The following is a 443,115-nucleotide window of genomic DNA, read 5'->3' on the forward strand; positions in this document are numbered from 1 at the left end:
AAAAAGGCCGACTGAAGCAGTTCTCTCCCCGTCATTGCTGCTGGAATGCGATGCTCCAGCTCTGTGTTCACAACACCCAGTCTTTGGCGCAAGTGCCAGAGATGCACGGTTTCGCTGCCAAACAGGCGTAGGTGCGAACCCGGCTGCACCACAGGATAAAGACTGCGATTGATCAACTTCACTAAAGAGCTTTTGCCAGCTCCGTTGCGGCCAAGAATGGCTGTTGATTCCCCTAGCCAGAGCCTCAGGCTGAGGTTGTGGACGACCCGGTGACCATCCATCCATGCTTCAACAGACTGAAGGTCCAGCCAGGGGGAACTTCTGTTGCTTGCATCATCAGGGTTCATTCGATGATTCTGGCTTTGGTTGGAAATCGAGTTGATGTCGACCCGACGCTGCGTTCAATGCGGCTCAAGCTCTTTTCGTGCAGATCGTTCACTTGGTGGACGCCTGGTATGCAACCGGTGTGGAACACCCGCCGATCAGCGTCGCGCTTCAGGTCGAGCTGGGTCTCCGATTCGAGCGAGCCCCCGTGGACAGTCCAGCCCCCTGTTCTGGATCGTGCTGGGTCTGGTTGTGCTGGTGTTGGTTTTGATCTTTCAGGCTGCCTGAACCAGTTCTTGCAGTGTCGTCGTGCGTCGACGAAGCAGCGGTGCCAAGGGGCATCGGTGTGTTGTCGGTTGCTCCAGATCCAATCGCCTCGGATCCCATCAATGTCTGGCACTTGAAAATGGAGATTGCATGACGATGTCAATCTGCATCTGGCATGGATGGGTTCCTGTGTTGATCATGCTGCGATGGATCAGAGGATAAGGATCATCGACTTGCGTTGAAAGGAATCACAATCAAATGATGATGGATGATCAAAACTCACGCGTTCACGTTTTAATTGCAACGCATTCAATTGCTTCTTGAATGTTTTAAATTTGGTGGTGATTGCAAATGGGTCAAGCTGATTGAGTCTTGATCGATCGACTTGATATCCCGTTATTCATCTTGGAAGTGTATTTGATTCACTTGTTTGTCACGTTAAAGGAGTTTTGTTGTGCTCGAATAAGATCGTTTCGACCAACTTCAGGTTAGGTTTGTTTGCAGCGATTTTGTCTCGCATGGCCTTTGGTAATCGAGCTTCCAAGTGTCTCTGCTTGATCAACTCTTTTTTAAACCGATCTCGAAAGCCAGGAAAGGCATCGAGATAGCTGAGCGCTTCACCACGCTTCCAAGCCACCATTTCCAGCGCTTGTTTGAAGTGCATATACGACCCAGTCCAGTCCACCAAGTCATTCATGCTTGCGATGCCAAGATCATTCTTGGAGAGTGATATGGCCCTATTCGAATCCGGGTAATTGGGTGATTCAGAGAGACTAGGCTTCTTATCGTCGTCAATCAAGATCTCACTCTGAAGTTTCCTTTGTGAGCGCCTTGCCCGGTCATCCTCCTGCAGCTTTTGAGCCGCTGTTCGTTGCATGGTGATCTCATTGAGCAAGAAGCGTCACAGTGCCAGTTATCTGTGACCAGATCTTTAAAGAGCCTACAAAAAGCCCCTTCTTGTCTTAGACCGATGGTGGTTGGTGAAACACCAACTCCTCACACCACTCAAAGCCTTCGTCTTCGACGGGGCTTTTTTTTGCTGTGTCTCGTGGAATGGCCTGTTGCAAGGCCAACCTTGTTGAGCCCAACGGATAGCAATCTGCCTATCCGTTGCCACTTCCTCTCCAGGCGAGTGAATGGTGTTGTTCGTCACCATCAGTTCTGGATCATCTCAACAAGGTTTTCGAGTCTCCTTTCTGGGCGAGGGGAGATGCGTCGACTCAGGTCGGGATGGTGACACCGGCTTTTTTCTGATTTCACAGCACTTCCAGGTTCATGTGCCACAGGCCATGAAGCAATCCCGAGCACTTTCTATTGTTCATTGGCATTCATCATCCATGTCTTCCAACGTGAGTGACAACAAAGGCTGATGCTGTGTTCACGATTCAAGAGCTCACGCAACATGGTTGGGATTCGAAAACCCAACACACCAATCAAGACCATGCGTACTGGCATGCCCGGGTGAAGTCAGAAGCTGATGGACGCACCTATCGCGTGATCAGCACTGAAGCTCACGTGGTGTGCTTGCTGACTCCCCATGGATCTGAATGCTGGGAATTGGATTGATCTCTCTTCTGTTCGCAAAAAAAAACCTCAGCGTTTCGCTGAGGACAGGTTTGTTTGGATGACCTCGGACCTCAGTGAGAGGTCCTGTGGTGCTCGTTTTTGTCTTGGTTGCCGGGATAGATCGGTCGTGCAAGCAACGTTGCTGGTTTGGCGCTCTGTGGCTTCTTGGTTTGGCCTTGGGTCCTGACGATGGATGGCATGGCTCAAAAAGCGTATGTTCCTTTTTAGATCTGGTTGGCTGCTCGTTGTCGCTACAAATCACACAGAACTAGAAAGACCGTCTCCCGTGATCGAAAGACGGCCTAGCTGTCTTGCTGGATGCTCAGACCCTGCAGTCACAAGGCTGATTGGGGAGTTCGAAGCGTCTGGCTAAGGGGCTCGTCAAGCCAGTCAGGCAGCTCCTAACCCCTGCTCAGTTGGACCATCGTCTCGCATTGGACGCCCCTAAATCAGAAGATGCGCTTAGTGTGCGCAACTTCGAAAGGGTCTGACATCAGTCAAATCACGCTTTGCCAACGTTGCGCTCACCGACGAGATTAAGGGTGATTTGTCAACAGGCGTCTGCTCAACCAGCAAGCTGTCTTCCAAGTCCAACGGCTGAGAGGACGCCTTTTTGTCCCGGTCGGCGTTTAGACGGTGATCCGGTTGGTGACCGGTCAGCCAAACAGTTGGCTCAGATCAAATTCCTCCTGGCTGACAGGAGCAATCTCCAGTTCGTAAGCCAACAGATCCTTCGACAGCAATGTCAGGGCGATGCCCATTAGAGCGAGTGCAACTCCAGAATCTTTGTCTGCAGTGGTGGATACAGTCCTGGATAATTCAAGATGTTTTTGCCAGGAAAAATGCATCGACTTCAGTTGCTGCAAGCCTTTTCTAGGTCATTCAGCAAAGCAAATCCAAGTCATTAGCGAAGTCAGGCAATGTTTTGTAATCAGCAAATTGTATTGGCCTGAGCATCTTTTCCTTGAATCGGTTGTAACGACTACGTTTTTGGTTTGCCCAAACAAAATATCTGGGGTACTTTGCATTTGCCAAGCTGAGAATGCTGATGGAACCGATTGCTCTGACTCTTGGTCAAAAGTTCGAAGTGGAAAAGTTTTCGAGGGAAATCGATAGTTTCGAAGATCTCCAGCAGCTGCGTGACCTCGCGAAGGATCTCTTGGTGGCTTGGAAGCAGCAGCAAGCTTCAACGGCTTGGGTCATTCGTCAGAAAGAGGGTTTGTCTTGACAGCTAGGGAGCCCGATTTCTGATGGGCTCTTGACGATTGCCGTTGATATGTTTGATGCCCTATCTCAATTTGGGATCACGTCGTATAAGCAACGTCCTCATTGCTGACGATGACATTGCTTCAATTCTTATTTTCTGATCTCTAAGTTTTTTATTGCCGGCAGCTAGCTTGTCCAATATTTCCTGGCAGTCATGATGAGTCTTGGAGAGTCTGTGATGTCACTTTTGAGTCTTGCAGCAGCCGTGATCTGAATTGTAGATTACTTATTAAGACATTGAACGATTGTGTTTTCTTTCATTGCTAGTTGAACAATATTTTAGAGAATGAATGCAGGGAGTCAATTTGATTCGTAGGATCTGTCTCTGCGTCAATCCCATGAAATCGGTTCACATCGTCTCGTCGAACAACTCACGAGGACATGGGTTTAGGTAGCACACCGATGATTCAACAATTGACATTTGTTCTTCATAGGCCAAGGTGTTGAACGAACAGAAGAAGGGCTCTGGGGTGGGATCTTCGCCAAGAGGAGCTTTTGCTCATGGTGAATTGTCCAAGTGCGAAATTAATCTCAATCTTCATTGATCCATGGGTTACTCTTTGCTTTGTTCACTCGTTGAATTATTTTTCTAACATATCTGGTCAATTTTAGTTTTATCAAATCATAGGTTTCAACGTTTTTAGTTGTGTCGGTTTGTTGGTCTCCCATTTCTTAAAGACAACTTCATCGTCGTTGTGTTGTCTTGATTGCAGGTTTTGCTCTCCCTGATCGGGTTTAGAGCTCAGTCCCCTCTCTCTGATTCAAAACATCAAATCCAAGCACTAGAAAAAAAGCCCCAGCTTGAGCTGGGGCTTCAACAAGATTGTTTAGGAGTGAGTAGGTGTTCAGGCACTCATCATTTCGAACAACTCCTTGTGGCATGCACACACTTCCTCATCGGTGAAAGCAGGCTGCATCTCAAATTCCACGCCAAACATCGCGCGCCAAGGAGCAAAGTGCTTGAACAGCACCATGCTGCTTTCTGCTTTGCAGATCACAACGCCACTGCCGGTTTGAGGGCAGTGTGTGCGGCTGATCAACTCGAAGCCATCAATGCGGTCACCCTCGGCGCCGCTCGCCATGTACTCAATCAACTTGGTGTACGCAGCCTTTTGGCCTTCGATCTCTGGGAACTGCCAAGTGACGTTGTAGAGCTGCATCTTGTTTCAAAAAGGATGTTGTCTTCTAGCACCAAAAAGGTTCTTGCTGTGCATTGCTGGACACTTCGGGCCGCTTCAGGAGCCCAGACCATCTGCTTCTGACAGGTGTGTGCCTTGAGCTTGGCAGGGATCAATCCAATCGTGATTGATGATAGTTATTGTTCGTTGTTCCCTTTCGGTCGCCTTACTGCCTTGAATTGTGGAACAGATTGTTGTGATGTTTGATCCAATCATCATCCACAAGTTTCTTTATTTCTGCTTTTTGGAAGGAGGAAGGAAGTCAGAGATTGCCAAGTCGTCCCTTTTAAGCAGCGCGAATATTGTTCCTACATTGCCGCGACAAACGCGTAGGTTTGTCGTGAGAACCGTGATATCCAGCCACGCAGGAAAGGATTGATTCAGTTGTTTCATCAGTTCGAGCCGCTGTAATCCAGCAATCTTTGGACCTCGCCATCCACCGCGACAGAAACACACGCCCACACGATTCGGCAGCTCAAGGCTGAGTTGAGCTTCGACTGAGATGGCAGCCATTCCAGCCAGAGGTCCAGACAATCTGAGCAGATTCATACCCCGCTGCGTCGCTGGATCCAGCACTTGCAGATTTTCAAGCCACGGAGCTTGCTGCAACCAGGGTTGTGTGGCACTGCTCCAACGCAGTTCCCAAACGCCTTCTAACGAATCGGCGCTAGTCGCAAGATCAACAGTCGATTCTGCTTCCAATGCTGAGATCAGACCACTGATTCTTGAATTTTTGGGTTGGTGCTTCAACAATCCAATGAGCTCATTCATTGTTCACCGATTAGATCAATTCAGGGTGATTGGGATCACCTTTAAAGGGGCCTTCCACGGCAGAACTGATCCAACCTCCATAAAATCCCCCTGCCTGGGCGGTGACTGGCTCTCCATTAAGCCAACAGCCATCCATCAAGCCTGGATATAGGGCGTACCAACCTGCAATGGCCATGAAAGTTGGAGTTGGTGTTGGATAACGCCAAACTGCGCGTTGGATGGTTTTGCCACCAGCTTGAACGTCAAAATATTCAGCCACCCCTTTCCATTCACAGAAGCTGCGCCCAACAGCCGCTGTCAGCAGGGATGTGTTGACGCCATCGGGCGGCAGGTAATAAGTGGGAGGGTGGAAAGTCTCCAGAACGCGTTGCGTTCCTTGACCTTCAAACAACACCTCGCCTCCCACTTGAACGAGCACATGGTCAACACTGGTTTCCAAGCGTGGGGGCCGTGGATAGTCGGCAACGCGTTCCGGCGTCATCTGTTCGCCTGCTTCTGCATGGATGATGGCGCTGTTTCGTCAACATCGGAGAGATGACGACCGTTGACCCCCGGCAGCCTGTCTTGATCCTTGGAGGCTTTTTGATTACGGCAGAGGCCTATGCACCGATGGCTGCCTGGCTTAAGCAACTAGGTGTTTTTGATGCGCATGTGGTTCCTGTCACACGACTGGAATGGCTGCTGACCACTTGGGGGTTTGGCTGGCGTCGGGTGCTTGATCGTGTCGATGCCCTCGTGCAACAGCTCCAAGCTTCATCGCTGACTGGTCGCGTGACCTTGATTGGACATAGCTCAGGTGGGGTGATGTTGCGCCTCTATCTCAGCGATGAACCCGTTCTTGGTCGTGGCTATCACGGTGCGACTCGCTGTGACCGACTGATCACGTTGGGCAGTCCGCATAAGGCAGTTCGTGCCACACCCTTGCGCATGTTGGTGGATCGACGCTTTCCGGGCTGCTACGAGCCGGGGGTGGACTACGTCGCCATTGCGGGCGAGCTCGATCTGAATGGAGACAACGCGTCGTCATTCAGCCGACGCACGGCGTCTGGCAGTTACAAAAGCATTGCCGGTGACGCAGAACTCAGTGGTGATGGACTGGTACCAGTGGAGTCAGCCCTGTTGAAGGGTGCTCGACATCTGGTTCAGCCGGACACCGCCCATGGTGGTTTCTTCGGCAAGCTTTGGTACGGGTCTTTGCAGCGGCTCGAGTCCTGGTGGACCTTTGTGACCAACGATTAGGCCTGAGTCGCATCTGTGGATGTGATTCATGACCACAGGCTTGCTTGATCTTGGTCCATAAAAATGCCAGTTAATCCTGATCTATGGAATCACGAGCGCTTCAGCACAATAGTTGGCTTGGATGAATCATGGCGACGCCTGAACTGGAAATCTTGCTGTGTCAATTGGATTGTTCCTTGTTTCATTGCTCAGTGCACTCGGCACCGGCCCTTGAATCTGTTTAAGATAATCATTCGGCAAACATGGTCTGATGCCTCTTTCACTTCGACAGGGCGTTGTTGCTTTTCTTTGTTTGATAGTTGTGTTTCATATTGCCGATAATTCACTGCAATATCAACGCTGCTTGTTACAGGCTTCCAATCAGCAATTTCCTGATTTCAAACTGGTCATGGCATCTCCGCAATGCAATGGATTGGCCAATGGAGGGTTGTTTCGTTTGTTTCCGAAGCCCCTGGGGATGCAACTGCGTTGAAGCTTCGGATGTGTGATTGATAACGCTTAAATCAAGCGGTAGCCAAACCAGTCGGGTTTGAGATCTTTGATGTTGCTGGATGGATCCGGTATCAGATGAATACGCCAACCCTCGACATCTCCAATCGGTAGGCAGTCATCGACGACGTTCAATGTGTCGATGCCATAGAGATCGTCTTTGTGCACCTGAGCAGCGTCATTCAGCCAACGTCGACGTGCCCTTGCTTTGGCAGCTGGTTTGCTTGGTGCAACGATCAGGCCAAATTGATGCAACTCCTGGAGTGAGCCACTGTCGTACCCACCGAGATTGACAAACCAGAGCTGGTCTGAGCCTTTGCTGAGCTTCGCATCCATCTCTGCCGGCCATTCGTGTTGGCTCTGGATGAGCTCAACCTTGTATCCATCCACATGTTCAACAGCGACATAACTGTCGATGTGCAGGCCTCGTTTGAGGCCAAACCATTGATGCTTCAGCGCTGGAATCGTGGCCTCAATGTCAACCCCCACAACCCAGCGCACATCATGCAGCTCAATGTGGCTGGTTGCTGTACGTCCTCCGAGGACGACCAGAAACAGTTTCGGTGTGGGCGTCATCGCGCGCTCTCAGAATTTCGATTCATGGCTTTGAGAAGATTTCCGCGTTGGTGACGGCATGACCTCAGCGATGCTTGCTGTGATTGTGCACACCCCATGACCGCATCAGTGGACATCACCGCGTCATGGCTGGTGATCGCTGGCATCACGGCCGGGGGTTGGTGGTTGGCTCGTGTGAACCGTTGGGCTTGTTGATTGCCAACCTGAGTGGGTGGAAGCCTGATGCTGGTGTGTCGGGTTGGGTGAATGGTCCCCTCACCTCCCTTGCCATCGTTGAGCTTCTGCTGGCTGTCGAGTTGCGTCGCGTGCTGCCTGACGCCCGGCGGCTCCTGCCCCCTTTTCTGGTGTCTGTCTTGGCCACCGTGTTTGCGGTGCTCGTCTTTGGATGGGTGCTTCGCCCTTGGCTTAGCGAGGATGCCTCAGCATTGGCGGCTGTGTACACCGCCACGTTCACAGGTGGAACGCTGAACTTTGTGTCTGTGGGTCGAAGCCTTGCGATTCCCGATGACTTGTTTGCAATTGCGACAGCCGCTGACTATGTGGTGTTCACAGGCTGGTTTCTGCTGAGCCTGCTGATCGGTCGAGAGCGCCAGGCATCAGGGGTGGACTCCATTGCCAGTGATGCGCACACGTCCGATGCACAGATGGCGGATGGGCCCAGGGCTCTCGGGATTGCGCATCAGCCCAAGTCACTGGCATCGGGTTTGCTCTGGGGTGGTGCTGCCATGCTGATTGCGGAACTGGTGTTGATCCTGTTGCGCGGGTTGGCGTGGGATGTGCCGGCGATCATCGTGCTCACCACGGTGGCCTTGCTGATGGCACAACTGCCAACCGGTGGATCCCGCGTCACGTGTTACGGCATGGGACAGGTATTGATTCAACCGTTTTTCGCAGTGATTGGATTGAGCACAACGGTTGGTGGCCTGTTCGGCTTGGGTTTACCCGTGCTGGTTTATGCCATTCCTAATGGTTGGGATCCAGGCTCTCGCTGTTTTGTTGGTGCGGTGTCAACAGCGTTGGGCGTTGGTCGACAGCTTGGTCGCATCCCAAGCCGCTGTTGGAGGTCCCAGCATTGCGCTGGCGTTGGCCAGCAGCTTGGGCCGATCGTCGTTGGTGTTGCCCGCTGTGGCGGTCGGCCTTCTGGGAATGTTGATCGGGACTTACCTAGGGCTGGCTGTCGAGACGCTGTTTCAGTGGCCCGTCAGCTGAGATTCACTTGTCGACACACGTCTGGATTTAATATTCAGCGTCTCTAAAAGCGTTGATGGCCTGGGAATACACGCAGCTCCGTTTTGTTCCGCGAGGGAAGAGCTGGACAGGCGAGATTGATGAGCTGTGGCTAGACGACAAGCAACTGATCTCCAGGAACCGTCCTCAGCAGGTGAGTCTTGTGGAGCTAATGAATGAGCTTGGATCCCAGGGTTGGGAGTTGGTGACCTATGCCCAGCCGTTCACCGGCTATCACGGTGGCTGCTACACCTTTAAGCGTCAGTGTTGACGTCTGTTTTGCGGATCGAAACGCTGGAGCAGCTGGCAGCGGTGGTGGTCACAGCCGGCCTAGTCATCGGTAATTTCCTACTGTTAACTCCCTGGCGGGATGGGCAGGATCCTCGTCATCGGGCCCCAGTGCCAACCCCCAACTCGTTGTTGCATGAGCACTTAGCCATCCGAGCACTGCTGCGAGCAACCCTTTGATCATGGGTCTGGTTTTTCAATAGCAACATTGGCTGTCAGCCACAAAGGTGATCAACGCCGATAACGCTCAAACCGGAGTTTGTCAGGGAGCGATCCAGAAACCGCTGTAAAACCAATCATTGATGAATTGGTTGAGCTCGTCGTCGGTGTTGCAGCCGGACTCGCTGATCAGGCTTGCATCCGACTGTGTCTGCTGAATTGCATAGAAGTCCTCTGGAGTGAAGTCGCCTTCATCCATTGCTTCGGCCATGGAGGCCCACTGGTTGGTCAAGGCCACCAGCAGTTGTTCGCGCAGCTCGGGGTTGAGCGTGGTGTTCATCGCATCAGGAGCCAAACCGTGACGCCGCCAACAGCGACACCTTTGAAGAATTGGGCCCAGGTGAGGGCATAGGTGTCGAGCTGAAAGGTTCGCATCATCCAATTCAGCACTTCTTTATGCTTGCGAATCAGGATGGAGCTTTCCGCAGTGTTTAGCTGCTGAATCTGTTTGAGTTTGATTTCGCCAAGCTTTGGCATGTGATCAATAATTTGGTTGGTGATGTTTCTTCAAGGCTGATTCTAATTCATGGCTTTAATGATTGAGTCTTGAGTCTCATGTTGACGCTGAGAAGGGGTTTGATTGGTATGGAAGAGAACAAGCCGGAGGCTGCGAATTTTTTTCTGGAGCGGTTCAATCGTCCTGTCTTTATCTTGGAATGACAACCTTGCGTTGCGTCGTCATGGTGTGGGAATGAGTGGTGTCTTGATGTCCTAGTTCTGTTGAGTTGCACTTGCAGCATGCTCGGCTGTCACCCTGCGTCCTGATCGTGTTCTGCCCACCCGTGCTGATCAACATCACCATGATCATCACAACCATGTTGTGTGCTCTGGTCCACCACGACGCCGCTCACTGCCGCTGCATCTGAGCTGGTCCTTGGTGCGATGGAATCCGGCAATGTCACCGTTGAGGGTCCCAACGGCGATGAAATTCAGTTGGAATGGTGAAACCCTTCGAATTGCTTTTCCGCATGGAACCCATCACTTGGCTGGTGATCACCTGGGCCACCTATGGCGCGCAGCGCACCACGGCAGCCCTGGAGAAAATTCCCCAGGCCTCGATGGACCAGTGCATGGCCAATTCCAGGCTGATCACCGACTGGCAACCGAAAGCCAGCGTGAAATGCATTGAAGGAGTTCAAGGTTTCTAGGCTCAATCGTTTGACGTTCTTGGTTGAGCGCTGATAGCGAGGCTTCATTGGACGCTGAGTTTCTGAAGCGGAACGCTGACGTTGGTTGCAGAGGATTCTTTGATTTGATGGCTGATTCACTCTTCATGTCGTAGAGCATCCTTTTGCATTCGCTCGATGCGTTCCAGCACGGATTCATTGCTCATGCGGTTATTGAGCCGCTCGACGAGCAATGGAAATGCCAGAGGGCCCGGCCGTGGAGTGGGGCAGTGCAAGACCTCGCCACTGCGCATGCGCATCAAAGCTTTGCGCAAGCGCGGCAGTTCCAGCTGGTCCTGCAGCACTTCATGCTGGGCCTGACGCACCAGCAGATTGTTGGGTTCGTGCTTGTTGAACACCTCCCACAGAAGCGAGCCGCTGATCTGGAGCTGGCCGGCGCTTTTGCTCTGCCCGGGGAATCCCTGCACCAGCAGTCCAGACACCTGGGCAATGCTGCGGAAGCGGCGGCGACACAGCTCGGACAGATTCAGTGCTTGCTCAAGATCCTGTTCAAGGTTGCTGTCATCGAGCAACACGTCCAAATGGTCCTCCAGCAGATCATCGAACGGGTAGCCGCGTGGTGCCAGCAATTCAAAGCCGTAATCATTCACCGACACCGTGATCGTGCCGCGATGAATTCGGGTGAGACGCGTGGCCCAGAGGAATCCCAGCCCTTCATGCACAAACCTTCCTTCAAAGGGATAGGCGTAGAGGTGCATGCCTTCACGGGTTCGGCAGGTTTCCAACAGCAGCTGATCGCTGTCGGGCAGCGTTGATAGATCCATCTGACGCTCGAACAACGGTTCCAGTGCCTTTAGCTCTGGTGTGTCGAGGTCTCCCCGTCCGGCCCGCGCGACTTCATCGCGCAGATGGTGGGTCAGTAGATCAGACAGTGACATCTGGCCACCGGCCCAGGCGGGCACCGCGGTGCTCTTGCGTGTGGAGGCCTTCACGTAGGCCGTCATCTCCCGCAGCCTCACAAATTCCAGCTGCCTGCCGGCGAAGAAGAACACATCCTTCGGCTTCAGCTGGCTGATGAACGTTTCTTCCACGTGACCCAGCACCGCGCCACGAATGAAGCGCACGCGAATGGCCGGAGCGGAGGTGATGGTGCCGATGTTGAGGCGATGCAACCGTGCGATGGCCTTTTCGCGCACCACATACCGGCCGTGCTCGTCGTGCTCCAGTTTTCGGTAGCGCGGGTAAGCACCGAGGCAATCGCCGCCGTGCTCGAGAAAGCGCAGACACCACTGCCAGTCCTCGTCTCTCAGCTCGGAGTAGCTCGATGTACGTCGTATCGCCTCGAGGGTGCGTTGGGGCTCGAAGCCTGGGCCGCAGGCGAGGGTGGTGAGGTGTTGGAGCAACACATCGAGTGGCGCATGTGGTGGTCGTCGCTCCTCTACCAAGCCGTTGTCCAGACCGCGGCGAACGGCGCTGAGTTCCAATAGCTCCAAGGCATTGGTCGGCATGAACAGCACCTGGGAGGTGCCTCCTGGTAAGTGAGCGGACCGGCCAGCCCGTTGCAGCAGTCTTGCCAGATTTTTCGGGGAGCCGATCTGCACGACCCGTTCTACGGGTTGAAAGTCAACGCCCAGGTCCAGCGAGCTGGTGCAAACCACCCAAAGCATCGAGCCGGCCTTCACGGAGGCTTCAATGGCTTCGCGCTCGGCACGATCGAGGGCGCTGTGATGCAGAGCCAGTAAGCCCTCCATTTCGGGGCAGGCGTAGCGCAAGCACTGAAACCAACGTTCAGCTTGGTTGCGCGTGTTGGTGAACAGCAGTGTGCTGGTGCAGGGCTCCAGTTGGCCCACCAGATCCTCATAGCGACGTAGGCCAAGGTGGCCGCCCCAAGGGAAACCGTCGATGCTGTCCGGAAGAATGCTGGTCACGCTGAGACCGCGCTTCGGTGCGCCTGTGATGAAGCAGGGATCTCCACCTGCGCCGAGTGCATGTTGCGCAGCCTCCTCCAGGTTGCCGATCGTGGCGCTGATGGCCCAGGTTTGTAGGGATGGGCGTTGCTGTCGTAGCCAGCTGAGCCCCAGTTCCGTCTGAATGCCTCGTTTTGAGCCAATCAACTCGTGCCATTCATCGAGAATGACCGTTTCCAGCGTTTGAAATAGACGTTCGCAATGGCGACCGGCCAGAAGGACGCACAGTGACTCTGGTGTGGTGATCAGGATCTCTGGTGGGGATTTGAGTTGCCGGCTGCGTTCGCTGGTGTTGGTGTCTCCGTTGCGGATGCCCACCCGTAACGGCCAGGCCATCGCATCAATGGGTTGCTGCAGCGCCAGCGCTAGATCCCGACTGAGTGCCCGTAGCGGTGTGATGTAGAGAAGCCTGACGCCTCGGATCTCGCTTGGCGACGCCAGCATGCGCGCGATAGAACCCATCACGGCGGCGTAGGTTTTGCCGGACCCTGTGGGCACCTGAATCAAACCGCTTCGGCCCGCCAGATGGGCTTCCCAGGTCTGTGTCTGGAAGGGAAGTGGAGTCCATCCCTGCTGGTTAAACCAGCGATGGATTGGTTGAAGAACGTCGTTCAGATCAGAATCACCGTGACGACGACGGCGGAAACGGCCAACACAACTGAGCCCACGACCACCCCTGCCGCCACATTGCCCTTGCGAACCTCAGCGCGGTAATCGAGGGGTGTAAGGCGATCAAAGAACCAGACACCGCCCACGATGAGCAGGATTCCTGCCACCGTCCACATCAGGCTCAGCATCAACTGGATGAGGGTTGCCTGCATGGGTGAGGCTGCATGACTGGCGTAATTTAAGCGGCAGTGTTCTGCCGATGGTCGTGTCAGGGTCGCCACCGGTGGGTCGTCGCGTGATGTTGGGTTGGCGAACCCGTGGTGTCTTCCCCTGGGCCCTGCTGGTGCTGATTTGTCCGCTCAGCCCTTTGCTGGTCCTGTTCATGGCCCCTGGTGGGACGGTCCAGGACCGGGAAGTGACCTTGCCGGCAGTGGATCAGGCGGTGACGACGCAACCGTTTGATTTCAAGAGCGTGAATGAGGCGGTGACGATCAAAACCGTCTTTACCCCTCCCGCAGGCACCCTTCTTTATCTCTCCACCGAGCTGCTGGATGTCAGCGGCAAGGTTGTGTTTCAACACGACATCGAGGGGCGGGATAGTGGTGGCGGTTCGCTGCCGGATGAATCTGCCCTGTCGAGGCTTTCTCCAAGCGAGCGTCAGCGCCAGTGGATGCGAACACCGGACTACGCTCGGCCCGCCAACGATCACAGCGTGAGCTTCCGTCCTGCAGAAGCTGGCTCGTATCAACTTCGTTTCCAGGTTTATCTGCCCCGCAATCAGGAAGGTGAGGCGATCCCGCTTTCAGACCCGGTGCTGGTCCGCACCAGAGTGAGCACAACGCCTGTGGATCGCGGCCTGTTGTTGCTCACCGTTCTGTTGAGCGGGGCTTCCTCTTGGATGTTCCTGTCCAAGGTCTACAGGCGTGGACGGATTCAATGTTCAGGCTGCTACGAATCCATTGGTCATGCCGGTCGGGCTTCGCGCGGGGATTACAGGGCTGGCCTTCTGGTATTGCGCGCGCGGGCTGCCTTCAGTCAGGGCTACCAGACCAACATCCAACAGGAGGCGAGGCAGTATTTATTTGGCGTGCGCGTGACTGACGGTCGGGGCACGTTGCTGTATCGCGGCAGTGCTCCCGTGGAGAGGTCGACGGTGTCACTGACCGATTCCACACTCAACTTGCACCTTTTTCCGCAACTTTTCCAGCTCACGAAAGACTGCAACCTTCGGTTTGATCTGCTTCCACCGGAATCCACATCGACCCTGCAGTTCGAATCCGTGCACATTGAGCTGTGCGACCAGGTCATGCTTGCCTGGCCGCAGGAAGTCGTGAGGCTCGATCCATGACCAGACTTCTTCTGCTGATGCTCACGGTGAGCATGAGTGCTGTGGGGATTTCGGCGGCTTACACCAACGAAGACGTTCCTCAGATCGGTGCGCTTTTGCCTGCAACAACCGATGCACAGGAATCATCGATCGTCTTCCGTGGTTTCTATGGCGTGTCCGGTTGGAGAGCGGGCAGCACTAGGCTTGAATCCAGCTCATTGGCGATTGGTCGGAATCCTTACGGCAGTTACAGCAGCTCTGGTCGCTACGGGGGATCAAGCGGCTACGGCAGCTATGGCGGTTTCTCCAGCGGTGGTGGATGGAGCGGCAAATAACGGCTGCTGATCTCAGTCCCCTCCAAGTGAGGGTTCTTCTGGTCACTGCCATGGTTTCTTCGGCAGCTGGACTCGTGCTGGAGCTGTTGCTTGTGGCGCAGGCCAGTTATTTGATGGGGGACGCCACCTTGGCGACAGGGGTGGTGGTGGGCACGTTCCTTGCGGCGATGGGATTGGGAGCCTGGTTCACGGAGTTCATTGCTGTGAAAGGCCAGCCCCTGAATCGTTTGCTCAGAGCATTGGTGCTGGTGGAAATCACCCTCTGCCCGCTGTGCCTCTTTGGACCAGTCACCTTGTTCTTGCTGTTTGCAATCGGCGCTCCGTTATGGATCGCCATCGTTCTGCTCACCTTGATGGTGGGCTTGTTGGGGGGCATGGAACTGCCCTTGATCACCCGCATGCTGGAAACCCAGGATCAGTTGCGGCGGGCGCTGGCCAGGGTTTTGGCGTTGGATTATTTCGGCTCGCTGCTGGGTGCTTTGGCGTTTCCGCTGGTGTTGCTGCCTTGGCTGGGTCTGTTGCCCACCGCGGCTGTGCTGGCGTTCGTGCCCGTCGGCGCCACCTTGGCCCTGGCGCTGGTGTTTCCGAGTTTGCGGCGCTGGCGCATTCCGGTGGTTGCGCTCCTACCGATCACGGGTGTGGCGGCGTATCTGATCGCCCCCCTCGGACATCGCATCGAGGATGGCTTCTACGGCGCCAGGGTGATTGAGCGCCATCAAACGCGTCATCAGCGGATCGTGATGACCCGACGTGGGGCGGATCTGCGCTTGTTTCTGGATGGGGACCTTCAGTTTTCCAGCTTGGACGAATACCGCTATCACGAAGCACTGGTGCATCCGGCGATGGCTGCTCATGCAGCGCCGCGCCACGTGTTGCTGTTGGGGGCAGGTGACGGCTTGGCGTTGAGAGAAATCCTGCGCTGGCCCAGCGTTGAACGGGTCGACGTGGTGGAGCTAGACCCTTTGGTCATTCGTCTGGCTAGACAACAACCCCAACTTCGACAGCTGAATCACGACAGTCTGGGAGACCCAAGAGTGACCGTGCACCTCGGTGATGCCTACGCCGCCGTGCGCAACTTCCAGCGACGCTTCGATGTGGTGATCGCTGACTTCCCTGATCCAGATACGTTGCCGGTGGCGCGGCTGTACAGCGTTGGTTTCTATGGCGCGGTGCGTGAGCGACTTAATCCAGGCGCCGTCATGGTCACCCAGGCCAGCGCACCATTTCTCACCCCCCGCGTTTTGGCCTCGATTCAGGCGGGACTGCAGCAGGCAGGTCTGCAGACCCGTCCGTACAGCGTCACCATTCCCACGTTTGGCCCCTGGGGGTTTGTCATGGCCAGGTCTGGTGCCTGGTCTCCGCAATTCCAGTCCATTCCATTTCCCACACGCTGGATCGATTCGGATCAGCTCGCGGCCTTGTTCGCATTCCCCAGAGACTTTCTGCCAAGCGGCTCCGATACTGTGCAGCCCAACCGGATGACACAGCCGGTTCTTCTTGACTATCAACGCGGCGATCGTCGCCGGCGGCTGCTCCAGCCACTAGCGCCAATCCCTTCCAACCCGAATTCCTCATGAGCGGACTGCTTTTTCTGCTGCTTGCCGCAGTGCTGGTTTGGTGGCTGACCCGAAACAGCATGGACAGGCGCAAAAAGCCCCGTCAGGGCGTTAGTCCTGAACAACGCACCCTGTTCAATCTCCAGGTGGGGGATGTTGTTCAGCGTGATCTGCGCGACTGGATCGTGGAATCGATTCTTGAATTCAATCAATCCGGTTTCCAATGGCGTGAGTATTACCTCCGCGATGGAGAAGAAGGCATTTGGCTCGTGGTGGTTGACGACGATCGTCTCGAACTGTCCTGGATGCGTCAGGTTCCATCCCATGAGATCTCGATTAATTTCCCCCTACGCGATCGACTCGTTTACGAAGGCATCAGTTATCGCCTTGAGGAAAAGGGACTGGCGCAGTACAGACGCATTTCGCGCAACAGCAATCAAGGAGGACCGTGCCGTTTTCACGATTATGTCGCTGAGGGTGGCCGTTTGCTCAGCGTGGAGATCTATGTGCAGGATGCTTCGGTCGATACCGGTGAAATTGAACTGTGTCTTGGTGAGCGCATCATTCCAGAGTCACTCAGCATTCTTCCTGGAGATGGACGCAGTGTTTACGCCTGAGTTCATCGCGTGATCATGGTGATTGGCTCCTGCTCATTGCAGCCATGTGAGGGGAGCTCCACTGCGTTCTAGCCGTCAGCGGCTGTGTGGATGCTTCATGGCCAGGAGTGGTCAGACAGACGGGTCAAAGGATGGTTCCTATGGACCGAGACGGCGCTGCTGAATGAGGGTCTTCAGTGTAAGAACCCTGACTCCTCAGAGAAATCTCATCGATTTACTTGGTCTTTCGCAGACTGTTTCGATGTGGTTGAGAGCATCGTGGATACATCAACACAGGGCTTCAAAGCCTGGTTTAACGATGTCACAAATTCCAGATGTATTGACAGGATTAGAGCGATATCTTGAGAGGGGGATTGGTGGCGGAGAGCTTGTTGAGTACAGCATCTACGGCAATGAGTTGGCTGCTGATAGTGTTTCAACTGAATTGGCGATTGGTTCCTATGGTCGCGTCGTTCATGCATGGAACCATAGTGATGAACAGAAAAGATTCATTCGCAGCGTCTTTGAAAGGCTTGATCCTTTGCTAGACCTAGACTTTGTTGAGTCGGCTCCATCCGGTGAATCGGATATCAACATTTACCGATCATCGCGAAACAGTTATTGGGAGTCCAACGCTCTTTTTGATGTGCCGAGTGATTGGGTTGGTGGTGGGTCTGCACACTCGAATTATGATCGTTTCGATCTTTCCTGGAGGGATGTGGATGCGTTCGATGCATTTGCCGATGCTGAGAAAAGCTCGCTAGTCCACGAAATCGGTCATGCCCTTGGCTTGAGAGATCTTGCTTATGACCCAAAGTGGACTCGCTACGACTCAATCATGTCGTACAACCACCCAAGTGATCGTCCCGTCAACACTTGGTTTTCTGAGGCTGATATCCACGCTCTGCAGAGTGTTTGGGGGCTCGAGGATGATTCTTTCTAGATTTTGAAAGACCCTTTGATCTGCATCGGAATGATGACGTGACAATTGGGTTTGCAGTGAAATACTCGTTGTTTTCAATCTGATCTGTTTTCAGCAGGTTGGTGCTGAGGATCATCTGTGTGGTTCAAGTCAGTCACGCCGACCTGTTCGTGACGCGCGCGCAGAGTTCTTTGGCTTCGCCAAGGGTGTTGGCACTGCTGGCGCTACGGTCCCGTCGCCAGCGCAGGATTCTGGGGAAGCGAACGGCGAGTCCGCATTTGTGTCGTTTGGACTCCTGGATGCCTTCAAAGCCAATTTCGAACACCAGCTCGGGATCGACCGATCGTGTTGGGCCAAACCGTTCACGGGTGTGGCGCCTGATCCAGCGGTCGAGTTCAAGGATTTCTGCGTCGTTGAGGCCGGAATAGGCTTTAGCAAATGTCACTAGCTGTGGCGCGTCGTCGTCATTGGATTGGTCATCCCAGAGCGCAAAGGTGTAGTCGGTGAACAAATTGGCCCGGCGCCCTCGGCCGGCTTGGGCGTAGATCAACACCGCATCCAACGTCATCGGATCGCGTTTGTGTTTCCACCAGTGTCCTCGTTTGCGTCCACTGAGGTAAGGCGAATGAAGGCGTTTGAGCATCACACCCTCCGCCCCCTGTTGTACGGCGGCTTGGCGCCGTTGGTCGAGTTCTGTCCAGTGGCCGAGCAAAGCGCCATGGCTGAGCCGGCAGCGCCACCCCTCGTTGCTGCTTCCGAAGCTTGCGTGCAGGTCGCCCAATGTGGCCAGCCGTAGTTTGAGCGGTTGCTCACGCAAATCCTGCGCGTTGTGTTCCAGGACGTCGTAGGCCACAAAGCTCACTGGGCAGTCATGGCGCAGTTTTCGACCCACCGTCTTGCGGCCGAGTCGGCGCTGCAGATCACTGAATGGTCGGGGGTCCGCTTCCGCTTCGGCCCAACAAATCACTTCTCCATCGAGCACGGTGTCGTGGGGAAGTGCCGCGGCCATTTCGATGAGTTCGGGGAACTGGCTGTTGATCAGCTCCTCGCCTCGACTCCAGAGATACGTGCCGCTCTCCCGTTGGATCAGCTGGCCGCGGATGCCGTCCCATTTGGGCTCCACCCACCATTCCTTGGCTGCTGTCTCACCGAGGCTTGCGTGCTGAAGAGGGCTGGCTAGGAAGAAGGGATAGGGCACCGGCCCCCGGTTGCCCCGATCCGCCTTCGGGGGAGCCGTGAGTTGTTGGAACCAGGCCGAGGACGCCTCGACTGGCGCCATCAATCGTTCCAGCACCAGGGCTTCTTCGAGGGCGAACCCACTGGCGATCGCCTTCACCACCAGGCCACGGCCGACCCCGATGCGAAAGCCACCGGTGAGCAGTTTGTTGAACAGGAAAAGGCGTTCCGGTGGCAAGGCCTGCCAGATCGCTAGCACCGCCTGGCTTTGGACGGCAGGCTCCATTGCTGCCAGTGCCGGCAGCAGCATCTCCATCCACCACTGCATTGGCGGTGATGCATCGAGCTCGCGAATCCATGCCGACAGTGATGCATCGCAGCGGATGTCTGGAATGTCGTGGTGGATTTGAGGCCACAGCAACGACAACGTCTCGGCTGAATCGCCGACATGGCTTTGGCAATCATCAAAGAGCCAGTCGGGCATCGCACTGGCCTGTTGCAAGATGTCGCGCAAACGTCGACCCGTGATGAGCCGTTTGCGCCGTTCTTCGATCAGCAACATCACGCACCAGGCCGCGTCCTGGGCTGAAACCCTCTTCAGGTGATTGGCAATAAGTGCCACTTTGCGCCCCGTGGCGGTGCATTGATCGAGGCTGTCGATCAGTTCTGCCAGTGCATCCAGACCCTGAGGGTTGAAGGCCGGCGGATCAATAGCGGCGGAGATTGCCGTCACCTGGTGCGGTTACTTCGATGTTGCAGCCAGGGGTTCCATTGGCCACGTCGTTGAAGGCTTTCACGTAGTTAGCGGCCAATTCAGCATCACCCGATTCACGCACTGCTCCCTGAAGCCTTGCCAGGTCGCTACCCACCAGGTCACGGTTCAGCACTCCGCTGGCCAAACCAGCACAGATGGCCCGCGCTGCAGCGCCACCGTCCGCTGGAAACACCACTGTGTCGATCTGCTCGATGGTGATCTCAACCTGCTGAGCGAAGCCTGCTCCTGGTGTTGAGATCAGCAAAGACGAGAGGCCAACGATGGCGGCACTGCGCATTGACATTGGTTCGTCAACAGGGAAGTTGAGGCTAGGTCAGGCGAGCTGCTCGAGGGGTTTGGCCTCAATGCCATGACGTTCCCGCAGAAAGCGAGCCAGCACATCGCTTTGTCCATGCGTCACGTACACGGTGCGCGCGCCCGACTCGAGAACAGTGCGAATCAAGCCCTGCCAGTCGGCATGGTCACTAAGTACAAACCCCCGTTCGTATCCGCGGCGTCGGCGAGCCCCTCGCACCGCCATCCAGCCTGAGGCAAAGGCGGTTTGTGGAGCGCGGAAACGGCGCATCCAAGCCGAGCGATGGGCGGATGGAGGCGCCAGGATCAGGCGGCCCGCCAGCGGATCCTTTCGGGGTAACGCACTCACAGGGCGACTCGGTGTCATCGGCACGCCGGCTTCGCGGTAATGCCGGGTGACGGTTTCAACGGCGCCGTGCAGCAGCACTTCTTCGTCCACGCCGATCGCCTTGAGCTCTGCTAAGAGGCGCTGGGCTTTGCCGAAGGCATAGCAAAACAACAAGGAGGGGCGTTCGCGGTCCCCGTGCCACCAGTCACGGATCTGTTCGGCGATCTGAGCTCCGCTGTCCCAGGCGTAGATCGGCAGCGCAAAGGTGGCTTCCGTGATCATCACGTCACACGGCACGGATTCAAAGGGCGCACAACTGGGATCTGCACAGCGTTTGTAATCCCCAGTGACCACCCATACGGAGTCATTCACCTTGAGGCGCACCTGCGCTGAGCCCAGCACATGTCCTGCGCTGTGAAAGGACAGGCAGGCTTGGTTGAGCCAGAACTCCTGCCCGTAGGCCATCGGATGCAGAGTGATGTCGCGACCGAGGCGTTGGCGCAACACCCCTTCACTCACATCCACAGCCCAATATTCATCGCATCCGGGCCGCGCATGGTCGGCATGGGCATGGGTGATCAGCGCCCTTGGCACCGGTCGGCTTGGATCAATCCAGGCATCCGCGGCCCGGCAATACAGACCGCTGTCAGTGGGCTCGAGCAGTTGCATTCAACAACTCTGGCAAGTGTGTCGCTGGGCTGGGTTAGCGACTCATCTCGAGCATGCGTCGAATCGGGGCTTCCGCTTGGCTGCGCAAGTTTTCGTCCAGTGTGATTTCTGGCGAGAGGCTGTCCAGGCAGTCACGCAGCTTCTCCAAGGTATTGAGGCGCATGTAGGGGCAGGCATTGCAGCTGCAGCCATCGAGGCCTGGCACGTCGATCAACGTTTTCTCGGGAACGCGTTGCTGCATCTGGTGCAGGATTCCAGGCTCTGTCAGCACGATGAACGTCTTGGCGTCACTGGTTTCTGCGTGGTTGAGCAGTTTGCTCGTGGAGCCGATGAAATCCGCCAGATCGAGGAGGGTTTCTTCGCATTCCGGGTGGGCGATCACTTCGGCATCGGGATGCTCAAGTTTGAGTTGGAGCAGCGCCTCTTCACTAAAGGCTTCGTGCACGAGGCAGCGACCGGGCCACAGGGTGAGGTCCCGACCGCTCTGGCGTTGAACCCATCGACCCAGGTTGCGGTCTGGCGCAAACAAAACGGGGCGATCATCCGGAAGCTGTTGCACCAGATCAACGGCATTGCTGCTGGTGCAAATCAAATCGCTTTGCGCTTTCACTGCCGCGGTGCAGTTGATGTAGCTCACGACGAAATGATCGGGATGCTGTTCTCGAAACCGTGCAAATTCATCCGCCGGGCAGTCATCCGCCAGGGAGCACCCCGCCTCCAAATCCGGCAGCACCACAGTTTTTTCTGGGCTGAGGATCTTGGCTGTTTCGGCCATGAAATGGACACCGCAGAACACGATCACTTCGGCGTCGGTGTTCGCAGCCTTGCGTGAGAGCTCTAGGGAATCACCGATGAAATCAGCGATGTCTTGAATGTCTGGTTCCTGGTAGTAGTGCGCCAGGATCACGGCCTTCCGGTCCTTGCGGAGCTGGTTGATCGCCGCCACAACTGCGGTGTCAGAGCTCATTGGGACTTTCTGGGGCAGGATGGGCCTAGCCTAGAAGTCGTCCTGACACCTGTCCGACTTGCAATCGCCGGTGATCTCCACGGGGACTGGGGTGATCGAGATGCAGAGCTGGTGCATCATCTGCAACCCGACGCGCTGTTGTTCGTTGGTGATCTGAGCGATGGTGATCTTCGCTTGGTGAAACGGATTACGCAGCTGGCGTTGCCTGTTGCCGTGCTTCTGGGAAACCACGACCGCGGTCGAGACCGAAGCGGTGCGTTGCTGCAACAGCAAATCACGATGCTGGGTGAGCGGCACTGTCCCTGGAGTTTGCGCCAGTGGGAGAACCCCCAGTTGGCTGTCGTCGGTGCCCGCCCCTGCAGTGCCGGTGGCGGTTTTCATCTTTCTCAAGCTGTTCAGGCCGTGTTTGGACCGGTCACCGAACAGGAATCAGCCGATCGCATCGTGTCTGCCGCTGCGCTGGCACCTTCCGATTGGCCGCTCGTTGTGTTGGCCCATAGCGGACCTACAGGTCTTGGATCCGATGCGGAGAGTCCATGCGGTCGGGATTGGAAGCATCCGCATATCGATTGGGGTGATCGCGATCTCGCCTTGGCACTCGATCGCATGCAATCGCGCCGACGGGCTGACTTGGTGGTGTTCGGACACATGCACCATCAGCTCAAAGGGCGCCGCGGCGAACGAATCACATTTCATCGTGATCGCAGGGGCACGTGTTACGTGAATGCCGCCTGTGTTCCCCGCTCTGGATGCGATGACGACGGGAAGCCACTGCATCACCTCACCTGGGTGGAATTCAATGCCATCGAACCCATCCTGATTAGTCACCGTTGGTATCGGCCCAGTGGGGATCTGGTGTATGAGCAAACCTTGTATCGATGCTGATATACGTCTGCTTGAGCAGCCATGGCTTCGGTCATGCGGCCCGCCAGGCCGCCATGCTTTGGCATTTGCATCGATTGCAACCCACCTGGAGGCTGGTGGTCAGTTCGATGGTGGACTCAGCATTTCTCGCGTTGGTCCTGCGCGAGGTGCCAGTGCTTCGGCGAACTGTCCGCTGGGACGTGGGCATGCTCCAAGCCGATGCACTGGGAGCGGATCAGCCGGCAACCCTCCAGGCTCTTGAGCAGCTGCAAGCGGATCTGCCCAGACAGCTGGATGAGGAGGTGGCCTGGATCCGACGTCAGCACGATCAGGTGGCGGTGGTCGGCGACATCCCACCTGCCGCCGCCGATTTGGCCTCGCGACTGAATGCACCATTGATTTGGATGGGCAATTTCGGCTGGGATGACATTTATGAACCCTTGGGCGGATCTTTTCGTTTTTGGGCGCAACAGGCCAACGAGGCTTACCGCAAGGGATCAATGCTGCTGCGCTGTCCGTTTTCGATGGCCATGAACTGGCAGCTCTCCGATGTGGCCTTGTCGCTGGTGACAGCAGAACCACGACCTCTTCCACCTGATTTCGGGGTGTCGCTCGCGCGTGATCCCCGCACCAAGGTGATGGTGGGGTTTGGCGGACTCGGACTTTCCTTGCCACCCGATCTCTTTCGACACTGGCCGGAGCAGCTGTTTTTGATCGCTCCCTCGCGCAAGTCCAACCAAGACGCTGAAGCGGAGCTGCCAGCGAATGTGATGGTGCTGCCTGAGCAGGTCAGGCCCTTGGACGTGCTGCCCGTGTGTGAACGGCATCTGGGCAAACCGGGATTCAGCAGCTTCTGTGAGGCGATGTCCCAGAAGGTGGGGATGCATGTTGTGGAGCGGCATGGTTTCGCCGAAGCGGAGGTGCTGATGAATGGTTTGCGTCGCCACGCGGACCACCACTGCCTCAGCCGTGAGGAACTTGAGTCTGGAGAATGGAAATTGGATCAGCCGCTCATACCAGCTTGTGATGATGCGCTGGCGAGCGATGGCGCTCAGGTGGCTGCTGAAACGCTCCAGACCTGGTTGCGCACAACGATTAAGCAGAACTGATTAGCTCTATTAGCCAGGCTGATGAGCGTTGAAAGGTCTTGACGCGTCTTGGGTCTGAAAGAGAACAAAGCGTGATTAAGGCGAATGACGATTTTGCGTGTGTCACATCTCTTCTGGGATGCGCAGCCTCGGTTCGACACAGTTTGCCCGTGCTTTTTGCATATGGGATTCTCTGAGTCCATCAAATCACTACCTAAAACCAACTGCTTGTTGCCAAAAGTGGTGATTTTGTTCTTCGTAAGCCTTTGATGACTTCTCTTGCTTTGAATGCCTGTCGTTGCTTTGCAGGCGCCGTTGCAAGCGTTGTCCCATTCACCGCCTCCATCACCGCACCGGTGCATGCGGTTCTTCCCTCCATCGAATCTCGATCCAAGCTGGTTCAACTGGAAGAAGAGGCCCCAGTTTCTGCCCTTCCTTACATCATCACGCCCGAGCGTCGCGCGATGCTCAACACCATTCGGTTTGCCGAAGGCACTTGGAAAAACGGCCTTGACGTGGGTTATCGGGTGATGTTCGGCGGTGGCCTCATGGCCAGCATGGACCGTCATCCCGATCGGGTGATTTATTCCTCGCGTTACGCGAGTGCTGCAGCGGGTGCCTATCAGTTCATGCCTTTTACCTGGGACTTGGTCAAGCGCAGCATTGGTGTCCGTGGCTTTGGCCCTGAAGTGCAAGATCAGGGCGCACTGTTCCTGATTCAACGCCGCAAAGCCCTTGGCTTGACCGACACGGGTGTGATGACGCCGCAGTTGGCCGCGATGCTGGCTCCCGAATGGGCATCGTTCCCCACCCTGAGAGGGCGCAGTTATTACGGTCAACCCGTCAAGCGGTTCGACAGTCTGCGTGGTTTCTACGATCTCAACCTGGTGCAGCTGCGTCAGATCCGAGATCAGCGTCGTGCCGATCTTGCTGCAGCTAGAAACGGTGAGATGCCCGCCGATGGAGCGCCGAAGGCTCCCGTCTGCACCGTGCCAACCATTCTCTGCGGCATGCCCTGAGCCACTCGGGATGCCCTATGGCATCCCGACGTACGGGTGATCGTTGAATCAGCTTTCGTTGGTTGATTCATTGAGCTTCCGCCCGACCGTGGCCTGCGCAATCAAATAGGCGGCAACACCACCGGCTAGGAATCCCATGCCATTGCGGATCAGCGGCAGCAGCTCACTGGTGCGCGTCACGACCGGTGCGACGCCGAACACACCAAACAACATCACCCAGAGAGGAGACAGCAGCAGCACCCAGGCCCAGGCGATCTTTTCGCCTTCCTTGCGCGGATAGGCGGCGAAACCGGCGATCAGACCTCCCAAGACCGATGTGGTGAGCGTCCAAAGCCATTGTTCGGTGGGCAGGCCAGGAACCACCTGGCATCCACCGCGGTCGAGACAGAGTTCCACGGCATCCAGGGCCGCAAGGATGGCACCGTCTTCACCGTGGTCCTTCACGTAGTACTGATTGCCGTAGCGCGTTTGCAGTTCGACCCACCACGTGCGTGGCATCAATGCGAAGAAGGCGTCTCCCACGTTGAAATTGAGCAGATTTCCACCCCGGGGATCAGCAACTAGCAGCAAACTGCGTTCATCCAATCCCCAAAATTCCTTCACCGCTCTGCCAGGTGTGCGCTCGTACTGAGTCAAGACTCGCAGTTTCCAGCCACTGCGGTCCTCAAAGGCATCCAGCGATGTTTCTAGGGATTGACGCTGGTTGTCGCTGAGAGCTTTGGCTAGGTCAATGACTGGTGTGGCGTGATCCGGCAGCAATTCCGGATTGTCGATGGCCATGGCCGGTGCAGCGAGTAGCAGCAGCAGAACCGAAAGACTCAGCACAGCCTTCATGCCGCGAGAGATGGCTTGGAGACCCATGATCGTGTGCGAGTGCTCGCCATTCTCACCACATGAAGGCCTCCGATGTGCCCTGCCCCGATTGGATGCAGCAGAGGTTGAAGTTGCATGGCCATCAAGTTCCCTTTTCCACCTTCATGGAATGGGCACTTCACGACCCTCAGCATGGGGCCTATGGAGCTGGCCATCTGCAGGTAGGAACGGATGGCGATTTCGTCACATCCCCTGCCCTTGGTGATGACTTCAGTGCCCTTCTGGCCCGTCAACTCATCGAGTGGCTAGAGGTGTTGGCGCGTCGTCATCCTGATCAGCCACTGGCTGTGGTGGATGTCGGCCCAGGTGAAGGGCATCTCATGGACCAGCTGAGGCCTCATCTGTCTGTCCAAGCTCCCGATCTGATCGGCAGGCTGGAATGCGTGCTGGTGGAATTGAATCCCGGCATGGAAGCTCGCCAACGCAACCGGCTGAGCAGTGACCACCCCATTCCCTGTCGCTGGAGTGCGTTGGAGGATCTTCATGCAGAGCCGTTGATTGGCATCCTCATTGCGCATGAGTTGCTGGATGCGTTTCCTGTCGAGCGGCTGATCGTTCGCGACGGGACCTTGCAGCGTCAACTGGTGCAACTGCAGTCGTCCGAGTTAGGCCAGGGATCGCTTGTGTGGGGCGAGGAACCCTTGCCGGAGGCGTTGGCCGCGCAGATTGCGCAGCAAGCGCAGCGGATTGGATTGCCACTCCCTCCGCTCGATGTTGAAGACGGCTGGGCCACGGAGTGGCACCACGCTGTGGAGCCTTGGTTACGTCAGGCCAGCTATGCCATCCAAGACGGCATGCTGTTGGTGGTGGACTATGCGATGGAAGCAAGTCGTTATTACTCCGCCAGACGTCCAGACGGGACCCTGACGGCGTATCGCCAACAGCAAGCCTCAGGTGATGTGCTGCGCCATGCTGGCGAGCAGGACATCACGGCACATCTGTGCCTGGAGACCCTTCTGGACTCCGCGAAGGCAACGGGCTGGATCCCAGCAGGTCAATGCCGACAGGGAGAGGCTCTGCTGGCGCTCGGCCTGCCGGAGCGGTTCTCAGCGCTGCAGCAGTTACCTGGTCATCAGCTGGATGAGGCCTTGCACAGACGTGAGGCGCTCCTGCGTCTTGTGGATCCCAGTTGTCTGGGGGAATTGCGTTGGCTGGCTTTTGAACGGTGCGCAGATCATGACGACCTGCCGATGCCGAATCCCAGCCGCTTTTTGCGGGAGCCTTCTTAACTAAGCCAGAGCAGCGAGGCATTCCCTCACATCGCTGTCGCTGATGTCGTCTCGGATCACGACCTCACCGATGCAGGTAGGCAGCACAAAACGCAGGCGTCCGTGACGGACTTTTTTGTCACCACGAAGGGTTGTCAGCACCGCATCCACATCAAGGTTGGGCCAGCTCGCGGGGAGCCCCGCCTTTTCGAGCAAATGCACCTGGCGCATCTGATCAGCTTCACCCCACAGTCCCTTCAAGACCGCCAAACGTCCTGCTGCCACCATGCCAATTGCCACGGCTTCCCCATGCAGCCAGGTGCCATACCCAGTCAGCGTTTCCACCACATGACCGAAGGTGTGGCCGTAATTGAGGATGGCTCGACGCCCTCCTTCCAGTTCATCCGCGGCCACAACAGTGGCTTTGGCTTGGGCCGAGCGCACCAGGATGTCGTGAAGCATGGCCGCTGATATCGCAGCAGGATCCGACAAATTCACGGCTTTTTCCATGCGGGCGAACAGATCCGGGTCACCGATGACGCCGTACTTGATCACTTCAGCCATACCCGCCCTGAACTCACGCACCGGCAAGGTTTTCAGCGTGTTCGGATCAATGGCCACCAGCCTTGGCTGATGGAAAGCTCCGATGAGATTTTTCCCTTTGGGGTGGTTGACGCCGGTTTTTCCACCGATTGAGGCATCCACCATGGCCAGCAGTGTGGTGGGCACCTGGATCACCCCCACACCGCGTAACCAGCAGGCAGCGGCAAAGCCTGTCATGTCGCCCACCACTCCTCCACCAAGGGCGAGCATCAGTGAGGTGCGTTCGAGACCCTGTTGCTGGGCTTGATCGAGGATCTGGCTCAGGGTCTGCAGCGTTTTGCCCTCTTCTCCAGCCTCGATCTGCAGCAGCACAGGATCAAACCCTGACGTGCGCAGACTGTTCAGGCAGCTGTCTCCATAGGGGGCTGCAACATCGGGATTGCTAACCACGAGCACTTTGGTTCCCTTGCGGACGTCCATGGCAGCGAGCGACTTGCCAATGGCACTGACCATGCCCTCTCCGATCACGACCTCATAGGGGTTGCGCTCGAGTGGCACGTTAATGCGCGTGCACTCCTGCAATGCCATTCCCTCCGCTGTGGTGCTCATGGACCGTGGCTGCGGCTCAGTTCCGCAGTTGTTCTGATCGACTGACCCTATCCTCAGCCGCAAGTGTCCTGAGTCTGATGAAGCCCATCTCCAGGCCTAATTCTCGCGCCAGTCTGACGGCCTGGGCTTTTCTCATACCGGCGTTGACTCTGCTCAGTCTGTCAGTGCTTATCCCCGCTGGCATGGCTCTGCTGATGAGCTTTACGCAGACGGGTCTCGATGTCTCAGAGCCGTTGCAGTTCATCGGTCTAGCCAACGTGCGGCGTCTGATCGGAGATCCGATGTTTTACCGCGTGCTGAGCACCACGCTGATCTACCTGGTTGGTGTGGTACCGCCAATTGTGCTCGGCGCGTTGGTGCTGGCTGTGCTGGTGAACCGAGTGCTGCCAGGAATTCACTGGCTCAGAGCCGCGTTTTACACCCCTGTGCTGGTGTCGATCGTGGTGGCGGCTATCGCCTTTCGTTGGCTTTATGCCGAAAACGGTCTAATCAACGGTTGGTTGGGCGCCCTGATTGGATCGGGATTTATGCCCATCGACTTTCTCACCAGTCCGTTGTTAGCCCTTCCTTCGGTGATGTTGGTGACTCTTTGGAAAGGACTTGGGTATTACATGGTGATTTTCCTGGGGGGCCTGCAAGGCATCCCCACAGAGCTTTACGAAGCGGCTGAACTTGATGGCAGCGAGGGATGGAGAAAACATGTCGACATCACGTTGCCGTTGTTGCGCCCCTACCTCATGCTTGTGGCGGTGATCTCCGCCATTGCAGCCACCAAAGTGTTTGAGGAGGTGTTTCTGATGACGCAGGGAGGTCCTGCGGATTCCACGCGCACACTGGTGTACTACGTGTATGACCAGGCCTTCGCTGAGCTGGAAATTAGTTATGCCTGCACGGTGGGGTTAGCGCTGTTTCTGATCGTCTTGTTGCTGACGGCCATTCGCTACGGCCTCAGTGACGATCGATCGCTGATTTGATTCCCGTTGACGCTGGCTGGATGGCAAGCTTCACGTTGAAGCAAATCCAAGGCGATGCCGAATGATGCCGGCACAATCGGGGTCGTCGGGGGTGGTCAACTGGCCTTGATGCTCTGTGAGGCGGGTCAGGCCAGAGGAATTCCGGTTGTTGTTCAGAGTGCGTCGGATCAAGATCCCGCCGCGGCATCTGCGCAGCATCAGGTGATCGGTACTCCCACCGATGCGGCAGCGACCGCATCACTGGCTGCTTGCTGCAATGGCATCACGTTCGAAAATGAATGGATTGCTGTTGAGGCCTTGCTGAGGCTTGAGCGCGACGGCGTGTCGTTTAGGCCATCCATTCAGAGCCTGAAGCCACTGGTGAACAAGCTGTCGCAGCGTCGCTTGCTGAATGAGCTTGCCCTGCCCAGTCCTGATTGGGTCGGCCTGGATGAGATTGACCGCAAAACGCTTGAACTGCCGGACGATTGGCGATTCCCTGTGATGGCCAAGGCAGCGCATGGCGGTTACGACGGCAAGGGCACCCGTGTGATCAAGGATCGTGTTGCCTTAAGCGAGCTGCTCAGCAGCGTTATGACCAAGGACTGGTTGCTGGAAGCCTGGGTGCCGTATGACCGTGAACTTGCTCTGGTGGTGAGCAGGGATCAGCAGGGTCGGATCCGTTCGTTTCCTTTGGTAGAAACACACCAGAGCAGTCAGGTCTGTGACTGGGTTCTGGCACCTGCACCGGCGGAGCAACTGCTGGAGGCAACGGCCTACAACATTGCAGCCTCTTTGCTCACGCATCTGAATTACGTGGGTGTGATGGCCCTGGAATTTTTCTATGGGCCGCAAGGCTTGATGGTGAATGAAGTCGCCCCTCGCACCCACAATTCCGGGCACTTCTCCATCGAAGCTTGCAGCAGCAGTCAGTTCGATCAGCAGTTGTGCATTACTGCCGGTTTACCCGTGCCTTCCACGGAGTTGGTGGCTGCTGGTGCCCTGATGGTCAACCTGCTTGGTCTTGGACCTGATGCGGAGTTTTCACTTGATGAGCGTCTGTCGGCTTTGCAGGCCATCCCCGATGCGCATCTCCACTGGTATGGAAAGGAGGAAATGCCCGCGCGCAAGGTGGGGCATGTCACCGTTCTGCTTCAGCAACCCGACGCCGACGGCAGAGATGGCGAAGCAAGAGAAGTCTTGGAACGTATTCGGTCGGTGTGGCCAAATCCATTAAATTGATGAAGGACTCCCTGATTGGTGACAGCCTTTCTCTAGTGCTCTGATCTGACTCTCTTTCGACTTGGGGGGACTGTCGTGATGGTGCCGTAGACCGGCCTTGCAGCCGGAAACGAATCCCCACTTTGTCGCCCCTTCTGGTAACTCCAGGTCGAACACTGGGGCTCGCACGGTCAGGTGGTCCACCTATTCAAAATCCTTGTCAGAGACTGGGATTAGAACAAATGGCAGATATCGGAGGAAGGGGGGATTGCCACTTAGTTGCCACACGCTCAACCCGCTCCAAGCATCACGAGACCACGCTTCAGAAAGTCCACAGCGCTGGCGTCTGGGTTGGTGGATTGATAGGTCTGCAGGTTTCCACCAACGGCTCATCACATCACCGTGATCGACAACGCAAACGCTCTGGGTGAGTTGGCAAAGAGCCACTGGCGCATGGGTTGAATTTCAGAGCAGTGCACCCCAAGCACGTCAGTCGCTTCCTCTTAAGAAGGTACTGATTCATCATCACCATCTTCGGCAGCGTTGCTAAGACAGCAGTAACGCAACCGCCGCATGAACAAATTAATACTTTTAATCACTCTATTCATCACGTTGCCCGTTAAGGCGGAAATGTCGTTGCCTTATGGGCTTAATGGATATTCGGTTTGGTATGGCTACAGCTATGGATCGGCGATGACGTTATGTTCATTAGTGTTTGGCAATCAACTTTCAGCCAAAGCAGCTCGGGACAATATGAATGAATTTATTGCTGGACTCGATCCAAAACATAAGATTCCTGCCGAGGCTGGATTCGCTGCAGCCAGAAATGCACAAGAGTTTTGCAATCAATTATTTGATTGACTATCGAAGAGCCGCTTGTGCATGGGTTGCATGACAATGGTGAGCATAGGGTTAATCCTCCTTTGCCATCCGAAATAGCAACAAGAAGGGCAACATCCAATTTCAAGTCATTGAACTCGTGATCGTCATCCATTGGCCTGAGGATGCAACGCACCACATCTGAGGTCACTGACATCCATGGTTTTAAAAAAGAGAGGACAACCGGAGTCATCTCGTCCTCTGCTGCATCAACAGACAAGAGCCTATGAGTAGAGAAGGGTGTGTGATGTGACATTTTGAACCCAAGCTTCTGGAAGTGAATGTGGAGCCTCATTTTCTAGACATAGAAAGAATCTCTTTATCCGTGTTTTTACTGCACTAGCGATAGAAGTGGTTCTGTATTGACTGACAATCATTTAAAATAGACGAGCTGTCGTCTTTTTGGGTGCTTTTCATATAGAAGAATTCTTTGTATCGCTGAGCGACAAGACCATCATGAAAAATCAGTTTGAAATTTTTATTGATCTTGGCAATTGGCGATGACTCAAATAATATTGTTGTTGATTAGTCCAATTAATTTCCAGTACCTCATCAGAATATTGAATGCAGAAGTGATTTGAGGCTTAAAGATTCAGATGCAGGTCAGCCAAAGCGACCTTCGGCTTCTAGGCGATATCAGTGACTGATTTGATCCTCTCCTGTTGGCTGATACCGTCTTTGATCTTTGTCAGGAAAGCCTGGGCTTTCTTCTCTAACGTTGTGATGCTCAGAGTATTGTGAAACACTTTGAAGCAAGGTCGCTTTAGTCATGATCTGGATGCGATCCCTTTCATGGAAGAAATGAACCTGACATTTCCCTGTTTCTTTGTTGTTTGTCTCGCATGAATCGTCTGCTTTCTTCGTTTCGAGCACTGCTCGCACTTTTCAGATTCTCTCCCGGAATGCTTTCATTGATACTTACTAGCTCTTCAGACATTAGGATCTCTAGAACACTCTCGTTCTAGCGACGATCGTGACTCAGAGGGAGAGTGGATTCACAAAGCTTCCTTAGGTATCTAACGATTGGCCCAGTCGCCCTATCTGATTTCGGAAGCCATCTAGATCATAGTTGTTTAAATGTTGCTGAAAGACGCAAGCTGCTGATTAGGGACTTCGATGGTGACTTACCGAGTTAAATAATTGAATTCGATCGTGCGTATCATGACGAGAATGGAATCATTCAATCGGGTGCTGCAAAATCAAGCCGATCGTCGCTAGAGCAAGAGGCAATCTTCTCTTGATTCCCCGCCAATGAGTTGTAAATGAAGGATACAAAGTTTTCAGGGCAAATCAAGTTGTTATCCCATACACCATCATATTCTTGAGTGGGTCTAATGTGAATGATGTCTTCCAAGCTTAGCCCAAGCTGCTTTAGCCGTTCCACTTCTGTTGTCACTGCGATCAGCATGTCGCGATACTGAATTAAGTCTTTGCGTCTCGGTCCATCAATTGACCCATTTTCTTTTGTTCGAAGATTACCGTGGCCTGGGATAATCAAAGTGTTGTCTCCTGTAAGATTAATCATTGATGTCACTGCATTGATCAATCCCCAAATTGAACCAGTTCTTAGGTCGATTAATGGATATCCTTCGGTCATGTAAGTATCGCCGGTGAACAGGATGTTGAGCTTTGGAATCCAGATGGCGATATCCCCATTTGTATGTCCTGAAGGAAGGTGCACTAGGCGTATAACGAGATCATCAACAGCTTAATTCATTTCATCGTTAAAGGTAATATTAGGTAGACCCGACGAGTCAAAGTCTGCGAGTGAAGCCATTTCGTTTCTGGCATTGATGTGGGCAATAATCTCGGCCCCGGCATCGCGAAACTGTGAATTTCCCAGAATGTGGTCGAAGTGAGCGTGAGTATTGATTAGATAAAATAATTTTCTGGGTATCTTAACGTCTTGATGGATATTCTGATTGGCATTTGGCGGACAACCACTATCGATTGCAATGGTATGCACTGCTGCATCAAGTTTTTTCGAGTCTGCTTCAGGAGTCTTAGGTTTTAGTTTCTCGAGCAACGTCGTATTGCCCGCATAAAAATTATTCGAATTTCTTAAAGTCAGCCTCCACGATCCAATCGTCGCAGTGAAGGTCTTGTCCCCATCATGATTATCTTTGAGGAATGAACACAACCCAATGTCTGATCTTTTGGAGGCATCTCTCGAATCGCTGGACTCAGCAATGCGGTTATGCGATCTCAGGGGCACTAGCGTAACGGCGAGAGCAGAAGCAAACAGTGCAATCGAAAGACGACCAAGCAGAGAATTGTTCATTACTCACGAATTATGACCTTGATGGTGTCGGTCTGCATCATCAGCTTCAACCAACTCATGGGAAGCCGACCCCTGCAGTGCACATTTTCAGTAGCTCATCCCTAAAGACTGATGTCACGGTTGGCCTGCTCAAGCAAGGGTGAGATGCCCTTTGATCATGGTGTGAGAAGACATCTCACCTCTTCATAGCAATGGCAGCGAGAGCGAGAGTATCGAGCTCAAAATCATGCATCCCATCACTGCCATCCCCCTGCCTAAGAACCCTGCTTCTTTTGGACGCAATTGTGGCTGCACATCTCGACCGCAATCATCATTCTCTTCTTGTCAAACCCTATCAACTGTGACTCAATAAATGTTTTGACGTGGTTGAAAGTTTAATGATTGATCGTTGAACCGTATTAGCTAACGTTTTTGATGGTGCATTCACCCTTCTACTTTGGCATGATCTGAGTTGACGATACTTAGAAAATCGTGACTTCTCCGGTCATTAAACCGTCGTCTGATATTTGTGCTGAATCTCCTTCAGCGATAGCACTATTAATCTCATCGCTAGCTGGACAGAGCAAAGCAATCGGAGTTTTTTTCTTTTTCTTCTTGATCTGTTTTTTAATTTTTTCGATAGCTAGGAGCCAACTCTTTTTTGACTTATAGCCACATAATGAAGCTGTTTCCTTGGGAGAAAAGTTCAGCAAAAGTGTAACGGATTCGGCCAGTAATTCGTATCCAGTGAGTTTGGTTTTCATCAGCTCAAAATTGCATAGAAATCGTTTAGGAGGACCTTTGAAAAGTCTCGTTTACTCCTGTCAGGTCACGACTGTCGAGGGAGTTTCGCCAAGATACCTCGAGCCGATTCGCTAAGCAAGCCAATCTTACTGGTTTTGGGTCAATCTGTTTTTTGAGCTTGATGAGCCACGACGGACTTGCTCCTGTTCGGGTGGGTTCTAGTGTCGTATTGCTGTCCGAATACCTGCAGCATCTTCCATGATTGCTCGTTTTTTGTAGCTTCTTTTCAAGCGCCTGTCTCTTTTCTGTTGTCACAAGACATTTTTACTCCTATAACGATTGGAGAATAACGTCAAAGATGAATAGTCGTTATGTGCTTGGAATTGATGAAGAGGAGCTTTGGTGCGCTTATGTGAATGGATCACCAGGTCAATTTAGTATCTGGTGGTCGCTGATAACTTTCGGCTTGCAGCGTAAGGAGCTGCATTCAGGTTGGCTGATTTTTACAAATCAGCGAATTGTTTTTTGCAAGCGTCATTGGTTAAAGCAGGCTTTGTTGGATGTTTTTCAGCCTTTGATTCGTAGCAAAAGGATTCTCTGGGAAGTTGCCCTCGAAGATGTTGATTACATTCAAGCACGTAAATGTCTTGCAATTTATCCTTTTCATCGTGTTCAGGCGAAGCGTCTCGACGCCGGATTCTATGATTTTGGTTGTAGGGAGAAAAAAATTAAACCTCTCTGTGAGCGGCTGTCGCTTGACTACCGATTACCGCTTTAAGTTGTTCAGACCATTGCCGTTTCTGCTTCCGAGTCTGTGCCAGCAATTTTTATGCCTTGATTGACGCTTAGTCCACCAGAAATCATGGGATTGGAGCCTCCGTGGTTGTGATTTGGCTGTTCGCTTCCTTGATTTCTAAGGTCATCTCATGGGTGTGGTGGCTGATGAGCAGTCCACTGACAGCAATCACCACCAGTGATGCAGTCTTGACTAGGTCCAGCACTATCGGCAGATGAGCTCGTACCATCTCGCGTGGCGAAAGCTTCTGTTCTTGATGATCATCCATTGTTGGTCCGGCGATTGTTTTTTTGGTAGCAGACGTTCAGTTTTAAAGACGTGACTGTGACGTGAAATTAAAGTGTTCCTGTCAGCTGCTGTTGATCAGGATTCGATACGCACTCCACTGCTCGAATGGTTGGTGTCAATTGCCTTGAAAGTCGTTGTTTCCATGAACATGGCGATTTGGCAAGCATGTTCGGGTTCCTACGCGGCTTTTGAATCGCTGTTCGCTGCTGCCGGACCTGTTTCATGGAATGCTAGATCCTTGAAATCTTCACCCTGTTCGATGGCTTGTAGCTTGTAAAGAGCCATCGCGGCTTCATTCCACCGCGCGAGCTCAGTGGCCTCGAGCCATTGCTGAAAAAACATCACGCTCAGCACGTCCAGATCGACAGATTCCAACCAAACTCCGCGGCTTCTTGAAACTTATCCAGCCCTGCATTCGCAGCTAGAGGTCAAAACTGAAGAATCGAGAAAACTTTGCCGCCAAGTGCAGGCCGAATGGGTTGGTCGAGAGGCTTGATTCGACTAAGGGCTGCAATGGTCAATTCTTTTGAGCAGTTCCTCTCGCTCCAATTGCGTGACCACGAACACTTCTTGTGCGGTCGTTCCACGCCGAGCCATGACCTTGTATCCACCACATACGGGAGTGGAGACACGCAGTTGAAGACCCGAACATCGTCCGCGGACCCGTGAAATCACCCCGGGTGTGATGGTCTGAATCTCAGGGTCTTTGGCGAGAACCTTCAGCCAAGGGATTAAGCCCTCCACATAGGTGCTGTGCGTGATGACCAGACGACCCACGAGGTTCTAAAGACCTTCTAAACAACCATTGGACGAAGCTAGTGGATTTGGCTACAGAGAAGAGAGCGATCACATCGCCCATGCTTCGATCTGTTGACAAGCTTTGCCGCGAGGTGATCGGTCCGTTGCAGGAACGGTGCGGACCTCAGGCCAGGGTGTTGACGGCTGAAGTGCATGGCCATGAGGTGCGCGGGTTGGCTTTCTGTCCTGGAAAGGTGTTGCGCTATGTGCTCGAAGCCGAAGGCCGCCGTCTGAAAACCCGATCTCTGCTGCGATTGGCCCGTAGCAGGCGTCAGCCAGCGGCTTGAACAACAGCGAGCGCGTCAGTGTTCAATCCAGTTCACTCGCCAGGATGGAGCCGAGTGCTCGTTCAACCTTGCGCTGGAACAGCTTGGTGTCCACGCGCAGCAACAACACGCCCGCCACCAGCAAACCGATGGCTTGAATAATGAACACGCCGGCGTAGGCAGCGAAGCTGTTTTGAGATCCCGTCAGGGTTCCAAACCCACTCAGAAGGGCGCCACCACTGATTGTGGCCAACCCCCGTGCATAGGCCTGAGCCAATCCCCAGACGCCAATGAAGGTTCCTGCCATCAGCGGTGATGTGAGCCCCAGCATCAGGGTGAGGCTCGCATTGGTACTGATCCCCGCTGCCGCACCAAACAGAAACAGCGCTGCTCGGAAGAGTGATTCGGAGCCCAGCGAACCGGCCACCACCATCAACACCACGAAGCAGGCTGATGACAGTCCACCTGCCAAGGCTGTGCGTTGCGCGCCCAGGCGCGGTGTCAGGAGAAACCCGGTGCTGGCAATCCCCAGCAAGGTGCCTACTCCCCAAATGGCGTTCAGTCGTGTCGTTGTGCACACGTCCATGCCAAACACGGCACCGCCATAGGGTTCCAGCACCGCTTCCTGCAAAAACAGTGAGAAGGTGAACAACGAGAGCACGCCGAAGAAATACCCCACCTGTGGTGATGAGCGCAGCACCTGCCAGGCCGCGCTCAGTGAGATCTCCTGTTCGGTGCTGGCCGCTGTTCCGGCGCTCTTCAATTGGGTGCTTACTCGGGGTTCCACTCCTGCGATGGACACCAACACCAGGGCGAAGATCACCCAAGGGGCAATGCTCACGAGTCGATCAACGCCGTTGATCACGGCTTCAATGCCGGCGCTTGCGCATGACGAACCCAGAAAGGCACTCAACACAATGGCCCCCGCCACGATGCCTACCATCAACATCGACCAGACCACGGACACCAGGGCTGGTCGTTGCTTTTCAGTGCTCACATCCACCAGGAGTGCTGCGAAGGGCGTGGAACTGGCTGAAATCGCGAGGCCATAAAAGAGGAACACCACTGCGAGCACTACCCCCCGCAGAAACACACTGCTGCTGTCGCCCTCTTGTGAGGCTTCGGCGATCCACAACACAGTGCGCCCTGCCACCCAAGTGAGCGTGCAGAAGGCCGCTGCTCCACCAATGATGAATGGTGTCCGGCGAAGTCCTTTCCACCGGCAGCGGTCTGATCGTTGTCCAAACCAAACGCGTGTAAACGCCACGAGCTGCTGACTGCCGAGGGCCAGTGCCGTCAACGCGGCAGGGACCTCAAACTCGTCGATCAGCAATCGATTGAAAATGCCCAGGGTGAGAACGGACAGGGCACCTAGACAGGCCTGAAACAGACCCAGGCGTAGGGAGAGAGCGACGAAGCGAGCAGATCCCACGGAACGGTCGGAAGCGTCGCCCGACCCTAGGGGCTAGATCAACACCGTTCGACTGGAGCCATCGTCAACCCTTGGGCGCCCAGTTGTTGGTGGTAAAGCTCTGCCTGTTCGAGTGGGCCACACCACACTTCAGCTGATCCCTCTCCGTCAATGCGCCGCGCCAAAGCCCAGGCACGGTCAGTGTTCATCCCGGGCACGATCTTGCAGAGGCACTCCACCACATGCTCGAAGGTGTTGACGTCATCGTCGAGGACGATGACCCGCGCTTGTGGGTAGCGCAGGGTTGAACGTTCACGTTCGAGAACCGTGGCGGTCCCGCTTGATGACGAAGTCATGAGATCTCGTGAACGAACAGCAAGTGTTGGCCTTGAACCTTAGGTAAAGTTCCCATATCGCAATGACACTTCAATGCTTTTCACCCTCGGATGGGCTGCTTTGGCTGCATGTTTCAGCTTCTCGATCGCCATGGTGGTTTGGGGACGCAACGGTGACGGCACGCTGAATTTCTGACGTGGCTGAGACCCTTCAGTCTCCTCTCTTCAATCAGGTCTTAGCCATTGCTGCTGCATCGTTGCTTGTGTTTGTCAGTGGTGCAGTGATCTATCTCTCGACCGTGGAGTGGAGAGACAGACGACGTCGCCGTTCCACCAGTGGACGCAGCTGAGCTACGGCGTCATTGCTTTGTTTGGTTTCGGTTCGCTGCCCAGAGATCCGGCTTGACAGCCCTGGGCATCGGTTTTCTGCTTGCTGTTGGCGGTTTGGGTTTGCAGCTCACCTCCGCTCAGCGTTTCCTCGGCGACACACCGGTCGCTGCTTTGGCGCGGTTGTCCCGGGTTCTGATCATGATTCAGAGTTTCAAGGGTGAGCCCACGCGGACTCCTCCGCGTCTCTGGAGCGATCGTCTCGGGGTTCAACCAGCGTGGGAGCTGTGGCGTCGTTATGGTCGCGCCGTTTGGTGGCAAGCCTGGTCTCAAGATGGTGAGGCCTACCTGGTGCTGCCAGCATCAGCATTGCCAACCGACCTCAAAGGTCTGCATCAGCACCGGGTCGGGGCACTCATGGTGTTGGGATCAGATGCTCTGCATCGACAGCAACTGGAACGGGTCTTATCCGCAGATCCGCCCGTACAACCTGTTGTTGAACCTCACACGTTGTTGGCGTCGTGTCTGACCAGCCTTGATCGTGGTCCGGCCGTGTATTGGCAGTCTGACGCGGTGGCTTCTCTCAGTGGAACGTTGGCGCCACTGCTTCAGCAGGGTCGTGAGGGATGTGTTCAGCTCCAGCTGACATCCGATCGTCTTCGTTGGGATGGTGTCATCGGTGAACGTTCACTGACCGCATCCAGCCAGCGAGTGTCCATCACAGAGCGCAGCGCCGTGCCGGTCACCAGCCCAGCTTCAGAGGCACCCTCCTCTTTGCTGAGCGTTCAAGGTCGCCGCCTGGATCTCATTCTTGGAACATTGTTCTCCCGCCAGATCATTCAGACCCCTTTGGAGACGCATTACGGCTTGAACGTGAAGATGCGCACGCTCCTTGCGGATCGACCCTTCGCCTTGCGGCTGCTGCAACGCGATACTGGCGGCTATCGAGCCGGTCTTCAGGTTCAGCTGCAACTGAACGGAGATCGCCAGGCTTGGCAATCTGTTCTTCAGGCCGTCGCTGATCGCCTGCAAGACACGGGTTTTGAGCGTTTGTCCTCAACAGGCCCAACGACATCTGCAGCGGATCCAAAGCTTTGGCGCCGTCGTAACGACAAGGACCAAGCCCTCGTGGGTGGTTGGCAGTGGTTGCCCGAAAGCAAGTTCAACGTGCTCAGCATTGGTTTTGGTATTGAACCAGCCAACGACGCGTTTCTTCCCTTTGCCGGCCTTGATGGCGAGTCAGACCTGACGGTGCAGGTTCTGCCGGAGCAGCTCAATCAGCTCGGACTTCTCAGTGGAAGCTGGCCGAAGCCCGTCGAACGCGCTTCGGTTTTGCGTTTCCGTCTTCGCTCCCTTCAAAACCAGCCAACCCAGAGGCCTTGGTGGCGTATGAACGGAGAGCTGCAATTGACACCTCAGCCTTGAGCAACCTTTTCCGCTTGCTGACGCTCCCGCTTGCGACGTTCAGCTGCCAGGGTTTCTTCCATCAACTCGACGGCTTGGGCCATCTTTTCCAAGTTGCTGCGATAGAGCGTGAGGTCCTTTTCAAGACGGGGGCGTGACAGACCGATTTGTTCACCGAGGGCATGAGCTGTTGCACTCAACGCCTCAGGGTCTTCGCTTTTGCTTCCCTGCGCTGCTGAGAGAAGACTGAAAAGGCCCACAGCCATCAGTCGTGAATAGTGAAAACTCTCTCCACCGAGCGCTGCCAAGCCTGTCGCCAGGGGCTCAGGTGCCTTGTCACCCTTGGCAGTGAGCCATGCCTGGACGTCCTCAACACTGTGACCTTGCACCGCTTTGGTGCTTCCCTCAGCCAGCGCTTTTAGCTTCTCAGCGTTGAAGCCGTTGCAGCTGCAAAGAGCAGCAAACATGGGTTCGATCTGTTCTTCTGGCCGGTATCCCTTGGTGAAAGCGTGAAACACCTGGCGTAGGCCAACGGCAAAGAGTGCATTCACCTGGAAATTGGTCTGATGGCTGAGCAAGTGCAGCTCTACCAGCAGTTCATCAGCAGTCCGTCTGTACAGCGATGGAATCACATACGGGAAGGCAGTGTGAAACGCTTTCTTGCTGTCAGAGATTGTCGGAAACCCAGTCAACGTCTTGGTCTGCTGTGTCGAAGTGAAAACCATAGCGCCGCTCTTGCCGCCGTTAGGATTCCGCCAGTGAGGAGGTTCAGCATGATCCCCATCGTGATCGAGGAATCCGGGCGCGGGGAAAGGGCGTTTGATATCTACTCACGCCTGCTGCGCGAGCGGATCATTTTTCTCGGCGAAGCCGTCACCAGTGAGTCGGCCAACAGGATCGTTGCGCAGCTTCTTTTCCTAGAGGCCGAGGATCCTGAGAAGGACATTTACCTCTACATCAATTCACCCGGTGGTTCGGTGTATGACGGCCTGGGGATCTTCGACACCATGCAGCACATCAAACCCGATGTGCACACGGTGTGTGTCGGTCTTGCCGCCAGCATGGGAGCTTTCCTGTTGTGCGCGGGGACCAAAGGAAAGCGGAGCAGCCTGCAGCATTCCAGAATCATGATTCACCAGCCACTGGGTGGTGCACGAGGCCAAGCCAGCGACATTCGCATTCAGGCCGATGAGATTCTTTTTCTAAAAGACCGCCTCAACTGCGAATTAGCTGACCGTACCGGTCAGCCTCTCGACAAGATTCAGCTCGATACGGACCGCGACTTTTTTATGTCTCCGACAGAAGCCAAAGAGTATGGTTTGATTGACAGCGTGATTGACAAGCGTCCGGTGCATTCCGTCTGACGCGCCGATCACAAACGACGCTTTTGCCAAACCTCCCACAACGAAGTGGGAGGTTTTTTCATGAAAAAAGGCCAGCAATGTTGCTGGCCTGATGATCACTTGATTTTGAAACGTTTAGTTCAAGACAGGGACAAAACGTTCCTTTTCGGGAACAGAGGTGAAGGTTGAGAGTACTTCGCGGAATTCATCACCATCCATGGTCTCCTTTTCGATGAGAAGCTCAACCAATTGATCCATGGCTTCGCGTTGTCCCTGCACTAAGGCGAGCGTCTCTTCGTAGCACTGCATCACGATGGCTCTCACCTGCTCATCGATTTGCTTGGAGATGGACTCCGACACTTCGCTGCGGTTCATCAAATCGCGACCCAGGAAAACTTCCTGGCCACCACCCTCCAGTGACATTTGTCCCAGATTGCTCATGCCGAAACGTGTGACCATCTGGCGAGCGATGGACGCGACCTGCTGAATGTCACCCCCAGCACCAGTGGTGACCTCGGCGCGACCGAAGACCACATCTTCAGCAGCTCGACCACCGAGGGCACCCATGATGCGCGCTTTAAGTTGGGCGCGTGACACGAGCATCTGCTCTTCATCGGGTGAGAACCAAGTGAGACCCTGAGCTTGTCCACGGGGGATCAGGGTGACCTTCTGCACAGGGTCATGATCTTTGACCAGTGATCCCACCAGAGCGTGGCCGACTTCGTGATAAGCAATCAGTCGCTTGCTGCGACCATCGGTCAGTGGCTGTCCTTCGAGACCGGCAATGATGCGATCAACAGCATCATCGATTTCAGCAAGGCTGATGGTGTCCTTGCGGCGACGCGCTGTGAGGATGGCTGCTTCGTTGAGCAGATTGGCCAGATCAGCGCCTGTAAAACCAGGGGTCCGACGAGCAATGCTGTCGAGGGACAGCTCAGGCGCGAGTTTCTTGTTTCGCGCATGCACCTCAAGAATGGACAAACGTCCCTTGATATCGGGGGCATCGACCGTGACCTGACGATCAAATCGTCCTGGGCGCATCAGGGCTGAGTCGAGAACGTCCGGGCGGTTGGTCGCAGCGATGATGATGATGCCACTGTTGCCCTCAAAGCCATCCATCTCGGTGAGCAGCTGATTCAGGGTCTGTTCACGCTCATCGTTGCCGCCACCGATGCCCGCACCGCGCTGACGACCAACAGCATCAATCTCGTCGATAAAGATCAAGCAGGGGCTATTTTCCTTGGCTTTCTTGAACAGATCGCGCACGCGGCTGGCACCAACGCCCACAAACATCTCCACAAATTCCGATCCGGAGAGAGAGAAAAAGGGCACTCCGGCTTCGCCAGCAATGGCTTTGGCAAGGAGTGTTTTTCCTGTGCCGGGTGGGCCAACGAGAAGAACGCCTTTGGGAATCTGCGCACCCACGGACGTGAACTTCTCAGGTTGCTTCAGGAAGGTGACCACTTCCTGTAGATCCTGTTTGGCCTCATTCACACCGGCAACATCGTCAAACATCACACCGGTTTCGGCTTCCATCGCGAAACGGGCTTTGGTTTTGCCAAATTGCATTGCCTGGCCAGGACCCCCTGGCATGTTGTTGGAGCGACGTGCCAGAAAGATCAAAGAGCCGATCAGCAGCAGAGGAAACAACAAGTTTCCAAGAATGCCCAGTGCCGGCGGCGCTGTTTTTGGTGGGTGGATGTCAAAGCTGATTCCTTCAGACTTCAGGGTGTTGATCAGCTCGGGAGCCAGTCCCGGGAGATCGACACGCAGGCGCTGAACCCGGTTATCGAGATCGGGATCCACCGCTTCCACCACAGCATCCCGTCCACCGTCGTAGATATCCACAGCGGTCACCCGACCGGCTTCCACATAATCAAGGAAGCGGCCATAGCTCATGCGCGCGACGGCAGTGTTGCGGGGAGCGACGGTGGGGCCACCGGGCTTGAGCTTGTTGACACCACCTGAACCCACGACTTGCCACGCCAGCAGCAGTGCAACCGTGATCGGGAGTCCCCAGAGAAGAATCTGCCGCCAGCGTTGATTCATGGCATCAAAGAAGATCCGATGAATCTAAGAGCTCGAGTGAAGAACTGTGCTTATGCCCGCCCTAGAGACTGCGAAGTGCCGTGATCGGATCTAGCTGCGCGGCGCGGCGCGCCGGCACGACTCCAAAAAACAAACCAATCGAGCCTGAAAGACCAACCGTCACCAGCACGGTGGTGACACCAATCGCAGCAGGAAGTGGAGTGAATATGGCAACAGCCGCGATGGCGCCGTAGCCAGCAGCCGTGCCGATGACCCCGCCGAGACTGGCCAACACAAGCGATTCAACAAGGAACTGTCGCAACACGTCGGAGCTGCGAGCTCCCAGGGCTTTTCTCAGCCCGATTTCTTCCGTTCGTTCACTGACAGACACCAGCATGATGTTCATGATTCCGATGCCGCCGACTAACAACGACACACCGCCAATGGCGCCCAGCATGAGCGTGAGTCCGCCGGTGATTGTGCCGACGATCGTCAGGGCATCTTGCTGTGAACGCACAGCAAAATCATCTTCGCGAAGAATGCGGTGCCGTTGTCGAAGCAGATTGGAAATCTGAAACTTGGCTGCGCTTGTGCTGTTTTCATCCTTAGCTTCAGCGCTGATGAAACTCAGACTGATGCCGTAGGTGGGATCTCTGCCGGTGAGACGACTCACCATCGTGCTGATCGGGATGTAAGCGTTTTCGTCTTGATTGGAGCCAAAGACTGCACCTTTGGGTGCGAGAACGCCGACCACACTGAAACTTTGGTCGCGGATGCGCAGCGAACTGCCGATCGCACCTCCATTGGGGAAGAGTTTGTCGCGCAAATCAGGACCGATCACCACCACCGTGCGCGCCGCCTGCACGTCCTGTTCAGTGATGAATCGTCCGCGAGCGACCTCAAAACTTCTCACCGGAAGAAATTCCGGCGTCACGCCGAAAATGGGTGAAGTGCTGCTGCGAGCCCCCGCCTGCACCACCTCGTTGGCGTTGATCTGCGGTGCCACGCGCTTCACGCTCGGCACCTGTTCGGCGATCGCCTCCGCGTCCTCCAAAACAAGGGTGCGAGGAAACGCGACCCCCTGACGCCGTGTGTCGTTGCTGCCAGGTACAACGAACAGAACGTTGGCGCCCAGATTGCTGAGTTGATTTTCAGCCAGGTTTTGAGCACCGCGTCCGACGCCAACCAGAGTGATCACCGACGCATTGCCGATCACGATCCCCAGCATCGTGAGCAGGCTTCGCAAGCGATTGGCTTTCAGCGTGTTGAGAGCCATGCCGACGGTTTCGGCAAGTGGCAGATTGCTGGCCATGGTCTGAAGCTCTGAATCAGAGCATCGTGTCGAGTTTCATCGCCGTGTTGCTGCCGGTGCCGCGGTGGACGGCTCCGTCTTTCACGTTGAGGGTGACCACTTCCCCTTCCAGGAGGTCTCGGGTGGCGTTCGCGACGCCGGCAATCACAGGAATTCCAAGCCTCTGGGCGATGACAGCGGCATGGGAGGTCTCTGCAGGCGTTTCCGTGATGACGGCCGCAGCATCACGAATGGCGTCGAGGTAATCGGCATTGGTGTCATTGGCCACCAACACTTCACCAGGTTCCAGCCGTGCGCAGTCGCTTGCCGATGTGGCGATCCGGACCTTGCCGCTAACGGACCCGGTGCCGAATCCTGTTCCCCGGCCCAGCACTGCACTCACGATGCCCACCTTGATGAGATCGGTGGAACCGCTTACACCTGCCAGCGTTCCAGCGGTTTGAACACAAAGGTCACCATCCTTGAGAACACCCATCTCCTGAGCCACGCCCATGGCCAGGGTGAAGGTGGCAGTGGTGCTCTTCTGTGTTTCGATCAACAACGGCGTGACGCCCCAGACCAACTGGAGTTTCCGGGCAACACCCACTTCCGATGTGATCGCGAGGATCGGCGTGGAGGGACGGAACTTGCTCACGTTGTGGGCCGTTGCTCCGCTTTTGGTGAGCGGAAGTATCGCTGCAGCATTCAGCTGTCGCGCAATGCTGCTCACGGCACCACTAATGGCGTTAGGAATTGTGCTGGGCAGATGAGTGTCGGTGGGACGCTGGGGGTAATCGCGCTCGATCCGACGGGCAATGGTGGCCATGGTTTCGACTGCTTCCACCGGGTAGTCACCCACAGCGGTTTCATTGGACAGCATCACCGCATCGGTTCCATCCAGAATCGCGTTGGCCACATCGCTGACTTCTGCGCGCGTGGGGCGAGGACTGGAGGCCATTGAATCGAGCATTTGGGTGGCCGTGATGATCGGAATTCCCAAGCTGTTGGCCTTGTGGATCAGATCCTTCTGCAGCAGAGGAACCTCTTCGGCGGGCATCTCCACGCCGAGATCGCCGCGGGCCACCATCACGCCATCACAGAGGGGCAAGATCGCGTCAATCTGGTCGATGGCTTCAAATTTCTCGATCTTGGCCACCACCGGTGTGGAAAAGCCATGCTTGCGGATCAGTTCGCGGATCTCCTGCATGTCGGAGGGATTGCGCACGAAGCTCAGGGCAACCCAATCGACTCCTTGCTGGAGTCCGAAAGCCAGATCCTGACGATCCTTGGTGGTGAGTGCACGCACTGACAGCTGGACGTCCGGGAAGTTCACTCCTTTGTTGTTGGAGAGAACGCCACCCACGGTCACGATGCAATGAAGGGTCTGATCGACCTCATCGACGCGGTCGACCTTCATTTCGACACGGCCGTCATCCAGGAGAATCCGGCTTCCCGCAGTGACCTCTTCTGCAAGTCTTTCGTAAGTGACTGTCGCCACGGTCTGGTTGCACCTCACTTGCTTGGAGGTCAGCGCAAAGAGGTCGCCTTTGCGGAGCGTGATCGGACCTTCTTCAAAGCGGCCCAGGCGGATCTTCGGTCCCTGAAGATCTTGGAGAATTCCGATGTGCACACCCAGCTCGTGAGCCACCTGCCGGATCGTGGCGATACGCGTGGCGTGTTCGCTGTGATCTCCGTGAGAAAAATTCAGTCGGAACGTTGTCGCTCCTGCCTGAATCAGTTCCCGAATGCGCTCGGGACTTTCGGTGGCTGGGCCGATCGTGGCGACGATCTTGGTTCTGCGGGTCAGATCGAACTCGGCCATCCTTGGCGCCGGAAACTTGCGGAATCTACCGTCATGACCTCAACCCACTCCTAACGCCGTGCAGCTGAACGACTACCAGCAGAGATCCCGCAGCACCGCTCGTTATCCCGATGCTGGACGAAATTTGATCTATCCAACTTTAGGTCTCACGGGGGAGGCTGGTGAGGTGGCGGACAAGGTCAAAAAACTGATTCGGGATCGAGGTGGTGTGGTGGATGACCAATTCACCGCTGACATCGCACTAGAACTAGGCGATGTGCTCTGGTATCTCGCTCAGTTGTCCACCGAGCTTGGTCTCGATCTTGACGCGGTGGCCGAAGGCAATCTGCGCAAACTGGCAAGTCGGGCTCAGCGAGGGACGCTCCAGGGCGAGGGTGATCACCGCTGATCGAGGCTTGTATCAGCCGTAGACGCCGAAGCCACCGGCAAAAGAAATGGAGGCAGATACCAGCAGCTGCTGCATCAGGTTCAAGGCGACGAAAGCGAGGATTGCGGAGAGATCAAGCCCACCCAACGGCGGAATCAGACCTCGGAAGGCATTGAGATACGGATCGGTGATTGAACTGACTGTGCTCAAAACCGGATTGCTCCAGTCGAGGTTGGGGAACCAGCTCAGCAGCACACGAACGATCAGAACTAGCGAGTAGATCTGCAGTGTCTGAGCCAGCACTTGAAGAACGGTGGACACAAGCTCGATGGCCATGGAAACCGTGGAATTATCCGAACTCTATGCAGCCTGAGACGGTTCGGAGCTTCCACCAAGTTCTGGAAGCACAGAAAAGGTGCGATGAAACTTTTCGGAGAGGGTGATCCAGTACGAACGTCCTTCGCTTTGACGCTTGCGTTCAATAAAGTTCTGATTCACGAGCTCCTTGATGTGGTCGTAAGCACCGGAGCCGCGCAGGTCCACCAGATCGGACTGCAGGATGCGCTTTTTCAGGGCAATGGTGGCCAACGTCCGCAATGTTGCCGTGGAGAGATTGACGGGCAGCAGATCGCGCACTAATTCCCCCAGTCCTGCTCGCAGCTGCAGGCTGTAGCGCCCGTTGCTCTCATGAATTTCAAGTGCTGTGTCCCGCTGGGCATAGCCGGCGATCAGGATGAGCATTCCTTGTTCCGTGTCGGGCTCCGATTCATTCACCAGCCCTGAGAGTTCCTTGAGCGACATCGGACGCCCCTTGAGGTAGAGAATCGCCTCCAAGCGTGCTGGAAGCGACACGGACGGCTCCAGCAGGCTCAGGCGCTGATCCTGCTGGTCTTCAGGTTGTTCACTCACCGCCAGCACCCCTCGATCCGACATGCCAACGTAACGCTCATCGGCGTTGGCACCATCAGGAACCCAGAAAGATCCGATAGGCGGGATTGGAGGTTTCTTCCCAGCTGGGGTACCCCAGATCCCGAAGGACGGCTTGCCATGACTCCAGATCATCCGGACTGACCAGAACGCCCACCACGATTCGACCGACGTCGGCTCCGTGATTCCGGTAGTGAAAAATGCTGATGCTCCAGTTGGAGTGCAAGGCATTCACGAAGCGCATCAGCGCACCTGGCCTCTCGGGGAACTCAAAGCGGTACAGCAGTTCCTGCCTCGATGGTTCTGAAGCCTTGTTTTGCTGCGGAAGCCTGCCTCCCACCATGTGCCTGAGATGCACCTTGGAGAGCTCGTCGTCACTGAGATCAAGGCACTCGTATCCATTGCTGCGCAGCGAGGCCAGAAGGTCAGCGCGATCCTGCTGATCTCTGATCTGCACCCCCATAAAGATGTGGGCCCGATCGCTTGCTCTCATGCGGTAACTGAATTCAGTGAGGCTGCGTTTCTCAAGCAGCTCACAGAGCTGTCGCAGGCTGCCTGGCTGTTCAGGAATCTCAACGGCCAGCATCGCTTCACGCTCTTCACCCAACTCGGCACGTTCGGCGACAAAACGCAGGCGATTGAAATTCATGTTGGCGCCACAAGCCACGGCCACCAGCTGACGACCCTGTAACTGGCGTTTGGAAACGTCGGCCTTGAGTCCTGCAATGGCAAGAGCACCGGCCGGCTCAAGGATGGACCGCGTGTCTTCAAAGACATCTTTGATCGCGGCACAGATCTCGTCAGTGCTCACGGTGACGATCGAATCGACATAACGCTGGGCTAAGCGGAAGGTGTTCTCTCCGACTTCCCGCACCGCGACACCATCAGCAAACAATCCCACCTGCGGCAGTCGGATCCGCTCGCCAGCCTCGAGCGACAGCGTCATGGCAGCGGCGTCATGGGGTTCAACGCCGATCACCTCCACGCCGGGCCAAAGGCTCTTCACATAGGCAGCGATCCCTCCGATCAGTCCACCACCACCAATCGCCACATAGATCGCGTCAGGGGGTTCCTGGCATTGGCGCAGGATCTCCATCCCCACCGTCCCTTGTCCAGCAATCACCTCAGGGTCGTCGAAGGGATGGATGAAACAAAGGCCCTCGTCTGCACTGCGACGGATGGCTTCTGCGCAGGCCTCGTCGTAGGTCTCTCCATGCAGCACCACCTCTCCGCCGAGCTGGCGCACGGCATCGACCTTCACGCTGGGAGTGGTCATCGGCATCACAATCACAGCGCGACACTGCAGATGGGATGCGCTGAGGGCTACCCCCTGGGCATGATTCCCGGCACTAGCTGCAATCACACCGCGCTCGCGCTCCTGCTCGGAGAGCTGGACCATGCGGTTGTATGCACCACGCAGCTTGAAGGAGAAGACCGGTTGGAGGTCTTCCCGCTTGAGCCAGACGTCATTGTTCAGCCGACGGCTGAGATTGATGGCTGGTTCAAGCGGGCTTTCACGGGCAACGTCGTAAACCCTCGCGCGAAGGATCCTGGGCAGGTAATCGTCCATCAGTTCAGTTTGACAACCGAACGCTGCCGCGGACGGCAGGTAAGGCCCGTAGATTGCCTAAATCCGTCGAGGGACCATGCACCTGCGCGATCTGTCGCATCCCAACCAGCTGCATGGTCTCAGCACGAGCGAGCTTGAGGAGGTCGCGGCGCAGATTCGACAGCGTCATCTCGAGGTGGTGTCCAACAGCGGAGGTCATCTCGGACCGGGTCTTGGTGTGGTTGAGCTCACGCTGGCTCTCTACCAGACGCTCGATCTTGACCGTGATCGTGTCGTCTGGGATGTGGGACATCAGGCCTATCCCCACAAATTGATCACCGGTCGTTACAGCAATTTTGATTCCCTAAGACAGAAAGGTGGAGTTGCCGGTTATTTAAAGCGTTGCGAAAGCAGCTTTGACCATTTCGGTGCAGGTCATGCCAGCACCTCCATCTCAGCGGCACTGGGCATGGCCATGGCCCGTGACCAGCAAGGAGAGAACTACAAGTGTGTTGCGGTGATCGGTGATGGCGCGCTCACCGGGGGCATGGCCTTAGAGGCAATCAACCATGCCGGCCACATGCCGGAAACGCCATTGCTGGTGGTGCTCAACGACAACGACATGTCGATCTCACCTCCGGTGGGCGCCCTTTCGAGTCACTTAAACCGCATGCGGCTGAGTCCGCCGATGCAATTTCTCTCAGGCAGCGTGGAAGAGAGCATGCGTCATCTCCCCTTCATGGGCGGTGACCTTCCCGCCGAGTTAAATCGACTCAAGGGCAGCATGCGCCGTTTGGCTGTCCCCAAGGTTGGTGCGGTGTTCGAAGAACTGGGCTTTACCTACATGGGCCCAATCGACGGCCATGACATCGCCGAGATGACCCGCACTTTTCAGGCGGCCCATCGCGTGGGGGGACCTGTTCTGGTGCACGTGATCACCACCAAGGGCAAGGGCTACCCCTATGCCGAAGCTGATCAAGTCGGCTACCACGCACAATCAGCCTTTGATCTAGGCACCGGCAAGGCCCGCCCTAGCAAGACACCTAAGCCACCCAGCTACAGCAAGGTTTTCGGGCAGACGCTTGTCAAAATCTGTGAGCAGGATCCGAAAGTGATCGGCATCACTGCGGCGATGGCCACGGGCACCGGTCTTGACCTGCTGCAGAAGTCCCTCCCGAATCAATACGTGGATGTGGGAATCGCTGAGCAGCATGCCGTCACCCTGGCTGCAGGCATGGCCTGTGATGGTCTGCGTCCTGTGGTGGCGATCTACAGCACCTTCCTGCAACGGGCTTTCGATCAGCTCATCCACGATGTCGGCATCCAGAAGTTGCCGGTCACCTTTGTGCTCGATCGAGCAGGCATTGTCGGTGCCGATGGCCCTACTCATCAGGGTCAATACGACATCAGCTACATGCGAGCCATTCCGAATTTCACGGTGATGGCTCCCAAGGATGAAGCGGAACTGCAACGCATGTTGGTGAGTTCACTTCAGCACGATGGTCCCTGCGCCATCCGCATTCCTCGCGGTCCTGGTGAAGGGATGCCGTTAATGGAGGAGGGCTGGGAACCCCTCCCCATTGGTTGCGGTGAAGTGCTCCGCACCGGGGATGATCTTTTGATCGTGGCCTACGGCGCCATGAATTCCAAAGCGTTGGCAACGGCCGAACTTCTGCAGCAGCAGGGCATCCACTGCACGGTGGTGAATGCTCGCTTCCTGCGTCCGCTCGATACCGCTCTGATTCATCCACTGGCGCAGCGCATCGGCCGTGTTGTGACCATGGAAGAGGGAACGATTCAAGGGGGCTTCGGTTCGGCTGTTCTTGAATCTCTGCAGGATGCTGATCTGCAGCTGCCTGTGATGCGGATTGGCATTCCCGACGTCATGGTCGACCACGCTACGCCCCAACAGAGTTTTGAGACTCTCGGTCTCTTGCCGGATCAGATGGCTGAACGCATCAAACTCCGCTTCAAACTTGCCGTATCCGCGCTCCAGGACACAGCCGACTCCACGTCGCAAGTGTCGTCCGTCGTCCCCTGAAAGACATGAAAAAAGGAGTGGTAGTGCCACTCCTTGCTGATCATCGATTCAAATGATCAGAGCACACCGCGGGTTGCGAGTCCAAGGATGGCTCCGATGCCAATCATGTGACCAAGGCTCGTTGTGGCCAGCAGTGATGCGTGGCTCATGCCCCCGAAAAAGGCGTCGTTTGGAAGCTTGGCGCCAACACTCGGATGTTTGATCGTGGCCTTGCCAATACCGATGGCAATCACGTTGCAGGCAATCATCACAAGGCCCACTTTCGGAGACCAAGAAACCGTGGCAGGCGCGATGGCCAAGAGAGGAGTGAGCATGAAAATCAGAGGCAACGATCCATTTTCCGTCGCTCAAGAACCCAGGCCCACCTGTCGTAAAGGATGTTCATCACTGCACCTTTTGAGGTTTGATCAGGCCGGCGACTATCACGGCATTGCTGAGGGTGAGGAAGGCCTCGGCACCTCCATGCAGTGGATCAATCGCCACCAGTTCGGCGTCAAAGCGAAGATCAGCAATCACGGCAGCCACGATGGTGACTCCAACAAACAGCAGTGTCAGTTGGAAACCGCGACGGGCAAGTGCTGGAAGCAAACGTTTTTTTCCTAGGTGATAGAGAAAGAACAAATAAGGAAAGAGAGACAGGGCGAATAACGGAGAGGGATCAAAGTCCGGCATCAGCGCTGCTCCTCACTGACTAAAGGAGCCGGAAGAGACCAGGCAGCCCAAGCCAGCAACACGTTCCCCAGCAGAGTGCATGAGGCTTGCAGTGTCACGAGCCAGCGAAGGCTTTCACTGTTGTCGTAAAGATGCCAGGTGCAGGCCGCCATCGCGCTGATCAACGCCGGCAGCATGGCCCAGGCGATGCGACGTGTTGAGGTTCCAGTTGTTTCAGATCGAAAGCGTTGGATCAACACGATGGCCACAAGCCATTCAGCCACTGAGGCCCAGTGAATCCACCAGGTGCCCAGCGAGAGCGCGTGCATGTCAATCCAGTGGGGACTTCACCGTAACCGGTGAACACTTGGATAATGGGTCGAATCGCTGTTGATGACTGGTGGTAGCGCTTCGCGATGCAGAAAAGGCGAAGGTGCTGTTGTGTGGTTATTACGGTGAGCACAACCTCGGTGATGATGCGCTGTTGCAGGTGCTCATTTCCCAGCTTCCAAACGCATGGGATCCGCTGATCACAGCCAGAGATCATCAGGCTGCCGCTGAGTTGGCTCCAGGTGCGTCCTTCGTCGATCGTCGCTCCCTGTCTGAAACACTTCGTGCTCTCCAGCAGGTGAATGCGCTCGTGCTGGGAGGCGGAAGTTTGCTGCAGGACGGCACCAGTTTCAAAAGCCTCCTCTACTACTTGATCGTGCTGTGGTGCGCGCGCTGGAACCGCATTCCGATCATTCTTTGGGGGCAAGGACTGGGCCCTCTTCAACGCAAGTGGAGCCGTTGGTGTGTTCAAGCAACATTGAGCGGAATTCGAGCGGTTTCCTGGAGAGATCCTGTCTCGTTCCATCAGGCCCAGCGATGGCGATTAAGCATGCCGATGGTGATGGGTCCGGATCCGGTCTGGTGCCATCCCGCACCGCGTTGGTCCGGTGGTCAAGACCTGATTCTTTGCCTCAGACCCACACCGCTGCTGAACACTCAGGGTTGGCAGACGTTGTTGCGAGCCTTGGAGCACTTCAGTGCCCAATCAGGGTCCAAAGTCATTTGGCTTGCCTTTCATGGTGATCAAGATGCTGCGTTGTGGAATGACCTCAATCAACAACGACTCATTCCAGCCGGTCTGCGAGAACGCTCGCTGCAAAGGCGCGCTGAATCTCTCGAGCAGGTTCACGGTCTCTTTGGCAAAGCATCCCTCGTGATTGCCATGCGATTGCATGCGTTGATTCTTGCAGCCACAACGGGATGCCCAACGGCTGCACTCAGTTATGACCCAAAAGTGAAGGCCGCCGCTCAATTGGCCAATTTGCCCTGGTTAGACCTAGAGCATCCTCTTGCGATTCAAGAGATGACGTCTCAATGGCATGAAGCCAGAAGACATCCAGCGTCATCGTCCAGCATTCAACAGCTCCGCGATTCAGCGGATGTGCACCGCACACTGCTCCAGGAACACCTCCAAGCCATCCATCAACGCTTGGCTTGAGACCATGCCTGCAAGAACATCAAGAGACGGTTGGTTCGCTCTTGGAAACCAATCTTGCGCCAGAGGTTGCATCGAAGTGCAATTCATCACTTGAATCCCAGCTGATCCAACCACTGTCGGGAATGGAGGCATCAGGATGCGTCAACATGCGCACGATGCCTTCTTCACTATCGAGAAACAACAACTGCGAATTGCCCAACCATTCTCTTGATTGCAGCTTGCAGCGAAGACCTGACGAGCTGAAGCGAACATGCTCAGGTCTGATGGTACGCACACGCCCTTGATGTGGACGCAAACAATTGATCTGAGGCCTTCCGATAAACCGTGCCACAAACAAGGTGGAGGGGTTGTTGTAAAGGTTGTATGGCGTATCAATTTGTTCAATATGGCCTTGATTCAGCACCGCAATTTTCTGTGCCATGGCCATGGCTTCATGTTGATCATGGGTGACGTAGATCGTCGGTTTCTGTTGCTCAAGAACCAGCCGTCTTAATTCAGGCCGAATGTCTTCTCGGAGTTGAGCATCGAGATTGCTCATCGGTTCATCGAGAAGATAAATTTCTGGATCCCGTAGCAAGGCCCGCGCGAGTGCGACACGCTGTCGCTGTCCTCCTGACAACTGGGCAGGTCGATGGGATGCGCGGTCAGAAAGTTGCACGAGATCGAGAATTCTTTGAATTTTGATTGAGCGATCTCTGGGCTGAACTTTGCGAATTTTCAGCCCAAGTTCAAGGTTTTCAAAAACGGTTAGGTGAGGCAGAAGTGCATAACTTTGGAACACCATGCCAATGCTTCGCTCGGCGGGCGAGAGCTGTGTGACATCTTGACCGCTGATTGCAATGAGACCCTCGCTGACGGGGTCTAGACCGGCAATCAAGCGCAATGTTGTGCTTTTTCCGCATCCGCTTGGGCCGACAAGTGCCAGGCACTCATCGTTACCGATCTGAAAGGAAAGATGTCTGACAATCCATTGATTGCTGATGCATCGTCCAACGTTTTGGAGATCAAGTGTCATCCCTTCACAGCTCCACTGGTTAAACCCGAAACGATTGGTTTCTGAAATGCCATCACCAGCAGAATCAGAGGGATTGAACCCAGCACTGTAGCGGCAGCGTAGGGACCGTAGGGAACCGAATGAATTGAGGAGCCTGCAATCCTTGCCATGGCCACCGGCAATGTCAATTTGCTGGCATCACTAATCCAGGTGAGTGCAATTGGGTATTCATTCCACGAAAATAGAAATACAAGAATGGAGGTGCTGGCGATGGCTGGCGCAATCAGTGGCAGAAGAATCCAGCGAAATCTTTGTAGCAACGATAAACCCTCTACTCTGGCGGCATCCTCAAGCTCAGTGGGTAGATCAGCGAAGGCATTGGTGAGAAGCAAAACAGCCAAAGGTTGCGATAATGCGGCATAGGGAATGGCCAGGGCAATGAGGCTGTTGCCCAATTGAAGGAACCGGGCAACCTCTAACAAAGCCAGAAAAAGCAACACGTATGGGAACAACGCACAGCCAACTAACAAGCCCCTTATCAAGTTGGCAGTCTGCTTTTTGAGCTTGCTGAGACTGTAACTCGCTGGCAATGCCAGAATTAACGTCAACAGTGTGGAAAGCACGCCTGTAAACAAACTGTTGAACAGGTATTTCAGGAACGGTGGATCACTGTGAAGCACACTTTGGTAGTGAGCCAGCGTCCATCGTTGCGCATGCTCAGCGAACGGTGTGACCAAGGCTTGATCGGTGCAGAATGATGTGTAGACCTGCCAAATCAGTGGCGCCAGGGACCAGATGCCGAGCAACAAGATCAAAGTCCGATTAACTCTCATGACGGTGCTCCCATGGCTGTTCGGCGTCGTGCTGTCGTGATGACCATCCAGGCAATCGCCACCATCGTGGTCAGAATGATGAAGCTGCCAATCATGATTGTTGCGCTGTAGCCGAAATCGAGGAATCTCAGAGCATTCCAATAGGCATAGAGAGCAATGCTTTCGGTGCTGCTGGCCGGTCCACCGCCAGTCATGACCTGAATGAGATCAAACACTCCGAAAGCTTGCGCCAAGCGAAACATCAACGCGAGACCGAGATAAGGGAGCAGCAACGGAAGCGTGATTCGTTTCAGACAGGTCCAGACCCCGGCCCCTTCCAAACGAGCAGCTTCGTAGAGATCGGCAGGAATGGTCTGGAGCCCTGCCAACAGAATGAGCGCAACAAAAGGGGTTGTTTTCCATACATCGGCATACACCGTGGTGATCCAGGCCAGCGTTGGTTCACCCAAAGCATTCAGTGACTGCCCAAACGTGCTTTCAAACAAACGATTCACTGGGCCATACGGCGTGTTGAAGATCCAACGCCAGCCCAACGCCATCACTGTGGTGGGAAGCGCCCAGGGAATCAGAGCTGTGGTTCGAATCAAGGCTCGACCACGCAGAGGCTGGTTGAGCATCAGCGCGATCGCGAATCCAACCAGCAACTCCAGAGTGACCGAGGCCAAAGCAAAGCGCAGGGTCTGGCCAAGGTCTTGCCAGAAACGAAGGTCTTGGAAAAACCGTTGCCAGTTGGCTGCATCGTTGGGGATCGCGACCAAACCGGTCATCACCGAATCGGCGTGAAAACTCAACCACAGATATCGAACGAGGGGTAACGCGAACACTGCAGCTAGGAACAGCAACGACGGCAGAAGCAGGAGCAGAAGACTGGTCATCAGGGGGTTGCCCCCGCTGCGATGAGCACTTGCTCCGTGGATTGCTGCGCTTGGTCCATGGCTGCAGATGGCGGTGTCACCCCGGTGAGGGCGCTACTGAGATTCCGTTGCAGGACATCACTCATTTGGGCGTACAACGGGGTTTGAGGACGTGCTCGTGCAAAGGGCAGCGCCTCACCAATGGCAACCAAGGATGGGTGCGTGCGGGTGAGTTGTTCGTCGTTAAATAAGGCCGCCTGTGTGGGTGTGTAGCCAAAATTGGTGTATAGATATCGCTGTGATTGTTCATTGGTGAGATATTTAATTGCTTCAATCGTGGATTGAGGATGTTCTGAACCCTTCAGTAGGCTCAAACCCCAGCTTCCGATGGTCGCCGCAGGGCGTTGGTTGGATTCGGCCACCATGGTGGTGATGCCAACCTTCCCTTTGACTGGGCTGTCATCTTTCTGCAATTCAGCCCAGGCATAAGGCCAGTTGCGCATAAAGGCTGACTCACCTGACTTGAAGCTTTGCAGAGATTCCGATTCGGCATAGTTCGTCACCGCCCTGGGACTGATGCCTGACTCGATCAGATGTTGCAGCCACGTTGCAGCGGCAGTCCCTGCAGGCTCATCGAGCCCGATTGCACTGGTTTGTGGTGCATACCACTCCCCACCGAAGCCATCCATGATTTCTAAGAACACGCAGCTCAACCCTTCGTATTGACGCCCTTGCCAGACGTAGCCAAACGGGACTTGTCCACTGGCTTGCAGGGTTCTGCTGATGGTTTCAAGGTCCTGCGGGGTGCGTGGTGGTTCATCCATTAAGTCCGTCCGCCAATACAGCAAGCCGATGTCTGACGTAAGCGGCCAGCGCTGCAAAGCACCTTCTGCATGATTACCTTCGCTGGCCCCAGGGGCGAGAGCGGCGATGTCTTGATCTGTGAAGTAATCGTCCAATGGAGACAGCCACCCCGCCTTGGCGTATTTCGAAACCCAGGTGACGTCCATCAAAAGGCCATCAAACGGTGTGTCTCCCAGCAACAAACTGCTGATCGCGAGATCGGAGATGGATTCAGTTTCGAGCGGGCCTCGGATCACATTCAAGTGGATGCGCCCCTCATGCTCTTTGTTGAACATACGAACGAGTTCAGCGGTGGCATCGGCAAAGGGAGCTGGCATCAGGATCGAAACACTGTCGGCTTGACGCGCCAGGGTTGAAACCCCGAGAAGCGTTGAAACAGTGAAGGTGATCACCACCAGGATCAATTGGCCGCTTGTGCGTTTCATCCAACCCATTGGATTATTCCGGTGTCTCCAGCGCATCCATCTGTTCAGCGGCCCAATCAGACACTGTGAACGTTTCCACTGCAGAACTCATGCGTGCCATCCGCTCCAATTGCTCTGAACTGGGCATGTCGATAGCAGCATCAATGGCATTGTCCATCTGCTTATGGGAATAGGGATTGGTCAGCACGGCCCCATCCAGAACTACGGACGCGCCAGTGAATTCAGACAGGACGAGCACGCCATCACGACCTTTTCTTGCCGCTGCATACTCTTTGGCTACCAGATTGAGACCATCCCTTAGGGGTGTAATCCAGCAGATGTCTGCCTGGGAGAACCAAGCCACCATTTCTTCATAGGGAATTCTGCGCGTTGAGAAACGAATTGGCACCCAGTCAATCTGACTGAATCGTCCATTAATGCGTCCGATCGTTTCTTCGATCAGTCGTTGAGTATCTTCATAGATTTTCATCCCTGATGCTGCAGCAACGCAGGCAAGCATCAAAACAATGTTCCCGTGTAGGTCTGGCCTTCGTTCCAGCAAGCGCTCGAAGGCCAGCAGAAGCTCTTCGTTGCCCTTCGTGTAGTCGACGCGGCTAGCAGACAGAATCAGTTTGCGGCCCTTTTTGGTGTCCTCGTCAATCCGTTCGGCGAGATGGCAGACGTGTGTGTCCTCGGCAAGAGACTGAATCACATCCGGTGATGTGCCGACGGGGGATGACAGCAATTGCACCCTGCGCCCTCGGTAGTTCAACCAGGGCGTCTCCGAGGGTTCCGTCAGGGCAGAGCCGCAAGCAAGAAAACGCAAGTTGGTGGGCGTTTTGGGGCCTTTCTCCACACCCAGCAGGCAGTTCGCTGCGCGCGCAAAATTTTCTGTGTAGCGGGGAATGTGAAATCCAACGACATCACAACTTAGAAGACTTTCAACAATTTGTTTTCGCCAGGGTAAGATTGAAAAAACATCACTTCCTGGGAACGGTGTGTGGTGGAAAAAAGCAATTTTCAGGTCTTTGCGTTTATCTCGGATGTACCCAGGTGCGAGCCATAGGTTGTAATCGTGAATCCAAACGGTCGCCCCTGGTGCTGCTTCAGCACAGGCTGCATCAGCAAAGCGCTGATTAACTTCTTCGAAAATGCTCCAATTGGCGTTGTTGATATCAAAATAATTTGGAAAAGTGTGAAGAATAGGCCAGAACGATTCCTTTGAAGTGACGTGATAGAAGCTTGATATTTGCTCTTGCTCGAGTGGAATTCTTCTCAAAGTGAAATCTGCAGGCTCGCGCATGGCAATGCGCTCATCTTCTGCACCAACTAAATCGTCGACCTGTCTCCAGGCAATCCAGGTGCCATTTTTTCGATCCCTGAAGAGATTTCTCAGAGTCGGAATAATGCCATTCGGACTTTTCTGATCTTGCCAGACTCTGGCCCCTGAAGCATCACGTGCTTCGTCGAATGGAGTGCGATGGTAGAGAATAATGAAATGACTTCCGCCTTCTCTACCATCCATTCCAGTTTTGTCCCGGTGTGTCTCCACACCACCATTCAACAGATCATTCCATCTGTCAAACCGCTCCGCTGGTTTGCTCTGTGATCAGCGTGCTGAGCACTTCCTGTGCGTGACCAACGGGTCTGACACCGGTCCAACGTGCCCGCAGAAGACCATCAGGATCGATCAGGAAGGTATGGCGCAGCGAATAAGGTGCCATCCAAGATCCGTAGTCTCGACTAACAGCACCGTCTGGATCGGAAAGAAGCGTGAAGCCAAGTCCCTCACTTGTGCAGAAGGATTCATGGTCATCAACACTGTCTGCACTGATTGCCGCAATCTCGCAGTTGTGACTTTTGAAGTCAGACAGGGCATCCTGGAAGCCGTGGGCCTCAATCGTGCATCCTGACGTGAAATCCCTCGGATAAAAATAAAGAACTAACCATTGTCCCCTCCACGACTTCAATGAAAGGTTCGGCTTGGTGGTACCGGCGATGGTGCCTGGGAGATTGAAATCCGGTGCGGCAATTCCGAGCTCGGGGAGCTTTCCGCCCAGTGCTTTGGCCATTGTTGGCTTCCAGAGCCAAGCCAAAGCCCCGGCCAGTGAGATCCCAAGAAAGTCTCGACGATTCACTGTAATGCGGGGCATTGAACGATTTCAGACCTTGGCCAGATCGATGCCAAGTGACTTGGCGTAGGCACCCAGACCTTTCTTTTGAATGGTCTTGAGCGCGCGCGTAGTGATGCGCAGATTGACCCAACGGTTTCCTTCTGCCCACCACAGACGACGCTGCTGCAGATTGGCCTGCTGAAGCTTCTTGGTGCGGATATGGGAGTGGCTCACTGCCATTCCGTTATTGGCACGTGTTCCGGTGAGCTGACACACCCGAGACATGATGTCGATCCTCTAAATCACTGGCCATCGGCCAAGAAGCCAACTTAGCAAATCAAGTGACTCACTGACCTCTGGCCACGAGTTCAGACATCAGTTTGGAACTACGCGTTTGAAAGCCAGCCAGTTCATTGGGTTCCAGTCCGCCGACACCCAGTCGGGCCAAGTCATAGAGATGACGGGCGAGGTCACTGGCTAGGGCTTTGCTAGGTGACGCTTGTGCAGTGCCGATGAGCACACTGCCAGCTGAAAGCTTCTGCAGGCCCTCCACCAGTGGATGACTGCGGTTGATGAGCAGAACGTGGTGGTCGGGCAGGCCAGGCAAGCGCTGATCCATCAGTGCGCCGATGTCGTTCATTCGACGCATCTGTTCGGGCAGAAGAATCATGGCGGCCGGGGCCTCTTCGCCACCCTTTAGGGCCTGAACCTGAACCGTGACCTTGTCGTTGTCGAGGGCTTCTTTGATGAGGGATCGGATTGCTTCGCTTTGGGTTTCACCATCCTGATCGCTGATTTCGGGTTGTTCGTCCCGCAGGCTTTCGTCGAGCTCAGCATCCACGCGCTGGAACTGATAGTGGTCATTGTTGGACTCCAGCCAAGGAATGAATTGGCTGTCAATCACGGTTTCTGCGAACAGGATCTCAGCTCCCTGGCTTTTCCAGAGTGATAAGGCACCTGCCTGGGCAACCTCATCGGTGCAGTAAAGAATTCGCTTCGATTGTGGGTCGGCCTGTCGCGACTGATAGGAGGCAATGGTTGTGTATGAACGCTCGCCCGCGCTGATGGGGCCATCGTCACCATCCACTGGATCAGCGGTTGTTGCGAACAAGATCAGATCGGAGACCTGTTCGGCAAATTTCTCGTCTTCCATGGCGCCGATCTTCACGAACGGTGCTAGCGCTTCCCATGCTTTCGCATAGTTCTCCGGCTCATCACGTTGAAGGCTTTTCAAGCGATCAGCAACCTTCTTGGCAACAAAGTTGCCGATGGAACGCACCTTGCGATCGGTCTGAAGTGCACTTCGGCTCACATTCAAGGGAATGTCAGGTGAATCGATCACCCCCCTCAAGGGCAGCAAGTAGCGGGGGACGATTTCCTTGATTGAATCACTGACATACACCTGGTTGCAGTACAAGCGGATATCACCCTTTTCCCAGTCGGCTCGACCGAGGGCTTGCGGGAAATAAAGAATCCCTTGAAGGGTGTAGGGATAGTCCGTGTTGAGGTGCACCCAAAGCAGCGGATCGCCCTGAAATGGATAAAGGTATCGGTACAGATCGATATAGTCCTGATCCGTCATGTCGCGAGGACTTTTGCGCCATGCAGGGTCTCGTTTATTGACGCTTTCCCCTTCGAGTTGGACATCAACGGGCATGAAATCGCAGTACTGCGTGATCAGCGTGCGAATTCGTGCCGGTTCCAGATACTCCAGCTCTTCCTCCATCAGATGCAAAATCACATCCGTGCCGGGTTCCTGGCGTTCATAACTTTCAAGTTTGAATGCGGGAGATCCATCGCATACCCAGCGCACAGCAGATTCATCTGGTCGGGCTGATCGCGTGATCAGCTCAACTTCTTTCGCCACCATGAAGCTGGAGTAAAAACCCAGACCAAAATGACCAATGATTGCGTCTGACTCTTGTTTGTATTTCTCTAGAAAATCCTCTGCACTGGAAAATGCAACCTGATTGATATACCGCTTCACCTCGTCGGCCGTCATGCCGATCCCGTTGTCACTGATGGTGAGTGTTTTGGCTTCCCTGTTCACGGTGATGTTGATGCGTCCATCATCACCTTCCAGGCAGTCGCCAGCCATCGCTGCCATTCGGCGCTTGCTGATGGCATCGGTGCCATTGCTAACGAGTTCGCGAAGGAATACTTCGTGACCGGAGTAAACGGCCTTCTTGATGATCGGGAAAATATTTTCCGTGTGGATCTGAATCTGACCCTGTTCGAGCACCGACATCAGCAAGCTTGAGCTTGTTGAAAATTAGTCAGCGCTTGTTCCCTGCATCAAGAGCTTGCCTGGAGAGTTTCCCGAACGTTCGTCGCTCAGCTGCGCTGAAGATCTGCGCGCTCTTCAGGCAGGATGGCTCCATCCACAGGGCACACCTGAAGACAAATGCCGCAGTCGATGCAGGTGTCAAAGTCGATCCAGAAAAATTCGGTGCCCTTCTTGTTCTTGCCTTTGCCGGGGTTGATGCATGCCACAGGGCAGGCATCGACGCAGTCGGAGACTCCTTCGCAGACGTCCGTGACGATGGTGTGAGCCATAACTCCGATCTAAGTCGGGCGATCTTAGTCACCGATCCATTCCAGGGTCTCGCATCCTGAATGGGCCAGTCGACGTTCGGCTTCAATCCGGTTTTGGCATGGTCTGTGATCGAGGCAGGACACCCTGCCTGCTGCATGCAAGCTCGCCTGATGGATTAACGCCTTTTCCAGGCACTGCTCGTTGTTGAAACAGATCAGCGCCGACGATTCTTCAACAACCGTTCTTGTTGTGTCGCCAGGCAGATTGCGGATGTGGTCCACGCAGTAACTGAATCCCATGCCTGTTGCATCGGTTCCTTGGCCACCCAGACGCCGGACCAGAGTGTCGTAGCGACCACCCCGCGCAATCACCACCGGTGCGGAGGTTCCTTGACAGACCAGTTGAAGCACGATGCCGTCATACAACTCATAGAGCGGTTGGAAGGTGGGATCCAATTGGATCTGTACGCCTGAGGCATTCGCCAGTGGAATCAAATGATCGATCAGGCGTTGCAGTCGATTCAACACGGCTTGATCGGGGTAGTCACGCTGAAGCTTGGCCAGGATGTCTTGCGCTGTTCCACGGCGGTCAAGCCACGAACACAGGGCGTTGAGTTCCTTGGTGTCGGTTACCAGATCGCGCAACCCCAAGCGGTCGTATTGGCTGAGGCACCCTCTGATCCGATCGCGAAGCGAGCCGTCAAACGGTTTCAACAGCAGGTTCAACAGATCGGTGTGACCGATCAGCAGCTTGGGCTGATGACGAGGTTGGAGTTGCAAGGCGCGCATCGACGCCATCAACAGACTGAACAATTCCAGTTCTGCTTCAACGCCAAATCCGCCAAAGAGTTCAACGCCGCAATGGAGGATTTCCTCGATGCACTGGCCACCTTCATCGGCCACTCTTGACTCAAAGACGGTGCCGCAACTCCAGAGTCTTAAGGGTCGTTGGCGTTGCTGTAAGCGCGTGCAGGCGGCCCTGGCGATCGATGCCGTCAATTCCGGACGCAACCCCAGCGGTTCATCCGACACCAGTCGAACAATGTCCCTGCTGTCAATCGCACCTCCGGCCTTGAGTGTGTCCATCCGCTCGATCCGCGGTGGGGTGACTTCTTCAAAGCCCCAAAGTCTGAAGACGCCAGCCAATGTTTCTCTCAGTTCCTGGTTGCGCTGCACCTGCTGAGGATTGAGATCTCTCACGCCAGAGGCAGGTTGCAGGGCCATCACGCACGTCGCTGATTCGATCAGGATCCCACGGCCTGGGGTTCATCCGGCATAGAGATGCTCCGGCAGCGGCTGGATGGTGTCGAGCTCCGCTTGAAGTTGTCCATGCAGTGCTGGTCCTGTCGCCAGGATTCGACCAGTGCCGACGGAGTACGTCGGCGCCTTGTAGTCACTGACGCGGCCCCCCGCCATGACAACAAGCGCAGCACCTGCGGTTAAGTCCCATGGCGATAACCCTCGTTCCCAATACCCATCAAGACGACCGGCAGCGACGTAGGCCAGGTCCACCGCAGCCGCTCCACCCCTTCGCACGCCATGGGTGTGGTGGGTCAGCCGGCAGAACTCGGCGTAGTTGTTGTCTTCAAGCTCCCGTCGGTCGTAGGCGAACCCTGTCACCAGGAGGCTGTCTTCCAATGTTTTGCAATCGGAGACGGTGATGCGTTGGTTATGCAGATAGGCGCCGACGCCAGGGCAGCACCAGAACAACTCCTTCAGGAAGGGGACTGCGATGGCACCGAGAATGGGCTGATCCCGCCAGAGCAGTCCCACTGAGGTGGCGAATAAGGGATAACCGTGAGCAAAGTTCGTGGTGCCATCCAAGGGATCCACACACCAGCACAGACCGGTCGTTTCTCCGCTGGAGCCTGATTCCTCGGCCAAAACTGGGATGTTTGATGTGGCTGCCTGCAGCGATTCGAGCACTGCCGCTTCGGCGGCCAGATCCGCGTTGGTGACCAGGTCGCCTGCACGTGACTTCTGCTGGATGCTGTCCAGGCGTCCGTAGTGCTGCATCAACACCGTCCCTCCCAGCTCGGCTGCCGTACGCGCCACCTGACTCAGTTCTTCGAGTCTTGAAGAGTTGAGTCCCGCCTCGCTGGCCGCAGCGAAACAATCGAGTGGAGCGTGCATCATTCTTCGTCCAGTGGAAGGCCTGCCGTCACCTGTCCACGACCAAAGTGACGTCCGAACTGCAATTCATAGACCTCGTCTTCATCTTGGGTTTCCGCCACCAAAGGACCGATGGCTCGGGCGACGCACAACAGTCCGTAACCCTTCTCTCGCAGGTCCTTCGAGAGCCCCATCGCCTCCCGTTGATCCAGTTCCCCCTCTTGGACGCGCACAGCACAGCTGGTGCAACAGCCGTTCCGGCAGGAAAAGGGCAGGGGATCGCCCTGCTGTTCAAAGCTCTGCAGGATGTAATCCCCTTCGGGCACCTCATGGGAGATCACCCGACCCTCCTGGCGCCAGTGAATGGTGACCCGATGACTCGGCCTCATGCAGTGCTTGTGAAACGCCCTGCTACATTCTCACCCGTGCCCCACGATGCCCCTGGAGAGGTGGCCGAGTGGTCGAAGGCGCAGCACTGGAAATGCTGTATAGGGGCAACTCTATCGAGGGTTCGAATCCCTCCCTCTCCGTTCCATACCGGCCTTCAGGCCGGTTTTTTATTGCTGAATCGAAGCAGATTCTTCGACTGATTTATTTGACAATCTGACAATTAACCGAAACGGCCGGAGACATAGTCCTGTGTCATTTGTTGCGTCGGCGAATTGAAAATGGTCTCTGTTTCGTTGAACTCAACCAGATAACCAACTTTCCCTGAGCCGCCTTCGACTGCCTCGGCATTGAAAAATGCCGTCATGTCACTGACACGAACAGCCTGTTGCATGTTGTGTGTGACGATCACAATGGTGAAACTCTTTTTGAGCTCATGCATCGTTTCTTCAATTTTAAGCGTTGATATCGGATCCAATGCTGAACAGGGTTCATCCATCAGGATGACCTCGGGTTGAATGGCGATGGTTCGTGCAATACAAAGACGCTGTTGTTGACCACCAGACAATGTATAACCACTTTCATTCAGTTTATCTTTGCATTCATCCCAGACAGCCGCCTGCCGAAGAGAGCGCTCCACGAGTTCATCCATATCTCCTTTGTATCCGTTAATGCGAGCGCCAAAGGCAATATTTTCGTAAATGCTTTTTGGGAAAGGGTTGGGTTGTTGAAACACCATGCCAATGCGGCGCCTCACCTCGACAGGATCAACATTCGGCGCATAAAGATCAATTCCGTCGAACAATACACGTCCTTTGAGCGAGCAGCTTTCAATTAAATCATTCATGCGATTTAAGGCTCTCAACACTGTTGATTTGCCGCATCCGGACGGGCCAATGAATGCTGTAACTTTTCCTCGAGGAATGTCACAGTAGACGTTCTTCACCGCTTCATAGTTGCCATAGCTAATGGTGGCGTTCTGAATCGAGATGCAGGTTTCTGTTGAAATGTCAGAAAGCGTTTGGCTAGAGAACGTCATGGCTGAGGATAAAACAAGTGAAGTTGAAGGAAATGATCAGGACTCTTGGATTGAATTTGTTGCAAACCGTCCCAGCCAGCGTGCGAGCAGGTTGATCACCAAAATGAACATCAAAAGCACGAAAGATGCAGCCCAGGCCAGCTCAATCTGCGGTTCATAGGGAAGCTGTGCGAAGTTATAGATGAGCACCGATAGGGTTGAAATGGGGTTGAGGATCGGATTGTTCGTCGTCCAGAAGTTAGAGAACAGGTCCTGAGGCCAGAAGTTATTGTTCAATGCGGTGAAAATGAGAGGAGCTGTCTCTCCAGCGGCCCTTGCGATGGACAGCACCACTCCCGTTGCAATCGGCATGAACGCTGATGGCAGCGTGATTCGAACAATCGTGACAAATTGAGAGGCTCCAACCCCCAGTGCTGCCCGCCGCAGGTCATTGGGAACCAGCTTCAATCCTTCGTCGGTGGTTTTGATCACGGTGGGAAGCATCAACACAGAAAGCGCAACCCCACCGGCGAGCGCGCTGTAGGAATTGCCGAAGAACAACCGCGTGGCGACAATCGTGGCATACACAAACACACCCGCGATGATTGAAGGAACACCCGACAGCACATTGGTGCCGAAGCGGATGAACTGAGCGAATGTTCCACCCCTGGAGTATTCAGCGACGTAGATCCCTCCTCCAACTCCCACTGGAATGGCGATCAAAGCGGCAATCACGGTCACGAGGATGCTGCCGAGAATGGCATTGCCAATCCCCCCACCCGATAGACCTGGAGCGGGAGGTAACTCTGTGAACAACCTTGGGCTGATCATGCTGCCGCCTTTGATCAAAACGTAGGCCAACACGGCAACCAAAGGCAGCACGGCAATCACCGAAAACAAGGCTGCAAGGATGCTCAGGAACCGACTGATCAGGTTCCTCCTGGATCCATACCGGTAGGACAAATCCGGCATGCCATTAATCGATGTAGACGATGTGGGATAAGTCATGATCAGTATTTCAGGCTCAGTCGTTTCACCAGCCATTGAGCCAGAACATTCACTGCCAACGTGAGCAGCATTAACACAAAAGCTGCATACATCAGCGATGACACCTGACTGCCATCGGCTTCGCCGAACTGATTGGCGAGCATGGCTGAAATTGTGTTTCCAGGTGCAAGCAGCGACCAACTAAAGGTGTTGGAGTTGCCAATAATCAAGGTGACGGCAAGCGTTTCACCCATCGCACGCCCTAAAGCCAGCATCACACCTCCCACGATGCCTGAAATCGCCGCTGGCAAGATCACATTCAAGATCGCTCCCCATCGTGTCGTTCCCACTCCATAGGCCGCCTGCCTCAGTTTGATCGGCACCTGATTGAGGGCATCTCGGGAAATGGCCGTGATGATCGGCAGGATCATGACGACAAGAATCAGCACCGCAGGAGCGATGCCAGGACCCTGCGGCGGTGTGGAGAAGAAAGGAAGCCATCCCAGAACCGCATGCAGAAACTCCAAGCCTGGGCGAATGAATGGCTCCATGACGAAAATCGCCCACAGCCCCAGTACCACCGAAGGAATCGCAGCCAGAAGTTCCACCATCAATCCAATCAGCGATCGGATCGGGCGAGGAATGATGTTTTCCGTGATGAAGATGGCTGTTCCCACCCCCAGAGGAACCGCAATCAACAGTGAGAGAAGTGAGGTGATCAGTGTTCCGTAGATGGCGGTGAAGGCTCCGTATTCATCCTTCACCGGGTTCCAGTTGGAGGTCACCAGAAACCTCCAGCCGTAGCGGCCCATCGAATCGAGTGCTCCTGTGAACACCACGTAGAGGATGAACAACAGCACCAAGGCCACAACGGTGGCCAGCAGTGCTGATGTCAACTTGAAACCAGCGTCGATCGTCTTCTCTACCGCTGGACGGCGCCGCAATCGATATAGGTCTTCGAGGCTGGCCATTCCAAACGGGTAGTCCTTTGAAACGTACCGGCCGACCGGTAACTGAATCACTAAGAAGGCTTTAAAGACTCTTTCATCGGCCCGTGAGAGCGGGTGGGACTGGGAGAGACGGGTTTTGGCCGTTACCGTGGGAGTCCCCACAGGCGTTTATGGGCCGGATCGTCGGAATCGACCTGGGTACCACCAATTCCGTCGTGGCTGTACTTGAGGCCGGGCGGCCGGTGGTCATTGCCAATGCCGAAGGCACGCGCACCACGCCGTCGGTGCTGGGGTACACCAAAGACAATGAGCTTCTGGTGGGTCAGCCGGCGCGACGCCAATTGGTTCTCAACCCCAGAAACACCTTTTCCAATCTCAAGCGCTTCGTTGGGCGCGCCTGGGATGAGCTTGATGACGGTTCGCTCACAGTGCCCTACACGGTGCGCGCCAACAATCAGGGCAACGTTCGGGTCGCTTGCCCGCAGACCGAACGGGAGTACGCCCCAGAGGAACTGATCGCCAGCATCCTGCGCAAGTTGATCGATGACGCCTCCACCTACCTAGGCGAAGAGGTGGAAGCCGCGGTGATCACCGTTCCGGCCTACTTCAACGACGCTCAGCGTCAGGCCACCCGGGATGCCGGTCGCCTCGCTGGCATCAGCGTTGAACGAATTCTCAATGAGCCCACCGCTGCGGCACTGGCCTATGGCTTTGATCGCAGTGCAGTGCGCCGTGCCCTGGTCTTCGATCTCGGTGGCGGCACCTTCGATGTGTCGTTGCTGCGGATCGCAAATGGTGTGTTTGATGTCAAAGCCACCAATGGAGATACGCAACTCGGGGGCAACGATTTCGACCAACGCATTGTTGATTGGCTGGCGGAAGCCTTCCTGAAGGAACACGCCATCGATCTGCGTCGAGACCGACAAGCGCTCCAGCGCCTGACCGAAGCAGCGGAAAAGGCCAAGCAAGAACTCTCTGGCGTCACCACCACTCCGGTGTCTCTCCCCTTCATCGCGACCGGTACCGATGGCCCTCTGCACATCGAAACAACCCTCGACCGGGAGACCTTCGAAGGACTTTGTCCGGATCTCCTTGATCGCTTGCTCGTTCCAGTTCAGTCAGCCCTGCGTGATTCCGGCTGGACTGCCGAAGATATTGATGATGTGGTGCTGGTGGGTGGCAGCACTCGAATGCCGATGGTGCAGCAATTGGTGCGCACCCTGATCCCGAATGACCCCTGCCAGTCGGTCAATCCCGACGAAGTGGTGGCTGTCGGTGCTGCCGTTCAGGCCGGAATCATCACCGGTGAACTGAGGGATCTGCTGCTGAACGATGTCACTCCGCTGTCCCTTGGACTTGAAACCATCGGTGGGTTGATGAAGGTGCTGATCCCACGCAACACCCAGATTCCGGTGCGTCAGTCGGACGTGTTCAGCACCTCGGAACCCAATCAGTCCTCGGTTGAAATCCACGTCTGGCAAGGGGAGCGCCAGATGGCCGCCGACAACAAATCCCTGGGTCGTTTCCGCCTTTCAGGCATCCCTCCCGCCCCCCGTGGTGTACCCCAAATCCAGGTGGCCTTCGACATCGATGCCAACGGGATCCTTCAGGTCAGTGCCACCGATCGCACGACCGGTCGCAAGCAGTCGGTGACCATCCAGGGTGGTTCAACTCTCAGTGAAGACGAAATCCAAAGTCTGTTGGCAGAAGCCGAGGCCCGTGCCGATGAAGATCGGCGTAAACGGGCCTCTATCGAGCGGCGCAACTCGGCCATGACGCTGGTGGCACAGGCTGAGCGGCGTTTGCGTGATGCGGCCCTCGAGCTCGGTCCTTACGGCGCTGAACGCCAGCAACGTGCTGTTGAGATGTGCGTGCGTGATGTTCAGGATCTTCTTGCCCAGGATGATCTCCAAGAGCTTGAGCTGGCCGTCAGTGGCCTCCAGGAAGCGCTGTTCGGCCTCAATCGGCGTCTCACCGCTGAACGCCAAGTTGAAGCTGGACCCTTGCAAGGCCTCAAGAGCACTCTCGGCACCTTGAAAGATGAGCTTTTCGCTGAGGACGATTGGGATGATGACCCCTGGGCATCACCGCAATCGCGTTACGACCAGCCCGTGAGAAGCAGCCGACGCGGGATGGATCCCTGGGACGATGACAACTTCCGCTGAACCGGATTATTGGTCGTTGCTGGGGTTGGATCCTGACGCTGATCCAGAGGCCCTCAAACGTGCTTTTCGGCGCGAGGCACGCCGTTGGCATCCTGATCTGAATGGCAACGACAGCCATGCGGAAGAGCGGTTCAAGCTCGTTAACGAGGCTTACGCCGTTCTCAGCAATCCCGATCGCCGCAAGGAGTGGCAGTCGGGACGGCAGGGTTCCACGGTCTCTGCTGATCCCTTCAGTTCTGGCTTTCCCGCCTTTGAGGATTATCTGGCGGTGGTCTTGGGTCTGGAACGGGAACCAATTCGAGGCTCCTCTTTTCACGACGACGATCCTGCACCCGATGCTGCTGCGGCCGAATCCCACTGGCCTGAGGCAGCGCCACCACCACCACCACCGGTGCGCACGGAAGATGATTTGGAGACGGTGGTTGCGCTGACTCCTGATCAAGCGCTTCACGGAACCACGGTTGAGCTTGAACTGGGCGATGGCACCCTGGTTGAAGTGGGCACACCTCCTCGTGCCGGTGATGGCTGGCGGTTGCGGCTTGAAGGCGTGGCTCCTGGTGGCAAGGACCACTTCCTTCACTTGCGGGTCATCACCGACGACGGTCTTCGCATCGATGGTCTTCGCGTGCACTACCGGCTGGAATTGCTTCCTCCCGATGCAGCCCTCGGTTGTGCTGTGGATGTGCCAACCCTGAGCGGCCCAGTCACGCTTCAGGTTCCGCCTGGATCATCGAGTGGACGGTTATTGCGCCTAAGGGGGCGTGGTCTCCAACTCGACGATGACCGCGGCGATCAGCTGGTGGAAATTGTGATCGTCATTCCAGCGGAGTTGGCCGACGATGAGCGCGCTCTCTACCAACGCCTTCAGGAGCTCAGTCTCGAACGGGCTGGTGGTTACTGAATGCTTCAGACGATGAGAGACTGATATCGGCGATTGATCAGCATGTTGGTTCACGTGCTCCTGTATGACGCAGGACAGGACAGCGAAGGCATCCACTCCCTGGAACTTGCCGGGCAAACCGTGGTGCTGATGTTCGAAAACCGCGATGACGCGGACCGTTATGCAGGTCTCCTGGAAGCCCAGGATTTTCCGACCCCGTCTGTTGAGGAGCTAGACCGCGAAGAAATTGAACTCTTCTGCCGTGAGGCGGGATATGAAGCGCGATTTGTGTCCAGGGACTTCGTCCCCAAAAGCGACGATGAGCGTCTGATGCTGGCGCCCCCTCGCGCCAATCAGGATGTGTCCAACTGGCAAGACCAGGAGATGCCTCAAACGCCCAGCGAGAGGGCCAAAGACAACGACGCTGGTGATTCCATCCCGGATCTCGATGACGTGCGTCGCCGTCTCGAAGGACTGCTCTGACCATGGTGGATCTGGTGACACCCTCCGATGACCGCGGTCATCTCTTGACGGAACAGGTCAATCCCGCAAGCCGAACGCTTGATCAGCTCCCCACCTCGGACCTTGTGGATCTGTTCATTGAGGAAGATCGACGCCCCCAGCTGGCAGTGCATGGAGCGCGTGAGGATCTTGCTCAGGCTGTGGATGCCATCGCCAAGCGCCTGCGAGATGGAGGACGTCTGTTTTATCTCGGTGCCGGGACGTCAGGACGTCTGGGAGTTCTGGATGCCGCTGAATGTCCGCCGACCTTCTGCAGCCCCCCCGAGCTGGTGCAAGGCGTTCTCGCCGGTGGTGCGCCGGCCCTGTTGCGTAGTTCTGAGGGATTAGAGGACTTGGAGGAGGCAGCCGTCACCGATCTCAAGGCTCGCCAGTTCAGTGCCAACGATTGCCTCGTCGGTATTGCAGCCGGCGGTACGACGCCTTATGTGCGAGGAGGGCTGGCTTGGGCTGAGCAATTGGGGGCTTTGGCCATCGCCATGGCCTGCGTTCCTGCTGATCAGGCACCACTCCCGTGCAGCATTGATATCCGTTTGCTCACAGGTCCTGAATTGCTGACCGGTTCAACCCGTCTCAAGGCCGGTACTGCCACGAAAATGGCGCTCAACATCCTCTCCACCGGAGTGATGGTGCGTTTGGGCAAGGTCTACGGAAACCGCATGGTGGATGTGGCTGCCAGCAACAGCAAGCTCGTGGATCGCTCGATGCGCATCCTGCAGGATTTGCTGAGCCTGGATCGTGAGCCAGCTCTTGTTCTGCTGGAACAGGCCGGAGGGTCGGTCAAGCGTGCTTTGTTAATGGGCAGCTGTGGGCTGCAGACTGCTGAGGCCGATGCCGTCCTGGAGGCCCACGGAGCCGATCTGCGAGCGGCGCTCAACACCTATGGGCTTTCCTTGCCGAATCAGGCTTCGGAAAGTCCCCAATAGGGACTGGTGAACAAATCCAGTTTTTGACGAGTCTTCGCTGGCACAGCCTCCTTCGGTGTCATCAGAGCATCGGCAAGAGCACTGTGGGCGCTTGACATGGGCCGTTCGGTTATGAACGTCTCCATCAGGCCCTCCAGGATGGGGCCCGTCGCTGCAGCGTTGGCCTTCAAATTGCCGATCACCATGTCCACCGTGACCGCATCGTGATCGTTATGCCAGCAATCGAAGTCGGTGACCATGCTCAGGGAGGCGTAAGCAATTTCCGCTTCCCTGGCCAGGCGAGCTTCGCTGTGATTGGTCATGCCAATGACGTCACAACCCCACTGCCGGTAGAGCTCGCTTTCGGCGCGCGTTGAGAAGGCAGGACCTTCCATGCAGAGATACGTGCCGCCTCGGTGCAGATGGTGGCCGATAGGCATTGCCGCTGCTGCCGACGCTGCAAGCCGTTCACTCAAGATGTTGCAAAACGGATCCGCCAGGCTGACGTGCGCCACACAGCCTTCACCAAAGAATGTGATGGGTCGCTGCGTGGTGCGATCAACGAATTGATCGGGAACCACCATGTCGCGGGGGCGAAGATGTTCCTGCAGGGAGCCCACGGCTGATACGGAGATCAACCAGCGCACCCCCAGGGAACGCATGGCCCAGATGTTGGCGCGATAGGGCACTTCAGAGGGCAGCAGGTGATGCTGGCGCCCGTGCCGTGCCAGAAAAACCACCTCCACTCCATTGAGTCGGCCGATGCGGAATGCGTCCGACGGCGTTCCGTAGGGAGTCTCCAGACTGACTTCTTCGATCGTTTCCAGGTTGTCAATGGCGTAGAGCCCGCTCCCTCCAATCACTCCGACACGGGCCGTGTCCAGATCAGGAATGGGTGGTGTCTGGCTCATCGATGCAGTGAAGTCGGCCGCTGATGGCACTTGCCTAGCATGGTGTTTTGGAATTGACGCCTTGACGACCGTTCTCATGTCCACGGACGCTGGCGACATCACATTGGAGATGTTCGATCAGGACGCTCCCAACACCGTGGCCAACTTCGTCAAGCTGGCAAAAGATGGTTTTTATGACGGACTTGCCTTTCACCGTGTGATCGACGGTTTCATGGCCCAAGGGGGATGCCCCAACAGCCGCGAAGGATCCCGTGGCATGCCCGGAACCGGCGGCCCCGGCTACATGATCGACTGTGAAATCAACAGCAAAAAGCACGTCCCTGGTGCCCTGTCGATGGCGCACGCTGGAAAGAACACGGGTGGCAGTCAGTTCTTCATCGTGCATGAAGCTCAGCCCCATCTCGATGGCGTCCACACCGTGTTCGGTTTGACCGGGAACATGGACGTCGTCTTGGCCCTCAAAAACGGATCCCGCATTAACAAGGTCACCGTTCAAGACCAGTGAATCAAGGCGGGCTGGTCTCCTTTGGGAAACCAGTCCCAGCCTTGCTGGTTGTTCCCTAGCGTTGAAAGCCTCAGCTCCTCGCGCTCCAATGTTTGCGGTGGATGGGCAATCTGATCCGGATTAACGGAATGGAGCAGTCCCAACCGTGACGTGTCGGCCCAACTGGCCATGGTCGCCAGCAACCTTTTGATTGCGACAGGCTCAGGTTCAGCCCCCTGGAGCGACCAGACGAATCTGGGGCGTTCCCACAGCGCCAGCAATCGCGGCGCCTGCTCCGCCTGAAGCTGAAGTCCGTTCTCTTGACTCAGGGTTTCGACACGATGCAACAGCCTTGACAGCTCCCCATCGTCCGTGGAGGCACTGTCGAGGCAAATCACCCAATGGGACTGCCGGTCCTGCTCCTCCATCAGATGTCCCAGCTTGTCGCGTTTGGTAGCGAGGTAGTCGGCATTGAAGTCACCGAGCGCTGGTTTCATCGGCACCCGGCTCACCACTTCAAGGCCGTAACCGCCCAACCCTGCAATTTTTCTTGGGTTGTTGGTCAGCAGATTCAAGCGGTGAATGCCGAGATCGCTGAGAATCTGCGCACCGACGCCGTAATTGCGCAGATCAGGAGCAAATCCCAGCTTTTCGTTGGCTTCAACGGTGTCCAGACCTCCCTCCTGGAGGCTGTAGGCCTTGAACTTGTTGATCAGCCCGATCCCGCGGCCTTCCTGGCGTAAATACACCACAACCCCTTCTCCTTCCGCTTCGATGTGCTTGAGAGCACTGTGCAACTGCGCACGGCAATCGCAGCGCAGTGAGCCAAAGGCATCACCGGTGAGGCATTCGGAATGCATCCGCACCAACACCGGTTCGTGCAGATTGCTGGGGTCCCCTTTGACCAGAGCCACGTGCTCGCTGCCATCGATCTGGTTGGAGTACCCGATCGCTTGAAAGGAACCGAATTCAGTGGGAAGGGAGCATTGGGCGGCACGCACCACAAAGCGTTCGTTCTCCAGTCGGTAGCGGATCAGATCCGCGATGCTGATCAGCTTGAGCCCCTTTGCTTTGGCGTAGACCTGCAGTTCCGGAAGCCTGGCCATGGAGCCGTCAGGATTCTGGATCTCACAGATCACGCCCGAGGGGTACAGTCCCGACATCTGGGCAAGATCAACGGCGGCTTCGGTATGCCCTGCGCGTTTGAGGACGCCACCAGGACGAGCCCGCAACGGAAAAATATGGCCCGGACGGCGCAGATCAGCCGGTTTGGCGCCGGGTTGGATCGCCACCTGGATTGTGCGCGATCGGTCATCGGCCGAGATTCCCGTGGAAACGCCATGCTCCGGGCCAGCATCGATGCTCACCGTGAACGCGGTCTGATTGGCATCGGTATTGCGATCCACCATCAACGGAAGATCCAGCGCATCCAGCCTTGATCCCTCCATGGCCAGACAGATCAGCCCCCTTGCTTCGGTGGCCATGAAATTGATCTGTTCCGGTGTGGCGAACTGCGCAGCACAGATCAGATCTCCTTCATTTTCCCGGCGTTCATCGTCAACCACCACCACACACTCGCCGTTGCGGATGGCTGCCAGGGCGTCTGGAATGGAATCGAAGAGCGTCGATATCCTCTCGGATTGGGCAACGGATTCAGACAGCGGTCTCGACGTCGTGCAAGCTTTCACCATTATCGACGTCGGTACGATCAGGTGATGTGCCATCGCGAGAATGGGGAATCAACGGGTCGCAGTGGTGGGTGCCTCCGGGTATGGAGGACTGCAGACGCTTCGCCTGTTGAACGCCCACTCGACGCTCGAAGTCAGCTTTCTTGGCGGTGAGCGTTCGGCGGGTCGGGCCTGGAGCGAACTCTGTCCGTTCCTGCCCCTAAAACAAGACCTTGTTGTTGAAAGTCCTGATCCAGATCGCATTGCTGATCAGGCTGATCTCGCGGTGTTAAGCCTTCCCAATGGCCTAGCGAGTGAACTCGTTCCTCCATTGCTGGAGCGAGGAGTCAGGGTGGTGGATCTTTCGGCGGACTATCGCTACCGCAGCCTTGAGCAATGGGCGTCGGTGTACGTCCACGAAGCCAGAACCCGAAAGCGTGCCGATGCTGATCTGTGTGAGGAGGCGGTCTACGGACTCGCGGAGTGGCACGCTGATGCCATCGCCAAGGCCAGGCTTGTGGCGGCGCCAGGCTGTTTCCCCACCACCAGCCTCTTGCCGCTGCTTCCGTTTCTCAAGCAAGGCTTGATTGAAACCGAGGGGTTAATCATTGATGCCAAAACGGGAACCTCCGGTGGAGGGCGAGCCGCAAAAGAGAATTTGTTGCTGGCTGAAGCATCGGAATCCATCGCTCCCTATGGCGTTGTGGGGCATCGCCACACCTCGGAAATTGAACAGCTGGCCAGCGCAGTCGCGGGTTGTCCAATCCAGCTGCAGTTCACGCCACACCTCGTTCCGATGGTGCGTGGTTTGTTATCCACGGTGTATGCGCGTCTGCGCGATCCAGGGTTGACTGCGGAGGACTGCACCACGGTGTTGGAGACGGTGTATCGCCATCACCCCTGTGTGCGTGTGCTGCCAGTGGGAACCTACCCAGCGACCAAATGGGCCAAGCACACCAACCAGGCATTGATGTCGGTTCAGGTTGACGGACGCACGGGTCAGCTCGTGTTGATGAGTGCGGTGGACAACCTGATGAAAGGCCAGGCCGGTCAAGGCGTGCAGTGCCTGAACCTCATGGCAGGTCTGCCGATTGCTGAAGGATTGCCACTCGAACCCTTTTATCCCTAATCACAAGCGACCGATCGCCAGCGTTGACCTGCCAAAGCCGTCGCCCAGGGAAGCAGCCGGTGCTCCTCGCTTTGAATGCGTGCGGCCAGAGAATCACGATCATCTCCCGACAAGATCGGGACCGCTGCCTGGGCCAGGATCGGTCCGGCATCAACATCCTTCAGCACTTGATGCACGGTGCATCCGGCAAGGCACACCCCTGCCTCCAGTGATTGACCCACCGCATCCATGCCTTTGAAAGACGGCAGTAACGAGGGGTGGATATTGATCAGTTTTCCAGGAAAGGCATCAATGAGAACCGGGGTCACAATTCGCATCCAGCCCGCCATCACCACCGCTTCCACACCCGCCGATTGGAAGGTGCGAACCAGTTCATGATCCAGGGCTTCTCGGCTTGCGAATCGACGATGATCACGGAGCTCACAAGCAATGCCGAGGCGTTTTGCTCTTGCCATGGCTCCGCATCCAGGATTGTTAACCACCAAAAGTCGCAGTTCGGCATCCAAATCGCCTGCGCTGATCGATGCCTGCAGAGCCTCAAAGTTTGTACCCGATCCTGACGCCATCACACCGAGGCGAAGGGGGCTCTGAAATTTTGGCCATGGCCCGATGGTGGGAACCGTGAGCGTGGGATAGCGCTCGCCATTGATCTGGCTAGTGTCTGTGGGCGCGGGCATTCCGGATTTCATGTCCCATCTCTCCATCCTGCCCACACTGGTGACGGATCTCGCTTTGCTCGAGATCGCCCTTCGTGCTGAGGGCTTTCGTGTGCAGTGCGGAGGCATCGTTTCGTCGTTCGATCGTCATCAGGCTGTCGACTTGGCTGCTTATCACCCATCCGGCTTGCAGCTGGGTTGGAGACGACGTGACGACCACGTCGCGCTAGATCTTGTTGCTGATCTCTCAGCACCGCAAGGGTCCGGTCGCACCGAATCTGCTCTGCGCCGTGTACTCAGGCGCTACGCCCTCAACACAGCCCTGCATGAGGCTGACCAGCTGGACGCCGAAACGGTCACCGGCGCTGTCTGATGCCCGAGGTGCATGTTGTTCTCGACCTCGGATGCCCTGCTTCGCAGACGCTTTGGGTTGAGATTCGCTGGCTGCCTCAACAGCCAGTGCAACGTTGGACTTTGCCGGTCTGGACTCCTGGCTCCTACACGGTTCGAGATCCATCGCAGCACCTGCACAGCCTCAGCCTTGAACAGTCCGGCCAAGCCCTTACACCGACCCGTCGCTCTCCCTCGAGCTGGCAGGTGGACTGCGAGTGCAATCAGCCACTGATCCTGCGTTACGCCCTGGAAGCAAGACAACTCACCGTCCGCACCAATCTGCTCGATCCATCCTTTGCCTCCCTGTGCCTTTCGGCTGTGGTGATGCTGGTGGAGGGCCAACGTTGGACGCCACATCTGCTGAAGGTGGTGACCCCGTCCCACTGGTCCGTGGCCTGTCCACTTGCGCAACAAGATGGCGACTTCGTCGCTGAGGACTTCGACCATCTCGTCGATGCTCCAGTGCACGCCGGTGTCATGGACACCCTTTCCCTGACAGTGCGAGAACAACCCCACGAGTTGGTGTTAATCGGTGCGCCACCCTCTGGCTGGTCGAAGGATCTCCCAGGGCAGATTGAATTGATCTGTGAAGCTGTCTGCGATCTGCTGCAGTCGGACCCTCGATCACGGGTGCCGTATCAGCTAGTTCTGCAACTTTTGGATCAGGGGTACGGCGGGCTGGAGCACGACAATGCATCAGTGATGCAATTTCCCTGGACCCGGCTGCAGGAGCAGGGTGGGATGCGAAGCCTTCTGCAGCTCATTGGCCACGAGTATTTGCATCAATGGAATGTGCGTCGGCTCAGGCCGGTGGACTACGTGCCCTATCGCTACGACAAGCCGATCGTCAGTGATGGTCTCTGGTTCGCCGAAGGGGTCACTAGTTATTTCGACCTCTTCCTGCCGTTGCTCTCGGGGTACTCCAGTCGTCTCGATTTGCTGGAGGATCTGGCTGCCGATCTCTCCCATGTGTTGTTGAACCCGGGAACGCAACTTCAGTCACTTGCGGACAGCTCGCGCGAAGCGTGGGTGCGCCTTTACAAACAGACTCCCGCCAACGCGCGAAGCCAGGTCAGTTACTACCGCCTTGGCACAGCGCTGGCGTTCTGTCTTGATGTGGGTCTTCGTCAGGTCGGTGGTTCCCTAGCCGCCACCCTGCGTCTGCTCTGGGGACGGTTGGGCCGCCACGGTCGCGGGTATGGCCGTCAGGACCTTATGGCAGCGATTGCAGACGTCTCCCCTCCACTGGCGGACCAATTGCCTGGATGGCTTGATGGCCGTGGTGTGTTGCCCATCGACAGGTCACTGGAAACCATCGGGTTGTTGCTGGATCCAGTGATGGAAACGCAGGCCAACGCCGGTTGGACGCTGCGTGAAGGAGACGGCACCGTCTGGATTGACCGCACCTTGGCAGGTGGAGCTGCTGAACGTGCCGGCTTGGTTCCTGGTGATGAACTCGTTGCTTTGCGCGATTGGCGTTGCCGCACACTCAAGCGAACGCAACAGTTGCTCGATGGTCCTGAGCAATGTCAGGTGACCTACAGCCGCCGTGGCCTGATCAGCCACACGCAGCTAGTCCTGGAGAAACCCGGGGTTGATCGTTACCGACTGATCTGGGACCCTGGTGCATCCAGGGAGGCTCGCTTGCTCCGAGATCAATGGTTTCAGGTCGTCTGAACCGTCTGCTATCGAAGGTCTCAAGCTCGACCCGTCTCTCCCGCACGGGGCATCTGTTGGTGGGTACGTCCACCCTTGCTGTCGTGCTCGCTCTCGTTGGCTTCACCCAGGACAAAACTAACGAGCCGCCCGCACCTCAACCCTCTTTCTTGGATCGCTTTGAGGAAATAGGTCGTGATCGACCACAATCCACACTCCTTCAGGGTGATGCACCCCAACCACCCCAAGCGTCGGCTTGGGTCTCCCCCTTAAAACGCCAATGTTCCAACATTGATGCGTCGGTGCAGCAGAGACTGCAATCGCAACGGAACCAGCTCGCTGAATTACGGACATCGGTTCCCGCAGATGACAGCAATTACGGTGATCGTTGGCGCAGCAATCCCTGGGGAGAGACGTTGAATCCGGTGCCAAGGGTTGTCGTTTTGCATGAAACCGTTTACTCCCTGGATTCAGCATTAAATACCTTCCTTACTCCTCATCCCTACGATGAAGATCAGGTGAGTTATCACACCCTGATTGGCCTTGATGGCTCAATCGTGGACGTGGTTGATCCGCTGAAGCGTGCCTACGGTGCCGGTTATTCAGCCTTTCATGGTGAATGGGCTGTGACCAATCCTGATTTTCAGGGATCGGTGAATAATTTTGCGCTGCATCTCAGCCTCGAGACACCTTGGGATGGTCAGGACAGTGCGGATCGCCACAGTGGCTATACGCCCCGTCAATATGACGCGTTGGCATTGGTGCTTGATAACTGGCTCGAGCGCTTTCAGTTCCCAGCTTCTGCCATTACCACCCATCGCCATGTGGATCTCGGTGGTGAACGGGGCGACCCACGCAGCTTTTCTTGGGATGAACTTCAGATCCGCCTTGCTGCACTGGGAAGGCTTTGTGATGGCTAATACGCGCTCCCTTGAAGGGGTCTAATGTTGTTCACTCTTTTGGATGGATCGCTCGCAAAAAATGAATTTTGATTCTTCATCAGCGTGTTGTAAAAGCCGTGCAGAAAATGGCTTCAAGTTATGATTAACCCCTTGGAAGATGAAAGCCAAGCCAATGATTTTAATTTAAGGCTAAATCGATTACGCCATTCAAATTAATAAAGGCTGTGCCGATTGCTCTGTTGAATACATAAGTCCATGCAGTGCCGGGTCCTGCATGTAGCGCAGGACTCGGGCTGGATAGTCGAGCTTGCCGTTGTGAAGATAAGCCAGGGTGGCAACGGCCTTGGCATCAACATAGGAGCGGCTGGCGATCAGGATTGAGCTGCGATCCAGACCCAGTTCACCTTTCAAACGGGACAGTTTTGCCGCCAACAGTTCCACATTGGCTGCGGGATCCATCAGCAGGTCACGGGCTTCAGCAATCTCTTGCGATGAAGGGTTCTCAGGCAAGCGGCCCTGATGCACCAATTCGCTGATGCCCAGCTGGGCTGGCCCGTGGGTGTCAACAAGACCCGAATGAACGACAAAAGGAAGATCCTCTCCGGGCTTGGAGTGTTGAATTTCGTCAAAGAGAATCGCCGTGATCAACATCGGGTTGATCTGATGACGATCTGCCTCGCGCCAAATCATCGGTTTGAGTGTGCGCAGCCGCGAGAGTGTGTTGGCGCGAAGCGGCTCTAGCTGGTCAACGCCACGGGTGAACAGCTGCGCCAATTGGGTCTGTGGGCCATGCACACCGAAGCGACGTTGCAGATGCTCCAGTTCCTCAGCGCTGAAATCCGCAGGATTTGGGGTGACCGCCCGAGAGCGTTGCCCATCAGTCCCAGTCGGATCAGCCGTCATTGGACTCTGCTGGAGCCCTAGACGGAGACCGACTGTCAAGACCACTGAGGTAATAGCCACCGCCGAGACGTTCTTCAGCACGTCTGGAGCAAACGATGAGCAGAAACCAAGCCGATGCGGTGCCATGGGCGGAGACTAGCCGTGGTGTCCTCGTTCATGGGCATTCCGTCAGATCCTGGATAACTTCACCGAAGTGAGTGCGCTCATCGAGATGCGTTTCCCGGATTTCAGCGCGACGGATACCCAGATTCAGTGGCAGCGCTTCTGTGATCTCCTCTGGTACCACGATGACCTTGGGCTGTGGCTGGACATCAGCCGCATGCATCTCAACAGCAGCGATCTCGAAGTCTTGGCACCGCCCTTGGAGAAGGCGTTTCAAGCCATGCAGGCCCTCGAAGCTGGGTCGATTGCCAATGCCGACGAGTCCAGGCAGGTCGGCCATTACTGGTTGAGACATCCTCAGTTGGCGCCGGATCCTGAGGTGGGGAAGCACATCGCTGCCGCCATCGATGACATTGAGGCGTTCGGCCAGGCGATCGTGTCCGGCGCGATCAAATCGCCCACGGGAGAGCCTTTCACAGATGTGCTTTGGATCGGGATCGGTGGCAGCGGTCTGGGTCCGTTGCTGATGATCCGAGCGCTTCAGGAGAACGGCTCAGGGCTGCCCTTCCACTTCTTCGACAACGTTGACCCCAATGGCATGAGCCGTGTGCTCGCTCAACTGGGTGATGCATTGCGCACCACTTTGGTGGTGACCGTGAGTAAGTCCGGGGGAACACCGGAACCGCATTTGGGGATGGAACAGGCCCGGCATCGGCTCGAAGCCGTCGGGGGCACTTGGGCCGCACAAGCCGTCGCCATCACGATGGCTGATAGCAAGCTCGATCAAAAGGCTAGTGAGGAACAGTGGCTCAAGCGCTTCGACATGTTCGACTGGGTGGGGGGACGCACCAGTGTCACCAGTGCTGTTGGTCTTCTCCCTGGTGCCTTGATTGGATCCGACATCCGCAGCTTCCTTGCCGGGGCTGCACAGATGGACGAGGCCACCCGGGAGGTGGATGTCCGGCGTAATCCTGCGGCCCTGATGGCAGCGGCCTGGTACACCGCAGGGAATGGTCGTGGCACGCGCGACATGGTGGTGTTGCCCTACCGCGATCGTCTCGAGGTGTTCAGCCGGTATCTGCAGCAGCTGGTGATGGAATCGCTCGGCAAGCGTTTGGATCGAGATGGCACGGTCGTCCATCAAGGCATCGCTGTCTATGGGAACAAAGGATCTACTGATCAACATGCCTACGTTCAGCAACTGCGCGATGGCGTTGACAACTTTTTTGTCACCTTCATTGAGGTGCTTCGCGACAGCGAAGACATTCCGGTCATCAACGATGAGCTACCTGGTGATTTCCTTGACGGCTTTCTGCAGGGGACGCGTTCAGCTCTGACTGAAGGCGGGCGCCAGAGCCTCAGCATCAGCATGCGTGAGTTTGATGCCCGTCGTCTTGGTGCCTTGATCGCCCTCTTTGAACGCGCTGTTGGCCTCTATGGCGAGTTGGTGAACATCAACGCTTACCACCAGCCCGGCGTTGAGGCCGGAAAGAAGGCGGCCGCTGCGATTCTCACCCTGCAGGGCAAGGTCGAGGCGGTATTGAGTGATGGCGTTCCCAGATCCGTGGTGGAGATTCAACAGGCCATTGGCGAGGGCTCTGATGAATCGGTGTTCTGGATCCTGCGCCATCTCACGGGCAACAAGCGCGGTTACCAGGCACAAGGCCAATGGGACAGCCCCGCCTCCATCCGGTTCAGCAAGGGCTAATCACCGTCAGTGAATCAGGAGGGCACCAGATTCACCAACTTTCCAGGCACAACGATCACGCGTCTGGGAGGTTTTCCTTCCAACCAACGTTCGGCGACGTCACTGGCGAGGGCTAGACGCTCCAGTTCCGCTTTGTCGCATTCGGCCGGAACGCGAATGCTCCCGCGCACCTTCCCTTTCACCTGAATGACCAGTTCAACGCTGTCCTGCACCAAGGCTGCTGGGTCATGGGACGGCCAGGGTTGGCAATGAACACTTCCCTCACCGCCAAGGCGCGACCAGAACTCTTCAGCCAGATGCGGAGCAAAGGGTGCCAGCAAGCGCACGAGCGCTGAAAACGCTTCAACTTGAATGGGTCGTGATGCGTTCAGCACAGCCCCCGAAAGACTATTCGAGAGCTTCATTAGTTCGGAAATTGCGGTGTTGAACTGAAAATCACCGATTAAATCTTCACTGACCGCTTCGATCGCCAGGTGCACCGCACGTCTGATTTCCGCATCGGAATCGGACAGCGTCTCCGGCAGTGCTGGTGGATCTCCAGCCAGAAGAGGGGCCTGGGAGGCATCCGTCATGTTGGCAACCAGTCGCCACAAGCGCTGGAGAAAACGGAACTGCCCTTCGACATCGGCATCATCCCATTCCAGATCCTTTTCCGGAGGTGCTTTAAAGAGGATGAACATGCGTGCTGTGTCAGCGCCGTAGCGATCAATCACGGCTGCAGGATCCACGCCGTTGTGCTTCGACTTCGACATTTTTTCGAAGAGCACTTCGAGCTCCCCGCCATCGTCAGGGTCCGTCGGTTGAGCAGCGTCAGCCACCAAGGCTGGAGCCACGTAGCGGCCAGTTCTTGGGTTGCGGTAGGTCACCCCTTGCACCATGCCTTGGGTGAGCAGCCGTTCAAACGGTTCACGGGCCTCCAACAGACCGCGGTCCTTCAAGGCCTTCGTGAAGAAGCGGGAGTAGAGCAGGTGCAGGATGGCGTGTTCGATGCCGCCCACGTACTGCTGAACGGGCAACCAACGCTTCACGGCCTCTGAAGCGAAGGGCAGATCCCGATTGTGGGGATCCGTGAAGCGCAGGAAATACCAAGACGAACACATAAAAGTGTCCATGGTGTCGGTCTCACGCCGTGCTGGTTTGCCGCAGCTGGGACACGGCACCTGCACCCAGTCTTCCAGTGTGGCCAGTGGTGATCCACCCTTGCCTTGAAGGTCAATGTTCTTCGGCAAGGCGACCGGCAGCTGGTCGGATGGCACTGGGACGGCACCGCATTGATCGCAGTGAATGATCGGGATGGGGCATCCCCAGTAGCGCTGACGGGAGATCAACCAATCGCGCAGACGGTACTGGCGCTTTGCGCGTGCCCAGCCTTCGCTGTTGCCGTGGTCAGTAATCGACTGCCGGGCCTGATCGCTGGTCTGACCGTCGAAGCTGCCGCTGTTCACCAAAGTGCCTGGACCGGTCCAGGCCTCACCATCGTTGAGGTGCTCATCGGCACCATCCACCAGGATCACCCGTTGAACCGGCAGTTCATAAGTGCGGGCGAAGCGGAAGTCACGCTCGTCATGGGCCGGCACCCCCATCACGGCTCCTGTGCCATACCCGCCGAGAACATAATCAGCGATCCAAATCGGCACCTCTTGCCCATTGGCCGGATTGATCGCAACGGCTCCGGTCGTCACCCCGCGCTTGGGACGATCATCAGCCGTCCGTTCATCAGCGGTGAGGTCATTCACGAGGCCCCGGAACGCCTCCACAGCATCACGATGCTCGGAGGTGGTGACCACATCCACCAGGGGATGCTCTGGTGCTAGCACCACATAACTGACGCCAAAGAGCGTGTCAGCCCGGGTTGTGAACACGGTGATGCTGGTGTTTTCATGACCCACCACCTGAAAATCGACTTCCGCACCTTCCGAACGGCCGATCCAGTTCGCCTGCATCGTGCGAACCCGTTCCGGCCAGCCATCGAGAAGCCTCAGATCATCGAGCAGAGCATCGGCATACTCGGTGATCTTGAGGAACCACTGGCGCAGATTTTTTTGTTCCACCAGGGCCCCTGACCTCCAGGAGCGGCCTTCGGAATCCACCTGCTCGTTGGCCAGCACGGTCTGGTCAATAGGGTCCCAGTTGACCGTGGCTTCTTTCTGATAAGCAAGATCAGCCTCGTGCAGCTGCAGAAATAGCCACTGCGTCCAGCGGTAGTAGTCCTCATGGCAGGTGGCCTGCTCACGCGTCCAGTCGATCGACAGCCCCAATCGACCCAGTTGATCGCGCATCTGCTCGATGTTGCGATCCGTCCAAATTCCTGGATCAATCTTGCGTTCGATCGCCGCGTTTTCAGCCGGAAGTCCGAACGCATCCCATCCCATCGGATGAAGCACGGCGTCACCGCGCATGCGTTGAGTGCGTGCGATCACATCGGTGATCACATAGTTGCGCACATGCCCCATGTGCAAGCTTCCCGATGGATAGGGAAACATCGAGAGGGCATAAAACGCCTTCTGACCTGGCTTGGGGTCCTCTGTTGCGTAGAGGTTCTGATCACCCCAATTCCGTTGCCAGCGATCCTCTAGCGCCGCAGGCTCGTAGCGCTCGGACTGCCCCGAAGTGGTCTCGGGAGTGGTGGAAGTCTGAGGGGCCGTCACGTCTGGAAAACACCTGCGGCGATCGTGACACAGCTGGTGGCCACCCATGGGAGGCCGAGATCTGAAACGTTCAGATCAAAGGACGAATGGTGATCACGGCGTGGCGTGCAATCAGGATGGGATCGGTGCTCCCATCGCGCCGCAAAGCCAGGTATTGGGGGTCTTGCCAATCGAGTCGGCCGTCGAGGCGGCGACCATCCACAAGTTCAATGCTGAGCACGCGCTGTTCACGCATCCAGCTCTGAATCAGGCGGATGCCGGGAAGGCTTGGATCAAAGCCAGCTGCATCCATGACCGCTGGACGACTTAGATGTCTGCTGCAGTTCAGCAAGTGAAGAGGTCAGCGTCAATCAAACGCCGGCGGGCGGTTCGCTGCCAGAGCAACGCTTAAAATGACCCAAACACAGGCTCCAGAAGGGATGTTGGCGTTTAGTAAATATCAAGGACTGGGCAACGACTTCATCCTGATCGAAGGTCGTGGTGACCAGCTGCCTGCGGCTATCCACAGCCCCGATCCGGCCTGGGTGAGGCGGATTTGTGATCGCCGCTTTGGAATCGGAGCGGATGGACTGATCCTCGCGTTGCCGCCACAGGCATCAGGTGAATTGCGCATGCGCATCTTCAATGCCGATGGATCGGAAGCCGAAATGTGCGGCAACGGCATCCGTTGCTTGGCACGGTTTCTTGCGGACAGCGATGGAGATGCGGCAGGGCGGTGTTGGCCCATCGAAACACCTGCCGGAATGATTATTCCGGAACTCCAGCCAGATGGTCAGATCCGCGTTGACATGGGAGCCCCTTTCCTCGAACCCGCCTCAGTCCCTACCACCCTCAGAGCGAACGAGGCAGGGTTGCCTACGGGAGAACTGCAGGTGGGCGAGGTCAGCTTGCCGGTGGCCGCCGTGGGCATGGGCAATCCGCACGTGGTAGTTCCGGTCTCAGATCTGACGACCATTCCATTCGAAGAGTGGGGCACACACCTGGAAATCAATTCAGCATTTCCAGCCAAAACCAATGTGCATTTTCTGCAGGTGCACAGTCGTTCGCAGCTTGAGATCCGCGTCTGGGAACGCGGGGCTGGTCCCACACTCGCCTGTGGCACGGGAGCCTGCGCCACCCTTGTTGCAGCCGTGCTTCTCGGCCTCAGCGACCGTCAGGCCACAGTGGCTCTTCCCGGCGGACCCCTGGAGATCAGCTGGGCTGAGACGACGGCGTCGGTGTTCATGACCGGTCCCGCCGACGCTGTCTTCGACGGCGTGATCAATCCCGAGTTGATGCCGGCAGCACAGACTGGCTCCAACGGTTCACTGGAGAGCCAGCAAGGTTCAAGGCTCGTTGAAACGAAATCTGCCGAGTCGACCACCAAACCTGTTGATGATGACTGCACTGAAGCGGAGGCCCAGGCCAGAGTTCAGGCTTTCCTTGAATCAACGTCGCTTGATTCGATGATCAACATCGCTACCGAATCTCTGGAGCAACGCACCCTTTCGCGGTTCCAGCGCGATGGCCAAGCCTGAGACCAAGCGCTTTTATCTCGATGCCTGTGCCACGGCACCGCTTCGACCAGGGGTGTTTGACCGCATGGCCGAGATTCAGGCTCACGCATGGGCCAATCCATCCAGCCTGCATCAGGACGGCATCGCAGCGGCCGACGCCCTTGAGCGTGCCCGCTTTCAGATCGCCCGTGGATTCGCTGCATCGCCCGATGAGCTTGTGTTTACCTCCAGCGCAACGGAATCGGTGCATCTTGCTCTCCATGGACTGGCAGGAACCCAGGCCACGGGTCGACTCCTGATTTCCTCCGTCGAACACCCAGCTGTCGTCGGTGCAGCACAGCAACTGATTGCTCAGGGCTGGGACGTTCAGGAATGGCCGGTGGATCGTTACGGGCGAATCCGTTTGGACCTGTTGGATGAACTTCTCGCTCCTCCAACTCGTTTGGTGTCGTTGATCTGGGGACAAAGCGAGGTCGGAACGTTGCAACCCTTGCTGAAGGTCGCTGAAGCTTGCCGCGCGCGAGCGATTCCTTTGCACACCGATGCCACTCAGGTTGTCAGTCAGGGGATCCCCCGCTGGTGCGACCTGCCCGTTGATCTGCTCACCGCTTCATCGCATAAATGCGGCGGACCTCGTGGCATCGGTCTGCTGTTGGTCCGACCGGAATGGCGCGCTGCGATGACGCCACAGTTATTGGGTGGAGATCAGGAGGGAGGCCTACGCAGCGGCACACAGTCAGCCGTGCTGGCCGCTGGCATGGCCACCGCCATGGAGCAGATCGAGCGGGTTGATCCATCGGCCATTGCCTGTTCTGGTGATGGCATTGCCCAGTTGCGTGATGCCATCCGTGAACGACTTGCTGCTGATCACCGTCTGGAGATCTGCGGAGACCCTGAAGAACGTCTTCCGAACCATCTATCGCTTTTGGTTCGTGACGATCAGAGCCTTCCGATCTCCGCACGGCATCTGGTGCGTTGCCTGGATCATGTGGGCCTGGCAGTGAGCAGTGGCAGCGCTTGTTCGTCGGGCAAGGACAGCGACAGTGCTGTCTTGACCGCCATGGGGGTTCCCGAGGCCTTGAGGCGCTCAGGGCTTCGCATCAGCCTTGGACACTGGATTCGTGCGGAAGATCTGGAGCCGATTCTTGATCGTTTCCAGGCCGGTCTGGACATCGCATTAAACAGCTGACAAGAAGAGGGTTCTACGCTCCGCCCCATTCACACCGCTAAGCCCCCGTGAGCGCAGTTCTTCCCGCTGATCTCTTCGAAGCTGAACAGCGCACGCTGGTCGCGCTCCAGGAAGCTCTGGCATCGAAACGACGGGGACGATGGCAAATCACCTGGAAGTTTGAGGGACTGCGTCTGCTCGGCCCTGCCTTGCGTTTGGCGACCGCTTTAAAGGAAAGCGGTCGCAGTCTTCTATTGGCATGGCCCGATGCCGGTGCTGCTGCACTGGCAAAACGGGATGGACCTGAGCTGGCCGAATGCTGTGTGGATCTCATGCAGCTCCAACGCGATCCAGCCTGGGCCCAGCGGGGGGATCTCCTCCTGATCGCCAGTGCACAGCCAAGTGATTACGACACGGTTGAAGCGATCTGCAACCAGTGGATGGAGCCGGTCGTGTTGCTCAACGGACGGCTTGAAGATGCCGCGGTCGGCATTGGCAGCGTGGCCCGCACCAGGCGACGTGGATTTCTATCCACCTGGCAATCGGCCTTTCATCTCGAGCCTTTTCTGCAGGGGGCGCTGATGCAGGAGCGCTTGAAGGAATGGGAGCTTTTTCGGCTGGATCCCGCGGGTTATCGCTGGGTGCAGCAGTTTGAAGCGCGACCTGATCAGGAGCAGATCGATGACGCACTCTCTTCATCAGCCGATGGCTTGCGCCAGACATTGGGTGCGATGGATCGCTTTATTGACGATCTTCGTGGTTGATCCACAGCCACATCACTTTTAGTGTTGCCGGAAAGTTACTGGTTATGACTCTTCAAGATCGCCTGCGATCGCTGTCAGTTGTCGATACGGCAGCGGTTCTTGTGGTGATCGCCGCCGTAGGTGGCGTGTTGTGGAGTCCCAAACTCAGCAATACGGTGGCCAAGGCCACTGGGGCGCTCAAGCTCGTTGAGGTCATGGTGGATGTGCGCAATACCAGCGCTGCTGATCCGGACGGTTTGGTGCGTGAGGCGCTGGATGCAGGGAGAACCACCCTGGTGATCAGAAACCAACCGGCAGGCTCCGCCGAATTGGTGCGTGTTGATGACATCCGAACGCGCCTGACAGCGGTTCAACCCGATGGCCGTGTGGTCATCGCTGACGACCCCAACAAAGACATCAACGGGATGCTCAATGCGCGCTTCGTCCTCAAGGGCGATGCCATGGTGTCGCCGTCGGGGGTGGTGATGGCTGGGACCAAGCTCAAAGTGGGCATTCCGGTGGAGTTGGAAGGTCGCACCTACCGAGTGAATGGAACGGTCAGTGGGGTGACGATTCCATGAAGACGCTCGGCTTTTCTCTAGCAATGCTGCTGCCGTTGGCGGCCCCAAGGGTTCGCGCTGATGTCTTGCCGCTGATCGCGCCGCCGCCGCCCGAGACCGAGCAACCGCTTCCAACCCTCCAACCGGGGAGATCTTGTCCTGAGCTTGCCGAGGCCATTCGAGCCGATGTGGGCGCTGAGGCCCGCGTATGGTCCGTCACGGTGCTCAATAGTGACGGCGACATTCTGGGTGATGTGAATGGTGCCGTGCCCAGGATTCCAGCTTCTAATCAGAAGTTGGTTAGCACCGCTTTTGCACTCGATCGTCTGGGCCCCGATTTCCGTCTCAAGACACGATTGATTCAGCGTCCTGACGGATCCCTCGAACTGAATGGGGAAGGTGATCCAGATCTCGGAATTGCTGGGTTGCAGCGCTTTGCGATGGCAGCTCTGCGTCAGGGCGGAGCCATGGGTGAATCCCTGCAGGACGTCAAGTTGATGGTCCGAGAGGAACCACGCAGCAACTGGTGGCCTGCGGATTGGCATCCGGCGGATCGTGGGTATGCCTATGGGGCTCCGATTACGCGTCTCGCCCTGACCAGCAATGCCGTCGGTGGAGCCGTCAGCGACCCCTACAACCGGCTCCAGGTTCTCTTCAGCAAGGAGGTTTCACGCCGTGGAGGCACGGTGAGCATTGAACGAGGTCAACCCATGGTGGAACCACTCCCCACGGATGACGACCACAGCGTGGTTCTTCATGAGGAAGCCTCCGCACCCATGCACGCGCTGCTCAGCCTGGCCAACACGGAAAGCCACAACTTCACCGCTGAGGTGCTGATGCGTCAGGCGTCTGGCCTCTGGGATGTGAATGCCGCGTCCAGAGCCACCGAACGTTGGATGCTTGAGCAGGGATTGCCTATCCAAGGGTTGCGGGTTGCTGATGGCAGTGGACTCTCACGCAACAACAGGGTGACCAGCCGCACTATTGCCGCTTTGTTGATGCGCATGGATCAACATCCCTTCGCGCCTTATTACCAGGCGTCGATGGCCATTGCAGGACAGCGAGGGACCCTAAGGAATCTGTATCGCGGGACGGTCCTCGAGGGCAAGTTCCGCGGGAAAACCGGCACCATCAGTGGTGTCCGCAGCATCTCTGGATATCTTCAGACGCACGATGGACCGCGCTATGTGGCGATGATCTCCAATGGATCGGGCTACCCCAACACGGTGATGGGGCAGATTCTCCGTTCCGTGCAACGGTTCAGCCCGTGCCCTTCATCTGACGCAACCGTGATGCAGCCCGACGTGCCCGGCTGATCGGCACAGTTTTGCTGTCTTGAGACTCGGCTCTGATGGACTCGGTTTGACCGGTCTGGATCTTGATGAGTTCCTGACGTCCCGCCAACACCACCTGAGCCATCTCCTTCAGTCGCTGTTCGAGTTCCCCGAGGGTCTGTTCGGCGTAGCGGTTGGCACCCTCCTGAACGGTGGACGCTTCTTTTCGGCTGCGCTGAATCAGCAATTCACATTGCTGCTGCGTCTGATGACGGAACTGCAGAGCATCTTGTTGAAGACGCTCAGCCTCAGTCTGCGCTTCCCTCTGAATCCTCAAGCCTTCCTGACGGATTTGGTCGAGATCCTGAAGCGACTGCTGTCGGTTGCGCTCATGCTGTTCGCTCAGTTGACGCTTGAGTTCGATCGCCTCCTGATCGAGCTGTTGTCTGCGCTGAAGGGCTTCTTGCTCCAGTTGCTGTCGGCGTGTGGCGAATTGCTGTTCAAGTTGAGCCTGCTTGGTCTGCATCTCCTGCTCCATCTGCGCTGCTTGCTGACGGCTGCTCTGGAGCAGTTGCTCGCACTGCTGCCGAATCTGTTCACGCATCTCGGCGGCCTGGCGTTCCGCCTCCTGACGAATGGACGCCTGAGCGAGCAGTTGTTCACGCTGCTGCTGAGCCGAGTTGACAATCTCATCAGCCTGACTGCGGGCTGTAGCGATGAAGTCATCGCGTTTCTGCAGCAGTTGATCGGCGTCAGCCACCTGACCCGGCATCGCTTCACGGACGGCATCGAGAATCTCAATGGCGTCCTGCTCGTTCACGAGCCTCCCGCCACTGAAGGGAATGCGACTGCCCTCCAGCACGATCTCCTCGAGCTGATCGAGCTGGTCGATGACGGAGAAGCGGATCTCGCTCATCGCGACGGGGGATCGAAAGCCGAATTAAAGAACCTTCCGAGGTCCTCCGCCACCACCGGCGGCACCATGTGATCCACAGAGCCACCAAATCGAGCCACTTCTTTGACCACCGAACTGCTCAAAAAGCTGTAGTGGGCTGCAGTGCTGAGGAAAATTGTTTCGAATTCCGGGTCGAGAGATCGGTTGGTATGAGCAATTTGAAGTTCGTATTCGAAATCGCTCATGGCACGAAGTCCGCGCAAAATGAGGCGTGCACGATGGCGTCGAGCGCATTCGACGGTCAGTCCGTCGAAACTGGTGACTGTCACATTGCCCAGATGGGCTGTTGAAACACGGATCTGGTGAAGGCGCTGATCCAACGGGAAGGTGGGTGATTTCCCGGGGTTCTGTAAGACGGCTACAACCAGTTCATCGACCAGGGAGGCACCCCGTTCAATCAAATCCAGATGCCCTAGCGTCAGCGGATCGAAGCTGCCTGGATAGAGCGCTTTCATCCCGAGTTCAGCAGGGCGTCCTGGCCGGATCCTATGCACCCCGGCATCTCTAGATTCTGGGCATGCAGTCCTCTTTGCTCGAGCAACCGGATCGCCTCGAACGACGCCTGAAGGAAATCCCGACAGAACCAGGTTGTTACCTGATGCGGGATGCCGAGGATCGTCTGCTGTACGTGGGCAAATCCAAAAGCTTGCGCAGCCGTGTCCGCAGCTATTTCCGAAGCCGACATGACCTGAGCCCGCGCATCCGGTTGATGGTGCGCCAGATCTGTGAAATCGAATTCATCGTTACCGACAGCGAGGCCGAAGCCCTCGCTTTGGAAGCCAATCTGATCAAGAACCAGCAGCCCCACTTCAATGTGCTGCTCAAGGACGACAAGAAATATCCCTATCTCTGCATCACCTGGAGTGAGGCCTACCCAAGGATCTTCATCACCCGTCGTCGCCGGTTTCGCAGTCCACTCGACCGCTTCTATGGACCCTATGTCGATGTGGGGCTGCTGCGACGCACCCTGTTTCTCGTGAAGCGGGTGTTTCCGCTCAGGCAGCGGCCCCGTCCACTCCACCAGGATCGCACGTGCCTGAACTACAACATCGGGCGTTGTCCAGGGGTCTGCCAGGAGAAAATCAGCTCCGAGGATTATCACCGCACCTTGCGCAAGGTGGCGATGGTGTTCCAGGGCCGCAGCGACGAACTGCAGACCCTGTTGCGTGAACAAATGGATCGCTACGCAGAGCGACTTGATTTCGAAGCCGCCGCAAAGGTGCGTGATCAGCTGCAGGGACTGGATCAACTCACCGCGGATCAGAAGATGAGCATCCCCGACTCATCGGTCAGTCGGGATGTCATCGCCATGGCTGCTGATGAGCGGCTCGCAGCCGTTCAGCTGTTTCAGATGCGTGCCGGCAAGCTTGTCGGCCGATTGGGATACATGGCCGATGCCTCTGGTCAGGAACCAGGCCTGATTCTCCAGAGGGTGATCGAAGAGCACTACAGCCAGGTGGATGCCGTGGAGATTCCACCGGAGTTGCTGGTGCAGCATCCACTCCAGCAACAGGACCTGCTCGAGGAGTGGCTGACCGAGCAACGAGAGCGCAAGGTGCAGATCCATTGCCCCAAGCAACGTCAGAAAGCGGATCTGATCGATCTGGTGCAGCGCAATGCCGATTACGAACTTCAGCGTGCCAAGCAGAGTCAGGAACAGCAGGCCCTGGCCACAGAGGATTTGGCACAACTGTTGGAGCTGCCCATACCTCCCCGTCGGATTGAGGGCTACGACATCAGTCACATTCAGGGCAGCGACGCAGTGGCGTCCCAAGTGGTCTTCATCGATGGGCTTCCTGCGAAGCAGCACTACCGCAAATACAAAATCCGCAGCAGCAGTATCCAAGCCGGACACAGCGATGACTTCATGGCCATGGCCGAGATCATGCGTCGTCGTTTCCGGCGTTGGGCCAGGGCTAAGGCTGACGGTGTTGATCTCGGTGCCCTTCGTCATCAGGGCGGCAGTGCCTTGCAGACCGATGGCCTGAACGACTGGCCTGATGTGGTGATGATCGACGGTGGCAAGGGGCAGCTATCAGCGGTGATGGAGGCCTTGCGGGAGCTCAACCTGCATGAGGACCTCAACGTGTGTTCTCTGGCGAAGCAACGCGAAGAGATCTTCATGCCAGGGGAAAGTCAGCCACTCGACAGCGAGCCGGATCAACTAGGTGTTGGTCTGCTTCGGCGCTTGCGCGATGAAGCGCATCGGTTCGCCGTGAGTTTTCACCGGCAGCAGCGTGGTGAGCGCATGAAACGTTCGCGTCTGTCGGACATCCCTGGCGTTGGTCCCAAGCGGGTCAAAGACCTGCTGGCCCACTTTCATTCCATCGATGCCATTCAACTGGCCACGGTTGAAACACTGGCTCAGGCTCCAGGGGTCGGCCTGGCCCTGGCAAGGGATATCCGCCGGTTCTTTCACCCCGATGAGGATCCAGAGCAGGATGGGGCCACTCACGACCCTGGATCATCCCAGCCATGATGCGAGTCCTCATCCTGACCGCCCTTTTGTTTGGTCTGCTTACAGGACTGGTATCCCCCTTCCGTGTTGAGGCGTCTCCAGGTCTTTGCACCGGTCCTGTCTGTGCCGATGACATCACGCGCAGTGCCAAGAACCACTGGCAACTGGTGCTCAAACTGAATGATCAGCTTGGCCATCGCGAAAAGGTCGTGATGAATTGCAGAGCTGGCCAGCTCAGTCCAATGTCCGGTCCTGTGGACCGCGCTTACGCCACGGCCATTGGACGACGCGCCTGTCGACTGGCCGGTGAAGGCTGACGATGGAACTGACGCTGATCTTTCCCCATCAGCTGTTTGCTGATCATCCCTGTCTGAAATCCGGCCGGTCGGTGGCCCTGATCGAAGATCCGCTGTTCTTTGGCACTGATCCCCAATGGCCGATGCAGGTGCATCGCCAGCGTGTTTTGCTACACCGCGCATCGATGTCGGCCTACGCCGACACGTTGCGTGAGCGTGGTTACCACGTCGTTCAACGTCATCATCACCAGGCCAGCAACACAGAAGGGCACCTGCAGTCTTTGGTCGATCAAGGATTCCGCAGCTTTCACCTCGCTGATCCCATCGACGATCTTCTATCGAAACGACTGCGGAGGTTTGTTGCCTCCAATGCCTATGGCCTGGAGATCAGCGCAACACCAATGCTGCTGACGCCCGATGCCGTTGTTGAGGAGCACTTCAACAACGGGCGCAAGCCGTTCATGGCCAAGTTTTATGAGATGCAGCGTCGACGCCTTGGTGTGTTGATGGATGCCGAGGGCAATCCTGTCGGAGGGAAATGGAGCTTTGATGCTGACAATCGCAAGAAGCTGCCCAAGGGCATCGTGGTGCCACCAGAGCCGGACGTTGGCTCTGATTCACGCGTAGATCAGGCCCGCGAACAACTGGATGCTGAGCAGCTGCCGTTGATTGGTGACTGGACGCATTTTGCGTACCCGCTTGATCATCACCAGGCCGATCGATGGTTGCAAACCTTTTTGGAGGCCAGGTTGAAGCAATTCGGGTCCTATGAGGATGCCATCAGTACCCAGCACCGGGTGATGTGGCACAGCGTGCTGACCCCCATGCTCAATATCGGTCTGCTGACACCGCAACAGGTTCTGGACCGAACCCTTGAACGGGCTTCAGAGGGTGACGTTCCCCTCAACTCGCTTGAGGGATTCATCCGCCAGATCATCGGTTGGAGAGAGTTCATGGCAGCGATGTACAAGCGCCATGGCGTTGTGATGCGCAATGGAAATTTCTGGGAGTTCGAAGACCGGCCCATTCCCCAGGCGTTCTACCGGGGAACCACGGGACTTCCTCCGATCGACGATGCCATCCGACATGCGCTCGAGACCGGCTATTGCCATCACATCGAACGGTTGATGCTGCTCGGCAATGTGATGTTGTTATGTGGCTTTCATCCGACCCGGGTCTACACCTGGTTCATGGAGTTGTTCGTGGATGCCTACGACTGGGTGATGGTTCCCAATGTGTATGGCATGAGCCAGTTCGCTGACGCGGGTTTATTCACCACCAAGCCCTATTTGTCGGGATCCAACTATGTCCGAAAGATGTCGGACTACCGCAAGGGCGAGTGGTGCGATGTCTGGGATGGATTGTTTTGGAGTTTCATCAAGAGGCATGAGACCTTTTTCCGTGGCCAGTACCGCCTGGCGATGATGGCTCGCAACCTCGATCGCATGGCACCAGAGGTGCTCAACACTCATCAGCACCGTGCAGGGATGTTCCTTGAATCCCTGACTTGATGCCTGCCCAAGGTCCCCCACCTCAATCGCTCCGATGACGCTCTCTCCCGAGGCCTATCTCTGGTTTAAAACCCTTCACATCGTCGGTGTGGTCGTTTGGTTTGCAGGGTTGTTTTACCTCGTGAGGTTGTTCATTTACCACGTGGAAGCCGAAGAGCTGGCTCCTGAACTGCGCACGGCCTTTCAGCAGCAATACGGGCTCATGGAGAAGCGTCTCGCGAACATCATCACGACCCCAGGAATGGCGGTGGCGGTCTCCATGGCGATCGGACTGCTCATCGCTCAGCCCTCCTGGTTACAACAAGGTTGGATGCACGCCAAGCTTGCGTTTGTGGCTGCGCTTCTGGCTTATCACGTTTTCTGCTACCGGTTAATGGGCCAACTGCAGTCAGGAACCTGCCAATGGAACGGCAAGCAGCTGCGTGCACTGAATGAACTTCCCACGCTGCTGTTGGTGATCGTGGTGATGCTGGTGGTGTTTAAGACCCAATTCCCCACTAGTGCTGCCACCTGGTTCATCGTGGGCTTGGTGGTGTTCATGGCAGCCTCAATTCAGTTCTATGCCCGCTGGCGTCGACTTCGTGCCGAAGCCGCTGCTGCCGAACCATCCAGCTGAACCAGCCCATGGTCCTGAATCGCCACCCACTGACCTCAGTTCTGGAAACCATCGGTCCGGAGAGCTGTCCAGGCGACTTGAATTTTCACTGCCATACGCTCTGCAGCGATGGCAGCCTCGAACCGTGCGATCTCATCCGCCAGGCCAGCGCCAATGGCCTTCAACACCTGGCGGTGACGGATCACCATTCGAGTGCGTCCTATGCGCTCATGCAGGACTGGCTTTCCAAACAGCAAGACCAGGGACTCCCTGTTCCCAAGCTATGGACGGGTATGGAGATCAGCGCGATCCTCCGTGGTTGCCTCGTGCATGTGTTGGCACTCGGATTCGAACACGGCCATCCAGCTCTGGCGGTCTACAACCGCGGTGATGCTGCGGTTGGAGAAGCACTGCGGGCAGACAGTGTTTGTGGCGCCATCCATGACGCCGGTGGATTGGCGATTCTTGCGCATCCAGCGCGCTATCGATTGGGTTTTTCAGAGCTGATTGATGCAGCGGCAGACCTTGGTTTTGATGGCGGTGAGGCTTGGTATGACTACGAGATGCAACCCCGCTGGAGCTGGTCTCCGGTGGTGTGCGAAGCCATCGACCAACGCTTGAAGAACCTTGGCCTTTTGCGTACGTGTGGCACCGACACCCACGGGGTTGACCTGGAAGGTCGCTAAGTTCGACAAACGTCCCTGACCGTGGGTATGGGTTTCCTCGATCGTCTGCTCAATTCCAAATCGGATCAAAACGAGCCATCGCGCGGCCCGAAGGCAGAGAAACCCAAGCCTGAAGCCTTTTTCCTCGACAGCGACAGCTCCTCATCCCTTGGGAATCGCGATTACATGCGCGAAGCCAAGACGATCCGTCGCACCTTCCCCGGCACTCTCGACAATCCCGGTGGCAAGGAGTTGGTCACTGAGGTGGATGCCATGGACCTCAAGGTTGATACACGCAGTGAGGGCCTCGGCGACGTCAAGGTCGTTCGCGAAGAGACCAGTGTCATCAAAGACGGGATTCCCAAACCCGTGAAGAAGACCTTTGCCGAGACGATGACCCAGGCCGAACTGGATCAGAAGCTCAAAGGAAGTGCGCTGACCCAGGCCGGTGTGAATACGCCTTCAGCGAAGGATGCAGCCCCCGTGGCACGCAAGGAAGAGTTGAAACCCAAGGAAGAAGTCACGGCCTCATCCCCGGCCTCTAGCAGCAAGAGCACGGCAGCCGGATCGATCGATCCATTCCGGGCGATGGTGCGCGATCTCAACAACTGAGTCTGCTCTAGCCGTTGAGGCCACCGGCTTCAACGGCACGTTCGGAATCGAGCAGCACCGTGCGGATTGCATCCAGTTGGGATGGATCTGCATCGCTCCAAAGCTGGCGTGTTGAGGCTTCAAGGCAGCGTTCCGCCATGTCCCGGAGCACCCATGGGTTGCAATTGAGCAGAAAGGCACGCACATCAGCATCGAGCAGCCAGCGCTCGGCGATCTGTTCGTAGCACCAATCGGGCACCACCCCTGTCGTGGCGTCATAAGCAAACAGATAATCCAGGCTTGCCCCCATCTCAAAAGCTCCCTTGTAACCGTGCTGTTTCATGCCCTCAATCCAGCGGGGATTAAGCAGGCGGCTGCGCACCACCTTGTCGATCTCTCGGTCCAATGCATGGATGCGTAAGCGTTCCCGACGGGAATGATCCGCAAACATCAGGCTGGGCGTTTTGCCGCTGACCTTGGACACAGCAGCCGACAGGCCTCCCTGAAACTGGTAGTAATCGTCAGAGTCGAGCAGATCATGCTCACGGTTGTCCTGGTTGTGGAGAACCACCTGGACGGACTTCAAAGCCGATTCCAAACCATCACGATCGCGATGAGCTGTGGCAGTGCCGTCGTAACGCCAGGCGCTCCAGGCCACGTAAGCCTCTCCCAAGTCGTCACGTCGCTCCCACTGACCGGAATCGATCAAGGCCTGGAGGCCTGCTCCATAGGAACCCGGCGCTGAACCGAATAACCGGGACTGAGGGCCACTGGCGCGGGTGAGTGCGGCTAAAGGGTTGTCTTGAGTGGTTTCATCCAGTGCAGCCACCATCTCCAGAGCGCGGTTGACCCAGCCCAGCAACTGGGGAAAGGCGTCGCGGAACAGGCCGGACATGCGCAAGGTCACATCCACGCGCGGACGACCAAGGAGCGAGACAGGAATCACTTCCAGATCCACCAGGCGTCGGGTCGGACCATCCCAGACCGGTCGGATGCCAAGCAGAGCGAACATCTGCGCGATGTCTTCCCCACCATTGCGCATGGTGGCGGTTCCCCAGACGGATAGAGCCAGGTGGCGAAGCGGTTCGCCTTCTTCCAGCTCATAGAGCTCCACCAGTTGCTCCGCGCTGCGCCGACCAAGATCCCAAGCCGCTTCCGTCGGAAGCCCTCGCAGGTCCACAGAGTAAAAATTGCGACCCGTCGGAAGCACATCGTCCCGCCCGCGGGTGGGTGCACCTGACGGACCAGCCGGCACGCGCTGACCGTGGGCAGCCGCTAGCAGTGCATCCCGCTCCCGTTGTGCACATGCTGTGAGACGAGGCCAGAGATCCGTCTTGATGAACTGCAGAGGGTCCGGTAGGGGACTCGATTCGAGTTGTTTGCGAAAACAGGGGAGCAGTGAGGTCGAATCCGCACCATTGGCGCTGTTCATGTCCTGCGTCAACACCAGCAGAAGTTCCGTGGCCTGCGCTTCAATCCACTCGACGGCATCGCTCATACGACGCGGTGATTCACATCCGCAGCGCTGCAGGATGTGTCTGTCCTCCGGTTCGAGACGTGCTCCATCCTCGTCGCACCATGGATCGCAGCGAAGACCAAGACATGTCGCCATCCATTGGGTGAGCCCAGGCCGATCCGGTGCCGGAGATCGTGCGATGGCCAGCAGCAATTCAGCCAGTTTTGAGGGTTCCGCCGGTTCGCCAAGACGATGCAGACCCGTGCGGATCTGAGCTTCTTTGAGTTCGCAGAGATACGTCTCAACCTGCTCAAGGAGCAATGGAATATCGGGTTGCTGGCCAGGTTCCGATCGTTGTTTGGCCAGCGATGGCCATCGCAGCTGCTCCAACAGCTCCACGAGCTGCACTTCGAGCCGTTCACAGCGTGTTGCACCCAGCTGACGCGCTTCGATGTACTCATCGAGCAGAGATTCCAGCGACAGCAAATCCCCGTGCAGTCCCGCACGACCCAAGGGTGGTGTGAGGTGGTCAATGATCACCGCCTGACCACGTCGCTTGGCCTGAGAGCCCTCGCCGGGATCGTTGACGATAAAGGGGTACACATTAGGGATGGTTCCTAAGGCCAAAGCAGGCGCACAGGCTGAACTCAAACCAATGGATTTGCCAGGCAGCCACTCAGCACTGCCGTGCTTACCAACGTGCACCATCAACTGGCACCGGTGCTTCTGGCGAAGCCAGAGGTACTGCGCCAGGTAGCGATGGGGTGGTGGAAGATCCGGCGAATGCAGATCACTGAGCTGATCTGGGTCGTAGCCCCGACTGGGCTGTACCAACACCACCACGTGCCCGAAAGTCACCCCATGGATTGCAAATCCTTCTCGTTCCAGGTCTTCAGCTGATTCCGGATCACCCCAACGGGTCTGGATCGGTGCTCTTGCGGCTTCGGGCAACGCGTTCCACCAGGCCATGTAATCCCTCAACGGCAAATGGGTTAATGGTGGCCTGTGATCACTTTCAGGATCATTGGTCCGCCCGGCAAGCACGCTTGCCATCAGCGCATCTGAACTCTCTGGAAGCGAGTGCTGACCAAGGTCGAAACCGGCGCTCTTGAGCCAGCGCAGGATGTTCAGACAACTCGCTGGAGTGTCCAAGCCGACGCCATTGGCCAGACGTCCATTGCGCAGGGGGTAATTGGCCAGCACCAACCCCAGTCGACGCTCTTGAACGGGAGTGGACCGGAGCTCACACCAACTACTGACGTGGTCGGCAATCCAGGCCAAGCCATCTGAATCTGGCTCCAGCCGTTTCACTGCTGTGCACAGGTGTGGATCAGCATGGTCCACTTCACGAAAAGCACCGATGCGGGTGGTTACCCGACCATCGAGCTCGGGAAGGACCACCTGGAGGGATAAATCAACCGGATCAAGTCCTTGGAATGAGTTGATCCAGCGATCGCGTGGTCGCCCTGAACTGAGCATCTGCAAGACCGGTCGATCCAGCTGATCCCAAAGCGGAGCGCCGAATCCAGCTTCAGAAAACTGAACCGATGCGAAGGATGTGGCCGTGATCACCACCTCAACCGTCTGCTGTTGATAAAGCCGCTGCACTGCCTCTTGAACAGCGGCATCACGAAGGCTGCTAACCCAGAGCGCTCGTGGTGCCAGACCGCGCTGGCGCAGTGTGGAGAGCAGGGCTTCGCACCACTGGACATCAGCAGATTGCCGATGGGCCCTGTAAAAAAGAACACCAACGCGGGCCCCAGGTTCTGAGCGCCAGTCGAACGGATCAGGATCCGGTGACGCGATCACTTGGAGGTCCGGTCCGTCCGTTGCAGAAGAATCAGTGGCAGAGCCCTCAGCTGCAGTGGAAGCAGCTGACAGCGAGCTAAGGATCCACTCAACTCCCAGCAGCCAGCTGCGCAAATTCTCCGCACCACCCTCACGCAAGAGTGCTGCCATGGAATGGGCAAGGCGCAGGGACACACTGCCGAGCGGATGCAGATCCCGTTCCTGGTCGTTGGTGCCAGACAGCACCAGCAACTGGCGGTTGGGGGCTGCCTGCTGCCAGAGACGACACTGCTCCAGTCCGTAGGACCAGTGCCCTCGACCACCCAGGAGTCGCACCACGATGAGCTGAGTGACTTGGGTGCACTCCGACAGGTAGTGATCAATTTGTGCGGGATGTATGAGGGCATCCAGGGGCAAGGCTCGGATGGCATCCACCCAGCGATCGTCGCTGGCGTCATCCAGAACCTTCGCCAGAGCGGAGATGTCGGAACTAGCGCTCGTGAGAAACATCACCGCAGCGCTCGGCTGTTCGACATAGGCCATCGGCCCGTCGGTGTCGGCTCCTGGGAGGCTGCTAAGGCGATGCATCACTCCATTCTCCAGAGCAGGCAGCGATCGGGAACTGACGGGTGAGAAGATCTGGTCAACGGATCCACTGCGATGCATCAGTTCCTCCCATACGCCTGGTTCCAGGGACGCTGCGTTCCTTTCGAGGACGCCAAGGTGTCAGTGGCGACCCATGCCCTCCACTACGGAACTGGAGCCTTCGGTGGAATGCGCGCCATTCCCGATCCAAAACAACCAGGAGGCATGCTGCTGTTCCGGCCTGACCGGCATGCCAGGCGCCTGTCGCAGAGTGCCCGACTGCTGCTAGCGGAGCTCACAGAACAGACCGTGATGGAAGCGCTCACGGCCATGCTCCGGGCCAACAAGCCATCCACTCCGATTTATCTGCGTCCCTTCGTTTACACCAGTGACCTTGGCATCGCCCCGAGGCTGCACAACATCGAAACCGATTTTCTGATCTATGGACTGGAGCTTGGGGACTATCTCTCACCGGAGGGAGTGAGCTGCCGCATCAGCAGCTGGACTCGGCAGGAAGATCGTTCCCTGCCGCTGCGCGGAAAAATCAGTGGTGCCTACATCACCAGCTCCCTGGCCAAAACAGAAGCTGTGGCCAGCGGATTCGATGAAGCCTTACTGATGAACACCCGGGGCAAGGTGAGTGAGGCCAGTGGCATGAACCTGTTCATCGTTCGCGATGGAACGCTGATCACACCTGGCGTTGATCAGGACATTCTTGAGGGCATCACGCGGGCCAGCGTGATTGAACTGGCCAAAAGCATGGGCATCGAAGTGATCGAACGTCCCGTTGACAAAACCGAATTGTTCATCGCGGACGAGGTCTTCCTGACAGGAACCGCGGCCAAAATCAGTCCGATCCGCCAATTGGAATCGACGGTCCTTTCCGACCGTCGTCCGCTAATGGAGGCGCTGAGGACCAAGCTGGTGGCCATCACCGAGGGGCGAGACGAGGAATTCGCCCACTGGGTAACCCGGATTGAATTGGACGGCTGAGAGGTTCTCTCACCACCCAGGAAGGCTTCACGCCACGAACATCAGAGCCGACGGTTCTTAGGATGGTTGGATCGAAATCGCGTTGATGCAGGCAGTCCAGAACAACACCATCACCGAATCCTCCCGCTTTCTCAAGCGACTTCACGACCCAAGTCGACCGGTGCTGGTGTTTGACGGAGCCACTGGGACTTCCCTGCAGCAGCTGGATCTCAGTGCCGATGATTTCGGTGGAGAAGCCCTGGAGGGCTGCAACGAAAATTTGGTGATCACCAGGCCCGATGCAGTCCAGGCTGTGCATCGACAGTTTCTTGATGCGGGCTGCGATGTGATCGAGACAGACACCTTTGGTGCTGCATCCGTCGTTCTTGCGGAATACGGGCTGGAAGATCACGCCTTCGCCTTGAACAAGCGTGCAGCAGAACTGGCTCGGGAGATGGCCGACCAATACAGCACGACTGACAAACCACGTTTTGTCGCTGGGTCCATGGGGCCGACCACGAAGTTGCCGACCCTCGGGCACATTGATTTCGACACCCTGCGCGAATCCTTCCGCGATCAGGCCGCCGGGCTGCTCGCTGGCAATGTCGATCTGTTCATCATCGAAACCTGTCAGGACGTCCTTCAGATCAAGGCGGCGCTACAGGGCGTCGAGGATGCCTTTGAGGTCAGTGGCCAACGTCGGCCGCTGATGGTCTCTGTGACCATGGAGACCACCGGAACGATGCTGGTGGGGTCCGACATCGCAGCGGTTGTGTCGATCCTGGAACCCTTTCCGATCGACGTTCTTGGCCTGAATTGCGCCACGGGCCCGGAACAGATGAAGGAGCACATCAAATATCTGTCCGAACACTCCCCTTTTGTGGTGAGTTGCATCCCCAATGCAGGACTACCGGAGAACATCGGCGGCGTAGCGCATTACCGACTCACTCCGATTGAGTTGAAGATGCAGTTGATGCACTTCGTGCAGGATCTTGGCGTGCAGGTCATCGGGGGATGCTGTGGCACCACTCCTGCCCACATTCAATCGCTCTCAGAGATCTCTACCGAATTGACTCCGGCTCACAGGGATGTGAGGAAACATCACCACGAACGCCAACAATTCAATTACGAGCCCGCCGTTTCCTCGATCTACGGCTCCACTCCTTACTTTCAGGACAATTCGTTCCTGATCATTGGAGAACGGCTGAACGCCAGCGGATCAAAAAAAGTTCGTGAGCTGCTCAATGAGGAAGACTGGGACGGACTTGTGGCCGTCGCGCGCGGACAGGTCAAGGAAAATGCCCACGTCCTCGATGTCAACGTCGACTACGTCGGCCGTGATGGGGAAAAAGACATGCACGCGTTGGTGAACCGTGTGGTCACGAACGTGGATCTTCCTCTGATGCTCGACTCCACTGAGTGGCAGAAGATGGAAGCGGGATTGAAGGTCGCTGGAGGCAAGTGCATTCTCAACTCCACTAACTACGAAGACGGTGACGAACGATTTTTCAAAGTTTTAGAACTTGCGCGTCGTTACGGTGCTGGTGTTGTCATCGGCACCATTGATGAAGATGGCATGGCGAGAACGGCCGAGAAAAAGGTTGCCATCGCAAAACGTGCTTATCGCGATGCCGTGGAATTCGGTATCCCCGCTAGAGAAATTTTCTACGACCCTCTGGCACTGCCAATCTCAACAGGAATTGAGGAAGATCGCCGCAACGGCATCGAAACCATCGAGGCTATCCGAAGAATTCGCAGCGAACTTCCCGGTGTCCATGTGGTTCTAGGTGTATCCAATGTGAGTTTCGGTCTTTCCCCTGCAGCACGCATTACGCTCAATTCAGTGTTTCTTCATGACTGCTGCGAAGCTGGCATGGATGCCGCGATCGTCTCGCCGGCCAAGATCCTGCCCTTGATCAAGATCGACGAAGCCCATCAACTGGTCTGCCGGGATCTCATCAATGATTCTCGTCGCTTTGATGGTGATGTCTGTACCTACGATCCACTGACAGAGCTCACAACGCTGTTTGAAGGTGTTTCAACCAAGGACGCACGCTCCTCCGGGCCATCGCTGGCCGATCTGCCGGTGGAAGAGCGCCTGAAGCAACACATCATTGATGGAGAAAGGATTGGCCTTGAGGATGCCCTAACCGAAGGACTTGGCCAGTACAAGCCTCTCGAAATAGTTAACACTTACCTTCTCGATGGCATGAAGGTGGTCGGAGAGCTATTTGGCTCAGGTCAGATGCAACTTCCTTTCGTTTTGCAATCGGCAGAAACAATGAAAGCCGCTGTGGCTTTTCTAGAACCTCACATGGAGAAAACTGACGGAGAGAGATCTGCGAAGGCAAAATTCTTGATCGCTACCGTTAAAGGAGACGTTCATGACATCGGCAAAAATCTTGTTGACATCATTCTCACCAATAATGGCTATGAGGTGATCAATCTGGGGATCAAACAGGATGTTGGGGCCATCATTGCTGCACAGCAGGAACATCAGGCTGACTGCATCGCCATGAGCGGCTTGTTGGTGAAATCAACGGCCTTCATGAAAGACAATTTATCGGCATTCAATGAGGCGGGAATTAATGTTCCCGTAGTGCTCGGAGGAGCGGCTTTAACCCCGCGATTTGTAAACAAAGACTGCAGCGAGGTTTACAACGGAAAAGTGATTTACGGCCGTGACGCCTTCACTGATCTTCGATTCATGGATGCCTATGTCGAAGCTCAGCAGGCTGACAGTTGGGACAACATTCAAGGATTTTTGAACGGCACGCCCGAGGGGATCTCTCTTGGAGGTGACAACACTTTTGAAAACGACAGCGCAACGTCACCATCCAACAGTGACGGCGACGCCGATCAAGCCAGCGCTGCAGCATCGCAACCGATCAGCACTGAGCGTTCGACCACAGTTCCTGAGGAGGTCTCTGTTCAGCCTACTTTCCTTGGTTCAAAGGTTTTGCAGGGTGAATCGGAGATTCCCCTCAACGAGGTGATTGCTTATCTCGATCGGCAGGCCTTGTTCGCAGGCCAGTGGCAGATACGTAAAGCCAAAGGCCAATCACGCGAAGCTTATGAGGCTGATCTCGAAGCGAAGGCTGAGCCGGTTCTTCAACAGTGGCTCAGGCGATCCATCGATGAACGTCTGCTGCAACCGGCAGTGGCCTACGGCTATTTCCCCTGCGGTCGTGATGGAAATGATGTGGTTGTTTTTGATCCGAGTGGATCCTCTCAGCTAGGACGCTTCGCGCTTCCCCGACAGCGAGGTGGAAACAGATACTGCATCGCCGATTTCTACCGTGATCTCGACAATGGACGCCCCACGGACGTTTTGCCCATGCAGGCGGTCACCATGGGTGAACAGGCCTCGCTGTTCGCTCAGCGTCTGTTTGAAGCCGATTCCTACAGCGACTATCTCTACTTCCATGGACTTGCAGTTCAGATGGCCGAGGCACTGGCCGAATGGACTCATGCCCGTATCCGCCGAGAATGTGGCTTTGCTGACGCCCAGGGAATGGCTCTACGCGATGTTCTGGCTCAGCGTTATCGGGGCAGTCGCTATTCCTTCGGGTACCCGGCATGTCCCAACGTGGCAGATTCGCGGCAGCAACTGCTCTGGTTAGGTGCTGATCGGATCGGCCTCAAAATGGATGAAAGCGACCAATTGCATCCAGAGCAGAGCACCACGGCTTTGGTGGCACTGCACAGCACGGCGCGTTACTTCAGCGCCTAGTGCAAGGATCCTGAATCCACAACGCTGGCTGCTGCAGACTGCTCCGGCCATCATCTGTTGAACCACCATGGATCTGAGTGGGCCTGACGCCATCGATAAGGCCATTGCTGCAGGCATCGACCTCGACGGGTCTTCTCTCCCCGCTGAGATGCTGACGCTCTATCGAGAGGTGATGGATCTCGAAGGCCAGCGCAAACGCAGTGGTGTGCGCAAATCGATGCGCAACCGTGTGGTTCGTACCGGCGCCAAGCATTTCGATCAGAAAACCCTGAATGGGCGCCTGATCGCTGCAGGCTGGGAGGGTCTGAAAGACAAGGAAATCAGCTTCTTCTACGGCTGACCCGAGCCGTCATTGGATGGAGCTCTGCCGCTCAGTCCTGGCAGAGCTTCTCCATCGTGTCGATCACTTCCTGTTGAAACTCGTCAAGAGCACTTGACTCGCTGAGGTCAATTCCCTCTCCCGCAGCATTTTGCGCGAGATCCTGGAAATGGAATGCCCCTTCCCCATTGGCCAGAAACTCGATGGCCGAGGACTCTCCGCTTTCGCGGAAGGCATCGCAGAGGGCGAGAAACGCCGCGTCTTCAGTGAACTCCCAATCCATCGAGGAGGCATAACTGATTGACCTTTAACGCCTTGCCCCCGGGATCCGTCAACCACCTTGTCGCGCAATGTGCCACTCCTTCGGCAGACTCCTGGGGGTTTCTGCATCATCATGAGCTCCGAGTCATCTGCCCAGAACAAAGATCAGAACAGCGATCTGAACGTTCTCGGCTCTCCCCTCGAGCTCTGCGGATGCGAACCGATGACCGGATGGTTTCGCGATGGTTTCTGTCGGACGGATGTTGCCGATCTCGGACAACACAGCGTCTGCTGTGTGATGACCGAAAGCTTTCTCAGCTACAGCAAAGCCCAGGGCAACGACCTCAGTACGCCGGTGCCAGCCTTCTCCTTCCCCGGGCTCCAACCGGGCGATCACTGGTGTGTCTGCGCTCCGCGTTGGAAACAGGCCTACGACGATGGAATGGCCCCACCCGTGAGGCTTGAAGCCACAGCGATGAGCGCCACGGATGTGATTCCCCTTGAAGTACTGAAAGCCTGCACCTACCAGGGGATGACCTGACCGTCCCAGGCCAGAAACTGACCCGTGTGCTCAGGAGCCTGCTCCATCAGGACATCGACGAGATGACCGGCAGCACGTTCAGGGCTAAACAATTGCTCCTTAGGGACAAAGCTCTGAAACGGTTTGGACAAGCTGGTGTCGGTGGTTCCAGGATGCAGAAGCGTCACCGTTGCCATCGGAAACCGTCGTGACCATTCCAGGCTCAGGCAGCGCAGCATCATGTTCTGTGCAGCCTTCGCGCTGCGATAGGCATACCATCCACCACTGCGGTTATCGCCGATGCTGCCGACGCGAGCACTAAGGCTTGCGAAGTGGAAGGGTTGATTTCTGTTCAGAGCAGGCTCAATCGCTTTCGCGAGCAGGAGCGGGCCTGCAGCATTGATCCGAAACGACTCGACCAATGCTGCCGACTGAACCTGCTGCAATCGTTTTTCCGGCTGGATGGAAGGACCATGCAGTCGTCCAGTGGCGTTGAACACCAGGCGCAAGGGCTGTGAAGCGTCTCGGAGACGATCGGTGAGTGACGCGAGGCTGTCATCGGATTCCAGATCGAGAGGCCACTCGTCATTGGTCGTCGGACAGCGTGTGACCAGAGTCACGTCAAGAGCAGGACACCGCGCTGCCAATTGCTGACGCAAGGCGCGTCCAATCCCTCCACCGCCGACCACCAATGCGCGTCCTTGCCAGCCAGCTGAGCTCAGTTGAGGCATGATTCCAACGCCGCTGCAGCGGATATGCGTTTAATCCAGCCACTGTTGCTAACGCTGACCGCGAGTGTGGCCGCTGCGGCATCCGTCGTCGTGCTCACGGATGGATTGACCGTCTGGTCATCGTCATTGGAAACCGATGCGATGCTCAGTGCTCTAGTGAATGGCGATCACAGCGCTACCCGCTCTCCACACCAGTCAACCGATCGGGCAAGCGTCCGTGATACGACAAGCGTTCATGCGATTTCACCTGACGGCTACTCCATCGACCCCCTGCTTCGGGTCGCGTTGCTCAGTCAGCGCCCGGTCCGTATCGTCCAACCCCAGGGTCGGACAACCTGCAGCACCTCTGAAGGTGCTCCGGTGTCTCCAGTCACTCTCAGAAAGCTGCTCAGGGGGACGACCGAAGCCTGGCTGCACTGTGGAACGGCCGAGGGATCGGTCAAGGTCAACGGACGCACTTATCGAGGGATCGTCCATCTGATCAACCGGGGCGAAGGCTGGATCGCAGTGAACGAGATCAACATGGAGCGTTATGTCGCCTCCGTGGTGGGTGCGGAAATGCCCAGTGGCTGGAACGAGGAAGCCTTAAAAGCGCAGGCCGTTGCAGCCCGGTCCTACGCGTTGGTGCATCTGATCCGTCCTGCCAGTCCAGATTGGAACCTCGGTGATACGACCAGATGGCAGGTCTACGCAGGTCAGGCAAGCTCAACTGCGAGGACGCTCAAGGCCACGGAGGACACCCGAGGGCTCGTCCTGAGTCATCAAGGTGGATTGGTTGAAACGCTGTATGCAGCCACTCAGACCATCGTGGAGCAAGCCCATGGTCATCTTGGCGCGAGCATGAGTCAGCACGGTGCTCAGAAGCTGGCCCAACAGGGACTCACGTACATCCAGATTCTCGAGAGGTATTACAACGGGGCAATACTGGCGAGGATTCGTCGGGATGGTTGATCAGACCTACTGGAAACGGGCGCTCGAGCGTTCAGAGCATGCTCTGAGACAGAAGGCTCTGGTGCCACTCAGCACCTCGAGGATCAAGCTGAATGGTCCGCGCGCCGATCAATTTGAATTGCGGGTGCTGAACGATCGACTACCCAAGCATCACCGCATTGAAGGTCCCAAGGTCAATCCATTTCGGCCATGGGACACCGAGCTTGCGATTGACGATGTTGGGGACGATCACGTTTTGATCCTCAACAAATATCCGGTCCAAACCGGGCACATGCTCCTCATCACTCGGGAGTGGGCCTCTCAGGTGGATTGGCTCACACTGGACGACTGGAGAGCTTTGGTGAGCGTGGACCACGACAGCACCGGTCTTTGGTTTCTGAACAGCGGACCGTTAGCTGGCGCGAGTCAACCGCATCGACATCTTCAACTGCTGCCCCGCGACTCCAATGAACGCAGTTGCCCACGCGTCGAGTGGTTCGAACGTCTTCTTCAGGACAGATCAGCCAAGAAGGTACGGATGGATGACCCGCTCACCCAAAGCTGCGTGATCGCTAAGCGACCAAGTCACATCGATCCGCGTCAAGAAGCCAAGGAACTGCATTCGCTGTATCGCCACTTGGGCAATGAACTGGGTTTGGGTGGCAAGCAGTCTTGTGAGCTCCCACAGGCGCCTTACAACCTGTTGCTGACGCAATCCTGGATGGCATTGATCCGGCGGAAATGTGAGGAGGCGTGTGGATTCAGCATCAATGCACTGGGCTTTGCTGGTTACCTCCTGGCCACAGACCAGTCTGATCAGGCCTTGATGCAACACAAGGGTGCCGAGGCAGTGCTTCGACAAGTGGTCTCCCCCCTTGGTGATCTCACGGATGACACCCCAATGTCAGTGGTGACTGTCTGAAAGAACCCCCTTCGAGGCGTTCCTTCCGACAGACCGATGAACACGTTGAACAGAAACCGCAATGCCAGGGTTGAACAACACCTGGCCATTGTTGACCCCGTCGCGAGGCATTACGCCGCGTCAAGCGGACAAGACCAGGAAGACCTCAGGCAGGTGGGCTTGCTTGGTCTCCTGCGGGCTGCTGAGCGCTTTGAACCCAACAGGTCAGTGCCCTTTGCGGCGTTTGCCAAACCCCATATCCGAGGTGCAATCTTGCATTACCTCAGAGATGGGGCGGCCTTGGTGCGCATTCCACGCCGAGATCAGGGGGCTGCATCGCATTCGTCCATCGTGATGAATGCGGCGAAGCAGCGACGCTCACTGATCACCAGTGATCTGGACCAACTGCTGTCGATGGAACCCGTGAGAACGAAGCCCGAACAACTTGAATGCAGCAGAGCAGTGATGACAGCCCTCGCCGATTTGGACAAGCCGGAGCGTCAAGCCGTTACCCACGTCGTTTTGAAAGGGCAAAGCCTCAGACAAGCCGGCCGCTGCATTGGCGTCAGCGCCATGACGGTTCAGCGCCGTTTGAAACGAGGACTGAACAGCCTGAGACATGAACTCAGAACTCAGCCCTGGCTGGATTGATCACGTTCGATTTGTTGCTCCAATGTGGAAATCGCTGCAGAGACTGCTGCGATCTGACGCTCCAGTCCGTCGCGCCAGAAGCGAAGCATGCGCAGTTTCCTCTCTTTGTGTTGACGCTCCCAATCACCGTCAGCACAGGGAGCACAGGTAAATGAAGGAAACATGAGTCCAAGATCATCGGTGTTCCCATCCTGGCGAGAAGACCGCTTTGGTTGCGCCGTTCGTTCCGACTTGGCGGTTTTTCATCTGACGATTAGGTTTGGAACTTGAGTCCTTCGGGACGCCCTTGCTGGTCGCAAATGTCTCAGAATTTCCCAGCATTGGTCCTGATCGGCGTCTCGCTCGCGACAGCCGGGACACAGGTGTTTCTCCCCGCCCATGCATACGTCCCCCTCATGGCGGGCCAACGCGCGAGGGCGTTGAATGGCAGCTTCAACAATATTCCCGTTCTTCACTCCAATCAGCCAGAAATAGTGAAAGGCCCGGGCATCCTGGTCAACACAGCACCAGGCAGCGGCATCGCATTTGAAAATAATCAGCCTATCAATAATGCAACGTTCACATTTAACGGTGCATTTGGTGTACATATGCACCATAAATACTATCCACAGGATTCAAGTAAATTAGGCGGAAGGCGTGATCGCGGCTTGCTAACAGTTGCTGCGATTGCAATCAATCCAGGATCAAGACCAATCACCCTGACCTTTAGCGAAGGTTCTGTTAAAAACAGCTTTGAAGCCCCGTATCACCCCAACAAACTGATGGGTGTCAAGCCTCTTGGTCCCAGGCCATGGAATACAGGACCTGGAGATGCAACGGCTGTTCAAATTCTTCGTGGTGAGCTCGATCGCAAACTGCCGCAGGAAATCGTCATACCTCCCAACAGCAGTAAAGTGATTGTCAGCACTATTCTCCCAGCTCGGGGAATCATGAACGGCTTGTTGCGTGGACAAAGCAATGGCCCATTCCACATGGCTGTTGTTGCTGCTGAGGAAACGCGAAATGAACAGGACCTGATCGCTGTTCTCGATCGAGGTCGTTTGGCTCCAGGCCGAATCTATTTAAATCGTATTCGTGAGATTGAAACTGGTCAGGTGTTTTCACGCGTTGCTGGCGTTGCACTCGGTGATCAATATTCAGCAGTGATTCAGCACGATTTGGATCAAGGTCCATTGCACGTGCCTTTAACCAGCACAAGCAAACACCATTTTGGAACACGCGATATTCAGGTGAATCAACTCAGCACACGCATGATTGATTCAGCTGTCAACAACGTTGGCACTTATGGCGTGAGATTTGACGTGGAAATGAATCTTTTCGGAGATGGTGATCATGAATTGGTCTTGAGTCATCCAGTTGCAGCAGGACGCTCACCCTTCACAGCATTCCGTGGTTCCATCGGCATCCAAACCGATGAGGGATACAAAGAGGTTCATGTGGGAATGCGTTCGGGTCAAAGCCTTTCAATTTCTGATCTCAATCTTCAGGAAGGAACCAATAATCTTGTCAAGGTCAGTCTTGTCTATCCAGCAGATGCCACACCGGGACATTTGCTCAGTGTTGTACCCGTGACGCAACTGGCAGTCCTGCGCCAGCGTGAACAGATGCTGGACGCTGCGCGTCAGGCTGCCAGCGAATCCAAGACGCGAACTGTGACTCCACAGCAGGCGCCGCCGGCGGTCACTCAGCACGTTGAGCCAACACCCACGCCAGATCCACAGCTAGAACCTGGCACCGAACCGGTGCAACCCTTATCACCACCCCCAATGATCGTGTCACCACGTGGCGGTGGCTCGTCTTTGATGCCAGCGGCAATAATCATGCCTCAGAGGGTGAACAATTCACTGGAGCAGCGGTACCGTGAAGCCATCCGCGCTCAGCAGGACTGGCTGCGTCGCCTTCAGGGTCAGTAATCGGGTGTTTGTGGATTTGTTCAGCAAAGGTTTATGAGCGGCAAGCGCATCAGCCTGGAATTGCCTGAAGAGCTTGTCGAACAAATCGACTGCCTTCGCAAAGATTGGAAGATTCGATCCAGAGGTGAGTGTTTACGCCGTCTTCTTGAGGAAATTTTTCAGCCGGACGCTGAGGAGCAGGAGTCATCGGTTGTCGAGGCTCCGCACTTCGACTCCCCTGAGAAGGAGACGAGCGCAGGATCACCCTCGCGTGACCGCCCATCCGCACCATCACCGGTTGGTCTCACAGAGGGGCAACCCCTTCATCCTCGCTATGACGAAGACCGAGCGATTGTGCTGGTGGGGTCTAAAGGCGGCATCGAACCTGTCTCGGCCAACAGTTCCACCGAGCAGGAACGCAATCTCGATACTTCTCCAAAGCGCTCATCGAGCGCGGGCGGTGGCATCGATCTTCCCGGTTTTGTGCGCAAACGCAGCAGTGCCATTCGTGAAAGCCTGAGCACTCCGCCCCAAGCCAGCGCAGAGATACCCGTCGTTCCGGTGATTCGTGAATCGGAACTGCAGCAATGGTTTGAGGTCGCATTGAACCACTGGATCAATCTCTATGGATCCAGCCCTGGAGCCACCGTGATGGAGGCGGTGATGCTCTGGATGGCTCGTGATATTTGGCCCCATATCGATGGCAGTGAAGGACGCACCTTCACCTGGAGTCAGGTGAATCAATCCATGCAGCAATACTGCACCGAATGGATGGTTCCATCGCCGCGATTCGAACAGGTGATCGTGGCTGCAGCTGTCTTAGAAGATCCCTTCGCCAGTGGTTCCGTTCCCGATCGAATCCCAACGCTCATCCGTCGCTTTGTGAGTCGTTTTAAGCGAAGTCGCAAAGTGACCTCATTCGAGACGCTGGAGTCGACGATGACGTTGCATGGAGCCTTGAAGCAACTGGATTTGCCAACCCAAGCGGGCCAATCGCATACGCTTCGATCGATTCGTAATGCTTACAAACGCAAAGCGGTGGAAGTGCACCCAGACTCTGGTGGGTCGACAGAAGCCATGCGTCGGCTGAATGAGGCCTATCAGATGCTGAAGGAGCTCTACAGGCAAAAAGAGTCGTCTAACTGATCTTGGGTGGACCCCGATATGAGACTTATCATGTGTCTTAAATGCAATAAATGAATTTGCACTGGATCTTCGTGCAGAGCTCGAGCAGTTCTTGAATTCGCCTTGCGGGCCGAAGAGCTGAACGCAAAATTGCGATCACTTTTTGCTTGCAGCTACTGATGTAGGGGCACGATTTGTTGGGGCGAAGCCTGTCGCTAACGTCGCAATTGAGACTTGTTAATAGTCTTATTTAAGTCTTGAATTCGATTAATGATACTAAGTTTTCTGCTGCCTGATTCAAGTGACCTGGCTGAGAGTCTTGCGGAGACTGTTTGACAGCATCGGCCTTGATTGCATCAAGATCATTTTTTTCGATGGTTTTATTTGCATGGGAGGGGAAAGGTTCTTGGAGAGCAGCAATTCTGAACGTCGTTTCTCACGGTGTTGTCAAGGTCGCAAGCAGCGGCGAGCCGCTATTGCAACAAAGAGCGCCAAAAGCGAGCAAATGGGCTGTCCAGACGTCTTATGTCCATGTCCAAGCCTGTTTTGATGCATGCAAACGTCAGCTACAGCGATGCTTCCTCGGCTTGCGTCTCTGCTATTGACACAGTGACGCAAGCGTTGCACATGGCTCATTGCGATCCGATGATTGGTCGCAGTCGTGTCACATTCTTGAAGCCACAAGCGTCCAACGCTGGCGATCGATGTCCATCCAAAACGTGAACGCCACCGTTCAAACAAGCCCGATTGTCTCAGGTGAGATGACTTGCAAGACTCATAACAAGTCTTAAATGAGACTCTTGTGACTAGACAAGTCGGGCTCTGAGCAATAAGTACACCAAAGTGCAGCCAACTTTGGGAAACCGAGCAGCACAAGACTGATGTCGCCGATCAACCAATCAACGGATGGATTGATTATTTAATCAAGATTCGCATTCGAGACGCTAAATCAGACCCAAGGCGTGTCTTGTATGAGATGCCTAAGTCGTGAACTCACAGGCAGGGATGATGCAATCTCGAAGACCAAGCTTTAGGTGCTTGTCTGCATGCCTTGGATTAAATAGTCGAAATAAGGCGCAGCGATGGATTTTTGCTCCTCTGACAGGAGAACCAGCGCTGCTTCACGCATGCAACGCATGGCGTCCACCATCCCCGGCATCGGAACCCCGAGGCTGTTGTACATCTCTCGAGCGCCGATCAGACCAATCTGCTCGATCATCTCGGTGCTTCCCGCCAGAACCCCGTAAGTCACCAGACGCAGATACCAGCTGTAGTCCCGCAAGCACTGGGCCCGTTGTTTCTGGCCATACGCGTTACCACCAGGGGCGACATATTCAGGGCGCAGGCTGAACAGCTGCTTTGCTGATTCATCAATGATCTTCTTTTCGCTGTCGGTGAGGATCTTCACGACAGACAAGCGAATCGATCCCTGGCTGAGGTACTCCACCATGGAGCGAAGCTCACCACTGCTGGGGTAACGCAGGTCGTCATCGGCCTGGAGGATCAAATCCCGTACAACGCTCATGACGGCTGGCATGCTGAGGAGAGTTTAAAGCGCTTCAACCCCTGTCATGGCTGGGTGCCGTGGGGTGTTACGCCATTGCAATGACAGCGATCAAGGACACGCCACAACCGGGGCTGATCATCACGGTGTTCGGCGAGGACCTGGACCAGCAAGGACGGGGGCTTGCCCGTTGGAACGACTGGGTCATCGCGGTGCCCGAACTGCTTCCAGGAGAAGAAGCCAAAGTTCAGCTTCAGCAACGCCAACGGCGCATGTGGCTGGCCCGTCGCCTGGAAACGCTTCAGCCGTCAACCGATGCACGTCGGCCACCCTGCATCCTGGCCCACAAATGCGGCGGATGTTCCCTTCAACATCTCTCGGTCGAAGGGCAAAACGCTTGGAAACAGAGGCATCTTCACAACACACTCACGAGGATTGGAAAGCTCAGTGCACCCCTCAGTCCCCTCATCAGCCCCGAATCTGAATCCCTGGGGTACCGCAATCGTGCCCTGATTCCTCTGTTGATGGAGGGAAGCAACCTGCGCCTCGGGTATTACCGCCGAGGCAGCCATCGGATCGTCAACCTCAACCATTGCCCGGTTCTGGATCCAAGACTGGATGCCTTGATTCCAGAGATCAAAGCGGATCTGCTGTCCACTGGCTGGGTCATGGATTCTGATTTCCGTGGCAAAGCAGGGCTTCGCCATCTCGGGCTTCGTATTGGCGTCCGGACTGGAGATGTCTTGATTTCTCTGATCTCAGCAACGGAGGTTTTGCCGGGTATCGACGGCTTGAGTGAACGTTGGATAAAACGATGGCCCCAGGTGAAAGGGGTGACCCTCAATCTGCAACCGCGTCGATCTAACACGGTGCTTGGCGAGCAAACCATCTGTCTGCAGGGGCAGGATTCGATCGATGAGCAGTTCTGTGGGCTGAAGCTCGAACTGGGAACCACCACGTTCTTCCAAGTGAACACGGCCCGTGCCGAACGGGCGGTGGTGATGATCTGTCATTGGCTCTCCACATCAGGAGAACCTTTGCGCGTCATTGATGCCTACTGCGGGATCGGCACCATCGCGCTTCCGATTGCTGCTCACGGCCACAGCGTGACTGGACTGGAGATCAGTTCGGCATCCATCCGCCATGCCCAGCGCAATGCATCAAGAAACAATCTGCAGAACACAGAATTCATCGACGGAGATGTGATCAAGCATCTCCAAGAGCTGCTTCCACATCACGACGCTCTTGTGGTGGACCCTCCCCGGAAGGGCCTGAGCCCTGACGTGTTGGCGATGATCCTGAAGCAGCCACCCCATCGCTTGGCCTACCTCAGTTGCGATCCCGCGACACTGGCGCGGGATCTTCGCGAATTAGCAAGCGATCAAGGCCCCTACAAGATCGAGGCGATCCAGCCGATGGACTTCTTTCCCCAAACGTCCCATCTGGAATGTCTGGTCTTGATGCGGTCAATCAGCTGCGCAGCTCAACCTGGAACTGCTTGACCAACGCTTGGCGCACCTTGTCGTGCACCGGTTGAATTTGCTCATCGGTGAGCGTGCTGTCTTTGCCGCGATACCGAAGACGAAAAGCCTGACTGCACTGCGCGTCACTGAGTTGACCACCTTCGAAGCGATCAATCAGTTCCACGGACTCCAGCAACGGCTTGCCCGCTTTGCGAATGGCCTGCAACAGCTCGCCTGATGGGAGGCTGCGCGGCACCACCATGGCGAGATCCCGTTCAGACGCAGGCAACGTGGAGTAGGCCTTGAATTGCGGGCTCCAACGGTTGCTTCGCGTTGCTGCTGCGAGCAGGCGCGCCAGATCCAGATCAAACAGATAAGTCTCCGCAGGCAATTGCTCGCTCTCGCACAGCGCCGGATGGAGTTGCCCAAAACAGCCCAGAGGACGGCCTTCCACGACCAAGCTGGCAGCGCGTCCAGGGTGCAAACGCTGATCGTCGTTCAGTCGCTTGTCTTGCACTTCAATCCCAAGCGACGCCAGCACCGATGCCAGAACACCACGGGCCTGGTGATAGGTCAGCGGTTGCGGCTTACCGCTTGTCTGCCAACGGGACAGGCGCCGCTCACCACAGATGACACCGCTGAGCCGTGAGTCCTGAGCGATCGACTCACCTTCGGGACGGAAAACATGACCGATTTCGAACACCCAGCAACCCGGTTGGGACGCTTGCAGATTGCGTCGACAGACTTGGAGGTGCTCCTGCCAGAGAGACGTGCGCAGGTGGCTTGTTTCCGCAAGCAAAGGGTTGCTGATCCCAATGCGATTGGGGTCATTCACATCAGCACTGGTGAGTGACAGCGTGGTGATCTCCTGAAGACCATTGGCAGAGAAGCGCTGACGCAGTCGACGTTCGGCTTGCTGCGCCAAAGTCAGCTGACCAGGTCGGAGTGGATTAGGAAGATGAGACTGGAACCGGTCGAAGCCCACGAGACGGGCCACCTCTTCAATCAGGTCCACTTCGCGCAGGAGATCCATCCGCCTGGAAGGGGGCGCAACCACCGTCCATCCATCCTCCGTGGGGGTCAGTGCACAACCGAGGGCCGTAAGACATGCCTCGACCTGTTCATCTGAAAGATCAACGGCATGAGTCGCTTCATCCGTGGCCGCGAGTGGACCCAGCAGGCGATGCAACGCATGACGCCGCAGCGTCACGACGGGGTCAGGTCCCTGCTCGGCAGAACATTGCCAGCACGTTCCGACCTGCGCACCTTGCATGTCAGCCATCAACGCGAGAGCCCGACCAGCCGCCAGCAAAGTGACCTCCCGCGGCAGGCCCTTCTCGTAACGGGTGCTGGCATCGGTTCGCTGCCCGGTGGCCCGGCTGTTGTTGCGCACCGATGTGGGGGTGAACAGTGCCGATTCAAGCCAGATGCGCTTGGTGCTGTCGGTCACACCACTTTCGGCACTCCCCATCACCCCAGCCACGGCCACGGCACGGTCGCGACAGGTCACCACCTGCACGCGCTCATCCAGGTTAATTTCGCGACCATCAAGACCGGTGAACAGCTCATCGGTGCGGGCTTGTCGCAACCCGAAGTCAGAGGCTTGGATGCTCTGACCACAGAGGGATTCCAGGGCATCGGCGTCGAAGGCATGCAAGGGCTGTCCCTGCTCCAGCATCACCAGGTTGGTGATGTCCACCACTGCATTGACAGGGTTGACCCCTCCCCTCTGCAGACGCTGCTGCAGCCACTGGGGAGACCGCGCAGACCCATCGACCCCTTGAACGGCCGTCAGTGCATAGATGCCTCCGGTCGTCATCGCCTCCGCGGATGCCGCATCCGGTTGCAGGGATTCAATCTGCTCCGGAGCGTTGGCGTCCGGCAGCGACAGATCAGCCCCCGTTAAGGCCGCTACTTCTCTGGCGATCCCTGTCATTGAGAGACCATCCGGACGATTGGCCGTGATTGCCAGCTCCAGAACCGTGTCATCGAGACCGAGCACCGGAGCAATCGGTGAACCGGGTTCAGGAAGCTCGTCCACCAGATCGTCCAGGATGGCAATGCCATCGACATCGCTGCTCTGCCCGAGTTCGGACAGGGAGCAGATCATTCCCTGACTGCTGACTCCTCGCAGCTCCCCTGCCTTGATGGTGAGATTCACCGCCGGGAGGACAGCGCCCACAGTGGCGACGGGGACATGAATCCCTGCACGCACATTCTTCGCACCACAGACGATCTGCAACGGTTCGTCCGTACCGACATTCACCTTGCAGACGCTCAGCTTGTCGGCATTGGGATGCTTGTCACGCTCCAGCACATGACCGACCACGACACCCTGGGCCAGGCTGGAGAGATCGTCGAGCTCCTCCACTTCGAAACCGGCCATCGACAACCGTTCACCCAGCTGTGAAGCGGGTTCATTCACCTGCACAAGATCCTTAAGCCAGGAGAGAGAAACCCGCATCGGGAGGTGGAACTCGGCGCGTGATCCTACGAACTCCCATCCGCTCAGGTGACAGGCATTGGCCGTGAGGTGGACCTGTAAGGTGGATGTTTGTCACTTCGCTTCGCACCTGCGGCGCAACGTCCTTTATGGCCAAGAACAAGGGCGTCCGGATCGTGATCACACTTGAGTGCACGGAATGCCGGTCCAATCCCGCCAAGCGTTCCCCCGGCGTGTCCCGTTACACGACCGAGAAGAACCGCCGGAACACCACCGAACGGCTGGAGATCAAAAAGTTCTGTCCCCACTGCAACAAGATGACTCTCCACAAGGAGATCAAGTGATCTTGCAGGTCTTTTCGTCTTCTCACCGTTCCTGATCTTCCATGTCCAGTTCCTTCTTCAAGAAGCGTCTTTCACCGATCAAGCCTGGCGATCCCATCGATTACAAGGATGTGGATCTGCTCAAAAAGTTCATCACTGAGCGCGGCAAGATTCTTCCCCGTCGTCTCACCGGCCTCACCGCCAAGCAGCAACGCGATCTCACCAACGCCGTGAAGCGTGCTCGCATTGTGGCCCTGCTGCCCTTCGTGAATCCCGAGGGTTGATTTCTGGCCAGCGCTGACTGCAAACCGGGAGATCTGGTGGGCGTTAGCGACGCTAAAACCGCTCAACTTGCCGTCGTTATTGCACTTCAAGGCAGCAAACGTCGTTTGAGAGTTGGCTTTAACGCCAAGGAACAAGTTGTTCCTTCTCGCCACGTTGAGCTCATTTACCCCCAGTTGAGTGGTTCGGATCAACCCACTCGCCTGGGGGTTTCTCCATGGTCTTTCGATCTCAACAACCTCAACCAAGCCAATCCCACACGTCGCGAATGGGGCCAGTTATGGGTCTTGCTCTCGGAATCATCGGAGACGATTGATCTGGCTGGTTTCGCTGAGTTGGCTTGCGGTTCTGACGAGCCCATTCAGCGTGCTGTGTGCTGGCTCGCGCTGAAAACGGAGCAAGATCTGTTTCGTTGGAAACAGGGGATGATCCAGCCCCGGTCCTCCACCGAGATCAGGCAACGACGCCTGGAGCGGCGAAAACAGTCGCTTCAAGCCCACCGAAGCCGGCTTTGGATTGACCAACTGAAGTCTCGACAACCTTTGGATTTCAGCGCGCTAGATGCCGGCCATCAGCGGTGGGTGTTGGATCTTCAGAGCGTTGTGGCTACTGAAACTGAGCCCGAAGACTTAAATGATGAGCTGCTTCTGGCGCTGAAGTCAGCCCGAGTGGCGCCAGAGCGCCATGAACTCCGATCGCTGCTGATCGACCTCGATCAATGGGATCCACACCAGCTCTCAGCCATGAATGGCACCACCTGGAGCCACGGGTTCTGCGATGTGATCGTCGAGCAGGTCAACCAACTCATGGCCGACCATGAGGGGCCACGTCCTGGTGATGACAAACGGGTTGATCTGACTGGGCAGACCTGCTTCACGATTGATGATGCCGAGACACGCGACATTGATGATGCGGTCGCACTGGAACGTTGCGATGACGGCACCAAGAGGCTCTGGATTCATATTGCCGACCCTGGGCGGCTGATTGACGACGACTCACTGTTGGATCAAGAGGCTCGCCGACGCGGGAGCAGTCTTTATCTATCGAGGGGAATTCTTCCCATGTTTCCCTCGGAACTCTCCACAGGGCCCTTTAGCCTCCTTGCAGGTCAGCGCAATCCGGCCTGGAGCACTTGGGTTGAACTCGATGCCGATGGTGACATTGCCGATTACGGCATCCAAAGAAGCTGGGTAAAGCCGCGTTATCGACTCACCTATGAGGATGCGGACGAGTTAATCGATTTTGCTCCCCCTGAAGACGCTGATCTGGCGGAACTCCACGCCTTGCTGGAACGCCGTCGACGGTGGCGTGTGTCGCAGGGAGCCTTGCTGATGGATCTCCCGGAAGGACGCATTCGCTGCCGTGATGAGGCATTGAGCGTGCAGATCACCGAGCCTGGACCCGCGCGTTCCATGGTGGCGGAAGCAATGATCCTGGCGGGTGCTGTTGCGGCTCGATTCGGTCGTGATCACGATCTGGCTCTTCCTTACCGCAGTCAGCTGCCTGCCGATCTGCCTTCACCGGCCCAACTCGAGGATTTGCCCGAAGGAGCCGTGCGTTTTGCAGCGATCAAACGCTGTCTGAGCCGGGGACTGATGGGAACCCAACCTGCGGCCCATTTCAGCCTCGGGTTACCGGCTTATGCGCAGGCCACCTCGCCCATCCGCCGCTATGGCGATCTCGTGGTGCAACGGCAGATCGCAGCTGTGATCGATGGCCTGGAACCCCGTTCCGAAGAAGACTTGCAAGAGCTTCTGGAACAGTTCGATGGAGCGATTCGCGAAGGCATCTCCATTGCCAGGGAAGACCAGCGTCATTGGCAACAGGTTTGGTTTGAACAGCACCACGATCAGAGCTGGAACGCTGATTTTCTCCGCTGGTTGAGACCCCAGGATCGTCTCGGGCTCATCCGCATCGAGTCTCTGGCCATGGATGTGGCAGCCGAATGTCCACCTGGGTCCAACCCTGGAGACGCGCTGGTGGTGACGGTGCGTCAGGTTGACTCTCAGCGAGATCAACTCCTGCTTTTCGCCGCAGAAGCTTGAGCGGCATCAGTTGACACTGGTGACGCGCAGCCAGGGTCCCCAGGGGTTGCGGATGCCGTCAAGCGTCACTGACCTCGACGCATCGATCTGCTCAAGGCTGTCATGAACAGCAGGCTCAAGGGTGATCAAAGGGATGGATTCTTGGCCCTTCTGTTCAAACCGGAAACCACCCTGATCATCACGGTGAATCCACCCCTGCCAAATGGTGCCAGCGCGATGCGTTTGAAGCGATGCCGGCTCGAGCTGATGGCGATCAAGCGCCCGAATCTGGCGCTGTCGCCATTGCGTGTGATGCCATGGGGTATCCCAGAGAGGAACCACAGCGGAAGGCGCATGAGCATCGTTGATCAAGCGCATCTGCAGGGCACGCACAGACAGCGCCGAGGGCTGAGTTGCCGTTTCCACAGCGAGAGCCGCTGCCATGCCAGCCGCTTGACCCACATTCAAGATCAAGGGTTGTAATCGGGTTGCACCGTTGGCCATGTGGCTGGTGCTGAAGGCCTTGTCTGCAGCCAGAAGGTTGTCGATGTCAGCACTCACCAGAGCGCCATAGGGGATGGAAAAGGGCGTCCCAGTCCAGCGACCTCCCCATCGACAACTTTTGGGAGCCAATGGCCAGTCTTCTCCGGGATAGTGGTGATCATTGGCGTAATTGCCGATGGCAATGGCTTGCAACGTCCCCGAGTCATCCATGGGTGGCTTCCCAACCAAGTGATCGCTGTCCTGCGGAAGCAGATGCTGTTCGATCACCGTGCTCAGGCCCACCATGCGCCGCCCCTCTCGCCAATAGGGCATTGGAGCCAACCAAGGGGAGGGACAACCGGAATCGCTTGGGAAGGCGCGCCCCAATGACAGTCGACCGTCAGTGGCATCTCGCAAAGCCTCAGCGAAGTGAAGGCTGTGTTGCTGCATTTCGTTGAACAACAGCGCCTCAGCTTGTGCATCCATGCCAAAAGCACGCTCAAGCCGCTGATGCCAGTCATTGCCATGCAAGGGCCAATTCAGCATCACCAACCCTGTAGGCAAACGTCCATAGGTCAGTGTTTTGGTCAGACCAAAGGCTGAACAGGCCTGTTTAAAGGGAGCTGGCAAGCGCGCAGGCGATGGATCATCGTTGCGTTCTGGTTCCGGCCATGCCAGCGGATTGCCCTGAAGTTGTCCCATCACCACCCAAGTGGGCGACTGAACGGGCTGGTTGCGGAAGAAAGGGTCTGACTGCAGTCGCTGACGCGATGGAGCGCTGGGTTCATCCCACTGCTCCTGATCCTCCCAGCCGAAGCGAAAGGCCGCGCCTGCCAAGGGCAGCAGATCACCGCGATCGCTGCCGTCAATCACAACCTCACAAGCAATCCGTTGGCGCTGGTTCGCAACAGCCACCTGCACAGCCTGAATTCGTGCTCCCTGGCGCTCTACCTCTTTCAACGAACACTCCGGCCACCACTGCAGGCGTGATTCGTTATGAACCCAATCCTGGAGAACGCACTCAGCGGTTGTCGGTCGGTAGCCGAAGCAACTCACCCAGTTGTGATCAAGACCCTCTGGTTCACGGCGTTCCAGTTCCCGCAAAAATGCCCCCCAGAGTCCTGTCTGCCAGGGCGTCAGTTCATTTCCATCGGGACAACACACACCAGCAGCACTGACCATCCCCCCCAACCAGGAGCCAGGGGTCAGCAGAAGTGTGGACGCCCCTCCACGCGCTGCCTGAAGGGCTGCGGCGACACCACCGGTTCCACCACCCCAAACCAGCACATCCACTGCGTCGATGTTGAAGGCCATGGTGAAAACCAAGATGCGATCAGAAAAGGGCGGATGGAACCAGCCCGGCTCACTCGTCCACTGGACCGACGCTTTCAGTGGCAATCAAGGAGGTGGGTTGGGAAGGGGGTCGTTAAGATCCCACCCTTGAGCAAGGGGCCACAGGAGAACGCCGAAGCGATGACCTACAGCCTCACAACTCCGCTTTATTACGTCAATGCCAAGCCCCACCTTGGCAGCACTTACACCACGATCGCCTGCGATGCCCTGGCAAGGTTCCAGCGCTTGGAAGGGAACTCCGTAGTGTTCATCACCGGCGTGGATGAGCACGGTCAGAAGATTCAGCGCACGGCGGAATCGCAGCACATCAGCCCGCAGGACCACTGCGATCTGATTTCGAGCCAATATTCCCAATTATGGACGGAATGGGGCATTAGCAACGACCGGTTCGTGCGCACCACCAGCGACCGGCACCTGCCCTTGGTTCAGGAGTTCTTTCGCCGTTGTGAAGCGGCTGGCCACATCCGTACAGGTCACCAGGAAGGTTGGTATTGCGTTGATTGCGAAGAATTCAAGGACGATCCCGCCGATGCGGAATCACCGGATTGTCCGATTCATCGCAAACCCCTTGAGTGGCGCGATGAAGAGAATCTGTTCTTCTGCCTGTCCCAGTTTCAGGAACAGATCGAATCCTTGATCGCTCAACCAGGATTCATCGCTCCCAGCAGCCGCAAGCGCGAAGTGGAGAACTTCGTGGCCGGAGGCTTGCGCGACTTTTCGATCTCTCGGGTCAATGTGTCGTGGGGTCTTCCTGTACCGGGTCACCCAGGACATACCTTCTATGTGTGGTTCGATGCTCTGCTTGGGTATCTGACGGCGCTGCTTGACGACGGGGGACCCGTCGACCTTGAACGTTTGGCCTCAATCGGATGGCCAGCCGATGTGCATGTGATTGGAAAGGACATCCTTCGCTTTCACGCTGTGTATTGGCCAGCGATGTTGCTGTCGGCAGGTTTGCCCGTTCCTAAGAGAGTCTTCGGCCATGGCTTCCTCACCCGAGAAGGCCAGAAGATGGGCAAATCACTTGGAAATGTTCTTGACCCTGAACATCTCCTTCAGCAATGCGGGACGGACGCTGTGCGCTGGTATCTCTTGCGCGATATTCAATTTGGTGAAGACGGTGATTTCCAACAGCAACGCTTCCTGGACCTCGTCAACAATGATCTGGCCAACACCATCGGAAATCTGCTGAACCGAACCTCCTCCATGTCTCGGAAATGGTTCGATGAATCCCTTCCTGTGGATGTGGATGCTGTTCGCTCAACTCACGTGCTCCGTGACAAAGCCGAACAAACCGCATCTGTTGTTCGCAGATCGATTCAGGATCTTGCATTCCACAAAGCGTGTGAGGCCGTGCTTCAACTGGCCATCGACGCCAACGGTTTTCTCAATGAACAGGCCCCGTGGAGCCGCATGAAACAACCTGGCCAGGAACAACAGGTCGGAGAGGACCTTTATGCCGTTCTCGAATGCGCCCGTTATGTCGGGATTCTTCTCCAACCCATCGTTCCCGATCTGAGCGCCAGGATCCTCAGCCAGCTGAACCTTGCCCCAACCCAAACGGCGTGGATCAAGGCTCTGACTTGGGGGCAGCTAACCCCTGGGGGTTCACTGCCGAAGCCTGAACCGGTGATGCAGCGTCTTGAACTTGACGCACCGCTGTGATGGTGAGGATGCGTGCCAGAGCTGCGCTGAGGGTGGCCATGCTTGCGGTCATCACCGGGTTGATTGGATGTGCTGATGAAGGCTCTGGATCCACCAGCGAAGCACCTCCTTTCGTGTTTCGCTCACTCAAACTGAACCAGAAAAAGCCCGATGGCTTGATGGATTGGAGTCTCAATAGTCCAGAAGCTCGTTATGAACTCAGCCGACAACTGGTCCGAGCCCGAGACCCCATCGCCTTGCTCTACAAAGACGGCAAACCGTCATTCAGGGTGCAATCGGATCTGGCACTGGTTGTCAACGACGGTGAACAGATCTTGCTGGAAGGTGACGTCCGCCTGCAGCAATTGAACGGTGCGAAGTTATTAATTCAGGGAGACCGTCTGCGTTGGCAACCAGAGCAAGGACTGTTACTGATTGAGCAGCGCCCAAGGGCCACAGATGGCGCCTCACGCATTGGTGCCAGTGAAGCGCAACTGCAGCAACGGACCAACGATCTCACGCTCAACGGTGTGGTCGAGCTGGAGCGTTGGAACGAGGACGCGGACGCGTCAAATCCAGACACGACGCTTCGAACCGGTCCAGCCCAGTGGAACCTCGACACGGGCCTGCTGAATGCTCAGGGGCCAGTGCTCGGACAGCGTCGCGATGAGGAAGGAACAGTTCTGGAACAACTGCAAGGTCAGAACCTACGGGGTAACACCATCCAAGGAGACATCACGGTGCAAGCACCGGTGAATGTTCAGATTCCACGCGAAAAGGGCGTGCTTCGCGCCCAAGACACCACTTGGAATTTCCGTGAACAGACCATCCGTAGCGAGCAACCGTTTGAGGCTGATTTGGATGAAGCGCAGATTGCTGGAGGGCGTTTCCGAGCCGATCTCAACGACACCACAATTGACGTCATCTCGGATTGCAGGATTGAACAACCTGGCGAAAAGCTGACTGCAGATCGATGTCTGTGGAACTGGCAATCAGAAGAGGTTCTCGCAGAAGGCAATGTTCAACTCCTACGCGAGGCCAATGACCAAATCACACGGGCCAGCCGATTGGAAGGACGTGTGGGGGAAGAGGGTTTGATCACCTTCACGGCCCCGGGGGGCAAGGTGGAATCTCAGGTCAGGTTCCGGTCTGATGAACAGGATCCATCTTCGGGTCGTCGGAACCAATCCGCTCCAGTTGAGTTTTGAGTCGTTCAGCCCAACCCGTCAGCCAGCGCTCATCAGCACGGGTGAAGCATCGTTCCGACCAACCGCCCAACACGATCCAGCCTCGTTCTCCCAAGGGTTGCACCATCACCGCAGGCAATCCAGGCAAAACGGCATCAAATTCCGCGCGACCTGGATACAACGCCGTTTTCACCAGTGAAATCAATTCCTGACGATTCTTGCTGCGGCGACAGATCTCACCGGGCTGAAACGTGCTGTCGGTGATCAGCCCCCGTCGAATCAGCACGACATCGTCCCAATAGACAAGGAAGGATGCAGCTGAAGTGGCTGTCAGAAATTGATGACTGCCCCAGGCGAGTTCTGTTCGCAATTCATCGGTCAGACCCTCTGCGATCACTAGACCCTGCTCACCCTCAAGATTCACAGCCTCGGGGTTCCGAGGGACAGCACGGGTCCACAACACCGCGACCAGCATCAGACCCACGCCTGCCATTCCCGCAAGCACTTCGGCTCTTTGAAGCGCCGGCGGAAATGTGTCGGCAGAAAGCGCATTGAACACGGCCAAGCCCAGCACCAGGAGGCCAGAGAACAAACAAAGGCGTGCTGAGCCGGGCATGACGAACGGCAAGGTGCAGTCAGATCGGTTCACTCTTGCTCAAATGGGTCAGCACCGACGAGCCGGTATGACCGACGCAGACGCTTTTGCCGCCATTGCTCTCGCAGCTGTGGCCTGCGATGGAACCCTCGGTCGCGAGGAAGCGCATGCATTGAGGCGGTCATTGGAATATCGGACGCCCTACAAAAACTGCACGGAACAGGAGATGGGGTCCCTGTTCGATCGCCTGTTGAACACACTTCGGGAATCCGGCGTCAACCAGCTCGTCGGTGAAGCCTTGCCCGCCTTGACTGCTCCCCAGCAAGAAACCGCCCTTGCACTTGCGGTTCAGCTCGCCCATGCCGATCGCCAGGTCACTCCGGAAGAGAGCACGTTCCTCCAGCAACTCTGCGAGAGTGTGTCACTTCCTGATGGTCGCGCTGTGGTTGTGATGGAGGCGATCATGGCCCTCCACCGCGACAGCTTGTCCAGCTGAGTGCAGACTGTCACGACAACGAGGCGGCTCATGAACCGATTCACCAAGCTCACAGGCGGGTTGCTTGCAGGTCTCCTCTGCGTCTTGCTTGGGGCCCCGATGGCCATGGCAGTTTCAGCTCAGGACTTTCCCGCTGCACCTCCAGAGGATGCTGTGGTGGACTCTGCTGATGTTCTGAGTCGCGCCAGTCGGAACGAAATCACCGCTCGTTTGCAGGAGTTGGATCAGTTTCATGTCGACGCACGGCTGGTCACAGTGCGGCGTCTGGATTATGGATTGAGCCTGCCAGCGTTTGGAGAAGAGTTGCTGGGGCGCTGGGAAGCTGGTACCGGTCAGACCGATCGTCCCCTGCTGATCTTCCTGGAAGAAACTCAAAGCAAGCAGGCTGCGGTCGTCGCGTCCCCAGCACTGTTGGAACAGTTGCCTGAGTCGTTGTTGCGCAGCACAGGTCGCACCACGATGAGCCAACCACTGCGCGATGGGGATCGTTTCCGTCAGGCCACCCTGGATGGTGTAGAGCGCATCGAAACCGTTTTAAACGGTGGAGAGGATCCAGGCCCTCCGGTGCAGGTCGAACGTGTAGCGCTTCCGACCAACGTACCCACAGCTGAAGAAACCCAAGAGAGCAACGCCTTCACATGGGTTGTCGTTCTTCTGGTGGTCGGCACCATAGTTCCGATGGCTACTTGGTGGATCTTCTCCCGCTGACGACACGATGGCAGGACGCAACTGGCTTGACACCTTCGGCAAGGCGAAAGCCCTCAATGCCAATGCCGACCTTGATCGTGGCTATGAGGCCGCTCTGTTAATCCAGAGTCTTGAGCTCGAGTATTACGGCGACCGCCCCATTCGTCCCGAGCTTGAGCTGTCCGTTCCGAGCTCGGTTCAGGCCACGGTTCTGCGCAAATTCAGAGCTGCGATCAATGTTTGCCGCTCGTCCTTGGACAAGCTCGAATATCAACGTGGTCAGCTCGATCCACAGGAGCTGAGGCAGTTGCAGTTGATCGAAAGCGTCGTCAATCGCTATAACCCACGACGTGCCAGCAATGCCCCCACGATCAGCCGTTCTCCGGACCCGTTGCCAAGATCTCTTCTCGGCATCTTCGACACGCTGCGCCGTCAGCTCAATCCTGCCGCAGAAGCAACGCTGGTCGCTGGCTTTCGTCGAAGGCGTGATTCAACGCTGATTTCGTTAAAGGTCTTGTTGCTGCTGATCCTTGTGCCTCTGCTGGTTCAGCAGGTCAGCCGCACCTACATCATCAGTCCTGCCGTTGATCACTTTGCTCCCGATCTTCCTTTTTTGAGTTACCCCAAACCCCAGCTTGAAGAACAGGCTGTCGAAAAACTGAGGGTGTACAAAGCAGAAATCGAATTTGATGCGCTGCTCAGGGGGAACTCAATTCCAACCCAGGATGAGCTTCAGCAGAAATTAGCCGCTAAAGCCGAAGAGCTTAAACAGGAAGCTGATTCTGAAAGCACCCATGCAGTGAAAAATGTGCTGGCTGATCTCGCAGCAACCATTGCTTTTGTGTTTGTTTGCATTTCTAGCAGGGAGGAGCTGCGCGTCCTTCGAGGATTTTTTGACGAAGCTGTTTATGGACTAAGCGATTCAGCCAAAGCCTTCGCCATTATTCTATTCACAGATATTTTTGTTGGTTTTCATAGCCCTGAAGGTTGGACGGTGCTCCTGGACGGCATCGCCAATCATTTCGGATTCCCAGCACGAGAAAACTTCATTCTTCTGTTCATCGCCACGTTTCCAGTGATCCTGGCGACGATTTTCAAATATTGGATTTTCCGATACCTCAACCGTGTGAGCCCATCCTCTGTGGCCACGCTGCGTGGCATGAATGGCGGTGGTTGATCTCACCGCTGGCTTAGTCCTGGTCACCGGTCCCAGTCGTAGTGGCAAGAGCCGTTGGGCTGAACACCTCGTTGAACAACATTCCGATGTGACCTACGTCGCCACATCGGCACCACGTCCCAAGGATGCCAATTGGCAACAACGCATCCTTCGCCATCGACAACGACGTCCCTCGCGCTGGAGCGTTGTGGAGTGCGGAGCGGATCTGGCTGGTGCGATGCACACAATCCCAGCCAATCAGACCTTGTTGATCGATGCTCTGGGGGGCTTCACCGCCTCTTACCTCGATCTGGATGCTGATGCGTGGAACAAGGTCACAAGCCACCTGATGCACGCCTTACTGGCCCGCTCGCAACCGGTTGTGATGGTGGTTGAAGAAACAGGATGGGGCGTGGTTCCAGCGACAGCAGTCGGCGGCAGGTTCCGTGATCGACAAGGTGAGCTGGCTCAGGTGCTTGAACGTCATGCCAGCGCCAGCTGGCTGGTTGTGCAGGGGCGCGCAGTGAATCTGCACTCCGTCGGAGTCGCCGTTCCTCAATGACCAACCGGATCGCTCCACCCCTCAGAGTGGCCTTGTTTGAGCCGCGCATTCCACCCAACACCGGCAACATCGCCCGAACCTGTGCAGCCTTCGGTCTTCCTCTGTCGCTGATTGAACCTTTAGGGTTCTCGATCGACGATCGCCAACTTAAACGGGCAGGCCTCGATTACTGGCCGCATGTGGATCTCTCCGTGCATCGTGATTTCGAGCAATTTCGCACTGACCTCACATCGCCATCAAGGCTGATTGGCTGCAGCCGGCGTGGTGGTGAATCCTTGCAGCACATGACCTTTCAGCAGGGCGATGTGCTCCTTTTTGGAAGGGAAGACATCGGTCTTCCAGATCCAATCCGTGACCGCTGCGAAAAAATACTGACAATTCCGATGCCTTGCAGTGCCGCGGAGGATGGCCAAGGCGGTGTCCGAAGCCTGAACCTCTCGGTGGCATGCGCCATTGTCTGTTTTCAAGCGGGTCTGAGTTTGGAGCTGTGGTGATTGACGAGCTGCCACGCCAGCTCTTGCACCAACCTGTTCCGCTCGCTACTTTCAGCCCGATCCCGGGTTGTGGCGGCTTCTTCGGGATTGTTCCTCACGCTTTGTTTGATGAAGCCACTGCTCTTCGTAGTCACCGCTCTGACCTCAAGCAGTGCCCTTTTCGTGGTGTCGCAGCTGTCTGGCTATGCAGATCCACAGCATGTTCCGCCTCCGCCTTTGTTAACAGCGCTGACCACAGCTCCCGAATACATTTGGGTTCCTTTGGCTGCAGACAGCGAATTGAGCAGCATTTCCAGAGCATTAGACCTCTCGCTCAACGAACTCGCTGAAATCAATGACAAACCATCCAGAACGCTCCTGAAGGCGGGCACATGGATTGTTTTGCCGAAATCCAGCCAGGATCAGGTTCTGCTCTCAACTCGGTTTGAGGGAGACAACCTGCGGACTACAGCTCCACTGAGCGCGCCACCAACCCTGCAGAACGCCGTTGAAAGTCATCCGAATCACAGTCTTGCCAGCCTGGTGCGCGACCACGGCATCTCCATTGAAAAGCTGAGGAGCCTGAATCCAGGCATCGAGCTCAGCAAGCTCACCATCGACAGCAATGTTCCTGCAGCCAACGCGCAATCTCTCCTCGCTGTTCGCCCGCTGCAATCGGGAGGGGCAAGTTGGCCGCAATTGCCGAACTTTTCCGACCTGGAAGGGTTCGGTGATAACCAGTCCTATGCGTGGCCCACAAAAGGTGTGTTTACTTCGGGCTATGGATGGCGCTGGGGCCGTATGCATAAAGGGATCGATATTGCCAACAATGTTGGAACTCCAATCCTTGCTGCGAAAAGCGGCTTGATCACGTTTTCAGGCTGGAGCAGTGGCGGTTATGGCTACATGGTGGAGATTGCCCACCCAGATGGCTCCTCGACCCGATATGCCCATAACAGCAGACTGTTGGTGAAAAAGGGGCAACTTGTTCCACAAGGTACCAAAATCTCTTTGATGGGAAGCACAGGTCGCAGCACAGGTCCACACCTCCACTTTGAAATTCGTCGTGATGGCGGAGCTGCGCTTGATCCCATGGCTCTGTTACCCACGCAGCGTGTTTGAAGCTGAGTTTCTAAGAGTGACAAATCAGAACGGAAGTTGGTTGCTTTAGGGCAGCCATTCCTTTTACATTGATACGAATTAGACGCTCAGAATTAATTGATAAAGTATCAATCAAGTCGAATAAAAAATGTCAGAGGAGAGACTTGAACTCTCGACCTCAGGGTTATGAATCCTGTGCTCTAACCAGCTGAGCTACTCTGACGATTGGCCAATTGGCCAGGCCGAATCATACATCTCGGGGTGTCCCGATCGCTCAGCGCATCTCAATCGCATTGAGTCGTTCGCGGAATGATTTAGGCGAGGACTGCTCGGCATGATCATCAACGAGGGATACGCGCCCATCGGGAATTGCATTGGGACGGCGTTGCTGCCTGACAGGCTGTCCCCGATGGGGGCGTGCCTTGAGCATCAGAGCCCTTGTTTGTGGATCCCGCTCCAGAGGCTGGGTGCTGAGCTCACTGCGCACCTGGTTGAGCAAACGGAAGTGCCCAGTACTGCTGAACTTCCTGAGAAGAGCCGGATCCCAGGACATCGAGGATTGAATCATCGGTGTACTTTAAGAGTCGATGGTGCGATCCAAAGCAAGCAAGACCACGCAATCGCCCAAGCAGCCGTGATAGCTTGATATGTGCAAGTGGAAGTCGGAACGACTACGTCCTAGCTCCGTTCGCTTTCCTGCCAACTTTCGCATCACCAACATGTCCTCGCTGCGCGTGGGCCAACAGGCCCCCGATTTCACAGCCACAGCAGTGGTTGACCAGGAATTCAAGGAAATCACCCTGTCTCAGTACCGCGGCAAGTACGTGGTCCTGTTTTTCTATCCCCTGGATTTCACCTTTGTGTGTCCCACGGAGATCACCGCCTTCAGCGATCGCTATGCGGACTTCTCCAGCAAGAACACTGAGGTTCTCGGCGTGTCTGTCGACAGTCAGTTCAGCCACCTGGCATGGATTCAGACCGCCCGTAACGAAGGCGGCCTCGGCGACATCAACTATCCCCTCGTCGCTGATCTCAAGAAAGAGATCTCCACGGCTTACAACGTTCTTGACGAGGACGAAGGTGTCGCTCTTCGCGGCCTGTTCATCATTGATCCCGATGGTGTGATCATGCACGCCACAATCAACAACCTGCCGGTGGGCCGAAATGTTGATGAGACATTGCGCGTTCTTCAGGCATTCCAGTACGTGCAATCCAATCCTGACGAGGTCTGCCCCGCCAACTGGACGCCTGGTGAAAAAACCATGAAACCTGATCCTGTCGGAAGCAAGGAGTTTTTCGCAGCAATCAACTGACTTGAACACTCAGCGATAGTGTGACGAGGCCCATTTCGATGGGCCTTTTTTTATGGATTATCCGTCACCACCATGCTGCGATCATTCAGCAACATAACAAGCGCTGAATCGAGATCACTAGCCATCGCCACTCTGCGTCCATTACTGACAACGACTCGAGCCAATGTAGGTAGTCCACCTAGCCTGGCTTTGATGTATATGGGCTCGACATACAACAGTGAATTGCCAACTGGGAGAACCAGTAAATTTCCCTGAATCACCTGCGAACCAGCACGGTCCCATAGACCGAATTGTGAACTAATCTGAGGATCCTGATTGATCAATGCTTGCACCTGCTCAGGACCAAACGTTGGAACATCACTCGGGAATCGAATCAACTCGAGCTTTCCGTAGTTTTCACCGTCACTTCGTGCTGCTAACCATGCTGAGAGGTTGGGTCGAGCCAGTGGCGTTAAAGGCTGCAATAACAAGAATTCAGATTCATCACTGGATGGAAGCTGAGCCGTAATGTGGTATGGGGCAACAGGGATTTGATCGGATCCATAAAGTTCTTTTGGCACTTGCCACACATCATCCCCGTTGTAAAACGTTCTTGGATCGGTTACGTGATAACGGAGGAGTTGCTGCACCTGAAGCTCAAATTGAACTTGCGGAACCATGAGATGTGATTTCAAAATCCTTGGCATTCCATCCAATGGTTGAAGCAGATCAGGAAACAAGCGTGCCCAGCCCTGAATGATTGGGTCATCAGGTTCACTGACGTAAAAATGAACGGAGCCGTTGTAAGCGTCCACAATCACTTTCACTGAATTACGCAAATATCGAATCGGACGCCCGTCTGGCAATATCGATGCATAGGGCAGTGTTCGTGATGAGGTGTAGCCATCCACAATCCAATATTGATGCTGATCTTGTTGATAACCCTCAGCACCGTCCTCGAGAGGAACCGACACCAGGTAGGGATCACCCATGAAGTCGAGAAAGGGTGCCAGAGCACTGACGCGTTGCTTGACATCACGTCGCAGCTGCAGACGTGATTCCGAGTTCAATGAACCCGTGCTTAACAGGCGCGGTTCAGCGAGATAGATCGATGCAGCAACACGCTGCCAGAATTGACGGAGAGGAACTCCAGCCATTCCGGAATAGTGATTGTAAGTATTCTTGTCTCCCTCCGGATAATCAAATTCTTCAATCTTTGAGGGTGCAATCGCGTAGGGCGAGGGCAGAGTCCCAAAATAAAGTGCTGCACGGCCAATTGGAACTTCGCGTTTGACATCCTCTCGCGTAATCCCCAGCGTTTCATTTCCTTCAATCTGTGTGGACCGACCTAAATCGCTGATGAAATAGGCCGGTAGGTTGTCAGGATCACTGATATTCACAGGATTGAGGGTGAACCCGAATCCGTGGGTGAACACGAAATGCCTGTTTTGCCAGGTTTTGGAGCCAGCGGGAAGAGCAGACTGGTCGAGTTCACGGGCCGAAATAATCACTTGTTGATTTTCAGCTCGCTCTGCACTGAGGGGGTAGCGGTCAACTGACGCATTTGCGAATTGGTAGTAAACACGGAGTTGCTGGAGTTGTCGGTTGGATGCAAGGAGAGGTTGACTGTCCCAAAGGCGAATATTCTCAAGTGTGCTTTCTCCTTTTTCCAAATCTTGGTTGGTTAGCTCACGATTGGGCCTGAATTCAGATGATTGAATTGCATCCAATTGATAGCCATACCTCGTGGACTCAATGGCCATATTGAGATAAGGCGTCTCGAGCCTCAATTCGCGTGGTCGAACCACCATCCATTGAAGAGCTGGAGCCAGCAGAAGTTCAGTGATCAGTGCTGTGCAGGCAAGACCAAAGAACGTGATCCTCAACCCTCTGCGATGTCGATAAATCGTGTTAATCCAAGGCAGGTAAGTGAACGCGAGAAGCACTAGAAGTAGCGAAACCCCAGCACGCAAGGGCAGTACAAGGTGAACACCCACCCAACCGGCTCCAGCAAGGAGTCCGCTCTGGGTCCAGAGCAACTGGTGGCGCGACAACCACACCAGTGCGGCCAGCACCAACATCAGCAGAGCGAACGCTGGTCTGAGCAGTTGACGTTCACGGGAAGTCCACCCAGGAAAACCCCAATCGCTCAGACAGGGTGACCGTGTCAAACGGGTCCACAGCGATGTGCTGAGGGTGAGAAGCAGCAGGATGAGCGACAGCTCCCCTGCGAGGGCGAGAGCAGAAAAGCGTCCCAGACCAAAGCTCAAATCCGCACCCAGAACAGACTCAATCCGGCCTGAATCGGGAATCGCAATGGCTAGTGCCCAAAGTGCCCAACTACGCGCGGCAACGAGACACACGCAGACACTTCCGTAGAGGAAAGCGAGGCTCAGGCGACGAATTCGCGTCAACCCGAGAGTTACGAGCAGAAGCAACAGAATGCTGAGGCTCAGCGCTGGCCATCCCGGATCGAAGGGGACGCTCCACCAGTGCCCGAGATGCATCGGGTCCGTCCAGGCCAGCCATGCGAGGCGAGTGGACACTCCCAACACGGCCAACAGAACGATCAGACAGGCCAGCAACGACAACGTGTAAGTGCTGCCGCGCAGGGTCGGAATGTGCCCCTGCGGCGTCGGCACATAGGCACGCATCCAGTGATGTCGCCACGTGGCGCAGACGCAAACCAGCAGAAGAGACAACGCACCACCGATCAGCTGATAAACGAGCCGCTGGGTGTACAGATGCTCGAGCTGAAACTGTGCAAACCAGGCCTTTTCAACCAGAAGTCTGGCCAGCAGCCAGACAGCAGGAATGAGGAGAAGCGACCAACGCGCCAATGCTCCTGACGACTTTTGAAGGCCTTGATTCAGCCGGCTCAAGCCTTAGCTGGCAGCTGATCCAGGCTAAGGCGATCCGCCGTGGCGTCGATCCCTGCCAGTGCATGGAAACGATCCGACTGCAATGTTTCTTCCTCGATCAACGCCTCGACTAAGCGGTCCATCAGTTCCCGTCTTGGCGTGAGAAGAGCGATGGCCTGTTGCAACGAATGGCTCGCGAGTTCACGGATCCGCTGATCAATCTCCCGTCCGGTGCTTTCTGCGTAGGCCTGACGTGTCTGCATGAGATCCCGACCCAGAAACACCTCCTGGTCTTGCCCTTCCAGTGCAACAGGACCAAGGTCTGAGAACCCGAATCGCGTCACCATCTCACGAGCAAGTTGAGTGACCATTTGCAAATCACCGCTGGCTCCTTGCGTGACCTCGGAATCTCCAAAAACAACGATCTCAGCGGCACGTCCGCCGAGGGCCATCACCAATCGTGCCTGCAAATAGGCCCTGGTTACGAGGCCTGAATCGATGATTTCTTCATCGGGGAAAAAACGCGTGAATCCCCCAACACCTCCGCTGCGTGGCAACAAGGTGACCTTGTCGACCGGATCAGCATGAGGAGTCAAGGCTGCCACCAGGGCATGACCGATTTCGTGATATGCAATCAGTCGTTTTTTGGCTCCGTCCTGCAGAGGTGCAGCAGTCAGCCCCATGGTGATCCGCTCAAGCGCTTCCTCTAATTGCCTGTTCCCCAGAAAAGACACTTCATGCCGCGCAGTCAGGATCGCAGCTTCGTTGAGGAGATTGGCCAAATCAGCGCCTGAGAATCCTGGCGTACGCCGAGCCCAATCAGCCAGCGACACCTCATCACTTAAGGGTCGCGTTCTGGCATGGACAGACAGGATCGCTTCTCGACCGCGACGATCCGGCAACCCCACCTGGATGCGCCGATCAAATCGGCCGGGACGCATGAGTGCCGTATCGAGCACATCCGCTCGGTTGGTCGCGGCAAGCAAGATCACGCCGGAATTGTCTGCGAACCCATCCATCTCCGTTAACAGCTGGTTCAACGTTTGTTCGCGTTCGTCATTGCCCCCACCGATGCCTGCGCCCCGCTGACGGCCCACGGCGTCAATCTCATCAATGAACACGATGCAGGGTGATTTCTCCTTGGCCTGCCGGAACAAATCCCGGACACGGCTAGCACCGACACCCACAAACAGTTCAACAAACTCGGATGCTGCAATGGAGAAAAATGGAACCCCGGCCTCGCCAGCAATGGCTTTGGCCAAAAGCGTTTTACCCGTACCTGGAGGCCCTACGAGCAGCACTCCTCTAGGAATGCGCGCACCCAACTTGATGAATGTTTCGGGCTGCTTGAGGAAAGTCACCACCTCCTGCAGTTCTTCTTTGGCCTCGCCGATGCCAGCCACATCCTCGAATCGAACACTGACGTCGTCTTGAGCGCTGGTTCGAGGCTGACTGCGACCAAACCCCATGGTTTTGTTGGCCACTTGTGCAGAACGGCGCAACAGCAACGAAAGCCCGATCACGATCAGAGCGACCAGAGCAAAATTGCCAGCAAGACCTGCCAGTGCCTGTTCTTGTCGCACATCCTTGACGTTGAGCGGAGTCCCGGAGGCTTCAGCAACTCGGAGAATCTGCTGGTCGTTCGCCAGGATTGGAACCGTGACTTTCCGACCGTCAGAAAAGGTCGCAATCACTTCTCGGCGACCTGGAATCAACACCAAGTCTTGAACGGATCCTGAACTGATCTCCTTCAGAAGTGTGCTGTAACTCGGGGGAGGTTCAGGTCGAAACCTGGACAAGGGATTGCTCAGGCGCTCTTCAGAAGCGGCTTTGGATGCTGGAACACCCTGATCTAACTGGGTCGGCTGCTCTGGGCTCACACAGCTGCTGCGTTCCGCAAAGACTAGCGATTTGACGAGTGGGCTCTTGGAGGTAGATCATGGCTGTTTGGCAGAGATCCGCCCGCGATGGCCGTCCCGAAGAAGAAAACCTCGAAAAGCAAGCGCAATCAGCGCCATGCGGTGTGGAAGGCCAAAGCTGCCACCGCGGCACAGCGTGCTCTATCCATCGGTAAATCCGTGTTGAGCGGTCGCGCGCAAGGATTTGTTTATCCCGTCGCTGAAGCTGACGAAGCCGACAGCTGATCCTTTCTTCGGTGGATCTTTTCAACACTTCGGGAGTTGCTGAGATCCACCACCACATTGGCTTGGTCAAGTTGCTGCAACCAGGAAGAGGGCAGAGCTTTTTGCACCATGCGGTTGAAATCAGAGAGATCACCTGAGCTGTAATCGACTCCGCTTTGGCGTCTCAGCGTGATGAGTTGCTCTTCTTTCCATCGTGATGACGCATCCGTTCGTGATGATCGGAGATGCCAGAGGTCATCGAGTTGGGCCCAGATGGTCGAGTAGTGGTGCAACGCATCGATCGCTTGCGGTCTCCAAACTCGTTCAGTTTCTGAAAGACCTTGATCCTCCAGTTGCGCTGGTGTCTTGTGAGCGGCAACACCAAGAAACCAACCTTCAAGCAACACAACATCCGCTTCAGCAGTCGTGGAGCCTCTGCGATCACCGCGTCCTTGACGCAACGCTTTATCAAATCGTGGCGCTGAGATCACGCTAGATCGACGCCATTCACGCAGAGCATCGTCCATGGTGATGAGGTCATGACTTCCAGGAAGGGCCCGAGGAACCCGCCATGGATTTCCTGCCATGCTTCGTTCGAGAGCCTCTGCAGGCCAATAGAAGTCATCAAGCGAAAGGTGTTCCACACGCCAGCCCAGGCGTTGCGATGCAGTCTTTGCCCAGCTGCACAGCGTCGATTTTCCACAGCCGGGCAAGGCACTCACACCCAACAGGGTGGGACGCCCTGAATGAACAGCGTGTTCAATCCTGCTCAGGAGCGGCAGAGCGAGGAAAGCCACCCATGAATCATCCACGGGAACAGGCCATGCCTCCCGCGCCAATGACAAACCGCCCAGCGCCTGCCACCGATCACCCCAGGCATGAATCGAAGACGACCCCAGTGAATTGACAAACGTCTCAAATCCCTCAGGGGCTGGATGCGGCAGCCAGGGAATCGGTTGATTAAGACCCAAGCTTGAACGCCTCCAAGACGACGGCGTACACAGTTCCAATTCGGAGGTTATCCAAAGCAAGCCAAGACAACGGCCAAGGTTCTTGTTTGACGTTGCTTCTGAGCCTCACCATCACTTCGAGGATGACCACCATGCCCAACACCGCAAAAGGTCGATTGTCACCAGTGCGTTGAAACCAAAGCATGGTCACATTGCTCCCGATGATGAAACCGAACAGCAACGCCAAAACACCCACACTTCGCCGCCGCCACGGACCCACCAGGGCCTGAGCCATATGGACTCCGACCCGTCTTTGCAATTGCTCATAGCGGGTGATCTGAACCGTCATCGAAGCGGAAGTGAGAGCAGCAATTGCAGGTACTCCAGCGTGATCCTGCCTTGAGCACAAGTGGGGCCGTGATGGACGGTCGGGGCTTGCTCACCTCCGAGATGGTCAACAACACATTGCGCACATTCAGAAAACAGCTGCCAATCGTGATCCCAGGCCGAAGGGGTGATCAGACATCGAAGATTTGCGCTGCGAGCCGATTGCAGGCCAGCTGCTGAATCCTCAAGGGCCAAGGCATGGTCGGAAGACACGCCACAGAATTCCAGAGCGCGCAGATAGGGATCAGGGTTTGGTTTGTGGCGCTCGACATCATCGGCGGTGACCATGCCCTGGAAGACATCCCGCAAGTCTGTGCTCAGCGAGCGCAGCAGCGCCTCTACGGAAGCTTTCCCGCTGCTTGTCACGATCCACTGCTGCACGCCAGACGCGCTGAGCTCCTCGAGAAGATCTTGAACTCCTGGTCTGAGCTGGACGCCCCCCGATGCCACCACATCGAGGTAGTGACGTTGTTTGATCACCCTCAATCGATCGAGCAGATCGGCATCCAGGCTTTGTCCCAGCCGCTCGCTGTAATGCTGCATCCGTTGTCGACCGCCTGGAATGGACAGCAGATCGGTGTAGAGACTCTCGTCCCAGATCCAATTCAGCCCGCAGTCCTTGAACGCACGGTTGTAAGCCAGGCGGTGACCGGTCAGTTCCGTATCCGCAAGAGTCCCGTCCACATCCCAAAACACGGCTTGCAGGCAGGGCATGGCAACGGAACGAACCAATCTCAAGCTTGGTTGATCTCAACTCTGTGTTGAGGCACCACAATGCAGCCAACGATCGTGCGCAATCAGATTGGCTGGCCAGAGGGAACAGCAATGGCAACTTCCCGAGCCGATCGAGGGAGACCCTCTGCATCCGGTGGACCTACCACCAGCACTCAAAGCTGTTCTGTTCCGAAGAGGACTCCAAACCAGCGCGGACCTAAATGCGTTGCTGAGTGACCAGCCGCTTCCGGCTGCTCATGAGCACTTTCCAGAGTTGCAAGCAGCGATTGAGCGTCTGACAACGGCTTGTCATGACCATGAGGCGATCGCGATCTGCGGCGATTACGACGCCGATGGCATGACCAGCACCGCGCTGCTAATGCGGGCCTTCGCGGCGATGGGCGCCGCTCCCCAAGCCGCCATTCCCAGTCGCATGGCCGATGGTTACGGGCTGAATCCTGGGATGGTGGATGCGTTGCACTCAGCGGGGGTGCGTCTGCTCGTCACTGTCGACAACGGTGTGGCAGCTCATGAGGCGCTCGCCAGAGCCGAAGAACTCAACATTGCCGTGATCCTGACCGATCACCACACATTGCCCGCATCGCGACCCAAAGCCCTGGCGCTGATTCATCCAGCCACAACGCCCGAAGGATCTCCGTACGCAGGCCTTGCAGGGGTGGGACTGGCCTATGTGCTGGCTCGAGAACTCGCCGCCGCAATGAATAAGCCTGAGGCGATCAGAACGGCACGTGATCTGTTTTGCATTGGAACCGTTGCGGACATGGCTCCGCTCACAGGCGCCAATCGCGTCCTCCTCAAAGATGGACTGAAACACCTTCACCGCAGTCGCTGTGCCGGCGTTCAAGCGCTTCAGCAGCTCGCCGGTCTTGGCGATCGGCCACTCCGAGCAGATGACATTGGCTTTCAACTAGCGCCCAGGATCAATGCGGTTGGACGCATCGGCGAACCATCGCTTGTCGTTGATCTGCTGACGGCGGATGATCCCGATCATGCCTTTGAACTGGGGCGTCGCTGCGATGTTTTGAATCGACAGCGCCGGGAGCTGTGTGACGCCATCGAAGCGGAGGCGATTGCCCTGCTGGACAGTGATCCATCCCCCTTACCGGCATTTTTACTCTTGGCTCAGAGTCATTGGCACCACGGAGTCATCGGCATCGTTGCGGCTCGCTTGGTGGAGCGCTACCAACGCCCGGCGGCTCTCCTGGCCAGCGATTCCGATGGACTGATGCGGGCCTCGGTCCGAGCGCCGGAGGGCTTTGCGGTTGATCAAGCGCTTCAACACTGCACCGCACTGCTGGAACGCCATGGAGGCCACCCGGCTGCAGGGGGATTCACGGTGCGAATCAGTGCTGTCAGCGCCCTACACGAGGCGCTCAATGGTCTGGCGGAGGATTGGCTCAGGCATCGCGGTGACGCACTGCTTGTGGAGCCTGAGGCCCTGCTGGAACTTCAGCAGATCAACCACGCGTTTTGGAAGGATCTCCAACAACTGGAGCCATTTGGTGCTGGTCACCCCAAACCGTTGTTCTGGGCAAGAGGTTGCCGCGTTGCTGACCAGCAAGCCCTACGCGGCGGTCACCTGCGTTTGACCCTTGAACAAAACAATGTCGAACGACAGGCCATCATCTGGCGCTGGCCTGATCATGCCGTTCTTCCACAAACAGTAGATGTGGCCTTCCATCTCACGCAGAACCATTGGCGTGGCGAGACCCGATTCCAGTTGGAAGTCAAATCCTTGCGTGCTCATCACAACGTGATGGAGTTGCATCGCCCCCAGGGCCGATACCGGGTTGAACGCTTTGAGCCCGATGGCCTCAAGCTTGTCAATCCAAGCGGACAAGTTCTGGTCTGCCGGGTCAGTAAGGAGGGTGTGCTGGACAGCGACGACAGCCGTGCAGAACACCCTTACGTTGCGGGTCTGTTGAAGGAGGCCTGCGTGGGCCTCGGCTTGCGCCCATGAGTCCGGACACACGCCATGAATCCGTTCTGATTCCAGGAACGCTTCCTTATCAGGGACGTCTCCAAGGCGTTGTCAGGCATTTCTTCGGGCTGGTGATTGTTGGCGTTCTGATCGGCCTGGCCTGCCTGCCTCTGAATTTGGTTGATCGTGTTCAAGAAAAGCTCTACGCCTTCTTACCGACCACAGCGACGATCGGCTGGGGATGGCAAGGGCTTCTCATTGCGCTGATGCCTTTGCTGGTGATGCCGGTTTTGCTGCTTCTGCAGCGAGGACCCTGGCAAGCAGGCGCAGGATCGGGCATTCCATCCACCATGAATTCCCTTGAAGATCCTGCTCGTCTTCCGAAAGCGATGGCTGCGGCTGGAACCGTTCAACGTGGTGTGCTGTGGTCAATCGCCACGGTGGCGATGTTCCCACTGGGACGCGAGGGCCCCGTTGTTCAGTTCGGAGCTGCCGTGGCTCGAGCCTGCCATCGTCGATTCGGCGCCTGGTTGCCATCACTCAGCGAGCGTCAAATGGTGGCAATCGGCGGAGGAGCAGGACTCGCCGGTGGATTCAATACACCGCTGCTGGGAGCCGTTTTCATGCTGGAGGAACTGACGGCTGATTACGCCATCGTCACGATCTGGCCAGCCTTGGTAATCAGCGTGGCAGCCGCTGGTTTTTCCAACATTGGTGGTGAACCCATGTTTGGCCTAGGAGTGCTCAACATCGCTGCACCTGAAGCGGAACAACTGCTGATGGCCATCCCGATCGGGATTGTGTGTGGCCTGATCGGCGGTTTGTTCAACAAAGGCCTGGTGTTGCTGACAAGGCGTCTTGCACCGCTGGTCCGTCAACGCCCTCTTCAAACAGGGCTCTGCCTTGGAGCCGGATTGAGTCTTTTGGCCCTCCTGAGCTGGGGCACCTCGACATCCGACGGTGAGGCGCTGGTGCGTCAATTGATCGATCAAGGCATGCCGAATGCCTTTTCCGATGATCAAAAGCTGGTCAGCGGCGTGACATCCCTTTGGATCACCGTTGTTCGGGTGGTTGGACCGATGCTGGCTCTCAGCCCAGGCGTGCCAGGAGGACTGATCGATCCATCACTGACATTCGGAGCCGTTCTTGGGTACACAATCTGCGCCGTAGTCGGTGTGAGCACTCAGCTCGGCATCGGCCTGGGTCTGGCTGCAGGACTGTCGGGAGCCACACAACTTCCTTTGGTCTCGATCATTTTTTCCTGGAGGCTTGCCGGAGACCAACAGCTGTTTGCAGGTGTGGTCTTGGCCGCTGTGCTGGCCGCTTACACCGGACGCCTGGTGTGCAGGGATCCGGTGTATCACGGTCTTAGCAAGCTTCAGAGCGCGCCGCGCTTGTAGAACAGAATGAAGATCACTGCCGGACCGGCAAGTGTGATCAGGGCCAGCGCCGCGAAGTTGGCGATCAGGTGGAAATCAAGACCCATGGATGGAAAGCGGATGAGCGGCATGATGCCTGGTCAAGGCTACGGGTCTTCAAGCCCAGGTGGCTGGATCCGTGCCGTCCACTGTGATGGCTTGTCACAGCCAACACCCGTTTTGCTGAAGATCGAGGCTGTGTCATGACACGACCAACTTCCACTTGGTCGTGCATGAACCATTGCGGAGCGTGTTGCCGTCTGGCCCCAGAAGAGCGGCCTGAGGCTCTTGCAGCCTTAAGTCCCGAGCAGCGGGAGTTGTATCTGAGCATGGTTGGCCCCGATGGATGGTGCCTTCATTTCGATACAGGATCCCGGCGTTGTCGGATCTATGAGAAGCGACCTGATTTCTGTCGCGTCGATAGCCTTTGCAGCTTGTTTGGTATCGACGATGCGCATGCTGATGCATTTGCGATCAGCTGCTGCCGACAGCAAATTCGCTCAGTGCACGGCGGCCGCAGCCGGGAACTGCGTAAGTTCGAACGCCAGATCCGATCTCCGCGAACCGTGCGATGACTGAAGCCGGTAATTCTCAACGTCCAGGCTTTTCAGCGATTCTGGTGACGACGTTCACCACGGTCTTTCTCGCAGAACTCGGTGACAAAACACAGCTAGCAACTCTGTTGCTGTCAGCACAATCCGGTGAGCCCTGGCTGGTGTTTGGAGGGGCAGCTCTCGCCTTGATTTGTTCCAGCCTGGTTGGCGTTCTGGTTGGACGCTGGCTGTCCAAGGTGATTCCACCGGAACGGCTGGAACAGATGGCAGGTCTACTGATGGTGGGATTGGGACTGTGGCTTGGTTCGCAAGCGTTGCAGTCACTCCTCAAGGCATCAGCAGCCTGATGGCACCCGAATCACCACTCTCGTCCTCCACCATTCCCCAATGAATTTTGCGCTGCTGATCTCCACATTCGTCACGGTGTTTCTGGCGGAACTCGGAGACAAAACACAGTTGGCAACCGTTGCCATCAGCGGCACATCAGACCGTCCGCTGGCGGTGTTCATTGGTTCGTCGAGTGCTCTTGTTCTGGCGAGCCTGATTGGTGCCTTAGCTGGGGGATCCCTCTCAACGGTGGTGCCTGCTGATTGGCTGCAATTTGCAGCATCCCTCGGTTTCTTGATCATTGGCATCAAGCTGCTCTGGCCGATGCTGAGTGGTAATGGCTCATTGGCATCACCGGAAGAGTGAGGCTCTCTGGTTCACTTCCACCGGCCCGTAAACTGATTGGATCGTGAGACAGCGCGGTCCTTCGCTGCACGCGCTCGAACGATCCCCCCTCCCGGTCCTGAAGACCGGTTTTCATTTCCGTTCCGATGAAATTCACGGTCGCCGATCTGCTCGACCAGGTTCCTGCTGAGGGAAGTCTGGACAAAGCCAAGCTCGAGAAGATTCTGCGCCTGACCAACCGTTCAGAAAAACAAACCCTTGATTTGGCTCTCCATGGGTTGGATCGCCTCGGAATTCTGAACGTTGATCATGAGGGAGGGGTCAGTCGCGGCGATTCCGATGACCTCGTCGAAGCGAGACTGCGCTGCAGCAGCAAAGGGTTTTGCTTTGCGATCCGCGACGACGGTGGTGATGACATTTATATTCGCGACCATCAGTTAAACCATGCCTGGAACGGCGATCGTGTGCTCGTGCGTTTGACGCGAGAAGGAGGTCGACGCCGTTCGCCCGAGGGTGGTGTTCAGTGCATCCTCGAGCGCTCCACGACAAGCCTCTTGGCTTCTGTGGAACAACAGGATGATCGTTTGATCGCGGTTCCTCTCGATGATCGCCTGCTTGCGTCAATCGAGTTGTCATCAGATGACGCCTCCCATGCCGACAGCGAGAAGGGGCCTTCCGTTGCTGAAGTAGTGCTCGACCGCTACCCGGTTGCCCAGTTCCCTGCACGCGGTCATGTTGCGCGATCTCTGCCCCTCGACGGAGGCCATGAGGTCGATCGCGAGCTGATGCTCACCAAGGCCAACCTTCACCAGCGTCCCGCTCCACCTAGGGCCAGCCTGAAAGCGCCATCAGCGAAAAAGCGGGTCAATCTCATCGAGCAACCCGCTCTGTTGTTGCGTGGCTGGACTGCTGATGATGCTCCGTGTCTGCCGGCCATTCACGTCACTCCCCATAACGGTGGAACCCGACTTTGGATTCACGCGCCTGCGCTCGCTGAACGTCTCACGCCGGGCAACAACCTCGATCAATGGCTGATGAATCAGTCGGAATCCGTTTGTCTCGGTGATCAGTGGTTGCCCTTGCTGAGTTCGCCATTGATCAAAGCCAGCAGCTTCAACGTGGGCGAAGAGCAGGATGCGGTTTCACTGCGTCTTGATCTGGGAAGCGATGGTGATTGGCGGGATTGGGAATTCTGTTTGAGCAGGATCAAACCGATCGCCGAAGTGGGTGGGAAAGCACTGCAAGCACTGGATGGCCGAAAACCAAAGTCACGTGCAATCCCAGCAGCACTCAAATCGTTCAAAGACCAGATCGGTCAACTGGAAACTGTGGTGTTCTGTGCCCGCACACTGCATCAGGCTGAGCGGGTTGAAGGGAGGATCGAACTTGATCTCCAGCCCCCACAGATCAATCGTCTCGCGGATCTGAATTCGATCTCACCAGACGGTGACGGTCAGCGTTGGACCACACCTTTGAATCCAGCCTGTGCTCACTCCTTGCTGTCGATCTTCATTCGTCAGGCTCACCGCGTTTGGGAAGACCATCGTCGATCACTGGGGCTTCCGGCGATTGTTCTTGACGCTGCTCAGCCCGAGGAGTCGGCACTGAATGATGTCGCTAAGGCTGCCATCGCACTCGAGGTCCCCCTTGAGTTGGATGAGGACGGAGCACCATCAGCATGCGAACTTGCCACTGCATTGTCAGGGCTTGACTCAAGCAGAGTGCTCAGCCTGCAGTTGCGTCAGGCTCTTCCGGAGAGCTCTTACTCACTGGCTTGCGAAACCAGTGTCGAGAGCTCGGCTGATCTGGATATCAGCTCCTTATCAACCAAACCGGAAGCCTCCGAAGACGATCCTGGAACCAGCGGTGAGCTGGTTGCAACAACCGCCGTGACCAACGCGATAGACCGGCTGACACCTCAGGCACCTTGGTGTTGCCCAACTCTGCATCAGGCTGATCTGATCAATCAGCACGTTCTCTGCCAACTTCTGAACGAAGGCAAAGACAGACCGACCGTTCGTCAAAAGGAAAAAGCTCAACTGGGGCATCGCGGCGCTGCTTCAACGGTTGACTGGCCCTTGTTCACCCCGTCTCAGGAACAAAAACTGTTGGAAGTGTTGCGGGAGCGCACCGTGCAACGCTTAAACGCTCGTCGTCGCCAGGTTCATGATCTCAAGCGTGACGTGGTTGCCATGGCCAAGGCCCGAAGCGCCGAACCGATGATCGATCAGGTGCAGGCCGGAATCATCAGTGGAGTTCAGAGCTATGGCTTTTTCGTTGAGATACCTCCATCCATGGTGGAAGGACTCGTGCATGTCAGCTCCCTGAACGACGACTGGTATGAATACCGATCGAGACAAAACCGACTGGTGGGCCGTCGCAGCCGGCGTGTGTATCAACTCGGTGATCCCGTGGATGTGAAGGTGCTCAAAGTGGATGTATTGAGGAATCAGATTGACCTTGAGGTGGTTCCTTCTGAGACCCCAGCAGAGGCTGAGGCACTTCCTGTGGCCGTCAGCGAGGAATGAATCCTTATGTGATCGGGATCAGCGGTGCGTCTGCTCAGCAGCTTGCTGAGCGAACGCTTGAGTGGTTGATGCGCCGAGACCGCACGGTGCACGTCATCATGAGCCGTGGTGCTCATGAGGTGTGGCGTGCTGAGCGGTCGATTGCCGTTCCCGTAGATCCCAAACTTCAAGAGCAATTCTGGATAGACCGATTTCAAATCGACACCGGAACCCTGATCTGCCATCGATGGGACGATCAGTCGGCGGTTGTTGCCAGCGGCAGTGTGGCCACCAGTGGAATGGTTGTGGTTCCGTGCTCGATGGGAACCGTCGGCCGACTGGCGGCTGGACTGGCGGGTGATCTTCTCGAACGCTGTGCTGACGTGCATCTCAAGGAAGGTCGCCCGCTCGTGATCGCACCCAGGGAAATGCCCTGGAATTTGCTTCACTTGCGCAACCTCACGACCCTTGCAGAGGCCGGTGCCAGGATTGCTCCACCGATTCCTGCCTGGTACACCCAACCAAACAGCATTGATGACATGCTCGATTTCCTAGTGATGCGGTTGTTCGACTCACTGGGTGAATCCCTTACGGATCAACAACGTTGGCAGGGTCCTCGCCGATGACACCTCTCCAACGTCTTCTGCTGATCCCCTGCCTGTCCCCTCTGCTGCTCACGCTGCTGGTTGGTGGACTGAATCTGGGTAAATCAGGCAATCTTCGGATCCTCACCTGGGAGCTGCCTGCTTTGCCCATTGGTGTGTGGATGACCGTTGCCGCGACCACGGGCGCCGTACTTGGTTCAGGCGGTGCACTGACGGCCGTCTCTGGTGCGAGTCGACGTCCATTGCAGCGTGAAGTCCGCCGTCCCTATGGAGCAGCGCCAGAAACGGCCCCCCAGGGAGAGGAACGCCAACCCTTTGAGGAACCAACCACAGTTCTTTGGCCCGAAAGAGATGTGCGTGAACCAGCACCCACTTTGTCGGTTCCTTTCCGTGTCATCCGCACTGGAACGAGCGGCCCCAATCACAGCACCGCTAACTCGAAGGCAGCGTCGAATGACGCCAACGCTCAAGCGGTCAGCAAGACCATGGACCTCGATGACTGGGATCGACCTCTGTCCGATGAATGGTGAAGTTGGTGAGGAGCACCCGAGGATGACTACAGTCCGGCCAGCGATCGACGTCCGGTGAGCGAAACCCCCGAGAAATCTGCCAAGGCAAGCAAATCATCTCAAGCAGCCCAGCCTGCCGCGACTGACAAAGCCAATCAGGCAGCCAAACCTGCAAAACCAGCACCGAAGCCCAAACCAGAGGACAAACCCTTCTCGGCGTTTATCAACGACGATCTTCTTCCTGCTTTGCAGCGATCACTGTCAGAGCGCAATCAAACCCCGATCACCCTGGAGCTGGTCGAAGGAGACCGTCCCGTTGTCGGCGGAAATTGCTGGATGATCCAGGCCGTGCTTCCGTCCGACCGCCGGTTCTGGCTGTGCTTTGAAACCGACTCCATTACCTCGGGGAAAACCATTGCCCTGGCTGAGACCGGAAGTGATCCCAGTCTGCTGGAGTCTTTCTTGATCGACGAAAAACGAATCAACCTGGCACTGCTTGAGTCGAGATTGCTGCAGCGCCTGAACGGACAAAAGTGGTTTGGAGGCAACTGAACAGCTGCGTTACAGCAGTCCCAAAGCAGCCACCGAGGCACTTACGATGTTCTGCAAGACACGCTAGATCCGATGGTGCCTCCCACTGCCGTCACTGACGCGAAACCCGCAGACTCAGCCGTCGCAGTGAAGGACCCGGTCAAGGACACAATCCTCACCCCCCGCTTCTACACAACTGATTTCGAAGCGATGGCCGCGATGGACCTCCGTCCGAACGAAGCGGAACTGGAAGCCATCTGCGAGGAATTCCGCAAGGACTACAACCGCCACCACTTCGTTCGCAACGACGAATTTGAGGGCGCAGCTGACAAGCTCGACCCAGACACACGCCGTGTGTTTGTTGAGTTTCTTGAGCAAAGCTGCACATCGGAATTTTCAGGCTTTTTGCTTTACAAGGAGCTGAGTCGCCGGATTAAAAACACCAACCCTCTGCTGGCCGAGTGTTTTGCCCATATGGCCCGTGACGAAGCTCGTCACGCAGGCTTTCTGAATAAGTCCATGAGTGATTTTGGGCTTCAGCTCGATCTCGGTTTCTTAACTGCCAATAAGAAGTACACCTTCTTCAAACCGAAGTTCATCTTCTACGCAACCTACCTGTCGGAAAAGATTGGTTATTGGCGTTACATTGCTATTTTCCGTCATCTCGAGAAGAATCCCGACAGCAAGATTTTTCCAATCTTTAATTTCTTCGAAAACTGGTGTCAAGATGAAAATCGACATGGAGATTTCTTTGACGCATTGATGAAATCTCAACCCGATACCGTGCGCGGACTTCGTGCCAGACTGTGGTGTCGCTTTTTCTTGTTGGCTGTTTTTGCCACCATGTACGTTCGTGATGTGGCTCGGAAGGAGTTTTATGAAGCTCTTGGTCTCGATGCACGTGAGTATGACCGCATGGTGATTGATAAAACCAACGAAACGTCAGCTCGAGTGTTCCCTGTGGTTCTCGACGTCAAGAATCCACGTTTTTACGATGGCCTCGAGAACCTAGTAACAAACAATGCCGCGCTCGAAGCGGTCGATGAGAGCTCAGCTCCAGCTCCACTCAAGTTCCTGCGCAAACTTCCCCATTGGATTGCCAATGGCGCACAGATGGCATCGCTATTTGTGATGTCACCAGTGCGCAGTGAGAACTATCAGCCCAGCGTGCGCTGATGCAAACCATCAATCGGAATTCCATGGCCTTGTTCACTGACCTGAACCCAGGCCACAACGCCTGGCGCAATCGTCTCGAAACGTTGCTTAATTTTGGTGTCCGCTCAGGGGCTGACCTAGTCGAGATTTTTCTTGAACGAACTGATCATCTCGGTGTTCTGGCAGAACAGGACAAAATCACGAGTGTTAGTCCCGCTTTCGGGATGGGTGCAGGAATTCGTGTGTTTCGTGGAGGCCAGGATGGCTTCGTCAGCACCAACGACCTCAGCGATCAAGGTCTTCACCAGGCATTGGAGCAGGCTTTAGCCATGCTTCAGCTGAACACCACGTCGCCTGTTGCTGAACGAGGGTTCGATGGCCTTGGCCAACTTCGTGATTACGGCCAGAGCAAAGAAGATTGGCTCAGTCAAACTCCTGAACTCGACACCATTACCCAGCGCCTGCTCGAAGGAACCCAAAGTTTGCAGCAACGCGGTCAACATTTAGAGGTTCGGCGCGGGAACTTCTCACGTGATTGGCAGGAGGTTTTGGTGGCTGCAAGCGATGGAACGTTTGCCAGAGATATTCGTCTCCATCAATCGTCCGGACTCAGTGTTCTCGCTGCTGACGGAGACCATCGTTCGAGCATCTCCCGTCGTTACGGCACTTCTGATCGTCCCCATGATTTGCGCCATTGGGACATCAACGCTTCCGCCGATGAAGTCTGTGAAAGCGCAGCCACCATGCTCCGGGCCGATTACGTCGATGGAGGCCAGATGCCGGTTGTCCTCGCGAACCGCTTTGGCGGTGTGATTTTTCATGAGGCCTGTGGACACCTCCTGGAAACCACTCAGGTGGAGCGTGGATCAACACCCTTTGCTGAAAGCATCGGTGAGTGCATCGCTCATCCTGCAGTGACAGCGATCGACGAAGGCCTGAGCGAAGGAGCCTTCGGATCCCTCTCCATGGATGACGAGGGCATGGAACCTCAGCGCACTGTTCTCATTGAAAACGGTGTGTTGAAAAGATTTATCAGTGATCGCGCGGGTGAAATGCGAACAGGCCATGCGCGCACTGGCAGCGGTCGGCGCCAAAACCACGGTTTCGCTGCTGCCAGCAGAATGCGGAACACCTACATCGCGGCAGGTCCCCACAGTGTTGATGATCTGATCAGTTCAGTGGAAACGGGCCTGTATTGCAAATCCATGGGTGCCGGTAGCGTCGGCGCAACTGGCCAATTCAATTTTTCTGTTGAAGAGGGTTATTTGATTAACGACGGAAAACTTGGACAACCGGTTAAAGGTGCAACCTTGATCGGTGATGCCAAAGAAGTGATGCCGAAGATCTCGATGTGTGCTGATGATCTTGATCTCGCTGCCGGTTACTGCGGATCTGTCAGTGGCAGCGTCTTCGTGACCGTCGGTCAACCACATGTGAAAGTTGATTCCATCACTGTGGGAGGCCGTTGATCATGTCCAACGCTCCGCTCAACGTTCAAGCTCTACAGGATCAGCTCACCGCATTAGCGCAACGCGAAGGGATCTCTCAGTGGGATCTCGGTGCCAGCCGCAGCAACAGCGCTTCAGTCCAGGTCGACCGCGGGGAACCGAAGCAGCTCAAGGCATCACAACGGAGCTCCATCACGGTTCGTGTGTGGAATCAGCAAGGACTGGTTGGAATCACCAGCACGTCCGATTTATCGGAGTCAGGACTCGAGAAAGCACTGATGGGAGCGCATGAAGCCAGTGCTTTCGGCAATCCCGATGATGTTCCAGGGTTCTCCCCTCTGGCCAAGGAGGCAACGCCCGAGCTGGATCGGCCCATGAAGGAGTCTCAAGGCATTCAGATCTTGCTCGAACAACTGCTTGATGCAGAAAAAGATTTGCTTGGACGCCATCCGGCCATCAACACGCTTCCCTACAACGCGCTCAATGAGGGAAGCAGTGAGCGGATCTATCTCAACAGCGAAGGAGCAGTCCGACAAGCACAACGCACTCAAGCCACTGTTTATTTGATGGCTCGTGCCGAAGAAAGTGGTCGGAAACCGAGGAGCGGTGGTGCTGTTCGGGTTGCATTGGGAAGCCGTGAGCTCGATCTGAGTGGTTGCATTGATGAAGCTGCAGAGCGCACAATCAGCCATCTGAATTACCAACCAATCGACACAGGTCGTTATCTCGTTTGTTTCACTCCAGAGGCGTTTCTCGATCTAGTCGGTTCGTTCAGCAGCATGTTCAATGCTCGAGCCGTTCTGGATGGTGTCAGTCTCAGCAAAGCAGACTCCATCGGTGATCAACTCGCCGTTCCGTTCTTCAATCTCACAGACAACGGATTGCATCCAGCACACATCGGGGCGATGCCGTTCGACGGAGAAGGAACACCCACGCAATCCTTGCCGTTGATCGGAAATGGTGAGCTGAAAAACTTCCTTCACTCCGAAGCTACGGCCCGCCGTTTTGGAGTGAATCCAACCGGTCATGCTGGCATGGGAGCCAAGGTCTCTGTGGGTCCCGATTGGTTTGAAATCGCGCGCACACCCGGTTCGACGACAGACGCAGAACATCTCGATCACACCACAACATCAGACGCATTCGTGCTGGTTGAAAGCCTCAATGCACTGCACGCAGGCGTGAAAGCAAGCCAAGGGGCGTTTTCACTTCCATTCGACGGCTGGCTTGTCAACAATGGAGAACGCACCTCCATCGAGGCAGCCACAATCGCGGGTGATATTCGCGATGTTCTCAAGTCGATTGTTCAGATCGAGCACACGCCCGTCGTCACACATGAAGGAGTCTGTCCTCACATCTGGGTGGATGGTCTTGCCATCACGGGTGACGCCTGACCAAGAGCTTCCGGTTGCAACGCTGCGATGAAGATCCTCTTCTGGGGCACTCCCACCTACGCAGTGCCCACACTTGATGCTCTTTGCTCAGCTGGTCATGAGATTGTCGGCGTTGTCACCCAACCCGATCGGCGTCGAGGGCGCGGACAGCAACTCATCCCTTCACCGGTGAAGCTCAAGGCGATCGAACTGGGAGTTCCAGTGTTCACGCCCGAACGGATCCGAAAAGACCTGCCGTGTCAGCGGGATCTGGCTGAACTGGGTGCAGATCTGTCTGTGGTTGTGGCGTTTGGTCAGATCCTCCCAAAGAGTGTTCTTGAACAACCCCCGAGGGGATGCTGGAACGGCCATGGCTCACTGCTACCACGATGGCGAGGCGCTGGACCCATCCAGTGGGCGCTGCTTGAAGGCGATGAACGCACCGGTGTTGGTGTGATGGCCATGGAGGAAGGCTTGGACACAGGACCTGTACTGCTTGAGCGTGCTGTTGAAATCGGCCTGCTTGACAATGCCCAGGTTGTAGCCAATCGGCTGAGCGATCTCACGGCATCGTTGATTGTGGAAGCCATGCCATTAATTGAATCGGCTGGCTTGGGCTGTGAATCAGAACGCTTTGCAAAGCTCAACGTCCGCCCACAAACCGATGACCATGCAAGCTACGCGCGCATGCTCAAGAAAGAAGACTTTGCTGTGGATTGGTCGGATTCAGCACTCTCTATCCATCGAAAAGTGATGGGTTTGTATCCAGGAGCAGTCACGCAATGGCAAGGAAAGCGTCTGAAACTAATGGCCACAGAACCATTGATTGCACGCCTGAAATCACAACTCACCGACGATGCCCAAGCATTGATTAGCCGGTGGACAACAGGTCAACACAAACCCGGCGAAGTTCTGGATGTGAGCGCGGCTGGTGTTGTCGTCAGCAGCTCAGGTTGTCCTCTGTTGATCCGCGAAGCGCAATTGGAAGGGAAAAACAGGAGCGTTGGTCTAGCCCTTGGGCAACAACTGAACGCCAGACCTGGCGACCAGATGGGCTGAAATCAGCGACGTCGTTGTCGAGATGAGGAGGGCGAAGAGCGTCGATTGGCACTCAGTCCTGCGCGGCGTCTTGGAGTGTTGCCGTGATTACGGCGTCCACCACTGAGATCCAATGGAGGCGCAGAGAGGACCGTGGGTTCAAATCCTTTGACTGGTTCCTTGCGTAGGACTTCACCGGTCAAACGCTCAATCGCCTTGAGCAACAGGGCTTCTTCAGCTGCCACCAGCGAAATAGCATGGCCTGTCTCACCAGCCCGACCTGTGCGTCCAATGCGATGCACATAATCCTCAGCGACATTGGGGAGGTCAAGATTCACGACATGGGGCAGCTGCTGAATATCGATGCCTCGAGCGGCAATATCCGTCGCAACGAGAACGCGCACATCCCCTTGCTTGAAACCCTGCAATGCTCGGGTACGCGCGCCTTGACTTTTGTTGCCATGAATCGCAGCAGCTGCCAATCCCTCTTTATTCAATCGATCGGCGACTCGATTCGCTCCATGCTTCGTACGAGAAAAGACAAGCACCTGTTGCCAATCACCGGAACGAATCAGGTGACTAAGGAGATCAGGCTTCCGCTTCATATCGCATGGGTGCACAACCTGATCAACTGAACGGGCTGTCTGATTTTCAGGAGCGACTTGAATTTGCACAGGCTTGTGAAGCAAGCCAGTTGCAAGCTTGCGAATGGGTGCACTGAATGTCGCTGAAAATAAGAGAGTTTGACGATGCTCAGGTAGGAAGCGAATCAACTGGCGGATATCGTGGATAAAGCCCATGTCGAGCATGCGATCGGCTTCATCCAAAACAAGCGATTCAAGCCGGTCAAATATCACCATCCCTTGTTGATGAAGATCAAGCAACCGGCCAGGAGTGGCCACAAGTACATCAACCCCATCTCGAAGACGGGCAATTTGTGGATTGATCTTCACTCCACCGAACACCACATCGCTGCGCAATGGCAAGTGACGGCCATAGGCACGCACATTTTCAAGCACTTGCGCAGCCAGTTCACGCGTTGGCGTCAGCACCAACACTCTCACTTGCCGACGCGAGGCGCGTCGCCCATGCCGCAACCGTTCCAACAAAGGGAGCGTGAAGCCAGCTGTCTTGCCAGTGCCCGTCTGTGCTGCCGCCATCACATCGCGACCTTTGATCACGGCAGGGATTGCCTGCTCCTGAATCGGTGAGGGGTGGCTGTAACCCTTCTCGCGTAAAGCTTTGAGCAGGGGCTCACCCAACCCAAGGTCATCGAAACAGGCCTGAGCGGATGTGGCGATAGGGGCTTGGCTAATCGTCGTGCTCCGGAATCGTTCACCCTAGGAGTCGGCCCCGACGCGGTTAATGAGAGCCATAGAGAGCGTGAGCCTGATGCCAGACGTGGTCAAGCTGCTCATCGGTGAGAACCAGAGACTGTGGATGCATCACAGACAGCCACTCACGACGCTGTTGACGATCGTTGTTGGCAAAAAAATCCTCTTCAGCTGCGAGCACCCTGAACTTGAGAAACTCAAGCAACACAGCCTTCGCCCGCGCTTGAACAGTCGTGGTTGGCGTCGACGGCATCTAGTTGATTTGCCAAACCGCATCGTCAGGAATGGCTGGAGCTGCGTGAAGGTCGACAGGCTCTTTCTGGGTGATTCGCCATTCAGGAACCCTTGTGTCGCGATAACTGCCGTGTTGGATCAACACGCCTTCTTGATCATCCGTGGTGGCGTAAAACCCACCCACCCAATGCGAGGTTTCGTTCAAGCCTCCACGGAACCAAACCCAGCAGCGCTCGCGCTTCATGGATGCACAGAAGTCCAATGCGTGCAACGTTCGCACGGACCATCCGGGAGAACAGCACAGCGAATCAGTGGGCTACGTGCATTGAAGCGGCAACTGGGATCGCCGATCACCCAACCATGACGAAACCACCGGGCATCTTCGGGCCGAACCTGAGCTTTCACCATCAGGATCACCGAACTCAATTGGTAAGACCCCGAGTGCAGCCGGTAACGATGCCGCCGCTGCATCACGAAATAGCTGGTCTCACCATGGAGAAACCAACGGCCAGGATGGGGCGGCTCATCCAGCTCGACACGATCCAAAACGAGCTCGCTTCCGGATTGCCGAATTTCCACCAACATCGTTCAAACCTCCTCTGCCGGCAAGGAATCTCGACGTGAAAAACCCCAAATCAACAGGGACATGACAGACAGAAAAGTAAGCAACTCCGATGGATGCAGGGTTGGCAGAGCGAGCAACACCAGAAGCTTCAGCCCCACGAAACCGACGGCAAGAAAGCCTGCTGTTTCAAGACGCGGATAGATCTGCAACCACCGGATGAACATGCCCGAAGTGAACCTCAACGCGACCACTCCAATCAGGGCCCCGGTCACGACCAACAAGATCTGATCACTGATGGCGACTGCAGCCGCAACACTGTCAATGGAAAAGGCCAGATCCGTGATGGCCAAGGTCAGCACAGTCCGACCAAAACTCACACGTGGCGTCGTGTTGACTTGTTCAGCACCAGTGGGCGGGGCTGAATGGTTCTGGAAATAACGAACACTGAGCCACAGCAGATAGAGGCCTCCCGCGAGCTGAATGGGAGGAAAGGCAAGAACCAATTGGGCCAAGAGGATCAATGCCACCCGCAAGACAAAGGCCATTCCAATGCCGAGATTGAGGGCACGTCTCTCCAAGCTTGGATCCTGCTGACCACGCGCGATCGCCGCTAAAGCGATGGCATTGTCTGCAGAGAGAAGAAGCTCCAGACTGACCAGCACAGGCAGCAGCGGAAGCAGCTCACTCAGCTGATCGACACCGTCCATCCAGGCGGTGAGAGAAGGGAGAGCAGCTGTATCCATTGCTGCAGCCTAGAAATGATGGACCATCAACAGCGGCATGCAGACCCAAGCGAAGCTTTGCCATCTCGACCAGGACCGATGCGTTGTGCTGGTCGAAGGATTTGAAGGAGATCGGTCTTTAGGAAGCGCCCTGGCAGAAGGTGTCACCGTGATGGATGCCGAGGATTTAGCCATCGCGCGTTTGCAAAAACGTTGTGCTGGAACACCAGCGTTGATCGGCGAACGTCCAAAGCCAACAAAGCCCTCAGCCCAGTCTGCGAGTGAACTTGATGGGCAACAAGCGATCAGAACGACCCCGATCGTGAGACAGCCCTCTGTAACAGCAGGAGACGCACAGCACACCAGCTCAGCGACGACCTCAGAGATGCCCAAACAAATGCCTGATCCTGAACGACGTGTGCAACAGCCCAGGCCAACGCCGCAGGGGAATCAAGCGGTTGAATCTTCAAGCCAAATGCCGCCAAGTGAAGCGCCAACCGATCCAGACGACTGGAGCGAAGAACTCACCGCCATCGACCTCGAACTGCAACGGATCGGTTGGGACAGGGAGAAGGAACGGATCTACCTGGAGCGAGCCTTTGGCCATGGCAGCCGGCATCGACTGACGCGATTCAACGATTTAGTCGCCTATCTCAAACGCTTGCGTGAGCTATCAGCAGGCAGTGATCCACAACAGACGTCAGTACCGCTGCGGCGATCCGATCTTGTGAACCAAAGTGATGAAATCCTTCAACGGCTGAATTGGCAACAAGAGCAAGCCAGAGAGTTTCTTCACCAAAATTTCCAGGCCACATCGAGACAACAATTAAGTGATGAGCAATTACTTACGTTTAATATGCTTCTCGAGGAGCAGTTGGTTGCTTTACCAAGCCAATAATATTGTCGATAATCGACTGCATCAGATGGGTGAATGACATCCACAAGCAATCGGCTGGTCTCCTGAGCGCCATAAGCGGGTATGGGCATGCCAACAATCACCGAATGAACCTACGGATTGGGATACATTCACGCTATTTTTGACATGAAACTATCCACGATACTGTCGCCAACACAAGCACAAGCGTATCGATAATGTTGCATCGTCCCATCACCGGTAGCGAGAATCAGAGACTTATGGGCAATCAAAAAGCCCCTTAAGACTCTGCCAATGACAAAAAGTATAGTGTGTTAGATGAGAACTTGAGGCGCAAAAGTTCGATTAATAAAATCAAAAGGATTCAAACATTCTTAATCCCACTTGACGGTGCAGGTGTAAGCCGTTTCTGCGCCAACCTCTTGTGAGCGGCAAGATAGATCTGTCGGCGTTGAGCCTTGGGGGACTTTGGAGAGAGCACGATTCTTAGCTACCTCCTCATTCATCGCTTGGACGGTAGCGGAGCCAGACTCTGCGATAGCAACTCCACTCATTGCGCTCAAGAACAGCGCGACAAAAAAAAGAGAGGTCCTGACTTTGATCATGATCCTGAAAACATCAGTCAGACCATGACTAGCAAAGGATTGGATTCCTCACAAAACAAATCAAGACCGAAGCAGATCGATCATTCCCGCATTCGCTTGTCGGAGTTGCACTTCAGCCAGGACCGAATCGCCAAGCGTTTAGAGGTTGTTCAGCGTTGCAATCAGCGCACTCGCAGTCTGAGACGATCCTTCTCCTCGTTGATCAAAACCATTTGTACGGCAGTGCCACCCAAAGCTGCGTGGCGTTTGCGTGCCAGCGCTTAACAGACGGTGACTGTTTCTTGTGAGTCACAGGGCTTTGGTGCGGTCCTGAATGACTCGTTCGCAACATTGCTCGCAGGGCTGACCGTACAGGACGGTGCAGGTCAGGTCAGTGGCAGAGTATTCAGCCTTGCCCATCCCCTCGAGTGCAGCATTCACTAGCGCGATTGTGACTTCGCCAATGCCTGGGAGGCGAGTCCACTCTCGATTTTTTGTCAGCTGCTCAATGGTTCTGATTCCTTGGCGCTTGAGACGCACATAGACGCCCATGATCAGCGGTACGGTTACGCCATAAAGAAACAAAACATGTTCTTAATCCACAACTCCCCCAAACAAGCCTTCCTTTTGGCTTCTGCGTTGGTTGATGTCCACCGACCCAATGGCACCTGGTATGTCCAGAGCCAAGAAGCACTAGCCCATGCTCTGTTTTTAAAGCTTCTTGATGCTGACATCGACTTCAATACACACCCCGCGGTAGATGCCGCTGGTGCAGCAGCTCAGCTTCATAGCTCCAACGAGAAAAAAGAGCTGCTTGAGTTGCTGATCGCCTTTGAAATGCTTTGCAGTCCAATTCCCAAAAGTTTGAGCAATGCCATTGATGAATGGTCTCAAGTACTGGAATGCGACACCGAGCTGCTGAAGCTTTCACGAGAGCTGGCCAACAATGCCATTACACAAGCAACATCAGATTTTTATCGGCATAACTGGATTGGAGAGGGCAATCATCAAGATGACCCAGTATTCCAGAATCTTATCCGAAAATACGGCGACCACGCCTATGGATTATGCGTTCAAGAAGATCCCGACGAATATTCAAAATGGGACAACTTAAAAAACTTCCCACAAGGGAGTCTGGGACGGCAATTATGGGACTTTTACCAAACAAGAGGATTTAAACTTCCTGGGGAGCTTGGTGCTGGCAATTCCTCCCTGGCACACCATGACTGGATTCACTTAATCGCTGGCTATGACACCACCCCAGTTGGAGAATTAGAAGTGACAGCATTCATGGCTTCTTCTAGTCAATTTCCTGGAGTCACACTGGGATTTATTGGTGCGATCAGTATTTTAGAAACTGGCCTACTCCATTCCTTTTATGGAGCTGACAAGTTTGGCAAGGCTCTCTCATCAGTTGATGGCATCGACAGAGTTGCCCAGGCTATTCAACGAGGCAAATCCTGCATCGTTGACCCATTACTGGATATTGACTACTTCGCCATTGCCGAAACCCCCCTTGAAGAAGTCAGGGCATCTTGGTGGTCAGTATCAGCTTAAGCCTGCCTGAGTCAGTTTTAACTGGTTGCCATCAAGGTGTAGCTGTTCCTGAAGATGCCAAGTGGAATTTCACAGGTAAGTCCTCGATCTGGACCGTTCCCCTTACTGGCCAACCCCTGGGGGTCGATAATCGTGGTATCACCCTGCTCTTCGGCTTCCGAGGTTGTGAGTGGTGGCTGACCCTCTCGGGACAGCGAGTCTTCTCTGCTCGCTGAGATCCAAGTCGGGGCGACAGGATTCGAACCTGCGACCTAGTGCTCCCAAAGCACCCGCGCTACCAAGCTGCGCCACGCCCCGCTACCGCCACATAGTAGGCGTTGAAGGGGATCTGGCCGAAACCAGCTGCTGCGATGGGTTTCCTTCGTGTGTCAGACATTCCGTTGGCACTGGTTTGTCACTCCCTAAGTCAGTCGCCTCCAATGCCAAGCCATAGACACGCAGCTAAGTAGGCGAGAGGACTGAGAACCAGCTCAGGGTCAAGGTGGGGACCGCCTACCGGATGAACGAGCAGCGGCAGTTTGCCCTTAGCGAAGCCATGTCTGGCTTGTCTTAGCTTGATGTTGTTCTGGTACTGAAAAATTTCTGCCAATCGCCCTGATACCGAGGGTTGTCTTATCTCGAACAATCCACTGGGCAAAAGTATTGCTATTCGGGCCTGGCCAGTATCTGTATCGATCAGTAAAAGGATAGGTCCATGGAGACGTTTCAACTTTTTCAATAATCGACAAAGCCTGGTCGTCTCTCCATTGTTGAATACATACAGACGAACCATTTCCCACTCCTTGATATGGAGGCAGAAGATTCTTGTGAAGATGCCCCCAGCAAGTTTTGTTCTGATTGGCTTGTTGCCACACCTCCCACCTGTCACATTTTTGAAGCTGGCTACAGTCAACAGAACGAAATACCAGCAGCCAATAGTGATCAGCGAAGATTCCTACAAGGCTTGGAATCTTTGCTGCACGAAGCTCAACTTTGACCAAGAATTACTCGCCTCCCAGCACTAGTGACTCGGGTCGAATTCCACGACTACGTCAGCATGGCACTGTTCGAGCACAGCTGGGAAATGGTCTATGCGCCTTCGATCCACTGCAATTGTTGCTCTTGCCCTTGTTCCGCTTGCCTGCGCTCAGCAGCCAAACGCCAAGGATCTTGTCTGGCCTTCTGATGAAGAGGTGTTTGACATTGAACCTGGCGGAACCATCAGAGCCACCGGCATGAAACAGCTGATGGACAAGTGCAGATCGCTTCAATCAGGCAAGATGCCGTTGGACCCTGAAGAGGACAAGTCCTGCGTGCAGCTGCACACGTTGTTGATGGCAGTCCTGGAAGACAAAAAGAGTGGAGGCAATGTCGTTGGTGGGCCTTGACCAAACCGGGTGACTGAACTGTTGCCGCATCAGGGCTACAACGGAGTCACGCTGCAGATCCGCTGATGGCAACGCTGGAAGAGTTCAAGGCAATGCGTGATGCGGTGCCGATGAGTGTGCAGGGTGAGCTGTTCAAGCTGATGACCTCAGACCCTGATGCCTCGATCCAGCGCATGGTGGAGATCGCTGCTGAGAAAGGAATGACGGTGACCTCAGAAGAGGTGCGTGGCTTCCTCAGGCAGATGGATGACGATGACGAGTTCGATGATTTCGAACTGGATGCGGTTGCCCTTGCTGCCATCGCTGGTGGCACTCTCACTGGCAAAGGCTCGTGCTGACCGATGACAACCCTCAACGAATTCAAAGCACTCCGCGATTCAGTACCAGGAGAGGTGCAAGCAGAGCTGTATCGACTGTTCACTGCAGACCCTGAAGCGTCCTTCAAGCGGATGGTGGACATTGCCGCTGAGAAGGGCATGACCCTCACGGTGGAAGAGGTGAAGGGTTTCCTCAAGCAGATGGATGAGGACGACGAGTTCGATGATTTCGAGCTGGACATCGTCGCTCTCGCTGCCATTGCTGGTGGTGGCAGCTTTGCGGAACGTGGTTGCTGAGCCATGGGGTCGTTGCCCTGGCATGCGACCGATGCGCAAGTGGCTCTTTAGTGGCTCAGCCCAGAGCGTTTGAGCAGTCGATGCCGCTTCCAGCCAGACCCAAGCCCGTTAGCTGACAATCGGCTTCAGCAGTCATCCAACACTGCTATCAAATCGCTATTGATTGCCTGTTGCCTGTTATGGCAAATGCCAACTGGTTCTACTACTTCGATTCGTATCCCTTTTCAGAGACGACGCCAATAGAGAAACCAGAAGATTGTGATTGCGATAAGCCAGGGACCCTCACCGACTCCCTGATCGGGCCTCTTGAAAGCTTCTTTGGCAAAGAGGCAAAAGACGACGAGATCATTGGTGCCTAAAGCCTTCCGACCACTTATCAAGGATGGGGTGTGAGATGGCGCCCTGAATGGTTCCCAGATGGCGTAGAGAGAAATCTCGTTGATGCAAACCTGAGCTGGGCGGACCTTAGGGAGGCGGACCTGATAAGTGCGTTCCTGAGGGATGCGGACCTGACTCGTGCGGACCTGTGGCGTGCGGACCTGATAAGTGCGGACCTGAGGGGTGCGGACCTGACTCGTGCGGACCTGTGGCGTGCGGACCTGTGGCGTGCGGACCTGAGGGGTGCGGACCTGAGGGGTGCGGACCTGGATAACGCGGACCTGTGGCGTGCGGACCTGTGGGAGGCGGACCTGAGATGGGCAGACCTGGGGGGTGCGGACCTGGAATGGGCAAACCTGAGATTTGCGGACCTGACTGGTGCGCTCTATTTGGGTCAAGCACGTAATGCAGATTCGGCGATTTGGTTCCGAACAACCTGCCCTGACGGCAGCATGAATATCGGCAATTCACCTTGTTTTGGAGATCAGCTAATTCCTGCCTGAGCATTGACGCACAAGGGCTGAATACTGCTGCCGACCGTTGCTATGACCAGGCTGTAGCTCCATGTTCTCCAATGTCCGAAGAGCAACTCAATGCCTTTCTAGAGAAGGTCCAAGGCGATACCAGCCTTCAGGAAAAGCTCAAAGCTGCAGCCTCCCCTGAAGCCGCTATTGAAATTGCTAAAGACGCAGGTTTTGCAATTACCGCAGAAGATATTCAATCAATGCAATCGGCACCGGGAGAAGTATCAGACGAGGAGCTGGAAGGTGCAGCTGGCGGTTGGTCAAGGCACCCAAGAAACTGTGTGCTGGGATACAGTAAGGGAGAAGATAACATGGTGGGGGAATAACTGTGTGCTGGTGAATAAAGGTAGTGCAGCACCCCTGAATGCATCCTACGCTCCAAAAGCCCCTGCGTTGACAGGGGTTTTTTATTGCTTCAATAGTCTCACTAACCCCTTCAATCAGCCTTCAATACCTGGCACCATCGCCCACATTAAGCAGGATTTTTTATTAGATAGAGACATCGCAGCCGACCCTTGCTATGACCAGGCTGTAGCTCCACTCACTCCAATGATCGAAGAACAGTCCAAGAAGCAGGAAGTCAAGGAAGAGCCGGCTAAAGCAGAGCAGCTCAAGGAAGAGTTGGCCGAAGACGAGTTGAAGGGTGTTAGTGGTGGTAGAGGCGTGAATGAACAGTCAGTTAACAACTGGATTGACGAAAGAATCCATTTTCTTGACCCGTCAGCATAAAGACAGAGGAGCAATAAAACTCTTACTTCTAAGCCTGTATTCACTGTATTTTATGTCAGAAGAGCAACTCAAAGCCTTTCTAGAAAAGGTCCAAAGCGACACCAGCCTTCAGGAAAAGCTCAATGCAGTAACCACTCCTGAAGCCGCTATTGAAATTGCTAAAGGCGCAGGTTTTGCAATTACCGCAGAAGATATTCAATCAGTGCAATCGGTAGAATTGTCAGACGAGGAGCTGGAAGGTGCAGCTGGGGGGCAGAGGGGAAATCGAACTGGTATACAAACGTGCAATGTCCGTCCCTATGAAGACTGCATTTACTAAGGCTACGCCCTAAAAGCCCCTGCTTGACAGGAGTTTTTTATTGCATCAATAGTCTGACTAATCCCACAAATCAGCCTCCGATACCTGGCACTAAATATTGTTCAAATCTGCTCATCAAGCCAATTGTGTCCTTAGGAACTTCACCTGACGACTAATGCTGCTATTCATGGCACATACACCCTCCACACCAATGTCAGAACAGCAGCTCAAGGCTTTCTGGGAAGCTACTCAGGCGGATTCAGCGCTTAAGCAAAAATTGCAAGGGGTCACAGACCTTGGTGGGGTTGTGGACATTGCCAAGGAAGCGGGATTTACGATTTCTGTTGAGGAGCTAGAGAAAGCTCAAGCTGAGCTTTCGGAAGATGAACAGCTGAGCGGTGCGGCTGGCGGCATTTGTGTTATTTTCACTCACCGTTAGGGTGCTTAGGGAGTGCAGGCATATAAATACAAACAAATATCACCCAGTAAGGTGCAGTAGTGAAGCGGTAAATGCATTCTGCTGCAGTGTTTTTATTGCTTCAATCGTCTGATTAAACTCATCAATCAGCCTTCAATACCTGGCACCATCGCCCGCATTTGGCGGGCTTTTTTATTAGATACAGACACTACTGCCGACCATTGCTATGACCAGGCTGTAGCTCCGTGCGCTCCCATGTCAGAAGAGCAGCTCAACGCCTTTCTAGAGAAGGTCCAAGGTGACACCAGCCTTCAGGAAAAGCTCAAAGCGGCTGCTGATGCCAATGCTGTTGCTGCGATTGCGATAAATGCTGGGTTTAGTATTTCTGCTGATGACTTGAAGAAGGCTCAATCAGAGATTTCTGAAGAGGAGTTGGAAGATGCGGCGGGAGGGAAGCCTTTGGGGACCCAGACCTGCGGAGCCCTGGTAGGTCGTAGGTGCTGGAATAATAATGGACCTGTAAGTGTGTAAGTTTTTAAGGCTGGAGCTTTTGAACTTACATACTCAAACCCCGGCAGCAACAGAGGACTTTTATTGCTTCGATCACCATCAAAAGTCAACAAACCAGCCTCCAATAGCTGGCACCATTAGCCACACTTAGCAGGCTTTTTTATTAAAACCAGATACGTTTTCCAACCGTTGCTATAACGAGGCAGTAACTCCACACCCTCTCATATCAGAAGAGCTACTGAAAGCATTCTGGGAGGCCATTCAGTCAGACCCAACACTTCAACAAAAACTTCAGGCGTCACCGACCCCAACACCATTGTGGACATTGCCGAGGAGGCAGGCTTCACAATGTCTGCAGAAGAGATAAAGAAAGCCCAAGAAGTGATTTCGGATGAAGAGCTGAACTCTTCCGCTGGAGGGCGCTCTGGGGTGGGGTGCGCCTGTACGTGAGCACCAAATACAGGGTGACCATTCTCCGCGCCAAGGGTTGGGCACCGAGTTCTCAGTCAGCCCAGGGTGAAGTGATATTGAATGAATTCTCGACTACTGTCGCCCGCTAGGTCGCTAAACAGGGGTGATATTCAGGCGATGAGAGGGCTTGGCATGGTGTCAGAGAGTGCTCCCGAAGCACCTGCTCTGCCCAGCAATTCCACACCCCGGCTTTGACCTTGAAGAGCTTCATGAGCTAGCGCGTAGTTGAGTTGGCTTTGAATGCCTAGTCTGGGACGAAAGAGTCGCTCTCGATGGATTGGACGCCTGGTGCAGTTGCAGCTCTACGTGAGCGTCACGACCTCCCCTTCATCAGGGCAGATTCAAACGGATTAGTCGTTGAATTCAATCATCGTTTTAAGGTGATTTATGGATGGGATGATGCGCTGATCGGTCAAACCATTGGACTAATCTTACCTCAGCAGTTCAGAGAGCTGCATCACGCTGGTTTTGCGCGTTTCAAACTGACTGAGACTTCAGAAGTTGTTAATCATCCCTTGGAATTAGCAACAATATGCGCCAATGGCTCAGTCATTAAGAGTGAACATTTTATTGTTGCTGAAAAAGATGATCAAGATGGTTGGAGTTTTGCTGCAACCCTGAGGCCCTTGGAGGGCCCCTATGGCTGCTGATCAACCCGATAACAGGAATCGCGAACCCAATGAACTTGTTGTGCAATTGCGCCAGTCTTTGGGCCTTCTTCGCGTGGCCTTTGATGCTACTGAAGAAGCCATGCTCATTCTTGATGAGCATCACCATGTTCGCTGGGTAAATCGTGCTGCTGCTCAATGGTTCGGCAACGGTCTAGCACTGAAGGTTATTGGAAAGCGATTCCAACAGGTCGCTACTTTTCGACATCCCGATCAACGAGATTTGTCCCATGAAGATTACCAACACCCGCTATCCCAAGCCAAGCTTGGTGACGGCCAGATGCTGCTGCTAATTCAACCTTTGCTAGTCAATGATTCATCTCTATCAACAGCTGTGCAGCGGATGGTGAGCTGGAAACCAATCACCGAGCTCAATGAGCCGTATCTTTTAATTGTGTTCCGTGACTTAGATCCGCTTGAGAAAGCATTGCAGCAACAGAGGTCCTTCATTAATAAACTCGCTCATGAGTTGCGCACTCCTCTAGCAATTATCAGTGGAAACTTGAAACGGCTTTCACGCTTCTCTAAGCTCGACGATGCGATGCTCCGCCCTCTTGAGGATGTTCGCTCGGAAACGAAGAGAATGGTCGGCTTAGTCGACAAGCTTGTTGTTCTTTCTGAACTTGACACCGACCAATTTGCATGGTCATTCGAACGCCACCCTTTCCAAGTTTTTATTGAGCTATGGCTTGATTCTCTCGATCAAGAAAAAAGAAGTTTGATTCAGCTATCAATATCAGAGCAATGCATGGCTCGTGAGGTTGAGCTTGATCATTCAGCTTTTGGCAGAGTGATGAATAACTTATTCGACAATAGTCAGCGTTTCACCAGCGGCACGAATCCATTTATGATTCATGGATCGTTTCATCACGACTGCATTGATCTGCTCGTGACTGATGGTGGCACCCTTGCAGTTGACGATTCTCGCCTTACAAATGTATTCGATCGATTCAGCAAACTTGAAGAAAACAGGAATCCCACTTTTGGGGAGGGGAGTGGCCTGGGGCTAGCTGTTGTGAAAGCACTTGTGGCGGGAATGAACGGAACGGTTAAAGCCAGCCTGGAAAACAATCATGACTCTGAAAAGAGCCGCGGCATCAAAATCTCAATCATCTTCCCGAGCCCTAATGTAATAAACGCTGATATTAGCTCCGACCTGGAAGATATTGATTGAGAAGGTCTGGCAATCGTTCAAAGAGATCTGGCTTCAAAATATATTCCGATGCACCATGGTTCATCACTTCCTCGCGCTTGATCTCGTCACTCAAGGCTGTGACAACGAGGATGGGGACCCCGCACGATATGCCTTCAAGAGCTCTTAAACAACTCATGCCATCCATGCCTGGCATCATCAAGTCAAGAAGAATCAGATCAATCTGATCCTGTTTGATTAGTTCGAGAAGCTCTTCTCCTGAAGTGCATGGAATCGGCAGCACACCTTCATCGATGAGTTCTTCCTGAATCAGGGTTCGCAGGCGGTGGTCATCGTCAACGACAGCAACACGTGCTTGGCCGTCCATCAGCGAGGTGAGAGTTCCCTCCATGATGGGCGAAGGACTAAAAGAATGGGTCGCCTGAGATTCGAACTCAGGACCAATCGGTTAAAAGCCGAGTGCTCTACCGCTGAGCTAGCGACCCTCCTGCCCTATGGAACAACGTTCCACGTCAGGTCATGCCGTCAGGCACACCTGAAACGTATCACCCAGGCGAGCCCTCTTCCAAGTGAATCCTCACTGAATGATTTGGCGCCGATGCTCGACACTCCTTTGGAAGGCCCTCCCGACGGTTTTCCTCGGCTTGCTGCTAGGGGTGACATCCAGCGAAATGAAAGTTTTTGAACTGATTAAGCGTGTCGGGCATCACACTGTTCAATTCCAGTGATCATCGGGGATTGGTCCCGCAGGGTTGTCAGCCCTCCCTTGGATCCTCTTCTGCAGTCAAGGTCCGTCCTTCCCATGACCGTTCCACCAGCGCGAGCCGGGTTTTTGACCGCAACACCGCGCATCGATCCCACGGCTTGGATAGCGGATTCCGCTGTTGTCATGGGCGACGTGCAGATGGCGGCAGGATCCAGCCTTTGGCCAACAGCAGTTGCCAGAGCAGACATGGCTCCTATCAAGATTGGTCCACGCAGCAACGTGCAAGACGGGGCAGTACTGCATGGCGATCCTGGCCAACCTGTGCTGATTGGCTCTGATGTCACTGTTGGTCATCGTGCTGTGGTGCACGGATGCACGTTGCGAGACGGTTGCCTCGTGGGGATCGGCGCGGTTGTGCTGAATGGCGTCACGGTCGGGGAAGGATCCCTCGTTGCGGCTGGCGCTGTCGTGACCCGCGATGTTCCTCCTCGTTCACTCGTTGCTGGGGTACCAGCAACAGTGAAAAGGGTTCTCACAGACCAAGACGTGAATCACCAGCGCGCCCATGCAGCGCACTACGCCGAATTGGCTGAAGCTTGGTCAAAATTGCTGCAAAACCAAACGGTCTGACCCTGACCGTCGTGAGCGGTGCTCGCAGTCTTTAAGATCACCCCACCAACCCCACAAACCATGGATCTTCGGCTCGTCCTCGTGGCATCCCCCATCCTTCTGGCACTGGGCTGGGCAGCCTTCAACATCAGCAGGGCTGCTGTGGGCCAGCTTCAAATGATGCTGAAGCGCAGCCGCGCCTGAATTCAGGTCTCTGTCTCGACCGATCGATAGGGTTGAGATTGATTGTCATTGCTCGCTTTGGACGAAGCTTCCGTTGTTGTTATCGGTGCCGGTCTTGCTGGCACTGAAGCAGCGTGGCAAGTCGCACAATCTGGAGTGCGTGTTCGTCTTGTCGAGATGCGCCCACTGAGGCGATCACCGGCACATCACAGCAGTGAATTTGCAGAGTTGGTCTGCAGCAATAGCTTTGGGGCCTTAAGCAGCGATCGAGCCGCTGGCTTGCTTCAGGAGGAGTTACGACGCCTGGGGTCTCTAGTCATCACGACTGCTGACGCACACGCTGTTCCAGCTGGAGGCGCTTTGGCTGTAGACCGCGGGCGTTACAGCGCTGCCCTCACCTTGGCTCTCGAGCAGCACCCGCTTGTGACCGTCGAAAGGCGTGAACAGATGACTTTGCCGGAGTCGGATCAGATCACGGTGCTGGCTACTGGACCGCTCACGAGTGAAACCCTTGCCGAAGACCTGCGTGCCTTCACAGGTCGTGATGACTGTCATTTCTTCGATGCAGCCAGCCCAATCGTTGATGGTGAAACCATTGACATGGAAAGGGCATTCCGCGCCAGTCGATACGACAAAGGCGATGCGGACTACATCAATTGCCCGATGAATGAGGCTGAGTATCACGCGTTCCGTGATGCACTGCTTGCTGCTGAGCAAGCTGAACTGAAGGATTTCGAGAAGGACAACGCCACGTTCTTCGAGGGATGCTTACCGATCGAAGAACTCGCCCGACGCGGTGAGGACACGATGCGGTACGGACCGCTCAAACCGATTGGCTTGTGGGATCCACGCTGGGGTGACGTCAATGATCGTGATGTTCGGCGAGCCAAGCGTGCCTACGCCGTCGTTCAGTTACGGCAGGAAGACAAGGACGGTCGTCTTTGGAACCTTGTGGGTTTTCAGACGAATCTCAAGTGGGGAGAGCAGAAGCGTGTGCTCCGCATGATTCCAGGCCTTGAACAGGCAGAGTTTGTTCGCTTTGGAGTGATGCATCGCAACACGTTTCTGGAAGCTCCAGAACTGCTGCAGCCAACGCTTCAGTTCAGGCGTCGAGAACGTCTGCTTGCTGCCGGACAGATCACAGGCACCGAGGGGTACGCCGCAGCTGTTGCTGGTGGCTGGCTGGCTGGCACCAATGCTGCGCGGCTGGCCAAGGGTCAAGCAACCATCGACCTTCCACCGACCTGCATGATTGGCGCATTGACCCATTTCATTAGCGAAGCACCATCTGGCAAGTTTCAACCAATGCCTCCAAATTTCGGCCTCCTACCCGCGTTGCCGGAACGCATTCGCGATAAGAGGCGTCGCTATGGGGCTTATCGGGATAGAGCGCTGCAGGATCTTCAGTTAGCCGCGGACCAGCACAATTCCGCTCTTGTCGCCTGTCCGGTTTGAGGATCGTTGGATTGAGCGTCGCTCTCTCCAGATCGGCGTTCTTGTCAGTGCACTGATTCACTCCTTGTGCTGGTGGTATTGCGAGAGCCTCTTCGAGGATTCACCTCGGCCCTGAGTCAGGCTGCAGGCGCATCAGCGGAAGAAGAGATCCTGACGGCAACACCGCCCATCACAGCTGCTGGGGCCTCCTAGGGTTTGAAGCTCAGATAGAGCTGACGCGTGACCGTGAGTGCGAACCCTGAATGGGATGTGATCGTGATCGGGTCCGGAATTGGAGGACTGGTCACCGCCTCCCAATTGGCCGCCAAAGGGGCCAAGACGCTGGTTCTCGAGCGCTATCTGATCCCTGGAGGTTCCGGAGGCAGCTTCAAGCGCGATGGCTTCACGTTTGATGTCGGCGCTTCAATGATCTTTGGCTTCGGCGAGCATGGCCACACCAACCTGCTTACGCGCGCGCTTGCGGATGTGGGGCAGTCGTGTGAAACCATTCCTGATCCTGTGCAACTGGAATACCACTTGCCCAATGGGCTCACCATGGCTGTGGATCGGGATTACGACGGCTTTATCGCCCGCATGAGCGATCAATTTCCTCATGAAGCCGTTGGCATTCGAGCTTTCTACAACACCTGCTGGCAGGTCTTCCGCTGTTTGGATGCCATGCCTTTGCTGTCACTAGAAGATCCGGCTTATCTCGCCAAAGTGTTCTTCAAAGCTCCGCTCGCCTGCCTCGGCCTGGCGCGATGGTTGCCATTCAATGTTGGCGATGTGGCACGCAAACACATCCGTGATCAGGAGCTGCTGCGCTTGATCGATATGGAGTGTTTCTGTTGGTCTGTGATGCCGGCTAATAGAACGCCGATGATCAATGCCGGCATGGTCTTCTCAGATCGCCACGCCGGTGGAATCAATTATCCAAAGGGCGGTGTCGGCAAAATCGCTGAGAAGTTGGTTGCAGGGCTGGAAGCTCACGGCGGATCAATTCGCTACGGATCCCGTGTCACTGACGTACTCGTGGAGAACGGAAGGGCTGTTGGTGTACGGCTCGCCGACGGAGACACCATCCAGGCAAAGCGCATCGTTAGCAATGCCACCCGCTGGGACACCTTTGCCGGAGAAGGCTCTCCCCAACGCACCCTGGTCAACCGCGAACACACCCCCAAAGCTGAATCCACTTGGCGCAAGCGCTACCAACCATCGAGCTCGTTTCTTTCACTCCATCTGGGTGTACGTGCCGATGTCATTCCTGACGGGTTCCACTGTCACCACTTGCTGCTTGAGGACTGGGACAATCTTGAAGCTGAGCAGGGGGTGATCTTCGTGTCGATTCCGACGTTGCTCGATCCTTCGCTTGCACCTGAAGGCCGGCACATCGTTCACACCTTCACGATGAGTGACATCCAGCCATGGTCAAAGTTGTCACCGAGGGACTACAAGCGCAAAAAAGAACAGGATGCTGCGCGTTTGGTCAAACGCCTTGAAGCCATCCTTCCGGGTCTTGGAGACGCGATTGAGCTCCAGGAAATTGGGACACCACGCACACACCGCCGTTTCCTTGGCCGGATGGGTGGAACCTATGGACCGATCCCGGCTTCGCAATTGCCCGGACTACTGCCCATGCCATTCAATCGAACTGGTTTAAGCGGTTTGTATTGCGTTGGTGACTCTTGTTTCCCCGGTCAAGGCCTCAATGCTGTTGCCTTCAGTGGTTATGCATGCAGCCACCGGATTGGAGCTGATCTCGGCCTCAACGCCTGGGCGCTTCCGGCCTAAGCGGACATCGCATCCTGGCAACTGGTCTGTTTAAGGTTTCGACGTCAGATTGAACGTGATGGCTTCGGCACCGCAACCCAGTTCTGCTGATCTAGCCCGCTACCTGGAAAGTCGTGGCGAGCTGAGCAAGCCCTGGATGCTACAGATGCTCCGCCTCACCAAGCTCAAAGAGTCACGCGATCAGATGCCACCGGAGCAATACCTTCGAGCTTTGCAGGAAGCGCATGCCGATCTGATGCGTCTCGGTGAATTTTGGAAAGGTCGAGAAGCCGAAGTTTTCAATGGCGACTACCGGCCGAATGAGGTGATCGAGCCTCAACCAGGCTCCCCGGAGGATCGCTAATCCATGAACGAATCTGTGCGAGAACGATTTCAACTTTCACCATTGATTCGTGGAACCTTGGTCTGTGTATATCTAGCCCTGGTGTTCCCTTTACCCCTGATGGCCCCTGAGGATCTGCAGCCCCTGCTTTGGATTGCAGCCCCCGTTGGTTTGGCCTTGGTGTTGGCCATGCTCAGCGAACAGGTCTCAGTTGATCAATCAGGGATTCAAGTGGGGCATCCTGATTGGTGCCGTTGGCTGCTGCGTCGTGGCTGGTCGCTGCCATGGAAAGACGTCAAACGCTTGGTGCCTGTCGGCACCAGCCAGGGAGGAACTGTTTACTACATCAAAACTGTGGGACATGGCCACCGACTGCTTCCACAGCGACTGGAACGATTTGATCGATTCCTGTCGATTGTTCAGCTGCAAACAGGTCTTGACACGGCATCGATTGGACGGCTGACACCTCCTTGGACGTATCAGTTGTTGTTCAGTCTCTCCTTGGCAATGTTCGTGATCGAAGTGGCCGTTGCGATAGCCCTTCAGCAGAGATGGTTGGTGATTCCCATGGGCGTTCCAGGCTGATCAAGCCAATGCTGGATACAACACCTGCTCAGTCATCGATTGCGTGCTTGCGCTCATGCAGCCCATCAAGGCTGTGCAGGATATGGCTGACGAGATCAGCGTTCACCCAGCGGATCATCCCGTCGTCAACGTCGATGATCTGGAAAAGGTTGTGGTTGTTGGGGTTTCTCGCGCCACCCGTGCAATGGAGAACCTGGCCCATCCACCAATCTTGACTGCACTGAGACCCAGGCGTGGCCTCGTTCTGGACAATCACCAGCTGACCTGGCCTGACATTCAGAAAGACAGGTTCCGGCGCCGGGTTGCCTGAAAAAGACTGAGCGAGCATCACTCCATTGCCAATACATTTGTTCTAGCCGTGGTCATCGGGCATGGCAAGTACATGGCGAGCCACTGCCTCAACCTCCGTTGATGGTGATGAACGGGCGCGGGTTGAACTTGATCCGCGACAACAAGACCAATCGGAAGCGGATGAGGTGTCATCCCGAGAGACCAATCCTCATCAGGTCCTGCCTCACCCAGCAGGAGGCAGCAAAAGATCCGCTACTCCGGCAAATTGTCGAGGCTGAATCGATAGCCCTGCTGGCGGACTGTGGTGATTCCGCCACCTTCACCGAGGCCAGCCTGCTCGAGCTTGCGACGCAGCGTCAGCACTTGGGTATCCACAGATCGGGGTCCACCACTGAACGGAGGCCACGCCATGCGGAGCAGTTCTTGACGACTGCGCACCATCCCCGGCGGCATCAAGAGGGCACAAAGCAAGGCGAATTCGCGGGGGCTGAGTTCAACGGGCTGCTCTCGCAACGTGACTTGTCGAAGCAGCAGATGCACTTCCAGGGGCCCCACAGTCACGCGCTCCTGCAGGCCACTCCGCCCGCGCTTGAGAAGCGTGCGACAACGGGCTGCAAGCTCTTCTAGACCAAACGGCTTGCGGAGAACGTCATCGGCTCCATCGTCCAGGAGGCCAACGACCGGTTCAGCTCCGCTTCTTGCTGTCAGAACAATCACGGGGCAACGCAATTGCTGACCCAGCCTGAGGGCTGAGCTGTGTTCAAGCAACTCAGCGCTCACCAACAGGTCTGGAGCTTGTTCTTGACAAAGCTCAAGCGCTTCTTCGCAGGATGAAACGGCAGCCGTGAGATGACCATCTTGGCGAAGGCGCTGAACGAGCACCGTTCGTAGGGTCGGGTGGGGTTCGACCACAAGAATCCGTGCCGGTTCACGTGCAGCGAGTGAAGCCGTGCTTTGCTGCTGCACTGGAGCCTGACCGGATCCATGAACGAGAAGATCGTGGGAGGAAGAGGTCACACAGCGTTTGAAAACCGCTTTAGGCTAGAGCCATTCTTCTGGCACGCTGGTAGCAGAGGCTGCCGTCCTCAACAAAGATGACATCCCTTCAGCACCCGGAAGCAATTCGTCACTTCCAGGCTCTGTGTGATGCCTGTCAGGAGTTGACCACTCGCTACCACGGTCCGTCAGAACTTCGGCTCTACGCAGACGGCTATCTGCATGCATTGCGTCGGTCTGGGGATCTCGATCCAAGAGAGATGACCAAGTTGGAGATGTTGATTGAGCGTTGGATTCTTGATCCATCGAGCTTCATTGGCCCGGAAGGAGATGTCAGAACCTTGTATCAACATCCCAATCAGTACTAAGACCTGGTCTCGGCATGGCCATCAATCGCCATTCGCTCGAACAGGTTCAGCGCATCCCAGTTCAGGGCGGTGATGTTGAGATTCGCCTCTACCAACCCCATGGGGAGCCAGAACGGACACGAACACCCCTGCTGGTGACCCACGGAGGACCTGGTGGTTCCAGCGTCGGTCTCTATGACGCTTTGCACGCACTGGCAGACCAAAGGCCTTTGATCTTTTACGACCAACTCGGATCGTTCTCATCCCCAGCAGAACTGCTGCCTGAGCAAAGAACACTGGAGCGGTTTGCTTTTGAGCCATTACAGATTCTCAATCGGCTCGAGATTGAACGCACCTCACTCCTGGGTCACTCCTGGGGTGGAAGCGTGATGACGCAGTTTTGTCTGAATCATCCAGAGCGCGTCAGTGCCTTGGTGCTCTCATCGCCACTGTTGTCGACACGACGATGGATTGAAGACTGCAACGCGTTGGTAGACAAAATTAAATCTGATTTGGGAAAGGTTGCTGATATCGATGCTGAGTTTGAACGTCGACATTTTTCAAGAAACAATCAATTCATCAACACACTGCTTGCTGAACGTAGGCGATCCAACACAACTCTCTACAATCAGATGTGGGGATCTAGTGAATTTGAGCATTCGGGTGTACTTGGAAATCTCGACTTTTTTCCAAGCCTCAACCAAATTTCAATTCCGACCCTCTTGATTTGCGGTGAATATGACACAGCAACACCAAGAACTCTGCAAGAAGCAAGGGATCAAATTGGGACCAACGCACAACTCAAAGTGTTGCTCGATGCAGGTCACAAAACCTACATCGATAATAATGCTGACTACATCGAGGTCGTCAAGACATTCTTGGATTCAGGGATCAGCTTGCAAGAGCGATGTCCAGCTTTTCTTTGAGAGTACCGTCGTTGTACATCTCAATCAAGATGTCAGAGCCACCCATGAATTCTCCCTGCACATAAACCTGAGGGATTGTTGGCCAATCTGAAAACTCTTTAATACCTTGGCGAATCTCCATGTCGGAGAGAACATCAAAGGTTTCAAAACTCACACCCAATGCATTGAGGATCTGCACCACATTGTTTGAAAATCCACATTGCGGCATCAGCTTGGTCCCCTTCATGAAAACGAAGACCGGGCTCGACTTAATTAGGCTTTCGATTCGGGTTTGCGTCTGAGTGTCCATTTTTGAAAATTTCAGGGTTGGAAAATTTAGGAAGGTGTGGAAGTGTTTAACGCCAAGGCATGAATGGCTTCCGAAGCAAGCTCTTCCTTCAGAGCCCGATACACCAACTGGTGCTGACGGATTTTGTTCAGACCATCAAATGCCGTAGAGACCACACTGACCTGGAGGTGGTCACCGCCACCGGTGAGGTCCTCAACGCTCACTTGAGCGTCGGGAATGGCACGACGGATCGCGGAGCAGACGGCGTCCGGCTGGACCATGAACTCATGGAGTGAACTGACCCGATGCTGGCAGATGGAGGCAGATGCCGGCTGGCATCACTCCAGAGCACTGGCCCCACGGTATGGGGTTTCGACGAATCCAAGTTCGATCAAGCTCTGATAGGCCTTTTGACCTTCCGGCTTAGCGGGAGTCATCAGACGAACAACCTCCACCAGTACCGGAACAGCGATTTCCGGCTGACCTTGGCGGCGGAACAGGGCTGCAAGACGAAGATTGGTCTGGGCCAGAAGCACGAGCGCTTCGCGTCCTTTGGTGTCCATCTCGCGAGGAATTCGGGCATCAAGGCCACGGAACGCGCCGGACAGATCGCGATAAAACGCCAGCAATTGCTTAGAAGCTGTTCTGGCGTTGTCGTAATCCTTTTTGGCTTGCGCAAGGTTGCCTGCTGCCACAGCGGCGTCACCGCGCTCGATCAGAGACTCAACAGCTGAAACGTTGAAACCAGAACCGCTTGACGCCAGAACCTTGGTGGCTGCACTGGGGGACTCTGACGCCGACTGAGCCATGGCTGGACTGGCGATCAAGCCTGCCGTCAGGGCTAACGCTGAACAGAAGAGGCGTGAACGCATGGAACCAGGTTTCATTGCGCGGACTTTACGTGCAATGGAGTGGTCGATCGATACATTCCCGGGCCGCTTGTTCAGCCGTATGCATGCTGGCGGCCAGTTCATGGTTAAAACGAAGAGTTTCGTCTTTGCCTTTTCCTTGAACCGACAGTGCAGGAGCGAAGCAAATGGCCGAACGACTGCGAGGACCAGGTCGGGCTGGGTTGTAGGCAAGTCCCACTGGAACAACTTGCACATTCACGCCATGTCGATGCGCCAGCTGCGCAAGACGCACCAAACCCTGTTCGAGTTTGATCGGATCATCTGTGCGGTTGATCCGGCCTTCAGGGAACACCACCAGTTGTTGGCCACTTTCAAGCAAATCCAACGCGAAACGCAGGGTGGTCAACGACGGTTTCTGTTGATCAACAGCAAAGCAACCAAGCCGGTGCAGAAACCATCCCTGCAGGCCTGACATCTCGGTGCGGGTGACCATGAAGCGGCAATCACGACCCGTCACACGACGACCAGCGGCCATCGGGATCATCAGCGCGTCCCAACGGGCTCGATGGGTGGGCGCCAGAAGGACGGGGCCTTGTTTGGGAAGATTTTCAGCACCAAGCACCGTGCGGCCACGCAGGTAATGCAGGGCCACGTCTTGGGTGAGGATCATGGCCAAGGGTGCCCAAAACGGATTGATATCCGTTTCAAGAGCTGATGCACGTGTCGCCAGGGTGCTGGACACCGCCTTGGTCCGAACTTCCACTTCCTAGAAAGTACTGGTGAGAATCCGACTGAATCCGTTCGGCTGGGCAGTTGATCCTTCGGCCGTCACACGGGTTGAGCTGAATAGGATTCGAGCTTCGTTGAGACCGTGTTGTGGCCAGCCTTGGGGTGAATATTGACCACATTGCCAACGTGCGCCAAGCCCGGCGCACCGTTGAACCTGATCCAGTTCCAATGGCCCTCTTGGCGGAACTGGGTGGAGCTGATGGAATCACCGTTCACCTACGTGAAGATCGGCGCCACATCCAAGACAGGGACGTTGAACTGTTAAGGCAAACGGTTCGAAGCCGTTTAAACCTGGAGATGGCTGCAACAGAGGAGATGGTCTCCATTGCCCTGCGGATCCAACCCGACATGGTGACGCTTGTGCCGGAACGGCGCGAAGAGGTCACCACCGAAGGCGGCCTCGATGTGGCAATGCAGCAGGGAACGCTGAGCGACATGATTCAGCGGCTGCAGGCTGCTGGTATTCCCGTCAGCCTGTTCGTTGATCCCGATCCAGCTCAACTCAAAGCCTGTGCAGACTCAGGGGCGCGTTGGGTTGAACTCCACACAGGCACTTATGCGGAAGCTGACTGGCAACATCAACCGCAGGAACTCGCCAGGCTGACGGAGGCCACGGCGTGGGCTCGATCGATGGGGCTGAGAGTGAACGCCGGGCATGGCCTCACCTACCAGAACGTGGAGCCCATCGCGGCCATTGAGGGGATGGAGGAGTTGAACATCGGTCACACCATCATTGCCAGGGCGTTAGCCGTCGGCTTGAAAGCTGCTGTGAGTGAAATGCGCGCTTTGGTACAGAATCCCCGGCGTGAGCCCTTGTTTGGAAGCTGAGCGCCATGACCGTGTACCACTTCGTTGCTGCAAGCGAGCGCTTTCTGACCCAAGAGGAGCCGCTTGAGGAGGTTCTCAAAGAACGCCGTCGCCACTACGCCGAAGAGAACAAGGACATTGACTTCTGGCTGGTTCGGCAGCCCGTGTTTCTTGACAGCCCAAGCCTGTCTGACATCAAAGGCCAACTGCCCCAGCCTGCTGCAGCGGTGGTTTCCACTGACGCCAAATTCATTACCTTCTTGAAGCTGCGACTTGAGTTTGTCCTCAAAGGGACATTCGAAGCACCCACGGATGTGATCCCCGATCCGCTGGCATCAGCCAGCTGAATCTTTGCCCATCTGGCGCTGTGACGCTCAACATGCTGCGTTGGATGCGCCCATCCATGGGCTTGACGCAATCACAACAAGGGCCAACACAGGACAAATGATCTGACCAGAGCTAAAAAAGCTCGGTGTTGATTAATGACCATGAAGTCTCGCGACGAACAGGACAACACGGTTGAACTCAGCCCTGAACTAGTGGCGGTGCTGGACAAGCGACAGCGTGAGTGGGGCACCAACAGCAGAGGTGAAGTGGTGGAGATGCTTTTGGGGTGGATGAAAAAAAAGGCGAGTTGACATCAGGCACGCCAATTCCCAGGGTGCTTGAAGGGAACCATCGAGATCCGCCACTCCAAGACATCCTGAGAAAGCTCGCTGCAAAATGGCAGTATGAACAAAACATTTCGGGCACCGATCCACTCGATTGCCGTAGCTCTGCTGTCGATGGCTGTGATTGTTTTAGCCATCAAAGAGCCGAAGGACTGCGTGAACAACTCCAACGAAGGAGTGGTACCAAGTGCTCCGTCAGCACCAACTTCAACAGGAACAAGTTCAGCTGGACAGCGGGAATTGCGGAAATTCTAATCAGTGAAAAGATCATCGACTGACGATCAATACCTGAGGCTTTTTGGCAATCGATAATGGCATATAAAACGCATTTATCCTTTCAATCTGGAAAACAAAATCTGCCCACTAATCGCCACTTCTCGAGAATCTTCTCAGTGGCACACACTCAATGGCAATGAATGACAAGACCATCGCTCCGGCGTAATAAGTTGAATTGGCAACCATCAACGAGCGCCAGCTTATGCAACGATCCTTCTCGGAAGTAGCCCGAATCGAGCTCCATTCGTCATTCTTTTGATTAAATCAAGGATTGATTTGTTTCATTCCTGACAACCCGTGGGAATTGACACTAGAAAGACCAGGAATGATTGAATCAGTTGTACTTTCTTCTCCTCCTGGCATTGCTGGGTCCAAAGAGTCTGAGATCGTGGATCATGAACGAGCGTTGAGATGATCAGATGGTCATAAAAACGGCAACCGTTGCTTCTGATGATCACGACGCTTTGACCCTTTGGGTAAAATATTCTTTGCAATGAGCTTGGATCAACTCAAAACGGTCGCTTCACTCTTTAGCAGGCGGATTCACCAACGCAGAAGGAACCTGCCCAGCACAGGCTAAACATCCTCCGTTGATTCGATAAGGAGCCAGATGATTGCGAAGACAACGAGTCCCCCGGAAGAAGTGAAGTTCTCCCAACTCTCGAGCATGAGCATCGGTGAATGGCATCCTCAACCAGGCATCAGGCACTTGGCCGATCAGCCGTTCTCGATTCTCTTTAGCCTGATTGCGTCGTTCAACTTCCTCGCGATCATTCTTCGCGTAGACGCCTTCAACCTGCAATTCTTTTGAACATTCGAGACAAGCCGTCACCACTGGCTTTCGTCGAGTTGTGTTGTGCGAAAGCTTATCACTCGGAACTTCTCTTTCTCGACCACAAACACAACGACACCACCAATACGCATTTCCACTCTTGGTTCTGCGTTCAGACGACCTCACAACAGTGAGACGTCCATAGACTTCTCCGACACGATTTCTTGGCTTTGATGGCATCTGAGACTCTCAATCAAGGACATAGGAGACAGTCACATCACTCTTAAGGCTCGATCGAACGGCGCCCCCAATGCTGTGGCCAAAGAACGACGACACCAAAGGCAATCATTGAACCAATGCATGACTCAGCCAATCGAAGCAGGGCATTGACCATGGGATTCAGTGCTGAATCCAAACTTGCTGTCACCATCACAACAAGAACAGTGATGGCTGACAGTCGGCTGAAATTTGGACGATTCAAACTTGTGCAGATCAGTCCTGTGATGAGAACAGACAACCCAAGCCCGATGGCACTGAATTTGAACAATGTGAGATAAAGACCACTGACCAAAGCACCAATAGCGGAACCGACAATCCTAAGAAACGCAGAGCTGGTGGTTTCACGCCGAGTTGCCTGAATCACAACAACCACTGAGATGGCAGACCATAAACCACCGATCTTCGGTAAATAGTCAGGAAATAAAGCAGTAAAACGAAAGCCAACCGAGTAAGCCAATAAAGCCCCAAGTGCCAATTGCGCTGACAGAATCAGTTGTTCGTGTCGGTTTTGTCGCTTTTTTGTTGGATTAGCCACCTAGCACTCCAGCGATCAGGATCACAACGATCAAATCAACGTTAAGGCAAAATTCATAGGTGAACAACAGATTTGTCTCAGAGCACCAAGTGTGACCGTTTAGCGCACAGCAAAAGGCTGCAACGGTGAGACAACTGATTCAGTGAGTCATTGGAAGCAACAAAACACATCAAAACGCTTGTCCGGAAGCCCGTGCGCCTTATGTGGTCAGTGGGAACCAATGTGAATCAGTGGATTAATTTCACGCGGAAGTCAAATCGCTGATCCAATTTCAATGTCTGTTTGAGCAACATGTCAGGTACGAATCCAGTGACCAACAACTCAGCCACCGCAGCAAACGACAGTCTGAGCAGTAACAGTTGCAACGGCACAACGTTGGATGAAACCGTGATGATCTCTTATCGCTTAGACACCATGGAAATCCTCACTGCTTTTGCCATCCTTCCTTTCCTTGCAGCTCTTGTGGTGGGAGCCCGTGTAGCGGAAGACGAGCAGATCTGAGCTGTGGCCCCAATCGCTGCGCCATGGCTATGCCTGAAGTGCGATTTCCACTGGCATGCGTTGCTTCCTGGTCTTCTTCGGACTTGCGTTCACCAGCCTGATCACTGCAGCCACTGCCGAGACGCTGTCACCCGACCTCAAGCAAGGTCAGTCGATTCTCCACGCTGATCAGACACTGACAGCTTCGGGTTGGGAACCTGACCCAGAGGATCAAGCCCAGCCTTTTGAATATGTGCTCGCTGGGAACAGCCTGTCGTCATTGGCTTCTTGCTCCGGAACCGGGGTTGGTTTCTGTCGATATGACTATCGGCTGAACAATCAAAAGTTGATCGTCGTCACCATTCCCTCCAATCATCCAGCACATGCTGGACGTGTATACCGCTGGTGGATGGAGACACTTCCGATCAACCAATCACGTTGATCAAGCGAAGAGTGCCCCACAAATCGAAAATACAGAAAATCAAACCGATGACGATCAGATCCCAGGCTCGATGCCGCAGAGCCCAGGGGGCCAGAAACACTTCAGCGACACCGTGAAGGGCTGTCCCCAATGCAATGTGCTCTAACACCAGCAGACCATGAGCGATCAGAAAGAGCCCGCTTGCGATGAAGCGCATCGTCACGGACCAGGGGACTGACACTCAACTCATCGAAGAATCTGCTCATTTTATCGGGTTCACTTTTCATTGCCTCCGGTGATCGTCCACCCGACCATGCGCCTCCTCTGGACCACACCCCCCTGTTCCTCAGTCTCAATAGTGCTTACTATTGAGAAACGATGCTTCCGCTCTCCATGTCGCCAGCAAGCTCACCGGCTGAAGCGAATGGAACCCTGAAAAAGGGTCTGCACCAAGACGGTAGACGCATGACCCCACAGCGTCGGTTGGTTCTAGATCTGTTCGAACAGATTGGCAGTGGCAGTCACCTCAGTGCAGAAGAGGTCCATCGCCAATTGGTGGATCAACAATCGAAGGTGTCGCTGGCCACTATCTACCGGACACTGCGGTTGCTGGTGGAGATGGACTTCCTGCAGGAGCTGGAGCTGCGCGAGGGAGGCAGTCGATTTGAACTGGCTGACGCGGAGCACATCCATCACCACCACCTGGTGTGCGTCCGCTGCGGTCGAACAGAAGAGTTCGAAAGCGAGGCGGTGCTTCAAGCCGGTCGTGACGCCTGTGGTCAATTCGATTTCGAACTGATTGATTCCAGCCTGAATGTGCGGGGCATCTGTCGAGATTGCCGTTGAGGTTCTAGCGATGGTCTGCTGGATGTTCTGAGCATGCCATCCAGTGACTGCCCATCTGATGCACACCTTCACAGCCAATCAACTTCGCCTGCGACTCCGCTTCAGCGCGGGTGGGGTAGGCCAAGAAGCGTGGATCCTCTGATCGGACTGAACCCTGATGGGAGCTGTGGTCATGACCTTGGCCCTGTCCACCCAAACGGACGAGACCCATGCTCATCGGACCGGCTGTCCAGACACCCATTGTGTTGACACCAACCGCCAACAACCCCATTCCGACGATGGCCAGGTTGATCACTCCCATCGCGACCACACCGATAGAAACCACGCCCATGGGCACCACACCAATGCAGATGACGCCCATCGGGACGATGCCGATGGAGACCGTTCCTAGTGGAGCAATCCCAACCGCAAAACGCTTGGGCTTACTACCGCAGTGCGCTGGTGAGGGATCAGGTGTTGCAGGTTCAGTCATGGGCGCATGATGACGCTTTGTGCAGCCGGACTCAAAGATTGGCAGGCTGTCATTGATGAATCCTCAAGCTGCCAACGGTTCGCACACGTTCACGCTGATCTGTCCTCATTCCATCGATGAAGGCATGTCAGCCGTCTTGGCGGTGCGTGGACAACAGAGCGTGGTGCTTGATCTGAGCCACATGGACGCCATTACAGCTCAACGGACTGCTGATTTCGTTTCAGGTGGCGTTCGCGCCCTTGACGGACAGGAGTATCGGTTGGGTGAGCTGGTGTTCCTGTTCACCCCAGCCACCACGATGGTCACCCAGAGCTGAGGGCACCCCCGCAGGAGGAACCACCTCCAGCAGTGCAACCAAAACAGTGATCAGCCACAGCGATGGGCTGCTCGATCAATCCATCTTCGGTATGGAGCAGATCGATCAGTTGACGAGCGGTTCCAGCGGTCGGTAGATCGAGTTGCTGATTGAAATCACAGTCGAAGAGTGAGCCTGTCCAATTGACGCTGATCAAACTCCGGCACATCACTTGACTCAGGTTGTCGGAACGATGAGCTGACTTGAGGGTCGACATGTAATTCTCCAGAGCACCCTGATGCTGGAGATCCCTCGCAAAGCGCTGGATCGGCATGTTGGTGATTGTGAGCAGATGGGAGAAGCGAATCCCATGGGACTGCAGCAAAGCCTCTCGATACTGCTTCTCCAACGCCGCTTGCGGGGGAGGCAGTGCAGGGCCCAACGGATTGAACACCAAATCCAGCTCCAGCGAGGAACCAGGCTGGGCATAGCCAAGCTGATTCAACAGCTTGAGCCCGGCGATACTGCGTTCATATACCCCCTGTCCACGCTGCTGGTCCACGCGTTCCTGCTCATAACAGGGCAGTGATGCCACAACACGAACACCTTCATCAGCAAGAAAACGAGCCAGATCCTCTTGGCCGGGTTCGCTGAGAATCGTCAGATTGCAGCGATCAATCACGGTCACGCCCAAAGCACGCGCGGCGGCAACAAGCCACCGGAACTGAGGGTGAAGTTCCGGAGCCCCACCGGTCAGGTCCAAGCAGGCCAAATTCTGAGCTGCAAGCACCTCAGGAATCAGCTCAATCAAGTCCGGGGCCATCATTTCCTGACGCCAGGGGCCTGCATTCACATGACAATGACTGCAGGACTGGTTGCAGCGATATCCCAGATTCACCTGCAGGGTCGACAAACGCTGACGACGAAGCGGGGGAAAAGACAACGATTCAGAATTGAACGGTGGCGTTGACGTGACCAGCTTTGAGGAAGCAGCTGATGTTGATTCTGCCGACATCAACGGCCTAGGCACGCCATGCTTCGTGCTTGCGCCATCTCGATGAACCACGCCACATATTGATTTGGGCCTCCCGGGATGCAGACGTCAAATTGGAGCGGATCGTCCGGGTCACTAATTCCTTCGAACGTTCCATCCGAGAATGATGGTCGATCCACTTCACCGCCACTGCTGTCAACAAGCACCACACGATTGGATTGTCCGAAGGTCTCTCCCAGTTCCTGGAGAAGCGTGAGGAAGCCTCGATCACTTCCGCCTCTCAACCACCCTTCACCGGATGAGCAAGGTGTGGATGTGACCGTGTCACCGACGCCAACCAGATGGGGCATCTGATCGCGAGGGATTCGCTCCTTGCAGAGTTCGATTAGGGAGTTGTGGTCGTGAGGTGCGGTGCGGACGTTGAAGTGATCCCCCAACGGGGCTGTGCCCGTGCGAGCGGCAATATGGCGATTGATCAACACGAGCAATCCCACCTCCTTGATCGAACCACGCAGCATGAATTGAATATCCGTACTGCCGACATCACCCTGCGTTGCGGGTTTCAAACGCTCTTTCCCTTGCGCATCACGGCCCAAGTTCGGAGCGACATGAAGGAAGAATGACTCCGACAACCCCTGGTCCGCAGCCATCGCCATCAACTCCTGCATCACGCTTTCCAACATCGCCTGCAGCGAACGCTGACGAAGCACGTTTCCAGGAACCCTGGAATAAAGGCTGTTGAGATTGATCGTTGGTGCCACCTGCATGTCGAGAATGGCGCGATCAATTTCGGTGTGAAGCTCATCACGGCTGAGCTCGGGCATCCGATCCGGCAAAACCTGAGCGAGCAGGGTTGCCAGATGCTCCGGAACTGCGGCGAGAAACGCCATTTCTTCATCGCTGACCCCTGGGTGGGACAGGCAACCAAATTCGTCTTGGAGCTGAACACCACCGGCCGCCAACCCTGGGAGATACAAGCCATCCCGCCGCGCCTGACCAGGATCATCCAACCCCTGCTCAACGAGGCGATTCACGCCGCGTCGACCTTCGTGCTCACCATTGGTCAGCACCGAGAAACTGCCACGCAAGCGCGACGCGGCCTTCACGTAGTCCGCCGGCAGCTGGCGGGTAAGTGGATCCCGCACTAAGGGCATGCAGACACCATCGAGGTCTTGAACAATCAACAGATCTGGGCTGGAGACCAGCTCCTGATGCAAAGCGTCAAGATCCATCAGTGTTCTGTCATGCCAGCGATGGTGATCACCATCCCATGCACGACCTGGATCGCCAATCACTTCAGACCCATTACACGCCGGTAGGCAGGGCGAGCATGGGCGCGATCTCTGGGTACAGCAGAAGCGAAGAGGCCGAGTGGGCCTGCGTAGCACCATCAACAGCCTCCCAGCAGTGAGCGATCAAGGGACGATCGGGCGGGTCGAACTCGTGAAGCAGACTGGAAGCACGACCACGATCCACTCACACCCATCCGGTTGCGGCAATGAGTCTCAGCTTTTCTGAGCAAATGCAATCCAACGGCTTCTTCCCGCGCAGCCTGGATCGTGATCAGGTCCGTCAACGGGTCTGGGAGTTGGAGCGGGGCAAGGTGGGGTTCTACAGCGTGGGCCTTTATCCGGCATCCCTTGCTTACAACTGCGCCATGCAGCAAAGGGATGAAGACAATCTCCTGCTCGCTCCACGCCCAGGACGAGATCTTCTCGGAGCCTTTCCTCAATCCGCTCTCGACGGAATGGATCCTCAACATGTTGCCTCCGTGGAGAGGATGGGATCGCATGCCCACGAAGGCGGGCGCCGCGCCAATTCACTGGCGGATCTGCTGAGGCGCTGTGAGCTGGTGGTGCTGAGTGCCAACAGCAACCATGTGGAAGAGGATCTTCAGGAAGCCTGTCGCTTACGGGAAGAGCTTGGCCGGCAGCACGTGGTGTTGGCCTGTCTCGCGGGATCGTTCGGCCATGACAACATCGCCAACGAGTCTTATGTGCTGTGCGAAAAGGTGCCCAGCCTGGGATTTTTCTCCGGATTCCATCGGCACGGAGCTCTGCGCAATCCCCTCGACAGTTTCACGGCCAATTTCTGTCATCCCAATGCCCTAACAGCACTGTGGGGAGCTCGCATGCTTGACCGCCTATCCCCGAACATTCAGGTGTCTGCAGGGGTCCACAACGTTGAAGGTCAATACATCAAGGCCGCCAAGAACATGTCCTCAGTGTTCGCTGGATTCGGGTACGCCTATCACCAGGACAATCCCGGTGTCTTGCCGACCTTGCTGACGCTTCTGCTGGATCAGTGTCTGGACCAGGCTGCCACCGTGTCGATGGCCCGTCGTAACAGACAGAGCCTTTACAACCGCCAGCCTTTTGCCCTGACGGAACTGGGTTACGGAGTGCAGCGCATCGAAGCTGCGTTGGTGCGCGGTGGAGACATGGAAAAAGTACGCGACCACACCTTTGCCCAACTCACCGCCATGGTTGCCGATGTACGCGGCAGCATGATGCAGCCCGTCTCGGGCAAACCCACCCGGAATTTCCAGGCCGGACAAGTCATGGCAGAGCAGATGCGCAGGGAACAACGCTGCCCGCACTCCATGGAGGAACTGGAGCAATGGTGTGAAAATGAGGGGCTTCGGAAAGGCGGCTTGGAAGGCCTAAAAGCCTTGCGATATTGGCCGCAGATTGCGCGCAAATATGCGATTCCTGTTCACGATGCGTCCATGGTGAATCTTCTGTACATGGCCATTTACGGAAACTCAGCAACGAAGGATGTGGCTTTTTCCGTGATGACAGAAAGCCGCGAATTATCGAACTATTGCCAGGAATCCGTGCGACCAACCCACAGCCGCCGCTACGCCGAAGCACTTCAGAATCTCGATCAAAATGAAGCGATGGATCTTCTGGTGAACGCCGTTGTTGCTGACAATGCACGACGTCTCATCGGGGATGACAATGGCCTTGAAGAACAAGATGGCGACAATAAAACCCCTGCTTATCTCAAAGCCATGAATGTGATAGAAAACGCACTTTAAAAACCAAGTGCTGCGCGTTCGGAACTACAGCGAGACCACGTGATCAGCAATCTCAACATAGGGATCAGGATCACAACTCAAGACCACCACTTGAAGGCCAAGGTCCACAGCCTGACGCAACATGCGCTTCACAAGCTCCAGACGCCTTGGGTCTGTGTTGGTGAAAGCATCATCGAACAACAAAGGCAAACAACCATCGTGGGCCTCAGACAGAGTGTGTGCCATGGCCATCCGAACTGCTGCATTCAATTGTTCTTTTAGGCCTCCACTGAGCTGGGCAAAATCCATGCTTTGGCCCGAACGCTGCAAACGCAGATCACTGAACCCCTCCTTTGCATCAAACCGCAGTTCGGAACGATCGCCGGACTCCTGAAGCAATGGAGCCAGGAAGCCATCAATGCTGTTGCTCAGCGGAGCGGAATAACGCTGTGACAAGTCTGACCTGGCCGACTGAAAACGCTTTAACAGCAACACGCGCGCATCCACAAGTTGTGTCTCCTGCTGTTCTGCCTGAACAGCAACCTCCTGCCGCTGAATGGCTTCCTCCAACTCAGCATGAAGCTCGCGGTGACCAAGCCGCTCGCAACGCTCCAAGAGAGCACCGCGTTCGCGGTTGAGATCCGCGAGTTGTCGATTCAGGCGCTGTTCTCGGTCATCCAGTGCAACCAGCGCCTGCGAAGCATCGAGACCTGGGGCCAACCCGCTGGCCTCACACACCTGATCCAGTTTCTGTTGAAGCTGCTCACACTCCTGCGTGACGGCCTCAAGGCGAGTGCGGATCTGATCGGGTGATCCCTGCCGCTCCTCAATCGCCCCTTTTTGATCCATCTTTTGGCGATGCTCGACCACCAGCCGCTCCAGGTGCAGAAGGTGCTGCTGCAACTGACGCTCCTTGCGCTGATGGGCTTGATCGGACTGGTCCAGGCGCTGTTTCAAGGTGCGCAGTTGCTCCTGCGCTGCTCGATATTGCTGACGGCATTCTTCGAGCGCTTGATCAAAATCAACGATCTCCGCTGGCAAGTGCTCGGGCTCAAACGCGGCGGCCTGCTGCTGCAGAGCATCCAGCTGGGTCTGCAGTTTCTCCAGAGCTTCAGAGCTCTCAGATGGGCCGTCTTGCTCTACTAGTTGACGCAACCGTGCATCGATCAACGACAACGCCTGTTGTTGCTGATCACGGCTTCGACACTGAGCTTCAGCAGCATCCACACTGTCAACGCCCCAGATCGTCAGAGCGGCCTGCAATTGCGTTCGCGCACGCTCCTGTTCGTCAATCAGTTCTGAACAGCCTGTGCCTTCACCAGGACTCACTACGAGCTCGACACCATCTCCAACGGCGACACGAAAGGCGCCTGCCCGGTGAACCGCCTCTCCGGTGGCGACGGATTCGCCATCCACAGTCACCCCGAGATCAGTTGTGATCACCTCAATGCGCGACGCCATGCTCTGAAGTCGGATCTCCAGCTCACGCAGTCGACGATGCTGGGTTTGGAGTTCAGACAACGCTTTGGCATCCCCACCGGGCATCGTCCGCAAACCACGGCGGAGCTCAGCCTGCTGATGTTCCAGTTTCAGTTGTTGCTCACGGCGGCGTTGAATCTGATCAATCCTGGCCCGTAGACGTTGTTGATCCTGACCTCGCCGAAGGAATTGGCCGCGTTCTTCGAGGCTCAGCCGCTCTCGATCCTGTTGATCAAGCAGCGTCTGCTGTTTCTCCAAATCTTGAATGCGGTTCTGAGAAGCCTGAACCTGAATCTCCAATGCACGGCGTGCTTCAACCATGGCCGTTTCTGCAGTTTTGATGGCGTTGTTCAGATGTCTCAGACCGTTGAGTTCCTGCTGCCACTGCTGCTGTTGAAGGCGCAAGGGAGCCAGACGCTGTTGAAGATCCTTCAGATCCGTGTGTTGCTGACGAAGACGCTGCAGTTCAGGAGCTTGCCGCTCGAGGTCAGCAAGAGCTTGTTCATTGTCATCCAAGTCGCGGCAGGCTCGCTCGTAGGTCGCCAGCCTCTCTTCGGCTTCGTTTCGCTGCTCGATCGCTTGCTGGAGTTCCTGTCGCCGCTTCCAAAGTTCGCTGTTTTGCTTGACCCCTCGACTGGTCAGGCTTGCCGCGACTAACGACTCAAGTTGTTCGTAGACATGCTGATCCAATGGCGACTGCAGTGACTCTTCCGCTTGGGTTTCCAGCGCTGCAATCAACCCATTCAAGTCGTAGTACTTGGCATCCAGATCAAGCAGGTTTCTGCCGGCAAGTCCTTGCATCACCCACAAATGGGACCAACGCGTCGGAAGCATTCGGTTCGCCTGGCGGCTGCCGATGGTCTCGTCGACACCCAGCAAGCTGGCCAAGTGATCTTCCGCATCAGCGCCCAGAAAAGCCTCCTGCCCAGCTCGACTGAGTCGGCTGGTGCCACTAGCCCCGCGAAAGCACTTTTGCAGAGACCAACAGTGCCCCTTGGCCTCAAAAGTGAGCTCCACCTGGGGGTATCCGGCATGGGTCAACGAGCGAAGGTCCCTGGTGGCGGCTCCAGTGGCAGTGGCTTTGACGAAGAGCGCGCGATGCATCGCCTCCACCAATGAACTCTTGCCGGATTCATTGGAACCACCGACCAACGTCAATCCCGTTGCAAAGCTCAGCTCCAACACACGATGCCGGCGAACGCTCTCCAGTCGGCAGCGAATCAAGCGCATGGGTCAATAGCGCAAAGACGATGCAGTTCGATCAGAGCCTGCTCGGCGACGGGATCAATGGCTTGCTCAAGCTCCTCCTGGAGGTCTCTCGCGATCGCATTCACCAAAGGACTTTCCAAGCGATCCAAAAGCTGGTCACGCTCAAGAGCCGTCTGGAGGCGATGCAACTCCCCTCGCAGACGTAAATGAAGCAACTGCTCCCGCAAATCCTCCAATCGATTCTGAAGAGTCTGGTGAGCCGACCAACCCAGCTGTCCATTCAGTTCAAGACGCAGCAAATCGCGCCCTACACGTCGGCCGATGCAGTCGCTCAAGGATTGCTCCAGCCTTGCCAAATCGCCATCACCATTGAGCGTCATCGTGATGCGATGCCACTGAAACCGACCTGTCGCGTGAGGTCTGACTTCAGCTGGGAGGTTGCGGTCCAAATCAACCAACAACACTTGTGAACGGTTGTCATCAGGACCATTGGGGAAGCGATCTGGTTCGGGCGTTCCGGGGTACCAGGCCTTGCGATCAACCGACATCAATCCATGCCAATCACCGAGTGCCACGTAATCAATTTCATCCGACGGCAATCGATCCAAGACCAACCGATTGACGGAATCTTCGTTACCAAACCCCTGAACCGAGCCATGGGCCAGAACCACCCTGGGGGCTGACGGATCGAGCGTCTGCCAATCGAGTTGTTCAAGCCAGAGCAATGGGTTGCGGCTTTCGTGCTGTCGCAACAATGGGCACGGCAACACGGTGATTCCCGCCACCAAGACCGGCTCGGAAGCGAGAAGGAGCTGAAGATTGGTCGCACGATCTTGCATCTGACGCTGAAGGTCTTCACGTCGCCAGATCCCTCCGACACCCCCGTGATCGTGGTTCCCAGGGATTACAAGAACAGGGCAGGACATGGACCCCACCACCTCCAACACCTCCATCACCGTGGCTGCAGGAACGGTGCTGGAATCAAACAGATCCCCTGCCACCAAGACCGCGTCAACATCCTCCTGACGCGCAATCTCGGCAATTCGCCCGACCGCCTCTACGCGCTCCTGCTGCAGGCGTGCTTGTTTCTGGCCATCATCGATCCACCGATAAGGCTTGCCGATCTGCCAATCAGCCGTGTGGAGAATCCTTGGCACCAGTGCCGTTGAGTGATCGGAACCCATGCTGCCGCCTTCCCGGCTGATTGACCGCACACTGCGTTCTGTCAGGCACACCAAAAGGCGCGATGTTTTGCCTTGAGACCCATGCGATTGGACGTGTCTGCATCCGCTTCAGGTTCCATGTCGATCCTGCAGACCATTGCTGGGCTTTTTCATCCGCCTGACCAGATCGCTGAAATCCAGCAGCTTGGATCCGGCAATGTGAATGACACCTTTCTGGTGACGCTGGCCGAAAATGCCCCACGCCAGGCCTTCGTGATGCAACGCCTGAACCGGGAGGTGTTTGAACAACCCGAGCTGGTGATGCGCAATCTTCTACGCCTTGGTGATCACGTCGAGCAAAAGCTGGCCGCACAACCCCCGGAACTCACAGGCAGGCGTTGGGAAGTCCCGAAAGTGTTGCCCACCCTCGATGAGGAGGCCCACTGGGTTGAACATCAAGGCGAATTTTGGCGATCCATCACGTACATCGGAGCGGCCACCACGAGTGATGTGATTGAAAACGCTACCCAAGCCCGTGAACTGGGCTACGGCTTGGGAATGTTCCACCACCTGATCAGTGATTTGCCAACCAAGGAATTGGCAGACACCCTGGAAAACTTCCATGTCACGCCCACCTATCTGTCGGAATTTGATGCCGTTTTGGCGACCGCGAAGCCCAACACCGACGAGCAGCTGAACGCAGCTCTGGACTTTGTGAACGCGCGACGGCAAGGCCTTGATGTGCTTGAGAAGGCTTGCGAATCAGGCGTTCTGCACCGGCGTCCGATTCACGGGGATCCAAAGATCAACAACGTGATGATCGATGACGTCAGCGGTCAAGCCGTCGGCCTGATTGATCTCGACACCGTGAAGCCAGGGCTTGTGCACTACGACATTGGCGACTGCCTGCGTTCAGGCTGCAACCGACTCGGGGAGGAAACACTGACGCCCGACCGGGTGTCGTTTGATCTCCAGCTGTGTCGGGCGATTCTCGAGGGCTATCTCAGCATCGGGCGTTCTTTTTTGACGCCGGAAGATTTCCACTATTTGCCGGACTGCATCCGATTGATCCCTCTGGAACTGGGCCTGCGCTTTCTCACGGATCACCTCGCAGGCGATCGTTATTTCCGAACGGATCGGGCCAACCAGAACTTAGATCGCGCGAGAGTTCAGTTCGCGTTGACCGAATCAATCGAAGCCCAGTGGTCTGCCATCCAGACTCTGATCGGTGAGCTCTCTCAACAGCGCAAAAACCACCACGTGGTTACCGGTCCTCCTCAAGATGGATGACTGCTAGTAACACTTCAGATCGCAGACAATCCATGACCTCTCCCATCCATCTGCTGATTGTCACCGGCACCACCATTCTCAGTTTGTTGACGGCTTCGACCGTTGCTGCAGAGGATGAATTCGGATATGCCACCGAAGCAGAGGCTCTATCCAAAGCCCAGGAGCTTGGCTGCGAAGGTGCCTATGAATGGGAAGGGATCTGGCTCCCCTGCGAAGAAGACAACATCGGCAGCGATGACCACAGCGGCCATGATCACAGTCACGGCCACCAACACTGAACCAGGATCTCAAGATCTGGACCCGTTGAGGCCTGATCGCTAACGGACCGTGAGGAGGAGTCAACGACACGTCCCTTTCCGCATGGCGCCATGGGGAAGCAGCTTTGTTTTGGTTGGAAGGACAGGCATGCAGAGAGCGTCTGCTGATGGACGGATGGCCCGAACAAAACCATGACTCCCTGGGGTTATCCATGCCTTGCGGCAACCCCTATCCAATCGGAGGAAGCAACTGCCAGGACCATTGGATGAGCCAACCGATCACAGCGGCGTGGAGGATGTAGGGAAATTGCTCAGTCGCACGAGGCCAGGATCGCCGATCCCCCCGAGGCTCTTCAACGTTCTGAGTCAAAGCCAGATGCGCGCCCCAGTTCAGCACCAGCCAGGCAGACAACCATTCCAGGAGGAAATATTGATCGAGCCCATCAATCATTTGCAAGCTCCGCAAGTGCATCGGGGAAACTCTTACAGAAACAACCGATCAGATGGCCGGTCAGTCATTCATTCGAAGCAATGACCCAGCCAAGGATTTCACAGCTTTAAACACACCAAATCAGTTGCTTGCATCAATCAATTGGTAGGCAACGCTGAAGCGAAGGAGCGCATTGGCTGCATGCAACAGACCCACCAAAGTCCATTGAATCGGTGCCGTCACAACGTGCTCCAACAAAGGCGGTTCATCCTGCAGACAGGTTGAACGGGTGGTGCTGATGGAGGGAAGGGTGCACACTGCCCATGACCACCCAGGTCCAGGCGGGATCTTGATGCAGGCCAGCGCGATCACAGCAGGGACCTTGAACCATGGGTAGACACCCCGTGATGGTGAGGCAGGTCTGCAGGCTTTATCCATTTGAGTCGGATCCAAAACCTTCGCTGCAAATGGTTGCTGAAGTGCTCTGGTTGGAGACGGGTTTGCTGGAACTGACGTTTAATCTTCAGGCCAATCTCGACACCGAGACCCTCCAAGACCTGAAAATCACATCTGCTGACGCGTCCGGCAGCGAAGCAAGCGAAAAGAGGCACGACAATCTCTGGAAGCACACCTGCTTCGAGGCCTTTTTCGGCAAACCAGACTCGGAACAGTATTGGGAACTGAATGTGGCGCCTTCAGGACACTGGAATCTCTATCAGTTCGATGCGTATCGCAGCGGAGGAAAGGAAGAGCCTGATACTGATATCCCGACGACGTCCTGGAAACAGAGTGATCGGAAGTGTTGCTGCAGCATCACCCTGAACCTGTCACCTTGGTGGGAAGATTTACAACTTCCAGAGCTGGCCATCTCCGCTGTTTTGGAAACCCAAACAGGCCGTCTCAGTTATTGGGCTTTGCAACATCCCGGGGACAAACCAGACTTTCACGATCGCAGGAGCTTTTTGAAGTGGTGATGGCTCATCCACCACCATCCAAAAACTGGATGCCTGTGCTGCTGGGATTGCCCCTCTTGCTTTCACCACTCACGGTGTCTTGCCAGACGTTGGAAACCAGAGGTCAGCCCGGAGCACTGCCGCAGTCCACGAACGTGGCTAGAGGGCTGCCAACGCGCGACGATCTGCCTCTGGCGCCGAATGGCCGGCACTATCCAGTCGTGCCAACACAGCCAAGGGAGATTGCCGACCTCATCGCGCTTGTGGAAACGGCTGCTGTCGATCCCAACATCACATCAGAAAGCGTTGCAGTTCTGGCTCATCAACAGCAAGTGATCTACAGGGCCTTGTCGCGTGACCCCAGCATGAGTAGGGCGGTGCGCAATCAACTCTCCCCTCAATGGCACTGGGTGTTTGATCACCACATCGCAGCTCGCAGGGAATTTCTAGCGATGCATCGTGGACCAGCGTCAAGCCTGCTTCCTGCCTGGCGTATCCAAGCTCCAGCATCAGCTGATGAACTGCTCAATGCTTACCGCAGTGCATCATCCGCCACGGGCATCGACTGGGAAGTTCTGGCAGCCGTGAATCTGGTGGAGACCGGGATGGGGCGCATTGACGGCGTTTCTGTGGCCAATGCCCAAGGCCCGATGCAGTTCTTGCCCACCACGTGGACAGAACCCGGCATCGGTCAGGGCGGGGACATTCGAGATCCCTGGGACTCCATTCATGCAGCAGCGCGCTACCTCGTCCGCAGAGGAGGCCTCGATGACATCCGCAAAGGATTGTGGGGCTACAACAACAGCGATCACTACGGCAAGGCCGTCCTCCACTACGCAGCTCTGCTCAAGCAGCACCCCCTCAGGTATCGCAGCTTGCATCAATGGCAAATTCATTACGCCTCGTCAGCTGGTGACCTCTGGCTAAACGAGGGCTATGCCAGTGATCAGCCGATTGCCGTTGAGGACTATCTCGAACAGCACCCCCACAGCGCGCCGCCAAACCCTTAACCGTCACCCCGGTGGATGGACCATCCACGCAGCATCGTTCAAACCTCTGCCATCTACGCTTCTGGGGACAGGACTGAACAAGCTGCGTGGCTAAGGAACTGACCCATCGTGCCGATGAACTCGCTGGTCTCGGCTGGTCTGCAGACGATGTAAATCGCTACGCGGAACTCTGGGACTACCGGCAGCGGTGGGGTGCGATGAATCTTGAACGGGAAGATCGCCTGTTCCTGCGGAAGGCAGAGGCGGCCTTACCAGCCTTGGTCACCGGAAAGGCTGCGGCTAAGAAAAGCACTCAGGACAAGTCTTACTACCGTTGGTTGCGCTTCCACCTGGATGCCATGAAGGAGGCCGAAGCTGCCATGGAACTGAAGGATGGTGGACAAGGTGCATGGCCGATTTTGCTTGAAGAAGAACTCCGGCTCCTGGATTATTTCGAACCGGTGCTTGGCTTGCCTGACACATTGAAAGCAAAAGCCTTCGACAATTTCCGCGCCCAAATGTCTGCACAAGCTGCAGCTCTACCAGCCGATCAGATGCAAGCGTGCAGCTACGACTTTCAGGCGGCCCTGACGGTGCTGAAAGAAAAGGAAAACAGCAAGTGGCGGCACCTGGTCGAAGACAGTGGAGATCAGTCCTATCCCGTACTGCTCGGAACCACCGCTGAATCGTTTCGAAACGACGTTCGCGATCAGCTGACGCCACTGCTGCGGCAAACGCTTCCATCGCTCGCCGACAGCGAAAAACCAGATCCTGGTGCTGCTTGAAGCCGAGTAGCCCAACTGAACGCTAGAACGAAGACAACTCACTCTCCCAACGCCGTGACAGATCAGCGCTTCGAGACACTGCAACTGCATGCCGGTCAGGTGCCTGATCCCACCACGAACGCGAGAGCGGTTCCGATTTACCAAACCAGCTCCTACGTCTTCAACGACGCTGAGCACGGCGCCAACCTGTTTGGCCTGAAGGAATTTGGCAATATCTACACACGCTTGATGAATCCGACAACGGATGTCTTCGAAAAGCGCGTTGCAGCGTTGGAAGGTGGCGTTGCTGCACTAGCAACGGCATCAGGCCAATCAGCACAGTTCCTGGCCATCACCAACTGCATGCAGGCTGGGGATAATTTTGTCTCAACTTCGTATCTCTACGGAGGAACATACAATCAATTCAAAGTTCAATTCCCTCGACTTGGCATTAACGTAAAATTCGCCGATGGCGATGATGTTGAAAGCTTTGCAAAACAAATTGATCAAGGAACTAAAGCGATCTACGTCGAAGCGATGGGTAACCCACGCTTCAACATTCCTGATTTTGAAGGTCTCTCAGCATTAGCCAAGGAGAACGGGATTCCCCTGATCGTTGACAATACCCTTGGAGCGTGTGGTGCGTTGTTGCGACCAATCGAGCACGGGGCTGATGTTGTTGTCGAAAGCGCCACAAAATGGATCGGAGGGCACGGTACGAGCCTCGGCGGTGTGATTGTTGATGCTGGAACTTTTAATTGGGGAAATGGAAAGTTTCCGTTGATGAGTCAACCCAGTGCTGCATACCACGGACTCGTGCACTGGGATGCATTTGGTTTCGGGAGTGAGATCTGCAAAATGCTTGGTTTGCCTGACGATCGAAATATTGCCTTTGCGTTGAGAGCACGCGTCGAGGGGTTACGCGATTGGGGACCTGCTGTCAGCCCCTTCAACAGCTTTCTTTTGCTGCAAGGCCTGGAAACCCTAAGCCTACGAGTCGAGCGACACGCTCAAAATGCAATGGATCTCGCCACCTGGCTGAACGACCACCCAATGGTGAGCCACGTGAGCTACCCGGGACTATCCGGCGATCCGTATCACGCTGCGGCCAAGAAATATCTGAGCGGACGTGGAATGGGATGCATGCTGATGTTCTCACTAAAAGGCGGATACGATGATGCCGTACATTTCATCGACAGCCTAAAGTTGGCGAGTCACCTGGCGAATGTAGGAGACGCAAAAACACTTGTAATTCATCCTGCATCAACAACGCATCAACAATTAAGCGAACAAGAACAAGCCTCTGCAGGAGTGACTCCAACAATGGTCAGAGTGTCGGTAGGACTCGAGCACATCGATGACATTAAGGCTGACTTTGATCAGGCTTTGAAGTCAGGATGTTGATGATAAGGAGGTACAACTGAATGGCACTGATCCTGCCACCTAATTATCACAAGATCACCGCAGTCGAGAGGAATAGAATCTCCTGGATCAAACCAGAACAAGCGGAAAGGCAAGACATACGACCATTGCGAATCGGTATCCTGAATATCATGCCTTTAGGAAAACAATATGAATTTAATTTGCTGCACCCCCTCGGTCTATCAGTGCTCCAGATTGAACCAATCTGGATTCGTCTACAGTCCCATGCCTACAAGAGCTGGGACCAATCTCATCTCGATGAGCTTTACGTGAGTTGGGAAGCTGCCAATGCAGAACGCCCTTTGGATGGCCTAATCATCACCGGTGCGCCTGTTGAGCACCTGGAATTTGAGGACGTACGCTACTGGCCAGAACTGGTAAAACTCATCAACGAAGCAAAAGAGATGTGTGCAAGCACACTGGGCTTATGTTGGGCAGGATTTGCCATGGCGTACATGGCAGGTGTCAATAAGATTGCACTGGATAAAAAATTATTTGGTGTCTTTCCGATGCGAAGCCTAGTCCCAGGTCATTCATTGATGGGGACGCAAAATGATCAGTTTCTGTGTCCACAAAGTCGGCATGCAGCTCTACCAGATACAGCCATGGAAGCCGCAGAGCGACAAGGAAGACTACGATTGCTAGCCCATGGTGAGTCAGTTGGATACACCATTTTCGAGACCCCAGATCAACGACAGCTGATGCATCTTGGACACCCGGAATATACAGTGGGCAGGATTGTGGCGGAAATGGAGCGCGACAAGGCTCGTGGTGACGTACCGCCTCCTGAAAACTTCGACGCAGATCATCCGCAAACATTGTGGAGATCCCACCGCAATTTGTTATTTCAGCAGTGGCTCTGGTTCTGCTATCAACGCGTAAGCTTCCAAGCCTAAAACTCAGAAATGAATCACCCTCTACAACTTTTTGATCAATGGAGACGATCCATCAGCAAATGGATCCCAATCAAGCCTCGTTGGGATCGATCAGGTAAAGACATAGCACCAAACGCAAGTGAAGATTGGCTTCTTGAACCTCTCAATGAGTGTGAAGCAGTGGAGCTTTTCCCACATTTAACAAGGGAAAAGGCTATTATCCAATATCAAAAACTCAGACTTCAAATGCGATGTGAGGAGGATCGAGGTTTTGAACAAATTTAATCAATTAAATAATTATCAATGGCTTATTATTACCTGAACTTGGTCTGACGCTTTGAATGACTGTGCTTCGAAGACAGATGCAAAAGACACGATGCATTAGCCTGCTCCTCCACTCTTGACAGACGAGTGACAAGAACAAATGTGTCCTGAGCAGACATCTCTCCATCGGCCTCCCACTTTAAAGATGACAGATCAAAAGGAGACATCGATGACGGACGAGAGCAACTAATATAGCTTTAATTAATGAAAGGTTGAGGCGCGGAATCAATGCATCTATCTTAAATAATTTGAAAAAAGTTACGCATGCAACCAAATCAAATGAAAGAGCTGTTTTACCTCTGCCGTCACTAAGCCTTAGATGGAACACGCAAACGCTCGCGCTCTTACCCAACCAAGATCGGCGTAAAGGAGGGTCTTCCGGTGGACGAATAGTGGTTACCAGCCATCAAAACGTCGGCCTTGTGACAAAAAAACTAGGGCTAACGCGATAAAGTTACAAAGTATGAGGTTTTGGCGTGAAGTACACACCAACACAAGAGCATCTTGCTCATCAAATCCCTGAAGTGGTTAAATCCATTAATCAGCTTTTGGAAGGTCTTAAGCAAGATATCGGCGTTGATGACCGCTATATCTCTCTTTTGCTGGATGCCATGGCCGAAGAACGCGTTCGGTTGCACAGGAATTCAGAAACAAACTTCAGCTACCGCTAGTTACACCAGAAACAAACGACAAAACATCGAGCAATGATTGGATTGGTTGATAACCGCAGAACATAACGATCTAAGATTCGAGGAAAATTCAAATTGAAAACACATCAAAGCTAGGGCAAAGGTCAAAGACCAATTGAGCGATCAAATAAAGTTGTTCATTGAATCCCCAAGTCGAAGCAGAAACCTAAGAAACACCTATATTGAAGGAAGCAATTCTCAGACGATGCTAATTCGCAGCCTTGACTTTCACGGACAAATGGGGCGAAGAAGTTACTTCCTCTCATTCATTACACGCATCTTGATTATAGTACTGATCTTGTTGGCGGGAAATATAATCGTATATGGCATTGAATATCTGACGACAGGGCAAATCAATGGGATGACATTTGATGATTGGAGTCAGTTTGACGGTGATTTAGAGCCATCAATACTCGAACAAATGATCACAGCCATACTTGGCCTGATAGCAATATCGCCGATTGAGATACGACGTGCGAACGACCTTAGTATCAATTGGAAGTGGATTGTCCCAACATTTCTATCGCATTTTGTTGTATTCGCACCCTCTACCGACCTGTTTTTCGTCAATGGTCTAATAGTTCTCCTCAATGTCTATACATTTGTGATTGCTTTAATCCTGTTGTTTAAACCTGGTCAAAAATACAAAGATTGGGTTAGAAGCGGTAAACCATAAACGAACTTTCGTTGGTTTATCGTATTAACGATCAAGATCAGTGCCTCCATTCACCAAAAGAATTACAATCGTGCAAAAGATTCGGAATAACACATTAGAAATAGATCAATGATTGATCGCTAAACCTTATCAGCCTGTCATGAAGGACTCGTTCAATTAATGACTAGCGATGTCAACGACCTGATTCTCCATCACGCTTAGAACCCAAAATCAGTCGCAGAGCCACAATGAACATCAGCCATTGACTAGATTGTCGGTAGGAAATCTAGATTCATGATCCCTGAACCCCACCAGCCGTTTGATATTGATAACGGACCAGACAAGTTCTTTTTGATAGGAACCAGCTTTATCGTAATCTTCTTATTTTTGCTTTGACGCATTCAATCCAAAGCAGATGCCTGGCGATGTTCATAGCTCTCTTGAGATAATTTATAGAAACAACTTAAAAAAAAGCATTTTAAAATTTAATTTACGATAAGCTCTATTCTTGATATCCAACACTTTTATTCATTGTCGATTAAGCAATCTTAGATGTGAGCACACAAAGATAATCAGGGTTACAAGTTGTCGATCGGTCGGCCTCTCCACGATTGGTCAGACATCAATGTTCTTAAACAAGTCAATGCTGAGTCCATTGATTCATTCCAATGGTCCTGTTTAATTCTAATCAAATATTCATGTTGAACACCTGACCCCCTTTGTCTCGCTGCAACAATCGAAACGTCGTCATATCCAATAGGAAATAAGTCTGCAATTGGCCATCCAAGGATTCCTTCAGAAACAAAGAGTAAAAAATCAAAAATCACAGGATTGAAATATTCTTCATGCTCCATCAAATCACCACAGGCAATCATCTGCTCTTTACTTTGAGGTGTATAAGTTACAAACGAAAAACACAGTGAATGGCCTGTATTTTGAAGATACAAACCAGGAAAACGTTGAAGATACATCTTTTTTATTAAATACGAAGTAGATCCATAGAGGTCCGTTAGCAAACCAAAATCAATTTCCTAAGTAGGTACTATGAATCATAGACGAAATGACAACATACCGACGTCGAGTGACCAGTAACAAGACAAATGAAATAAAGCAATGAAGTTAAAGTCAAATGGAAGACAGTGTATTCACGATACACATCAAGAAAGAAACTGTAAATAAAGAGTTTGTCGCAGTAGCCCAGTAGCCAATCACTATGCAACAACAGCAGAGGTGCATGAAGACTTCTTCAGGCCCAAAAAAACGAGTTTATGATTGACAAAAATCATACATAAGCAGATTAAAGACTATCTTACAACAACCAATCATGGAGATTTGAATATCAATATAACAATTATGCTGACAGTTGCTTCTACCGAGAGATTGATTCTTAACCTCCAATTTCAGACAAGCCCCACATATTATAATGGAAAACATTTAACCCTAACGTCAGCCTTCAGTAGATGCTTAGAGCTGCGGGAAATGGAGATGAAGTGACATCAATATCAAAACCGACCGGCTATCTGATAACCGGTGATGCCGTAGGGACAGCTCCATCAGAACTATTTGAAAGCGAATGAAAACGCTTCACTGGTGGACTAGACAGTCCGACACAAGGTTTTTATCAAGTTTATACCTGAAGACTATGAGAAAAGGTATTCATTGGAACGAATAAAATCTTTTATAAGCTCATCTGTAGTTGTCGTGAAGATCAACGTTAGACAAAAAGAGTAGATAGTCTCAGCCATCTCGCGGCGCAAGGCGTCCAACAGGCGGCTGCGAAGAAACAATAATGATGTTCAAGTAGGCCCAAAGGCCCAGTCGACTTGCCTTCAAAAAGATACGAGCCATAAGGTAAACAACACCTCTTCAAGTCAACGAGACCGTACAGGCCAGCTAATTCTATTATGGGCGCAAAGGACAGAATCAGTCTGATTCTTCCACAAGTATGGAACTTGAATTAAGTGTCGACTCGCCCTGCGGCCTTAAACCTTCTTCTGCCTTACTTAACCTCTCAACCAAGTTCAATGTATCGTTCGGAGACAACTCCCCATCATCCCCCCACTTGAGACTGGATAAGTCAGGAGGGCACATGAAACGAACATATCAGTTAAACGAAACTAGAGTATTTCAAGCCATAGTTGCACTAGTACGTTTCGAAGTGATATGAAAGAAATTATAAACAATGTATACCCATGATACTAAACGCAAACAAAGGGTGTTAAAACTGCCTGTTAAGAAAACGCTGCTGTAATGAGTCGGCCAGTCCCAATTGTCATCAGAAACATCATCATCATGACGACGTCCCATGCTTTTGATTTGATGAAATAGGGAACTGAGATTGTCATTGCAGTTAGGTGAACGATGACACCAGTCACAACATCAAGATGCAAAGTAATAAAATAGGCTGCAATGACAAGACCGCTGCCAACCACCCTCATTCGCTGGAACAAATCCATTACTCCTCTCTTTATAGTGATGAAAATCTAAAGACTCAGTTCAAAGACTGCGGATAGGGATAACCGGCAATACATCCATCTTGATTCAAGATAAATTATCATGGAGCGATCATTCAGAGCTCAATAACTGAAGCCACACTAAAATTAGATTGATCAGTTATTACACGACTATAAACAGTGACACAGACCCACATGCAGGGATGTGTTCAATATCGATTAAGCCGGCAAACAGTCAAATAATCAGAAACTATAATCAACTAAACAAGATATTTCAAGAGAACTTATTGCACATAAATAACTAAATTATTCATATCACAATCGTATTCGCAAACAAGGGCACTCTTGCGGCAGCGACGAGGAGGCGCATAGGATCCATACACGATTTGAATGGATTTTTATCAAAATTCTACAAGAAAATAAAAATAGAAAGCGATTAAACAGATGCGACGATAGATATCATCACCACTAAGAAGCACAAAAACAACAAACGAGAGGCAGACAATATCGAGTAACATTGATTAGCAATGATTAGAATCAATAAAAGCTCAAACCAAACTTGGTGTAAGGATACGCCTGAGAAGATGCATTTTCGTGTATCCAGGAGGACAGCGATGACGAGATTCGGAGTGATTGCTGAGTGGATAGTACTTTCTGCGATCAGTCATCACTAGGTCATACAATTTCTAGATTAGCCTGTTAGACAAGATAGAGATAGCAAGATTGTGTCGATCTAAGGATGAAATACAGCAATAGAGCTAGGCACTGTAGATCCATGGGCATACAACAATCATGCGGCCTTATTGCTCCGATCAAGCGCCGCATCTGCAAAAGCTGTCGAGTAAGCCTTGGAACAGCAAACAAGGCATTGAAATCAATTCTGACATTCAAAAGTTTCCTTTTAATTGGGCAATCATGGGTACAACATGAAAGACCTTGATGGTGCAATGACTGACCGTACAAGAACTCTTGAACTTGATGAAAACGACACCGATGCTCTGAGAGAGCGTGGATCTCTCTTTGCAGAGAAGGGGCTTGTTGCTAACGCCTGCGCTGAGTGGAAGAAGGCAGCCTCTTTTGGAGATATTCGATCTACACACTACCTTGAAGAAAATTCTGCAGTCTGCAAATAGGTGTAAGAGGGATAGTAGCTATGACAACACACATCGATGGAGGTACCCACGCTTGTCCGATCTGTCCGTTCACCCTCTCACATCATGAACATCGAGACAACGATTGAAACAATTGATCAAATTGAATCTTTTAGATCTCCACAAGAACGATGCAGCAATCGTAATTAAGTTTCCAGTAATTCTTACCGGCGGCTCCCAAATGCGCATCAAAAAGATTAGAAACAAGACATCCTGTATTCACAATGCTATGTGAAGACAAGTCCATATAACTAGAGTTAATGACTTAAACGTAAACCAGATACGTAGTTGGCTTTGTTTTGGAATTCTTTGAAACCACTACGACATAAAACAAAGAAACATGAAACTCTTTTGCACCTGCGATCTCTAACAGAACGCCATCTTGCTGTCCCAAGTGGCTCACCCAATTGGTAACCATTGAAAAAGTCAGCATTTAGAACGTTACACCCAGATCACTTAAGTGCTGATTCAGACACAGGGCATTGATCCGAAACCCGCCACTCCAACCAGAATGGCGCGAGAACTGCCTTACACACGCACCTATCAGAGGTCAGGATTCGCCTTCTCTTGTGCCACAGGTACCAACTACCACCGGTTCAACTAAGGTGGAGGCCAGACAGGTGCTTTCAAGCTCACCCACGTGCGGAAATGAAACTCACTGCCCTTCTCGGCGCTCTACTCCTCACAGCGTCTCCCACCTCAGCTGAAGACCTCGTCTATCTAAAATGTGATGCTACGATTCAGTACAAGCAAATTGATTTAATCGAGAAAGTAGTGGTGGATGAACAGATTGAGAATACCATTATTCATTACGAAATTGATTTGCTCAAGAAATTGTTGACTGATTCAGATGATCCAGAGGGCTCAAGCGTTGTGAAGATATTCAATGGAATGATTTTTTCACAAATTGAGGGATACAAGCAAGGAACGATGAATGTAAACTTTGTCGACACCCAAATTGCCTTCGATCCCCCAGGAAAGATCTCTGGAAGAAGTACCATCAGAGCGAATGACAACAGTTTTGAAGTCACCGCTGATCTTGCAGGTCGTTGCGAGGCATCAGATGCATCTGCCTATGAGTCAAGCAAATGAAACTCACTCCTCTCCTCAGCGCTCTACTCCTCTCAGCTGCACCTGTCGTTGCTGATGACTTCCTTTATCTGAAGTGCGACACTAAAATTAAGTACAATATGATTAGGCCGTATCCAGAAGAAGGAGAAAAGGATCATGTTATTTATTACGAGGTAGATTTGAAGAATAAAATATTAACTGACTTGGCATATATCGATGAAACCTATGAGGTGAAGATAGAGAATGGAGTGATTTTTCAAACTAGTGAGGATTACGACGAAGAAAAGATGTTGACGGAAACCATGACTACCGAAATTTCATTTGATCCACCAGGAAGGATTGTTAGTCGTGCCAGTGCAAAATCGGTTGACAACAGTTTTGAATACACCGCCGAATTGAGAGGAGTTTGCGAAACATCAAATACTGGATACGAGGCAGAGTAGGAAGAAGCCTTTGAGTAAGAGCGCCTCACGAGCACTTTCATGCTTAACTGCGCGACATGGTTAATCCAAGATTCTTAGCGACTGCCGAGGTGCCTCCAAGGTGCTCAATTTCATCGTGACGCTGATACTCCTGAAGAGGTAGGTAGAAGGTAAGTAGATGGAGAACCCAGTATTCATCCGTTAGTCAAAAAACCAGCCATAACTATGCAATCCAATACCAAGGAGATTGACACCGATATAGCAAACACAGATCACAACCAAACCTGCTGAGGCAACCATCGCAGGACGGCGACCTTGCCAGCCGCGACTCAAACGCGTGTGCAGATAAGCCGCATAAACAAGCCAACAAATCAAAGCCCAGGTTTCCTTAGGATCCCAACTCCACCAACTGCCCCAGGCCTCATTGGCCCAGACAGCGCCACTGATGATCCCAACCGTTAACAGCAAAAACCCCACGGTGATGGTGCGGTAGCTGAGGCTGTCGAGCTGTTCAGTGCGACTGAATGCAACTGACGACAATTCGAAAGCTTCAGGGTTTTGGATGGCCACACCGCCATCCGTGCTGAGGAGAGACGAACGACGAAAAGCGCCGGTACCAATCGAGCTGCTTCTCAGCTCAAGCGCTTGATTGCGATCGATCAACAGGACTGCCACCGACAACAGCGAGCCAACCATCAAAGCGGCGTAACTCACCATGATCACGCTCACGTGCATCACCAGCCAGCTGCTGCGCAGTGCAGGCACCAGTGGGGATGCCTGCTGAAGCTGATCTGGCAAGGCAAAACTGGCAAAAGCAATGCATCCCAAACCCATGGGTGTCGCCGAAGCCGCGACTAAAGGAGACGGCCAGTTGCGTTCCACCAACAACTGCGTCAGGGTGCAGGCCCAGGCCAGGAAGCACAGCGACTCATAAAGGTTGCTGATCGGGAAATGCCCCGACTGCCACCAACGCAAGATCAGCTGAGCGGTGAGCAGCAAATTCGAGAGGGCAATTAACGAGCGCACACCGCTAGAACTTTGTCCGTTGGAGAGCGCCCAGAAACTCCAAGGAAGAGCCGTCAGAAGCAGCCCAAATGCCAGCAAACCGAGTAACAGCACTGGCTCAGAGACAAACGCTTCAAGACCGGTGAATCCCAAATCAGACACCAGGGCTGGAGAAGTAGATGCCTCTAATTCTGCAGGGTTTCGTCATCGGCTGGCTTGCCTCAGTAGGAATCCTCCACCCGCGAGCGAGATCAATACAGGAGACCAGGCAGCCAGCAGCGGTGGAAGCGTGCCCTTCACTCCGAGGGAACTGAAGCTGAAGCTCAGCACGTAATACACAAGAATCAGAACGACACTGATGCCGAATCCTTGACTACGGCTGGTGCGGTTGTTGGGTTTGGCACCCAAACTGGCCCCGATCAAAGCAAACACCAGACACGCCGTCGGCAACGTGAATTTCTCCTGAATCCGCACCTGGAGACGCCGTGCTTCCTTGATATCACCAGCCTGTCGCAGCAACTGTTCAGCCTGCAGAGCCTCGGCAACAGTCATGTCGTTGGCATCCTTCGGAAGCTTGGCAATCCGAATCGGTGCTGCGCTGAGTGGATAGAGGTAGCGGTCAAAATCGGCTGAAGTGGTACTGCCCGATGGCGTGAGGGTCAGGATCTGACCATTGAGAAATTCCCATTTGGCATCCTGTTTGCTCCATCGCGCCGTCTCAGACACCAGCATTTGCGTGAACCCAGGGCGAGAAAAATCGAGAACTGTCACGCCGTTCATCGTCCCATCACGAAACTGACGGGCATAAAACAACTGAACCAATCCTTTGCTGGTGGAACCATCGGGTTGCTCGACCCTGCCGAAGCGGGAATAAACGATGTTGTCGCCCTTTTCCGTCGCCACCGCTTTACCCAGAGCTCTGCGCAACGTGACTTCCGCGGCGCGGTTTGCTCGAGGTACCACCACATCATTGAAAACAAAGGTGAGGCTGGTCATCAGCAGGGCCAGCACCATCGCTGGAACAATCATGCGCGTTGCTGTCACACCGACGCTGCGCAAAGCCGTCAACTCACTGTTGGCCGAAAGACGGCTGTAGGCGAGCAACGTGGCCATCAGCGTGGCCATCGGGAATGAGATCACCAGAAAACTGGGCAAGCGCTGCAAAAGCACCTGAATAGCAATCAGAACCGGCAAGCCCGATTCCACGATCTTTCGGACCAGCTCAAACATCACTCCCAAAGAGAGTGATACCACCGTGAAAGCAGCAACGGCGAATAGCAGAGGCCCAATCAGTTCACCGAGCAACCAGCGATCGAGCAGCGGAATTCGTCGTCTCCAAGCACGAATCTGTTGCAACCACATGTCCTTCACAGCTGAAATCCCTCGCCCAGGTAATGACGACGAACCAAGGGATCAGCAGCCACTTCCTCAGAAAGTCCCGACGCCAAAATGCTGCCGTCGGTGAGGATATAAGCCCGATCTGTGATGGCAAGTGTTTCCCTCACGTTGTGATCCGTGATCAGAATCCCCATTCCGCGTTGCCTCAGCGCATGAATAAGTTGCTGCAGGTCAGCCACCGCCAGGGGGTCAACACCGGCAAACGGTTCATCAAGCAGCAAATACCGAGGGCCTTCAAGACCCACTGCCAAAGCACGGGCCACTTCACAGCGACGACGTTCACCACCCGAGAGCTGAAAGCCTCGACGGTTCAGGAACGGCTCAAGATGGAAATCATCGATTAATTGATGCAGTCGCTCTCGGGTTTGTGAGCGGGCTAATCCACTCTGAGCCAACACCAACTCCAGGTTGTCTTGCACTGTGAGCTGGCGAAACACGCTCGGTTCCTGCGGAAGGTATCCGATGCCGAGTTGAGCTCGTTGTGGCATCGATAAGCTGGCCACCGGGTGTCCATCCATTAGCACTTCACCTTGATCAGGTTTCAGTAGACCGATCACCAAGTTGAAACTCGTGGTTTTACCTGCACCATTCGGGCCGAGCAAACCAATCACTTCACCAGGTTCCAGAGTGAGTGTGAGATCCTTCACCAACGGGCGCCCACCCAAAGTGAGCGACACACGATTCAAGCTGAGACTCATGGCGTGAGAGGAGTCCTCGCCGAGTTATTGGGGCGAATGATCATGGTTGAACGCACCTGACCACCTTGGCTGGGCATGGCGAACGCCCGTTCATCATTCAAGTCATAGGTGAGACGCTCAGCTCTAATGGAATTGCCATCACCCTCAACAACATCCACATCACCACTCAGCACCAATCGTCCTTCTCGACTGAAGTATTGGGCTTGCCTTGATGTGGCCACCATGCCGCGGGTCGGGTACACAATGCGCACATTGCCGATCGCAGTCACCACTCCGGTGACATTGTCAGCACTCTGACTATCGGATTCGATGGTGATCAGCCCGTCGTCAGCCGGAGCGGAACCTTCGGAAGCAGGAAGCTCCTGTGCTCCGGCTGCAGCGACCAAGGATATCGTCACTCCAGCGATCAGAGCTGAGAACCTCTGGAGCGTGGTCATGGATCGTGGAAACAAAAGAGACACGACCAAGGACCAAATGATCGAACGTGGCAGCATCGTCCCACGAAATCAGGTCACCGGAAGCAAGCGGGGTGGCGGAAAAACCTCCGGGTCCTGGCCGGATTGCAGTGCGGACAAGCGATCCGAAACCACGCTGTGAAGCGCCGTCAAGTCAAGACCAAGTGCGACCGGTAATGAGGGCTTGAGCCGACCGAGGCCTTCACCCAGAAGAATCGTGCAGCCACGCGTGTTGCCTCGCTCCAGATGAACGTGCGCCACAGCAATTTGAACGATGGCCTGAAGCAACTTTCGCTGCGGATCCATCTGTTCATGCCATAACTCTTCGAACGCATCATGCGCTTCGTACCAAGCCCCGGAGTTGAACAACTCCAGGGCTTGAGAGAATCGGGGATCGTCAACCAGATTCAACGCTTGGCCATTTTCTTAGCCGGCAGCTTGCGCAGACGGATGGATTCAGGGGTGACCTCGAGCATCTCACCGGGGCCGATGTACTCCAGTGCTCGCTCCAGCGTCATCTGAACAGGAGCCTGGAGTGTGTCGAGTTCTTCCGCTCCGGCAGATCGCATGTTGGTGAGCTGCTTCGTCTTGCAGACGTTAATTTCCAAGTCTTGAGGACGGTTGTACTCGCCGATGATCATGCCCTTGTAGACCTTGGTGCCCGGAGAGATAAAGAACTGACCGCGATCTTCAGCGTTCTTCAAGGCGTAGAACGTGGCTGTTCCCTCCTCGAAAGCAATCAACACACCATTCCGGCGGGTCTCAAATTCACCCAACATCGGACGGTATTCAAAGAAGGAATGGCTCATGATTCCTTCACCGCGTGTGGCACGGATGAACTCGCCGCGGAATCCGATCAGTCCGCGAGAAGGCACAACAAACTCGAGTTGCGTCCGACCATCAGCACTTGTTTCCATGTTTTGCATCTCAGCTTTACGAGTTCCGAGCTTTTCGATGCAGCTGCCGACGGCCGCTTCTGGAACATCCATCACGAGTGTTTCAACCGGCTCACAAGGGGTGCCATCAATCGTGCGGTAGATCACCTGAGGCTGAGACACCTGAAACTCGTAACCCTCACGTCGCATGGTTTCGATGAGGATGCCGAGGTGAAGCTCACCACGCCCACTGACCGCAAAACGATCGGGGGAATCCGTGTCTTCCACGCGCAGGGCCACGTTGGTGAGCAGCTCCCGTTGCAGACGATCACGCACCTGTCGGCTGGTAACGAACTTGCCTTCCTTACCCGCAAACGGTGAGTCATTGACCACGAAGGTCATCTGAAGCGTGGGCTCGTCCACCTTGATCAGAGGCAGAGCCTTGGGCTCATCCGGACAAGCGATGGTCTCACCGATGTTGACGTCGTCAAAGCCAGCCACGGCCACCAGATCACCTGCAGACGCTTGCTCGATTTCCACCCGCTGCAAGCCTTCAAAGCCGAGCAGTTTGCTGATCCGACCTTTCTTGACGCTGCCGTCGTCTTTAATCAATGCGGCGTTTTGTCCCTGCTTAATCACACCGTTGTGAACGCGCCCGATAATGATTCGACCCAAAAAGTCGGAATAATCAAGGGTGGTGATCTGAAGCTGGAGAGGCTTGTCCGCGTCTCCAACCGGGGGCGGAACATGGCGCAGAATCGCGTCAAAGAGCGGACGCATGTTGTCGCTATCCGTCTTCATGTCGGGCTTGGCAAAACCACCAAGACCACTGCCAAACAGATAGGGGAAATCACACTGATCATCGTCGGCGCCCAGCTCCAGGAACAGATCCAGCACCTTGTCGACGGCCGTTTCTGGATCCACTCGAGCCCGGTCGATTTTGTTCACGAACACGATCGGACGCAGGCCCTGCTCCAGGGCCTTCTTCAAAACAAAACGGGTCTGGGGCATGGGCCCCTCATTGGCATCAACGATCAGCAAACAGCCGTCCACCATGCCGAGCACACGTTCGACTTCGCCACCGAAATCGGCGTGACCAGGGGTGTCAACGATGTTGATCCGCGTGTCGTTGTAAGTGACAGCAGTGTTCTTGGACAAGATGGTGATTCCACGCTCGCGCTCCAAGTCGTTGGAGTCCATGACGCAGGTGGGCACCGCTTCGTTGTCACGAAAAATGCCTGATTGAGCCAGCAATGAGTCGACCAGGGTCGTCTTGCCATGGTCAACGTGGGCGATGATCGCGATGTTGCGAATCGCCTTTTGCTGGGCGCTCATGATGTCGGTAAAAAAGGGGGGCAGTCTCTACGGCGCCAATCGGCGCGACCGATGCACCTTATCTCAACGTGAGATCGATTCGGTGCTGCGTGGACGGTCGATCTGAAGGCTTCCGCGGGTCACACCAAGGCGATGCTCAATTTGTTCCTGGCGCCACACCACGTCGGAAGGAATGCGACCTTGCAATGCCTCCCCATAGAGACGGACTCGTCGACGAGTGGCATCGTCATCCTCATCAAGGAGATCAAGGCGGAAGTGACGCAGTCCTGCGCCCTGCATGACAGGCAATGCTTCAACACCCGTCTGTGCAGTGCCATTAAATAAGGTGTTGCGGCAGCCGAGATCGGCCTTGAGCGCATGATCCACCCCACTGCGGTCACGCAGGTGAACGGTGTGATGCTCACACGGTCTGCCGCAGTCGGTGTGGTCATGCCCATCGGACAGCAACGAGCAGAAGAGGCAGTGCTCCATGTGAAACAGCGGCATGTGCTGATGCAACACCACCTCCAGCCGATCGCAGGGTGAGGCATCGCTGAGATCCAGCAACTGCTGCAGGTTCAGATCGCAACTGACGGTGACACGCTCCAGTTCCCAGTGCTCGAGAAACCAACGCAGCGCAAGGGGGTTGGCCACATTGAGGCTGAAATCACCACGACATGGGGCGACTCCCCTCAACAACTCGAGCTGATCAGCGTTACGCACAAGAAAGCCATCAGGGGAAGCCCGCAGCAAAGGTTCAAGAGTCCACCGTTCATCCGGACGCACCATTTTTGGTCCAGTGAGCCAGAGGCCATCGGGCCAGCAGCCCCGGCCGATGGCGACCGCCTCACGCAGTTCGCGAGGATGTTCTAGGTCCGCCACGACCGCGCGCAAGGGCACCGCCTCATCAAGGGTCTGCAGTGCCTTCAATTGCTCAAGAGTGCGCACCAGCACCACTAAATCGGACGCCGCTTGAGGCTGCGCATCAGGCACCTTGGGCAGGCAGGACGCCAACACCGCGTCCCGCTGATGCTCCGACAGTTCAGGCCGCGATGTTGACGGCTGAACCGGCGGGTGGGGCATCAGGCCGGCCTCGGCCATACGTTGCAAGAGGGAACGACGCAGGCGGTTCAGCGCCGCCAGCGGCAGAAACAGGCCCCGATCCAACTCAGTGTTGACCCGCTCGAGCCGCCATCCTGTGCCCCCCAAACGGCCGAGCTGGGCGTCAAGCCGTGTCTGATCCAGTCCATGGTCGCGGGCCGGCGCGAGGCAGACATCACTGCTGACTTGCAGATGCGTGCCATCCGAAGGGATCGGTGAGACCAGCTCCAAGGTGAGCGGTTGTCCGCAACGACCCTGCACCTTCAGCACAAGCGGGGAGTCGTTGGGTGACGTCTTACGGTCCGCGCGTCGCTGCCAAGTGGACTCCCATTGCGGATCACTGGTGAGCCAAATGGATGCGCCAGACCGGAGACCATCCAGACGGATTCGTCCAGGTCCCAGTCTCAGCCTCCAGCGATGGCGCCCTGCCGGCTCCACGTCCATGATGCGACCACCCACTTCCCGGGGCGGGTCAAAAGGCCCATCGTGATCTGCCGACACCTCCAACACGAGGCCTTGTCCGCGCTGCGGCTGGACCTCCGTTTTGATCACCAGCCAACCCCGAGCCTGAACAGCACAAAGGTGTCCGATCAACGGCCCGCGCTTTTTGCTCCAACGACCATGCACAAGGGCTGGATGGTCGATCCCCTCCAACCAGCCTGTGCTGAGACCTCGAGAAAAACCCAATTCGAGCTGCTGTTTGGTCGCCTCCTGATCCATGACAGCCCCATCGAGGCTGCGCCGATACACATTGGTGACAGCCGCCACGTATGTGGCGTCCTTCAGACGTCCCTCAATCTTGAAGCTGCTGATCCCGATCCGGACCAACTCCGGAACCAAGGACCAGGCCGCCAAATCCTGCGGTGAAAGCAGGTAACGCTGATCATCAAGATCGCGTTCGACGCCATCAACCACTAATTGATAGGGGAGTCGACAGGCCTGAGCACACTCACCGCGATTGGCACTGCGTTGTCCAAGCGATTCACTGGTTAAGCACTGACCGGAATAGGCAACGCACAACGCACCATGCACAAACACCTCCAGAGGCATGGCGAGTTGGCGTTGCTGCAATTGTCCCTGAAGTCGTTCGAGATCCCTGAGGCTGAGCTCCCTGGCCATCACCACCCGTTCGCAACCAGCGGCAGCGGCCTGAGCCACACCGGCGGCGCTCGTGATGGACATCTGGGTGGACGCATGCAGACCCAACACGGGAACCAGTTGCTGCGCCAGTAGACAGAGTCCCAGGTCTTGAACGATGAGGGCATCCACTCCTGCACGCTGGGCATTGAGCAGCAGCTCTGCAGCGTCCTGGAGTTCAGCGGTGAAAATGAGCACATTGAGGGTCAAAAACCCCTTCACATCCCTGGCATGAAGCCAGCTCATGATTTCCGGAAGTTCATCCTGACGGAAGTTTTCAGCCCGCAGGCGGGCGTTGAAGGCTTCAACCCCGAAATACACCGCATCGGCACCCTCGGCCACAGCAGCTTTTAGGGCTGCCCAATCACCAGCGGGCGAAAGAAGTTCCGGGAGTCCGCTCACAATCAGCTCCCAATGGCAAGACGCCGGGCAGGTTCAAACAGGCGCAACGCATCTGCAGACCCTTCGAATCGCCAGTGCCAGGGTTCGTAACTCACTCCTTGGGGATTGGCGGCGGGAAACGACAGCGTGAAGTGGTAACTGGCGGCGTGATCCTGGAGCCAACGGAAGGCCCGGGTCTGCTCAAAACTCTCGGACAGGTTGGTTGCAGGGTCGTCGCCATCTCCAAGATCCACGGCATAACCAGTGCTGTGCTCGGAATACCCCGGAGGCGCAGAGACCTTGGCTCGTTCCATGGCGGTCTGATTGCGCTCAGACTTCACATCAAAAAAGATGCTTTTCTGAAGATCTTGGGAGCGGTAGCCGCTCAACAGCCTGAGATCAACACCGTCTGCGGCCGCTGCACGTGTCATGGCCGAAAGCGATCGCGCCGCATCACGATGCAGCTCAATCCCGGCCTCCACAGGCACCAGCTGCTCGTCGATGGCCTCGTCGTAGGGGAAGTGCCCAAGGAGGCGTCCATCCACATCGGGTTGCTCATCGATGCCTTCCACAACAAGTGGTGTCTGGCGGAACGGAAGGAGATCGGGCACCAACAACAGTGCTGCCAAGAACGCTGAGGCCAGCAAACCGAAGCCGATCAAAATCCCCAATCCCATCCCCTTCCCTCGACGAGGGCGGATCGATGCACTGCGGCGAGCGACAGGGATGTCGTCGCGGCTGTTGTCACGCTTCCTGCTACGGGTGGCGACAGCCCTCGACACACCAACAATTCAATGTTGTTTCGATCGTAAGGGGGGGCGCCAGATCAGGCCGCTAAACCGCACGAAGCAGTGGTAGCTTTCAAATTAATGATCCAGCGGAGTGGGCTGAGATGCTGAGAGTTGCCGTCGTCGGCGGAGGTCCGAGCGGATCCTGCGCAGCTGAAATCCTTGCAAAAGCTGGAATCAGCACTTGGCTGTTTGAACGCAAGCTTGACAACGCCAAACCCTGTGGTGGGGCCATTCCTCTGTGCATGGTTGAGGAATTTGAGCTGCCGGAATCCATCATCGACCGCAAAGTGCGGAACATGAAAATGATCTCCCCCTCCAACAAAGAGGTGGACATCAAGCTCGATCCTCTGGGCTACGACGACAACGCTTACATCGGCATGTGCCGCCGCGAGGTGTTCGATGCCTTCCTTCGCAACCGGGCTGCCGACCTCGGCACCACCTTGATTAACGGTTTGGTTCAGAAGATCGACACCGGCACCAATCGTGAAGGTCCCTACACCCTTCATTACGCCGACTACAGCTCTGGCGGTCCCACCGGAGATCTCAAGACCCTTGAGGTGGATCTGATTATCGGAGCCGACGGGGCCAACTCCCGCGTTGCCAAAGCGATGGACGCCGGCGACTACAACGTGGCGATTGCCTTCCAGGAGCGCATCAAGCTTCCTGCCGAAGAGATGACCTACTACGAAGATCTGGCTGAGATGTACGTCGGGACGGACGTCTCTCCTGATTTCTATGCCTGGGTCTTCCCCAAATTTGACCACGTAGCCGTTGGCACCGGCACGATGCAGCAGAACCAGTCCCTGATCAAGGGTCTGCAAAAAGGGATCCGTGAACGGGCGCGCAAGCGCCTGTTCAAGGGTGAAGTGATCAAGGTCGAAGCCCATCCGATTCCTGAACATCCCCGGCCCCGTCGCGTTGTTGGCCGCATGGCCCTTGTGGGCGACGCTGCCGGTTACGTCACCAAAAGCTCCGGTGAAGGCATCTACTTCGCCGCAAAGAGCGGCCGCATGTGTGCCGAAGCCATTGTTGAGATTTCAGCCAACGGCTCAAAGATCCCAACGGAAAAAGAGATCAAGTCCACTTACTTGAAGCGCTGGGATCGCAAGTACGGTGCGACCTACGCCGTTCTGGACATCCTGCAGAGGATTTTCTATCGCAACGACGCGGCCCGCGAAGCCTTCGTGGAGATGTGCGATGACCGTGATGTCCAGAAACTCACGTTCGACAGCTACCTCTACAAGCGTGTCGTGATGATGAATCCCTGGCAGCAGATCAAACTCACCCTGCGAACCCTGGGAAGCCTCCTGCGCGGTCAGGCCCTGGCCCCGGCCGACTATGACGCTGTGCCCTCGGCCGTTGGTCGATCAGACGGTGACTTTCTCGCGGAGGAAGCCGCCCAAGCGATCAAAGCGCAAACGCACAACGAGACTGCGTCCAACGACAAGGACGCCACCACCAGCAGCGAAGAGCGTTCAACGGTGACCACGAGCTGAACACGATCCAATCAGCTTGCAGACAAACCCCGGCTGACTTCAGTACAGCCGGGGTTTTTGATTGACAACCAAGTCCCGCTTTAGCGTCATGAACGGTCTCTGGCTTTGGTCAGCCCCGACGGAACTCCCCCTTGATTAAGCCTGGATGTTGTCGAAACGTGCCAGCACCGACGCCTGATTTCTCAATACCCCCAGCAGATTCAGTCGATTGCGACGCACTGACGCATCGTCCGCCATCACCATCACACTCTGTTCACCATCGAAGAAGGCCTCGAGGGCGACAGCAGCAGCCTGAAGACCAGCAGCCAAACCGCCGTAATCACAGGCTTCAGCCAGGGGGCTCAGCGATTCGAGTGCAGCCATCAGTCCCGCTTCGCTGGGGGAATCGAACAGACCGGCATCAACCACCTCAGCCGGTGTCAGTTGCGTTGCGGGCAAATCACCTTTCTCCGCCAAACGCGCAGCACGTTGCACGACAGCCTGGACAGCCTGAAGCTGACCAGTTACTCGAAGCTGCCGAAGCAGCAGCAAACGCTCGCGCGCATCCACAGGGTCTTGAAGCAGGCGTTCGTTGGTGACGCCCTCACCACTGACGGCCTGCACCAAATCGATCGGGAAGCCATCCTCTTCAAACTGAGACACCATGCGCTGGCGCAACAGCTGACCGAGATCATCAGCAAGCGAGGTCGCCTCAACCTGGAAGGCCGGGAAGCGTTCAGCCCAGTGGCTGGCAGCCTGGCTAAACAGCGTCTGCAGCGGCAAACGCCAACCGCGATCCCAAAGAATCTGAACAATGCCGTTGCCGGCTCGACGCAACGCGTAGGGGTCCGACGAACCAGTAGGTCGCTCGCCCTTGGCGAAGATGCTGAAGAGCAGTTCCAGGCGCTCAGCCAGTGCCAGCAGGGCTCCGGCATCACTGGATGGCGGCGCTTCGCCGGCCCCGGCCGGTTGGTAGTGCTCCGCCACAGCGAGTGCCACTTCACGGGGCTCGCCTTCCTCCAGCAGGTACTTCCCGCCCATCAGTCCCTGCAGTTCTGGAAATTCGCCCACCATCTGGCTGACCAGATCGTGTTTGCAGAGATGGGCTGCCCGGCGCGCATGGCCAGCGAGGGTGTTGTTGATGTTGAGTGCCTCCACTAGCTGATCCATCACCCAACTAATCCGCTCGCTGCGGTCCAGAAGACTGCCCAGGCCTTCGGCAAAGGTGACACGATCCAGCGCCTGGCGACGGTCTTCGCTGGGCTGTCGTCGATCCACCGTGAGGAAGAACTCTGCATCGGCGAGACGGGCCCCGAGCACGCGCTGATTACCACTCACGATCGTTGAGGAAGCATCCGGCAGCCCATTGCTCACCAGCAGATAATCCGACAACAGAACACTGCGCGCCTCAAGCTGCAACGGATCGGCGCTGGCCTCCAGGCGTTTCAGCGGCACGTAGCGCTGATGCGACTGCATCACGGTGACGATCACTTCAGGGGGGAGATCGAGATAGCGGTCAGCGATTTCACCTTTGAGAACTCGCGGCGCTTCAACCAGATCCACCAGCTCCTCAAACAAGCCCTGAGGACAATCCGCTTCACCCCCGCAGGCAACTGCTTGATCAGCGATCGAAGATCGAATGCTTTCGGCCCGCTCCTGACGATCCACCACGACGCCCGCTGCGGCCAGCTGGGAGCTCAACTCTTCCGCTGAACGGATCTCGTCTAATTCTTGATGCAGACGATGGCCACGGCTGCGACGGCCGCTATGGACAACGGGATCGGAAGACGCCAGGGTGACGGGAACCACGGCATCGCCCAGCAGCGCGACGAGCCAGCGCACTGGACGACTGAAGCGCTGCTCACCGCTGCCCCAGCGCATGAATCGCCGGCCCTGAAGCCCATCGATCCACTGGGGAATGCAGGACTGAAGCAAGACACAGCTGTCCTGACCGGGCGTGCAGACCCGGGCGAAGAGGCAGGGGCCCTTCGGCGTGTCACGGGCTTCCAGCTCCTGAGGATCCACACCACAGCGTTTGGCAAAGCCGATGGCTGCTGGCCCTGGCTGCCCATCCACGAGAGCCTGGGAGACGGGAGGGCCTTTGCGATCTTCCTCAAGATCAGGCTGTGCGTCGATCAGATCCCGCACTTCAACCAGAAGACGCCGCGGCGTTCCCGTCACCGTTAGAGCACCGTGATCAAGCCGCAGCTCCTTCAAATCGCTGCGAACACGTCGCTCCAATTGCTCAAGAGCGGAGCGCACAAAATCTGCCGGAAGTTCCTCGGTACCGATCTCGAGCAGAAACGTGTTCGCCAACTCACGTGCCAATGCAATTTGCGACTTTATTGGACGCCGCTTCGCTAATTTCAAAGAGAACGACATTGCACGTGTGAGCAAAGGTGTGACAGCTACCTCCAGCAAGCAGGCAGTTGCCATCCACACGGCATTGGATGGTCCTGCCGATCGGACGGAGTCGATCGACACGGCACTTTCAAAAGCTGAAAAACGCAAGCTATACAGCGGCCATCTGCGTGAACCTCTGCTCACAGAGTTGGGCAACGAAGAGATTCGCTTCAGTGAAGACGCGGTTCAGCTGCTCAAGTTCCACGGCAGCTACCAGCAAAACCACCGCGAGCTGCGCAAGACCGACAAGGTTCGTTGCTGGCAGATGATGCTGCGGCTACGCAATCCGGGAGGACGAATTCCCGCCGATCTATTCGCTGCTCTGGATGATCTTTCCGATCGCTACGGCAATGGGACCCTTCGCACCACCACGCGTCAGGCCTTTCAGATGCACGGCGTGCCTAAGGCGGATCTCAAAACGGTGATCGGCACAATCATCAGCAATCTGGGTTCGACCCTGGCGGCCTGCGGAGACATCAACCGCAATGTGATGGCACCAGCAGCTCCCTTTGAAAAAGGTGCTTACCCGGCAGCCCGGAAGCTCGCTGATGAAATCGCTGATCTGCTCAGCCCTGAAGCCGCTGAGGGGTCGTATCTCGACATGTGGATCGATGGCGATCACAGCTACCGATTCCAACCCACCTCAGCCGTGCGCAAAGCACGCACCCGGCAACACGAGGGCGGGGTGTACTCAGGCAGTGATGCCGAACCGCTCTATGGCGACACCTACCTTCCACGCAAATTCAAGGTTGCTGTCACTGTTCCTGGAGACAACTCAGTCGATCTGCTGACGCAAGACATCGGTCTGGTGGCGTTTGCTGATCCCTCCGGTGCCTTGAAAGGCTGCAACGTGTATGTGGGTGGTGGCATGGGCCGAACTCACAACCAAGACGACACCTTTGCCCGCACCGCTGATCCCCTCGGCTACGTGAAGGCGGACGACATTTTTGATCTGCTGCAGTCGATCATGGCGTTGCAGCGTGATCACGGTGACCGTGAGGTGCGCAAGCACGCGCGGATGAAATACCTGCTTCACAACAAGGGAATCAGCTGGTTCCGCTCCACCCTCAAGTCAACCTATTTCAAGGGTGAACTGAAGGGTCTCCGGCTTGAACCGCGCCCCAAACTGGAGGACTACCTGGGATGGCATCGCCAGAAGAAGGGGCTGTGGTTCGTAGGTCTCCCCCTGACCTGCGGGAGGCTCGAAGGTGAGGTCAAGACTGGCCTGCGCAAGTTAGTGCAGACCTATCAGCTGGAAGTGCGTCTGACCGCCAACCAGGATCTGTTGCTGTGCAACATCGGAGCGCCCCAGAAACCCGCTGTCAAAGCGGCCTTAGACGCCTTGGGATTTGAACTCCCAGGTGAGCCGGCACCACTGGCCCGGCATGCCATGGCCTGTCCAGCACTGCCCACCTGCGGACTGGCCATCACGGAGGCTGAACGGGCTCTTCCAGCGGTGCTTGATCGCCTCGACGCCTTGCTGCAACGTTTGGAGATCGATCAGCCACTGCTGGTGCGCATGACCGGCTGTCCGAATGGTTGTGCCCGTCCTTACATGGCCGAACTGGGCCTAGTGGGAAGTGGCGTGAATCAATACCAGTTGTGGCTTGGAGGCACCCCGAATCTGCAAACACTGGCGCGTCCCTTCCTGCAGAAAATGCCTCTCGATCAGCTGGAATCAACGCTGGAACCGTTGTTGATCAACTGGAAACAATGCGGGGTCCGTCGCAGTTTTGGAGCTCACATCAACCGCTTGGGTGACCAGTCGGTGCATCAGCTGCTGGGAACCGAGGCATAGATCGCTCGTTCAGCATTCACCGACCAGGCCCACAGCTGGTCACCGTGACTGAAGTGCCACCACTCGTTGGGATGCCGGACAAAACCGGCTTCTTTCATCACGTCGTGAAGCAGACAGCGCCTCCGATGCCAGAGGGCAGCATCACCGCTTGGATCCTGTTCCGCTGCTGAGGCATGGGCATCAGGGATCGATTCCTCACCGATGGCGTCAATCTCACCCCCCATCGGCAACACCGTCCCGGTGATGTCAGCAAGGGTGAGATCCACCGCTGCTCCAGTGCTGTGGGGCGGTGGCATCCCAGGATCCCGACTCGGCGGTGCCCAGAATTGACTGACGTCGCTTTGAACCCTGGCCATCGCTTCCAACTGAGCCGGATCATCGGGATCGATCCCCCGCTGGCGACAAAGTTCGACCGTCGCGTGCAGAACCATGTAGGCCTGCACCTGCACCGGCCTCCAGGCATCAAAGATGGCCAACTGCAGAGATCCTGCAGCGGAATCATGGGCCATCGACAACTGATCCTGAGCCTTGTGCAATCGCTCCAGCACGCCGGATCGAAGCCTGTAAGGGTCGGCACCTTCGCCGTAGGGAGCCCCCACCCGCACGTAAGGGTGCGGTTCCAAACAGAGGAAGCGAGACTTGAGCGATACCAAGGACTCACCGCAGTCTGCAATGACCACATCGTTCCAGGGACGTCGCATCCGACAGCTCACCACACCCCAGTGATCGTATGGGCGTTGGCAGGAAGTCTCAAGCGCACCTCAGTTGAGCTGTGCGGCAGAGGTCACGCGACTGCGCTGCTCCTCAAGCAACCGCTTCAACACGGCATGGTCTTGAAGCTCTGGGTCCTGCGCAAGAATGTCGGCGGCTTCTTCCCGTGCTTCCTCCAGGACGGATCCGTCGTCAGCAAGGCTCGCCAGAGCCAGATCCGGCAGGCCCGATTGACGGGTGCCCAGAACCTGACCTGGACCGCGAAGACGAAGGTCCATCTCGGCAATCTCGAAGCCGTCGGTGGATTGCACCAGAACCTCCAACCGCTGCCTTGCCAAGGGATTGCGACTGTCATTGATCAGCAGACAGTGAGACGCTGCAGCGCCGCGTCCAACGCGGCCGCGTAGCTGGTGGAGCTGCGCAAGCCCGAAGCGATCGGCATGGTCGATCACCATCACACTGGCCTCCGGCACATCCACACCGACTTCCACAACCGTGGTGGAAACCAGCACCTGCGAGTCTCCTGCAGCAAAGCTGCGGATCACGGATTGCTTATCCGCACTGGCCAGCCGGCCATGCAAAAGACCCACGTGAAGATCGGGGAACACCTCCTCTGCCAGCTGGCGATGCACCTCCACCGCGGATCGCAGATCCATCTTTTCTGAGTCTTCGACCAGAGGCAGCACGACATATGCACGCTGGCCTTTGTTCACCTCATCGCGGATCAGCTGGTATGCCTCATCGCGGCTGGAGCCCGAAAGCATCGCCGTCTTGATCGGCGTTCGGCCCGGTGGCAGCTCATCGATCTGGCTGACATCCAAATCGCCATGGAGGGATAAGGCCAGAGTTCTTGGGATCGGTGTGGCGGTCATGGTGAGCAGATGAGGCTGCAAGCCCTTGCCCAGCAATTGGTTGCGCTGACGCACACCGAAGCGATGTTGCTCATCAACCACCACAAGACCCAACCGCTCAAAACCGACGGGGTCTTCCAGCAGCGCGTGGGTCCCCACGAGGATCTTGCAAGCGCCCGATGCAACATCCGCAAGGATGCGGCGCCGTTGTTTCTGTGGGGTCGATCCGGTCAGCAGCTCCACCGTCACGTGCAACGGCGGCATCCAGGTGCACAGACTGCGGTAGTGCTGTTCCGCCAGCACCTCCGTCGGTGCCATCATTGCCCCTTGCCATCCGGCCTGGATGGCCTTCAGCAGCGCTGCCACAGCCACGACAGTCTTGCCGCTGCCGACATCTCCCTGCACCAGCCGAGCCATCGGCTCGGGCCGGTCCAGATCCCGTTCAATCTCCGCGAGAACCCGTTGCTGCGCACCCGTGAGCTCAAATGGCAGTAGCTCCAGAAAACGCCCCATCAGGCCATCTCGGTCGGATGCACAGCGCAGGGACGGCGCAGGACGCTGTCGCAACGCTGCCCGTCGCTGCATCAAGCCAAGCTGCAACAGGAGAAATTCATCAAACACCAGGCGATGCCTGGCTTGCTGAAGCTGCTCCGATGATTCTGGCTGATGAATTGCCACCAAAGCCTTGTCGCGACTGAGCAGCTGCCGCGCCTGCCGACGCTCGCGCGGCAGCGGTTCCGGCCAGAGACGCACTGCCGGGAGCACACGCGCCACCAGCGCCCGGAAGCGATCTGCCGTCAGGCCCTCCGTGAGTGGGTACACAGGCAGCAGACGACCGATCCGGCTCGAACGCAACGGGGCCTGGGCGCTCTCCATCACCTCAACGAGGGGGTCCTGAAAACTGAGCCCATAAGGTCCGTCCTTCACCAGACCACTCACAGCAACCGTGGCGCCGTTGGGGTACTGCCTGGTTTGACCATGCAAATAAGAGGGATTGCTGAATCGCTTGCCGGCCAGGAAACGCGTCACCTTGATCCGTCCAGTCGGATCCTGAAGGTGCAACTCAATGATCGAGAGATTGGGATTGCGCGGACTGGTGAAACCATGACAGCGACGGACGGTGGCCACGATCGTGGCCGTCTCACCGGGAACCAACGCTTCGATGCGACGCAACGCGGAATAGTCCACGTAATCGCGCGGGTAGTGAAGCAGCAGATCGCGCACCAGCAGCAAACCAAGACTGGCCAGTCGCTCAGCCAACTTGGGGCCGATCCCACGCACCTGCCCCAGTGGAGCATCCAGGGATGGTGTGGATCCGCTGAATCCTGGAGCGGTCGACGACGGCTGCGCCACCTTCAACCGTGGCGGCGCCATTGGTGCAGAAGGTTCGAGTCGCTGACGTAAGGCATGCAACCACTGACGAGCCACCGTGACCTGACGGCGTCGGTCTGCATCGTTGTGGGACGGGTAGTCAGCGAACCCCTCGGCCAACACTCGCAGCCGCTCGGGAACATCACCAGGCAAGGGGATGTCTGGAGGGGATGCCAGCTCCCTGGTCATGAAACTGTGGAAATGCTCCTTGCGGCCCTGTAAATCAGCGAAACCGCGATCAGCCTCGAGAGAGAGCGCTTGCTGAAGCGGTCGAATCCACACCAAAAATCGTTCCAGGGCCTGGCGGTCCAGCCCCGGTGTCACCTGGAAGGAGGCGTCTCCGGCTGGTTGGGCCACCAATGGGTTTGGACCTCTCGAACACGCGCACGATGCTGCCAGTGTCGCTCTTTCAGAAGCCAACTGCCGAGTTCCCGGCGTTGAAGGCGAAGACGACTGCGAATTCGCCGCAGGCTGTGATCATCGAATTCGAGATCAGCAGGTCTTACCAACACACAAATGGTCTGCAACGACTGCTCTTCCGTCATCAACGTCAGAGGCAAGGTCAGCTTCAACAAGTTGGATGGTGCCGATTGGGAGGGAAGCTGCCCACTGATCACAGCGTCAAGCAGCTGAATGGGGAGAAGACTGCGGGTGATGCCGGCACGCATCAGCTCCACATTGATGGCATGGGACAAATTGCGAAGTCGGCGACTCAAGGCGACGTCCAAGCAATCCAACCAATGCAACAGACCACTCGCGGTCGCAGGCATCAGCTGATCGTTGGTTTGCAACGGCTCAACGGCGTTGATCTCCGTCTGTTCAAGATCAGGACGTCGATCCAATTCGGCAGTGGAGGGTTCCAATGAATCCCCAGCCATCACAAAGAGCGACCGCAACACCTCCAGTTCGGATTGCTCCGAGCCAGGATCCAACGACGACGATGCGGCGAGGTCGTGCGACTCCGAGCGAGAGGTCGCCTCGGAGGGCATCAACGCAGGATCCACAGGCAGCAATCCCTCAATCAGATCAGGCCGCTCGAGCGGAAGGTCCAGACTCAATTCGACACCCACCGACTCTGCGGGTGGTGTGGACGATGAGTCATCCAGTTCTGGTGCATCCGCGCGCTCATGAGCGCGTTCCGTCAATGCCTGAAGCTGCTGCATGCGCAGCCGGCGCTCTTCCCTCTTCAGCCGAGCTGACAACACCAGAAGTTGCTCAACCGTGATCAACGTGGAAGAACGTTTCAGGAGCGCATCAATGCGCTCCTGAAACTGCAGCTGATGCTCACCCAGATCGTTTCGTTGATCAGACGGGAGCGAACAGAGAAGAGTCTGAATTGCCGTTTTTACGGCAGTCGGAAGCCTGTCCCGCAGCCGCTGAAGATAAAAAGCTTGTTCGCGATACAGGGTTGGTGCCAGAGATCGACAACGCGCACCCAGACGTGCCAGCTGCACATCGGGGTCATGGCCCTGAAGACGCTCCGACACCGCGGTCAAGATCAGGACTTGGCCATGGAAGCGACCTCAGCCGCGAAATCGGTCTCCTCGACCTCGATGCCTTCGCCAAGGGTGTAGCGGGTGAAACGACGCACTTTGACGTTCTCACCGATCTTGCCGGCGGTTTGCTTCACAAGCTCGGCAACGGTGAGTGAGCTGTCCTTGATGAAGGGCTGCTCCATCAAAGCCAGTTCCTTAAGGCGCTTGTTAATTCGACCCTCAACAATCCTCTCCTTCATCTGCTCGGGCTTGCCCTCGAGATCGTCACGACCCATCTCAATGGACTTCTCCCGTTCACGAATTTCAGAAGGGATCTCGTCGGTGGTGACGTACTCAACACCGGGGCAGGCGGCCACTTGCATTGCGACGTCGCGCAGCAGCCCCTGGAACATGTCGCCCCGTGCCACGAAGTCGGTTTCGCAGTTCACTTCGACCAGCACACCAACACGGGCGCCGGTGTGGATGTAACTGCCGATCGCACCCTCAGCAGCGGTGCGACCAGATTTTTTCTCTGCACTGGCAATGCCCTTCTGACGCAGCCATTCGATGGCTTTTTCGGCATCACCTTCGGTGGCTGCAAGAGCTTTCTTGCAGTCCATCATTCCAGCGCCGGTCTTGTCGCGGAGTTCCTTGACGAGCTTGGCGGATACGGCAACAGCCATCGGATGAACGGGTGAAGAATGGGGGGAATCAGAACAGCCGCCTTCCCGCAGCGGCAGGAGGGCGGCATGAATCGAGAGGTGGTTTGACTCAGCCTTGGCCGTCGTCACCACGCTGGTCATTGGAGCCGTGACGACCCTCGTTGATGGCATCGGCAAGACGACTCAGCACCAGCTGCACAGAGCGAACAGCATCGTCGTTGCAGGGGATGGGCACCTCGCAGAGGTCAGGATCGCAGTTGGTATCCAGCATGGAGACCAAGGGGATGTCGAGCTTGCGAGCCTCGAGCACTGCGTTGGTTTCACGCCGTTGGTCCACAAGAACCACCACATCGGGAAGACGGCGCATGTTCTTCAGACCACCAAGGTATTTCTGAAGACGATCGAGCTCTCGACGAAGCACCGCACCTTCCTTCTTCGGGCGCATGGCGATGGCTCCACTGGATTCCATGCGCTCCAGATCCTTCAGACGATCAATCCGAGCCTTCATGGTGGTCCAGTTGGTGAGCATTCCGCCCAGCCAGCGCTGATTCACATAGGAAGCGCCACAACGGGCTGCTTCGTGGGCCACCACCTCGGAAGCCTGCTTCTTGGTGCCGACGAAGAGGAAACGCTTGCCGCTGCGGGCTGCAGAGCGCGTCCACTTGTAGGCGTTGTTCATGCAGACGGCGGTCTGCACAAGGTCAATGATGTGCACCCCGTTGCGCGCGCAGTAGATGTAGCGCGACATTTTGGGGTTCCAACGACGGGTCTGGTGTCCGAAGTGGGCACCAGCCTCCATCATCTCGGCGAGAGTGACGACAGCCATGGTTGTTGTTGGGTTTCGGGTTCGCCTCCACCTGTCAGGGATGGTGTGATGAACAGGAGCTCAGATCACATCCAGCACCCGAAACAGACAGGTGTGCGGTTTGAAAGGACTCTGTGAACTTAACAAAGCACCGTTCAGCGCAGGCCCTGAACACGAGCCTCTCGGTAGAGAGCTTCTACGCCGATCCGATTGAGAGGCAATCGCAGCAGTTCGAGGGCCAGAGAGGGCTGACCGCGACGGACCAGCCAGGCGAGCAACGGTCGAAGACTGCGTTCGTTGAGAAGTCCACCCAGGGTGAGCAACCCCCAGAGCAAACGGTGCATCCAAGTGAACTGAATGATCATGCGCACGCGACGGCTGGGATGCTTCCGATAGAAAACCAATCCCATCCGGGCCCGTTCTTGTTCAACCCTGATCAGATCAGGAATCTGCGCAAGCCGGAAGGCGGGGTGCCAGTGGTATCCAACCGCTTCGGGGCAGCGAATCAGCTCAACCCCCATCTGACGCAGCCGCTCCCCAAGCTCAAGGTCCTCCCAGCCGTAGAGCCTGAATCCCTGATCAAACAGACCGGATTGTTCCAACACCGCTCGGTCGATCGCCACGTTGCCTGTCGCGAAATACGCCCACGACAGGTCTCTCAATTTGTGCCGTTCACCTGTGGGATGGTCGAAATCTGCTGTGTTGATGACAGCTCCGTAGGTGAAGCACAAACGCGACCCGGAGCGGCTCCATTGCTGCGTTAGCGCCCTGGCATGACAGCCAAGAAACGTGGACGTGACCACGAGATCACTGTCGATGAAAACAATGACGTCACCTCTGGCATTGGCAACACCTCGGTTGCGGCCCTCAGCAGGCCCTCCATGACTCTGCTCAAACAGTCGCACCCTGGGAAACTGATCGGCGTTGGATCGCAGCCAATCCGGTGTGCCGTCGGTGGATCCGTCGTCAACCACCACCACTTCGTAGTCATCGAGTTCGCCGCAAGCGTCCTGTTGCTCAAGAGCTCCTAGGCACTTCTCGAGAATGGCGCGTCGGTTGTAGGTGGGAATGACGACGCTGATGAACATCCGCGCTGGACAAAACCGAAGGAGCTCAGCCTAAAGGCATGAAAAAAGGGGCCCGCAGGCCCCTGGGTCGGTGGATTTCACCGAAATCAGTCAGCTGCACCACCATTGTTGGCAGTGCCGGTCACGCCATTACCGGCACCTTCGCCGCGGCCGTCATTGCGCATCTTGCGCTTCTTGAACTTGCGCGCATAAGCGCGGTTGCGCTCCTGCTTTTCCTTCTTGAGGTTTCTGCGCTTGGCCATGCGGAACTGATGGGTTCTGTTGAACTCTCTCCAACCTACTCAATGGCCTGGATGAGTTGACCATCTTCCATTTTTACGAGCCTGTCTGCCACATCAAGAATTCGAGGATCGTGGGTGACCATCAGCACAGAACAGGATTGATCTCGGGCGAGACGTTTCAACAATTCCACCACTTCACGGCCGGTGGTGCTGTCGAGTGCCGCGGTGGGTTCATCCGCGAGAAGCAAGCGAGGACGTGCCGCCAACGCACGGGCAATGGCCACACGCTGCTTTTGTCCGCCGGAAAGATCCTGGGGCAGTTTGTTGAGATGGTCGTCCAGACCCACAGCTCTCAGCCATTCCCTGGCCTGATCACGGCGTCCTCGATAACTGAAACCTTCCAGCAGATCTGCACCCATCTGAACGTTCTGCTCTGCCGTTAGACAGCGCAGCAGATTGTGGCCTTGAAAAATCATCCCAATGCTGCGGCGCAACTGCTGTCGCTGACGGCGACCGGCACCATTCAGCTGCTGACCAAACACGCGCACGTCACCCTGCTGCACCTGCCGCAGGGCACCAATCAAGGTCAGAAGTGTGGTTTTGCCGCAGCCGGACGGACCGGTCAGGAGCACCACCTCACCTGGGGCAATCTGAAGATCAACCGACTGGAGCACCTGACGTCGAGTTGAACCATGGCCATACCAATGGCACAGATCAGTGATGTCCACCGTGCTGGCCACCTGGGCCCCTGGCGGTCTGGCTGCGTTGGAGAGAACCGTCATCGCATCAGAAAATTTCCGCCGGATCCGCATCGACAAGACGACGCATGGCCAGTCCTGCGGATGCCATACACATCACCAGGATCATGGAAAACACCGTCGTCGCTCTGGTGAGATCCATGCCCACAGGCAATTGCGTGGCACTTCGCACCAACCAATACAGCCCCTGCCCCGCTGCATAGGCCGGCAAGTAGCCGAACAGAGCCAGCAGGAGGCCTTCTCGAACGACCACACCCAGCAGTGTGGTGAGCTTGTATCCCATGGCCATCAAGGTGGCGTATTCAGGCAGGTGATCACTGACATCGGAATAGAGAACCTGATAAACGATCACGCAGCCGACGACGAAGCCCATGGCCGCGCCCAGAGTGAAAATGAAGCCGATCGACGTGCTGGAGCGCCAATAGTTCTGCTCGAAATCAATAAAGCCGTCTTTGGTGAGAACGGTGACATCATCAGGAAGCAAAGCATTCAGTTGCAGCACCACTGCTTCAGAATCTGCACCAGGTTTCAGGCGAACAAGGCCCACTTCAATGCTGCCCGGCGGAGTGTTCGGCAGTAGCTCTCGGAAGGTTTCACGGCTCGTCAGCAGGTTGCCGTCGGCGCCGAAGGACGTTCCAAGCCCAATCAAACCGGCAACACGAACACGCTTTCCGGAAATCTCACTTTCAACGACGCGCCCGTCCTGAAACCACTCCGCCACGGGTCCAAATTCAGGACGCGATTGTTCATCAAAGAGAACACGACCTTTCTGGGTGAGGAGCTGCGCCTTGGGAGCCAGCGTTGGATCCACAAACAGTGGATCGCCCGGTTCAAATCCCAAAGCCAGAATCGATCGGGTTCCCCGCGTTTCAGGGTTGCGCCATAACAGCAAATTCCAATTCACCGGCGTGATGCCTTCCACCTCGGGCAAGGCCATGGCCTGAACCAGCCGGCGACGCGGAAATCCAGCCATGCTCACCGAACTGGTGGAGCGCGGGCTGATCAGCACAATGTCGGCATCGAAAAGACGATGCACCGTGACGCTGGCATCAAACAGTCCATCGCGGAAACCCAGCTGCATGAACATCAGAATTCCGGCGAAGCTGATGCCCGCAAGCGCAACGGCCAGACGAACCGGCTGACGCACCAACATCAGAGAGGCCAGCGGAATTCTCCGTCCATTCCAGAACCGACGGATCATCAGGGCTGAAAGCGTGCAATCACCTTGAGGCCTGCCAATCGGGCCACGCGTTCAGCAGATGCTGCATCCAGACGAACCAACACTTCAACGACACGTGCATCCGCATCACCGGTGGGATCGGTGGAGAGCACCTGGCGCTGACGCACCTGAGGGCTGATTCGTGTCACCTGTCCATCAAGTTCACCCTTGAACCCACCGTTTTCGCTGACGAGCGTGACTCGTTCATCCATCGCGATGCGATTGATGTCGGACTCATAGACCTCAATAAGAGCTTCCATGGACTGGCTCGCTCCCACTTCCATGACACCGTCGGTGCTTGGGCGCTCGCCCTCGCGGGCGTGGAGTTTCAGAACAATTCCATCAATCGGGGAACGAAGTTCGCTGTCATCCCAATCCGTTTCCAAAGATCGGCGTTCAGCGAGAAGCTCCGCCCGCTTGCGTTCCAGCAGAGTCAGTTCGTCTTGCTTTTCCTCCAGCAGAACGGCTGTGGCCGCTCCAACACGAGCAGCCTGGGCGTAGCGAGCCACCTCACGGCGACGCAAGGGAATTTCGGTATCCACACTGCGGATGCGTTCGTCCAGGGCGGCCAGGTCCGCTTCAATCTGGGGGCGGTTGTCAAACACGGCCAACACCTGGCCCCGCGTGATGACATCGCCTTCCTTCACACGCAGAGATGCCACCCGGGGCGTCCCCGCCATCCCACTGGCTGGAGCTGCCAGGCGACGCACATCGCCTGCCGGCTGCAACTGGCCGAGTGCTGCCACAGCTTCAACTTGGCGAGGCTGCTCAACAGTGGTGGCGGAAATAGTCGTTTCGACTGCCTCAGGCTTGCGCAACATCGTTGCGGCACCAGCAATCACCAAAACAGCAAGAACGCTGGCGCCGATCCAAATTCCTCGGCTCTGTTTCACAGTGGAGCCGGTTCGTCGAAGAGCATCTCTTCGATGTACCGATCGGCCCAGGTCGTCCCGAAGGCCTTCTCCAGAACGCGCCGTGTTTTGTCGTTGCGTTTCTGTTGCAGGCAATAGGACACCTGTCCGTGGTATCGCGACACAGTAGAAGAGGCATCTGTGGGATCGGGACAGGACGTCCGCACCGCATCGCCGAGCACTGCCAGATAGGCACTCACCAGATCCACAAACCAATCCTGTTCCTGGTCGCTCGTGGGTCGGATGAAACGCACGAAGGGAGAAAAGATCGTGCCCCATGTCGGCAGCTCACGCACCTGTTCAAACGCGGGAATCGGGGTGGATTCCAGCGCTCGGCCAATCCGCTCCGGCAGTTGATCCTCGACCGGAGAGAGGTCGACGATCGCAGCTGAGATGCCCGCCGGGCTTGCGACGATATCGGCACCAAACACCGGCAGATCAAAGTGCGGATCCGGGAAGAAGACGCAATGAAGGATCTGCAAACCCAGTCCAAGGCGCGCTGTTTCCAGGTGCAGCTTGCGCAGACCTCTGCAGCGGTGCACTTCATTGCGGATGAACAAATCCTCACCATCGAGGGTGCCAATGATCTCTTCCAAATCACCCGACACCGCGAGCGGACTGAGCTCAGGAAGATCCTGGCGCCAAGCACGAATGCGGGAGGCCAGAGCGACCACCAGCGGATGCATCTCCCGACCGCTCGTGGACGCAGGCATCAATTCGATCCGTGATTGCACAGAATGGGACTTTGCCACGGGACCCTGACTGCGATCCCATCCGGTCCACTGCTCGAGCACCGCACGCTCCGCAACGGCAGCAGCCTTGTTACGGCTTCCATGCCGGATGCTGCACTCACCTGCCTTGATTTCTGGTGCCGAGGGGGCAGCGCCTGGGAGCATGAGGGGGAGGAGGGAATCGCCCACTTCCTCGAACACATGGTGTTCAAAGGCAGCCGCGCGTTAGGCCCCGGTGAATTCGACCGGAGAATCGAGGCCTTGGGTGGAAGCAGCAACGCAGCCACAGGCTTTGACGATGTGCACTTCCACGTGCTCGTGCCCGGCCAGGAAGCCGGCGAGGCCCTCAAGTTGCTTCTTGACCTGGTGCTGGATCCGGCCCTTGACCAGGACTGCTTTGAGATGGAACGGGATGTGGTGCTCGAAGAAATTGCCCAGTACAGCGATCAACCGGACGATCAGGTGCTGCAAACATCCCTCGAGCTCTGCCTTGCGCCCCATGCCTACGGACGCCCGATCCTTGGCTGGGAATCCAGCCTTCGGGTCATGAATCCGAATGGGATGAAGACCTACCACCAACGTCGTTACCGCGGTGGCAACTGCTGCCTGTCACTGGCGGGAAACCTGCAGGAGGATCTCATCAAGCAAGTGCTGGACAGCCCCTTGATGGAGCTGGAGCGCAGCGAGGTAATCCCCTCAACGGCTGGCAGCATCACACTCCCTTTCCAATCTGGCCGCGAGAATCGTCGCTTCCAACGCCTAGAGGCGGCACGCTTGCTGATGATCTGGCCCGTGGCAGCAGCAGCTGATCATCTAGCCATCGCGGGAGCTGATCTGGCCACGACGGTTCTCGCCGAAGGTCGGCGCAGCCGACTGATTGAGCGTCTGCGAGAAGACTTGCAGATCGTCGAAACCATCGATATGGATGTGACGACCTTGGAGCAAGGAAGCCTGGTGATGCTTGAGGCCTGTTGCCCCGAGGAGCAAGTGGAAGCGGTCGAACAAGAGGTGCACCGCCAGTTGCAGAGAACGCTGAGCGAACCGATTACCGACGAGGAGTTTGACAGGGCTCTGCAACTGGTGGGCAATGGCCATCGCTTCAGCCTCGAAGCGCCGAGCGCTGTGGCCGCCAGCGTCGGCGCACAAACGTTGTGGGGGCGCCAACGAGATCTCCTGGCGCCCCTCGAGGACTTAATGCAGTGGGATGCTGCAGCGCTCAGCGCAGGCGTGATGCCGCTCCTTCAGCCCCAGAACGCCTTCACCCTGATCGCCCGACCGGAGGAAACCGCTTGACACCCCACAGTGATCTCGTCCTCGATCCGGTGGTCACCCCGGGGGTTCTCTCAGCCAAGTTGTGGATCCGCCGTGGCAGTGGTTGCGATCAACAGGGTCAGCGCGGCGGTCATCAATTGCTGGGATCCGTGCTCAGCCGCGGTTGTGGCCCCCTTGATCACTTGGAGCTGGCTGATCTTGTGGAAGGTTGCGGTGCCGGATTGCGCTGTGACACCCATGAAGACGGCATCCTGATCAGCCTCAAGTGCCGCGATCTCGATGCCGATCGCCTGCTGCCCGCCGTGGGCTGGATGGTGCGTCAACCGCACCTGAATGAGAACCAGATCGCCCTGGAACGTGAGCTCAGCCTGCAGGCTCTGCAGCGTCAACGCGAAGACCCCTTCCATCGCGCCTTTGATGGATGGCGACAGATCGCCTATGGCCAGGGACCATACGGCCATGACCCCCTCGGAATCGCCCAGGACCTGGAGCAGCTGTCACGACCGCAGCTCCAGCACCTGGCTCAGGATCTTGAAAGCGAAGGGTCCGTGCTGGCCTTGTCGGGAGCCATTCCCGCAGACGCCAGCGAGCGACTGCAGGAGTGGTTCAACCCAACCATCTCTCAGTCCCCTGTTGACCAGGCAAAAGCAGGAGAAGCTCCGGCAGTTGTCGCTTCAGCGGATGACGCTTCAGCGAATACAAGGGATCGACCGTCCATCAGCCTCCAGTCCCTGGCGACGGAACAGGTGGTGCTGATGCTGGGACAGGCATCTCTGCCCCACGGCCATCCCGATGACCTGGCGCTGAGGCTTTTGCAGACGCATCTGGGATCTGGGATGTCCAGCCTGCTATTCCGCAGGCTGCGGGAAGAGCATGGTGTGGCCTACGACGTCGGCGTGCATCACCCAGCAAGAGCAGGCGCTGCTCCGTTTGTGATGCATGCCTCCACCGGCGTGGACCGCGCTGCACTCACACTGAAGTTGCTGATGGCCAGCTGGACCGAGTTGCTCGAGGACTGCGTCGCTGCGGCTGATCTTCAACTGGCTGCAGCCAAATTCCGTGGTCACTTGGCCCATGGGTCCCAGACCACAGGTCAGCGAGCCGAACGACGAGCTCAGCTCCGTGGTCTGGGCCTCCCTGATCAGCATGATCAGGATTGCCTGCAGACGCTTGAGACGCTACGAGCGAGCGATCTGCTCGCTGCCGCTCAGCGACATCTGCAGCGGCCTCAGTTGAGCCTCTGTGGACCACCAGACACCCTGGCCGCCCTGGAACGTCAGTGGATGCAGGATCCCTTGACGAGAACGCCAGGCTGATCAATCACCCGATGGCACATCAGCCGGAGTGAGCTGATTCAACGAAATCAGGAAGGTGCCCCTTGCAAAGCGCACCGCCACCGTTTCAGCAGGATGGAGCGCCATCACCAAACCAACCTCATCGGTGGTGACCAGATCAGGCGGGCGCAGCATCGGCATGGGGTCTGCTGTCTTGAGAAAGGTTGGGGTGCGGATCAGTCGCACCTGGTCACCGATGGAAACGGTCATCACAGCTGGGCAATGCCTCTCTCTTACAGCAGGATGGTGCGAGCTGACGTTTGCCCGTGCGGGCACTGGCCACCTGGAGCGGCGCACTTGCCGGATTGCTGCTGATTTTGGTCGGGAGCCTGATTCCATCTGCCCTGGTTCTCCCTCAACCTGATCTCCCCCCCAGCCTGCTGAGCCTTCCCAGCACCTGGCAAGTGCCCGCATTGCTGATCTGTGCCCTGGTTGCCGGCCCCAGAGCCGGCGTCATCGCCTCGGTGGCGTATCTCACCATCGGCCTGGTGGATCTTCCGGTTTTCCACGGGGGAGGCGGTATCGCCTATGTGCTCACGCCGGGGTTTGGATACCTCGCGGGCTTCATTCCAGCCTCCTGGCTGACCGGGCGTTTGGGGCAGCAGAGCGGCATGAATGACATCCCTCGCCTCACCCTGGCCGCCATCGCAGGCCTGCTCACCATCCAGGCATGCGGTCTCTTAAATCTTCTGCTGGGTGCCCTGCTCAACCGGTGGAATGAACCCCTTGTCGACTTGATCTTCAGCTTCAGCCTTGGACCACTGGCCGCCCAGCTGGCTCTCTGTTGTGCAGCGGGCTTAATTGCCCGCGTGACCCGTCGCGTGTTGTTCATCGAATGAGTCGTCAGGACGGACAACCAAGACGTTCAGGGCTGCTCCTGCGCCGCGGGACTGTGCTCGTGCTGAGTGCCCTGATGGTCATCCTCGACCAGCTCAGCAAACACTGGATCAAGATCATGCTCCGGCCTGGTGAATCGACACCATTCATCCCAGGTCTCCTTCAGCTGCATTTGGTGCGAAACACCGGTGCAGCATTCAGCTTGTTCACCGGTGCCACCCCGATGCTGGGAATGCTCAGTTTGGTGGTGGCCATTGGCGTTGCCATCTGGATCTGGCGAGAACCACGACACGATCTGTGGATGGGCTTGGCCCTGGGTTTCTTGCTGGGGGGAACGATCGGCAACGGAATCGATCGCCTGCGACTGGGTCACGTCATCGATTTTTTGGAGCTGGTGCCGATCCAGTTCCCGGTTTTCAACTGGGCCGACGTGGCCATCAACTTCGCGGTGCTCTGTTTCATCATCGATGCACTGACCCAAAGGAAGGGGCCCCGCGATGCCTGACCAGCGGCGGCCAGCCCAGCTCACGGTTCATCAGAACGATCAGGGAGACCGCACCATTTCCCTCTTGGGCGAGGGCTACCGAATCGGGCGTGACCCCGCTCTGGAGATTTGGATTGACCACAGTGCCGTCAGCCGCCAGCACGCCTTGCTGGAACGACGCGGCCGCCATTGGCTGATCCGCGATCTTGACTCCACGAATGGCTTGTGGTGGCGAGGGCGACGCATCCAGAAACTCGAACTTCAGGACGGTGATTGCGTCAGCCTGGCGCCAGGCCTAGAGGGCGATTCACCATCGCTCCGCTTCCGTTTCGAAAGCCAGCGGTTGAAGCTTCGGTTGAAGCGCGGCCTTGGCTTCGGCCTACTCGCCGGGCTCGCCGGAGCGGGGCTGGTGCTGGCGTTGGCGGCCTTGCACGTTCCCGTGCGCGGACGGCTGGCCAGCGTGCGTGGGCCGTTGGCCATCTACGACGGCAACAATCAACCCCTGAATTCGGTGGATTCCAGCCGTCACCGCGAACTGGGTCAACTCGACGCCTTTTCGCCGGTTCTGGTGGACGCACTGCTGAGCAGTGAAGACAACCGGTTCTGGTGGCATCCAGGCGTTGATCCCATCGGAACGCTGCGGGCCTTTTCTGCCAACTTCACAGGAGGGCGCGTGCTGGAAGGAGGCAGCAGCCTCACCCAGCAACTGGCTCGCAGCCTCTATCCCGAGCTGGTGGGCGAAGGCGACACGTTCGGCCGCAAATGGCGTGAGCTGCTTGTTGCCCTGCAGCTGGAGAGCCGCTTCAGCAAGGGAGAGCTGTTGCTGAGCTACCTCAACCGGGTGTATCTCGGTGTGGGATGGGGCTTTGAGGATGCAGCCCGCACCTATTTCGACCGTTCCGCTGGAGATCTGAACCTCGAAGAAGCAGCCCTGCTGGTCGGTCTGCTGCCCTCTCCCAATGGTCATGATCCGTGCGTCAACCCGCAACGTGCCCTCGAAGCCCGCAACCGGGTGATCAACAAAATGGCCGACGCGGGTCGATTGTCACTGGATCATGCGAGAACCGCCCGTCGGCAGCCGATTCAACTTGCCTCAAGTGCCTGCAACGGCACGGCTGCTGGTCGTGCTGCTCCTTTTTACACCGATCAGGTGCGCCGAGATCTGACGCAACTGGTGGGTCCTGAGGTAGCCGCCGAAGGCAATTTTCTGATTGAAACCCATCTCGACCCCGTGCTGCAGGCAGTGCTGGAGCGACAGTTGCGCAACCTGCTCAGCAGGTCCAAGGACCTTGGCATCAGCGAAGGAGCCGCCGTCGTGATCGATAGCCGCAGCGGCGGCGTCCTGGCCATCGCCGGAGGCCGTGACTACGAATTCAGTCAGTTCAACCGGGCGTCCATGGCGCTCCGCCAGCCAGGCAGCACCTTCAAGTTGATGACCTATCTGGCGGCGCTAGAAGCTGGAATCCAACCGACTGACACCATTGACTGCAGCCCACTTACCTGGCGCGGCCAGCGTTTTGATAGCAACTGCGAAGGTCGCCTCAGCCTCACCCGCGCCTTTGCCACCAGCAACAATCCAGCCGCGCTTCGCTTGGCCCAACGCGTAGGGCTTGATCAGGTGGTGCGCCAGGCGAAGGCCCTTGGCATCACCAGTCCGCTGGATCCGGTGCCAGGACTTGCCCTTGGTCAGAGCGAGGTGCGACTGCTGGAACTCACCGGCGCCTATGCCGCCGTGGTCAACGAAGGGGAATGGCGATCACCCACCACGATTCGTCGTTTGATGGATGCAGAAACCTGCCGCGAGGAAAGTCCGCGCGGTTGCGGAACTCTTGACAGTGGGACGACTCAAGGGCGAAGAGCCATCAGCCGGGACAGTGCTCAGCAAATGCAGAGCCTTCTCAGGGCTGTCGTGCAAAACGGCACAGGACGTGCGGCATCCCTGGGTGGCCAGGAAGGAGGAAAAACAGGAACCACCAATGACGGCCGGGATCTTCTCTTCGTGGGTTTCGAGCCCCAACGCCATTGGGTTCTGGGCATCTGGCTTGGAAATGATGACAACAGCCCCTCCGCAGGATCCAGTGCGCTTGCAGCTTCGCTCTGGGCTGACATCATCCGCGCGGCAGGGCGTGGAGGTCTGACAGGCACATGAAAGGATCAACCCGCTGGATCCTGATCGGTGCCGCGGCGCTGATCGCACTGATGGTCGTAGGACTGGTGCTTCAGGGAATCCGCAATCTGCTCTGGGATCTCAGCTACTGGCTCCCAGCCTGGCTCGTGGGTCCGGTCTTACTGATTGCTGCGACTTTGCTTGTTGCCGCAGTGATGCAGATCGGCTTGCCATGGTTTCGGCAATGGCGCCGACGCTCCACTCAAGGGGTGCAGACAACCGACGCCACCATGCCGGCTCCGACCAGCCGACGAGAAGCAGCAGAACGCAGTCTCGGGAGCGTCGACCGACTCCTGGAGCGGCTGCAAGACGACGTGGCCCGGCAATCACTGCAGAAGGAACGGGAACGCGTCGCGCGGGAACTCGAACGCGGTGATCTGGTGGTGGTGCTCTTTGGCACTGGATCCAGTGGCAAGACATCCCTGATCCGAGCCCTCTTGCGCGAGATCGTCGGCGATGTCGGTGCTGCGATGGGTTCCACCAGTGAAAGCCAGCGTTATCGCTTGCGATTGCGCGGTCTGGAACGGGGCGTGCAACTGGTCGACACGCCAGGAATCCTGGAATCCGGCATGGATGGACGCAGTCGGGAACAGGAGGCCCGACAGCACGCCAGTCGCGCGGATCTGATGATCGTAGTGGTGGATGGCGACCTACGACGCAGCGAACTGGACGTGGTGCACAGCCTCTCCGGACTCGGCAAGCGTTTGCTCTTGGTGTTGAACAAATGCGATCTCCGCGGCGAAGAGGAAGAGCGGCGTCTGCTGCTGCTGCTCAGACAGCGTTGCGCTGGCTGGTTGCAAGCCGAAGATGTGATTCCCACCAGTGCCTGCCCGCAATCCCTGCCGCGACCGGGGCAGCGGCCGCTGCAACCACCTCCCGAGATCGGCCTGTTGGTGCGACGTCTGGCGGCAGTGCTCCATGCCGATGGCGACGAGCTTCTGGCCGACAACATCCTTTTGCAGTGCAAGGACCTTGGTGCTGCAGGCCGGGATCTTCTGGATCGTCAGCGGTCGCAGGAAGCTCGCCGCATTGTCGATCGGTACACCTGGATCAGTGCTGGGGTGGTGGCGGCAACACCGTTACCGGGAGTGGATCTGCTCGGCACGGCAGCAGTGAATGCCCAAATGGTGATGGAGCTTGGAGCTGTCTACGGCATCCAACTGACGCGCAACCGGGCCCAGGAATTGGCAGTCTCCGTCGGTCGGACGCTGGCCGGTCTTGGCGTGGTGAAGGGTGGCGTCGCCTTGATCGGAACCGCTCTGAGCGTGAATCTCCCCACTCTGTTGCTGGGACGAGCTGTGCAGGGTGTTGCGGCAGGGTGGCTCACCCGAATTGCTGGGTCGAGCTTCATTACCTATTTCCAGCAGGATCAAGACTGGGGAGATGGGGGAATCCAGGATGTGGTGCAGCACCACTACGAACTCAACCGCCGCGATCGCTCCCTGAAGGCATTTCTGGACGCAGCACTACGTCGGGTCGTCGAACCACTCCAGCAGGAGGCGAAGAAACGGCTTCCGCCCCAGCCAGGGCTTCGGGCGGAGGAGGACGCATCGGGCCGCGGCTATCGAGAACTGTGATGAGCACGAGGTAGATCACGCCGATTAACACCGAAAGTGCCCCGGTGACGATGGCGACCCAACGACCTCGGGGGGGTGGCTGTGCCGCCATCAGAGAACCTCCTCACTGGTGTCGTTGAGCAGAGTTCCTAAACGGTCGATCAACGCCTCAGACGTGTGGGGATTGCCCAGAACAACCTTGATGTGATGACGACCGTGATGCAAGGGGCGCGACACCATGATTTGCTGATCCAGAAGTCGTTGTCGCATCGAGGTTGACCAGCGCGCGCTGCGCTCCGCATCGGCGCCCAGAGGTGTGCAGGCCAGCAAATGCAGAGGTCCGGATGTGATGTCGAGCCGGGACCTGTCGAGGTGACGTTCCAACCGATCGCGCCGGACCAAGGCCTGCTCGAGCAGGCTGGCGATTCCGTCTTCTCCAAGCTGGCGCAGTCCCAACCAGAGCTTGAGGATTTCTGCAGAGCGGCTGCCTTGAAGACCCAGTTCACCTCCGTGAACACCCGTCAAAGCCGGCTCCATATAGGGCAATCCTGTGTGAAAGGTCTCTTGCAGAGCCGTCTGATCACGAACCAGCAGAAGCGATGACGTCTTGGCAATTCCAAGCAGTTTCTGGGGGTTGACAGTGATGGAGTCGGCGGAAGCGATCCCATCGAGCAGAGATGCCGTGCTCTCGCACAACCCAAACACAGCACCAATGGCTCCATCCACATGCAGCCAGAGGCTGCGCTCACGGCAGACGTCGGCCAAAGCTTGGAGTGGATCGATGGCACCTCGTACGGTCGTGCCGGCGGTGGCCACAACCGCCAGGCAAGGGCGTTTCTGATCTTGCAATCGGTCGAGCTCTGACTCCAGGGCAGTCACTTGCATGCGACCGGTGGCATCCACAGGAACCCGACGGATTGCATCGGGGCGAAGCCCCATGACTCGCGCCGCTTTCACCAGCGAAACGTGGGAATCGTCGCTGACCAGCACCACAGCATCGGCAGCCTGATCGAGGCCCATGCGATGACGCGCCGTCACCAGAGCGGTGAGATTGCTAAGGGATCCGCCGCTAGCCGCAACCCCACCAGCCCCTTCTGGCAAATCAAACCGGGAAGCGAACCAACCACAAAGCTGACGTTCCAGCTGACTCAGACTTGGGGAGAGTTCCTCAGCGAGCAGATTGTTGTTGAGACCAGCGCAGATCAGCTCCGCAGCGATCGAGGCCGTGTTCGGTGGTGGATCCAGATGCGCCAGCGCGCCTGGATGGGTGGGCTGATAGGCCCCATCCATGACCTGCTGCAAATCATCCAAGAGACGAGCTGCTCCCAGTCCGGTCGCTTCCGGGAATGCCTCGGGCAGAAGTCGCAGGGATGGCAAGGGTGCCCGTTGGGATGCAGACCCCATCCATTGACAGAGCCGGGCACAGGCTTCCTCCAGAAACCGCTGCAGTTGCGGGTCCAGAGCCTCAGGAGAGGCAAACGCAGACAGATCCGTCGACGCCGATGAGCTTCTGGTGGATCCGAACAAGGACTCAGCGGAAGGAATGGTCATTCTCGCCTGCGATGGCACATTGGACGGACGTGAGCGAATGGCATGGGTGTTCGGCTGACACCAGTGGCCTTGGAGGACCATCAGATCCATGCCTGGATGCAGCGCTTGCTGGTCCGAGCTGAGCAGCTAGGAGAAACGGGCGAAATCCCCGTCAGCGCAGTGGTGCTCGATGAGAGAGGGCGATGCATCGGCCGCGGAAGCAACCGACGCGAGTGGGCCTCAGACCCCCTAGGGCATGCAGAGCTGGTGGCATTGCGCCAAGCGGCCTGGATCACGGGAGATTGGCGCATGAATCAGTGCACGCTGATCGTGACCCTGGAACCTTGTCCGATGTGCGCCGGAGCCCTCGTGCAGGCCAGGATCGGCCGTGTGATTTATGGAGCCTTTGACCGCAAACGAGGGGGGCTCGGTGGAACTGTGGACCTGGCAGACCACCCCAGCGCCCACCATCACATGGACGTGATGGGAGGCGTTATGGAAACCGAGGCCTCCGATTTACTGGCCCGTTGGTTCAGGCGGCGACGGCAACTCCCTGACGGAAGCGGGGCAGCTCGGTCTCAAAGAGATTGAGCAGCCGTGCAACGTTGTCGGGTGTGGAGTTGTAACCCATCAGTCCGATTCTCCAAATCTTGCCGGCAAGCACTCCAAGGCCACCGCCGACTTCAATGCCATGGGTGTTGAGCAGATGGGAGGAGAAGGCCTTGCCATCGACATCGGATGGGATGCGCACGGTGGTCAGGGTCGGCAGGCGGAGCTCTTCAGGAACATGAAGCTCAAGGCCGAGGGATTCCAAACCACTCCAAAGAGCCTCTGCATTCTTGCGGTGCCGTGCCCATGCATTGTCAAGGCCTTCATCAGACAGCAGACGCAGGGCTTCGCGCATGCCGAAGTTCATGTTCACCGGTGCGGTGTGGTGATACACGCGATCGCTTCCCCAATATTGGTTCAGCAAGGAGACATCGAGATACCAGTTGGGAACTTTGTCTTTGCGGGATGCGAGCTTGGCTTCGGCCCGCGGACCCATGGTGAATGGACCCAGGCCAGGAGGGCAGCTCAAACCTTTCTGGCTGCAGCTGTAGGCCATGTCGACCTTCCAGGCATCCAGATGAAGTGGCACGCCTCCCAGGGAGGTGACGGTGTCGAGCAGCAGAAGGCAGTCGTGCTGACGGCAAAGATCACCAATGCCATCCATGGGCTGACAGACCCCAGTGGAGGTTTCGGCATGCACCATCGCCAGAATCGCCGGCTTGTGCTGTTGAAGGGCGACATCCAGTTCGTCGAGGCTGAAGGCCTCACCCCATGGCTTTTCAATCACCTGAACATTGGCCCGGTAACGGCCGGCCATATCTTTCAAGCGGTTGCCGAAGTAACCCTTGACAGCCACCAACACGGTGTCGCCGGGCTCAACGGTGTTCGCCAGAGTGGCTTCCATCGCAGCACTACCCGTGCCGCTCATGGGCAAGGTCAGGCGATTGTCGGTCTGCCAGGCGTACCGCAGCAGCTCCTGAACTTCACCCATTAACTCCACGTAAAGCGGATCCAGATGACCAATTGGAGTCCGAGACAGGGCCTCCAAAACGGTGGGGTGGGCGTTGGAAGGGCCGGGTCCGAGCAACAGCCGGTCAGGCGTTGCAATGGGACCAATGGAGCGCCGATGGGACGAGTCAACCGGAAGGTGTGAGTGCGTCATCGGCGAAGCCGGGTTCGAGAATCAATAGCGAAAAGCCTACGCATCGATCGGGCAGTGAAGGGAATGGCGGTGCCAGTCCGATGCCGCTTGAAATGATTCGCAGGAGGGGAATTAGCGCTGACGGACGTCGCTGGCGGCAAGGCCCGAAGCCATGTGCTCAAAAGGCTGACGCACCAACGCGCAGCTGGCCTGGGACACACCCTCGTTTAAGAGGCGCTCACACAGCACATCGGCAAGCAGAACCATGCTGCGCACCGTGGGACCGGTGGGGACCCCGAGACTTTTGTACGTGTCATCAAGACCGTTGAGGACACGCTCATTGAGGATCGTGCTGTCGCCTGCGATTAACGAGTAGCTGGCGTAGCGGAGGAAGTAATCCATGTCGCGCAGGCACGCCGCCAGGCGTCGCGTCGTGTAGGCATTCCCCCCAGGGAGAAGCAGCTCAGGATCAGCTTGAAATAGACGCTGGCTGGCTTCCCGCACCAACTCGGCTGCCTCCCGGTTGATGATCTCGACGGCCAAAACGCGCACGTCTGCTTCCTCGAGATAGCTCTCGATGCGATCGATAGCGGAGCGATCGAGATAACGACCGAGCTGGTCGTACTGGCCGATCAAACCGGTGATGGCATCGCGCATGCGGGGCCTTATCCACTTCAGGCGGAAGCTAACAGAGGCGACCGCCCGAAACCGTGCTAGCAGAGGGGATCACGTGAATCTGACAGAAACGGTTACCTACAAGTCCGACAGTCGACGCCCGGAACGCAGAAGCGGAAAAGGTGCCACTTGATACAAAACGGGCGCAGGTCGATATTTACGGTCATGTTGAGTTCCGGGATCTCGTCCCCGCTATGGCCAAAACAGCACAGGACGTCCTTCGTCTGATCAAGGAAGAAGGCATTGAGCTGATCGACCTGAAGTTCACGGACCTGCACGGCAAGTGGCAGCACCTCACCGTCTGCCAAGACCTGATCGACCCAGAGTCGTTTACCGAAGGCCTGGCGTTCGACGGCTCCTCGATTCGCGGCTGGAAGGCCATCAACGCCTCAGACATGGCGATGGTTCCCGATCCTTCCACCGCATGGATCGACCCCTTCTACCGCCACAAAACCCTCAGCCTGATCTGCTCGATCCAGGATCCCCGCACCGGCGAGCCCTACGAGCGCTGCCCCCGTGCACTGGCCCAGAAAGCTCTGGCCTATCTCTCCAGCACAGGGTTGGCCGACATGGCCTATTTCGGTCCCGAACCGGAATTTTTCCTGTTTGACGATGTCCGCTACCACTCGGCTGAAGGCGGCTGCTCCTACAGCGTTGACACCATCGAAGCTGGCTGGAACACCGGGCGCGTGGAAGAGGGCGGAAACCTCGCATACAAAATCCAGGTCAAAGAGGGCTACTTTCCAGTCGCTCCAAACGACACAGCTCAGGACATTCGTTCGGAAATGCTCCTGAAAATGGCCGAGCTGGGGATTCCCACCGAGAAGCACCACCACGAAGTGGCTGGCGCTGGCCAACACGAGCTCGGCATGAAGTTCGCCGAACTAATTCATGCCGCCGACAACGTCATGACGTACAAATACGTCGTGCGCAACGTAGCCAAGCAGTACGGCAAAACTGCCACGTTCATGCCCAAGCCGGTCTTCAACGACAACGGATCTGGCATGCACGTTCACCAGAGCCTCTGGAAGGATGGCCAGCCGCTGTTCTTCGGCGAAGGCACCTACGCCAATCTGTCCCAAACAGCGCGTTGGTACATCGGCGGCATTTTGAAGCACGCCCCGTCCTTCCTCGCCTTCACCAACCCCACCACCAACAGCTACAAGCGTCTGGTGCCCGGTTTCGAAGCGCCGGTGAATCTCGTGTATTCCGAAGGCAACCGTTCAGCGGCCGTGCGCATCCCACTAACGGGCCCAAGCCCCAAGGCTAAGCGCCTTGAATTCCGCTCAGGCGATGCCCTCGCCAACCCTTATCTGGCCTTCAGCGCCATGATGATGGCCGGCATTGACGGCATCAAGAATCAGATCGACCCCGGCGAAGGCGTGGACGTTGATCTGTTCGAACTCCCCGCGGAGCAGCTCAAGACGATTGCCACAGTGCCCGCATCCCTAAACGGTGCGTTGGAAGCCCTCAATGCTGACCATCACTACCTCCTCGAAGGCGGCGTGTTCACCAAGGACTTCATTGATAATTGGATTGACCTCAAGTACGAAGAAGTTCAGCAACTACGCCAGCGGCCGCACCCCCACGAATTCACCATGTACTACGACGCCTGATTTGTCAGACGACTTTGCAGACCAGTGAACCTCAATCAAGGGAGCTTCGGCTCCCTTTTTTTGTAGGCGAAACCAACGCAACCAAGGGACTGTCTTCAGCGATGTCGCAGCTGAGAGATTGCACTGTCATGCACCTGACGTTGATGGCTGCGACGACGGGCATACACCTGCTGCTGAGCTAAGGCACTGCGTTGATCGGAATCCAGAACAGGGCTCTCCATCTGAACCTGCAAAGCTTCCTGACGGAGAACATCGTGCGCGTGATGGTCAGCCCATGCCATGAATTCCGCGGCGGCGCGCTGGCGACGCTCCAGCACATTGCCTGAATATTGGAGGGGAATTGCGACGGGAGCGGCTTGCTGTGTCATGGCGGCCTCCTGTGGCTCAATGCATTGACTCTGTAGCAACCGCTACCATTTTGTCCAGGTCTTCACGAATCTCCTCGCAACGTTCTGAACGCAGTCCACGACCGAGGCTTGAATCGACTGGAATGGTCAAGTTTGGATCTAAGACCCTTCTTCATGGCGCCCAGCATCACCGAACTTGCTTACCGGACCATGCAACAGGGCCGGAGTCTCGCGGGATTGGTGCACAAGGAACTGAGTACCAAAGTGATGGAAGTGGTCGCTCCCGATGTGGTTCCGCAGACCCAGCCCGTTCCAGAAGCCATGATGAACGAGCTGCGTCAGTCACTCGATGCCCTGCACGAACTCGACTGGAACGATGCGCAAGCCGGTCTTTATCCGCAGTCTCTTCTTTTCGATATCCCCTGGCTGGAGTGGGCCGAGCGTTATCCACGTGTCTGGCTTGACCTTCCCTCCAATTGGGCCAGACGACGCGCCAGAGATGTTCAGGACCTTCCCGATCTGAGCAACAGAGATTTCTACCCCGATTACTACCTCCAGAACTTCCATCATCAAACCGATGGCTATCTGAGCGATCACTCCGCAGAGCTCTACGACTTACAGGTAGACATCCTGTTCAACGGAGCCGCTGATGCCATGCGTCGGCGGATCTTGCCCGGCCTTCATCAAGGACTGAAGCGCTTTTCAGACCGAAGCCAGAGCAGCCTGCGCGTACTTGATGTTGCCACCGGCACAGGTCGTACCTTGCATCAGATCCGGGCCGCCCTGCCACAGGCCACGCTTGTGGGGGTTGATCTCTCCGAGGCCTATCTCAGACAGGCCAACAAATGGCTGAACAACGCCAAAGGTCCGTTGGTTCAGCTCGTGCAAGGCAACGCCGAGCGGATGCCCTTCGACGACGCCGGCTTTCAAGCGGTGACCTGTGTCTTCTTGTTCCATGAGCTTCCTGCTGACGCAAGGCAAGCGGTGCTTCAGGACTGTTATCGCTTGCTGGAGCCAGGCGGAGTACTGGTTCTGGCTGATTCCGTTCAACTGGCCGATTCACCGCAGTTCGACGTCGCCATGGACAACTTTCGACGCGTGTTCCATGAGCCTTACTACCGCGACTTCATCAGTGATGACATCGATCAGCGTCTGGTGGATGCCGGATTCAGCGATGTGAACGCTGAATCACACTTCATGACACGCGTTTGGACCGCCACCAAAGCCTGACCCATCTCAGCAGTGATTCCCTGACACATGCCCTTGCCTCCCTTGGGGAACCCCATAGGGTGCTGTTCATTGCGTCCCTTCGTCCATGACGAATCCATTTCGGATCCGCTGGTTGCGGGGCTGGACCTTCCAGCTGGTGCTCATGGAAGGCAAGGTTCAGGTGGAGGCCCATGGCTTCGGCATCTGCCTGCGAACCGCCATGGAGCCAGGTGAAAGCCCTCAGGCAGCAGCTGACCGGCTTGTCTTGGCGGAAGATCGCCGACGCCGAGCGCTGCATCAAGCCTGGATCAATGGCCAGACCCTGCCAACACCGGGTCAAGACACTCCCCCTCTGAATGGAGCTCTCACTGAAGCACCCGATTCCCTGGTGGTTGTGAACGAACCCGTGGCAGCGGCTTGAACCTTATCCCGCGAGCCACCACCCAAGAAGCAGCCCTGGTCCTCCCCAGCGCAATCCCCTCCAGAATCGCGCACCGCGTTCCTTTGACTGCAGCCAGCTCAATCCGTCGGGATCCAACGTTGTGAATTCTCGGAGCAGCCTTCGCTGTTGCGATCGTCGCCGAGATCGAAGATCACGGGCCTCCCAAGCCCTGGGTTGAAGTCGTAGTAGGTCTTGAAGGGCGTGCAAAGCGGCACGACGGCGAAGTTGTTTAGCCAAGCCGCCCTCCATCGTTATCGGTCACGATAGTGAGACAACGCGCTTGAGATCATCACGTGTCGCCGACGAACTGGCCCGACCAGGCCATTGAACAAGCCAGGGACCTTCACCAAAACCTGAGCATTGGCGATCGCGATTGGCACAAACTCAAAAGCAACGCCGACCGTCGGAGCGCCGAATTGCTTGCCGCCGCCTTATCGCAGCTGGTGCAAAACGGTCGACGTGAAGATGTGGAGGCTCTCATCCAGCAGGCGCTTGGCTGGATCAAGCGGGAATTGAAAGATCCGGGCTGTCCGCACCATTGAAGCCGAACTTGGCACCTGGCCGGCGACAGGCCAGCTGCACGCGATTGCCACGGGAGCTCCAACGAATGTCGTCGAAACACTGATGCATCAGGAACAATCCACGACCCTGATCAGCGTCCACCTGCTCCGGTAACGTCCCAACGCGAGCTTGCAACGGCAAGCCATCGCCCTCGTCTTGAATCTGCCAGATCAACCAGTTGGGGGTGAGGATGCGGCGAATCCTCAGACACTTGCGAGGGTCGCCAGCGTTGCCGTGGCGAACGGCATTCACGAGCGCCTCCTGAAGGCCCAGCTGCAGCCTGCAAGAGGTTTCCTGGCACTCCACCGGTTCAAGCAACAACTCCATCAGAGGACTGAGCTGGAACGTCGACGGAAGGATGAAATCAGCCCATCGAAATGAAGGCAGAAATCGGGTCAGCATCAAGACCGTTTCATCCTTCGTTGACCATAACGGGCCGAGCGACCTCTGCCACCGCCGCTATGACTTCAGTGTCTGTAAGCCAGTCCAGGGTGCTGCAGCAACGCATCCATCAAACGAACACCCCGCAGTTGATTGACCAAGGGCATGTGCCCCTCAGGGGCCTCCATCGACCACTGAAACGCCCCTGGGTAGCGGGTCCAATTTCCGTCGATTTTCCAACCGATTCGGGGCCAAAGTCGGTCGTAGCGACCATCGAGGGCATTCAGCAATCGTGATTGCACTGTGAATCCAAATCGCCCTTGGGAATAGGCAATCCACAACCGATCCAGTGTGGTGAGGTCCAAAGCCTGCATCCGAGGGACCTCACTGAAGTAGACGTAGCCGCGTTGCACGGCTTGATCACCGGCCAGCTCACGCAAGACGCAGCTGGTGAGCCGATCAGCTTCTTCAAAATCCTCCCTCAGCAAAGCCTGCTGCAAAGCGCCGAAGTTAAGGCCACAGGCCGAAGGCGTGTTGAACCATCCCGAGCTGACCTCAGGAATCGCAGCGAGGGTTTCAGGGTGATGACGCTGAAGAATCTGCAGGATCCAACCGGCCCCCCAGTCATCACCATCCCTGGAGTATTCCTTGAGGGCCTGGGGGACTTTGCTTTTGAGTGCATCGGCTGCTTTTTCAAGCGCAGCGGCCGTCGAGCGCTTTTGACGGGCAGATCCCGTTGCCAAGCGGTCGAGCAGCTGGTCGACGTCGAGTTGGGTGGAGGGGGGTCGTCCGGAAAGCATGATGTCGAGCTGGCGCTCACGAGCTCAGCTTTGGCCCACTATGTCAGGCATCGGCAAGACCACCGTGATCGATCTTGAAAGCTTCCGCTCAGCGGCAGGCACCGTGATCGATGCCAGAACGCCCGCGGAATTCCAGCAGGGACACTGGCCAGGGGCCATCAATGTTCCGTTGTTCAGTAACGAGGAACGCCATCAGGTAGGGCTGACCTACAAGCAGCAGGGGCGCCTGGAGGCGATCGAACTGGGGCTGCAGCTTTGTGGTCCATCCCTTGCCAAGCTTTCCGCTGGACTCCGAACTGCAGCAGGGGGGCCAGGGGAGCCCCTTCGTTTGTATTGCTGGCGTGGCGGCATGCGTTCCAACAGCATGGCCTGGCTGGCGAGCCTGAGCGATCACCCGGTCACGGTGCTCGAGGGCGGGTACAAGCGATACCGCCGCTGGGTTCTGGATCGGTTCAATACCCCCTGGCCTTTGCGTGTGCTCGGGGGTCGCACAGGCACCGGCAAAACAGATCTTTTGCTGCAACTGGAGCGTCATGGGGTTGGTGTCGTGGACCTCGAAGGACTGGCCCATCACCGCGGCAGCAGTTTCGGAAACCTCGGACTTCCGCCACAACCCAGCAGCGAGCACTACGAAAACAAATTGGCGGAACGTCTGGATGCGTTGAACATCGGCCAGGCACCAGAGATCTGGCTGGAAGCCGAAAGCATCCAAGTGGGCCGTTGCCGCATTCCCAAGGGGCTGTTCAGCCAGATGCAAACAGCACCGGTGCTGGAGATCCAACGCAGCGACCAGGAACGCGTGGATCGACTTGTGGAGATTTATGGCTGCCACCACCAGCAAGATTTAAGGGACGCAACGCAACGCATCAGCAAAAGACTGGGCCCCCAGCGCACGCAAAAAGCCCTGGAGGCCATCGATCAGCAGAACTGGGCTGAAGCCTGTCAGGCCATGCTCGATTACTACGACCGCTGCTACGACAAGGAACTAGAACGTTCACCAGCACGGGACACCGTGAACCTTGAAGGCCTGAGCACGGAAGATTCAGCAGGGCTTCTGCTGAGCAAAGGCTGCGTCACCCCCATGATCTGCCCCTAAGATCCACCCTCAAAGCGGTTGAACCATGGCAGAAGGCGACAAGGCGGCGATTCAGTTCTTCCGTGGAACCGACGAGCCCGTTGTTCCCGATATCCGGATGACCCGCAGTCGGGACGGTCGCACCGGACAGGCCACGTTCGTGTTTGAACAGCCCGAGGCTCTTGCTCCAGAGACCCTGGGAAATATTGCTGGAATGTGGATGGTGGATGAGGAAGGTGAGATGGTCACCCGCGAAGTGAATGGACGCTTCGTGAACGGCAAGCCCTTTGCCCTCGAAGCCACCTACACCTGGAAGAGCGAAGTGGATTTCGAGCGTTTCATGCGTTTCGCTCAAAGGTATGCAGATGCGAACGGAATGGGTTATTCCCAGAACAACGGCGAGAATGCGGCGAGCGAAGAAAGCTCTGACGGTTGAAATTTCAGCACTGGCTCGGACTGGCGGCGCTGCTGACATCCGGGCTTTTGCTCTGGAACCTGCGTGAGGTTCTGATTCATCTGTTCGCAGCGGTGGTGCTTTCAATGGCGCTCTGCACCCTCGTGGGTGCGCTGCGCCAGCGCTGGAGCATGAGTCGGCCGCTGGCCTTGGTCCTCTGCCTGGGTGGACTTCTGGTGGTTGTTGGCGTCGCTGTATCGGTGATCATTCCGCCTTTCTTCAGTCAGTTTCAGCAGCTGATCCAGCAGCTTCCGGCAGCTGCTCGGGAACTTCAGCAGATCGTGATGGGCTGGATCAGCAATGCGTCCGCCCTGGTCTCTGGCACGGGTTTCAACAACGGATCCAGCTCCTCGTCCATCTCCGGTGGCCTGACAGCGCTACCGAACAGCAGTGCCTTGGCATCGGGCGTCAGCGGCGGGCTTAAAGGACTGCTTGGCCTTGCTGGCAATCTCGGCAGCGGACTTGTTCAGATGCTGTTCGTGATCGCCGTGGCCCTGATGGTGGCGATCCAACCAGAGGCTTATCGCCATGTGGCCATCCTGATGGTGCCGTCGTTCTATCGACGGCGGGCCCGGTCAATTTTTGCGCAGTGTGGCGAAGCGCTGAGCAGTTGGATGATCGGGGTGCTGATCAGTTCCCTTTGCGTGGCCGTGCTGGCCGGCATCGGACTGTCCCTTCTCGGCGTGAAATTGGTGATGGCCAACGCACTACTGGCCGGACTGCTGAATGTCATTCCCAACGTGGGACCAACCCTGAGCACGGTCTTCCCCATGTCTGTGGCATTACTCGATGCCCCTTGGAAAGCGCTCGCAGTGCTTGGGCTTTATGTGGTGATTCAGAACATCGAGAGCTACGTGATCACTCCATCGGTCATGCAGCACCAAGTGAATCTTCTCCCCGGCCTGACCCTCACCGCCCAGTTCATTTTCACGGTGCTGTTCGGTCCCTTGGGCCTCCTGATGGCTTTACCGCTGGCGGTGGTCATGCAGGTGCTGATCCGGGAAATCGTCATCCATGACGTTCTGGATCCCTGGAAGAAGCGTCGGGCGATGGCATGAATCCACGCAATCTGCTGATCACGCTCAGCCTGATCGTCTTAGCACTGCTGATCTGGCAGCTGCGCTGGGTCCTGTTGGTGCTCTTCGGCGCCGTGGTGCTGGCGGTGGCTCTCGATGTTCCAGTTCGGCATTTGATCGTGCGCTGGAGAATTCCCCGCCCGTTGGCCCTGCTGATCGTGCTGCTGGCGGTTCTGATGGCTGGACTGGTGATTGTGCAGGTGCTGTTGCCTCAACTGTTCACCCAGTTCGAGCAGCTCACGACGCTGCTGCCTTCTCTGTTCGCCAAATTCCGCACCTTGCTGGCCAGCCAGCCGCTCTTCGCCGATTTGGAAAGCAATCTGCCGGATCAATTCAGCTGGGAGCGAATCCAACCTGTTGGTTTCCAACTGCTTGGGGTGGCAGGCGGAGCCGCCAATGGCGTGGTCCAGGTGATGTTGATGAGCCTGCTGGCTGTGCTGCTGGCGCTTGACCCGTCATCGCACCGACGCATGGTGATTGCACTCACGCCTCGCCCAGCGAGAGCCTCGATGGCAGCATTACTCGATCAGTGCCGCAAAGCGCTGGGTGGATGGTTGGCCGGCATGACACTTTCGGCCTCCGCAGTGTTTCTGCTGACGTGGGCAGGCCTCGGTGCCCTTGGGGTGCCTCTAGCTCTGCTCAGTGCCCTGGTGTGCGGCTTGCTGACCTTCGTTCCCACGATCGGACCGACGGCCGCAACCCTGCTGCCGATGGGCGTCGCCCTGCTGATCTCACCGGGCTTGATGCTGCAGGTGCTGGTGCTGCGTCTGGTGCTTCAAAACCTCGAAGCGTTTGTGCTGACCCCGCTGCTGTTAAGACGAACGGTGAATCTGCTGCCGACCATTGCACTGACCTCCCAGCTGAGCCTTGGCGCTCTGCTGGGACTGCCCGGAGTGCTGCTGGCACTGCCATTGGTGGTTGTGCTTCAAGTGGGAATTGAGCAGGTGGTGGTCCGAGACGTCATGGACCACTGGACCTGACCCATTCAGCCGCCGTATTGCCAGCCGGTGGAGCTGAGTTCAAGGGCATCACCATCGCGGTGAAGAACGGCTGATTTGACCTCCCCCACAAACACGGTGTGGTCACCATGGGCAACCTCGCCCACCAGTTCACACTCCACACCGCCAAGTGCATCCTTAAGGATCGGCAGCCCCATCGATCCCAGTTCGAACGGTGCAGCTTCAAAACGGCCACCGACCGCCGCTTGCGGTTTAAAAAACGTCGCCGCAAGATTCTTCTGGTCAGCAGCCAAAACATTGAGGGAGAAACGACGCGTGCGCTGGATCATCCCGTTACTGGTGCTGTCAGCCCGCACTCCCATCACCACCAGTGGTGGCTCGAAGGATCCCTGCGTGACCCAGCTGGCCGTAAACCCGTTCACCGCGTCGCCCTCAGCGACGCCACAGATGAACAGACCATGGGGAATCTTGCGCAGAAGTGTTTTCTTGGCATCCAAATCCAGAGCCATGGGGGTCTATTTCGATGATGTGGCAAGCCTACGAACATCCCCAACACGGGGCTGCAGGCAGCGGGGGCGGACATCCGTAACTGACTGCTAACTTTCGCCTGTTCTGGATTGAACGCCTTGGAGCGGCCCTCATCCCTGGCTGTCTTTGCCACGGTTGCCGCCAGCGGCAGCGTCGGTCTGCTGATCTACGCGGGCTTTTTCTATACCAATCTGAGCCGCGTCAGCACCGGCAGCGAGGGTGAAGCGGTCTCACCTGTTTTCGACACGCAACAGCAGGCGCAACAGGAAGTCGATCGGTGGATCCAAGACGGTGGGACCTATACCGTGACCAAAACCCAGAGGATTCAACGCTCCGTCCCTCTGACGCCCCAGGAGCGTCGCAAGCTTGAATTGCTGGCAGATGAACAGCGAAGAGCCAAAATTGAAGCGTCCTATGAAGCCTGCTTAAACGAAGCTGCAAGCGATCTCGCGAAAGAGCTGTGCTCGTTCCAGCAGACACCTGACATTGCCGGTTCGGCGATACCTGGTCTGAACGCCGCCAGTGAGATCCCCAACACCAAGGTGATCGAAACGCTCCGCGTGGAACGCAAAGATCACCCCAGACGAACCTGCACGCTGGTGCAGGACTACCGCCGCTTCAACTGCGTTGAGTTCGAGGTGCGTGCAGGAGCTGAAGTTGAAGCTGATCAGCAGAGCAATCTCGCCATCAAGGCTTACCGGCAGTTCCGCTTCTGACCATTCGAGAGCGGTTGGTGCCGTAATGGCTCCAGAGCGATGGCTGCAGCACCAGCACCACCACAGCCAACAGGTGATGTCGCACAGCGAAGATCAGTGAGGTGATCGTGAGTTGATCAGCCAACAGACGCAGTTCTGTTCTGAGATCGACCAAAGCCAGAATCAACAACAGCAATGGAATCCACCGCTGAGGGGCTTTCCTTGCTGAAGCGACGGGCTCAGGCACTGGCGGCAGCGCTGGTGCGTGAAGGCCACAGGCTCAACAACGAAGGAGCCAGGGCAATGCTGGACCAGCTTCCAACCACGACACCGAGCGCTAGAGCAATCGCGAACCAGAACAAGGTGGACCCGCCAAAGAAGATCAAGGCCAACAAGGGCAGCAACGTGGTGCCGCTGGTGTACAGCGTTCGAGTGAGTGTCGCGGAGACCGCTCGATCGACTTGGACCGTGAGCGGTCGGTCGGCATCGTCGCGTTGACGCTCTCGAATCCTGTCGAACACCACAACGGTGTCATTGACCGAATAGCCAGCGATAGTCAACAACGCCACGGCGAACAAACTGTCGACCTCCAATCCATTGGTGAGACCGAGCCAAGCGAACACCCCGCAAACGATCACAACGTCGTGCGCCAGGGCGACGAGAGCCAAGAACGCGAAACGACGGTCGTAGCGAACCGAGATGTAGAGAGCAATACCGGCAAAGGCCACCAGAAGGGAAATCAGACTGCTGCGCAACAGCTGACCACCCAGGCTGGGACCAATGGTGTCCACGGACTGACCGCCCGAGAGGAATGGACCTGCGACAGGCTCCATCGCCGTGATCACAGCCTGACCCTGCTCCGCAGACAGGGCTGGCATGCGCAGCACCAGCGATTCGCCTCCATCGAGCAGCTGCACCCTGGCGGTATCCAGCTTGGGAACAGACGTTTGAGCATCTTCGGCCGGCAACTTGATCTGCTGAAGCACCGATTCCACATCAGGCGTTTTGAGCTGGTCGCAGCGATCACCGCATTGCCGTTCCAACTGGATCTGGGTGCCGCCAGTGAAATCGAGCCCAGGCCTGAGGGGGAACCCAATCTGGGAATCGGTCCAGCTCAGGATGATTCCCAACAGGCTGAACAGGAGAACGACGGCGGACACGATCCAGACCTGTCGTCGACGGCTCGTGAGTGGAAAACGAAGGGGACGCTCGTCAGCGCCTGAAGACGTGATGGGCATGGGTCAGGACGCGGTCGTGGGCAGTTGCCGTGCAGGCAGGAAATTGGTCGGGCGCCGCAGGCCCTGGTAACCCATCAGGAAGCGCAGAAGCGTGCGCGTGCAGGTGAGGGCGGTGAACAGACTCAGCAACACACCGATGCCAAGGGTTGCGGCGAAACCCTTCACAAGTCCGGTCCCGAGGAAGAACAAGGCGGCACAGCTGATCAGGGTGGTGAGATGGCCATCAACGATGGAGGAAAAGGCCGTGGCAAATCCGGTTTCGATGGACCGGATCAAGGTGTTGCCACGTCTGAGCTCGTCCTTGATGCGCTCGAAGATGAGCACATTGGCGTCAACGGCCATGCCGATGCTGAGAATGAAACCGGCGATTCCCGGCAGGGTGAGCGTCACAGGAATCAAGGCATAAACCGCCAGGTTGAACAGCGCGTACAGGCTCAGTGCCACCACAGCCACAAATCCGGCCAATCGATAGACGAGCAGCATGAACAGGCCCACCAGCACCAGGCCAGACAGTGCCGCAATCAGGCTTCGACGCACATTCTCAGCACCGAGCGAGGGTCCGATCGTGCGCACCTCGAGAATGTCGACCGGGAGTGGTAATGAGCCGCCACGAAGCTGAACTTCGAGATCACGCGCTTCCTCTGCGGTGAAGTTGCCCGTGATCGATGCGGTCCCTCCGGAGATGCCTGCGGCCTTGTACTGGGGTCCAACCGTGGCTTCACTGATTGGAACACCGTCGAGAACAATGCCCAGCAGCCGCCCCGTTCCGGCAATCGACTTGGTGAGGTCAGCGAATTTCTCGCCTCCTTCTGCGTTGAAGTTAAGCGTCACCTCCCAACCGGGGCTGTTCTGCTGCTGCTGACGTCCAGCACTGATCAGATCCTTGCCAGTCAGATCGGTCGTTTCGAAGCGATCGGCAATCTCTCGATTGGTTCGCTCCAGGAGCTGCTCCAGTTGGTCCTGTTCAGATGCAGCAGTGCCCTCGAGGCCCAATTCTTTCTGAACCCGATCCAGTACCTCCTGGTCGAGGCCCTCATCGTCTGCACCTTCGGTGATTGAGCGTGCGGCGAGAACACTGCGCAGCTGGCCCCGCAGCTGCCTCAGGCTCTGCACTTCGTCTTCGGTACCAGGCGTCTGCGCGCGGAATTCCAACAGGGCTGTGGTTCCCAGCACCCGCGCAGCACGCGTGGGATCGGTCACCCCAGGCAACTGAAGAACCAGTTGGTTCTCGCCGACGGTCTGCAAGGTGGATTCCGCCACGCCCAGTCCATTGACCCGTCGGTCGAGCACCGCTTTAACCGCTTCCAGCTGTTCGGAGCGCACCTTGGTGATCTCACCTGAAGGCTGCACCTCAAGGGTGAGCTGACTCCCACCGCGGAGGTCCAAACCGAGCTGAAGCGGAAAACTCGACAGCACCGCCATTGAGGCGATTGCCAACGCCAGGATGAGGGCAAACCAGCCCTGTTGTCGGGCCATGAATCAGAGCCCCTGGCGCACGATGGTCTGAGCCGCGTCCACAATCTGGTGCGGCTGGATGATCGTCAGATTCTCCAAATTGCCGTTGTAAGGGGTTGGAATGTCTTGGCTGGACAAACGCACCGGACGGGCATCGAGATCATCGAAGCAATGCTCGGTGATCAAAGCGATCAGCTCCGCTCCGATTCCACCAGTTTTCATGCATTCCTCCACCACAATCACTTTGTGGGTCTTTCGAATGGAACGGGCGATCGTCTCCATATCGAAGGGTTTGAGGCTGATCAGATCAATCAACTCAGCTTGAATCCCATCCGCTTCCAGCTGCTCGACGGCCTTCAAGCAATGGTGACGCATGCGTGAGTAGGTCAGGATTGTGACGTCACTCCCCTCTTTCACCAAGTCGGCCTGGTCTAGGGCGCAGGTGTAATCACCGTCTGGCAATTCTTCAGTGAGGTTGTAAAGCAGAACGTGCTCGAAGAAGAGCACGGGATTGTTGTCACGAATCGCGGCCTTCATAAGGCCCTTGGCATTGGTCGGCGTGCTGCAGGCAACAATCTTGATCCCGGGCACTGCGTGGAAGTATGCCTCCAGCCGTTGGCTGTGCTCAGCACCCAATTGCCGACCCACACCACCCGGGCCACGCACCACCGTAGGAATCGTGAAATTGCCGCCGCTTGTGTAACGCAGCATCCCCATGTTGTTGGAGATCTGATTGAAGGCGAGGAGCAAGAAGCCCATATTCATGCCTTCAACGATGGGCCGCAGGCCCGTCATGGCAGCGCCGACGGCCATCCCGGTGAAACTGTTCTCCGCAATCGGAGTGTCCAGCACTCGGAGTTCGCCGTACTTCTCGTAGAGATCCTTGGTGACTTTGTAGGAGCCGCCGTAATGGCCGACGTCCTCACCCATCACACAAACATGCGGATCACGGGCCATTTCCTCATCGATGGCCTCGCGAAGTGCGTTGAAGAGAAGCGTCCCTGCCACGGCGTTGATGCAATCCCGGCCATGCCGGCGTCAGCGGCCAAGCTATCTCAGTCCAGGCGGGTTCAGCCCCCAGCAGCGAAGGTGGAGAGAAGCAGCACCGAGAGAAGCAGTCCCGGAGAGAGCAAAAGCACCAGCTGACCGAGATCGTGAAGTGTCATGGTCTGGGTTGGACACAACCCACGCTAAGTTGCGTCAGCCTCGTCTTTCGTAAAAAGACTGCGAAGAAACACCAGGAACAGGCCCAGGCCGATGAAGGCGAAACTGAAGGTGGCCAGAAAACCCATGCCGATGAACAGTGTTTTCAGGGCTGAGGCAATGCTCTGACCGATGGCATTGCTGAAGGTGGGTGGGTGCGCTGCGAAATACGCCACCAGACCTTTGCTCAATCCGAAGCTCAACCAGGCCAGGAGAAGGCTGGTGAGCGATCCGGAGAGAAAACTCAGCGGCCCCTTGCGGGGTTCATCAGTTGGCGGAGTGCTGTCGCTCATGACGCCAGCTTGACGCCGTGGGGGAGCAGAGAGCAACTCCAAGACTTGAGACCTTCAGCAGCCAAAGCAGCCTCCACCTGGTGCTTGGCCTGATCAGCCAAAGCTCGATCGGCAAACAGCGCAAAACAACTGGGACCAGAACCGCTCATCGCGACGCGCAAACGACCCGGAAGTGGATCAAGGATGTCGAGCGCCTTGCGGACAGATGGCGTCTGCGGGGCCACCACCTCCTGCAGGTCGTTGCGTAGCGGCGGTGGAGTGCTGGCCTGCAGTGGATGCAGCCATTCGGCCGCTCGAAGGAGCTGACGCCGTTGCTCGAACGCCTCCTCCCCCTTCAGATAGCGATCGGAGCGACTCTTTCGGCACTCGCCATAGGCCCAGGGCGTCGACACACTCACCGCAGGGTTCTTCACCAACAACACGCCCAGGGGCTGGCGCGCGGGAGGCAACGGTTCCAGCTGTTCACCGCGTCCGAAACAGAGCTGAGTACCACCTGCCACGCAGAAGGGCATATCCGATCCCAGGTCAGCCGCCAGCGCCTCGAGTTGAGCCTGACTTTGACCCAGACCCCAGAGACGGTTCAGTGCCACCAGAGCCGCAGCACCATCACTGGACCCCCCGGCCAGACCTGCGCCAATGGGGATGCGTTTGCTCAAGTGCAGGCGGGCACCAAGCTCACCGAAACCTGAACGGGCCCGCAGAAGCTGCGCCGCACGAATGATCAGATTGTCGTCACCACAACTCAGACCAGGCTGATCACAGGTCAGGGTGATGGAACCGTCTGCCGTGTTCTCACAACGGAGCTCATCCGCCAAATCGATGCTCTGCATGACCATGGCCAACTCGTGGAAGCCATCGCTTCGCAACCCGAGCACCTCGAGGTGAAGGTTGATTTTGGCCGGAGCGCTAACGCAGACCGGAGCCGTCATGAACACGACGCAGCAGAATCGGCTTGATTCAAACCCCTGGCCAGAGCCACCCAGCACTGGGGGGCCACTTCCTGAGGTCGCTGCTGAAGATCGATGCCTGCTGCGGCCGCCAGCTCCTGCAGTCGGTCGTGCGGCAGCACCCCTCCCAGAGTGTTCCTAAGCATCTTGCGGCGCGCCAGAAAAGCCTGCTTCAGCAGAGTTTCCACCCGACGACACAACTCAGGAGCAGGACGCTGATCCGCAGGCAGAGGCTCCAAGCGGATTACTTCCGACTGCACTTTCGGCGGCGGTTGGAAACAACGGGGAGGAACTGGACAGATGCTTGCGCAGCGCGCCAACAGTTGCATGCGCACGCTGAGCGCACTGAAACTGGTATGTCCGGGACGAGCACGAATCCGTTGGGCGACTTCCTGTTGCACCAGCAACACCAACGATCTGTACGGAGGATCAACTGGACGATCCAACCGACCGATCAACCGCTCCAAGAGTGGACCAGTGATGTTGTAAGGGATGTTGGCCACCACCTTGGAGGCCCGTCCACCGTCAGGGAACGTGAGGGGATCTTGGAGCACATCGCCTTCGCGCAACGAAAAGCGCGGATCTGCGCCAAAGCGCTCCTGAAGACCACTGACCAGATCACGATCCAGCTCAACAGCATGAACAGCGGCCGCTTCGCTACGCAGCAGTCGCTCCGTCAGCGCACCACGTCCTGGACCCACCTCCAAGACACGGTCTTCCTCATGAAGGTCAGCAGCGGAAAGAATGCTGTCCAGCACACGTTCATCACGCAGCCAGTGCTGACCGAAGCGTTTGCGGGCGGTGTGTCCTCCGAAGCTCATGCGATTTGCGCCACAAAATCACTGTGCCCCAGCGAGGCTCTGAACACGTGATGATGAGCACATCAACGACGCAGTTCTGGGGTGAGCATCAAAATCCCACTGATCTGCATCACTGGAACCTCGGCAGCAGGCAAAACGCATTTCAGCCGATGCCTCGCCAATGCCCTGGATGAGTTGGGTCACCAACCGGTGGTGATCGCTTCCGACGACTACTACCGCAAAGATTGGGTCCCAGATCCCCTCTATGGCTACGACACGATTGCCGCCATTGACACGGAAGCGCTGATCAGCGAACTGAGGGAGCTCTCTCAAGGCAACCTGCAGCGACGCCGTCGTTACGACATGGGCACCAAGGCTGTGAGTTGGACTGACGTGTCTCCGGGCTGGGACTTGGTGATCCTGGAGGGTGCTTTTGGCCCACAAGTGCTGTTGGAACGCATGCCTCCAGATCTTCTGGTTTATGTCGAAACATCGTTGACGCTTCGGATTCTGCGTCGATTGCTGCGAGACACACGCGAACGGAATCGATCAATTGTCTCAATTCTGAACCAAACGTTGAACAACATGATTCCAGGCGAGCGAGATTTTATTCAGCCTTTAAAGCAGCACGCTGATGTGATCATCCACAATCCGAAACGAGATCTACAAACGGTGATCCATCGTTGGACAAGCCAGACAAAGTCACGTCAATCAGCCATCCGTGACGCGCGCAAAAGCGAGTGAGGGCAATGACATTTCGAAAATCAAAAGCTTCAAAGCCCAGACAGGCAGCACTTCAACCTGATACAACAGATCGGCACTTGCGAGACGATCACAGCGTTGAAGATGGCTTTCGCAATTAACATCAAACCGTTGAAAGTACAGCTCCCTGCCCTGAATAGGTCATCGCCAAGGCGTGGCGCCAGTGACCAAGGCGATCGATGTCACGCGATGACACGTCAAGGTTTGCCCTTGGCATGTTGAAGCTACCCAAAGACGCCTTAGGAGGGCCACGCAAGTCGAACGACAAAAACGCATCGGATTGAAGAGTGTGTGATTGTGCCGTTAAAGCCATCGCTCAACGGCAACAGCACCATGACCGCAACGCACCGCCAGACAAGTGAGTCCAATCAAGGAGCAGTGTGATCCTGATCACAACCCTGCTTAGGACAAGCACCACTCAACAGCAGCCGAATCAATGAGCCGCCAAACGACCGGCAACTCGGATCAAATGTTATTAGAGAGTGATAATGGATAGATGAAAGATTGGGCAATCGTTTTGAATTCCAAAGAAATTTGCTCTTCGTTAGCAAATTTTTGCCCTCACGTCAATTCAGGGATAAGCGAGAATGGATCAAAATAATAATCTGATTAGTCTTGATCCGAGGGATGCGGGTGCGCAGGAAGGCTTACTTTATAGAGCGTATCCGTCACTGGTTTCCATGCCACCAAGTGACAGGAGTCAATGCAATGAGAGTCAAGACACTCCCAGATACCCTGTCCTGCAAGAACAGACCGAGACCAACAATCTCCTTCGCTGGCCATTTTTCTTGAGAGCTGATCTTTCCACTCAGACCACTCTATCTTTGGATAAGAAGAAACATTTTTAGAAAGAATGACAATGTCAAAATCCATTATTCAGCGGTGAGATAAACGATGAGCAGGGCAAACCCTTAACCCTTAGAGACGAGTTTAAAGGAATCCGTTTGTTGCCCCCATCCAGCCCTGCTCTCAATTGCTGCAGGCTCAACACGAGACGCAGTTGAATCACCGCCTCGACTGGCTAGCAAGCCTGGGGCAATGCCGATGATCAAGTGCGCTACGACCGCGATCATTTCAGCAGCCGTTGGGAGGTTAAAGGCTCAGGCTCAGATTCAGGCTGGATGATTTTGGCCAGTTCGAGATCCTTGCAGCTGACCAGGAGATTGTTCAGCCCTCCGCTTGCAATCACATTTAGAGATTGCAAGCAATCGGCTGGGCTGTGGTGATCGGCTCAGCCCACCATTGAGTCAATCAGGCTCCTTGCCAAGCTCGGGAACACGGATCCAGCGCACCGGCCGCGAAGCCGGTGGCAACGGCACCAACACCAGCACCACTTCAAAACCCACATGCCAGCTCCAAGGGTGCTGCGTTTGCCAACAAACCAAAGCGCGTTTCAACCGCTGCCGCTTGGTGTTGTTGAACGCCTTCAGACCCCAGCCATCCACCCCCTTCTGTTGACGGGCTTTCACTTCCACCGCGAGCAGCCGCAAGCCACTGGGTGCTGCCTTGACCATCAGTAGATCGATCTCTCCATAACGACATCGCCATCGCTCAGCACAACAGTGCCAACCATTGCGAACCAAGAGCTGCCGGGCGTGATGTTCTCCCCATCGGCCAGGGTTCCCATCCACATCCACGACGACCACTCCCGCCCAAGCGCTGACCTCAACATTCCCCGCCTATGACAGCCCAGGTCTGATTGTTGCCAGAACCCAGTCGCAGCTTGCGTTCTGGCAACTCCGTTTGAGTTTCAGCATCCTCCATGGATGCCTAAAGCGGCACGCCTTGGTTCCGCAAGCGACGTCGAGGTCTGAACACCAGAGTCCCAGCTTGCTGGGCGGTGAAGAGCCCTAGGGTTGCCGAAACGTGTTCACCTGGTGATGAGACGACAGCTGTTGGCCCCTTTGCTTGCGCTGATGCTGGTGTTCGGATTGGCGATCGCTCCGACACAGGCAGCGATGGATTACGCCAAACAGGTGTTGATTGGTGCTGATTTCTCCAATCGCGAGATGCAGGGAGTCACCTTCAACCTCACCAATCTGCGTGAAGCCGATCTCTCAGGCAGCGATCTGCAGGGCGCCAGCCTCTACGGCGCCAAGTTGCAGGATGCCGATCTCACCGGAACCAACCTCCGCGACGCCACCCTCGATTCGGCCGTGCTGGATGGCACCAACCTCACCAATGCCGTGTTGGAAGATGCTTTCGCGTTCAACACCCGATTCATCAATGTGACGATCACTGGAGCTGATTTCACCAACGTCCCTTTCCGTGGAGACGCGCTGAAAACGCTTTGCGCCGCGGCTGAAGGCACCAATCCAGTGACCGGTCGTCAGACCAGCGACACCCTCGGCTGCTAATGAGCTTCGATCCCCGCAGCCTCGAACGCCTCAGGGAACTGGGTCGCCAACTTCCCAAGGCCCTCCCCAATCCGGAGACTGAGAACAAGCCATCCACCAAGAGCAACCGCCCGAAACACAAAGTCGAGACTGAGCAGAATCCTGAGGCTTTGTTCCATGAGCTGATGAAGGTCAGCCAGGACGGAACCGTGCCGGAGCATCTGATGAGCCGATTGCGTTCCGCGGAACAGCGCCTCGAGGACGAACGTCGCCAGCGCCAGGTTTCACCACCCAGTCCGTCGACGCAGGGATCCGCAACGGGGTTGCCATCGCCACCGGCCCGATCCACAGGGAAAGGCAAGAACACGCAACCACAACGACCCAACGTCCCCGCCGGCAGCGAAGAAGACAGCCTCTATGTGGCCTTCAGCCAGTTGCTGCTGGAAGACGACGAGAGCGATTGAGGCGCTCTGATCCGTTGAAGCTCATTGCGATCGCAGCTCCATGAACCTCTCTCGATGCCGGATCATCGCCATCGGCAAGGTGCGTAAACGCTGGGTGCAAGACGGCATTGAGCTTTATCTCAAACGCCTTCCTGGACTGAGTGTGACCGAACTGCGAGACAGCACGCGCCACAAGGAAGCGGAAGCCATTCGCCAGGCCCTACGTCCGGATGAGCAACTTGTGCTGCTGATGGAACAGGGAAAAACCCTCACATCCATCGACTTTGCCCAGCGCTTAAACGACCTCGGCTCCGAACGGCTGGCGTTCGTCATCGGTGGCGCGGACGGACTGACCGATGAACTCAAAGCATCGGCGCGCTGGCAACTGAGCTTGTCGCCGATGACGTTTCCCCACGAACTGGCCCGGCTACTGTTGCTGGAGCAGCTGTATCGGGCCCAGGCGATCCTGCAGGGGAGCCCTTATCACCGGGCGTGAGGCGGATCAGCCAGCTCTGACAACGGGCGGGGGCCCGAGCACTGTTGAAACCGCACGCTTTGCACTGCCAAGACATCAATCAAACAATCAGGCCGCTCAGATCGATCGTTTCGGGCATCGTCGTCGGACCTTGTTTGATTGCAACAACAGCGACTGCCCCTACCGAGCCTGTCTGGAGTGCCTTTGGTACCGCGTTTGCGAAGGAGGCCTGTGCCTCTTACAGCAAAAACGCAAGCAAGGAGCAACGGATTGAATCCTTGGAGGCTGCCACCGTTGTCGCCATGACGGCCGATCCCGAAATCCTGAAGCTCGTAATGTCCGACGAGATCAGCGATCAGGATTCAACCGAGATGAGCATGGCCATCATGCTCGCCCTTGGGAAACAATGTCCACAAAAAATGACGGACATGGTCAACGACATGGGCGAATAATCGGCTCTTAAACGATTAAAGCTGAGACCCAACAGAAGGGCATTCCTGGCCTTGGTTTTTCTAACCATCTGTAGACAGCTAGGCCTTTCCTACTGCCGTCACCAAGATTCAACCCAATCATCACCACGACGCCACCATTGGAAATTCCAGCTGGCGACCATGGAGCATTAGCTTGCTCTTGATGCCTTCAACTGCTGAATGTCGTGACGGCATGCTGACTAGCCCGCCGGCCCTAAAGCTGAAACCATAAAGAAAAAAGCAGTCTGGGGTCTTCTAGCACCTCCCAACCAAGCAAGGAGGAATGGAAGAACTGACAGCCCAATAAAGATTAAATAAAGACTAAGGCTGCAGCAGGAGGATTGCTCCCGCTTAACGTGGATTATTGCAAGGAAGATTATGTCATTTGGCTCGTGGCTTCAAAACCTTGGAAATAAAGTAGCTTCTACTTTTAAAAAAGACGCCAACACTGTTGATGACTTTTTTAAAAGCCTAGGGCAAAATATTGCCAATGCTGAACAAACCATCGAGAAAGATATCGAGCAGGCTGTTGCTAAAGATATTGCGCCAATCATCGAAGGCATCGCAGCACTTGCTGGCCCAGGGAATGCCGAAAAAATTATTCTCAACCCCTTTAGTGTTGTTCAATCCGGTGCAGGAACCATTTTACGAAAAGATCTAACCATTCCATCGAAACCAATTAATATTAGCGCATCTGGAGATTCAAATCTCGAACCACCAATCATTACATTGACTCCCAAAATAAGCCTTGAGAGCTCCTATGATGAGGGTGAACAGCTCGCATCATTCTCTTTAGAATACGGGGGTCAATTACCCACCGTATCAAATCGCCAAATTCAAGGTGGCCTTGGCGCCAATATAAATCTTGATGCCTTTGCGAACCTTGATATTGGATTCAATCTCAAGATTGAACTCAAAGACAAGGGAACGTTCCAGCTCCCATCCATTGGCTACACGCCTGGAGACCAATCTGGAGGCAAGACAAAACAATTTTCATATCAAGAATCTGATGGCATCACATCAATTTCGGCCGGGATTGGATTTGGAGGATCCATCACTTACACATCCAACGAACCCAAAACGATCGAGCTAGACGTTTCATTAGACACATCCACCGCAATGGATACCGCCATCGTCATTGGCGCCAATTACGATCTTGGAGATAACAGCATCCGCAACATCTTTGATTTGCTATCCAATCCAGCCGGAATAAGTAAGTTAGTCAAGGGCGACCTAAAGTCTGACTTTGGTTTCTATGGAGATCCCACCTTCCAACCAGATCTTGTTCCGAAAATCAATGCTTCAGTTAGCGGGAAAACCATCGATTCAACATCAGACTCAGCCATTCGCGATGCGCTGACAGGCCTGGAGCTCGACTTTAATATCAATCCTGGCGTGACGCTTTCAGCGGGCCTCATCGCCAAAGAAGAGGGAACGGGGGTGTCGTTGGTCAGCATCAACTTGCCAATATTTCTTGAAAATGCGATTTCAATTGGATTAGACAACCAAGGAAACCCACAAATCACCGATACAATTTCCGTTGATGCTGGGATCAATCTTGAGGCTTTGGGCTTTAGCGTTGAAGACACAATCTCACTTCCAGGTTTTGTTTACGACATCGGAAGCTTAGACATCGAAATCGGCAAATTTGATCTCATTCCCACTAGCATTGCCAATACATTCATACCAAATGTCTCTGAAACATTTAATCTAGCCAATACACTATCGTTTGACGGCATCAATTTATACAATCAAAACACATAATTATTATACTTTAGTTAATTTTGTGAACTACATTTGTTAATTGTTTGGGATTAAACGCGGCTGCGGCGGCGCGATCAATCTGTTGCAACCAAAACTGTTGCAACCAAAACTTCCGTCCAATCGGTATCACAACGCCACCATTGGAAATCACCCAGCTACGCACAGGGGGCGTCAGCTGGCGAATGATCTCTGCAGCTGCAGGATGGCTTGGACCGGCTTGCTCACTAGCCAGCGAGGCGTTGGCACAGAACGCACAAAACTACAAACGCGTTGTCAAACCCGTTCAGCACGCAACGCTTAGGGCACTGTCAGGTCGACCGGCAAAGAATTGGTCTCGATCAAGCGGGCCAAGGCGTCAGGGTGACGGACTCAAATTTGGCGACGCTGATCGTCCAGGCGCGACCACAGATTGCCCGAAGGCCGCCCTGAAAGGCCTCGACGTCACCGCTGTTCAACCAAGCGGCCTTGAGCGTGGGCAGGGCTTCGGGCAGCGCATCCATCGGCAACTCCACCAGCAACAGACTCTCCACACCACAGGCCCGCTGCAACGCACCCTCGTCACTGCGTTGCCAGAGGCGAAGCAAGAGCTCCAGAGCCAGCGCATGGGCGATGGTCGTGGGCTCTGCTGCAACAGCCTCGGCAGGGAGAGAGCGGCCGGTCAGCGGAAGAGCGCGACGCCCCTCCTGCTCCATCAGCGCCAAAGCCACGAGGTACGGAGCGTCCGCCATCAAGACAACATCATTCGCCGCATCCTCCCCCGATCCCGGCCTGAATGGCAGCAGCCTTGATTCATCGCTGAACTGAGAGCGCGCCACCGCCATCCCTGCCATGACTCCAGCGCGTCAAGAGCCGAAGACGGTGCTCTGCTTCGGCGACTCGAACACCTGGGGATTCAACCCTGATGGCAGCGGTCGACTGCCCTATGCAACGCGCTGGCCGAATCAACTGGAGCGCCGCCTGAATCAAGCATCCACAGGGCCCCTCTGGCGCACGGTGGAAGACGGCTTGAATTCCCGCACCTGGCTGATGGATGACCCCATCGGTGCCGTCAGCTATGGCGCGGACTACAGCTGCAATGGACGATCCCACGTGAAGACCGCTCTGCACACCCACAAACCGATCGATGTCGTGGTGCTGGCGTTGGGCTGCAACGACTGCAAGCACTACCTCAACCTGGCGGCTGAACAGATCGCTGCCGGAGCCAGCATCCTCATTCACGACATCCGCCAGGCGGTGGATTGCGGACCGCGTGATCGCCCCGAACGCACACCCCACATCGTGCTGATGACACCGCCCTTGGTGAGGATCACGCCGCAGTCGCTGACCTGGGGGTTTGCTGGGGCTGACACGAAATCGAAGGCTGTCGCCGCGCGCTACCTGAGCCTCGCTGAGGAGCTGCAGGTGGCCAGCTTCGATGTGCAGCGCGTCGCGGCCCCCTCTCCTCTTGATGGCGTGCATTTCGACAGCGACGCCCAGTCCGCCATCGCTGACGCGCTGTCCACCTGCATTCTCCAAGGGCCGCACCAGACCCACCAATGAATTAGAACACCTGTACTATTACAGTGTTTGATTCGTGGGGTCTATTGCCATGGCGATCGATCGCCCCTGCCTGCATCCACCACAACCCCTGCGAGCACAACGGGCGCCCTTGCCGCTGCCCCTCGCCGCTGAACAGGTCGCCGCTGGCTTCCCCTCTCCAGCAGAGGACTACGTGGATGTGGGCATCGACCTCAACGATCAACTGATCCGCCATCCCACCAGCACGTTCTTTCTCCGGGTCAGCGGTGATTCCATGACCGGTGCCGGCATTCATGACGGCGATCTGCTGGTGGTAGACCGCAGCCTCAACCCTCGGCCAGGACGGGTGGTGGTGGCTGTTCTCGACGGCGGTTTCACCCTGAAGCGACTGGTGCGTCATCACGGCCGCCTGCGCCTAGAAGCGGCCAATCCCGACTACCCACCCCTGGAACTGCAGACCTGTGGTGACGTGCAGATCTGGGGGGTGGCCGTGCACGTGATCCACCCGCTCTGAACACCATGGCCCGAGTGACGGCCCTGATCGACGCCAACAACTTCTATGCCTCCTGCGAGCAAAGCCTCGACCCGGCTCTGCTCGGCCGACCGGTGGTCGTGCTCTCCAACAACGACGGCTGCATCGTGGCCCGCAGTGCTGAAGCCCGGGCTCTCGGCATCAAGATGGGAACGCCTTATTTCAAGGTGAGAAGCGATTTGGAGCGGCAAGGCGTCGTGGTGCGCAGCTCCAACTACGCCCTCTACGCCGACATGAGCCAGCGGTTGATGAGTCTGCTGGAGAGCCAGGTGGAAGACCTTGAGGTGTATTCCATCGATGAAGCCTTTGCCCAGATCAGTCGACCATCGACGCTTGATCTGCTGCCCTGGGGACGCCAGGTGCGAGCCCTGGCCCGACGCAACCTGGGGCTGCCGATCGCCATCGGCCTAGGGGCGAGCAAAGGGCAAGCGAAACTGGCGAACCGTTTGGCCAAGGTGAATCCCGGCCATGCCGGTCTCTTTGACCTGGGGCATTGCAGCGACGCAGACCGCTGGCTGGAAACGATCGACATTGAAGACGTGTGGGGCATCGGTCGAAAACTCGCCCGCTGGTGCCGAGCGCGTGGCATTCGCAATGCCCGGGAACTGCGTGACATGGCCAGCGGTCCACTTCGCGCCAAAGCGGGTGTGGTGGGGCTGCGCCTGCAACGGGAACTGCAGGGCCATGCCTGCCTGCCCCTCGATCTGGCCCCCTCTCCAAAACAGGAAACCTGCGTCAGCCGCAGTTTCAGCCAACCGATCAACTCCCTCACGGAGCTGCGTGAAGCCGTGGCCACGTATGTGGTGCGTGCAGCCGAAAAACTGCGCAAACAACGGCAGCGCGCTGCTTCGCTGAGCATTTACACCCGCACCAGTCCGTTTGTGCCCGCCTTCTACAGCCGCAGCGCCAGCATCCAGCTGGATCTGCCCAGCAATGACACGCAGACGCTGCTGCATGCTGCACTGCCCCTGGTGGAACGAATTTTTCAGCCCCATCGCCAACTCACGAAAGCCGGTGTACTGATGCAGCACCTGCAGAGCACCGACCACCTGCAGCACCACCTGCTCGTGCCCTGCAGCGACCAGGAGCAACAGCGGCGGGCAACGCTGATGCACACAATCGATGGACTCAACCGCCGCTACGGCAGAGGCACCGTGCAATGGGCAGCCTGTGGCCTACATCCCGCTTGGGGCATGCGGCGAGAACGGTTGGGGCATGCGGCCACAACGCGCCTGAGTGATGTCCCTATGGTCCAGGCGTAACAGGACAATTTGGAACGTTATGAAAAAATTTGGCCGATGTTAATAACCGGACGCGTGCTGAAAACAAGTGCACTTCTCACCGCAGGCCTGATCTGCTTGGGAGCCGCGGCCAAGGCGGAGACCGTCACACTCGAGCTGCGCAACGGCGACAAGCTTCACGGAGAACTGGTCGAAGCCGACACCACCGACAGCACGATCGTCCTGGACCATCCGGTGCTGGGACGTCTCAGCATTCCAAAAACGGCGCTGGTCCCACCGCCGCAGCACAAACCCTGGAAACTGAGCTTGTCCGGTGGCCTGTCGGGCTCCAACACCGACGATGATTTTGACAGCGGCGCAACCGGTCAACTGAGCATCAGCTACACCCAAGGAGCCGATGAGGTGGTGCTTCGGGGTAGTGCTGAATACGAAGTGTCGCGCGACAAGGGTGAAAGCAAGGCGGGCACCGACACCAATGAAGGTGATGCCGAGCTGCGCTACACCCGAGCGCTCGGCAACAGGCTGAGTGCGTATGCCGGCACACGCTTCAATTACGACACGCTGAACAAAATCGGCACCGACACCTTTGTGGGCTCCATTGGCCTGGGCTACGACCTGTTCCAAAACGACAGCACACGCTTCAGGGTGTCGCTAGGTCCATCGGTGCAGAGCACCTGGGGAGGCACAGGCTGTGAAGCAGACCCAATCTGCGGCCAGGCTTATCCAGCAACCACAGCCCGCGCCGAACTGCAGTGGAACCCCAACTCAGCACTGCGCCTGAATGTGACCAACACCTACACAGGCGCCTTCGCCGATGGCTTCAAAACCAACAACGTGTTCGCGGTTGGCCTCAAAATTTTCCCGATGGGCAACGAACGCCTGTTCACCTCGCTGAACGGTCAGTTGATCTACAACGAGTTGCAAACACCGCGCATCAACAACAGCCTGTCAATGCAGGTCGGCGTGCAACTGGACTGAGAGGCATCAACCCGGCGTTATTTCGGACGCTTGGTGAGATCACCGAAGTCATCGTCGTTGGGCTGCAGAAACTGCCAGACCACAGGGACCGTGAACACCACCATCAGCCCGATCGTGGCCCAGATGGCAACGGTGTAATCACTCATGAATCGGAGGCAGCAGTGCAAACCGTAACCAGATCGGCTCAGCACAGGCGACGACCCTTGTCGAAAACATTGGTTCAAGACAGCGGGCTCATGACGAGCTGATCACCAACAGCCGTTCTTGAACCGCCGTCAGCCCCTCAATTCAAAAGGCACTAAAACGGCTTCGGTCGTTGCACCAACGCCGCTGCAAACTCTTCCAGAGCTGCAGCTGCAACAGCAGGGTTGGCGAGGTGCTTCGACTCCCATGCCGCAACCAACGCATGCATGTCTTCCCACATGTCGACCATGGCGAGGGGATTGAACCCAGTGGGATCGGTTGGCTCACCGGTCATGAAATGGCAGCGAATCGAGATCAACCATCATGTCGACAATTCAAGACGCTGTCTGTGTTGTCAAGAGCGATCTAAGTGGGACAAACCAGCTGCACCGTCGCTGATCGGGTTGAGAGAAGCAGCACAAAGCGATCTCCATGGCTGTTCAATCCGGTCTGCTCGCGCAGCAGATCGGTGCTGGCCAAGGCAAGACCACAGGTTTCGCAGAAGAGCACAGGCACAGTCGACGCGCTGCCGCTCATGGCTTGGAGGTCCAGCGCCTGACGCACAGCACGCTGCGATCGTTCGAGCCCCAGGGTCTCTACCAGTGACGGCCAAAGGTCATTGACCGGTTCACAGGACGCGAAATCAACGGAAGAATCAGACATCAGACCGGCAGTTGTTCGATCGCCACCACAATCATCTGCGGTGTCACGGGAATCACCTCGAGGGCATCGTCGTTGTCGAGATACGCGTCGAAAGAGGCAAACCGCTCGATCCGCGGTGGGACCTCCTGACTTGCACAGGCAGCAATCCAGTCATTGTCGTCAGGCTTAACGGCCACATAAGCCTGCAACGCCTCCTGCAGATCACCGCCATCGCCGATGCCCTCGTCATTCCAGATCGCTTCAAAGAATTCGGACATCAGCGTCGCTCGACGATCGCCTTGATCATGCCCCCCGGGCCGGTCCACTGCCCCAAGACCTGGACGACAGCGATGCACGATGGTTCGGTCCAACTGGATGGGCATCCACAACAGCGCCTGGCTAGACCCATTGCAGAGTGGATCAGCAGGCCATGCAGACCCTTGCGGAATACTGCCGACCCTTCAAGGACGCGAATGCCATCTGGCCGTCGCTGCCCGTCTGCGCCGATGCCAGAGAACGCTGGTGGAGGCAGTGGCTGAACCATTCCAGAGCAGAGCGACCGTGGGACGCACTTCGCCTGCTTCTGCCCCAGCTGCTGCTCAGCCCGGGCAACAACGTGCGCAGCGGGGAGGCCTACCAGCGGCTAGTGATGCGGGGAGAGCCAGCGCAAGCCGCTGATCTAGAGCAAGCGCCAAGGCTGCATGATCCTGCAGGGCCATCGATCAGCCTGGCAGCCCATCCCACCGGTGCCGTACCGGTGCTCAGCTTCAGTGATCACAGAGATTTCGTGCTGGCGGTGCGCTGTCTGGCCAACCGCTGTGAAGCGGTTCCGGTGCAACCAACCGTGCATGCGCAGGCCATCTCCGGCCTGATCCACTGGGGACTGATCAGGGAGGTGGACCGACGAACGCGCTGTCAGATTTTGCTGTTGCACAGAGCTCCCTATTCCTCACTCCCCGCAGACACAATTCCCGATCAGCCTTCCGCTGACCAATGGATTGAACGCTCCCAGACCTGGCGGCTGGAACATGAGTTGACCCATATCGCCTGCCGTCGGCTGGTCGGTGAGATGCGGATCAATCTCTACGACGAGCTAGTTGCGGATGCCCTCGGGATGACCGCAGCACTCGGTCGTTTTGACGCGGATCTGTTCAGGCGGGGATTGGGACTTTCCCAAAACGCGCATCCCAACAACGACGCGCGTGCCCATGTTTATGTCTCAACCCTGGAGGCAGCCCATCACCATCAGGCCTTTCAGATGGTGCTGCAACGTTCGTCCGAACTGGAAACTCTGATAGCCGAGCATCAGTGGCCGATGGAAGCGATGCCACTGCTGGCCAAACTCGTGCGTGGACAGCTCAATCAACCGTTGACCGATGGGGCCGGTTGTTCAGCCGCATCGGAACCAGACGGAGGCTGTTCTTCCAGAGCGTAGCCGGCACATCGCTGCTGATCGAGGTGCTGGATGTGGCGACGCTCGCTGTAATAAAGCTCCTGAAAACGCAGCGCTTCAGCATTGAGATCTTCAAACATGCCTTGGATGCGTTGTTCCATGTCGATCACTTCGGTGGACTTCTGATCTTTTTCTTGGTCAATCAGCACAGCAATGCAGCGCTCGAGCGTCTCCAACCGTTGACCAGTCCAAGCTTCAAGCAGATGCCGACAGCGTTTGTGGCTTTTCTGTCGCTCCAACATGGCAGCCGTCCCCCGCAGCTGCTCCATGGGTCGTGCCAAAGCGACACGCTGCAGCTCCCCAGGCTCCAAAAGAGGGGTTAAGCGTTGCACGAGATCACTGCTTTCCAGGAGCAGCTGATCCGTGAGCAGGCGAGGCAGATCAAGGTCTGCAAGCGTGTCACCTCGATCCTCTCCGCGACTGATCGACTCCAGGCGCATGCTGCCGAGATTGCCCTCTTCCAGATCCGTGATCTCAGACCAGAGCAGCCGATGGTGCTGCAAGGCGAAATCTTCCAGCTCCCGTCGTCTCAGTTCCTGACGGATGGCGCCACGGTACGAGGGGCAGTGCAGATAAAGCCGCAGAATCTCCGCTTCACAGCGCTCACGCTGACTGGCTTCACCGGCTTTTTCATGGCGAGCGGAACGGCCGTGCCAACGCTGCCCCTGCACCTGTTGGCGCAGATCCTCTTCCAGCTGTAGGGCCAAGCGCCCCTGGCCACCACTGAGGCGTTCCGCCACCTGCTGGATGTAGTGGGTACGAATCGCTGACTGGGGCAACTTGCCGAGCAGCTCAACCAGGGCAGACACCGAACGCTGGAACTGGTCAGCCTTCGTGAGATCTCTGCCCTCGAGAACCTGTTCGATCTGCCAATCCAGCCAGAGCGGTGCCTGGTCCAGCAAGGCGCGGTAGTCAGCGGCGCCATGGTCCTTGAGAAATTCATCTGGATCCTTGCCGGATGGCAGGTGCAACACCCGCAGCTCCAGCTGCCCTTGAAGGGCCAGCTGTTCCACTTCTCCGATGGCACGATTGGCAGCGCGGACACCCGCGCCGTCCGCATCGAAATTGAGCACGATGCGCTTGCCGTCACTGCAGCGACACAGCTGCGTGATCTGCTGACCACTGAGTGCTGTCCCAAGAGAAGCCACGGCATTGGTCACCCCAGCAGCGTGCAGGGCAATCACATCGAAATAACCCTCGACCACCACAGCCCGGTCGTCTTTACGGATCGCTGATGACGCCCGGTCGAGACCAAACAGATGCTTGCCCTTCTCGAACACCTCTGTTTCAGGGGAGTTGAGATATTTCGGCTCGCTTCCATCCAAACTGCGACCGCCGAAGCCGATCACACGGCCCTGACGATCGCGGATGGGCACCATCACGCGATGACGGAAACGGTCGTAGAAGCCATTACCGCCTTTACGCGGCACAACCAGACCCGCAGCTTCCAGGAGCTCGGGAGCGAGTCCCTCCACCTGCTGGAGGTGCTTGAGCAATCCATCCCATTGATCGGGTGCATACCCGAGCTCGAACTGTTCGAGCGTGGCTTCGTTCAAACCGCGTGTCTCGCGCAGATAGCGCAGGGCATCAGCCCCCTCGGATGTTCTGAGCTGCGAACGGAACCAACCCGCCGCAAGCGTCAAAGCGCGATGCAACTTGTCGCGACGTGACAACTGTTGTTTGAGACGCTCCTGCTGCGGTCCATCAACGGTTTCCACCGGCAGCTGATATCGGCGAGCCAGATCCAGCACCACATCGCTGAAGCTCTGGCGCTGAAACTCCATCAGGAACTTGATGGAATTCCCCCCTGCTCCACAAGAAAAGCAGTAGTAGAACTGCTTCGCCGGTGACACGGTCATCGACGGCTTGCTGTCGTCGTGGAACGGACAGATGCCGACAAACTCCCGACCTTTTTTCTTGAGCACCACGTGCTCGCCCACCACATCAACGATGTCGGCGCGCTCTTTGACGGCCTCGATGGTGCGGGGATGAAGGCGGGGCATAGCCATCAGCCCATTGTGGGAGACACCGGCGGAAGAGGCCAGATCCGATGGATGGCATCGTTAACCGGATTCCCATGGACCGAGCGATGCAGGGCCTGCTAGCGACCATCCGAGGGTCTCAGTCAACGAAGGACTGGAGAGCAGGACTATCCCTGATCGGGGCAGCGCTCGCCTTCAGCTTGATGACCGTATGCGTTAAGCACCTGGGCGGCCGCTTGCCAGTAGCGCAGATCGTGTTGATCCGCTCCGTGATCAGCATCGTGATCACCTGGACGATGCTGGCGCGTCTACGGGTGTCGCCCTGGGGACACCAGAAGGGACTGCTGATCGTGCGCGGGGTGCTGGGGACTGTTGCGCTGCTGCTGTTCTTCCAGGCTCTGGCGGCTCTACCCCTGGCGGCTGCGACGCTGTTGCAATACACCTACCCCACCCTCACGGCTCTCTGCGCTTGGGCGCTGCTGGGTGAGCCGATCCGCAAGCGAATCAGCCTGGCGATCCTGCTGGGACTGATCGGTGTGCTGCTCGTCGTGCAGCCGGAATGGATTGGGCAGGATGGGGCCAGTCTCCCGGCAATGGCGGCATCGATCGGCCTCGGTGGAGCGCTGATGACCGCTTTGGCCTACGTAAGCGTGCGGCAGCTCTCGGCGCGGGAGCATCCGCTGGTGATCGTGTTTTATTTCCCGTTGGTATCGGTGCCAGCAACCCTGCCCTTGTTGATCAACACGATGGTGCAGCCCACCAGAACCGACTGGATCTGGCTGCTGGGCGTTGGTTTGTTCACGCAGTTAGGACAGGTGTGGCTGACGCAAGGGCTCACGGCCCTACCGGCGGCGCGAGCCACCTCCATCAATTACGTGCAGGTGGTCTTTGCCACGCTCTGGGGTGTGCTGTTTTTCGCCGAATCGATCACCGGAACCGTGGTGGTGGGAGCACTCTGCGTGTTGGGTGCCACCTTGATCAGCCTCAGCGCCCGGCAGACGGTCAGGCCGGATCAATCGCCAGCGGATACGTAATCCAGGTTTGGGAATTGCCGTCATCGGAACCGCTGGGGAGCGCCAATCTCCAGCTTTCGCCGCGTTCCCCGCGTTCCAGGAACAGCTCGAAAGGACTGTCCACCTTCACGGCATCGCCTGGAAGTCGCCAATCGAACCGACCGGTGAGGTGCACGCCCTTCTGATCGCCGATGCGAAGACTCTCTTGTTGCTCGATCCGGACCCGACTGACCTCCGGCACGCCAGAGGCTTGAAGATCAAGCGATTGGGCAATGGCGTTTTGGGTGAGCTGAATCTGCTGACCCAGGGCACTGAGCAGAACACCACGCGACGGTCGATCACTGACGGAGCATGCGGACAAACCCACCAAGATCAGTCCCACCAGCAGCAACGACAGAAGGGCTCTGCGCCAACGGCTGAACAGTGAAAGCATGGAGAGATCACGACACGAGATCACTGCAATGTTGCAGCACACTCGAAACTGTGACACCAGGCTGGCAGGCCCTCCCACCTCTCGTGAAGTGCTGGAACAGAACGCCCAAGCCGCCGCAGCCGATTCCAGACGGCAGATCACGCATCACCAGCGGGACGACAACAGAAGGCCAGGTCACGATTCAGCCTTTTTGAGAATGAAGATCAAGAAAAACAAGCACTTCGATCGCTCCACCTAAGAACAACAAATGCACTTGAAGATGATTCTCAAAAACAAATCTTTCTCATTCATTTCCTCGCCGTAAGTCAATCTTTCAGGCATAATTGACTCACGAACACGAATCAAACCGCGAGGAGAAACATGACCCATACAGCACCCATCCAAACTTCCAGCAATGTGGCAACAGGCCCCTCAGGCCGAGCCATGGCCGAGCCGATGTCGGCCGAATTGCTCGAGCACATGCAGGCTCATCTCAATATGGAGCGCCAGTCTGCAGCGGCTTATTTCGCCACAGCCATCTGGTTCGCCGAACGAGAACTCGTTGGATTCGCCAACCATTTACGCGACGAAGGCAATCAAGAACAGCAGCATGCTGCACAGTTCGCCGACTATTTGATCTCCCGGGGTCAAACCGTGGTGCTCGACACCATTGAACCCCCCTGTCAGCAATGGAGTCACTGCGAAGCTGTGGTCTCGGACGTGTTTCGAATGGAAGCCGACGTCACATCATCTGTTCTGCAGCTTTACAAAACTGCCGAACGTGACAATGACATGAGAACCACTGTTTTTCTCGACCCAATTGTGGAAGGCCAAAGGCTCTCCGAACACGAGGCGGCTTATCTTCTTGGCCGCGTGAAATTTGCTGACAATCAACCGGCTGCTCTGCTGGTGATCGATGCGGAACTGCGCGAGAAAGCAGCAGCTCCGGCCACGCTGGCAGGCTGATCTCGGCTCAGTGAAGTCTTAGGTTCACATCAGCAACACCATCACGTCGTCACACTCAAAACGGCGTGATGTCAGTGCATCCCTGGTTGCCGGGGCTGAGTTTGCCTTTACGAAAACAGCAATCGGCAATCAACGATTGCGGCACCACCCCGATCATGAGAGGATCGTTATACGCAAGACATCCAATCGGGATCGAAGCGCGAGATCAAATACCTTTGAAATTGCATGACTCACAGAACGTTCACTCCTTCGAGGAGGACATTTCCTTCTTCAATGAACAGCAGGATCCAGTCCCTCTCCGGTCACGAATCACCACAGCACCGCCGGTACCTCCGCGAGCTTGCAGCCGAAGAGGAACTAGAACGCCAAGCCCAACAACAGCAGGTTTGACGACCTCTCAGTCTGGTCAAGCTCTGGAATCCACTGCCACTCGAAAGCGCGTCGTTGGGAGAGCAACAGCGGCATCATGGCGCTGATCAGTCCTCTCTGAATCGGAACCCCACGTGAATCCGCCCATCCTTCCCCGGAGACCGTCGTGATCGGCTGGCTTCAAGGCGAACGCATCCAGGCCTGGGAACAGGGCGGACGACACGGGCTGGTGATCGCTTGCGCAGGCGTGGGCTATGAGGTGCAACTCACCCGTCGGGATCAAACATCGCTTAGCGGAGACAGCTGCACACTCTGGATCCATCAGGTCCATCGCGAAGACGGCTCGCACTTGTACGGATTCCCTTTGCAGATGGATCGGGATCTGTTCAGGACTTTGATCGGCGTCAATGGTGTTGGTCCACAGGTGGCGCTTTCATTGCTTGACAGCTGCACAGCCGCCGTTTTGGTGACCGCCATCATTGAAGGCGATCTGAAACGCTTGACGCAGGCACAAGGTGTTGGCAAGCGCACGGCAGAGAGGATCGCCGTGGAGCTACGGGATCGCTTGGGTGCATGGGCACCGAGCAGTGAAGAACCCGCTTTGTCACTCGTCGATCGCAGCGACATCCAAGCTCTGCCGATCCATCCGGAATCGCTGCAGGAACTTCAGCTCACACTGGAAACGCTCGGCTACGAAGACCTGGAAATCCGTCGTGCGATGCGAGCCGTTGCCTCGGCCACGGAGTGTCCTGCCGCCAACGACCCTGAGGGTTGGTTGCGGGCCAGCTTGCGCTGGTTGAGCCAATCGGCTTGATAGGGACCTCGAGAAGGTAAATTGGTTGTTTGCACTGTCTGGGCAAGACACCGCGCATGTCGCTCGATACCACTGAAAAGCAGCAGCTGATCAACACCCACCAAACCCACGCCACCGACACGGGATCGGCAGAGGTTCAGGTGGCGATGTTGAGCGAGCGCATCTCGAAGCTCAGCAGCCACCTGCAGCAGAACATCCACGACTATTCCTCCCGTCAGGGTCTGCTGAAGATGATCGGCCGGCGCAAGCGCCTGCTCAGCTACGTGCGTGGCAAGAGCGAACAGCGTTACACGAGCCTGATCGCCAAACTGGGCATCCGCGGCTGAGCCGCACCCGGCAGGTTTCCCAATCCATGGCTGAACGACGCGATCCGCTCCCTTTTGAACCGCGACGTTCTCCTTCACCGTCCAGTGGGAGTCAAGGAATTCCCAGGGAAGTGGCAGATCGCATGGCCCGCCGCGTCGCCATCTCCACCGGAGTTCCCTCCGTGCTGGGGATGGCCGTTTTTGTGATCAGCTACCTGCTGGTCAGTCGAGGCATTCTCGATATCCCGCCTGGGATCACTCTGGTGGCATCCGGTTTCTTTTTCCTGCTCGGGCTGATTGGCCTCAGCTACGGCGTGCTTTCCGCCAGCTGGGAGCCCCAGCCTGGGAGCCTGCTGGGGCTGGAACACCTCAAACCAAACCTTCAACGACTTCGCAGCTCGATCAAAGCGCAAAAACAGAGTTGAACCGTCGTGGTTAATTCATCAAGGGATCACTGCAGCTCACGGTGAAAGAGCTGTCTTGCAGGTGTTGGCGCGCTGCCACCACATCCTTCACGCAGAATTGTGGGCCGAGGCGAACATATTTGACCTCAGAACCGCGACGCACAGCGGCAACAACAGGCACCCTCACACCCAGCTCATCCTGATCTGGTCGATGGGCATGGAGGCACTCCCTCAACTTGTGCTGCACCGCCACATCACAGGCCTGATCTGGATCGAGTTCCACCAGCAAAAGACGCAAATCGTCGATCGCTCTGCAGTCATCCACGATCAACTGCACGCGTTCATCACGGCGATCCACTGCCGCCCAAATCAGCAAACGTGCCTCAGCCATCAGATGATCGGCGAGACGCGCATAGCTCTTCGGGAACACCACCGCCTCACAGGAACCCGTGAGATCCTCGAGCTGAAGAATCGCCATCCGGTCACCCTTGCGGGTGGTGACCTGACGCATCTCACTCACCATGGCAATCGCACTCACCTTGGCCTTATCGGCTTGCTCCTCGAGGCTCCCCAAGCCAATGGGAGCCAACAACCGAGCCGGTGCTGTGAGCTGTTTGAGCGGGTGATCAGACAGGTAGAAGCCCACCAAGTCTTTTTCCAGCTTGAGCTTTTCACTGGGGTGATAGTCCTTCACCGGAGCGGCCTTCGGCGCCAAACTCAAATCAGTGGCGCTGTCTGACGCATCGTCGGCAGGCGCTGCCATCAGATCAAAGAGGTTGCCCTGACCACTGGCGCGATCACGGGCACGGGATCCTGCCCAGTCGAGCAGCAGATCAAGATCGGCGATTAACTGAGCACGGTTGGCCTGAGGCTCGAGGGCATCGAGAGCGCCACAGTGGATCAGGGCTTCGAGACTGCGCCGATTGAGAACACTGGAGGGCACGCGATCACACAAATCCGCCAATGACTGGAAGGCCCCATCGGACTGGCGGGAGCGAATGAGTGCGCGGATGGACCCATCTCCCAAATTTCGGACGGCAGACAGGCCAAACAGAATGCGGTTATCCAACGGTGTGAAGTCGGTTCCCGAGGCATTCACGTCGGGGGGCATCACCTCGATGCCCATGGCATTGCAGTTCGAGATGTAGCGCTGCACTTTGTCGCTGGCACCTGCATTCACTGTGAGCAGTGCAGCCATGTAGGCGACGGGGTAATGCGCCTTCAGATACGCCGTCTGGTAGGTCACTGCTCCATAAGCCGTGGAGTGGCTCTTGTTGAAGCAGTACTCGGCGAAGAGCACCATCTGGTCAAACAATTCATCGGCGACCTTCTCATCCACGCCGCGTTCCGTTGCGCCTTTCACAAAGATGCCGCGATGCTTCTGCATCTCCGACACTTTTTTCTTACCCATGGCACGACGCAGCAGATCGGCTTCACCAAGGGAGTACCCCGCCAGATCCTGAGCAATGCGCATGATCTGCTCTTGGTACACCATGATTCCGTAGGTCTCGCTCAGGATCGGTTCCAAGGTGCTGTGGGCGAAGTCAATGGCTTCGCGACCGTGCTTGCGGTTGATGAACTTGGGAATCAACCCCGCATCCAGGGGACCCGGTCGGTAAAGGGCCAGGATCGAGGAGATATCTTCCAGCGACGAAGGTTTCAGATCACGGACGATCTGTCGCATCCCCGTGGATTCAAGCTGGAAAATGCCCTCCAAGTCGCCACGGGCCAGCAAGTCAAAGGTGCCTTCATCCTGCGGTGGTAGCTGATCAGGATCGATGCGTTCACCGCTGCTCTGCTCCACCAGCTCCAGGGTCTTGTCGATCATCGTGAGGTTTTTCAGCCCCAGAAAATCCATCTTCAACAGACCCATCGACTCCACGTCTTCCATGAAGTACTGCGTGATCACCTGGCCATCGTTGTTGCGCTGAAGCGGAACCAGTTCATCGAGAGGATCGGCCGCAATCACCACACCAGCAGCGTGAACGCCGAAGGTTTTGTTGGTGCCCTCGATGCGCATCGCCATGTCCACCCATCGCCTCACGATCGGATCTTTGTCGTACCGCTCCTTAAAATCGGGGTTCGGCGATTCATCCCCGATCATTGCCTTGAGCTTGGCCGGCTTGCCCCGCACCACTGGAATCAATTTGGCCAGTCGATCAGCATCGCCGTAGGGAATATCGAGCACCCTGGCCACGTCTTTCAGCACAGCCTTCGACGTCATCCGGTTGAAGGTGATGATCTGCGCCACCTTTTCTTCGCCATAGCGACGTGTGACGTAGTCGATCACCTCGCCACGACGCTCGATGCAGAAGTCGGTGTCGATATCAGGCATCGACTTGCGTTCAGGATTGAGAAAACGCTCAAACAGCAAACCATTACTCACCGGATCAATATTGGTGATGCCCAACGCATAAGCCACTAACGATCCAGCCGCAGACCCACGACCGGGGCCGACCGGAATGCTCTGTTCCCGTGCAAAGCGGATGTAGTCCCACACCACCAGGAAGTAGGTGGGGAACCCCATCTGCTCCATGATCTTCAGTTCGTAGGCCATCCGCTCGGCGTAGCCCTCGTCGATGCTGTCGGCCGGAGACAAGCCAAGGCGATCACGGAGGCCCTGCTCTGTGACTTCGCGCAGGTAGGTGATTGGTGTGTGGCCGTCAGGGATGGGGAAGCGCGGCATCTGATAGCGCCCAAGGATGTCGTAGTCCTCAACTTTTTCGGCCACAGCCACCGTGTTGGCAATCGCCTCTTGAACCACCTCCGGCTCGAGGTGATCAGCAAACAAGCGCCTCATCTCCTCTTCAGTTTTGAGATATTCCGTCCCCGTGTAGCGAAGACGCTTCTCATCGCTGATTAGCTTTCCCGTGAGCACACAAAGCAGCGCATCGTGGGCCTCAACGTCGTTGCGCGTGAGGTAATGGGCATCGTTGGTGGCCACCACCTTGATGCCGAGTTCACGTGCGATCTTGACGATCTCAACGTTGACAATGCGATCTTCAGGAGAGCCATGATCCTGAATCTCCAGATAGAAATCGTCGCCGAAAACCTCCTGATACCAACGGGCCACATCCCTGGCCACATCGGGGCGTTCCCGCATGATCGCCTGAGGGATTTCACCGCCAAGACAAGCGGTGGCAACGATCAGTCCCTCGCTGTATTGCTGCAGCAGGTGTTTATCGATGCAGGCGCGCGAAAAAATGCCGCGGCCGCGCATTCCCCGAAGGTGACTGATGCTGGTGAGCTTGACCAAATTGCGGTAGCCGACAGCATTTTTGGCCAGCACCACGAGGTGATAACGACGCTCTTTCTTGGGTTGTGGGTCATCAATCGAACCATTGATGACATACATCTCATTGCCGATGATCGGCTTAACCCCTGTGCCTCGACACAGCTTCAGCAGCTCAACAGCGCCGTACATCACCCCATGGTCGGTGAGTGCCAGAGCCGGCATTCCAAGCTCTTTGGCCCTCTCCACCATTTGGGGCAGCTGAGAAGCGCCATCCAGCAGGCTGTAGTCGCTGTGGTTGTGAAGGGGAACAAATGCCATAGCCCCAGCCTAGGCCGCCGCGCAAGATGCAGGGGTCACGACAAACACCTCACACCAGATGCAGTGTTTGCGAGGCAGAGCAAGACCCTAGGCAGGCACGAAAGCCGCCTCTGGGCGCGACTTCATGACAGACGCCGCCAGTTCGTACTGATGAGCCACCTGAAGAAGGCGAGGCTCTTCCAACACATTGCCGATCAGCTGAACACCAATGGGCAGACCGCCATTGTCGAAGCCGCAGGGAACGCTGATGGCAGGCAATCCAGCCAGATTGGCAGGAATGGTCAGCAGATCAGCCAGGTACATCGCCAGTGGGTCATCGGCGTGGGAGCCGTTGCGGAATGCCGTGCCCGGTGCCGTGGGCGTCAGCAGCACATCCACCCCTTGGAAGGCCGCGTCGAAATCGCGGCGGATCAATGTGCGCACCTGCTGCGCCTTCTTGTAATAGGCATCCACATAGCCAGCCGACAGGGCATAGGTGCCGATCAAAATTCGGCGCTGCACTTCGCTGCCAAACCCCTCAGCACGACTCTTAGCCGTCATCGCTGCCAACGAAGCCGCATCCTCAGCCCGGTACCCGTATTTCACGCCGTCGTAGCGCGCAAGGTTGGCGGAAGCCTCCGAAGGGGCAATCACGTAGTAGGTGGCGATGCCGTCGTTGAAGCGCGGGCATGAAACGTCGACCAGTTCAGCACCCAGGGCCTGCAGCTGATCGGCAGCCGCCAGCACCGATGCCTTGACCTGGGGGTCCAAGCCCTCCTGATCGAAACATTCCCGAACCAATCCGACACGCAATCCATTAACTGGTGCGTCCAGAGCAGCTGTGTAATCCGGAACAGGAGCCTTGAGACAGGTGGAATCGCGCGGATCCTCGCCGGCCATCACCTGCAACAACTCCGCCGCGTCAGCAACCGTCGAGGTGAACGGGCCCACTTGATCCAGGGAACTGGCAAAGGCCACCAACCCGTAACGGCTCACGCGTCCGTAGGTGGGTTTCAGACCTACAACTCCGCAGAAGGAGGCAGGCTGACGGATCGAACCACCGGTGTCGGAACCAATTGCGGCCAAGCATTCACCGGCCGCCACGGCGGCTGCGCTGCCGCCGGAGCTGCCACCTGGTACATGATCGGTGTTCCATGGGTTGGCTGTTGGTCCAAAGGCCGAAGTCTCCGTGGATCCGCCCATGGCGAATTCATCGAGATTGGTCTTGCCAAGGAGAACAGCACCAGACGCCCAGAGCCGGTTGGTCACCGTTGACTCATAAGGAGGGACGAACTGCTCGAGCATGCGGCTGGAGCACGTGGTGCGGACTCCTTTGGTGCAGAGATTGTCTTTGATGGCAAGAGGAATGCCCGCCAAGGGCGGCAGCTCTTCGCCGGCACTTCGCGCTGCATCGACACGATCCGCATCCGCACGGGCACGCTCAGCGGTGACCTCCAGAAAGGCATGAAGACTGGGATCGACCGCCTCGATCCTGGCCAGGTGATGGTCGGTGAGTTCCCGGGCGGACACCTCACCCTTTGCCAGTTGCTGACGCCATTCGGCGATCGCCATGGTCAGGATTTTCGTGCAGATGCGACGCTATCAGCCAGGTGCAAAGAACCAGCAACCCTCAGGATGCCGATTCAATGGTGAAGGGCTCGGTGCGTCGGCAGCGCAGCAGGGAATGATCCAGCGATGCAGGAGCTTCCGACTTCAAATCATCCAGAAAGGGGGATAGCTCCCGCTCCAGGGTGGAGCGACGCACGAAGGGACCAAACCAGTACGTGACATCGGGGCTTTGGGTCTGAACCCGTGCCCACCAGGCGAGTCCGAGACCGTTGGCAAGCGATCGCATCGGTCGAGTCAGCGGGCTCATGTCGGAGCAGTGAAGACCTCGACATTGTGCCCTGATTCAGCGTTGGCCGTAACAGGCCAACCAACGCACTTCCAAAACCGCGGTCGTGCGTGGCAGTGGTCGTTACAGATCGACGCTGCCATCAAAGGTCGTGGACACAGCTTCGGTGGTGCGCTCCATCTGCAGATCCACACCGGGATTCGGATCTGCCAAGACCGGCTGTGCGGGCGCATCATCCAGGTTGGCCCCTGAGGCATCAGCGGACTGGCGATGGGCCACAGACAACTGCGGGCGAACAATCGGAGGTGAGGGGGTCTGACCCGACAGACCTTTCATCCAACCCCGACGCGCCACTTCATAGAGACAGAGCGCAGTTGCAACCGAGGCATTCAGGCTCGGTGTCACCCCACGCAAAGGGATCCGGATGAGCTGATCACAATGGCGTCGGGTCAGCATCGACAGTCCCTGGCCCTCGGAGCCTGTGACGACGACCAACGGACCTTCAAGATCCACTTCCTCCAGGGTCTGATCTCCTTCTTCAGCCAGACCAATCACCCGGTAGCCGGCATCCTTCAAAGTCTCCAACGACCGGTTGAGATTGACAACGCGAGCCACGGGAAGATGTTCAAGTGCTCCGGCCGCCACCTTGGCCACAGAGCCCGTGAGGCCAGCGCTACGCCGCTGCGGCAACACCACGCCATGAGCGCCGAGTGCTTCGGCGGATCGCACGATCGCCCCCAGATTGTGGGGATCGGTGAGACCGTCAAGGGCCAAAAGGAGAGGCGCCTCCTGCAATGCGGCGCAACCTTCCACCAGATCCTCCAGATTCAGAGTGTCGGCCGCAGCCGTTTGCAGAGCAATGCCCTGGTGTACAGCGCCACCAGTCATCTGAGCCAGACGTGCCCAGGTGACTTCCTCCACCAGCACTCCAGACGCTTTCGCATCGCGCAACAACGCCATGAATTTGGGAGCGCTCCGCATCTCACTGGTGCACCAGATGCGATGGATGGGCCGACCGGCTTCCAATGCCGCCTGGGTGGCATGACGCCCCCAGAGCAGATCATCCGCGACACCCTCTGAGCCGTGAGCACTGGCCTCAGCGCGGGGTTGTTCGTCAAAACGCTGGTCCGGACGGTCTGAACGTCCTGGGCGCATGCCGCGAGCTTCACCATCTGAGACGCGACGGCCACCGGGGCGCCGGTCACCAAACCGGCGATCCTCTGAGCGGCGTTCATCAGAACGACGGTCGTTAAAACGGCGGTCGTCAAACCGGCGATCTCCAGAACGACGATCGTCAAAACGCCTTTGGTCAAAACGCCGTTGTTCAAAGCGACGATCTCCACCTGAGCGCTCATCAAAACGACGCTCACGGCGATCAGCACGGCCCATGGGTCTGCCGCTGTCACGGGAGGAGCCTCGGAAGGAGCCACCACGGGAGGCAGGGCGTCCACCGAAGTCACCATCGCGGGAGCTGCGCCAAGACGACTCCGAGGCCCCCTCTTCACCATCACGGCGACGACCGCCGGACGGAGCTCCATCCAGACGCGGACGACGTCCGCGCGGCCCGCCACGTGACGGACGTCCACCTCCTGAGTCACCACCACGGGATGGACGTGGTGGGCGGCGGTCGAAGCGGGAGCTCATGGAATCGATGGTTATGACAGGGCGGATTCGCTCTCCTCGAGGCGATCCAGTAGCTGGGCAAGCCGCGCTGGATTCTGCAAAAAGAGCCAGCCCACCATTGTCTCAAATCCTGTGGCCTGGCCATAGGCCGCGGGGTCACCGCCGCGAGGACCACGACCGGCACGATTGCGGCCCCGACGAACCAGATCCCTTTCCTCGTCCGTCAGCCAGGGGTCCAAGCGCTGCAGCGCAACCGCTTGTGCATCAGCACGAACTTCGGAGACAACCGCAAGGTGGAGATCTTTAGCGCGTCCGGCCTGACGGCAGTGACGAAGCCGTTGATGCAACTCCCAGACGGCATCACCTAGCCAGGCAAGCTGAAGGGGACCGAGATCGGACGCCCCTGCAGGAAGGGAATGCTGCAGCCGGATCCAGTCGGTCAAGCAGCCAGTTGGGTGAAAGCGGATTCCAGATCATTCACCAGATGCAGGAAGCCCTCGAGGCGCACCAACTTCACGGTTTGGGTAACACGGGCGTTGCCCACAACCACGAAACTGCGCTTGGCGTCTTTGCACTGTTTCGCGAGCTGAACCAGTGCACCAAGCCCTGAAGAATCAAGGAAGTCAATCTTGCTCAGATCAAACACTGCGGGTGAGGCGTTCGTCTTAAGAACGTCTCCCACGTAACTGATGAACTGCTTTTCGGAGTAAGCATCCAACTGTCCAGTGAAATGAAACACCAGACAGGAATCTTGCTGTTCAAAGCCGCCCCGGAGCGAAACCGTCAGTCGCTGCAGTTCAGTGATGGGACCAGACCTCCCGCTTGGCGTCGTGCGAAGTGTAGTGATGCTGCACCACTCGCACCACGGTTCAGCGGCGATCTGACATCAGTGCAACGAACCTGGCGAAATGATGGTCTGCGTCGTGGGGGCCAGGACTGGCTTCAGGGTGGTACTGAACGCCGAAAATCGGCTGGTTGCGATGGGCCATCGCAGCCACGGTTCGGTCGTTGAGATTGAGATGGGTGATCTCAATGGTGTCCGCCGGCAGGCTCTCTGCATCCAACGCGAAACCATGGTTTTGGCTGGTGATTTCCACCTGACCGGTGGTTCCGCATGGATGGTTTAAACCTCGATGCCCATAACCGAGCTTGAAGGTGGCTCCCCCGATAGCCAGACCAAGGATCTGATGGCCAAGGCAGATTCCGAATAGAGGAAGATTCTGTTGCTGCAACAGGCCTTTGGCCAGCTCGATGCCATGGGTCACTGCTGCGGGATCTCCCGGTCCATTGGAGAGGAACACACCCTCGGGCTGATGGGACAACACCGTGTCCAAATCGGTTGATGCCGGTAGAACAGTCACCGAGCAACCGTGGCCGACCAAGCGATCGAGAATCGCCCGCTTGATGCCGAAATCGATCGCCACCACGCGATAAGGATCCTGGGGTCTCCCGATCTGCAAACGCCGATCAAAATCGACCGTGCAAGGCTCATTGCAGGTGTAGGGCTCAGGGGTTGAGACCTTGTCAGCCAGGTTCAGACCCTCCATCGACGGAGCCGACCGCACCTGCTCCAACAGCTCCACCGGAGAGCGACCATCTGAACTGATCACTCCGTTCATGGCCCCGGTCTCACGCAGATGGCGGACGAGAGCACGTGTATCGATGCCATGGATGCCAATCACGCCATGGCTCGCCAACCAATCCTGGAGGCTTTGTTGAGAGCGCCAATTGCTGGCAAGAGGAGACATCTGACGCGCGATCAGGCCTTTTGCATGGGGCTTCTCAGCTTCTTGATCGTCAGGATTGACTCCGGTGTTGCCCAGCTCTGGATAGGTGAAGGTCACCAGTTGCCCCGAATAACTGGGATCGGTCATCACCTCCTGATATCCCGTCATTCCCGTGTTGAAGACGACCTCTCCCACAACGCTGCCCGCGGCTCCACAAGCCAACCCTGTGAACACCGTTCCATCGGCCAGCACCAGCAACGCCGGCTCCCTGGATGCAGCAACAGTCATGAGCAGACCGGTCCCTTCAGCAACGCTCGTGTTCTCATCCTCCCTCGGCGGGGGTCAGGGCTTTGCTCAAACGCTGGAGTCGATCCCAACCCAAGCCATCTCGCAGCACCAACAGGGCCTGCTGAGCTCCGGCTTTCAGATCCATCTCGACGCCGGCAACCCAGAGCACGAGCGCGGTGTTGAAGGCCACCACATCTGACTGTGCCTTGGTGCCGCGGCCCTGAAGCAGATCGCTGAGGATGGCTTGATTGCAGGCAAGATCTCCTCCTCGCAGGGCCTCCAGAGGAGCCTCCTCCAGTCCGAGATCAGCTGGCGAAATGAACTCGCTGCGAATGAGCCCATCCTCAAGAATGCGCACCGGATTGGGCCCAGCAAGAGAGGCTTCATCCAATCCGCCGGCTCCATGCACCACCACGGCGCGCTTCTGCCCGAGCGCGTTGAGGGCTTCAGCCATTGGATCGAGCAGATCATCCGTCGCCACACCCAGCACCTGGCCATTGGGCCTAAGGGGATTAACAAGCGGACCCAGCAGGTTGAACACTGTGCGCACACCGAGGCTGCGACGCAACGGTGCCAAGCTCACCAAGGCAGGGTGCCAGGCAGGAGCGAAGAGAAACGTCACGCCCGCCTCAGGCAGGGCCTCCACCACCTGCTGCGCCGGGGCTTTGAGATGGAGGCCAAGACCTTCCAACACATCTGCTGAACCCACTTTGCCGCTGGCGCTGCGATTGCCATGCTTGGCCACATAGGCGCCGCATGCCGCGGCAGTGAACGCCACTGCCGTCGAAATATTGAACGTGTCGGCACCATCACCACCTGTTCCACAGGTGTCGACCATCAGCAGATCAGGGCGAGCACCAGGCAAGGGACACGCTGCACGCAACACCGAGGCCATCGCCCCGAGTTCGCCTCCGTTCACTCCTCGTGCTCTTAAGGCCGCCAGAAATGCGCCGGTCTGCACGGGCGAGAGATCTTCCGACAACCACGCCTCCATCAACGCCGAAGCGTCATCAGGGCTGAGCACGCCTCCACTGAGTAGATGCTCCAAAGCCTGAGGCCAGGAAAGAGTCGGAGAGACCATGGGTGAGCAGAGCAGAGCAGAGGCCTGGGCCTGAGCAGACAACAGGCAGAAAAAAGCCCGGGTGCAGATGCACTCCGGGCCGGGTGATGGGGACTTCAACACTATCCCTCAAAAAGGAAAGGATGGCCAGTTCGCTGACCTTCGAACACGCAGCCTTTCGGCATCGCCATCGCGGACATCCCATCGAGAAGATTCGCCCGGTGCCTAGGTTGATGGCTGTACAAGGATCGCGATGGCCGCCTTCCGCCTCGATCTGATCGGCCGCTATTTGAAGCCCCACCGACGCAGGGTCATGCTCGGTGCGATCGCGCTGGTGGTGGTCAACATCCTCAGTGTGACCATTCCTCTGGAAGTGAAAGGGGTCATTGATGACCTCCAGGAAGGTTTCGCCTATCGGGATGTGTTGGTCCAGGCCGGCTGGATTGTGTTGCTGGCGACGACCATGGGTGTGGTGCGCTTGATCTCCCGGCAGTTGGTCTTCGGCGTTGGTCGACAGGTGGAGGTCGAGCTGCGCCAGAAGCTGTTCGATCACATGCTGCAGCAAGAGCCTGGCTGGGTTCAGCAGACCGGCAGTGGCGAAGTGATCAGCCGTGCCACGAGCGACGTAGAAAACGTGCGCAGGCTGCTGGGCTTCGCCGTTCTCAGCCTCACCAACACAGTGCTGGCCTATTCCTTCACGCTGCCAGCGATGCTGAGGATCGACCTTGGCCTCACCCTTGCTGCAATCGCCCCCTACCCAGTGATGCTGGTATCCGTGCGCCTATTTGGCGGGCGGATGATGCTCCAACAGCGTCGGCAACAGGAGGCTTTGGCCGGGCTCAGCGAACTGATCCAGGAAGATCTCTCCGGCATCGCAGCCATCAAGATCTACAACCAGGAACAACAGGAACTGGACGCGTTCAACCGCCGCAACCGTAGTTACCGGGATGCCGCGATTCAGCTGGCACGCACGCGGAGCACATTATTCCCTCTACTGGAAGGGATTTCATCGATTTCCGTTCTGCTGGTGCTGGCCCTGGGGAGTTTTCAGCTTCAACAAAACACGCTGTCGATTGGCGGCCTTGTGGCCCTGATTCTTTACGTGCAGCTTCTGGTCTTCCCGACGGCTTTGCTCGGATTCACCCTGAACACCTTGCAGACCGGCCAGGTGAGCCTTGAGCGGGTTGAAGAACTGCTCTCCCGTCGCCCGATGATCCGCAACCCGCGCGAACCGGAACTGCTGGAACTGCCGGTGCGGGGTGACTTGGAAGCGCGCGGTCTGCACATCCGCTACGACGGCAGTGAAGCTGACACGCTGAATGGTCTTAGCTTCAAGATCCGGTCGGGAGAACTGGTTGCCGTCGTGGGACCTGTGGGCTGTGGCAAAACCACCCTGGCACGTGCCCTTGGCCGCATGGTCGACGTCCCAGAAGGTCAGTTGTTCCTTGATCGCCACGACCTCACCCGATTGCGGCTGACCGATCTGCGTGATCAGATCGCCCTGGTTCCACAGGAGGGGTATCTCTTCACCAGCAGCCTTGCAGACAACCTTCGCTACGGCGAACCCGAGGCATCCATGGAACGCGTTGAAGCGGCAGCGGAACAGGCGCGCCTGCTCGGTGACGTTCGCGGTTTCCCTGATGGCATGAACACTCTCGTGGGTGAACGAGGCATCACCTTGAGCGGTGGTCAGCGCCAGCGCACCGCTTTAGGAAGAGCGCTTCTGGTCAAATCACCGGTGTTGGTGCTTGATGACGCCCTCGCCAGCGTGGACAACAACACCGCGGCGGAAATCCTGGCATCGGTGCGCCGTCAGACCAATCGAACGATTGTGATGATCAGTCATCAGCTCTCAGCAGCCGCTGCCTGTGACCGAATCCTTGTGCTGGATCAAGGACGTTTGGTCCAACAGGGTCATCACTCTGATCTGATCCAGGTGCCGGGTCTTTATCGCAGTCTCTGGGAACGGGAGCAGGCCGCGGAACGGCTGGAATCGGTGGCATGACGAAAGCTTGCGCAACGAACGGGCGACAAATTGCGTCGCTTTGGCTTAGCTAGAGGATCTGCCTCCGAGCCATGACGTCAGGCAACCCCTTCACAGTCCGCTGCACCCTCACCTTTGGTGACATCTACGGTCAGATTTTGGCCTGGATGGCGGTGATCTTCGTCAGCCTGGCTGCGGGACTGGCTCTGATGGGCTCATCTCGTCCGCTGTTCGCCCTTGTCGGCGTGGGGCTGATCCTGGTGCTCAGCCTGCCGTTTCTTCTGTTTGCATTCGTGACCACGCTGCTCAATCACATTCGCCTGGATCCCCAGACATCTGCCTAGGGTTGCGGTCGCGACACCATTTCCATGCTGCCCAACTGGCTCACGGGTTCACAGCAAGGACGACAAAACAACAACGCCGACGACCGTCACGTTGTTCTGGGTACCCCTCTCCACGCCCCCTTGATGGACGACCAGGAGGAAATCATCTTTGGTTGTGGATGCTTCTGGGGTGCTGAAAAAGGCTTCTGGCGACTTCCTGGTGTCGTGTCGACAGCTGTGGGCTATGCCGGCGGGCAAGTCGATTCTCCCTTCTACGAGCAGGTCTGCAGTGGCAGAACAGGTCATACAGAGGTCGTCCGTGTGGTCTGGAGCGCACCCGCTATCGATGTGAGTGATCTGCTCAAGCTGTTCTGGGAATGCCATGACCCCACCCAAGGAGACCGCCAAGGCAACGACCAGGGCAGTCAATACCGATCGGCGATCTACACCACCAACGCCCGTCAGATGGAGTTGGCCCTGGCCAGTCGTGAGTCCTATCAGCGCCAACTGACCGAAGCCGGTAAAGGGATCATCACCACCGAGATTGCCGCCGACCGCACCTTCTATTTCGCCGAGGCCTACCACCAGCAATACCTTGCCCGTCCCGGCAGCAGGCCCTACTGCTCTGCCATGCCGACGGGACTGGCTCTGGAGGGATTCCCAGGAGCGCAGTACCGGCTGCCCAGCCAAGTCTGGTCGCACTACGACTGGAGCATCAGCCACTGCATCCTGCGCGGTGACAATCGTCCGATTGAGTTGCAAGCATGAATGAACCGCTGCCGGACAGAGTTGTGCTTGCGATGATCGCCTTCACCATCGTGCTGGTGATCGGCATGGCGTTTCTTTTTCGTCCCGGCTCCGATCAAGACCGCCCCTTCCTCTGGAAAGACACAACACCGCCTTCGACGATTGAGTCAGCCATTGAGGGAACCCTGTCGATCTGACCACTCCTGCGCCTCCCGGCAGAGAGACCTGCCAAAGTCAAAAGGGTGTGGTTCCATCGAGCTCCTTGCCGTCCCCTGCCGAACCGCCAGGCCCGCGTCGCCTTCACCCGTTGCCAAGGGGGCTCGTCGAGCTTTATGGGTTGATTGCCGTGCTCGTGGTGCTGATTCCCGAGTGGATCGCAGACGGCACACTCAATCTCAGAGAGAGCAGCTCTCGCTCCAACCTGCCGATGGCTTCGAAGGCATGGAGAACGCTGCCGGAGCTCCAACTGGCCTCGATGAACCTTTCATCGCTGCGTGCATTGGCTCGAGAACTGCGTCTTTGGGGCTACGCCGCTGAAAACCGCGAACAGCTCACGGCCCGACTTCTGACCAGGATCAAACGACGCACCAGATGGGGCAATGCCCTGTGATAGCTTGCTTTTGCCGTCGGGGCGTGGCGCAGCTTGGTAGCGCACCACTTTGGGGTAGTGGGGGTCGTGGGTTCAAATCCCGCCGCTCCGATTTGACGATCCATCTGCCGATCAAGACCTCTCTCTCGAGAGGTCTTTTTTTGTGCGCATCACGATCGGGGCTGCAGGCTGATCGCCTGTGATCAATGCTTCCGGTGTACAGACTGCTTGGGGTGGGTCATCACCAGATGCCGTTGCTGATCCAACAGCAGCCAGCCCTCATCCTTCAACTGACCGATGATCCTGGTCACCGTGACCCTTGTGGTGCTGAGGGCATTGGCCATGTCTTGATGGGTGAGTCGCACGGGCAATCGCAATCCCAGTTCACAAGGCTGCCCGTAATCCACAGCCAACAACTCCAGAAAACCCCGCACACGTTCCTCAATGCGGCGAAGACCCACCAAGGCAAGCAAATTGGTTGCCTGCCGCTGCCTCAACATCACCGTGCTGAGCAGATCCTTGGCCAAACCGGGAGAGTCATGAATCTCCTGGAACGGAATGCAGAGCAAATCACAGTCACTCAGGGTGGTGGCTTCAAAAGCAGGAACATTGCTCAGGGGCTCGCCAAATGATTCATTTGGCCCAGCCAGCCCCAACATCAACTCATCACCCTGCTCCGTCAGTGCTCCCAGCCTGACCATGCCTCGCACAACGATCCACAAACAGGCGTTGTGCAAAGGAACCGTGCGACCAGAGGAGAGATGAACCAAATGGCGTTTTTGGAAATTGGTTTCCAACATTTGCCGAAAAGAATCTGACGAATGAAACGTCTTTTTCGGAGCACTGAACATGGCATCAAGCGTGTCCTCGAAAACACTATTAAAGTGCCGCTCAGTCAGTCACCAAGAGTCAGCAAAGAGCTGCTTATGAAGCGCTTAAGGCCAGTCGATGCTTTGATTAATTACTCAACTATGCACAACTCATTGAAGCAACAATCAAGCACTCAAAGAGAATCTTTGCAATGACAGATTCTGCCTTTTCACGAATTAAGCGCTGCCATGGAATGAATCCAAAGGCTTTGATCTGCGTGAACGCCAAGGTGGCGATGGACGCATCAGCCGAATGCACCCCAGCGATCAGGCTGATGCACAACGATCAACGTCTGTCTTTCAAAGACCGCAGAACACCTTCAATGCCAAGAGTTACCCCCGGTTGTCGACTGACTCTCGGCAGGGCAACCGCGTGGAGACGGCATAACGCGTGAGCCAGCGATTCACGCGTGAGCGCTGCCCGACCGGCACCTCTCTCAGCAGCTCCGCAAGTTCCAGTGCTCCCAGCCGCTTGAGCTCACGCACATCCACATGCCAGAGACTTTCAGCCTCTCGAATTAACCTCGCCCAAGTCCGCACCTGCTGCCATCGCTGCAAGCGAGAACGAACCGTGAGTGAAGGCTTTGCGAAGGCCATGACCCAGCCTGGCCCGCAAATGCGATGGCGTGGCAAACCTCCCATGAGGCTTCGGACTGCTGAAGCAAATCAGGATGCCATCGGCATCGCGTTCTCCACAGCAACGACAGGGAAAGCGAGCGCTTCAGCCTCCCTCTGGGACAGACGCCGGACCCAAGCCCCTTTCACCGGATCATTCCAGCGGAATCCAGCCTCTCGGGCAAGATGCCTGTCGTCATAGGAGACCTGAGCGCGCATCAGGCATCGAGGCTCGAGCCCGCGTGCGATCAACAGCTCCAGATCGTCACACCGGCGAAACACTTCCGCCAGGTAAAGACAATCCGTCAGGGCACGATGAGCCGCCCACACCGGAACGCCGTAAGCCAAGGCCAGGTCAATCACCGATGGCCGTGCCCTGAGCTGTCGTTCCGCAGGCCATCGCACGTCTTCAAGCGTGCACAGCCAGGGGCGTGATGCCGAGGGCAACACCCCCCGTCCGAACCATTGACGGTCGAAGGAAGCGTTGTGTGCCACCAGCACATCAGCACTACTCATCAACTCTTGGAAGTAGGCCAGACCCTGTTGCCAGGGTTGTGGCATCCGGGTGACCGGTGCAGGGATGCGATTGATCGCTTCCGCCGGATTGCTGTCAACAGGAAGCAGGAAGGACACTTGTGCCAACACCTGACGTGAAGACACGGAAAAGAGGACCGCCCCCACCTCAAGACATTGATCGGTCTCCGCATCAAGGCCCGTGGTTTCCGTATCAACAATCAGCAGCTGTTCAGGGGCCTCGCCTCGCTCCTTTCGGGCATCAGTGAGTGGACCCACTGCAGGTTGGCTTTGCTGACGATCCGGGAAATCGTTGGGTTCGGATTGAGGAGCAGGCTGACGCAGATCAATGGCAGGGTCTGATGCCTCGGTGGGCGTTCCCAGCTCCTGCAACAGATCCAACTGACCTGGCACTGGCGGGAACTCGGTCATGGTGAAGAAGACAGAACGAGGGACCTGCCGCCATTCTCCCGTCACTGTCGACCACTTCCTAGGGTTCGCCGGAACGACGTCCTCCCATGGCTCTGAAGATCGGCGACCCGGCTCCGTCCTTTTCTCTTGAGGATCAGTCGGGTGAGACCAGACGCCTCGATGACATCAAAGGTCGGATTCTGGTGCTGTTCTTTTACCCCAAAGATGAAACCCCTGGATGCACGGCTGAAGCCTGCACGTTCCGGGATCGTCACAGTGAGCTCACCCGACTGGGAGCGGAAGTGTGGGGCGTGAGCGGCGATGACGCAGTCAGCCATCGCCGTTTTGCGGAGCGCTACAAGCTTCCATTCCCTTTGTTGAGTGATCGCACGCAATCGCTGCGTCGGGCCTTTGGCGTCCCCAAAACCTTGGGCTTGCTGCCCTCACGTGTCACCTACGTGATTGATCAACAAGGCGTGATCCGTCACGTGTTCAACAATCTTCTCGACGGTCCTGCTCATGTGAAAGAAGCCGAAACCATCGTTCAACAGCTGGCGAACGGGTGAACCGCTGGCAACGTCGCGATCAATGCTGGTGCCTTTGGCCCTCCACCGCCATTCGGGGGGTCGTGGAATTCGTTGGTGGCAGCTATCTCGCTGCCAGTCCCCAGATCAGCTACAAGCGGCTGCTGGAGTCACTGGCTGCTGAGCAGCTGGCCATTCATGCCTGGAGCTACGTTCCCGGTTTTGACCATCAGTTGCAAGCGCGTGACGCGTGGCAACAGTTACGTCGTTGCCGTCAGAGCCTTGAACAACGCCTGGGGTATCCACTCACAACCCTTCGGCTGGGTCACAGCCTGGGCTGCAAGCTGCATCTTTTGGCACCAGATGGCGGGCGGGGATGCCGGGGCCTAGCAGCCCTGAGCTTCAACAATTTCACAGCTGATCGTTCAATCCCCTTGCTCGGCACCGTTGCCCCGGCCCTAGGAGTGGTGACGGAATTCAGTCCAGGGCCTGAGGAAACTTTGAAACTGATCGGCCGCTATTACCTCCAGCCCAACAACCTTGTGGTGAGGTTCGGGAATGACGCACTGGATCAAAGCCCAGATCTTCTTCAAACCCTGCAAAGCCGGGATCAGGATGCCAGCGAATTCCTGCAGATGTCAGGAGATCACCTCACTCCAGCCAGCGCAGGCCTGCGCCAGGGCTTGCTCGGTGACTGGGCGGATGACCCAGCCAAGAAAAAGCGCATCCGTCGACTGACGGACGCGCTGGTGGCAATGATCTAACTGAGCTGATCAATCAGCTGATCAAACGGAGGAGCAGCGCAAAACAACAAATCGCTTCCGAAAAGTCAGACGAAAGATGATCTTGTCTCTTACTGACCAACCATTGCAACAGCAGCTCTAGCCTTGGCCAGAATGTCACCTTTCAAGGGAACAAAACCAAGGGACGGGGCGGCATTCTGAGCTTGACTGCTCAGCATGTAATTAAAGACATCCCGGAGAGCTTGTGTGTTAGATCCATTCCCACTTTTGTAAGCGAGAACCCATGTCAGTGTTGCAATGGGATAAGCTCCTTCGGCTGAGGGATTTGGATTCACCCCGGCCAAATTTGCATCAAGCTTGATTCCATTCAAAGCCGTGGCTCCGGAATTAACCGAAGGCAGAAGAAATTGCCCCGACTTGTTCTGCAAAGCTGCAGCTTTGACAGCTCCACGGATGTAGGACTGGTTGACGTAACCAATCGCGCCAACGCGGTTCTGAATCAAAGCCGCCACTCCCGAGTTGCCCTTGGCGCCGAGTCCAGAAGGCCAGCTCACGGATTTGCCCGTACCGAGAGTCCACTCTGAAGAAAAGGCTTGCATCGAATTTGTAAAGGCCTTGGTCGTTCCAGACCCGTCAGAACGGTGAACCCAAACAAGCGGGCCTGCAGCGCAGCCCAGCTCGCTCCAATTGTTGATCTTGCCCATCGCAACCTGGACGGCCTGCTTTTGCGTGAGCTTGAGGTCACAGCCTGGCTTGTTGTATCCGAAGGCGATCGTTCCACCAACCATCGGGATTTGAACAACACCTCGTTTCACCTTGGCCATATCCGATTTCTTCATCGGATCATCAGACGCACCAAAACTCACGGTCTGGTCAATAAACGCTTTACGACCAGAACCAGATCCCACGGCCTGATAATTGACCTGAGGACCGCCAGACTTCGCAAGATCAGCAAACCAGCGCTGATAAATCTTGGCCGGGAATGTGGCACCAGCACCATTAAGAGATGGAGCAGCTGACGCAGTCGTACTGGCCCCAACAGCCAGAACAGATGTCAACAGCAGAGCTTTCTGAGAAAATTGCATCGCAGCGACCAAAAACAAAAAGTGGCTGTAGCAATTCAGTGTTAACCAAGCCAATCAGCCGCTGTCGTTATGCATGAATTAACCAAATTTAAGGTTGAAACAAGAAACTGTTAAATCCTTGAATTGCCGAGTTTTTCACAGTCTTAATTTCAGCCTTCCTCGTCAGCAGCAAGGTCAAAGAGCTCTCAGGCATCGCAGAACCAACCGCTGAGTCACCACACCGTGCCATCCAGCGGCTGGTTCACTGATGCACTGTCGTTAAGCCCGAAGCCTGTCCAGCACGGAGCGATCCTCGAGGGTGCTGGTGTCGCCACTAACTTCCTCACCGGCCGCCAACGCGCGCAAGATTCGGCGCATGATTTTGCCGCTGCGTGTCTTGGGGAGAGCGTCACTGCAACGGATTTCGTCCGGCTTAGCAATCGGGCCAATCTCCGCACCCACATGGCCGCGCAGCTCAGCAATGAGGGCATCATCGGAATCACGACCCGACTCCAGCGTGACGAAAGCAACGATGCCCTCACCTTTGAGATCATCGGGACGACCCACGACAGCCGCCTCGGCAACGGCTGGGTGGCTCACCAAAGCCGATTCAATTTCCATCGTGCCGAGACGATGGCCAGACACGTTGATCACGTCGTCGACGCGACCCATCACCCAGAAGTAACCGTCTTGATCGCGACGAGCTCCATCACCGGCGAAGTAGAGGTGATTGCCATCCGCGGGGCGAATGTGCTCCCAGTAGCTCTCGCGGAAGCGTTGGGGATTGCCATGCACAGTGCGCATCATGCCCGGCCAGGGACGACGCACCACCAGGTATCCACCTTCATCGGCAGCGCAGCTGTTGCCCTCGGCATCCACCACATCCGCTTCGATGCCTGGCAACGGCAACGTTGCAGATCCCGGCTTGGTTGGGGTTGCACCCGGGAGCGGACTGATCATCACGCCACCGGTTTCGGTCTGCCACCAGGTGTCAATGATGGGGCAGCGACCACCCCCGATCACATCGCGATACCACATCCATGCTTCCGGGTTGATCGGCTCGCCCACCGTGCCCAGCAGCCGCAGAGTGCTCATATCGTGCTGATCCGGCACCTCACGACCGTTCTTCATGAAAGCCCGGATCGCCGTCGGAGCCGTGTAGAAAATTGTGATGCCGTGCTTCTGAATCAGCTCCCAGAACGCACCGGGCTTTGAAGGTCTTGGTGCACCCTCGTACATCACGGTGGTGGAACCATTCGACAAGGGTCCGTAAACGATGTAGCTGTGACCGGTGATCCAGCCCACATCAGCGGTGCACCAGTAGACGTCATCCTCACGGATGTCGAAGATCCACTGGAAGGTGAGATGGGCCCAGAGGTTGTAACCGGCCGTGCTGTGCACCACACCCTTGGGTTTACCGGTGGATCCCGATGTGTAGAGCACGAAGAGACGATCTTCACTGGACATCGGCTCGGCGGGGCAATTGCTGCTCTGCCCATCCACCAAGTCATGCCACCAAACGTCACGACCATCGACCATCTCAACAGGCTGTTTGGTGCGTTGCACCACCAGCACCGATTGAACAGAAGGACAAGCGCCATCTGCCAACGCCGCATCCACAGCTGGTTTCAGTGAAACCGACTTGTCCTTGCGGAAGCCCCCATCAGCAGTGATCACCGCCTTGGCTTCGCCATCAATCAAACGGTCTCTCAGGGCTTCGGCGGAGAAGCCTCCGAACACCACCGAGTGGGGAGCACCGATGCGGGCGCAGGCGAGCATGGCAATGGCCGCTTCGGGCACCATCGGCATGTAAAGCGCCACCAGATCGCCCTTGCCGATGCCCTTGGCCTTCAGGGCATTGGCGGCCTTGCAGACCTCGGCGTGCAGTTCGCGGTAAGTGAATTTGCGAACGTCACCGGGCTCCCCTTCCCAGATCAGCGCTGTCTTATCAGCGCGTTTCGTCTTGAGGTGCCGATCGAGACAATTGTGAGAAAGATTGGTGGTTCCGCCTTCGAACCAACGGGCAAAAGGCGCATCGGACCAGTCGAGAACGGTGTCAAAAGGCTGAAACCACTCCAACTCCCGCCGCGCTGCATCTCCCCAGAACGCATCTGGATCCTGTCGAGCAGCTTCCGCCAATGCCTTGTAAGCATCCATGCCACCGATGCGGGCGGAACGGGTGACGTCGATCGGAGGCGCGAAAACGCGTTGCTCATGAAGCACGCTTTCGATGGTGGATCCTTCGCTGCTCATCGGGGGTTGTCTAGTCGGGTTGAAGGCTGTGACTGATTGCCGCTGACATCAGATGTCAACAAGCATCGGCCGGTGCTTGACCGCTTTCGCTGGCCTTCCAAACAGCCGGTTACGGCGCGTCACTTCGGGAGTGCCCGTTTTCGCCTCAAACAAAAGATAGATGCCACGTCTCTTCAGCACAGAACCTTGATTGAAACCTTTTCGAAGAAGAATCTCTCCACCTGAGGTGAAAGCGAATCGAGGCGGCCATCACACCAATGCGACCGTTGATTCCACTAGGGTCTCGGCTCTGTCTCACAGGACTCATGCTGCAAGCCTTGTTTTCCTTGCTCTTTGCAGCGGTCATGTGGGTTCAAGTGCCGCAATGGCAAAACGACTGGTCTCAGTGCTCAGTGGAAGCGCCTGATGTGGATTGCCACTGGTACGTCGTTGCTCCTGACAACACCTTTGGCGAAGGGTTCAGCTGGGACCACGCACCCTGGTTCAGCGCGGAAGGACTTCAAGATGTCGCCAACTTGAAGAACACCATGAATGTCATTCACAGCAAGGCAACGTCTGAAACGTGAGGCGAAAGGCAGCATCACCATCAATTGATGGGAGCGTCCTCACTTCTCAGCGTCATCAATCAATTGGCGTTTTTGATGGAGCAGTTTGCGTAGCTTGTACAGATTCATTTCGTGCTCCCCACTACTCCAATGCTGGGGAAAGGCGACTCGAGCTTGAAGCTCCGAGATTTGATTGTTGAGTTCTCTCGTTGGGTCCTCAGACCGTGGATCTCTTACAGAGTGGACCATCGCAGGCCCTAATGCCAGCAAAGCATCCGTGACATCGCTTTGAAGATCTCGGCACCACGAAGATCTCGCGAAAGCCCCTGACCAGACCTTGCAGAGCTTCTCGAACCGTTGTTGAACACCGGTGAGAGATCCAGAATGAACCTTGTGCCCGGTGGGAAGGAGGTCGCTTGCCTAATCAGAAATCGTTTGAAGAGAATTTCGGCCAGCCGACCAGCTTCACCAGATCCGTGAAGGCCATTCACGTTTCGATCGGGTGCTGTAAGCAGAAATGCCCAATTTGAACCAACCCAGTGCAGTACCCCAAGCCTGTCTGTTCGATCTGGATGGGTTGCTGCTCGATACGGAGCCATTGCATGCGCGTGCCTGGTCTGAAGCAGCTGATCATTTCGGCACCCAACTGACTGCAGCACAACTGTTGAGCTTGCAAGGGCGCCGCAGACTCGACAATGCAAACCGGGTGTGTTCCTGGCTGAACGCCGATGTGACTCCGGATCAGCTGCTGATGGTGCGCCAACCCATTGCCGTGAAGTTGTTGCCCTTCGCGCCAGCCATCGACGGGGCAGAAGCCTTACTCAGCAGTGCGCAACGCTCCAACATCCCGATCGCCCTCGTCACAAGCAGCGACAAGCCATCGGTCATGAACAAGATCACCCACCACCCCTGGCTAGGGCCGTGGATCACCATGGTTTGCGGTGACGATCCCGAGCTCAAAGCAGGGAAACCGGAGGCCGATCCTTATCTCTTGGCTGCCAAACGGCTCAACGTTCAACCCGAGCACTGCTGGGCCTTTGAAGATTCTGAAGCAGGAACCCTGTCGGCACTTACAGCCGGCTGCATCGTTTGGAGACTGATCAACTCTGGAGGTCTCCAAGTCACCAACCAAGACTGGCCTCGAATTGTGAAAAATGATCGATTGACCCTGATTGGCAATCTCGATGAGGCTCGCCAGTGCCTCGAGAGGTTGATCAGCAGAAGCTAATTAGTACAAACGGCTGAGAACAAAATCAGGCAGTTCGATCAAAGCCGTTTTTGAAGCGGAATCTGGCAGCCAGGTCAACGCGTCCCGAGAGTCCTGTGCGAAGGTTTCAGCTAGCTGACGAGTGCGAGCAATCGCGTCGGACTGACGAACGAAGGCTAAAGCTTCTTCGAGATCGCCATCGTTGCTGAATTCTCGCTCGATTAACACGGCCATGGACGGATTTTGTTCCAGGGCATAGAGCGCAGGGGCCGTGAGGTAACCGCTTGAAAGATCACTCGCGGCAGGCTTACCGAGCTGCTGATCGTTGCCGGTGAAATCGAGAATGTCATCGACGACTTGAAAGGCAAGACCAAGTTGGCGTCCGTAGCGATACAACGATTCGAGCTGTAACTCAGTACAACCGCTCAAAACACCTGCTGCTCGGGCGCTGTTGGCCACGAGAGAGGCGGTTTTGCAGTAGCTCTTCTCGAGGTAAGTTTCAAACGTTTGCCCGGTGTCGTAGCGGAACAACCCTTGCTTCACCTCACCATCAGCCAGATCCATGATCACTCGGCTGAGTAGTTTGACGACATCCAGGTTGTCGAGATTGGCCAGATGCCAGCTGGCCTGAGCGAACAGAAAATCTCCAGCCAGAACAGCGACGCGATGGTTGAAGCGGCTATGGACGGTTTCAACACCCCGGCGTGTCGCGGCTTCGTCAACCACGTCATCGTGGACCAGCGAAGCCGTATGAATCATCTCCGTGATCTCGGCCAGCCTGCGGTGACGCGGCGTGAGTTGCTCGTCGGCCGCCAGTGCCCTTGAAATCAACAAAACGATGCCTGGACGGAGCTTTTTCCCTCCAGCACTGAAAAGGTGCTCCGCAGCAGCTTGAAGAATAGGGTGACCGGCGCCGATCAGGCTCCGAAGATCGCTGAGCAGGATCTCAAGATCCGCCTCAACCGGCTGCAACAACTCGGTGACGGTGGTCATGAATCCCCTCGGTGCGGAGATCTTAGAAGGCATTGACCTGTCACTGCAGATCCACCAGCTCGACCCTTGGCCGTTGCCCCAACCAGGGGGTGGCACGGTCTGCGAAGCCATCGGAATCAGCGGTCACGCAAATGCGTGTCTCTGTCAACGCCAGAGGCTGATCCAGTCCGCCGGGTATGGGCGTGCCCAACAACGCGTCCAACTGGCTAGCCACGCCGTGCGCCGGATCAATCAGACGAATGGACTCCGGCAGCAAATTCTTGAGTAACGGCACCAGCAACGGGTAATGGGTGCAGCCAAGAACAATGGATTGCACAGACGCCTCCAGCAGCGGCTGCAGGTAATGAACAGCCGCTTCGCGCAACGCATTGGAGCGCAGATCGCCTGACTCGATCAGCGGTACGAAATCCGGACAGGCCTGCTGCACCACCAGGGTTCCGGGATGGAGAGCCTCAATGCTTTCGCGGTACGCACCAGAAGCAACGGTGGCGGGCGTGGCCAGAACACCAACACGCGATTCACGCACCATCGCGGCAGCCGCACCGATCAGTCCCACCACCGGAACGCCAGCCTGTCCTTCTGTCACTTCCCTGGCCAGTGCATTGGTGGTGTTGCAAGCCATCACCACCGTGGACACGTTCTGCTGACGCAGCCAACCCACCACTTCGCTGGCGATGGCCCGGATCTCCGATGGCGAGCGACTGCCGTAGGGAACCCGCGCTGTATCACCGAGATAAATCACGGGCAAAGAACCATGTCGCTCCAGCACGCGGCGGAGCACAGTGAGCCCTCCCAGGCCGCTGTCGAACAGGCCAAGACGAATGCTCATCGCAGCCCCTGCAGGTACTCGAGAATGCCGGTGGCGATCGCTAAGGACAAACGGCGCCGGTGCGCTGGATCAGCCAAACGCGGAGAATCGATATTTCCGGTCACGAATCCGGTCTCCACCAGCGCGGAGGGCATGGTGGTGCGGCGGATCACAAAAAAGCGGCCCCTGCGAACACCTCGGTTCGGACTGCCAGGAGACACATTCAGCACCTGCTGCTGAATGTGTGCCGCCAAACGCGCAGAGCGCGGATCAGAGAAGTAGAAGGTCTCAATGCCGTTCACCTCTGGCCGCGACATGCTGATCGCATTGGCATGGATGCTCACAAAAGCAGTGGCACCAAGCCGATTAGCCAGGGCCACGCGCGGTGGTAAATCCACATCCACTTCAGCGGTTCGGGTCAAGGTGACCTGAACACCCTTGGCTTCCAGCAAGCGCGCCACTTGCAGGGAGATATCCAGAACGATCTCCGATTCGCGGATGCCTCGGATGCCCACAGCCCCCGGGTCGGGTCCACCATGACCCGGGTCGATCACCACCCGATAACGGCCACGAGGCACATCAGGAAGCCCTTCCGCATTCACAGGCGTCTGGGTGGGCTGGATGCGCACGCCTCCCCACTGACCGGAACTGACACCGTTCAGATCACCTTCGCCGATGGTGCGCAGCCCGCGGGTCGGCAGGCCTTCAAACATCAACTTCCAACGATCAGGCGACGTGCCGATCAGCCGAAGCTGACCCGGATCGAGCTGCACCCCAGGCTGGAACTCCACCACCAGCCGCGTCGCTCCCGGGTTGGGTTTGCCCAGACGGACCTCACGGACAGGTCCGGAACCGCGCAGGCTGCGAGGTCGGCTGAGCTCCCCTGGAAAATCGATCCAGACCCTGGGACCCCGGCCCGCTTCACCCGCTTCAAAAAAGGCATCCAAGCGTGCACCAGTGGCTGTTCTCAGCTGCAACACTCCATCGCTACCCAAAGACCAGGCTGCGAGGGCGCTAGCAGCACGAGCTGGCAGTGACCACAAAAGGCTTGTGGACTGCACGGCAGCAGCGATCAGCAGAGCACTGAAACGACGGGGAAGCCGAGGCATCAGGGTCAGAACAAGGCGGTTCTGCGGTGCTGCAGACAGGGCATTTGCGTGCGAATGCGCTGAAGATGATCAAGATCCACCGGGGCAATGGCCGCACCGGCACTGACTCCGGCATCGGCCAGAACCGTGCCCCACGGGTCAATCACCATGGCGTGACCATGGCTCTGACGGCGGCCGGCATGGGTACCGGTCTGAGCGGGAGCCAGCACGTAGGCCGTGTTCTCAATCGCGCGGGCCTGCAACAGCACCTGCCAGTGATCCTTGCCCGTGAAGGCCGTGAAGGCGGCGGGAATCATCAGCAACTCAGCTCCTGCTCCGATCAGGTGTCGGTAGAGCTCAGGGAAGCGCACGTCGTAGCAAATGGACACCCCCACCCTGCACAGTCCTGGCACATCCACCACGGGTGGCAGTTCTGCACCGGAACTGAAGCCAGCCGACTCCCGGTAGGAACTGCCGTCGGGCAGATCGACGTCGAACAAATGGATTTTGTCGTAACTGGACAGGATCTGACCATCACGACCCACCAGTTGTGCGCGCTGAAAGGTGTGCGCACCGTCTCCGACGGGAACAGGGAAACCTCCGCCAAGGATCACCAGCTGGTACCGGCGCGCCATGGTCACGAGAAAGCGCGATGCCTGTTCAGCAAGAGCCGGAGCAATCTCCAACCGCCGCGCGTCGTCACCAATGAACGCAAAGTTTTCGGGCAAGCCGATCAGCTCAGCGCCGCGTCGTGCCGCCAGATCGATCTGTTCCTCGGCAGCGGCGAAGTTGCGCTCGGGATCGGAGCTGCTGGTGAGTTGCACGGCCGCGGCCAGGAAATCACGCACAGAGGTCAGAGATCAGTCGATGAAACTGTATTGCTGATCAACCAACCCGTCGTCAGGCGCGAATAGCTCGTAAGACACCTGGCTCCACCTGCGTTGGCACCACTGACAACTGATCCAAGCCTGCACAACAGCGGAAATCAGCATCGTGATTGCCCAGACCGATCAAGCGCTGACCATGGGATGCCGTGCGCAAACATCCTTCAGGGTCATGCTCCCACTGCCTCCACAGCGCCAGTGCAGCCTGGAGTTCATCGTTCGCGACAACGGCACCGGCCTCCTCCAGCAATGCGGCCAGGGCACCTGCGGCCAGAGAATCTTCTAAGGAATACGTGCCTTCCCAACCACTGCCCAAAATGAGGATTTGCTCAGGTCGCTCCTGGAGCAGTCGCTCCGCGACGGCACGTCGATTGGGGAGCGCCACGGTGAGCAGGCATGACACCCCCCGGACACGTTGCAGAGCCCGCGTCCCATTGGTGGTGCTCATGAACAGTCGCTTGCCCGACACCACCTCGGGAGTCACCGCCACCGGTGAGTTACCCAGGTCGAAGCCGGCAATTTTGCTGCCACCACGTTCACCCAGCAAAAGACGACGCTCGGCGGGCCAGGCGTCGGCCTCGGCGCGCAATTGGTCGAGATCGGCAAACGCCTGCACGGCCTCAGCACCGTTGTGAAGGGCCCAAGCAATGGTGGTCGTGGCCCGCAGCACATCAATTACCACTGCGGCATCAGGCCCATCAGCGGTCCCGACGGTCTCAGGCACATCCGAAGCCACATGGAAATAGGAAACCTGCACGGCCACGGTCACGATCAGCGTGCGTCACAGTACCGAGATCACGGCCCCCTGAGGTGTCTTCCTGATGGCTCTGTTCAGCCCCGGCCCGGGCACCCGGGATCTGCGCGCCTTCATCCAGTTGCTGGAGGAGCGGGGACAGCTCAGACGAATCACCGCCCCCGTTGACCCCGATCTCGAACTGGCCGCCATTGCGGATCGAGTGCTGGCCAGCGGTGGTCCGGGTCTGGTGTTCGAAAACGTGATCGGTTCCTCCATGCCGGTGGCCGTGAACCTGCTGGGCACCGTGGAACGCGTGGTGTGGAGCATGGGCCTAGAGCGCCCAGAGCAACTCGAGGAACTGGGAGAAAGGCTGGCCTTGCTTCAGCAACCCAGGCCACCGAAAGGTTTGGGTGAGACCAAGCAGTTCGCCCGGGTTTTCTGGGATTTAGTGAAAGCCAGACCTGACCTCGATCTGCTTCCTCCCTGCAGACAGCAGGTCTTTGAAGGGGATGCGGTGGACTTGAACAACATCCCCCTCATCAGGCCTTGGCCCGGCGATGCCGGGGGTGTCATCACCCTGGGACTTGTCATTACCAAAGATCCCGAAACTGGTGTTCCGAACGTCGGTGTGTATCGACTGCAGAAGCAATCGTTGAACACGATGACCGTGCACTGGCTGAGCGTGCGTGGCGGTGCTCGCCACTTACGCAAAGCGGCGGCCATGGGCAAAAAACTGGAGGTGGCTGTTGCTATCGGCGTTCACCCCTTGCTGGTGATGGCCGCCGCCACCCCCATCCCAGTGCAACTGAGTGAATGGCTGTTCGCAGGGATTTATGCCGGCGAGGGCGTGCGGCTGAGTCGCTGCAAAACGCTCGACCTCAAAGTGCCCAGCCACAGCGAAGTGGTGCTGGAAGGAACCATCACTCCTGGAGAAGTGCTCCCCGATGGCCCCTTCGGCGATCACATGGGGTTCTACGGCGGCGTCGAGGATTCGCCTTTGGTGCGCTTTCACTGCATGACGCAGCGGCGCGATCCGATGTTTCTGACCACGTTCAGCGGTCGTCCACCCAAAGAAGAGGCGATGCTGGCGATCGCCCTGAACAGGATCTACACACCGATTCTTCGGCAGCAGATTCCGGAGATCAAAGACTTCTTCCTCCCGATGGAGGCGCTGAGCTACAAGCTCGCCGTGATCTCCATCGAAAAGGCCTATCCAGGTCAGGCCAAACGCGCCGCGATGGCGTTTTGGAGTGCCTTGCCACAGTTCACGTACACCAAATTCGTGGTGGTGGTCGACAGCCACATCAACGTTCGAGACCCACGCCAGGTGGTGTGGGCCATTGCTGCCCAGGTGGACCCCCAACGCGATCTCTTCACCCTCGAGAACACGCCCTTCGACACCCTGGATTTCGCCAGCGAACAGCTCGGGCTTGGCGGCCGACTAGCGATCGATGCCACCACCAAGATCGGGCCGGAGAAGAATCATGAGTGGGGCGAACCGCTGAGCCGGCCTGATCAGCTCGAACAAAAGGTGACGGATCGCCTGGAAGAACTCGGGTTAAGTGACATCAGCAACCAGGAGCCGAATCCAGAGTTATTCGGCTACCTCCTGGATCAGCTCATTTCCAACCGGCCTGTGCCATGAGCCGAATCGCCAATGGATTGAACGCACTCAGCTCAGAGACGGTGACCTGATCCGGCGTGAACTTGGTCATGCCCCTCAGATAAGCCGACGATCCAACGCCACGAAGAGGAAATTCATAGGTCGGCCCAGCAAGACCAACATTGCCGTTGGGCGATGCCAGAAATTCAATCAGCTCAATCGCTTCCGGTTTGTTCTTCGCGTAACGCGAAACGGCAGCCGCACTAATGTTTACATGGGCAGGATTGGGCATCACGATCGACACCTGGCGAGCCAGCTGCTGATCTTTTCCACCATTCACTCCCGACAACATGCGGGCCAAGTAGTAGTGATTCACAACGCCCACACCACATTTGCCTTGCGCAACAGCACGAATCAGGCCGATATCACCGGTGAAATAGGGCTGCGTGACATTCGCCGTCACCCCGTTCAACCAAGCTTTGGTTGATGCCTCACCCTTCAGTGCCAGCTGGTCAGCCACCAAGGACTGGTTGTAGACATTTTTGCGATTTCTGAGGCACAATTTGCCCTTCAAATCCGGAGATGCCAGCTGCGCATAGGTCTGCACCTCGGCGGGATTCACCACCTGAGGATTGACAACAATCGCCCGAACCCTGCGAGTGAGGCCGAACCAGCGATTGCCAGGATCTCGATAGCGGGACGGAACCTCGGATTTGAGTGTGCTTGAGACAATCGGCTGGAACAAGCCAGCTTTCGCTGCGTTGTTGATGCGTGCGGCATCCACAAGGATGATCACATCGGCCTTCGTATTGGAACCTTCGCGTTTGAGACGTTCAACAAGTGAGATCCCCGATGCTTCAATCAAGCGCACCTTGATGCCTGTTAATTCCGTGAAAGCCTTATAAGACTGCCGGTCCGTATTGTAGTGGCGCCCTGAATAAACACGAACTTCCCGCGCATGAACCGAAAGCGGCATGAAGGCGAACGACGCAAGCAGGGAGGCAGCGAGAAACTTCATAAATCACAAAAGCCCACCTGATGCTGTTCGCACGACAACCATGCGTCGCGTGCAACCGATACGAGCCAATTGATCATTTGATACCGATGCTTGCTCTTTTATGAACCACCTCAAACTTCCACTGCTTTCAAAAGAGCAATGCGAATCCATGATCAGCCTGCTCAAACAAGCCCAATGGATCGATGGCCGAAGCACTGCTGGTGCACAAGCAAGCACGGGCAAGATCAACGAACAAGTTGAACAGACATCCCCTGAACGCATCGACATTCAAACCATCGTTCAAACAGCGATGTGGAACCAACCAGCGATTAAAAGCTTCTGCTTGCCAAGAAAACTGCATCGTTTTCAGATCAGCAAAACAAGCAAAGGCGGTGGCTATGAAAGCCATGTAGACAATGCCTACATGAGCAGTGGGAGGAGTGATCTCTCCTTCACTGTCTGCCTTTCCGATACCAACAGCTACGCAGGGGGGAGCCTAGAAGTCGACAGCATTAGCGACTCCATTGAGCTGACATTGCAGCAGGGTGAGATCGTGATTTACCCCAGCACCACATTGCATCGTGTGAAGACAGTGACTAGTGGTGAAAGAATTGTCTGCGTTGGCTGGATCGAGAGTTACGTCAAAAGCGAGATCGACCGCATCACTTTGTTTCAACTTGATAGTGGTGCACGAGGATTACTCGCGAAGCACGGGCGTAGCGACGAACTGGATCAGGTTTTTCTCGCGTATACAAATTTACTGAGATCGCTAGGAACCTAAAACGCGTGTGCCTTTTACCCTAAAATCAGAAGAATATCTTCGAACCAATTGTCTGCCATGAAGCGCTCCACAACCCTTTCGATTTTTCTAGCGGGTGCCGCAGCACTCAGCAGTGTCGCCACGATGCCTGCAAGTCTCGCTGACACCGAGAGTCCGAGTGGTGGCCTCACTGAATGGAGCACTGATCAGGATCTCGATGCAGAAGCAGTGAAGGATGCTGATGCGCAACGGGCAGCCGATAAGGCGGCGGAAGAGGACATTTGTATCCCGATCGGCGAAGGAGAGAACTGCTGGTGATTCAATGAATCCGATTAATCATCAAAAAGGGGGGGGGCAGTCACCTCCTTTTTTTTTGATCAAAAAAAAGCCCCCTTGTTGAGGGGGCCACACCACATCGGAAATGACGTTCCGATCAGAATTTGAAAGAGGTCTTGACCAAATAACCAAAGGTGCCAAAAGATTCAGCACCCGTACCACCGTAGGTATCATTGGTTCCAGTCAGTTCACCGAATGGACGAGAAACATAGAAGGCGGCCGGAGTGACTGAAATGTTGTCTGTCACCTGGAACTGATAGAAGAGCTCCAAGGCGTAGTTGCCGTCATCAGGAGTGCCGCTATCGCGAGCCGTTTCAAACTGAGGCTGGCCAATGGCAAAGCCCAACAGGTTGCCCTTAATGAAGGCATCCTTCCAACCAAGACCCACCATCCAATCTTGCGATGTTTGCTTCGGGGAGATCTCAAATTCGGTCAGATCGTAGTCGTTGCTGTTGAACGACGTCAGGCCCCAACCGGCACTGATGCTGGGAATCCAGCCGGACTCCTGAGGCTGCCACCAGGCACGCAGGGCAAGAGCGTTGGCATCTTTGAAACCGCGAGAGAAGGAGGAGTCACCGCCTCCAACAACGGTGGTCGAAGCACCGAGAGGGGTTCCGTAGCCAACCGTTGCACCGTTTTGTATGTAGGCATAGGCCGCAGAGATCGACCATTGAGGTCCGCCATAAGCCACCTGCGCCAAGAACTTACTCCTGGAGTTGTCGGTGCCAATGCCACCCTTTTGTGGGTCGGAGTCTTTGCCAGCTTTGGCGGTGTAGTTCAGAGAAATACTGAACTTGGGATCGAAAGGATTGACCCTGCTGTTGGGCCTCCAGACGACACCAGCACCTGGAGCTGTGGAAGCGCCATAAACGCCGTAATAACCACCAAGCTTGAACTGCTTAAGAATCTGGCGATACACACTCGGAGCAGCACCAAGCATGTAGTAGTTCTCGATCAGAGGACCGACAAAAACTTGCAGGTCATCTCCCACTGGAAATTGATACCAAAGCTTGTCGACTTTGACGGTATTGCCAGTTTCCTTGGCCACATCCAGCTGAGTCTGGTTGCCGGTGTATCCCTTACCGGAGAAGGCACCCTTACCGAAATTACCGGCGCGCAAACGGGTGTAGAGGAGGTCCTTTCCGGTGAAGCTGGTGTTGAGATTCAGCGTGGTGCGGTAATTAAACGTGAACGCATCCTGACCCTGATAAGCAGGACCTTCGCCCAGGTCGTAATCCTCGCCGGTGTAGCTGACACCACCCATCACGAAGTCCACCTTGCCCTTCAGCTTCGTGGTGGTGGAGAACTGGGTGGCTTCCAGTTCGCCCACGCGGGCTTCCAGACCGTCAACACGACCCTTGAGGATGACGAGCTCCTTCTCGAACTCCTTCATGAGGCGCTTCACCTCGTCGGTCACTTCAGTGACGCGGTCGAGACATGCATTCAGCAGGGCGGCCGCTTCGAAGCGGGTCATCGCACGGTTGCCGCGGTAAGAACCGTCGGGGTAGCCAGCGACGCAGCCGTAACGCTCGATCAGGTTGCTCAGGGCCTGGTAAGCCCAGTCCGTCGGATAGACGTCAGAAAACTGGTTGATGCTGGTGACCTGCTCGCCAGTAGAGGCGTAGTCGGCGACACCAGCAACGTTGACCTCGGTCGCACCGGCAGCCATGGGAGCCAGGAGGCCCAGAGCGGCGGGAGCAACCAGGAGTTGCTTGAAAAATTTCAATGGAACCCTCACACCAAAACAAGAGGAGAAAGGCTTTTGCCTTGAAGGAATTAAAGGAAGCCCGGCTGTCCCGCAATGAACAAGACGATGCCAAGCCTTGTATCAAATGAACCCCAGCCACCAACATCAGGCACTGCAACTCCGCATTCACCTGCAACCTGGGCGCCGCGGGCAGCAGCACTGACTTCACACACCAAGTATCAGCATTGATCGGAAGGCAAAAAAAAGCCCCCACACTGTGGGGGCATCTGAACAACGTTTGAAGCAGGATCAGAACTTAAAGGTGGTCTGAACTAGAGCACCGAAAACATTGAACTGACCGTCGTAGTTGCCACCATCCTTCACCAGATTGCTGGTGTACTGACCCATGGGACGGGACAGATAAAACACAGCTGGCGTGACAGCAATATTGTCTGTCACCTGGAAGTTGTAGTACCACTCAAAGACGTAATTACCGTCAAAAGGAGTACCGCCATCTTCAAGGCTGGTTGCGAAGGTGGGCTGACCAACGGCAAAGCCCATGTCATTGCCCTTCAGGAACACATCGTCCCACTTGAGGCCAACCATCCAGCTCTGAGTATCAACAGGTGAGCCATCAACCAGGTTGTCGGCATTCACAGTGTTGTAGGCCCAGCCCAACGAAACGGAAGGAATTAAGCCAGCCTCCTCAGGCTGCCAGTAAGCATTCAGAGCGAAGCTATTGGTGCTGCTGGCTTGGCGATCGAAGATGGCATCACCATCAGCGTCGAAGTTGCCGGTGTTGAAGGTGCAGTCGTTGTTCCACTTGTTGTTCTTGGAGAACTCCGTGCCTCGACGCAAGCCGTTGCCGCTATCGCACTGACCGTAGCGGTAGCCAAGAGCAAGACCCCACTGAGGGCCGCCGTACGCCAGCTGGGCCAGCAAGCTGGCTTCCGAGTTATCGGTCATAAATCCACCCTTGTTGGGATTGGAGATATTTCCGTTCTTATCGTCGGCGACGTAGTTGACACTGACACTGAAGCCGGCATCACCCTTCTCAACATCCTGCTTCCAGTAGGCACCGATCAGCTGACCCGTCTCTTTGTTGTAAACACCGCTGGTGCCCATCAGAGCGGTCCAATCCAGAATCTTGGCACCACCCTTGTTGTAAACCGAAGGCCACATGGCCAGAGACTCGGTGTTACGAGCAACGGCACCGGCGATCACAGTGAACTCGTCACCAATTGGAAACTTGTAGAACAAGCGGTCGACGATCACATTGTTGCTGGCGTTGTCGTCAACAACACTCGAATCAGTCGCAACGTCGAGAGCAGCCAGGTTCACGCCAGAACCAGAGAAAGCGTTCCGGCCTTTTCTGAAGTTGCCAGCTCGCAGTCGCGCGCGCAGCCTGTCACTGCCAGAGAAGCTGGTGTCTAACACCAGACGCTGGTCGTAGTTGAAGCTGATTGCGCCGAATTCGGCGTTGTAAGCATCAGCACCGCCACTGCCTCTCCTGTTGAAGTTGGCGTCCGTGCTGTCGCCGCCCGCTGTGGTTCCACCGATCACGAAGGTGGTCTTGCCCTTCAGCTTCGTGGTGGTGGAGAACTGGGTGGCTTCCAGTTCGCCCACGCGGGCTTCCAGACCATCAACACGACCCTTGAGGATGACAAGCTCCCTCTCGAACTCTTTCATCAAACGCTTCACCTCGTCGGTCACTTCAGTGACGCGGTCGAGACATGCATTCAGCAGGGCGGCCGCTTCAAAGCGGGTCATGGCACGGGCGCCGCGGTAGGTGCCGTTGGGGTAGCCAGCGACGCAGCCGTAACGCTCAATCAGGTTGCTGAGGGCCTGATAAGCCCAGTCCGTCGGATAGACGTCTGAAAACTGGTTGATGCTGGTGACCTGCTCGAGGCTGCTGTCAGAGGCGCTGGTGGCGTAGTCAGCCATACCAGCGACGTTGACTTCGGTCGCACCGGCAGCCGTGGGAGCCAAAAGGCCCAGGGCGGCGGGAGCAACCAGAAGTTGCTTGAAAAGTTTCATGGAAGCCCTCACACCGAGAGAAGAGGAAGAGGTTTTGACCTCCGGCATATTCAAGCGGCTAGGCCTGCTCAAATGCCACCAAAAACAGAGGCGCGCCGAGAGTAAACCAGCCAAAATTGCATCCGACAACACCATTTTTTGCCCAAGAAGCCGCGTCAACACTTGATCGAATCACCACCTTAAAGATCAAAAGTGTCAGATTAAAAAGTGGACCCAAATTCAACTAAATGGTGACAGAAAAGGGGGCTTGAGATGCAATTTACTGTTCCTTAAAGTCTTCATTACCTCACTTCATCCATCCTTAACCCTCAAAGCATGGAACACGCTCGAGATCCACGCAGGGTCGGCAGATTGGTTGCCAGGCCTGACGGCACGACAACTTGCAGCCGCAACGACACCAGGTGAGATTCCCACAAGGTTTCTGTCCATTCCACATCAATATCCGATCTGTCAAGTTGCCAAGGCCAGGCCATCACGCGATACGACTGGCGGCTGTTGAGCAACGAATCGATTTCAACGTTGCATTGATGCAGGCTGATTCAATCAGAGCCAAGCTGGGCAATGCCTTCCTAAGACAAACGAGAGAATGGCGAGACCAGGACCATGAACAATCGGATCATGGTTCACCAGCAGAAATCACGACAACATCAAGGTCTTCAGATGAAAGATCGGCTGGAGTTCAATGCACTCAATGGAATGCAATCTGCTTGGAGGTTGACCATCCCTCGAGAAGGAGGTCGCAGGTGAATGAATAGACTCGTCCCACATCTATCGAGACACTGTGCCGGGAACCACTGAAGAGGCCCGTCCACTCCAATCTGGTGGCTCCCTCAGCGGTCACGTCAGAGTTCCTGGGGATAAATCCATTTCACACCGTGCGCTGTTGTTCGGTGCCATCGCTGAAGGACAAACCACGATCGAGGGTTTGTTGCCCGCGGAAGACCCGATCAGCACAGCGGCTTGCCTAAGAGCGATGGGGGTGACCATCAGCCCGATCAACGATCGAGAAACCATCACCGTGCAGGGGGTTGGACTGGATGGGCTCCAGGAGCCATCTGAGGTGCTCGACTGCGGAAATTCCGGCACCACTATGCGCCTGATGCTGGGTTTGCTGGCGGGCCGGGATGGCCGCCATTTCGTCCTGAGTGGCGATGCCTCCCTGCGACGGCGTCCAATGCAACGGGTCGGCCAACCACTTTCGATGCTCGGAGCCGAAGTGCGAGGTCGCGGAGGCGGAAACTTCGCCCCACTAGCGGTGGCTGGTCGCAAGCTGAGAGGGGCCATCGTCGGCACCCCCGTGGCCAGTGCGCAGGTGAAGTCAGCCCTCTTGCTAGCGGCACTGACCGCAGACGGTTCCACCACTGTGATCGAACCGGCCCATTCCAGGGACCACAGCGAAAGGATGCTGAAAGCCTTCGGAGCTGACCTCCAAGTGGGGGGTGAAATGGGGCGTCACATCACCGTTCGACCTGGCGCAACTCTGACGGGTCAGCACGTTGTGGTGCCGGGTGACATCAGCTCAGCCGCCTTCTGGCTGGTGGCAGGTGCTTTGGTGCCAGGGGCCGATCTGACGGTGGAAAACGTGGGTTTGAATCCCACCCGCACCGGTGTTCTCGAGGTGCTTCAGCAGATGGGAGCCCGGATTGAAGTGCTTAATCAGCGTGACGTCGCGGGAGAACCTGTGGGCGATCTCAGGGTCACGCATGGCCCCCTCAAGCCCTTCGCATTTGGCGAGGAGATCATGCCCCGCCTGGTGGATGAAGTGCCGATCCTGAGCGTTGCAGCGTGCTTCTGTGACGGCGAAAGTCGCATCACAGGCGCCTCCGAACTGCGGGTCAAGGAAACAGACCGACTGGCTGTGATGGCGCGACAGCTGAAAGCGATGGGTGCCGACATTGATGAACATGACGACGGCCTCACCATCCGAGGTGGCCGGCCGCTGCGTGGGGCATCTCTTGACAGCGAAACCGATCACCGCGTGGCCATGAGTCTGGCGGTGGCCGCATTGATGGCAGAAGGTAATTCAACCCTGATGCGTAGTGATGCCGCAGCCGTGAGTTACCCCACGTTTTGGGATGACCTCAACAGGCTGCACCATTGAGCCATCCGCTTGGTGAGCTCAGCGCACTGCAGACAGCCGACGGCAGCCTGAGTCTTCATAGCGAGCGGTTTGACGAAGCCTTTCACAGCTCCATTGGTGCACTCGCTGAAGCCAAAGCGAAATTTGTCCGACCTGCCCAACTGGAACGGTTTTGCAGAAAGAGCGTCTTGCGGGTTCTCGATGTGTGTGTCGGGCTCGGCTACAACAGCGCCGCGATGATGAACGCACTGCCGAAGCAGAGTGCACCAACGCTCCAATGGTGGGGGCTCGAACTGGATCCTCGCCCACTCTCTTTGGCCTTGATGCACGATACGTATCGCGCGCTCTGGTCACCAGACGTGCTGATGCGACTCGAGCAGCTCAACCAAACCAACAGTTGGAGCGAAGAACAATCAGAAGGAACCCTGCTCTGGGGCGATGCCCGCAGCACCCTGCAGAAACTCCCTGAGCACTGGCAGGCGGACTTAATCCTGATGGACGCGTTTTCACCCGGGCGCTGTCCGGAACTTTGGAGTGAAGAGTTTCTCGGCGCACTTGCCAAGCGACTGGCCGTCGGTGGACGACTGTTGACGTATTCCCGATCAGCAGCCATTCGGGGGAGCTTGCGTCGCGCTGGACTGAACTTGCGCTCCCTCCAACCAGCCCCTGGTCAACGGTTGGAATGGAGTTCCGGAACTTTGGCCGCAAAACCGGGTGGATCAGAGCCTCTTGCCGACGCAGGTCCCGGTTGGAAGCCGCTGTGCACGATGGAGGAAGAACATCTGAATACCCGAGCAGCGGTGCCTTATCGAGACCCCAACGGTCACGATGATGCGCAGCAGATTCGAATCAGGCGCGAACAAGAGCAACAAGCTTGCAAGAAAGAAAGCACCAGCCGCTGGCAGAGACGATGGCGACACCGAACTGCAGGAATCGAAAGCAGCTGAATAGACCAAAGCAAGGAAAAGGATGAGCCAGAACATCAGAAGCTCAGACAATCAAAAAGGCCACAAAGACCTGCGGTGATCCTTGAGACAACCAATTCACCCGCAGTCCGTAGCTATCAGCTATCAGTGAGTAATGATCAAATCCAGTCGTTTAAACATGATTACCATGATCCATCAAATGGTCGAATCACTCATCGATAAAAACAGTGCCCAGTGGGAATGACAGGCACACTCACCCCACAAGCGAAGAATCAGAGGGGTCATCGAGGGTTAGATGTGCAGGGGACAATTAATGGCCCAATGTTGATCATTGAGCTTACATTCACCAACAATGAAATCATAATCTGCAAGCACCCCATCGTTCGATCCTTGTAGTCTACAATTGTTCAATCTGAATCTCAGGCACAGCGGCTCTGAGAGTGAGACCGGTTTAGAAAAAACGCCGCCAAAAGTGATTGCTACAGATCGGAATTCAACCACCGAAGCAATACTGACGATCAGCAAGCCGGTCTAGACCTCATCAACCTAAAACAACGAGGGCACCACTCACAACGTGAAACCTCAGACAGCAACTGTTGCATCAACAGCCAGCCGACAGAATAGAAAGAGAATGTAAAGAGCCTGGCCTTCGTCCACGAACGCCCAAAACGGTCGATAGGGTCATGGAAAAGCGTTTGGGTTGATACATCTCCCTGCGCGTGTCAATTCAATCAGTCAAATGAGTAGAAGAGGTATCCACCCATTGCTGATGGGTCTTGAGTCCTCAAAGCCCCAGGCAGGTTCTGGCAAAACAGACCAACCACAACGCAACGAAGCCAAAGATTCCGGTCTTGAGTCTGCACAGCGGAGGAGATTTCTCCGCTCTGAATCCGAAAAGATCATCGATCAAGACAGACAAGCAGGCTGAGGCCGGGTGAACTCCCCAAGGGAAGCATCTTTCGCTCAGACGGTGTGGCTGGATCACTTTCTTAAAAGCATGCCGCTCTGATGCTGGGCTTACCCCCTCAGAGCGATACGCGTACGGCCATCGCGTCGGGGGCGCTCAGGCAAAACGACGGTCCAACGCAGCTGATCCAAGACCACTGACTGTCTGGTTCATGCTCGAACAGTCTCAACGCCGATCTGAGTTGATTCCTGGATGTCCACGCAGAGGTCAGTCACACCAATCGACTCTTGACTCGCACCCTCCTCGGTGCCCTCGCAGGACACGACCCAGTCCCTAGCGCGAATGGCCCCAGGGCGCCTCGAACCGAAAGCTTCGAGCTTTGCAACGGATCCCAATGTGGTGGGTTGAACGCTGCACTAACGAGCAAAATCCTTGGGATGGTGAAACTCAGAACCAAGACGTTTGTACTGGGCTGGGTGGAAGTGAGGGGTGGAAGGCTGATCGAGAGGTTCTGTGGAGCCCCAATTGCCAACCAAGAGGCCTGACAATTGCTGCGGAATGAATACAGTGAATAGACAAGGTCTTTCCAATGGAAGACAGTGCTGAATACGTCTCGACGCAAGGACAGAGCAGTGAAAGTTAAAACCATAGCGATCGCTAGCAGCATGTCAGCCATGTCGATCGCTATGCCGCTTAAAAGCCATGCAGCAACCTACGATTTTTGGTACGCCTATCTCAGTGGTGGATTAGCGGCTATTTGCGACCTACACATGAATGGTGTGATCTCCTCCAGTATGGTGAGGGAATTCAATAAAAACTTTCTAGCTGGGAGTGGCGAGAATTACCCTGCAGCAGCCTCAAGAGATGCAGTCAATGTCATTAGGGAGCAAGAGGACTTCAAAGACTGCCCGATACGTGTCTATTGAACGCCCGAACTGCAAAAACGATTGACTGGTTCCATCTGGCGACGGGCGGCAGGCAAGCAGTTTGTATCCACAACATGTGACGCAAGGAGAGAAGTCAGCGCATCTCCGACGAGCAGCAACACAACAGTTCTCAAAGCCATGAATCCTGAACGATCTATTGCGTTGGAAGGCACTCTCTCTAAAAACAGTTTGGGGTAGCTCTTGATGTTGCGTCAGTCAGCATTCATGCTTCGTCGTTGAAAGTCTCAGAGCCAAGGGATTCCGTAAAACCTGCGGAGATGATTCCAATTGGAATTGCGATCACGGCAATTCCGCAAATCGCTGTCAACGATGCGATGATTTTCCCAAATGCAGTCACTGGATACGTATCTCCATATCCAACGGTGGTCACAGTGATTACCGACCACCAGAGACAGCGTGGAATAGAGCCAAACTGCTCAGGCTGGATGCTTCCTTCTGCGAAGAACATCAAAATACTGCTGATGGTCATGACAATGCCTGAATAAATAGCGGAGATGAGCAATGCTTCTTTCTTTGCAGCAATCGCTTGATTGAAGTACTGAATACTCTGACGAAAACGTTTTGAACGACCCACACGGCCAATTCTGACCAACCGAACGATCCTTAGCAAATAAAGTTCAGGAGTAATAAAACCGAGGATCGTTGGAGCGATGGCGATCAGATCAAGGATCGCTAGAGGCGTCATCGCGAAGTCGCAAGCACCACGAATCCCTCTCCTCGCGCCCTTCTTCAAGGGTGCAACCCACATTCTGGCGAGATATTCAATCAGAAAAATAACGGCAACTGCAATATCAAGGTTGACGAGTAGACCCCCCTGTGAGGATCGAACCACTGGCTCAGTCGCAATGATCGCCAAAACGATCGAGAATGCAATCAGCAGACCAAGCACCTTGACAGTTCCTGTTGCACTGCGCTTGTCATCTTCGGCATACAACGCTCGGAAAAGTTTCTCTCGAAAGGCGTTCACGACCAACCGACATTGTCTGCAGTCATCTTGTCGACGCGGATCGCGGGATGCCAGCACCCATCCAGGCTTCGCCTCCAGCAAGATGGATCTTTCCTGACACAAACGATCGCATCAGCTCCAGTGAAACTGAACAACGATGTGATCGGCACATCGGGATTAAGCAAACACATAGTCACGGGCATCGATGAGCCGCCAACCTCCCTCGCGGTCGAGCTCCAACACAGAGTCGTGGTACTCCAACAACGACGAGCGGTGTCCGACACTGACAAATCCAGTGCCTGCGTCCCTCAACAGGCGATAAGCCGCTCGTTCTGTGGCCAGATCCAAAGCACTCGTGGATTCATCCAGTAGAACAAAGCGCGCTTCTGCCAAGAGGACGCGAGCGAAAGCAATGCGCTGCTGCTCACCCACCGAAAGCACACGCGGCCAGTCCACCTGCTCATCTGCAGATTCCGCATGATCAAAGACTGACGTGAGCGACACTGACTCCATCAAGTTCTGAATCTTGTCGAGACCCAACATCTGGTTCGTGTCGGGATAGAGCAGTTGATCACGCAGAGAGCCAGGGAACACGTAGGGCTTTTGAGGAACGAACATCAGACCGTCCTGCAAGCCCCTTGAGGCAACCGTGCCCGTCGCGGCAGGCCAGAGACCACAGAACAAACGCAAGAGTGAGGTTTTTCCACATCCCGATGGACCCACGATCAACAAACGGCTGTTCTGATCGAGATTCAAACTGAGATTGCGCACCAAGGTGCGCTCGGCCGCGGGGATCCTCAGGGTGACCTCCTCCACCTGAACCATTCGTTCGGGCAAAAGGAGTGTTGATGAAGCTGTAGAAGTCGTGTTGTCCAGCGGAGGTCCAGACTCAAAGTCAACCGACTGCTGGTCAAAGCCATGACCCAGCTCTTGAAGTCTGCGGGTGTTGGAGAGGAGACCAGCCAATTCATTGAAATTTTCCACGATGAAACTGAATGCACCCATCACCACTGCTAAAGCCTGTGAAACCTGAGTGAACACACCAAACTGAATCTCCCCCTTAAAATAAACCGACCAAAGCAACACATAGGGAACAATAAAGCCCATATTTTGATAAACTTGCGACAGAGAATTGACAACAGCGCCTAGCCTGATCACGCGATACTGGTTTTGAATAGCCGCCAACAACGAACGCACAGAACGCGTCCATTCACCCTTTTCGCCAGAATAAAATGCGATGGATTCGGCATTATCCCGGACACGCACCAATGCATAACGAAAATCAGCGTCTAACTTGAGCTGAACATAATTCAAGCGAACAAGCTTTCGACCAATAAAAGCGATCAAACCACTTGAAACTGACGCGTAAATAACAACAAATAATAGAATCCATGCATTGATGCTGATCAAAACAAAGGCAAAGCTGAAAGCCGATGTCACCGACATCACCAACCGAAAAAATAACTCAGATGTTTGCGTGGTGAATTTTTCAATATCCTGAGAAATCCGCTGATCAGGGTTATCAACAACCACCCCTAAGCCGCCGCCACTGGAACTGATTTCATAGAAATAACGATCTCCAAGGTAGCCGCCCAGAAACCTCAGAGACATCGCCTCTCGCCAATAGTTTGCGAGAGATTTGCTCACATAGCTGTAGGCAAAAATCACAGGCGCCAAGGCCAACAAAAACACCAACACCTGGATCAGACTGCGACGAGCCTCTGCCAACTTCTTGTCGACGAAGGCATCCGTGAGGTCTTTCAAGAAAAACGAAAACAACACCAACATCGCGTTGGCAATCAACAAAAGCCAGAAAGCGCCGACCACATACAACCAAGCCCCCTGTCGACGGCGCGTCATGCCGCGACAGAACCACACCAGCACAGCTGAGGCCAACACAGCCAATCCGCTGATCCAAGTCAATGCAGCACTGGACAGCCCCCAGTCCACAAATGAGCGCATCACACTGAGACCCGTGAGCCAATCAGCAGGTAGTGCACTGCTCAGCACCCCATTCACCAGCACAATTGTCCAGGCAGAAAGCCCAAGGGCGACAAAAACAGACGACACCAGCAGCCCAACGAACAAGCGAAAGGAGCGCCGATCGGTGCCGTTCACAAAAAAGGGCAACAGAAGTTGCCGCAGATCTTTCACCCCGGCTGCAGTCATGAACGCATTGTCGTGTTCTATCAAAGTGACAAGTCGGCTGCTCGGCGGCAACACCATTTCCCTTGCCGCACGCCCCCTAGCAGCGGCAACCTTTCACAGATCGGAGACACCTCCTGACTGGCATCCCCCCTTCAGCAAGGAAGCAGCCTGAACAGGTCAAACGGGCACACCACGCGGAAGCCTTCACATTCACGAAGCGCTGCGACGCGACGCAGAACGCCTCCACACCGTGTTGCACCCCATGGACTGCACCCGACAGCGGGCCCATGCTCTGATCCGGCAACCCAGTTGCACGGTGCTCGGTCGCTGAATCCGAAACCCTACGCAGAGCTGGGCTGCGTCAACAAGTCCCGGTAGATTCCGGCCGTCCCGCTTGTGTGTTGATGCTCGCCGTCGCCGTTCTGGCCGCAGGAAAAGGCACCCGCATGAAAAGCGCCCTACCCAAGGTGCTGCAGCCTTTGGCAGGTGCCACTCTGGTGGAACGGGTCTTGGCAAGCGCCCGCAACCTTGAGCCTGAGCGTCGGGTGTTGATCGTGGGCCACCAAGCTGAGCGGGTCGAACACCAGCTGAGCCACGTGGACGGGCTTGAGTTCGTGTTGCAACAACCGCAAAACGGCACTGGACATGCTGTTCAGCAGTTAATGGGTCCCCTGAAGGATTTTTCTGGCGAATTGCTGGTGCTGAATGGGGATGTTCCACTGTTAAGAGCTGAGACCATCGATCAACTCGTCAACACCCATCGCAGCAGTGGTGCTGATGTCACGCTGTTGACCGCTCGTCTGGACGACCCAACGGGATATGGGCGGGTCTTTGTGGATGAAGAAGGCAGCGTCAGCGCCATCGTTGAACATCGCGACTGCAGCGAGGAGCAACGCAACAACAACCTCACCAACGCAGGCATCTACTGCTTCAACTGGGAGCGCCTTGCCGCCGTCTTACCGACACTGAGCACCGACAACGACCAGGGAGAGCTCTATCTGACCGACACCGTGGCCATGCTCGAACGAGCCATGCACGTGGAAGTGGCCGATGCTGATGAAGTGAACGGCATCAACAATCGACGCCAGCTGGCCCAATGCGAGGCACTCCTTCAGCAACGGCTTCGTGACCACTGGATGGATGAAGGCGTCACTTTCGTGGATCCTGGCAGCTGCACGCTGAGCGAAGGCTGCCGCTTCGGTCGCGATGTGGTGATCGAGCCCCAAACGCATCTGCGGGGTGTCTGCCGTGTCGGCGACAACTGCAGGCTTGGGCCGGGCAGCTTGATTCAAGATGCTGAGATCGGTGATGGAGTCACCGTGCTGCACTCGGTGATTCAGCAAGCATGCGTCGGTAACCAGGTGGCGATCGGCCCCTATGCCCATCTCCGCCCTGACGCCAACATCGGCAACGATTGCAAAATCGGCAATTTCGTGGAAGTGAAAAAGAGCACGATCGCCGCGGGAAGCAAAGTGAATCACCTCAGCTACATCGGCGATGCCGACCTGGGTGAACACGTGAATGTGGGTGCCGGCACCATCACGGCCAATTACGACGGTGTGAACAAGCACCGCACGGTGATCGGTGATCACAGCAAGACAGGGGCGAATTCCGTGCTTGTCGCCCCCGTCAGCATCGGACGGGAGGTAACAATCGCCGCAGGCTCCACGATCACCAAAGATGTTGGCGATGGATCTCTCGCCATCGGTCGCGCTCGCCAAAACGTGAGAGAGGGCTGGAGCGCGCGCAGCGCAGCATCCAATTCCTAACGACTGTTTTCAGCGTCAAGCATCGATGACACCCCAATTATTTTTACAGTCGGCCTTGGCTTCAAAGCAGAGATGGTGGCCTAAGTCAGTCGTGACCTCAAGAATGACTTGGGTCCGATGCCAAACATCGTTTAAGTGCCGCTGTCGAGCCGCCCTGCGCCGTTCAATCCACGGATTCTCTTCAGACACCGTTGATGGCTAGACCCTGAAACTGCGGGAGCTTGGGTGCATGCAGATTGCAGAGCCATGCCGAACATGAAGCGCTACACCGTGCGCTACCGCGATGCCGGCAGCCAGCGGATGGAGGGTTGCTTTTATGCAGGCGATGCGTTTGAAGCCAGAGTGCTGGCCATGGAAGACATTCCCTTCATCAGGAATCATCCAAACGCCATTGATTTGATCCGCTGCGAGGAACACCAAACCGCGCGGATGGCAGCTTGATGACATGTCCTAGAGCGATGGCAACAAGGAAATCAGACGCTCCAACGCCACACCACGGCTGGCCTTGAGCAGCAGGGTGTCGTGGGGGCGCAACCAGCGGCTCAGTGGTAAAGCCGCCTGTTCAGGAGCATCCACACGCTCAAAGCAGCCCAGCGATGCAGCGGCCTCTTCCATGGCAGCGCCCTCAGCCCCCGAAGCCACAGCAACCAGTCCATCCAGGTTGAGCGCGACGGCTCTCTCCACCACAGTCCGATGAAGCGCAACACTGCTTTCACCAAGCTCGAGCATCGTGCCGAGCACGGCGAAACGACGACCGGGCTGCTGCGCCAGCAGCTCCAGCGCCGCCAACACCGCCTCAGGGGAGGCGTTGTAGGTTTCATCCAACACCTTGAGGTTGCCGATGGTGAGACGACGATTGCGTCCACCCGGCACCTCCACGGCGATGGATTGGAGCTCCATCAATGGAACATCCAACTCTGCCGCGACGGCGAGCGCCAGCATCAGATTACGGGCGTTGTGACGACCGTCCAAGGGACAGGTCACGCGCACACCGTCCACAGCGAGCACACCCGCCGTTGAATCGTGGACGCCGATCCAATCGGCGGCGGGTAAGGCATTGGACACGAGTCCCACCACATCGGGGCCATCCTGTGGTTGGTCACCTTCCAAGGCCACCCGCACCACGCGGCCTCTCCAACAGCGCGCAAGAGCATCCTCCAAGAGCGCATCGCCCGCTGGAATCACCACAACACCATGGGGTGCCAGAGCAGCCGTGATTTCGCACTTGGCTGTGGCAATGGCAGCCCTGCTGCCAAGACGACCGATGTGTGCCGTGCCGATATTGGTGATCACAGCAATGTCGGGTTCGGCGCAACGCGACAAGCGCTCAATTTCACCGAGGCCGCGCATCCCCATCTCCACCACGACCGCTTGATGGCATGGCTCAGCACCCATCAAGGTGAGAGGTACACCGACATCGTTGTTGTTATTGCTGTTGCTGGCCTGCACGGCACCAAGAGGACGCAATGCTGCACGAATCAGCTCTCGCGTGGTGGTCTTGCCCGCTGAACCCGTTACAGCCACAACACCGGCAGCGAGCTGACGTCGATGCAAGGTGGCCAGTTGTTGATAAGCCCAAAGAGTGTTCTCAACACGCCAGTGCAGCAATCCGTCCGGCAACGGTTGATCCCAGTCACTGGCCACCAGGGCAGCCTGGGCACCCAGCTCTGATGCGCGCTCCAGAAAGGTATGACCATCGAAACGTTCACCCCGAAGCGGAATAAATAGAGCACCGGCCTGTAACTCACGACTGTCCGTGCAGACGGGGCCCATCGCCACTGTGAGGTCTAGATGCTGACCGTTCTTGAGCACCGGCGGCCCCCAAAGCTCCGCGAGCTGGGCAAGCTGCAGCGTCATCACAATTGCGGCGGATCGAACATGATCATGCCCCCACCAACGCGAGCTGGCCGCGCCAGCAGACGGTATCCAGCATCTTCCAGGGTGATGTCGTCGTAGCCCTGATCCTCGAGCATGCGCCACCACATCTCCGCAAGGGTTCGACGGGAGGTTGCGGACAGCTCTTCCCACAACGATGCATCGAGCACCAGCACGGCAGCATTGCTCTCTGGTAAAGGGCGTGCCGCCAGTAAAAGCCCTTCAGGCACTGAGAGATCCGCATCAGCTTCGGCTAACAAGCGAAGCAACGGGTCCACCTGAAGTGTGGGTTGAGGCAAGGACTCCGGTTCGGGAGATTCGGGCACTGCAGCGGTCGGTGCAGACCTTGGCAACGGCGGGTCCAGCTCCTGCGCCATGGGTTGCAGGGCTGGCGGCGGTGCCTCCAAGGCTGGATCAAGATCTGCCTTGAGAGGGCGAGCCTCAGGCAGCGGTGTGGTGCGAATCGTCTCGATGCCCGGTGCCGGTACGTCGTCAGTAGCCTGCAAGGCTGTGTTCAGCTGGATCCAGCCCAGCGCCACAACCATCACAGTCAGCGCGAGCACCACCGGCCAGAACAGTGGAGCGAGATCCGTGGGCCAAAACCCAGGAGTGGACAGATCACCTTCTCGGTTGCGGCGCCAGAGCTCTTGAAGACGCAAGCGCAGATCAGCAACAGCGGCCGGGATGTCTTCACGCAGAGCCACCCAGGGGCTTTGATATGGCGCAGGTAGAGAGCGCTCGTCGGGCGAGGACGGATCCGGCATCACTGTGAAAGCTCTGCTCGCTCCACGTTGCCCGAAGACAGCGTGGGGCGACAGGGGTCAAGTCTCATTTTCGCGATTGACGCAGGAGGCGTGCCAGCGGGTTACGGCTGTTGCGTTCAAGGATCTCTTCGGGAGGACTCGGGCTGGCTTCAATCGGCGACGCGCCGTTGCGCGAAGGGTCCGCATCTTGCCCCTGAGAGAACTGTTCCACCTCGGCGGCATCCGGTCCAGGTTCCTTGATTCCGCAGACATCCCGATACATGCGGTCGTACTCAAGCGCGGATCGATCCCAGCTGTAGTTCTGCAGCATGCCCCGTCGTTGCAACTGCATCCAGCTCTCTTGATGGCGGTAGGCCTCCCAGGCACGCACAAGAGCGGTGTAGAAATCAACTGGCTCGAAACGGTCGAAGCAGAAGCCTGTGCCGACCTGATTGCGAGGGTCATGGGGAGGCACGGTGTCGACCAGACCACCGACTTTGCGCACGACCGGAACACAGCCGTAGCGCATCGCGTTGAGCTGACTGATCCCGCAGGGCTCAAAACGACTGGGCATCAAGAACGCATCACTGCCGGCATAGATCAAGCGCGACAGAGCATCGTCGTAGGTGAGGAACACCGACACTCGGCCGGGATGGCGGGAGGCGAGCTGCCAGAGCCCCGACTCGAGCCCGCGATCACCGGTACCAAGCACAACGATCTGAGTATCGGTGTAGGCAAGCAGGCGATCGGCAACCTGCAAAAGCAGATCGACACCCTTCTGATCGACGAGTCGACTCACCATGCCGAGCACGAAGGCGTCATCACGCACCTCCAGACCCATGCGCTCCTGCAAAACCTTTTTGCACTCAGCCTTGCCGGACAGATTCTCGGCGTCGTAATTGGCGGGCAGCGTCCTGTCGGTGGAGGGATCCCAGGCTTCCAGATCGATGCCGTTGAGGATGCCGCGCAACTTGCCGGAGATGTAATTCAGTAACCCCTCCAGCTTTTCGCCGTACTCGGACGTGCGGATCTCCTGGGCATAGGTGGGAGACACCGCATTGACGCGATCGGCATAGAGCAGAGCCGCGGCCATGGTGTGATCACCCTGCATGTACCAGGGGCACCAGGTCATGCGGTCCAACTTCCAGCGCCAGGGGCCCTGATATTTGAGATTGTGGATCGTGAAAACCGTGCTGATCTCCGGGTCTTGATGCATCCACACCGGAATCATGCCGGTGTGCCAGTCATGGCAATGCAAAACCTGCGGCTTCCACATGTTCCAGGAGAATTCCGCAACAGCACTGGCAAAGAAGGTGAAGCGCCAGTCTTCGTCCTCTCCGCCGTAGATCCGCTCTGGATCAAAGACGGGATGGCCCACCAGATAAACAGGGAGACCATTGGTGGGGTGCTGGGTTTCGAAGACCGCAAATTCAGTGCCCATGGTCTGAGCACGCCAGATGGGCTCAGGTGGGATATCAAGCTGGCTCCAGAGCCTGCTGTAGCCGGGCATGATCAGACGCACGTCGTGGCCGAGAGCGGCCAACGCCGGCGGCAGGGATCCGACCACATCGCCCATACCGCCAACTTTCACCATCGGTGCGCATTCGGCGGCGGCAAACAGCACACGCATGAACGATCAAACCCGTTAAGCGGCGCGACTTTAAGCGCAATCGCCTGGGATCAGAAGCATCAAGGCAAGACAGTCACCGGAGTGCCAACGCGCACCATGTCAAAAATCTCCTGGACGTTTTCCTCGTAAAGACGCACGCAACCGTGGGAGACCGCTCGTCCCACCGTCCAGCGGTATGGCGTTCCGTGGAACCCCGCCACTGTGCAGCCTTCAATGTCGAGGTACTGCTCACCGTCCCAACCCTCACGTCCCTTGCAATCGCGATAGAAGCCAATCCAACGGGTGCCGAGCGGATTGGTCGCATCCTCAGGACCGCGTCTCTGGCCAGTCACTGGATGGGTCCAGACCGGCTCCTTGACCTTCTGCATCACCCGGAAACGCCCCGCCGGCGTTTCCCAACCCACCGTGCCGACAGCGGCGGGGAACCGCCGTGTCAACTGCCCATCATCGAGCACCAGCAGTTGGCGGTGGTGGCGATCCAGCACCAGCTGCAATCCCACGCTCAGCCGAAGATCATCAGGAACCCTGGCCATGGATTCCGCATCGGTGACGGGTTCTGCCAGAGGCGGAATGGGGTCTGGTTCGCGCTCGAGCGGAGCAGCCAGCACGCCATTGGGCATCAGCAACGCCAAAGCGGCAAACGCAGACAGCCCAACAGTTGAACGATGGCGGACAGACATCCTGATGCGATTGAACATCCCAATCGTTGTCTAGCTACGGCAACCAGGGTGAGGACGAGAAGTCAGGATCCCGTTTTTCCAAGAAGGCATTGCGTCCCTCCTGCCCCTCCTCCGTTCGGTAGAAGAGGTGCGTGGCTTGTCCTGCCAACTCTTGAAGGCCAGCCAGACCATCGGTCTCCGCATTGAAGGCGGCTTTCAGGCAACGGATAGCCGTTGGACTGTGTTGCAGCACCTCTTTGGCCCAACGCACGCCTTCGGCTTCCAGCTCATCGAGTGGCACCACCGCATTCACAAGACCCATCTCCAGCGCTTGCTCGGCGCCATAGCGGCGGCAGAGAAACCAGATCTCCCGTGCTTTGCGTTGTCCGACGACCCGCGCCAGATACCCAGCTCCGAATCCACCATCGAAGCTGCCGACGCGCGGACCGGTCTGCCCAAACACGGCGTTGTCCGCCGCCAGGCTGAGATCACAGAGCAGGTGCAGCACCTGTCCACCGCCAATGGCATAGCCCGCCACCAATGCGATCACCACCTTGGGGAGGCTGCGGATCAATCGCTGCAGATCCAACACATTGAGGCGCGGCAGTCCCTTCTCATCGAGGTAACCACCATCGCCGCGAACGCTTTGATCACCACCAGCGCAGAAGGCATAGCCGCCGTCTTCCGCTGGACCGACACCGGTCAGCAGCACCACCCCAATGCTGCTGTCATCGCGAATTCGCGTGAAGGCATCGCAAAGCTCGGCCACGGTGCGTGGTCGAAAGGCATTGCGTTTCTGGGGACGATTAATGGCCACACGGGCCATGCCTGGCTTGGCGCGGTCCAGCCGGATGTCTTCGTACTGAGTCCAGGGATGCCAGGTCGCGCCCGGATCACCGGGAAGCACAGGGGATGAGACCGGATCAGCCATGACAAGGACGTCGATCAGCCCTCTGTTGTACCCCCCCGCGCTGATGCGTTGATGAGCGCATCACGCCACTGGCGGCGAAGCTCGGCATCGTCAACGCGGTTGGTGCAGACCCGAAGCAACACGGTGCATTGCTGCGCCAGGCCCCACTCGAGGGCTGCAGGAAGATCCTCCAGACAGCTGATCTGTCTGCCTGTCACACCATGCGCTGCCGCCAGAGCCAGCGGATCGCAACGTTGGGGCATGGCAAACAGTCGATCGAATGCAGCCGGCGATGCTGCAGGAATGGGCAGCTGCCCAAAGATGCCGCCACCACCGTTATCGATCAGCAACACCACCAGCGGCACCACCGATGCACTGGCCAGCAACCAACCGTTGCTGTCGTGCTGGAGGGCCAGATCTCCAGTAATCAAAAGGGTTGGGCCGAGAACGCTTGCCAGCCCAAGCGCCAGCGACAACGTGCCATCAATGCCCGAGGCACCACGAAAGCTGTAACAGCGACGGGTGCCGATGTCGGCTGCGGCAAAAGCCTGCCAATCCCGCACCGGGCTACTCGCCGCAAGCATCACCGGCAGCCCCTCCGGCAGACAACCCGGCAGGGCCATCATCAAGGCAGGCTCGTTGATAGCGCCCGCTTCAGCCAGCAGCGATTGCAGTGCGGTGTGAACGCGATGATCGGCCTGCTGCCACCCGCGAAGCAGGTCAGCAGAGTGCTGGGGTGCAAAGCGGGCATCAGCGCGATTGGCCTTCCACCAGCGCCACAGCCCATGGCTGTCTTGATGGCTGAGTCCGAGTGGATCGAGGCAACGGGAGTCGCCCTCGGTAATCAGCCATTGCCCCGAACCCTGTTGGCGCAGCCAGGCCTCAAGCCGGCGGCTAGCTGGGAGAGGTCCAAGGCGCAGCACCTGCAGGGAATCGCATTCATGACTTAGGCCTGCGGGGAGCAGCAGGTCCCAGTGGCGAATCAGTCCGGAGAGCTGGTCAGGCACTGCGGCCAGCGGATCCGCCAGAAGCGGCCAGCCACTGCAGTCCACCAGCTCTTGCAATGCCTGCTGATACGCGGGCAGATCCGCAGCCAGTCCCCGCCATGGACCCGCCACCACAACCCCTGGACGGGACCAGTCAGGAGCGCCCAAAACCGTAGGCCGCGAGTGGGTGTCGGCCGGGCGAGCCAAAGGCCCCTGGGGATCGCTTGGCATGGCGATCCCCAACCAGAGCTGTTGTTGCTGTTCTGCAGTTGGATGCAACGGCTCTTCGAACGGGAGATTGAGATGCACAGGACCTGGGGGCTGCAGCATTCGCTCCCAGGCCTGGGTTGTTAGGGAGCTCAGCGCCTCATCCGGCAGACCATGCAGACCATCGACGGGTCCGCTGGCCATCCAACGGCAGGCACTGATGAGAAAGTCCTCCTGATTGACCGTCTGATTGGCGCCGCAGTTCTTGAGACGTCGCGGACGATCACCGGTCAAGAACAAAAGAGGAATGCTGGAACGGTCGGCCTCAACGGCTGCTGGAAGCAGGTTGGCCACTGCTGTGCCGGAGGTGGTGATCACCGCGACAGGTCGGCCAGCGGCCGCTGCCAAACCCAAGGCATGAAACCCCGCCGAACGTTCATCAATGGCCGTCACCAGTTCCAGCAAGCCCCGCTCAGCCAATCCACCGGCCGCCAGGGCCAGCGATGCCGATCGGCTCCCAGGGCACAGCACCACCCGTTGCAGACCCAGCTGCTGGAGTTGCAACAGCAGCCGGATGGCTGCTCTCAGATTGTCGGTGGCGAGGCTCAGGCCAGACATCGGTGCTGATGCGATCCTCGATCAGGGACCACCACCTTGCCCAACCAGGTCAGTTGATGAGCGATCAGTCCAAGCAAGCCAATCAACGCCGCGGTGGCTGGCGATCGCTGCTGGTGTGGGTTCTGCTGGCCCTGCTGCTGCGCTGGCAGGTCCTTGAACCACGCTGGATTCCCTCAGGCTCGATGCTGCCGACCCTGCAACTGCAGGACCGAATCCTGGTGGAAAAACTGCGTCCACGGCTTGAGCGCCAGCGCCATCAGTCGTTACCGCTCAACAGCGTCGTGGTGTTCCGCGTCCCGGAACAGCTGGTGCAGGCGGGCTATGACCCGAACGCTGCCTTGATCAAACGCGTGGTGGGACGGCCGGGTGATCGGCTGGAGGTTAAGGAGGGGCAGCTCATCAGGAACGGAAGCACCATTCAGGAACCATGGATCGCTGATCGGATGGATTACGCCATGGCTCCAGTTGAGGTGCCCCAAGGTGAGCTGTGGGTGATGGGTGACAACCGCAACGCCAGCCTGGATTCACATCTGTGGGGTCCACTGCCTGAAGACGATGTGATCGGCACAGCGATTTGGCGTTATTGGCCTCTCAGTCGGTTCGGTCCAATACGGTTCTCCCGACCGTGATCAACTGTGATGTTGAGCTCAGCTGCGATAAGGTCACTCACATGACGGAGAGCGGTGGGATGTTTAACCCTGAATTTTTGACCACCGACAACCAAGACGGTCAGCCAGTGAATGGCTTGGTTCAATACCTCCAGGATCAGTCTCCTGATGTGCTGCAGCGGGTTGCCAAATCTGCCAGCAACGACATCCAAGACATCATTCGCCACAACGTTCAGGGTTTGCTTGGCATGCTCCCCGGCGAACAATTTGAAGTGAAGGTCACCGCCAATCGCGACAATCTGGCCAACATGCTGGCCTCAGCGATGATGACTGGTTACTTCCTTCGCCAGATGGAGCAGCGCAAAGAGCTGGAGGAAACCCTCTTCGGTGACGACGACATGGTCATCGACGACGACATCAAGCTCTGAACCATCCCTGATGTCGGCTAGCGGGGATCTTGAGGAACCACACCGAGATCCAACAGGGTTTGATCGATGCCACCGAGGAATTCCCAGTTGCCATCGCTGGGTGCCCAGGTTCTGGACTCAATTTGTCGGCGAAGCTCAAACACTTCTTGAGGCCTGAACGCAAGCGGGGCTGAGTAGTGGGCTGGAACGAGCCAACGCAAATCAAGCTGTTGCTCGAGCTCCATCAGCCACTCCAACAGGGCCTCACGAGCGCGCGGCAACACAAGCCGTTCCAGCACTGGTGCCACCTGGAGTTTGGGGGTCTGATCACCGATCAGAGCGGCTGCAGCGTCCTGCCAGCCCTGTGTCCAGGCAAAGGGATACAGACCGAAGTGGGCTCGTGCTGAGCGCAATCCAGGCTTGAACGCCTGGCGAATCACCTCAACAAGACCTGGCACCTCGAGGGGTTCCGGCCGCAGATAAGAGGCAAACAACACCAAGCGTGCCCAGCCCCTTCGCCTGTTGGCCGGTGTGTCGTCAAACGGTTGATCACCGCGCTCACGGGCGTGAAACAGCAACGGAGCTGGATCGGCATTAAACACAGCGGGAGGTTCGGCAGCGATGCCCACCAGGGCATCGGTCACCAGCAGGGCACCCGAAGGACGATGCAGACAGCTGATCTCCTGAAAGCGACCGACCCCAAGATCAAGTGGCCCAAGGGAGATCCAATGGCAGACGTCACTGTGGGGGACGCCATCGTCGAGCAATACCTTGGTGCGACGGGCGGGGACACCCAGCCATGACAGAGGCAGCTGCACCGGGAAACTCCACTGGCCTGGGCACACCCACACCTCCGCTTCCGGGAAGGCTCGGGCCAGGGGGCCAAGAGGAAGTTTGTGCTCCAACCCTGAAGCGGTGGGGAGCACGATCGTGCGCACCGGTCCGTGTTCAGCTTCCAGCGCAGCAATGCCGTCGCGAAGCTCCCCAGTCGGCGGCAATGGATTCACCAGCATCAAGCCACCAGGCACTTTCACGACCGTGAGACGAATCGGCACGGCGACGTAATACACCCCCTGAAGCTGCTCAAAACCCCAAACCTGGCCAGGGATCAGCTCTTGTACGTGCGTGGCACGCCGGCCGTAGGGATAGAGAGGCAGCAGCGGCCAGAAACCCCAGCGCTGATCAGCAGGATTCACACCAGCTCCAGCCACCACGCTCCCCATCAATGCAGTGATTCTGCAGAGGAATGGAACAGGCCAGGGTTAGGTCACAAACCACAGCGCTACAAAGCACCACACAGCACAGCCTGAACGCAGCGCGATCTCGGATCAAGCAATCCAGACGGATTAAGTCAAAACAATCTGTCGAGATGCAAAGCCATGGGATGTCAAGCCTCAACAGAGTTCTCCATGCTTCGTGCAAGGTCAACAAAGCCCGCGATGTAGTTGACAGATGCATCCACCTTGCGCATGCCCAAATGAATCTGCTTGCCAATGCCGCTCTGCCCCAGCCGGAGCACCGTAAGGCTCATCGAAGCGGCATAGCGTTCAGCGAGCCAACGGGGCAGTGCCGCAACGCCACGTGCGCAAGACACCATTTGCAAAATCATGTCAGTGGTTTCAATCCGCTTATGAAGAGCTGGCAAGAACCCGGCTGGCGTAAAAAAGCTTCGGTAAATGTCCAGGCGCTCTAAGGGTACGGGGTAAGAAATCAAGATCTCAGATTGCAAATCCTCGGGTGTCACCCAATCATTGTTAGACAAACGATGTTGATCTGACACTACCAAGACCTGCTCGTAATCAAACACTGGCTCAAACTGAAGCCCTGGCTTAAATACAGGATCAGGAGTAACGAGCATATCTATTTCATGATTTAGCAAAGCATCGAGACCACCAAATTGAAATTTTTGAATCACATCAATATCAACATCTGGATAAGCCCTTAGGTACGGATCTGTCACATTGAGCATCCACTGATAACAGGGATGACACTCCATTCCAACCCGCAATGTACCTCGAACACCAGCAGAAAATTGGCCAAGATGATCCTCTGCAAGCGATAACTGAGGCAAAACCCTCCCAGCCAAGGAGTGAAGATAACGACCTGCCTGAGTCAGACAGAGTTGCCGACCATCACGCACCCAAATCAACGCTCCAAGCTGCTTTTCCAGTTTCTTGATGGAATGACTCAGGGCTGACTGTGTTAATGAAAGGGCATCAGCAGCAGCAGTCAAAGAACCACGCCTTTCTACTTCAACAATGATCTGCAGATGCAACCTCTGGAGAACATGCTCATGAGCAGCATTCATGAATCAATGAAGAATAAACATTTTACTTTCAACGAATCGCAATAGACAATATTTACGCCTAGCGCAAACGCATTGCCTGTTGCATGCCTTTGAACAGAAAAACCACCTGGCCAAAACTTCCGAGCCTTCAGCTGCCAACAAAAGGGAGCATGGCAAGCTGGCTTAAGGAAAACAGCCTCTTGGTGGGGGCGTGGGCCTTGCAAGGGTTCCAGGAACATGGCCGAGGAATGGTCCGGATCCGTACTCTCACAATGGCAGAAGAAGCGGGTCCGTGGCCATGGAGCACTGAGGCATGCCTCGTTGAGCCGTCTTACGTCACAAGCGCAGAGGCTGAAAACTCCATCAGCAACTTGCCTTGCAAGCAAAGCAGGCTTCAAATCAAAAGAGCGCTTCAGACCTATAACCCTTCAGCAGATGCCATGGCCTGGTTGGACGTTGCAAATGAACCGTTGGTGCTGCATCTCAAGGCCTTGAAAGTTGCCCCAGAGGAAGCCCTGCGACAACTGGCCCGCCGCCGCGATGAATTCGAACTCTCCTGAACGACTCCCAATGGAATCACCGTCTTATCAAGACTTCTGCCTGAAGCCCTTTACGACACGCAGCAATCGAAAAGCTCTCATTCAGATCAGTAATACTCTGATTCCCTATGGACTGTTGTGGTGGCTGATGCTTCAAGCCACAGAAATCTCCCTCTGGTTCACTCCACCTTTCCTAATCATTCTCAGCCTTTTTTCACTGAGAAGTTTTTCATTAATGCATGATTGCGGCCATGGATCATTATTTGAGACCCCAAGACTGAATCGGATCTTTGGATTCCTTTTTGGCGTCATCAATGCAGTTCCGCAGCTGTCCTGGTCGATTGACCACGCTTATCATCACAAAACAAACGGAGACTGGGAACGCTATCGAGGGGTTGCTGATTTTTTGAGCCTGGACGAATTCCTAAATCTCAGCCGCAATGAGCAAAGGATCTACACGACAATCCACCACCCACTCATGGCACTACCGGGTGGCTTCTACTACTTAGCAATCAAACCTAGATTGGATCTATTGGTTGGCCTTGTCACCCCAAAGAATCGCATGTGGGGATCCAGGGAAGAATTCAACGATCTTTGCCTGAGCAACTTTTTTAGCTTGATTGGGGTGGTCTGCCTCGGATCGTGGATTGGCTTTGGATTATTTCTGAGCCTTTACAGCATTATCCTTTGCCTCACAGCTAGTAGCTTAATTTACGTTTTCTATGTACAACACATATTTGAAAATAGTTACGCTAATCCAAGCAAAGGCTGGAGCCCGATACGAGGGGCCTTAGAAGGCTCGAGTCTACTCATCCTCCCACCATTGCTGCAATGGTTCACAGCCAATATCGGCTTTCACAATATTCATCACCTTTGCGAAAGAATACCCAATTACAACCTTAAAGCTTGCCATCAGCGCAATCAACACCTATTGAGAAACGTACCAACATTGCGCCTAGAAAGCATGCTTGAATGTTCAAAATTTGTTTTATGGGATCCAAGCAATGCAAGCTTGACCACAATCCCATGACAAATCAGTCGGACAATGGGTCCATCCAAACTACTAAATGTCATGAACAAAAATCTGACTATCTGATGCTTGATTGTGAGTATTGATTCAAGGCCAGTCGCAAATAAGAGAAACACCAGATTGATGAACTTTTTGAAACCTGCGCTTGTTTCATAGAATATTAATGTAATCCGCTACGTCGTTGAAGTTTCATATTTGAGCCAAATGTCTGCTGTGTTCGCTGGATGAGACGTATTACGCGGGGCTATTTGATGCATCAAAACGCAGTTTCGCTGTGCAGGGTGGAGAACTGAGCCGTTCAGAAGCGATGCGTCTCTTGGAATTGGGGGGATGAACAATGCCATGGCACTGCGGCGCTGGGACGACCGGGCCAAGGTTTATGGGGTTGAAGTGCCCGACTTGGATGCCTACAGGCAGGTGGTCTTGGACCATCTCCTGTAGAGCAGGGTTCAAGCGATGTCAGCTCCCTGGGAGTTGTACACCATCAAGTCCAGTTGCACAAAATTCCAGAGCAACTCAGGGACAAGCCCCTAAGACCTATTCCCGTAACTAGACGCTAAGCGGCAGCAGCGGCCACCAAGGCCAGCTTTGGTCCTCAGATTGGATGCCGCTCGCAGCCACGCAATTCAGGTTCCGTATCCACGATTCTGCCTAGAGGCGGTGCGTTCAGCGGTTGATTTGAAACTGGCCAGCAGCCATCGGCATCGAACAGACCGCTAAAGCCGAAACCAAGTCTCAGCAGCCTCTTTACGCCTCTGAAGGAAACCGAGTGATGGCCTGATCAAATCGCGTTCGAATCGGACCACATGCCAGTCGCAGAAGTGCGGTGCCGCCTCGATAATCGTTAACGATTAAGACTGAACTTGCTTCTTACCTCACGAGCATCAGCAAGGCTGCTCCCTTGGTACAGGGGGTCGAATGCTGGCATCGAGGCATCTCCCTTTGAACCTGATCGCAGGCTTGATCTGGGGGATCAGGGCGCTCATCCGGCTGAGGCGTAGCGATGTCATTCACCCAACTCGGCCCCGACATCGATGGAGAGGCTGGCGGCGATGAAAGCGGCCACAGGGTTTCTCTCTCCAGCGATGGCAGCGTCGTTGCCATCGCTGCCCCCTTCAACGATGGCAATGGCACAGATTCGGGCCATACGCGCATCTACCAGTGGGATTCAGCCTCCTCTTCCTGGAATCAACTCGGTAGCGATATCGATGGAGAAGCCGCTGGTGATCGAAGCGGCCATAGGAGGGGGGTTGCTCTCTCAAGCGACGGCAGCGTCGTTGCCATCGGTGCCCAGTTAAACGATGGCAATGGATCAGATTCGGGCCATACGCGCATCTACCAGTGGGATTCAGCCTCCTCTTCCTGGAATCAACTCGGTAGCGATATCGATGGAGAAGCCGCTGGTGATTACAGCGGCGGCAGCGTTTCCCTCTCCAGCGATGGCAGCGTCGTTGCCATCGGTGCCGCCAACAACGATGGCAATGGCACACGTTCGGGCCACACGCGCATCTACCAGTGGGATTCAGCCTCCTCCTCCTGGAATCAACTCGGTAGCGATATCGATGGAGAAGCCGCCTTCGATGGAAGCGGCGCCTGCGTTTCTCTCTCCAGCGATGGCAGCGTCGTTGCCATCGGTGCCCCCGACAACGATGGCAACAGGCATACAGGCTCAAATAAGGGCCATACACGCATCTACCAGTGGGATTCAGCCTCTTCCTCCTGGAATCAACTCGGTAGCGATATCGATGGAGAAGCCGATGGTGATCGAAGCGGCCTAAGAGTTTCTCTCTCTAGCGATGGCAGCATCGTTGCCATTGGTGCCACACAAAACAATGCGAATGGCAGCCAATCAGGCCATACACGCATCTACAAGTGGGATTCAGCCTCCTCTTCCTGGAATCAACTCGGTAGCGATATCGATGCAGAAGCCGCTGGTGATTACAGCGGCACCGTTTCTCTCTCCAGCGATGGCAGCGTCGTTGCCATCGGTGCCCACCACAACGATGGCAATGGAACTAGTGCTGGCCATACACGCATCTACCAATGGGATTCAGCCTCCTCTTCCTGGAATCAACTCGGTAGCGATATCGATGGAGAAGCCGCTGGTGACAACAGCGGCGTCAGCGTTTCCCTCTCCAGCGATGGCAGCGCCGTTGCTATCGGTGCCCCCTACAACCATGGGCTTGGACCTGGAACTGGTGTTCGTGCTGGACACGTAAGGGTCTTCAGTCTCGACACCACTGCGCCCACCTTCTCCTCAGCTGCCACCAACAACAACGGCACCAAGATCATCCTCACTTACGACGAAACGCTCTCCTCAACAACAGCTTCCACCTCTGCCTTCACAGTCAGCTCCGGCGGGGTAGCCAATGCCGTCACTGCGGTTGCAATCTCCGGCTCCACCGTTGAGCTCACTCTCACCAACACCATCAAAAAATCGGAGACCATCACTGTTGCCTATAGCGATCCCACAAGCTCTAACGATGCCAATGCGGTTCAAGACTCCAGCGGCAATGACGCCGCGACCCTGAGCGCTCAATCCGTCACCAACAACTCGACCGTTGCAGCGATCTCGTCCTCTGGCGGCTCAACATCTAACAACGCCTCAACCTCCAATAACGACTCAAATCGCGAGACAGAATCCGGCAACACTCTTCTCCTCAACGACAACAACTCCTTCTCCGTCACAACTGGTGCCAGCAACGGCCTCTGGCTCACTCTCAAGGTCCTCTCTGCCAGCACAAGCCTGCAGAACACCCTCATCCTCATCGATCAGAACAACAACGTCCTCGGGTCAATCGGCGCCACTCAGTTCTCTAAAAACTGCGGTGATCACGCCATCTTCATTCCAGAAGGATCGACCATTTCCTTCCAGCAATCCAGCAACAACCAGCCCATCAACAGCTCACCACAACACACCATCACCCAGCAAAGTGATGGCTCCTACAAGCTGCACCTCAACGACAACACACGCGATAGCGATCACGATGATCTGATCCTCGACATCAGCTATTCCTCCGCCTCTCCCGATCCCAGCGCCACTTCCATAGCCAGCAAGCAACAAAATATCCACGACGCCATCCTTGATCTCTCCTCCATCCCCGCAGACGGTCAGACACTCCAGATCACTCTCAACAGCGACTGCTCTTTCATCAATCGCTTTGCACTCGTCAAGCTCAACCAGCAATCCTCTGGTGAGTTCACCGTTGGCAGGTACGACAACACAGCTGGTGAGGCTTTTGATCAGAACGTCTACGACAGCATCATCAATCCTGGCGGCAGCATCATCACCGCCACTGGCGTTCAGGAAAAGGTCATTGAATGGAAGGTCTCTACAACAGACGCTGGCTTCTATGCACCTGTTCTGATCAATCCAGCAGGTGACATCCACACCTACGGCTCCTCTCACGTCAAAAATCTCGGTAGCAACCTCTTTGCCTTTGAGGACGACAGCCAGATCTCAAACCCCGACTACGACTTCAACGACCTCACCGCCAAGTTTCAAATTATCACCTGAATTCCATCCGCTCAGAACCTCACAACAACTCCGCTCAAGGTTGAAAAACGGCACTGGCACTCAATCACGCCCAGATGCACACACTTCCAGGGTCAACTCGGGGACAAGTCCCTCGGAACTGTTCCTGCAACAGGTAGCTAAGTGACAGCAGCGGCCAGAACCCCCAGCGCTGATCCGCAGGATTCACACCAACTGCACAAACAGGTTCATTCCCGACCGAACAACGTCGCGTAGTGGCGATACCAGTCGCTTTGAAAGCGGCATTCGGGGTCGTGCAACTGCTTCGCGTCGAGGAACTCTGAAAATCGCGGGTAGCACGTCTCGACCTGTTCTCTCGTCGCCCACGCGTGATAAGTGAGATAAAAGCGCCCTCCGTGCTCAATCACCCGATCAATGATCCGGCGAAAATCGGCCTGGGCCTTCTTGATGCCCTCCGGCGTATGCACAACATGCAAATTGCAAACGATGCAAACGCTTCTCCGCGTCGCCCACGGAAGAAAGCTCTCCTCGTCGGGCTCGATGAAACGGATGGTTCCATAGGTCATGTCAACGCCATGGCGAATGAAGTCTTGACGCACCTCGCTCAAAAACGGAAGCAGTGAGTCCCGGTCGACATAAACCTCCGTGATCATCTCGGTCCCCTGATCGGTGGAGACCACAGCGTCATAGCCTTCAAAAACGTTTGAAAGCTGGTGGGCATCCGACCAGTAGACCTGCCCCGACGTACCTAAATAAAACTGCTTATACGTTGCAAAGGCCTTTTGCTTGTTCGTGCGCGCGAGTCGGTAGAGATCGGCCCAGTCGGACGCCGCCATCTGGCGAATCTCAGCAGGAACAGGGGTGTCGTCGGGAACTGGTCGGTAACACGAGAAAACTCCGGGATGAAACTCCTCGCCACCATGCAAGTCGATCGAGTACTGACAGTCGCCAAACATGCAACCCTCCTCGATCGCCGCATCGATCCGAGGCATGAGATTCCTGACCGCGATGACCTCCACCATCCTCTTCAGCTTGGAGCGAGGCACCAGTCGAATCGTGACCCGGGTCACCACGCCGAAAAGTCCATAGCCGCCGATCGCGAGGGCAAAGAGCTCACGATTCTCGGTTCGACTGCACACCTTCAAGCGTCCATTGGCGTCGATGATCCGGAAGGATTCGATGTCCGAAACGAAAGGCGGGAATCGCAGTCCCCGACCATGAATGTTGGAGGAGAGCGAGCCTGCAATGGAGACCTGATCAATTCCGGTCTGCTTCTGGCGCACCGCCCAGATCGTTTCACTCCCGTCCTGATTGGCGTGGAGGTAACCGATCAATTCCGGCCACATGATTCCACCCTCAACGTCGATCAAACCGTTCCGACGATCGAATGCAACGATCCGATTCATTTCACGAAGATCGAGATGCACGGTTCCAGTCCCGAACTGCTGTCCTCCCATCGAATGCCTGCCACCGGCCATGGAGATCGAATCGCCCGCCTCGGCCGAGGTCAGGATCGCCTTCCGAACCTCCTCCTCTGATCGTGGCGAAAGAACCGACTTCACGTAAGTGGGATTCAGACGGGATTGAGCATCATTGACTTCAGGCATCAAACGAAGCTCCTGCGATTCTTCTCGTCGAGCCATCGGAATTGCAAATTCCCATGAGCGACCTCACCATTCCAGATCCGGAGCTAACCAGCACTCACCCAGCGTCATGCCATGGGGCACAAGCAACCGAGATAACCGAGGGATCACCACGGCACAACCACTGCAATCAGCCACAACTGAGTAGCCGCAGTAACCACAGACCCCAACAAGAAGACGGACAACATCGCCACAGAACGATCCAAACACTAAAGACAACCGGTTCAAAAATATTTGCCTCAAGAATGACGAACTTGAGGGAAAAAGCAAAGCACGTGAAAAATCGACGAAGACATTAATCAAGATGAAAAGATCTCAAAACGCAAGAGATCGAATAATGTCAAGGAGATCATCTTTGCAGGCCTTGGCACCATGGGGCTTCACAACAGCAGTCATGCGGCGTCTAACCACGAAGATGTGGATGTTGTGATCGTGGGCGCAGGCCTCTCCGGACTGATTGCTGCTCGAGAACTCCACAAAAAAGGACAACGCGTTCACATTCTTGAGGCGAGGGCAACAACAGGTGGACGCATGATCCGCCAAACCACCATAACCGGTGCCGTCATTGATCTTGGAGGCCAATGGGGAGGCGCCACCCATCACCGCTTTCAAGCCCTCGTCGATGAACTCAACATCAAGACCTTTCCCAGTTACTACGACGGCAAGGGCGTGCTGCTGTGGGATGGCAAGAGAGTCGAAGCCGACCTGGCCAAAGAACCCTCTAACAAGGTTCTGTTCTTTGAAGACGAACAGATTGGACAACCAGCGGACCAGATCACCAAGGCAAAGTCAGCGATGCAGGCGTTCCGTGCCATTGCAGCCTCCATTGATCCTGACCGCCCTTGGACTGCTCCCAATGCTGTGGAGTTGGACCGCACAACGATTCGCGCCTGGTGCGACAACAACAGTGAATCCCGCCTCAGCGATTTCGAACTGGAATGGCTCTCGGTCGTTGGTGGATCAGGCGGATTTGACCCCTGGGACGCATCGATCCTTCACCTGGCTTGGACGCAAGCGGTCGCCCCACAGGACGAAGGGCCGGAAGCATGGCTCCTGAATGGAGCCGCCGGCCAAGTGGCCGAACGGCTAACCAACGAATTGAGACCCTTCATTCATCTGAACTCACCCGTCCATGGAATTGATCAGAACGCGGTGGGCGTGACCGTGCATGTCGGCGATGATCAACAAATTCAGGCGAAAAGTGCCATCGTCGCGATCCCACCACCACTGCGGAACAAGATCACCTTCAAGCCAGACCTTCCTGCTGAGATGCGCGCTTTCCTCCAGCGCAGTCCCATGGGTTCGATGATCAAGGTGTTCGCGATCTATCCATCGGCCTTCTGGCGAGGCCAAAACCTCAATGGGTTCGCTGTCGGCAACCTGAAAACACTGAAACTCACCGCCGACAGCTCGCTTCCCAGCGGCACTCCCGGGATCCTTGCTGCCTTCGTCACCGCCAGTGAAGCTGTGGCATTCCAGCAGATGACAGCAGCCAAGCAACGCCAGGCGGTTCTGGACGATCTTGTGGCCTATTGGGGACCTGAAGCCGGGTTACCCGAAGAACTCATCATCCATAACTGGAACCAGGAGGCATGGTCCACCGGAGCCTTCACCAGCTTCGTATCACCCGGCGCCTGGACCACCTACGGCCAGCAATGGCAGCAATCCCACGGCCGGGTGCATTGGGCCGGGACGGAAGCCTCGAGTCGGTGGCCCGGTTATTTCGAAGGAGCGATTGAGGCTGGTATTCAAGCGGCCAACAAGGCCACGCTCCATGTCAACCCTTAGGAACTAAGGAAGCGTTGGAGGGAAATTCTGCTCATCAATGCAGAACCCTTGATCCAAACCCGTGAAACCCAGGCCGCAAGCATAAATTGCCAACAGATCAGGTTGATGAAATCTGCAGTCGCGAACCATCAAGAACAGGAATGGGGAAATAGACATTCCGAATACACAATTCTTACAACGGTTTGATCGTGAGCAACGTCGTCAAAACACAACAAAAAGGAAGTAAATCCAAATCTTTGTTCAACGAGCAATCGCACTGCTAAGACGTTTAGAAACAGACCCTAAACAATGAGCCACCGTTACGACGTCGTTGTTGTAGGAGCTGGAACCACCGGTGCTGCAGCCGCTTACCACTTAACCCAAGCCGGAGTCAGCAACATCCTGTGCCTTGACATGGGCACCCCTGGGTTGGGCCGCACAGAGGCCAGAAAAGTAGCCAATGGCACACCACTGACGCAGCCTGACGAAGAAACATTTGTTCCGCACTACAGCGGGACGAGGGTTTTCGAGGGAGGGCAGAATGGACCGAGGACAATCAAGATGATTGTCACGCTGCCGCCCTACGAAATGTTGGATGGTATTGCCGACTTGTTTGGTTGGGACGGTGTAAAGACCTACCTTGAACTTGCCCAGCACGGCTTAAAACTAGAACTGGATTTAGCAAGAAAATTTTTGCCAAATCCAGACCAACAAGTCAAACAAAATGGATCGTTAATGGTCTGCGAGGCAGATCGATCTGAACGACTCCGGCAGGAATTCAATTTTCTGCAGAGTCTGGGTTGTCCTTGTGAATGGTGGGACGAAGAACGCGTGATCGCGGCCCATGGGGCGTCCGCCGGCTATGTCGCAGGAATCTGGTTCCCGCAGGATGCACGCATTGACTCTGTATCCTTCGCAAAATCCCTATTGGATGCTGCATTAAAAACCGGTTCCCTCACATTGAGGGATCAATGCTCACCGGTTGTTGACATACAAAACGATGACTCGCGGTCGCATGCAGTTATCAAACTTGAAGATGGTGAATACTTGGAAGCAAAACAAGTGATCGTCGCCACTGGTGGAATGTTCTTTGACAAACAACTCGCAGGCATCCTCATACCTCGCTACAGCTATCTGGCGGCATTGCCTCACATCGATCCCGGACCATTAGGTGGGATGGATGCACCAGATTCTGCCAACTTTTTCACACTTGGCTTTACTCACGATTGGTGCGTAGAAAACAACTTTGTTCGCATTAGTGGCGAAGATCACTACAGCGGTCTCAAGAGCCCCCGCGCAAAACAACGGTGTGGGCGTCTGGCTCAATGGGGTTGGACCAAATACCCTTATCTGGAATTTGGCGCAGACTATCCAGCGACCTACGGCATTTACTCAGAAACCCCTGATTTCATGCCCCTGATTGGCAAAACAGATCCCGAGAGCTGCGTTTGCTACATGGTCGGATGCAATGCCTGGGGGCAAGCTTCGCTCTCTGCAGCTGCTGCCCTTGCAGCTCCACTCTTGGGTTATCGAGACATGTCCGAAGCAGAGCAGCGCACCGCCGATCTCTTCTCAATCCGTCGTTTCTCAGCCCGTTAATGGCCAAGGCCTCTGGCGGCTCTGACACTGCGTTCGACAACTCCACTGCACGGCATCGCAGTTTCGCCGTGTTGAGCGGAGCGTTGATGGGCAGTCATCAGAAAAGCAGCTGTTCATGGCTGAAACCCGTTGGATCCCACCAACGCAAATCAGCCGAGCGATACGCAACCACATTGAACATGCCGCGCACATGGTGATAGGCGATATGGCAGTGAAAGGCCCAAACTCCTGGGTTATTGGCGTCAAAGGCAATGCGACATGAACCACCTTTTGGCACCATCACAGTGTCACGCAGAGCACCGGACAAAGGCTCACCATTCAACTCAAGAATCTGAAATTCATGGCCATGCAGATGCATCGGATGGCCCATCGGCGTGGGATTGGTAATCACCATCTCCACCCGTTGACCTCGTTCAACCCAGTACGGATCTCGGTAGGGATAAAAACGATCGTTCAACCCCCAGGTGTACTTGGGGGCAGGGCCAGTTAATGCAATAGAAATCGTGTTATCCGCAGACCGTAATGCAAGAGGCTTTTGTGCGCGAAGTTTCTTGTCCTGCGTGAAATCAAGAGCACCGGTCCACTGATCCGTTTGCGGCGCCAGATCAGGCAGGCCCAGCGATGGATTGCTGCGCAGCACCACACCACAGCGCAGATTGCTGCGTTCTCCCAAAGCCAGGAGAGGAAACACCCCTGGGGTCTCGGGCATGGTCACCCGCAGTGTCAACCGCTGGGCTAGAGCGAGTTGAAAAACCGAGCCGTTGATTGGCTCCACTGGGTTGGCATCAGTCCGGAGGAGCTCACCCTCGAGTTCGCCCAAGTCGAGGAAATAGTTCATGAAGGCGCCACCTGCAATCCAGCGGATGGCAACGGTTTCGCCAGGTTGAACGTCAATGATTTCAGGATCGTCGAGGCTGCGCTCATTGGCCAGAAGCGCGTCGTAAATCACATCGGGGGCCATCATCAGGACCCCTTGCTCTCGTGTCCAACAGAAGCGTTGACGCTTCTCATCCCACTGCTGCATCAACAGTGGTCGGGAGTCTTTCCAGTTGAAGGTGGCCAGGCTTTTGGCCATGGCTGTAGCGCCACCGCGCTCACCATCAACAACGTTTTGGAGAACTTGGTTGGCGGGAGTGAAGCTGAAGTCTCTGAGCATCACCGTGATCGCTCGATCAGCCCATTGCTCCTGCTCTTCGTCAAGGATGACAAACGGCTCAGCCACGTAGCTCTGGGTTTGGAGGCCGTAGTGCGAGTGCATCCAGAAGGTGCCGTTTTGCACCAGCGGGTAGTGGATGCGTTGGCGTTTCCCTGGAGGAATCGGTGGTTGCGTGACGAAGGGCACTCCATCCATGGCATTGGGAAGAATCAATCCATGCCAGTGCACTGTTGTCGGAACAGATAATCGGTTGATCAGTTCGAGATTGATCCCTTGCTCTTGTGACGTGGTGTACCCCCGCTGGCCGTTCCTCTGGCGAATGCAACCACGCACAACTGACCGCCCCAGAACCGTCAATGGTGCGGATGTGACTTCAAGAACAACGGTCTCGGCATTGCGCGGCCGCTGAAACGTTGGCTGACTGATGAACCGTTCCCAGGCGGACTGAGCCTTCGCACGCGTTGTCTGGAAAAGCTCCAGACTGGCAGTGCCAAACACACTGGCCAGAACACCCAATTGCAAAAACGAGCGACGAAGCATTCATCCAACGGCGGTTTCTTATTTCATAATCATGATTGTTGCTGGATCCACTTTGGCATCGAACTCTTTTTATCATTGACCCAACCAAGCAATGCTTTACCGACACAATCAAAACAGCTTGATTCAAAACAAGATGCGATCAGAAAATGATCTTTATTTCGATCAATAGTCTTAGAAATTAGAGGCCAAGGATCATTACCACCCAAAAGCAGCAATTCACTGGAAACACTGAACACCCAACCGCTGCAGTTGATTGTCGGCTCGTCGAACCACCTCCTTCCGGTGCTGAATGGCACGTGTGGCCAAACCGGAGGCTCCCGTCAGTAAGGTGGACCCTCTAATCCCAGCAGCTTCTTCCACAAGGCATCGACTTGAAAAGCACCAGAACAAGTGGCTTCTGGCCGTCACGGCAGACCAACGCTGATCGATGCTCTCGTCGTCCGGCACGCGGTTGGAGACAGGACACACCCTGAGGGTGGGAAACACGTCCGCCGTGTCAAAACCAGTGCGTCGTGACTGCATCGAGCTGGCCGATGGCTCGATCAGGCGGCCAGCCTCAGAATCAACACATGGTTGTTCAAAAAGGCCACATGAAGCCTTCGGTGGTGGCTTATGCCCTGGATCGTCTCGCTGACCTCGGCATCGGTCACGTGTTTGGAGTGCCCGGTGACTACTCCTTTCCCATCAACGATGCCGTGGAAGTGCACTCCCGGTTGAGCTGGGTGCCATCTGCGAATGAGCTGAACGCGGCTTACGCAGCGGATGGTTACGCCCGGCGCCGGGGAGCGGCCATGGTCTGCACCACCTATGGAGTGGGTGAACTCAGTGCACTGAATGGCCTGATGGGTGCCATGGCAGAGCGACTACCCGTGTTTCATCTAGTCGGAACACCAAGCCTGAGGATTGTGCGCCAAGGACTGATCTGCCATCACACCCTCGGCGATCGTGTTTATGACCGCTTCGAAGCCATTTCTGCCTCCGCCAGTTGCGTCAGTGCAAGGCTCACCCCCGACAATGTTGTCGTCGAATTGGAGCGCGTGATCGACAAGGCTCTGGAGGAATCCAGGCCGGCTTATCTCACCTTTCCAATGGATCTCGCCCTGATGCCAATCACGGGGACGCCAATTCAAGGCTCTCCTCTTGGGGCGATTCATCAACACGCCAGTGTGGAAGCAGAACTCGAAGCAGTCCTCGATCTCCTCGAAAAGCGAATCGCTTCAGCATCAAAGCCAGTGGTGCTGCCAACCATCACCTTAAAGCGCTTCGGACTGGTGAAGGCCTTCGAACACTTTCTCAATGCGTCGGGGTTGGCCTATGCAACAACGCCCATGGACAAGGGACTGCTCAACGAGGATCACCCTGCATTCTTAGGGATGTACAACGGTGGTCGGTCAACACCCGCAGCCTTGCGCAGCGTGGTGGAAGACGCCGATTTGGTGATCGACTTCGGCGGCTTGGTTCTGGAGGATCTGAACACAGGGCTCTGGAGTGGATCACTCGATCCCAAGACAATCATTGCCTTGCATGCCGACTGGGTCCAAGCCGGTGATCAAGTGTTCACAAGCGTCAGCATCAGTGATGTGCTGGCGGGAATCACCAAGCGCTTGGAGACTTCATCAACACAACACTCTTTGTGGGGTGACCATCGCCCCGTCCAGCCTGAGCCGATCCTGCCCCTTGAGGGGGAGCAGCATCACCCCTCCGATTCAGCGAGCTTTTACCCCCGCTTGCAGCGATTTCTTCGGTCCAACGACATCTTGGTGTCCGATACAGGCACGTGCCTCCTGAAACTAAATGCCCTGCGACTACCAGCAAACGTCGTGATGGAAAGTCAAACCCTCTGGTCGTCAATTGGATGGGGAACACCAGCAGCTTTGGGATGCGCTCTAGCAGAACCAAAGCGACGCGTCGTGCTGGTCACCGGTGATGGAGCGCACCAACTCACGGTGCAGGAGATCGGCGTCATGGGTTTCACGCACATCAACCCCGTGGTGATTGTGCTCAACAACGGTCTCTATGGGGTGGAGGCTTTGATCAGTGAGACCGGGCATGCCTACAACACGTTGCCACCTTGGCGTTATGCAGACATTCCTGCAGCACTGGGATGCCAAGGATGGTGGTGCGGTAGGGCTGCAACCGTCGCTGAACTGGAGCAATCATTGGCCGCCATCAATGAATTGCAAGGAGCTGCCTACCTCGAAGTGCTGATTCCTGCCGAAGAAAGTCAACCCCTGGCTGACGAGGTGATCGAAATCATGCATCAAACCACCACACCCGATGGGGCATGACCGTCAGCAACAGTCACACGGGTCTTCACTTGCCTTTCAAAATTGATCGAAAACGGTGAAGCGTGAAAGGACTGGCTTGATTGGCCTTCCACACATCGATCCAAAAAAATATTGATTGCATTGATTGCATTTTTACGGGTGAAAGAGAAACAACATCAGAACCCCATGGCTAAAAAAACAATTCAAACAACAGCTGACATCGGCCAAATGAAACCCTAGACTCCAGACGAAGTCTTAAAAATCTCAATCAAGCAGACAATTCAATAAAATTCCTAAAGCCAAGAAAGAAATTGCAAGACAACCTTTTAAACGTGTTTTTGGAGAAATAAATTGAAGACTATTATTTTTGAATTTCAACCGAAGTCGGGAAAGGAATTTCAATCTGACGGTCCTCGAAAGCTTGAAGAATTCCCTCCTTCATTCTGGAAATCGAGTCAAAGAATGATCCAGCATCCTCGTGCGTCGAATCAACCATAAAAGAAAAATCAAGACTGTAGTCAGACAATGTTGATAATCTGCATGCACCCAATTTTAATTGTGAATCTGATTCAACAACATCGCGAATGATGCTGGGTATTTCCCTTCGCTTATCACTTGGAGTGTCATAAGCAATACTCACAGAATGTTTGAAATTATTGACAACAGCAATAATCGTTTTGATCTGAGCGATTAAATCTTGCTGGAGCTGGAGATAATCCTTCCAATTATCAGATGAAGCCTTGGCAAAGACAGTCAGTGCTGCACCACTGCTCCCCGCTTCACTGAAACTTACGACTGGCGAATCAAGACGACTACTGTTTTGGATCAAATCTTGAGTGCGCTCTACAATGGCATTGAGCTGACCAACTCCCAAACCACTGGGGAGATCCATCTTCAATTCAATGCCCTGACTAATCGAGTGCTCAGATAGTCCAGAATTCTGCTTCCGATCTGAAAAGTTTTTGATAATTTCATCTTCAACTTTGTTGTTCGGAATCGTGATTCGTCCAGACAATGTAATCATGTCAATCGATCGCAATCCGATCCTGGAAACAAAACCCATTTCATTACCAATTTTGCAAAACTCACCAACTCGAACAGGACGGTCAGACTGAATGGCAATTCCTGCAAATAAATTACCAAGTAGACGCGATCCGCCCAAACCTACCGCCAATCCTGGTACAGCCGAGAACGCGATGACTGCATTAGGTGGCATGCCCAGTCTTAGCATTAGCTGATAAAGCAAAATCACAGCACCAATGGCTCCAAAAAATCGCGAAAAGGGAAGGATTAGATTACGCAAACGACGCTTTTCCAATTCTGATTGACTCCCTCTGAAGCGCATCACCCAAACTGCGCTCGAACCAGCCATTGCCTCAAAAAACAACACAATGGCAACGCCAAACGAAATGTATGTAACCACATCAAAAAATGAGTTGGAATTTTGTAATGCTTCTCCAGTAAAATTGATTCGATTTGCCACGATGGTTTTTGCAATCATCGATAGCGGACCAATTGGAAGGGCAAGATAAAAGCGTCTCCAAGAAAGTTCAATTTGACGGTTGGCAAATCGATTCAAAAGATTGCCAGAGCTATCAACATTCAACCTGTAAGTGTTCAAAAGCTTGAAAAGACAAGCCATGACAAGCGGAAAATAAATTGACGCAAGCAGAATCGCCATCAAATATTGAAGAAGACTTTGCTCTCCGAAGGGGATTTGCAAGAAGAGCTTTATATCTTCGGGCAAGCTCACATACCACTTTGGAGGAACAAGATATCCCGGAGAGTAGGAGAAATCTTGGTAAATCTTTGGCGATGCAAGGGGATTTTCGGAAATAATTTCATCAGCAGTCGTATCGCCGTATGTTTGCCTGACAAATGCATACATTCTATTAATATTTTCGAGCGTTTCTTGTGAGAAGAAATAATCTTGGTTTCCATTATCGTTCTGGACTGAACGCGTCAATGTGATTGCAGTCCCAGGGATGGTCCAATCCGTTTGGTTCTTAATATTAGGGATATCAATTGGTTCTCTTGAGTGAGTAAATGCATAGTCAAGAATTTCTTTCAGCTTCAATACGGATTCTTCCAGTGTGTCCTTTCGAATACTCTCAGGGATGGATGAATCATCCATTGTTCTCTTCGCAACTCTGAAGAGCACTTCAGCTTCTTTGATCTCCTCACGAACACTCTCACTCCAGAGCATCCCTGGACTTTCATCTGCTTTTTGACCGACGTCTCGAATAATTTCACCAACCCGCGCCATTACGGCATAAAAACGCAAAAGTGTCTGCTGAGGAGTAAACCCTGTGACCTTACCGAGATAGGACTGATCCCAGTTTGAGTCATAGATTTCAAGCTGGTCATAAAACGGTTGTTCCTCAAGTGGAATGATGGTTTTTTCTTCTCCTAAACCGAGCGCAATCAACGTCTCGGCAGAGTGGGCATAGGAGAATGATGTCAAACCAATCAAAAGACCCAGAGCAATACCCCAAAAAAAGCGCAGAGATTTTTTCATGGTACGACTTTTTCTCGTATGCCAAATATAGGCGAAAAGACCAAAAGTGACCAGTTCTACAAACGTCTACGCATCCTTGTCAACAAGCATTAAACGTTGAAACCAATTGAGATCAAACCAGGAATTGGATGCAAATCTTTGCGCACCGCACAACATCTGAACCGAAATCAGTGCATGAAAAAGTCGCATGATTCATTAACATACTGCTTAAGTTGTTACGACGTTGGTTCAGGTTTGCCTCAAGGGCTCTCGCTTGGCCAAGGGAAAGTTATCCGCGGCAGACCCAATCGAGCCCGCAATTCATAATGACATCAATCGGCATAAAAATTGTTCCAAAAGTGACTCCAAGCAGTCACTGAATCGATTTAAAAGAATTGGTTTCACGCACCTTTTGTGGCAAAACTGAAATCCAGCTCAACAACAGTGCCATCAGTCAACACAAGCCGCTAAAAATAAGATTAAAACTTAGTCCTGATCAAGATCCTCATCAGAAACATAAAAGGGTTCACTGGTGCCAGGCTCATCATTGCCCAGCACTAATGCTTTGAGTGAGTCATCACTTTCAAAAATAAACAGGCTTTCCTCATCGGGATGAATTCCCTTCATCTCCGGATGATCGTTAACGAGCCGATCCAAACGGCGGCGTTCTTTCCACCACCCGGACGCTTTTTCCGAGAGGTGAATCAAAAGAGCGAGATTCACCAGCACCAGAGCAAAAAACTCCATTGCCTGCATCAGAGGGCACCCGACGTACGACGACCATAGCGAGGGTCGCAGCCCCAGCCTGTGCCCAATGCTGCCAGAGTCCATTACGGCAGGAGTGGACGGCCAGGCATCCAGCAGGCCATTATGAGAATGATTCTCGCTCCCAGGTCAAGGTTGTTCTATGGGTCAGGTGTGCCTGGTCTCAGGGCCTCCCGGATGCGGCAAAACCACATGGGTGCTGGAAACCTTGAGACAGCATCAGGGGTCATGCGCTTTCCTGCGTCTGGAAGGAGATCGTTCTGAGGGGCTGGAACAAGGTGTCGATGGCGGGATCGATCCGGCTTGGCTCAAGGATCAGATCCCTGAACTGATTTCGCTCCAGCCCTCAGAATCAGGTGAAGAGCTTCATCGTGAAGCCCAACTCACCTTGATTGAGGTTCAACAGTTTCGCGTTCCAGAAACGCTGGGCCTTGATGGCTACGGGGCCAGCGTCCGTGAGCGACTCGATGCACTCCGCCTGAAACCGGATCAGACCTTGCACTTTGGCCGAGATTCGGTGTTGCCGACTCACGACACTCTGGAGTTCAACAAACTTGAGGCCTGGCACATCAACCTCCAGCGCAGCGTTTGGGATCCCAACAGCCTCAGCAGTTTCTGGTTTGAACTCGTCAATGGAGCCTACGGCGATGTGTATCGCGCCAAAGGCTTGATGAATCTCCCAGATGGTCGCGCGTTTTTGTGCAACTGGATGGTCAGTCAAAAGGAGTCACAGTTTCTGCCCTTAGACGGCATCGCTCCAGACTCCGAACGGCCGGATCGACCCTCTGCCTTGGTCGTCCAAGGCAAAGCGCTTGAACCACGCGGAATCCAAGCCACGATTGACGACTGTTTGCTGAGCGACGACGTGATGGCTCTGCAGCAACGCCACCGCCAAGAACAAATTCCCGCATCCTCAACCCAAAGCTGATTCACCATGAACCATGCAGTGATCTCCTGTTTACACGCCAACCTGGCGGCCGTTGAGGCGGTGCTCGAGGACATTGATTCTCAAGGAATTGACACCATTACCTGCCTGGGCGATCTGGTGGGCTATGGGCCACAACCCAACGAAGTGGTGGAGCTTGTGAGAGAGCGGGGGATTGCCTCCTGCCAAGGCTGCTGGGACGAAGACATCATCGATGGTTTAAATGCCTGCGAATGCAGCTATCCCTCCCAGTTGGCCGAACGCCGCGGCCACCGTGCGCATCATTGGACAGCCGCAACCCTGACGGAATCCAACAGGGCTTTTCTGGCTGAACTACCCATGACGCTGCGCAGAGGGTCATCGCTGTTTGTTCATGGCAGTCCCAACAGCCAGCACGAATACCTACTGCCTGACATGAATGCTTTCGCCGCACTGGAACGTGTCGAAACAGCCGGGGCAGAAACCCTGTTTTGCGGGCATACCCATCAGCCCTACGTGAGAGAGCTCAGTGGCGGCAGCATCCGCGTGAGGGTTCAACAAGGCAATCAGATCCAACCGGCCATGGAACAAGAGCTCTCGTTGCCGATGCGCCGCATCGTCAACGCAGGATCCGTCGGTGAACCACGCCATGGCAGCACCAAAGCCACCTATGTCGTTCACAACGACGCCACAGGAGAGGTAGACATCCGTGAAGTGGCGTACGACGTCGACAAAACTTGCCGCGCGATTGTGGAAGCAGGACTTCCCGAGGTTTTTGCCTGGAGGCTCAGCCACGGCTTCGAGTACGCCGAACGAGCCGACGATGCCAGCCACGTGTGTGAGCGCTAATGGAACGCTGGGCACTGGTGAGTGGTTTGAACGGAGACCTTGATCTCTATGAGCGAATCCAACGTGATCTCAAACGTCAGCGTGACGTTGCCAGCTTGTTTGTGTTGGGTGACCTGGTGGGAGCTTGCACCTCTTGCAATGCCCTACTGGATCGGTTGAGGCGACCCAAGCCAGGTGATCTCACACCGGACTGCATTTATGGCTGGAGAGACGACCAGTTGTTGGCTGAATGCGGGTACCGCGGTGAGCGCAAGGCCGATGCTCTGAGACAAAACGAGGGGGAGGCATCACTCGCCAACTTGTTGGCAGCCGTGGATCCCGACCATCTCGGTTGGCTGGCATCGCTGCAATTCGGATTCATCGAACTCGACTGTGCGCTCATCCACGGCAGCTCAGCCGATGTTGCTGATCGCCTAACGGAGACCACTTCCCCGCTGATCCTGATGGATCGGCTTACACGCCTCGACGTCAACCGTCTGTTTACGGCCCGCAGCGGTCACCAATTCCGGCTGGAACTGACCGGCGGCGAGATTCGCTCCAAAGTGACCGATCACAGCGGTGAGCACCAGGCCGCACAGGCCGTGCCGAAGCGCAGCGTGATCGGCATCGGTGAAGGCGATCACTACACCCTCTACGACCCAGCCACGGATCACCTGACGTTCCTCGATCTCAGCAAGAGTCGCGGTCAACGCAAACGAGGGTTTGGTTAAGCCAAACTCGAAGAACAGCCAACGGCTCAAGCGTCACTCCAAGGAGCCATGCTGAGTTTTCATCCCCTGCCCTATGGACACCAGGACGCAGCCATCGACAGCGCGAGTCAACACACAGACCAGTGTGTATTCGCTGCTGGCTGCTCTTAGCTGCTTCAGTCTGATCTCAATTGCCATCCTGCTGATTCCCCAGGCGGTGAAAACCCACCGTTACAACCGGTGTGTGAACGTCCAAATCGACATGCGGGCGGCCATCAATCCCCAGGGTCAGCGCAGCCCAGGCAAAATGAATTATCTGAAAGCCGTCGAACACTGCGAAGGCTTGTAGATCACGGAGTCGAGATCATGGCTTTCTGCACACTGGTCGTCTCGCTAATCGTCCTGCTTTTAAGCAGCTCTCCAGGCCAGACCCATGGCAGAGGCATGTATGCCACGCAAGTCGAAGCTCAACAGAGAGCTGATCAGCTGGGGTGCAGCACCACGCATCAAAACAACAACCGCTGGATGCCCTGTGCCAATGAACAGGAGCTGCACCAGCAGCTACGGAAGCAATGAAACCAAGAGCAGCCTCTCAACGACAAGCACGACGGCTGCATCGCTGGCTTGTTCCGATCGCAGCCTTACCGCTCTTGATCACCGCTAGCACGGGATCCCTCTACAGCCTGTTGTTGGAGCAGGGGGTTGACGCTTTCTGGTTACTGAAGCTGCACACGGGCCGGTTCGGTTGGATCAATCTCCAACCGGTGTATCCCATCCTGCTTGGAGCCCTCACCATCGTGGTGACTGCGTCAGGCCTCGCCATGTTGTTAAAGCCGCAGCGTTGACGTTGCATTGCGGCTTCGATCTCAGTAGCGATCAAACACCGACAGGTTGCCGTCAAGGGCGATGGCCATGACGTCAAAACGCTCGGTCTCCACTCCCTGCATCTCCATCCCTGGAGAGCCCATGGGCATGCCTGGAACCGAGAGCCCTCGAATCTCAGGACGCTCAGTCAACAACCGTTGAATCGAAGCGACGGGCACGTGTCCCTCAATGACGTAGCCCTCAACCAGAGCCGTATGACAGGACGCCACATCAGGAGCGATGCCTTGCTGCTCTTTGACACCATCCATGGCTTCCGTCACCTGGTCATCGATGCGGAACCCAGCTGCTGCAAGGTGCTCACCCCACTGGGTGCAGCAACCGCAGCTGGCTGAGCGATACACCGTGATTTCTGGACCGTCGGCATGCATCGTGTTGGGCATGGATACCGGTCCACCGCTGGTGCCATGCGCCATAACGGGCGGGGTGGACCAAAGACACGTGGACAGCAACAACGCTCCAACCCTGCCAACAGCTTGAGGAAACGACAAAGAGGTCAAGGAACGGTGCGCAGTCATGGACGCAGAAAACAGGGCCAATGGGCTTCACCATTGAAGCGAATTGATCCAATCAACAGACCACACTCAGCATGGTGGCCATCCCTCTACAGCGCCAACACACCATTCATTGACAGGGTGTGGTCCAATTTCCCTGGTATCGCTTCATGTCATGACGGAAACGACGGTTTTGGACTTCAAGCTCAGCACAACGTTTGAGAGCTATCGCACCCACATGCATGCGCCAGAGCAGCAAGCCATGTTCAAGGCGATGGGGGTCTCGATCTTCTACATCGGCGTCAGCCATGACGACCCAACCCGAGCAACCGTGATGTTTCAAGGCCCGGAAAACGTGCTCTACGACATCTTCATGGCGCCTGACACCAAACCTGTCGTCGAAGCATCAGGCCATGTGTATGACGGCACCGTCATCACCCGCTGGCTGGCTGAGTAGGAAACACAAACGGGCGGCAACGCCTGATCCAACGATTGAGTCATGGTTGGTCATGGGTGGGCGCTTGGCTAAGCCAGAGATTGGGCTTTAAATACAGCCACGACACGGACGGCGCCCCTGGGAAGAGGGGCGTTTTTTTTTTGCGAGATCTCTGCTGATTCACTGGGATGAGTCGGCAATGCAGCAAGGCATTGCTACTGAGAACACAGTGAAGTACCAGAGCATGGCTTTACCCCGCATTGTCAGCAGCATCCTTGCCATTGCCGCAACCATCACCCTCTGGGAAGGTGCCGCTGCAGCAGAGTCAGCACAATATTGCGAAGCCAACGTTGGTTCTCCCGACAATCCCAAGGAGTGGAAACACGGGCTGCTGGAGGGATATCTGCCTTCGAGCTCACTGCCGAATTCGCTTGAACTGCTGCCAGCTCCACCTCAATCCGGCTCCGCTGCCAACGCGCTGGATGTCGTAGAGGCTGAAGCCACGTTTCCGTTGCGAGGCACGCCGCGCTGGGACTTAGCTGCACGCGATGCCGACCTGCATTTCCCCGCTGCGGCTTCCATTTATTCCTGCGCTTTGGGCCTTCCCATCTCCAAAGAGGAAACACCGCGTCTTTACACCTTGCTCCACCGCATGCTCACCGATGCGGGTCTAGCCACTTATCAAGCGAAAAATCACTACCAACGAGCTCGACCGTTCACGATCAACAACCAGCCCATTTGCACCCCTGAGGATGAACAGGGCCTCAGAAATGACGGGTCTTATCCATCAGGCCACACCGCAGCCGGCTGGGCTTGGGCTTTGGTGCTCAGTGAAATAACACCCGAACGTCGTGATCAATTGTTGGCACGCGGACTCGAATACGGCAGAAGTCGCAGCATCTGCAACGTGCATTGGTTCAGTGACATACAAGCCGGCCAGACCATTGGTTCGGCTGCCGTGGCACAACTCCATACCGATCCTATTTTCAGAGCCGATGTCCGCGCGGCAGCTTTAGAAGTGAAGACGTTGCGAGACCAAGGCAAGACGCCCGATGGCACCTATTGCTCCCTTGAGATCGAAGCGTTGAAGCAATAAAAGGGCATTGATAAAGAGGAACTGAAGCTTCAATCTGAGCACTTGCATCCACATGAACCAGTGCCATGACAAGGCTCCTATTGGGATGCCCCGTTGCACAGGCATCCGAGCAGAAGTGTTGACCATCGCGCACAACAGCCGTCGACGGCTCGACTTCACAAACGCACTTCGAACAAGCACAACGCAAGGCGGTGGACATCATTCATTATCCCAATGGAAATCAATTATCACCCTCTTGTCGCCCTTGCAAAGACACAACAAAGAATCAAACCAAGCACCGAGATTCATTCTTTATTAATCCAAAGCTTGGAAACCCTCAAAAAATGGCACAGCCAAAACTCGCCACGAGAATGATTCTCATTCCTTTGTGAAACTCATCACCTGATCTACATTGGCCGAATGAAAGGATTTGGCCGCAAGATTGAGATTGCCTGGCACTACACAACGGCCACTCGATTACTTTCTTTGATCAAAACACGCGCACTCCAACCGTTTTGCATCGGCCTGGATCCGCGAACACAACCGGTGGTCTGGTTCACCAGAGCAGAGTTCTATGAACCGATGGCCTATCCCAGCTGGGCTGATGCCAATGGCATCCGTCGAACCATGGCCTCTGAGAAAGAAATTGCCGACCGATCCAACGGCCTTTTGCGCGTGGGCGTCGCCACCGATGATGCCTGCATGAAACCGCTGCGTCAGTGGCAAGAGCAACGTGACCCCGGGGCGAAAACCGCCATGGATGCAATGTTGACTGCCGCTCGAGACCTGGGATCAGATCCTGACCAAAACTGGCTGGTGAGTTTCAAACCAGTCAGCCAGAAACGCTGGCTTCACCTTCAAATTGCTTTTCCTGAAGATGTGGATGAGCAAGGTGTCAAAACTTGGAGCGAGTGGGACCTTAGGGCGCCTTACACCAAAGAACTGCTGAAACTGGATGCAGAACAGCGCGCTTCCAACGCCTGTGATGAAGGTGAATCCTGCCTTTGCTGCGAACCGAACCAGGCTTGGCAGAACAGCAACCCATGGATGCAAAACCTGGACGACATGATCAACGGAAGAGCGGAGTGAGCCTTCCGTGATCAGGCAACGATCATTGAGAGCGTTCACGCAGCACCGACGCATGAAAGTTCCAAACGTCTTGGTCTTCATGCCAGAGCTCCCAGGCCATCTCCGTTCCATCCCGCAAAACCAAACGTCCTCCAAAGCCCGCAGGAGAAGGTTGGTAGAGGTCGACCATGTCCGAAACAGGATCGCCATCGCGCGTCAGCAGCGATGCCACACGCTTACCGAGACGCCCGGATAAGTCCTGCCGAAGCTCATCAATGCCCATCAAGCAGGCGCAGAGAAATCGAGCACCAAATCGCCTAGCTCATCCCGACGAATCACGTACCCAAAACCGTCCAAGGATCCGCGCCAAACCCCAGAACCACCATCCGCCTCAGTGCAAACACTGTCTTGGACACGATGGTCGAACAGCACGCCAAAGCAATGGGCTGCCACGTTCGCGGACTGCGCTTCATCCATCTCATCCAGCTCATGGGCTTCAACGGAACAACCCTCCAACAACTCGGCGTCAATCACATTGCCCATCCCCACATCAGCAACAAGGGCTTGGAGTCCAGCGAGGCTTTCGGCGTCCAATTCAACAGACAACAAAGTGCCTGAATCCTAGTGGGAGTCAAGGATATCCAGCCAAAGCCACGGTCGTTTTGGCTGCCGAAACACCCCGAAGAGCCTTGATCAGAACTCACCTTCAAACCGTTGATCGGTCATTCGGTCATTCGATTCGTGAAGCGTGACGAGCATCCAGGAGAAAGAATGAGGCCAGCAGCAAACTGTCGATGGCCACCGTGTCCTGCCGCTACACCGGCAACCTTCACTGCGAAGCCATTCACACGGCATCGGGAGCTCAGCTGAGCACTGACGCCCCGGTCGACAACCAAGGACTTGGCGAGCAGTTTTCTCCAACCGATCTGTTGGCCACCGCACTGGCCACATGCATCCTCACGATCATGGGCATCACAGCGAAAAGCAGGGGATGGTCGATGGAGGGAAGCCGGGCCGAGGTTGAGAAACGCATGACCCAGGACGGTCCGCGCCGCGTTGAAAGCCTGACGGTGCATCTGACGCTTCCCTCCGAACTCAACAGCGAACAACGCCTGTTACTGCAGCGGGTAGCCGCCCAATGCCCGGTCAAACGCAGCTTGGATCCACAGATTGAAATCAATCTGAACTGGAACTAACGGCAAACCTCGCAGAGGCAGCTGTTCATCAAGCAGCTGTTCATCAGGCAGCCACTAACCCTTGCGCCAGAGCCGATGGAACCGCTGTATCCACACTGAGAATCCGTTCTCCGAGATGCGCGCGTTGGGCACCCATGGCGCAAGCCAGGTCGATCTCGAACGGGACAAAACCTCCCTCTGGTCCGATCATCACAAGGGCTGCTCCTGGCGGTGTTTGGCTCAACGCCAGAGACGCACCATGATCAGCGAGCCAACAGGGTCGACCAGCACAAATCAAGGGCAACTGATCCTCAACAAAAGGGCGAAAGCGTTGGTAACAATGCACCTCTGGCCGAATCGTGTCACGCGATCGCTCCAGTCCTGCCATCAGTGCGTCTTCGAGCTTGTGGTCTGCAAGCAAGGGACTCTGCCAATAACTCTTATCGACGCGGGCACTGTTGATCAGATGCAAATGCCCCACGCCGAACTCCGCAACGGTGCGCAGGATGCGTCGCAGCATTTTGGGACGGGGCAAGGCCAACACCACATCAAAGCGATGCCGCAAGGGAGGTGGATCAGAGAGCTGCACCGAAAGCACAACACCTGACGCATTGATGGCTTGAACCTGAGCACAGCCTTGGTTCCCCCCCACCAAGCCAACACGCAAAGCATCCCCAACCTGGGCGCGAAGCACGCCTCGGATATGGTCCGCACGCCGATCACTCAGACACACCAACTGATCACCGGTCCAGGCATCATCGGCGCGGAGCAAGATGAGATTCATACCGATGTCAACGACAAGCTGCATTGATGGAAGCTGAAGCGGTGCAGTTGGCCTTCAGCGATGCTCCTTGCTCAAGCCCCTGACGCAAAGCAAACACAACCCGTTTGGCAATGCGATTGAGCGTGGCATCTCTTTGGTTTGGATCACGCAGTGTCTGCTCCAGGGAACCCTCAAGCAGGCCGATTTCCAGCATGGAGACACCGCGACGAGGAGCCCCGAGCATGCCTCGATAGTCGTAGGGGTAGGCACCGAACTCTTTGGCTAAGGCTTCATCCATCACTGAAAAACCAAAGGCAACTGCAGGGATCACCCCCGGTCCAATGCCGTAGGGCGCATAAGCGTCGTAGTGGATCTCAAGTGCATATCCACCTTTCGATGCATGGTCGTATCCCACCGACCAGTTGGTGCGGGGATCCTCTGCATTGCGAATCGTGCGAACACCCGGGTCGTAAAAGGTGATCTCCAGTCCCTGGCGGGTGCCCTCTGCCACCACAGCTTTTGCCGTCAGCAGGTTCCAATACAACTCATCGGTGATGCCTCTTTGCATCGGGGCTGCACCACCGACACCAACAGCCTGACCTGGAGTTCCGGAGCCATGCATGCGCTGAGAATCCGCATGTCCGGCAAGCACAAGAATCGGGACACCTTGCTTCGGCATCCGATCGCCGCTCCAGTTTTTGCCTCGGCCGGGAATGCGTGGCACCGGTGGCAGCTGAGGAACCAACCGCTGTTCGCTGGCGGGTTTCATGCTGTCGAGCAACTCCAAGAGACCAGCCGCTGAGACAGGCATGGCCACGAGCACGACGAGCCCAAACAACAGGCCAATGCGTTGCATGAGAATCGAGATGCGTGATCCATCGTGCCTGGAAGCAACCCGTCCGTCACCCTGGTCGCACGCCACAGCTAAGCCAAGGCCAACCCTTGCTAAGCAGAAAGAAACGACAACCCAACACGCCATGGCCGAGACCATCAGCTTGCTCACCGCTTGGCGCTGGCCCGCTGCCGTGATCCTCTCAACTCTGGTGGCCAGCAGAGCCGTGATTGCGGTGGCACGTTGTGGAATCCGCGTTGAAATTTTCACGCGTCAACCAATCCTGGTTGGCACCGGACGCGCTCCTCTAAGAGCTGAAGTCGGGAAAGTGCGGATTTAGCTCTCGTCTAACGCACGGACGGACCTTTCAGGTGAGCTCAAGGGCAGGCCGCCACACCCTCAGCAACAGCCGACCAGGATCAGCCCCGACCGCACTTGCACTGTCCGCCTTTCCACTTCGAGCACTTGGACTTTTTGCACCCTTTCTTCTTTTGGGGCTCGGATACCGGCACGTCTCGCCTTACTGCGAATGCGTCTCATTCTACAGCGCTAATCCCAGAGAAACGACAAGCCAACACGGAATTCGAGCACCAACGAAACATTTGATACCAGGCAAAGTCTGCCCTGTCGCAGCCACTCGGCCGCCCCTGCGATCAGGCCAACAGACACCAGACCGACACCGCCATCGGCGAACAGCATCCCGCCGATCAGCTGAGCGAACAACGCATCGGGCCCCAGGCACGACGAGCCACTTCAGCCAGGAATGCCACAGACATCGGATCCAAGCTCGTGTGTTGTTGGATCCCTGCGACAGATCGCTGCAGCTCTCCGACCCTCACGGCTAGGGCACGCTGCTCAGCCCTAAGACGGTCAACAAGACAGTGGCTCAGGGCATGGCCGCACTGATGCTCAATCTGAAGATGGCGACGGCGACACTGATCAAGGTCACGGCAAAGCGAAACCATCAAATTTGCACCGCCTGATCGATCAATCGACATCAGAGGTGCGAGAACGGAGCCGAATTGATCATGTCGACCGAGAAATTCATGGCGAACTCACCGCCCGAACAATTCATTTCATCGAGATTTCGCCACTTCGACACCTGACGAGTTGTGGTCACTCGCGTCGCACCGATGAGTTCTCCAAGACGGTCATGGGTGAGACGAAATGGCAGCTGGAAGCAATCAATGCAGCGCTTTCCCAGCCGATTGACCAACAGAGCAAAGAGTGCATGAAGACGCTTTTCGGCCTGGCCATAGTGACGAATGCGCAGCAGCTGAAGCGTCCACTCATTCACAGCGTCCATCCCGACCTCTTCGTCGGAAGCAGAACTGCGAGCAAGACGCAGATCCGTCAAAGCCTCCACACAGATGCCCTCACTACAGAGACGATCGGTACGCAGCCGGTCTCCAGCCTGAAGAAACGCCAAGGTCATGCCCTCGGTGTCCTCGCAGGGGCAGTACACCCGACAGAACCCCTCATGAATTTCAAGAATGCTGCCTTGTCCCGCCGATGCCGGATCAATCAGCACGGTCTGATGCCGCGGCATGGTCATTAATGCCACGGGGGCATCAGGCAGAAATCGGTAAGCCGAGAGGGTCATGGATGGCAGGCATCCTGCTATTGAGAATCGAGTGCAACTATAGAGGGAAAACGCGACTTGCTGCAAGCGATTCTCAGCAGCAGTATCAATAAGCGTGCAGACCTGTGCCTGGGAGGGCCGTCAAACGCCTGGTCGGACCTGGGGCAAAAATCTCCAAATGCAAGTCGTCAACGGGGATGCAAGCGATCAAACCCTTGTGACTGCACGGTCACACCCGATCCACTCTCAACCTTTCAAGGTCAGAGAATCGAAACGCTCCGCACACGCTTCACAAGTGCTTGAGCCTCCAAAGCCCCGATCAATGCCCGACCAAAGAGTGCTGATCCACCATTGATTCTCAACAGCGACCAGGCCATAGCAACAGGAGCGATCGTCATGACCCAAGAAACACCAGCTCTGCAAATCATGCGTCAGCCCGCCATAGAAGGGGCCATGAGCTGATCGAATCAGGCCATCCAACAGACTCCAAAACCATTTGAAATGGTGCAAACAGGATTGTCAGCAGTGAAAGAATCTATAAAAACTCATCGATCAACATTTCAACACCAAATTCTATTCATCTCTTGAGCCAGAAATAAAGAATCCTGGGAAATCAAGGCTGCAATGAAGACAGCCAGCAATCGTGATGAAAGTGAAAATTAGAGTGCACACCCAAGCCATCGTGCTACAAAGGTATGTCTGGTTTCAGCGGGGATCAGCCGCTGATGGAAACGGGGAAAGCGCGGTGAAAATCCGTCACTGTCCCGCAGCTGTAAAGCTCCCCCACAGGTGGAGAAAGTCAGAACGCCCGCCAGGATTACAACTCGACGAGGATCGACTTGCTCTCTTTGCATGCACCCAGGCCCTTGATGAAGGCCAGCGCCATCGCACTCCCTGTTGTGCTGGCTGCATCACTCGCCGCTCCCGCAAGCGCTCATCACCCCTTCGGCATGGGTGACAGTGCCAACCTCTCGGCTTGGCAAGGGCTGCTGAGCGGCATTGGTCATCCCCTGCTGGGCCCAGACCACCTGCTGTTTCTGCTGGCCATTGCCTTCATTGGCCTGAAGCGCCCTCTGGCCTGGGTGCTGCCCCTCCTCGCCGTGGGCCTATTCGGCAGTGTGCTCTCGCAATTCATTCCCCTTCCTGATGCCATCGCACCCTGGGCAGAAGCCCTGGTGTCCCTGAGTCTTGCCGCGGAGGGCCTGATTGCACTGACGGTGCTTTCCGCAGCATGGCTGCTGCCGCTGATTGCCATGCACGGCTTCCTGCTTGGCAGCACGATTGTGGGGGCCGAAGCCACACCCCTCACCACGTATTTCCTCGGACTTCTTCTTGGTCAGGGCGCTCTGCTGCTTCTGGTCACCGTTTGGTCGAAGGGGCTCATTGAGCGCTTGGGGGTCCAAGGTCAACGCCTTGGCGCAGGCATCTGGATTGGAATTGGCTTGGCGTTTTCCTGGGTTGCTCTCGTCGACTGACGATCAACAACATCCAACGGGTCGGAGAACACTCAAGAGTCCTGCCAACACCCGTTGGCAGGACCTTTTTTGCGACCGACGCGCCTTCCAAATAATTCGAATCGTCGGCCATTGGCCAACGCCTCTGTTGCTTGAAGAGCAAAGGCATCCGTCATGCCACTTCCTGGGTGGCCCCTGAACAATGAATGCTGAACACTTGCATCCACACACCAGGGCTAGAAGCATTCAAAAAGCAACCCTTAAAACCGAGTCAGACAGAGCAGACAAAATCCTTCCAGAAACCTAACAAACATCCACAAAAAACCTCGATCAGCCCCATCAAGAGGTCAATCGAGGTCGCATCTCCTTAAGAAGTTGAGTGACTTAAAAGGTCACGGGCAACTTAATCACCGAATCCAAAACATGGCAACAATCAGAATGCGATCGTGACGCCTGTTCCTACGTGGTGCTGGAAGCCAACGCCCCATCCGGATCCGCCCTCAGTGCTGTAAACGGGCTCCCAATGGGCGAAGAGAACCACATTTTCAGCCACTGGATATTCCAACTCAATCTCACCACCCCAGTCCGTGCGCTGAGACAATCCTGAATAATCACCGGGGATGTAAAAGCGAGGACCACCGGACAGGGTGATGTTCAGAAGGTCAATATTGAAGCCAAAACCAGGCCATAGGTCGGTGTAGTTGCCGATGTAGGTGCCATCCGATTCCCAACCCGTGCGGTTTTCAACGGAGACGAAAACACCGTCAATCACATCCTGCAGTCCATCACCCAAAGCGAAATTCACATCGCCATCGCCAAAGGCGTAGACCACCTTGGCACCCACCTCATTTTTCAGACCGGTGCCAAAATCTTCGCCTTCGCCAGTGACGTAGTAAGGCATCCAGGCGAGCGATAACTCCAAGCGTTCGTTGGGTTGATAACGGGCTTGGAGATACCCCTTGATGTCCGTGCGACGGAACGGAGCCCCGGATCCATGGCCATGGCCTGCATGACCCGCGTGGTCGTCATGGCCTTCATGGCCTTCGTCATGATCCTCGTGATCATCATGCGCTTCCGCATGATCTTCATGCTCGTCGTGATCGTCATGGCCTTCATGATCGCCATGTTCTTCCGCATGGTCTTCATGATCTTCGTGATCATCCGCATGATCCTCATGTTCCTCGTGATCATCGTGGCCTTCGTGATCACCGCTGCCTTCGTGAGCATCGTGATCACCGGATTCCACATGCACACGGCCATAGAAATGTTCAGCCTCTCCCCACACAAGCGCAGGCCCGAGAGACGCTTCAATAGCGAAACTCCCCTCATTGGGAAGCCCCCACTCCAACACCACACCGAATTGTCCGTCGATGCCGTAATGCTCAGGATGCCCCTCGAGATTGTTCTCAAAACCTCCATGCCCCTCAATGGTGATCACAGGGATGGCACGAAACTCTCCGGGGGGCAAAGGCTCTTCGCCGCCGGCGGATCCATGGGCACGAACCTGCTGGAGAGCTGAGTCTCCGGCTGCAAGCAACGCCAGAAAAGAGACTACTTTCAGCAACTTGAACTTGAAGCTGTTCATCACAAAAGACGGGGAGAATTGATGGGTTTAAAAGTGCTCTTCAGTCAGCGAATCGCGGACCAACGCTGTTGAAGCTGCGCGGCAGCTTGCTGGTCACAGCGGCCTCCCTGGGCCACCACAAAGGTGCAGACATTGCTGGTTGCCGTTTGGATCAGGCTTTTGCCGGGGGCCAGGCCGTCAGCCACCAACGCTGTGCTCGCCAAGGGAATGCCGCTGGCACGACTGATGCGCCGCATGGTTTTCGAAGGAGGCAGGGATTCCGGAAAAATCACCTTGGTTCCCGAAGCTTTGATCGCTTTGCTGATGTCGTTCAAGCTGGAGGGGCGCATGCGCCCACCTGTGGCGTACTCATCGATCACTGGCAGCTCACGAATGCCATAGCGGTTCGAAAGAAACGAATAGGCACGGTGCCCCGTGACCAGAACCCTCTGGGGCTCGGGAACCGTTGCGACCTGTTGGGCCGTCCAACTCCCCAGAGAGTTCAACACCCCAGCCATGGCCGTACGCCGCTGGTTGATCGCAGCAAATTGCTGGTCGCTGAACAAGGGCTTGAACTTGAGCACGCTGACGTTGGCCATCGCCGCGACATTGGCCGGGTCGTGCCACAGATGGGGATCGTTTTGAGGATTGCTGGGCAGAGCGATCTCACCCAACGACACCACGGGACCACCCGCTTTGACGCCTTTCAGTGCCGGCGTGAGGCCATAACCATTGAGCAGCACCAGATTGGCTTTCCCCAGGTTGGTGCGGTCTGCAGGACGCAAGGCCAGGGTGTGGGGATCTGCTCCAGCTGGGATCAAGCAGATCACCTTGGCGTCGTTCGCCACCAACTTCTTGGTGAGATCGCAAAGGATGCCATCCGCGGCAACGATGGTGGGGGTGGAGGTCGCCGCTGCCAGCAGCACCCCCGCCGCTGAGGGAATGAGCGCGACAGACATGAGAATGATTTTCACTCCTCAAATGATAATCATTCTCACGTCGCCGTCCAGCGAATTATGAATTCGCTGGCCTGAGGCGCGGAAGGCTGAGCAGCAGCATGCAAACCACGCCGATCAGAGGCCCTGGAGGCAAATTCAGCGGCACAGCCAACAAAAAACCAACGGCGCTCAACGCCAATCCCACCAACGCCGACTGCACCATCGCGGCCCGCAAACTGCTCACCCTCGAGAGTCCTGGCAACACTGGGGCACACAACAGACCGATCACGAGAATCACGCCCACGGCGGCCATGGCGCTGACAATCACCATGGAGGTCACCAGCGCCTGCACCAACTGCAGGGTCTTCACCGGCAAACCAACTGCAACAGCTCCGTCAGGATCCACCCCAACAAACACCAGCTGGGAGTAACGGGTGAGCAGCAGCAGCAACAACGCCGCCGCAGCCACCAACACCCGCGTCAAGTCATACCAATCGACGATCAGCAGATCACCGAACAACAGAGCTTCAAGATCAAGGCGCAGGTCCAGCACTGGGATCAACAGCACCCCAAGACCCAAGAAACCGGCAAGCACGGTGTTGATCACAGCTTCCTGTCCAGCCGGTTGCGATCGCTGCAAGCGCTCAGACATCAAGGACCCCAACAAACCACTGATCACTCCGCCAATGGCAGGGTCAATTCCCATCGCAACAGCGACCGCAACACCAGGCAGAACAGCGTGAGAAATCAAATTGGCCTGCAGCACGCGCCGCTGCGTGACCAACAAGGTGCCGGTGACGGGACACACAATCCCCACAAGCAAGGCCATCAGCAACGGGATCAGCCAGAGATCAAGCGCAGTCATGGCATTGCGCTCCTGGATTGATCTGCTGGCCCAGCAACTGGCGCACTTGTCCAGGGGGTCCATCGGCCAGCACACGGCCATCCAGAACGATCACCCGGTCGTAGTGATCCAAGGCCGTGCCCCAGTCATGACTGCTGACAAGGAGGGTCTGCCCCGCATCGGCAAGCTGACGCATGAGTGAGAGCAACTGATCGCGCGTTGGCGGATCAATGGCCGCACAGGGTTCATCCAACAGCAGCACACGCGAGGGCTGCACGAGCGTCCTTGCAAGAAGGGCCCGTTGCTGCTGGCCTCCCGACAGTGCATCCAAACGTCGACCGGCCAGGGCATCCAGACCGACCCGTTGCAACGCCGCATCACGATCGCAACACCCAAACGATCGACGCGACATCGCTCCTAACGCCACGAACTCCCGCACGGAGATGGGAAACGACCAATCGATCCGACCGCGCTGAGGCATCAACACCACCCGATCGCGGCACCCCTGAATCGGCATCCCATCACAGGCAACCTGTCCAGCAGTCGGGGTGAGACGTCCTTGCAGCAAGTGCAGCAACGTGGACTTCCCGGCCCCATTGGCACCAACCAGCGCAGTCAGCGTGCCGCTTTGAAGCGTGAGCGATACATCATCAAGAACGGTGCGCTCGCCGTAGGCCACGGTGAGGCCCTGCGCAACAAGGGGGTCAACCCCCATAGGAAATGAGAACGATTCCCGCTCAACCTATCGAGAGGGGGAGAAAACGTCAGTCAAGGCTCCGCCAGCCGGCAACCAACGCGCCAGTACAGCAGGCTTATTGATCACCTCAAGCTCAAGGGAGTCGGCATCGAACAAAGCCACCCGGCCTTCGGCGGAATCCGACTGTTTCACCACCGTGAGCAAACGGTTGCTCACTGGGTCGTAATCCAGTTCAGCCCCTGACGTCAGCCGCCATCCCCCCAGAGAAACACTGTTGAGTTGCTTGCCCTCGCTGTCCAGCAGCAGCAACCGATCGTCTGTGCTGCGGCCCGCTTCTCTGAGCACCACCCAAAGCCGGTCCCCTGCGATGTTGCAGGCCGCAGCCATCACACCCGCCTCGCCCAACCACACTTCACGCGGTGGTCGGGCTGGAATCACCAGTTCAATGGATCGCCTGTAATCCGGCCAGTGACGGATCAACAGCGCTCGCCCGGAACCAGAGCAGAACGCTTTCAACTCGCGGCGTCCAGGCAAGGACTGTCGGGTGGATGGCGCATCGCGAGCATCGAGCGACAACAGTTCCAAGCCGTCGTACGACGGCATCACCAAACCACCACCATCGGGAAGCAAGCGCAAAGCACCACTGGGCTCAAGATCCAAAACACGCATCTTTTGCTCTGCCGATTGAATCCAGACGCGATCACTGCCGGGATCAAAGCCCCCCAATTGCACCAGCAGATCGCCGCGCTGATTGCTGCTGAGATGAGCAAACAACAACGTTCCCGATGCACCGGATTCGAGTTCTTCAAGGGCTCCCAGCTGCGGATCCTCCAGCCCGTTCCGCCTGGCGCTTAGGGCACGTTGATTCAACGCGCGAACTAGCACGCGTTGGCGAGCCTCCATGTCGTCACTGACCAAGGCAACACCAGCACCGTTGCCGAGCGGTTCAATCTGAAGGATGGTCTCTTGCGCAGGGGCCAGGGCCTGCCACTGCCCGTCTCGCAATTGCATTTGCAAGCTTTCACCGTCCTCCGAAGGCACCACAGCAAGGAGATGCGGTCGGGGGTCCCACCAGAGTTGCTGGGGCGGCAACGCCAGTTGCCTGAGATCCCGGCCCAGCACGTTCAAACGCAAGGGACTCTGCAGCGCCTGCCCAGGAGCGACGAGCAGCCTCAGCCGGTCCTGCACGCCAAACCAGCGGTGAGCGACATCAGGGAGCAACCCACTCTGAGCAACAGACTCCGGATCCATCGGCCGGCTGAACACCACGTCCAAAGCTGCCGCTCCAGATCGAATGGGCTGAATGGCCACCGACTGCACGCGAGGCGGTCGTCGCAACAGAACTTGCTGTTGCACAACAGCCAGTGCGGAAAGAGCGGCAAGACACCCCAGCAGGAGACGAATCGGCGCTAGCGGGCGCGGTGACGTCATGGCTCGAGCGGCCTCTCTGGACGTGGAATCGCCTGGATGCTGGTGGGCTTGACCACATTCACAGGAACGCCATCCAGCTCCTGCACGATCAAGCTTCCTTCAATCGCAAGCCACTGATCCGCTTCAAGGTTGGCCTCCTCAGGCCAGAGGATGGGCATTCCAGCCGGTGTGGCATCCGCGAGGCAGCAACGCACCGTCAGGCGAGCCAATTGGGGAGGTTCACCAGGACGCTCCAACACAAAGCCACTGATGCGCACCGGGGCGCCAGCATGCAGTTCCGGATCCGGCTGGCTGCGCAGCAATCGCACCCACTCCGTCAGCGTTCGCTGTTCAGGCGGAAGGAAAAAGCTGAGTTGAGGTGCCTCCGGAAGACTGTCGGGACGGCTAGCCGCCAGGTCGCTGAAGGATGGGGCAGGAGGCATCACCAGAATCGCAACAGCCACCAAAGCCGAGAACAACCAGGCCCTAGGTGCCACAACGTCGCGTTGTCTGGTAGCCCAGCGCAACTGCACGAAGGCCAGCGCCAGCAACACCCCGCCGGCAAAGCCAACGATGGGATGAAAGGCCACATTCAGGAGAAGATCCAGTCGCCCGGAGAGGGTGCTCCACAACAGCACCCAGCCCCAAAGACCCACCACCAAAACCGGGAGCAGGGGAGAACGCAGGAATCGCGGCTGTCGTGTCATCGGAGCCATCAAGACATCACAGCTGAAGGAGATTCACCCACTGACCGATCAACAGCACCATCAGCGATGCCGATGCCGCGGTGATCGCAATGGCTCGCGGCGTCAGCAACACCGTGAACAAGCCAGCGAGCTTGAGATCCACAACAGGCCCCAGCAGCAGGAAGGCCAACAGAGCGCCGGGGGTGACCTGGGCGGCAAACCCAAGCGCCAGGAAGGCATCGACGCTCGAGCAAACCGACACCACCAAGGCCAGGAGCATCAGCGCAATCACCGACAACGTCGGTGCACTCCCAAGGGCCAGCAGCCAATTTCGCGGCAGCCAGGTCTGAACCAACGCAGCCAAGGCACTCCCTAACACCAGCAAGGTAAGGAGGCTGAGAAATTCTTTGGTGCTGTGCTGAACCAGAACGCGGGGACTGACGCCTGCAGTGTCGTCGCGTTGCTCTGGCGACACAGACGCGGACCCCAACACCCCACCACGGCGCTCGAGCAGACCGACGGTGGACAGGGGCTGACTCATGCGGCGCTCCTCCAGCAAGGCCGTTTCAAGCAGCTTGGCTTCGGGCAGCAAGCCCAGGAGTGCACTTAAGAACAGCGCAATTAAAAAGGCGCCAGCGGGTCGCGCCCACAACAGCCAAGTCTTGTCAGGGAAGGCAGCCCAGGTGCTGGCCAAAACAATCGGGTTGAGGACAGGCGCCGCAAACAAAAATCCAAATCCGGTGCCCAGTGGAGCACCACTGGCCAGAAGACGTCGTGCCACGGGAACATTGCCGCATTCACAGGCCGGCAACGCGAAACCCAAAAGCGCACCCACCAGTGGAGCGAGCAAGGGATGGCGTGGGAGGCGACGCACCCAGGTCGACTGGGGGACAAGCCAGCGGGCCAGCCCAGCAATGGTCACCCCCAGCAGCAAGAAGGGAAGCGCCTCAATCAGCAGGCCTTGAAAAATGGCCCATCCGGTGGCTAGACGCGTCATGCAAGCCGAAGGATCAGCTCCAACCCTGCATGGACTGATCTTCTACGTAGGCAGCGACGTCTTCGATTTCCTTCTCGCTCAGAATGTCAAGGAAGGCGGGCATCGCGTTGCGTCCGTAAGTCACCTGAGCAACGATCGCGGATTCATGACCCTTCAGGTAGTTGGGTAGGTAGGCCTGGAGGTCATCTTGGCGGAGGGACCGTTCGCTCTTCAGCACATTGGCGCCCCCCGCATGGCAGGCAGCGCAGTTGAGGTTGAACAGTTGACTACCACGGGTGAGATCAGCAGCCATCACCTGAACCGGAGACCAAAGGCTGATCAGAAGAGCGAGAGCAAGCGAGAGCAGGCTGCGCATGGCCATCGACATCGGTGTCCCGATTATTGGCCGAACCCTCCTTGCGCTCCAGCCATCGTCACCAACGTTGCACAAACAGCCAGCTAGAGGCGTGTCTTCTGGCCACCAGTCAGCCACTAAGGCGCGGTCTTGAAGCTTGATACAACAAAAAACCTCAATCCCTGTGCAGTCCAGGAATTGAGGCCGATTGGTGACGCTGTCGAACAAGTGTTGACGTCAGCGATTCAGTGCTCAGCGCAAGGCATCCACATGTCTCCCATCGGGTGGGCGCCTTCGCAATCGAAGTTGACAGCAGCAGCTTCGGCTGCAGAACGCGTGGGGAACATCGTTTTCTGACCCTGGGCTGTAGCAGAGGGATCCACAGTCAAGAGAGTTCCAGTGTGGTCGTCACCAGTGACGTGGTGGGCGCTCACCGACTGTGCTCCCACAAGGGTGAAAGCAGCCGCAACGGCCAAGGAGCCCCGGATGATGGCACGGTTGGACAGGAGCATCAGGCTGATCAACGAGGGGGTGATGCAACCATTGTCCACCATGGCAGCGGCCTTCGACGACTGCGATGGACTCAGCGGGCGTCGAACGGTGCAGATGAATGGTGCAGCACGATCTCAAGCTGACCATCGCGGTCGCGGAGATAGGTCAGTGTTTTCTCGACCAGCGCGCTTTGTCCATTGGAATCCGTCAGCCTGAATAGGCCCATGGTGTTCGCCGTGTTGCCCATGAGTTGGACCACATAGTTCTCCACTTGGCAGTCCACCCAATGCCGATAGGTGGCAAATCCTTGGTTGTCCCCAAAAAGGGGAATGGATTCATCAGGACCAATGAAATACGCCATTGCTCCTTCCCGTGTGGTGCGAAACGTTTCAGGGCCTGTTGTGTAGGTGGGTTTGAACGCGACAGGGCCAATGTCAAAGGCATAGGCCGTATCGATCACAGCCGCCGCCTCAACCTTCGCCGCCTTCACACCACCGGTCTGATAGGCCGCGCTGATGGTGAGCAGAGCATCACACCAACCCTGCTGAGCCTGCTCAACCTCGCTCTGAGTGATGTTTGTATTGAAAAATTGAACGTGATCTGTCTCCGCTGTGACTGGTGCTGCAAACAAAGACGCCATGGTGATGACGCTGCCAATCCAAAAGGAACGAACCATCAGATGTTGAGAGTGAGGATGCGGTAAATCGTGGTTAGCAACAGTTCACTCAAGGGGCAACAGACGGGGCACTCATGGTGAGGAGCGACGCAAAATTCCATGCTGAGGAGCCAGCAGAAACGCCAATAAAAACAGCCCAGTTTGCACCAGCACAATGCAACCAGCTGTCGAACTATCGGTCCAATAGCTCACATACACACCAATCAAACTGGACAAAACACTGCTGCCGATGGCGAGCCAGGTCATCCGATCAAAGCGATCCGTGAGCAGGTAAGCCGTCGCGCCTGGAGTCACCAGCATGGCCACCACCAGAATGATGCCTACGGTCTGCAAACCAGCCACGGCAGCAAGGGACAGCACGGACAGCAAGAGGTAGTGAAGAAAACCTGTGTTGATTCCGATCGAGCGTGCGTGGGTGGGATCGAAACAGAACAGCAAGAGGTCTCGCCGGAAAAGCAACAACAACGCCACGACGGCGGAGCAGATCCACCAGGTCTGACTGATGTCTGCCGCTGAGATGCCCAACACGTTTCCGAACAGCACGTGGGTGAGATCAATGTTGCTGCGGGTCTTGGAGACCAACACCAACCCCAGCGCGAAAAAGCCTGTGAAGACCAGGCCGATCACGGTGTCTTCCTTGATCCGCGATTTCTGCTTCACAAAACCGATGGTTGCCACCGAACCGACACCGAACACGAAGGCACCGAGGGAAAACGGCAAGCCGAGGGCATAAGCCAGCACAACCCCTGGCAGCACGGCATGGGAGACCGCATCTCCCATCAGGGCCCAACCCTTGAGGGTCATGTAACAGGAGAGCAATCCACAGACGCCACCCACCAGCGCGCTGATCAGCAGCGCACGAACCATGAAGTCATGGCGCAGCGGTTCCAGCAGCAACTCCAGCAAGTCCGAGATCTCAGCTCACCGCCATTGTCCCAGCAGCTTGCACAAAGCAGCGGCAGCGACCACGTGTGATCACACAACTGATCTTCAGATCACTGCGGATGCCCTCGCAACAGATCAGGAGGAACACCACCGAACGCCAGCGACAGATTCTCAGGAGTGAACACCTCAGATGTCTCTCCGTAGGCCAAAACCGTCTTATTGATCAGCACAACGAGATCGCAGAAATCACGCACGTGACTGAGGTCATGGGTGGAGATCAACATCGAGCAACCTTGACTGCGGAGTTGCAAAAAAAGCTCTGCCATCAGCTTTTCAGTGCGGACGTCCACGCCATTGAAAGGTTCATCCAGCAACAACACCGAAGCACGCTGGGCAATGGCTCGGGCGAGGAAAGCGCGTTTGCGTTGTCCACCGGAGAGTGCCGCCAGAGGTCGATCGCGCAACTCGAGCAGATCAACGCGCTCAAGAGCGGCACGAACGGCGATCCGATCCGACTGCCGCGGGATTCGCAGGCAGTTCATACCGCCATAGCGACCCATCATCACCACATCCCAGACGGAGACGGGGAAATCACAGTCGATCCCCTCGCTTTGGGGCACATAGGCAACCGCTTGCTCCCGTTGCGCTGCCGCCACCTTGGCCCCATTGATGCGAATCCGTCCTCGGGATGGACGCACAAAACCGGTAAGGGCCTTGAACAATGTCGATTTCCCGGCGCCATTCATGCCAACCAACCCACAGATGCAACCAGCAGGAAGGGTCAGGGAGGCGTCGTAAAGCGCAACGGTGCCGTTGTAGTCAACGCAAACCTGCTCTGCTGCGATCCGGATCGTCATGGGGTTGGATCGGCGGGGGAGCCAAGACCAGCTCGAATGAGTTTCACATTGTGGCGATGCAGATCGAGGAGGGTGGGGGCTGGACCGTTGTCATCTGACAAGGAATCGACAAAGAAACTGCCACCAAAGCGACTTCCGGCTGCTCGAGCAACTTCACGTTGCGGCTGATCGCTCACTGTGGTTTCGCAGAACACCGCTGGCACCTGATCCTGTCTAACGCGATTAATCAGTCTGGCCATCCGGCGTGGCGTGATTTGGCTTTCCGCATTGACGGGCCAGAGATAGGCCTCTTGCAGACCGTAATCGCGCGCGAGGTAGCTCAGAGCACCCTCGCAGCTGACCAGCAACCGTTGGCCTTCAGGCAAGGTTGCCAAGCTCTGGCGCAACTCCTCATCCAGCTTTCGCAGGCTGGCCTTGTAGGCCTCAGCGTTGCTCTGATACGCCTCACTGCCCTCAGGATCCAATTCAGAAAAGGCCAGCACAAGCTGATCGACGTAGTGCTGGGCCGTCTTGGGCGACATCCAGGCATGGGGGTTGGGGCGCCCCGCGTAAGCGTCCTCCTCGATCAAGAGAGGCTGTAGTCCATTGGTCAGCGTCACGGTCGGAACTTGGCCGGCAGCAGCTGTAAAACGCTTGGCCCAGAGTTCCAACCCCAACCCGTTCTCAACGATCAGGTCAGCGCCCAATGCCCGCTCGATGTCACTGGGAGTGAATTCATAGCCATGAATCTCAGCACCAGGCTTTGTGATCGACTCCACCTGCAGGCGGTCGCCAGCAACATTGCTCGCCATGTCGGCAAGAATGGTGAAGGTGGTTAAAACCTTTGGGCGAGCATCCGTTGTGGCGCCACGCTCCATCGAGGACAAACGGCTCGGCCCAGAACAGGCCATCAGCAGCGCCAGCAATCCAACAGCAAGTGTGGGAAGGGGCATGTGACGCGTCGCCAAACAGTGGTGCTCCTTGGTGATTGATCAGAGAACACTAGGGAACGAACCTCGGGCTTCAGAACAGAGACCGAGATCCCATCAATCGACCGTCATACCTTGGCCGCACCATCTGCCAATCCAACAACGGGCTGCACACCAGCCATCGATCACGTACTTGGCCCAGACTTCAAACCACTTCGTGTCCGAAGTTTTGATTGTGTTGGTTCATCACTTCACCAACACAATCATGGATCGTCAGCTGAAATTAATATTGAAGCAATAACCAACACATTGAATGAAAGAGTGAACCATTGAGATCATGAGCACAATGAGAATGTAGGCAGTTCGTGTACCTGGCAAAGCAGTATCAAACTCGCAAACACATCCTCAAACGATCATTGATTCACCTTGGGTCAAGAAGAACTCAGTGTTTCCATTGACCTCGACCAAGCCAGCATGCAGTGTTCAAAAAATCCTTAAAGACCGGGATTATTCATTCGGCGACCCACAACCGTGAGAGCCATGATTAAGAGCACGAGCGCCACAACACCCTGACCGTCCACGCGCTCCAAGCCAGAAAGAACAAGCAGAAGACCAGGAAGCGACATGGAGACCCGCCTTAACCATCAAATCTCATTCAATGTCGGCGCTGCCGGGAACAACTTGAAAACTGCATAGGCCCTTCACAGCTCTTCACTGGCTGGCCGTTGCTGATTGCCAAACGTGACGCAAGACCTCTAGGGCCAGCAGGCCAAGCGTCCAACACCAACTGGCACAGTGACAGTTGGCTCGCGATGGTTCCTCTGTGAGGAACCGGGTGAGCGGCATCGTCGAAACAAGGCAAGACGGCCGCTGACACACCCCAACCACCCCTGCCTTCGGCGGAGCATTTTTCTCGCAAAATCGGAAAATGACAGTTTCAAACCGGCACACGCTAAATCTAGTGTGACGCAGGGCATCGACCAAGCATCTTGCTCGCCGAAATGCGACACCATGCCCTCCTACACACCGCCAGAGACACCAAATCTGGGGCTTGCGCGAACCCGCACACCAGACCTATTGATGGTGTGGTGAGCAGAGCGCACTTTGCAGTGTCCTGCTGACGCTTTTGGGCCGGGTGATGGGAGCTTCGGCACGAGTGTTCAAACCTTCGATCGACGATCGGAGGTTTTTTTATGGCGCCTGCACCGCTCTGAGCAGTAGCGGACTTCGTCCCAAACGTCCTTCCACTTCTTGCGCCATTGAAAGGGTCGGCCGCAGACAGGGCAAATTTTGGTGGGGCGATCACTTGGACGCATCCAGAGCGAAGCGACGGGAATGGGCCTCCATGATGAACAGCCTTGGCAGGCAAAGGAGGCATCCTCCAAAGCGATGCCAGAAGCATCAGAACATCAAACCTGCTCCAATTTCACACGCAAACCAATACATCCCTCCTCACAGACACAAGCAACCATTTTTATTAAGCAAAAATAAATACTTATTTGCGAAACAAGAAGCGAGTGCTCCAAAACCATGACCGTGTCATAAATTCCACACAATCAGCGTCGAGGTGAGAATGGCAATCCATCAGTCAGCACCAGCCTGCTTTATGCATTGGAGCGTTCAACGCGTCACCAAACACCTCTACTCCGTTTCAGCGACCACCAACGGAAAGGAATACACCCACGTCGGCAATTATCGATCTGTTGAGGATGCCAACCGTGCGGGACGCCGCTATGTGTCTGCCCTGGCGCACGGGATTGAAAATCAATCCCATCAGGCATCCCAGGCCCTAGCGTCATAACAAACCACGACGCTTGCCAAGCAAAGATCTGTCTTGACGCCATGTGGACAGTGTTCAGGATCAACTGAACAACTCAAACAGGAGCACCAAAACAGACACAGTTCACGGTTCAGCCGCTTAAGTGAGAAGTTCCTCAAAAAGCGACTTAACCGTGCGATTTGCAACAAATTGTTTGCTTTCTGCCGATACCTTGCAGTCACTCCCTCATGGAGATCGACATGAACGGCAGCATCCAGCTCACAGTTGAGCAGCGCTTTCAGATCGAACAATTCAATCGCACCCTGGAAACAACGACTGACCCCGATCAATTGCGTCAGTTGGCCCGGCAGCTCATGACGGCGTGGCAAACGCAAAAGGCAGCTACCAGTTGGGTGATGCGGCAGGGCATGCCGCCGATCAGCGGCACTGACAGCTAACCCGCCAGCCGTCGGCACGGGCCAACGAACACGGGCCTCCAAAACTCCATCTTTTTGCCAACAAGCGATTGCGATGGAAAGAGCCCGGATGTGTAGTCATGGGCACTAGGGTCTAAGGAACTTCGTGCCCGGAATGGTTGAGCTGTATCTCAACGCCAAGCTTCACAGCAGCATCACCGTCGACGCTTATCGCTCTGTTTTGATGCTTCAGAACCTTGACGACCAAGATCTCAAGCTCAGATCGGACCTGCTGCGTCAGGTCGACAATGGATCCATCAGACTGATCGGGTGAGCCTTCTAGGTCGTTGTTTGAACCCACCGACCCACGCTTTTGGAAAGCCATCCTCGGACTGGTGTCTCTCTTGGTTGGATGCTCTTTGGCATGGCTCATGCTCCATGCCTGAACCGGGATGCAAAAAGCCATGAAGACTCATCCAGCTGTTACGGCAAGCTGAAGAGTCTTCGCTCGCGGTCTGTGTCACCACACGCACGAGCGAACTAATCCTGAACGCAGGAAGAGCATTTGGTGTCGGACGTTACATTGTTTTCAAATCCAGGACTGAATCAGCATCCAGAGACACGTCGCGATCGCCAAACCGACTCCAACCGTCAGCACCCCCAACACCACTGCACTTCCACCAGCGACCCACAGCAACCGACCAAAGGTTTTCGGAAACAGCAGATGCAGAGTGATTCCAAAGGCGAGTGGCCATAACGGCGGTATCACCACACAAACAATGGCTAACGCCACCAGCTTGAGCCGATGTTGGTCCTGTTGTTGCTTGTCAGTGAGCGCCTGCTGCTCAGCGCGTTGCCGTTCCAGACGTTCATCATCGCTGAGCCAACGGCCAAGGTCCTGGGCCTGAGCCAAGTCCTGTTCCAGTTGGTCTTGTGGAGTGGGATCCACCATCAGGCCATCGTATTCAGTGCGGGTTGGTTGCATCACGCTTTCTCCAAGAACGCTCTAACGATTGGCGTGCCTGCTCAGGGTTCAGCGCTGCTGGCCGTTGCTGGCTACGCAAACGCGCACGAAACGGTCCTGTGATTCTCCAGAAGCGCAGCGCACTGGCTAGAGCCACCACCAGCCAAGCCACAAGAATCCACCGTGGATCATGCCAATGCATCAAGGAGCTTTCCTGTTGTTAGGAGCGAGTGCTGAACGATCACCACAGGCGAGTTCCCGAGAACGCGACTGAACGGTGCTTTTGATTGTTCACACGGGTATCTTCACAGAATTCACCGTCAGGTGACAATTTTGCAAGCAATCCAGAACCGCGTCATGCCGATCAAACCATTGGCAGTCGCGCGACGTGAAGCAACGCACTGACCAAGGCTCAGTTCAATGACACAAAGGCACACCAGGATGTCGCCTAAGGAAACAATTCAATCCAGACAAATCACTTTCGACGTCTTGCCGTGAATCAATTAGAGTTGAGTGGTCAATGAAGATGAACCCATGTTCTGGCGAATCTCATCTGCACTCATCTTGTCCGTTACTGTCGCAGGGTGCAATATCGATGTCGACAACCTCGAAAACTGCACTGACAAGGATGGGAAGCCTTTGCCAGAATGGGTCTGCAGAAAAAATACAGCCCCTGCCGAGGAAGAAAAGTGATTGAAACAATGAGCCAAGGTTCATTGACAATTTAATTATCAAGTCAATCATCATTTTCAAGCGCCACGTAGGTTCGAGCTAATCCGAAAGACTGTCAAAAAGTCGTCTTCATCGAGGGCCCCTGCAAATCGTGAACCGACGCTTGATCAGAACCAACACATCAACTCCTTCAATCCATGAAATATCTGTTTGTTTTGATTTTCTTGTTCGCCATTGCGGTGATCGGTGCTTTTCTTGCCGGCCAAGAAGAAACACCCACAGAAAACCTTGAGAATGTGAAAATCAAAACAGAGCATTTGAAGCTCACTTGACTTGTAGTCTATATCTTCAATCATGCGTGCAAATGTGGTTCAAAGCGCCGGGTCTGTACCATCATGATTAATCACAGGCAAACACCACACTGGCATATTCTTAAGCTCTTCAGAGCTGCGCAGAGAAACATGATTGACCCATCTGAATGATGATTTTGAGCCAGCAGATCCACAACCGGGTTGTGTTCATCTGTCGTGATGACGAAAGCGCCTGGAGACCAAGCGGCACGCATGGCGAGGCGATTGGTTCCTACATCACCAGAATCGATCCAATCACCAAGAAGCTTCGCTGCGAACGCTCACATGACAATTGCTTGAACAGCTTCAGCCATCGCAACGAAGGCCGATTGATTGAAGTGTCCAGCGAGGGAAGAGGCGTAATCGCCATCGAGACCCTCATACCTCCAGAAAGCACACTGGCGGTGGTGCGTCTGGTGACCTCAAATCACGAGCTTGATGTTCACCTCGTGGAAGGGGTGAATGTGGAGGATCTGAGGGCTTACAACTGGAGTTTGGAGGGCAAGGAACGCTTTCAGTTGTACCGCTGCCCCGAACCTCCACCACAATGGCGCAGCACTCCAGAGGAGTGGCGCAGCAGTCCGACCTACCAAGCGCATCAGCAAAACTTTGCTCAGAAGCTGGAGGAGGAGTTCGCTGCGGCGATCCAGGCTTTATCCATCCACATCAGTGCAGACGCTCAAAAAGCGTTTGACACCCTTATCACGACGGCTTGCCGCGACAATCCCGGCTGGTTCTGGGACATCCGCAAAGCCGCAGCTGTTTATGCCCTAACGGGCACATTCAGCAAAGATGCCCTCACTCGAATGGTGTATCTGGTGCAGGAGGTCATTGATCCTGAGTCCCTGCCGTTCAAGCTCACACCCCAGCAGACCATCAAAGCCTTATTCGATCACTGCAAACACGCAGCAGGAACACTCAGCGACGCAGAGATCTGGGAGACACAAACCCGCTGTGATCTGCTGTCCACCCACGAGCTCATGCGCATCGTGCAGATCAAAGCAAAGCACAAACCGTTTTTCTACCGATGGTTGTGGCGAATGAATGGCAAGCCCGATCCCGTTCTGATCGAAAACCCAGATCTCTACGAGCTCTTCCGTGAAGAGATCATCGGCGATCGCGACAGAGTGATGGCAGCATTTGGAATCAACGGTGCGCTCGAGGTTGACTATCGAGATCAGGTCATCAACTCAATGATGAGAGATGACGGTTGGATCCTGGAAGAAACCGACCGGTTTGAAGAAGAGGAGCAACGTCGGAATCGCAACATCAACTAATGCAACATCACGGATTGCGCCTAGTTTGAAACTCCAATCGTTTTGCGGCTGAAAGCCTGTGACGTCATGGATGGTCGTGTGCTTCTAAGTGTGATCGGAGCGTTGCTGCTTGCTGCAGCGGCCTACGAATACATGCTGCTTCAAGGTCTGGCGTCGGCTGCCTGAAGAATGATCAGGAGGTCTCTGTATCGCAGATGTACTGAATGATGGACGATCGCCTCTGGCGGAAATCGGGGTGGTCCGGATCCTCCACCTGCCACCACCAACGTCCATCGGTGTAACTGGGAACCCCCGCATTGTTCGTGCGCGGCAACTGAAGCGTGACACCGCGCCAAGTCAACAGAATCAAATCACCTGGCGAGGTGCCATCACTGATGTTGGGAATCGGTTCTGTTGTGGTTCCGATCGCATCGCGGCCCAAATGAACCACTTCCGCGGTGAGTCGATCACCATCACAGATCCATGCCGCCACCGCGGGCTCAGCCTCGCAAGCCAGCAAAAGCGGAATCAACAGCAGCAGTGTCAGCACCCCCCGAGAGAACCGATTCAACAGCTCTTGAACACGCTGATCCACAGGAGAACGCTGGAAACGTCAGAGTGACAGCGTCGCACTTCTGCGCAACACCGCCCCCATGCTTCCACCACTCATTCCGTTCTGTCCGATCAGTGCCGCCAAAATCGCAGGCCTGAAAGCCACCGTGCTGCTTCTGCTGGTGATGCTGATGAAGTCGAAATTGCTACGGGTGAAAATGTCATTGCTGGGCTCCTTCCTAGGGCTGATCATGCTGACGGGCTTTTTGGTGAGCACCGGTCTGCTGACTCTGGTGGCCGGCGGTGCCGTGGCTTACGCGGCAAGCCAGAAAAGCGCATGACGCCGTCCGCACCTGAGTCGTCGTCCAAACCAACCAACGCGCAGATCCTGGCGGCGTCCGCCGGCTGGGTGGCCGTAGTCTTGAACGTGATCCCTGGTCTTGGTGCTGGTTATCTGTACCAGCGACGTTGGAAGCCCTATTGGATCACCTCCGTGCTCGCCACCACCTGGTTTCTTGCAGGAGCCGTCCTCGGCCAAAACGCAGCACCAGATTTTGAGATTCGCAACCAATGGGTCGGACTGCTCGGCTTGATCGCTCTGGCTGGGGTCACTGCGGCTGAGGCCGGTCTAGCCGTGAAACGCGTGCGAGATGCCAACTGAAACCTGAGCTCAGTTCACAAACTTGGCGGATACCCCAGCGACAGGCGGAACACGCAGCGACCAAGGTTGGGCCTTCGGGCTTCGAGGGTCTTCATGGCGGGGACGCCACCCTCTGCCGCTGAACGTCCGCTCGCGTTGCGGTTAATCGGTCGACAACGCCGATCTCGACGTTTGTGCCTCGCGCACGAAACCAGCGATGTAGTCACATCGCAGAGATTCATCTCGGAGACCCAGATGGATCTGCTTTGCAATACCGTCCTCACCCAAACGAAGCACCACCAAATCCATCGATTCCGCGTAACCCTCAGCCAGCCAGCGCGGCAAGGCCGTTACACCCCGACCACAAGCCACCATCTGCAAGATCATGTCCGTTGTTTCAACACGCTTGTGGCAAGCCGGAGCGAGCCCAGCAGGCGTGAAAAAAGATCGATAGATATCAAGTCTTTCCAAACTGACGGGGTAAGAAAACAAGACCTCGTCTTTCAAGTCTTGTGGCTTCACCCATGACTGCGATGTCAAAGGATGATTGGCACACACCACAAGAACTTGTTCATAGTCAAAAACAGGTTCAAAACGGAGACCCTTCTTCAAAACAGGATCGGGCGTTACAAGCACATCAATTTCATGATTAATCAGTGCATCTAAGCCGCCAAACTGGAATTTCTGAATAACATCAATATCCACATCTGAATAGGAACGCAAATAGGGCTCAGTCACCCTCAGAAGCCACTGATAACAAGGGTGACATTCCATACCCACTCGCAAGGTCCCGCGAACACCAGTCGCAAATTGCGTTAGATGCATTTCCGCAACAGAGAGCTGAGGCAGAATTCGCTCACCTAACGACAACAGATAACGACCTGCTGAAGTGAGATGCAAGCGCCGGCCATCTCGCACCCAAATCGTCAGGCCAAGCTGTTTCTCAAGTTTTTTGATCGAGTGACTGAGCGCCGACTGCGTCAACGACAAAGCGTCAGCCGCAGCGGTCAATGATCCCTGCCGCTCAACTTCAACAATGATTTGAAGGTGCACCCTTTGCAGGGCATGCTCATGAGCGACGTTCATCGATCAATGCAGATTGCACATTTTACTTTTCAAACCTCAGCCTACAAACTGCTAACAACTCGCTCAGCTTGCATTCAGCACCATGACGCTGAACAGGTTTCCAAATCCAACGCTCACCGCTCGCCGACAACCAACGCTTGACCGCGAATCCCGGTGGTTTCAAGAGCATCGACAACTTCTTGAGGCTTGGGCGTGGCAAGGGTTTCAATCCCAAGGGGCAGGGTTGGTTGTCGTTCGTGCTACCACAAGCCAGTCTGGGCCCTGGCCTTGGAGCGATGAGCCCAGTCAACTCCGCCCTTCTTATCTCACCGGTTCCGATGCTGAAGCAGCGCTGGGCTGCCTCGGAGACGACGCCAGCAAAACGAGAATTACACAGGCTCTGCAGTCCTACGATCCCAACCGCGAAGCCATTGCCATGGTGTTATTCGGCCAACGGCCCATGGTTGTGCAACTCATGCCAAGCCATCGACACCCCCAGGAGGCGTTGAATCAACTGGAGCGACGTCAGCAAGAGTTCCTACTGCTCGACACCAACGCTTAGCCATGCCAAAGCATGACGTCAGCGATCAGACCATCGAATGTGAGATCTGCAGAACTGCAGGACCGTTGCACTACCGAGTTCGAACGCGCCTGCTGAAGACATGGACGTTGGTCTGCCCTACATGCTGGCCGACGCTGAAGTCACAGCCGGATTATCAATACGGTGGCACCCGTAAAGCCAACCGGCGAAGCCGCAGGCGCTGAAGCTTTAATGCACCTCAACACCCCTGCCACGGTAGAAAGCAAACCGCTCACGGATCTTCTCAGCATCCGGCTTCGGTGCGTCATAGCTCCAAACCACATTGCTGATCTCTTGACCGTCCACAACCACATCCCAGTAGCGGGCCTCTCCTTTCCAACCACAAACGGTGGTGTGCGTTGACGCGCGAAAAAAATCCGTACGCATGGCCTCGCGAGGAAAATACGGATTGCCATCCACGATCACGATGTCATCGCTCTCGGCAAGAACCGTTCCGTTGAAAATCGCCTGCATCATGCCTGTCAGAACTCGAATGATTGTGACGCAGGCATGTCCACATTCAAACCATGAGCTCGACGGATCGAGGGCATCACCCATTTCGCGAGAGCTTGGACAAACGAATCAGCCGGCTTTGAGATAAATCTTTCGACCTTTGGAGTCGACTTTGTAGCGACCACCACGCGGACCGATGTGAATGACCTCGGACGGCGAAGCAGCAGGCTGGCTTGGTGCTTCAGGCTCAGGCTCCTCAGAGCTGTTTTGAGAGGGTGCAGGCACATTTTGCTCAAGAGGATGAGCACGCAAATTTGGAGCAGCTTTGTAGATATTGAGTCCGAACCTTCGATACAGGAAGTCAGCAATTCGCATGACCGATCGTGAAACCATCAAACCCATTCTCCGGGGATGTCAAGGACAACGTTGTGTTCAGCCGAAGGACAAAGGCTCTCTTAAGGCGTTGCGGGAGCGATGCATCTCCATCGCTCAGCGTCCACAGCCACGCGCATGCCACCTCAGAATGATTGAAGTCAATCAGCACCACATGCATCGACTGGTCACCCTGCTTTCGTTGTGCTGCCTTTTGCTGTGGCCTGGAACCGCCATGGCAAACAACATCACGATCACGATGAACAGCATCAGTGATCAAGGCATCGGTGAGTCGATCGGAACCGTCAAGGCAGAGGACGGTCCCGACGGCTTGGTCATCAGACCCTCCGTTCAAGGGTTGCCTGAGGGCGAGCATGGTTTTCACCTTCATGAGGGTGAATCATGCGAAATCGCCCAGAATGGTGAAGGGATTGCTGTTGCAGGCCTCGCAGCCCTTGGACATTGGGATCCCGATCAGACCAACACGCACCAAGGGCCTTTCGGTCAAGGACATCGAGGTGATTTAAGTCGCTTGATTGTTGATGTGGATGGCGTCACACGCACCGATGTCGTTGCACCTCGACTGAACACCGCTGACCTCCGCGGTCATGCTCTGATCGTGCATGCCGGAGGCGATACCTATGGCGATACCCCTCCTCTTGGGGGTGGCGGTGCCCGAATCGCCTGCGGTGTGGCGAACTAGAACCACATCGGGTCAGAAGCTTTGTTGGCTCTGACCAGCGAAACGCCCTTGGTAGTGCTCCTCTCCGTCCAAAGTCTGAAAAATGAACTGACAGATTGCGGTGCCGGGATGCACAGCCAACGGAGCCGGCCCAAAATTACTCATCTCGAGCACTTGCTGACTATCAATGCCAGGGCCCATAAATGGTGCACTGATATGCACCATCAAGCCAAGCCGGGCAAACCGACTCCGTCCTTCAAGCCACCCACACAGTCCTGGGCTGAGGCGGAGGCGCTCCAAGGTGATTCCAAGAATCGTTTCGCCTGGCATGATCAGGATGTGATCGCCATCATTCACATCAATCTTGTCGGTGAATGAGCGGTAGTCGGTGTGTTCGTCCACATCGATCACTTCATGAACTTTGCGGAACACTCTGAAGCTGCTGGCCAAGGTGAGGTCCACCGAAGCGGGGCCAACCCTTGCAGGATCAAAAGGCGTGATGGTGATCTCACCACGGTCGATCGCTTCCAAAATGGCCTGTCGCCCCAGGACTGCCATACGACACGATGCAAGGGCACCCAGAGTATTGGGCTTCACAGCTGAGGGCGAGGTCAATCCAACGAGGCGTCCCTTGATCCACGCGGAACAATCTCGTTCGCAACTGATCAGCGTTGCTGCGATTCCCGGAAAGCCTGGAGTTTGTCCATGTCTTTGTTCTCGTCGATGGCGTAATCAGTGAGGATTAACGCCTTGCCAATCGTTCCAAGCGCGTATTCGATCCGATCCAGATCAGCGCGACCCTTGGCATCCAATCGCGCTGCGCGGATCACAGCTGGTGTGAGCTGGTCAGACAAGTGCTCGATTCCATCCGCAATGGAACCTGCTTGCAGAAGAGGATCAATGGAGTCCACGGAATCTCGCGACAGCGTCGCTGCATGCATGACAGCAATCATCCTGCAACGGATCACCGACTCTGACCGAAGATCATCGGGTGGCTGCTTCTGCTCATGTTCCTCAATGCCTTTGATCTGGAAACCAGCAACGGCGCTCGCAATCTGGAACTAAGGGCGGGCTTTTTCCCTGGGATGGGTCTGGATGTGGATCTGCTCGCGATCTCCGCCACTCGCCCAAACGAGGAGAACCATCACGGCATCCTGGCCATGGAGCTCCAAGACAGTTTTGGCTTCCAGCTTGAGAGAGTCCCCAAAGCGGTGGATCTCAGTGGCAGCCTGCTGAACAGCTGGGTCAGCCAACCGCTAGAGCTCCAGCCAGCTGCAACCAATCGAGGCGGTCGGAATCTCAACAGCCATTTCCAACGGGTGGCTGTCGTCGCCGCAGGCTTGAAAGCAGGTGCCCAAGCCAACGAACCATGGGATGCCTTCAACCGCCTGTTTTCACTGCTGGCGATCCTGCCGATGCAAGGCATTCGTTGCCACACCGTTGCTGCTCCTTTGTTTGGCCTCCACCCAACAAGCCGCGAGGAAACGCGCGACTACTCCAGGTTGCTGGAGCTCTGCCGCCAGGGCTTCCGACATCTGCCCGAGCTGCATCGCTTGATCCTGTTCGACAGTGACGATGCCGTCATGCGACCCCTGGGGCAAACCATTGACCGTGCCATTCAAAGGCAGGACCCGCATCACACGCTGATTGAACGTCCAGGTGATTCAGCAAGCCTTGATCATCTCCGTCGGCTACTGCATGGACTTCTGGAAGACGAAAGCCTCAAACCACTGCGAATCACCTCTGATCTCAGCGAACTTCTGCGGTTGCTGGAAAGCGATGAGTTCTCGCCGATCTCACTTGGAATGCACGCACGACGACTGATGGAGCGACTGGTCAGACATAACCTGCGAAGCCAAGGTGATGATGAACTGCGCGGGCTCAATCAAGGGATTCAGAAACTAAGGCTCTTAGGAATGGACCCATGGTTACTGAGTTGCATGCATCAGGTGAGAACCTTCGGGAATTGGATGGGCCACCCGCAGGATGCGGGTAGCAATCGGAGAATCGGGCAGCACGATGTGATCGCCATGCTGTGTTCGCTTCGACGCGTGCTGTCGGAATACCCATGGGTGAAATAGGGCAATCCTGCACTCTTCTATTGGACCCAACGGCTGCAAGCGTGACGGATCAGCATGGAAGCGAATTCTCAAAAATGTTGCCGGTCATGCAACAAATCAAAGCTTCATTATTTCGATCGGTTCAATGCTCAAATATTTTGTTGCGCACAGGTTCCACAACCGACTGACCACCAGAAAGACCTGCCTCCAGCACCAGCCACCTCTTCAAGCTCCTCTTCGCGAAGCTGGCTGATCTTGTCAGAAGTGAAATATTGACCATGATCTTTCGCGATAGCTACAACACCATCGGGCGATTTTGCCGCTTTGAGTATCTCCTGAAGGCGAGAGTCGACTTTGACCTTTTCAAGGAAGGCCTTGAGTTGCTCTTCTGACATGGGAAGACAAGCAGGCACAACTCCCTCTCAGCGACAAACGGCCTACCCGACTCAAACGATCAGGGTTGACCCACCCAAGAGTCGCATCCGCGACCTCCTCAAATCCATGCCAACACTGCTCACAACAGCAATCTTGGTGATCCATTCGATCGCGCCGGTCGTTGAACCAATCAATTAACGGTTGTGCCAGCGATTCCAGGCTCGCTGATGCCAGGGAGTGACATCACGCGGTGGTGGTGGATCTCCACGCTGACTGCGCTCCAACTGATCAATCTCCCGACGCATCTGCCGCAGAACAGGGATCAACAGAACTGCAGCAATCAACCCCACCACCAGAAGAAGAGGGATCAAGGTGATCATCCAAATCGTCGCGATCACCAACACACCCATTCCAAGCAGCTGCTGAAGCCACTGAGGCTGACTGCGGCCTGGAAGACGCTTCATTCACTCAAAAACCGATGGGTCGTGCCTTCAGCAACGTTCAGACAACGAAGTATTAATTGTATTCACCGGGCGTTTCCTGCTTGGAGACAGTGACACGACCCACTGTTTGCCTGGAGAAACGAGGCAACGCATCGCCTGCAAACTCGTAACCCAATTCAGCCGCGATCTTGGCAACATCATCGGCTGTCGCCGCAGCCAACACAAGAGCCTTGCGATTGGGATCGTCCTGCAGACGCACTAGAAATGTCCTCAGCTGTTCAAGCGCCATGGTTGGTCGCCACTGCAGTCCATCCATGCCCAAGCAAGGATGACTTCAGTTCCTACCCGAGCAGGATGAGGTGAAGCAGGCGCACCCAATCAAAGGTTGAGCACAGTCCCTACGCATCAGACAGCCATCAAGCAACTCAGGATCGTCAGCTGCTGAACAAACACACCCACATTTGTAGGAAGAGCAATGATCGTGCTCGATGATTCATTCCTGTAAAGCGCATTGAATTCACCTCATTAGCCATGGCAAAATCGGTAGGTAAATCATGACACTTAAATCATGAGCACTGAAAAGCTCAGAGAGGAAGCCCTCGCTCGCCTCAAGCATCGAAAAGGCCTGAAAAAACAGTTTCAAACCTATGTGATCACGAACCTCACACTGATCGTGATCTGGGCACTGTCAGGCCAAGGAGATTTCTGGCCGGCCTGGCCGATTGCATTCTGGGGTCTAACCCTGCTTTACCAAGCATGGTCGTTTGAGCATCCTGACAAACCAATTAGCAGCCAAGACATTGAGCGTAAAATGAATCGAATGAAGTCTTGAAACAACCCTGGTGTCACCACATCGGCTTAATGCTGATGAATGGCGGCTGACACAACACGTCATCGTCAGGCTCAATTTAATGTGAGTTGAGTGTCACCTCAGGTAAGACAATTTGCATCTCGGTGTCAGTCAATTCACTGTTCTGATGCTGTCCGAGCAGCATCAACAATGGAATACTCGATGCGTTCGTCCGAACAGCACAAACCTGCATAGAAGCGTTCTAATTCGTCATAAGCCTCGTTGTAATGGCTGTAGTGCCTGCGCGTGATTGCGTCCTGTTGGCCGTCATCCCGCACGATTCTGATCAACTGAATGGGCTCGGGCATCACGGCATCCGAAGAGGAACGAACACAGATTCTGGAGTCCAAAACATCTAGACGACGCTTCGGGTTCTGCTTCAGCAGGATCTTTGGCAACGATTGACTGGCGATGCAACCTCGCTGCGCGAGATCTTGGATGTGGCAACGACGTGAGCGCCCATCGCGTTCACGCATGCTATGGCCAAGACCTATTGCTGATCCAACCTCACATCCAGAGGGATCTCAAAGGGGAGTAAGTGGTGCATGGTCCACAAGCTCGACGACGTCCGGATTGACACAGAAGGGGCGGATCTGGTGGTTGAACTGGAAGCCGAATCAGAACTCCACCTCCAGCATCTGCTTGCAAGGGTCGCTGCGAATCTCGGAGAAAAACTTGGGATAGACACCATCCCAGCAGGAACCAAAAGGGCAAGCGACCCCGTCTGATTGACAGCGATGGATCCACCCTGCTGGCCTGACCCTGCGATGCCGGCGACAACTCCCATCAGGTTCTCGATGATGGAAATCTCGATGAAATCTTCACCGGTTTGGCATGTCTGCTCGTCCTTCCTGGGGTGTCGACCAGCGTGGCCATGGCAGCACCTTGGCCATGGCCTCGATCTGTTGCGTTCAGTAGTAACGGCCTGGATATTCCCCAGGATGATCGACGCGAGTGACACGAACACCGGGTGCATGTCGACCCGACAGCATCAACAGATCACTACCCGAAACGGCGTAACCAAGCTCCTGAGCCAACAAGGCCACCTCATCCGCGGTCACCGCAGCCTCAACCTTCACCTGGAGCACGGGGTCACGTCCCAAATGCTCCAGGAAACGTTGAACGGGCGTCTTGGTCACGAGGGCTAGTCGATCAGAGAATCTCTTTCATCTTCGCCTCTCAAAAAGAGCGGGATCAAACGGAGCCAAAGTGGAGCTGCACGCGGTATCGCAGGCATGATCAGTTCGCTGCTCAACATCCTTTGGGTGGTCCTGGGCGGCCTGGTCATGGCACTGGGCTGGTGGCTCGCAGGTCTGCTCTGTGCCATCACCACCGTTGGACTGCCCTGGGCACGGTCATGCGTTGTGATCGGGCGTTTCTCGCTCTGGCCGTTCGGCTACGAAGCGGTCAACCGACTTGAACATTCCGGACGTCGCGATCTGGGAACAGGTCCACTGGGATTGATCGGCAATGTCATTTGGTTCCTGGTGGCGGGATGGTGGCTTGCCATCGGCCACCTGTCTTCGGCACTGGCCTGCTTTCTCACCATTGTTGGGATCCCCTTCGGAATTCAACATCTCAAGCTCGCGTTGATCGCCCTGGCGCCAGTGGGAATGACCGTGATTCCCATCAAACGCGTGTGAACCAAGAATCACAGTTGCCCATGGGACTCAAACCGAAAAAACAACATCGAGCGCAGCAACGTTCAGGCCATGAATGCATGGACTTGTTCGAACAGTCAGCTCTTCAGAGTCCACAGGGGCTGAAAGACATGGATGATGTCCACTCCATCCAAGCCATCGCATCGACCATGAGCCTTTGCCAGAACTGCGAATAGGCCGACGCCGAAATGATCGTGTTGGACGGCAAAGCCTTTTCTACGGTGATTCGTTTTTGCATGCCAAGCAGCTGACGCTACAAGACGCCCCTCCCAAAGAGCAGCACTCTTGCCGTCTTGCAACCGCATTCCGACAACACAGTGATTGACTATCCCCGCCGCTCTTCGTCAGTCAGATACTCCTCAACGATGGGAGAACAAGCGCCACTCTCAAGAGCCGAGATCTCTTTCTCAATGTTGTCGATGAACAGCTGATTGCCATTGCGGCGTGCCACTTCCAACACGATGCGCAATCGCTCCAGTTGAGACTGCTGATCTTGGTCCACTTCACTGACACGCCCTTGACCAAGCCAAGCATGGCGAACACAGCGTCAGCATCCACGAACACAAGAACGCCTGAACGGTAGGCACCGCTGCACTGGATCAAGGTCAAGAGCTGTAAACATTGCTTGACTAATGAGGCGAAGAGCATGCGGTTTGGAGTGATTGGTTGTGGCTATGTCGGCATGGACACGGCCATTCGTCTCAAGTACGCCAACCATCACGTCATCGCTACGACGCGTTCCAAGGCAAGGCTTGGAGAGTTGCAAGAACTTCTGCATGGCGCCCACCTGCTAGACATCACTGAGCCCGACTTGGATCTGAGCTTTGCAGATTCGCTTGACGGGCTACTGATCAGCGTGGCACCCACCATGAAGGGTGAGGGATACAGCAGTGTGTTTGCTCGGGGAATTCGGAACCTTACCCACGCGTTGCGTCAACGACCAAGACAAAAATCCCTCCACATCACCTACATCAGCAGCGCCGGTCTTTACGGAGACCAAGGGGGTGCATCGGTGACAGAGGACTCAGCAGTGGACACCCACTCTCCTGTGAATGCATTGCTAGGAGCAGCTGAAGAGCTTGTGCTGGATCTCAGCAGCAACCAATTCAAAATTTGCATCCTGAGGCTCGGCGGCATCTATGGCCCTGGGCGAGACATGGTGTCCATGATTCGACAAGCGGCTGGTCAGCAAGTGCCGAAATATGGAAACGCAGTCACTGCCTGGAGCAACATTGTTGATATCACGCGAGGAATTTATTTTGCCTATGAGAACCAATTGGAAGGGATTTACAATCTTGTAGATGACATGCAGCTGAGCCGCCGTGAACTCTCAACGATGATTTGCGATCTCGACGGCCTACCACCTGTGATCTGGAGTCATACCCCATCACCAAACGAAAGGAATATGAATGCACGCGTCTCCAATGCAAAACTGAAGAATGAAGGGTTTCAACTGATTTCACCGTCAATGCTGATCCCTACAACGGCTCCATAGCATTATCACCAATCAAGCCATCGATTATTCAATCATCAATTGCTCACAAATACAGCAATTCGTGCCATCGCATACAGCACCCTAACAGGAAATATTGACATAATTTGTACATAAACGGTAGGGGCGATGCAAGTTCAAAACATCGAAATTTTTCAATGCACCAGTCACGATTCAGGGACCGCTTTCTTCAGTGACCCTCTCCTTTGCGATGAAACGTTGATCGCTGAAGTCAAGCCAAGTCTCCATTCTGATCTTTACTGCCATCGCAATCAAACAGACCAGCTCATGGTCCTGCGCGGCAGTCTTGACTTAATGATTTTGCAAAACAAGACCTTCAAATGCATCCATCTCTGCGACTCTGAGCGTCTTTGGGTCAGGATTCCGCCCTTCATCCCCCATGCAGCGATCAACCGGACCAGTGAAAGCGTGATGTTGGTGAATGCCGTTCGACGCCATGGTCCAGTTGATTCCCGCGATTACAAACCCAGACCGATACCCAATCTCCTCAAGCAAGAGTGGCAAAGGCTCCAAGCGTTGTAAGTCACAACTGAAGGTGTTGTGACGAGCCCTGGAAACCGCATGGGGACGACGTCATGATCAAATCCAGCAGATCGGAGTTGATCTCGATGCCAGCATCTCTCCATCAGCAGGATCGCGTTGTGTTGCGTCCGAATCGCCTCCAAGGCGTCTTGATCCTGCTATTAGCGATCGGGGTTGGCCTGATGTCGATGGCCTTGCTAATCGAGTTTCCCTTGGCCGGGCTCGGAGGCCTGGGCATCAGTGGCTTTGGCCTCAAATGCGCCCAGTCACGGTTAAGACGAGGTGCAACGTGGATAGAAATCGATTCCTTTGGGTTCAGATTATGCCGAAACTATCGGGTGCAAAACTTTGGCTGGGAGGAGGTGGATCATTTTGAAATCCGCTCCAATCAAAACGCCGAATGTTCGACGATTCCGATGCTTTGGATGATTCCCACGGATAACGAAGAAGCAGTACACATCCCAAGTTGTTTCGGGAAACGTCTTGACGAAATGCTCGAACTCGTCAGCCATCATCACAACCGCAGCCAAGCGCTCATGGCCAATCTGAAGCGATTTGAGACGACTCTCACAACCCATTAACCAATCATGCGTTTGCGCACCAAGGCATCCCAAAGCGTCGTTGGCATAAAGCGTTGTACCAACACAGACTCCGACTCACGTCCGCATCGGTAGCGCGCTTTCGGATGGTCAGCTTCTAAAGCCGTCGCGATCGTGTTAGCCACAACATCCGGAGAGGACCCCTTTCGGAACCCCTCGGACCATCCTGCGGAAACCTTTCGCATCATTGATCCCCAGATCGGGTCGGCACAATGCGTCTGCATAGAAGCATCAGCCACTGATTCAAAGCCTGTCCGAATCAGACCGGGCTCCACCAGCACCACCTGAACGCCAAAACGATGCATTTCAAGTCTGAGCGCATCACTGATGCCTTCAAGTGCATGCTTGCTTGCGCCATACCAACCCGCGCCAGGCGTAACAAACCGACCCGCAATGGATGACACGTTGACAATGCGCCCACAGCGTTTCTCCCGCATGGGTGGAAGCAACAGCTGCGTCAGACCCATCAGCCCGAACAGATTCACCTCAAACATCTCGCGAACCTGATCCAGCGGCATGGTCTCCACAGGCCCGACATCGCCGAAGCCCGCATTATTCACAAGCGCATCTAACCCTCCAACTCGGCTTTCAATGGCATCAGCCAATTGACGCCGGGAGGCTTCTGAGGCGATGTCCAATGGCAGAACTTCAGCACCACGCTGGCGCAGCGATTCCATTCTCTCGAGACGACGGGCAGCCGCAATCACCCGCCAACCACGATCAATAAGTCGATGCGCGCTTGAAAGACCAATGCCGCTGGATGCCCCAGTGATCAACGCAGTGCGACTGGAGCGCGTCATGACATCAGTGGGTATTCCGTCAGTCTGACGCCAACCCAAACAGCAGCGCCGCGATCAACGCTGACACGCCGCTTTGAAACGATCCGATTGATTGGTGCGTCCATGCTTGCTCTTTCGGCCAGACACACGCCGCCGCCAGGCTCGAAAGGATGCAGATTTGAGTTCCGTGCGCATGAGCGCGATCACCGCTGACTCAGACAGTCCAAATTGGAATTCAATCGCTTCAAACGGAGTGCGATCCTCCCAGGCCATTTCGATCACCCTGTCGATGTCCTGAAGCGATAAAAACTGGGAAGGCATCGATCTGGAATCAGGATGGATTCTGTGTTCGTGGCACTTGGAAGGCAGAGCTTGAAGGATCGGTTGCTGTTGAACCGGATCAAGGTGTCTTCGACGGCTGGTACCAGAGGCCGAAATCCGTTGCAAGGTAACGAAACTCTCGCGACGACGAGGCCTCGCTGGAGCAACGACACCAATCACGGCCAACGACACCGCTGCTATTGAGAACGAGTTGCACCAATCCAAAAATCATGCTTTATTGCAAGTGAATCTCAAGTGCAAAACCATGGTTCGACTGCATGGCGATCGCAGCTCTCTCCTCAGTGCATTGATATGGTCGACTGCGCGGCACAAGCACAGTCCAGAACCGATTCATCCATCTCCAGCGACCAACCGCAACCTTGACCCTTCAGACGCGAAAGGTCCGAAAAATTGACAAAGATGCAGCGTTCTTAAGGCAACGCTCCTAGTGTCAGTTCAGCAGAAATTCGTTCTCTCGGAGGAATTGCGCAATGGCTGATGGCAAGCACAAGTTTGAGGAGTACGAACTCCCCTACAGCACCAACGAGAAGCACTCTCCCGACGAATTCGACCCCAAAAAAGATGCGGGCGTCAACAACCCTGAGAGCCGTCACCGTGACAAGGTGCTCGATCAGATCTGTGACACGCACCCTGGCTCCCCCGAGTGCAAGGTCTTCGACGAATAGTCGGAGCCGGTCGATCAAACCCCACTCCTGGAGTGGGCATCCTGGACTTCAGTGAGTCGTCAGTGACCTGTCGACGTGAGCTCTTGTTGATGTGTTCAGAGCTGCAAATCAAGAGCCGACATCGACCGCAACGGTTTCGATATGGCACCTCGGTTTGCGATCAGATTCTGCACACCTCGCACACCACCCGTGATTCCCCTCGGGCCCATTGCTTGTCGTCAATCTCAACAGAATTCAGACATCCCTAAACGGATCCACAGCAGTAGATCCGATTTTCGCGGTGATGGGCGAACTGTCAACATCCTGCAACAGCCGTGGTGATCGACGAAATCATCCAAAGCACACCTTGACCCTGGTCAATCAACGCACCCCAACGATTCATGACCACGTTTAACGCTTCCACCCCGTTCTTGCTTTTGGCACGCATTCACATCAAGTCCGATTGCGTCGATGCCTACCTCGAACTCGCCAAACAGACGGATGCAGCCGTGCAAGCCAGTGAACCGGGGATGCTTCATCACACCTTTGACCAGGATCCAAGTGACCCTCAATCATTCGTGTGGTCTGAGGTTTACGCCAACGATGCAGCCTTCGAAGCACACGTCAGCAATCCTCCAGTTCAGGAGTACCTCCAAAAGCATGCGGAATTGGGGGATGGATTCAGCATCGAGGTGTACGGAACGGTAGGGCCCGAATGCCGGGAGTTAATGCAATCCTTCGGATTGCCCCTCAAAATCTACGAAAGCCGATTGGGATACAGCCGCGTTTAAAGAAAACAACGTTCCAAGGCGGCCCAAATCGGTTCAACCCTGCGGCAACAGTCCTTACGGATCAGTGATAAAAATTCCAAGTCACACCATCGCTTGAAACAAAATCAACGAAAAATCATCGAATCTTTACACACCAAGAGCTTTCGGATGAACTTCCATTGCCACTTGAGCAGATTGCAATGTCCAGACATAACTTGAAGAAAAGGCTCGTCCGATGCAACCAGCGCTCATTCCTAAGAACGAGCAGGAGCGCTTGAAAGCCCTCAGTGAATACAGGATTCTTGGAACTCGACCTGAGCAGTCCTACGACGACATCACGCGAATGGCATCCTTGGTGTGTCGCACGCCGATTGCCTTGATGAGCCTTGTCGACTCCAACCGACAATGGTTCAAATCAAAAGTGGGAATCACATCAGACGAAACACCACGCGATTGGTCGTTCTGCGCCCATGCCATCCATACGGACCAACCGTTGATTGTCAACGATGCACTCAACGACGAACGATTTGTCGATAATCCTTTGGTTTGCGGGGATCCCAGAATCCGCTTTTATGCTGGATTTCCACTGAAAAACGACCAAGCTCACCGCATCGGCACGCTATGCGTCATCGATCGAATGCCAAATCATCTCTCTGAAGATCAGCAGCAGATTATGGAAGCGTTAGCACGGCAAGTTGTGGTTTTTCTCGATCTGCGCAAGCGGTCGATCAAATTACTGGAATCTTTCTGCAGAGAAAATAAACCCCCAGGAATGATCTCCACTTGCAGCTACTGCCGCAAAGCCAAAGATGAACAAGGGCAGTGGATTTATCTTGATCAATTCCTCTCTCACCGCACCAATCTGAATTTCTCCCATGGAATTTGCGACTGCTGCATGGAAGAGCATTTTCCTGAGGTGATCGAAGCCTGGAATGCAGGACTCAACACCGCAGAGCACTTATCAGAATCCAACGAACGCATGCAACCAGGTCATGTCAGCTGACGTCCTTTCCAAGTCCAACCACGACCTGTGAGCGTGCGCCACACAGACACTGGGCCAATCGCACCAACCAGCAAGCCCCCGGCTCCCATCAGCCACCAATAGCTGATCGGCATATCAAAACGCTGGCGGTTCCATCGTCGGATCAGGAATTGTTGAACAATCGCCGTCATCGAAAGACTCGCAGCAACAAACCACCAGACAGCCTGGGAGGGCAACAACCCCAGTAGCACCACGGACGCGGGCAGCAGCAACCAAGGAAGGCTGAACATCAGCACCACCACAGCGGAAGCACCAAGCGCCTTGATTGGATCACCATCCAGTCCCAACAACCAGTTTTTGGTCCATCCCTCCCAAAGCGAAGCAAGGTCGAAATACATCCGCAGATCCACAGCATCAAGACCAAGCAGGTACCGCAATCGCAACCCCTGTCGCTTGATGAGGCGCGCTAACGCCAGATCCTCCACCACTTCAGCGGCTAGACCTTGGTGGCCGCCGATCTGCTCGTAAGCGCACCGCCGAAACAGCATGAAGGGGCCTGCTGCAAAGGCCACATCCGAATCAGGATCGTTCGCTGCTTCGATTGGAAAACCAAGCCCCAACAGACTGGCCATGATCGGTTGCACCATCCATTCAGCAAGGCAGTCACAACGCAACCGTGGAGCGAGGCTCAGCAAGTCAGCCTTGTCGCGAATGGCTTGACTCAAGGCGCGGTGCAGAGCCTGCGGTTTGAGCTGAACATCAGCATCGAGAAAGAGAATCCACTCATCCTGAACCTGCTGCATCGCACGAGCGCACGCCCAATTCTTGCCGACCCAACGCTCACCGACCGGACGCGGCCCAGCCTGCAAGAAATCAAACCTGGAGGCATTGGGATCCAGTGCTGAAGCTGTGGCTTGGGCTTGTTCAACCGTGTCATCGGTCGACGCATCATCGACCAGCAACACATGCCAATGGCGACAGGGAGTGGCGCTGCGCAGAACACTGCTCAGGCATGGCCCGACGTTCAGAGCCTCATTAAAAGCAGGAATGACAACGCAAAGCGATGTCTCGGGCACCTCTCTCTCAGACGCAGGTTGCAGTGACGGTGCTGAAGAAAAGACACGCATCAAGCCAAGCTGCAGGATCAGAAGCCCGATGCAGCCAGCCAGCAAAGCGGCAATCAACAGCAATGCAAGGGAATGCAGCGGAGTCAAGTGATCGGCGGCAACAACTATCCCAGCAAATCACCAGGTGGATGTTGGCTTGCACTGGCCCTGGCAGATCGAGGGATTGATTCCTTCAGTTGAGCAGCACAGCTCCCGTCGCCAAGAGGTCTTGCCGGCAGCGGCGCAACCCCTCCCGGCTGACATGAGCCACCTGGGCACAACCATTCATCCAAAACGGAACCGCAACCAAATCGACGGAGTTTGCAATCAGCTGAACATCAGCACTGGAGCGCTGATGACGCAATGAGGCGGGCATGGAAGGGTTGCGAATGCAGGCATGACACCGCAGCGTTCATCAAGCAGGTGTGTGATTAGCGACCGATTGAACAGACCATCAAAACGATGGACGATGAACGGTAACCATGGCAACGGTTCTCAGACTGAATTGGAAAGAATCAGCCGAATCACCACGCAAGGTGGGTGTGGAGGTAGAACACCATTGTTAGGTTCAGCCGAGGTCCTGACAGTGTTTTGAGCCAATCCTCGACGCAACAGCGACAACTCGTCCCGGGCTTATCGATCCACGGAGCCTGGCAGCTGGTGAGCTACGAAGTGGAAGTTAAATCCAGCGGTTTGATGTTCAATCCAATGGGTCAAAAACCGAGTGGCTACGTTATTTTCACCCCCGAAGGTCGTGTTTCATTCACGCTGACAGCAGAAAATCGGCAAGCGCCTGAGAGCGTCCAAGACAATGCCGATTTATTCAACAGCATGATCGCTTACACAGGCACCTTTCGACTCAGTGGCAATCAATGGGTGACCCACGTGGATGCTGCCTGGAACCCTCAATGGGTCGGCACGGAACAAACCCGATATTTTTTAATTGAAGGTGACAAACTTGTTGTTCAAACACCCTGGCGTGTGATGCCGAACTGGCCCGACAAAGGTTTAACGCGCAGCATCGTCTGCTTCCAACGCTGTCAGAGTAACTTCAAGAGTTAACGGAAGGGCTTGTGGTGCCCCCGCAATCATGGCGGGGCTGATACCCCTGAGATTCCGCCAAGTAGCGCAGGTACACGATCTGACGCCGATCGGGCAGACCTGCAGCAGCAATAAGACCTAACCAACCAAAGATCAGACCAGCCCAAAACCACTTCGTGCTGCTGCGGGCTTTCTGAGCAGCAATTGTTTTGGCAAAACAAGCGCTGACCACATGGGTCACAACAACAACGACAGGAAGCAACCAGTCCATCCAGCACACAACAACACGCCTCCAAGGGGGTAGCCATCCAAATCGCGGTTGTCAGCCTTCATGCAATCTGATTGCACAAGAAGGCAAGCTCAAAGGTCCTGCTGATCACGACGGGGGCAGCAAAGGCTCGTACATCATCAATGCATGATTCTCAACCAGCATGTGCTCTGAGATCACCCCGTGTTGATCGTGCTCAATGCGATGAATCTGGTTATGCCTTGAATAGCCACCCCATATCTGTTGCTTAATCTCATGGAAGCGCTCTTCAACGGAAAACGTCGACTGGTAATCGAAATCGCAGTAGAGCGAACCATTCAAAAATGATGAATCCAGCCAAAGGCGGAAAGAAAACCGATAAGGAGTGTTGTTAGTGATCTGAAAATCGATGTAGTTGTAGGCGAGTGTCGCTCCGGCACCAAACGGGACTGATCGATTGAGATCTGGGAATACATCGTAACCATGACGCCATCTCTCAGAGATTGTCAAAGGACTGTGGGCTGCCATCCAAAACAGAAGATTGCCGAGCTGACAAAGACCACCGCCAATCCCTTCAGAGATCAGCCCGTGGCGCAACACCAATCCCTTTAAATATCCCTTTCTCCGCGTCGGGCGTCCCACTAGCTTCCAAAAAGAGAATGTCTCGCCTGGTTGGATCACGATCTGATCGATACGAGCCGTCGCCAGCTCTAAATTTCGACGCTTATTCAGTTGTAATATGGGGTCAACACCAGGCAAAGGCCTCAAAACCACTGAGCGATGCTGAAATTTAAGGAATGCAGGACATAACTCACCCCGCTGATCAGACCAAATCTTTCGAGATCGATACCAGCGCAATTTGCGTCTGAGAATAAAGAATTCCCGACCCATCAATTGTCGATACCACCGGCGATGAACGGGGACAGGAATTTCAAACATGCTGAAATCCTGAGCGCAACGATCGCCTCAACAGCTTACTGAGCTCAGCAAACCCATCCAACGTGTTATCCAGTTCAACTCAATGAAAACCACGATCGTGGTAGGGCATCAGTCTTCCTTGTGAAAACAGAAGTCTCCTACGACGACGCTCAAAATGAGATTTGAATCCCCGACGCGACTTTTCACAAGCCGCCAGGAGGTTGACCATCATTTCAGTGTCATGGGCTGATAGCTCTCCGTCGTCGCCCCACTTCAGGCACGACAGAGGTGCTGCAGACTGTTTCATGCCGACACCTGTTCGATCGCGTATTTGGCACGATAAAGTCAGCGGTCTCACACAATTAGACAGAAAGTCTGAAAATTTGGGGCGCTGATAAGCATTTATACACAACAACTCTGGGGGATTTACTGCTGAATGTCAGCACTGGGGTTGGATCATTCCACCCGAATCAGATTCGGCATGCCCTCAACACTGGCGAACGTCACCAGGCTGATCACAGGCTCATCTCCGCGATTGATCACGTAATGCGGTTCGCCGGGGTGCCCCTCCAGGAATCCATCTCCAGCTTTCACCACACTGGTCTCTTCAACACCATCAACAATCCGCACGTTCGTCAGGGCACCTTGCTCCACTAACACCACAACGGGAGACGGATGGGTATGCAACGGGATCTTGGCCCCCGAAGGAATTGTGATCCGAAAGATCCTCATTTCCGGCGTGCCGGCCGGATAGGCCACCACCCGGTTACCAAGGGTGCGGCTTGAACGGAACAGTTCTTCCATCACTGGCCCTGGAGTGGCCTGGACAGCACCAGCAGCCAGCACCAGCAGAGAGGCTGTGAAACCCAAACAACGGAAGACCATGGAGAATCAAAGCCAATCTGATCGTCCATCCAGCCTGACACCAGGGAGTGGATCGCGGGTGTCATCGATGAATGCGTCCCGGCAGAGCCACAAGTCGATGGCTTAGGCAGCCGCGAGACCATCACAGGCACGACCTCACAAACGAGTGGCCTAGAAGGCTTTTTGATTCAACGTCTTGAGAAAAGCCTGTGGTCCACTCTCGATGGGCGGCAGATCAAAGGAGGCCTCACGCCCCTCAAGAGCCGCGTTGAGCGATTCGATCATCTGAGTATTGCCACTGTCTTGAATGGCATTGAGCGCCATCTTCAGCCTTTCGTCACGGCTCCCTTGAAGCGGAGCGGCGGCAGGGGAAGCCCAAGCGCTGTAGTCAAACCCACCACCTGCACGCACGCTCTCCAGCTGTTTCGCGAGATTGTCCCAAAGCAAAGGCATCAGGTGTGCATCGATGATCGATTTTGATTGTCGGCTTCATCCCGATTGATGACTGATGAACGAGATCATTCCTTACACTCTCTTTGATTCATCAAGAAGCGTCTCAAATCCGAATCCAAAGAACGGTTCGTGTTTCATCCATTCGATCAAGAAACTGGGGCATCAAATTCTTAACAATGAAGTCAGTGACATGCAAAAGATATTCACTTCAACATTTCAACAATAAACCGAGATCATCCTTGACTCAGAACAGATAAAACCCGTCTTGTCAAGCGTTTAACGCAAAGTGATTGTGCTCACCTCACCCCTCCGAGGGAAGCACATCACTCGCAGGGGGGAAGCGTTGAAGCCAGTGATTTGGGGAGCTTGAAGGCCGTTCCATTCCCAAATCCCATGATCTCCCGATCACCATCACCATCGTGCAAATGCCAATCCAACCGTCATCGCCGTCGCGAAGCTCGTCGAGCTCTTCCGCAGCCAATTCTTGAACGCAACGATGCTGTTCTGAAGCATCTCGGTCTCGCCCACCTCGGTGCCCAGCGTCAACTCCATCGAGGCGATGGCGAGCGGGACGACCTCGTCCAAGAAGGGCGCATGGGACTGATTCGCGCCCTTGATCGCTTCGAGCCGGCGCGAGGTCATCGCCTCAGCAGCTACGCCATGCCACGCATCACGGGCGAAATCCTCCACTACAGGCGTGACCGCCTGCGCACCCTGCGCATTCCATGGCGCTTGAACGACCTCCATGCCAAAGGCATGAAAATCCAGACCGATCGACAGCATCTTGGTCAGCCAGCCTTGGATGCATCAGGCCTGGCCCACGCTCTTGGGGTCACTCGCCAACGTTGGCAACAGGCCTGCATGGCTCACCAGCATCGTCATCTGCTGTCTTTGCAGGCACCGCAACAGGCAACGGCCACAACCTCCCAGCCAGTCACCACGCATCTCGAGTCACTCCCAGCCCGGTCTAAGCATCACAGCGACCCTCAGCTGACTTGGCTGAGAACAGCTCTGAAAAGCCTGGACCCTGAGCGCAGACGCTGGCTTTGTGCGCATTGGATCGAGGGACTGTCCATCACTGCGATCGCACGCCACGAACGCATCGATCGACGCACGCTGCAACGGCTCCTGAACGACACCCTCCGCGACCTGCGCCTGCAAGCGGTCGCGGCTACGACAGAAGACCAAGCGGCCAGGCCAAAAGCATGGCCAAACCCGCAGCCCAGGCTGTCTGCAGCCCATTAACAAGCTCATTGCTGAGCCAGGGCCAACGGCCCTGGCCGGTAGCACCTAGAAGGCTCTCCAGCAGGGTGGCAATGAACCCCACCACCACCACCACGCCGGCAGCTTCAACGGAATGAAGCAGTCCCAAACCAACCATCACCAGCGTCATTAACAGGCTGCCGAAGGCACTGGCAGCCGTCCCCTCCAAACTCACCGCACCCTCCGTCCCGGGCGGCACCGGTCGCAAGCTAGTGATCAGCAGCGTGGTGCGCCCCCACCGCTTACCAATCTCACTGCCAAAGGTGTCAGCCAGCTTGGCGGCAAAACTGGCGGTGAAACCCATCAAAAGCCACTGGGTTGGCCCCACGCGGATCGCAATGAAGAGGGCCAACACCAATCCGGTCAAAGCCGACCCCCACACATTTTCTGGCCCTCGACGACCGCCGCGGGCTTCCGCCAGTCCGAGATCCTGCTTGCGAGCAAAACCCAGCTTGGTCACGAGCGAGCCCAAGGCCAGATACGCCACCACCGCCAGCCAACCTCGCCAACCGAGGGCTCCCCAGAGGATGGTTCCGAGGATGCCGGCGTGGCACCAACCCGCTGGCGTCAGCAGTGGAAGACGCTGAGCCAAGCCAATCAGAACGGCATTGAGCAGCAACGCCGTGATCCAGATCGAAATGCTCTGAGGGGGAATTGCCGCAGACGCGGAAAGCATCAGGCTGTGTTGCACTGCTCTAAGCATCCACGCTGAAGGGGGCATCCACGCGGATAATCAGCTCAGGTGATTTCCCCTCTCCGGCATGGTGCTGAACCGCAAGGGCTTCTTCCTCGAGCTTGGAGACCCGGACCCCGCTATCGCGGCCAAGTACGCCGAAGCCAACGCTGCTAGAGCCAAACTCGCAGCGAAGGAAAGCAAAAAGCCATCGGCTGCGGCCACGACTGCGGCGCCCGCTCATGCTGACAAAGCCCAACCGGCACCAGACCCAAGCAGCACCGAGACCAAGCCATCGCTGACAACGGCGGAAGCCATTGCTGCAGAGCTCGCGGCGGCCGAGGCTGCAAAGCCCACAGTGGAGCTGGTCAATTTCGCACCCGAGGCCCTCAAGCCTGGCAACGCTGTACGACCTGGGAAGCGCCGGCCTGGAAGCAACCTGTCGGGTTTCCGCTCCATGGCCACCGAGCTCTTTAAAACCAAGTAGGGCTGACAAACCTCAAAACCCTTTCGGCGACGGTCGTTGACTAGACAGTGAAACATTGCCCATCGGGGTAGCGGCACTGGAAGGGCTAGCGGCCACCGCTCGATTTGCAGCGGCTTGATGATTCGGGATCGCCATGGCGTTGAAGGCCAATGACCACCTCTCGCCCTCACCCCGGAAGGGCATCACGGAATGGGGCTGCCATGCCGGAAAGACGTAAAAATCCCCAGGCACAGGAAGCATGTATTGGGACATCCCGGTGCGAAACGATTGAATATGCCAATCCTCAGGGCCATGAAAACAAAGCTGGCCATCAAAACTATTGGCATTGATCTGGGGGGGCACCTTCAGAAAAATCACCCCTGAAAAACTGCCGCCATGGGTGTGGATCGGGTTGTAGTCCCCAGCGCGTTGGCAGTTCAACCACAGATCCACGGGCTGAAGCCTGTAGCGCCCTGGGACCCAAGGACCACGCCCTTGCGGTGGCTGTCGATCGATCACATGACGAATCCAGCGTTCGCATGCCGGTAGAAGCTGCTGATTCATCAGTTCCTGCACACCGGGCAAATCCGGAGTCAACTCACGCTGCTCACTCAGCTGGCCGGCAAGCTTGGCGGATGCATCAGGACTGCGATGCGGCGCAGTCATCACCTGCTCACCGAGGGCGATCAGTTGCTGAAGCAGAGGATCCGGGAGCTGGCCCTTGAGGATCGAACGCGGAAACAGATCAAGAACGTCCACAGCTGTCTCTGGTGCTTCAGGTCATCGTGCCAGCGACTGAGCAGCACAACCGTTCAAGTTGATCGAGCCAACCCACGCAAAGCAGAGCTCGCGCGCAAAGTGACAGGATTGGTCGGCCGCCACACCAAGTCCAGGAGGGTTGCCTTGAACGGTCCAAAGAGCCTGTTGAGCCGGATTGGACGCCGCTTGCGCAAGGCATCCGCATCGATCGAACCATCAGCGTCGATCCAGCAAAGACCAGCAGGCCTGTTTCGCCCCCGCTCCAAAGCGTCGAATCAACCGACCATCAGTGTGCAAACAACTCTGTTGCGACGCATGCACGTCAAGGGTCGTCCACTGATGAACGCATTTCGCCGCGACGGCATCAAGCGCTGAGCGTTCGCCAGGAGCAAAGGGCGCTGATGCCAGCGACCGCCGCAGTCGAGCTGCGCAAAATGGTGTCCCCGAGCGTGACCCCTATCCAACCGGAGGCGAGAGCCCAAGCCACTTCACGTTCACTCCAACCGCCCTCAGGCCCGATCGCCAACCAAATGCGCGGGGCTGGCCCCGCAGCCTGATGGAGCCATGTTTCCAAGTGCGGACAGCCAGCATCCCGTGTGACGGCGATCAGCCGCAAGTCCTCCGCAGCGAGAGCCATCCACCACTGCTCGCTCTGAATGCAAGGCTGCAGGTCTGGCCTCCAAAGCCTCTCGCTCTGCTCGACAGCCTCCTGAAGAATCACACCCCAGCGCTCAGGGCGATCCTCCGCTTGCGGAACACTGCGATCAGCCTGGATGGGCTGGACGTGATCCACACCTAGTTCACAAGCCATGCGCATCACATCGTCCATACCGCGACGAACCAGCGCCATGGCCAAGCCCAGTTGAGGCATGGGCTTCGATCCCGTTTCAAGGGGTTGTGCACGATCGGTGGTCAGCTCCAACTGATCACCGGGTATCAGCCGCGCAGTCCAGAGATGTCCGCCGCCATCCACCACATCCACCTGAGAACCGGGCTTCAGCCGCAGCACTTTGCGCAGATAGCGCGCTTCCTGGTCATTCAGATGGACGCAGCGATGCTCCCCTGTAGGGGGAAGCCTGCTGGCATCAATGAGCAGGCGGCGTCGTTCAGCCACAGCTGCGGTCAACCCATTCCCGGGAAAACACTGTCGGGGTGCTCCTCCACAGGCCAGTCTTCGTTGGCACCACCAATCAACAGTTCTTCCAGTTGAACCAGGTCTGAATCCAGCTGCCGCAACGCATTGATCAACACATCCAGCGCGATCCCATCACTGGTCCCTAGGTCGATCCAGCACCGTGCCCACGCTTGCTGGTATTCAAGCTGCCCCATGTTGTGCATCAAAGCGGGCATGACCGAGCCAGCATCGTCGTTCTCGTAGCTCATCCAACTGAGCTGATCGCCTTCCTCGTGCACCTGAAGGTTTTCAGCGTTAAAGCCCCCTAGACGCCCAAGCACGTACCAGCTGTCGAAGATGCCATCGACGTAATTTCGCTCTCCCTGACTAGGGACCTCACCAAAGCGCAGCCAAATCCAGCAATTGAAGGGATCAATCTCTCGAAAACGAACCTGCATGACCCACCGGCATCTTTGACATCATCGCCGCCGAAGGAACGATCGACCATGCTGGAGCGCCATGGCAGCCCCCATCGAGGGCATTCGATTGGAATGCTGGAACTGCACGATGTTCATTACAGGCCGGCTACCGCAGAAGAGCTGGTGCTCAACGGCATTCAGCTCAAAGCGTCCCATGGCCGACCCTTATTGATCTCTGGTGACAGCGGCAGCGGCAAAACCAGCCTGCTGGATGTGATCAGCGGGATGGCCGGAGCCAACAAGGGCCGCATCTGCTGGCAGGGACAAGTGATGAACCAGCGACAACGGCGATGGTTATGCGGGGTGGTGTTTCAGTTCCCAGAGCGCCACTTTCTGGGCTTGACCGTGAGCCAGGAACTCAAACTGGGGCATCGTCGTCTGAGCAGCGAAGACCAGGCCGAAGCCCTACGTCAGGTGGGGCTCAGTGGGGTGGACGGACGCCAAGCTCCCGAACGTCTTAGCGGCGGACAGCAGCGACGCCTGGCTCTTGCGGTTCAACTGCTGCGCAAACCGGATGTGCTGCTACTCGATGAACCAACGGCGGGTCTTGATTGGTCCGTTCGCAGCGAAGTGCTCGAACTGCTGGACCAGCTCAGTCGCGACCGATTGCTGATTGTGGTGACCCATGAACCGGAACTGTTTCATGGCTGGAACTGCGACCAACAACGACTGCACAACGGCCGCCTGCACGCTCTGTCACCATGACGCCTGGAATGTTGAAGCGTCATGGCTGATCGCCTTGTGCGAGCCACCGCTGCAGGTGGGGGAATCAGACTGGTGGCAGTCACAACCAGCGACACCACCCGCACAGCTCGAACACGCCACGGCCTTTCGTATCTCACCACCGTGATGCTGGGACGTGCCATGAGCGCAGGATTGCTGCTGGCAAGCTCCATGAAGGTTCGCCACGGACGCGTCAATCTGCGTCTCGGCTCCGATGGCCCGATCGATGGGTTGAGTGTCGACGCTGGTCGTGATGGCCGCGTCCGGGGGTACGTCGGCAACCCATCACTGGAGCTGGACCCCGTCGTGGCAGCCGATGGCCAAGCGAGCTTCGACTTCGGCGCTGCAGCAGGCACGGGTTACCTGCACGTCGTCCGTGACGACGGAAAAGGAGAACCTTTCAGCAGCACGGTCGAGCTCGTCAGCGGAGGCATCGGTGAAGACGTGGCTTCGTATCTGTTGCACTCAGAACAAACACCGTCCGCTGTGTTTGTTGGGGAAACAATCAACAGCGAAGGGCTACAAAGCAGCGGCGGATTGTTGGTGCAGGTGCTGCCAAAGGCGGCGGAAGAGCCCGCCCTGGTGGCCCTGCTTGAGGAACGCTGCCGCGAGATTCAGAACTTCAGCCAACAGCTGCATGCCTGCGGCGACCATCCCGAACGATTGCTGCAGGAGGTGTTCCCAGACCTCGATCCACAGCCGATTCCGAGCAGCGAACCCATGCAGCCAGTGCAGTTTTACTGTCCCTGCAGTCGCGAACGCAGCATTGGAGCCCTCACCCTGCTGGGACCTGAGGAGCTCCAAACGATGCTGGAGGAAGACAAAGGTGCTGAGTTGACCTGCCACTTCTGCAATGAGGTGTACCAAGTCACCGAGGCAGAACTGAGAGATCTGATCAGTGAGCTATCAGGGTCAAGCCAGAAATAACGCTCCAATTAAAAGCACCACCAAAGCGGGCAGTGCTTGCCACTGCTCCACAGACAATGGCAACGCCATCGGCGCCATCACCATGCTGAGCAGTGCACCGAGACTTAAGCCCGCGATGAGCAACAACAATGTCCAACCCAATGAACCGAGTGGACGACGGCCGCGTTTGACCTGACTGATAAAGACGCCAATGGTTGAAAGAGCGAGAAGCAGCTCCACGGTCAACGGAGCGACCAAAAGAAGCAGCAATGCAGCCGCTCCTGCGAGACAACGCACCGTGAATCCCTGACCTTCCACCAATTGGAAATCAGGCATCACGCCTGAACCACTTAAGGAAGGAGTTGGCAAAGAGAAACTGCGAAGACGGGTGAGCAGCGCAGCCGGACCGCTGGAAGAGGGGAGGGATTCCGTCGATCCCTGTTGACGCTCAATTCGTGATGCCGTTGCAGCATCAGAGCTCACCCGTCCCGACTGACGGTCGCGAAGACGTGCCATCAAGACAGCGTCGTAGGCCGCTTCTGCGCGCGCCCTGGCGATCGCGTCATCGCCGCAGCCGGCCACAACACGGTCGCGGGCTTGTTGGACATCTTCAAAACTTGCATCAGCACCGATGCCGAGCAGAGAATAAGGATCCTGAGAATCCGAATCCGGTCCTGGATTCAACCCTGCAGCCATTGAAGAGTCGGTGTTCTTGTTCAAGCGTATCGACAGAGTCCTTGAAGCGAGCCTTTAAGAGGGATTCTCAAACGAAACGCACGGTGCGTGATCTCAACGGTGACTAAAAGAGCGGCGGGCCATGCCGAAAGCCCTGCTGACGCTCAAAGCGATGACGACAGCGCGGTACATCAGAGCTAAGCAACAGTTGACGATGTTTGATCAATGGCATCTGAGGGGGCAAGTGATAGCCCTCCAAAACCTCCACATGATCCCGGTGATCACGGAAGCAGATGTAATCCGTCCCTCCATCAGCGCAGGGGCGAAGCAGCCAGAGAGTGTCCATGGCAGACCGCTTGAGGACGACAGTCTGGCGATTGCAATCTCGAGGTGCGAACCGATGCCAGTCGGCATCTGAGATTTCAAGTTCGATCGCGGCATAACGCTCCGCAAACGGAAGGCTCACCCCAGGCGTGGGCAGTGCTGGAGCCGTGAAAAAAGGATGCCAACAACATCCTTAAGACTGATCAAAATCGCTGAGCGACGCCTCCTTGCTTGTGTTTTTGAGCATCCCAACAACCTCCGTCGCAGGTGCGACTCCGTAGTCCAAGGCCTCTCATGCCGATTCATCGTCATTGAAACCCCAGGGAAGATCTCAAGGTCACCCAAACAGCATCCACGCGGATGGCCTTGTAGCCCTCGTTCACAACGTGTTGAGTGAAATCCTTGCTGAGGTTGATCGAACAAGTCCCCAATCCCCACCGAGCGCGATGGACGGCCTCATGATGCAGAGGCTGATCAACAAGGGCAGCGTTTCAACCCTCTTGGGGCAAAGGATCTACTCAAGAGTCGGCCCGTCTTTGGTGACCTTGGCACCGTGATCCAACTTGCAATTGTCGATGATCAAATTACTGCCGTTCAATCGCGCTTCACCGCCTGAACGACAGGATGCAATTCCAACTGCCTCACAACTGAAAAGTCCATGCGAATACAAAGCAAGGAGAGACGTGAACACGTAAGGGTTCAGAACAGCAAGCGAACGCTTGACTCCAGAGATGATCCCTTTGTGAAACGCTTGACTGAGGCCTGGCCGCCTTCAGCCGACAGCGAATCACCGAATGGGCTCCCAAACAGTAAAAAACTTTGGGTACCACACGCAATCCTGATCAGGGCAAGACGCTGAACACAACACTGCGAAGTGCAATGCAACGCTTCCCTGATTAGACGCGGATTGGACTCACCGTGATCAGAACAAAGGATGCTCAGCCTCTAAGCAACAAGACGTACAGCCTCGAAGAGAAGAATTGATCGAGAAAAGACGGATTGAACAGTTGACGAACCGCCGGGCGTGATGCATAAATGAATTCAGATGGGGATTATCAATGCTCACCGGATCTGATCTTCTTGCCAAGGTTAAAGAGCTTGGCGATGTGTCCAAAACTGATTTGGCTACGGCCTGTGGCTACGTCACCGATAAAAAGGATGGCGGCCAGCGAGTGAATTTCACTGCGTTCTACGAAGCTCTGCTGAGCGCCAAAGGCGTGGAACTTGGTGGCGGTTCTGCCGGTATTGGCAAAGGCGGCCGCAAACTCAGCTACACCGCAAAAGTGCAGGGCAATGGCAACCTCCTGGTTGGCAAGGCCTACACCGCCATGCTCGATCTCAATCCTGGTGATGAGTTTGAAATCAAGCTTGGACGGAAAGCCATCCGTTTGATTCCCGTTGGTGGCTCTGACGAAGAAGGCGAAGAGTGAGAACTGACCAGCACTCAAGGGTGACCAGCTCTGGGCTGAGTCCTCTTGAGTCTGCAGTGATTCTCGTCTGATCAATTGCTAGCAATCAAAAGCCCCACTCCTTGAGTGGGGCTTTTTTCATCATGGTGACCACTCGACGCGATTGACCGTTACCGATGAGCTGTTAAAGACTGATTGGCTCAACACCGCTGACCACCGGTGCAACAGCACTAAGCGCCAGATCGGGATGTTCTTCGTTGAGCTGGTTGAGGTTCCAATCGTTCTTGAACAGGAGTACGGGTCGGTTCCAAGCGTCTCTCACGGTTTTGCAATTGAAAATTCTCCCCACCTGATCGAGTGCCGACCATCCACCGGTGACCCATCGCGCCACTTGAAATCCCAGTGGCTCAAGCCGGGTTTCAACGCCATATTCGTTTTGAAGCCGATGTTGCACCACCTCAAGCTGCAACTGACCGACCGCCGCGAGAATTGGGTCGCGCTTGCTTTCATCGGTGTCGTACAGAATCTGCACAGCACCTTCCTCGCGCAGTTCGTTCACGCCTTTGCGGAAATTCTTGAAGGCGGAAGGATTGGGATTGCGCAGCCAACTGAAGATCTCAGGACTGAAGCAGGGAATGCCCTCGTACTCAACTTTCGTTCCCGTGTAGAGGGTGTCGCCGATCGAGAACATGCCCGGATTGTTCAAACCAATCACGTCACCGGGATAGGCATCTTCCACAACGGCCCGGTCTTGACCAAACAGCTTCTGAGGACGTGACAAACGGATGGCCTTGCCGGTGCGGGCGTGGCGCACGGTCATGTCTTTTTCAAATCGCCCACTACAAACCCTGACAAAGGCGACACGATCTCGATGACGGGGATCCATGTTGGCCTGCAATTTGAACACAAACCCACTGAAATCTGGCCGTAAAGGATCCACCGGCCCGTCATGCCCATTGCGTGCAACAGGCTTCTGAGCCATTTCCATGAATGCATTCAGAAAGGGGCGAACACCAAAATTGGTCATCGCAGATCCGAAGAACACCGGTGTGAGCTCACCGGCATGCACTAACTCCAGATCCAGTTCTGCACCTGCCGCCTCCAGCAAATCCAATTCCTCAACCGCCTGCTCCAACAGATCGACTTCAACAAGATCCAGCAACTCAGGATCATCGAGTGAGAGATGTCGTTCCTCCGATTGACGGCCTCGTTCCGCCCGAGAGAACAAAATCACCTCGCGCGTGCGGCGATCGATCACCCCACGGAACTGCTCACCACTCCCGATCGGCCAGTTCACAGCCCATGGTGTGAGCTCAAGCTCTGACTCAATTTCATCCAGCAGTGAAAGAGGGTCACGACCGGGGCGATCCATCTTGTTGATGAACGTAAAAATAGGGATCTGCCGCATCCGACAGACCTCAAAGAGTTTTCGCGTTTGAGGCTCAAGTCCTTTGGCGGCATCCTCGAGCATCACAGCATTGTCAGCAGCCGCCAACGTCCGATAGGTGTCCTCTGAAAAGTCCTGGTGACCAGGAGTGTCCAGCAGATTGATCGTGTTGCCGGTGTAATCGAACTGAAGAACGGTGGACGTGATGGAGATGCCGCGCTGTTTCTCCAGCTCCATCCAGTCAGAGGTGACTTTGCGTTGTTCGCCTCGGGCCTTCACAGCACCGGCCTGCTGAATGGCACCGCCGTAAAGCAACAACTTCTCTGTAAGAGTGGTTTTACCAGCATCAGGGTGAGAAATGATCGCGAAATTGCGACGACGTGCCACCGCCTCGAGCAGCTCACGTCCGTCTTGAAGTGCTGATTCCGTGCTCATGGGCTGCGCTGATCGACACCAGCCTGACAGCCCGTGATCCAACCACTCACTTCGAGATATCGGTCCTCAACCTCCATCACCTGAAGCTGAGGCAGGCCCGCAACAGCAAGCTGCGCTTTCACCTCGGCAGCAGTGAATGCCGCACGCAAGGAGGCGCGGTAATCACGTTGAAGCACCTCAGGCGCGTTGGCCACATGCTGCTGGCAGAGACCATCAATGCTGGCCTCGCTGTCTGGGCGCTTGAGGTCACGGTGCAACACGAGGCAGCGTGATGAGGCCAGGGATTTCACCGATGACCAGAGATGCATCGGATCATGCAGATGATGCAACAGGCTGTTGCTCACCACCAGATCAGCCTCGAGTGAAGACGCCGGCAAGGGCAATGCGCGCCGTTGATAGCGCAAGCGCTCAGTCATCACTCCTGCATCACGACGCCGGGCCTCTGCCACGCGAAGCATGCGCTCAGCAGCATCCACCCCCAGCACACAACAGTCCGTCCAGCGCTTTGCCAGCCGCAGACTGATGTTGCCGGGACCACAACCAAGATCGACAAGACAAGCCTGTTGGCGAAAATGCACACCATCGACAGCAAGCAGTTGCTCAATTCGATCAACAACGGCCTGATCGGAAACGTTGAAATCCGCTGCCGCATAGGCATCAACCTGCAGCGGGTCGTTCATGACCTCAGGTTCAAGAACACGTGGAATCATTAGGTCGTGGGGTTGGATTGCAGTTCAAGTGTTTGTGTGGGGTAGGGAATCTGAATGTGATGATCTGCCAGAACCTCAAGAATCCTGCAATTCAAGCGGTGAACACTGTCTTCAAAATCATCATGAACCAGATGCAGTGAGCGGATTTCCAATTCAAAGTCGTAGCTGAAAGCGGAAATCCGAACGAGTCGCGCTGCCTCAAACACAAGTTGCTCGTCTTCCCTCACCACGGCTTTGAGCAACTCAGGCATGAGCCTGAGCTGGTCGGGAGAGGTGCTGTAGGCCACTCCGACAACAATCTCGCAAAGAGTGATGCGTTCAAGCACTTCTTCTAGCGCCACTAAGAGGCTTTCACGCACCTTCAAAAACGCTTTCCATCCGTGCAATTCCACCATCACAAAAACGATCAGTTGACTGGTACCGTCCTCCAGGGACTCCAAACTCACGACTTGCTCCTGCAGTTCGACCGCGTGATCAAGAAACGAAGGCGACTGCAAAATAAGCTTGGTGATTCGAACTAATTCCTCAAGCTGGAATGGAGACATTGGATTGCGTACAGGCAACCTGAGCTCGAGCCCCTGCATTGGCTGACGTTCAACACTGAGACCACGCCTGGAATAGTTCACAATGGTGGCTTCATCTGCCACGGAATTGGGGATCGTCACACGACTCTCCAAGGTCTGCAGCTCCATCGAGCGAAGGCCAATTTTGGTCACAAATCCGATTTTTCCGCCCACTTCGCAAAACTCGCCCACTCTCAAAGGGCGATCTGTCTGGATCGACAAGCCCGCGAAAAGATTGCCGATGAGCTTGGTAGCACCAAGACCAATCGCCAGGCCAGGCACCGCCGAAAAAGCGAGAACAGTGTTTGATGGCAGCCCCAGCAGCAATAACAGCCGGTAGATCAACACCACAGAAATCAGCATGCCAACGGCACGACTGGCAGGCATCACGAAGCTTGAAATGCGACGAAGCTGAATGGGTGAACGATTACGGCGAATTTGAGACATAAACTCCGCAGCACTTCGACCCAACGCCTCAAACAGGAAGAAAACAAAAATGCTTGCGGAGACGTACCAAATCACATAAAAGATATAAATTGCGACAACCAATGGCGTACCAGTGAAATTAATCACATTGTCGACTAGCTGTTCAACAGCGTAGGTTATAGGCAATACAGGGGCAACGATCAGCACACGCCTCCACGCCAACGTATCAACTGTGAAAAGACGACGATTTGAGGACTCGTAATCATTCTCATCATCACCAATTTCTCGATACGTCCGAAACAAAAGACGCATCAAGCGCAAGCTTATGTAGGCATAAACCAAAATCAGAACACATGCAGCAGCGAGCTGGAACAGAGTTTGGTCACCAACCGGCCACTCAAGCCAAACTCTCCATTCCAGTGGAAGCGACAGATACCAGTCGGGTGGAACAAGAAATCCAGGCGTATAGATAAAGTCCGAATAGAAATTTGGGGACGCATAAGGCTGCTTGATTGCCGGAAGATCACGGATCTCTTCATACATCGAACGAATCGAAGCAACGGTCGAAGCAGAAAAATAAAAATTTTCATTGTCCGGATCACCTTTGATATCAGAGGTCAGCGTGATGGCAGTGCCCGGGATACGCCACGAGGCCGTCGGGTTGGATCGCAAGTCGTTGCGATTTTTCATCCCTGCCTGAGAGGGGATATGAATTGGCTCTCGGCTATTCGCAAAGACGTAATCAAGAACGATCTTTAACTGAATCGCCGCCTCATCGGCCATATCCTCTCGGACGCTTTCAGGAAAAGCACTTGCATCCAACGCATCGACCGCCAAACCGAACAGCAGATTCGTGTCATCAATGGCTTCGCGTCGCAGCGCTTGGCCGGTGGAGGATGAAAACCCGAGCAAATCGGCACGCAAGGCCACGTCTGACATCACGGCATAGAAGTTGAGCAACGTGGTTTTGGGGCTATCCCCCACCACGTGATCAAGCACCACTTCATCCCAGGCTGCCGCTTTCTCGCTCAACGCCTCGTAGAACGGCTGTTGCTCGATGGGAATCACAGTGCGAGAAGAAGGTTGATACACCTCCTCATTGATCGATGAGCCCGCAAAAGCTGAGGGGTGGGGCCATGCCGTCGCAACACAGATCAGCAGCCCAACCGCAGCGAGCAAACAAGTCCGGAGGACTCGGCGAAACATCCCTCGTGTCAAAGCCCGGGGGCTGACCATGAATCGTGATCCAGACGTTGCGGGCATGGTGACAGCTGCAGAAGCTTGCGGGCAACGACACTGCGGATAGTGCCTTCAAGCACTTGCCACCCCCATTGCTGGCGTTAGGGTGCCATCACTGACCTGTCCGAACACGTGACCCTGTCCCCAACTCGCAGTGGCACCGAGGACACGCTTAAAGCCGTGTCCAGCAATGGTGATTTCCCTGCCACTGCACCTGCTGCCAACCCGGTTTTCTACCGGACCTACAGCCGCCGCAGCAGCACGGGACGCGAGAGCTGGAGCGAAGTGGGACGTCGCAACCTGGCTGGCTTGGAGACGCTGGGACAACTCACCAGCGAAGAAGTCGCTCTTCTTGCCCGCATGCAAGCCGAAAAGAAAGCGCTGCCATCCGGACGCTGGCTCTGGATCGGAGGCACACCCTGGATTGAACGGCGAGACAATTTCTCGGGTGCGTACAACTGCACCTCCACAAATCTTGTGGATTGGGAAGCCTTCGGTCTGATGATGGACCTGGCGATGATGGGTTGTGGAACCGGAGCCATCATCGAGCCCCATTTAATCGACCGTTTGCCAGTGGTCACCAATCCGATTGAGGTGCTTGATGTTTCTGAGATCGGTGTCACACCGGCAGGGCAACGTCAGGACAAGACCACCTTCACCATCAATGACGACACCGTTTCCATTCGTGTCGGCGATACCAGGCGAGGGTGGGTTGACAGCTACCAACTGATGCTCGAATTGAGCAGCGACGAACGCTTCGCTGGTCGCACCGTCAAGGTGCAGGTTGACCTCTCCGATGTCCGGCCTGTCGGCGAAACCCTCAAGGGATTCGGCGGCATGGCCAACCCAGTGAAACTGAAAGATCTTTATGCCAGGGTCGCTCGCCTGCTCGGTAAGGCTGTTGGGCGCAAGCTCACCTCAGTGGAATGCTGCCTTCTGATCGATGAAGCGGCTGTCACCATCGTGGCGGGCAACATCCGTCGCAGTGCCGGCATGCGTCAATTCGCTTCAGCTGACAGCAGCGCTGCAGGTGCGAAAGACAATCTCTGGCAGCAAGACGAACAAGGCAATTGGCGCATCGATCCTGAAAGGGACGCCTTGCGCATGGCCAACCACACTCGCGTGTATCACACACGGCCCAGCCGAGAGGTGTTGCACGAAGCTGTGACCCGTCAATTCCACAGCGGGGAAGGTGCGATTCAGTTTGCGCCTGAGGCCATCGCCCGCTCGAACGCGGATTTGCTCAGCACACCCGAACTGCGTCGCGAATTCATCGACATCTACTGCGATCAAGGCAAAGAAGAGGCCGGCCGCTGGCTGAACCTCAACCACGGCCCTATCGCGGAAGACGAGCTTGAGCATCGTCTCGGCCGCTATGGCCTCAACCCATGCGGCGAAATTCTCGGTGCAGATTTCCACTGCAACCTCGCCGAGGTGCACCTCAACCAAATCGATCCCAGTGATGAGGAGGGTCAACGTGATGCTTTCCGCGCTGGTGCCCTATCAGTGGCATGTCTCCTCAATCACGAGTTTGAAGTCAAGCGTTATCGCCAAAGCCGGGCCTGGGATCCGATCGTTGGTGTGAGCTTCACCGGACTGTTCGACTTCTTTGTGCATGCTTTCGGCACCCCCTGGCTGCAGTGGTGGGAGGCAGGACGGCCCAATACAGAAGAAGGCCAGGAGTTCAAGCGGTGTGAGGCGGAATACTTGAGTCGCTGGAAAGCGACCGTCAATGAAGCCGTCTGGGAATACTGCGATCGTCACGGCCTGCGTCGCCCGAACCGCTGCACCACAGTTCAGCCCGCGGGAACCAAGAGCCTGCTCACCGGTGCGGCTCCTGGCTGGCACCCCCCCAAGGCCCAGCGTTTCATCCGCCGAATCACCTTCCGCAAAAACGATCCGGTGGCCATGGCTTGCATGGACTACGGCTACACCGTGGTGCCTTCACAGTCAGACAAAGACGATCAGGGCCGCCTCCTGGACGATCCCTTTGATCCACGCTGCACGGAATGGCTGGTAGAAATCCCCACCGAAGTGAGCTGGGCCAATCTTCCCGGTGCAGACGCCGTCGACATCAATGCCTTCTCTGCGATGGCTCAGTTCGACTTCTACATGCAAGTGCAGACCCACTACACCGCCCACAACACTTCAGCCACGATCGAGTTCCGTGAGCACGAAATTGAGGCAATCACCGATGCGCTCCACGGAACCATCGCGCGAGGTGATGGCTACATCTCGGCCGCACTGCTGGCCCGCTTCGATGCCAACGCCACCTTCCCGCGTCTGCCCTTTGAACCGATCGATGCCGACACCTACGAGCAGATGCAATCCGACGTGATCCAACGTCGAGTGAGCTCCGACTTCTTTGAAGCTCTGCAGCGCTACGACTTGGGTGAGATCAGCGAGGCTGGACCGGCTGGCTGTGATTCCGATAAGTGCCTGCTGCCACTGGCAAAGCCGGAAAACTGATCACCGTGGAGTCGCCCCAAGGGGCGGCTCCTTTAAAGTAATGGAGGGTCCGCAGAATCGCACCGAAACCTGGAGAGGTGGTCGAGTGGTTTATGGCTCTGGTCTTGAAAACCAGCGTGTCTTCACGGGCACCGTGGGTTCGAATCCCACCCTCTCCGCTCTGAAAGCCCAGTCAGTGACTGGGTTTTTTATTGCCCTGACAGGGCTTTAAGCCAACCCGCAGGGTTGCTACCCCCTTGCCCTTTCGCGTAATTTCGCCACCATTCCGGCAAGAAATTCGGCAACGATTCGGCAACCATGGAAGCGCTCGACGCCGCCAATGCAGCACTCAAGACCCGTGGGGTGAAAGGTCGCATCGTGGTGGCGAAAGATCGTCTCTTCCTTCGGGGCACATTCACCGCTGCTGATGGAACACGAAAAGATCGGCGCATCGCCCTGGGGCTGAACGCCCACCAAGGCCAACTGCTGGAAGCAGAAACCAGAGTGCTCCAACTCAGCAGCATCATCAATTCCACCGGAGTGGTCCCACCCCTGCTGCCCTGGGATGCTCCTGCAGTCGAAGTTGTCGCCAAAGCCGACAGCTTCACCGTGGCCGAAGCGGTGGCTCGGCTTGAGGAAGATTTCTGGCAGGGCAAGATTCGCACCAGTGCAGCCCAGCGCACTTGGCAGCGGGTGGTGGCAGAAACCAACCGGATGCCAGGGGCAGCAACGCTCACCATGGATCTGATGGTGGCCACTGCTGATGCCACCGAACCAGGCAGCCGCAGCAGAAAGGAAAGCTGCAAGGTGCTGAAACGACTGGCCAAGCTCGTCGGCATTGAAGGAACTGACCGGCTCGATGCCCTGCAGACGCCATACGAACCAGAAGTCCGTGAAGTTCCAAGCGAAGAGGATTTGGCGCAACTGCTGCAGAGCTTCAGCCCTGGGCACAAATGGTGGTGGCCCACCTGGGCACTGATCACCTATGGATGCAGACCAGCAGAAACCTTCAGCCTGCAGCCCAGCAGTGATGGAACGGCACGGGTGCTGAGCGTGAAGCGCAAAACGAAACTGCCTGAATGGCGCACCGCCCTGGCCTTACCGATCTCGGCATACAAGGACACACCAGAACGATCCGTTCCATGGGATGTCAACAGCCCTGCGGCGTATGACTCGCTAAGGGCGAAACAGCATTGTGATGCGTGGCAGAAATGGCTCAGAAGGCAGCACCCAACACTGAGCCTCTATGACATTCGCCATGCCTGGGCGGTGTGCTCCATCAGCAAACTGCTGCCCACTTCATTGGCGGCCAAGTGCATGGGCCACACGGTGATGGTGCATCACAGCACTTATCACCGTTGGCTGGATCAAGCCGACATTGCTGCCGTCGCTCAATCCCTGGCGGGGTGATCAAGGGTCAGCAGGTTTGGGAGTCACAGTCACACTGTGACAGCCCTGGCGCAGTTAGCTCATGCTGAAGCCGGTGACGCCAAGGCCCCGGAGTAATAAATAAGCCCGCTAAGTGCGGGCGATGGTGCCAGGCATTGAAGGCTGATTGATGGGGTTAGTCAGACGATTGAAGCAATAAAAAATCCCTGTCAATGCAGAGGGTTTGAGTGTGTAAGCTATGCTTGTTTAAGTCTAAACCCAGTGTTTCATCCACAGGAGGATATGGTGTTATATGCATCAGTGCAATTTCCACATCCCCCGCCAGCCACTCCTTCCAGCTCCTCTTCACTGAGTTCAGCGACATTATCAGCAGTGAATTCGTGGCCGTGCTCTTTAGCGATCCCTACGAAGTCTTCAGGAGTCTTTGCTGCCTTTAGTTTGTCTTGAATGGACTGGTCATCCTTGGCTTTGGCGATAAAAGCCTTGAGCTGTTCTTCTGACATAGGTGTCAAGTCTGTTAATTATTTATAGCTATGGTCTGCTGAAGTGTCTTTGACTAATAATTACTACGCTCAATAGTGCCAGGTATTGGAGGGTGATTGATGAAATAAAAAGCCCCTGCGGTTGCAGGGGCTTTGAGTGTGTAGGCTACCTCAGCAGCCGTTTAGCTACCCAGGAGTTACATTACATTCCTAGACAGGATTGAAGCCCCTGCTGCCACTTCGTCAGACACGTTCCGCCCCCAGCCACGCCTTCCAGCTCTTCATTACTGAGCTGGTTGATCTTATCAGCGGTGAATTCATGACCATGTTCTTTAGCGATGCCTACAACATCTTCGGGTGATTTCGCTGCTTTGAGTTTCTCCTGAATGGACTGATCATTCTTCGCTTTGGCGATAAAAGCCTTGAGCTGTTCTTCTGACATGAGAGTGCGTGGAGCTACAGCCTTTTGATAGTCACGATCGGCTTCAACGACTCAAACGGTCATCGATGAGCCACCAAAGAGCCTCTTGCGCATGGGTCGCATGCCAGGGCAACGCCCCCATGGCTCGTCATGTAGTAGCAGTCAGCAATTTTGCCCTGCACTTGAAAATTCCCCGCCACCAGCAATGGCAGCGAGGGCAACCGCATCCAGCTCGAAATCATCAAACTCGTCATCGTCATCCATCTGCCTGAGGAAGCCACGCACCTCATCGGCGGTCACCGTCATCCCCTTCTCTGCAGCGATCTCCACCATGCGACGGATGGAGGCATCAGGGTCTGCAGTCATCTGCTTGAACAGCTCCCCTTGCACACTCATCGGCACCGCATCACGCATTGCCTTGAACTCTTCCAGCGTTGCCATCAGCGGATCTGCAGCGTGACTCCGTTGTAGCCCTGATGCAACAACAATTCAGCCACCTGAGTTGCCCCGGGTGGCATCGGCATCGGTGACTCGTGACTAATCGTCAGCCTGCTCCAGGTATTCGCCGGGCTCAGGCTCTTCGGCTGGTGAAATATAAACTCCTTTCTTGAGGATGTTCGCAATCACAGAAAGCAGGGACTTGATTTCATTCATATCTTCCTTGGTTGCCATTTCCTTGTGACCCTCAGCGATTTGATCACTCTGTTCATCTAAAAAATTCAATATGGCGTTATGCCCTTGATCCGAGCGCTCGGCGAACTTGCGGTTTTCATCGCTCATGTCCTCCTGGCTGGAAAGGATCTGCCGGCGAGCTCGATCGGTGGCAGTTGCTGCATTAGCGATGCATCGGTTTGTCGCCTCGATTTGCGTGGCGCGGACATGAATGGAAGTCATGGCGAATTAGAGAAAGTTTGATCAAGTGAGAGGGAATTCTTCAGTTGCGTCGTACTCGGGAACCGCCTGAAGGTCGCCGATCCAATCCAAGTGGGCATTTACAGCCCATTTCGCGGCGCAGAGTGCTGATTGATGCCTACATGCTCTTTCGTACGAATCCATTGCTGTCTGCGGCAATGTTCCTTCCTGCATCATCTGGCGCAGTCCTTTGAGAAGGGCCTCGGCTCCCACACTTGTTCGCTCTCTGCCTTCCGCTGCTGCCCAGGCATCAATGAGATGGGCGAAGGCATTCGGAATCGTTAATTGCAACTTTGATCCGTACGGCTTAACAGGATCCGCCCAGCCGACCTTTGCGCCTGCGGCACTGATCGATTTCGCAATTTCCTTCTGTGCCGCTGCTGCTTTTCCCTGACCCGCTATCCATTTATTCGACGGATGTTCGTCGTCTTCAAATTCAGGCTGTGGGTTGTAAATGAAATCCTCTACATCCTTGATCACCCCGCTGCTCTTGGTTCGGACAAAGCCGAAGGCTTTTTCAAGGTCTTCATCGTCCAGGGGTGACGTCTTTTTGACGAAGTCGAACCAGTCCTCGAGGGTCTTCTTTGGCATGGTGGCGAACGCTTGTGGAAAAACCTTAGCACCTGCATGCAGATCTGCAGTAGATGTTTGCAGGTCTTCAGTGGATACCTAGACGTATAGCGTCGAAAGGTGAATGGGCTCAGCAGTGCTGGTGCCCCCGACACTGCTGCCACCGTCGTGGACGCCCTCGCCCCCTAATCACCGACTAGGAGTCAGCCGGTATTCCCCGGCAGGGCAACACATCGGCAGCGGGGGTGGCTCGGCGGCCCGTTGCTAGCTCCAGAAAACTGCGTCTGATCCAGCGGCCGGCAGATCTCACACACCATCTCGTCTTGGCGGGTTTGCCAGGTGAATTCCTTAGCGGTCCACGTCCGCAGCAGCTGGCCGTTGGCAGCACTCCACACTGCTGATTCCGCCACCGTGACCACCAGGGCTTCAATTGATGCGCCGGATGCTGCCCGGTGCCGGTCCCACCCATCATTGATTCCCTTCTGCACTGCTCGCATCACGCCCTGCATCCACTTGCTGGGTGATTGGCGCTCGAACCACTTGGCCAGACTGGTGCCATCCATCTCCGCCAGCTCCAGCAGCAGAGGGCCTGGCAGGAAGGCTTTGTCTGTTGTTGCACCCCATCGCTCGGCCTGGTCGGCGACCGCCGGCTGCATGGCGTTGAGCTCGGAGCCGATCACTCGGGCAGCAGCGTCATTCAGCCCTGCCGTGATCTCCTCCAGCATCTCGTCGGTGATCTCAACCTCAGCGGCCACCAGCTCATCGACCCGCCTCAGGATCAACTCGATGAACGGCTGCAACTGTGACTGGATTGATGCGCTGTAGTCATCCAGCAAGCCATCCATCTGCTGCCCGAAGAGCTCGCCCTGCACGCTCACAACTCCCTCCGGTCGTTGTTCGCAGGAGGAAGCTCCGAAGGAGCTGACGAGTGCCCGCGTCGGCGCTTTGGCTTGGTGGTCAGCAGCGCCAAACTCTGCTCCAGCATCTCGATTTTGTGCTTGATCGCTTTGGCGGATGCATCGGACAGATGCGCGGCTGCCCGTTCCTTCAACAGCCCATTGCAGGCAGCGGTCAAGTTTTGGTAGCGGCTGTCAAAGGCCCTGACCCAATCAACAGCTTCTGGACCCTTGATCACTGCTGCTTCTCCTGGGATTTGATGATGCGGGCCGCTTTGTTGATCAGCTGGCGGTTTGCTGATGCGGCGGCTTTCAGTTCGCCGATCTCCCTTGTGGCCTCAGCAATTTGTTGTCGTAGCTCTGCAACGGCTTTGGAGGTGGAGCTGATTGAGGCATTCACCGCACTTTGGTTGTTGCGGATCACAGCCAAGGTGCGATCCCGTTCGGCGTGGGCCTCTCGATAGAACGTTTCTGCACTGTCCAATGCGTATTGATCCGCCTCAACTGCCGCACTGGCCTGCTTTCGCAGTGCTTCGAGCTTCTGGCTGAGATCGAAGGTGTGCTGCATCGCTGCAGCGTTGTTGCTGATTGATGCCGCGTATTGGGCAGCATCCCCGGTATCGAGCCGGTTGTGGAGTTCCGCCAAGCCTTCGCGCAGCAGATCCAATTCACCAACTTCTGGCCCTGCTGGTGTTTCTTCAAGCTGGAGCTGGGCCTCGGCATTGATTCGCTCCTGTTCAGCCCTGGCGGAAAAGTCCTGTTCAATCCATTTGGCAGCCCGATCCAGGGGAACATCACCCGGCACCTCAATCCATTGGCCCTGGAGCTCGGGGATGCGGTCGGAGATGTAGCGGACCCGCTTTGTGTCTGGTGCTTCCTGCATCAGCTCACACTCGCTTCGCTCGTGCTGCTTCCCATTGCTGCTGTTGGCGGATTGCAGCAACGCGGGGATATTGAGCTTTCGCTAAGCGCTGGCCGTGTTCGTGGCTTTCAGTGACTGCTCTTTTTCGCTCTGCAACTGCTGCGGCTCTGATCTTTGCTGCCAGGTCTGGATTCTCAGGGCTGAATGAATTGGTGGCCTCTGTTCTGGAGCGCTCAGCTACATCCGGTGAGAGGGCAGCAAGCCGCATTTGAGCGGTGACGTTCTCTGGCAAGGGATCACCATCCGGGCCACGGCCACCGAAAGGCTTGGAGTCGTAGAGGCGCTGCAGCTCGTCCTGGTCGGCTTGCTGCTGGCGTTCTTCCAGGGTTGGTGCGGCCTCGGGCCATTGACCGGAGAGGACATCGGCAACTAGCCCTGCCGGGGCTTGGCCGGAGAGCAAAACGCAGAGTTCTGGATCTTTCTGCTGAATTGCAAATGCGTCGGTTGGATATTTATCGCGGAATGATTTGAAGCTCGGTGGCAAAGGCTGATCACTTACTGCAGCCCATCGACGAAGAACTGAGATATTGGAGGCAAATTGATCCATGACCTTGATTTTTCTCGCGCTTGTATATTAGCAACTGCATATAATGTAGCAGAGTAAGAGTACTAATTAGGTTCGAGGGAGTCGGTTGCATAGCCCGCATCAATCATTCGCTGATTCACTCTTCGCCAGATAAACATCAGCATCACCCATGAGATTTCGTCGACAAAATCTGGATCCTGCCAGGCTTCATCTTCGACACACATCTCATCCAGGTATTTCAGCCATTTGGCGCAGGTTCCCTTGTTCATCACATCCCCAACTTGCGGCGTGCGCCGGGGGACATCTGCAGCTTGCGTAGTGCTCGGGCTTCGCCCTGCTGTGATGCCTCTTTCACAATCCCTGGAACAGCTGTAACCGGCACATAACGCGTGTCGTCGAAGACCATCGTGGGGCCGTTGTAGTTCATGGAGATGTTGGTGGGACCTCCACCTGCAACACCTGCACCGCCCATACTCTCTTCACCGCTGATGGCAGCACTGGCGGAGGCGTTTGCTGGTGAATAGCGAGCCATGGCCTGCAGCGCAGTGTTGGGGATGACCGTGCCGCCTGTGTTCGGCACCATCAGTTCTGGCCCTGCCTCCCCAACCACGTAGGCCTCATTGGGCCTGACGGGACCGCCGAACTCGCGTTTGCCGCCGAAGGTGCCGTTGAGGATGCTGAACAGTCCGGTGCCGTCGTCTCCAGCAAGGGCGTTGATGCCCGAGGTGATGGCATTCAGGATTAGTTGCTGGCCGATGGCTTCCAAGATGTCGGCAGCAAGGTCGCGCATGGCTTCACCCAGTCGCTCGGTTTCGGTGACTGCGAGGTTTAAGCCCTGCACCAGGCCGTTGGTGATGGTGCTGCCAATTCCGTTGAGCGTTTGTTCGAGATTGGTGAGTTCCTGGTTTTGCTTGGCGAGGTCTTCGCCCATCGAGAACCCTGCTTCAAAGAATGGGCGGTTGAAGTTCTGCTGCGCCAGTTGGGTGCGGAGCGCTGCTTCCTCGCGCAGGCCCTGCAGCAGGCGGGGGTTGTTGTAGGCCTCTTCGGTCTTGTTGGCGATGTCCTGGCGGATCTCCAGCAGATCCAGGGCTAGCTGCTTTTCGAGCCTTCCAAGGTCGGTGACTTGGCCCTCAAGATCGACTTGGGCGCGGAGTCGCTCCAGCAGCTGGTCTTGCGCTTTGGCAGCACGGATTCGATCGTCGGCAAGTTGGCCCTGCTCGATGCCTCGCAACACTGAACGATCGACATCAAGCGTGCTGCTTCCACTGCTGCGGGTTGGTGGATCGACCACTGGTGGGCGGACAGTGGGAAAGATCGGGTCGCCCGACATGTCTTCCATGCCCGTATAGCCCTGGGGCACCTGGGGCGTGTTGGCGAAGTCTTCGAGCAGACCACGGGCTTTCAGGTACGTCTGCAGCAGAACGTTGAAGGTTGAGAGCCCTGGGACTGCGTTGACGAAACTGCTGGTCAGCGTGTTGACCGACGTTGTGAGCAGGTCGGTCAGCTTCTTCGCGACGGGCAACAGGTCGATCGCGGTGCGGAGGTTCTCGTTCAGAAACTCCTTGATCTCCAGTTTGGTTTTGTCGATGGCGCGTCCCAGTCCCTCGGTGCCGTCCTTCCACAGGCGAACCTCGGTGGTGGCGTCCTCAACTGCTCCGGTGAGGTCTTCGACCACCTGGAGATAGGACGGCAACGCCAGGTCGCCGAATGCGATCTGGAGGTCTTCGACGCTGTTTTGGAGCGTTTTTATTTTTTGGGCGGGGGTGTCGAGGGCCTCTGCTAGCTGGTCGGCACCTTCACGCGCTGCTCGTTCCAAAGAACGGATCAAGACGTCAGTCGTTAGTCGGCCCTGCTTGGCGAGCTCTTTCAGTTCGCCGACAGGCTTGCCAACTTCTTTTGCGATGGCCTGCAGGACGCCCGGTGCCTGCTCAGCGACGGAGTTGAATTCCTCGCCGCGTAGAGCACCAGCACCCAATGCCTGGCTCAGCTGCAGCAATGCACCTGCGGATTCGGCTGTTGTCGAACCGGTTAGTGCTGCTGCAGTGTTGAAGCCGTTCAGGACGGATTCGATCTGCTCAAGGCCCAGGCCCAATGGACGCAGGCGGCCGTAAAGCTGGGCAACTGAGCTCTGGCTTTCAATCGTGCTTTGGTTGAACCGCTCTGCTGTTCGTGCGGCCAGGGCTTCAACCTCGGCGAGGTTGTCGAAGCCATCGGACAGGGCCTTCAAGCGCTGATTGGCCGATGCGAACTGGGTCGCCCTGTCGATTGATCTGGCGAATTGGCGGGTGGCGGCGTCGATCGTCAGAAACGCAGCACCGGCGACGAGCAACTGTCTGCCCGCTGCACTGATCGGGGCAGCAAGCGCTGAGGTGCCGCTGCTGCGCCCCCGGTCACGCTCAAGCCGGACGATTGACTGCAGATCCCGCTTCTGCAGTGCCAGCTCGGTTCGCTGCAGTCGTAAATCAATAATGCGCTTTTTCTGCAGCCTGGCTTGATCGCCAGTTAGTCCCAGCAGCTTCCGGCGCTCAGAAACGATCTGCTTGTCGACAGAAAGGATTTGGCGGCTTGCATTCTCAACTTTCTCGACGGCTCGCTCTAACTGGCGAACTTTGCGCTCCGCTCCAGAGCTTTTGACGCGGAGATCAATTTCAGCAGGAAACGATGCCATCGCGACAGCCCTGGGTGTTAGTAACTCCAGTCTAATCGGTGCTTATTTTGTAGCACAATCAAGAACGGGGTATGTACTGAATAAAGTTTGAGTCTTCGAAATCCTTTGGATCACTGTCTGGGTGGACATTCATGGCCGCAGTCATTTCTCTTTGAGAATTGAACACGCACCCTCTTCCATTGCGAATTCTGCCCCCATAGCTATTGGTAGCGGTGTATTGGACTTCGACCATGTGCTTGTAGTAGTCCTCATCACCTTCTTTGGTTCCAACAGAGAGAATCACCATTGAGTTTGGATCCTTAAGTTGTTGTCTTACTTCCTCTTTGCATTTGGCCACTAACTCATCAGTATCTCTAGTTGCGATAACCCCTGAGGAGCAGCCAGCCATAATCAAAGCCGCTAATGGCAAAGACAAGATCTGAGGTTTCATTTGCTTAAGCTCATCTGAACTAAGAATGTGGCTTTTACAGGCAGGATGTATCCCCCTTTTTGGGGAATGTTGTCTGAGAATTTGATTAGTTGAATCCAGTTGCAGGAGGAATGAGCGGAGCGAATAACGACTGCTCACCAGACCTTGAACTTGGTTTGGCCGGCGCTGCCGGAATAGCGCTGGTCTGCGGTGGCCATCAGCAAATATCTGCAAGCATCCAGGCAGTGGTCGGCGTTGAGAACCAAGTCGTCTTGCTTGGCCGTGTCGTGCTGGGCCAATGGTGCGGTGGCCCAGAAGGCTTCGCACCGTTCGGTGGCATACAGCCCTGGCAGCTCTGATCCGGCGTTCGCCATCAGTGATGCCATCAGCGCCCAGCCGGTAGCCCTGCTGCCTTTGGGGCCGGCGGCGAATTTGCAGCCGAAGCGGCCCAGCTGGTGGCCGATGCTGCCGTCCATGCCGCCCGTGGCAGCACCGATCTGCGCGTCTGCGATCCGGTGGTTCTGAGGGATGCTCTTCAGGCTCATGCCGTTGCGGGCCAGCAGGTCTTCCACTGCTCTCGCCAGCGTCTGCACTGTGAGCGTGGCGTCGCCGAGTTCCCAGCGGCGGGTGCCGTCTTTTTCGCGAAGACAGCTGTAGTACTCGTCCAGCAAGATCAGCGATTTCGGCGCGATCACCCGGCCATCAGGGAGCTTGATGGGGGTGCGGGTGCGGTAGGCCAGCACAACAGCACTGGGGGCGCGGACGCCGAAGTCCATCCCCAACCACAAATCGCGGGTGCTGAACTCTCTCAGCCCTGCGATGGCAGCACCGATCCAGGGCACCTTGCTGCGCTGTTCGCTGAGGGCGTGGCCAAAGAAGCTCGCGGGGGTGGCGCTCCAGTCGCCCCACACCTCGGCGAGGATCTTGGCCGGGTCGTTGTTGCTTGATGCCTTCAGCGTTGCGACATATCCATCGACATCCAAAAACGAGTTGTCATGCACCGTGCTGTGACACACCACCATCGAGTGGTTGAACAGCTCGCAGTGGAATGGCTGCCAGGGGGTAGCCCTGCTGATCACATTCTCGAAAAGCCATAGCGATCCGACGTTGCCGGGGTTGCCGGTGCAGATCAGACGCGGCTTGATTGCTGGATCCGGGGAGCGCAATGAGCTGCAAAGCCGGAGCACTGGCCCTGGCTCGCTGATTTGTGCGATCTCGTCGATGGCCAGGTGGCTCAAGTCCTCACCCTGGAAGCGGGCGAAGGCGTTTTCATCCTTCAGATAGTGCAGAAACAGCTTGCCGCCGTTGCCGAACTCGAAGGTTTTTTGGCCCACCAGATAACGAGTTCCGGCCAATTGCGGGATCTGATTGGCGAATTCTTCGATGAGCTGTTGGAGCTTTTTCAGCCCTGCCAGGTCTGTCCGGAGCAGGGCAGCACGGAATGATTTGCCGAAGCGGAGGGCGTCGCGGACCAGCAGCAGGGCCAGCGTCCACGACTTTCCACCCCCGCGCCCGCCGGCCATCACAAGCCATGAATCATCTGGAACTGAGATCGCCATGCGCTGGTGATCAAGCAGCTCCGGTAATCCCGTTTCGCTTGTGACGTTGGCGGGCGGCTTGTTTCGGTTCTCGCGTAACCGCTTATCGCCCTGGCTTGGCGGTTGGTTTGGCTTACGGCGATAAGTCAATGCCATGCGCGGTTCTCGGTGTCTTCATTCTGCCGAGTTCTTATACGCGTGTTTATCGATTTTCAGGGTGCAGCTGCAATGCGTTTTCGCCGATTCCGGAAGTAATCATCACACCGTCTGTCGTGATCCTCCTGTGTGTATTGAATAATCTCAAGGGTTCTTAAAAAATTATCTTCCCAGCACCCTTGAGGCTCTTTGACGGTCAAGAGGGAAAAGCAAGCGATTTCATCCATCAATGATTCTCTCAGAATTATAAAATCAGGAGATGTCCAGAGAAATTGAAGTGACTTTTTTGGATAGTTTCTTAATTGGTATTCAATATATGCCTTAGCAGCCGACTGTAGAGTATCTTCTAGAAGGTAATCCCCAGGTGTAATCTGACATAAATTTTCTGGATTATCATCGCCCAACAGTCCAAATTTCTTAACAGTATTTAGAGCTTTAATCATTTTCAGTGCTTTCTGTCTTGCCTTTTTTATTCTTAGTTGTTGGTTGGCTAAAACTTCGGATTTAGGGGTTTTTGGTGCTAGACAAAGGTCACCATTTTTGATTGATGCTTTAACGCAGTAAACCGGGGTTTTTGCACGCTTGAATTGGTTTAGCCTGTCAAAATCAAAATTCTCTGCAATCCAAACCACAAGAGCTGTGCTGGAGAAATTACTCGCATAATTCTGCAAGCGATTTGCATGATGATAATCGGCATTTCCGTACTGGACTTCGACAACTACATCACCGATCGAGGTTGGTTGATAAATATCTAAACGACCTGACTTATTGTCATGGCCTTTCGCAACAGGTAATTCAAGTGCTGCTTTGTCAGTAATCTCTATATCCAGCTTCCTTAGCAAGGAACATAAATAACCCTGTTCAGCAATCACTCTGCTGAGGTTTTCTTCATGTCCATAAATATCAGAAAGCTTTGGCATTAAGAAATTGGCCACATCTCGTATGACCTCAGTATCACCAGAATGGCTTGGGCAGCACATCCCCCAAATGGGGGATTTCAGGCTGCATCCAAAATTCTGCGGACTTTGCCGATCGAGATGTTCAGCTTTTTCGCGATTGCGCCGTAAGAGAGCTGCTGGGCGCGGAATTCGCGCACTGTTTCGGCCTGTTCGGAGGTCCAGGTGCGCTTACGGCCGAATTTCACGCCCGCATCCATAGCCCTGCGCCTGCCTTCATCCGTTCGCTCCAGGATTAGGTCGCGCTCGATTTCTGCGGCGGCGGCAAGGATGCCGACCACGAGCTTGGCCATTCGGCCCAGGCCTTTGGTGTCGACACGGTCATCCAGGGTTTTGACGTGGATGCCGTCATCCAGCAGCTCGGCCACACGGCTCACGCAGTCCTCCATTGAGCGGCCCAGACGGTCGAGCTTGGCCACCACCAGCACATCGCCCTGGCAGCAGGTGGCAATCGCCTTCTGGAGCTCTACACGCTCGCTGTAGGGGGCAGCACCGCTGATGTATTCGCTGAAGATCTGGTCACAGCCCTGCTGTGACAACGCCTCCAGCTGGGCCTCGGTGTCCTGTTTGGTGGTTGAACACCTGGCGTAGCCGATTAGAGCCATTTGGCGATGAATCAGTGGAGACGAAAGGTTTTCGGCAACCCCCAAAAAATTTGAAGGGGTTGTGGGTGTTTGCGAGAACCCGCAGGCTGCCCAGCCCGCACGAGATTGAAAGCATGCCCCCGGTCCAGCCCTGCCGGTCTCTGGGTTGTGTTTCAGTCTCAGCGGTGCATTGGGTGTGCCGAATCAATGCTGAAATTATAGCAGATGAGTGTGCCGGAAGTCACGACATACAGCATGCACACAACTGCAACGCAGCGACTGCGGTCTGACTGTGCTGGATATTGGTGCCGAAATGTTCAGTCCGTTCAAAGCCTGCCGAGGGGATGGCGAACCCGTTTCAAGCCCTGCGGCTCGACTGGTGGCTCCGGGGTGGGGGCAGCAACTTCGGCGGTGGTCCACTCGTCTGAGCCCTGCTCCGATTCCACGTCGATTACCGGCAGCTCTGCTGCATCGGCGGCTGGAGGTAGTGGTTTGGCGGCCACCATGGCTCCGTAGCTTTCGGCATCCAGCGGCTTGAAGAGCTCGCTCACCGCTTCGGCCGTCACATTCACGCTGTGCTGGTGGAGGTTGACGTTCACGCCATTGCTGACGCCATGGATTCGGGCCAGGCATTCGAGTTCGCGGCTGGCGATCTCAAGCGCTTTCAGCCCTGCGCCTCGTTCGTAGTCACGAATTGCACGAGAATAGATTGCATTATGTTTGGCGGCTAATTCTGCGCGGATTGCTTCCATCGCGCCCTCAAAGTCTTCGACGTAAGCTTCACGAACTAGATCGAGATCGTGATATACCATTCGGCGCGTAATTCCGGCCGCTTTTGCTATCTCATCTGTTGATGCACCATTTGCATGCATTGGTGCGACGATATTCTCGATTCGTTGTTTTCTTGTAAGCCGTACTTTTTGCCCCTTTTGTGTTACTAAGGCAGGCATTTTGGAAGATGCGTGAAAACTAAAAGCAGTGTAGCGGAATTCAGTCTTACCACCAATCAGCCCTGGCGGAGCATACAAACAAGTGCTATCACTCTGCTACAGAGTAAAAATGGGCCTATTTAACAGCGAAGCAAGCACAATCCATAGCAAAACAGCTCAAAAAACTCTGTTGTAGTACAGATGGACACAAACTCGCGTCCCAGGACAGTTCAAATTCTCTTAGGACGCCACAGTAGAAAAATCGCGTTTCTTCAAAGCCCTGTCGCTCACTCAAGATGGACAGCATGGACAGCTTGGACAGGCAAATTTGACTATTTGAAAATTAAAGAGAGAAACAAAGGAATAGGAGCAGGGCCAACACACGCAATGCAATCAACCCCGGATTTTGCCTGTCCATCCTGTCCATTCCGTCCTGGCCCCATGGATAGAGGGGATCTCAGCGATTCACGTTTCTGTCCATCTGAGGCGAGTTTCTGTCCATCACCCCGAGTTTCTGTCCATCTGCCGAAAGCCCCTCAGAGCTTGTCGGCTTCTATTGCACTACAACCGGCCAGGATTTGCTCCACCGTCGGAACAGCAGGACGGTGACGTTTCACCTCAGCCAGGCCCCCCTCGCGGTAGCGATCCCGATTTAATGACTCCCGCTCATCGCGATTGCTCACCGTGTTCAGGTCTGGTTCATAGCCCTGCACCAACAATCCTTCAGCAAGACCCATCCCAAAGAACACAGCCGGAGTCTTCTGCCCACCCGAAGTGCCAGGCACTGACATTCGTTCAGCCCGGAGGTGCGGCAGGGCTGCTTTAAGGCGATTGATGAATGTGCGCTGAGCGGTCGCCTTGTGCTTCTGGTCATGACAGAACAGCTTGAACGCGGTGAACAGCTTCGAGTCAGCGGGAATGTGATCAGTGGGCTTGGCCACCAGGCACTGATCAATGAAGTTGCGGATCGGGTCCATCTGAACCTCTGCCTGCAGGGCCGAAGACTCCAGCAGCCCTGCCTTGTCGCCCATGGTGAGCATCCGCTTCACCTCAGCCCTGTCTGCCTGCAGGGCCCAGCTGACAATGGCTCCTTTCTCGGCTTGGAGCTTGTCGTCGAGATCCAGATCAGGCTCACCGCTTGGCGGCAGTGTCTGCAGCACCAGCATGCGGCGGGTCATGCCCGTTCCGGCATCCTCCATCGAAGGTGGCTGGGTGGAGCAGATCACCACCCTGCCGTTGAAGGCCTCACCCTCATCCGCTTCTGACTCGTGCAGCGTTCTGCTGGTGAGCAGTCCGCCGTCGGTCATCGAATAAATCGTGCCAACCCCGAACTGTCGGCCCTGCAGGTCAGGGAAAGCCACAAGGCGCTTGCCCCGCACGAACTGGCGAATCTTGTCGGGGTGGTTGATGTCAGCAAACCCGCTGGTGATCACGGAGATGCAGCTGGGCGGAAACAGCGACTCAATCAACCGCTCCAGCGTTCCCTTCCCGCTGCCCGACGGGCCAAGGATCATCACCAGCTTGCTGGGCTTGAACGTCGGATCAACCAAATACCGGAGCACCCGCTGAATGATCGGCAGCCACTCCTCACCAAACGAACGACAGACAAACCGATAGAACTCGGCAGGGCACTCAGCGCCAGGCTGAAACGCACCATCGATGGACCACGTCAGCCGGTGATCAGCTGAGTGGGCCACCAGCTCGCCCTGATCCAGCAGATAGGTGCCATTGGAAAACGCAATGCCAGGCACCACGTCCATGGCGTCTTCATTGAGCACCGTGTTCAGCCACTTCACGCAGGCAGTGGCCTTCGCATCCGTCGAAAACTTCCGGTATTTCGTGCCGTTGGCGTTCTGGCTGTAGAGCATCGGCAGCAGCCCTGCGATCTGCCGCTTCAGGTTGAGGGCGGGCAGGTGCCTGAAATAGCCCTGCCCCGGTTCGTACTGCAGGAAGCGCCCCTGATACGAGGTGAGCGGCGAGCCGTCATGCTCGGCCCAATCCGCCAGGGCTTCCTGAATGATCAGCTCGGGGGTTCGTGTCGTTTGCACCCAGAAAAAACGGGGGTCGACTGTCTCCAACCAGTCTGACTGCGGTTTCTGGACGAACTTGAAGGCGTAGCACTCGCCCCACCCACACTCACTCCGAGCAAACGAACGGATCGCCCGTCGCAGGGCCAGCCGACTCATCAGCCCTGTGCCGATGTTGTTCGTCTCCCAGTGCGAGTCGACCGCATAATCCACGTCACCGCCATACAGATCCGAAGCGACAACGAACTGGCCGAACAGCTCCAAAGCGGATCCACTGAAAGGCTGGCCAAGCTCCTGCAGCTGCTTCTCGGCACACTGCAGCGCACAGCTCAAAGACCAGGCCGAAACAGCCCTGCCTACAACCCCACCTGGCTTCTGACCATCGTTGATCAGAGCCTGGACCTTCCGAGGCAGGGCCAGGATGAGAGGAAATGGTTTGTCGAGCGGTAGATCAGGGAACTGCTCTCCTTTGTCGGGCTGCTCGTCTGAATCCATGAACAACTCGCCGTCACAGTCGGAATGTGACGACTCAGGCAGCTCAGGACACAGGGCCATCAGCCCTGCCAGATCAAAGACTTCGCCGCTTTCCCTCACCAGGGTGCTGCGCTCTCCGGTTTTGGGATGGATGCCACCGGCCAGCCGTGCCGGTTGGTGGCAGCTGTGCATCGATCCATCGGTGGTCTTGTCACCAGGCAGCACCGCATCGATGGCCAGGCTCAACCGCTGCCGGGCTTCACGGCCCTGCTCGGGTGTCACCGGCTCCGCCAGCCGATACCAGCAATGCAGCGACTTGGAGCCGGTGTCCATCACCACGGTGGGCTCGGGCAGCCCTGCCTTCTCCCACAAGCCGAGCTGATCCGCTTTCGGGATGCTGTCGACCTCATAAACCAGCAGGCTGCACTCAAAGATCTCGGCAGGGCCAAGCCGATCCTTCACCCTGGTGCCACCAGGGGAGCTGATGAATCCCAGGTTCGGTGTGGCTGTGGTCTGCAGGTGCTGGCGGAGCCTGCCCCAGTCACGCTCACCAGCAGATCCGGGCCATTCGTACTTCTCGCCCTGCCGCTCGGGGCTGTAGCGGGACGTTTGCCCATAGGCGCACAAGATCACCGGATCACCGGCATTGATTCCAAGCAGGGCCAGATGACGCTCAGCCATCGCCTCATCGATCAGCTCGACTGGCTCCAGCGCCAACAACAGCGCGGCAGTTTTCGATGACTTGGGAATCTCTTTCAGCGCACGATCGAGCAACAGATCAGCATCCTTTCGATGACCATTGCTGAGTGCAGCTGAACCAAGATCGAGCAGGGCTTGAATTTCAGATTCCAGACCTAGCCCTGGCTCAGGCTTGGGTGCTGGTGTGCTGCCGGCACTGTCAAATAGCCACTGGGCTTCAGCTGCTTTGAGCTCAGCAAGGCGGGCACGCTGGGTGTCCTCAACTGCAGTGATGTCGTCTGACTGATCCTTAGCAGAGTGCATTACACTGGGGTCTGAAAGTTGGAATTGAGCCGGGACCGCACACCCCGGCTTTTTTATTGGCGATCAGATCTCGTTCTGGAGATCATTCAGCAACCTTGCGGCTTTGGTGCGTCGATCAAACACTTCCTCGGCTGCTTGAACCGCAAAGAGGTACTTAGTCCGCTGGAGAGCATGACCCCAGAAAGCAGCGGTAAGCGTTAGCAGCTCGCTCCAACTGAAGATCCAGCAATCGTGTTCATCAACTGGTGGAACTGCACCGAAAACCCTTTTTCTGGCAGCAGCCACAGCCTTATCAGGCAGGTCGAGAAGTGCCCAGGCTTGGCTCAGGGCTGACCATCGATCTCTGTCTTCATCGGTCTCGTTCTCGTCTTCACCTAATTGCATGTTCCTCTGATGAATTTCATCGAGTTCCCTGGCAATCAGGACACGCCACACATCAGCCCTGCGCTGATCTTCCAGATGGCCCAGATCCAAGTAAACACCTTGCTTTGGCCAAACCGGGTTCAACATCTCTGCTGAGAAGTCGAAGTAGATGATTGGTTCTTTAATTGTGTTCATCAGACTGCACTGAATCCGTCGATGTCGTAGTTCTTGAGTGCCTGCACAGCAAAAAACCGGAGCATCATGCTCGGTGTCGTATTGCACTGCATGGCTGCAATCTCAATCTTTCTCTTGAGAACAACCGGGATCCGAGCACTCATCGTGTCTCGTGTTGGAAAAGCTCCCACCAACTCTCGTCGGCGAAATTCATCTAGATCGTCACGCATGCACATAAGCCTTGAAAGTTGAAAAAGCCCTGGGGCTGTTTACATCGTAGACAACATAAAATTAACCCGCAAGTTATGAACTGACGGGCAAATTTAGGAGATTGTTGTTATTTTGCTAATCAGCAGAATTCACAACCAACTCAAGTTCATTGATGGCCTGAGCCAAGATGCCGAAGTGACACTCCGAACCGCCTGGAATGACTGAACTGCGATAAGCCCTGCTGGCTTCGATCAGCTCCTGAAGCACCCGGTTGAGATGAACCGCTGCCTCAGAATTACGCTGCACTTTTGTGCTACAAAACACGGCAAATTCAGCCGACAGGGAATCTGTCTCGGGGTGCATCGCAGGGCCATCCGAAGTCATCAACAGTCTGCCTGCGTCATCAATCAAAGGCTGATCATTTGAGAATCTCGTCATCAGCCCTGCTCCATTGATTCGGTTTGAACGCGGCGCTCCAGGCCGTTGATCTTCATGCGGATGTCCGTGGTGTCACAGCCCAACCGTGACCAGTAGGACTCGCGCAACTCTTCCCAAGCCAAGGCAGCACCCAGCAGCTCACTGGGCACGATTGTCGGTTTCTTCGGCATCAGCCCTGCCTCGCATCGATATCGGCCAGGGCCAGATCAGCATGAAACTCGAATGATCTGCCGCCAGGGCGGTAGCTCGCAGGTTTGATCACACCTGTCTCACGCCAGTTGGCAATTGTTCTCACACTGCAATTGGCACGTTGTGCAAGTTCAGTGGGACTGATCCATTTGCGCTGATGATTCGGCACCCGCTGAAGCAGGGTTTGAACATCAGCCTTGAGTTGCTGAACTTCTGCCAACAGCAGGGCCTGGGTTGCATCAGACATTGCTGCATCTCCAGTCGCTGGTGCAGTGCTCGAGCAAGTCAGCCACGAATGTGTCATCGCAGCCCGTGTCCTGCTTGAAGTCATTCATGATCTGCTCAATCAGATCGCAGGTGTCACTGATCGCTTCTTGAACGTGATCCGACATTGGGTCGAAACCGACAGCCATCGGCGGATCTTTGATTGGAGCACTCATCACAAAAAGCCCCAAAACGCAGGGCCTGAAAGGGATCTACTGGTTGTGATGTGATTAGGATTGCGCGCCCGAGCTACCGATGCTCCGCGCAGACCAGCAGCTTTCCCTGCCAGACAGAACGAATGTAGTGCGGCTTTCGCGAAGCGGAACCCCCAAAGCCGAAAACCCGCACCAGGGATGATCCACCTCGGCAACGATTCGGCAACTCATTTCGCTTTGCCATTCAAATGCCAGTCATAGCCTGAAAGAGCGCGGGTCTTGAAAACCAGCGTGTCTTCACGGGCACCGTGGGTTCGAATCCCACCCTCTCCGCTCTGAAAGCCCAGTCAGTGACTGGGTTTTTTAATGCCTGACTGCATTCTCAGCGACTGGTGCTGGGGGTGTCGCCCTGGCATGCGACCGATGCGCAAGTGGCTCTTTGGTGGCTCATCGATGACCGTTTGAGTCGTTGCAGCCGCTGCCAGCCAGACCCAAGCCCGTTAGGTGACAATCGGCTTCAGCAGTCATCCAACACTGCTATCAAATCGCTATTGATTGACTGTTGCCTGTTGTGGCAAATGCCAACTGGTACGACTACCTCGATTTGGATCGCTTTTGGGAGACGACGCCAATAGAGAAAGCAGAAGATTGTGATTGCGATAAGCCAGGGACCCTCACCGACACCCTGATCGGGTCTCTCGAAAGCTTCTTTGGCAAAGAGGCACAAGACGACGAGATCATCGGTGCCGAAAGCCTTCCGACCACTTATCAAGGATGGGGTGTGAGATGGCGCCCTGAATGGTTCCCAGATGGCGCAGAGAGAAATCTCGTCGATGCAAACCTGCGCTGGGCGGACCTGAGGGGAGCGGACCTGTGGCGTGCGGACCTGTGGCGTGCGGACCTTGTTCGTGCGGACCTGAGGGGTGCGGACCTGAATCGTGCGTTTCTGTGGGGTGCGAACCTGAGGGGTGCGGACCTGAGGGGTGCGCTCAATTTGGATCCTGCTGCAGATTTCGCGATTTGGTTCCAAACAACCTGCCCGGACGGCAGCCTGAGTATCCGCAATTGGCCTTGTTTTGGAGATCAGCTAATTCCTTTCTGAGCATCGACGCACAAGGGCTGAATGCTGCTGCAGACCGTTGCTATGACCAGCCTGTAGCTCCAGTCCCTCCAATGTCCAAAGAGCAACTCAAAGCCTTCCTGAAAAAGGTTCAAGGCGACACTAGCCTTCAGGAAAAGCTCAATGCACCAACCACTCCTGAAGCTGTTATTGAAATCGCCAAAGACGCAGGGTTTGCCATTACCGCAGTAGATATTCAGTCAATGCAATCGACAACGGAAGAAGTGTCAGATGACGAGCTTGAAGGTGCAACTGGCGGATTGGTGGAGGTCACTCTTGCTTCGCCTACTACGCCTACAACTTCGCCTACGGTTATAACTAGGGTTACTCACAACAGGTCCAGGCTTACGCCGAGGACGCCCAGCTCTCCCGCGCCTGCACCGATCATTAAATAAGCCAGCCTTCAATACCTGGCACCATCGCCCGCAATTAGCGGGCTTTTTTATTAAATAAAGACACCGCTGCCGACCGTTGCTATGACCAGGCTTAAGCTCCACGCCTTCCAATGTCCGAAGAGCAACTCAAAGCTTTCCTAGAGAAGGTCAAAGTTGACACCAGTCTTCAGGACAAGCTCAAGGCAGCAGCCTCCCCAGAAGCTGCGATTGAAATCGCCAAAGAAGTTGGATTTTCAATTACCGCAGAAGATATTCAATCAATGCAATCGGCAACGGTAGAAGTTTTAGACGAGGAGCTGGAAGGCGCATCTGGCGGTAGGAGGAGCCAGAGAAACACGTTGGATCGTTTGTTTGTGAGATGTGGTGAGTAAGATTGCACAGCTTCATGGGGATCATCGATCCTTTGTGAGATCCTACGCTCCCAAAGACCCTGCATTGACACGGTTTTTTATTGCTTCAATCGTCTGACATAACCCATCAATCAGCCTTCAATATCTAGCAGTAACACCCGTATTAAATTTCGACCTATACACAGGTAATGTGCATTACTTAAACGGAGGCTGGTTCAAGCGCAGCGTCAATGCTCGTGATTGAAGGTGTTCTGCTGTTCACTCAGCCACCAGGCTTACGTCTGTTTCTAGGGATGATGAACTCATCTGCCAAAGCCAGAGCATCACTCCCACGCTGCTCTGCGATGAGCTGCTCAACCCGGTCATCCCACCAGCGGATGGTCTCAGGTTTCAGTCCCTTACTGTTCTCGTTGCGTGGCTTCTCCTCACCGCAGGCCATTGCCGCGCTGCAACAGCGTCCAGTCAAGTGTTTTTTAACCGTAGACCGTGGCTGATGTCGCCTGACCATGACGCAAGCTCTCCGGCTGTCACCAACTCAGGTGGTAAGGCTGTTCGGCTGTTGTGAGCGCCACTGCTCCTGCCGCTTAGTAAAGCAGCTATGGAAACAACGGACGAGACTGTTTTGAAGCAAAACTGAGACTGCGAAACCTGACAAAGACTGACAAGCTCCTGAAAGGGCAGATCCGTTCTAGGGCTCTCTAATGCGGCTGCGGGCCTTCTTGATGTCGTGGCGCTGGCTGCGATTGCTGGTGGCACTAGAAGCAAAGCTGGCCGCTGCTGAAAAGAGGAAGCGCATGCCGATCACTGGGGTCGTTGCCCTGGCATGCGTCCCATGCGTAAGTGGCTTGTTTGGTAGCTCACCCCAGAGCATTTCAGCTGTTGGTGCTGTTACCGACCGTTGCTATGACCAGGCTGTAGCTCCACGCTCTCCAATGTCAGAAGAACAGGTCAAGAAGCAGGAAGCCATGGAAGAGACAACTAAGGCAGAGTAGGTGAAGGAAGAGTTGAATGAGGAGGAATTAAAGGGTGTTGATGGAGGCACCTATTATCCAAACTTTGACGGTAGCGACTGGCACTGTGAGGATCAATGACTGAGAGATGTCATCAACAAAAACCGTTCCTTTGTTGCATTTGCAACTTCGTTAATATGGTTTTAGCAACCCTCTGAACTCCACCATGGAAGACCCAAAAAACATCAAGGACGACATTTCCGATAAAGAACTGGAAAGTACCAGCGGTGGTCTCCGGCATAGGGATAGAGAAATCCCTGAAAGGATTCGGCAAAGGAACAGGGAGATGCAAGGAAGGTTTCGGGTAAGAATGAGAGAGATTCCAAGTGATGAATAAGAAAGGTTCGTTGCTATGGTTTCAGCAACCCTCTAAACACCAATCATGGAAGAGAAGAAAAGTATCAACGCAAACATTTCTGAAGAAGAATTAGAAAGTGTCACTGGTGGCAACGACTTGTCAGCAGAAGAGAGGCGAGTTGGACTCCCGGTGCGCGGGCAGCGAACCCGCACAAATGCGCAAACCCGTCGCGGACCTCGCGTGACGCAGGGCGGAATTATCAAGTGAAAACTTCAAAACCTTTAGTGTCAGTAACCCTCTGAACTTCACAAATGTCAGAAGAACGGTTGAAAGCCTCCTGGAAAAAGTTAAATCAAATACCGAATACTGGAAAAGCGCAAAGCAGCAACCACGCCTGGAGCTGCTCTTGAAATCGCCATTGAAGCTGGGTTTTTAATTACCGTAGAAGATCTTCGATCTATGAAATCGCAATTGAGAGAAGTGTCAGACGAGGAGCTGAAAGCTGATGCTGGCGGCGATCAACGGAGTCAGCGGAGCTGGGACTCCTGTTGGGGGAGGTGGGTATGTTGCACTGAGCTCGGCTGAAAGATGCGCCCTCAAAGCCCCCTGCATTGACTGTGGTTTCTTATTGCTTCAATACTCTGACTAATCCCAACAATCAGCCTCCAATATCTGGCACCATGACCTGCACTTAGCGGGCTTTTTTATTAGATACAGACATCGCAGCCGAACACTGCCATGACAAGGCTGCAGCTCCACGCCCTCCAATGAAGAAGAGCAGCTCAAAGCGTTCTGGGAAGCCATTCAATCAAATCCTGAGCTTCAAAAAAGCTGAGCGGCGTCACTGACCAGTCTTAATGATCAACGGGAGGCGTTGATACTACGCCTTGATGCCACACCATCGTTTTAGGGGCCAAAACATGGCTGTAACGAGCTTTATCAGCGATCTTGAAAACCAGCCTGTCTTCACGGGCACCGTGGACTTGAGTTCCAACCTCTCTGTTTAAAATCCTGGTCAATGAACAGGTGATTAATTACTTTATAGAAATGATGGCTCTTGTCTCGACCAAAGGTTGCAAAGGATGGTGCCTATTGACCCATTCCTTGCCCCATGAACCTAGCTGAATACGGAGACTGGGCATGAAGCCAATCATTCCAGCGATTCAATTGCAGCAACTCCATGCCGACACACTGCCAGCATGGTTGCATCTCACATCACCATTGCTGCGCTCTTACGCGAATGCCGCACTGGGTATTAATGGGCCAGATAGCAACAACTTCATTGCGCTGGCTTTGGAAGGTGAATCACGTGAGCAGATTGGTCTGCTGCTCGCTGAGGTGATGGATTGGCCAACCAAGAACGAGGCTGCAGCCCAACGACTCTGCATACACAGCCTGTGTGTTGCAAAGCCTTATCGACGCCAAGGATTGGGGCGGCTGTTATTGACCCAATCCCAACAGTGGGCCATCGCACATCACCTGTCAGGCCTGCACATGCCTGTGCCCCTTCAGTCTCAATCGAGTGAAGCTCTATTGACATTGACGGCAACAAAGGGTGGCTGGACATCAACACCCGGAAACGTAGTTGTCAGGCTGTCCGTGAGTGCCGCTGTTGAGACGTTGCTAAGACGACTTGAGTTAGTGGTAGAGCGTCAATCTCGCAATGCGTCCTGGCAAATAGCACCGTTCCCAAAATCACCAACCACCACGTTTCAGGAACGCATCACCAAAGCAGAGCAAGCAGACATTGCAACTCCCCTAAATTTGGATCAGGAGAGCCTGCCGTGGCAGCCTGCAGTGGACTACAGCCGGATCGTTCTCTCCGAAGGCCAGATCATTGGCTGGCTGATTACCCATTACGTGAGTGCTGATTGTCTTCGCTATGCCAAGTTTTGGGTGGATCCTGGCTGGGAACACACGGGAGCACCCCTGGCCATGCTGGCCTCTGTCATGCGATCAGCTCATTTCAGCGAAAGCACGAACGTCATCCCCAAAGGATGCTTCATTTCCCACCCATCCAACCAGCCATTGCATCACTGGGTCGAGAAACAATTCAAGCCTGTCAGCGACAGCTGGTGTCAGATCGAGAATCGAGATTTATTGTTTCAACAGCCTCAAGAATGAGTCTTAGAAGCCAACTTCACCGGCCAAGAGCCATCACTCGGTGGTCATCGATGCAGAGACACTCGCCTTAATGCAATGCCAGGATGACCCACGAACCTGAATCATCCTGGCCTATCCATCAACAGCATCAGCTAATGCATCAGCGGTAGCATCAGCCAGTAGCAGAAACTACTAACAACAAACGCAATCGCCAGTGAAGCGACGGTGTAAGTCATTGGCTTGCCTCCTTCTTCGGTGTAAGCCGATAGGCGACCAATGACGAGGAACCCACCAGAAGCGAAAGAATGGCAACGGTCAAAATTTCCATCGACCAAGAAGCGAGGAAAGTTCTTGATAATCGATCAACTCGATCAAAAAATGCAGCAATCACAACCAAGAGCGTGGGTCGAGAATATCTACCTAGAACTCTTTAGCATTCATCAATACCATTCGAAGACGCATTTTCTGCCGCAGGCCAATGCCACAGCAGAAAACCGACTGGTGTGGGTTTACCAACATCAGTGGACATCATTGACATGACTGGGGCATCAAGAAGTCAGAGCAGGCTTGATCGGATGGCACGAAAACTCGAGCTCCCTCTCTCTAAAAGCACCAGTTCGAGCACAGCCGCATGGGCTGCCCTGACCTTTGCTTGCATTACAGCGCTCGCAACCTGGGGACTGGCCAACGCTTACCCCACCATGTGACCTACGAACCTCAGCGTTCATCTTCAGGCCTGAGGCCAGAAGCAAGCAGTCCAGCCCGTCAATGATTGGCGAGTGTGCACGATGGTTGGCGAATCAGCTCGTGGATCCTTGTGCGCGTACAGTCCATCGGCTGAAGAATCGTGCTGAGCAACACCCCATCGCGTTCAGCTTCGAGAACCAAGAGGCTTCCGCAGAAGACCAGCTGAAACGTCCAGGACTCAAAACCAGCAAGTTGAAATTTCATTTTCTCTGTCCGTTCATAGCGAGCTGATTACTCAACAAACGCCGGAACTGCATTGAACATGCAAAACAGCGGAGAAAAGCAATCAAATTGATGCTTTCAGCTTGCTGGAACAGAGAAGATGTTTCTCTAAAACAAAAGATTCTGATTGGGATCAGGTGTTTATATCAGCACTTATATCCAATGGAGATCAATGGTCAAACCACTGAGCTTGTCGATCTAACTGAGCTGAGGTAAGAAATCAATACCTCGACAGGAGAGGAGGCTTGAACGCTCTCCCCTCCTCTGACCCGACGACTCAGTACTTGACCATGCGATAGGTCTTGGTCAAGTGTTGGCGAGCAGCCTCAATATTCTCTTGATACGTCTTGCGCTCAAAAGACAGCACTTGAGCCTTGGTGAGCGATTGCGCTGATTGATAGCGAACACCGCGATACGTGCAGGTTGTCATCGGTTGAGGAGCGTGCGAAGGGAGAGTCAACGGCATCACCATGACAGCGAGTCTTTAACTCGCAAGCGCTTGTGTATCAGCCAGTGCTTGAATTTGGAATCTTTTTGGCACTTTCGTATCTCGAGGATACGTTTTTGCTTCAGGATCTTGAAGAAACGTGGTGACACAAAGAGTCGCCGTCAGTGGCCTGCAACAACCAAGCCAAGCGCACGACAAAACACACATGGCGTCATTCGCCAAGCCGCCAGCGGAGTCCAATGCCCAGAACACGTCCGAGATGACAACAGAGCTGGAACAGCATCAATCACCCATTAGGGTCAAAGTCTTTGACGAAGGAACCATGACCGTCAATCGACTGGTTGTGCTGATCGGCAGCATTCTTGGCCTGATTGGGATCGTCGCTTGGATCGGTGAGCTCGATCTTGGGCTTGAAGAATCTGTGCCCGCAACCGTCGAGCAGCCCAGTGATTCCCAGCGCAGCGACTAAGGCGAGTCCAGGGCAGCCAGATCCGATCAACCAGCACTGGGCATACCCGCCGTGATTTGTTGTCTGTGCGGCAGGCAACCCATTGGTGAGTTGCATTGGGGTTGGTTCAACATCCATGTGGATTCAGCAGCTCATCAGCGCACCACGAAGGAAGCTGAAGCCAGCGATCCGGAAACAACAAGATCAGATTGAATCCAATGAAGGATGATCGAAATAGTGCAATTCTCCTATGGATGCCATAACAAAAACTCCCATCAGCAAGGGTTGCCGATGGGAGCCCATCGGTCTCCACCGCGAGCCAGATCACCAGAAACTACTCATGGGCAACATGCTGACATGCATCACATGCGCACATCTGAAGCAACAATCAAAAAAATTATGGGCCTCTGCAAGGTGATCAAGCACTGAATAAAATCAACACAAGACCACCAACAGTGCCCACAAGCTCAAATCGGGACTGGATCAAATACGAAGGTCGGCTGACCAGGACAAAGACCGTTGATGGGGTCCTCAACTGAGCCGTCAGGCATGACTGTATTGCAGAAGATCGTTGACGCATCCGTCAAGGCACCACGAAGATCGGCGTCAGTTAAATCAAGGTTGGTCAGGTTCGCCCCACGTAAATCTGCGCCACGAAAATCACCATTGATGGCATTGGCGTCTGTGAGATTCGCACCTCTCAAATCCGCATTCCTGAAATCCGTGGCGAGTAAGTTGGTGAAGCGAAGATCGGCATTCAAAAAACTGGCATCCATGAGATCGGCGTTGGCCAGACTTGAGAAATTCCAGTTGGTGTCGTCAAAAACAGCGCCCTGAGCCGAAGAACCTGAGATCGACCCATTGACAAAGTCAGCACCAATGGCAATTAGGTCATCCAGCTGTGATGCGACAAACGATGTTCCACCCAGATCAGCACCCGTGAGATCAGCATCACGGAAGTCGCTGCCATCAAGGGAAAGATCACTCAAGTTGAACCCAGAGAGATTGCGTCCTCGAGCATTGGTACCAGAGACCAACGCCAACCCCCTGCGAAGTTTGGTTCCATAGGCGAACCGGCCTGGTGTTTGCTCTTGCAGTGCTGCGGTGTAAATCACACTATCAGGATCCACTTCAAGAACCGAGTCTTTCGCGCCAAACAACACCTGTTCCTGGGAGTTCTTGGAAGAGCTCAGAACGATGCCATTGGGCATAATTGTTTCATCAAAAATCGCGCCTTTGAACGTTTCTCGGTCAAACTTGGCACCGTAAAATGTGCATCCGCTGAGCACAACACCCTCAAAGTTGGTCCCGCGCAGGTCGGAGAACTGAAATCCAGTGTCTTGAATGATTGATTCAGTGAAATTGGCGTTACTCAGATTACCGAAATCAAAGGTGCTTCCAACGATTTGGGCTCCACGGAGATCGGCGTCTTGAAGATCAACATTGGAGTTATCCATCAACACCATCTGAGCTTCCCGCAGATCAGCTCCAGCGAGATCCGCTTGCGCGAATGACGTAATCGACAACAACGCATTTCGAAAGGAGACATCACTGAAGTCTCCAAACGAAATCGAACCCGCCTGCAGATTCACATCATCAAGATTGCTCCCGGAGAAATCACTGAATGCAAGGAACGCTCCTTGAAAATAAGACCCCTTCAGATCAAGATTTTGTGCCTGTACGCCAGGACCAGCGGGTATGCCATCAACAACTTCTCCAGCCTGAACCTGCCTTCCAGAATAAATTTCAATCAGCTTGTAATAAGGATTGTTTGGCTTAACGCTTAATTCTTTGTGGCTGGACATTGGAGAGTTTCACAGTCGTCTTGACTATGACCATGAACGTGAAACGCGGCAATCGTGACCACCGATCGTTCAATTGCCAATGGTGACAAGCGCCTCCTTATTTTTCCACCACACCCAATCGCGTATTGGTGGTGTGTTGCGCAGTTGTTCGCGCGTCAGGCCTAGCCCCAGCTTTTGAGACGCGCCCAGAAGCACATCCAGCATCTCTTCACCATCACTGCAGCGGGCCAAGGCCTCGTTTGTTTTTTTGGCACCATCGAGCGCTTGCACGAGCAGCTGAACCCGGCGGACCGGTGGCAGGGAACGAGGATCCATAACTCGGCTAAGCGGCGTCTTAACGTAGTCAAAATCTCTGACAAGCCTCGCTCGGCGGGTCAGACTCTCTGTAGAGATGCATCACAATGGCGTCCCCACACGGCCATCACTGGGTCATTGGAGACGTCCACGGCTGCGACGAGGCGTTGCAGCGTTTGTTGGCAGTGCTTCCCAAAACGGATCACCTGGTGTTCTGCGGTGATGTGATCAACAGAGGTCCAAACATCGCGGACTGCATCAATCGGGTCTGGGCTTTGGTGAGCTGCGGACGAGCCACCTGGCTGCGTGGCAACCATGAACAGACCCTGATCGAAAGTCTCAAAGCAGCGCCAACAGCAAGCGGCGCCGATCTGTTCACCATCGAGACGTACCACCAGCTTGGAGAGCCCCAAACGCGGGAATGGCTGCAACGACTCAGGACACTCCCACTGGTGTATCGCGGCCACGGGTGGGTCGCGACCCATGCCGGTTTCGACGAGCACGGGCAACCGGATCTTGATGTCCGTGAGTCGTTTTGGGAGCGTTATGACGGCCGTTACGGCATGGTCGTTGTTGGGCACACCCCTCGACCGGCGGTTGAACAACGTGGCCAGATCGTGATGATTGACACCGGTGCGGTTTACGGAGGGCCACTCACAGCGTTTTGCCCTGAAACCCATGCCGTTGTGCAGGTGATCGGACAGCCCGCAGAACAAGCCGTCCATCGCCCGCAGCGGACTCTGACCGCTGGGGTGCCTTGCTGAAGGTTTACCGCAGCAATCGCGCGGAGCTGCTGGCCCAGCTGCTAGCGCATGCGTTAAGGCTTGACGCCCCCGGGCCCTTTGAACAGATCGAGGTGGTGGTGAACACCTGGCCAACCAGCCGCTGGCTGGGTGAACAGCTCGCCGCCATGAATGGCATCAGTGCCTTGGTGCGCTTCCCATTCCCAGGCACCCGGCTGCGCCAACTGGTTCACGCAGTGCTCAGCGCCGACGAAGCCAGCGACGATCCATGGCGAGCGGAACGCCTGGTGTGGACAGTGCTGAAGGTGTTGCCAGACCTGCTGGACCATGACAGCGCCGCAAGCCTGCGTCAGTGGTGGGAGCGCCATCACAGCGAGCCTGGACACCTGAACAGAGACCAATGGCAACTGGCGCGAGGCCTCGCCGATGCGATGGACGACTACGCGCTCTACAGACCGCAGGAGCTTGCTGAGTGGCTGGCTGGAGAGAGCAGCAAGACTCTCCCCGAAGGATTGCAATGGCAAGCTGTTCTGGCCCGCGCCCTGGCAAGGGAGTTGCCCTGCCAACCGTTTGGCCTCCAGGTGCAACAGGCGGTTCTGAAACTGCGCGATGGACAGGAGCCGGCTCAACCTCTGCCGCCCCGCCTGCGTCTTTTCGGCGTCAG

488 protein-coding genes, 6 tRNA genes, 1 other RNA gene, 4 pseudogenes and 1 riboswitch (2 of these 500 only partly in view) are annotated in these 443,115 nt (G+C 56.0%); of the genes and pseudogenes, 240 read left to right on the forward strand and 259 right to left on the reverse strand.

Features of this window, described 5'->3' with window-relative positions:
- Positions 1-281: the 5' end (the start) of an ABC transporter ATP-binding protein gene (locus tag SynA1560_RS07255; protein ID WP_255476868.1), read on the reverse strand. The gene continues 463 nt to the left of window position 1, outside the view; 281 of the gene's 744 nt are visible here — the first part of the coding sequence; it begins with the start codon at positions 279-281; the stop codon falls past the left edge of the window.
- A gap of 743 nt (positions 282-1,024) precedes the next feature.
- Positions 1,025-1,468 (reverse strand): hypothetical protein, encoded by a 444-nt coding sequence (locus SynA1560_RS07260; RefSeq protein WP_255476869.1) that lies wholly within the window; start codon positions 1,466-1,468, stop codon positions 1,025-1,027.
- A 497-nt stretch (positions 1,469-1,965) separates the two neighbouring features.
- On the opposite strand from SynA1560_RS07260, the gene SynA1560_RS07265 reads away from it, so the two are divergent.
- Positions 1,966-2,157 (forward strand): hypothetical protein, encoded by a 192-nt coding sequence (locus SynA1560_RS07265; protein ID WP_186471085.1) that lies wholly within the window; start codon positions 1,966-1,968, stop codon positions 2,155-2,157.
- Between the two features lie 656 nt (positions 2,158-2,813).
- Here SynA1560_RS07265 and SynA1560_RS07270 read toward each other — a convergent pair.
- From SynA1560_RS07270 to SynA1560_RS07285, 4 genes are all read right to left on the reverse strand, one after another.
- Complete coding sequence (locus SynA1560_RS07270) at positions 2,814-3,005, reverse strand: hypothetical protein (RefSeq protein ID WP_186468698.1); 192 nt, start codon at positions 3,003-3,005, stop codon at positions 2,814-2,816.
- Between the two features lie 1,263 nt (positions 3,006-4,268).
- A complete protein-coding gene (locus SynA1560_RS07275; protein ID WP_186468699.1) occupies positions 4,269-4,583 on the reverse strand; it encodes a DUF3303 domain-containing protein in 315 nt (104 codons plus the stop codon).
- A 249-nt stretch (positions 4,584-4,832) separates the two neighbouring features.
- The gene (locus SynA1560_RS07280; protein ID WP_186468700.1) at positions 4,833-5,372 is read right to left on the reverse strand and encodes a PAP/fibrillin family protein; all 540 of its coding nucleotides are present in this window, start codon (positions 5,370-5,372) and stop codon (positions 4,833-4,835) included.
- A 10-nt stretch (positions 5,373-5,382) separates the two neighbouring features.
- Positions 5,383-5,853, reverse strand: a complete 471-nt coding sequence (locus SynA1560_RS07285) for a DUF427 domain-containing protein (protein ID WP_186499916.1) — start codon at positions 5,851-5,853, stop codon at positions 5,383-5,385.
- A 53-nt stretch (positions 5,854-5,906) separates the two neighbouring features.
- Here SynA1560_RS07285 and SynA1560_RS07290 point away from each other — a divergent pair, with 53 nt between their 5' ends.
- Together SynA1560_RS07290 and SynA1560_RS07295 are read left to right on the forward strand one after the other, a co-directional pair.
- The gene (locus SynA1560_RS07290; RefSeq protein ID WP_186499918.1) at positions 5,907-6,611 is read left to right on the forward strand and encodes a triacylglycerol lipase; all 705 of its coding nucleotides are present in this window, start codon (positions 5,907-5,909) and stop codon (positions 6,609-6,611) included.
- Between the two features lie 250 nt (positions 6,612-6,861).
- Positions 6,862-7,083, forward strand: a complete 222-nt coding sequence (locus SynA1560_RS07295; RefSeq protein ID WP_186499920.1) for a hypothetical protein — start codon at positions 6,862-6,864, stop codon at positions 7,081-7,083.
- 26 nt (positions 7,084-7,109) lie between these two features.
- On the opposite strand, the gene SynA1560_RS07300 is transcribed toward SynA1560_RS07295, so the two are convergent.
- The gene (locus SynA1560_RS07300; protein ID WP_186468704.1) at positions 7,110-7,676 is read right to left on the reverse strand and encodes a DUF1543 domain-containing protein; all 567 of its coding nucleotides are present in this window, start codon (positions 7,674-7,676) and stop codon (positions 7,110-7,112) included.
- A 125-nt stretch (positions 7,677-7,801) separates the two neighbouring features.
- Here SynA1560_RS07300 and SynA1560_RS07305 point away from each other — a divergent pair.
- The 4 genes and pseudogenes from SynA1560_RS07305 to SynA1560_RS07315 form a co-directional block, all read left to right on the forward strand.
- Positions 7,802-8,539: pseudogene (locus SynA1560_RS07305) on the forward strand (DUF819 family protein); the annotation flags it as partial.
- Positions 8,540-8,642: 103 nt separating this feature from the next.
- Positions 8,643-8,885: a DUF819 family protein gene (locus SynA1560_RS13800; protein ID WP_255477134.1), complete on the forward strand. Its 243-nt coding sequence runs from the start codon at positions 8,643-8,645 to the stop codon at positions 8,883-8,885.
- Positions 8,886-8,940: 55 nt separating this feature from the next.
- Positions 8,941-9,174 carry a hypothetical protein gene (locus SynA1560_RS07310; RefSeq protein ID WP_186468705.1) on the forward strand — a complete coding sequence of 78 codons (234 nt, stop codon included), beginning with the start codon at positions 8,941-8,943 and terminating at the stop codon, positions 9,172-9,174.
- On the forward strand, positions 9,171-9,371 hold the full coding sequence (locus SynA1560_RS07315; protein ID WP_186501704.1) for a hypothetical protein: 201 nt from the start codon (positions 9,171-9,173) through the stop codon (positions 9,369-9,371). Before SynA1560_RS07310 ends, SynA1560_RS07315 begins: the two co-directional genes overlap by 4 nt.
- An 82-nt stretch (positions 9,372-9,453) precedes the next feature.
- Here the strand turns inward: SynA1560_RS07315 and SynA1560_RS07320 are convergent, their stop codons facing one another.
- On the reverse strand, positions 9,454-9,690 hold the full coding sequence (locus tag SynA1560_RS07320) for a hypothetical protein (RefSeq protein ID WP_186468706.1): 237 nt from the start codon (positions 9,688-9,690) through the stop codon (positions 9,454-9,456).
- The gene (locus SynA1560_RS07325; RefSeq protein ID WP_186468707.1) at positions 9,687-9,887 is read right to left on the reverse strand and encodes a hypothetical protein; all 201 of its coding nucleotides are present in this window, start codon (positions 9,885-9,887) and stop codon (positions 9,687-9,689) included. The genes SynA1560_RS07320 and SynA1560_RS07325 overlap by 4 nt, the downstream gene beginning before the upstream one ends.
- A gap of 345 nt (positions 9,888-10,232) precedes the next feature.
- On the opposite strand from SynA1560_RS07325, the gene SynA1560_RS13805 reads away from it, so the two are divergent.
- A complete protein-coding gene (locus SynA1560_RS13805) occupies positions 10,233-10,355 on the forward strand; it encodes a hypothetical protein (RefSeq protein ID WP_255476870.1) in 123 nt (40 codons plus the stop codon).
- 23 nt (positions 10,356-10,378) lie between these two features.
- Positions 10,379-10,558: a hypothetical protein gene (locus SynA1560_RS07330; protein WP_186468708.1), complete on the forward strand. Its 180-nt coding sequence runs from the start codon at positions 10,379-10,381 to the stop codon at positions 10,556-10,558.
- Positions 10,559-10,674: 116 nt separating this feature from the next.
- Here the strand turns inward: SynA1560_RS07330 and SynA1560_RS07335 are convergent, their stop codons facing one another.
- Complete coding sequence (locus SynA1560_RS07335) at positions 10,675-13,119, reverse strand: ligase-associated DNA damage response DEXH box helicase (protein WP_186501606.1); 2,445 nt, start codon at positions 13,117-13,119, stop codon at positions 10,675-10,677.
- Entirely contained in the window at positions 13,116-13,325 is a 210-nt protein-coding gene (locus SynA1560_RS07340) for a DUF350 domain-containing protein (protein WP_186468709.1), read from the reverse strand. The genes SynA1560_RS07335 and SynA1560_RS07340 overlap by 4 nt, the downstream gene beginning before the upstream one ends.
- Between SynA1560_RS07340 and SynA1560_RS07345 the strand changes: the two genes are divergently transcribed.
- The 5 genes from SynA1560_RS07345 to SynA1560_RS07365 all read left to right on the forward strand — a co-directional run bounded on the left by SynA1560_RS07345 (position 13,316) and on the right by SynA1560_RS07365 (position 17,870).
- Positions 13,316-14,461 carry a hypothetical protein gene (locus SynA1560_RS07345; RefSeq protein ID WP_222930201.1) on the forward strand — a complete coding sequence of 382 codons (1,146 nt, stop codon included), beginning with the start codon at positions 13,316-13,318 and terminating at the stop codon, positions 14,459-14,461. The two genes, SynA1560_RS07340 and SynA1560_RS07345, sit on opposite strands and share 10 nt — an antisense overlap.
- The gene (locus tag SynA1560_RS07350; RefSeq protein WP_186499924.1) at positions 14,458-14,775 is read left to right on the forward strand and encodes a hypothetical protein; all 318 of its coding nucleotides are present in this window, start codon (positions 14,458-14,460) and stop codon (positions 14,773-14,775) included. Before SynA1560_RS07345 ends, SynA1560_RS07350 begins: the two co-directional genes overlap by 4 nt.
- Entirely contained in the window at positions 14,760-16,352 is a 1,593-nt protein-coding gene (locus tag SynA1560_RS07355; RefSeq protein ID WP_186468712.1) for a polyamine aminopropyltransferase, read from the forward strand. The genes SynA1560_RS07350 and SynA1560_RS07355 overlap by 16 nt, the downstream gene beginning before the upstream one ends.
- Positions 16,349-16,948, forward strand: coding sequence for a DUF4178 domain-containing protein (locus SynA1560_RS07360; protein WP_186468713.1), 600 nt, complete (start codon positions 16,349-16,351; stop codon positions 16,946-16,948). Before SynA1560_RS07355 ends, SynA1560_RS07360 begins: the two co-directional genes overlap by 4 nt.
- A gap of 298 nt (positions 16,949-17,246) precedes the next feature.
- On the forward strand, positions 17,247-17,870 hold the full coding sequence (locus tag SynA1560_RS07365) for a matrixin family metalloprotease (protein ID WP_186499925.1): 624 nt from the start codon (positions 17,247-17,249) through the stop codon (positions 17,868-17,870).
- 133 nt (positions 17,871-18,003) lie between these two features.
- On the opposite strand, the gene SynA1560_RS07370 is transcribed toward SynA1560_RS07365, so the two are convergent.
- The 4 genes from SynA1560_RS07370 to nadA are packed head-to-tail and all read right to left on the reverse strand — an operon-like array spanning position 18,004 to position 22,058.
- Positions 18,004-19,707: an ATP-dependent DNA ligase gene (locus SynA1560_RS07370; protein WP_186471087.1), complete on the reverse strand. Its 1,704-nt coding sequence runs from the start codon at positions 19,705-19,707 to the stop codon at positions 18,004-18,006.
- A gap of 25 nt (positions 19,708-19,732) precedes the next feature.
- Positions 19,733-20,083 carry a DNA ligase gene (locus tag SynA1560_RS07375; RefSeq protein ID WP_186468715.1) on the reverse strand — a complete coding sequence of 117 codons (351 nt, stop codon included), beginning with the start codon at positions 20,081-20,083 and terminating at the stop codon, positions 19,733-19,735.
- A gap of 30 nt (positions 20,084-20,113) precedes the next feature.
- Positions 20,114-21,091 (reverse strand): ligase-associated DNA damage response exonuclease, encoded by a 978-nt coding sequence (locus SynA1560_RS07380; RefSeq protein ID WP_186499927.1) that lies wholly within the window; start codon positions 21,089-21,091, stop codon positions 20,114-20,116.
- A gap of 34 nt (positions 21,092-21,125) precedes the next feature.
- A complete protein-coding gene (nadA, locus tag SynA1560_RS07385; protein WP_186468717.1) occupies positions 21,126-22,058 on the reverse strand; it encodes a quinolinate synthase NadA in 933 nt (310 codons plus the stop codon).
- A gap of 111 nt (positions 22,059-22,169) precedes the next feature.
- On the opposite strand from nadA, the gene SynA1560_RS07390 reads away from it, so the two are divergent.
- The 3 genes from SynA1560_RS07390 to SynA1560_RS07400 all read left to right on the forward strand — a co-directional run bounded on the left by SynA1560_RS07390 (position 22,170) and on the right by SynA1560_RS07400 (position 25,029).
- The gene (locus tag SynA1560_RS07390) at positions 22,170-22,943 is read left to right on the forward strand and encodes a TIGR04168 family protein (RefSeq protein WP_255476871.1); all 774 of its coding nucleotides are present in this window, start codon (positions 22,170-22,172) and stop codon (positions 22,941-22,943) included.
- Complete coding sequence (locus SynA1560_RS07395; protein ID WP_186499929.1) at positions 22,937-24,031, forward strand: hypothetical protein; 1,095 nt, start codon at positions 22,937-22,939, stop codon at positions 24,029-24,031. Before SynA1560_RS07390 ends, SynA1560_RS07395 begins: the two co-directional genes overlap by 7 nt.
- A gap of 248 nt (positions 24,032-24,279) precedes the next feature.
- Entirely contained in the window at positions 24,280-25,029 is a 750-nt protein-coding gene (locus SynA1560_RS07400) for a glycoside hydrolase family 104 protein (RefSeq protein ID WP_186499930.1), read from the forward strand.
- 48 nt (positions 25,030-25,077) lie between these two features.
- Here SynA1560_RS07400 and SynA1560_RS07405 read toward each other — a convergent pair whose 3' ends face one another.
- Positions 25,078-25,863 (reverse strand): TPM domain-containing protein, encoded by a 786-nt coding sequence (locus SynA1560_RS07405; RefSeq protein WP_370523223.1) that lies wholly within the window; start codon positions 25,861-25,863, stop codon positions 25,078-25,080.
- Between the two features lie 59 nt (positions 25,864-25,922).
- Between SynA1560_RS07405 and SynA1560_RS07410 the strand changes: the two genes are divergently transcribed.
- Entirely contained in the window at positions 25,923-27,131 is a 1,209-nt protein-coding gene (locus SynA1560_RS07410; protein ID WP_255476872.1) for a class I SAM-dependent methyltransferase, read from the forward strand.
- Here SynA1560_RS07410 and aroB read toward each other — a convergent pair whose 3' ends face one another.
- On the reverse strand, positions 27,132-28,241 hold the full coding sequence (gene aroB / locus SynA1560_RS07415; RefSeq protein WP_255477135.1) for a 3-dehydroquinate synthase: 1,110 nt from the start codon (positions 28,239-28,241) through the stop codon (positions 27,132-27,134).
- Between the two features lie 98 nt (positions 28,242-28,339).
- Between aroB and SynA1560_RS07420 the strand changes: the two genes are divergently transcribed.
- The 4 genes from SynA1560_RS07420 (at position 28,340) to SynA1560_RS07435 (ending at position 31,297) form a co-directional block, all read left to right on the forward strand.
- Positions 28,340-29,236 (forward strand): carbohydrate ABC transporter permease, encoded by an 897-nt coding sequence (locus tag SynA1560_RS07420; protein WP_186499934.1) that lies wholly within the window; start codon positions 28,340-28,342, stop codon positions 29,234-29,236.
- A 54-nt stretch (positions 29,237-29,290) separates the two neighbouring features.
- Positions 29,291-30,457 (forward strand): 5-(carboxyamino)imidazole ribonucleotide synthase, encoded by a 1,167-nt coding sequence (locus SynA1560_RS07425; RefSeq protein ID WP_186499937.1) that lies wholly within the window; start codon positions 29,291-29,293, stop codon positions 30,455-30,457.
- Position 30,458: 1 nt separating this feature from the next.
- Positions 30,459-30,642: non-coding RNA, 6S RNA (gene ssrS, locus SynA1560_RS07430), on the forward strand.
- 367 nt (positions 30,643-31,009) lie between these two features.
- On the forward strand, positions 31,010-31,297 hold the full coding sequence (locus tag SynA1560_RS07435; protein WP_186499938.1) for a hypothetical protein: 288 nt from the start codon (positions 31,010-31,012) through the stop codon (positions 31,295-31,297).
- 1,198 nt (positions 31,298-32,495) lie between these two features.
- Here SynA1560_RS07435 and SynA1560_RS13955 read toward each other — a convergent pair.
- Positions 32,496-33,596: pseudogene (locus SynA1560_RS13955) on the reverse strand (MBL fold metallo-hydrolase).
- A 461-nt stretch (positions 33,597-34,057) separates the two neighbouring features.
- Complete coding sequence (locus tag SynA1560_RS07450; protein WP_186499943.1) at positions 34,058-34,339, reverse strand: hypothetical protein; 282 nt, start codon at positions 34,337-34,339, stop codon at positions 34,058-34,060.
- A 338-nt stretch (positions 34,340-34,677) separates the two neighbouring features.
- On the opposite strand from SynA1560_RS07450, the gene SynA1560_RS07455 reads away from it, so the two are divergent.
- Positions 34,678-35,097 (forward strand): hypothetical protein, encoded by a 420-nt coding sequence (locus SynA1560_RS07455; RefSeq protein ID WP_186468727.1) that lies wholly within the window; start codon positions 34,678-34,680, stop codon positions 35,095-35,097.
- Positions 35,098-35,179: 82 nt separating this feature from the next.
- Here SynA1560_RS07455 and SynA1560_RS07460 read toward each other — a convergent pair whose 3' ends face one another.
- The 3 genes from SynA1560_RS07460 to SynA1560_RS07470 form a co-directional block, all read right to left on the reverse strand.
- Positions 35,180-35,383 (reverse strand): hypothetical protein, encoded by a 204-nt coding sequence (locus SynA1560_RS07460; protein ID WP_186499945.1) that lies wholly within the window; start codon positions 35,381-35,383, stop codon positions 35,180-35,182.
- A 197-nt stretch (positions 35,384-35,580) separates the two neighbouring features.
- On the reverse strand, positions 35,581-35,745 hold the full coding sequence (locus SynA1560_RS07465) for a hypothetical protein (RefSeq protein ID WP_255476873.1): 165 nt from the start codon (positions 35,743-35,745) through the stop codon (positions 35,581-35,583).
- Between the two features lie 159 nt (positions 35,746-35,904).
- Positions 35,905-36,180: a DUF2103 domain-containing protein gene (locus SynA1560_RS07470; RefSeq protein ID WP_186468729.1), complete on the reverse strand. Its 276-nt coding sequence runs from the start codon at positions 36,178-36,180 to the stop codon at positions 35,905-35,907.
- An 80-nt stretch (positions 36,181-36,260) separates the two neighbouring features.
- On the opposite strand from SynA1560_RS07470, the gene SynA1560_RS07475 reads away from it, so the two are divergent.
- Positions 36,261-36,488 (forward strand): hypothetical protein, encoded by a 228-nt coding sequence (locus SynA1560_RS07475; RefSeq protein WP_186499946.1) that lies wholly within the window; start codon positions 36,261-36,263, stop codon positions 36,486-36,488.
- A gap of 22 nt (positions 36,489-36,510) precedes the next feature.
- Here the strand turns inward: SynA1560_RS07475 and SynA1560_RS07480 are convergent, their stop codons facing one another.
- Both SynA1560_RS07480 and clpS read right to left on the reverse strand, forming a co-directional pair.
- Entirely contained in the window at positions 36,511-37,899 is a 1,389-nt protein-coding gene (locus SynA1560_RS07480; RefSeq protein ID WP_186499948.1) for a BCD family MFS transporter, read from the reverse strand.
- Positions 37,900-37,937: 38 nt separating this feature from the next.
- Entirely contained in the window at positions 37,938-38,234 is a 297-nt protein-coding gene (gene clpS / locus SynA1560_RS07485) for an ATP-dependent Clp protease adapter ClpS (RefSeq protein WP_186468732.1), read from the reverse strand.
- A 73-nt stretch (positions 38,235-38,307) separates the two neighbouring features.
- On the opposite strand from clpS, the gene petN reads away from it, so the two are divergent.
- The 3 genes from petN to SynA1560_RS07500 are packed head-to-tail and all read left to right on the forward strand — an operon-like array spanning position 38,308 to position 39,965.
- Positions 38,308-38,409: a cytochrome b6-f complex subunit PetN gene (petN, locus tag SynA1560_RS07490; RefSeq protein ID WP_186468733.1), complete on the forward strand. Its 102-nt coding sequence runs from the start codon at positions 38,308-38,310 to the stop codon at positions 38,407-38,409.
- Position 38,410: 1 nt separating this feature from the next.
- Entirely contained in the window at positions 38,411-38,563 is a 153-nt protein-coding gene (locus tag SynA1560_RS07495; protein ID WP_186468734.1) for a hypothetical protein, read from the forward strand.
- Between the two features lie 52 nt (positions 38,564-38,615).
- On the forward strand, positions 38,616-39,965 hold the full coding sequence (locus SynA1560_RS07500; protein ID WP_186499950.1) for a hypothetical protein: 1,350 nt from the start codon (positions 38,616-38,618) through the stop codon (positions 39,963-39,965).
- Here SynA1560_RS07500 and psb29 read toward each other — a convergent pair.
- Positions 39,956-40,669 (reverse strand): photosystem II biogenesis protein Psp29, encoded by a 714-nt coding sequence (psb29, locus tag SynA1560_RS07505; RefSeq protein WP_186499952.1) that lies wholly within the window; start codon positions 40,667-40,669, stop codon positions 39,956-39,958. The two genes, SynA1560_RS07500 and psb29, sit on opposite strands and share 10 nt — an antisense overlap.
- Before the next feature lie 48 nt (positions 40,670-40,717).
- Between psb29 and clpP the strand changes: the two genes are divergently transcribed.
- A complete protein-coding gene (gene clpP, locus SynA1560_RS07510; protein ID WP_186468737.1) occupies positions 40,718-41,308 on the forward strand; it encodes an ATP-dependent Clp endopeptidase proteolytic subunit ClpP in 591 nt (196 codons plus the stop codon).
- Between the two features lie 114 nt (positions 41,309-41,422).
- On the opposite strand, the gene ftsH (SynA1560_RS07515) is transcribed toward clpP, so the two are convergent.
- From ftsH (SynA1560_RS07515) to pyk, 3 genes are all read right to left on the reverse strand, one after another.
- Positions 41,423-43,336: an ATP-dependent zinc metalloprotease FtsH gene (gene ftsH / locus SynA1560_RS07515; protein ID WP_186499960.1), complete on the reverse strand. Its 1,914-nt coding sequence runs from the start codon at positions 43,334-43,336 to the stop codon at positions 41,423-41,425.
- A 61-nt stretch (positions 43,337-43,397) separates the two neighbouring features.
- Complete coding sequence (locus SynA1560_RS07520; RefSeq protein WP_186499962.1) at positions 43,398-44,627, reverse strand: ABC transporter permease; 1,230 nt, start codon at positions 44,625-44,627, stop codon at positions 43,398-43,400.
- 16 nt (positions 44,628-44,643) lie between these two features.
- A complete protein-coding gene (pyk, locus tag SynA1560_RS07525; RefSeq protein ID WP_186468740.1) occupies positions 44,644-46,428 on the reverse strand; it encodes a pyruvate kinase in 1,785 nt (594 codons plus the stop codon).
- A 58-nt stretch (positions 46,429-46,486) separates the two neighbouring features.
- Here pyk and SynA1560_RS07530 point away from each other — a divergent pair, with 58 nt between their 5' ends.
- The gene (locus SynA1560_RS07530) at positions 46,487-46,816 is read left to right on the forward strand and encodes a nucleoside triphosphate pyrophosphohydrolase family protein (RefSeq protein WP_186468741.1); all 330 of its coding nucleotides are present in this window, start codon (positions 46,487-46,489) and stop codon (positions 46,814-46,816) included.
- A gap of 12 nt (positions 46,817-46,828) precedes the next feature.
- Here the strand turns inward: SynA1560_RS07530 and SynA1560_RS07535 are convergent, their stop codons facing one another.
- The 3 genes from SynA1560_RS07535 to ilvA are packed head-to-tail and all read right to left on the reverse strand — an operon-like array spanning position 46,829 to position 49,292.
- Positions 46,829-47,131, reverse strand: coding sequence for a YggT family protein (locus SynA1560_RS07535; RefSeq protein WP_186468742.1), 303 nt, complete (start codon positions 47,129-47,131; stop codon positions 46,829-46,831).
- A 24-nt stretch (positions 47,132-47,155) separates the two neighbouring features.
- Positions 47,156-47,728 (reverse strand): SMC-Scp complex subunit ScpB, encoded by a 573-nt coding sequence (scpB, locus tag SynA1560_RS07540; protein ID WP_186468743.1) that lies wholly within the window; start codon positions 47,726-47,728, stop codon positions 47,156-47,158.
- A gap of 31 nt (positions 47,729-47,759) precedes the next feature.
- On the reverse strand, positions 47,760-49,292 hold the full coding sequence (gene ilvA, locus SynA1560_RS07545; RefSeq protein ID WP_186468744.1) for a threonine ammonia-lyase, biosynthetic: 1,533 nt from the start codon (positions 49,290-49,292) through the stop codon (positions 47,760-47,762).
- A 76-nt stretch (positions 49,293-49,368) separates the two neighbouring features.
- On the opposite strand from ilvA, the gene dxs reads away from it, so the two are divergent.
- A complete protein-coding gene (gene dxs, locus SynA1560_RS07550) occupies positions 49,369-51,312 on the forward strand; it encodes a 1-deoxy-D-xylulose-5-phosphate synthase (RefSeq protein WP_186468745.1) in 1,944 nt (647 codons plus the stop codon).
- Positions 51,313-51,368: 56 nt separating this feature from the next.
- On the opposite strand, the gene psaK is transcribed toward dxs, so the two are convergent.
- From psaK to SynA1560_RS07565, 3 genes are all read right to left on the reverse strand, one after another.
- Entirely contained in the window at positions 51,369-51,626 is a 258-nt protein-coding gene (gene psaK, locus SynA1560_RS07555; RefSeq protein ID WP_186468746.1) for a photosystem I reaction center subunit PsaK, read from the reverse strand.
- 70 nt (positions 51,627-51,696) lie between these two features.
- Positions 51,697-51,984 (reverse strand): DUF3593 domain-containing protein, encoded by a 288-nt coding sequence (locus SynA1560_RS07560; protein ID WP_186468747.1) that lies wholly within the window; start codon positions 51,982-51,984, stop codon positions 51,697-51,699.
- Positions 51,984-52,292 carry a DUF2499 domain-containing protein gene (locus SynA1560_RS07565; protein WP_186468748.1) on the reverse strand — a complete coding sequence of 103 codons (309 nt, stop codon included), beginning with the start codon at positions 52,290-52,292 and terminating at the stop codon, positions 51,984-51,986. Before SynA1560_RS07565 ends, SynA1560_RS07560 begins: the two co-directional genes overlap by 1 nt.
- 71 nt (positions 52,293-52,363) lie before the next feature.
- On the opposite strand from SynA1560_RS07565, the gene csaB reads away from it, so the two are divergent.
- A complete protein-coding gene (gene csaB / locus SynA1560_RS07570; RefSeq protein ID WP_255476874.1) occupies positions 52,364-53,452 on the forward strand; it encodes a polysaccharide pyruvyl transferase CsaB in 1,089 nt (362 codons plus the stop codon).
- A 19-nt stretch (positions 53,453-53,471) separates the two neighbouring features.
- On the opposite strand, the gene SynA1560_RS07575 is transcribed toward csaB, so the two are convergent.
- From SynA1560_RS07575 to SynA1560_RS07630, 12 genes are all read right to left on the reverse strand, one after another.
- A complete protein-coding gene (locus tag SynA1560_RS07575; protein WP_186499964.1) occupies positions 53,472-54,467 on the reverse strand; it encodes an ABC transporter ATP-binding protein in 996 nt (331 codons plus the stop codon).
- On the reverse strand, positions 54,464-55,279 hold the full coding sequence (locus SynA1560_RS07580; protein WP_186499966.1) for a carbohydrate ABC transporter permease: 816 nt from the start codon (positions 55,277-55,279) through the stop codon (positions 54,464-54,466). Before SynA1560_RS07580 ends, SynA1560_RS07575 begins: the two co-directional genes overlap by 4 nt.
- Positions 55,276-56,154, reverse strand: coding sequence for a carbohydrate ABC transporter permease (locus SynA1560_RS07585; RefSeq protein ID WP_186499968.1), 879 nt, complete (start codon positions 56,152-56,154; stop codon positions 55,276-55,278). Before SynA1560_RS07585 ends, SynA1560_RS07580 begins: the two co-directional genes overlap by 4 nt.
- Entirely contained in the window at positions 56,154-57,422 is a 1,269-nt protein-coding gene (locus SynA1560_RS07590; RefSeq protein ID WP_255476875.1) for an ABC transporter substrate-binding protein, read from the reverse strand. Before SynA1560_RS07590 ends, SynA1560_RS07585 begins: the two co-directional genes overlap by 1 nt.
- 13 nt (positions 57,423-57,435) lie before the next feature.
- Positions 57,436-58,926 (reverse strand): glucosylglycerol-phosphate synthase, encoded by a 1,491-nt coding sequence (ggpS, locus tag SynA1560_RS07595; protein WP_186471093.1) that lies wholly within the window; start codon positions 58,924-58,926, stop codon positions 57,436-57,438.
- Positions 58,927-58,981: 55 nt separating this feature from the next.
- Entirely contained in the window at positions 58,982-59,554 is a 573-nt protein-coding gene (locus SynA1560_RS07600; protein ID WP_186499970.1) for a peroxiredoxin, read from the reverse strand.
- A gap of 9 nt (positions 59,555-59,563) precedes the next feature.
- Positions 59,564-59,800: a 50S ribosomal protein L28 gene (rpmB, locus tag SynA1560_RS07605; RefSeq protein WP_066907589.1), complete on the reverse strand. Its 237-nt coding sequence runs from the start codon at positions 59,798-59,800 to the stop codon at positions 59,564-59,566.
- 61 nt (positions 59,801-59,861) lie between these two features.
- The gene (gene htpG / locus SynA1560_RS07610; protein ID WP_186499972.1) at positions 59,862-61,763 is read right to left on the reverse strand and encodes a molecular chaperone HtpG; all 1,902 of its coding nucleotides are present in this window, start codon (positions 61,761-61,763) and stop codon (positions 59,862-59,864) included.
- An 86-nt stretch (positions 61,764-61,849) separates the two neighbouring features.
- Positions 61,850-62,071 (reverse strand): ferredoxin family protein, encoded by a 222-nt coding sequence (locus SynA1560_RS07615; RefSeq protein WP_186468753.1) that lies wholly within the window; start codon positions 62,069-62,071, stop codon positions 61,850-61,852.
- Between the two features lie 24 nt (positions 62,072-62,095).
- Positions 62,096-63,274: an ATP phosphoribosyltransferase regulatory subunit gene (locus SynA1560_RS07620; protein ID WP_186499974.1), complete on the reverse strand. Its 1,179-nt coding sequence runs from the start codon at positions 63,272-63,274 to the stop codon at positions 62,096-62,098.
- Positions 63,275-63,316: 42 nt separating this feature from the next.
- On the reverse strand, positions 63,317-64,183 hold the full coding sequence (locus SynA1560_RS07625; protein WP_186499976.1) for an inositol monophosphatase family protein: 867 nt from the start codon (positions 64,181-64,183) through the stop codon (positions 63,317-63,319).
- Positions 64,183-64,551, reverse strand: coding sequence for a 2Fe-2S iron-sulfur cluster-binding protein (locus SynA1560_RS07630; RefSeq protein WP_186468756.1), 369 nt, complete (start codon positions 64,549-64,551; stop codon positions 64,183-64,185). The genes SynA1560_RS07625 and SynA1560_RS07630 overlap by 1 nt, the downstream gene beginning before the upstream one ends.
- Before the next feature lie 54 nt (positions 64,552-64,605).
- On the opposite strand from SynA1560_RS07630, the gene SynA1560_RS07635 reads away from it, so the two are divergent.
- Positions 64,606-64,692: transfer RNA gene (locus tag SynA1560_RS07635), tRNA-Ser, on the forward strand.
- An 80-nt stretch (positions 64,693-64,772) separates the two neighbouring features.
- On the opposite strand, the gene pstB is transcribed toward SynA1560_RS07635, so the two are convergent.
- The 3 genes from pstB to pstC are packed head-to-tail and all read right to left on the reverse strand — an operon-like array spanning position 64,773 to position 67,525.
- Positions 64,773-65,588 carry a phosphate ABC transporter ATP-binding protein PstB gene (gene pstB / locus SynA1560_RS07640; protein WP_186468757.1) on the reverse strand — a complete coding sequence of 272 codons (816 nt, stop codon included), beginning with the start codon at positions 65,586-65,588 and terminating at the stop codon, positions 64,773-64,775.
- A 36-nt stretch (positions 65,589-65,624) separates the two neighbouring features.
- On the reverse strand, positions 65,625-66,575 hold the full coding sequence (gene pstA / locus SynA1560_RS07645) for a phosphate ABC transporter permease PstA (RefSeq protein ID WP_186499978.1): 951 nt from the start codon (positions 66,573-66,575) through the stop codon (positions 65,625-65,627).
- Positions 66,576-66,577: 2 nt separating this feature from the next.
- Positions 66,578-67,525 (reverse strand): phosphate ABC transporter permease subunit PstC, encoded by a 948-nt coding sequence (pstC, locus tag SynA1560_RS07650; RefSeq protein ID WP_186499980.1) that lies wholly within the window; start codon positions 67,523-67,525, stop codon positions 66,578-66,580.
- Positions 67,526-67,674: 149 nt separating this feature from the next.
- Here pstC and dnaK point away from each other — a divergent pair, with 149 nt between their 5' ends.
- Genes dnaK through murQ form a run of 4 tightly spaced genes read left to right on the forward strand, consistent with a single transcriptional unit; the run spans position 67,675 to position 71,994 of the window.
- Positions 67,675-69,669, forward strand: a complete 1,995-nt coding sequence (gene dnaK / locus SynA1560_RS07655; RefSeq protein WP_186468760.1) for a molecular chaperone DnaK — start codon at positions 67,675-67,677, stop codon at positions 69,667-69,669.
- Positions 69,653-70,570 carry a DnaJ C-terminal domain-containing protein gene (locus SynA1560_RS07660; RefSeq protein ID WP_186468761.1) on the forward strand — a complete coding sequence of 306 codons (918 nt, stop codon included), beginning with the start codon at positions 69,653-69,655 and terminating at the stop codon, positions 70,568-70,570. The genes dnaK and SynA1560_RS07660 overlap by 17 nt, the downstream gene beginning before the upstream one ends.
- A gap of 42 nt (positions 70,571-70,612) precedes the next feature.
- Positions 70,613-71,032, forward strand: a complete 420-nt coding sequence (locus SynA1560_RS07665) for a DUF3110 domain-containing protein (RefSeq protein ID WP_186468762.1) — start codon at positions 70,613-70,615, stop codon at positions 71,030-71,032.
- A gap of 2 nt (positions 71,033-71,034) precedes the next feature.
- A complete protein-coding gene (gene murQ / locus SynA1560_RS07670) occupies positions 71,035-71,994 on the forward strand; it encodes an N-acetylmuramic acid 6-phosphate etherase (RefSeq protein ID WP_186499987.1) in 960 nt (319 codons plus the stop codon).
- Here the strand turns inward: murQ and mtnP are convergent.
- Complete coding sequence (gene mtnP / locus SynA1560_RS07675) at positions 71,970-72,884, reverse strand: S-methyl-5'-thioadenosine phosphorylase (RefSeq protein ID WP_186499990.1); 915 nt, start codon at positions 72,882-72,884, stop codon at positions 71,970-71,972. The two genes, murQ and mtnP, sit on opposite strands and share 25 nt — an antisense overlap.
- A gap of 76 nt (positions 72,885-72,960) precedes the next feature.
- Here mtnP and SynA1560_RS07680 point away from each other — a divergent pair, with 76 nt between their 5' ends.
- The gene (locus SynA1560_RS07680; protein ID WP_370523132.1) at positions 72,961-73,389 is read left to right on the forward strand and encodes a peptidylprolyl isomerase; all 429 of its coding nucleotides are present in this window, start codon (positions 72,961-72,963) and stop codon (positions 73,387-73,389) included.
- On the opposite strand, the gene ribBA is transcribed toward SynA1560_RS07680, so the two are convergent.
- Positions 73,377-75,059, reverse strand: coding sequence for a bifunctional 3,4-dihydroxy-2-butanone-4-phosphate synthase/GTP cyclohydrolase II (gene ribBA, locus SynA1560_RS07685; RefSeq protein WP_186499992.1), 1,683 nt, complete (start codon positions 75,057-75,059; stop codon positions 73,377-73,379). The genes SynA1560_RS07680 and ribBA overlap by 13 nt on opposite strands.
- A gap of 40 nt (positions 75,060-75,099) precedes the next feature.
- Between ribBA and argC the strand changes: the two genes are divergently transcribed.
- On the forward strand, positions 75,100-76,164 hold the full coding sequence (argC, locus tag SynA1560_RS07690) for an N-acetyl-gamma-glutamyl-phosphate reductase (RefSeq protein WP_186468767.1): 1,065 nt from the start codon (positions 75,100-75,102) through the stop codon (positions 76,162-76,164).
- On the opposite strand, the gene purN is transcribed toward argC, so the two are convergent.
- Positions 76,161-76,841 carry a phosphoribosylglycinamide formyltransferase gene (gene purN, locus SynA1560_RS07695; RefSeq protein WP_186468768.1) on the reverse strand — a complete coding sequence of 227 codons (681 nt, stop codon included), beginning with the start codon at positions 76,839-76,841 and terminating at the stop codon, positions 76,161-76,163. The genes argC and purN overlap by 4 nt on opposite strands.
- Positions 76,842-76,851: 10 nt before the next feature.
- Between purN and SynA1560_RS07700 the strand changes: the two genes are divergently transcribed.
- From SynA1560_RS07700 to SynA1560_RS07710, 3 genes are all read left to right on the forward strand, one after another.
- Positions 76,852-77,193: a DUF1257 domain-containing protein gene (locus tag SynA1560_RS07700; protein WP_186468769.1), complete on the forward strand. Its 342-nt coding sequence runs from the start codon at positions 76,852-76,854 to the stop codon at positions 77,191-77,193.
- Positions 77,193-78,890: a M61 family metallopeptidase gene (locus SynA1560_RS07705; protein ID WP_186499993.1), complete on the forward strand. Its 1,698-nt coding sequence runs from the start codon at positions 77,193-77,195 to the stop codon at positions 78,888-78,890. The genes SynA1560_RS07700 and SynA1560_RS07705 overlap by 1 nt, the downstream gene beginning before the upstream one ends.
- Before the next feature lie 281 nt (positions 78,891-79,171).
- Positions 79,172-79,789 (forward strand): N-acetylmuramoyl-L-alanine amidase, encoded by a 618-nt coding sequence (locus SynA1560_RS07710; protein ID WP_370523133.1) that lies wholly within the window; start codon positions 79,172-79,174, stop codon positions 79,787-79,789.
- A 189-nt stretch (positions 79,790-79,978) separates the two neighbouring features.
- Here SynA1560_RS07710 and SynA1560_RS07715 read toward each other — a convergent pair whose 3' ends face one another.
- The gene (locus tag SynA1560_RS07715) at positions 79,979-80,674 is read right to left on the reverse strand and encodes a helicase DnaB (protein WP_370523135.1); all 696 of its coding nucleotides are present in this window, start codon (positions 80,672-80,674) and stop codon (positions 79,979-79,981) included.
- 211 nt (positions 80,675-80,885) lie between these two features.
- On the opposite strand from SynA1560_RS07715, the gene SynA1560_RS07720 reads away from it, so the two are divergent.
- Positions 80,886-82,484: a glucose-6-phosphate isomerase gene (locus SynA1560_RS07720; RefSeq protein ID WP_186501611.1), complete on the forward strand. Its 1,599-nt coding sequence runs from the start codon at positions 80,886-80,888 to the stop codon at positions 82,482-82,484.
- Positions 82,485-82,498: 14 nt separating this feature from the next.
- On the opposite strand, the gene leuS is transcribed toward SynA1560_RS07720, so the two are convergent.
- Together leuS and SynA1560_RS07730 are read right to left on the reverse strand one after the other, a co-directional pair.
- Positions 82,499-85,180: a leucine--tRNA ligase gene (gene leuS, locus SynA1560_RS07725; protein WP_370523136.1), complete on the reverse strand. Its 2,682-nt coding sequence runs from the start codon at positions 85,178-85,180 to the stop codon at positions 82,499-82,501.
- A 22-nt stretch (positions 85,181-85,202) separates the two neighbouring features.
- Complete coding sequence (locus SynA1560_RS07730) at positions 85,203-85,424, reverse strand: hypothetical protein (protein WP_186468775.1); 222 nt, start codon at positions 85,422-85,424, stop codon at positions 85,203-85,205.
- 127 nt (positions 85,425-85,551) lie between these two features.
- Between SynA1560_RS07730 and dapF the strand changes: the two genes are divergently transcribed.
- The 5 genes from dapF to SynA1560_RS07755 are packed head-to-tail and all read left to right on the forward strand — an operon-like array spanning position 85,552 to position 90,415.
- Complete coding sequence (gene dapF, locus SynA1560_RS07735) at positions 85,552-86,649, forward strand: diaminopimelate epimerase (RefSeq protein ID WP_186501612.1); 1,098 nt, start codon at positions 85,552-85,554, stop codon at positions 86,647-86,649.
- On the forward strand, positions 86,636-87,817 hold the full coding sequence (locus SynA1560_RS07740) for a cysteine desulfurase family protein (RefSeq protein WP_186500001.1): 1,182 nt from the start codon (positions 86,636-86,638) through the stop codon (positions 87,815-87,817). The genes dapF and SynA1560_RS07740 overlap by 14 nt, the downstream gene beginning before the upstream one ends.
- A 47-nt stretch (positions 87,818-87,864) precedes the next feature.
- Positions 87,865-88,560, forward strand: a complete 696-nt coding sequence (locus SynA1560_RS07745) for a DUF1995 family protein (protein ID WP_186468777.1) — start codon at positions 87,865-87,867, stop codon at positions 88,558-88,560.
- 44 nt (positions 88,561-88,604) lie between these two features.
- Positions 88,605-89,120 carry a DUF4330 domain-containing protein gene (locus SynA1560_RS07750; RefSeq protein ID WP_186500002.1) on the forward strand — a complete coding sequence of 172 codons (516 nt, stop codon included), beginning with the start codon at positions 88,605-88,607 and terminating at the stop codon, positions 89,118-89,120.
- The gene (locus SynA1560_RS07755) at positions 89,117-90,415 is read left to right on the forward strand and encodes a D-alanyl-D-alanine carboxypeptidase/D-alanyl-D-alanine-endopeptidase (RefSeq protein ID WP_186500003.1); all 1,299 of its coding nucleotides are present in this window, start codon (positions 89,117-89,119) and stop codon (positions 90,413-90,415) included. The genes SynA1560_RS07750 and SynA1560_RS07755 overlap by 4 nt, the downstream gene beginning before the upstream one ends.
- Here SynA1560_RS07755 and SynA1560_RS07760 read toward each other — a convergent pair.
- A complete protein-coding gene (locus SynA1560_RS07760; protein WP_186500005.1) occupies positions 90,360-91,289 on the reverse strand; it encodes a hypothetical protein in 930 nt (309 codons plus the stop codon). The genes SynA1560_RS07755 and SynA1560_RS07760 overlap by 56 nt on opposite strands.
- Positions 91,286-91,783, reverse strand: a complete 498-nt coding sequence (gene coaD / locus SynA1560_RS07765) for a pantetheine-phosphate adenylyltransferase (protein WP_186468781.1) — start codon at positions 91,781-91,783, stop codon at positions 91,286-91,288. Before coaD ends, SynA1560_RS07760 begins: the two co-directional genes overlap by 4 nt.
- Positions 91,784-91,845: 62 nt before the next feature.
- Between coaD and uvrC the strand changes: the two genes are divergently transcribed.
- From uvrC to SynA1560_RS07795, 6 genes are read left to right on the forward strand one after another with little or no spacing between them, the layout of a single operon-like run.
- Positions 91,846-93,807 (forward strand): excinuclease ABC subunit UvrC, encoded by a 1,962-nt coding sequence (gene uvrC, locus SynA1560_RS07770; protein ID WP_186500007.1) that lies wholly within the window; start codon positions 91,846-91,848, stop codon positions 93,805-93,807.
- Positions 93,804-94,103 carry a hypothetical protein gene (locus tag SynA1560_RS07775; RefSeq protein ID WP_186468783.1) on the forward strand — a complete coding sequence of 100 codons (300 nt, stop codon included), beginning with the start codon at positions 93,804-93,806 and terminating at the stop codon, positions 94,101-94,103. Before uvrC ends, SynA1560_RS07775 begins: the two co-directional genes overlap by 4 nt.
- A 2-nt stretch (positions 94,104-94,105) precedes the next feature.
- Positions 94,106-95,593, forward strand: coding sequence for a cryptochrome/photolyase family protein (locus SynA1560_RS07780; RefSeq protein ID WP_186500009.1), 1,488 nt, complete (start codon positions 94,106-94,108; stop codon positions 95,591-95,593).
- Between the two features lie 34 nt (positions 95,594-95,627).
- Positions 95,628-96,209, forward strand: coding sequence for a protoporphyrinogen oxidase HemJ (gene hemJ / locus SynA1560_RS07785; RefSeq protein ID WP_186500011.1), 582 nt, complete (start codon positions 95,628-95,630; stop codon positions 96,207-96,209).
- 8 nt (positions 96,210-96,217) lie between these two features.
- The gene (locus tag SynA1560_RS07790) at positions 96,218-96,874 is read left to right on the forward strand and encodes a PHP domain-containing protein (RefSeq protein ID WP_186500013.1); all 657 of its coding nucleotides are present in this window, start codon (positions 96,218-96,220) and stop codon (positions 96,872-96,874) included.
- 27 nt (positions 96,875-96,901) lie between these two features.
- Complete coding sequence (locus SynA1560_RS07795; protein ID WP_186468787.1) at positions 96,902-97,465, forward strand: hypothetical protein; 564 nt, start codon at positions 96,902-96,904, stop codon at positions 97,463-97,465.
- Between the two features lie 7 nt (positions 97,466-97,472).
- Here the strand turns inward: SynA1560_RS07795 and cobN are convergent, their stop codons facing one another.
- The gene (gene cobN / locus SynA1560_RS07800) at positions 97,473-101,276 is read right to left on the reverse strand and encodes a cobaltochelatase subunit CobN (protein WP_186501613.1); all 3,804 of its coding nucleotides are present in this window, start codon (positions 101,274-101,276) and stop codon (positions 97,473-97,475) included.
- Between the two features lie 72 nt (positions 101,277-101,348).
- Here cobN and SynA1560_RS07805 point away from each other — a divergent pair, with 72 nt between their 5' ends.
- The 3 genes from SynA1560_RS07805 to SynA1560_RS07815 all read left to right on the forward strand — a co-directional run bounded on the left by SynA1560_RS07805 (position 101,349) and on the right by SynA1560_RS07815 (position 106,318).
- On the forward strand, positions 101,349-102,266 hold the full coding sequence (locus SynA1560_RS07805) for a branched-chain amino acid transaminase (RefSeq protein WP_186468788.1): 918 nt from the start codon (positions 101,349-101,351) through the stop codon (positions 102,264-102,266).
- 85 nt (positions 102,267-102,351) lie between these two features.
- On the forward strand, positions 102,352-105,978 hold the full coding sequence (metH, locus tag SynA1560_RS07810; protein ID WP_186500014.1) for a methionine synthase: 3,627 nt from the start codon (positions 102,352-102,354) through the stop codon (positions 105,976-105,978).
- Between the two features lie 67 nt (positions 105,979-106,045).
- Positions 106,046-106,318, forward strand: a complete 273-nt coding sequence (locus tag SynA1560_RS07815; protein ID WP_186468790.1) for a DUF4090 family protein — start codon at positions 106,046-106,048, stop codon at positions 106,316-106,318.
- A gap of 31 nt (positions 106,319-106,349) precedes the next feature.
- On the opposite strand, the gene SynA1560_RS07820 is transcribed toward SynA1560_RS07815, so the two are convergent.
- Positions 106,350-106,580 carry a hypothetical protein gene (locus tag SynA1560_RS07820; protein WP_011933185.1) on the reverse strand — a complete coding sequence of 77 codons (231 nt, stop codon included), beginning with the start codon at positions 106,578-106,580 and terminating at the stop codon, positions 106,350-106,352.
- A gap of 111 nt (positions 106,581-106,691) precedes the next feature.
- Between SynA1560_RS07820 and SynA1560_RS07825 the strand changes: the two genes are divergently transcribed.
- A complete protein-coding gene (locus SynA1560_RS07825; protein ID WP_186500016.1) occupies positions 106,692-107,099 on the forward strand; it encodes a DUF2237 family protein in 408 nt (135 codons plus the stop codon).
- Here SynA1560_RS07825 and SynA1560_RS07830 read toward each other — a convergent pair.
- A complete protein-coding gene (locus SynA1560_RS07830; RefSeq protein WP_186468792.1) occupies positions 107,081-107,809 on the reverse strand; it encodes an SDR family NAD(P)-dependent oxidoreductase in 729 nt (242 codons plus the stop codon). The two genes, SynA1560_RS07825 and SynA1560_RS07830, sit on opposite strands and share 19 nt — an antisense overlap.
- A gap of 24 nt (positions 107,810-107,833) precedes the next feature.
- Between SynA1560_RS07830 and SynA1560_RS07835 the strand changes: the two genes are divergently transcribed.
- Genes SynA1560_RS07835 through SynA1560_RS07845 form a run of 3 tightly spaced genes read left to right on the forward strand, consistent with a single transcriptional unit; the run spans position 107,834 to position 110,291 of the window.
- The gene (locus SynA1560_RS07835) at positions 107,834-108,760 is read left to right on the forward strand and encodes a SpoIID/LytB domain-containing protein (protein ID WP_186500019.1); all 927 of its coding nucleotides are present in this window, start codon (positions 107,834-107,836) and stop codon (positions 108,758-108,760) included.
- Positions 108,753-109,661: an ATP adenylyltransferase gene (locus SynA1560_RS07840; protein ID WP_186500021.1), complete on the forward strand. Its 909-nt coding sequence runs from the start codon at positions 108,753-108,755 to the stop codon at positions 109,659-109,661. The genes SynA1560_RS07835 and SynA1560_RS07840 overlap by 8 nt, the downstream gene beginning before the upstream one ends.
- A 36-nt stretch (positions 109,662-109,697) precedes the next feature.
- Positions 109,698-110,291 carry a sigma-70 family RNA polymerase sigma factor gene (locus SynA1560_RS07845; RefSeq protein WP_186500023.1) on the forward strand — a complete coding sequence of 198 codons (594 nt, stop codon included), beginning with the start codon at positions 109,698-109,700 and terminating at the stop codon, positions 110,289-110,291.
- Here the strand turns inward: SynA1560_RS07845 and SynA1560_RS07850 are convergent.
- On the reverse strand, positions 110,273-110,455 hold the full coding sequence (locus SynA1560_RS07850; RefSeq protein WP_186468796.1) for a hypothetical protein: 183 nt from the start codon (positions 110,453-110,455) through the stop codon (positions 110,273-110,275). The two genes, SynA1560_RS07845 and SynA1560_RS07850, sit on opposite strands and share 19 nt — an antisense overlap.
- 231 nt (positions 110,456-110,686) lie before the next feature.
- Here SynA1560_RS07850 and SynA1560_RS07855 point away from each other — a divergent pair, with 231 nt between their 5' ends.
- A complete protein-coding gene (locus SynA1560_RS07855; protein WP_255476876.1) occupies positions 110,687-112,204 on the forward strand; it encodes a DUF3370 domain-containing protein in 1,518 nt (505 codons plus the stop codon).
- Between the two features lie 33 nt (positions 112,205-112,237).
- Positions 112,238-113,329, forward strand: a complete 1,092-nt coding sequence (locus SynA1560_RS07860; protein ID WP_186500030.1) for a ribbon-helix-helix protein, CopG family — start codon at positions 112,238-112,240, stop codon at positions 113,327-113,329.
- Between the two features lie 1,009 nt (positions 113,330-114,338).
- Here the strand turns inward: SynA1560_RS07860 and SynA1560_RS07865 are convergent.
- Positions 114,339-114,833: an allophycocyanin subunit alpha-B gene (locus SynA1560_RS07865; RefSeq protein WP_186468799.1), complete on the reverse strand. Its 495-nt coding sequence runs from the start codon at positions 114,831-114,833 to the stop codon at positions 114,339-114,341.
- 80 nt (positions 114,834-114,913) lie between these two features.
- Here SynA1560_RS07865 and rlmD point away from each other — a divergent pair, with 80 nt between their 5' ends.
- Positions 114,914-116,314 carry a 23S rRNA (uracil(1939)-C(5))-methyltransferase RlmD gene (gene rlmD / locus SynA1560_RS07870; protein ID WP_186500032.1) on the forward strand — a complete coding sequence of 467 codons (1,401 nt, stop codon included), beginning with the start codon at positions 114,914-114,916 and terminating at the stop codon, positions 116,312-116,314.
- Here rlmD and pheT read toward each other — a convergent pair.
- The gene (gene pheT, locus SynA1560_RS07875) at positions 116,283-118,739 is read right to left on the reverse strand and encodes a phenylalanine--tRNA ligase subunit beta (protein WP_186500033.1); all 2,457 of its coding nucleotides are present in this window, start codon (positions 118,737-118,739) and stop codon (positions 116,283-116,285) included. The two genes, rlmD and pheT, sit on opposite strands and share 32 nt — an antisense overlap.
- A 128-nt stretch (positions 118,740-118,867) precedes the next feature.
- Here pheT and rpmG point away from each other — a divergent pair, with 128 nt between their 5' ends.
- The 3 genes from rpmG to SynA1560_RS07890 are packed head-to-tail and all read left to right on the forward strand — an operon-like array spanning position 118,868 to position 121,368.
- Positions 118,868-119,062 carry a 50S ribosomal protein L33 gene (gene rpmG, locus SynA1560_RS07880; protein WP_186468802.1) on the forward strand — a complete coding sequence of 65 codons (195 nt, stop codon included), beginning with the start codon at positions 118,868-118,870 and terminating at the stop codon, positions 119,060-119,062.
- A gap of 41 nt (positions 119,063-119,103) precedes the next feature.
- Positions 119,104-119,325, forward strand: coding sequence for a 30S ribosomal protein S18 (gene rpsR / locus SynA1560_RS07885; protein ID WP_006041316.1), 222 nt, complete (start codon positions 119,104-119,106; stop codon positions 119,323-119,325).
- Positions 119,326-119,361: 36 nt separating this feature from the next.
- Entirely contained in the window at positions 119,362-121,368 is a 2,007-nt protein-coding gene (locus SynA1560_RS07890; protein WP_255476877.1) for a ribonuclease catalytic domain-containing protein, read from the forward strand.
- Between the two features lie 6 nt (positions 121,369-121,374).
- On the opposite strand, the gene SynA1560_RS07895 is transcribed toward SynA1560_RS07890, so the two are convergent.
- Positions 121,375-123,144 carry an FAD-dependent oxidoreductase gene (locus SynA1560_RS07895; protein WP_186501615.1) on the reverse strand — a complete coding sequence of 590 codons (1,770 nt, stop codon included), beginning with the start codon at positions 123,142-123,144 and terminating at the stop codon, positions 121,375-121,377.
- A 159-nt stretch (positions 123,145-123,303) separates the two neighbouring features.
- Here SynA1560_RS07895 and metG point away from each other — a divergent pair, with 159 nt between their 5' ends.
- Both metG and lptC read left to right on the forward strand, forming a co-directional pair.
- Positions 123,304-124,848, forward strand: a complete 1,545-nt coding sequence (metG, locus tag SynA1560_RS07900; RefSeq protein ID WP_186501616.1) for a methionine--tRNA ligase — start codon at positions 123,304-123,306, stop codon at positions 124,846-124,848.
- Positions 124,849-124,856: 8 nt separating this feature from the next.
- Complete coding sequence (gene lptC, locus SynA1560_RS07905; RefSeq protein WP_255476879.1) at positions 124,857-126,035, forward strand: LPS export ABC transporter periplasmic protein LptC; 1,179 nt, start codon at positions 124,857-124,859, stop codon at positions 126,033-126,035.
- Here lptC and SynA1560_RS07910 read toward each other — a convergent pair.
- Positions 125,965-126,630, reverse strand: coding sequence for a cofactor assembly of complex C subunit B (locus tag SynA1560_RS07910; RefSeq protein ID WP_186500044.1), 666 nt, complete (start codon positions 126,628-126,630; stop codon positions 125,965-125,967). The genes lptC and SynA1560_RS07910 overlap by 71 nt on opposite strands.
- Before the next feature lie 67 nt (positions 126,631-126,697).
- On the opposite strand from SynA1560_RS07910, the gene SynA1560_RS07915 reads away from it, so the two are divergent.
- The 6 genes from SynA1560_RS07915 (at position 126,698) to SynA1560_RS07940 (ending at position 131,105) form a co-directional block, all read left to right on the forward strand.
- Positions 126,698-127,105: a tellurite resistance TerB family protein gene (locus tag SynA1560_RS07915; RefSeq protein ID WP_222930036.1), complete on the forward strand. Its 408-nt coding sequence runs from the start codon at positions 126,698-126,700 to the stop codon at positions 127,103-127,105.
- Positions 127,106-127,135: 30 nt separating this feature from the next.
- Positions 127,136-127,813, forward strand: a complete 678-nt coding sequence (psb32, locus tag SynA1560_RS07920) for a photosystem II repair protein Psb32 (protein WP_186468805.1) — start codon at positions 127,136-127,138, stop codon at positions 127,811-127,813.
- A 7-nt stretch (positions 127,814-127,820) separates the two neighbouring features.
- A complete protein-coding gene (gene pxcA / locus SynA1560_RS07925) occupies positions 127,821-128,969 on the forward strand; it encodes a proton extrusion protein PcxA (protein WP_186468806.1) in 1,149 nt (382 codons plus the stop codon).
- On the forward strand, positions 128,956-129,510 hold the full coding sequence (gene cobU / locus SynA1560_RS07930) for a bifunctional adenosylcobinamide kinase/adenosylcobinamide-phosphate guanylyltransferase (RefSeq protein ID WP_186500045.1): 555 nt from the start codon (positions 128,956-128,958) through the stop codon (positions 129,508-129,510). Before pxcA ends, cobU begins: the two co-directional genes overlap by 14 nt.
- A complete protein-coding gene (locus tag SynA1560_RS07935; protein ID WP_186468808.1) occupies positions 129,507-130,004 on the forward strand; it encodes a tRNA (cytidine(34)-2'-O)-methyltransferase in 498 nt (165 codons plus the stop codon). Before cobU ends, SynA1560_RS07935 begins: the two co-directional genes overlap by 4 nt.
- A gap of 108 nt (positions 130,005-130,112) precedes the next feature.
- The gene (locus SynA1560_RS07940) at positions 130,113-131,105 is read left to right on the forward strand and encodes a M23 family metallopeptidase (protein WP_186468809.1); all 993 of its coding nucleotides are present in this window, start codon (positions 130,113-130,115) and stop codon (positions 131,103-131,105) included.
- A gap of 128 nt (positions 131,106-131,233) precedes the next feature.
- Here the strand turns inward: SynA1560_RS07940 and SynA1560_RS07945 are convergent.
- Positions 131,234-131,307 (reverse strand) — tRNA-Met (locus SynA1560_RS07945).
- 51 nt (positions 131,308-131,358) lie between these two features.
- Positions 131,359-131,652: a hypothetical protein gene (locus SynA1560_RS07950; RefSeq protein WP_186468810.1), complete on the reverse strand. Its 294-nt coding sequence runs from the start codon at positions 131,650-131,652 to the stop codon at positions 131,359-131,361.
- Between the two features lie 151 nt (positions 131,653-131,803).
- Here SynA1560_RS07950 and SynA1560_RS07955 point away from each other — a divergent pair, with 151 nt between their 5' ends.
- Positions 131,804-132,397 (forward strand): peroxiredoxin, encoded by a 594-nt coding sequence (locus SynA1560_RS07955; protein ID WP_186468811.1) that lies wholly within the window; start codon positions 131,804-131,806, stop codon positions 132,395-132,397.
- Positions 132,398-132,447: 50 nt separating this feature from the next.
- On the opposite strand, the gene SynA1560_RS07960 is transcribed toward SynA1560_RS07955, so the two are convergent.
- Together SynA1560_RS07960 and ftsH (SynA1560_RS07965) are read right to left on the reverse strand one after the other, a co-directional pair.
- The gene (locus tag SynA1560_RS07960) at positions 132,448-135,258 is read right to left on the reverse strand and encodes a UPF0182 family protein (RefSeq protein ID WP_255476881.1); all 2,811 of its coding nucleotides are present in this window, start codon (positions 135,256-135,258) and stop codon (positions 132,448-132,450) included.
- Positions 135,255-137,117: an ATP-dependent zinc metalloprotease FtsH gene (gene ftsH / locus SynA1560_RS07965; protein ID WP_186500046.1), complete on the reverse strand. Its 1,863-nt coding sequence runs from the start codon at positions 137,115-137,117 to the stop codon at positions 135,255-135,257. Before ftsH (SynA1560_RS07965) ends, SynA1560_RS07960 begins: the two co-directional genes overlap by 4 nt.
- An 87-nt stretch (positions 137,118-137,204) precedes the next feature.
- Between ftsH (SynA1560_RS07965) and rpmF the strand changes: the two genes are divergently transcribed.
- Positions 137,205-137,381 (forward strand): 50S ribosomal protein L32, encoded by a 177-nt coding sequence (gene rpmF / locus SynA1560_RS07970; protein ID WP_186468813.1) that lies wholly within the window; start codon positions 137,205-137,207, stop codon positions 137,379-137,381.
- Here rpmF and SynA1560_RS07975 read toward each other — a convergent pair.
- Genes SynA1560_RS07975 through SynA1560_RS07985 form a run of 3 tightly spaced genes read right to left on the reverse strand, consistent with a single transcriptional unit; the run spans position 137,345 to position 139,429 of the window.
- The gene (locus SynA1560_RS07975; protein WP_186468814.1) at positions 137,345-138,331 is read right to left on the reverse strand and encodes a kinase; all 987 of its coding nucleotides are present in this window, start codon (positions 138,329-138,331) and stop codon (positions 137,345-137,347) included. The two genes, rpmF and SynA1560_RS07975, sit on opposite strands and share 37 nt — an antisense overlap.
- Positions 138,321-138,659, reverse strand: coding sequence for a DUF565 domain-containing protein (locus tag SynA1560_RS07980; protein WP_186468815.1), 339 nt, complete (start codon positions 138,657-138,659; stop codon positions 138,321-138,323). The genes SynA1560_RS07975 and SynA1560_RS07980 overlap by 11 nt, the downstream gene beginning before the upstream one ends.
- On the reverse strand, positions 138,656-139,429 hold the full coding sequence (locus SynA1560_RS07985) for an HAD-IA family hydrolase (protein WP_370523137.1): 774 nt from the start codon (positions 139,427-139,429) through the stop codon (positions 138,656-138,658). The genes SynA1560_RS07980 and SynA1560_RS07985 overlap by 4 nt, the downstream gene beginning before the upstream one ends.
- A 70-nt stretch (positions 139,430-139,499) precedes the next feature.
- On the opposite strand from SynA1560_RS07985, the gene recJ reads away from it, so the two are divergent.
- Entirely contained in the window at positions 139,500-141,392 is a 1,893-nt protein-coding gene (gene recJ / locus SynA1560_RS07990; RefSeq protein ID WP_186500048.1) for a single-stranded-DNA-specific exonuclease RecJ, read from the forward strand.
- Positions 141,389-142,753 carry a chloride channel protein gene (locus SynA1560_RS07995; RefSeq protein ID WP_186468818.1) on the forward strand — a complete coding sequence of 455 codons (1,365 nt, stop codon included), beginning with the start codon at positions 141,389-141,391 and terminating at the stop codon, positions 142,751-142,753. The genes recJ and SynA1560_RS07995 overlap by 4 nt, the downstream gene beginning before the upstream one ends.
- Here the strand turns inward: SynA1560_RS07995 and psb30 are convergent.
- Entirely contained in the window at positions 142,732-142,863 is a 132-nt protein-coding gene (psb30, locus tag SynA1560_RS08000; protein WP_255443041.1) for a photosystem II reaction center protein Ycf12/Psb30, read from the reverse strand. The two genes, SynA1560_RS07995 and psb30, sit on opposite strands and share 22 nt — an antisense overlap.
- A gap of 111 nt (positions 142,864-142,974) precedes the next feature.
- Between psb30 and SynA1560_RS08005 the strand changes: the two genes are divergently transcribed.
- The 11 genes from SynA1560_RS08005 to fmt all read left to right on the forward strand — a co-directional run bounded on the left by SynA1560_RS08005 (position 142,975) and on the right by fmt (position 153,181).
- Positions 142,975-143,346: a YkgJ family cysteine cluster protein gene (locus SynA1560_RS08005; RefSeq protein WP_186468819.1), complete on the forward strand. Its 372-nt coding sequence runs from the start codon at positions 142,975-142,977 to the stop codon at positions 143,344-143,346.
- Positions 143,343-143,672, forward strand: a complete 330-nt coding sequence (locus SynA1560_RS08010) for a TMEM165/GDT1 family protein (RefSeq protein WP_186468820.1) — start codon at positions 143,343-143,345, stop codon at positions 143,670-143,672. The genes SynA1560_RS08005 and SynA1560_RS08010 overlap by 4 nt, the downstream gene beginning before the upstream one ends.
- 40 nt (positions 143,673-143,712) lie before the next feature.
- A complete protein-coding gene (locus SynA1560_RS08015; RefSeq protein WP_186468821.1) occupies positions 143,713-144,018 on the forward strand; it encodes a TMEM165/GDT1 family protein in 306 nt (101 codons plus the stop codon).
- 125 nt (positions 144,019-144,143) lie between these two features.
- Positions 144,144-146,525, forward strand: a complete 2,382-nt coding sequence (locus tag SynA1560_RS08020) for an RNB domain-containing ribonuclease (protein WP_186500049.1) — start codon at positions 144,144-144,146, stop codon at positions 146,523-146,525.
- Positions 146,522-147,130 carry a flavin prenyltransferase UbiX gene (locus tag SynA1560_RS08025; RefSeq protein ID WP_186468823.1) on the forward strand — a complete coding sequence of 203 codons (609 nt, stop codon included), beginning with the start codon at positions 146,522-146,524 and terminating at the stop codon, positions 147,128-147,130. Before SynA1560_RS08020 ends, SynA1560_RS08025 begins: the two co-directional genes overlap by 4 nt.
- Positions 147,109-147,639 carry a hypothetical protein gene (locus SynA1560_RS08030; protein WP_255476882.1) on the forward strand — a complete coding sequence of 177 codons (531 nt, stop codon included), beginning with the start codon at positions 147,109-147,111 and terminating at the stop codon, positions 147,637-147,639. The genes SynA1560_RS08025 and SynA1560_RS08030 overlap by 22 nt, the downstream gene beginning before the upstream one ends.
- A 54-nt stretch (positions 147,640-147,693) precedes the next feature.
- A complete protein-coding gene (locus SynA1560_RS08035; protein WP_186468825.1) occupies positions 147,694-148,170 on the forward strand; it encodes a DUF2996 domain-containing protein in 477 nt (158 codons plus the stop codon).
- Positions 148,171-148,242: 72 nt separating this feature from the next.
- Positions 148,243-149,325 (forward strand): magnesium-protoporphyrin IX monomethyl ester (oxidative) cyclase, encoded by a 1,083-nt coding sequence (gene acsF / locus SynA1560_RS08040; RefSeq protein WP_186468826.1) that lies wholly within the window; start codon positions 148,243-148,245, stop codon positions 149,323-149,325.
- Between the two features lie 23 nt (positions 149,326-149,348).
- Positions 149,349-150,773: a TldD/PmbA family protein gene (locus SynA1560_RS08045; protein WP_255476883.1), complete on the forward strand. Its 1,425-nt coding sequence runs from the start codon at positions 149,349-149,351 to the stop codon at positions 150,771-150,773.
- A gap of 2 nt (positions 150,774-150,775) precedes the next feature.
- Positions 150,776-152,143, forward strand: coding sequence for a TldD/PmbA family protein (locus SynA1560_RS08050; protein WP_186500053.1), 1,368 nt, complete (start codon positions 150,776-150,778; stop codon positions 152,141-152,143).
- Positions 152,144-152,170: 27 nt separating this feature from the next.
- The gene (gene fmt / locus SynA1560_RS08055) at positions 152,171-153,181 is read left to right on the forward strand and encodes a methionyl-tRNA formyltransferase (protein ID WP_186500055.1); all 1,011 of its coding nucleotides are present in this window, start codon (positions 152,171-152,173) and stop codon (positions 153,179-153,181) included.
- A gap of 2 nt (positions 153,182-153,183) precedes the next feature.
- On the opposite strand, the gene SynA1560_RS08060 is transcribed toward fmt, so the two are convergent.
- The 5 genes from SynA1560_RS08060 to SynA1560_RS08080 form a co-directional block, all read right to left on the reverse strand.
- Positions 153,184-154,422 (reverse strand): DEAD/DEAH box helicase, encoded by a 1,239-nt coding sequence (locus SynA1560_RS08060; RefSeq protein ID WP_186500063.1) that lies wholly within the window; start codon positions 154,420-154,422, stop codon positions 153,184-153,186.
- Positions 154,423-154,522: 100 nt separating this feature from the next.
- Positions 154,523-154,747, reverse strand: coding sequence for a hypothetical protein (locus SynA1560_RS08065; protein WP_186468831.1), 225 nt, complete (start codon positions 154,745-154,747; stop codon positions 154,523-154,525).
- Positions 154,748-154,972, reverse strand: coding sequence for a hypothetical protein (locus tag SynA1560_RS08070; RefSeq protein ID WP_186468832.1), 225 nt, complete (start codon positions 154,970-154,972; stop codon positions 154,748-154,750).
- On the reverse strand, positions 154,969-155,313 hold the full coding sequence (locus tag SynA1560_RS08075) for a DUF6464 family protein (RefSeq protein ID WP_186500065.1): 345 nt from the start codon (positions 155,311-155,313) through the stop codon (positions 154,969-154,971). The genes SynA1560_RS08070 and SynA1560_RS08075 overlap by 4 nt, the downstream gene beginning before the upstream one ends.
- Positions 155,314-155,316: 3 nt before the next feature.
- Complete coding sequence (locus SynA1560_RS08080) at positions 155,317-156,036, reverse strand: DUF475 domain-containing protein (RefSeq protein WP_186468834.1); 720 nt, start codon at positions 156,034-156,036, stop codon at positions 155,317-155,319.
- A gap of 37 nt (positions 156,037-156,073) precedes the next feature.
- Here SynA1560_RS08080 and SynA1560_RS08085 point away from each other — a divergent pair, with 37 nt between their 5' ends.
- Both SynA1560_RS08085 and SynA1560_RS08090 read left to right on the forward strand, forming a co-directional pair.
- On the forward strand, positions 156,074-156,913 hold the full coding sequence (locus SynA1560_RS08085; protein WP_186500066.1) for a hypothetical protein: 840 nt from the start codon (positions 156,074-156,076) through the stop codon (positions 156,911-156,913).
- 1,082 nt (positions 156,914-157,995) lie between these two features.
- Positions 157,996-159,030, forward strand: a complete 1,035-nt coding sequence (locus SynA1560_RS08090) for a hypothetical protein (RefSeq protein ID WP_186468836.1) — start codon at positions 157,996-157,998, stop codon at positions 159,028-159,030.
- A gap of 223 nt (positions 159,031-159,253) precedes the next feature.
- On the opposite strand, the gene SynA1560_RS08095 is transcribed toward SynA1560_RS08090, so the two are convergent.
- Positions 159,254-159,327 (reverse strand) — tRNA-Pro (locus SynA1560_RS08095).
- Between the two features lie 227 nt (positions 159,328-159,554).
- Entirely contained in the window at positions 159,555-160,010 is a 456-nt protein-coding gene (locus SynA1560_RS08100; RefSeq protein WP_186500068.1) for a DUF3750 domain-containing protein, read from the reverse strand.
- Between the two features lie 90 nt (positions 160,011-160,100).
- On the opposite strand from SynA1560_RS08100, the gene SynA1560_RS08105 reads away from it, so the two are divergent.
- The 13 genes and pseudogenes from SynA1560_RS08105 (at position 160,101) to SynA1560_RS08160 (ending at position 166,181) form a co-directional block, all read left to right on the forward strand.
- Complete coding sequence (locus SynA1560_RS08105; RefSeq protein ID WP_186500069.1) at positions 160,101-160,397, forward strand: hypothetical protein; 297 nt, start codon at positions 160,101-160,103, stop codon at positions 160,395-160,397.
- Between the two features lie 65 nt (positions 160,398-160,462).
- Positions 160,463-160,735, forward strand: a complete 273-nt coding sequence (locus tag SynA1560_RS08110; RefSeq protein ID WP_186500071.1) for a hypothetical protein — start codon at positions 160,463-160,465, stop codon at positions 160,733-160,735.
- 3 nt (positions 160,736-160,738) lie between these two features.
- Positions 160,739-161,011: a hypothetical protein gene (locus SynA1560_RS08115; RefSeq protein WP_186500072.1), complete on the forward strand. Its 273-nt coding sequence runs from the start codon at positions 160,739-160,741 to the stop codon at positions 161,009-161,011.
- A 389-nt stretch (positions 161,012-161,400) separates the two neighbouring features.
- Complete coding sequence (locus SynA1560_RS13960) at positions 161,401-161,892, forward strand: pentapeptide repeat-containing protein (protein ID WP_186500074.1); 492 nt, start codon at positions 161,401-161,403, stop codon at positions 161,890-161,892.
- Between the two features lie 71 nt (positions 161,893-161,963).
- Positions 161,964-162,239 carry a Nif11-like leader peptide family natural product precursor gene (locus SynA1560_RS08125; protein WP_186500082.1) on the forward strand — a complete coding sequence of 92 codons (276 nt, stop codon included), beginning with the start codon at positions 161,964-161,966 and terminating at the stop codon, positions 162,237-162,239.
- Between the two features lie 10 nt (positions 162,240-162,249).
- Positions 162,250-162,642 carry a hypothetical protein gene (locus SynA1560_RS08130; protein ID WP_186500084.1) on the forward strand — a complete coding sequence of 131 codons (393 nt, stop codon included), beginning with the start codon at positions 162,250-162,252 and terminating at the stop codon, positions 162,640-162,642.
- Between the two features lie 52 nt (positions 162,643-162,694).
- Positions 162,695-162,961, forward strand: coding sequence for a Nif11-like leader peptide family natural product precursor (locus SynA1560_RS08135; RefSeq protein ID WP_186501618.1), 267 nt, complete (start codon positions 162,695-162,697; stop codon positions 162,959-162,961).
- A gap of 190 nt (positions 162,962-163,151) precedes the next feature.
- On the forward strand, positions 163,152-163,379 hold the full coding sequence (locus tag SynA1560_RS08140; RefSeq protein WP_186500086.1) for a Nif11-like leader peptide family natural product precursor: 228 nt from the start codon (positions 163,152-163,154) through the stop codon (positions 163,377-163,379).
- A gap of 234 nt (positions 163,380-163,613) precedes the next feature.
- Positions 163,614-163,889 (forward strand): Nif11-like leader peptide family natural product precursor, encoded by a 276-nt coding sequence (locus SynA1560_RS08145; protein WP_186500093.1) that lies wholly within the window; start codon positions 163,614-163,616, stop codon positions 163,887-163,889.
- Positions 163,890-164,106: 217 nt separating this feature from the next.
- Positions 164,107-164,235 (forward strand): hypothetical protein, encoded by a 129-nt coding sequence (locus SynA1560_RS13965; RefSeq protein WP_370523228.1) that lies wholly within the window; start codon positions 164,107-164,109, stop codon positions 164,233-164,235.
- Positions 164,178-164,318: pseudogene (locus tag SynA1560_RS13970) on the forward strand (Nif11-like leader peptide family RiPP precursor); the annotation flags it as partial. The gene SynA1560_RS13965 and the pseudogene SynA1560_RS13970, both read left to right, overlap by 58 nt.
- Before the next feature lie 293 nt (positions 164,319-164,611).
- Positions 164,612-164,989 carry a PAS domain S-box protein gene (locus SynA1560_RS08155; protein WP_186500096.1) on the forward strand — a complete coding sequence of 126 codons (378 nt, stop codon included), beginning with the start codon at positions 164,612-164,614 and terminating at the stop codon, positions 164,987-164,989.
- Positions 164,979-166,181, forward strand: a complete 1,203-nt coding sequence (locus SynA1560_RS08160; protein WP_186500097.1) for a histidine kinase dimerization/phospho-acceptor domain-containing protein — start codon at positions 164,979-164,981, stop codon at positions 166,179-166,181. Before SynA1560_RS08155 ends, SynA1560_RS08160 begins: the two co-directional genes overlap by 11 nt.
- Here the strand turns inward: SynA1560_RS08160 and SynA1560_RS08165 are convergent.
- On the reverse strand, positions 166,153-166,551 hold the full coding sequence (locus tag SynA1560_RS08165) for a response regulator transcription factor (RefSeq protein WP_255476884.1): 399 nt from the start codon (positions 166,549-166,551) through the stop codon (positions 166,153-166,155). The genes SynA1560_RS08160 and SynA1560_RS08165 overlap by 29 nt on opposite strands.
- A gap of 22 nt (positions 166,552-166,573) precedes the next feature.
- A tRNA-Lys gene (locus tag SynA1560_RS08170) sits at positions 166,574-166,645 on the reverse strand.
- A gap of 317 nt (positions 166,646-166,962) precedes the next feature.
- Between SynA1560_RS08170 and SynA1560_RS08175 the strand changes: the two genes are divergently transcribed.
- The 6 genes from SynA1560_RS08175 (at position 166,963) to SynA1560_RS08200 (ending at position 171,790) form a co-directional block, all read left to right on the forward strand.
- Complete coding sequence (locus SynA1560_RS08175; RefSeq protein WP_186468848.1) at positions 166,963-167,496, forward strand: gamma carbonic anhydrase family protein; 534 nt, start codon at positions 166,963-166,965, stop codon at positions 167,494-167,496.
- Between the two features lie 60 nt (positions 167,497-167,556).
- Positions 167,557-167,679, forward strand: a complete 123-nt coding sequence (locus SynA1560_RS08180; protein ID WP_186468849.1) for a photosystem II protein Y — start codon at positions 167,557-167,559, stop codon at positions 167,677-167,679.
- Between the two features lie 42 nt (positions 167,680-167,721).
- The gene (gene trmFO / locus SynA1560_RS08185; RefSeq protein ID WP_255476885.1) at positions 167,722-169,113 is read left to right on the forward strand and encodes an FADH(2)-oxidizing methylenetetrahydrofolate--tRNA-(uracil(54)-C(5))-methyltransferase TrmFO; all 1,392 of its coding nucleotides are present in this window, start codon (positions 167,722-167,724) and stop codon (positions 169,111-169,113) included.
- Between the two features lie 225 nt (positions 169,114-169,338).
- Positions 169,339-170,883: a carotenoid isomerase gene (crtH, locus tag SynA1560_RS08190; protein ID WP_186501619.1), complete on the forward strand. Its 1,545-nt coding sequence runs from the start codon at positions 169,339-169,341 to the stop codon at positions 170,881-170,883.
- Positions 170,884-170,941: 58 nt separating this feature from the next.
- Positions 170,942-171,226 carry a hypothetical protein gene (locus tag SynA1560_RS08195; protein ID WP_186468851.1) on the forward strand — a complete coding sequence of 95 codons (285 nt, stop codon included), beginning with the start codon at positions 170,942-170,944 and terminating at the stop codon, positions 171,224-171,226.
- 3 nt (positions 171,227-171,229) lie between these two features.
- Positions 171,230-171,790 carry a hypothetical protein gene (locus SynA1560_RS08200; RefSeq protein ID WP_186500098.1) on the forward strand — a complete coding sequence of 187 codons (561 nt, stop codon included), beginning with the start codon at positions 171,230-171,232 and terminating at the stop codon, positions 171,788-171,790.
- 28 nt (positions 171,791-171,818) lie between these two features.
- On the opposite strand, the gene SynA1560_RS08205 is transcribed toward SynA1560_RS08200, so the two are convergent.
- A complete protein-coding gene (locus SynA1560_RS08205; protein WP_186468853.1) occupies positions 171,819-172,118 on the reverse strand; it encodes a DUF3104 domain-containing protein in 300 nt (99 codons plus the stop codon).
- 215 nt (positions 172,119-172,333) lie between these two features.
- The gene (locus SynA1560_RS08210) at positions 172,334-173,098 is read right to left on the reverse strand and encodes a response regulator transcription factor (RefSeq protein ID WP_370523140.1); all 765 of its coding nucleotides are present in this window, start codon (positions 173,096-173,098) and stop codon (positions 172,334-172,336) included.
- 77 nt (positions 173,099-173,175) lie between these two features.
- On the opposite strand from SynA1560_RS08210, the gene SynA1560_RS08215 reads away from it, so the two are divergent.
- Together SynA1560_RS08215 and SynA1560_RS08220 are read left to right on the forward strand one after the other, a co-directional pair.
- Positions 173,176-173,445, forward strand: a complete 270-nt coding sequence (locus tag SynA1560_RS08215) for a DUF6761 family protein (RefSeq protein WP_186468854.1) — start codon at positions 173,176-173,178, stop codon at positions 173,443-173,445.
- 14 nt (positions 173,446-173,459) lie between these two features.
- Positions 173,460-174,350, forward strand: a complete 891-nt coding sequence (locus SynA1560_RS08220; RefSeq protein ID WP_186468855.1) for an alpha/beta fold hydrolase — start codon at positions 173,460-173,462, stop codon at positions 174,348-174,350.
- Here the strand turns inward: SynA1560_RS08220 and grxD are convergent.
- The 4 genes from grxD to SynA1560_RS08240 are packed head-to-tail and all read right to left on the reverse strand — an operon-like array spanning position 174,316 to position 176,211.
- Positions 174,316-174,639 carry a Grx4 family monothiol glutaredoxin gene (gene grxD / locus SynA1560_RS08225; protein WP_186468856.1) on the reverse strand — a complete coding sequence of 108 codons (324 nt, stop codon included), beginning with the start codon at positions 174,637-174,639 and terminating at the stop codon, positions 174,316-174,318. The genes SynA1560_RS08220 and grxD overlap by 35 nt on opposite strands.
- A gap of 26 nt (positions 174,640-174,665) precedes the next feature.
- Positions 174,666-174,899 carry a BolA family protein gene (locus SynA1560_RS08230; RefSeq protein ID WP_186468857.1) on the reverse strand — a complete coding sequence of 78 codons (234 nt, stop codon included), beginning with the start codon at positions 174,897-174,899 and terminating at the stop codon, positions 174,666-174,668.
- Between the two features lie 57 nt (positions 174,900-174,956).
- Positions 174,957-175,490: a hypothetical protein gene (locus SynA1560_RS08235; RefSeq protein WP_186500099.1), complete on the reverse strand. Its 534-nt coding sequence runs from the start codon at positions 175,488-175,490 to the stop codon at positions 174,957-174,959.
- Positions 175,491-175,515: 25 nt separating this feature from the next.
- On the reverse strand, positions 175,516-176,211 hold the full coding sequence (locus tag SynA1560_RS08240) for a 1-acyl-sn-glycerol-3-phosphate acyltransferase (RefSeq protein WP_255476886.1): 696 nt from the start codon (positions 176,209-176,211) through the stop codon (positions 175,516-175,518).
- A 134-nt stretch (positions 176,212-176,345) separates the two neighbouring features.
- On the opposite strand from SynA1560_RS08240, the gene SynA1560_RS08245 reads away from it, so the two are divergent.
- The 3 genes from SynA1560_RS08245 (at position 176,346) to SynA1560_RS08255 (ending at position 177,703) form a co-directional block, all read left to right on the forward strand.
- A complete protein-coding gene (locus SynA1560_RS08245; RefSeq protein ID WP_186468859.1) occupies positions 176,346-177,086 on the forward strand; it encodes a pyridoxine 5'-phosphate synthase in 741 nt (246 codons plus the stop codon).
- Positions 177,087-177,091: 5 nt separating this feature from the next.
- A complete protein-coding gene (locus tag SynA1560_RS08250) occupies positions 177,092-177,412 on the forward strand; it encodes an MgPME-cyclase complex family protein (RefSeq protein WP_186500104.1) in 321 nt (106 codons plus the stop codon).
- Positions 177,413-177,553: 141 nt separating this feature from the next.
- Positions 177,554-177,703, forward strand: a complete 150-nt coding sequence (locus tag SynA1560_RS08255; RefSeq protein WP_186500106.1) for a hypothetical protein — start codon at positions 177,554-177,556, stop codon at positions 177,701-177,703.
- Between the two features lie 832 nt (positions 177,704-178,535).
- On the opposite strand, the gene SynA1560_RS13810 is transcribed toward SynA1560_RS08255, so the two are convergent.
- Complete coding sequence (locus SynA1560_RS13810; protein ID WP_255476887.1) at positions 178,536-179,024, reverse strand: early protein (E6); 489 nt, start codon at positions 179,022-179,024, stop codon at positions 178,536-178,538.
- A 43-nt stretch (positions 179,025-179,067) separates the two neighbouring features.
- Entirely contained in the window at positions 179,068-179,598 is a 531-nt protein-coding gene (locus SynA1560_RS08260; RefSeq protein ID WP_186500107.1) for an aromatic acid exporter family protein, read from the reverse strand.
- Between the two features lie 291 nt (positions 179,599-179,889).
- Between SynA1560_RS08260 and SynA1560_RS08265 the strand changes: the two genes are divergently transcribed.
- Positions 179,890-180,099 (forward strand): hypothetical protein, encoded by a 210-nt coding sequence (locus tag SynA1560_RS08265; RefSeq protein ID WP_186501705.1) that lies wholly within the window; start codon positions 179,890-179,892, stop codon positions 180,097-180,099.
- A 55-nt stretch (positions 180,100-180,154) separates the two neighbouring features.
- Entirely contained in the window at positions 180,155-180,520 is a 366-nt protein-coding gene (locus SynA1560_RS08270; RefSeq protein WP_186468865.1) for a hypothetical protein, read from the forward strand.
- Here the strand turns inward: SynA1560_RS08270 and SynA1560_RS08275 are convergent.
- The gene (locus SynA1560_RS08275) at positions 180,504-180,716 is read right to left on the reverse strand and encodes a hypothetical protein (RefSeq protein ID WP_186471107.1); all 213 of its coding nucleotides are present in this window, start codon (positions 180,714-180,716) and stop codon (positions 180,504-180,506) included. The genes SynA1560_RS08270 and SynA1560_RS08275 overlap by 17 nt on opposite strands.
- Before the next feature lie 176 nt (positions 180,717-180,892).
- Between SynA1560_RS08275 and SynA1560_RS08280 the strand changes: the two genes are divergently transcribed.
- A complete protein-coding gene (locus tag SynA1560_RS08280) occupies positions 180,893-181,345 on the forward strand; it encodes a Fur family transcriptional regulator (protein ID WP_186471108.1) in 453 nt (150 codons plus the stop codon).
- A gap of 4 nt (positions 181,346-181,349) precedes the next feature.
- Here the strand turns inward: SynA1560_RS08280 and SynA1560_RS08285 are convergent, their stop codons facing one another.
- A complete protein-coding gene (locus SynA1560_RS08285) occupies positions 181,350-181,817 on the reverse strand; it encodes a hypothetical protein (RefSeq protein WP_186468866.1) in 468 nt (155 codons plus the stop codon).
- 55 nt (positions 181,818-181,872) lie between these two features.
- Here SynA1560_RS08285 and sepF point away from each other — a divergent pair, with 55 nt between their 5' ends.
- On the forward strand, positions 181,873-182,133 hold the full coding sequence (gene sepF, locus SynA1560_RS08290) for a cell division protein SepF (RefSeq protein ID WP_186468867.1): 261 nt from the start codon (positions 181,873-181,875) through the stop codon (positions 182,131-182,133).
- On the opposite strand, the gene arsS is transcribed toward sepF, so the two are convergent.
- Both arsS and stpA read right to left on the reverse strand, forming a co-directional pair.
- Positions 182,120-183,055, reverse strand: a complete 936-nt coding sequence (gene arsS / locus SynA1560_RS08295) for an arsenosugar biosynthesis radical SAM (seleno)protein ArsS (RefSeq protein ID WP_255476888.1) — start codon at positions 183,053-183,055, stop codon at positions 182,120-182,122. The two genes, sepF and arsS, sit on opposite strands and share 14 nt — an antisense overlap.
- A 71-nt stretch (positions 183,056-183,126) precedes the next feature.
- The gene (gene stpA / locus SynA1560_RS08300; RefSeq protein WP_186500109.1) at positions 183,127-184,338 is read right to left on the reverse strand and encodes a glucosylglycerol 3-phosphatase; all 1,212 of its coding nucleotides are present in this window, start codon (positions 184,336-184,338) and stop codon (positions 183,127-183,129) included.
- 290 nt (positions 184,339-184,628) lie between these two features.
- On the opposite strand from stpA, the gene SynA1560_RS08305 reads away from it, so the two are divergent.
- The gene (locus SynA1560_RS08305) at positions 184,629-186,146 is read left to right on the forward strand and encodes a hypothetical protein (protein ID WP_186468870.1); all 1,518 of its coding nucleotides are present in this window, start codon (positions 184,629-184,631) and stop codon (positions 186,144-186,146) included.
- A gap of 24 nt (positions 186,147-186,170) precedes the next feature.
- Here SynA1560_RS08305 and SynA1560_RS08310 read toward each other — a convergent pair whose 3' ends face one another.
- Positions 186,171-188,834, reverse strand: coding sequence for an ABC transporter (locus SynA1560_RS08310; protein WP_186500110.1), 2,664 nt, complete (start codon positions 188,832-188,834; stop codon positions 186,171-186,173).
- Entirely contained in the window at positions 188,825-189,997 is a 1,173-nt protein-coding gene (locus tag SynA1560_RS08315) for a DNA repair exonuclease (protein WP_255476889.1), read from the reverse strand. The genes SynA1560_RS08310 and SynA1560_RS08315 overlap by 10 nt, the downstream gene beginning before the upstream one ends.
- A 117-nt stretch (positions 189,998-190,114) precedes the next feature.
- On the opposite strand from SynA1560_RS08315, the gene SynA1560_RS08320 reads away from it, so the two are divergent.
- Positions 190,115-191,266 (forward strand): phosphotransferase enzyme family protein, encoded by a 1,152-nt coding sequence (locus SynA1560_RS08320; RefSeq protein WP_255476890.1) that lies wholly within the window; start codon positions 190,115-190,117, stop codon positions 191,264-191,266.
- Between the two features lie 32 nt (positions 191,267-191,298).
- Complete coding sequence (locus SynA1560_RS08325) at positions 191,299-191,544, forward strand: DUF3721 domain-containing protein (RefSeq protein WP_186500111.1); 246 nt, start codon at positions 191,299-191,301, stop codon at positions 191,542-191,544.
- A gap of 550 nt (positions 191,545-192,094) precedes the next feature.
- On the opposite strand, the gene SynA1560_RS08330 is transcribed toward SynA1560_RS08325, so the two are convergent.
- The gene (locus SynA1560_RS08330; protein WP_186500112.1) at positions 192,095-192,271 is read right to left on the reverse strand and encodes a hypothetical protein; all 177 of its coding nucleotides are present in this window, start codon (positions 192,269-192,271) and stop codon (positions 192,095-192,097) included.
- Between the two features lie 71 nt (positions 192,272-192,342).
- Between SynA1560_RS08330 and SynA1560_RS08335 the strand changes: the two genes are divergently transcribed.
- From SynA1560_RS08335 to SynA1560_RS08365, 7 genes are all read left to right on the forward strand, one after another.
- Positions 192,343-192,927, forward strand: coding sequence for a DOMON-like domain-containing protein (locus tag SynA1560_RS08335; protein ID WP_186500114.1), 585 nt, complete (start codon positions 192,343-192,345; stop codon positions 192,925-192,927).
- Positions 192,927-193,916 carry a lytic transglycosylase domain-containing protein gene (locus tag SynA1560_RS08340; RefSeq protein ID WP_255476891.1) on the forward strand — a complete coding sequence of 330 codons (990 nt, stop codon included), beginning with the start codon at positions 192,927-192,929 and terminating at the stop codon, positions 193,914-193,916. The genes SynA1560_RS08335 and SynA1560_RS08340 overlap by 1 nt, the downstream gene beginning before the upstream one ends.
- 86 nt (positions 193,917-194,002) lie before the next feature.
- On the forward strand, positions 194,003-194,680 hold the full coding sequence (locus SynA1560_RS08345; RefSeq protein ID WP_186500115.1) for a hypothetical protein: 678 nt from the start codon (positions 194,003-194,005) through the stop codon (positions 194,678-194,680).
- 54 nt (positions 194,681-194,734) lie between these two features.
- A complete protein-coding gene (locus SynA1560_RS08350; protein ID WP_186500116.1) occupies positions 194,735-196,063 on the forward strand; it encodes an O-acetylhomoserine aminocarboxypropyltransferase/cysteine synthase family protein in 1,329 nt (442 codons plus the stop codon).
- 20 nt (positions 196,064-196,083) lie between these two features.
- On the forward strand, positions 196,084-196,977 hold the full coding sequence (locus SynA1560_RS08355) for a homoserine O-succinyltransferase (protein ID WP_186500118.1): 894 nt from the start codon (positions 196,084-196,086) through the stop codon (positions 196,975-196,977).
- 779 nt (positions 196,978-197,756) lie between these two features.
- The gene (locus tag SynA1560_RS08360; RefSeq protein ID WP_186468878.1) at positions 197,757-197,951 is read left to right on the forward strand and encodes a hypothetical protein; all 195 of its coding nucleotides are present in this window, start codon (positions 197,757-197,759) and stop codon (positions 197,949-197,951) included.
- 319 nt (positions 197,952-198,270) lie between these two features.
- Positions 198,271-198,645 carry a hypothetical protein gene (locus tag SynA1560_RS08365; protein WP_186468879.1) on the forward strand — a complete coding sequence of 125 codons (375 nt, stop codon included), beginning with the start codon at positions 198,271-198,273 and terminating at the stop codon, positions 198,643-198,645.
- 557 nt (positions 198,646-199,202) lie between these two features.
- On the opposite strand, the gene SynA1560_RS08370 is transcribed toward SynA1560_RS08365, so the two are convergent.
- Together SynA1560_RS08370 and SynA1560_RS08375 are read right to left on the reverse strand one after the other, a co-directional pair.
- The gene (locus SynA1560_RS08370) at positions 199,203-199,595 is read right to left on the reverse strand and encodes a hypothetical protein (protein ID WP_186500121.1); all 393 of its coding nucleotides are present in this window, start codon (positions 199,593-199,595) and stop codon (positions 199,203-199,205) included.
- A 1,260-nt stretch (positions 199,596-200,855) separates the two neighbouring features.
- A complete protein-coding gene (locus SynA1560_RS08375) occupies positions 200,856-201,080 on the reverse strand; it encodes a hypothetical protein (protein WP_186500123.1) in 225 nt (74 codons plus the stop codon).
- 923 nt (positions 201,081-202,003) lie between these two features.
- Between SynA1560_RS08375 and SynA1560_RS08380 the strand changes: the two genes are divergently transcribed.
- The 3 genes from SynA1560_RS08380 (at position 202,004) to SynA1560_RS08390 (ending at position 203,742) form a co-directional block, all read left to right on the forward strand.
- On the forward strand, positions 202,004-202,210 hold the full coding sequence (locus SynA1560_RS08380; protein WP_186500125.1) for a hypothetical protein: 207 nt from the start codon (positions 202,004-202,006) through the stop codon (positions 202,208-202,210).
- A gap of 666 nt (positions 202,211-202,876) precedes the next feature.
- Complete coding sequence (locus SynA1560_RS08385; protein ID WP_186468882.1) at positions 202,877-203,320, forward strand: hypothetical protein; 444 nt, start codon at positions 202,877-202,879, stop codon at positions 203,318-203,320.
- Positions 203,317-203,742 (forward strand): hypothetical protein, encoded by a 426-nt coding sequence (locus SynA1560_RS08390; RefSeq protein WP_186500126.1) that lies wholly within the window; start codon positions 203,317-203,319, stop codon positions 203,740-203,742. The genes SynA1560_RS08385 and SynA1560_RS08390 overlap by 4 nt, the downstream gene beginning before the upstream one ends.
- Positions 203,743-203,922: 180 nt before the next feature.
- Here SynA1560_RS08390 and ccsB read toward each other — a convergent pair whose 3' ends face one another.
- From ccsB to SynA1560_RS08430, 8 genes are all read right to left on the reverse strand, one after another.
- A complete protein-coding gene (gene ccsB / locus SynA1560_RS08395) occupies positions 203,923-204,888 on the reverse strand; it encodes a c-type cytochrome biogenesis protein CcsB (protein WP_370523141.1) in 966 nt (321 codons plus the stop codon).
- A gap of 42 nt (positions 204,889-204,930) precedes the next feature.
- Positions 204,931-206,088 carry an LptF/LptG family permease gene (locus SynA1560_RS08400; RefSeq protein ID WP_186468884.1) on the reverse strand — a complete coding sequence of 386 codons (1,158 nt, stop codon included), beginning with the start codon at positions 206,086-206,088 and terminating at the stop codon, positions 204,931-204,933.
- 5 nt (positions 206,089-206,093) lie between these two features.
- Positions 206,094-206,822: an LPS export ABC transporter ATP-binding protein gene (gene lptB / locus SynA1560_RS08405; protein ID WP_186500127.1), complete on the reverse strand. Its 729-nt coding sequence runs from the start codon at positions 206,820-206,822 to the stop codon at positions 206,094-206,096.
- Positions 206,819-207,259, reverse strand: a complete 441-nt coding sequence (locus SynA1560_RS08410) for an LptA/OstA family protein (protein ID WP_186500129.1) — start codon at positions 207,257-207,259, stop codon at positions 206,819-206,821. Before SynA1560_RS08410 ends, lptB begins: the two co-directional genes overlap by 4 nt.
- Positions 207,260-207,328: 69 nt before the next feature.
- Entirely contained in the window at positions 207,329-207,688 is a 360-nt protein-coding gene (locus tag SynA1560_RS08415; protein ID WP_186500130.1) for a DUF309 domain-containing protein, read from the reverse strand.
- Entirely contained in the window at positions 207,685-209,487 is a 1,803-nt protein-coding gene (typA, locus tag SynA1560_RS08420; protein WP_186468887.1) for a translational GTPase TypA, read from the reverse strand. Before typA ends, SynA1560_RS08415 begins: the two co-directional genes overlap by 4 nt.
- A 63-nt stretch (positions 209,488-209,550) precedes the next feature.
- A complete protein-coding gene (locus tag SynA1560_RS08425; RefSeq protein ID WP_255476892.1) occupies positions 209,551-212,106 on the reverse strand; it encodes a U32 family peptidase in 2,556 nt (851 codons plus the stop codon).
- A 2-nt stretch (positions 212,107-212,108) separates the two neighbouring features.
- The gene (locus SynA1560_RS08430; protein WP_186468888.1) at positions 212,109-212,867 is read right to left on the reverse strand and encodes a D-alanyl-D-alanine carboxypeptidase family protein; all 759 of its coding nucleotides are present in this window, start codon (positions 212,865-212,867) and stop codon (positions 212,109-212,111) included.
- 110 nt (positions 212,868-212,977) lie between these two features.
- Between SynA1560_RS08430 and chlP the strand changes: the two genes are divergently transcribed.
- The gene (gene chlP, locus SynA1560_RS08435) at positions 212,978-214,372 is read left to right on the forward strand and encodes a geranylgeranyl reductase (RefSeq protein WP_186468889.1); all 1,395 of its coding nucleotides are present in this window, start codon (positions 212,978-212,980) and stop codon (positions 214,370-214,372) included.
- Between the two features lie 135 nt (positions 214,373-214,507).
- Here chlP and glyS read toward each other — a convergent pair whose 3' ends face one another.
- Positions 214,508-216,667 (reverse strand): glycine--tRNA ligase subunit beta, encoded by a 2,160-nt coding sequence (glyS, locus tag SynA1560_RS08440; RefSeq protein WP_186500132.1) that lies wholly within the window; start codon positions 216,665-216,667, stop codon positions 214,508-214,510.
- Between the two features lie 130 nt (positions 216,668-216,797).
- Here glyS and SynA1560_RS08445 point away from each other — a divergent pair, with 130 nt between their 5' ends.
- Positions 216,798-218,552, forward strand: coding sequence for an NADPH-dependent assimilatory sulfite reductase hemoprotein subunit (locus tag SynA1560_RS08445; RefSeq protein ID WP_186501624.1), 1,755 nt, complete (start codon positions 216,798-216,800; stop codon positions 218,550-218,552).
- Here the strand turns inward: SynA1560_RS08445 and SynA1560_RS08450 are convergent.
- From SynA1560_RS08450 to SynA1560_RS08500, 11 genes are all read right to left on the reverse strand, one after another.
- Positions 218,528-219,253, reverse strand: coding sequence for a M15 family metallopeptidase (locus SynA1560_RS08450; RefSeq protein ID WP_186500134.1), 726 nt, complete (start codon positions 219,251-219,253; stop codon positions 218,528-218,530). The genes SynA1560_RS08445 and SynA1560_RS08450 overlap by 25 nt on opposite strands.
- Before the next feature lie 60 nt (positions 219,254-219,313).
- Positions 219,314-221,845 carry an ATP-dependent DNA helicase RecG gene (gene recG / locus SynA1560_RS08455; RefSeq protein ID WP_186500136.1) on the reverse strand — a complete coding sequence of 844 codons (2,532 nt, stop codon included), beginning with the start codon at positions 221,843-221,845 and terminating at the stop codon, positions 219,314-219,316.
- The gene (locus SynA1560_RS08460) at positions 221,806-222,972 is read right to left on the reverse strand and encodes a hypothetical protein (protein ID WP_255477138.1); all 1,167 of its coding nucleotides are present in this window, start codon (positions 222,970-222,972) and stop codon (positions 221,806-221,808) included. The genes recG and SynA1560_RS08460 overlap by 40 nt, the downstream gene beginning before the upstream one ends.
- An 11-nt stretch (positions 222,973-222,983) precedes the next feature.
- Positions 222,984-223,643 carry a translation elongation factor Ts gene (gene tsf, locus SynA1560_RS08465; RefSeq protein ID WP_186471116.1) on the reverse strand — a complete coding sequence of 220 codons (660 nt, stop codon included), beginning with the start codon at positions 223,641-223,643 and terminating at the stop codon, positions 222,984-222,986.
- Positions 223,644-223,731: 88 nt separating this feature from the next.
- Positions 223,732-224,448, reverse strand: coding sequence for a 30S ribosomal protein S2 (gene rpsB / locus SynA1560_RS08470; RefSeq protein WP_186468893.1), 717 nt, complete (start codon positions 224,446-224,448; stop codon positions 223,732-223,734).
- Between the two features lie 134 nt (positions 224,449-224,582).
- Entirely contained in the window at positions 224,583-225,515 is a 933-nt protein-coding gene (locus SynA1560_RS08475; RefSeq protein ID WP_186468894.1) for a glycosyltransferase family 2 protein, read from the reverse strand.
- 86 nt (positions 225,516-225,601) lie between these two features.
- Positions 225,602-225,757: a hypothetical protein gene (locus SynA1560_RS08480; protein ID WP_006850288.1), complete on the reverse strand. Its 156-nt coding sequence runs from the start codon at positions 225,755-225,757 to the stop codon at positions 225,602-225,604.
- A 35-nt stretch (positions 225,758-225,792) separates the two neighbouring features.
- On the reverse strand, positions 225,793-226,518 hold the full coding sequence (locus SynA1560_RS08485) for a DevA family ABC transporter ATP-binding protein (protein WP_186468895.1): 726 nt from the start codon (positions 226,516-226,518) through the stop codon (positions 225,793-225,795).
- A gap of 4 nt (positions 226,519-226,522) precedes the next feature.
- Positions 226,523-227,695: an ABC transporter permease DevC gene (gene devC / locus SynA1560_RS08490; protein ID WP_186500138.1), complete on the reverse strand. Its 1,173-nt coding sequence runs from the start codon at positions 227,693-227,695 to the stop codon at positions 226,523-226,525.
- On the reverse strand, positions 227,695-228,534 hold the full coding sequence (locus tag SynA1560_RS08495) for an HlyD family efflux transporter periplasmic adaptor subunit (protein ID WP_186501626.1): 840 nt from the start codon (positions 228,532-228,534) through the stop codon (positions 227,695-227,697). The genes devC and SynA1560_RS08495 overlap by 1 nt, the downstream gene beginning before the upstream one ends.
- A gap of 68 nt (positions 228,535-228,602) precedes the next feature.
- Positions 228,603-229,337 (reverse strand): phycocyanobilin:ferredoxin oxidoreductase, encoded by a 735-nt coding sequence (locus tag SynA1560_RS08500; protein ID WP_186500140.1) that lies wholly within the window; start codon positions 229,335-229,337, stop codon positions 228,603-228,605.
- Positions 229,338-229,361: 24 nt separating this feature from the next.
- On the opposite strand from SynA1560_RS08500, the gene SynA1560_RS08505 reads away from it, so the two are divergent.
- The gene (locus SynA1560_RS08505; RefSeq protein WP_186468898.1) at positions 229,362-230,648 is read left to right on the forward strand and encodes a pitrilysin family protein; all 1,287 of its coding nucleotides are present in this window, start codon (positions 229,362-229,364) and stop codon (positions 230,646-230,648) included.
- A complete protein-coding gene (locus SynA1560_RS08510) occupies positions 230,645-231,943 on the forward strand; it encodes a pitrilysin family protein (protein WP_186468899.1) in 1,299 nt (432 codons plus the stop codon). Before SynA1560_RS08505 ends, SynA1560_RS08510 begins: the two co-directional genes overlap by 4 nt.
- Here SynA1560_RS08510 and SynA1560_RS08515 read toward each other — a convergent pair whose 3' ends face one another.
- Positions 231,944-232,171 (reverse strand): DUF3148 domain-containing protein, encoded by a 228-nt coding sequence (locus SynA1560_RS08515; protein ID WP_186468900.1) that lies wholly within the window; start codon positions 232,169-232,171, stop codon positions 231,944-231,946. It abuts the gene before it with no gap.
- Positions 232,172-232,227: 56 nt separating this feature from the next.
- Between SynA1560_RS08515 and SynA1560_RS08520 the strand changes: the two genes are divergently transcribed.
- From SynA1560_RS08520 to SynA1560_RS08535, 4 genes are read left to right on the forward strand one after another with little or no spacing between them, the layout of a single operon-like run.
- Entirely contained in the window at positions 232,228-232,800 is a 573-nt protein-coding gene (locus SynA1560_RS08520) for a biotin transporter BioY (RefSeq protein ID WP_186468901.1), read from the forward strand.
- Entirely contained in the window at positions 232,797-233,303 is a 507-nt protein-coding gene (gene lspA, locus SynA1560_RS08525; RefSeq protein WP_186500141.1) for a signal peptidase II, read from the forward strand. The genes SynA1560_RS08520 and lspA overlap by 4 nt, the downstream gene beginning before the upstream one ends.
- On the forward strand, positions 233,296-235,431 hold the full coding sequence (locus SynA1560_RS08530; protein ID WP_186500144.1) for a transglycosylase domain-containing protein: 2,136 nt from the start codon (positions 233,296-233,298) through the stop codon (positions 235,429-235,431). Before lspA ends, SynA1560_RS08530 begins: the two co-directional genes overlap by 8 nt.
- Positions 235,428-237,026, forward strand: coding sequence for a YcjF family protein (locus tag SynA1560_RS08535; protein ID WP_186500145.1), 1,599 nt, complete (start codon positions 235,428-235,430; stop codon positions 237,024-237,026). Before SynA1560_RS08530 ends, SynA1560_RS08535 begins: the two co-directional genes overlap by 4 nt.
- 90 nt (positions 237,027-237,116) lie before the next feature.
- Here SynA1560_RS08535 and SynA1560_RS08540 read toward each other — a convergent pair whose 3' ends face one another.
- Positions 237,117-238,556 (reverse strand): aminotransferase class V-fold PLP-dependent enzyme, encoded by a 1,440-nt coding sequence (locus SynA1560_RS08540; RefSeq protein WP_186468905.1) that lies wholly within the window; start codon positions 238,554-238,556, stop codon positions 237,117-237,119.
- A gap of 42 nt (positions 238,557-238,598) precedes the next feature.
- Between SynA1560_RS08540 and SynA1560_RS08545 the strand changes: the two genes are divergently transcribed.
- Complete coding sequence (locus tag SynA1560_RS08545) at positions 238,599-239,126, forward strand: nucleoside deaminase (protein WP_255476893.1); 528 nt, start codon at positions 238,599-238,601, stop codon at positions 239,124-239,126.
- Here the strand turns inward: SynA1560_RS08545 and SynA1560_RS08550 are convergent.
- Positions 239,068-240,246, reverse strand: coding sequence for an alanine--glyoxylate aminotransferase family protein (locus SynA1560_RS08550; protein ID WP_186468906.1), 1,179 nt, complete (start codon positions 240,244-240,246; stop codon positions 239,068-239,070). The two genes, SynA1560_RS08545 and SynA1560_RS08550, sit on opposite strands and share 59 nt — an antisense overlap.
- Positions 240,247-240,357: 111 nt before the next feature.
- Positions 240,358-240,882, reverse strand: a complete 525-nt coding sequence (locus SynA1560_RS08555) for an allophycocyanin subunit beta (RefSeq protein ID WP_186468907.1) — start codon at positions 240,880-240,882, stop codon at positions 240,358-240,360.
- Positions 240,883-241,094: 212 nt separating this feature from the next.
- Between SynA1560_RS08555 and glnA the strand changes: the two genes are divergently transcribed.
- Positions 241,095-242,516: a type I glutamate--ammonia ligase gene (gene glnA / locus SynA1560_RS08560; protein WP_186471119.1), complete on the forward strand. Its 1,422-nt coding sequence runs from the start codon at positions 241,095-241,097 to the stop codon at positions 242,514-242,516.
- A gap of 95 nt (positions 242,517-242,611) precedes the next feature.
- Here the strand turns inward: glnA and SynA1560_RS08565 are convergent, their stop codons facing one another.
- Entirely contained in the window at positions 242,612-242,884 is a 273-nt protein-coding gene (locus SynA1560_RS08565) for a hypothetical protein (RefSeq protein ID WP_186500146.1), read from the reverse strand.
- Between the two features lie 153 nt (positions 242,885-243,037).
- Between SynA1560_RS08565 and SynA1560_RS08570 the strand changes: the two genes are divergently transcribed.
- Together SynA1560_RS08570 and SynA1560_RS08575 are read left to right on the forward strand one after the other, a co-directional pair.
- A complete protein-coding gene (locus SynA1560_RS08570) occupies positions 243,038-244,093 on the forward strand; it encodes a class I SAM-dependent methyltransferase (protein WP_186500147.1) in 1,056 nt (351 codons plus the stop codon).
- Between the two features lie 85 nt (positions 244,094-244,178).
- Positions 244,179-244,493, forward strand: a complete 315-nt coding sequence (locus SynA1560_RS08575; RefSeq protein WP_186500148.1) for a copper-binding protein — start codon at positions 244,179-244,181, stop codon at positions 244,491-244,493.
- A 98-nt stretch (positions 244,494-244,591) separates the two neighbouring features.
- On the opposite strand, the gene SynA1560_RS08580 is transcribed toward SynA1560_RS08575, so the two are convergent.
- On the reverse strand, positions 244,592-244,729 hold the full coding sequence (locus SynA1560_RS08580) for a hypothetical protein (RefSeq protein ID WP_186468911.1): 138 nt from the start codon (positions 244,727-244,729) through the stop codon (positions 244,592-244,594).
- 78 nt (positions 244,730-244,807) lie between these two features.
- Here SynA1560_RS08580 and SynA1560_RS13700 point away from each other — a divergent pair, with 78 nt between their 5' ends.
- Positions 244,808-245,056, forward strand: a complete 249-nt coding sequence (locus tag SynA1560_RS13700) for a DUF6439 family protein (protein WP_222930202.1) — start codon at positions 244,808-244,810, stop codon at positions 245,054-245,056.
- Here SynA1560_RS13700 and SynA1560_RS08585 read toward each other — a convergent pair.
- Together SynA1560_RS08585 and SynA1560_RS08590 are read right to left on the reverse strand one after the other, a co-directional pair.
- Positions 245,016-245,477 (reverse strand): ATP-binding protein, encoded by a 462-nt coding sequence (locus SynA1560_RS08585; RefSeq protein WP_186468913.1) that lies wholly within the window; start codon positions 245,475-245,477, stop codon positions 245,016-245,018. The two genes, SynA1560_RS13700 and SynA1560_RS08585, sit on opposite strands and share 41 nt — an antisense overlap.
- A 65-nt stretch (positions 245,478-245,542) precedes the next feature.
- The gene (locus tag SynA1560_RS08590) at positions 245,543-246,256 is read right to left on the reverse strand and encodes a GUN4 domain-containing protein (RefSeq protein WP_186500149.1); all 714 of its coding nucleotides are present in this window, start codon (positions 246,254-246,256) and stop codon (positions 245,543-245,545) included.
- A gap of 40 nt (positions 246,257-246,296) precedes the next feature.
- On the opposite strand from SynA1560_RS08590, the gene mnmH reads away from it, so the two are divergent.
- Genes mnmH through SynA1560_RS08610 form a run of 4 tightly spaced genes read left to right on the forward strand, consistent with a single transcriptional unit; the run spans position 246,297 to position 249,841 of the window.
- Positions 246,297-247,352, forward strand: coding sequence for a tRNA 2-selenouridine(34) synthase MnmH (gene mnmH, locus SynA1560_RS08595; RefSeq protein WP_186500150.1), 1,056 nt, complete (start codon positions 246,297-246,299; stop codon positions 247,350-247,352).
- A gap of 25 nt (positions 247,353-247,377) precedes the next feature.
- On the forward strand, positions 247,378-247,767 hold the full coding sequence (gene psb28, locus SynA1560_RS08600; protein WP_186468916.1) for a photosystem II reaction center protein Psb28: 390 nt from the start codon (positions 247,378-247,380) through the stop codon (positions 247,765-247,767).
- Positions 247,764-248,843: an AI-2E family transporter gene (locus SynA1560_RS08605; protein ID WP_186468917.1), complete on the forward strand. Its 1,080-nt coding sequence runs from the start codon at positions 247,764-247,766 to the stop codon at positions 248,841-248,843. The genes psb28 and SynA1560_RS08605 overlap by 4 nt, the downstream gene beginning before the upstream one ends.
- On the forward strand, positions 248,840-249,841 hold the full coding sequence (locus tag SynA1560_RS08610) for an AI-2E family transporter (protein ID WP_186468918.1): 1,002 nt from the start codon (positions 248,840-248,842) through the stop codon (positions 249,839-249,841). The genes SynA1560_RS08605 and SynA1560_RS08610 overlap by 4 nt, the downstream gene beginning before the upstream one ends.
- 5 nt (positions 249,842-249,846) lie before the next feature.
- Here the strand turns inward: SynA1560_RS08610 and SynA1560_RS08615 are convergent, their stop codons facing one another.
- Positions 249,847-250,329: a flavin reductase family protein gene (locus SynA1560_RS08615; protein ID WP_186468919.1), complete on the reverse strand. Its 483-nt coding sequence runs from the start codon at positions 250,327-250,329 to the stop codon at positions 249,847-249,849.
- Between the two features lie 117 nt (positions 250,330-250,446).
- Between SynA1560_RS08615 and SynA1560_RS08620 the strand changes: the two genes are divergently transcribed.
- A complete protein-coding gene (locus tag SynA1560_RS08620; protein ID WP_186500151.1) occupies positions 250,447-251,064 on the forward strand; it encodes a hypothetical protein in 618 nt (205 codons plus the stop codon).
- Here the strand turns inward: SynA1560_RS08620 and SynA1560_RS08625 are convergent.
- The 7 genes from SynA1560_RS08625 to rsmA all read right to left on the reverse strand — a co-directional run bounded on the left by SynA1560_RS08625 (position 251,036) and on the right by rsmA (position 257,000).
- Complete coding sequence (locus tag SynA1560_RS08625; protein WP_370523142.1) at positions 251,036-251,290, reverse strand: hypothetical protein; 255 nt, start codon at positions 251,288-251,290, stop codon at positions 251,036-251,038. The two genes, SynA1560_RS08620 and SynA1560_RS08625, sit on opposite strands and share 29 nt — an antisense overlap.
- Positions 251,283-252,281, reverse strand: coding sequence for a protein translocase subunit SecF (secF, locus tag SynA1560_RS08630; protein ID WP_186500152.1), 999 nt, complete (start codon positions 252,279-252,281; stop codon positions 251,283-251,285). Before secF ends, SynA1560_RS08625 begins: the two co-directional genes overlap by 8 nt.
- 3 nt (positions 252,282-252,284) lie before the next feature.
- Positions 252,285-253,757: a protein translocase subunit SecD gene (secD, locus tag SynA1560_RS08635; protein WP_186500153.1), complete on the reverse strand. Its 1,473-nt coding sequence runs from the start codon at positions 253,755-253,757 to the stop codon at positions 252,285-252,287.
- Between the two features lie 3 nt (positions 253,758-253,760).
- Positions 253,761-254,744 carry an alpha-ketoacid dehydrogenase subunit beta gene (locus tag SynA1560_RS08640; RefSeq protein WP_186468923.1) on the reverse strand — a complete coding sequence of 328 codons (984 nt, stop codon included), beginning with the start codon at positions 254,742-254,744 and terminating at the stop codon, positions 253,761-253,763.
- Between the two features lie 182 nt (positions 254,745-254,926).
- Positions 254,927-255,232, reverse strand: a complete 306-nt coding sequence (locus SynA1560_RS08645) for a DUF3082 domain-containing protein (protein ID WP_186468924.1) — start codon at positions 255,230-255,232, stop codon at positions 254,927-254,929.
- Complete coding sequence (gene ispE, locus SynA1560_RS08650) at positions 255,229-256,161, reverse strand: 4-(cytidine 5'-diphospho)-2-C-methyl-D-erythritol kinase (protein WP_186500155.1); 933 nt, start codon at positions 256,159-256,161, stop codon at positions 255,229-255,231. Before ispE ends, SynA1560_RS08645 begins: the two co-directional genes overlap by 4 nt.
- Complete coding sequence (rsmA, locus tag SynA1560_RS08655) at positions 256,158-257,000, reverse strand: 16S rRNA (adenine(1518)-N(6)/adenine(1519)-N(6))-dimethyltransferase RsmA (protein ID WP_186500157.1); 843 nt, start codon at positions 256,998-257,000, stop codon at positions 256,158-256,160. The genes ispE and rsmA overlap by 4 nt, the downstream gene beginning before the upstream one ends.
- A gap of 81 nt (positions 257,001-257,081) precedes the next feature.
- On the opposite strand from rsmA, the gene SynA1560_RS08660 reads away from it, so the two are divergent.
- Positions 257,082-257,723 carry a uridine kinase gene (locus SynA1560_RS08660; protein WP_255476894.1) on the forward strand — a complete coding sequence of 214 codons (642 nt, stop codon included), beginning with the start codon at positions 257,082-257,084 and terminating at the stop codon, positions 257,721-257,723.
- Between the two features lie 1,265 nt (positions 257,724-258,988).
- Here the strand turns inward: SynA1560_RS08660 and SynA1560_RS08665 are convergent.
- A complete protein-coding gene (locus tag SynA1560_RS08665; RefSeq protein WP_255476896.1) occupies positions 258,989-259,387 on the reverse strand; it encodes a YraN family protein in 399 nt (132 codons plus the stop codon).
- 234 nt (positions 259,388-259,621) lie between these two features.
- Between SynA1560_RS08665 and SynA1560_RS08670 the strand changes: the two genes are divergently transcribed.
- The 5 genes from SynA1560_RS08670 to SynA1560_RS08690 all read left to right on the forward strand — a co-directional run bounded on the left by SynA1560_RS08670 (position 259,622) and on the right by SynA1560_RS08690 (position 263,229).
- On the forward strand, positions 259,622-260,098 hold the full coding sequence (locus SynA1560_RS08670; protein ID WP_186468927.1) for a pentapeptide repeat-containing protein: 477 nt from the start codon (positions 259,622-259,624) through the stop codon (positions 260,096-260,098).
- On the forward strand, positions 260,098-260,541 hold the full coding sequence (locus SynA1560_RS08675; protein ID WP_186500159.1) for a hypothetical protein: 444 nt from the start codon (positions 260,098-260,100) through the stop codon (positions 260,539-260,541). The genes SynA1560_RS08670 and SynA1560_RS08675 overlap by 1 nt, the downstream gene beginning before the upstream one ends.
- Positions 260,542-260,581: 40 nt before the next feature.
- Positions 260,582-261,016, forward strand: a complete 435-nt coding sequence (locus SynA1560_RS08680; RefSeq protein ID WP_186500160.1) for a 23S rRNA (pseudouridine(1915)-N(3))-methyltransferase RlmH — start codon at positions 260,582-260,584, stop codon at positions 261,014-261,016.
- Positions 261,017-261,060: 44 nt separating this feature from the next.
- Complete coding sequence (locus SynA1560_RS08685) at positions 261,061-261,447, forward strand: hypothetical protein (RefSeq protein WP_186500162.1); 387 nt, start codon at positions 261,061-261,063, stop codon at positions 261,445-261,447.
- Positions 261,448-261,843: 396 nt separating this feature from the next.
- Positions 261,844-263,229 carry a hypothetical protein gene (locus tag SynA1560_RS08690; RefSeq protein ID WP_186500164.1) on the forward strand — a complete coding sequence of 462 codons (1,386 nt, stop codon included), beginning with the start codon at positions 261,844-261,846 and terminating at the stop codon, positions 263,227-263,229.
- A 338-nt stretch (positions 263,230-263,567) separates the two neighbouring features.
- On the opposite strand, the gene SynA1560_RS08695 is transcribed toward SynA1560_RS08690, so the two are convergent.
- A complete protein-coding gene (locus tag SynA1560_RS08695; protein ID WP_186500166.1) occupies positions 263,568-263,957 on the reverse strand; it encodes a hypothetical protein in 390 nt (129 codons plus the stop codon).
- Positions 263,958-264,057: 100 nt separating this feature from the next.
- Between SynA1560_RS08695 and SynA1560_RS08700 the strand changes: the two genes are divergently transcribed.
- Genes SynA1560_RS08700 through SynA1560_RS08715 form a run of 4 tightly spaced genes read left to right on the forward strand, consistent with a single transcriptional unit; the run spans position 264,058 to position 267,498 of the window.
- Entirely contained in the window at positions 264,058-264,768 is a 711-nt protein-coding gene (locus SynA1560_RS08700; protein ID WP_186468932.1) for an SGNH/GDSL hydrolase family protein, read from the forward strand.
- A 49-nt stretch (positions 264,769-264,817) separates the two neighbouring features.
- The gene (locus SynA1560_RS08705; protein ID WP_186468933.1) at positions 264,818-265,261 is read left to right on the forward strand and encodes a LexA family transcriptional regulator; all 444 of its coding nucleotides are present in this window, start codon (positions 264,818-264,820) and stop codon (positions 265,259-265,261) included.
- Positions 265,262-265,266: 5 nt separating this feature from the next.
- Entirely contained in the window at positions 265,267-266,541 is a 1,275-nt protein-coding gene (locus SynA1560_RS08710) for a Y-family DNA polymerase (RefSeq protein WP_186500168.1), read from the forward strand.
- Positions 266,542-266,577: 36 nt separating this feature from the next.
- Complete coding sequence (locus SynA1560_RS08715; RefSeq protein ID WP_186500169.1) at positions 266,578-267,498, forward strand: DUF481 domain-containing protein; 921 nt, start codon at positions 266,578-266,580, stop codon at positions 267,496-267,498.
- Positions 267,499-267,515: 17 nt separating this feature from the next.
- Here the strand turns inward: SynA1560_RS08715 and SynA1560_RS13820 are convergent, their stop codons facing one another.
- From SynA1560_RS13820 to SynA1560_RS08730, 4 genes are all read right to left on the reverse strand, one after another.
- A complete protein-coding gene (locus SynA1560_RS13820; protein ID WP_255443022.1) occupies positions 267,516-267,644 on the reverse strand; it encodes a hypothetical protein in 129 nt (42 codons plus the stop codon).
- Positions 267,645-267,796: 152 nt separating this feature from the next.
- Complete coding sequence (locus tag SynA1560_RS08720) at positions 267,797-267,976, reverse strand: hypothetical protein (protein WP_186468936.1); 180 nt, start codon at positions 267,974-267,976, stop codon at positions 267,797-267,799.
- 71 nt (positions 267,977-268,047) lie between these two features.
- On the reverse strand, positions 268,048-268,344 hold the full coding sequence (locus tag SynA1560_RS08725; protein ID WP_186468937.1) for a hypothetical protein: 297 nt from the start codon (positions 268,342-268,344) through the stop codon (positions 268,048-268,050).
- Positions 268,344-268,601, reverse strand: coding sequence for a hypothetical protein (locus tag SynA1560_RS08730; RefSeq protein ID WP_186471123.1), 258 nt, complete (start codon positions 268,599-268,601; stop codon positions 268,344-268,346). Before SynA1560_RS08730 ends, SynA1560_RS08725 begins: the two co-directional genes overlap by 1 nt.
- 152 nt (positions 268,602-268,753) lie before the next feature.
- Here SynA1560_RS08730 and SynA1560_RS08735 point away from each other — a divergent pair, with 152 nt between their 5' ends.
- A complete protein-coding gene (locus SynA1560_RS08735; protein WP_222930203.1) occupies positions 268,754-269,758 on the forward strand; it encodes a hypothetical protein in 1,005 nt (334 codons plus the stop codon).
- Here SynA1560_RS08735 and dnaG read toward each other — a convergent pair.
- Positions 269,686-271,785 carry a DNA primase gene (gene dnaG / locus SynA1560_RS08740; RefSeq protein ID WP_186500171.1) on the reverse strand — a complete coding sequence of 700 codons (2,100 nt, stop codon included), beginning with the start codon at positions 271,783-271,785 and terminating at the stop codon, positions 269,686-269,688. The two genes, SynA1560_RS08735 and dnaG, sit on opposite strands and share 73 nt — an antisense overlap.
- Positions 271,786-271,826: 41 nt before the next feature.
- On the opposite strand from dnaG, the gene SynA1560_RS08745 reads away from it, so the two are divergent.
- Positions 271,827-272,792 carry a DMT family transporter gene (locus tag SynA1560_RS08745; RefSeq protein WP_255476897.1) on the forward strand — a complete coding sequence of 322 codons (966 nt, stop codon included), beginning with the start codon at positions 271,827-271,829 and terminating at the stop codon, positions 272,790-272,792.
- Here the strand turns inward: SynA1560_RS08745 and SynA1560_RS08750 are convergent.
- Positions 272,761-273,204, reverse strand: coding sequence for a hypothetical protein (locus tag SynA1560_RS08750; RefSeq protein WP_186468940.1), 444 nt, complete (start codon positions 273,202-273,204; stop codon positions 272,761-272,763). The genes SynA1560_RS08745 and SynA1560_RS08750 overlap by 32 nt on opposite strands.
- Positions 273,205-273,564: 360 nt before the next feature.
- On the opposite strand from SynA1560_RS08750, the gene SynA1560_RS08755 reads away from it, so the two are divergent.
- The 4 genes from SynA1560_RS08755 (at position 273,565) to SynA1560_RS08770 (ending at position 276,062) form a co-directional block, all read left to right on the forward strand.
- The gene (locus SynA1560_RS08755; RefSeq protein WP_186500172.1) at positions 273,565-274,149 is read left to right on the forward strand and encodes a ferritin; all 585 of its coding nucleotides are present in this window, start codon (positions 273,565-273,567) and stop codon (positions 274,147-274,149) included.
- A gap of 535 nt (positions 274,150-274,684) precedes the next feature.
- Positions 274,685-275,332 carry a Holliday junction branch migration protein RuvA gene (gene ruvA / locus SynA1560_RS08760; protein ID WP_186500173.1) on the forward strand — a complete coding sequence of 216 codons (648 nt, stop codon included), beginning with the start codon at positions 274,685-274,687 and terminating at the stop codon, positions 275,330-275,332.
- 56 nt (positions 275,333-275,388) lie between these two features.
- Complete coding sequence (gene rpsO, locus SynA1560_RS08765; RefSeq protein ID WP_186468943.1) at positions 275,389-275,658, forward strand: 30S ribosomal protein S15; 270 nt, start codon at positions 275,389-275,391, stop codon at positions 275,656-275,658.
- Positions 275,659-275,684: 26 nt separating this feature from the next.
- Positions 275,685-276,062 (forward strand): PAM68 family protein, encoded by a 378-nt coding sequence (locus SynA1560_RS08770; protein ID WP_186468944.1) that lies wholly within the window; start codon positions 275,685-275,687, stop codon positions 276,060-276,062.
- Between the two features lie 10 nt (positions 276,063-276,072).
- Here SynA1560_RS08770 and SynA1560_RS08775 read toward each other — a convergent pair whose 3' ends face one another.
- From SynA1560_RS08775 to trpD, 8 genes are all read right to left on the reverse strand, one after another.
- Positions 276,073-279,594, reverse strand: coding sequence for a DNA polymerase III subunit alpha (locus tag SynA1560_RS08775; protein WP_186500174.1), 3,522 nt, complete (start codon positions 279,592-279,594; stop codon positions 276,073-276,075).
- 87 nt (positions 279,595-279,681) lie between these two features.
- Positions 279,682-281,145 (reverse strand): Asp-tRNA(Asn)/Glu-tRNA(Gln) amidotransferase subunit GatA, encoded by a 1,464-nt coding sequence (gene gatA, locus SynA1560_RS08780; protein WP_186500175.1) that lies wholly within the window; start codon positions 281,143-281,145, stop codon positions 279,682-279,684.
- 58 nt (positions 281,146-281,203) lie between these two features.
- Entirely contained in the window at positions 281,204-281,449 is a 246-nt protein-coding gene (locus tag SynA1560_RS08785) for a DUF1816 domain-containing protein (RefSeq protein ID WP_186468947.1), read from the reverse strand.
- A 102-nt stretch (positions 281,450-281,551) separates the two neighbouring features.
- Positions 281,552-283,072, reverse strand: coding sequence for a 23S rRNA (guanosine(2251)-2'-O)-methyltransferase RlmB (gene rlmB, locus SynA1560_RS08790; RefSeq protein ID WP_186500177.1), 1,521 nt, complete (start codon positions 283,070-283,072; stop codon positions 281,552-281,554).
- An 11-nt stretch (positions 283,073-283,083) separates the two neighbouring features.
- Entirely contained in the window at positions 283,084-283,494 is a 411-nt protein-coding gene (locus SynA1560_RS08795) for a ribonuclease III domain-containing protein (protein ID WP_186468949.1), read from the reverse strand.
- Positions 283,491-283,838 carry an STAS domain-containing protein gene (locus SynA1560_RS08800; protein WP_186501631.1) on the reverse strand — a complete coding sequence of 116 codons (348 nt, stop codon included), beginning with the start codon at positions 283,836-283,838 and terminating at the stop codon, positions 283,491-283,493. Before SynA1560_RS08800 ends, SynA1560_RS08795 begins: the two co-directional genes overlap by 4 nt.
- 82 nt (positions 283,839-283,920) lie before the next feature.
- On the reverse strand, positions 283,921-285,066 hold the full coding sequence (gene carA / locus SynA1560_RS08805) for a glutamine-hydrolyzing carbamoyl-phosphate synthase small subunit (protein WP_186500185.1): 1,146 nt from the start codon (positions 285,064-285,066) through the stop codon (positions 283,921-283,923).
- Positions 285,067-285,100: 34 nt separating this feature from the next.
- The gene (gene trpD, locus SynA1560_RS08810) at positions 285,101-286,147 is read right to left on the reverse strand and encodes an anthranilate phosphoribosyltransferase (RefSeq protein WP_186501632.1); all 1,047 of its coding nucleotides are present in this window, start codon (positions 286,145-286,147) and stop codon (positions 285,101-285,103) included.
- A gap of 232 nt (positions 286,148-286,379) precedes the next feature.
- Between trpD and SynA1560_RS08815 the strand changes: the two genes are divergently transcribed.
- The 6 genes from SynA1560_RS08815 to SynA1560_RS08840 all read left to right on the forward strand — a co-directional run bounded on the left by SynA1560_RS08815 (position 286,380) and on the right by SynA1560_RS08840 (position 289,881).
- Entirely contained in the window at positions 286,380-288,131 is a 1,752-nt protein-coding gene (locus tag SynA1560_RS08815; protein ID WP_186500187.1) for an ABC transporter ATP-binding protein, read from the forward strand.
- Positions 288,132-288,202: 71 nt separating this feature from the next.
- Positions 288,203-288,454, forward strand: coding sequence for a hypothetical protein (locus SynA1560_RS08820; protein WP_186468953.1), 252 nt, complete (start codon positions 288,203-288,205; stop codon positions 288,452-288,454).
- Between the two features lie 24 nt (positions 288,455-288,478).
- Positions 288,479-289,201 carry a peptide-methionine (S)-S-oxide reductase MsrA gene (gene msrA / locus SynA1560_RS08825; protein WP_186468954.1) on the forward strand — a complete coding sequence of 241 codons (723 nt, stop codon included), beginning with the start codon at positions 288,479-288,481 and terminating at the stop codon, positions 289,199-289,201.
- A complete protein-coding gene (locus SynA1560_RS08830; protein ID WP_186500189.1) occupies positions 289,198-289,377 on the forward strand; it encodes a hypothetical protein in 180 nt (59 codons plus the stop codon). The genes msrA and SynA1560_RS08830 overlap by 4 nt, the downstream gene beginning before the upstream one ends.
- Before the next feature lie 65 nt (positions 289,378-289,442).
- Positions 289,443-289,790, forward strand: coding sequence for a hypothetical protein (locus SynA1560_RS08835; protein WP_186468956.1), 348 nt, complete (start codon positions 289,443-289,445; stop codon positions 289,788-289,790).
- 17 nt (positions 289,791-289,807) lie between these two features.
- Positions 289,808-289,881 (forward strand) — tRNA-Pro (locus SynA1560_RS08840).
- 91 nt (positions 289,882-289,972) lie between these two features.
- Here SynA1560_RS08840 and SynA1560_RS08845 read toward each other — a convergent pair.
- From SynA1560_RS08845 to SynA1560_RS08860, 4 genes are all read right to left on the reverse strand, one after another.
- The gene (locus SynA1560_RS08845; protein WP_370523143.1) at positions 289,973-290,569 is read right to left on the reverse strand and encodes a Crp/Fnr family transcriptional regulator; all 597 of its coding nucleotides are present in this window, start codon (positions 290,567-290,569) and stop codon (positions 289,973-289,975) included.
- Between the two features lie 169 nt (positions 290,570-290,738).
- The gene (locus SynA1560_RS08850) at positions 290,739-290,921 is read right to left on the reverse strand and encodes a hypothetical protein (RefSeq protein ID WP_186500191.1); all 183 of its coding nucleotides are present in this window, start codon (positions 290,919-290,921) and stop codon (positions 290,739-290,741) included.
- Positions 290,922-290,971: 50 nt separating this feature from the next.
- Positions 290,972-291,235: a hypothetical protein gene (locus SynA1560_RS08855; RefSeq protein WP_186500193.1), complete on the reverse strand. Its 264-nt coding sequence runs from the start codon at positions 291,233-291,235 to the stop codon at positions 290,972-290,974.
- A 69-nt stretch (positions 291,236-291,304) separates the two neighbouring features.
- Complete coding sequence (locus SynA1560_RS08860; RefSeq protein WP_186500195.1) at positions 291,305-292,198, reverse strand: 3'-5' exonuclease; 894 nt, start codon at positions 292,196-292,198, stop codon at positions 291,305-291,307.
- A gap of 86 nt (positions 292,199-292,284) precedes the next feature.
- On the opposite strand from SynA1560_RS08860, the gene SynA1560_RS08865 reads away from it, so the two are divergent.
- Together SynA1560_RS08865 and SynA1560_RS08870 are read left to right on the forward strand one after the other, a co-directional pair.
- Positions 292,285-292,743 carry a peroxiredoxin gene (locus SynA1560_RS08865; protein WP_186500197.1) on the forward strand — a complete coding sequence of 153 codons (459 nt, stop codon included), beginning with the start codon at positions 292,285-292,287 and terminating at the stop codon, positions 292,741-292,743.
- The gene (locus SynA1560_RS08870; protein ID WP_186500198.1) at positions 292,740-293,465 is read left to right on the forward strand and encodes a DUF1350 family protein; all 726 of its coding nucleotides are present in this window, start codon (positions 292,740-292,742) and stop codon (positions 293,463-293,465) included. The genes SynA1560_RS08865 and SynA1560_RS08870 overlap by 4 nt, the downstream gene beginning before the upstream one ends.
- 89 nt (positions 293,466-293,554) lie before the next feature.
- Here the strand turns inward: SynA1560_RS08870 and pstS are convergent, their stop codons facing one another.
- Entirely contained in the window at positions 293,555-294,529 is a 975-nt protein-coding gene (pstS, locus tag SynA1560_RS08875) for a phosphate ABC transporter substrate-binding protein PstS (protein ID WP_186468962.1), read from the reverse strand.
- A gap of 258 nt (positions 294,530-294,787) precedes the next feature.
- Entirely contained in the window at positions 294,788-296,761 is a 1,974-nt protein-coding gene (gene acs, locus SynA1560_RS08880; protein ID WP_186500200.1) for an acetate--CoA ligase, read from the reverse strand.
- Between the two features lie 305 nt (positions 296,762-297,066).
- Here acs and SynA1560_RS08885 point away from each other — a divergent pair, with 305 nt between their 5' ends.
- Both SynA1560_RS08885 and SynA1560_RS08890 read left to right on the forward strand, forming a co-directional pair.
- Complete coding sequence (locus SynA1560_RS08885) at positions 297,067-297,327, forward strand: hypothetical protein (protein ID WP_186468964.1); 261 nt, start codon at positions 297,067-297,069, stop codon at positions 297,325-297,327.
- A 496-nt stretch (positions 297,328-297,823) separates the two neighbouring features.
- Positions 297,824-298,534, forward strand: coding sequence for an HAD family phosphatase (locus SynA1560_RS08890; protein WP_186468965.1), 711 nt, complete (start codon positions 297,824-297,826; stop codon positions 298,532-298,534).
- Here SynA1560_RS08890 and sds read toward each other — a convergent pair whose 3' ends face one another.
- From sds to SynA1560_RS08915, 5 genes are read right to left on the reverse strand one after another with little or no spacing between them, the layout of a single operon-like run.
- Positions 298,535-299,506, reverse strand: coding sequence for a solanesyl diphosphate synthase (gene sds / locus SynA1560_RS08895; protein WP_186468966.1), 972 nt, complete (start codon positions 299,504-299,506; stop codon positions 298,535-298,537).
- A 40-nt stretch (positions 299,507-299,546) separates the two neighbouring features.
- Positions 299,547-300,335: a glutamate racemase gene (murI, locus tag SynA1560_RS08900; protein ID WP_186468967.1), complete on the reverse strand. Its 789-nt coding sequence runs from the start codon at positions 300,333-300,335 to the stop codon at positions 299,547-299,549.
- Positions 300,332-301,423, reverse strand: a complete 1,092-nt coding sequence (locus tag SynA1560_RS08905; protein WP_186468968.1) for an N-acetylmuramoyl-L-alanine amidase — start codon at positions 301,421-301,423, stop codon at positions 300,332-300,334. Before SynA1560_RS08905 ends, murI begins: the two co-directional genes overlap by 4 nt.
- Positions 301,424-301,428: 5 nt before the next feature.
- Positions 301,429-302,250: a carbon-nitrogen hydrolase family protein gene (locus SynA1560_RS08910; protein WP_186500201.1), complete on the reverse strand. Its 822-nt coding sequence runs from the start codon at positions 302,248-302,250 to the stop codon at positions 301,429-301,431.
- 52 nt (positions 302,251-302,302) lie between these two features.
- The gene (locus SynA1560_RS08915; protein WP_186471126.1) at positions 302,303-303,043 is read right to left on the reverse strand and encodes a 2-phosphosulfolactate phosphatase family protein; all 741 of its coding nucleotides are present in this window, start codon (positions 303,041-303,043) and stop codon (positions 302,303-302,305) included.
- Between the two features lie 64 nt (positions 303,044-303,107).
- Between SynA1560_RS08915 and SynA1560_RS08920 the strand changes: the two genes are divergently transcribed.
- The gene (locus SynA1560_RS08920) at positions 303,108-304,667 is read left to right on the forward strand and encodes a UbiD family decarboxylase (protein WP_186500203.1); all 1,560 of its coding nucleotides are present in this window, start codon (positions 303,108-303,110) and stop codon (positions 304,665-304,667) included.
- On the opposite strand, the gene SynA1560_RS08925 is transcribed toward SynA1560_RS08920, so the two are convergent.
- Positions 304,642-305,643: an extracellular solute-binding protein gene (locus tag SynA1560_RS08925; protein WP_186500211.1), complete on the reverse strand. Its 1,002-nt coding sequence runs from the start codon at positions 305,641-305,643 to the stop codon at positions 304,642-304,644. The two genes, SynA1560_RS08920 and SynA1560_RS08925, sit on opposite strands and share 26 nt — an antisense overlap.
- 100 nt (positions 305,644-305,743) lie before the next feature.
- On the opposite strand from SynA1560_RS08925, the gene SynA1560_RS08930 reads away from it, so the two are divergent.
- Both SynA1560_RS08930 and SynA1560_RS08935 read left to right on the forward strand, forming a co-directional pair.
- Positions 305,744-306,403 carry a Fe2+-dependent dioxygenase gene (locus tag SynA1560_RS08930; protein WP_186500213.1) on the forward strand — a complete coding sequence of 220 codons (660 nt, stop codon included), beginning with the start codon at positions 305,744-305,746 and terminating at the stop codon, positions 306,401-306,403.
- A 57-nt stretch (positions 306,404-306,460) separates the two neighbouring features.
- Complete coding sequence (locus SynA1560_RS08935) at positions 306,461-306,700, forward strand: hypothetical protein (protein WP_186500215.1); 240 nt, start codon at positions 306,461-306,463, stop codon at positions 306,698-306,700.
- A 115-nt stretch (positions 306,701-306,815) separates the two neighbouring features.
- Here SynA1560_RS08935 and SynA1560_RS08940 read toward each other — a convergent pair whose 3' ends face one another.
- Entirely contained in the window at positions 306,816-308,444 is a 1,629-nt protein-coding gene (locus SynA1560_RS08940; protein ID WP_186468974.1) for an iron uptake porin, read from the reverse strand.
- A gap of 270 nt (positions 308,445-308,714) precedes the next feature.
- Complete coding sequence (locus SynA1560_RS08945; protein ID WP_186500217.1) at positions 308,715-310,442, reverse strand: iron uptake porin; 1,728 nt, start codon at positions 310,440-310,442, stop codon at positions 308,715-308,717.
- 781 nt (positions 310,443-311,223) lie between these two features.
- Between SynA1560_RS08945 and aroA the strand changes: the two genes are divergently transcribed.
- The 3 genes from aroA (at position 311,224) to SynA1560_RS13705 (ending at position 315,281) form a co-directional block, all read left to right on the forward strand.
- Complete coding sequence (gene aroA, locus SynA1560_RS08950) at positions 311,224-312,543, forward strand: 3-phosphoshikimate 1-carboxyvinyltransferase (RefSeq protein ID WP_186468976.1); 1,320 nt, start codon at positions 311,224-311,226, stop codon at positions 312,541-312,543.
- Positions 312,540-313,469, forward strand: coding sequence for a tRNA (5-methylaminomethyl-2-thiouridine)(34)-methyltransferase MnmD (locus tag SynA1560_RS08955; RefSeq protein ID WP_186500219.1), 930 nt, complete (start codon positions 312,540-312,542; stop codon positions 313,467-313,469). Before aroA ends, SynA1560_RS08955 begins: the two co-directional genes overlap by 4 nt.
- A 1,551-nt stretch (positions 313,470-315,020) precedes the next feature.
- Positions 315,021-315,281, forward strand: coding sequence for a hypothetical protein (locus SynA1560_RS13705; protein ID WP_186468978.1), 261 nt, complete (start codon positions 315,021-315,023; stop codon positions 315,279-315,281).
- Between the two features lie 223 nt (positions 315,282-315,504).
- On the opposite strand, the gene SynA1560_RS08960 is transcribed toward SynA1560_RS13705, so the two are convergent.
- The gene (locus SynA1560_RS08960; RefSeq protein WP_255476898.1) at positions 315,505-316,269 is read right to left on the reverse strand and encodes an ion transporter; all 765 of its coding nucleotides are present in this window, start codon (positions 316,267-316,269) and stop codon (positions 315,505-315,507) included.
- Between the two features lie 156 nt (positions 316,270-316,425).
- The gene (locus SynA1560_RS08965) at positions 316,426-318,474 is read right to left on the reverse strand and encodes an ABC transporter ATP-binding protein/permease (RefSeq protein ID WP_370523144.1); all 2,049 of its coding nucleotides are present in this window, start codon (positions 318,472-318,474) and stop codon (positions 316,426-316,428) included.
- Positions 318,475-318,800: 326 nt separating this feature from the next.
- Between SynA1560_RS08965 and glmU the strand changes: the two genes are divergently transcribed.
- Complete coding sequence (gene glmU / locus SynA1560_RS08970) at positions 318,801-320,165, forward strand: bifunctional UDP-N-acetylglucosamine diphosphorylase/glucosamine-1-phosphate N-acetyltransferase GlmU (protein ID WP_186468980.1); 1,365 nt, start codon at positions 318,801-318,803, stop codon at positions 320,163-320,165.
- A gap of 246 nt (positions 320,166-320,411) precedes the next feature.
- Entirely contained in the window at positions 320,412-320,606 is a 195-nt protein-coding gene (locus SynA1560_RS08975; protein WP_186468981.1) for a hypothetical protein, read from the forward strand.
- Between the two features lie 9 nt (positions 320,607-320,615).
- Here the strand turns inward: SynA1560_RS08975 and murF are convergent, their stop codons facing one another.
- From murF to menD, 6 genes are all read right to left on the reverse strand, one after another.
- Positions 320,616-322,022, reverse strand: coding sequence for a UDP-N-acetylmuramoyl-tripeptide--D-alanyl-D-alanine ligase (murF, locus tag SynA1560_RS08980; protein ID WP_186468982.1), 1,407 nt, complete (start codon positions 322,020-322,022; stop codon positions 320,616-320,618).
- Positions 322,022-322,804: a hypothetical protein gene (locus SynA1560_RS08985; protein WP_186500223.1), complete on the reverse strand. Its 783-nt coding sequence runs from the start codon at positions 322,802-322,804 to the stop codon at positions 322,022-322,024. Before SynA1560_RS08985 ends, murF begins: the two co-directional genes overlap by 1 nt.
- Before the next feature lie 64 nt (positions 322,805-322,868).
- Positions 322,869-324,413, reverse strand: coding sequence for a glycogen synthase GlgA (gene glgA / locus SynA1560_RS08990; protein WP_186500225.1), 1,545 nt, complete (start codon positions 324,411-324,413; stop codon positions 322,869-322,871).
- 59 nt (positions 324,414-324,472) lie between these two features.
- Positions 324,473-325,033: a L,D-transpeptidase gene (locus tag SynA1560_RS08995; RefSeq protein WP_186471128.1), complete on the reverse strand. Its 561-nt coding sequence runs from the start codon at positions 325,031-325,033 to the stop codon at positions 324,473-324,475.
- Positions 325,034-325,127: 94 nt separating this feature from the next.
- Entirely contained in the window at positions 325,128-326,003 is an 876-nt protein-coding gene (gene menB / locus SynA1560_RS09000; RefSeq protein ID WP_186500227.1) for a 1,4-dihydroxy-2-naphthoyl-CoA synthase, read from the reverse strand.
- A 14-nt stretch (positions 326,004-326,017) separates the two neighbouring features.
- Entirely contained in the window at positions 326,018-327,793 is a 1,776-nt protein-coding gene (gene menD, locus SynA1560_RS09005; protein WP_186500229.1) for a 2-succinyl-5-enolpyruvyl-6-hydroxy-3-cyclohexene-1-carboxylic-acid synthase, read from the reverse strand.
- A 56-nt stretch (positions 327,794-327,849) separates the two neighbouring features.
- On the opposite strand from menD, the gene lepB reads away from it, so the two are divergent.
- On the forward strand, positions 327,850-328,422 hold the full coding sequence (gene lepB, locus SynA1560_RS09010) for a signal peptidase I (protein ID WP_186500230.1): 573 nt from the start codon (positions 327,850-327,852) through the stop codon (positions 328,420-328,422).
- A gap of 59 nt (positions 328,423-328,481) precedes the next feature.
- Positions 328,482-328,829 (forward strand): DUF760 domain-containing protein, encoded by a 348-nt coding sequence (locus SynA1560_RS09015; protein ID WP_186471129.1) that lies wholly within the window; start codon positions 328,482-328,484, stop codon positions 328,827-328,829.
- 17 nt (positions 328,830-328,846) lie between these two features.
- On the opposite strand, the gene SynA1560_RS09020 is transcribed toward SynA1560_RS09015, so the two are convergent.
- Together SynA1560_RS09020 and SynA1560_RS09025 are read right to left on the reverse strand one after the other, a co-directional pair.
- Positions 328,847-330,031, reverse strand: coding sequence for a DUF4336 domain-containing protein (locus SynA1560_RS09020; RefSeq protein ID WP_186471130.1), 1,185 nt, complete (start codon positions 330,029-330,031; stop codon positions 328,847-328,849).
- 164 nt (positions 330,032-330,195) lie between these two features.
- Positions 330,196-331,116, reverse strand: a complete 921-nt coding sequence (locus SynA1560_RS09025; RefSeq protein ID WP_186500231.1) for a LysR family transcriptional regulator — start codon at positions 331,114-331,116, stop codon at positions 330,196-330,198.
- Between the two features lie 549 nt (positions 331,117-331,665).
- On the opposite strand from SynA1560_RS09025, the gene SynA1560_RS09030 reads away from it, so the two are divergent.
- Complete coding sequence (locus tag SynA1560_RS09030) at positions 331,666-332,664, forward strand: fatty acid desaturase (RefSeq protein WP_186500232.1); 999 nt, start codon at positions 331,666-331,668, stop codon at positions 332,662-332,664.
- 1,003 nt (positions 332,665-333,667) lie between these two features.
- The gene (locus tag SynA1560_RS09035; RefSeq protein ID WP_186500233.1) at positions 333,668-336,181 is read left to right on the forward strand and encodes a SwmB domain-containing protein; all 2,514 of its coding nucleotides are present in this window, start codon (positions 333,668-333,670) and stop codon (positions 336,179-336,181) included.
- Between the two features lie 206 nt (positions 336,182-336,387).
- On the opposite strand, the gene SynA1560_RS09040 is transcribed toward SynA1560_RS09035, so the two are convergent.
- Positions 336,388-337,767 (reverse strand): FAD-binding protein, encoded by a 1,380-nt coding sequence (locus SynA1560_RS09040; RefSeq protein ID WP_186500234.1) that lies wholly within the window; start codon positions 337,765-337,767, stop codon positions 336,388-336,390.
- Between the two features lie 408 nt (positions 337,768-338,175).
- Between SynA1560_RS09040 and SynA1560_RS09045 the strand changes: the two genes are divergently transcribed.
- Together SynA1560_RS09045 and SynA1560_RS09050 are read left to right on the forward strand one after the other, a co-directional pair.
- Complete coding sequence (locus SynA1560_RS09045; RefSeq protein WP_186500240.1) at positions 338,176-339,591, forward strand: FAD-dependent oxidoreductase; 1,416 nt, start codon at positions 338,176-338,178, stop codon at positions 339,589-339,591.
- A gap of 288 nt (positions 339,592-339,879) precedes the next feature.
- Positions 339,880-341,169: an FAD-binding oxidoreductase gene (locus SynA1560_RS09050; protein ID WP_186500242.1), complete on the forward strand. Its 1,290-nt coding sequence runs from the start codon at positions 339,880-339,882 to the stop codon at positions 341,167-341,169.
- Positions 341,170-341,266: 97 nt separating this feature from the next.
- Here SynA1560_RS09050 and SynA1560_RS09055 read toward each other — a convergent pair whose 3' ends face one another.
- Positions 341,267-342,865, reverse strand: coding sequence for a multicopper oxidase family protein (locus SynA1560_RS09055; RefSeq protein ID WP_186500244.1), 1,599 nt, complete (start codon positions 342,863-342,865; stop codon positions 341,267-341,269).
- Positions 342,866-342,894: 29 nt separating this feature from the next.
- Positions 342,895-343,161 carry a hypothetical protein gene (locus SynA1560_RS09060; protein WP_186500246.1) on the reverse strand — a complete coding sequence of 89 codons (267 nt, stop codon included), beginning with the start codon at positions 343,159-343,161 and terminating at the stop codon, positions 342,895-342,897.
- Positions 343,162-343,434: 273 nt separating this feature from the next.
- Between SynA1560_RS09060 and SynA1560_RS09065 the strand changes: the two genes are divergently transcribed.
- On the forward strand, positions 343,435-345,153 hold the full coding sequence (locus SynA1560_RS09065) for an alpha-keto acid decarboxylase family protein (RefSeq protein WP_255476899.1): 1,719 nt from the start codon (positions 343,435-343,437) through the stop codon (positions 345,151-345,153).
- Positions 345,154-345,493: 340 nt separating this feature from the next.
- On the opposite strand, the gene SynA1560_RS09070 is transcribed toward SynA1560_RS09065, so the two are convergent.
- The gene (locus SynA1560_RS09070) at positions 345,494-347,650 is read right to left on the reverse strand and encodes a mechanosensitive ion channel family protein (protein ID WP_186500251.1); all 2,157 of its coding nucleotides are present in this window, start codon (positions 347,648-347,650) and stop codon (positions 345,494-345,496) included.
- A 465-nt stretch (positions 347,651-348,115) separates the two neighbouring features.
- Positions 348,116-348,358: a hypothetical protein gene (locus SynA1560_RS09075; RefSeq protein WP_255476900.1), complete on the reverse strand. Its 243-nt coding sequence runs from the start codon at positions 348,356-348,358 to the stop codon at positions 348,116-348,118.
- A 178-nt stretch (positions 348,359-348,536) separates the two neighbouring features.
- Here SynA1560_RS09075 and SynA1560_RS09080 point away from each other — a divergent pair, with 178 nt between their 5' ends.
- The 6 genes from SynA1560_RS09080 (at position 348,537) to SynA1560_RS09105 (ending at position 351,681) form a co-directional block, all read left to right on the forward strand.
- Positions 348,537-349,322 carry a GTP-binding protein gene (locus SynA1560_RS09080; protein ID WP_186500253.1) on the forward strand — a complete coding sequence of 262 codons (786 nt, stop codon included), beginning with the start codon at positions 348,537-348,539 and terminating at the stop codon, positions 349,320-349,322.
- A 6-nt stretch (positions 349,323-349,328) separates the two neighbouring features.
- Positions 349,329-350,147 (forward strand): metallophosphoesterase, encoded by an 819-nt coding sequence (locus tag SynA1560_RS09085; protein ID WP_186469003.1) that lies wholly within the window; start codon positions 349,329-349,331, stop codon positions 350,145-350,147.
- A complete protein-coding gene (locus tag SynA1560_RS09090; RefSeq protein ID WP_186500254.1) occupies positions 350,147-350,857 on the forward strand; it encodes a phosphoesterase in 711 nt (236 codons plus the stop codon). Before SynA1560_RS09085 ends, SynA1560_RS09090 begins: the two co-directional genes overlap by 1 nt.
- A gap of 73 nt (positions 350,858-350,930) precedes the next feature.
- Positions 350,931-351,185, forward strand: coding sequence for a hypothetical protein (locus tag SynA1560_RS09095; RefSeq protein WP_186469005.1), 255 nt, complete (start codon positions 350,931-350,933; stop codon positions 351,183-351,185).
- 95 nt (positions 351,186-351,280) lie between these two features.
- Complete coding sequence (locus tag SynA1560_RS13825) at positions 351,281-351,412, forward strand: DUF3721 domain-containing protein (protein WP_255477140.1); 132 nt, start codon at positions 351,281-351,283, stop codon at positions 351,410-351,412.
- The gene (locus SynA1560_RS09105; RefSeq protein WP_186469007.1) at positions 351,409-351,681 is read left to right on the forward strand and encodes a hypothetical protein; all 273 of its coding nucleotides are present in this window, start codon (positions 351,409-351,411) and stop codon (positions 351,679-351,681) included. The genes SynA1560_RS13825 and SynA1560_RS09105 overlap by 4 nt, the downstream gene beginning before the upstream one ends.
- A gap of 21 nt (positions 351,682-351,702) precedes the next feature.
- Here the strand turns inward: SynA1560_RS09105 and SynA1560_RS09110 are convergent, their stop codons facing one another.
- Complete coding sequence (locus tag SynA1560_RS09110; RefSeq protein WP_255476901.1) at positions 351,703-352,236, reverse strand: DUF411 domain-containing protein; 534 nt, start codon at positions 352,234-352,236, stop codon at positions 351,703-351,705.
- Positions 352,237-352,387: 151 nt separating this feature from the next.
- On the opposite strand from SynA1560_RS09110, the gene SynA1560_RS09115 reads away from it, so the two are divergent.
- The gene (locus tag SynA1560_RS09115) at positions 352,388-352,669 is read left to right on the forward strand and encodes a DUF3764 family protein (protein WP_186469008.1); all 282 of its coding nucleotides are present in this window, start codon (positions 352,388-352,390) and stop codon (positions 352,667-352,669) included.
- A gap of 223 nt (positions 352,670-352,892) precedes the next feature.
- The gene (locus SynA1560_RS09120) at positions 352,893-353,744 is read left to right on the forward strand and encodes a phosphatase PAP2 family protein (RefSeq protein ID WP_255476902.1); all 852 of its coding nucleotides are present in this window, start codon (positions 352,893-352,895) and stop codon (positions 353,742-353,744) included.
- Here SynA1560_RS09120 and SynA1560_RS13830 read toward each other — a convergent pair.
- The gene (locus tag SynA1560_RS13830; protein WP_186500256.1) at positions 353,635-353,946 is read right to left on the reverse strand and encodes a metallothionein; all 312 of its coding nucleotides are present in this window, start codon (positions 353,944-353,946) and stop codon (positions 353,635-353,637) included. The genes SynA1560_RS09120 and SynA1560_RS13830 overlap by 110 nt on opposite strands.
- Before the next feature lie 197 nt (positions 353,947-354,143).
- Here SynA1560_RS13830 and SynA1560_RS09130 point away from each other — a divergent pair, with 197 nt between their 5' ends.
- Positions 354,144-354,812 (forward strand): hypothetical protein, encoded by a 669-nt coding sequence (locus SynA1560_RS09130; RefSeq protein ID WP_186469011.1) that lies wholly within the window; start codon positions 354,144-354,146, stop codon positions 354,810-354,812.
- Between the two features lie 22 nt (positions 354,813-354,834).
- On the opposite strand, the gene SynA1560_RS09135 is transcribed toward SynA1560_RS09130, so the two are convergent.
- Positions 354,835-355,074 carry a hypothetical protein gene (locus SynA1560_RS09135; protein WP_186469012.1) on the reverse strand — a complete coding sequence of 80 codons (240 nt, stop codon included), beginning with the start codon at positions 355,072-355,074 and terminating at the stop codon, positions 354,835-354,837.
- Entirely contained in the window at positions 355,074-355,334 is a 261-nt protein-coding gene (locus SynA1560_RS09140; RefSeq protein WP_186471134.1) for a hypothetical protein, read from the reverse strand. Before SynA1560_RS09140 ends, SynA1560_RS09135 begins: the two co-directional genes overlap by 1 nt.
- A 251-nt stretch (positions 355,335-355,585) precedes the next feature.
- On the opposite strand from SynA1560_RS09140, the gene SynA1560_RS09145 reads away from it, so the two are divergent.
- The gene (locus tag SynA1560_RS09145; RefSeq protein WP_186500258.1) at positions 355,586-355,987 is read left to right on the forward strand and encodes an OsmC family protein; all 402 of its coding nucleotides are present in this window, start codon (positions 355,586-355,588) and stop codon (positions 355,985-355,987) included.
- 43 nt (positions 355,988-356,030) lie between these two features.
- On the opposite strand, the gene SynA1560_RS09150 is transcribed toward SynA1560_RS09145, so the two are convergent.
- Together SynA1560_RS09150 and SynA1560_RS09155 are read right to left on the reverse strand one after the other, a co-directional pair.
- The gene (locus SynA1560_RS09150; RefSeq protein ID WP_186500259.1) at positions 356,031-356,750 is read right to left on the reverse strand and encodes a 16S rRNA (uracil(1498)-N(3))-methyltransferase; all 720 of its coding nucleotides are present in this window, start codon (positions 356,748-356,750) and stop codon (positions 356,031-356,033) included.
- A gap of 7 nt (positions 356,751-356,757) precedes the next feature.
- A complete protein-coding gene (locus SynA1560_RS09155) occupies positions 356,758-357,585 on the reverse strand; it encodes a dehydrogenase (RefSeq protein ID WP_186469015.1) in 828 nt (275 codons plus the stop codon).
- 121 nt (positions 357,586-357,706) lie between these two features.
- Between SynA1560_RS09155 and SynA1560_RS09160 the strand changes: the two genes are divergently transcribed.
- A complete protein-coding gene (locus SynA1560_RS09160) occupies positions 357,707-357,901 on the forward strand; it encodes a hypothetical protein (protein ID WP_186471135.1) in 195 nt (64 codons plus the stop codon).
- Between the two features lie 209 nt (positions 357,902-358,110).
- Here SynA1560_RS09160 and SynA1560_RS09165 read toward each other — a convergent pair whose 3' ends face one another.
- From SynA1560_RS09165 to SynA1560_RS09175, 3 genes are read right to left on the reverse strand one after another with little or no spacing between them, the layout of a single operon-like run.
- The gene (locus SynA1560_RS09165; RefSeq protein ID WP_186500261.1) at positions 358,111-358,284 is read right to left on the reverse strand and encodes a hypothetical protein; all 174 of its coding nucleotides are present in this window, start codon (positions 358,282-358,284) and stop codon (positions 358,111-358,113) included.
- Positions 358,269-358,526: a hypothetical protein gene (locus SynA1560_RS09170; protein WP_186469017.1), complete on the reverse strand. Its 258-nt coding sequence runs from the start codon at positions 358,524-358,526 to the stop codon at positions 358,269-358,271. The genes SynA1560_RS09165 and SynA1560_RS09170 overlap by 16 nt, the downstream gene beginning before the upstream one ends.
- A 32-nt stretch (positions 358,527-358,558) precedes the next feature.
- A complete protein-coding gene (locus SynA1560_RS09175) occupies positions 358,559-359,164 on the reverse strand; it encodes a Crp/Fnr family transcriptional regulator (protein ID WP_255476904.1) in 606 nt (201 codons plus the stop codon).
- Positions 359,165-359,826: 662 nt separating this feature from the next.
- Positions 359,827-359,974: riboswitch (cobalamin riboswitch) on the forward strand.
- Between the two features lie 119 nt (positions 359,975-360,093).
- Between SynA1560_RS09175 and SynA1560_RS09180 the strand changes: the two genes are divergently transcribed.
- A complete protein-coding gene (locus tag SynA1560_RS09180; protein ID WP_255477141.1) occupies positions 360,094-360,618 on the forward strand; it encodes a HupE/UreJ family protein in 525 nt (174 codons plus the stop codon).
- Between the two features lie 412 nt (positions 360,619-361,030).
- On the opposite strand, the gene SynA1560_RS09185 is transcribed toward SynA1560_RS09180, so the two are convergent.
- The 15 genes from SynA1560_RS09185 to SynA1560_RS09250 all read right to left on the reverse strand — a co-directional run bounded on the left by SynA1560_RS09185 (position 361,031) and on the right by SynA1560_RS09250 (position 373,201).
- The gene (locus tag SynA1560_RS09185) at positions 361,031-362,182 is read right to left on the reverse strand and encodes a hypothetical protein (protein ID WP_255476905.1); all 1,152 of its coding nucleotides are present in this window, start codon (positions 362,180-362,182) and stop codon (positions 361,031-361,033) included.
- 44 nt (positions 362,183-362,226) lie between these two features.
- Positions 362,227-363,120: a metal ABC transporter substrate-binding protein gene (locus tag SynA1560_RS09190; protein ID WP_186469018.1), complete on the reverse strand. Its 894-nt coding sequence runs from the start codon at positions 363,118-363,120 to the stop codon at positions 362,227-362,229.
- 55 nt (positions 363,121-363,175) lie between these two features.
- Positions 363,176-363,964, reverse strand: a complete 789-nt coding sequence (locus SynA1560_RS09195) for a metal ABC transporter permease (protein ID WP_186500263.1) — start codon at positions 363,962-363,964, stop codon at positions 363,176-363,178.
- A complete protein-coding gene (locus SynA1560_RS09200; protein WP_186500265.1) occupies positions 363,951-364,658 on the reverse strand; it encodes a metal ABC transporter ATP-binding protein in 708 nt (235 codons plus the stop codon). The genes SynA1560_RS09195 and SynA1560_RS09200 overlap by 14 nt, the downstream gene beginning before the upstream one ends.
- 27 nt (positions 364,659-364,685) lie before the next feature.
- Positions 364,686-366,071: a hypothetical protein gene (locus tag SynA1560_RS09205; RefSeq protein WP_186500266.1), complete on the reverse strand. Its 1,386-nt coding sequence runs from the start codon at positions 366,069-366,071 to the stop codon at positions 364,686-364,688.
- Positions 366,068-366,757, reverse strand: coding sequence for a TIGR03943 family protein (locus tag SynA1560_RS09210; protein WP_186500268.1), 690 nt, complete (start codon positions 366,755-366,757; stop codon positions 366,068-366,070). The genes SynA1560_RS09205 and SynA1560_RS09210 overlap by 4 nt, the downstream gene beginning before the upstream one ends.
- 16 nt (positions 366,758-366,773) lie before the next feature.
- Positions 366,774-367,733: a permease gene (locus tag SynA1560_RS09215; protein WP_186500269.1), complete on the reverse strand. Its 960-nt coding sequence runs from the start codon at positions 367,731-367,733 to the stop codon at positions 366,774-366,776.
- Between the two features lie 13 nt (positions 367,734-367,746).
- Positions 367,747-368,088 (reverse strand): c-type cytochrome, encoded by a 342-nt coding sequence (locus SynA1560_RS09220; protein ID WP_186500271.1) that lies wholly within the window; start codon positions 368,086-368,088, stop codon positions 367,747-367,749.
- Between the two features lie 224 nt (positions 368,089-368,312).
- Positions 368,313-368,579 carry a DUF3721 domain-containing protein gene (locus SynA1560_RS09225; protein ID WP_186469025.1) on the reverse strand — a complete coding sequence of 89 codons (267 nt, stop codon included), beginning with the start codon at positions 368,577-368,579 and terminating at the stop codon, positions 368,313-368,315.
- 71 nt (positions 368,580-368,650) lie between these two features.
- Entirely contained in the window at positions 368,651-369,235 is a 585-nt protein-coding gene (locus tag SynA1560_RS09230) for a hypothetical protein (RefSeq protein WP_186469026.1), read from the reverse strand.
- A gap of 72 nt (positions 369,236-369,307) precedes the next feature.
- On the reverse strand, positions 369,308-370,138 hold the full coding sequence (locus SynA1560_RS09235; protein WP_304623167.1) for a metal ABC transporter permease: 831 nt from the start codon (positions 370,136-370,138) through the stop codon (positions 369,308-369,310).
- Positions 370,139-370,230: 92 nt separating this feature from the next.
- Positions 370,231-370,971 carry a metal ABC transporter ATP-binding protein gene (locus SynA1560_RS09240; RefSeq protein ID WP_186501635.1) on the reverse strand — a complete coding sequence of 247 codons (741 nt, stop codon included), beginning with the start codon at positions 370,969-370,971 and terminating at the stop codon, positions 370,231-370,233.
- A gap of 2 nt (positions 370,972-370,973) precedes the next feature.
- Positions 370,974-371,909 (reverse strand): metal ABC transporter substrate-binding protein, encoded by a 936-nt coding sequence (locus tag SynA1560_RS09245; protein ID WP_186469027.1) that lies wholly within the window; start codon positions 371,907-371,909, stop codon positions 370,974-370,976.
- A gap of 470 nt (positions 371,910-372,379) precedes the next feature.
- A complete protein-coding gene (locus SynA1560_RS13835; RefSeq protein WP_255476906.1) occupies positions 372,380-372,511 on the reverse strand; it encodes a hypothetical protein in 132 nt (43 codons plus the stop codon).
- A 534-nt stretch (positions 372,512-373,045) separates the two neighbouring features.
- Positions 373,046-373,201: a DUF2256 domain-containing protein gene (locus SynA1560_RS09250; RefSeq protein WP_186469028.1), complete on the reverse strand. Its 156-nt coding sequence runs from the start codon at positions 373,199-373,201 to the stop codon at positions 373,046-373,048.
- A gap of 290 nt (positions 373,202-373,491) precedes the next feature.
- On the opposite strand from SynA1560_RS09250, the gene SynA1560_RS09255 reads away from it, so the two are divergent.
- The 3 genes from SynA1560_RS09255 to SynA1560_RS09265 all read left to right on the forward strand — a co-directional run bounded on the left by SynA1560_RS09255 (position 373,492) and on the right by SynA1560_RS09265 (position 374,394).
- Positions 373,492-373,686 (forward strand): hypothetical protein, encoded by a 195-nt coding sequence (locus SynA1560_RS09255; protein WP_255476907.1) that lies wholly within the window; start codon positions 373,492-373,494, stop codon positions 373,684-373,686.
- A gap of 218 nt (positions 373,687-373,904) precedes the next feature.
- Positions 373,905-374,102, forward strand: a complete 198-nt coding sequence (locus SynA1560_RS09260) for a hypothetical protein (RefSeq protein ID WP_186469030.1) — start codon at positions 373,905-373,907, stop codon at positions 374,100-374,102.
- Between the two features lie 124 nt (positions 374,103-374,226).
- Positions 374,227-374,394 (forward strand): hypothetical protein, encoded by a 168-nt coding sequence (locus tag SynA1560_RS09265; RefSeq protein ID WP_222930237.1) that lies wholly within the window; start codon positions 374,227-374,229, stop codon positions 374,392-374,394.
- A 255-nt stretch (positions 374,395-374,649) separates the two neighbouring features.
- Here the strand turns inward: SynA1560_RS09265 and SynA1560_RS09270 are convergent, their stop codons facing one another.
- Complete coding sequence (locus SynA1560_RS09270; protein WP_186500275.1) at positions 374,650-375,012, reverse strand: hypothetical protein; 363 nt, start codon at positions 375,010-375,012, stop codon at positions 374,650-374,652.
- 13 nt (positions 375,013-375,025) lie between these two features.
- Complete coding sequence (locus SynA1560_RS09275; RefSeq protein ID WP_186500277.1) at positions 375,026-375,226, reverse strand: hypothetical protein; 201 nt, start codon at positions 375,224-375,226, stop codon at positions 375,026-375,028.
- A 667-nt stretch (positions 375,227-375,893) separates the two neighbouring features.
- Here SynA1560_RS09275 and SynA1560_RS13840 point away from each other — a divergent pair.
- Positions 375,894-376,028 (forward strand): hypothetical protein, encoded by a 135-nt coding sequence (locus SynA1560_RS13840; RefSeq protein ID WP_255476908.1) that lies wholly within the window; start codon positions 375,894-375,896, stop codon positions 376,026-376,028.
- A 149-nt stretch (positions 376,029-376,177) separates the two neighbouring features.
- Entirely contained in the window at positions 376,178-377,323 is a 1,146-nt protein-coding gene (locus SynA1560_RS09280) for a hypothetical protein (RefSeq protein ID WP_222930204.1), read from the forward strand.
- Positions 377,324-377,495: 172 nt separating this feature from the next.
- On the opposite strand, the gene SynA1560_RS09285 is transcribed toward SynA1560_RS09280, so the two are convergent.
- Positions 377,496-377,873 carry a hypothetical protein gene (locus SynA1560_RS09285; protein WP_370523145.1) on the reverse strand — a complete coding sequence of 126 codons (378 nt, stop codon included), beginning with the start codon at positions 377,871-377,873 and terminating at the stop codon, positions 377,496-377,498.
- An 82-nt stretch (positions 377,874-377,955) separates the two neighbouring features.
- On the opposite strand from SynA1560_RS09285, the gene SynA1560_RS09290 reads away from it, so the two are divergent.
- A complete protein-coding gene (locus SynA1560_RS09290) occupies positions 377,956-378,195 on the forward strand; it encodes a hypothetical protein (RefSeq protein ID WP_186469034.1) in 240 nt (79 codons plus the stop codon).
- Entirely contained in the window at positions 378,192-378,515 is a 324-nt protein-coding gene (locus SynA1560_RS09295; RefSeq protein WP_186500281.1) for a hypothetical protein, read from the forward strand. Before SynA1560_RS09290 ends, SynA1560_RS09295 begins: the two co-directional genes overlap by 4 nt.
- 141 nt (positions 378,516-378,656) lie before the next feature.
- Here SynA1560_RS09295 and SynA1560_RS09300 read toward each other — a convergent pair whose 3' ends face one another.
- On the reverse strand, positions 378,657-379,580 hold the full coding sequence (locus SynA1560_RS09300; protein ID WP_186500283.1) for a LysR family transcriptional regulator: 924 nt from the start codon (positions 379,578-379,580) through the stop codon (positions 378,657-378,659).
- 82 nt (positions 379,581-379,662) lie between these two features.
- Between SynA1560_RS09300 and SynA1560_RS09305 the strand changes: the two genes are divergently transcribed.
- The gene (locus tag SynA1560_RS09305) at positions 379,663-380,121 is read left to right on the forward strand and encodes a hypothetical protein (RefSeq protein WP_186469037.1); all 459 of its coding nucleotides are present in this window, start codon (positions 379,663-379,665) and stop codon (positions 380,119-380,121) included.
- 207 nt (positions 380,122-380,328) lie between these two features.
- On the opposite strand, the gene SynA1560_RS09310 is transcribed toward SynA1560_RS09305, so the two are convergent.
- Positions 380,329-380,613, reverse strand: coding sequence for a DUF427 domain-containing protein (locus tag SynA1560_RS09310; protein ID WP_186469038.1), 285 nt, complete (start codon positions 380,611-380,613; stop codon positions 380,329-380,331).
- Between the two features lie 108 nt (positions 380,614-380,721).
- The gene (locus SynA1560_RS09315; RefSeq protein WP_186500284.1) at positions 380,722-380,994 is read right to left on the reverse strand and encodes a hypothetical protein; all 273 of its coding nucleotides are present in this window, start codon (positions 380,992-380,994) and stop codon (positions 380,722-380,724) included.
- Between the two features lie 145 nt (positions 380,995-381,139).
- On the opposite strand from SynA1560_RS09315, the gene SynA1560_RS09320 reads away from it, so the two are divergent.
- Positions 381,140-381,667, forward strand: a complete 528-nt coding sequence (locus tag SynA1560_RS09320) for a superoxide dismutase family protein (protein ID WP_186469040.1) — start codon at positions 381,140-381,142, stop codon at positions 381,665-381,667.
- 12 nt (positions 381,668-381,679) lie between these two features.
- Here the strand turns inward: SynA1560_RS09320 and dcd are convergent, their stop codons facing one another.
- Entirely contained in the window at positions 381,680-382,204 is a 525-nt protein-coding gene (gene dcd, locus SynA1560_RS09325; RefSeq protein ID WP_186471142.1) for a dCTP deaminase, read from the reverse strand.
- Between the two features lie 107 nt (positions 382,205-382,311).
- A complete protein-coding gene (locus tag SynA1560_RS09330; RefSeq protein WP_255476910.1) occupies positions 382,312-382,587 on the reverse strand; it encodes a hypothetical protein in 276 nt (91 codons plus the stop codon).
- Between the two features lie 66 nt (positions 382,588-382,653).
- Between SynA1560_RS09330 and SynA1560_RS09335 the strand changes: the two genes are divergently transcribed.
- On the forward strand, positions 382,654-383,727 hold the full coding sequence (locus SynA1560_RS09335; protein WP_186469041.1) for a DUF4145 domain-containing protein: 1,074 nt from the start codon (positions 382,654-382,656) through the stop codon (positions 383,725-383,727).
- Positions 383,728-383,855: 128 nt separating this feature from the next.
- Here the strand turns inward: SynA1560_RS09335 and SynA1560_RS09340 are convergent, their stop codons facing one another.
- The 3 genes from SynA1560_RS09340 to SynA1560_RS09350 form a co-directional block, all read right to left on the reverse strand.
- On the reverse strand, positions 383,856-384,101 hold the full coding sequence (locus tag SynA1560_RS09340) for a Nif11-like leader peptide family natural product precursor (protein ID WP_186500291.1): 246 nt from the start codon (positions 384,099-384,101) through the stop codon (positions 383,856-383,858).
- A gap of 174 nt (positions 384,102-384,275) precedes the next feature.
- A complete protein-coding gene (locus tag SynA1560_RS09345; RefSeq protein ID WP_186469043.1) occupies positions 384,276-384,545 on the reverse strand; it encodes a hypothetical protein in 270 nt (89 codons plus the stop codon).
- Between the two features lie 52 nt (positions 384,546-384,597).
- Entirely contained in the window at positions 384,598-384,813 is a 216-nt protein-coding gene (locus SynA1560_RS09350; RefSeq protein ID WP_186500293.1) for a Nif11-like leader peptide family natural product precursor, read from the reverse strand.
- Positions 384,814-385,092: 279 nt separating this feature from the next.
- Here SynA1560_RS09350 and SynA1560_RS09355 point away from each other — a divergent pair, with 279 nt between their 5' ends.
- Positions 385,093-385,356: a 2TM domain-containing protein gene (locus SynA1560_RS09355; protein WP_255476911.1), complete on the forward strand. Its 264-nt coding sequence runs from the start codon at positions 385,093-385,095 to the stop codon at positions 385,354-385,356.
- Positions 385,357-385,490: 134 nt separating this feature from the next.
- On the opposite strand, the gene SynA1560_RS13975 is transcribed toward SynA1560_RS09355, so the two are convergent.
- Both SynA1560_RS13975 and SynA1560_RS09365 read right to left on the reverse strand, forming a co-directional pair.
- Positions 385,491-385,850, reverse strand: coding sequence for a hypothetical protein (locus SynA1560_RS13975; protein WP_370523146.1), 360 nt, complete (start codon positions 385,848-385,850; stop codon positions 385,491-385,493).
- Between the two features lie 435 nt (positions 385,851-386,285).
- Positions 386,286-386,513 (reverse strand): Nif11-like leader peptide family natural product precursor, encoded by a 228-nt coding sequence (locus SynA1560_RS09365; RefSeq protein WP_186469045.1) that lies wholly within the window; start codon positions 386,511-386,513, stop codon positions 386,286-386,288.
- Between the two features lie 96 nt (positions 386,514-386,609).
- Here SynA1560_RS09365 and SynA1560_RS09370 point away from each other — a divergent pair, with 96 nt between their 5' ends.
- Positions 386,610-387,017: a YccF domain-containing protein gene (locus tag SynA1560_RS09370; protein ID WP_186500295.1), complete on the forward strand. Its 408-nt coding sequence runs from the start codon at positions 386,610-386,612 to the stop codon at positions 387,015-387,017.
- Between the two features lie 343 nt (positions 387,018-387,360).
- On the opposite strand, the gene SynA1560_RS09375 is transcribed toward SynA1560_RS09370, so the two are convergent.
- A complete protein-coding gene (locus SynA1560_RS09375; protein ID WP_186469047.1) occupies positions 387,361-387,537 on the reverse strand; it encodes a hypothetical protein in 177 nt (58 codons plus the stop codon).
- Between the two features lie 144 nt (positions 387,538-387,681).
- Here SynA1560_RS09375 and SynA1560_RS09380 point away from each other — a divergent pair, with 144 nt between their 5' ends.
- A complete protein-coding gene (locus SynA1560_RS09380; RefSeq protein ID WP_186500296.1) occupies positions 387,682-388,530 on the forward strand; it encodes an NAD-dependent epimerase/dehydratase family protein in 849 nt (282 codons plus the stop codon).
- 662 nt (positions 388,531-389,192) lie between these two features.
- Positions 389,193-389,651, forward strand: a complete 459-nt coding sequence (locus tag SynA1560_RS09390; RefSeq protein ID WP_186500297.1) for a hypothetical protein — start codon at positions 389,193-389,195, stop codon at positions 389,649-389,651.
- Here SynA1560_RS09390 and SynA1560_RS09395 read toward each other — a convergent pair.
- Complete coding sequence (locus SynA1560_RS09395) at positions 389,648-390,469, reverse strand: SDR family NAD(P)-dependent oxidoreductase (protein WP_186500302.1); 822 nt, start codon at positions 390,467-390,469, stop codon at positions 389,648-389,650. The genes SynA1560_RS09390 and SynA1560_RS09395 overlap by 4 nt on opposite strands.
- 54 nt (positions 390,470-390,523) lie before the next feature.
- A complete protein-coding gene (locus SynA1560_RS09400; protein ID WP_186469052.1) occupies positions 390,524-390,769 on the reverse strand; it encodes a TIGR03643 family protein in 246 nt (81 codons plus the stop codon).
- 491 nt (positions 390,770-391,260) lie between these two features.
- Between SynA1560_RS09400 and SynA1560_RS09405 the strand changes: the two genes are divergently transcribed.
- From SynA1560_RS09405 to SynA1560_RS09415, 3 genes are all read left to right on the forward strand, one after another.
- Positions 391,261-391,455, forward strand: a complete 195-nt coding sequence (locus SynA1560_RS09405) for a hypothetical protein (RefSeq protein ID WP_186469053.1) — start codon at positions 391,261-391,263, stop codon at positions 391,453-391,455.
- Between the two features lie 380 nt (positions 391,456-391,835).
- A complete protein-coding gene (locus tag SynA1560_RS09410; protein ID WP_186469054.1) occupies positions 391,836-392,225 on the forward strand; it encodes a putative quinol monooxygenase in 390 nt (129 codons plus the stop codon).
- A 214-nt stretch (positions 392,226-392,439) separates the two neighbouring features.
- Positions 392,440-393,207: a GAF domain-containing protein gene (locus SynA1560_RS09415; protein ID WP_186500304.1), complete on the forward strand. Its 768-nt coding sequence runs from the start codon at positions 392,440-392,442 to the stop codon at positions 393,205-393,207.
- Here SynA1560_RS09415 and SynA1560_RS09420 read toward each other — a convergent pair.
- Complete coding sequence (locus SynA1560_RS09420; protein ID WP_255476912.1) at positions 393,195-394,400, reverse strand: glycosyltransferase family 2 protein; 1,206 nt, start codon at positions 394,398-394,400, stop codon at positions 393,195-393,197. The genes SynA1560_RS09415 and SynA1560_RS09420 overlap by 13 nt on opposite strands.
- Positions 394,401-394,485: 85 nt before the next feature.
- Positions 394,486-394,668: a hypothetical protein gene (locus tag SynA1560_RS09425; RefSeq protein WP_186469056.1), complete on the reverse strand. Its 183-nt coding sequence runs from the start codon at positions 394,666-394,668 to the stop codon at positions 394,486-394,488.
- Positions 394,669-394,883: 215 nt separating this feature from the next.
- Here SynA1560_RS09425 and SynA1560_RS09430 point away from each other — a divergent pair, with 215 nt between their 5' ends.
- Entirely contained in the window at positions 394,884-395,354 is a 471-nt protein-coding gene (locus tag SynA1560_RS09430; protein ID WP_186469057.1) for a lipocalin-like domain-containing protein, read from the forward strand.
- On the opposite strand, the gene SynA1560_RS09435 is transcribed toward SynA1560_RS09430, so the two are convergent.
- The 4 genes from SynA1560_RS09435 to SynA1560_RS09450 form a co-directional block, all read right to left on the reverse strand.
- A complete protein-coding gene (locus SynA1560_RS09435) occupies positions 395,344-395,604 on the reverse strand; it encodes a hypothetical protein (RefSeq protein WP_186469058.1) in 261 nt (86 codons plus the stop codon). The genes SynA1560_RS09430 and SynA1560_RS09435 overlap by 11 nt on opposite strands.
- A 105-nt stretch (positions 395,605-395,709) precedes the next feature.
- Positions 395,710-396,519, reverse strand: a complete 810-nt coding sequence (locus tag SynA1560_RS09440) for a VanW family protein (RefSeq protein WP_186500306.1) — start codon at positions 396,517-396,519, stop codon at positions 395,710-395,712.
- Positions 396,520-396,954: 435 nt separating this feature from the next.
- Positions 396,955-397,383 carry a cupin domain-containing protein gene (locus tag SynA1560_RS09445; protein ID WP_186500308.1) on the reverse strand — a complete coding sequence of 143 codons (429 nt, stop codon included), beginning with the start codon at positions 397,381-397,383 and terminating at the stop codon, positions 396,955-396,957.
- 150 nt (positions 397,384-397,533) lie between these two features.
- Positions 397,534-397,815, reverse strand: coding sequence for a hypothetical protein (locus SynA1560_RS09450; protein WP_186469061.1), 282 nt, complete (start codon positions 397,813-397,815; stop codon positions 397,534-397,536).
- A gap of 393 nt (positions 397,816-398,208) precedes the next feature.
- Here SynA1560_RS09450 and SynA1560_RS09455 point away from each other — a divergent pair, with 393 nt between their 5' ends.
- Positions 398,209-399,060: a sigma-70 family RNA polymerase sigma factor gene (locus SynA1560_RS09455; protein ID WP_186500310.1), complete on the forward strand. Its 852-nt coding sequence runs from the start codon at positions 398,209-398,211 to the stop codon at positions 399,058-399,060.
- On the opposite strand, the gene SynA1560_RS09460 is transcribed toward SynA1560_RS09455, so the two are convergent.
- Positions 398,987-399,754, reverse strand: a complete 768-nt coding sequence (locus SynA1560_RS09460) for a TIGR00297 family protein (protein WP_255476913.1) — start codon at positions 399,752-399,754, stop codon at positions 398,987-398,989. The genes SynA1560_RS09455 and SynA1560_RS09460 overlap by 74 nt on opposite strands.
- A gap of 85 nt (positions 399,755-399,839) precedes the next feature.
- Between SynA1560_RS09460 and SynA1560_RS09465 the strand changes: the two genes are divergently transcribed.
- Positions 399,840-400,238 carry a hypothetical protein gene (locus SynA1560_RS09465; protein ID WP_186500312.1) on the forward strand — a complete coding sequence of 133 codons (399 nt, stop codon included), beginning with the start codon at positions 399,840-399,842 and terminating at the stop codon, positions 400,236-400,238.
- 12 nt (positions 400,239-400,250) lie between these two features.
- Here SynA1560_RS09465 and SynA1560_RS09470 read toward each other — a convergent pair whose 3' ends face one another.
- On the reverse strand, positions 400,251-400,976 hold the full coding sequence (locus SynA1560_RS09470) for a putative 2OG-Fe(II) oxygenase (RefSeq protein WP_186500314.1): 726 nt from the start codon (positions 400,974-400,976) through the stop codon (positions 400,251-400,253).
- A gap of 165 nt (positions 400,977-401,141) precedes the next feature.
- On the opposite strand from SynA1560_RS09470, the gene SynA1560_RS09475 reads away from it, so the two are divergent.
- Positions 401,142-401,351 (forward strand): hypothetical protein, encoded by a 210-nt coding sequence (locus SynA1560_RS09475; protein ID WP_186500317.1) that lies wholly within the window; start codon positions 401,142-401,144, stop codon positions 401,349-401,351.
- Here SynA1560_RS09475 and SynA1560_RS09480 read toward each other — a convergent pair.
- Together SynA1560_RS09480 and SynA1560_RS09485 are read right to left on the reverse strand one after the other, a co-directional pair.
- Positions 401,341-402,090 (reverse strand): 16S rRNA (uracil(1498)-N(3))-methyltransferase, encoded by a 750-nt coding sequence (locus tag SynA1560_RS09480; protein WP_186469065.1) that lies wholly within the window; start codon positions 402,088-402,090, stop codon positions 401,341-401,343. The genes SynA1560_RS09475 and SynA1560_RS09480 overlap by 11 nt on opposite strands.
- 8 nt (positions 402,091-402,098) lie before the next feature.
- The gene (locus SynA1560_RS09485; protein WP_186500318.1) at positions 402,099-402,548 is read right to left on the reverse strand and encodes a DUF3531 family protein; all 450 of its coding nucleotides are present in this window, start codon (positions 402,546-402,548) and stop codon (positions 402,099-402,101) included.
- Positions 402,549-402,641: 93 nt separating this feature from the next.
- Here SynA1560_RS09485 and SynA1560_RS09490 point away from each other — a divergent pair, with 93 nt between their 5' ends.
- A complete protein-coding gene (locus SynA1560_RS09490; protein ID WP_186501640.1) occupies positions 402,642-403,274 on the forward strand; it encodes an ABC transporter ATP-binding protein in 633 nt (210 codons plus the stop codon).
- 21 nt (positions 403,275-403,295) lie between these two features.
- The gene (gene hslO / locus SynA1560_RS09495) at positions 403,296-404,219 is read left to right on the forward strand and encodes an Hsp33 family molecular chaperone HslO (RefSeq protein WP_186500320.1); all 924 of its coding nucleotides are present in this window, start codon (positions 403,296-403,298) and stop codon (positions 404,217-404,219) included.
- Here the strand turns inward: hslO and SynA1560_RS09500 are convergent.
- Both SynA1560_RS09500 and SynA1560_RS09505 read right to left on the reverse strand, forming a co-directional pair.
- The gene (locus tag SynA1560_RS09500; protein ID WP_186500322.1) at positions 404,205-404,894 is read right to left on the reverse strand and encodes a CPP1-like family protein; all 690 of its coding nucleotides are present in this window, start codon (positions 404,892-404,894) and stop codon (positions 404,205-404,207) included. The genes hslO and SynA1560_RS09500 overlap by 15 nt on opposite strands.
- Positions 404,895-404,997: 103 nt before the next feature.
- Complete coding sequence (locus SynA1560_RS09505) at positions 404,998-405,219, reverse strand: hypothetical protein (protein ID WP_186471151.1); 222 nt, start codon at positions 405,217-405,219, stop codon at positions 404,998-405,000.
- Between the two features lie 1,036 nt (positions 405,220-406,255).
- Here SynA1560_RS09505 and SynA1560_RS09510 point away from each other — a divergent pair.
- A complete protein-coding gene (locus SynA1560_RS09510) occupies positions 406,256-406,627 on the forward strand; it encodes an AbrB family transcriptional regulator (RefSeq protein WP_186469068.1) in 372 nt (123 codons plus the stop codon).
- Positions 406,628-406,790: 163 nt separating this feature from the next.
- On the opposite strand, the gene SynA1560_RS09515 is transcribed toward SynA1560_RS09510, so the two are convergent.
- Genes SynA1560_RS09515 through SynA1560_RS09525 form a run of 3 tightly spaced genes read right to left on the reverse strand, consistent with a single transcriptional unit; the run spans position 406,791 to position 411,306 of the window.
- Positions 406,791-408,428, reverse strand: coding sequence for a peptide chain release factor 3 (locus tag SynA1560_RS09515; protein ID WP_186469069.1), 1,638 nt, complete (start codon positions 408,426-408,428; stop codon positions 406,791-406,793).
- Positions 408,425-409,108 (reverse strand): trans-aconitate 2-methyltransferase, encoded by a 684-nt coding sequence (locus SynA1560_RS09520; protein ID WP_255476914.1) that lies wholly within the window; start codon positions 409,106-409,108, stop codon positions 408,425-408,427. The genes SynA1560_RS09515 and SynA1560_RS09520 overlap by 4 nt, the downstream gene beginning before the upstream one ends.
- Before the next feature lie 29 nt (positions 409,109-409,137).
- On the reverse strand, positions 409,138-411,306 hold the full coding sequence (locus SynA1560_RS09525; protein ID WP_255476915.1) for a mechanosensitive ion channel family protein: 2,169 nt from the start codon (positions 411,304-411,306) through the stop codon (positions 409,138-409,140).
- Positions 411,307-411,498: 192 nt separating this feature from the next.
- Here SynA1560_RS09525 and nrdJ point away from each other — a divergent pair, with 192 nt between their 5' ends.
- The 3 genes from nrdJ (at position 411,499) to SynA1560_RS09540 (ending at position 415,224) form a co-directional block, all read left to right on the forward strand.
- The gene (gene nrdJ / locus SynA1560_RS09530; protein WP_186500326.1) at positions 411,499-413,835 is read left to right on the forward strand and encodes a ribonucleoside-triphosphate reductase, adenosylcobalamin-dependent; all 2,337 of its coding nucleotides are present in this window, start codon (positions 411,499-411,501) and stop codon (positions 413,833-413,835) included.
- 71 nt (positions 413,836-413,906) lie between these two features.
- Positions 413,907-413,993 (forward strand) — tRNA-Ser (locus tag SynA1560_RS09535).
- A gap of 139 nt (positions 413,994-414,132) precedes the next feature.
- Positions 414,133-415,224, forward strand: a complete 1,092-nt coding sequence (locus SynA1560_RS09540) for a hypothetical protein (RefSeq protein WP_186500328.1) — start codon at positions 414,133-414,135, stop codon at positions 415,222-415,224.
- A gap of 245 nt (positions 415,225-415,469) precedes the next feature.
- On the opposite strand, the gene SynA1560_RS09545 is transcribed toward SynA1560_RS09540, so the two are convergent.
- The 21 genes from SynA1560_RS09545 to SynA1560_RS09650 all read right to left on the reverse strand — a co-directional run bounded on the left by SynA1560_RS09545 (position 415,470) and on the right by SynA1560_RS09650 (position 432,489).
- The gene (locus SynA1560_RS09545) at positions 415,470-415,706 is read right to left on the reverse strand and encodes a Nif11-like leader peptide family natural product precursor (protein WP_186500335.1); all 237 of its coding nucleotides are present in this window, start codon (positions 415,704-415,706) and stop codon (positions 415,470-415,472) included.
- 181 nt (positions 415,707-415,887) lie between these two features.
- Positions 415,888-416,127: a Nif11-like leader peptide family natural product precursor gene (locus tag SynA1560_RS09550; protein ID WP_186469228.1), complete on the reverse strand. Its 240-nt coding sequence runs from the start codon at positions 416,125-416,127 to the stop codon at positions 415,888-415,890.
- Positions 416,128-416,268: 141 nt separating this feature from the next.
- Positions 416,269-416,547, reverse strand: a complete 279-nt coding sequence (locus tag SynA1560_RS09555; RefSeq protein WP_186500337.1) for a hypothetical protein — start codon at positions 416,545-416,547, stop codon at positions 416,269-416,271.
- 96 nt (positions 416,548-416,643) lie between these two features.
- Positions 416,644-417,000: a hypothetical protein gene (locus tag SynA1560_RS09560; RefSeq protein ID WP_186500339.1), complete on the reverse strand. Its 357-nt coding sequence runs from the start codon at positions 416,998-417,000 to the stop codon at positions 416,644-416,646.
- Positions 417,001-417,021: 21 nt separating this feature from the next.
- A complete protein-coding gene (locus SynA1560_RS09565; protein ID WP_186500340.1) occupies positions 417,022-417,609 on the reverse strand; it encodes a hypothetical protein in 588 nt (195 codons plus the stop codon).
- A 182-nt stretch (positions 417,610-417,791) separates the two neighbouring features.
- Positions 417,792-418,460 (reverse strand): hypothetical protein, encoded by a 669-nt coding sequence (locus tag SynA1560_RS09570; protein WP_186500341.1) that lies wholly within the window; start codon positions 418,458-418,460, stop codon positions 417,792-417,794.
- A 2-nt stretch (positions 418,461-418,462) separates the two neighbouring features.
- A complete protein-coding gene (locus SynA1560_RS09575) occupies positions 418,463-418,639 on the reverse strand; it encodes a hypothetical protein (protein WP_186500342.1) in 177 nt (58 codons plus the stop codon).
- Positions 418,640-418,719: 80 nt separating this feature from the next.
- Entirely contained in the window at positions 418,720-419,367 is a 648-nt protein-coding gene (locus SynA1560_RS09580; RefSeq protein WP_186500343.1) for a hypothetical protein, read from the reverse strand.
- 4 nt (positions 419,368-419,371) lie between these two features.
- Positions 419,372-419,953 (reverse strand): hypothetical protein, encoded by a 582-nt coding sequence (locus SynA1560_RS09585; protein WP_186500344.1) that lies wholly within the window; start codon positions 419,951-419,953, stop codon positions 419,372-419,374.
- A gap of 62 nt (positions 419,954-420,015) precedes the next feature.
- Positions 420,016-420,201: a hypothetical protein gene (locus SynA1560_RS09590; protein WP_186500345.1), complete on the reverse strand. Its 186-nt coding sequence runs from the start codon at positions 420,199-420,201 to the stop codon at positions 420,016-420,018.
- On the reverse strand, positions 420,201-422,600 hold the full coding sequence (locus tag SynA1560_RS09595; protein ID WP_186500347.1) for a tape measure protein: 2,400 nt from the start codon (positions 422,598-422,600) through the stop codon (positions 420,201-420,203). Before SynA1560_RS09595 ends, SynA1560_RS09590 begins: the two co-directional genes overlap by 1 nt.
- Before the next feature lie 58 nt (positions 422,601-422,658).
- On the reverse strand, positions 422,659-423,030 hold the full coding sequence (locus SynA1560_RS09600; protein ID WP_186500348.1) for a hypothetical protein: 372 nt from the start codon (positions 423,028-423,030) through the stop codon (positions 422,659-422,661).
- 134 nt (positions 423,031-423,164) lie between these two features.
- Entirely contained in the window at positions 423,165-424,703 is a 1,539-nt protein-coding gene (locus SynA1560_RS09605) for a phage terminase large subunit (protein ID WP_186500349.1), read from the reverse strand.
- Between the two features lie 56 nt (positions 424,704-424,759).
- A complete protein-coding gene (locus SynA1560_RS09610) occupies positions 424,760-425,638 on the reverse strand; it encodes a hypothetical protein (protein WP_186500351.1) in 879 nt (292 codons plus the stop codon).
- A 62-nt stretch (positions 425,639-425,700) separates the two neighbouring features.
- The gene (locus SynA1560_RS09615; RefSeq protein ID WP_186500353.1) at positions 425,701-426,264 is read right to left on the reverse strand and encodes a recombinase family protein; all 564 of its coding nucleotides are present in this window, start codon (positions 426,262-426,264) and stop codon (positions 425,701-425,703) included.
- A gap of 305 nt (positions 426,265-426,569) precedes the next feature.
- On the reverse strand, positions 426,570-427,271 hold the full coding sequence (locus SynA1560_RS09620; protein ID WP_186500355.1) for a TetR/AcrR family transcriptional regulator: 702 nt from the start codon (positions 427,269-427,271) through the stop codon (positions 426,570-426,572).
- 437 nt (positions 427,272-427,708) lie between these two features.
- The gene (locus SynA1560_RS09625) at positions 427,709-430,675 is read right to left on the reverse strand and encodes a primase-like DNA-binding domain-containing protein (protein WP_186500357.1); all 2,967 of its coding nucleotides are present in this window, start codon (positions 430,673-430,675) and stop codon (positions 427,709-427,711) included.
- Positions 430,676-430,738: 63 nt separating this feature from the next.
- The gene (locus SynA1560_RS09630; RefSeq protein ID WP_222930205.1) at positions 430,739-431,233 is read right to left on the reverse strand and encodes a hypothetical protein; all 495 of its coding nucleotides are present in this window, start codon (positions 431,231-431,233) and stop codon (positions 430,739-430,741) included.
- Between the two features lie 626 nt (positions 431,234-431,859).
- Positions 431,860-432,030 carry a hypothetical protein gene (locus SynA1560_RS09640; RefSeq protein ID WP_186500362.1) on the reverse strand — a complete coding sequence of 57 codons (171 nt, stop codon included), beginning with the start codon at positions 432,028-432,030 and terminating at the stop codon, positions 431,860-431,862.
- A complete protein-coding gene (locus SynA1560_RS09645; RefSeq protein ID WP_186500365.1) occupies positions 432,030-432,296 on the reverse strand; it encodes a hypothetical protein in 267 nt (88 codons plus the stop codon). Before SynA1560_RS09645 ends, SynA1560_RS09640 begins: the two co-directional genes overlap by 1 nt.
- The gene (locus SynA1560_RS09650) at positions 432,289-432,489 is read right to left on the reverse strand and encodes a hypothetical protein (RefSeq protein ID WP_186500366.1); all 201 of its coding nucleotides are present in this window, start codon (positions 432,487-432,489) and stop codon (positions 432,289-432,291) included. The genes SynA1560_RS09645 and SynA1560_RS09650 overlap by 8 nt, the downstream gene beginning before the upstream one ends.
- Positions 432,490-433,039: 550 nt before the next feature.
- On the opposite strand from SynA1560_RS09650, the gene SynA1560_RS09655 reads away from it, so the two are divergent.
- The 7 genes and pseudogenes from SynA1560_RS09655 (at position 433,040) to SynA1560_RS13845 (ending at position 438,451) form a co-directional block, all read left to right on the forward strand.
- Positions 433,040-433,570: a pentapeptide repeat-containing protein gene (locus SynA1560_RS09655; protein ID WP_255477143.1), complete on the forward strand. Its 531-nt coding sequence runs from the start codon at positions 433,040-433,042 to the stop codon at positions 433,568-433,570.
- A gap of 71 nt (positions 433,571-433,641) precedes the next feature.
- Positions 433,642-433,983, forward strand: a complete 342-nt coding sequence (locus tag SynA1560_RS09660) for a Nif11-like leader peptide family natural product precursor (RefSeq protein ID WP_186500372.1) — start codon at positions 433,642-433,644, stop codon at positions 433,981-433,983.
- 110 nt (positions 433,984-434,093) lie between these two features.
- The gene (locus SynA1560_RS09665) at positions 434,094-434,354 is read left to right on the forward strand and encodes a Nif11-like leader peptide family natural product precursor (protein ID WP_186500379.1); all 261 of its coding nucleotides are present in this window, start codon (positions 434,094-434,096) and stop codon (positions 434,352-434,354) included.
- 1,461 nt (positions 434,355-435,815) lie between these two features.
- Positions 435,816-435,908: pseudogene (gene rpsM / locus SynA1560_RS13980) on the forward strand (30S ribosomal protein S13); the annotation flags it as partial.
- A 99-nt stretch (positions 435,909-436,007) separates the two neighbouring features.
- Complete coding sequence (locus SynA1560_RS13985; protein ID WP_370523235.1) at positions 436,008-436,226, forward strand: Nif11-like leader peptide family RiPP precursor; 219 nt, start codon at positions 436,008-436,010, stop codon at positions 436,224-436,226.
- Between the two features lie 555 nt (positions 436,227-436,781).
- Positions 436,782-437,765 (forward strand): GNAT family N-acetyltransferase, encoded by a 984-nt coding sequence (locus tag SynA1560_RS09680; protein WP_186500381.1) that lies wholly within the window; start codon positions 436,782-436,784, stop codon positions 437,763-437,765.
- A 554-nt stretch (positions 437,766-438,319) separates the two neighbouring features.
- Entirely contained in the window at positions 438,320-438,451 is a 132-nt protein-coding gene (locus tag SynA1560_RS13845; protein WP_255476916.1) for a hypothetical protein, read from the forward strand.
- 539 nt (positions 438,452-438,990) lie between these two features.
- On the opposite strand, the gene SynA1560_RS09685 is transcribed toward SynA1560_RS13845, so the two are convergent.
- Positions 438,991-439,143, reverse strand: a complete 153-nt coding sequence (locus SynA1560_RS09685; protein WP_186469081.1) for a hypothetical protein — start codon at positions 439,141-439,143, stop codon at positions 438,991-438,993.
- 340 nt (positions 439,144-439,483) lie between these two features.
- Here SynA1560_RS09685 and SynA1560_RS09690 point away from each other — a divergent pair, with 340 nt between their 5' ends.
- On the forward strand, positions 439,484-439,630 hold the full coding sequence (locus SynA1560_RS09690) for a hypothetical protein (protein WP_186469082.1): 147 nt from the start codon (positions 439,484-439,486) through the stop codon (positions 439,628-439,630).
- A gap of 446 nt (positions 439,631-440,076) precedes the next feature.
- Here the strand turns inward: SynA1560_RS09690 and SynA1560_RS09695 are convergent, their stop codons facing one another.
- On the reverse strand, positions 440,077-441,414 hold the full coding sequence (locus SynA1560_RS09695) for a pentapeptide repeat-containing protein (RefSeq protein ID WP_186500383.1): 1,338 nt from the start codon (positions 441,412-441,414) through the stop codon (positions 440,077-440,079).
- Between the two features lie 69 nt (positions 441,415-441,483).
- Positions 441,484-441,729 (reverse strand): hypothetical protein, encoded by a 246-nt coding sequence (locus SynA1560_RS09700; protein ID WP_186469084.1) that lies wholly within the window; start codon positions 441,727-441,729, stop codon positions 441,484-441,486.
- An 86-nt stretch (positions 441,730-441,815) separates the two neighbouring features.
- On the opposite strand from SynA1560_RS09700, the gene SynA1560_RS09705 reads away from it, so the two are divergent.
- Both SynA1560_RS09705 and SynA1560_RS09710 read left to right on the forward strand, forming a co-directional pair.
- Positions 441,816-442,472: a metallophosphoesterase gene (locus SynA1560_RS09705; RefSeq protein ID WP_186500385.1), complete on the forward strand. Its 657-nt coding sequence runs from the start codon at positions 441,816-441,818 to the stop codon at positions 442,470-442,472.
- Positions 442,466-443,115, forward strand: the 5' end (the start) of a protein-coding gene (locus SynA1560_RS09710; protein ID WP_186500387.1) for an exodeoxyribonuclease V subunit gamma. 2,668 nt of this gene lie beyond the right edge of the window; only the first 650 of its 3,318 coding nucleotides appear in the window; it begins with the start codon at positions 442,466-442,468; its stop codon lies off the right edge, out of view. The genes SynA1560_RS09705 and SynA1560_RS09710 overlap by 7 nt, the downstream gene beginning before the upstream one ends.

The sequence above is a fragment of the Synechococcus sp. A15-60 genome (assembly GCF_014280095.1).
Classification (GTDB): Bacteria; Cyanobacteriota; Cyanobacteriia; order PCC-6307; family Cyanobiaceae; genus Synechococcus_C.

Excerpts from the sequence above, each read along its gene's own strand:
- SynA1560_RS07260 (WP_255476869.1), bottom strand. The coding sequence starts at position 1,468 with ATGCAACGAACAGCGGCTCAAAAGCTGCAGGAGGATGACCGGGCAAGG.
- SynA1560_RS07270 (WP_186468698.1), bottom strand. The coding sequence starts at position 3,005 with ATGCATTTTTCCTGGCAAAAACATCTTGAATTATCCAGGACTGTATCC.
- SynA1560_RS07275 (WP_186468699.1), bottom strand. The coding sequence starts at position 4,583 with ATGCAGCTCTACAACGTCACTTGGCAGTTCCCAGAGATCGAAGGCCAA.
- SynA1560_RS07280 (WP_186468700.1), bottom strand. The coding sequence starts at position 5,372 with ATGAATGAGCTCATTGGATTGTTGAAGCACCAACCCAAAAATTCAAGA.
- SynA1560_RS07285 (WP_186499916.1), bottom strand. The coding sequence starts at position 5,853 with ATGACGCCGGAACGCGTTGCCGACTATCCACGGCCCCCACGCTTGGAA.
- SynA1560_RS07290 (WP_186499918.1), top strand. The coding sequence starts at position 5,907 with ATGACGACCGTTGACCCCCGGCAGCCTGTCTTGATCCTTGGAGGCTTT.
- SynA1560_RS07295 (WP_186499920.1), top strand. The coding sequence starts at position 6,862 with ATGCCTCTTTCACTTCGACAGGGCGTTGTTGCTTTTCTTTGTTTGATA.
- SynA1560_RS07300 (WP_186468704.1), bottom strand. The coding sequence starts at position 7,676 with ATGACGCCCACACCGAAACTGTTTCTGGTCGTCCTCGGAGGACGTACA.
- SynA1560_RS13800 (WP_255477134.1), top strand. The coding sequence starts at position 8,643 with ATGGTTGGGATCCAGGCTCTCGCTGTTTTGTTGGTGCGGTGTCAACAG.
- SynA1560_RS07310 (WP_186468705.1), top strand. The coding sequence starts at position 8,941 with ATGGCCTGGGAATACACGCAGCTCCGTTTTGTTCCGCGAGGGAAGAGC.
- SynA1560_RS07320 (WP_186468706.1), bottom strand. The coding sequence starts at position 9,690 with ATGAACACCACGCTCAACCCCGAGCTGCGCGAACAACTGCTGGTGGCC.
- SynA1560_RS07325 (WP_186468707.1), bottom strand. The coding sequence starts at position 9,887 with ATGCCAAAGCTTGGCGAAATCAAACTCAAACAGATTCAGCAGCTAAAC.
- SynA1560_RS07330 (WP_186468708.1), top strand. The coding sequence starts at position 10,379 with ATGGAACCCATCACTTGGCTGGTGATCACCTGGGCCACCTATGGCGCG.
- SynA1560_RS07340 (WP_186468709.1), bottom strand. The coding sequence starts at position 13,325 with ATGCAGGCAACCCTCATCCAGTTGATGCTGAGCCTGATGTGGACGGTG.
- SynA1560_RS07350 (WP_186499924.1), top strand. The coding sequence starts at position 14,458 with ATGACCAGACTTCTTCTGCTGATGCTCACGGTGAGCATGAGTGCTGTG.
- SynA1560_RS07355 (WP_186468712.1), top strand. The coding sequence starts at position 14,760 with ATGGAGCGGCAAATAACGGCTGCTGATCTCAGTCCCCTCCAAGTGAGG.
- SynA1560_RS07360 (WP_186468713.1), top strand. The coding sequence starts at position 16,349 with ATGAGCGGACTGCTTTTTCTGCTGCTTGCCGCAGTGCTGGTTTGGTGG.
- SynA1560_RS07365 (WP_186499925.1), top strand. The coding sequence starts at position 17,247 with ATGTCACAAATTCCAGATGTATTGACAGGATTAGAGCGATATCTTGAG.
- SynA1560_RS07375 (WP_186468715.1), bottom strand. The coding sequence starts at position 20,083 with ATGTCAATGCGCAGTGCCGCCATCGTTGGCCTCTCGTCTTTGCTGATC.
- SynA1560_RS07380 (WP_186499927.1), bottom strand. The coding sequence starts at position 21,091 with ATGCAACTGCTCGAGCCCACTGACAGCGGTCTGTATTGCCGGGCCGCG.
- nadA (WP_186468717.1), bottom strand. The coding sequence starts at position 22,058 with ATGAGCTCTGACACCGCAGTTGTGGCGGCGATCAACCAGCTCCGCAAG.
- SynA1560_RS07395 (WP_186499929.1), top strand. The coding sequence starts at position 22,937 with ATGCTGATATACGTCTGCTTGAGCAGCCATGGCTTCGGTCATGCGGCC.
- SynA1560_RS07400 (WP_186499930.1), top strand. The coding sequence starts at position 24,280 with ATGACTTCTCTTGCTTTGAATGCCTGTCGTTGCTTTGCAGGCGCCGTT.
- SynA1560_RS07405 (WP_370523223.1), bottom strand. The coding sequence starts at position 25,863 with ATGAAGGCTGTGCTGAGTCTTTCGGTTCTGCTGCTGCTACTCGCTGCA.
- SynA1560_RS07410 (WP_255476872.1), top strand. The coding sequence starts at position 25,923 with ATGAAGGCCTCCGATGTGCCCTGCCCCGATTGGATGCAGCAGAGGTTG.
- aroB (WP_255477135.1), bottom strand. The coding sequence starts at position 28,241 with ATGGCATTGCAGGAGTGCACGCGCATTAACGTGCCACTCGAGCGCAAC.
- SynA1560_RS07420 (WP_186499934.1), top strand. The coding sequence starts at position 28,340 with ATGAAGCCCATCTCCAGGCCTAATTCTCGCGCCAGTCTGACGGCCTGG.
- SynA1560_RS07425 (WP_186499937.1), top strand. The coding sequence starts at position 29,291 with ATGCCGAATGATGCCGGCACAATCGGGGTCGTCGGGGGTGGTCAACTG.
- SynA1560_RS07435 (WP_186499938.1), top strand. The coding sequence starts at position 31,010 with ATGAACAAATTAATACTTTTAATCACTCTATTCATCACGTTGCCCGTT.
- SynA1560_RS07450 (WP_186499943.1), bottom strand. The coding sequence starts at position 34,339 with ATGAAAACCAAACTCACTGGATACGAATTACTGGCCGAATCCGTTACA.
- SynA1560_RS07455 (WP_186468727.1), top strand. The coding sequence starts at position 34,678 with ATGAATAGTCGTTATGTGCTTGGAATTGATGAAGAGGAGCTTTGGTGC.
- SynA1560_RS07460 (WP_186499945.1), bottom strand. The coding sequence starts at position 35,383 with ATGGATGATCATCAAGAACAGAAGCTTTCGCCACGCGAGATGGTACGA.
- SynA1560_RS07465 (WP_255476873.1), bottom strand. The coding sequence starts at position 35,745 with ATGTTTTTTCAGCAATGGCTCGAGGCCACTGAGCTCGCGCGGTGGAAT.
- SynA1560_RS07475 (WP_186499946.1), top strand. The coding sequence starts at position 36,261 with ATGCTTCGATCTGTTGACAAGCTTTGCCGCGAGGTGATCGGTCCGTTG.
- clpS (WP_186468732.1), bottom strand. The coding sequence starts at position 38,234 with ATGACTTCGTCATCAAGCGGGACCGCCACGGTTCTCGAACGTGAACGT.
- petN (WP_186468733.1), top strand. The coding sequence starts at position 38,308 with ATGCTTTTCACCCTCGGATGGGCTGCTTTGGCTGCATGTTTCAGCTTC.
- psb29 (WP_186499952.1), bottom strand. The coding sequence starts at position 40,669 with ATGGTTTTCACTTCGACACAGCAGACCAAGACGTTGACTGGGTTTCCG.
- clpP (WP_186468737.1), top strand. The coding sequence starts at position 40,718 with ATGATCCCCATCGTGATCGAGGAATCCGGGCGCGGGGAAAGGGCGTTT.
- ftsH (WP_186499960.1), bottom strand. The coding sequence starts at position 43,336 with ATGAATCAACGCTGGCGGCAGATTCTTCTCTGGGGACTCCCGATCACG.
- SynA1560_RS07520 (WP_186499962.1), bottom strand. The coding sequence starts at position 44,627 with ATGGCCAGCAATCTGCCACTTGCCGAAACCGTCGGCATGGCTCTCAAC.
- pyk (WP_186468740.1), bottom strand. The coding sequence starts at position 46,428 with ATGGCCGAGTTCGATCTGACCCGCAGAACCAAGATCGTCGCCACGATC.
- SynA1560_RS07535 (WP_186468742.1), bottom strand. The coding sequence starts at position 47,131 with ATGGCCATCGAGCTTGTGTCCACCGTTCTTCAAGTGCTGGCTCAGACA.
- scpB (WP_186468743.1), bottom strand. The coding sequence starts at position 47,728 with ATGTCGGATCGAGGGGTGCTGGCGGTGAGTGAACAACCTGAAGACCAG.
- ilvA (WP_186468744.1), bottom strand. The coding sequence starts at position 49,292 with ATGGACGATTACCTGCCCAGGATCCTTCGCGCGAGGGTTTACGACGTT.
- dxs (WP_186468745.1), top strand. The coding sequence starts at position 49,369 with ATGCACCTGCGCGATCTGTCGCATCCCAACCAGCTGCATGGTCTCAGC.
- psaK (WP_186468746.1), bottom strand. The coding sequence starts at position 51,626 with ATGCTCACTCCTCTCTTGGCCATCGCGCCTGCCACGGTTTCTTGGTCT.
- SynA1560_RS07560 (WP_186468747.1), bottom strand. The coding sequence starts at position 51,984 with ATGCCGGACTTTGATCCCTCTCCGTTATTCGCCCTGTCTCTCTTTCCT.
- SynA1560_RS07565 (WP_186468748.1), bottom strand. The coding sequence starts at position 52,292 with ATGCACGCGCTCTCGCTGGGCACCTGGTGGATTCACTGGGCCTCAGTG.
- SynA1560_RS07575 (WP_186499964.1), bottom strand. The coding sequence starts at position 54,467 with ATGACACTTGATCTCCAAAACGTTGGACGATGCATCAGCAATCAATGG.
- SynA1560_RS07580 (WP_186499966.1), bottom strand. The coding sequence starts at position 55,279 with ATGAGAGTTAATCGGACTTTGATCTTGTTGCTCGGCATCTGGTCCCTG.
- SynA1560_RS07585 (WP_186499968.1), bottom strand. The coding sequence starts at position 56,154 with ATGACCAGTCTTCTGCTCCTGCTTCTGCCGTCGTTGCTGTTCCTAGCT.
- SynA1560_RS07590 (WP_255476875.1), bottom strand. The coding sequence starts at position 57,422 with ATGAAACGCACAAGCGGCCAATTGATCCTGGTGGTGATCACCTTCACT.
- ggpS (WP_186471093.1), bottom strand. The coding sequence starts at position 58,926 with ATGGATGGTAGAGAAGGCGGAAGTCATTTCATTATTCTCTACCATCGC.
- SynA1560_RS07600 (WP_186499970.1), bottom strand. The coding sequence starts at position 59,554 with ATGCCCCGCATTACAGTGAATCGTCGAGACTTTCTTGGGATCTCACTG.
- rpmB (WP_066907589.1), bottom strand. The coding sequence starts at position 59,800 with ATGTCTCGGGTGTGTCAGCTCACCGGAACACGTGCCAATAACGGAATG.
- htpG (WP_186499972.1), bottom strand. The coding sequence starts at position 61,763 with ATGTCGGTGCTCGAACAGGGTCAGATTCAGATCCACACGGAAAATATT.
- SynA1560_RS07615 (WP_186468753.1), bottom strand. The coding sequence starts at position 62,071 with ATGGCTCACACCATCGTCACGGACGTCTGCGAAGGAGTCTCCGACTGC.
- SynA1560_RS07620 (WP_186499974.1), bottom strand. The coding sequence starts at position 63,274 with ATGGCCCTGCAACCTGCCTCTGGCGTGAGAGATCTCAATCCTCAGCAG.
- SynA1560_RS07625 (WP_186499976.1), bottom strand. The coding sequence starts at position 64,183 with ATGCACGCTCCACTCGATTGTTTCGCTGCGGCCAGCGAGGCGGGACTC.
- SynA1560_RS07630 (WP_186468756.1), bottom strand. The coding sequence starts at position 64,551 with ATGAGGCCGAGTCATCGGGTCACCATTCACTGGCGCCAGGAGGGTCGG.
- pstB (WP_186468757.1), bottom strand. The coding sequence starts at position 65,588 with ATGACGTTCTCTAGCCAAACGCTTTCTGACATTTCAACAGAAACCTGC.
- pstA (WP_186499978.1), bottom strand. The coding sequence starts at position 66,575 with ATGACTTATCCCACATCGTCTACATCGATTAATGGCATGCCGGATTTG.
- pstC (WP_186499980.1), bottom strand. The coding sequence starts at position 67,525 with ATGGCCAGCCTCGAAGACCTATATCGATTGCGGCGCCGTCCAGCGGTA.
- dnaK (WP_186468760.1), top strand. The coding sequence starts at position 67,675 with ATGGGCCGGATCGTCGGAATCGACCTGGGTACCACCAATTCCGTCGTG.
- SynA1560_RS07660 (WP_186468761.1), top strand. The coding sequence starts at position 69,653 with ATGACAACTTCCGCTGAACCGGATTATTGGTCGTTGCTGGGGTTGGAT.
- SynA1560_RS07665 (WP_186468762.1), top strand. The coding sequence starts at position 70,613 with ATGTTGGTTCACGTGCTCCTGTATGACGCAGGACAGGACAGCGAAGGC.
- murQ (WP_186499987.1), top strand. The coding sequence starts at position 71,035 with ATGGTGGATCTGGTGACACCCTCCGATGACCGCGGTCATCTCTTGACG.
- mtnP (WP_186499990.1), bottom strand. The coding sequence starts at position 72,884 with ATGAGCCAGACACCACCCATTCCTGATCTGGACACGGCCCGTGTCGGA.
- SynA1560_RS07680 (WP_370523132.1), top strand. The coding sequence starts at position 72,961 with ATGTCCACGGACGCTGGCGACATCACATTGGAGATGTTCGATCAGGAC.
- ribBA (WP_186499992.1), bottom strand. The coding sequence starts at position 75,059 with ATGGTGAAAGCTTGCACGACGTCGAGACCGCTGTCTGAATCCGTTGCC.
- argC (WP_186468767.1), top strand. The coding sequence starts at position 75,100 with ATGGGGAATCAACGGGTCGCAGTGGTGGGTGCCTCCGGGTATGGAGGA.
- purN (WP_186468768.1), bottom strand. The coding sequence starts at position 76,841 with ATGCCCGCGCCCACAGACACTAGCCAGATCAATGGCGAGCGCTATCCC.
- SynA1560_RS07700 (WP_186468769.1), top strand. The coding sequence starts at position 76,852 with ATGTCCCATCTCTCCATCCTGCCCACACTGGTGACGGATCTCGCTTTG.
- SynA1560_RS07705 (WP_186499993.1), top strand. The coding sequence starts at position 77,193 with ATGCCCGAGGTGCATGTTGTTCTCGACCTCGGATGCCCTGCTTCGCAG.
- SynA1560_RS07715 (WP_370523135.1), bottom strand. The coding sequence starts at position 80,674 with ATGACGGCTGATCCGACTGGGACTGATGGGCAACGCTCTCGGGCGGTC.
- SynA1560_RS07720 (WP_186501611.1), top strand. The coding sequence starts at position 80,886 with ATGCGTTTCCCGGATTTCAGCGCGACGGATACCCAGATTCAGTGGCAG.
- leuS (WP_370523136.1), bottom strand. The coding sequence starts at position 85,180 with ATGGGTGGCCACCAGCTGTGTCACGATCGCCGCAGGTGTTTTCCAGAC.
- SynA1560_RS07730 (WP_186468775.1), bottom strand. The coding sequence starts at position 85,424 with ATGGATGCAGCTGGCTTTGATCCAAGCCTTCCCGGCATCCGCCTGATT.
- dapF (WP_186501612.1), top strand. The coding sequence starts at position 85,552 with ATGTTGGCGTTTAGTAAATATCAAGGACTGGGCAACGACTTCATCCTG.
- SynA1560_RS07740 (WP_186500001.1), top strand. The coding sequence starts at position 86,636 with ATGGCCAAGCCTGAGACCAAGCGCTTTTATCTCGATGCCTGTGCCACG.
- SynA1560_RS07750 (WP_186500002.1), top strand. The coding sequence starts at position 88,605 with ATGACTCTTCAAGATCGCCTGCGATCGCTGTCAGTTGTCGATACGGCA.
- SynA1560_RS07755 (WP_186500003.1), top strand. The coding sequence starts at position 89,117 with ATGAAGACGCTCGGCTTTTCTCTAGCAATGCTGCTGCCGTTGGCGGCC.
- SynA1560_RS07760 (WP_186500005.1), bottom strand. The coding sequence starts at position 91,289 with ATGAGCGAGATCCGCTTCTCCGTCATCGACCAGCTCGATCAGCTCGAG.
- coaD (WP_186468781.1), bottom strand. The coding sequence starts at position 91,783 with ATGAAAGCGCTCTATCCAGGCAGCTTCGATCCGCTGACGCTAGGGCAT.
- uvrC (WP_186500007.1), top strand. The coding sequence starts at position 91,846 with ATGCAGTCCTCTTTGCTCGAGCAACCGGATCGCCTCGAACGACGCCTG.
- SynA1560_RS07775 (WP_186468783.1), top strand. The coding sequence starts at position 93,804 with ATGATGCGAGTCCTCATCCTGACCGCCCTTTTGTTTGGTCTGCTTACA.
- SynA1560_RS07780 (WP_186500009.1), top strand. The coding sequence starts at position 94,106 with ATGGAACTGACGCTGATCTTTCCCCATCAGCTGTTTGCTGATCATCCC.
- hemJ (WP_186500011.1), top strand. The coding sequence starts at position 95,628 with ATGACGCTCTCTCCCGAGGCCTATCTCTGGTTTAAAACCCTTCACATC.
- SynA1560_RS07790 (WP_186500013.1), top strand. The coding sequence starts at position 96,218 with ATGGTCCTGAATCGCCACCCACTGACCTCAGTTCTGGAAACCATCGGT.
- SynA1560_RS07795 (WP_186468787.1), top strand. The coding sequence starts at position 96,902 with ATGGGTTTCCTCGATCGTCTGCTCAATTCCAAATCGGATCAAAACGAG.
- cobN (WP_186501613.1), bottom strand. The coding sequence starts at position 101,276 with ATGCATCGCCTTAGCAGCCTCCCAGGAGCCGACACCGACGGGCCGATG.
- SynA1560_RS07805 (WP_186468788.1), top strand. The coding sequence starts at position 101,349 with ATGCATCAGTTCCTCCCATACGCCTGGTTCCAGGGACGCTGCGTTCCT.
- metH (WP_186500014.1), top strand. The coding sequence starts at position 102,352 with ATGCAGGCAGTCCAGAACAACACCATCACCGAATCCTCCCGCTTTCTC.
- SynA1560_RS07815 (WP_186468790.1), top strand. The coding sequence starts at position 106,046 with ATGGATCTGAGTGGGCCTGACGCCATCGATAAGGCCATTGCTGCAGGC.
- SynA1560_RS07820 (WP_011933185.1), bottom strand. The coding sequence starts at position 106,580 with ATGGATTGGGAGTTCACTGAAGACGCGGCGTTTCTCGCCCTCTGCGAT.
- SynA1560_RS07825 (WP_186500016.1), top strand. The coding sequence starts at position 106,692 with ATGAGCTCCGAGTCATCTGCCCAGAACAAAGATCAGAACAGCGATCTG.
- SynA1560_RS07830 (WP_186468792.1), bottom strand. The coding sequence starts at position 107,809 with ATGCCTCAACTGAGCTCAGCTGGCTGGCAAGGACGCGCATTGGTGGTC.
- SynA1560_RS07835 (WP_186500019.1), top strand. The coding sequence starts at position 107,834 with ATGCGTTTAATCCAGCCACTGTTGCTAACGCTGACCGCGAGTGTGGCC.
- SynA1560_RS07840 (WP_186500021.1), top strand. The coding sequence starts at position 108,753 with ATGGTTGATCAGACCTACTGGAAACGGGCGCTCGAGCGTTCAGAGCAT.
- SynA1560_RS07845 (WP_186500023.1), top strand. The coding sequence starts at position 109,698 with ATGAACACGTTGAACAGAAACCGCAATGCCAGGGTTGAACAACACCTG.
- SynA1560_RS07850 (WP_186468796.1), bottom strand. The coding sequence starts at position 110,455 with ATGTTTCCTTCATTTACCTGTGCTCCCTGTGCTGACGGTGATTGGGAG.
- SynA1560_RS07855 (WP_255476876.1), top strand. The coding sequence starts at position 110,687 with ATGGCGGGCCAACGCGCGAGGGCGTTGAATGGCAGCTTCAACAATATT.
- SynA1560_RS07860 (WP_186500030.1), top strand. The coding sequence starts at position 112,238 with ATGAGCGGCAAGCGCATCAGCCTGGAATTGCCTGAAGAGCTTGTCGAA.
- SynA1560_RS07865 (WP_186468799.1), bottom strand. The coding sequence starts at position 114,833 with ATGAGCGTTGTACGGGATTTGATCCTCCAGGCCGATGACGACCTGCGT.
- rlmD (WP_186500032.1), top strand. The coding sequence starts at position 114,914 with ATGACAGCGATCAAGGACACGCCACAACCGGGGCTGATCATCACGGTG.
- pheT (WP_186500033.1), bottom strand. The coding sequence starts at position 118,739 with ATGCGGGTTTCTCTCTCCTGGCTTAAGGATCTTGTGCAGGTGAATGAA.
- rpmG (WP_186468802.1), top strand. The coding sequence starts at position 118,868 with ATGGCCAAGAACAAGGGCGTCCGGATCGTGATCACACTTGAGTGCACG.
- rpsR (WP_006041316.1), top strand. The coding sequence starts at position 119,104 with ATGTCCAGTTCCTTCTTCAAGAAGCGTCTTTCACCGATCAAGCCTGGC.
- SynA1560_RS07895 (WP_186501615.1), bottom strand. The coding sequence starts at position 123,144 with ATGGCCTTCAACATCGACGCAGTGGATGTGCTGGTTTGGGGTGGTGGA.
- metG (WP_186501616.1), top strand. The coding sequence starts at position 123,304 with ATGACCTACAGCCTCACAACTCCGCTTTATTACGTCAATGCCAAGCCC.
- lptC (WP_255476879.1), top strand. The coding sequence starts at position 124,857 with ATGCGTGCCAGAGCTGCGCTGAGGGTGGCCATGCTTGCGGTCATCACC.
- SynA1560_RS07910 (WP_186500044.1), bottom strand. The coding sequence starts at position 126,630 with ATGCCCGGCTCAGCACGCCTTTGTTTGTTCTCTGGCCTCCTGGTGCTG.
- SynA1560_RS07915 (WP_222930036.1), top strand. The coding sequence starts at position 126,698 with ATGACCGACGCAGACGCTTTTGCCGCCATTGCTCTCGCAGCTGTGGCC.
- psb32 (WP_186468805.1), top strand. The coding sequence starts at position 127,136 with ATGAACCGATTCACCAAGCTCACAGGCGGGTTGCTTGCAGGTCTCCTC.
- pxcA (WP_186468806.1), top strand. The coding sequence starts at position 127,821 with ATGGCAGGACGCAACTGGCTTGACACCTTCGGCAAGGCGAAAGCCCTC.
- cobU (WP_186500045.1), top strand. The coding sequence starts at position 128,956 with ATGGCGGTGGTTGATCTCACCGCTGGCTTAGTCCTGGTCACCGGTCCC.
- SynA1560_RS07935 (WP_186468808.1), top strand. The coding sequence starts at position 129,507 with ATGACCAACCGGATCGCTCCACCCCTCAGAGTGGCCTTGTTTGAGCCG.
- SynA1560_RS07940 (WP_186468809.1), top strand. The coding sequence starts at position 130,113 with ATGAAGCCACTGCTCTTCGTAGTCACCGCTCTGACCTCAAGCAGTGCC.
- SynA1560_RS07950 (WP_186468810.1), bottom strand. The coding sequence starts at position 131,652 with ATGATTCAATCCTCGATGTCCTGGGATCCGGCTCTTCTCAGGAAGTTC.
- SynA1560_RS07955 (WP_186468811.1), top strand. The coding sequence starts at position 131,804 with ATGTCCTCGCTGCGCGTGGGCCAACAGGCCCCCGATTTCACAGCCACA.
- rpmF (WP_186468813.1), top strand. The coding sequence starts at position 137,205 with ATGGCCGTCCCGAAGAAGAAAACCTCGAAAAGCAAGCGCAATCAGCGC.
- SynA1560_RS07980 (WP_186468815.1), bottom strand. The coding sequence starts at position 138,659 with ATGACGGTTCAGATCACCCGCTATGAGCAATTGCAAAGACGGGTCGGA.
- SynA1560_RS07995 (WP_186468818.1), top strand. The coding sequence starts at position 141,389 with ATGAGTCCGGACACACGCCATGAATCCGTTCTGATTCCAGGAACGCTT.
- psb30 (WP_255443041.1), bottom strand. The coding sequence starts at position 142,863 with ATGCCGCTCATCCGCTTTCCATCCATGGGTCTTGATTTCCACCTGATC.
- SynA1560_RS08005 (WP_186468819.1), top strand. The coding sequence starts at position 142,975 with ATGACACGACCAACTTCCACTTGGTCGTGCATGAACCATTGCGGAGCG.
- SynA1560_RS08010 (WP_186468820.1), top strand. The coding sequence starts at position 143,343 with ATGACTGAAGCCGGTAATTCTCAACGTCCAGGCTTTTCAGCGATTCTG.
- SynA1560_RS08015 (WP_186468821.1), top strand. The coding sequence starts at position 143,713 with ATGAATTTTGCGCTGCTGATCTCCACATTCGTCACGGTGTTTCTGGCG.
- SynA1560_RS08020 (WP_186500049.1), top strand. The coding sequence starts at position 144,144 with ATGAAATTCACGGTCGCCGATCTGCTCGACCAGGTTCCTGCTGAGGGA.
- SynA1560_RS08025 (WP_186468823.1), top strand. The coding sequence starts at position 146,522 with ATGAATCCTTATGTGATCGGGATCAGCGGTGCGTCTGCTCAGCAGCTT.
- acsF (WP_186468826.1), top strand. The coding sequence starts at position 148,243 with ATGGTGCCTCCCACTGCCGTCACTGACGCGAAACCCGCAGACTCAGCC.
- SynA1560_RS08045 (WP_255476883.1), top strand. The coding sequence starts at position 149,349 with ATGGCCTTGTTCACTGACCTGAACCCAGGCCACAACGCCTGGCGCAAT.
- SynA1560_RS08050 (WP_186500053.1), top strand. The coding sequence starts at position 150,776 with ATGTCCAACGCTCCGCTCAACGTTCAAGCTCTACAGGATCAGCTCACC.
- fmt (WP_186500055.1), top strand. The coding sequence starts at position 152,171 with ATGAAGATCCTCTTCTGGGGCACTCCCACCTACGCAGTGCCCACACTT.
- SynA1560_RS08065 (WP_186468831.1), bottom strand. The coding sequence starts at position 154,747 with ATGCCGTCGACGCCAACCACGACTGTTCAAGCGCGGGCGAAGGCTGTG.
- SynA1560_RS08070 (WP_186468832.1), bottom strand. The coding sequence starts at position 154,972 with ATGAAGCGCGAGCGCTGCTGGGTTTGGTTCCGTGGAGGCTTGAACGAA.
- SynA1560_RS08075 (WP_186500065.1), bottom strand. The coding sequence starts at position 155,313 with ATGTTGGTGGAAATTCGGCAATCCGGAAGCGAGCTCGTTTTGGATCGT.
- SynA1560_RS08080 (WP_186468834.1), bottom strand. The coding sequence starts at position 156,036 with ATGGATACAGCTGCTCTCCCTTCTCTCACCGCCTGGATGGACGGTGTC.
- SynA1560_RS08085 (WP_186500066.1), top strand. The coding sequence starts at position 156,074 with ATGCAGACCCAAGCGAAGCTTTGCCATCTCGACCAGGACCGATGCGTT.
- SynA1560_RS08105 (WP_186500069.1), top strand. The coding sequence starts at position 160,101 with ATGCGCCTTCGATCCACTGCAATTGTTGCTCTTGCCCTTGTTCCGCTT.
- SynA1560_RS08110 (WP_186500071.1), top strand. The coding sequence starts at position 160,463 with ATGGCAACGCTGGAAGAGTTCAAGGCAATGCGTGATGCGGTGCCGATG.
- SynA1560_RS08115 (WP_186500072.1), top strand. The coding sequence starts at position 160,739 with ATGACAACCCTCAACGAATTCAAAGCACTCCGCGATTCAGTACCAGGA.
- SynA1560_RS08125 (WP_186500082.1), top strand. The coding sequence starts at position 161,964 with ATGTCCGAAGAGCAACTCAATGCCTTTCTAGAGAAGGTCCAAGGCGAT.
- SynA1560_RS08135 (WP_186501618.1), top strand. The coding sequence starts at position 162,695 with ATGTCAGAAGAGCAACTCAAAGCCTTTCTAGAAAAGGTCCAAAGCGAC.
- SynA1560_RS08140 (WP_186500086.1), top strand. The coding sequence starts at position 163,152 with ATGTCAGAACAGCAGCTCAAGGCTTTCTGGGAAGCTACTCAGGCGGAT.
- SynA1560_RS08145 (WP_186500093.1), top strand. The coding sequence starts at position 163,614 with ATGTCAGAAGAGCAGCTCAACGCCTTTCTAGAGAAGGTCCAAGGTGAC.
- SynA1560_RS08155 (WP_186500096.1), top strand. The coding sequence starts at position 164,612 with ATGGATTGGACGCCTGGTGCAGTTGCAGCTCTACGTGAGCGTCACGAC.
- SynA1560_RS08160 (WP_186500097.1), top strand. The coding sequence starts at position 164,979 with ATGGCTGCTGATCAACCCGATAACAGGAATCGCGAACCCAATGAACTT.
- SynA1560_RS08165 (WP_255476884.1), bottom strand. The coding sequence starts at position 166,551 with ATGGAGGGAACTCTCACCTCGCTGATGGACGGCCAAGCACGTGTTGCT.
- SynA1560_RS08175 (WP_186468848.1), top strand. The coding sequence starts at position 166,963 with ATGACCGTTCCACCAGCGCGAGCCGGGTTTTTGACCGCAACACCGCGC.
- SynA1560_RS08180 (WP_186468849.1), top strand. The coding sequence starts at position 167,557 with ATGGATCTTCGGCTCGTCCTCGTGGCATCCCCCATCCTTCTGGCACTG.
- SynA1560_RS08195 (WP_186468851.1), top strand. The coding sequence starts at position 170,942 with ATGGCTTCGGCACCGCAACCCAGTTCTGCTGATCTAGCCCGCTACCTG.
- SynA1560_RS08200 (WP_186500098.1), top strand. The coding sequence starts at position 171,230 with ATGAACGAATCTGTGCGAGAACGATTTCAACTTTCACCATTGATTCGT.
- SynA1560_RS08205 (WP_186468853.1), bottom strand. The coding sequence starts at position 172,118 with ATGCTCGCTCAGTCTTTTTCAGGCAACCCGGCGCCGGAACCTGTCTTT.
- SynA1560_RS08215 (WP_186468854.1), top strand. The coding sequence starts at position 173,176 with ATGACATCCCTTCAGCACCCGGAAGCAATTCGTCACTTCCAGGCTCTG.
- SynA1560_RS08220 (WP_186468855.1), top strand. The coding sequence starts at position 173,460 with ATGGCCATCAATCGCCATTCGCTCGAACAGGTTCAGCGCATCCCAGTT.
- grxD (WP_186468856.1), bottom strand. The coding sequence starts at position 174,639 with ATGGACACTCAGACGCAAACCCGAATCGAAAGCCTAATTAAGTCGAGC.
- SynA1560_RS08230 (WP_186468857.1), bottom strand. The coding sequence starts at position 174,899 with ATGGTCCAGCCGGACGCCGTCTGCTCCGCGATCCGTCGTGCCATTCCC.
- SynA1560_RS08235 (WP_186500099.1), bottom strand. The coding sequence starts at position 175,490 with ATGCGTTCACGCCTCTTCTGTTCAGCGTTAGCCCTGACGGCAGGCTTG.
- SynA1560_RS08250 (WP_186500104.1), top strand. The coding sequence starts at position 177,092 with ATGACCGTGTACCACTTCGTTGCTGCAAGCGAGCGCTTTCTGACCCAA.
- SynA1560_RS08255 (WP_186500106.1), top strand. The coding sequence starts at position 177,554 with ATGAAGTCTCGCGACGAACAGGACAACACGGTTGAACTCAGCCCTGAA.
- SynA1560_RS13810 (WP_255476887.1), bottom strand. The coding sequence starts at position 179,024 with ATGCCATCAAAGCCAAGAAATCGTGTCGGAGAAGTCTATGGACGTCTC.
- SynA1560_RS08265 (WP_186501705.1), top strand. The coding sequence starts at position 179,890 with ATGTCAGGTACGAATCCAGTGACCAACAACTCAGCCACCGCAGCAAAC.
- SynA1560_RS08270 (WP_186468865.1), top strand. The coding sequence starts at position 180,155 with ATGCGTTGCTTCCTGGTCTTCTTCGGACTTGCGTTCACCAGCCTGATC.
- SynA1560_RS08275 (WP_186471107.1), bottom strand. The coding sequence starts at position 180,716 with ATGCGCTTCATCGCAAGCGGGCTCTTTCTGATCGCTCATGGTCTGCTG.
- SynA1560_RS08280 (WP_186471108.1), top strand. The coding sequence starts at position 180,893 with ATGTCGCCAGCAAGCTCACCGGCTGAAGCGAATGGAACCCTGAAAAAG.
- SynA1560_RS08285 (WP_186468866.1), bottom strand. The coding sequence starts at position 181,817 with ATGACTGAACCTGCAACACCTGATCCCTCACCAGCGCACTGCGGTAGT.
- sepF (WP_186468867.1), top strand. The coding sequence starts at position 181,873 with ATGAATCCTCAAGCTGCCAACGGTTCGCACACGTTCACGCTGATCTGT.
- stpA (WP_186500109.1), bottom strand. The coding sequence starts at position 184,338 with ATGGATCTTGACGCTTTGCATCAGGAGCTGGTCTCCAGCCCAGATCTG.
- SynA1560_RS08305 (WP_186468870.1), top strand. The coding sequence starts at position 184,629 with ATGCAATCCAACGGCTTCTTCCCGCGCAGCCTGGATCGTGATCAGGTC.
- SynA1560_RS08310 (WP_186500110.1), bottom strand. The coding sequence starts at position 188,834 with ATGCGCTTGATTCGCTGCCGACTGGAGAGCGTTCGCCGGCATCGTGTG.
- SynA1560_RS08315 (WP_255476889.1), bottom strand. The coding sequence starts at position 189,997 with ATGGGTTCCGATCACTCAACGGCACTGGTGCCAAGGATTCTCCACACG.
- SynA1560_RS08320 (WP_255476890.1), top strand. The coding sequence starts at position 190,115 with ATGTCGATCCTGCAGACCATTGCTGGGCTTTTTCATCCGCCTGACCAG.
- SynA1560_RS08325 (WP_186500111.1), top strand. The coding sequence starts at position 191,299 with ATGACCTCTCCCATCCATCTGCTGATTGTCACCGGCACCACCATTCTC.
- SynA1560_RS08335 (WP_186500114.1), top strand. The coding sequence starts at position 192,343 with ATGGGTAGACACCCCGTGATGGTGAGGCAGGTCTGCAGGCTTTATCCA.
- SynA1560_RS08340 (WP_255476891.1), top strand. The coding sequence starts at position 192,927 with ATGGCTCATCCACCACCATCCAAAAACTGGATGCCTGTGCTGCTGGGA.
- SynA1560_RS08355 (WP_186500118.1), top strand. The coding sequence starts at position 196,084 with ATGGCACTGATCCTGCCACCTAATTATCACAAGATCACCGCAGTCGAG.
- SynA1560_RS08370 (WP_186500121.1), bottom strand. The coding sequence starts at position 199,595 with ATGTATCTTCAACGTTTTCCTGGTTTGTATCTTCAAAATACAGGCCAT.
- SynA1560_RS08375 (WP_186500123.1), bottom strand. The coding sequence starts at position 201,080 with ATGGATTTGTTCCAGCGAATGAGGGTGGTTGGCAGCGGTCTTGTCATT.
- SynA1560_RS08380 (WP_186500125.1), top strand. The coding sequence starts at position 202,004 with ATGAAAGACCTTGATGGTGCAATGACTGACCGTACAAGAACTCTTGAA.
- SynA1560_RS08385 (WP_186468882.1), top strand. The coding sequence starts at position 202,877 with ATGAAACTCACTGCCCTTCTCGGCGCTCTACTCCTCACAGCGTCTCCC.
- SynA1560_RS08390 (WP_186500126.1), top strand. The coding sequence starts at position 203,317 with ATGAAACTCACTCCTCTCCTCAGCGCTCTACTCCTCTCAGCTGCACCT.
- SynA1560_RS08400 (WP_186468884.1), bottom strand. The coding sequence starts at position 206,088 with ATGTGGTTGCAACAGATTCGTGCTTGGAGACGACGAATTCCGCTGCTC.
- lptB (WP_186500127.1), bottom strand. The coding sequence starts at position 206,822 with ATGAGTCTCAGCTTGAATCGTGTGTCGCTCACTTTGGGTGGGCGCCCG.
- SynA1560_RS08410 (WP_186500129.1), bottom strand. The coding sequence starts at position 207,259 with ATGACCACGCTCCAGAGGTTCTCAGCTCTGATCGCTGGAGTGACGATA.
- typA (WP_186468887.1), bottom strand. The coding sequence starts at position 209,487 with ATGAGCGCCCAGCAAAAGGCGATTCGCAACATCGCGATCATCGCCCAC.
- chlP (WP_186468889.1), top strand. The coding sequence starts at position 212,978 with ATGCTGAGAGTTGCCGTCGTCGGCGGAGGTCCGAGCGGATCCTGCGCA.
- SynA1560_RS08450 (WP_186500134.1), bottom strand. The coding sequence starts at position 219,253 with ATGCGACGTCCCTGGAACGATGTGGTCATTGCAGACTGCGGTGAGTCC.
- tsf (WP_186471116.1), bottom strand. The coding sequence starts at position 223,643 with ATGGCTGTTGCCGTATCCGCCAAGCTCGTCAAGGAACTCCGCGACAAG.
- rpsB (WP_186468893.1), bottom strand. The coding sequence starts at position 224,448 with ATGGCTGTCGTCACTCTCGCCGAGATGATGGAGGCTGGTGCCCACTTC.
- SynA1560_RS08475 (WP_186468894.1), bottom strand. The coding sequence starts at position 225,515 with ATGTTCATCAGCGTCGTCATTCCCACCTACAACCGACGCGCCATTCTC.
- SynA1560_RS08480 (WP_006850288.1), bottom strand. The coding sequence starts at position 225,757 with ATGGCCAAGCGCAGAAACCTCAAGAAGGAAAAGCAGGAGCGCAACCGC.
- SynA1560_RS08485 (WP_186468895.1), bottom strand. The coding sequence starts at position 226,518 with ATGACGGTTCTCTCCAACGCAGCCAGACCGCCAGGGGCCCAGGTGGCC.
- devC (WP_186500138.1), bottom strand. The coding sequence starts at position 227,695 with ATGATCCGTCGGTTCTGGAATGGACGGAGAATTCCGCTGGCCTCTCTG.
- SynA1560_RS08495 (WP_186501626.1), bottom strand. The coding sequence starts at position 228,534 with ATGTTGCGCAAGCCTGAGGCAGTCGAAACGACTATTTCCGCCACCACT.
- SynA1560_RS08500 (WP_186500140.1), bottom strand. The coding sequence starts at position 229,337 with ATGCCTGCGTCCACGAGCGGTCGGGAGATGCATCCGCTGGTGGTCGCT.
- SynA1560_RS08505 (WP_186468898.1), top strand. The coding sequence starts at position 229,362 with ATGGGACTTTGCCACGGGACCCTGACTGCGATCCCATCCGGTCCACTG.
- SynA1560_RS08515 (WP_186468900.1), bottom strand. The coding sequence starts at position 232,171 with ATGACCGTTTCCATCGGTGACCAGGTGCGACTGATCCGCACCCCAACC.
- lspA (WP_186500141.1), top strand. The coding sequence starts at position 232,797 with ATGAGTCGTCAGGACGGACAACCAAGACGTTCAGGGCTGCTCCTGCGC.
- SynA1560_RS08530 (WP_186500144.1), top strand. The coding sequence starts at position 233,296 with ATGCCTGACCAGCGGCGGCCAGCCCAGCTCACGGTTCATCAGAACGAT.
- SynA1560_RS08535 (WP_186500145.1), top strand. The coding sequence starts at position 235,428 with ATGAAAGGATCAACCCGCTGGATCCTGATCGGTGCCGCGGCGCTGATC.
- SynA1560_RS08540 (WP_186468905.1), bottom strand. The coding sequence starts at position 238,556 with ATGACCATTCCTTCCGCTGAGTCCTTGTTCGGATCCACCAGAAGCTCA.
- SynA1560_RS08545 (WP_255476893.1), top strand. The coding sequence starts at position 238,599 with ATGGGTGTTCGGCTGACACCAGTGGCCTTGGAGGACCATCAGATCCAT.
- SynA1560_RS08550 (WP_186468906.1), bottom strand. The coding sequence starts at position 240,246 with ATGACGCACTCACACCTTCCGGTTGACTCGTCCCATCGGCGCTCCATT.
- SynA1560_RS08555 (WP_186468907.1), bottom strand. The coding sequence starts at position 240,882 with ATGCGCGATGCCATCACCGGTTTGATCGGCCAGTACGACCAGCTCGGT.
- glnA (WP_186471119.1), top strand. The coding sequence starts at position 241,095 with ATGGCCAAAACAGCACAGGACGTCCTTCGTCTGATCAAGGAAGAAGGC.
- SynA1560_RS08565 (WP_186500146.1), bottom strand. The coding sequence starts at position 242,884 with ATGACACAGCAAGCCGCTCCCGTCGCAATTCCCCTCCAATATTCAGGC.
- SynA1560_RS08570 (WP_186500147.1), top strand. The coding sequence starts at position 243,038 with ATGGCGCCCAGCATCACCGAACTTGCTTACCGGACCATGCAACAGGGC.
- SynA1560_RS08575 (WP_186500148.1), top strand. The coding sequence starts at position 244,179 with ATGACGAATCCATTTCGGATCCGCTGGTTGCGGGGCTGGACCTTCCAG.
- SynA1560_RS08585 (WP_186468913.1), bottom strand. The coding sequence starts at position 245,477 with ATGCTGACCCGATTTCTGCCTTCATTTCGATGGGCTGATTTCATCCTT.
- SynA1560_RS08590 (WP_186500149.1), bottom strand. The coding sequence starts at position 246,256 with ATGCTTTCCGGACGACCCCCCTCCACCCAACTCGACGTCGACCAGCTG.
- mnmH (WP_186500150.1), top strand. The coding sequence starts at position 246,297 with ATGTCAGGCATCGGCAAGACCACCGTGATCGATCTTGAAAGCTTCCGC.
- psb28 (WP_186468916.1), top strand. The coding sequence starts at position 247,378 with ATGGCAGAAGGCGACAAGGCGGCGATTCAGTTCTTCCGTGGAACCGAC.
- SynA1560_RS08610 (WP_186468918.1), top strand. The coding sequence starts at position 248,840 with ATGAATCCACGCAATCTGCTGATCACGCTCAGCCTGATCGTCTTAGCA.
- SynA1560_RS08615 (WP_186468919.1), bottom strand. The coding sequence starts at position 250,329 with ATGGCTCTGGATTTGGATGCCAAGAAAACACTTCTGCGCAAGATTCCC.
- secF (WP_186500152.1), bottom strand. The coding sequence starts at position 252,281 with ATGCCCATCACGTCTTCAGGCGCTGACGAGCGTCCCCTTCGTTTTCCA.
- secD (WP_186500153.1), bottom strand. The coding sequence starts at position 253,757 with ATGGCCCGACAACAGGGCTGGTTTGCCCTCATCCTGGCGTTGGCAATC.
- SynA1560_RS08645 (WP_186468924.1), bottom strand. The coding sequence starts at position 255,232 with ATGAGCGACAGCACTCCGCCAACTGATGAACCCCGCAAGGGGCCGCTG.
- ispE (WP_186500155.1), bottom strand. The coding sequence starts at position 256,161 with ATGACGGCTCCGGTCTGCGTTAGCGCTCCGGCCAAAATCAACCTTCAC.
- rsmA (WP_186500157.1), bottom strand. The coding sequence starts at position 257,000 with ATGAGCTTCGGAGGACACACCGCCCGCAAACGCTTCGGTCAGCACTGG.
- SynA1560_RS08670 (WP_186468927.1), top strand. The coding sequence starts at position 259,622 with ATGAGACGACAGCTGTTGGCCCCTTTGCTTGCGCTGATGCTGGTGTTC.
- SynA1560_RS08675 (WP_186500159.1), top strand. The coding sequence starts at position 260,098 with ATGAGCTTCGATCCCCGCAGCCTCGAACGCCTCAGGGAACTGGGTCGC.
- SynA1560_RS08680 (WP_186500160.1), top strand. The coding sequence starts at position 260,582 with ATGAACCTCTCTCGATGCCGGATCATCGCCATCGGCAAGGTGCGTAAA.
- SynA1560_RS08690 (WP_186500164.1), top strand. The coding sequence starts at position 261,844 with ATGTCATTTGGCTCGTGGCTTCAAAACCTTGGAAATAAAGTAGCTTCT.
- SynA1560_RS08695 (WP_186500166.1), bottom strand. The coding sequence starts at position 263,957 with ATGGCGGACGCTCCGTACCTCGTGGCTTTGGCGCTGATGGAGCAGGAG.
- SynA1560_RS08700 (WP_186468932.1), top strand. The coding sequence starts at position 264,058 with ATGACTCCAGCGCGTCAAGAGCCGAAGACGGTGCTCTGCTTCGGCGAC.
- SynA1560_RS08705 (WP_186468933.1), top strand. The coding sequence starts at position 264,818 with ATGGCGATCGATCGCCCCTGCCTGCATCCACCACAACCCCTGCGAGCA.
- SynA1560_RS08710 (WP_186500168.1), top strand. The coding sequence starts at position 265,267 with ATGGCCCGAGTGACGGCCCTGATCGACGCCAACAACTTCTATGCCTCC.
- SynA1560_RS08715 (WP_186500169.1), top strand. The coding sequence starts at position 266,578 with ATGTTAATAACCGGACGCGTGCTGAAAACAAGTGCACTTCTCACCGCA.
- SynA1560_RS13820 (WP_255443022.1), bottom strand. The coding sequence starts at position 267,644 with ATGAGTGATTACACCGTTGCCATCTGGGCCACGATCGGGCTGATGGTG.
- SynA1560_RS08720 (WP_186468936.1), bottom strand. The coding sequence starts at position 267,976 with ATGACCGGTGAGCCAACCGATCCCACTGGGTTCAATCCCCTCGCCATG.
- SynA1560_RS08725 (WP_186468937.1), bottom strand. The coding sequence starts at position 268,344 with ATGTCTGATTCTTCCGTTGATTTCGCGTCCTGTGAACCGGTCAATGAC.
- SynA1560_RS08730 (WP_186471123.1), bottom strand. The coding sequence starts at position 268,601 with ATGTCCGAATTCTTTGAAGCGATCTGGAATGACGAGGGCATCGGCGAT.
- SynA1560_RS08735 (WP_222930203.1), top strand. The coding sequence starts at position 268,754 with ATGCAGACCCTTGCGGAATACTGCCGACCCTTCAAGGACGCGAATGCC.
- dnaG (WP_186500171.1), bottom strand. The coding sequence starts at position 271,785 with ATGGCTATGCCCCGCCTTCATCCCCGCACCATCGAGGCCGTCAAAGAG.
- SynA1560_RS08745 (WP_255476897.1), top strand. The coding sequence starts at position 271,827 with ATGGATGGCATCGTTAACCGGATTCCCATGGACCGAGCGATGCAGGGC.
- SynA1560_RS08750 (WP_186468940.1), bottom strand. The coding sequence starts at position 273,204 with ATGCTTTCACTGTTCAGCCGTTGGCGCAGAGCCCTTCTGTCGTTGCTG.
- SynA1560_RS08755 (WP_186500172.1), top strand. The coding sequence starts at position 273,565 with ATGACCCATACAGCACCCATCCAAACTTCCAGCAATGTGGCAACAGGC.
- rpsO (WP_186468943.1), top strand. The coding sequence starts at position 275,389 with ATGTCGCTCGATACCACTGAAAAGCAGCAGCTGATCAACACCCACCAA.
- SynA1560_RS08770 (WP_186468944.1), top strand. The coding sequence starts at position 275,685 with ATGGCTGAACGACGCGATCCGCTCCCTTTTGAACCGCGACGTTCTCCT.
- SynA1560_RS08775 (WP_186500174.1), bottom strand. The coding sequence starts at position 279,594 with ATGGCATTTGTTCCCCTTCACAACCACAGCGACTACAGCCTGCTGGAT.
- gatA (WP_186500175.1), bottom strand. The coding sequence starts at position 281,145 with ATGGCGATCGCCGAATGGCGTCAGCAACTGGCAAAGGGTGAGGTGTCC.
- SynA1560_RS08785 (WP_186468947.1), bottom strand. The coding sequence starts at position 281,449 with ATGAGCCCGCTGACTCGACCGATGCGATCGCTTGCCAACGGTCTCGGA.
- rlmB (WP_186500177.1), bottom strand. The coding sequence starts at position 283,072 with ATGAGCTCCCGCTTCGACCGCCGCCCACCACGTCCATCCCGTGGTGGT.
- carA (WP_186500185.1), bottom strand. The coding sequence starts at position 285,066 with ATGACTGTTGCTGCATCCAGGGAGCCGGCGTTGCTGGTGCTGGCCGAT.
- trpD (WP_186501632.1), bottom strand. The coding sequence starts at position 286,147 with ATGGTCTCTCCGACTCTTTCCTGGCCTCAGGCTTTGGAGCATCTACTC.
- SynA1560_RS08815 (WP_186500187.1), top strand. The coding sequence starts at position 286,380 with ATGGCCGCCTTCCGCCTCGATCTGATCGGCCGCTATTTGAAGCCCCAC.
- SynA1560_RS08820 (WP_186468953.1), top strand. The coding sequence starts at position 288,203 with ATGACGTCAGGCAACCCCTTCACAGTCCGCTGCACCCTCACCTTTGGT.
- msrA (WP_186468954.1), top strand. The coding sequence starts at position 288,479 with ATGCTGCCCAACTGGCTCACGGGTTCACAGCAAGGACGACAAAACAAC.
- SynA1560_RS08830 (WP_186500189.1), top strand. The coding sequence starts at position 289,198 with ATGAATGAACCGCTGCCGGACAGAGTTGTGCTTGCGATGATCGCCTTC.
- SynA1560_RS08845 (WP_370523143.1), bottom strand. The coding sequence starts at position 290,569 with ATGTTGGAAACCAATTTCCAAAAACGCCATTTGGTTCATCTCTCCTCT.
- SynA1560_RS08855 (WP_186500193.1), bottom strand. The coding sequence starts at position 291,235 with ATGGCCTTCGCAAAGCCTTCACTCACGGTTCGTTCTCGCTTGCAGCGA.
- SynA1560_RS08860 (WP_186500195.1), bottom strand. The coding sequence starts at position 292,198 with ATGACCGAGTTCCCGCCAGTGCCAGGTCAGTTGGATCTGTTGCAGGAG.
- SynA1560_RS08865 (WP_186500197.1), top strand. The coding sequence starts at position 292,285 with ATGGCTCTGAAGATCGGCGACCCGGCTCCGTCCTTTTCTCTTGAGGAT.
- pstS (WP_186468962.1), bottom strand. The coding sequence starts at position 294,529 with ATGCAATTTTCTCAGAAAGCTCTGCTGTTGACATCTGTTCTGGCTGTT.
- acs (WP_186500200.1), bottom strand. The coding sequence starts at position 296,761 with ATGAGCAGCGAAGGATCCACCATCGAAAGCGTGCTTCATGAGCAACGC.
- SynA1560_RS08885 (WP_186468964.1), top strand. The coding sequence starts at position 297,067 with ATGCTGCAAGCCTTGTTTTCCTTGCTCTTTGCAGCGGTCATGTGGGTT.
- SynA1560_RS08890 (WP_186468965.1), top strand. The coding sequence starts at position 297,824 with ATGCCCAATTTGAACCAACCCAGTGCAGTACCCCAAGCCTGTCTGTTC.
- sds (WP_186468966.1), bottom strand. The coding sequence starts at position 299,506 with ATGACCACCGTCACCGAGTTGTTGCAGCCGGTTGAGGCGGATCTTGAG.
- murI (WP_186468967.1), bottom strand. The coding sequence starts at position 300,335 with ATGAGCATTCGTCTTGGCCTGTTCGACAGCGGCCTGGGAGGGCTCACT.
- SynA1560_RS08905 (WP_186468968.1), bottom strand. The coding sequence starts at position 301,423 with ATGCCTCGGCTTCCCCGTCGTTTCAGTGCTCTGCTGATCGCTGCTGCC.
- SynA1560_RS08920 (WP_186500203.1), top strand. The coding sequence starts at position 303,108 with ATGGCTCTGTTCAGCCCCGGCCCGGGCACCCGGGATCTGCGCGCCTTC.
- SynA1560_RS08925 (WP_186500211.1), bottom strand. The coding sequence starts at position 305,643 with ATGAAGTTTCTCGCTGCCTCCCTGCTTGCGTCGTTCGCCTTCATGCCG.
- SynA1560_RS08930 (WP_186500213.1), top strand. The coding sequence starts at position 305,744 with ATGAACCACCTCAAACTTCCACTGCTTTCAAAAGAGCAATGCGAATCC.
- SynA1560_RS08935 (WP_186500215.1), top strand. The coding sequence starts at position 306,461 with ATGAAGCGCTCCACAACCCTTTCGATTTTTCTAGCGGGTGCCGCAGCA.
- SynA1560_RS08945 (WP_186500217.1), bottom strand. The coding sequence starts at position 310,442 with ATGAAACTTTTCAAGCAACTTCTGGTTGCTCCCGCCGCCCTGGGCCTT.
- SynA1560_RS13705 (WP_186468978.1), top strand. The coding sequence starts at position 315,021 with ATGTCAGCCATGTCGATCGCTATGCCGCTTAAAAGCCATGCAGCAACC.
- SynA1560_RS08965 (WP_370523144.1), bottom strand. The coding sequence starts at position 318,474 with ATGGTGTTGCCGCCGAGCAGCCGACTTGTCACTTTGATAGAACACGAC.
- glmU (WP_186468980.1), top strand. The coding sequence starts at position 318,801 with ATGCTCGCCGTCGCCGTTCTGGCCGCAGGAAAAGGCACCCGCATGAAA.
- SynA1560_RS08975 (WP_186468981.1), top strand. The coding sequence starts at position 320,412 with ATGCCGAACATGAAGCGCTACACCGTGCGCTACCGCGATGCCGGCAGC.
- murF (WP_186468982.1), bottom strand. The coding sequence starts at position 322,022 with ATGACGCTGCAGCTTGCCCAGCTCGCGGAGCTTTGGGGGCCGCCGGTG.
- SynA1560_RS08985 (WP_186500223.1), bottom strand. The coding sequence starts at position 322,804 with ATGCCGGATCCGTCCTCGCCCGACGAGCGCTCTCTACCTGCGCCATAT.
- glgA (WP_186500225.1), bottom strand. The coding sequence starts at position 324,413 with ATGCGTGTGCTGTTTGCCGCCGCCGAATGCGCACCGATGGTGAAAGTT.
- SynA1560_RS08995 (WP_186471128.1), bottom strand. The coding sequence starts at position 325,033 with ATGCCCAATGGCGTGCTGGCTGCTCCGCTCGAGCGCGAACCAGACCCC.
- menB (WP_186500227.1), bottom strand. The coding sequence starts at position 326,003 with ATGGCTGATCCGGTCTCATCCCCTGTGCTTCCCGGTGATCCGGGCGCG.
- menD (WP_186500229.1), bottom strand. The coding sequence starts at position 327,793 with ATGTCTGGCCTGAGCCTCGCCACCGACAATCTGAGAGCAGCCATCCGG.
- lepB (WP_186500230.1), top strand. The coding sequence starts at position 327,850 with ATGAGCGATCAGTCCAAGCAAGCCAATCAACGCCGCGGTGGCTGGCGA.
- SynA1560_RS09015 (WP_186471129.1), top strand. The coding sequence starts at position 328,482 with ATGTTTAACCCTGAATTTTTGACCACCGACAACCAAGACGGTCAGCCA.
- SynA1560_RS09020 (WP_186471130.1), bottom strand. The coding sequence starts at position 330,031 with ATGGGGAGCGTGGTGGCTGGAGCTGGTGTGAATCCTGCTGATCAGCGC.
- SynA1560_RS09025 (WP_186500231.1), bottom strand. The coding sequence starts at position 331,116 with ATGAATGCTGCTCATGAGCATGTTCTCCAGAGGTTGCATCTGCAGATC.
- SynA1560_RS09030 (WP_186500232.1), top strand. The coding sequence starts at position 331,666 with ATGGAATCACCGTCTTATCAAGACTTCTGCCTGAAGCCCTTTACGACA.
- SynA1560_RS09035 (WP_186500233.1), top strand. The coding sequence starts at position 333,668 with ATGTCATTCACCCAACTCGGCCCCGACATCGATGGAGAGGCTGGCGGC.
- SynA1560_RS09040 (WP_186500234.1), bottom strand. The coding sequence starts at position 337,767 with ATGCCTGAAGTCAATGATGCTCAATCCCGTCTGAATCCCACTTACGTG.
- SynA1560_RS09045 (WP_186500240.1), top strand. The coding sequence starts at position 338,176 with ATGGGGCTTCACAACAGCAGTCATGCGGCGTCTAACCACGAAGATGTG.
- SynA1560_RS09050 (WP_186500242.1), top strand. The coding sequence starts at position 339,880 with ATGAGCCACCGTTACGACGTCGTTGTTGTAGGAGCTGGAACCACCGGT.
- SynA1560_RS09055 (WP_186500244.1), bottom strand. The coding sequence starts at position 342,865 with ATGCTTCGTCGCTCGTTTTTGCAATTGGGTGTTCTGGCCAGTGTGTTT.
- SynA1560_RS09065 (WP_255476899.1), top strand. The coding sequence starts at position 343,435 with ATGGTTGTTCAAAAAGGCCACATGAAGCCTTCGGTGGTGGCTTATGCC.
- SynA1560_RS09070 (WP_186500251.1), bottom strand. The coding sequence starts at position 347,650 with ATGAAAAAATCTCTGCGCTTTTTTTGGGGTATTGCTCTGGGTCTTTTG.
- SynA1560_RS09080 (WP_186500253.1), top strand. The coding sequence starts at position 348,537 with ATGGGTCAGGTGTGCCTGGTCTCAGGGCCTCCCGGATGCGGCAAAACC.
- SynA1560_RS09085 (WP_186469003.1), top strand. The coding sequence starts at position 349,329 with ATGAACCATGCAGTGATCTCCTGTTTACACGCCAACCTGGCGGCCGTT.
- SynA1560_RS09090 (WP_186500254.1), top strand. The coding sequence starts at position 350,147 with ATGGAACGCTGGGCACTGGTGAGTGGTTTGAACGGAGACCTTGATCTC.
- SynA1560_RS09095 (WP_186469005.1), top strand. The coding sequence starts at position 350,931 with ATGGACACCAGGACGCAGCCATCGACAGCGCGAGTCAACACACAGACC.
- SynA1560_RS13825 (WP_255477140.1), top strand. The coding sequence starts at position 351,281 with ATGTATGCCACGCAAGTCGAAGCTCAACAGAGAGCTGATCAGCTGGGG.
- SynA1560_RS09105 (WP_186469007.1), top strand. The coding sequence starts at position 351,409 with ATGAAACCAAGAGCAGCCTCTCAACGACAAGCACGACGGCTGCATCGC.
- SynA1560_RS09110 (WP_255476901.1), bottom strand. The coding sequence starts at position 352,236 with ATGACTGCGCACCGTTCCTTGACCTCTTTGTCGTTTCCTCAAGCTGTT.
- SynA1560_RS09115 (WP_186469008.1), top strand. The coding sequence starts at position 352,388 with ATGACGGAAACGACGGTTTTGGACTTCAAGCTCAGCACAACGTTTGAG.
- SynA1560_RS09120 (WP_255476902.1), top strand. The coding sequence starts at position 352,893 with ATGGCTTTACCCCGCATTGTCAGCAGCATCCTTGCCATTGCCGCAACC.
- SynA1560_RS13830 (WP_186500256.1), bottom strand. The coding sequence starts at position 353,946 with ATGATGTCCACCGCCTTGCGTTGTGCTTGTTCGAAGTGCGTTTGTGAA.
- SynA1560_RS09130 (WP_186469011.1), top strand. The coding sequence starts at position 354,144 with ATGAAAGGATTTGGCCGCAAGATTGAGATTGCCTGGCACTACACAACG.
- SynA1560_RS09135 (WP_186469012.1), bottom strand. The coding sequence starts at position 355,074 with ATGGGCATTGATGAGCTTCGGCAGGACTTATCCGGGCGTCTCGGTAAG.
- SynA1560_RS09140 (WP_186471134.1), bottom strand. The coding sequence starts at position 355,334 with ATGGGCAATGTGATTGACGCCGAGTTGTTGGAGGGTTGTTCCGTTGAA.
- SynA1560_RS09145 (WP_186500258.1), top strand. The coding sequence starts at position 355,586 with ATGGCCACCGTGTCCTGCCGCTACACCGGCAACCTTCACTGCGAAGCC.
- SynA1560_RS09150 (WP_186500259.1), bottom strand. The coding sequence starts at position 356,750 with ATGAATCTCATCTTGCTCCGCGCCGATGATGCCTGGACCGGTGATCAG.
- SynA1560_RS09155 (WP_186469015.1), bottom strand. The coding sequence starts at position 357,585 with ATGCAACGCATTGGCCTGTTGTTTGGGCTCGTCGTGCTCGTGGCCATG.
- SynA1560_RS09160 (WP_186471135.1), top strand. The coding sequence starts at position 357,707 with ATGGCCGAGACCATCAGCTTGCTCACCGCTTGGCGCTGGCCCGCTGCC.
- SynA1560_RS09170 (WP_186469017.1), bottom strand. The coding sequence starts at position 358,526 with ATGGTTTCGCTTTGCCGTGACCTTGATCAGTGTCGCCGTCGCCATCTT.
- SynA1560_RS09175 (WP_255476904.1), bottom strand. The coding sequence starts at position 359,164 with ATGACCCTCTCGGCTTACCGATTTCTGCCTGATGCCCCCGTGGCATTA.
- SynA1560_RS09180 (WP_255477141.1), top strand. The coding sequence starts at position 360,094 with ATGGGTGACAGTGCCAACCTCTCGGCTTGGCAAGGGCTGCTGAGCGGC.
- SynA1560_RS09185 (WP_255476905.1), bottom strand. The coding sequence starts at position 362,182 with ATGAACAGCTTCAAGTTCAAGTTGCTGAAAGTAGTCTCTTTTCTGGCG.
- SynA1560_RS09190 (WP_186469018.1), bottom strand. The coding sequence starts at position 363,120 with ATGTCTGTCGCGCTCATTCCCTCAGCGGCGGGGGTGCTGCTGGCAGCG.
- SynA1560_RS09195 (WP_186500263.1), bottom strand. The coding sequence starts at position 363,964 with ATGACTGCGCTTGATCTCTGGCTGATCCCGTTGCTGATGGCCTTGCTT.
- SynA1560_RS09200 (WP_186500265.1), bottom strand. The coding sequence starts at position 364,658 with ATGGGGGTTGACCCCCTTGTTGCGCAGGGCCTCACCGTGGCCTACGGC.
- SynA1560_RS09205 (WP_186500266.1), bottom strand. The coding sequence starts at position 366,071 with ATGACGTCACCGCGCCCGCTAGCGCCGATTCGTCTCCTGCTGGGGTGT.
- SynA1560_RS09210 (WP_186500268.1), bottom strand. The coding sequence starts at position 366,757 with ATGACACGACAGCCGCGATTCCTGCGTTCTCCCCTGCTCCCGGTTTTG.
- SynA1560_RS09215 (WP_186500269.1), bottom strand. The coding sequence starts at position 367,733 with ATGACGCGTCTAGCCACCGGATGGGCCATTTTTCAAGGCCTGCTGATT.
- SynA1560_RS09220 (WP_186500271.1), bottom strand. The coding sequence starts at position 368,088 with ATGCGCAGCCTGCTCTCGCTTGCTCTCGCTCTTCTGATCAGCCTTTGG.
- SynA1560_RS09225 (WP_186469025.1), bottom strand. The coding sequence starts at position 368,579 with ATGCTCCTGTCCAACCGTGCCATCATCCGGGGCTCCTTGGCCGTTGCG.
- SynA1560_RS09230 (WP_186469026.1), bottom strand. The coding sequence starts at position 369,235 with ATGGTTCGTTCCTTTTGGATTGGCAGCGTCATCACCATGGCGTCTTTG.
- SynA1560_RS09245 (WP_186469027.1), bottom strand. The coding sequence starts at position 371,909 with ATGCCCCTTCCCACACTTGCTGTTGGATTGCTGGCGCTGCTGATGGCC.
- SynA1560_RS13835 (WP_255476906.1), bottom strand. The coding sequence starts at position 372,511 with ATGTCGCTTCCTGGTCTTCTGCTTGTTCTTTCTGGCTTGGAGCGCGTG.
- SynA1560_RS09250 (WP_186469028.1), bottom strand. The coding sequence starts at position 373,201 with ATGCGTCCAAGTGATCGCCCCACCAAAATTTGCCCTGTCTGCGGCCGA.
- SynA1560_RS09255 (WP_255476907.1), top strand. The coding sequence starts at position 373,492 with ATGCATTGGAGCGTTCAACGCGTCACCAAACACCTCTACTCCGTTTCA.
- SynA1560_RS09260 (WP_186469030.1), top strand. The coding sequence starts at position 373,905 with ATGAACGGCAGCATCCAGCTCACAGTTGAGCAGCGCTTTCAGATCGAA.
- SynA1560_RS09270 (WP_186500275.1), bottom strand. The coding sequence starts at position 375,012 with ATGGTGGATCCCACTCCACAAGACCAACTGGAACAGGACTTGGCTCAG.
- SynA1560_RS09275 (WP_186500277.1), bottom strand. The coding sequence starts at position 375,226 with ATGCATTGGCATGATCCACGGTGGATTCTTGTGGCTTGGCTGGTGGTG.
- SynA1560_RS13840 (WP_255476908.1), top strand. The coding sequence starts at position 375,894 with ATGAAATATCTGTTTGTTTTGATTTTCTTGTTCGCCATTGCGGTGATC.
- SynA1560_RS09280 (WP_222930204.1), top strand. The coding sequence starts at position 376,178 with ATGATTTTGAGCCAGCAGATCCACAACCGGGTTGTGTTCATCTGTCGT.
- SynA1560_RS09290 (WP_186469034.1), top strand. The coding sequence starts at position 377,956 with ATGCTTCCACCACTCATTCCGTTCTGTCCGATCAGTGCCGCCAAAATC.
- SynA1560_RS09295 (WP_186500281.1), top strand. The coding sequence starts at position 378,192 with ATGACGCCGTCCGCACCTGAGTCGTCGTCCAAACCAACCAACGCGCAG.
- SynA1560_RS09300 (WP_186500283.1), bottom strand. The coding sequence starts at position 379,580 with ATGAACGTCGCTCATGAGCATGCCCTGCAAAGGGTGCACCTTCAAATC.
- SynA1560_RS09305 (WP_186469037.1), top strand. The coding sequence starts at position 379,663 with ATGACGCTGAACAGGTTTCCAAATCCAACGCTCACCGCTCGCCGACAA.
- SynA1560_RS09310 (WP_186469038.1), bottom strand. The coding sequence starts at position 380,613 with ATGCAGGCGATTTTCAACGGAACGGTTCTTGCCGAGAGCGATGACATC.
- SynA1560_RS09315 (WP_186500284.1), bottom strand. The coding sequence starts at position 380,994 with ATGGGTTTGATGGTTTCACGATCGGTCATGCGAATTGCTGACTTCCTG.
- SynA1560_RS09320 (WP_186469040.1), top strand. The coding sequence starts at position 381,140 with ATGCATCGACTGGTCACCCTGCTTTCGTTGTGCTGCCTTTTGCTGTGG.
- dcd (WP_186471142.1), bottom strand. The coding sequence starts at position 382,204 with ATGGCAGTCCTGGGGCGACAGGCCATTTTGGAAGCGATCGACCGTGGT.
- SynA1560_RS09330 (WP_255476910.1), bottom strand. The coding sequence starts at position 382,587 with ATGCATGCAGCGACGCTGTCGCGAGATTCCGTGGACTCCATTGATCCT.
- SynA1560_RS09335 (WP_186469041.1), top strand. The coding sequence starts at position 382,654 with ATGTTCCTCAATGCCTTTGATCTGGAAACCAGCAACGGCGCTCGCAAT.
- SynA1560_RS09340 (WP_186500291.1), bottom strand. The coding sequence starts at position 384,101 with ATGTCAGAAGAGCAACTCAAGGCCTTCCTTGAAAAGGTCAAAGTCGAC.
- SynA1560_RS09345 (WP_186469043.1), bottom strand. The coding sequence starts at position 384,545 with ATGAAGCGTCTTCCAGGCCGCAGTCAGCCTCAGTGGCTTCAGCAGCTG.
- SynA1560_RS09350 (WP_186500293.1), bottom strand. The coding sequence starts at position 384,813 with ATGGCGCTTGAACAGCTGAGGACATTTCTAGTGCGTCTGCAGGACGAT.
- SynA1560_RS09355 (WP_255476911.1), top strand. The coding sequence starts at position 385,093 with ATGAGCACTGAAAAGCTCAGAGAGGAAGCCCTCGCTCGCCTCAAGCAT.
- SynA1560_RS13975 (WP_370523146.1), bottom strand. The coding sequence starts at position 385,850 with ATGCGTGAACGCGATGGGCGCTCACGTCGTTGCCACATCCAAGATCTC.
- SynA1560_RS09370 (WP_186500295.1), top strand. The coding sequence starts at position 386,610 with ATGATCAGTTCGCTGCTCAACATCCTTTGGGTGGTCCTGGGCGGCCTG.
- SynA1560_RS09380 (WP_186500296.1), top strand. The coding sequence starts at position 387,682 with ATGCGGTTTGGAGTGATTGGTTGTGGCTATGTCGGCATGGACACGGCC.
- SynA1560_RS09395 (WP_186500302.1), bottom strand. The coding sequence starts at position 390,469 with ATGACGCGCTCCAGTCGCACTGCGTTGATCACTGGGGCATCCAGCGGC.
- SynA1560_RS09400 (WP_186469052.1), bottom strand. The coding sequence starts at position 390,769 with ATGCCTTCCCAGTTTTTATCGCTTCAGGACATCGACAGGGTGATCGAA.
- SynA1560_RS09405 (WP_186469053.1), top strand. The coding sequence starts at position 391,261 with ATGGCTGATGGCAAGCACAAGTTTGAGGAGTACGAACTCCCCTACAGC.
- SynA1560_RS09410 (WP_186469054.1), top strand. The coding sequence starts at position 391,836 with ATGACCACGTTTAACGCTTCCACCCCGTTCTTGCTTTTGGCACGCATT.
- SynA1560_RS09415 (WP_186500304.1), top strand. The coding sequence starts at position 392,440 with ATGCAACCAGCGCTCATTCCTAAGAACGAGCAGGAGCGCTTGAAAGCC.
- SynA1560_RS09425 (WP_186469056.1), bottom strand. The coding sequence starts at position 394,668 with ATGCCCGCCTCATTGCGTCATCAGCGCTCCAGTGCTGATGTTCAGCTG.
- SynA1560_RS09435 (WP_186469058.1), bottom strand. The coding sequence starts at position 395,604 with ATGGACTGGTTGCTTCCTGTCGTTGTTGTTGTGACCCATGTGGTCAGC.
- SynA1560_RS09440 (WP_186500306.1), bottom strand. The coding sequence starts at position 396,519 with ATGTTTGAAATTCCTGTCCCCGTTCATCGCCGGTGGTATCGACAATTG.
- SynA1560_RS09445 (WP_186500308.1), bottom strand. The coding sequence starts at position 397,383 with ATGGTCTTCCGTTGTTTGGGTTTCACAGCCTCTCTGCTGGTGCTGGCT.
- SynA1560_RS09450 (WP_186469061.1), bottom strand. The coding sequence starts at position 397,815 with ATGCCTTTGCTTTGGGACAATCTCGCGAAACAGCTGGAGAGCGTGCGT.
- SynA1560_RS09455 (WP_186500310.1), top strand. The coding sequence starts at position 398,209 with ATGATCTCCCGATCACCATCACCATCGTGCAAATGCCAATCCAACCGT.
- SynA1560_RS09460 (WP_255476913.1), bottom strand. The coding sequence starts at position 399,754 with ATGCTTTCCGCGTCTGCGGCAATTCCCCCTCAGAGCATTTCGATCTGG.
- SynA1560_RS09465 (WP_186500312.1), top strand. The coding sequence starts at position 399,840 with ATGGTGCTGAACCGCAAGGGCTTCTTCCTCGAGCTTGGAGACCCGGAC.
- SynA1560_RS09485 (WP_186500318.1), bottom strand. The coding sequence starts at position 402,548 with ATGCAGGTTCGTTTTCGAGAGATTGATCCCTTCAATTGCTGGATTTGG.
- SynA1560_RS09490 (WP_186501640.1), top strand. The coding sequence starts at position 402,642 with ATGCTGGAACTGCACGATGTTCATTACAGGCCGGCTACCGCAGAAGAG.
- hslO (WP_186500320.1), top strand. The coding sequence starts at position 403,296 with ATGGCTGATCGCCTTGTGCGAGCCACCGCTGCAGGTGGGGGAATCAGA.
- SynA1560_RS09500 (WP_186500322.1), bottom strand. The coding sequence starts at position 404,894 with ATGGCTGCAGGGTTGAATCCAGGACCGGATTCGGATTCTCAGGATCCT.
- SynA1560_RS09505 (WP_186471151.1), bottom strand. The coding sequence starts at position 405,219 with ATGGACACTCTCTGGCTGCTTCGCCCCTGCGCTGATGGAGGGACGGAT.
- SynA1560_RS09510 (WP_186469068.1), top strand. The coding sequence starts at position 406,256 with ATGCTCACCGGATCTGATCTTCTTGCCAAGGTTAAAGAGCTTGGCGAT.
- SynA1560_RS09515 (WP_186469069.1), bottom strand. The coding sequence starts at position 408,428 with ATGAGCACGGAATCAGCACTTCAAGACGGACGTGAGCTGCTCGAGGCG.
- SynA1560_RS09520 (WP_255476914.1), bottom strand. The coding sequence starts at position 409,108 with ATGAACGACCCGCTGCAGGTTGATGCCTATGCGGCAGCGGATTTCAAC.
- SynA1560_RS09540 (WP_186500328.1), top strand. The coding sequence starts at position 414,133 with ATGGAAGCGCTCGACGCCGCCAATGCAGCACTCAAGACCCGTGGGGTG.
- SynA1560_RS09545 (WP_186500335.1), bottom strand. The coding sequence starts at position 415,706 with ATGTCAGAAGAACAGCTCAAGGCTTTTATCGCCAAAGCCAAGGATGAC.
- SynA1560_RS09550 (WP_186469228.1), bottom strand. The coding sequence starts at position 416,127 with ATGTCAGAAGAACAGCTCAAGGCTTTTATCGCCAAAGCGAAGAATGAT.
- SynA1560_RS09555 (WP_186500337.1), bottom strand. The coding sequence starts at position 416,547 with ATGGCAACGCTGGAAGAGTTCAAGGCAATGCGTGATGCGGTGCCGATG.
- SynA1560_RS09560 (WP_186500339.1), bottom strand. The coding sequence starts at position 417,000 with ATGACTTCCATTCATGTCCGCGCCACGCAAATCGAGGCGACAAACCGA.
- SynA1560_RS09565 (WP_186500340.1), bottom strand. The coding sequence starts at position 417,609 with ATGCCAAAGAAGACCCTCGAGGACTGGTTCGACTTCGTCAAAAAGACG.
- SynA1560_RS09580 (WP_186500343.1), bottom strand. The coding sequence starts at position 419,367 with ATGCAGGAAGCACCAGACACAAAGCGGGTCCGCTACATCTCCGACCGC.
- SynA1560_RS09585 (WP_186500344.1), bottom strand. The coding sequence starts at position 419,953 with ATGGATCAATTTGCCTCCAATATCTCAGTTCTTCGTCGATGGGCTGCA.
- SynA1560_RS09590 (WP_186500345.1), bottom strand. The coding sequence starts at position 420,201 with ATGAACAAGGGAACCTGCGCCAAATGGCTGAAATACCTGGATGAGATG.
- SynA1560_RS09595 (WP_186500347.1), bottom strand. The coding sequence starts at position 422,600 with ATGGCATCGTTTCCTGCTGAAATTGATCTCCGCGTCAAAAGCTCTGGA.
- SynA1560_RS09600 (WP_186500348.1), bottom strand. The coding sequence starts at position 423,030 with ATGAAACCTCAGATCTTGTCTTTGCCATTAGCGGCTTTGATTATGGCT.
- SynA1560_RS09605 (WP_186500349.1), bottom strand. The coding sequence starts at position 424,703 with ATGGCATTGACTTATCGCCGTAAGCCAAACCAACCGCCAAGCCAGGGC.
- SynA1560_RS09615 (WP_186500353.1), bottom strand. The coding sequence starts at position 426,264 with ATGGCTCTAATCGGCTACGCCAGGTGTTCAACCACCAAACAGGACACC.
- SynA1560_RS09625 (WP_186500357.1), bottom strand. The coding sequence starts at position 430,675 with ATGCACTCTGCTAAGGATCAGTCAGACGACATCACTGCAGTTGAGGAC.
- SynA1560_RS09630 (WP_222930205.1), bottom strand. The coding sequence starts at position 431,233 with ATGAACACAATTAAAGAACCAATCATCTACTTCGACTTCTCAGCAGAG.
- SynA1560_RS09640 (WP_186500362.1), bottom strand. The coding sequence starts at position 432,030 with ATGCCGAAGAAACCGACAATCGTGCCCAGTGAGCTGCTGGGTGCTGCC.
- SynA1560_RS09645 (WP_186500365.1), bottom strand. The coding sequence starts at position 432,296 with ATGTCTGATGCAACCCAGGCCCTGCTGTTGGCAGAAGTTCAGCAACTC.
- SynA1560_RS09650 (WP_186500366.1), bottom strand. The coding sequence starts at position 432,489 with ATGAGTGCTCCAATCAAAGATCCGCCGATGGCTGTCGGTTTCGACCCA.
- SynA1560_RS09660 (WP_186500372.1), top strand. The coding sequence starts at position 433,642 with ATGTCCAAAGAGCAACTCAAAGCCTTCCTGAAAAAGGTTCAAGGCGAC.
- SynA1560_RS09665 (WP_186500379.1), top strand. The coding sequence starts at position 434,094 with ATGTCCGAAGAGCAACTCAAAGCTTTCCTAGAGAAGGTCAAAGTTGAC.
- SynA1560_RS09680 (WP_186500381.1), top strand. The coding sequence starts at position 436,782 with ATGAAGCCAATCATTCCAGCGATTCAATTGCAGCAACTCCATGCCGAC.
- SynA1560_RS13845 (WP_255476916.1), top strand. The coding sequence starts at position 438,320 with ATGGCACGAAAACTCGAGCTCCCTCTCTCTAAAAGCACCAGTTCGAGC.
- SynA1560_RS09685 (WP_186469081.1), bottom strand. The coding sequence starts at position 439,143 with ATGACAACCTGCACGTATCGCGGTGTTCGCTATCAATCAGCGCAATCG.
- SynA1560_RS09690 (WP_186469082.1), top strand. The coding sequence starts at position 439,484 with ATGACCGTCAATCGACTGGTTGTGCTGATCGGCAGCATTCTTGGCCTG.
- SynA1560_RS09695 (WP_186500383.1), bottom strand. The coding sequence starts at position 441,414 with ATGTCCAGCCACAAAGAATTAAGCGTTAAGCCAAACAATCCTTATTAC.
- SynA1560_RS09700 (WP_186469084.1), bottom strand. The coding sequence starts at position 441,729 with ATGGATCCTCGTTCCCTGCCACCGGTCCGCCGGGTTCAGCTGCTCGTG.
- SynA1560_RS09705 (WP_186500385.1), top strand. The coding sequence starts at position 441,816 with ATGGCGTCCCCACACGGCCATCACTGGGTCATTGGAGACGTCCACGGC.